Consider the following 461373-nt stretch of genomic DNA (forward strand, 5'->3'; position numbering starts at 1 on the left):
CAAAGCTAAATTCTTGCAGTTTCATTTTGTTAATTTAATATTTGCAAATATTACGCAAATATACAAATAAGAATTAAGCTTATGAAGTGTTTTTTATATTATTGCCAACGGTCTCGTATAACCGTCAGTTACGGGTTAATATACGCAAACCTTTCGGCTTAGCACAGACTTTAGCAATTCCGAGTGGATTCGGACGAAGTCGAATCCGCCGTAATTGCGGTTATATATTGTTGTATGCAGTTTTTTCATCTTCCTAATATTTCTTGGTCATAGTCATATTCCGCTTCGTTTGGAAAAAATCCATTCAAGTCAGGAAAAATTAACTGTAAATACTTGAATTCCGAATTCTCATAATACTTAAATGAACTCAAAGTGTATTCAGTCAGCTTATCATTTTTCACCTCAATAAAGTAAACAGGAAACCGGTCAATTAAATCGTCAATTTTTTTATTCAGCGGTATTTCGTTGAATTTAAATCTTTCCGCATAATTATTAATTAATGTGTTTGTCAGTCCATTCGGAAGTCCAGAAATGAAAAGTTCAGGAATTCCAAAGTTTTTATAAATTCCAGTTGAGTATCCAAAAGGCGTAAATCCAATTTCCTCCATAACATAGGTTTTGTGAAATCCATATTCCGCAATATTATCATAAACCTTTTTGAAATATTTTTCCTTTTGTTTTTCTGTCATTTACTCGATTCTGAAATTGCATACAACGGAATTGTGTATGATCTCGTTGCGTAGTTAAGCACTAAAGTTAGCAAATAAAATACAGATAGAAAGTCCGCTAGGACTTTCGCAAGTATGCACTAACTAGCAATGAATTATACACGTTGTTACCTGCTGGCTTTATTCAGTTTTTTATCATTTATTTTTTCAACACTATATTTTCCAATTCGTATTAAAATCAGAACGACAGCAACTACTGCTGAAAACCAAGCCGTATTATAAACTCCGAAATAAAATTGGTCGATTGGAATAAGTCCTGAAAATTGTGTTCCTAAAACTATAGACATTAATAATATTCGGATAACAGTTTTAAACCAACTCGGTTTTGTTTGCATTTCATAAAATCCGATTACTAAAACAAATAAGAATAAACTATCTCCGTGAAAAATTCGACTTATCAATCCATCCAATTCAGAGTTAGCTTTTCCCCAAGTAACAAAATCATAATAACTTACAATAGATAAAATCAGTTGTATTATTATGATAATAATTGAAAAAAGTGGTTTATAAAATTTCATTAGCTTAAATTGTTATTTTTCCAATTATCTACTCGTTCAAATATTCGGTTTCCAATTTCCAATCCGTCCATTCCAACTAAATCATCCCAGTCACAAGTCGGCGCAAACCAAATCCATAATTCTGATATATCTATTCGATTACCATATTCAATGTCGTCAATATAATCAACCAAATGAGTGTGAAAGTCTTGAGCAGAGTCAAATTGATTAGAATATCCGCCTTTAAATTCTACTAAAATTTTTTCGGCTTTATGTAAGTCATCGACAAGTTCAAAAAACTCCCACTTTTTCCAATATTCGACTTTGGAAAGTTGTTCGGGTTTCTTTTTGAAAAATCTGTTTATCATTCCAGTAGGATGTTTTTTTAGCTTGCAGGTAACGGTCTCGGCTATGAGTAGTTGCGTGGGTTAGCGTTAAACTTAGCAAGTACACACCAAGCTGAAAATCCGCAAGGATTTTCATAAGTAGGCGAGAACAAGCAATTACTTATAGCCATTGTTGCTAGTAGTTTTTATAAATATTTAATGTTATTCAATTGATTCCCATATTCCATCATACCTTCTATGTCAAAATCAACTATACCGTTTTTATCGACTTTTTCTTTTTTTTGAATCTCTTCGCTTATATCCAAAAGTTGTTTTTGAATATTTAAGGTTTGAGCAGTCGAAACATATGGTAAATTTTCAGGTTTATGCTCTTTATAATAATCTTGACAAAAAAAGAAGGCAGTATTCAAATCCTTTACAGTTAGTTTGTCAATCCAGCTTTTTTCGGTTAAATGAATCAACCAACTCCAAACTAAATGTCCATTATAATCTTGAGTTTCCCAAAACCTACTGTCAGCAATAATATAATCATAACCAACTTTGCCAACTAAAGCATCAGATTCAACTTGCCAAACTCCAAATTTTATTATTGCGATACTTGAGCAGAAATCTTCATAGTCGAATCGATTATTCTTTTTCGTATAATTAACTGCTTTATAATAGTCAGAATGGTCTTCAGTAAAGTTATGCGGAATTTCTCCATTTTGCCAAAGTTCGTATAAATGATGTTTTGCTTCTTGTTCTGTCATATGTTTAAAGATTTACTTCTAAATTTTCATCTAATAGATTCTCTATTTCTGTTCTGATAAATAAATTATTTGTTCTGATTTTTACTCTATCACAAACAACATCTAGTGTTAAATCACTTTGAGTAAAAGGTTGGATAGATAATTCCGCATTCATAGTTCTCAAATAGGCTATGGCAAAAGAATCAAATTCGTTTTCATTTGTCGGTCGAATTATTAATTCTTCTATTGTAGCTCCTCTATATTTTTGTCCTATTAAATGTTCGTTTTTATTTTTTAATTCGGATGCTTCCTTATAAGTCATTTTATTTTATTTTGAGTTGATTGCGAAATTACTGGCAACGTTTAGTATATGAAAAGTAGCGTGTAACAATTCCTATACTTTTCCGACTAAAATAGAGTTATTAAATAAACAATGCAAATAAGATTTGGCACAGATTTAGCTATTTTTTATATACGTTGTTAGCCATAGTTTTTATATTTGCTCGAAATATTATATATTTACTATAATAAATTCTTAGAAATGGAATGTTTATCACATAAATCGAAAATTAAAGATACTTTTTCAAGTGTTAGAGATTTCTCGTATTCTGAAAAGAGAAATCCTATGTCAGAAGATGCAATGAACAATCAACTTTTAGATGCTATACTTGATTTAAAATCTTCTATCAAGAATAAAACTAAAAGAATTTATGAAGTTAATCATAACATTGAAAAACTAACTTGGTTTAATGATTTAGACGAAGAGTGTTTAATGTTAACTAACGACTTAATTTCAGCTGCTAAGGATTTGCGTTCTTCTCTTATCCGACAATATATTTCTTTAGACTTTTTAAGAAAGAAGGGTATTGCAAAAGAAGAAATAAAAGATTTCAAGAATTCTATTGATGAATTAAAGGAAACTTATCAAGATTTAGAATCTGTATTCTTTTATCTTCCAGAAATTCCAGAATTCGTAGAAACTACTAAACAACTTTCTCTTGTTTAATGGATTTATATTGTTTAGAGGACTTTAAAGTTGAGTTTGAGAAATTAAATTCCAAGAAGTCATATAAAACAATTGAAGCCGATTTAATAAATTACTTTTTTGATAAATCTACACAAGAACTTGCGTCTGGGACAAGATTGAATAATAGTGATGATACTCCTTATATAAAAAAGCGTTTAAGAGGTAGCGGTGGATTCCGTTGTTATTATCTTTTAATTATAAAAAACGAAGCACTTTATTTAATGTTTGTTCATCCTAAAACAGGGTCAAAAGGTTCTGAAAATATTACAGATGAATCTAAAGCTTATCTTTATAAAAAAGTTTTAGAATGTATTAAATCAGAAGACCTTTATAGATTAACACTCAATGACTCAAAAACTAAAATAAACTTTCAAAAAGTCATTAGCGTTCCGTCATAATTATGGCTAACGGTCTCGTATAACCGTCAGTTACGGGTTTAAAGTTACTGTTTTTCGGTTAAGCACTGACTTTTGCAATTCCGAGTGGATTCGGACGTAGTCGAATCCGCCGTAATTGCGGTTATACATTGTTGTAATGCGTTTTTTTCCATTCAAAAAGTTTTCCATTCAACTTTATCATTCCAAGAATTATTCCAACAAAAACAAATAGAACAGATAATCTACTAATTTGTTGAGTCATTATAGATTCAAACATCAGTGAAAGAGAAATCAAAATACAAGTGATTGGAACAAAATAAGTCATAGATTTTATACTCTTAAAGGATAAATTCCTAACATTTTTATTTTCCTTGACCCAATTCAGTTGTTTTATTGGGACAATACTTATTAAATGAAAAAACATATGATAACCAACGTTCAAAACTATTCCCATTGAGATTCTTTCTTCAATTGGTAAATTGTCAACTGGAAAAAGTATTATAATTATTCCTATTCCAATGTTTATTAGAGAAAAAATCTTGTAAAATTTTTTAATTTTTTCCTTTGTAAAATATACGCTATAGTCTAACATTTCTTTTTAAGCTAACTCTATTATTTTTAATCGACTTTTATTCATTCCGTAAATGCATTACAACGGTCTAGTATAAGAATAGTAGCGGATTTTTTGCACTTACTTTTCGGTTAGTTACTGTCGTTTGATTTATATATTTCACTTTCATTTTAGCGATTAAGCCGCTATTATTTTTATACATTGTTGTGGCTAGTTTTTCTTTCTAATGATTTTTACAATTCGGTTAATTATAATTTCTGACAAGTTCCATTCATACCCTTCAAAATCTGTTGTGTTTATAAACTGAACTACCACAGCATCTATATCTTTATGGTATTCTGCGAGACTTTGATAACCAATGACTAAACCACCGTGATTATATTCGTAAGGATATAATTCCTGTTCTCCTTCTTCAAATACAGAACCATCATTCAAGGCTCTTAGGAATGTTCCAACATCCTTTGCGGTTGCTAACATTCCAAATTCGCGTGCTTTAAAATCTTCTTCAATTCCTACGTAATAACCGCTCATCACGTCTTCCAAATCCACTTCAGTTATCGAAAAATAGGTATTGTTCAATTCTAGGGGAATTAATATTTTTTCTTTGATATAATCATTGTGATTGTGTCCTAAAACCTTATCTAAAATCCTACGAAGCAATAAATAATTCGTGTTTGAATATTCATAACCTTTGTCTGGTTTAAAGCTAGCAGGTAAGTCTAAAGCAAAATCTAATGGATTTTTGCCATTTTCTTCTTCGTTTTCCCAAAATGCTGGATTATCTGTGAAATTTGGAATACCTGAACGATGTTGAACCATCATTTTTAGTGTAATCTCTTCTACATTTTCTATTCTTCCTTTTAGTTCTGGAAGATAATCGGTTAATGATTTATCAAAAGACAAACGCTTTTCTTTGACCAATTTCGTAGCTGCTAAAGCTGTATACAGCTTACTAATACTGGCAATTTTGAACAATGATTTTGGGTCGGCTGGTATTTTCTTTTCTCTATCTTTCCAACCACCTGTGTAGAACGATGGTGGTTTTCCCACTTCGTCTACATAAACAATCATTCCATCAAACCCATGCCCAATTGCTTCATCCACTTGTTTTTGAACCGTATCAGGTAACGGTAAAATCCAAGCCTTTACTAAAATCCATGGTACAAAAAACAGGGATATTGCTGTTCCAACAAGCAATACTATGCGCACAATCAATTTGGCTTTTTTGTTTTTTATCATTTTTCTGTTTCAGTCTTCGCTCTTGTGTTTGGTTTTTCAAATTAGCCACAACGGTTTTGTATATGGCTCGTAGCGTGCAAATTATGAAATTACTTTCGGATTAAGCACGAGCCGAATTTTTTAATTTTTCTTATTACCTTTTTTCTCAATAAGCCAAATTAAAAAATTTGGCGGACTCGCAAATACACCTTAACTTCGATTAAGCAACTGACTAGCAATGAGCTATATACGTTGTTAGGGTTAGTTTTTTATCCACTCAATTGCATTTTCAGACATTTTTTTGTAGTCGTGACCTACATTTTTTATAGTGTCTATTTCCCAATTAAATGGCCAATTATTTTTGTTTTTCAATTCCTTATTAGCATTAAAAAAAGTTGTTCCACGTTCCAGTCTATGCGCTCCTTGTTCCATCGCCAAATCCGTTGTTCTGAAAGTCCCTAAACTTGGGTCATTATCTAGTTCTCCCAATAAAATAATCAATCTTTTATTGTAAGAATTTTGCAAATTTATTCCTGTATTTTGAATGCCATACGGAAATTCAAGTTTATCGTTTGGTAGACTATAAAAGCCAGAATTTGCAGAGATAGCCGTTCCAATTCTCGATTCGGGCATTAACATTACCATTCTATGCACAAATTGTCCGCCAGCAGAATGTCCAAAAATGTCGTATTGTTCGTTTGTAATATTGTTAACCGATTTAATATGGTCAAATATGTTTTCAACCACCGTGTATGCCCATTCGCTTTTTGGGTTTTTAGTTCCGAAAAAGGTAAATAGATTTCCCTCTTGATAGTCGTTAGTTGTGTATTTTGAGAACTTATTTTCGAATTCAGGCGCAATTATTAAAAGGTTATTTTCATCAGCTAATTCAATCCAAGCGTTTAGATAGTCATCTGCATTTCGTCCACCACCGTGCATAACGAAAACTATTTTGTCTTTATCATTCCAACTTTCAGGTTTGTAAGTCCACACTTTAATCGATTTTCTCTCGCTATCTTTATAAGCGTAGATAACAAAAGAGTCTATTCCGCTGTTAATTTTTTTGATTTCCGTTATTTCAGGTCCTTTTGGAAGTACATAGAGGTAAATGTAACCTGCAACTGAAAGAAGCAAAAGGATAGAGAAAGTATATAAAATTACCTTTTTTAAAATTCTAAAAGTCTTGTTCATTTTTAGTACTGTATTTTGTTTTAAATTAACCCTAACGTTGTTGTATAAGATTAGTTGCGAAGTTTAAGCACTAAAGTTAGCAAATAAATCACAAATGGAAAGTCCGCGAGGACTTTCGTAAGTAGGCTAGAACTAGCAATTAATTTTATACGGTGTTGGGCACTGTTATTTTATCGTTTTCAATTCATCATTCATTTGATTTCGGAAATAGAAATAAGTGAATATGTAAAAAGGAAGTCCTAAAAAAACATATATTAAAATGCTGCTTGAGTCATTTTTCTTTCCTATTTCTCTATAAAATTCATTTTGATTCATAAATGACTTAATTAAGAATACAAAGTATAATAGAATAGAAATCCAATTAATAATTAAAATTATTGAGGCTAATAATTCAGAGTTTCGTGTGAAAACAGAAACAAGAATATTCGTAATTAATACTATTCCGTAAAGCATAAAAGCAATTTTTGAATTCCGACTAAATAATTTATGTATTCCTTTTGCAGATTCGTAAGAGTGATTTTCAAAATTTCCAGATAATTCCAGTTGTTCTTTATTAATTCCTCTTTTCTCTAAAATTCCAAGTGCAATATTTCTCAAATCATTATCATAACCATATTGCTTATAATTTTTCACAATATCAATCAATTTTCCGTTTTCGAATGATTCAAGTTTAGAATTTATGTTTGTCATTTCTTAATTTCGTACTAATAGTGCCCAACGGTTTTGTATATGAAAAGTTGCGTTTATTTGAGCGCGATTTTTCAGGCTATTTTGTTTTTTTATAAAAGTAGTAAAATTTTTCAATGGAGTAGAAGTACAGCAATTTTTTATATACGGTGTTGTACGTAGTTTTTAACTTTTCGTTTAAACTTAATCCCATGATATGTGTCCATTCCGAAACTAAAAGGTGCTCTACCTTTAAATGAACCGATATTCCTGAAATTGAACAGAACTTCTTTATCTAGAACTATGATTGTTAATTTGTGTGTTGGAATTTTAAATATTGAAGTGACGGTGAATTCCCAGTATGATTTTTTATTTTCTCGGAGAATCCATTTTGGATTATTTGCAAAAAACTCAATCATCTTTTTGTTTTCACTCAGTTTCAATTCAGAATTTATTTTTGATAAGTTTCGGTCATTAATTTTTAACCATACAGTATATAGGCTTATCGTAATCATTATGATAACGAATAGATAGTCCTTCATGTTTAGACTCTCTAAACTAAGTCTTAATAACGAGATAATAATTAGAAAAATAACGATAAAATACCACATGAAATTTTCCCAAAAACCATCCAATTCGTCTTTAGGTAATTTTCTGTTTTCTTTAATACGTTTTAAATCATTTTTGTTCATTTCAAATTACGTACAACGGTTTTGTATAAGATTAGTGTGGGAGTTTGACAATTTGTGAATTGTCAGCCGAGCCACTAAGCTTATACTTATTTAGTATTTTTATCTTGTCGACCTAAAAATACTCAAATAAGTAAAAGCGACATAATAAAGTAACCAAAACTTTGGGCTAAACCATAAAACCCACATTAATTTTATGCGGTGTTGTAAAACGTTTTTATTTCTTTATCCTTATCGGCCAACTGTCCGAAGGCGAATTAAGATTTATTGATACATTATTTTTTTCAATTCCGACGAGTTCAATTTCAGGGCAATTTTCAGGCGTTATTTTTATCCGCTTATTTAATCGATTAGACAATTCGGTCAGAAACTCCATCAGTTTTTCGTGGTCATTTATACCATTAAATTCTCTTGGGTCAATATCGCATTCAATTTCGTCCTCCGTGAAAAAATGCGTGTTGATTTGAATATTATCTAAATAAATATTTGCAGTATTGTTCCAATCAATTTTTTTATCCCAAAATTCAATCAATCTATCAAAATTGATTTTCGTTTCAGTTTTTTGAGTGTTTTCGTTGAACCATTTAATATCAAATCTTTCATTAATGAAGTCCACAAAAATTTTCCAGTCATTTCTGTCTGTATCAGGAATGAAGATGTCTCGCCAAGAACCATCCCAAAAATAAATGTCGTTATTTAATTCTTTCCAATTCAGTTTTTCTAAATGTTTTACAACGGTTTAGTATAACCGTCAGTTACGGGTTTTAAATTACTATTTTTCGATTAAGCACTGACGCTCGCAATTCCGAGTGGATTCGGACGTAGTCGAATCCGCCGTAATTGCGGTTATACATTGTTGTAAACAGTTATTTTTTCAGCGATGTATTTTTCAATCAGTTCTTTGTCCGCTTTATTTTTTAAGATTAATAATTCATTGTTTTTATGTGTCCGATAATTCATTAAGAATTTCGTTTTTCCACTTCGAGTTAATTCCGAATATTCAAATCGATTAGGGTCAAATTTTTCTGCAATCAATTCCATTTTTTGAGTTCGGTCAAGTATTTTTTTCAGTCGTGTCACTTTTCCGCTTTTCTCGTCAATTTTTAATTCCGTATAATAAATCCAAGAAGCAAATCGATAAAGAGTGTAACCGATTAAAGTCAATATTGCGACAAAAATTCCGACTCCAATTCCGAGAAACCAAATAAGAAAAATGAATGAAGCAGAAGTCCAAATCATCAGTTCTTTCCAGTTAAATGGAATTCGGTCACTCAAAGTATGAATGTCTCCATTTTTGGAAATTCTAAAATAGTCTTCGTTTTCGTTCATTTAAAATGAGTCGTAAATTAGTTTTATACCAATTGCAAAAAGGATAAATGCACCTAAAATGAATTCAATCGTGAACGACATTCGCATATAATCTTCATTTTTTCTTTGAGCAACGAATTTCTTTCTTTCGTAATTGTACCATATAATTCCAAGTGCTATTAACAAAGCTCCAAGTAAAAATGTTAGTACCTTTTCCATAATTGTTTACAACGTTTAGTATATGGCAAGTAGGGCAGTAGAAAGCAATAAACTTTCGGATTTGCACTGAGCCAAAACGTTGTATTTTGTTTTTATCTTATTCATTTTAAAAGCCAAATCAACGATTTGGCGGTGTTTCAAATAACCACAGGACTTTCAGAAACCACTGAACGCCCTATTTGCTATATACATTGTTGTGGTGTCGTTTTTATTTTATTTCTTTAATCTTTCCAGTATTATAAAGTTCTTCGAGCATTGGTTTCAATTCCTGCCAATCTATGTCCTTACTCATTTCTTTGTATTCATTCGTACTATCTAAATACTCCTTCAAAAACCAAGCATCAATTTTCCCGAACTTTGGTGCATTCGTCAGGATTACTTCAATGTTTTGTTGTGTTTTTCTTTTATGAAATCCACATTCTCCTCCGTGAAAAGAGTAATTGACTCTTTCAGAAAGTTTACCACTCCTGGGAACCTTTTTGTTTCCTTTCCAAATTAATTCATCGTATTCCTTTTGAACAGCTATATCGTATTCAAATTTCTTCCCCAATCTGTTCATTAGTTCCATTCCTTCTGAACGATATTCGATAATAGCTTTGGCTAATATGTCTAATGTGATTTTTTTATTCATAAAACTTACCTGCATAAAGTAAAAGCGCAAAGCTCTTCCAATTAGGTTCATCCTTTATTTGTTCGCTGTCTTCACCGTACGCTTCAATGGATTCCAAAAAAGAGGAAATTGTTCCATTTTCCCAACCATTGGCTCCTGAAGAATATGGAGAAGAAGGATTTGTTTTTTCCTTCTCATCCTCATCAATTTTATCGTCTTTTAGAGCTTTTACAAATTGGAGAAATGTATCCTTTGAGTTTACTCTTTCTAATAATTCATTTAAATCCATTTTAGATGTTCACTTGAGTTTTTTCTAATGCACTACAACGGTCTGGTGTATGATTTCGTTGCGTGTTTAAGCACTAAAGTTAGCAAATAAAACACAGATAGAAAGTCCGCTAGGACTTTCGCAAGAAGACTCTAACTAACAATGAATTATACACGGTGTTAGCCTACGTTATTTTATTTCCAAATCTAATTTCTGCAATTATCATCATTGTTATGAAATAAATAAGCGGAATTAGACCAACAAGTATCCAAATCAGATGTTTTTTCCATTCAGGTTTTCTGTTAGACCATACAATTAATGGGTGAATTAAAGACCAACAAAGTGAACCAAAAACCAATACTAAATTCAGATAACTACCATATTGATAAATCCAACGATATTCGGAAATTCGAAATCTTTGCACATAATTCCCAATTAACATTCCAGTCAAACAAATCCCAATGATTATGATTGCTGTCCATTTTGGATTGTATGTTAATTTTGAAAGTTGCATCTAAATTAATCCAGCTTTTTTCATTATTCCGAGTGCTTTTTCTGTTTCGTTTGTTCCGTCGTTAAGTGAACCTGGAAGCATAATAAGTCGGCTTTTTATTTTCCCTTCATTTTGCTCAAATTCCACTTTGAAGTAACTTCTTGTTAAAAACTTTTTCGCAGGCTTAAATTCCACATTTTTTATTTTATTCCGCTCGATAATTGGCGTAGAACTCAAATTCAGGCTTTTAACTAAGCTATACGCAATATAAATTCCAATTCCGCAATAAATAGCGAATTCTATCCAGTCTTCTTTTACGATTTTTGTGAACGCTATATAGAATAAAACAATTGACATTATTCCATAAATTCCAAGTATTTGGTAAATGTTATTCCCAGTTGTCAATTCCGCTACATTTCCAACAATTCCATCACGAGTCAGAACTATCTTGTCAGTCAGAATGTGACAAAATCCAGTTTTGGTTTTAAATTTTTGTTCGTTTTCCATAATGTAGGCTAACGGTCTTGTATATGGCTCGTAGCGTGTAAATTAGCTATTAATTTTCGGATTAAGCACAAGCCAGATTTTTAATTTTTATGTTTAATTTTTTATAAATATAAGTAAATTAAAAATATGGCGAACTCGCAAATATACCTTAACTTAGTTTAAGTAACTGTCTAGCTATGAGCTATATACGTTGTTGTGTGTAGTGCTTTTGCGTACTACTTGGCTTTAAATAGTTAAATACAGTTCAAATTTGCGCGATGGCGAGACATACTCTTTTACAGTTTTGGTGAAGCTTGGATGAAGCGACTGTAAATGTGTATGGCTTTTAGCGTTGGCTTTCAGATATGTAATTGTCAATGTTTTCTATAATTTTGTTTGGCGTTAGTTTATCTTTAGGATTACTTCCAATGATATGTGGTATATACTTTTCATTTTTCAATTCTGATATAATGTTTGCTTTTGTATTTCCTTTACCAGAGTGATGAAATATTTGACCAGTAACTATGACGGAAAATTTACTTTGTCCAATTTGCAATGAGCGAAGTACGTTTGTATTTTGCAATTTACTATTATTAAAAAACTCGATTTTCCAATCCGTAGTTGATACACCAATTTTTTCAAAATAATTATTTAACTCCTTTCGAATTAGTGCTTGGTCAGTAACTTCGCCAAGAACGCAAATATTAAATGGATTATCAATTTTAATATCTTTTTTTGTCCTGTAAACAGGTTGTATTTCATTTAGTGACCTTGAAAGCGTTTCTATATTTTCTTGTGCCTCGTTCAATTGCATTTCCAAGAGTTCGCTTTTAAATTTTTCATCTTTTAATTCATCAATTGTTTTCTCAAAATCAGAGAGCCAATCTAAATTTTCCTTTTCCTTTTCTGATTGGTCAGGTTTGCTTTCAATTAACTTTTTTTGACTTTGATTATATTTTATCAACCTTTTCTCAAACGATGATTCAAATAGTTCAATTTCTTGGTCTTTTAAAGCGGTAAAGAAAGTAGGGTAGTCGTTTGGTGAAAGCATAAAGAACCTTACTGTTTCTTTATTCTCGGTTCTTTCTACATAATTTTTTCCCGCTTGTAATTTTAAAGCATTTTCAGGTTTGAAATCTTTATCATCTTTAATTTCGACGATTATCGTTTCTTTTTTAGTTTTAATCAGAAAGTCAGGATAAAATCCATAATAGAAACCATTTGTTTTCTTATATGCAATACCAAAATAGCGACTTTCTCTCTCGCCGTTTTTAAACCACCACAATATATCATCGTCAGTTCTATCAACTTCTTCAATAAAATCTATTTCTGGTTGTGAGAAATTTATCTTGCCATTTTTATTTTTTTTGACATATAATTTCTGGTCTTGATAGTTTTTTATAATAGACTTATCCGAATTTTCTACAATTTCATAATCTGTAAAAATGCTTATGCTTGACGGAATTTCCCAAGAAGTATTAACAACGACTTCATCTTCTCTTGTTGGAAGATTTGCATAAAGGTCTTTTGCTTGTTCTAATAATCTTCTAATCCTCGGATTATTACTTCGGTTCATAACCACAAGTGATATTTTATCCTCATCTCCAATATCGAATGCTTTTTTAAACCAAGTGCGAATAGATGATTTTATAACAATTGCTGAACGAGAAATAGCATAAGGCTTTGCCATTTCAGCGCAAAAGTTCGTATAACTTGATGTAATATCATTTATGTCTTTTCTAATAGATTTTTTATCGGAAAAATCCACTTCTTGCCTTTCATCTGCATCTATACCTTTAACTACTCCTTCTAATCCTACAGTTTTGTGGATTTCCTTAATGTTTGGATTTATGTCCGACTTCGTATCCAATTCTTTAGCTGAATCTAATAGACATTTTTTAAACGCTCCAGATAATCTTGTAAGTTCTCTTTTTCTCCTTATAAATTCGCTTGTAAGCTTTATAGGTTTGGAATTTATGTTTTCATCTCTTTCCATTTGTAGTTCACTCACATAATTATTTGCGAGCTCCTGAACTATTTCAAAATTGTCAGATGCAGAATATATATAACCATAATTTAATTCAGGATTGTTAACATAATGCTTTTGCTCCGGCATACGCATTATTCTACCTAATGTTTGGATATTAAAACTATAGCGTTCTTGTTTCCACTCACGCTGTAAAAAAATTAACGATGCTCTTGGGCAATCCCAACCTAAAGCAATCGCCTCTTTAAAAATTAATACGTCGACTAGACTGTCATTTGGCTTTACTTTCTCGTCAAGTTCTTTAATATCGACTCCTGAAATTCTTATTTCAAGTTTACCATTTGCAATAGTAATGTCTTGGTCTGCCAACAACCCAATAATATAATCTTCTGGGTTTGAACTGTCGGTTTGTTTTTTATTGGGTATTTGTATTAAAAGCAAAGGATTAATATTTGTTCCCTCATTTTCATACATTTTTTTTAATTGTTTTCTTTTATTTAGAGCAACCTCAAGTAAGTCTTTATTTTCACGAATTTTTTTGCTACTCGGATTAATTCTCACTTCACTTTTAATCATTCCCTGTGCAATTACTTTTGCCAAAGGAATATCTATTAATGAACCGTTAATACTTGATGGCGTAGCAGTCATCTCAATAATTAAAGTGGGATTTATTTCATCGATGACTTCTTTCGCCTTTTCAGCTTTTGCAGTTCTATGACTTTCATCAATAATGAGAATTATCTCTCTATCTTCTTCACGAGTATTACTGACTACAGATTTTAAATTTTTATCTAATTCGTTTTCAAGTCGAAAAGAATTATTTTTTTTAATTAAGCTATCCCAATTAATAAATACAATTTCGTTTTCTTCTATTAAATTATTTTGTAAATCATCAATAGTTATACATTCAAGCAATTTCTCATCTTCTAAATATCGAGTTAAACTTTCTCTACTTTGTTCGTGTAAAGAATTAACTGACAGCCAAATGAAGGAATAAGATTTATCAGCTTGTTCTTTAACAAGTTTAGTTAATGATTGAGAAATCATATAAGTTTTACCTGAACCAGTTGGTGCTTTGAAAACTATAGTTCCTTGTTCTCTATACTCATCATTTAATAATTTAATTGCAGTATCTGTAAGCTCATTCACATATTCCTGCTGATATGGTATGTGTTTCATTTATTCTTAAGTTTTGCAATTTTACGATAAACGTTAAGTATCACTTCTGGAATAGGTTTAACTTTAAATTTTTTATTCAAATTTTCAAAATCTTCTTCCATATAATTATGGTCATAACTGAATACATAAATTACTATTTTTCTTATATCCTTCAGCTTATTTAAAGCCATACAGCATTCTTCAATAAAATCTTCATCGTAAATAATTGCAGTATGTTGGTTTGTATTTTTGAAAATTGCGAACTTACTTTCTTTTGAATTATCCAAGACAACGTCAAAAGTATTCTCTGAAATACAGAGTAATTCTGTACTTTTCGCAACCAAATTTCGTTTATCATTGTCGGTTAAAACAAATGGTACATAATCTGTTTTGAAGTATTTTAAATTTGCTGGAATACCTTCAATTTCATTATAACCATCAATAACTTTTTGTATTCTTGGATAGGTCACTTCTTCACAAATATTATTTTCATTATTTGTACAAAGAATAATTTGTCTTTGACCTCCATCCATTTTATTTAATTCGATGACCGCTTGACCAGTTGTTCCACTACCAGCAAAGAAGTCAAGAATTTTAGCATTCTTATTCCCTGTTATAAAAATGATATCCTTTATTAATTCTAAAGGTTTTGGATTATTAAAAGCCTCATAACCTAATATTGCTTTCAGTTGATTTGTACCGTTACCGCTACTATATTCTGGACGATATAAAACCGATTTGGGTTTTTTTGATGGTAAATCTCCTAATTTTGGTCTTTGTTTTTTGTTTAAAGTAATTCCATTTTTTGTACGTGAGACTATAATATCGTTTATGTGAGTTCTAAATTTATGCTCAAAACCCCAAGTCCACCTCAAAAGTTGTTTTTTTGAATTAATAGGAAGAACAACTTCATATCCTTTTTTAGAATATTTTTTTATTAAGCTGTCAACATATTCATCATTAAATGTGTTTGATTCCTTGTCAAAAATTCTATTGTATTCCTTTTCTTTTATTAAGCTAACTTTATCTTTTTTTACCAAAAGTGGAAAATACATTTGTTCTCTATCTTCTCGAAATTTTTCTTTTCCATCTGCTAAAATTCCACGTCCTTTTTTATAAGGACCAATTTCGTCTGTAAGCCACTCATCATCTGAATCTTCTTCAATATTAAATTCTAAAATTGATGCTTGTGTTTTAGATTTAGCATAAAATAGTGTGTATTCGTGAGTTCCTGCAAAACCAAATTGGTCTTGGTTTCCTTTATGGTTCATAATTGTCGGAACTGTCGCTATATGATTTAGTTCGCCAAATATTTTATCGCAGAGAAGTTTTAGGTTAAAAACCTCGTTGTCATCAATTGATATAGCTATTACACCAGAATTTTTTAAAAGATTTTTAGCTAAACGTAATCGTTTATTCATAAAAGAAAGCCAAGTACTATGCCTGAATCTATCTTCTTGTTTTATGAATCTATCATTATATCTAAAATCAGTTTTTCCCTTTTTATCGGTTTTTCCTGTGTTATATGGTGGGTCAATATAAATAACATCAATACCTTTTTTGTGAGTAAAATTAAGTGTGTATAAAGTATGATAATTATCTCCTTCAAATATGAAGTGCGTAGGTTTTTTAGTGTCTTTTTTTATTTCTCGTTTTTTATCCTCAACTAAAACTGGCAATTCTTTTTCACATTTGTCTGCTATTCTCTCGGGCTTATCTTCCCATACCAATCCATAACCTTTTTTTTCAAGTCTTTCTAATTTGGCAATTAGTTGTTGTTTAGAATAATTTTCGTATTTGGTTTTCGCCATTTAGGTTATTTCGGTTTTGTTTTTTTACGGCACTAAAAATAATTAATTCAAATTGAGCGTTGGCAAAAAACAGCTCTTTTATTTTTAAGCGTTGGTAGTTCGCGCTGGAAAAAATAAATGTGCTGTTTGTGCGTTTGGCTTTTTTAGTTCAAATGTTCAATTTTAGCACGATTTTTTGCATTACACACAACGTGTTCGTGTATGGTTAGTTGCGTTGGCTAGCAACTAAATTAGTAAAAGAAAACGAACCAGAGGAAAATCCGTAGGATTTTCCGAGTACACACAAACTAGCAATTGGCTATACACGTTGTTGTACGCAGGTTTTTATTTTTTCGATTCTCTGTATTTATATTTTCCATTCTTAAAAACTAAAAAGTGAGACATACTTAAAATATCTCTATTCCCTTTAATCTTTGTAATTAAGTACCATTCTTCGTTGTCAGAAGTCGTTAGTGGATTATTCCAATCAACTTCAATGAATTCAGGTTGTTGTTTTTGAACTTCGGTTATGTTTAGTTCAGCCTCAATATTGTCAACCCATTCTATTGTATCATTGTAGTAATCTTTGCAACTAACAATAACTACAATTAAGAATAAAAAGATAAAATTCTTAAGGATACTAAATTTCATTCCAATCTATTATTTTTTATCAGCGAGTCCATTTCCGCTTGATATTTTTCTCGCCAGTCTTTTCCGTTTCTTTTATTCAGATACTTTTCAATTTCTGCGTTATAAGCTTCAATTCCGCGAATAGTTGGTCCAGTTTGGTTACAGCTTGTATAATGTTCGTGAAATCCATACTCTTCTTTCAGTCCAATACAAGGAACTCCGCAAGGATGTAAAGGTGGTTCAGTTGTTACAATTCTTGCAGAATTTCTCCAACCGTCAATCTTTGCAGTCAAATAATTAAATCGGTTAAAAAGTCCGAATTGCCAAAATAAAATTCCGACTAATAAGAGTCCAATTCCGATTGTTATTTTCTTTTTGCGTTTCATTGTTCAACTTGCGTACAACGGACTTGTGTATGAAACGTAGCGTGCAAAAAGGCACTAACATTTCGGGTTAACACAGAGCCGAATTTTTATATTTTGTTTTTAATTTTTCTCTTTTTAAAAGCCAAATTAAAAATTTGGCGGACTTTCTAAATATACACAACCCTTTCGTTTAAGCTCTTATTAGCTATGTTTTATACACCGTGTTGTGCGCTAGCTTTTTTTAATCAGATTGATGAATCCAATACAATTTTCCATTTTTATATGTTATAATTCCACCACCAGCTTCTTCTTTTCCAACATATATACTTGGTCGTTCCAAATTCACAGTTTTGTCTCCAATTAATTCTCCATCCTCGACTATAATCTCAAAAGTTTCCTTATCATAGACAACACACCACAAGTTAACCCAGCCAATAGCATTTGGAAATCCTTTATATTCTTCTTTTCCACAGCCTATTGAAATTGGATTCTGTCCTTTTTCCTCAATTATCAACTTAGGGCAGTCTTTTTTGTCAAAGTATACTCGTTCTAAAATTCCGTTTCCATTTAGGTCAATACTTATTGTATCGGTAATACGATATTCTTTATATTTTTTAAATTCAAAAAACTCAGGATGTGTCCAATTACCGGTCGTATTTTTTTCAGCATTCAATGATTCTTTCTCTACTTTGGTCAGCTCTATTTTTTCCTTAACTGCCTTAGTTTCGATATTAGGTTTTACTTCTTTAATTTCAGTTTTAGTGTTCTCGTTTTCTTTGTTTTTACAACTAAAAAATATGAGTGATATTAAAATCAGAAAGAAATAGTTTTTCATTTAGTTCAATTTTTCGGGCTTGCGCACAACGACTCGGCTATGGTTAGTACGGGAATTAAAATTACTGAATTTCCGATTAAGCACTTAGCCAAAACTTTTTATTTTGTTTTATCTTTTCATTTTTAAAGCCAAATCAAAAGATTTGGCGGACTTTATAAAAATACACTAAACTTTGGGTTAAGCAACAAAACCCGTATTAATTATAGCCATTGTTGCCAGTAGTTTTTTGTCCGTTTAATAAAAATCATAATATAAGCTCCATTCATTTGTTTGGTCATTTTTTGCAAACATTAAACTTCCGCTGTCAATTACATTTAGGTTTATTTTTTCGTCAGATGAAATTTGAAATACAAACTCAAATCCGTTTCCAAATCCTTCGTCTATACCAATTCCAGGTTGACAAAAAGATGGAAATCCACCAATTTTGTGCTCATATTGATGAAAGTCAGCTATGTCATAATAGTCTTCAATTTCTCCATTGTTTTCAAGTTCAAGTATTTCATCTTCTGTTTCGGATGACAAACCTCCACCATCCCAAATTGGACAATCCTGCTTTTTTTCCGCTTTTAAAGGAAATTGCTTTATTAAAGATTTTGGGTTTGATAAATCTTTAATAGTGATATTTTCTAAGTTTTCGTATTCTCTTATTAACCAATTTTCTCCCATTTTCTCAAAGCATTCTGGATATTCATTTGAGATAAAAACTGTCAATATTTTTGTGTTTGATATTTTAGGATGAATAAAAGGTAAATTCGGAATGTAAATTTGAGCTAAGGGAAACATTAATTCTCCGTTTTTGTCGGTCGGAATAGTTTCCTCAGATTTGTAAGCGGAAACCTTTCCAATCCAACTTTCTTTAATTGTATTTTCAGGTCTAAATCCACCAACTGTAAAAACGGTAGTGTCTTTAGAAATTTTGTCTTTTACTTCCTTAATTGTCAATTTCGTTCGTTTTTTTTAAATTACTGGCAACGTGTTTGTGTATGGTTAGTTGCGTGTTTAAGCAACTAATTTAGTAAACAAAAACGAACGCGAGAAAATTCCGAAGGAATTTTCCAAATAGGCAACGACCAAAGCAATTAATTATACACGTTGTTGGCATTAGTTTTTCTTTTTACATATTCTGAAACTAATTTCTTGCTATTTCTCGATGTTACCATACAACCTTCCAATGTTACTATTGTAGGTAATTCAGAGTAAACTTTGTCAATCCAATTATCAATTAATTCAGAGTTTTTAAATTCAGATTTGTTTTTCATATAATGTTCAAATGCCATTAGTCTTGTGCTCGGATTCTTGCTATACATAAGAGTTTGACAAATTTCTGATGACATACTTTTACTTTCCTTTGAGAATATTGCTCTATTTGTAAAAATACTATTTGCTTCGCCACCATAATAACCATATCTCGTTCCTGAAAATGGTGTCATTAGAAAGCGTAAATTTTCGTTTAGAACAAAATCCGACTTTATATCCATTAAAGGATTTTCCATTTCTTCAATATTGTAATATCGATTGTATATTCTATTGTCCTCTATTTTAAAAATTCCTGAATATAGATTTAGATAACGTTCTGTCAATAATTTATTTCTTGGTATTTGCGGTGAGAGTTCATAGGAAATAATTTGCCCATCTTTTAAAAGCACGTTATAAAAGATACTAACATAGCCTTTTCCCATACTAGCTTCAATTTGTTCGTATCCAAATCCTAAATTAGTTTTCCTATCTTTTTTGTCTATTTTAAAAATGTCGACAATATTCCTTTCGTCTTTTTTCAAAACCTTTTTTAAATCTGATAAGAAAAGAGAATCCTCTTTGACCCAACTTTCATTAATAGAATCTAATTCATAAGGGTCTATATATTCCGATATTAGTTTGCTATTAAAATCAGTCGTTACATTCAGCTCATCCCTTTTGCAAGACACTAATAGTGCGAAAATCAAAATGTATATATGTTTGAATTTCATTCGGTTCAAATTAATGCCAACGTGTATGTGTATGATTAGTTGCGTTTTTAAGCACGTAATTTAGCAAATAAAAACCGAATAGAATATTCCGCAGGAATATTCGCAAGTAGGCAAGAACCAAGCAATTAATTATACACGGTGTTCTACGCAGTTTTTATTCTTTTCAAATTGTTCATCTGTTGTTCAAATCCTTGAAATTTAGTATTTATGTCTGGTGTATAATTCCTAGAAGTCCATTCTTGATACAATTCTAAATAATCATCCATTACGTTCGTTCCATTTATTTTGTCAGTCCATTTTAGAGCCATCATTGCACCAGTTTGGTCATAATGCAAGTCTTTTCGTGTCAGATAATAATCAAGATATTTTTTCAGGTATTCAATTCCGTTTTGAGTATTGAATTTGGCTAAAGTCAAACAATATCCATTTCCTGCGTAACAAACTTGGCTTTTTAAAAGATGAATTCCAATTATATCCTCAACAGTTTTAAATTCCATTATTGAGGCGAAATATGCTCCAACAATTCTTGTTCTCCAATTAAAATCTCCGAGTAATTTTTTAACGACTTCTAAATTAAGTTCCGCTTTTATTGGCTCAAAATTCCTAATGAATTCGTCCGCTTTATTTATTCCGAACATATAAAATGGAACACACCATTTTTTGATAAATTCAGCTTCGAGTTTGTTTTCGTTAGAATAATGTTCCAACTCAGCGAATGGACTTGAATGTCTGATAGTTGCTCCAGCAGAATGTAATTCAATTTGTTTCTTTGTTTTCTCGTCCATTGTTGGTTTGGTTAAATTGCGTAGAACGGTCTAGTGTATGATTTCGTTGCGTGTTTCAGCAACTAATTAAGCAAATACAAACCGAATAGAAAATCCGCGAGGATTTTCGTAAGTAGGCGAGTACTAGCAATGAATTATACACGGTGTTAGCATACGTTATTTATAGTTTTTTCAGCAATACATAGTCATTATCAAAGTCCTCAACTTTCAAAATTCTTTTCGGACTACAAGAACTTTCACGATATGCAATTTCTGGATTTCCATAATCGACTTTGGTTCGGTTAAAGCATCCTTGTTTTTTTAAAACGACATAAATTGTTCCGCTTTTTAAATCGTCATTTGATAATTGAATTCCACAATTAAAAGGAATGGTTTTTGAATGAGAAAAATCATTGCCATAATCAGCGTAATTACCAAGATACGAACCGTAATCTTTCCACCTCCTAAATTTATATCCTTGTGTTCCCAAGTATTTTAATTCTCCGTTGTTCATTTGATAAACTAAAATTGGTGGTAATGAAGGATTGTTGTTTTCTGAAGTTATTGAAACTCGTGCCATAATATGACTATTTCCTCTTTCTGCATCTCTTAAAAAGTATTGACTACCATAATCATCAAAAGACCAACGTTTACCTTTCCAAATCTTGTCAAATCGTAATGATAAATCTCCATATTTTACTCTTGTTGTGGGTTTCAAAACTTTATAGCCAAGAGCCTTTTTCCTTTCTGCCTCGATTCTCTTTTGCTCAATCGTTTTATCAATTTTTGCTATTTCCTTTGAAGCAATAGTTGCGTCATTAGTTCCTTTGAAATTATCTACGATTCCTTGAAATTCAATTTTAGCACTATTCAGATTTTTTTCAGCAAGAAGTTTTTTTGCTCGAATAAACCTATTTTCTGCTGTATTTTTAATTTCAGTTAATTCAGCCGAACAGTTATTCAATTCCGCTTTTGTCTGTTCAAGTTCAGTTTTTAATTCCGATAACTGCTTTTTGGTTTCTCCGTCCGAACAACTGAACAGTAATAATGTTCCAAAAGTAAGTGCGAGTAAATTTCTTTTCATTCTGTTGATGGTTTGTAATAATTGTAAATCTATTACGAAAATTTTAATGTTTATTGTGGTTTTCCGTAATGTATGCTAACGTGTTTGTGTATGATTTCGTTGCGTGTTTAAGCACTAAAGTTAGCAAATAAATCACAGATAGAAAGTCCGCGAGGACTTTCGTAAGTAGGCTATTACTAGCAATGAATTATACACGGTGTTGTAGGTAGTTTTTATTCCACACTACATATCCAATTAGTCCAATTCCGATAATAATCATTCCTACAATACCAATTTTCAGCCCTAACATTGGGTTATCATATAATTTGTCATTAAACAACCCAAAAACGAAATAAATTAATTTTGTAGGCAGGAATGCCAAACTAATTAGAATTGCTAAATATTTTGGATTAGAATATTTTGTTAAAACCGAATGAATTATTGGTGCAATATGAATTTCCGAAATTGCAAGAAAAAATAATGAAATCAAATAAGTTATTGTATGCTGTTCAGTCGGTATTTCTGGAATCAGAAACAATATTCCAAATGATATTACTCCAAAAACAAACCCAAGCATTAATTTAAAGAATTGACTACTGTAAAAATATGTCCACAAAATAATTGCAATTATACTAATGGGTAAAATGAAAATAGAGTTGATTGATTGCCATAAATGATTTGGAATACCTAAAGTTGATATTTCGCTCAATTGTAATTGTAAATCAAAAGTCCGAATGCTTGATAATTCGTAGAATCCCCAAAATAAACCAACAACAATAAATGCAATTAAGATGTTTAAAATTCTTTTACTTATTGGAAACTCATTTTTCTCAATTTCATCCAATCTTTTTTCCTTTGTAAGAACGATTGGAATTATTGAGATTAACATTAAGATTCCAGATAAAACGAATCCAATATTGTAGCCATATTTTTCTCCTAAATAACCAATTAATAAAATACCCAAAAATGAACCTAAATTTATTGCGAGATAAAATATCGTGAATCCTGAATCTAAAAGTTTAGTCTTATTCAAATACGTCTTTCCAAAATTTGAGATGACATTTGGTGTGAAAAACCCACTTCCTAAAACGACAAGAAATAAACCTAAATAAAGTCCAGTTGTGGAAGGAATGCACAAACTAAAAGCTCCGATTGCTTGAATAATTCCACCTATTATTATTGATTTTTTATTTCCGATTAGTAAGTCTCCAAAAAGAGCTCCAACGATTTGAGAAAAAACTAATGAAGCTGTAAACCAACCATAAATGCTTAATGCTTCAGTTCTTTCCATTTTCAGCGTCTCTCCAACCATATAAAGAACCACAAGAGCTCTAAAACCATAATAAGATGCTCTTTCCAACATTCTGGAAATAGAGTAGTAGAGAGTTTCTTTTGTGTGTTTCTGATTCTGAATTTTTTCCATTAAGTTTCTTGGGTTGGTAAATTACCTACAACGTGTTTGTGTATGATTTCGTTGCGTGTTTAAGCACTAAAGTTAGCAAATAAATCATAGATAGAAAGTCCGCGAGGACTTTCGTAGGTAGGCTATAACTAGCAATGAATTATACACATTGTTGTGCGTAGTTTTTATTCCAAATCCCAATCATCAATTTCAAACCACGCAGATTTCCCTTTTTTTAAATATTTTACTATTCTTTTCTCTGGACGAGTCCATTTTTTAGTTTTCTCATTTAAAATCCGAATGTTATCATTATTATAAATTACGATACCTTTCCTATCACAACTTTCAAGAACCTTGACATTGATTTTTAAATTTTCTGCATCTTTTTCAATTAGAATTCCTTTAACAATACAAGTGTCGTCCATCCATTTGTCTTCCTGACTTTGGCTGGTAAATTCATAGTTATAATTGAACTCCAAAACATCGCCAATATTAAATTCAGCGAATGTCTCTCTCTTTTCTTCCAATTCTTTTTTCTCTCGTTCTAATTCATCCGCTTTTGCTTTTTCTTCCCATTCTACATATTCTTTTACTTGTTCCTCAAATCTGATGTCTTCATTCTTTAAAGAACGGTAAAAGCTTTCTAAAATCACAACAGACATTGATTCTGGATGACCAATTTTATTATCTCTGAAAAATTTAGAAAGACGAGAACCTCCCCAAAGTTGCCAGTTATTTCTCATCCATAATCCAATTCCAAATCTGTAATTTCCATTAATATATTCTTTTTCAGTAAGTTTTGTGATTTTTACTTTTAAGCTGTCTGAATAAATCTTATTTAGTGAATTTATAGCATCATCAAGGTCTTTTGGAATATAATGTCCTCGCAAACTATCTGTTGTATGTCTGACTTTATTTTCCTCGTTCCATTTGAACTCTAATTTTTTAAAAGGTTCAATTATCTTTTGTTCATTAAATTCTCCGTTGTTCAGATATTCTTTAAAGGCAATCAAAATAACTTCAGTTTGATGTTGTGACACACCTTTGTTGTCCAAATACTTTACAATTCTTGAACCATAATTATCTCTATCAGTCCAATTGAAAATCGTCTTGTATTCTCCGCCCCAAGGATAACTTATCTTTTTAATAGTATCGTTTCCACTTCTCTTAATTTGACTTTTAATACTGTCAGAAGCGTGAACATTTAGATAAGAAACTGCTTTTTTTAAATTTTTTGGTGATTTGGTTTCTTGTCCGAATATTGGAATAGAAAAGATTAAAAGCAGTAAAATAGTCGAGAATTTCATTTTTCAGTTATTTAGTTTCTCGAAAATAATTCGTTTCTTTTTATCATAAAAGCCATAATGAGTGAACTATGTTTTTCGTTGAGTAACGAGGTTTCTTAAATTACGCACAACGGTTAGGTATAAGAATAGTTGCGTGGTTAAGTCACTAATTTAGCAAACAAAAACTAGCCAGAGGAAAATCCGAAGGATTTTCCGAGTAAGCAATGACCAAGCAATTATTTTTATACAATGTTAGCTACCGTATTTTTTTAGTTTTTCTTTTAATTCAATTTCGCTTATCGGTTGCACTTCAACAAATTCTTCTTCATTTTCTCCAATTACTATAACTTTCTCGCCAAAGGTAAGTCCGCTATTATCAAATCCAATTGATATGATTATTGCTTTTTCTCCTTTAGGTAATTTGTTGTAACCATCTTCATTTTTCGTAAACCAATATTCATTTGTTGATTTTTCTATTCCGCTTAAAATGACATTTCTTTCTTCTAAAATTAGACTTGTTAAATTTGACTTTGTCGAAGTCTTTACAGCTAATTTAGTTGGACTTGCTTTTGGGTCTTCGTAAAAGAAATCTACATTAATCCATCCAAAATTTATTGCGTCGTAGGTTATAAGAACATTATTCAGTTCCTTGAGTTTTGTTGTGTCAATTATTCGGCTTGTGTCAATTTTAGTGAGCTTTTGAGATGCGAATTTTTTATAAAGTTCAATTTTCCAACGTCCGTGTTCTTTTGCATCTTTTAATATTGACTCGTGAGCTTCTTTTTGCATTTCCGTTCTAGGGCCTCCATAAAGTCCTGGTGGAATATTATTTAAATGGTAATTGACACTTTCTGTTGAATCTTTGATAAAATATTGAACAGTCAACTCGTCAATTTCCCAAAGGTTCTTATCAAGATTATTTATGTAAATATTTAAAACATCTTTCCAACAAGTTGTGCTAAATCTATCAGAAAATTCTTTTGTAGCTAAAAGTGTGTTTTCAAAATCGGTTATGTTCCCATAATAGTTGTAATCCGTATATTTTAATGTATCTGTAGTAATGCCATAATAGTTAGAACATTCTGTCCAAAACCGATTTTTACTTATAAATTTTATAGGATAAGGTGTTAAAGATTTTGATGGTTCTTCTATTTTGTCCCAATTGATTAATCCATTTTCTTCTCTGATTCCTAAAAATATTTTAGCATCTGCTTTATTTCCTTTTTGAGGAATTTGCAATCTTATAGATTTTCCATTTGCTATTTTTAATTCATTCCCGTTTTCATCATTTGCCGACAAAAAAACCATTCCTAACGATTCAAGAATTTTATCGTTATGCATAGTTTGCAAATTAGAAGCGATAAAGTCCGATTTAGTGAAATTTTCTTTAATTTCTATAAAAACGTTTTTAGAAATACCATTACCATTTTGGTCAACAATTGAATTTTCTGGAATAAGTAGAATTGTTCCACTTTTTCCAACTAGCGTATTCGGTTGAGATGGATTAATTTCAAATACTTGACCTTTATTGATGGATTCTAAAGCACTTATTAATTCAGTCGGAAGGTTCCCGAATTCTTGATTTATTTCTTTTTCCTTTGCACAGCTTAAGACTGTGCAAGCCATCAATAAGAAAAGAATTTTATTCATGTGTTCGGGTGTTTGTTTATATGGTAGCTAACGGTTTCGGCTATGAGTAGTTGCGTGGTTTAGCACTTAAATTTGCAAGTACACACCAAGTTGGAAATTCCGCAGGAATTTCCAAAGTAGGCGAGAAAAAGCAATTACTTATAGCCATTGTTGGGCACAGTATTTATTTTACATTTTTCTATTTTATTATCTCTTATTGAGTCAAATTTTCGCTCGTACTTAAAATTAAATCTTTCTGTTAAATCACTATAAGTCGAAACGTAAAATTCGTTAAAAGTGTAAAGGTCATCTTCGTTAGAAACCTCTCCATTTTCATCTATCATTTTTCCCATACTTCCAGTTCTTCCCCAATGAAAAACTCCAAGTTTGTCTCTTGGTGGTTCGTTAGGATTTTTCTCCAAAGTCCATTCCTCATTAAAGTCTCGAACATCCATTTTTGGCAATTCAGTTCGTTTACCATTTTGGTCAACCAAATAGTATTTATGGTCGATAAAACCATATTTTTGTTCCTTGTCAAGAATTAGTATTCCGTCATTCGGTATTTTGTAAACTAATCCTTCTTCGGTTTTTTCCAATTCTATTCCGCAATCTTTTTTATATATGATATTTACTCGTCCACGATAATTTTCAGGGATTAAAAAAACTTCTGGTCCAACAGTATTTATTCCTCTCCATATTGGCCAAAAGGCTACTATTCCAATAATAAAAATTCCGATTGGAATTAGTCTTTGTTTCCAAGTCTTTTTTAAAGAGACCAAAACCAGAATAACTCCTATTACAAAAACTGGCAGTCCGATTATTGCAAAGAACGCAGCGAAAGTCAATCCAAATGCTCCTATTGCGAGTAAAATCAGTCCGCTGTAATATAGAATGTTACTTGTCTTATCGGTCATTTTCATATTGTGCCCAACGGTTTTGTGTATGATTAGTGGCGTGTTTAAGCACCTAATTTAGCAAATAATTACCGAATAGAAAATCCGCGAGGATTTTCGTAAGTAGGCGAGAACTAGCAATTAATTATACACGTTGTTGTAGGTAGTTTTTTTACAGTTATTCTTTAATAATTCAATTCCTCTTTTCTGTCCTAGTTCAGATAATTCATTCCAATCTTTACAGGCTAATTCCAGTTTTCCATTTTCAAAGAAAATAGCAGCTCTGTTATAAAGTGCATCTATGTTTTTTGGGTCTAACTCATAACTTTTGGTGAAGTTTTTTATAGAATTCTCATAATCTTTATTCTGATAAGAGATTATTCCTTTATTAAAATATTTTCCAGCTTCTTGAATTATTCTTGTGTCTCCACCATAAAAATTGTCTAACTGATAGAACGAATCAGTAAAATATTTCATTGAAATTCCACGAAATGTTTTGGTTTTTTCGTCTTTTAAAACAAATGATATTTCCAGCTTTTCAAGATGTTTGAATTTATTTAAATTCCAAAGTTTATACGATTTGTCAATTACTTTTTTAATTCTCTCAATTTTACTTGAGTCATTTGTGTTAGAGGAATTTATTAAGGTACTTATATTTTTATTTTTTAAATCAATTGTTATAATTCCTTTAGCTTTAAAGTTGCTGTGTTTTTTTTTGAAAGCTTTGTTCAGTTCAAGCATTAAACTCGATTTTAAAGTTGGTGTATAGAATTCATTTGCAACTTGATTTTTACTTTCTCCTTTTTCCTCTTTAATTTCATTGAATAATTTTTGTTCTCTAATAAAATAGAACCTCTTTAATTTGTCGTTTTCCATTCCGTTTATTCTTTCACAGATAATCAACGTGTCATTTTTTACTCTTTCTATTTCGTAACCAGAAGTTGAAGATGTTTTGATAAAATTTTGATTTAATGAGAATGGAAAACATACCTCATTTACTCTATGAGTTGGATTTCCATTAGTACACATTTTCAATTTTTTAAAAGTGTAATTAACGTAAGAAGAGTCAGTAAAGAATCGGTCAATTAAACTACTGCCATCTTTCATCTCAATCTTATATTTTATCCAATCTCCATTCAATTCCGAAATATTGACTTTTTGACAATACGATTTGATTGTAATTAGAAGGAATAATAAAAGTATGTTTTTCGTCATTTTTTTTAATTACCTACAACACATATATATGTCTGTGTTTTGTACTAAAATCTAATTTAGGAAAAATTATTATAAAGCAATGTGTTTCCTCATAAAAATTCATTTTACTTATCATTTATTTTGTATAACATTTTTTGTTATTTTAGTATAATAGTTATACAAAATACACGTATGGATTTTAATAAATATAGTTTTGTCCCAAGTAATCACCGAGGTGTTGCGGTTATACTCATTCAATTTCCACACTTACAGGAATTAAAGAAGGCATTAAAAGCAAAATTTCCCTCAGCTAAATGGAGTGCAACAAAAAAATCTTGGTATTTACCAGATATTCCTTCTGTCAGAATCGCCTTAAATATAAAATCAGTAGATACTGTTGTTAAGAAAGTAAAAAACATTCATCCAATAAATCAAGAAGCATACTTGAAGCTAAATCAGCAACTACAACTTAAAGATTATAGTAATAGTACCAAACGAATATATTTAGCCGAATTTAATCACCTTTTAAATCTTTTAGATGATTATGATGTTTCCGACTTAAATCCAAAGCGACTTAAGGACTACTTTCTCTATTGTATTAAGGTAGAAAAAATGGGTGAACGTAAACTTAATGGTAAGATTAATGCCATTAAATTTTATTTTGAACAAGTATTACATCGACCAAAGATGTTTTTTGATATTCCTAGACCTAAAAAACCGCTTACACTTCCTAAAATGTTAAGTAAATCCGAAGTTAAAAAGTTATTTGATGTGACAACTAACCTTAAGCACAGGATAGCACTTATGCTTTGTTATGGTATGGGATTACGTGTATCTGAAGTCGTACGTCTTAAGTTATACGATATAGATAGTAAGCGTATGGTTGTACATATCCGTGGTGGTAAAGGAAAAAAAGACCGCTATGTTCCTTTACCAGCGACTATTTTACCAAATCTTAGAGAATACTATCTAACTTACAAGCCAAAAGAATTTCTTTTTGAAGGGCAATACGGCGGTGCGTATGCTAGATCTAGTCTGCAACAGGTTTTTAAAAAGGCAATGAAAAAAGCTAACATCAAAAAAAACATTGGTATTCATGGATTACGCCATTCTTATGCAACACATTTATTAGAATCTGGTGCAGATATGCGTTTTATACAAGAGTTATTAGGACACAATTCTATAAAAACAACCCAAGTATACACAAAAGTTACGCCTAGAAGTATTTCTAAAATTAAAAGCCCATTAGATTCATTATAATAACTTTAATTGTTTTATAAATAACGTATAAATATGTGTATTTAAACTAATAGCAAATAAAAAAGCTCTGAAAATCAGAGCTTTTTAAATTGTTTTTGAAATGGTTATTCCGTTTAAGACACTTCTGCCTTATAATCGTAACGTTAAGTATTTTGTTTTATTGTACAAATGGCAAAATATTTTTAAATCTCTAATTCAGAGCGCTTTTGTAGGTTTCTAAACAGCGTTCTCTTGCCATTTTATGCTCTACCATTGGTTGTGGATAGGTGAGTTCTTGAAAATCTGGCACCCATTTTTTTATGTATTCTAGCTGTTTGTCAAATTTTTGTATTTGAGAAGTCGGATTAAATATTCTGAAGTATGGTGCTGCATCTACACCAGAACCTGCAACCCATTGCCAATTACCTACATTACTTGCCATTTCGTAATCGTGTAATTTTTCGGCAAAATAAGCTTCGCCCCAGCGCCAATCGATTAGCAAGTGTTTGCATAAAAAACTACCTACTAACATACGTACGCGGTTGTGCATAAAACCTGTTTCGTTTAATTGACGCATCCCAGCATCTACTAGCGGATAACCAGTTTTACCTTCACACCACTGTTTAAAGTCATCTTCGTTGTTTTGCCACTCAATCCTGTCGTACTTAGATTTAAAAGATTGGTCTTTAGTATGCGGAAAATGCCAAAGGATTTGCATAAAAAACTCTCGCCAAATCAATTCTTTCATGAAGGTTTCGTTTTCCTCTGTCATGGCTTTTTGCATCATTTTACGGACACTCACTGTACCAAACCTTAGATGTGGCCCGAGTCTAGAGGTGTTGTCTTTTGCAGGGAAATTACGTGTCTCTTCGTAATCTTGAATCAATGTAGGTGAGACCTTATAGGTTGCTACACTTTGCTTAGAGGTTTCAAATCCAATATCACTTAAACTTAGATTTGGTAAACTGCTATTTTGGATAAGGTTTGAAAAATATGCTTCTGTATTATAAATTTTAAAATCTATAGTCTTAAATTTTTCTTTCCATATACGACAATATGGTGTATAGACTACATATGGCTTTCCGTCTTTTTTGACGACTTCGTTTTTTTCAAAAATAACCTGATCTTTAAAGGTTTTAAAAGCAATGGCATTAGAACCTAAAAATTCCTCTATTTCTTTATCACGTTCTGTCGCATAAGGTTCGTAATCATGGTTAGTGAAAACAGTCTTAATATTGTGTTCTTGGACCAATTGCTTAAAGATATCTATTGGTTTACCATGATATATAGCAATATTACTGTTACAGGTATCCTGTAAAGTTTGACGCATATTTTGCAACGTTTGGTGAATGAAAGTTACACGGGCATCGTCTTTTGGTAATTTGTCTAAAATTTCAGAATCAAAAATGAAAATTGGTAATACGGAACAATCGCTTTTTAGGGCTTCATAAAAACCGACGTTGTCATCTAGTCTTAAGTCACGTCTAAACCAGAATATGTTTATTGGCTTGCTCATAGTCTAAAATGTTCCAAAGAGCTTTTCCATTTGCTCTTTTCTGTAGTTAAAAATGCTTTCAAGTTTAGGTTTTACTAAAAATGGATGAACCAATTGCCCTAAAAAACCTAAGGGTACTTTATAATCGATAATATCTTCCATTTCTACACCACCTTTAATCTCATGTACAAAATGTTTGTGATGCCACAATGCATATGGTCCATAAAGCTGTACATCTACAAAATACTTTTTATGTTCGTATTGTGTTATCTCGCTAACCCATTTGGTCTTAAAACCAGGTAGTGGTGTCACACGGTATTGCAATAATTGCCCTGCATACATGGGTCTATCTGCTCCAGAAATTATCTGCATGCCCATATCTTTGGGTGTTAATTTTTCGAGATTAGCAGGATTACAAAGAAAATCCCAAGCTTCATCTAAGGAAATAGGCAACTTCTGTTTTTGATGTACTGTGTATATTTTCATTTAAGTCAGATGTAATATCGTAGCGTAGAAGTTAGTTATTTAAAACAATATATGCGTTTAGAGATGTGGCAATACAAAGCCAAACCATATAAGGCAACAATAAATACTTTGCTGTTTTTAGCCTATCGTTTCTAAAGGTTATAAAATAGTAGAAAATGACTAAGGTTAAAAGTATGATTACAACTAGAGCGATATTAGTTAGATGTTGGTTGAAAAAAATCCAGTTCCAACTCACGTTTAACAGTACTTGAAATGTATATAATATCCAAAGAAATTTTGAGGCTCTATCATAGAAAAGCTCTGCCAAATACCAAGAGAAAGCCAGCATTATTGTTGTCCAAGCAACTCCAAAAACCCAACCTGGTGGAGTCCAAGGTGCTTTACTGAGATTGTTATACCAATCACCAGTAGAGCCTCCATCCATCAACCAACTACCTATTGCTAATCCGCCAAAATTGATGATTAAAAACAGTATGAAAAAGTGAACCTTTTTCATCTTACTTTGATGTAAGTGCTTCTATTTTTTCTAATATAACTTGAGCTTCAGCAACTTTTTTATCGCTGGCAGAACGATTTGATGTAGAGAGTTTATGTGATTCTGCTAAAAGCTTTTCATATTGCTTTTGAAGCTTTTCTAACTCTGATGTTTTTTTGAATAATCCGAACATAACTTTTATTTTAGATAAGATGTGATACGAGAGTTCATTGGTTTTGTAATAGAGTAGAAGTAGTCTAAAAACTCGCCTTCTTCATCTACAAGATACTTTTGGAAATTCCACTTCACTGAAGAGTTTTGCTTACCATTTATAGCTTTGGTCGTTAACCAAGCATATAAAGGATGTTGCGCGCTACCTTTAACATCAATTTTTTCAGTAATCAAAAAATTAACGCCATAGTTAACTTCGCAAAATTCTTGTATCTCGTCAGAGTTTCCAGGTTCTTGTTTTCCAAACTGGTTACAAGGAACACCTATTACCACTAAATTGTCGTAGGTGTCATTAAGTTTTTGTAATTCTCTATACTGAGGAGTAAAACCACATTTTGAGGCTACATTTACGAATAAGATTTTTCTGCCTTTGAATTCTGATAAATCAATCGGATGACCTTGTAAAGAATTGATAGTAATATTATGTAAAGATTTTGACGCATTTTGTCTTATGTTTTTGTCGGTTGTTGAAAGTGTCTCTACGAATGCTTTAAGTGGATTCATGATTTTATATTTTAAAGCTTGTTATTCCGCAATCCATTTTAAAGACTTGTCCCGAAAGTGAAGCTGCTTTTTCTGATAATAAAAATGTTGCCATATCTGCTACTTCGGTTGGTTGAAGATATCTTTTAAGCGGGTGACGTTCCTTCATATTCTCAACCATACGGTCATTGCGTAGTAATTTTGAAGCCAAATCTGTGTCAGTTACAGTCGGTGCAATGGCATTGACTCTGACAGTTGGTGCTAATTCTGCACCTAAAGACTTGGTTAAACCTTCTACAGCTGATTTTGATGCTGCCACTGATGCATGAAAAGGCATGCCTAAGTCTGAGGCTACAGTGCTAAAAAATACTATGGATGGGTTATTGCCGTTTTTTAATGCGGGTAAATACTTCTGTACGGTTTTTACAGCACCAATAACATTGATTTCGAAATCATTTTTGAAATCATCAACACTTAACCTGTTTATAGGTTTTAAATTGATACTACCTGGACAGTAGACCAATCCATCGACTTCATTTATTTCTGGTAAATCATCACTAGTAACGTCACAATTGTGATGTGTCAAGTTATTATGAGATTGCTCAGGCTCAGTTCGGCTAATGTTTATGACTTCGTGGTTTTCTAAAAGGTTATTTACAATGGCATTACCAATGCCTTTGCTACCACCTACAACTATATATCTTCCCATACTATGCTGCCGTTAATGGGCGACCTTTTAAGCGTTTTTCAATCTTTTGTTTTATTACAGTAAGACGCTTCATTAAGTCCATTAATTTGGCATCTTTTTTTTGTTTGTAGACTTCATTAACGCCAAGAATAATTTCTTTAGCTTCTCTTGCGGCTACAATTCTGTCACTTGTAGTTTTGAATGAAAACTTTCTGTTTTCGAATTCAACGGCTCTGTCTAAAATTTCCATAATCTAACTGTTTATAATATAATTTTGAAGTTCATTAATTTTTTCTGGCGTATTGAATGCGCCTCCGTAATAAGTCGTCACTGTTGATGACGTGTCATCTTTTACACCTCTTGATGATACACACAAATGTTTGGCATCTATAATTATGGCAACATCTTCAGTACCTAAAATCGTTTTAAGGTCGTTTGCTATCTGTTGCGTAAGACGCTCTTGTACTTGCGGTCTTTTGGCGTAATACTGTACAATTCTATTCAGTTTTGATAAACCAATAACTTTACCTGATGAGATATACGCCACGTGTGCTTTTCCAATGATTGGCACAAAATGGTGTTCACAGTTTGAGTAGAAAGTTATATCCTTTTCAACCAACATTTGGTTGTACTGATACTTGTTATCAAACAAGGCAACTTTGGGTTTATTTTTTGGGTCTAACCCAGAAAATATTTCTTCAATATACATTTTAGCAACTCTATCTGGTGTTCCTTGTAGAGAATCATCAGTAAGGTCTAAACCTAAAACATCCATTATTTCTGAAAATAAAATGGAGATACGCTCTTTTTTTTCTTTATCAGACATATCAAAAGCATTTGCCTTCATTGGTGTGTCTAGACTTGTAAATAAATGATCGTCTCCAATGTCTTCTGTTGTGAAACCATTTAAGGCATGACCATTTTTTTGTGTTAAAGTTTCCGTTTTCATGTAATCTTTTTAATGTGCTGTCTCTAAGTACTCCAAGCTTAAATCAAAGCACGGTTTATCGTTTTGAAATAGAGTTATTTGATATTGATTTTTGTCTCGAGCATTTAAATCTGCCTTCTTCAAAATTTCTTTTTTTACTATGTTTTGTAGCTCTGCCTTGCACGCGTTCTCTCCACATTCTGAAACTACTTGGTTTCATCTCTCTTCGCATCAGGTTAATTACTTCTTGTTCTTTTAGCCCAAACTGAAATTTTATAGCATCGAAAGTAGTTCGGTCTTCCCAAGCCATTTCTATTATGCGGTCTATATCTCTTTCAGTCAATTCCATATTACATTGGCATGGAGAATTCCATGTCGTATTTTACTTTTTCGTCCAAAAGCTTGTCGAAAAACTTTTTATTTTCCTTGAATGTTTTGTTATCTCTGAAGTGAACAAATTTTCCTTGTGCATGAATGCTAGAACCATTTGTTTTATAAATCACCAATTGATAATAAGGAATTACCCAAGTAAAGTTTTTTAAGCCTTGATTAATTAGAATTAATATACCTTTAGGTCTTAATTCGATGTTGCCATAATTTAAATCTGAAACGATATTCATCATAGGCTTCATGTTTGGACTAACATCGTCAATAATCATACGCTTAGAACCTACACCTTTCATCTTCAACTTCTGTACCAAAGAAAATTCACTGCCAACTAAGTCAGCAATTATTTGCTTGTGCTCTTTATTAAAATGTGTAGTGTTTAGTATCATAATAACTCAAATTTACAAATGTTTAATCTTTTTACGTATTAGTTAAACAAAAATTAACAGAGAATTATGATTGTAGGAAATTGAATATTAAAATAGACGATTAATCTGTTCTTAACATGCGGTTTCTATCCTGAAGAGTATGTCGTTTTAATATTCGATAACTTTCACGAACAACGTCATCATCCTTTTTCATGTTCCATAAAATATCGCTAGCTCGTTTGCGATTTTCCTTAATTTTTACAATAGGTTTCGGATAGTTTTTGCCCAATTCAAAATCATAAAAAGCAGATTCCATTGGCGTCATTAAGTAAGGTTCGTGTATAAAATGTGTATCTAGATGTGCTAATTCTGGAACCCATTTTTTTATGAAGGTAGCATCTGGGTCATGTTTTATACTATTTGCTGTTGGATTGTAAATACGGAGCGTATTTATACCTGTTTCTCCTGCTGCCATTTGCAATTGAGGGAAATGAATGCCAGGTTCGAAATCTAAGAATTGTTGTGACAAATGTGCAGATGCATCTTGCCAAGGCTGCCAAAGTATGTGTGTAAAAAATGAAGCTAACATCGCACGCATTCTAAAATTTACATAACCAGTTTCTACCAAACAGCGCATGCTGGCATCTACAAGTGGAAATCCAGTTTGCCCTTCTCTCCATGCTTTTTGATACGTTTCTGAAATACTTTTTTTGAGTTTATGAAAGCCTTTATTGACGCTTGCATTTTCCATGGTATGTTCCATTTCAAACTTTTGAATAAAATGCGTTTGCCAACGTAATCTAGATAAAAAACCACCAATATGTCTTTTGTCTTTAGATTGTAATTTTATAACCTGGCCTTTTTTGAATATTTGACGAATAGACACATTTCCCCAAGCTATATAAGGTGATAAGCGACTACAACTGCTGCGAGAAGCTTCGGGTTGTGATATATGAAACATATAGTTTTCATGTCGACTATCAAAAAAAGTATTAGCGTATTTCCAAGCTGTTGTACTTCCGCCTTTTTGAAATGGCGCTTCCTTTGGTGTTTCTAAATTGGTAACAGTAAAAACAGATTTTAGTTTTTCAATTTCTAAAAGTTCAATAAACTGAAGCGGTTTTGGTTGAAAAATCTCCAGTTCTTTTTGCATATAAATTTCAACACTTTCAAACCAATCATCTCTATTTACTAATCCACGTTCTACGCCGTTATTTTTATTCTCAACCCAGTTGATAACGTTATTACGGCAATAGCGTTTAAATTCTTTATCTCGATTATAAGTAACTAAAATTCCTGTTTCTATATGTGAAAAAACGGTGTCTATTTTATAAAACTCTTGTAGATTATTAAAGGCACTAATAATATCAGAATTAATTACCAAGACCTTTGTATTGTATGGTATTAATTGACGATTTAAATCTCGGATTGACTCTTTTATAAAGTTAAAATGGCGTTCGCTGTAATGATTGTCATTAAGTATAATGTTTTCAAAAGCATAGAGTAGAAGTGTTCGTTTTTTTGATTTTAGTGCATTCGTAATCGCTTCATTATCCTGAAGTCTCAAATCTCGCTTAAACCAAACAACGTTAATATGCTCTTTTTCTTTATGCATTATCTAGCTTATCAAAAAATGCTTCTGCAGCATTAAAATGTCCTTCTAAAGTTTCTTTATTCATACGGTCTAGATTACCTAATAGCATGCCTAACCTAGGATTACCTGAAAAGAAGTCACGATGTTTATCCATAAATGTCCAGAACAAGCCATCCCAAGTTTCTTGCCAATCACCTTTACCATAATTACTCATTTTCTTTATGTAATTACTGCTACTTATATATGGTTTTGTAGACATTAGTCCACCATCAGCATATAAACTCATACCATAAACATTAGGTACCATTACCCAATCGTATGCATCAATAAATAATTCCATGAACCATTGGTATACTTCGTCAGGGTCAAACTCGCAAAGCACCATAAAGTTGCCTAAAATCATAAGACGTTCGATATGATGTGCATACGCCGTTTTGTTAACCTTCTTAATCACGTCGTCAACAGGCTGTATACCTGTTGTACCGTCATAAAATGATTTTGGAATTTTTCTTTTAAAACCCCAGAAATTTTTGGTACGTTCTTCTGTACCTTTAACTTCATAAACACCACGAATAAACTCACGCCAGCCTAATATTTGTCGAACAAAACCTTCTGTTGAATTTATAGGGACATCATTTGATTTGGCATAAGAGGTCGCTTTCTCAATTACATCCATAGGATTTAAAAGACCAACATTAATAAGTGGTGATAGTAAACTATGATTTAGGAAATGTTCTTCTTTTACAATAGCATCTTCGTATGCGCCAAATTCATGAAAACGATACTCAAAAAATTGTTCTAACCATGCTTCTGCTGAATTAAAATCAATAGGGTAAACCACAAAATCATTTAAGTCACCATAGTTATTTGCATAGTTCTTCGTTACGTAATCTTCTGCTTCTTTTTGATGGTCTATTTTATCAGGAAACTGAATGCTAGGTGGCGTTTTATCTTTAGGATATTTTTTTCTGTTTTCAGAATCAAATGTTAGTTTTCCGCCTTGTGGTGAATCACCATTCATTAAAATGTTTCTATTCTTACGTTCATTCTTGTAAAAAGACGTTTGAAAAAATTTCTTTTTTGTTGGTTTAAAAAATGACGATAAATCATCTTTAGTGTTAATGAACAAAGGATTTTCATACCACTTAATGTCTAAACCTTCTGCAGCGTTTTTAATATGTTTTTCAAGATAGTTATCTGTTGGGTCAATTATGTGAATAGTCTTTGCACCTTCATCTTTAAGATATGGTAATAGCTTTCTAACATCACTTTTTTTGTCTACAGCATCTATATATTCGACTGTTTTATTTTTTCCATTTAAATATTCCGCATAGGCTTTCATACTTGCGCGATGAAAGGCTATTTTTTGTTTGTGAAATTTATATTGGTTAAAAAACAAATATTCCTCAATCAAAAGGATATTATCAATTTTTTCTAAAACAGGTGTGTTTTTGAAGAGTTGATGCGGAAATATAATATGTAATTCTTTGAATTTCATTTTTTAAAATAGATTATGTTGTAGCCAAATGCGTCTAAATTTTCCGTTGGCATCGTAGCGTTCTGCTTGGAGGTCAACATTAAATTTCCGGTCTCTTGGGTCATTACCTACGCCGGCAACATACATCCAATTTCCAAAGTTGCTATGTACATCAAAGTCGAGTAGGAGTGACTCAAAATATGCGGCACCAATGCGCCAATCGAGTTTAAGCTCTTTAGCAAAATAAGATGCTACATTTTGACGACCACGATTACTCATCCAGCCAGTTTCTTTTAGTTCAATCATATTTGCATTTACAAAGTCAGATTGAGTTTCTCCATGTATCCATTTTTCAATTAGATTCTTGTTGGTACTCCAATCGTACTCCTTTTTGAGAATCCCTTCTAATTTGAAAATTTGACTTCCATGTTTTAGCGATACATATTTAAAATAATCGCGCCAAATCAACTCAAATATTAGCCAATATGTCGATTGATTTTTAACGTGTTCTTTTTCGAATTTTTTGACTTGCCAGTAAATTGTCCTTGCAGAAATGCTTCCGTTTGCTAGCCATGGTGAAAACTTTGAACTGTAGTCTAAACCAACTAAACCATTTCTGGTTTTTTTATAGAATCCTAATTTTTTAGTATTGAAAAAATAATGATTCAATCGTTCTGTAGCTGCCGTTTCTCCGCCTTTGAACGGAAATGCTGAGTTTGGATGTGTCTCAAAATTTTTAAAATCTAAATCCTGTAATGTTGGGATTTGGGTATTGTTTTCAATTCGGTTTGATGTTGTTAAGCTTTTTATTACAGCTTCTTCTCGGATATCGACATACTTCTCCAGTTTTTTTCGAAACACAGTAAAGACTTGCGGAAGATTATCAATCTCAAAATTAATATCATCAGGATGATACAATAATTGATTGTAATACTTGTGGAATTTTACATCAGGAATTAAAGATTGCACGGCTGTTTCGGTTGCCATTTCATCTTTGGTCCAATCGTTTTGAAGGTAAATATCGGATACATTATAAGTTGATACAATTTCAGAAATTATATCTTCTGGAGCGTCTTGATATACTAATAAATCAATATTAAGCTTTTCAAGTTGGTCTTTTAAATCTATTATGGTTTCTAATAGAAATTTTGCTCTGAATTTTTCAGTAGTTTTAAATCCGTACTTGTTGTCTTTAAAATACTTTGGGTCAAAACAATATAAACCAACAACACGTTTTCCACTTTTTGTTGCCTCTGAAAGTACAGTGTTATCAATTGTTCTTAGATCATTTCTAAACCAAACTAAACTTGTGTTGTTTTCTGTTTTTTGCATTTATCGCTACAATATTTTACATTTTCCCAATCACGTTCCCATTTTTTTCGCCATGTAAATGGACGGTTACAAGTCGGACACATTTTGGTTGGGAGATTTTGTTTTTTTATTCCTTTGGGCATTCTTATTCTTTTTCAATCAATGCATTAATCATTCCTTTAAAAACAAAGGCATGAAACGGTAATACAGAATACCAGTATAGTCGTCCCCAAACACCTTTTGGTCTAAAAACAGCACGTTGATACAATTTATTTTTTACTATTTTAAATTCTAACCAAGCTTCGCCTGGTAGTTTCATTTCAGCAAAAAGTAATACTCTTTTTTCATCTTTGTCAGCAAATAAAACGCGCCAAAAGTCTAATGGATCACCAGCTTCTAAATAGGTGTCATGTGTTCTTCCGCGTCTAAGTCCAACGCCGCCAAAAAGCTTGTCTACATAACCTCTGATTTTCCAAAGGCGATTAAAGCTATACCAACCATTGCGTCCACCGATTCCCCAGATACGACTTATGGTGTAAGCTTCATCTTTGATATCTCTTGAGCGAACATCTTTGAAACAACCGTATTGTGGCAACTCAATATGTTTTGATAACTGGTCTTTAAATAAACCGCTACTAACAGCATCCTTCCAACTTGATACGACCTCATTTTGTTGAATTTTTTGAAATGCTAAATCCACAGCCGTTTTATAAGACATGGGCTTGATATCAATATGAGAATTGATGTCACTTGGTTTTCCAATAACTTCTACCTTCATGCTATCTACTAAAGCCGAAGCCAATTGAAAGGATGTCGAAGTCACAAAGTATAACCAATAAGATGATAGTTTAGGGGTTAAAACAGGAAGCGTAACAATGTAACGTTTTAGTTCTCTGACTTCGGCAAACTGAAGTAGCATTTCCTTATAGGTTAATACTTCAGGTCCAAAAATATCGTATGAGTTATTATATAAATTTGTACTTCCAATAGCGTTTGACAAATAAGTAAGTACGTCTCTAATCCCAATAGGTTGTGTTTTTGTATTCAACCATTTTGGTGTAATCATAAAAGGTAATTTTTCAACTATATCTCTAATGATTTCGAATGATGCACTACCACTACCTACTATAATTCCGGCTCTAAAAGTTGTCAAGGCATAATTTTCAGACTTCAATGTGTTTTCTACCTGAAGTCTTGATTTTAGGTGTTTTGATAAGGAATCATCATTAACAATTCCGCTTAGATAAATGACTTGCTTGCAGTTGGTGTTGTTTACTAAACTTTTAAAGTTTTCGGCACATTTTCGTTCTAATTCTTCAAAATCACTTGTAGAATTAGACATAGAATGAATTAAGTAATATGCAGCTTCAATGTCTTTAGGTATTTCTGCTAATTCAGGTTTTAGAAAATCTACTTTAATGAAAGTGCATCGTGGATGCTCTTCGATTTCATCAGGTATGCGTTTCATATCACGGACACAGCATATTAGCTCATGGTCGTCTTCAAGTAGTTGTAATGCCAAGCGTTTGGCAATATAACCTGTAGTTCCTGTGAGTAATATTTTCATGTTTATTTGTCTCTGTGTGCGTATCCTTCTTTTGGGCGTTGGTAGTCTAAACGCGTTTTTAATGATGGTACAGCATATCCATCTAGTCCGTTTATAGTTGCAGTTTTTCCTTTTGATAAATCCACAAAACCATCTTTTTCTATAAGATTATGAGCAATGTAAAGGGTATCAATCTTTCCGATTACCAAAATAGTGTTGTTTGCTTCTATATGATATTCTTCAACAAACTCCATAGCTATTTGTAGCGGACAGTCTTTCACGAAAGGTGCATGAAAATTGTTTTTGTATTCTTCTTCTAGTTGTGTAACATCAAACTCCGAAATAGACTTGTCATATTTTGCAGAGGTATGGTGAGCATCTTCTATAATATTCTGATGGATATGGTTTAAAGTAAACTTACCTGTATTTTTAATATTATCATATGTGTGACGCATAACTGTTGTTGGTCTTGTGAAGAATCCAAACATTGCAGGATTTGAACCAATATGCGTTACCGAACTGAATACAGCAAGATTACTATTTCCTTCTTTATCTTTTGTGCCAATGAGATTTGCAGATTTGTACCCAGAACAACTGTTAATCAAATTGATGCGGTAGAGGTGATGCATTTTGTCTATGTCATCGGTCGTGAATTCTACCATTTACAGGTTTATAAAATTGTTAATCTGAACGTTTTCTGCTTTTAAATCGAACATTAAATTATAGAGACCAAAAAATGTTCTGTTTATATAAATAAAGTGTGTAGAGCCTCTATTACCATTCATTTTGCGTAATTCTGTACTTTTTGAATAACGTTGGCCCATTTCTGCTACTTGATTAAAAAAATCTGGGTTTGAAAAATCAAATATTTCAGAATGAAATGGTTGTGTAAACAAGGATAATAATTCATGAAACATAGCTCCAAAGAACTCTATTTCTTCTGGTGAATCATCATGTCTTAAAATTTCTAACTCATATAATTTTTCTTTGAAAAGTTCTGGATTGTCTATGCAATCTTTTTCAGCTAATTCAAAGTATGGTACATAAAAATCATTTGGGATTGTTTTCATACAACCAAAATCTAGCGCAATCAGTTCACCTTCATTGGAAACTAAAAAGTTACCAGGATGCGGATCTGCATGTACTTTACGTAAATTATGAATCTGAAACATGTAAAAGTCCCAAAGCGCTTGTCCTAGTTTATTGGATATATCTTGATTTTCATTGTGTGATACAAATTCTGAAAGGTGTTCACCCTTCATATAATCCATTGTAATAATGCGCTCTGATGATAATTCTTCGTAGTAGTTTGGAAACTTAAGATTAGGTATATGTTTACAAGCATCTACAACAGCTTTGCTTTGCTCTATCTCTAATATGTAATTAGTTTCTTCTGTGAGTTTGTTTTCGACTTCTTTAAAATATTTATCAGAATCTTTTCCTTTGATATTAAACATCTTAACGGCAATAGGTTTTACTAAAGCCAAATCTGACGCAATACTTTCTGCAACCCCAGGATATTGGATTTTCACAGCAAATTTTTTCCCATCCTTTTCTGCAAGGTGGACCTGCCCAATACTGGCAGCGTTTACTGAGGTTGCATTGAAAGTATCAAACAAATCTTCGGGGTGTTGTCCTAAATACTTTTTGAACGTTTTTATCACCAATGGTGGTGATAATGGGGGAACCGAAAATTGTGATAATGAAAATTTTTCGACATAAGCTTGCGGTAAAATGCTCTTCTCCATGCTTAGCATTTGGGCCACTTTAAGCGCACTACCTTTTAGTTTCTTTAAACTATCGTAGATGTCTTCAGCATTATTTTGGTTAAGGCGTTCTTTGGCGTCTTCTTTAGAATTAACCATTTTGTCACCATAATACTTTAAATAATTTACACCAACTTTTGCTCCAGTAGACACCAACTTTGATGCTCTGGATATTTTAGTGATAGGTATGCTGTCTATTGTCTTCATTTAGCTCATGTGCATTTTTTCTTTGAACAGGAATTTGCCAAAGTCAATGATGCTTTTTAGTGGTGTTGTATCAATTAAATCAAAACTAGCTTTAACAGATTTTTCTATAAATATATCTGTCTTTTCAAATGATGGAGATGTATCATCTAGCCAAAATTTCATAGTAACTAATAATTGAAGCCATGCAGATTCTTTAAGACCTCTGTTTTGAATTTTCTGTAATTGGTCTTGCTTTACATCTATTAAATTTATTCCTAAATGCTCGATATAGTTATTAAAACTCTTCTTTAAATGAGACAGTATTTTTAAAGACTTCATGTCATTTTTATTACCTTTTAATGCATGAACTACATAACTTCTATTTGCAGTTAAGTTTTCAAAAAACGTGTAATAAAAACTTAATAGTTTATTGCGAGCATCAAAGGATTGATAATCTTCACTTTTATCTAATGCCTTATGCGTGTTATCAAAAAACACTTTAAAAATTGATTGCTCTAAAGCTTCGAAAGACGTAAAAAATTCATAAAATTTTGATTCATCGAAGTTGTTGTCTTTAGCAAAAGCGTATACAGACTTTGGTTTGTGGTCATGCATTAACACATAATCCATGTAAAGTGTGATTAGGTCTGATTGTGAGATTGATTTTTTCTTTGCCATTGTATATTATTTACTATACAAATATAATAATGTTTAACCATATTAAGTTATAGTTAAACAAAATTTAACAAGAAATATTAAATGCATCAAATACTAACAATTAGTATCACAACAATTGTCGTCTTTTACAAGTTTACAGCTTAAAACAGCAAGTATGGCACCTAAAATAGGAGCTATTAAATAAAGCCATAAATGTTGAAGATTTCCAGAAATTATAGCTGGAGCTAGTGATCTAGCAGGATTCATTGAGGCTTTAGTCATTGGACCAGCAAACATAGCCTCTAGTAAAATTACAGCACCAACTGCAATTGCTGCCATGGTTCCAATTTCTTTACTGCCAGTAGATACATTAATAATTACTAGCATTAAAAAGTAGGTTAGTATGAGTTCTAATATAAATGCTTTGTATGGAGGAAATCCTTCGGCTGGATATGTGTGACCAAAACTTTGGCTTTCCGGAAATAAGAACCATAACATAGCGATTGCTAAAAAAGCACCAATAGTTTGAAACACAATATATCTAGGAACTGCTGACCAACTGAATTTTTTAGCAACTGCAAATGCAATAGTCACCGCAGGATTAAAATGTGCTCCTGAGATTTCTCCAAAAGCATATATCATTGCCATTACTATTAGCCCCCAAGTAATTGCGACACCAACATGAGAAATATCACCACCAGTAATTTCGTTGATTGTCATAGCTCCGCAACCACAAAACACCATTGAAAAAGTGCCTATTAATTCAGCAATTTCTTTCTTCATAGTTAGCTAATGTTTGAAAATATGTATTTCATTTCTGTTGCAATTTGTAAACTACGCTCTTGATATTTCTCTGATTGCTGTGGCGTATTATCAAATGCTTTTGGGTCATCATAACGTACAGGAATGCGTTGTTCTGCACCAGCAATAAAAGGGCAGTTTTCATCAGCATGAGAACAAGTCATCACTGCAGCAAAGTTACTAGTTGGGTTGAATTCTGCATCAAATTTTTTTGAAAAACAAATAAGAGGATTGTTGTTGTCTGAAAATTTGACAGCGTAAACAGGATTATTTTCTTCAGAAAGTTTATCAATATGAAAGCCTTGTTTTTTTAAGGTTTCTCCAACAACAGGAAACATAGCTGTTGCTTCAGTACCACCAGAATAGCAAAATACATTTTTGACTTTAAAATTATTTGCCATCGTTTGTGCCCAAATTTGTGACAAGTGACTGCGACGTGAATTATGAGTACAAATGAAGTTTAGATTTATGTCTTGGTGCTTATCTTTTTTAGATTGGATGTAGAGTTTAAGTACATCTAAACTTATTTTACGTTCATTAGAAATTGTTTTAATATCTAGTGCTTCTATTAATTTGTTGAGTTGTTTGAATTCCATATTTTCAAAATTAGCAGCAACCAGATTCTGGTGTGCAACAATTAGCAGCTTGTGATTGAATTTCTGATAGTTTTAGTTTTGGTTTTAGTGATGGTATTCCACAGCTATCTAAAGCCAAACAAGCAGTTTTAGTTGATAGTAGTAAAAAGCTTCCATCTTTAAAATCTAAACTATACTTTCCAATGGTATCGGATTGGTACTCAACTTCAATTTCTACATCACGAAGTCCTAACTTTTCTTCAGAAAGTGTAATAATATTTAAAAGTTTGTCTGGGTGTAATCTGTGATCATAATCATCAGCTTCCCAAAGTTGAAAGTTTATAACACTTTCTTGACGTAATGTTCCACCACAATCAATAAAGGTTTTTGACACTTTACCGACTTCTGTAACGTGAAAGTGTCTTGGAACTAAACTACCATTAGGTAATTTAAATTCAATATTTTCTAGTTGATTAAGGTGTTGTTTTATTTCTGATAGTTTCATAGTAATATGTTTAACAACAATTATTATTTAATATGTCTTGGTTTAAAAATTGGTTAATAGTGGTTTTCATTTCTGTCCACTTTGCCGTATCAATACAATAGCAAACGCTTGTGCCTTCTATGTTCCCTGAGATTAATCCAATATTTTTTAATTCTTTAAGATGTTGAGATATGGTAGATTGTGCTAATCCAATTTCTTCAACTAAATCACCACAAATACATGAGTTGGTACTAAAAATATGTTGCAAAATTGCAACTCTAGCAGGATGCGCAAAAGCTTTTGCTAGAAGCGAAATTTTATTCTGTTCCTCGGTAAAAATTTCAGATTTGACTAAACCCATGTTTACTTAATTTGTTTATTGCAATATTACGATTAATGATTCGTTATTTGAAACTTTTCTCTAATTTTTTTGATGCCATTTTAAGGATTAATTAACAATTAAAGCATCGGTTGGGTCGTAATTTTACGGGAGAAATTAAACACTAACACTTTATAACATGAAAAAATTAACACTATTAGCATTTGCTTTGACTTTAATGTTCAGCGTAAATGCACAAATTGAGACGCCACAGCCAAGTCCTTTTACTAAAATAGAGCAGAAGGTAGGTTTAACTGATGTTACTCTTGAATACTCTCGTCCAGGAATGCGAGGACGTACAATTTTTGGTGATTTAGTACCTTATGGTAAACTATGGAGAACTGGAGCAAATAAAAACACTATGATTACTTTTAGTGATGATGTTGTTGTTGATGGACAAACTTTAAAAGCAGGTTCTTATGCTATTTTTGTGACACCTAGTGCAAAATCTTGGGATGTCATTTTTTATTCTGACACTGAAAATTGGGGAGCACCAGCAAAATGGGACGATTCTAAAGTAGCAGCAAAAACTACAATAGAAACAATGAAGTTGCCAATGATGGTAGAAACATTTACTATTACTTTTGATAACTTGACTAATGATTCTGCTGAATTAGGATTTATTTGGGCAGATACAATGGCAAATTTAAAGTTTGAAGTGCCAACAGATAAAATGGTAACTTCAGCTATCGAAAGTGCAATGGCAGGACCATCAGCAAACGATTATTATGCTTCTGCAGTTTATTACATGAATGCAGACAAAGACATGAAAAAAGCTGAAATGTGGATGGATAAAGCAATGTCTATGGTTAAAGAGCCTAGATATTGGCAATTGAGACAGCAATCTTTGTTATACGCTAAACTAGGAAAGAAGAAAGATGCTATTGCTGCCGCTAAAAAATCTTTAGCTGGTGCAAAAGAAGCTGGAAACGCTGACTATGTAAAAATGAATACGGATTCGCTTAAAGAATGGGGCGGACTATAATCTAATCACAACATTAATAAAAAAAGCGACCATATATTTGGTCGCTTTTTTTTGTCAAAATACATGTAGATTAATTCTTGAATATTTTAAAAGTATGTTTTCCACTTTTAGAATTGACTTCTACAAAGTATAATCCCGTAGCAGAATTTGAAATATTTACTTGAGTTTCAGTATTCATAGATTCTAAATTAATTTTGTTAATTAACCTACCATTTAAGTCGTATATATTAGCGAAGGTTAAATCGACTTTACTATTCTTTTTTAAATTAAAAATTCCGTTTGAAGGATTAGGATAAATTGTTAGTATTTCAGCTAAGTCATTAAAGTCTTTTACAGAAAGTGCAAAATTACAATTATAAACAGCAATTTCATCTAAATACCAGCCATCACGACCATTACAACCGTCTGATCCAACTTCGAATCTTAATTTTAAAGTAGAATTTGCTACAACACCTATTTGGCTTAAATCCACAATACTAGTTCCCCAACTACTTTCTACAGAACCTTCATCAGAACCTGTAAAAGCATCTTCGCTCTGCAAAGGATTGTCGTTTCCTGACGTAACTGGGTTTATTGTTCCGTTATATGGATTTTCTGTAAATGCAGAAGCTGGTAATAATGTCCAAGCACCACCATCTAGTTGATATTTTATATTTCCACCATCCCAATTTGCTTCAGTAGCTACATAGTGATTAAAAAATAACTCTGTATTTCCAGTAGCATAATTTGGAATCGTAATTAAAGGGCTTTCTAATCTTATGATTCCATTTTCTAGGTCAGATGTACAGTTTCCATTAATTGGGTTTGTTCCGAATATTGCATTTCCTGTCCTTTCTGCAGGTAGGTTGGCATTAAGAGTCCAATCTCTATTTTCCCAAGTACTAGGGTTTGATGGAAGTTGTTCAAAACTCCAGCCATCAGTACCTGTTTCCCAATCTTCTCTAAAAATTGGATTAGAGCTTGAGGCTTCACAAGGTGGAGTAGAGTTTGCTAGAATAGGTTGAAAATTACAGGCATCAGGATTCATTCGCATTTCTACAGCCAAAATGGCATTCATTACTGTTTGTACGTCAGTTGCAGAAATAATTTCTCCAGAAGGTCCTGCAGGAGTCGTAGTTGTAGATAAACCTTCAAGGTTAACTCCCAATAAATCTTGAGCAGAAGCCTCAAGCGCGTCAGCTAAATCAATAAAGTCACTACTTTGAGTTAAATATTCACTTTGTGCTCTCCAAAAAATGTGCGCAGCTTTGGTAAATCCAATGCTATTAATTGTGTACCCATTAAATGTTCCGCCATCTACAAGAAGTGCGTATGCGCGATTAGGAATCCCAGAATTAATATGAACACCACCAGAATCTGTAGTTTCGCAATGGTATTGCGAATCAGACACTTTTCCTGGGTCGCCATTACATGGCGGTATCCACATATCTCTTATAGGGTTTCCAAAAGCAGAAGCATCTTCTCCCATTCGCCATCTGTCAGAGCTATTGCAGCCAGTACGTAAGGATAAATCTTCGCCAGCATCTTCGTAATTATTTAATAAATCTATAGTTTCTCCCCAAATATCAGAGTAAGCTTCGTTAATTGCTCCTGATTGCCATTGATATATTAAGTTGTTTGTGAACTCGGTATATGCATGTCCCCATTCATGTGCAATAACGTCATCTGATGCAGTGCCGTCGCAATAATTGGCAGAAAAACCGTTCCAATTCGCGTTAGGACAATTTATGTTTGGATTATTATTAATAGTAATCATTTGTGCATCAGCACCATCATAAGAAATATATCCAAATGCATTTTTAAAAAAATTGTATGTGTGCTCAGAAGCTACAACCTCATTTTGCTGCCATATGGTTAATGAACCAGGAATTGCATCTCCTTCTTGCCAAGCAATGTTTGAGGTATTTTCTTCGTAAACAATTCGGTCTAATGCATGTGCCATACCAGTAAACTGCTCGATGCTTTTTCCAGTAATTGCATCAATAAAAATATATTCTCTTACATCAGTATTGTTTCTTACTTCTATATGGTAGGTCAAGTAGTTTGTGGTTTCAAGACCTTCAACAATGCCTTTTGGATAAATTACCAATTGATTTTCTTCTACAAATAAAGGAACGCCTGATTTGTTTAAATTTTGATTAGAAATAACTTCTAGAGCCAAAGCATTTGCTTCAGAAATAGAGATTTTAGGAACAGTATTTAGCTTAGGTTTCGAAATTATGTTTCCGTTTACAGAAGTAATGTTACCATTCTTATTAAAATGAAACTTTAGTCTGCCATCAAAAACAGAAACATTATTGTGGGTCTGAATTAATTCGACATGGTTTAAACCATAGGCGTCTGTTTTTACCTTTCCGACTCGAAAATCTTCAGATTGTAAGTCACTAAAAAGTTTGGATTTTTCAATAAAATTTAAAGCTTTAGTAGTTACTTTTTCGCCTGCAATTTTATATGAAGAGTTTGAAGGAAACTTAATAAAAGTTACACTTTTAGAATTATTATTAAATGAAACCTTAGCGTTTGTTTTATCAGAGAATTTTTGAATCTGCTCAGATAAACTCTGAGAATAACCTGTAAACGCTGAAAAACAGCAAATTGCAGTTAAAAAGAAAATAGTTTTTTTCATAAGTTTGGGGTTAATTCGAAAGTGTAAGTATACTAAAAAAAACGCTTACAAGTTCGGCAAATCTAATTACCTACGAAAAAAGTATTACTTAAGTTTTACTCTAAATCTTGTTTTTTGAAAAAAACATGAACCAAATGTGTAATTAAAATAACCAATGCACATCCAAATAGATTAAGCCATAAGTAGGGCATCCAGTCAAACCACCAACCAATAATTATAATGACTTGCGTTATTAATGCACCTGTAAATACAGCGTTTCCTTTGATATATTTAAAGAAAAATGCTAGTAAGAAAATTCCCAACACGTTTCCATAAAATATTGAGCCAATAATGTTTACTAGCTGAATTAAATTTTCGGCTAAATTTGCAAAACATGCAATGATAATAGCTATAATTCCCCAAGCCAAAGTAAACCATTTGGTTACCTTTACCATAGATGCATCGTCAGTATTGTTTTTTGTGTTTCTACTATATAAGTCCATAGACGTAATTGTAGCTAAAGCATTAATTTCAGAAGCTGTAGATGACATTGCCGCTGACAAAATCACGGCTAATAGTAATCCAATTAGTCCAACTGGTAGGTGATTTAAGATAAAACGAATAAACATATAATCTCTATCATTAGTTTGTGTATCCTTAGCTGCCGAATTGTAGAGTGTTTTTAAAGCCTCAGATTTTGAAATATACGCTTCGCTTTGAGGATTGGATTTTAGGGCAGCAATTTCATCTTGTAGCTTTTTGTATTCTGCAACATATTCTGGGTCAATTGCCTTTTTTATTAAAAACTTAGATTTACTACGATACGTTTTTTCAATACTATCTAATTTGAAGATATCTTGTTTTAATTCTTGATTATCAGTTTTTGATAATTGAATACTTAGTGCTTTCTTCTTCTCAAATAATTGTTGCTGTTTTGTTTGAAGTATTCTGTAATCATCACCATATTCTGAAGCTAAAACATTCTCCGTTGATGCATCTATAAAGTTGAGTGGTGAAGGATTGAACTGATAAAATACAAATACCATTACTCCAACTAATAAGATAAAAAACTGCATTGGTACTTTTAGTAGGCCGTTAAAAATTAAGCCCATTTGCATGTTTTTTACATTACTTCCAGAGAGATAACGCTGTACTTGACTTTGGTCTGTTCCAAAATATGAGAGCGCTAAAAATGTACCTCCAATAAGTCCTGACCAAACGGTGTAGCGATTTTCTAAATCAAAGGAAAAATCCAATACTTCCATACGACCGTTAGCACCAGCAATATCGATAGCATCACTAAAAGATACATCTTCAGGAATTAGATTTAATGTTATAAATAGTGCTGCTAGCATCCCTGCGAAAATGACAAACATTTGCTGTTTTTGCGTCACAGTTACAGCTTTTGTTCCACCAGAAACAGTATAAATAATGACTAAAACACCAATAATAATATTAAGGTAAACGATGTTAATCCCTAATACTATTGATAGTATAATAGCGGGCGCAAATATGGTTATTCCTGCAGCTAGTCCACGCTGAATTAGAAATAGGATTGCTGTTAATGTGCGGGTTTTTAAATCGAATCTATTTTCAAGAAACTCGTATGCTGTGTAAACTTTTAATCGATGATATAAGGGAATAAATACAAGGCAAATAATGACCATGGCAATAGGCAAACCAAAATAAAATTGTACAAATCCCATACCATCAGAGAATGCTTGCCCAGTTGTAGATAAAAATGTAATTGCGCTCGCCTGAGTAGCCATTACAGATAATCCGATAGTCCACCAACGGGACGTATTTCCGCCTTTTATATAGTCTTGCGCACTTTTGTTATTGCGAGTTACCCAAGTTCCGTAACCAACAATAGTAAGTAACGTGGCGGCTAAAACCGTCCAATCAATCCAGCTTAAAACCATATCAAAACGCTTTAGTTATGAGATAAAACAAAATGATGTATATAAGATTTGCTACTAAAACCAAGGTATAGGATTTAAGCCATGGTTGTTTTTCTGGTGATTGATTGTCCATGGTTAGTCGTTTAGTTTTTTATTAGCTACGGTTTCTTTTCCGGCAGAAAGCATATTAGCAAACAAACGATAAGCGCCAGAAACTCCTGCTGGAAATTCTCTAAAAAAGCTTAAACCTGTATACATGTAATTACCTTTACCGTATTTGGCTATCAACAAACTTCCGTTTTTTGGAGATTCTCCTTTGTCATTTGAAGAGAAAAGAGGAGTAAACTCTTCTGACCATTTATTAGGAAAGTATAAACCACGTTCTTGTACCCAACCATCAAAGTCATTTTCGGTAATTTTATTCGGAAAATTTAAGAGTGGATGATTTGGCTTAAGTATTGTCATCTCTGCATTTTCATCTGTTACACGGTCACGAGATAGTGTTAATGGGTAAGGTGCAATTTTATCTACTTTCAGTCGTCTGCTTGTGTTATACTGTACAATCATATTTCCACCATACTTCACATAATCCAAAAGAAATCTTTGTTTAAACTTTAATTCATCTAATATATTGTATGCTCTGATACCAACAACAATAGCATCAAATTCACTTAAATTATCTGCAGAAATATTTTCAGGTTGTATGATGGTTACATTATAACCTATTTGTCTTAAACTTTCAGGAACAACGTCACCAGCACCTTCAATATAACCTATGTTATTTCCACGTTTTTGAATATCCAAGCGTACCAATTTACTTTCGCTAGGTAAATAAACAGTTTGATAAGGAATGTGGTTATAATCAATTTCTACAAGTTCTCTAGTATAGAATTTACCATCTAAATTTACCATTGGCGTAATAAATCCTTCACTTTGATTTTTTGGAGGTATAACAGTAAAAACTAATGTTTGCGCGTCACCTTTGTTCTCTATTTTTATTTTTTGTTTTTCTGGATAAACACTCCAATCGTTAGGATATGCCATTTGCACGAAACCTTCTACATTGTTTTTACCTGCTTTTACTACAACTTCAATTTCTTTTTGTTGGTCATTTTCGAATATAAATACCTTATCTCGCAAGCTAGCCGATACTGGAGGCACGATTTCAAATGGACGATATAACTCGCCTTTATCTGGCTTTGAGTATCGATAAACAACTGGTTTTGTAATTGGAATTAATACGTTTTCAATATTTAGATTGAAAGTTACATTTACAGCTCGTGGTGTTTCAGGCTTTCCAATAAGTGTTTGGTCTTCGACATTGTACATGCCTAAAGTTCCTTTTTTATTTAACCAATACGCATTTGTATAATCTACATCGCTAGGAATAGTTATACCTTCTTCTAAATTAATGCGATTATTCGAAGTTAGTTTGATGTTTTTCGAAACAGCATTCTCTAACGAAGTCATTTTGTAGGATAATAATTCGATATTGGTTTGACTACGATTTAAAGCTTCAATTCTAAGATTTACAGCTTCATTCTTAGTTGCAGTTGGGCTTGAAGCCGAAACTTCTAAGTATAAGCCAGCACAAGCTTCAATGATGTTAATTAACTCTTTAGACTTAATAGTTTTCCAATGTTCATCTTCAACATTTTGTAACATTTGATAGGATTTTACCAATTCAGGAATATGCACAGAAGGATTTGAAAAATTAAAATTTTCTTCAACAGCTTTTAAAACATCTCCAATGGCTTTTCCACCTTTAATTCTATTCCAAGTAATATCAATTCCTGCGAAGGGATTTTCCCCGTCAAGAGGTTTCCCTTTTAAAAACTCAATATACTCTTGCTGAGTGCCACGAGACGTCATACGTCCAAATCCTTGACATAAATGCTGACTACTAGCAATTGATGCTAATTCGTTATTTGATAGTCCTTTGAGCGGATAATAAACACCTATATCAAAGTTGAGCATGTTACTTTTGTCAATTTTATCAAAAGCATCTTGACTGCCATAACGCCACCAAGAAGTGTTATAAAAAATACGTTGAGGTTGCCAAGTTTCGGTATGTTTAAGTTGGGAACTATATTTAGTAGCATCGTTAACTAAGTCAAAGGCTTCGAGGCTTAACATTGCAGAACTTGTATGATGACCGTGAGTTCTGCCTGCACGTCTGTGGTCAAAGCGGTTAATGATAATATCTGGTTTAAACTGACGAATATTCCAAACGACATCGGCCAATACTTCGTCTTTGTTCCAAATACTTAATGTTTCGTCAGGGTGTTTTGAGTAGCCAAAATCATTAGCTCTAGTAAAACGTTGCTCACCTCCATCAACACCGCGAGCTGCCAACAATTCTTGTGTTCTCATTATACCTAATAGCTCTCTAATTTCTGGACCAATGAGATTTTGTCCACCATCACCTCGTGTTAAGGATAAATATGCTGTACGTGCTTTGACTTCATTTGACATGTATGAAATAAGACGTGTATTTTCGTCATCTGGATGCGCTGCCACATAAAGTACAGATGCTAAAACATTGAGTTTTTGAATAGACTCTAATATTTCTGAAGAATTAAGTTTTTTTGGTTGTTGTGCATTTACTGCGAAAACAGTAGTTATAAGTAGTAAAACAGATAGTTTTATACGATACATATTAAGTATAGTTAGTTATCTTTCAAAGTTAAAAAAGTAAATAGGGCAGCTATGTGATTTTTGATTTATTTAACGGTTGTAAGAATTGTATTTGTTTTCTTGAATTCTGTTTAGTGGATATGTGTTTTGTCAATTTTTAACTCAAAGATTTGCACCTTAAAGCCACTTTTTCTTTTTGAAGAAAAATAAAAGTAATACAAACATGAGTAGCATAACACCTATGAGTACAAAATAACCATACTTATATTGCAGCTCAGGTATGTATTCAAAATTCATCCCATATATACCAGCCAAAAAAGTTAAGGGTATAAAAATAGTAGAGATAATAGTCAATACTTTCATGACCTCATTCATTCTATTACTAATGGTTGTCATATACATATCCATGAGACTCCAAATCATTTCACGATAAATGTCTATGTTTTCTGAAACTTGAATTAAATGGTCATAAATATCTCTGTAGTAGGTAATTGTACGCGTGTTGATAAGTTGGTGTTCTCCTTTTTCAATACGATTTATAATTTCGCGAAGAGGAAATATAGCACGTCTAACTTTAAGTATTTCTCGTTTTAGTTGTTGTACTTCGATATTTAAGCCTTCTCTTGATGTACCAGCAAAAAGCTCAGTTTCTAAGTCTTCAATTTTATTACCCAAAGTTTCTATGATGCTAAAGTAATTGTCTACTACAGCATCTATCAAAGTGTACATCAAGTAATCAGATTTTAATCCTCGAATTCGCCCTTTGTTTTGACGTAATCTGTTGCGGATGGTATCGAACACATCTCCTTCGGCTTCTTGAAATGATAACACGTAATTTTCACCTAATACCAAGCTAACTTGTTCGATGACAATTTTTTCGTTTTTATCATAGTAGAGCATTTTTAAGACTACAAAAATATAATCATCATACTCGTCAATTTTTGGGCGTTGGCTAGTATTAACAATATGTTCTAAGACCAAAGGATGTAGTCCATATTGGTCTCCAATACCAGCAATTTCTTTTGTGTAATTAAGGCCATTAATATTTATCCAAGTAACAGATTTTGTATCTTTATAACCTGCAGCTGCTTCAATATTATCTAAAATAACTTCTTCTACATTTTGCTTGGTGTAATCAAAAGAGTGGATATGCAGACTCTCTTTAGATTTTTCACCAGTGTACACCATTGTACCTGGTACTTTACCAATGTGCTTTTTTGAATTTTGAGTTCTTTCTTTACGCTTTTTAATCATTATAAAGTTTCGTCGAGTGCATCTTTCTGAATTAAAGTTACAGCTTTTTGTAGAATTAAATTATTCGGATAGGTTACTAAATCACCATTGTCCTCTCGTAGAATTAGCTGAAAAGCTCTAATATCTTCAATAATGGCTTCTATTGGGTAATCTTTATCATGGATTTTTATTTTATCACCGACCTTATATGGAAATGAGAAAAACATGATTACACCAGACGTGACGTTACTAAGGATTGACCAAATAGCAAACAGAGCTATACCAATAACTGCAAATACTGATGAAAATACCAAAGAAATATCATCTGTATCAGCACCTAGAATAAAAGCCTCTATTAAAAAACCAATTAAGAAGATTGTTACTGTTACATAACGTCCGATAAGATTAGCACGCACTTCTGAAGTACCACTTCGTTTACCAATTTTTTTGACAGTCAAAACTATGATTGCTCTGATGATTAGCAGAATAACCAATAGTATCGCAGAATATATAATTTCAGATTGATACGTTTTGTAAAAAGTATACATTTCTAAACTAATTTGTTTTAACAAATATAGTTTAGATTTTAAGAAGATTATTGCAATCCAAGAGTTTCTCTTAGGACTTCATCTGTGTTATAGTTTTTTCCCCAATATGCAGATTTAATAGTTTTAATCTTAGTTGCTTTGGTTGTTAGCATTTTTGCGTTTTGACCATAACCATCTGGATAGGTTTCTTCCCAACCTGTAATATCATACGGGAAGGTTTCAGTAAAATTAATGGTCAACGTTCTGTCTAAGTTTGGGTAATATATGCTGTATGTTTCATTGTCTAATTTAGCATTTGCTTTAAGAGCCTTAAACTTTACATGTTTTAATCTTAAAAACTCTAATGACGGAAGCACATTGATATTACCAGTTGGTAACGATTTTGGATTAATACGTAGTTGTGTCCAAATTTGATTCTCTGTAATTACTTTGTCAAGGGTTAAATTTTGGTCCGCTTCGGACTGAAAGTAGGAATGTGACATTATCTCAAAATCATCTCGATTGTTGAGTTGGGCATACACATGACCACACCATTCCTGTATAGAAGCAGAAACTTTCAAAGCATGTTTATTATTGGAAACTGGATAGAACGTACTTTGCATTACAGAATATGGATAAATTCCTGTGTTGAAATTTTTGGTGGCATTCAGTTTTAAAACTGGTATATTGTCTTTACTATAATTATCAGCTTTGACCTGTACATCTGGTAAAAAATCTTCTGTTACAAATACCAGAACGGCATTGCCATCTCGCATTTCTCCATAACGTGCTTGTTCCAATTTATAAGAAGAAATCTCTGCTTCACCAGCATACCAATAGTTTCTAAAGTCTTTAGATAATTTTTGAGCTGGTTTTGTATTTTCTGTTTTTATTTTTGCTTCCGCAATTTCTTTTGAAGTAGCTTTTTTGTCTTCATTATTACACGAAAATAGGAGTGAGCTTACTAAAATTGAATAAACGATACGTTTCATAATTCTGCTTTTTACAAAATTACGATGCTAACTTTCCTTAGCAATAGCATTTAACGTTTCGTAAAGTAAATGGGTAGGCAAACCTACAACATTGTTATATGAGCCTTGGATATTAGTTATTCCGATGGCACCAATCCATTCTTGGATACCATAAGCGCCAGCCTTATCAAAAGGTTTGAAGTTATTGACATAGTACCAGATTTCGTCATCTGTCAAAGCTTTGAAAGTAACCTTAGTCGTTGTATTGACTATTTTTTGTTGCTTTTGCATTGTAAAACATACTGAAGAAACAACATCATGAGTAGCATTACTCATAGACTTAATCATTTCAAAGGCATGTTGTGCATTTTTTGGTTTTCCTAAGGCTTTGTTGTTATGCCAGACAATAGTATCGCTTGTTACTAAAATGGTATTTGATTTTATATCCGATTGAAAAGGTTTTGCCTTTAATTTTGAAAGATAATCTGTAATAGCTTCTCGTTGAAGTACTTCTGGGTAAATTTCCTCAACAGGTTTTAAAATAACTTCGAATTCTAAATTTAAAGATTTGAAAAAAGCATGGCGTCTAGGTGAACCTGATGCTAAAATTATATGGTAATCTTTTAGAGTTTCTTTCAGCATTATTTAAGTAAAATAAATTGAAACAACAACAGCGATAAAACACCTGTGAGCATAACTATTTTTAAAATAGTACTAATAAGTTTATAGTCATTTTTGTCCTTTGCTGTATATAATTTAATAGTTGTAAATATTAAAGGTGCAATAATCAAAAGCAAAACATAACCCATAGCAAGTGGTTGTTTGTAAAGATTATTAGACATGTAAAAGACAATAACCATCAACGGAATCAAGGATAGTATAAACGTCAATTTTGTAGCACGATGTCGTCCTAATAAGATTGGTAAACTTTTAATTCCCATTTTGTGGTCACCATCAATATCTTCAATATCCTTAACAATTTCTCTTAATAAACTGAGCATAAAAGCAAAAATGGCATAATCTTTAATTAAGTCAAAAAAGAAAAGCTGTGTAGATTGATTAGCTTTTGTAACCATTGGTGTTAAATCAAAAAGTCCAACTAGTAGAATGCTTAAACTAACGAGTGCAGCTACAGTGATATTACCTATAAGCGTTATGCTTTTTAAGTAAGTTGAATAAACATACAATAGCGCAGAAGCTAGGACAAAAATCATAAAAAATGACGGTTTTCCAATTCCTGTAGATAGCAAATAACCAAAAAGTACACCTAAGATGTTTATCCCAATAAAAAGATAAGTAGTGGTTTTTTCTGAAAAGTATTTACCAATGATTATAGCTTCAGGCTTATTAATTTTATCGGCCTCAACATCTTCTATGTCATTAATTATATATCCAGCTGCAGCAATGCAAACAGTGGCAATCACTAGATAAGCAAAGCCCATAGTTGTTAACGCTGTACTTATACCATAGTTTTCTCTTAAAGGTTCGAGAAGTGCATATTTGACTAAAACTTGAGTCAAAATTAAAAGCAGAAGATTTTTCCACCTAATGAGTTTAAAAAAGTGAATCATAATTATTAACGGGACATAATTTGGCTGATGAGGTGAAACACACCAAATGAAAGGAGTAAAAACAATAATACTGAAACAATAGAAGTTCTTATGTTTACTTTTCTTTCTTGAATTCTTATTTTTTCTTTGATTTTTTGTTTGTCATTTTTACTTAAATCCTTGTGTAAGAATTCCATTTTGTAATGCAAATGGGCTTCAAGGTCTAGTTTTTCTTTATATTTTGAAAAAGGCTTTTTAGAACTCTGATTAAATACACCTTGACTATTACCAAAGCCTATATATCCAAAACCAGTACTATGTCTTCTTCCTCTTGACATTTTAATCGTATTTAGCATTAAAATTACCATTCCATTTACCCTGAACTTTAAGTACTTGTTCGATAACATCTCGGACAGCACCTTTACCACCGTTTTTATGAGAAATATACTTTGAAACACTTTTTATCTCTTGTACAGCATCTTGAGGGCAACAAGGTAACGCTACTATTTTCATGACTGGAAAATCGGGTATATCATCTCCCATGTATAAGGTTTGGTTTTGTGTTATTCCTCTTTTGCTAAAGTAGTCGTTTAGTTGCTCGATTTTATTGTGCGCACCCAAATAAATATCTTTTATACCTAAGCCACTCAGTCTTTTACGAACACCTTCGTTAGAACCGCCAGATATAATACATACATTATAGCCAGCATCTATTGCGGTTTTTAGAGCAAAACCGTCTTTTATATTCATGGTTCTTAGCATTTCGCCATCAGTAGTTACAGTAACCGAACCGTCTGTTAACACACCATCCACGTCAAAAATAAAAGTAGTGATATCGTTTAGGTATTCTTTGTAGCTTTTATTATCCATTATTTTTTTTGCGTTTTATGTCAAAGCGGTACTTAATACCATGAGTTTTTTGAATTGATTTGGTCATCAATTTATAAATTTCTTGGTGTTCTTCGTTATCAATAAGTTTCAAATGTTTTTTTAAAGTCTTTTTATCGTTGCGTTTAGCTGGTCCAGTCTGCGCCAAATATGGTGACATGTCTTGTACCTTATTAGCGGTTTCCAAAATCAAAGGCTTTAATAAATCAAATTCAATATTTTCCTTATCACTTATTTCGTGAGCGATGCGGTACATTTGATTTGTAAAGTTATTAATAAAAACTGCCGCAACATGAAGCGTTTTACGTTGTTCTGTTGTGACTTTAAAAAATTTACTTCCTAGTGAATTTGCTAAATCTTTTAGCATTTGCATCTTGGATTTATCTTCAGTCTCAATACAAAAAGGAACTTTTGAGAAATCTATATCTGCATCTTTTGAGAAACTTTGTAATGGGTAAAAAACACCACGTTTATTTTTCTTTTCCAAATCGTACATGCTTACAGTACCAGAAGTGTGAACAATAAAACGGTTTTCGAAGGGTAGTGCTTCAGAAAGATTCGAAATAGCATCATCACTTACAGCCAAAATATAAATATCTGCTTCTTTTAGTTGCGATAAATCATCGATAACTTCAGTTTCATTTTTAAAACTTTTTATAGTCTCGTATGAACGATTATACCATTGAGAAACATTGATATTTTTTGAAGCTGAAAAGCCTTTATATAAGTGAGAAGCTACATTGCCAGCTCCGAGTAATACAACTGAAATCATGATGCTAAAATACTAAGAAATATAGCGCTACAAAAATCAGATTAATCACAATATATTAAAATTATCATCTAACTTTAGTCACATGGAAAAGTCGGATATCAAAACACGAGAAGATATACATTTGCTAGTGTCTTCATTTTATAAAAAAGTTAGAAAAGACCATGTCTTAGGTCCTTTTTTTAATGATACCATTAAAGATTGGGATGCACATTTTGAACATTTGACTACATTTTGGGAATCTAGTTTATTTTTAAAAACAAAATTTAATGGAAACCCATTAGAAGCTCATGTAAAAGTCGATGCAGACAATAACAATAGTATTACCGAATTGCATTTTGGATTGTGGTTAAACTTGTGGTTTCAGACTATTGATGAATTATTTAAAGGCGATTACGCCGAAAACGCTAAACGACGTGCACGTAAAATGGGAACTTTTCTGTATTTAAAAATATTTGAAGCACGTCATAGCTGATTTTTACAGGCATTCTTTTATTTTGTAGGCTTATAACTAAAAGACAATAAGATGAAACTACTAAAAGAATTTAAAGAATTTGCAGTTAAAGGAAATATGATGGATATGGCTATAGGTATCATTATTGGAGCAGCTTTCAATAAAGTTATAGATGTATTGGCCAAACAAGTCTTATTACCGCCACTTTCACTGTTATCTGATGGTTCAAATTTCGAATCTCAAAAATTAGTACTTCGGGATGAGGTTTTGGGCGCTGATGGAAATGCCATTATCACAGAAGTAGCTGTTGCTTATGGTCAACTTTTAGAAGTGTTTTTGGACTTTATAATTATTGGATTTACCGTTTTTATTGTTGTAAAATTTATGAATAGACTAAAACGTAAAGCTCAAGACACCAAGGATGTAACCGTTGTAACCCCTAAAGATATTGAGTTGTTGTCCAATTTAAATGAATTAATGGAGGAACAAAATGCGCTTTTAAGAGCTCAGAAATCTTCATAATTTTTGAAAGAATTTTAACAACTTTTAGTAATAATTTATGGTGATAAAAATCCCTTAAAAGCATTATCTTTGCAGGAGCTTAAAAATAAGCCATTCGCTATGCAAAAGAAAATCGCCAATTTCCTGTTTTCCACTAGACTTACAGCCGTTTTATTTATTGTTTTTGCCGTAGCCATGGCTACCGGCACCTTACTAGACCGTAATATGGATACATCTCCTACGCCATATACGCGTCAGTTAATATATAACGCATGGTGGTTTGAAGCCATCATGGTATTTTTTCTAATTAATTTTTTAGGTAATATAAAAAGATACCGTTTGTGGCGTAAAGAAAAATGGGCAACATTAATTTTACACTTATCATGGATATTAATTATTATCGGCGCTGGTGTGACCCGATATATAGGTTACGAAGGTGCAATGCCTATTAGAGAAGGCGAAACTTCCAACCAAATGTTATCCCTTAAAACCTATATTCAAGGTCGTATAATTGGAGATTATGTATATAAAGGCAATTTAGTTCAGTATAATATAGAAGAAGAAGTAGATTTTTCTCCGCGATTAAATAACGATTTTGAAGAAACTTTTGATTATGGAGGTACTGAAGTCTCAGTTAAGCTAAAAGATTATATTATTGGAGCTGAAAAGGATATCATTCCTAATGATGATGGTAAATCTTATTTAAAGATAGTTGAAGCAGGAAACGGAAAACCTCACAACCATTTCTTAGAAGAAGGTCAAGTACAAAGCATTCATAACATTCTGTTTTCTTTAAATAAATTTCAAAAAGGAGCCATTAATATTACAAATACTGATGATGGTGTTTTTATAAATTCTCCTTATGATGGCGAGTATTTGACTATGGCTACAATGCAACAAGGCAAATTAGTTAAAGATAGTTTGCAACGTTTAGCGCTACGTTCTCGTTATGTTATAGAAAATATGCAAATTGTATTTCCTAAGCCTGTCGTTAAAGGTGAGTTTGGAGTGGTTAAGAAATCTAAAATCTTAAAGAATGATGAAGATGGACTAATTTTGGATGTAACCGCTAATGGTGAAACTAAAGAAGTTGGATTAATAGGAGGAAAAGGAACTTATGGTGGATTAGAAACTTTTAAAGTCGGTGGTTTAGATATTGAGATGCTTTATGGATCAAAAATTATAGAGTTACCGTTTCAAGTAAAACTAAATGATTTCATTGCTGAAAAATATCCAGGTACAACAAACGTCCCAAAATCATTTGAAAGTAAAGTAACTGTTGTAGATAGTGAAACAGAAGATTTTGATTATCGTATCTATATGAATCATGTTTTAGACCATAAGGGTTACCGCTTTTTTCAATCTGGTTATGACCCTGATGAAAAAGGCACCATACTTTCTGTAAACCATGATATGTGGGGAACTTACATTACCTACGCAGGATATTTATTACTCTATTTTGGACTTATGGCTATTATGCTCTCAAAAAATACGCGTTTTGATGAATTAAGAAAGCAACTTGAAAAATTGAAAAAGAAAAAAGCAAAAATCTTGACGATTTTAGTTCTATGTTTTGGTCTTTTTGGATTCTCTCAGGAACATTCTGCTGATAATGGTCATGACCATAGCGTACAGAATCAGCGTCCTTTAAAAGCTCAATTAGATTCAATTTTAAAAGCAAATATAACGCCTAAAGAACACGCAGATAAGTTTGCCAAAATGGTGATTCAGGATAGTCGTGGACGTATGATGCCTATGCATACATTTTCTTCGGAGGTGTTGCGTAAGCTGAGTAAGAGTGATACATACGAAGGCTTAGAAGCAACTCAGATATTATTATCTATCCAAGAAAGTTCGCAGCTTTGGTATAATATGCCGATTATTTATTTGGCAAAACGAAAAGCAGATACCATTCGTACAATAATTGGTTTAGATACTTCAAAAAAGTATGCAAGCTTATTAGATTTTATTAATCCTGATGGTACTAATAAACTAGAGCCTTATTTAGAAGACGCATTTAGTGCAACTATACCTAATGGGTCACAAAAGGAAATTAAAATGGCTTACGAGCGATTAAGTCTGCTTTCGGATTTGATAGAAGGGCGTTCTCTTAAAATATTTCCTGTTCCTAATGACGAAAACAATACATGGATATCGTCTTATGAATACAAAGCTGGTCGTTTTAAAGACGAAATCAAAAAAACGGATTCATTGTACGGTAATTTTGTCAAAAATGGATTCAGTTACTATTTAATGACTTTAAATAATGCGAAGCAAAAAAATGATTTCACTAACGCTGACAAATTACTTAGAGACTTTAAAGCCACTCAAAAAAAATTCGGAATCTCAGTTATGCTATCTGACGAAAAAGTAAAAACTGAAATTGCTTACAATAAGTACGATATTTTTAAGAAGTTGTTCAGTTGGTACATGTATGCAAGTACATTGCTTTTCATTTTTATTATCTGGCAAATTTTAAAATCCAGGAGTAAAATTTTAGATGTTTTGACTAAGGTTTTTGTGGGTGTAGTTATTTTCCTTTTTTTAATTCACACTGGTGGATTGATTACACGTTGGTATTTATCTGGTCATGCACCATGGAGTGATGCTTACGAATCTATGATTTATGTCGCTTGGGCTACGATGTTATTTGGTCTATTGTTTGGACGTAAAAGTAAATTGACTATTGCGGCTTCGGCATTTGTAGTTTCTATGGTATTAATGATAGCGCATTGGAGTTGGATGGATCCTGCAATTGGGAATCTACAACCTGTTTTGCAAGGTTATTGGTTAATGATACATGTATCTGTAATTGTAGGTAGTTATGGACCATTTGCAATCGGAATGATTTTAGGACTTGTTGCTCTTTTCTTGATGATTATTACCACTAAAGAGAATAAAGAGCGAATGAAGCTTAACGTAAAAGAACTCACAATCATTAATGAATTAGCGTTGACTGTAGGTTTAGTAATGTTGACGATAGGAAACTTTCTCGGTGGTATGTGGGCTAACGAAAGTTGGGGACGCTATTGGGGTTGGGACCCAAAAGAAACTTGGGCTTTAATTAGTATAATGTTTTATGCTTTTGTCATACACATGCGATTAGTGCCAGGATTAAGAAGTAAATGGTTATATAATTTATTATCTGTTCTTACATTCGCAAGTATTATGATGACGTATTTTGGTGTTAACTTTTATTTATCAGGGCTTCATGCTTACGCTAGTGGTGATAAAATCATAAGTTTTCAGTTTATAGCTATTGCGTTAGGATGTATTGGAGTCATAGCCTTTTTTGCCTATAGAAAATACAAACGACATTACTAGTTCTCGAAATTTCCTACATTGAATATAAAATAAGTCTTAGTTTTTTGTAACTTGTGGCTTTAAATCCAATCAATTTAAATGAATATCTTCAAAAAATTAGGCGCAGGCAATACCTTTATTTTAGGTTTATGTGCGGTTATAATTATTGTAGCAGAATATCTTTTTTTAACCGGTGATAAATTACATGGTATTTTTGTAGGTCTTTGGGCTCCAACTTTATTAGGTGTTATGATTTACCTAAAAATCATTAACAATGGAGGCAGATGATTTAGTTTTTTGGTTCTCTATTATAGTATCGACTCTCGTAGTGATATGGGCCGTTTTTATAATAAGAGCTTATAATAATATTGGTAATAAAGATTAGTTAAAACTTAGTCTTTGGCCTAATTCAACTCTTATTTTTGTATAAAATAATATTTATGCAACTCACATTACGTCTAGCAGCAATTTATAACATCCTTTGGGGTACTTGGGTCGTTTTATTTCCTAATCACTTTTTTGACCTTGTAGGTATGGAACCTTTGAATCATCCAATGGTTTGGCAAGGCATGGGAATGGTAATTGGCGTTTATGGTCTTGGATATTGGTGGGCATCTTATAACCCAATGAAACATTGGCCAGTAGTAGCTGTAGGGTTTTTAGGAAAGATTTTTGGTCCTCTTGGTTTTATTTTTAATTATATAAAAGGAGACGTTCCTTTTGAATTTATCTACACTTTATTTACCAATGACTTTATTTGGTGGATACCTTTCTTCTTAATCTTGAAAAAAGTACATGCGGATTATAAATGGCAATTAAAGTGATTAAACTTCTAAGAATTTTACTAATTATCTTTTATGCTTTCGCTGGAAGCTATCATTTTATTAATCCCGAATTTTATTATCCATTAATCCCAGATTATTTACCATACCCAGGATTGATAAATTACACAAGTGGTATTTTCGAAATCATATTAGCTATTGGAGTTGCTATTCCCAAAACAAGATTATTAGCAGTAAAAGGAATTATACTAATGCTTATTGCGTTTATACCATCGCATATTTATTTTATTACTGAAGGCGGTTGTATGTCTGATTCTCTTTGTGTCCCAATTTGGGTAGCTTGGGTACGACTTATTATAATTCATCCTTTATTAATATATTGGGCTTGGTTTGTTAGAAAAACTGAATTGGGATGACTATAGAAATTATAAGATTACTTATCGATGCGGGTTTTGTAGTTCTTATTTGGGCGGTGCAATTAGTTATTTATCCAAGCTTTAAGTTTTATTCAAAAGCTAATCTGTTTCAGTGGCATAGATTATATACAAAAAGAGTAACAGTAATTGTTTTGCCGTTAATGGGAAGTCAACTTTTGCTTGGTTTTATCTATTTATTTCAAGTTCAAAACACATATACATTTTTTAGTTTCGTTATCATTTTAGCATTATGGGTAATAACTTTTACGGTGTTTGTTCCATTACATCAAAGTATTGATATAGGAAAACCTGTGGAGAATGTTTGCCTCAAACTTGAAAAAAAGAATTGGATAAGAACACTACTGTGGAGTTTACTTTTTATTATTTCAATTTTTAATTATCTGTCCATATAAAAAATAATGTGCATATTTGTATCATTATGATTGCATAAGTCAAACATTCCAGAAAAATTATCGCTTCTTCATGCGGTGTATGCTTCTTCATGCGGTGTATTATATCAAGTAAACTTTGCTTGATACTTCTCATATTAAACTTATTTCAACTATGCAATCAAATAAAATATCAATAAAACAATTTTTTAAATATTTCAAAATCGCAGTTTCTGGTAAGGAACAAGATTTTACTTCAGGTAGTATTCGTCGAGCAGTTTTCATGTTAGCTATTCCAATGATTCTGGAAATGCTTATGGAATCCATTTTTGCCATTGTAGACATTTTTTATGTATCCAAAGTCAGTGTAAATGCTGTAGCTACTATTGGGCTAACAGAATCTGTGATTACTTTGGTTTATGCGGTAGCGATAGGTCTTAGTATGGCTGCAACTGCTATTGTCGCCAGGCGAATAGGTGAAAAAAATACCGAAGGTGCTTCACAAGCTGCTGTTCAAGTTATCTTTCTAGGTGTTATAGTCGCTGCTTTTATAAGTGTAATAGGTATTATATACCCTAAAGAAATTTTAGGCTTAATGGGTGGAGAATTTGACCTTGTCGAAGAAGGCTACGGTTACACACAGATACTTATTGGTGGTAACATAACTATTATGTTACTGTTTTTAATTAATGCAATTTTTAGAGGTGCAGGTGATGCTTCTGTTGCTATGTGGGCATTGATTGTTTCGAATGTATTAAACATTATTTTAGATCCTATTTTTATTTTTGGATTAGGACCAATCCCTGCTTATGGAGTTCAAGGTGCAGCAATAGCTACAACAATTGGTAGAGGTGCAGCTGTTATATTTCAGCTATTTATATTGTTTTACGGATGGAGTCGAATTAAAGTGGGCTTTAAAGATTTAGTGATAAGAGTATCTGTAATGGTTAATCTCATCAAAGTTTCTCTTGGTGGTATAGGGCAGTTTTTAATTGGTACATCTTCATGGGTTTTTTTAATGCGTATTATGAGTGAATTTGGTAGTGAAGTCTTGGCAGGTTATACTATAGCTATTAGGATAATGATGTTTACATTAATGCCAGCTTGGGGTTTAAGTAATGCAGCAGCTACATTAGTCGGACAGAATTTAGGAGCTAAAAAGCCAAATCGTGCTGAAAAATCTGTCTGGAAAACTGGTAAGTATAGTGCTATTTTTATGGGAATAGTTTCTGTAATTTATTTACTCTCTGCACCAGAGATTGTTAGTGTATTTTCTAAAGAAGTCGAAGTTGTTAAAAATGGTGCTTTGTGCCTTAGAATAATTGCAGCAGGTTACATTTTTTATGGCTACGGCATGGTTGTAATAAATGCCTTTAATGGAGCCGGAGATACAAAAACGCCAACTTGGATTAACTTTATATGCTTTTGGTTGTTTCAATTGCCTTTTGCATATTTAATGGCTATTACATTTGACTTTGGACCAATAGGTGTGTTTTTGGCAATTACTCTAGCTGAAGTTCTTATAGTAGTTGTTGGTATCCTTTGGTTCAAAAAAGGATATTGGAAATCAGTAAATGTATAGCACACTTTTCACTATTTTTATATCATAAAAAATGATTATGTCAAAAAAAGAATTAGGAGTAAATACAATTTGCACACATGTAGGTGAAGTCAAAGATGAACAGTTTAAAGGCGCTGTGTCGCCCATGTATTTGAGTTCTTCGTATGAATTTTTAGATGTAGATGTCAAACGCTACCCACGTTATTTTAACACACCAAACCAAGAGTTTTTATCAAAAAAAATAGCGGCTTTAGAAGGTACAGAAGCTGCATTGATTTTTAGTTCAGGTATGGCCGCAATTAGTCATATGTTTTTAGCTTTTTTACAAAAAGGGGACCATTTAGTCGTACAGAATACACTTTACGGCGGAACTGTAAACTTTATAAAAGAAGAATTTCATAAATATGGTATTGAGTATACATTCACAGATGGTTATAAAGCACAAGACTTTGAAAAAGCGGTACAACCCAATACAAAATTGATTCATATTGAAACACCTTCAAACCCTTTGCTAACCATAACAGATATTAGAGATATAGCTCAATTAGCAAAATCTAAGGGTATTCTAACTTCTATCGATAATACATTTGCTTCGCCAATTAATCAAAAGCCAACGGAATTTGGCGTAGATATGGTTATGCATTCCGCAACAAAATATTTTGGTGGACATAGTGATATTTCGGCAGGAGCAGTTGCAAGTTCTCATAAACATATTGAACGTATTTGGAATGTATCTAAAAATTTAGGAGGAAACTTGAGTGATATGACTGTTTGGATGTTAGAGCGCAGCATGAAAACCTTGGGATTACGTGTTAGAGCACAAACTAAAAATGCGTTAAAGCTAGCCAAATGGCTTAATAAGCATCCTAAAATTTCCAAAGTATATTACCCTGGTTTAAAATCGCATCCAGAATATAAATTAGCTAAATCACAAATGACAGGTTTTGGTGCGATGTTATCATTTGAGTTATGCAAAAGTTTTGATTCAGAGAATTTTCAAAAGAAATTAAAGCTTATAAAATCATCGATGAGCTTGGCAGGAGTAGAAAGCACAGTGATATCACCACATTTGACATCACACGCTTTATTAACCCAAGAAGAGCGTGATGCTGTCGGCATTAGTGACCAATTGATTCGTTTTTCTGTTGGTATTGAAGATGTAAAAGATTTAAAGGCAGATATTAATCAAGCTATAGGCTCGCTATAGTAATTATAAGTTCATATAGTAATGTTTTATAAAAAAAAGAGCCCATTTCTGGGCTCTTCCTTATCAAATCATGGAATATTAAACGTGGTCATTTAAGTGATGATGTTCATCAATCAGTGGACCGCCTTCAATAATTTGTTCAGAAGCTTCACTAGCAAATTTTTCAAAATTTAAGTGAAACGAGTGTGCTAATTGTATGGCTTTACTTATGTAAGCGCCTTTTTGTAGCCATGTGTTCATAGGATCTAACATTTCTGTTGGAACATTAGGACAATATTTTGGCATGTTTAATCCGAATATTGGGTGTTGTTCAAAGTCTACATTGTCTAATTCGCCTTCTAATATTGCAGTAATCATTGCTCTTGTATACTTAAGCTTAATACGTGAACCAACACCGTAAGGTCCGCCGCTCCATCCAGTATTCACTAACCAGACATTAACACCAGCTTCTTGCATTTTCTTACTTAACATCTCAGCATATTTAGTAGGGTGTAATGGCATAAAAGGTTCGCCAAAACAAGCTGAGAATGATGGAACAGGTTCTGTAATTCCTGCTTCAGTACCTGCAACTTTTGCTGTGTAACCCGAGATAAAATGGTACGCAGCTTGACCAGGAGTTAGCTTTGATACTGGTGGTAATACACCAAAAGCATCACAAGTCAAGAAGAAGATATTTTTTGGGTTATCCGCGTAAGAGGACTCTTGTATATTATCAATATGGTAAATAGGGTAGCTTACACGCGTGTTTTGCGTAATACTACTGTCCATAAAGTCAATTTCGTTATTATCTTTAAAAATGACATTTTCTAAAATAGCTCCAGGCTTAATTGCTCTATAAATTTCTGGTTCCTTATCTTCAGTAAGGTCAATAACTTTTGCATAGCAACCACCTTCAAAATTAAAGATTCTATTCTCAGCTGTCCAGCCATGTTCATCATCACCAATTAATTTACGATTTGGATCCGCAGAAAGTGTAGTTTTACCTGTACCAGATAGTCCAAAGAAAATAGCTGTATCTCCAGTTTCTCCTACATTAGCAGAACAGTGCATTGGTAAGACATTTTTGTCAACAGGTAAAATCATGTTTAAAGCAGAGAAAATACCTTTTTTCATTTCGCCTGTGTAAGCTGAACCGCCTACTAAAGCTATTTTTTTAGTAAAGTTTAATATAGAGAAATTGCCTTGGCGAATACCATACTTTTTGGGCTCTTTACATTCATATCCAGGAGCACAAAGCACCAACCATTCTTCTTCAAAATTTTCTAATTCAGAATCATCAGGTCTTAAAAACATATTATAAATAAACATGTTTGACCATGGATATTCAGTAATTGTTCTAACATTCATTTTGTATTTAGGGTCAGCACAAACATATCCATCTCTTGCATAAATTTCTTTTCCGCTAAGATATTTTTCGATTTCAGATTGTAAATAATCAAAATTTTCCGCTGAAACGGGTTTGTTAGTTTTTCCCCACCAAACACGGTCTTTTGTGTAATCATCTTTAACTAAAAATCTGTCTTGTGGTGAACGACCAGTAAACTTACCAGTATTAATTGCTAACGTACCATTTGCTGTTTCTTTACCCATTCTTTTTTTGATAGTTATGGCTTGTAGTTCTTCTGGAGAAAGATTCCAATGTGCATTGGTGTCCGTTATACCATATTTTGTTAGGTCTCTAGTTTTGTTTAATAATGTTTCCATGATTTAAGATTTTATTTGACATATATTTTTACATATCAATTTAATGATGTCAGTTCTAGATTTTTCTTTTTAGAACACCACTAAATTACAGTCAATCACTGCATTTTACTATGATAAATGTCATACTTGGCATAAATGAATATTTTTCAATTTATCTCATAAAATGAAGTATAAATATGATTTTTTATAATCCTAAATCGTTTGAGAAATAAAAAGAAATCTGTTATCTCTGTTCTTTTTGATATTTTTGATAATTATACGAAATGAGATAAGTGGTTATTTTGAAACTTTTATCTTTAATATAGAAGTAAACAACATCTTATAACTAAATAAATTTTAATGAAATTAGACATATTAGCCATTGGTGCTCATCCTGATGATGTAGAGTTGGGTTGTGGTGGTACAGTTGCCAAAGAAGTTTCCAATGGAAAAAAAGTTGGTATCTTAGATTTGACTCGCGGAGAACTTGGAACCAGAGGAACAGCTGAAACTAGAGATGAAGAAGCTTCTAATGCAGCACAAATTTTGGGTGTTATCGTAAGGGAAAATATTGCCTTTGCAGATGGTTTTTTTACGAATGACAAAAAGCACCAGTTAGAAATTATTAAGGTAATTCGAAAATATCAACCTGAAATTGTGCTCTGTAATGCTGTCGATGATAGGCATATTGACCATGGTAAAGGAAGTAAACTTGTAAGTGATGCTTGTTTTTTAAGTGGACTAATTAAAGTAGAAACACAAGTTGATGGAAAAAAGCAATCACCATGGCGTCCAAAAACTGTATATCATTATATACAATGGAAGGAATTAAAGCCTGATATTGTTGTCGATATATCGGGTTTTATGGACAAAAAAATGGACTCTGTGTTTGCTTACAAAACTCAGTTTTATAATCCAGATAGTAGCGAGCCTGAAACACCAATTTCTAGCAAGAATTTTTCTGATAGTATTGAGTATAGAGCCAGAAATATTGGACGTATTATTGGTGTAGAATATGCTGAAGGCTATACAGTTGAGAGATATCCTGCTGTTGAAAGCTTATTTGATTTAAAATAAGTTAAAAAAAGACTTTGCAGAAAATAAGAATTAATATACATTTGCAATCCTAATTAAAATGGTGGTTGTAGCTCAGTTGGTTAGAGCGCCGGTTTGTGGTACCGGAGGTCGCCGGTTCGAGACCGGTCTTCCACCCAACAAAAAAAGCCTTTCAGTATTGAAAGGCTTTTTTTGTATAATGATTTCATATAATTATTACTCTGCTTTATCAACTGTAACACGATTATCTCTGTTGGCAACTTCCCAAGCGGTATGAAAAACCAACCTTGTTCTGTTCTCTAATAAATCATATTCAATTTTATCTGGAGTATCAGTTGGTCTATGATAATCATCATGTGTACCATTAAAATAAAATATTACAGGTATATTATTCTTAGCAAAATTATAGTGATCAGAACGATAATAATAACGGTTCTTATCATTTTCGTCGTTATAAGTGTAATCTAACTCTACGTTTGTATATTTTTTATTTACTTCCTCAGAAAGGTTATGTAATTCTGAGCTTAACTTATCACTACCAATTAAATAAACATAGTTTCTGTCACCTTCTTTACGTTTTGGGTCTATACGACCAATCATATCTATATTTAAATCAGCTACAGTATTTTCTAGAGGGAAAATAGGATTTATATCCGTATAGTATCGAGAGCCTAAAAGACCTTTTTCTTCACCAGTAACGTGCAAGAAAAGTATAGAACGTTTCGGTTGGTGTCCATCTTTTACTGCTTTTTGAAATGCTTCAGCTATTTCTAAAATGGCTACTGTTCCAGAACCATCGTCATCCGCACCGTTATAAACTTCACCATCTTTAATACCTTCATGGTCTAAATGTGCAGAAATTACAAGAATTTCATCTGGTTTTTCAGAACCTTTGATAAAAGCAACAACATTTTCAGACATCACGTCTTCAGCTTTTCTATCTGCTTTTAAAGATATATTAGTTTTTAAATTCTTTGCCGAACTATCTTCGCTAATTGAAGAATGTAAAGCTTTGGCCATATCTTTATTAATCATCATAAATGCAAAATCAGAAGCGTTATCATTAAGCGATAATCTTCCTGAGAAACCAGACTCAGATTGTCTTTGATAAAATGGTGCGTATCTCGAAAATAATGCATCATCAAAATATAACATGGCTTTAGCACCATTATCTCTCGCTGCATTTCTTTTGCTAGATAATGACTGACGGCCATTAGTCCATTTTGTATCTTCTGTATTTCCAGAAGTAATATAATTTCCGCTTGCATCTTTTGGTTCACCTGCTTTTGCTAAAATTATTTTTCCTTTAACATCAAGATTCTTATAATCAGAATAGTTTTCAGAATCAATTCCATGACCAACGTATACAATATCAGAGGTATTGATGTCTAAGCTTTTTGAAAGAGACAAAACTATATGATTTGTAAAGGCATCAAAAGATTTGCCATTGATCGATACCTCTGCTATAGCAACAGCTGGTTTTTGTAAAGGAACTTCTTGAAAATAATCCTCTCCAGTTAATGGCGTACCAATTCCCATACTTTGGTATTGTTTTTTGAGATATTCAACAGCCATTTTCTGTCCTTTTTCACCAGTATTACGACCTTCAAATTCATCAGAAGCATATTTATACAATAATGTCTTTAATTCTTCTTGTGTGATTGTCTTGGCATATTCTGCAGGATTTGCAGAAGCAGAGGATTTTATGTTACTAGTTTTTCCACCTTTACAAGCTGTAAAAATGAGTAATAAGCATAAAATTGAAATAGATTTTTTCATTATTAAAAATATTTTAATAAGTTTTGATGTTTGTGTATTCCTTTTAATAGAAACCAAATTTACTAATTATATATTGAACCAATTTCGAACAACTAAATAGTTGATGAAATCATCTTAAAGCACCTCTTTACTTAGCGTCTGATTAGTATTTGCTAAATACCAAGCAGTAGCGAATATAAGTTTTGTTCGCTTTGCTAATAAAGGATAAACAATCTTATCTGGAGTATCAGTAGGTTTTGTGTAATCTTCATGCTCCCCATTAAAAAAGAATATAACAGGAATGTCCTTGAGTGCAAAATTATAATGGTCAGATCGATTATAATATCTGTTTGGGTCGTTTATATCGTTGTACTTATAGTCCAATTCTATATTTGTAAATTCATCATTTGCCTCTCTGACAATAAAATCTAATTCTGTGCTTATTCTATCTGAACCAATGACATATATATAATCATCGTTTTGGTTATGCCTATTATCTATTCTTCCAATCATATCTATATTTAGATTGGCTATTGTACTTTCAATTGGAAAAATAGGGTTATTTGTATAATATCTTGATCCGTGAAGCCCAACTTCTTCTCCAGTAACATGTAAAAAAACGATACTTCTACGTGGACTTAAACCATCTTTTGAAGCTTTGATAAATGCTTCCGCCATTTCGAATACTGCTGCGGTTCCTGAGCCATTATCATCTGCTCCAGGATATATTTCACCATTAACTATTCCTTCATGATCAGAATGTGCAGAGATATAGATATACTCGTTTGGCATTTCACTTCCTTCAATGTAAGCTAAGACATTTTGCGAAGCGTTCAGTTCCTCGGGTAGCTGATCTTTAGGTACCTTTTGATAGTAGTTTTGATGTGACTCAGGTGACTTTAGACCAATAGATTTATAATAGCTTCTTATATAATCACAAACTTTATTATGCCCTTCTTCTCCTGTCATTCTTCCAGCATATTTGTCATCTGCTATTTCATAAACAAACTCTTTTAGTTCTTCCTCAGTAATGGTGTTAAGATAGGTTTGCACCTGAGCTTTATCACTATACTTAATGGAAGCCTTTAAATCTTTTACTTTTTCGCTGTGTCTTTGATTGGAGCATGTACCAACCAAAAGTAGGAGTGAAGCGACTATAAATCTCATTTTCTATTATTTATGACACCAAAAATAATAGAAAAAAGGAATTTGTATCAAAAATTAGAAGTCTATTTCAATGTCTTCTAATTCTTTTAAAGCCTCTTCCTCGGATGATTCGTCTAATTGGTCAAGTTCTTCAGTATTTCCAACTTCAGCTTTTATAAAAATAGTTTTATAAATAGTAAATGATAACGATATAATAGTCAATAGAAATATGTATTGTATCGCCTTTGTTTTTATATTTTTTTTCTTTTTTAAGAATAGTAGTCCCAAACCGCATAAAAAAGCTGCAATTATTGGGAATACTGCAATTTTGAATAATGGAGTAACACAAAGAACAATAGCTAATATTGCTGAAATAAAACCGATAATTATAAGTAGTCTTTTCATGATATTAATGTTTTAGTCCAATTGCAGATTTTATTTTCAGTTCTCCATTTCCTACCGGAATTTTAAATTTTGCTAGTAAAGGAACTTTATTTGCGTCTGCAGTAAGCCAAATAATATTAGAGTTATTTCCTCTAAGAAGGTCAGAACCTCTTAGGCTAATAGCTATTTTGTAACATTCTTTTCGGCCAATTTTAGAAGAAATAGTTTCTTTACCCAAGTATTTAAATACAACGGTAGTTTCCTGGTTATCGAATAAGACTTTAAAACTTGAAGCATCTCCAATATTTGCTTTGTGTATATCAAGGTTACGAAGTGTGTATAAGGTTGCTACCAAATCTTTTGTTGAGCTATCAATACTAAGTCGTTTTTTTTCTTCCCAGATTGTACCATCACTGCGACGTTTCTTTTTAATGCTTTCAACAGACTTTGTTTTTCGTCGGTATTTATATTGCATAAATTTATAATAACCGCCTTCATTTATATCACGTTTATATAAGTAGGGTGTTAGACTCGTTGGACTAACATAACTTTCGTACAAATCTCTAACTTTAAAAAAGCTATCGAAGTTGCTAAAGGTAGCTGCCGAACACTTAAGACGCATCAAAGTACTTGAAGATGTTTTTACCTTACTAGTTTCCATAGTAACTTGAGCTATATCTGTTAGTAAGCCAGACATGTTATATGATGCTGTAAATACTAATTTTTCGCCAAATGGAATTGTTTTATTTTGCCCATTTATTAATAGAACAGAAAAAAAAGTTATGGTTAATAAAATACGCTTCATCTAATAAGTTTTTTGATTATAACGATTATTGAATCATTTATTGTGCCGAAAGTACAATTGTAAGCTGAAATGTATTGATTTTTGTTATAAAAATTAATGCAAAATAAAAAAGATAAAAAAGCCTTGGCTAAAGCAAAAAAGGATTTTATATTTGCATCCGCATTTAGGGAATACCTAATGAGACTCACTGGAGAAATGGCAGAGTGGTCGAATGCACCAGTCTTGAAAACTGGCGAGGGTCACACCTCCGGGGGTTCGAATCCCTCTTTCTCCGCCAAGATTTATTCAAAATCGACGAAAGTCCTGTAAACTCAATGTTTATGGGACTTTTTATTTTACCCAAAACATTAAAATATGTATTAAAAACCATTCTGTTGGTGACCTATTAGGTGACCTTTTTTAAACCTTAATTAGGCCACCTAATTGTTTATAACTGTTTATAAATCAGTACAATATATCAATTAAAAGACCTCGAAATTTTGTAAATTAATGTATAATTAAAGGTCACCAGAATGAACAAAACATTTGGATTATTATTCTACTTAAAAAAGAGTAAAGTAGATGCACAGGGCAAATGCCCTATTTACCTACGTATTACCATAGATGGTAAGCGTACAGAGATTAGTACAAAACGTACCATTGAGATTGAGAAATGGAGCGTTGAAGCCAATAAAGCTATTGGAAGAACAGAAAATATACGAGAACTAAATGCCTATTTAGATTCACTTACTACAAAAGTATATCAAAGCCAAAGAGACTTAATTCAAGATAACAAGGAGGTTACAACCGAAACCCTTAAAAACAAGTTTTTAGGTGTTGAGGAAAAACAAAGAACACTCATAACCATCTTTAATAATCACAACAAGCAAGTTGAAAAATTAGTTGGTAGAGAGTTTTCAACAGGAACTTTAGAACGTTATAAAACAGTATGTAAGCATCTGCAAGAGTTTATGCAACATCAATACAATGTAAGTGATATACCTGTAAACAGAATAGACCACAAGTATATTACAGATTTTGAGTTCTATTTAAAAACGGTTAGAAACTGCGGACATAACAGTACAATTAAGTATATCAAGAATTTTAAAAAGATTGTACGTATTGCAATAGCAAACGATTGGATTAAAAAAGACCCATTTCTAAATTATAAAGTCCGTTTAAAAGAAGTGGAACGTCAATTTCTTTCAGAAGAAGAAATACAAACAATGCTCGAAAAAGAGTTACACACTAATAGATTAGAGCAAGTAAGAGACATTTTTATATTCTGTTGTTTTACAGGTTTAGCGTATAGCGACGTTAAGAAACTATCAAAAGATAATTTGGTATTTGGTATTGATGGAGATAAGTGGATAAAGACAAAGCGTACTAAAACAGATACACGTAGTAACATTCCCCTACTTCCGACTGCTTTAGAGATTATAAAGAAATACGAGAACCATCCAGAGGCAGTTACAAAAGATGTATTGCTTCCTGTATTGAGCAATCAAAAGTCTAATGCCTATTTAAAAGAGATAGCAGATTTGTGTGGTATCAATAAAAACTTAACCACCCATTTAGCTCGTCATACGTTTGCAACTACGGTAACATTGTCTAATGGTGTGCCAATGGAATCAGTTAGTAAAATGTTAGGTCATAAATCACTAAAAACAACGCAACACTATGCTAAAATATTGGATAGAAAAGTAAGCGATGATATGGCAATTTTGAAACAAAAATTTGCTGATAAAAGTAATGTTGATGCTTCCAAAAGAATCGCTAATTAACATATATAAACAAAGAACAAAAGTATATGCTTAAACCCTTGATTATTCAAGGGTTTTTCTGTTAAAAGATAGTGCGTAAATGTTAATAAGTTTGTTTTATGTAAAGGTCAAAATATCGTAAATTAACACAATATAAATCAGGTGTTTACACCTTTTAATACGTTTTAATAAAAAATGACATTTGAAGTAATTACAAAGGATGATTTAAAGACTCTTAAACAGGAAATCATCACAGAACTGAAGACAATTTTAGGAAGCCAAACAGAGCAAAAAAAGTGGTTAAAATCAGCAGACGTACGTGAGCTATTAAATATTTCAGCAGGCACGTTGCAGAATTTACGAATCAACGGAACATTACCTTATACAAAAATGGGTAAAACTATGTACTATGAATATGATGATGTAATCGGAATTTTAATCCAAAACAAAAGTGCATAATGAGAATATACATACCTGAAAACTTGGATATATTCGAGTTAACGCACAATAATCCGCCAAGTTTTAAACCTTATAAGTTAGACAAGCTATGTTATATCCTGCATTTAATAAATGCTATTCCATTAATGGATAAGAATATTCAGGGCGAAGATTTTGTGCCTATCAACGCAAAAAAATTGCAGGATAAAATACAGAACTATAAAAAGTATCTTAACTATTTAGAAAGCGATTTACAAATTATTGAGTCCGATAATCATTATGTGGTTGGAGAAAAATCAAAAGGATTTCGATTTATTGAGAGATACAGAACACCTGTAAAATCAATGCAAGTTGAAGACTTCACTTTTAGAAACAAATTAAAAGCCCATAAAAATCGTAAAATAGAGTCGGTTAAACATCTTGGCTTTTTAACAAAGTGGTTTAATGATAAACTACGAATTGATTATGATTACATAGATGACTTTTTAGTTCAAGAGCATAATTTAAAAATAAAAGATAAAGCACTTTGGGAGTACGACAGAGTAAGAAAAAAATATAAGCATCCAACAAATCAAATGGTACACGCTCAAATGAGCGCACAAAGGTTAAAATGGCAAGATTATAATTTGATGTTGGATGATAATGTATATCGCTTTCATACCAATTTGACCAATATGCCAAGTCGAATTAGAAATGCTGTTACGTATGATGGCCAAAAATTAATTTCGTTAGATATTAAAAACAGTCAACCCTATTTAAGTACTATTTTGTTGAGTCGTGATTTTTGGATAGTGCAAAAATTTGAGCGAAATAAGAATAACTCATTGTCGATTGCTTTTGATGAACCGCAGAGTCGCTATTTTTCTTATCTTAAAAAAATAAATAAGGTTTTCAATGAAATAAAGAGTGATACATTAAATATTTCACATATAAATATTCATAACAATGATTCTTACATTATGTTAGGAGAAATCCCCCAATCCCTTATAAATAATGAGTTTCAAGACTATATTGATTTAGTAGTATCTGGAAAGTTATATGAGTTTTTAGAGGATGCCTTTTTACAGGAATTAGGTATTGAATTAAAAGACCGCAAAGAAGTTAAAGCAGCAGTTTTTCAAGTGTTGTTTACATCCAACCAATTTAAGGGGCAAGCAGAAGCAGCACCCAAAAGGTTATTTGAGCAAAAGTTTAAAGCGGTGTATGATGTATTTGCTAAAATAAAAAGTAAGGACAAATCTTTACTTCCAAGATTATTACAGAGCATAGAGAGTCATTTAATGATTAACATCATAGCAAAGCGTGTTTCAGAAGAATATCCATTAGCACCTATATACACTATTCACGATAGCATATCTACTACTGAAGAATATGTAGAAGTAGTTGAGCAGATTATGATGGAAGAGTTAACCAAGGCTATTGGTCATCCACCAACAATAAAACAAGAGGTATGGTGTAAAAGCAATATGGTAAAGCATCTTGAAACTTTAAAGGAGAAAGCAAAGGTTGTCGCTTAAATAAAATAATTGCACAACCATTGCATTATTAAATTTTTATCTTTGTGACTGTGAAATTTGTAACAGTCATATTATCATTAATAATACTATTGCTTTCAGCAAAGTCTTGTTCTGATGGTCAAAACATAGAAGACCAGCATCAAGACGAGATAAGTGTTAATCACAACCACCAAGGAGATAGTGACGATTCTTGTCCTGTAACTTGTATTTGTAATTGTTGCGGTATGACAATTACTTACGAACCCATCAAGACATTTGATTTAAAACTTAATATTGAAATCTCAACGGATTTAATTTCTACATATCAACCTATTTACGGGTTTAATTTCCTTTCCAATATTTGGCATCCGCCACAAGTAATCAGCTAAAACAAATCGATTTTAAATCAATTATTTAGTTAATTACAAATACAATTCAATGAATAAATACCTATTGAGCATAAAGCTCATATTAATACTTTGCCTATCGTTACAGGCACAAACATCAGACATACAAATAAAAGTCCTAACAGAAGCTGAAAACGAGCCTTTATTGGGTGCTACGGTTTATTTTGAAGCATTAGAAAAAGGAGCAGTAACCGATTTTGATGGTATTGCAGAATTTACAGAAATACCAGACGGTCAGCATCAAATAATAATTTCCTTTTTAGGCTTTGAAGCATTTGAGACAACAATTCAAATTCCAAGTAATACAGCGTTAGTCTTTAAATTAAAAGAAGGTGGCAATCAATTAGATGCTGTAGTATTGCAATCTACAAGAAGTACGAGAACCGTAAGAAAAATACCGACACGTATCGAGTTTATCGGTGCAGAGGAATTAGGAGAAAAAGCAATAATGAACCCTACTAATATTTCTATGGTGCTTCGTGAAAGTACAGGAATACAGATGCAACAAACATCATTAAGTAGTGGGAGTACCAATATTCGTATTCAAGGATTGGATGGTAGATACACACAGCTTTTAAGAGATGGGTTTCCATTATATGGTGGTTTTTCAAGTGGATTAAGTATTTTACAAATACCACCTTTAGACTTACAACAATTTGAGATTATTAAAGGAAGTTCATCAACACTTTACGGTGGAGGTGCTATTGCAGGATTAGTAAATATGGTATCTAAAACACCAGACGAAGAACCTGCATTAGACATAATGCTCACGCAGACACAAGCATTAGGAAGTACAGCCAATGTGTTTTATAGCAAACGAAATGAAAAATTCGGTGTTTCACTTTACGGCTCTGGTCACTATCAAAAAGCGTATGACCCAGAAGATGATGGTTTTAGTAATTTACCAAAAACGACATCAATTTCATTTAATCCTAAATTGTTTTATTATCCATCAGATAAAACAACACTTTGGTTTGGATTAAACGGAACGTATGATGATAGAATTGGCGGAGATATTACCAAAATTGAAAATGGTGAAGATGGTATTCATCAATACACAGAAGAGAACAATTCAAAACGATTAAGCAGTCAATTGGTATATCAAACTCAATTAGATTCTATAAGTTCATTAGAATTTAAAAATAGTGTCTCTTTTTTCGATAGAAATTTAACAGTTCCTGATTTTAATTTTGATGGCAAACAAACAAATACTTTTACTGAAATCACATATAATACAGCATCAGAAAAAACGGATTGGATAGTTGGAGCTAATCTATATACCTCAAATTTCGATGAAAATGATAACGCACCATTACAGCGAGACCAAAAAGATGTAACCTTTGGAGCATTTGCAAATAATATCTTCGACATATCAGATAATTGGATATTAGAAACAGGATTAAGAGCAGATTATAATACGGATTTCGGTTTCTTTCCACTTCCAAGAATTTCATTACTCTACAAAAATGATAGTGGATTTTCAAGTAGAATTGGTGGAGGTTTAGGGTATAAGATTCCAGATATTTTTACAGAGGAAGCCGAATATATCAATTTTGAAAATGTGCTTGCTATAGATAAATCAACAGTAGATGCAGAACGTTCATATGGTGTTAATTTCGATGTAAACTATCAAACACGGTTATCTGATGAGATTGGTTTTTCTATAAACCAATTATTTTATGTGACTGCAATAAATGATGGTCTACTTTTAAATTCTACTGATAACGGTTTATTTCAGTTTGAAAATGCACCAGATGAAATCTTTAGCAAAGGAGCAGAAACCAATATAAAATTTACTTACAAAGACTTTAGATGGTTTTTAAACTATGCGCTTATTGATACCAAACTAAATTATTTACCTGGTAATCCGCAGAAGCCATTAACCGCAAAACATAACGCAGGTAGTGTTTTGATGTACGAATCTGAAAAATGGCGAATTGGTTATGAAACCTTTTATACAGGCAAACAGTTTTTATCTAATGGAACAGAGACTACAGACTTTGTAACTATGGGCTTATTGGTGATGCGTAACTTTAAATTAGGAAGTGTATTTGTGAATTTTGAGAATTTTACAGATAGAAGACAAAGCAGGTTTTCACCTTTAGTTTTACCACCACACGACAATCCTGTTTTTCCAGAGATTTATGCACCTACAGATGGTTTTATATTTAGTGTAGGACTTATTATTAAACCATTTGGAAACGAAGACGACGATTAAATATGGAAACAATAGAACAAGTATTAGAGTCAAAAAATATTCGTGTTACAGCAATGCGTATGTTAATTTATAAGTTTCTTGCAGAAAAAGAGATAGCGGTAACATTAAGTGATATTGAAAGTGCTTTTGAAAAAGCAGATAGAACTACCTTGTACAGAACTATTAAAACTTTTGAAGAAAAGGATATTGTGCATCAAATAGACGATGGCACAGGAATTACGAAATATGCATTATGCGAAGAGGGATGTAATTGTGATATAAAAACCGATTTACACCTACACTTCCATTGTAACAATTGCAATGAAACCATTTGCCTAACAGAACATAAAATACCGCAAATTAAAGTACCTGATGGTTTTGTGTCAGAGAATGTAAATTTGGTGGTAAAAGGTATTTGCGATAAGTGTAGTGGCTAATAATTGCACTTCCATTGCACTTACTATTAAAGTACATTTATCCAAAATTAGTGGATATGAAGTTTAATACTAAAATACCTAAACATCTTAAACAGGCGTATAACGAAGAATTAAAACTATACAGTTTCTGTTTAGAAAATAAGCATTTTGGCAATGCTTGGTATCATTTAGAACGCAGTCATATCATAGGGCAATCTTATCCAATAGAACATACCTATTCACATTGGTTAATGCTAAAATTTGGATTTAGACAAAAAGATACTAAAGAAGTAATAGGTCAAATAGTTAGGTTGTTTGTGGGTGGCTGGAAATCATTTATAAATCACGTTCCACTTGGTAATACAGGTGGAGCAAACGTGCCACCATTAAAACGGATGCCTATTCCCAATGACATTGAAAAATTATTAGATATAGAATGAAAAATAAATTAGCGGTTACAAGTATCCTAACAGCAATCACAGCTTCATTGTGTTGCATCACACCTGTTTTGGCATTAATTGCAGGAACAAGTGGTGTAGCTTCAACTTTTTCTTGGATAGAACCATTTAGACCTTACTTAATAGGGCTAACTATATTAGTTCTTCTCTTTGCTTGGTATCAAAAATTAAAACCAGAAAAAGAAATCGACTGTGAATGTGAAACGGATAAAGAACCAAAATTTATGCAGTCAAAAACCTTTTTAGGCATTGTAACAGCTTTTGCAATTGTGATGTTGGCTTTCCCATACTACTCAAGTATGTTATATCCAAAAACCGAAAAACAAATCATAATAGTTGATAAATCAAATATAAAAACAATAGAGTATAAAATAAGTGGAATGACTTGTGCCAGTTGTGAAGCACACGTTAACCACGAAGTAAATAAACTTAACGGAATTGTAAACTCAAAAACATCATACGAAAATGGTAACGCAATCATTGAGTTTGACGAAACTAAAACCAATGAATTGGAGATTGAGAAAGCAATTAACGCAACAGGTTATAAAGTAACTAACAAAAAAGAAAATTAATGAAAACCATATTAAAATCGGAAATCACTTGCCCTAACTGCGGACATAAAAAAGTAGAAGATATGCCAACAAATGCTTGTCAATTCTTCTACGAGTGTGAGCATTGTAAAACGGTTCTAAAACCAAACGAAGGTGATTGTTGTGTGTATTGTTCTTATGGAACAGTTCCCTGTCCACCAATTCAAGAAAATAAAAGTTGTTGTTAAAACTAACTTGATGAAAAAAAAGAAAGTCAATTTAAGAGATTTAAAACCAAATTCAGAAGAACAACATTCTCACGATGATGGTCACGACCACGGAAATGGAAGTGCATTCAAAACATACATTCCAGCACTTATAAGTTTTGTGATGCTAATCGTAGGAATTGCTGTAGATTATTTTGATGCCATTCCTCAATTTGAAGGATGGATTCGAGTAGTTTGGTACACTTTAGCATATATTCCAGTTGGGTTTCCTGTAATTAAAGAAGGATGGAAAAGTCTTATAAAAGGCGATGTTTTTACCGAGTTCTTTTTAATGTCTATTGCCACCATTGGTGCGTTTATCATTGGTGAATATCCTGAAGGTGTGGCAGTAATGCTATTTTATGCAGTAGGAGAATTATTTCAAAACGCAGCAGTTAATAGAGCAAAAGGAAATATTAAAGCCTTATTAGATGTTAGGCCAAAAGAAGCCAATGTATTTCGTGATGGTGATTATATAAGTGTATCGCCCGAAGCTGTAAATATTGGCGAGAAAATACAAATTCGAGTAGGTGAAAAAATTCCATTGGATGGTATTTTATTATCCGAAAAAGCATCTCTAAACACCGCAGCATTAACAGGAGAAAGCAAACCAGATTCTATTCAGAAAGATGCAAAGGTTTATGCAGGTAGTATTAATTTAGAAAGCGTTATTGAAGTTGAGGTAACCAACATCTTTGAAGATAGTTCTATTGCGAGAATATTAGACTTGGTTCAAAATGCAACAGCTCGTAAGTCTAAAACAGAATTGTTTATCAGACAGTTTGCTCGTATCTACACACCAATTGTAGTGTTTTTAGCTATTGGTGTTACTTTTATACCTTACTTTTTTGTAGATGATTATGTATTTAGAGATTGGTTATACAGAGCATTAATTTTCTTGGTAATATCTTGTCCTTGTGCGTTAGTGATTTCAATACCATTAGGTTATTTCGGTGGTTTGGGAGCAGCTTCAAAAAATGGAATTTTATTTAAAGGTGCTTCATTTTTAGATGCAATGACCAAGATAAATACTTTGGTAATGGACAAAACAGGAACCGTTACCAAAGGTGTTTTTAAAATCAAAGAAGTAAAAGCAATCGGTTGGAAAGAAACCGAATTTATGCAATACTTAATGGCGATGGAAGAACAATCCACGCATCCAATTGCTAAAGCCATTTTAGAGTACAAAGCTGAAGGAGAAGATTTTGAAGCACAAGACGTTTCTGAAATTGCAGGTAAAGGTTTAAAAGGCGTTGTTAATGGTAAAACTGTTTTAGTAGGTAACAAAGCCTTGATGACTACCAATAGTATTGATATTCCAAGTGAAACGGAAACTATTGTAGAATCTATAGTATTAGTTGCAATCGATAATCAATTTGCAGGTTATGTAGTCATAGCAGATGAATTAAAAGAGGATGCAAAAGAAACTATTACAGAATTACACAAAGTAGGCATTAAAAATATTATGATGCTTTCCGGTGATAAAGATTCCATTACGCAACAAGTCGCTAAAGAGTTGAATATCGAAAATGCTAAAGGTGGTTTACTACCAGAAGATAAATTAAACGAAGTTGAAATTTTAAAGAAAAATCCTGAAAACAAAATAGCCTTTATAGGTGATGGTATTAACGATGCACCAGTTTTAGCAGCGAGTAACGTTGGTATTGCAATGGGTGGTTTAGGTAGTGATGTAGCTATTGAAACAGCAGACGTTATAATTCAAACAGACCAGCCTTCAAAAGTAGTTAGAGCCATTAAAATAAGTCGTTCTACAAGAAAAATTGTTTGGCAGAATATCATTTTAGCGTTTGGAGTTAAAGTTATTGTATTGATATTAGGAGCAGGTGGTTTAGCCACAATGTGGGAAGCAGTTTTTGCAGATGTAGGAGTAGCATTATTAGCAATTTTAAATGCAGTTAGATTACAACGAATGAGTTGGGATTAAGCAGATTATTCAATTAAACTTCTGTTAAACAAAATCAATAGTTGTTAAAATTTCGTAACTTCGCAATCAATATGAAGCAGTTTTTCCATAAAATAATGTCTTTAGCAATGGCTTTTGTAGTGTTATGCTCTACAATGTCATTTACTGTGAATATGCATTATTGTGGAGATACTTTAGTAGAAACTGCTATCTTTCAAAAAGCCAAAGGGTGCGGAATGGAAATGGAAAAGCCTTCAACCGAAGGATGTTCTATTACCAAAAAAAATTGTTGTGATGATGAACAATTAGCAATTGAAGGTCAAGACGAATTACAATTGCAAGTTGACAAAATCTCATTTGAGCAACAGGTATTCATCGCTTCATTTGTTTATACTTTTATTAACCTTTTTGAAGGTTTAGACAATAATGTATCTACTTACGAAGAATATAAACCGCCACTCGTCGTCAGGCAACTCTACAAGATTGACGAGACATACTTAATTTGATTTTTAAACAATAGACTCTTTTATCCTATGACTGCAATGTCGTAAGGATAATTTGCTGTATTCGGTGTTTTTCAAACACCAATGTCTAATTGTTTAATTATCAAAGCCAATGCTAAATAAAAGCATCAAATTTTTAATAGAAAATAAACTCGTAGCAGTTTTATTATTAGTTCTCTTTATAGGTTGGGGAACAGTCAACGCACCTTTCAATTGGGATACAGGATTCTTACCAAGCAATCCTGTTGCTGTAGATGCCATACCAGATATAGGTGAAAATCAACAAATCGTTTTTACCAAATGGGATGGTCGCTCACCACAAGATATAGAAGACCAAATAACGTATCCATTAACCACATCCTTGTTAGGGATTCCTGGAGTAAAAACCATTCGTAGTTCCTCTATGTTCGGCTTTTCAAGTATCTATATCATTTTTGAAGAAGACATAGAATTTTACTGGAGTAGAAGTCGTATTCTCGAAAAACTTAATTCCTTACCAAGTGGTTTATTACCCGAAGGTGTTAATCCTGCATTGGGTCCAGATGCCACAGGATTAGGACAAATATTTTGGTACACGCTTGAAGGTCGTGATGAAAACGGTAATGTAACTGGTGGTTGGGATTTACAGGAATTACGAAGTATTCAGGATTACTATGTAAAGTATGCGTTGTCCTCTGCAAGTGGTGTTTCAGAGGTTGCTTCTATTGGTGGCTATGTTCAAGAATATCAAGTGGATGTAAATCCAGAACTAATGCGTCAATATAATATTGGATTGCATCACGTTGTAAAAGCGGTTAAGGAAAGCAATAAAGATATTGGTGCACAAACTTTGGAAATTAACCAAGCCGAATATTTAGTGCGTGGTTTGGGTTATGTAAAATCCATTGCAGACATCGAAAATGCAGTCGTCACTTCAGAAGACTATACAGCAATAAAAATCAAAGATATTGGAAAAGTCTCTTTAGGTCCTGCAACTCGACGTGGATTATTAGATAAAGAAGGTGCTGAAGTTGTTGGTGCTGTTGTTGTGGCTCGTTATGGTGCAAACCCGATGGAAGTAATCAATAACGTAAAGGAAAAAATTAATGAATTAAGTGCAGGATTACCTTCAAAAGTATTAGCGGATGGTAGAACGTCCCAAGTAACCATAATCCCTTTTTATGATAGAACTGAACTGATACAAGAAACTTTAGGTACACTCAATGAGGCATTGACTTTAGAAATTCTAATAACCATTCTGGTCATAATCATTATGGTGTTTAATCTTCGAGCTTCAGTACTAATTTCTGGACTACTGCCAGTAGCAGTTTTAATGGTATTTATAGCGATGAAACTCTTTGGTGTCGATGCCAATATAGTTGCCCTATCAGGTATTGCTATTGCCATTGGTACTATGGTCGATGTTGGTGTCATACTATCAGAAAATATCATTCGACATTTAGATGAAGATGATGGCACACAATCCATTAATACGGTAGTTTACAATGCTACAGCCGAAGTTTCTGGTGCAATTGTAACCGCAGTAATGACCACAATTATCAGTTTCATTCCTGTATTTACGATGATTGGAGCAGAAGGAAAACTGTTTAGACCATTAGCATTCACAAAAACTTTTGCATTAACAGCATCCATTATTGTAGCGTTATTTTTGATTCCACCGTTTGCTGCATTCTTATTCCGAAAGAAAAACATTAAAAACACTTTTAAATATGTTTTAAATGGTGTTTTAATAGCGTTAGGTATCGCTGCAATTATCTATGGGTATTGGTTAGGTTTGATATTAATAGCTTTTGGAATTACAGCACTTCTCAACCATCAAAATAAGATAACGGACAAACAAGCTAACCTTATTAATATTATTATTTCAGCATCAGCAATCGTATTCTTGTTAGCTGAATATTGGAGACCATTAGGCGTTGATAAAAGCATTTTCTGGAACCTCATTTTTGTTAGTGTTATTTGCTTTGGTTTATTGGGTGTTTTCTCATTATTCATCAAATATTACACACGCATTTTAAGGTGGTGTTTAGATAATAAGCTACTCTTTTTGTCTGCCCCAACAGCAATTGTAATTGCAGGTTTTTTCATTATGAAAAACACAGGTAAAGAGTTTATGCCATCATTAAATGAAGGCTCATTTCTACTAATGCCAACCTCGATGCCTCATTCTGGAGTAGAAGAAAACAAAAGGGTTTTACAGCAACTAGATATGGCAGTAGCAAGTATTCCAGAGATTGAAACAGTAGTTGGTAAAGCAGGTCGTACAGAATCAGCTTTAGACCCAGCACCATTATCAATGTATGAAAATATTATTCAGTACAAACCAGAATATATGCTGAATGAAAACGGAGTACGCCAACGTTACAAAGTAAATGATGATGGCTTATTTGAGTTGAAAAATGGGCGTTTGGTTTCTAATCCTAATAATTCCGAAAACGTCATTTTTAGCACTATAAAAAGGTCTCAATTAATTGAAGATGATGATGGCGAGTACTATCGTAACTGGCGACCAGAAATTGAATCACCAGACGATATTTGGAATGAAATCGTAAGAGTTACAAAATTACCAGGTGTTACATCTGCACCAAAATTACAGCCTATTGAAACTCGATTAGTAATGCTGCAAACAGGAATGCGAGCACCAATGGGTATCAAGGTAAAAGGTCAAGATTTAAAACAAATTGAAGCGTTTGGTGTGCAGTTAGAGGATATTTTGAAACAAGCTGAAGGTGTAAAAGATGAAGCTGTTTTTGCAGACCGTATCGTAGGGAAACCCTATTTGTTAATTGATATTGATAGAGAAAAAATTGCACGTTATGGTATTTCAATACAAGATGTACAAGATGTACTTAAAGTTGCAGTTGGCGGAATGGTATTAACCCAAACCGTTGAAGGTAGAGAGCGTTATGGTGTACGTGTTCGATACCCAAGAGAGTTAAGAGCTAATCCAACCGACTTAAAACAGATTTATGTACCAGTAGAAAAAGGCAGTCCAGTTCCTTTAAGCGAATTGGCAACAATAAAATATGAACAAGGTCCACAAGTAATTAAAAGTGAAGACACCTTTTTAGTAGGCTATGTATTATTTGATAAAATGGATGGTTTCGCAGAAGTAAGTGTTGTAGAAAATGCACAAGCCTTAATTCAAGAAAAAATAGATAATGGCGAATTAGTAGTACCAAAAGGTATTAATTATCAATTCACAGGAACATACGAAAATCAGTTGCGAGCCGAAAAAACCTTGTCGGTTGTTGTGCCTTTAGCATTAGCAATTATTTTCTTAATTCTGTATTTCCAATTCCGTTCTGTAGGTACATCATTAATGGTATTTACAGGTATTGCAGTAGCATTTGCAGGCGGATTTCTAATGATATGGCTCTATGGTCAAGATTGGTTTTTAAACTTCAATTTCTTTGGCGAAAATCTACGTGATTTATTTCAGATGCATCCTATTAATTTAAGTGTTGCAGTTTGGGTGGGCTTTATTGCTCTTTTCGGAATTGCAACGGATGATGGTGTAGTTATGGCAACGTATTTAACGCAAACTTTCAATAGAAACACACCAGATAATAAAAAGGAAGTAAGAACATCTGTTGTAGAAGCAGGAGAAAAACGTATCAGACCTTGCTTAATGACAACAGCTACAACCATATTAGCATTATTACCAGTATTAACATCAACAGGACGTGGTAGCGATATTATGATTCCTATGGCAATACCAAGTTTTGGTGGAATGCTTATAGCCTTAATAACCTTATTTGTAGTACCAGTATTATATAGCTGGAAAGCCGAAGTTCAACTTAAAAGAACTGTAAAATGAAACACATAAAATCACACATAAAAACAGTCTTTTTTCTTTGTTCGTTATTCTTTGTTCTCAAAGGAAATGCACAACAATTAGAAGTACTCATAGATGAAGCCTTAACAAACAATCCAGAAATTCAAAAGTTTGAGTTACAATACAAAAGAGCTTCTGAAAAAGTGAATGAAGTCAATACCATTCCGAACACCGAATTTGGAGTTGGTTACTTTGTAAGTGAACCGGAAACCAGAACAGGTGCACAACGCTTTAAAGTATCTGCTAAACAAATGTTACCGTGGTTCGGAACCATTACATCGAGAGAAAATTATGTGAGTTCATTGGCAGATGCTAAATACGAGGACATTGTTATCGCAAAGCGAAAACTAATGGCTTCGGTATCACAATCCTATTATAATCTATACGCGAACAAAGCAAAGCAAGAGGTCTTAACTGAAAACATTAAACTATTAGAAACTTATGAGACGTTGGCATTAACTTCTGTTGAGGTTGGTAAAGCATCCGCAGTAGATGTGTTGCGATTGCAAATGCGTCAAAACGAAATGCAACAATTAAAAGATGTATTGCAACAACAATTTTTAGCAGAACAAACCAAATTCAATAATCTATTGAATAGAGATAATGATGTTACCGTGAATGTGGTAGATAGTGTAATGATACCTTCTGAAGACTTTGATATTACTTCTGAAAATTTAGCATTACATCCTGAATTACTAAAATATGATAAGCTCTATCAATCCATAGAGCAATCAGAATTATTAAATCAAAAAGAAAGCAGTCCAATGATTGGTTTTGGATTAGATTATATCAATGTTTCAGAAAGGCCAAATATGGATTTCAGCGATAACGGAAAGGATATTGTAATGCCAATGGTTTCGGTGTCAATCCCAATCTTCAATAAGAAATATAAATCCCAAACCAAACAAAACGAGTTAGAACAGCAAGAAATAACAGTTCAAAAGCAGGAACGATTAAACACTTTGGAAACACTTTTAAGCAAGGCGATTAATGAGCGTATTTCTGCAAGAATAAGTTATACTACTCAAACTAAAAACCTAAAACAAGCAAAAGATGCAGAAGATATTTTAATCAAAAGCTATGAAACAGGAACGATTGATTTTAATGATGTTTTAGACATTCAAGAGTTACAGCTAAAGTTTCAAATGAACCAAATAGAATCTGTGAAGACCTACTTTGTACAAACTACTATAATTAATTATTTAACTAATTAAACTATGAATAAATCAACATATATAATCGTATTGGTAATAATGGTAATTGCTTTTACCTCTTGCCAAAACACACACAAAAAAGAAGTCTCAATATTAGTAAAACATTCGGGAGCTTTAAGAACAATAATGTCTGGTAACATTCAACCCGTAATTAGTTTAGATACACTTTCAAAAAAGAAACATCTATATGCTCTTGGTGCTGTAGATAATCTCAAAGGTGAAATACAAATATTTGATAGTAAACCGAGCAACAGCTTTGTGATTGATAGTAGCTTGCAAATTAAAGATTCTTATAGTCTAAAAGCGTCTTTATTAGTATATGCTGAAGTGGAAGAATGGGATACTTTTCAAATCGAGAATAGTAAGACAAAAAGTGATTTAGAAGAACAAATTTTTGAACTCGCCACAAATAGTGGAATCAATACTGAAGAACCATTTCCTTTCTTATTAGAAGGTATAATCGCCTCTGTGGATTGGCACGTCATAAATTGGAAAGATGGTGATACTATCCACAACCATAAAAAGCATAAGGAATCTGGTTTAAATGGAACTTTAGCAAATAGAAGAGTTCAAATTATAGGCTTCTATTCCACAAAGCATAAAGCAGTTTTCACTCATCATACTACCAATATGCATATGCATTTTAAAACTGATGATAATGCTATTGCTGGTCATATTGATGATTTATCATTTAATCAAACAGTAACATTAAAGCTACCAAAAAAATGAAACATATATATAAAATAAAAGGAATGACCTGTGGCAGTTGTAAAGCATCTGTAGAAAACAGTTTAAGAGATATAGATGATGTTTCCGATGTCGAAGTTAATCTTGAAAATCAAGAAGCAACAATAACTATGGATAAACATATTGATATTGTAGAACTTCAAAAGTCTTTAGCATCGAAATATACCATAACTCAAAAAGAAATAAAGAATGTTTTTACGTCTACGCAATCTTCAAGTTTTGAGATTGAAGAAGAAAAAAGCAAATTACAACAACTTAAACCACTATTACTCATCATCTTCTATATAGCGTCAGCAAGCGTATTGTTAAATTATAAAAATTGGAGTTGGAGCGAGTTTATGCTGGAGTTTATGGGCTTATTCTACATCGTTTTTAGTTTTTTCAAGATGTTAGATTTAAAAGGTTTTCCAGAATCCTTTCGTATGTACGACCCTTTAGCTAAACGTGTTCCTTTTTATGGGAAAGTTTATCCATTTATTGAAACAGCTTTAGGACTGATGTTTTTAATGCGGTTTGAAATTAATATAGCTTTAATAATTACACTAATAGTATTAGGGATAACAACAATTGGAGTAACAAAAACATTATTGGACAAAAAATCAATACGATGTGCGTGTTTAGGTACTGCTTTAAAATTACCTATGACAGAAGCCACTTTTATTGAAAATGCTATTATGATTGTAATGGCGACATTAATGCTTATAAATTAAATTGTTATGGTAAATAGACATACGGCGTTAAAAATTAGAAAAACCCACAGGTATTTGGGTCTCTTTTTAGGGATTCAATTCCTGTTTTGGACTATTAGTGGTTTATACTTTAGTTGGACGAACATCGATGAAATACACGGAGACCAATTTAAAAACTTGGAGTATCAACCCAAAGCATTTAATAGTTTAATAAGTCCTTCAGAAATGGATGTTTCAAATGGAATAAAGACTATTGAATTAAGAGATATTGATAATGCACCGTACTATTGGATAAATAAAGAGCAATTGTATAATGCTTTAGATGGAATGCCAAAAAATAGTATTACGCAGGATGAGGCACTCTATATTGCCAAAAACCATATGAAAAGTGGTTTAGAGGTAGAATCTGTTGAGCAAATTACTGAAACTGGAAAACACCACGAGTATCGAGAAAAACTACTACCTGCTTATGTTATCTCATATAAAACAGATGAAGCACTAAAAGCATACGTTTCTGTAAGCGACGGAAAATTTCAAACCGTAAGACATCGTTCTTGGCGTTGGTTTGATTTTCTTTGGATGACACATACTATGGACTATGAAGGCAGAGACAATTTTAATACCATTGTTTTGAGAGCATTTTCACTTTTAGGATTGATAACCGTTTTAAGTGGGTTTTTGTTGTGGTACACCTCGTCACCTTCAATTAAGAAATTATTAAAACGAAAAAAATAAAGAAATGAAAAAATATATAGTTTATCTCGGAATATTAGCTGTAGGTCTACTTTTAGGGTGGATACTGTTTGGTGGCTCATCAAAAGAAGATACAGACCATAATCACGATGCAGTTACAGAAACCAATCAAATGTGGACCTGTTCAATGCATCCACAGATTATGCAACCAGCAGCAGGAGATTGCCCCATTTGTGGTATGGATTTAATTCCTGCAGAAAGCGGAAGTGATGGTTTATTAGCAGGCCAATTTAAGCTTACAGAAAACGCTATGGCTTTGGCTAATATTCAAACAACTGTTGTCGGTAAAGGCAATGCAGAAGGCAATACCATTAAACTATCTGGTAAGATTGCCGAAAATGAAGAAGCCAATGCGGTACAGGTAAGTTACTTTTCAGGTAGAATTGAACATTTGAATGTGAGTTTTACAGGCGAAGAAGTTCATAAAGGTCAGTTATTAGCAACCATTTATTCGCCAGAACTCTATGCAGCGCAACAAGAATTGATTACAGCAGCATCTTTAAAAGAATCACAACCAGCTTTATACAAAGCGGTTCGTAATAAATTGAAGTTATGGAAGCTCTCTGAAAATCAAATCAATCAGATTGAAGAAACCCAAAAAGTGAAAGAAAACTTTCCTGTGTATGCAACCGTTTCAGGAACAGTTACCGAAAAATTAGTAGAGCAAGGCGATTTCATAAAACAAGGTCAACCGTTATTGAAGATTGCCAATCTCAACACGGTTTGGGCAAATTTTGATGTCTATGAAAACCAGATAGAGTTATTTAAAAAAGGTCAAGAAGTTTCTGTATCTACCAATGCAAATGCAAATAAGGTATTTAAAGGAAAAGTCGATTTCATAGACCCAATTTTGAACAGTAAAACAAGAACAATAACCTTACGTGTAGTTCTAAATAATAAAGATGATGTATTTAAACCAGGAATGTTTGTGTCTGCAAATATTGATAGTGTTAAGAATGAAAATAAAGAAATCTTATCGATTCCTGCATCTGCTGTGTTATGGACTGGAGAACGCTCTGTGGTTTACTTAAAAACAAATCCAGACCAAACCGTTTTTGAAATGCAAGAAGTAGTTTTAGGTAATCAAATAGGTAATGAATATGAAGTTTTAGAAGGTTTATTAGTTGGAAATGAAATAGTGACTAACGGAACATTTACAGTTGATGCAGCTGCACAATTACAAGGCAAAAAATCTATGATGAATAAAGATGGTGGTAAAGTAATGACTGGACACGAAGGACATTTAGGTATGGATAACAATGCATCCAACAAACAAACTGACCATACCAATATGAATGAGCGTTTGGAAGTATCAGAGAAATTTCAACAACAGTTAAATAGTGTTTACAATGAATATATCAATTTAAAAGATGCTTTAGTAAAAGAAGATTCAAAAAGTACTTCAACAAGCGCATCAACTTTACTAAACAATTTAACCAAAGTAAATATGAAATTGTTGTCAGATAATAAGGCGCATAACCATTGGATGTCATTAGAAAAGGAAATAAAATCTTCAGCGACCTCAATTTCTGAAACGTCAGATATAAAACTTCAAAGAAACCATTTCAAGCATTTGTCATCACATCTAATCAATGCTGTTCAACTATTTGGTGTAAATGAAAAAGTCTATTTAGAATTTTGTCCAATGGCAGATAATAACAAGGGTGCGTTTTGGTTGAGCAAAGAAGAAAAAGTAATCAATCCATATTTTGGCGAAGCAATGCTAACCTGTGGTGAAGTAAAACAAATAATAGAATAATAACAATTAAATTTTAAACAATGAAAAGAGTAATTTTAAGTATCGCTGTAATAGCATTATTAGGTTTAACAAGTTGTAAAAACGAAACCAAAAAAGAAACAGAAACAACGACTATAGAAATGTCAAAAGATATGGCAATGACAGAGCTGTCTTTTGGTGTGAGAGGAAATTGTGGAATGTGTAAAAACACCATCGAAAAAGCAGCTAACGGTGTTGAAGGTGTTGCAAGTGCTAATTGGGATGTCGATAAAAAGAAGATTGATGTGTCTTTTGATGATACAAAAACCGATGCAATGGCAATCCATAAAGCAATCGCAGCTTCAGGATATGATACCGAAAAAGTAGCAGGTGATGAAGAAGCATATGATGGTTTACCAGGTTGTTGTAAATACGACCACGAAATGATGATGAATCAATCAGGTGAAACAAAAAGTGATGACCATTCAAATCACGACCATTAAGCAATAATGAAAGAGTCTTTTTCGGAAGGCTCTTTTTTATTCCCCACAACCCAAAATCCAGTTTTTTCGTACCTCAAAATCCTCTGTCTTTTGTGTTGTTCCGCTCACCTAACAAGTTTAGCGTTTTTTTGTCTTTAAGGTAATAGCATATTACAGCTTTGGTTTTCATAAAATCAAACCAAACTGCAATAAGCTATTCTGTTATTATTATATCATAAAACCCTAAACTCACCCAAGCTATGTTACATAATACAAGTTATAGTAGCAAAAATCCTTTCAAAGGTTTGCTAACGCAGTATTCTTATATTTTCGTAGCTATAACTGGTATTATGTAAAATATCCGCTTAACCCACGCTCACATTGGAACACACAACCACATTTGGAACTCTAATGAAACAGAAGTAAGATAAAGTAGGTTAGAATATTAGTTATCTCATTCATCTGCACAAAACCATCGTTAAGTCCAAGTATTCCTTACCTCAAGTCTTTGTTTGTTTCATTTCGTTAACAAATATCAAGAAGCATAGTGCTATAATTAAAAGGTGATTAGATTGTGCTAAACTTGTAAATGAAGTACATAAAAAAATAAAAAAGAAAGCAAATATAGGTAGCTTCCTTCTGCCAACGCTCAATACTGTAAAGGTCAAGCCCTACGGGTTTTGAATAAAACTTTTTTAAGTAGCTATCGTAAAAGGTTTCAAGATTTTAGAGTAAAAAACTTTTACCCAAAAACCTTGACAGCATCATCCACGCTACCTTTAACATTGGCTGTCTTTTTTCTTTTCTTCAAAAAAATTATGGCAAAAGAAAAAGCCCTACAATAAAAATTATAGGACTCTTGCAGCTTCAAAGGTCAGAATGAAACTATGCTACTTCAACGATATTTAAAACGTTATATGCGCCATTTTTAAGCGGATACTGAACACCGTTAATCTCTTGGAAGAACTCTACTAATAAAACGAATATATCGTTTCCTGTACCTGTTGGCACACCTGCTGGAGTTAGTGTTTGCGTTGCAGACGTTGAATCAATCGGAATATTTACAGTAGGACTGTATTCGATTGCGTTATCTGTAGTATCAAAGTCAACTTTTAGAAATGCTGAACTTAAACTTACGTGTGTTGCGCCACTTGGATATGCAATATCATTTGTAGGTGTTAAATTTGGGATAGTAATTTCACCTGTCGCACCATCTACAGTAAACGGAGCGAATAAAACAGCACTTAAAATGGCTCTATTGTTGAAATCCAAGCCTTTTAATGTGGCTTTACCTTCTGGTGTTGCTAATCCTGTAGCTACATTTCTTTGTCCTCTTACAGAGGTTGTATCAAAGTTTTTAATTTGTGTCATTTTTTGAGTAACACGACTTGAAACTCGATTGTCTTTTGCTCTAATCATTAAGTTTCTAACTGATGTTCTCAATAACTTACCAGATGATGCAGAACTTCCAAATTCTGAACCGTTTTCACGAGTACGTTCAAACGCTGGGTCATTTTGAATACGCTCTTTAGAAACACCGCCTTTAGTTTTTACTAAATAACCCTCTTTTGCTTTGTAAAAAGTTAGATTGTCTAACGTTCCTTCTAACTTAATAATACCTTTCAATTTTGCCATAACTAATACATTTTTTGATGATGAATATCAAATATACGAGCTATTGACTGTCAATGTATTAGAGTGCTTCCGTACTGTTTATAAGTTGCCAAAACTTCCGATTTAGTTAGTTTTTTCAATGGGATATTAGTCGTATATTGTATATAAGTGCTTTATAGCTACGGTATAGATAAAGTATAGTTAGAGTATTAATTTTAAATTTAAAGTAAATGAGTAGAATCTGTATTTACCCTAAAGACGTACAGGTAGTAACAGGAAAGAGTGAGCGTTATGGCAGAACAATAATCAAAGCGATTAAAGAACGCCTTAACAAAGAAGCTCATCAGTTAGTTACTATCGATGAATTTTGCGACTTTATGGGCTTTGAAATCAGTAAAGTACAAGGATTAATCAAGTAAATTCCTTATCTTTACTACAAGGTATAAAGGTGACCTATTAGGTGACCCAACAATGGTACAGGACTGAAACAGTAATAAATAAAGGCACTACGAAAGAGGTTCACTTACCTCTTTCTCCGCTTTTAAAACCGTAATTTTATTACGGTTTTTTTATGTTCTTTTCTTAAAAATTCCAAACAGCTCTTTCTCAGTTCTTTCTGGTATAGAATTATAACAATTTTCAAATGAAACTGTCTTAAAATAAGAGTTTAAATAACTTTGGTATAATTCTTTATTACCACCAAAAGGTCTTTTTTCAATATCATTTGTTAATGGAAAATTAAACCATAAACCAACTAATCTACCTTTTGGTTTTAATAATTGTGCCATTTTAGTAGCGTAAGAAGTTCTGTTTTTATTAGTAGGAATGAAAGAGCAGAAAAAAGTTTGTTCTATAACTAGATCGTAAGTTCCAGAATGATTAAAAAAATCTTCATGTAGAATTTGAGTTTTAGGAAAATTAGGATTCCGTTTTCTGAAAGCAATCAATGGTTTTTCAGAAATATCTAATACAAATACATTTTTAAAACCCATATTGTAAATATATTCTGCCTCATAAGCGTTTCCTGCACCTGGAATTAATACTTTGATATCTTTATTTTCAAGCTGGTCTATGTAGTTTTTGATAGGTGTTGACGGATAGCCGATATCCCAACCTGTATTTTGTTCAGTATAACGATTTGTCCAATATTTTTGTTCTTTTAAATTCATACTTAAATATAACATAATCTTGTAGTTTTATTGGTTTTAAGTAATACAACATTCCGTATTTTTGCAAAAAAAAGTATGAACATTATCGAGCAATTACAATGGCGTTACGCTACCAAAAAGTTTGACGATTCGCACGTACTATCTATTAATCAATTAACAACATTAAAAGAAGCCTTTAATCTTACTGCATTATCTTATGGATTACAGACTTTAAAGCTAGTTATTATAGAAGATAAAGAAAAGCGAGAAGCATTGGTAGCTCATTCTTACGGTCAACGCCAAGTCGTTGATGCATCACATTTATTGGTATTATGTATACAAGATGAAATTGACGAAACTGATATAAATAAACATTTTGAAAAAATAGGCGAAATTAGAAAAACACCAGAGGATGTACTCCAACCTTTTAAAAATCAGCTAAAAGCTACTATAGGTGGTATGTCATCATCTAAAAAATCTGACTGGGCAACACGACAAGCATATATCGCTTTAGGTAATCTTATGACTATTTGTGCTATCGAAAAAATAGATAGTTGTCCAATGGAAGGATTTAATCCAGAAGCTTTTGATAAAGCTCTAGAGCTTGAAAGTAAAGGCCTAAAGTCAGTATTACTTCTTCCTGTAGGTAGACGTGCTGATGACGATATGTTTGCAGAGTTCAAAAAAGTAAGAAAGCCACTTAAAGAAACTATAATCGAAATGTAGTATCTGCTTTTATAAAGCACACAAAGTATTATATTTGTTTAGTAAATTTTTGATATGAAAAAATACATTCTAATAGCATTTTTATCCTTTTTCACGGTGGACAGCTACGCACAAGACATAAAATGGGAAAAAGATTATCCCAAAGCTTTAAGACTAGCCGAGCAGTCCAATGCGTTATTATTAATTTATTTTACGGATGGAAGTCAGCCATCAATTGAAAAAAATATTGAGCTTAATATTTTAAAGTCGAAGAATTTTAAAAATACAATCAAGAAATCGATTATTATTTTGCATATTGATGAATCCTTAGATTCAAGAAATAAGGATTATAATAGAAGAGTTTTATCTGCATACAATCCTTACAAAAAATTCCCATCGGTCAGAGCTATCCTGCCTAAGTCTCGTAAGGCAACATCATTATTAACTAAATTTGATGATAAAGATGTTGAAAATTTTATTTCCGAATTAAATTCTTTAAAAAAATAGCATGCCAGGATTCGAGCTTTTCGGCGATGCCGAACGTGATAGTGTAAAAGATGTTTTAGACAATGGTGTTTTAATGCGTTATGGTTTTGATGGCATGCGAAACGGACATTGGAAAGCTAGAGATTTAGAGTCCGAACTTCAAAAAACATTCAATACTAACCACGTACAATTAGTCTCTAGTGGTACAGCTGCAGTTTCTGTTGCTCTAGCCTCTGCAGGTATCGGAGCAGGTGATGAGGTAATAATGCCCACATTTACATTTGTAGCAAGTTTTGAAGCTATAATGATGCTAGGTGCAATTCCTGTCTTAGTAGATATAGATAGCACATTAACACTTGACCCAGAGTCTGTTGAAGCTGCCATTACACCAAATACAAAAGCAGTGATGATTGTGCAAATGTGCGGAAGCATGGGTGATATGAATACTCTAAAATCAATTTGTGATAGACATAATTTAATTTTTGTGGAAGATGCCTGTCAAGCTATTGGAGGTAGTTATGATGGAAAACCATTAGGAAGTATAGCTGATGTTGGCTGTTTTTCTTTTGATTTCGTTAAAACAATTACTTGCGGTGAAGGTGGTGCAGTCATTACCAATAACAAAGATTATTACCTAAATGCTGACCACTATAGTGATCATGGTCATGATCATATTGGTAATGATAGAGGTGCCGAAACACACACATTTTTAGGCTATAATTTTAGAATCTCAGAATTGCATGCAGCTGTTGGATTAGCTCAAGTAAAACGTTTACCCGAGTTTTTAGCAATTCAGAAAAAACATTTTGATATAATTAGAAATGAATTAGCAACCATTCCTGAAGTAGAATTTAGAGCTGTTCCCGAAGGTGGTGTAGAAAGCTGTGCTTTTTTAAATTTCTTTTTACCTGATTTAGAGACTTCAAGAAAAGTTTCCGCAGCTTTCAAAGAAAGTGGAGTAGATGTTTGTTGGAATTATTATGATAATAATTGGCATTATGTAAGAGAATGGCATCATCTTAAAGAGGCAAAGTCGCTATATCCACTATCTCCAGAAATGAAGTCAGCTTTAAATGAATTAAAATCTAAAAATTTTTCACAATCTGACCACTTTATTGGTCGCAACATTTCGTGTCTTATTAAATTATCTTGGACGGAAGATGAGGTGAAGCAACGTGCAATTAAAATGCGAAATTGTATACTTGAGGCTTTACAGGAGTAAAATAGTTTTTTATTTTTCAAATGTATTGTTCTTGTATAGGTTGAATAATTGTTAAAGTGGCTACGTCAATTTACTTTTGATAAAAATTGCAATTAGATGAACTGTAAACTATTTTTCACAAGACTATTTTGTTTTTTTACATTATATATTACGTCTCAACAAATACCCTTAGATTTTTCATCAACTGATGATACTTTTATAGGATTTGCTGGAAGCGGTTTTTCATTTCGCACAGTATCTCCATCAACTTCTTCCAATCCTGGAGGACAATTCTTTAATGATGGCTCACAACCTTTTCAAGGCTTTTACATTGATTTAGTTCAACCAATCGTATTGGATAGTGATAATAAACTATTTTCGTTAGAGTTTTATTCCTTCGACCCTAATAATCACAACATCATACTAAAACTTGAAGATAGTAATAACACCGATGTTGAGGTTATAACTGAATTTAGTGTACCATCACCTTCAGACTGGACAACTGTAATTTTTGATTTTTCTAATGCCATTGAAACTTCAACAGGTAATCCCATAAATGCAACTGGCAGCTATAGTAGAGTTACTATTTTTATAGATGGAGGAACAAATGTTTCAGGAACTTACATTATTGATGATATAACAAATGGAGATGTCACTCCACCAGTTAATCCAAATACTATTGATATTATATATGATAATCTAGTATGGTCCGACGAGTTTGATGGATTAGTGTCTAATTCGACTAAAGAAGCAATTAATTCAATAAATTGGCATCATCAAACACAGCTTCCTTTTGGTGGTAGTTGGTATAATAACGAAGTACAACATTATACAAATAGGATTGAAAATTCTTTCGTAGAAAATGGAAATTTGAATATTTCAGCAATTTTCGAAGGAAGAATATCAGATGGCCAAGGATATACAGACCAAGGAGAAACGAAAGAGTACACATCTGCACGACTTAATTCTAAATTTGCATTTAAATACGGTAGAGTAGATGTTCGTGCAAAGTTGCCTTTTGGAGACGGAACTTGGCCAGCTATTTGGATGTTAGGAAAAAATATTAATGAAGATGGTGCATGGTGGGATTTACAAGGTTTTGGAGATACTAACTGGCCTGATTGTGGTGAAATAGATATTATGGAACATGGATTACATTCTCTTAATGAGGTTAGTGTTGCTTTACATACACCTTCAAGCTTTGGGGCAACTATAAATTCTGAAACCAAATTATTGCCAGATGTCGCTAATAACTTTCATTTGTATTCTATGAACTGGTCCCCAGACAAAATAGTTTTCTTAATTGATGACATACCTTTTTATACATATAATCCAACAATCAAAAATGCATCTACATGGCCTTTTGATGAAGAACAGTATATAATTCTAAATATTGCTATGGGAGGCGCTGGTGGACCTATAGACCCAAATTTCGCAAATAGCGAGATGGTTATTGATTATGTTAGAGTTTACCAAAGTTCTGCTCTTGATGTAGAAGAAAATGATTTAACAAATCAATTCAAGATTTATCCAAATCCATCTAATGCTATTATTTTTGTTGATAGCCAACTATCAATTGATAGTTTAAAACTCTACAATGCTTTAGGACAGATGGTAATTGAAAAATTTGGAGAAAAGCGTATAAATGTATCTAATTTACCCCAAGGTATTTATGTTCTTAAAATTATATCAGAAAATGCTACTATAACAAAACGAGTTGTAGTAAATTAGTAATTTACGTAGTCGATAATCTCTAAACCATACCCAATCATTCCTACTCGTTTAGTTTGTTTGCTGTTAGAAATCAATTGTATTTTACTGATATTCAAATCATGTAAAATCTGCGCACCAATTCCAAAATCCTTGTTGTCCATAGCTATACTTGGTGCTTTGGTAATTTCTCCTGTTTTTTGATTGTCTTTTAATACAGAAAGTCTATTCAATAAATTCATAGACTGGTTTTGTTGATTAATAAAAACAATAGCTCCTTTTTTGGCTTGGTTAACTACATTAAACATACCGTCTAACTTCTGGTCAGCGTTATTAGTCAGCGTCCCTAAAATATCATTATTTACCAATGTTGAATTGATTCGGGTTAAAACCTCGTCACCTGAGTTCCAACTACCTTTTGTAAGTGCAATATGTATTTGATTATTAGTCGTCTGCTCATATGCACGAAGTCTAAAAGTGCCAAAGCGTGTTTCTATATCAAAATCTTCTTTCTTTTCGATTAAAGAGTCATGCTCCATGCGGTAAGCGACTAAGTCTTCAATCGAAACAATTTTTAAATCAAATTTTTCTGCGACAGTAGCAAGTTGAGGTAAACGAGCCATTGTTCCATCTTCGTTCATGATTTCTACAATACAACCTGCAGGTTCAAAACCAGCTAATCGAGCAAAATCAATAGCAGCTTCTGTATGTCCAGTGCGTCTTAAAACACCACCTTCTTTTGCGACAAGAGGAAAGATATGTCCTGGTCTTGCTAAATCAAAAGGTTTGGTACTTTTATCAACTAGAGCTTTTACTGTTTTAGAGCGATCACTTGCAGAAATACCTGTAGTCACACCATTACCTCTAAGATCTACAGATACAGTAAAGGCAGTTTCCATTGGATCGGTGTTATTGCGTACCATCATGTTTAGGTCTAACTCTTTACATCTTTGCTCTGTAAGTGGCGTGCATATTAGACCGCGGCCGTGAGTAGCCATGAAGTTAATCATCTCTGGCGTTACAGTTTCTGCTGCAGCTAAAAAATCTCCTTCATTTTCTCTATTTTCATCATCTACAACAATGATAACTTTTCCTTTTCGGATATCTTCAATAGCTTCTTCAATGGTATTTAGGACGACTTTTGTGCTCACAGTTTCTGTAATCATGATTAAAATTTTAATTCTGCAAAGATACGCTTATTTTATTTCCTTAAGGCAACTCAAGTGGAAGTCTTCTTTGACTCTAGACTTTAGTATAAAATGCTTTACAGGATAAAAAGGTAGGCTTAATATCAAAAGTATTGGGTTTACTCTTTTCTTGATTTGCCCTATAGACTTATAAAATTTCGAATAATAAATTGAGGACACTATAACATAAAGACCAAAAATTCCTAATGAAATAAAACTCAGTGTTTTTACAATTTCTGATAACTCAGGAAGTTTATTGTTCTTAAATACAAAGTGCAGTACTAAAAATATAGCTCCCAAACTAAAGGTTACTAGGCTTGTTGTAGAGTAGTCTATATAATCTTTTAATTCTGATTTTGCAGTTTTAATCTTATTTGGAACTATTAACGAATTATCCTCTAGTTCATCTATTGTAATTTTTCTGTCAAATAAATGCTGAAGCGCAATTTGTTTTGGCTTTTTATCTAAGTCATATTCATTTTGATTTTTAACAATAATAATTAGTTCTTCAACTGAATGTTTATTGTAATAACTGTAAGATTGGATATTTTTAATATCATTCAACTCTGACTTAGACTTGAAAGCAAATAACTTTTTAATAGGAACTGTTATAAAATCGAGATTTATCAATCCTCGATCATTTGTAGCTCTGTGTGTTAAATAGATACTTAAGGGCAACATTATTAAAGTCGATAACCATGTGCCAAGTGCAGGGTCAATCGCATCACTTTTGGCATTATTTTTAATAAATATCCCTATAAAATGATAGCTTAAAAATAATAATATAGCAATTACCATTGGTAATCCAATACCGCCTTTTCTTATTAATGCGCCTAATGGTGCACCAACAAAAAAGAGAATAATACAAGCAAAACCTAGGGCATATTTTTCATGCAATGAAATGATGTATTTATTGCGTTCTGTTGTTCTAGCTTTATATGTATTTTGATTGGTTTGAAGTATTTGAGAAGTAGTCGTGGCTGTTCGAAAAGCTAAATCAAGTATTTGAACTTTTGTTTTTGTATTAAATAAGTCAAGGATGTCAGTATCGTAAATACTATCGTTTTTTGATTCGATACTTGTTGCTAGGCTCGCATACGTACTTCTGTTGTACAAGCTGGTAGATAATTCCTTATAATCTTCTTTTCTTTCGTTGTATAAGGTGTCAATTTTTTTAGTCAATTCCCCAACACTAAGCATTGTGTATCTGTCGTCACTACTTTTTTCATCCATGTCTACATTACCTAAGTTTCCAAGGTCAATGTTTATAGTGTATGTTTTAAATTGACTTTGCGCATGAGGTTTTCGCTTAATAAATTCCCTAGTATCTCTTGTGATTAATTCATCATAAAAATTACCATTTGTAAGCTCTAATTTCAGAATATTAGAATCCTCAGCACTTTTAAGTTCTCCTTTTTCTGCTATAATTGTGGTATAATTTCCGCGCTTAAAAGATTTCTTTTGGTGTATAATAACTTTGTCTAAAAACTGTCCACGTTCACCGCTTTTATTTTCAACTCTAATATTAATGTTGCCAATTTCATTAAACTGACCTTCGGCAATAGCAAGTGCAGGTTTTACTTTTGCAATATTTCGTCTTAGGTTATAAAAATTATATTCACCCCAAGGAATAACGTTATTAGCAAATAAAAAACAGCCAAAACCCAACGCTACTATAAATACCGAAAGACTTCGCATTGCACGTTGTAGAGAAATACCTGTGGATTTCATTGCAGCAAACTCATAGTTTTCAGCAAAATTACCAAAAACCATTATTGAGGCTAATAAGACTGTAAGCGGAACAACTAATGGAATAAGCTTGGGTGAGTAATAAAAAATAAACTTTAGCGTAGTAACAATATCTAAATCCTTACCAGCTAGTTCAGAGATGTAAAGCCATAGACCTTGTAAAACAAAAATGAACATAAATATTATAAATATGCTCACAAATGTATTTAGGTAGGTTTTTAGTATGTACCTGTCTAAAATTTTCAAGTTTAATCTATTTTATTGATGTAATAATCTGAATATTTATTTTCATCAAAAGTAAATAGAGTTTTTGGGATAGCTTGGTTGGTTTTAAAAGAATTAACGGTTAAAATTGTTTTCGTTCCATTTTTCCCAACTTCAATTAAGTTATATATGTGTTTTGTTGTGGCATCAATCCCTAAAAGCACATGTTTAATATCCGAATTGCTATCTATTGGAGTAAGCTTAACATACTGAATTTTTCTACCTTTTACATTTTGAACAATATCCATTTTGTAATTGTAACCATCTTCGTAAAAGGATAGCATTTTACTAGGTGTAATTGTACCTTCATCTTCTGTATTTTCAGAAGAAATGGTAACTTCTTCGTCCTCAGGGCTAATATTGTAAAGTGTTTTGCCATCGTAGATACGAGTAACGCCTAATACATTTAAAACATATTTGTTACCTTGAATAGTAACATCGCCCTTAGTTTCTTGAGTTATATTTTCGCTGACATTATTTAACTCATATTTAAAATCTACACTAATATTTTCGTAAGCTTTTACTTTTTTACTTACGTCATTCAAAAGCGTTTCTGCTTTGTCTTGTGCAAAAACACTACTTGTAATAATCAGGGCAAAAAGAATACTTAATTTTTTCATTTTATGTTTTTATTAAATGCCGTTCTGGCTTTCGTTATCTAATAATTGTTGTAATGCTACCAAATCTGGAACCAAAACCTGTCTGGCTTTACTACCTTCAAAACCACCAACGATTCCTGCTGCTTCTAACTGGTCAATAATTCTACCAGCGCGATTATAACCTAACTTTAACTTTCGTTGCAGTAATGAAGCAGAACCTTGTTGTGCCGTTACAATAATTTCAGCAGCATCTCTAAACAATTTATCTCTGTCTGCTATGTCTATATCAAGATTTGTGCCACCTTCTTCACCAACATATTCCGGCAGTAAATATGCATCTGGATACGCTTTTTGAGAACCTATAAATTCTGTAATACGTTCCACTTCAGGTGTATCTACAAATGCACATTGAATTCTAATTAAATCATTGCCTTGTGTATATAGCATATCACCACGTCCAATCAATTGATCAGCACCAGCACCATCTAAAATCGTACGTGAGTCTATTTTTGATGTTACTCTAAATGCTATTCTAGCTGGGAAATTTGCTTTTATAATACCTGTAATTACATTTACAGATGGACGCTGCGTTGCAATTATTAAGTGAATACCGATAGCACGAGCCAGTTGCGCTAGTCTAGCTATTGGTGTTTCTACTTCTTTACCAGCTGTCATTATAAGATCTGCAAACTCATCAACTACCAAAACAATGTAAGGTAAAAACTGATGCCCATCATTTGGATTAAGTTTACGAGCCTTAAACTTTTTATTGTACTCTGCTATATTTCTACAAAATGCATTTTTAAGCAAATCATAACGGTTATCCATTTCTATACAAAGAGAATTCAGTGTATTAATAACCTTGGTATTGTCTGTAATTATAGCATCTTCACTATCAGGAAGTTTTGCTAAATAATGACGTTCAATTTTATTAAATAATGTCAGCTCAACTTTTTTCGGATCTACTAAAACAAATTTAACTTCAGCTGGATGTTTTTTGTATAATAGTGATGTCAAAACAGCATTTAAGCCAACAGACTTACCTTGTCCAGTTGCACCTGCCATTAATAAATGAGGCATTTTAGCTAGGTCTACAACAAGTGTTTCGTTACTGATGGTTTTTCCTAAAGCAATTGGTAATTGCATTTTAGAGGTTTGAAATTTTTGAGAAGCAATAGCCGAGTGCATTGATACGATTGTTGCTTTTTTATTAGGTACCTCTATACCAATAGTACCTTTACCTGGAATAGGAGCAATGATACGAATGCCTAATGCAGCAAGTGATAATGCGATATCATCTTCTAGATTTTTTATTTTTGAAATTCGAATACCAGCTTCTGGAACAATTTCGTAAAGAGTAACTGTAGGACCAATAGTTGCCGAAATACTTGTAATACCTATTTTGTAATTACTTAAAGTTTCAACGATACGATTTTTATTCTCTTCAAGTTCGTCTTGATCTATTGAGATGCCTTCGTTATCGTATTTTTTGAGTAAGTCTAAAGGTGGAAATTGAAAATTGCTCAACTCTAAAGTTGGGTCAAATTGTCCAAAGTCTTCAACAAGTTTATCAGCAAGATTATCAGTTTCTGACTTCTCTTCTTTAGCTATCTCTACTTGCATTTCTACTTCTGGTTCAGGCTCTTTAATGATAACTTCCATTTCTTTTGGAGGTTCTACATTAAGCTTTTCAGATGTTTTACTTTCAATCTTTGAATGTTTTGAAATCGTAGGTTCTAGATTGTCTAGTGGAATTTCGAATGCCGATTTTATAGATTCTGCTTCTTCAGACAAACTATTATCTACAGAGACGACCTCTTTTTCAGAACCTTCAGTTGAAGTGGCGTTAAAATCGGCTTCAATATCTTTTTTAGCACTTTTAAAAAAGCTCACAAAACTATCACCAGTAAGATTAAAACGAATCGCTAAGTATACAATAAGACCAAAAGCGAGTAGGAGAGCAGTACCAATTTTGCCAATGTAGTCTTGGAAAAAATGATTCATTTCGTAACCAATGACTCCACCTAATATATCAAACTTATGTGTGAAAAAACCAAAGAAGATTGAGAGCCAAATAACAATTAACGTTCCCCAAATCCAATGTTTTCGGAGTTTAGATAGTTTTAAATTTAAGGTCACATAAACTCCTGAAAGAAATAATAACCCTGAAAATATAAACGATGGTAAACCAAAACCTTTGGTAATAAACCACTCACTAAGCTTTGCACCAAATTGACTAGCCCAATTTTTAGCTTCGACTTGTCGTGATGGAAATTCTGATAATAGACTTTGGTCTTCTTTACCTGTAAATAAAAACGAGACAAATGAAATAAAAAGAAGTACACCTAAAATAATAAGTAAACTACCAACAATAAGTTTCTGTTGATTTGATAGTTTAAAAGAGATAGGCTTGCGCTTAGCTTTAGATTTTGTAGTCGTCTTTTTCTTGGTTGTTCTTTTTGCCATTTAGTCCTTGCAAGTATGATTGATGCTCGTATTTCAAAAATACAAATAAGTAACGTTTATCCTAATGGTTTTGGTATTTATACCAAGGTGTTATTAACAATTAGTTACCCAAAAATCTTTGGAATATAAATAATGCCAGCAGCAGTAATGGCAGCAATTGATGCAATAAGGACAGCACCAGCGCCAATGTCTTTAATCAAACCAATTTTTGGATGATGTTCTGGATGAATAAAATCTGCCATATATTCGATAGCTGTGTTTGCACCTTCTACACTCATGACCATGGCAATCATGATGAGTTGTATAAGCCATTCAGTAGTAGAAATATTAAAATAAATACCAGCAATAGTTACTATTGTAGCTATTATAAGCTGAAGTTTTATACTGTTTTCAGTTTTCACCAACACCATCAATCCCTTAAAAGCGTAACCTACACTTTTAAGACGATTGATGGCAAATGATTCTTTATTTCGGTTTGGCATATTTTAGTTTAAAGCATTTAGTGCTGCTTCATAGTTAGGCTCTTCGCCAGTTTCAGAAACTTGTTCAGTGTGTAATATCGTACCATCAGTATCTAATACTACAACACTTCTTGAGTGTAAGGTTTCAAAAGCACTGTCTTTGAAAGTAACACCGTAAGTATTACCAAATTCACCTGATTTGTAATCCGAAAGACTTTCTACATTATTTAAACCTTCTGCACCACAAAAACGCGCCATTGCAAAGGGTAAATCTTTAGAAATACAAAGTACTTTTGTGTTTTCTAAGCTACTTGCTTTTTGATTAAATGTTCTGATAGATTGTGCACAAACGCCAGTATCTACACTCGGAAAAATATTTAATACCAATCGAGAACCACTATAATCCACTAAAGATTTGTCTGATAATTCTGTAGTTGTTAATTTAAAATCAGGAGCTTTTGTACCTACTTCTGGTAAGCTTCCTACTGTTGTAGCGGCATTTCCGCCTAATGTTATATTTGCCATTATCTTATTTTTTATTTCTGTTAAAAGTAAAAAATATAGATACGTTAAGTGTGAATAAAATGATAAATAATTAGGATTTAGAAAGTTCCCACAAAGCCAATTTGGTTTGTTGAGAAACGTAAATTCCAAGAAATAGTTTTTTCTTTTTGAGGATAATCGTAAGCTTTGCTCTCAAAGAGAAATTTATCAATGGCATCAACAACTATAATACTCAAAGCTGTACTAAAAAAAATATCTGTAAAGTAATGCGCGTCGTCAATTAATCGCGAGATTGGAGGTATAGCTCCAATTGAATAAATACCAACTTTTATCCATGGATTTTCAAATTGCTTTGCAATTGAATGTGCCATAGTCATTGATAAAATAGTATGACCAGACGGAAATGAACTATAGCCAACATCATTTTGAAATGGTTTAAAAGTATAAGGTCCTTCATCTCTTCCGGGTCTTGCTCTACCAACTGCATTTTTTGTAAAACTTTGAATTAAGCCAGTAGTAATTGAAGCAGAAATTATGAGAACACTAGTTTTTCGTACTTTTTCATTTTTAGTAAAAAGCCCAAAACCATATAAACCGGCATTTGCTATGAAGTAGTTTTGTGGACTTCCAAAATACCATCCAAAATCTCTTACAACTTTTGGGAAATTTGGTTGGTTTTGAGAAAACTCTCTAACAGACCTGTCGGATAGGCTAAGTAGAGTTGTACTACCTACAAGAATTCCAAATTTTTTAAAGTCATCACCTTTCCAATGCAAGGGTCTTGTAAATGCATGGCCAACACTCTTTACGGTGTTATTCGCGTCATACTTTACCATCTGCCAGACTGTTAGTGCTCTGGCACTGTCAGATTTCACTTTTATTTGTTGAGATGTTGACTTATATATCCCTAAAAAAAGAAATATGAAGCTTAAAATAAGCTTTAGTTTCATGTTTATCTTAATTCTGCTCCTAACTTAGTCTCAAAATTAGTCTGAAGCTTACTCATTATTTTATCAATCTGCTTATCAGTTAGTGTTTTGTTTTCATCTTGAATCGTAAAACTTACGGCATAACTCTTTTTGCCTGCAGGCAAGTTTTTACCTTCATAAACATCAAAAAGGTTAATATTTTTGAGTAATTGTTTTTCTGTTTGCTTAGAGATAGTAAAGATATCTTCAAAGCTTACTGAGTTATCAATTAATAAAGCAAAATCACGTCTAACCTCGGGATATTTTGGGATGGCTTTGAATTTTATTGAATTGTGTTTTGCCATTTCTAAAACATTGTCCCAATTAAAATCAGCAAATAAAACATTTTGAGATATTCCAAAATGTTTAAGAACAGATTTTTTAACCAATCCAAAATCTACCATTTTTAATTTTCCAACAGACAAACTCATACCTTCACTAAATAGGTCTGATTTTATAGGAGAAGATTTTAAACGATTCAATCCTAAACGTTGCAAAATAGTTTCGACAGTACCTTTTAAGTAAAAGAAATCACTCGGAGATAATTGAGCTTTTGGGTCCCAATATTCATCTGATTTATTTCCTGTTACAAATAGGGATAAGTGTTTGTACTCTTCGCGTTGCTCTGAATATTGGTGGTATGTTTTACCAAATTCAAATAATTTTAAATCGCTTCGTTTTCTATTTATGTTGTATGCAACGGCTTCTAAACCAGAAAATAATAAAGATTGTCGCATAACACCCAAATCACTACTAAGAGGATTAAGCATCTCGACATTATGGTCAGCATTTAATTGCTCACTTAACGTCATATATTTTGGAGTGGTTAGCGAATTGGCCATAATCTCAAAAAATCCTTGAGACGCTAATTGATTGCCTATAATATTCTGAAGCTTATAGTCTTCAAATCTTGAAGAATTAGAAATCGAAGCATTTAATTTTTCAGTCGTACCTACATTATTATAACCGTAAACACGTAGAATTTCTTCAATAATATCTGCTTCTCGCTGAACATCATTACGATACGCTGGTACCGTAAGTCCTAATCCTGTTTCTGTAACATTATTAACTTTAATCTCTAACGAAGTCAGAATACTCTTTATAGTTTCACGAGGAATTTCTTCTCCAATTAATTTTTTAGCGTTATCAAAACTTAAGCGTACTTCAAAATCATTGATTTTATTGACATAAGTATCAGAGATATCGCTAGAGATTTCTCCGCCAGCAATTTCGACAATCATTAATGCAGCACGTTTTAATGCATATTCTGTATTATTTGGATCAATGCCACGTTCAAAACGAAAAGATGCATCAGTATTTAACGCATGACGTTTTGCAGTTTTACGAACACTTACAGGATTAAAATAGGCACTTTCTAAAAAGATATTTGTTGTGTTTTCTGTAACTCCAGAATTTATACCTCCAAAAACACCAGCAATACATAATGGTTTTTCGGCATCACAAATCATTAAATCATCTTCATGAAGATCGCGCTCGACCTCATCTAAGGTTGTAAATTTTGTACCTGCAGTACATGTTTTGACTTCAATTTTGTTACCAGCAATTTTATTAGCATCAAAAGCATGAAGTGGTTGTCCAAGTTCATGCAGGACATAGTTAGTAATGTCTACGATATTATTGATAGGCGCTAAGCCGATAGATTTTAAGCGATGCTGTAACCAACTCGGAGAATCTTCAACTTTTAAACCAGAAATTGTAACACCACAATAACGCGGTGCTTTTTCCTTGTCTTGTACGTCGACATCTATTTTTAAAGAGCGTGCATCGACATGGTATGAACTTACGGATGGTGTAATTAACTCTAACTGAACATCTTTTTGTAATAAACCGGCTTTTAGGTCACGAGCAACACCATGATGACTCATAGCATCTGCACGGTTTGGCGTTAGTCCAATTTCAAAAACACTATCGTTTTCGATTTCAAAAACTTCTGAAGCAAGAGTACCAACTTTTAGGTCAGTATCTAATACCATGATACCGTCATGAGATTCGCCAAGACCAAGTTCGTCTTCAGCGCAAATCATTCCGTGACTTTCTTCGCCTCTAATCTTACCTTTTTTGATTTTCCAAGCTTCACCTTCTGCGGTATATAAAGTAGTACCGATAGTTGCAACTGGTACTTTTTGTCCAGCAGCTACATTAGGTGCGCCACAAACAATTTGTACAGGCGCATCAGCACCTATATCTACAGTTGTTACTTTTAATCGGTCAGCATTTGGATGTTGTTCGCAAGTCAAAACTTCGCCAATAACAATACCTTTTAGGCCACCTTTTACAGACTCGTAAGTCTCAATACCTTCAATCTCTAAACCTAGGTCTGTGAGTAATTCGCCAGTTTTTTCAGCGTTCCAATCTATTTTTATAAACTGTTTTAACCAGTTGTATGAAATTTTCATATAATCTACATCAATATAAGTTAGCAAAGATAATAATACTTAACGCTTAACGAAATATGCATATCCCTTTTTTATGTTACTATTTTGTAGTTATTTCGTGTTACATTTTTAGCGATTATATATTATGAAGAAATTACTAACGTTTGCCATTGCCTTAATCTTGTTTTCTTGTGCTAATGAAAAACAAACTCAAACCCTAAAAAATGGATTTTATAGAGTTACAATAGGTGTACAGGATAATAAAGAGTTGCCTTTTAATATAGAGGTTACCTCACCAACAACATTAAAAATATACAATGCAGACGAAGTTGTTGAAGTCGATGAAATTGAATACAGAAACGATTCCGTTTTTATAAAACCACCAGTGTTTAAAAGTTATTTTGCAGGTGTATTTGATGGAGACAACCTTAAAGGCGACTACATAAATAAAACACGAAAGCGCATTACTACTTTTAAAGCTGAATATAATAATGACAAACGATTTTATCCTAACATAGCTGCGGCATACGATATAAGTGGTGTTTGGGAGACTGTGTTTAGTAAAGGTCTTGAAGGAGAAGAGTATATAGCAAAAGGTGTTTTTAATCAAGATGGACAAAACGTTACCGGAACGTTTAGAACGACTACTGGCGATTACAGATATCTCGAAGGTGTCATGGATGGTAGTACACTAAAACTATCTACTTACGATGGTGCACATGCGTTTTTGTTTGAAGCAAAAGTTACAGACTCTACACTTGATGGTAGTTTTTATTCTGGTTTACATTGGAAAGAACCTTTTGTAGCTCAAAAAAATCCTGAATATGAATTGCCAGAAATTGACGAATTGACCTATTTGAATGATGGTTATGAATCTTTGGAGTTTTCTTTCCCTGATGAAACAGGTCAAATGGTATCGTTAAGTGATGCGCATTTTAAGGACAAAGTAGTTTTGGTACAAATTATGGGTACTTGGTGTCCTAATTGTTTGGATAGTAGTAAGTTTTATACCCAATTCCATAACGCCAATAAAGATAAAGGTTTTGAGGTTGTGGCACTTACTGTAGAGTTTAAAAAAACTCCAGAAGCAGCTTTTGAAAACATCAATCGATTACGCGAACGTATAGGTATGACTTATCCTATACTGTTGGCGCAATATGGTACAGGAAGCAAGTCTAAATTACAAGAAAAACTCCCAGCACTTAACCATATAATTTCTTATCCAACCTCAATTTTTATTGATAAAACTGGTAAAGTTCGTAAAATAGATACTGGTTTTAATGGACCTGCTACTGGGGAAAAATACACGGAGTATAAAGCAGAATTTGAAGCCTTTGTTGCTGAATTATTAGCAGAGTAAAATTGAATTACGCTTAACTATCATGATAGTTAAGCGAAGTTAGTTTTTATATTTTTAGAAATCAATAGCTTATGATGTAATTCCTACAGTTTTTATAAACAGATTATTAGCCATGTATGGTTTCGCTTTTACCGTAGCTTTTAATAATTTCACCTTCAAATTCTACGAGTTCTTTCCATCGTTTTTCGACATCAATGCCTTTACCATATTTTCTTGCAAAGGTTATAAATACGGTATAATGTCCAGCTTCGCTAACCATTAAGTCATAATAAAACTTAGACAGTTCAGGGTCGCTAATACGTTGCGATAATAACTTAAAACGTTCACAACTACGTGCTTCAATCATTGCAGAGAACAATAAACGGTCGACCATACTTTGTAGACGATTACCGCCACGATTCATAAACTTATAAAGCTGATTGACATAGTGGTCTTTTCGTTTTGGTCCAAGTGTATAACCTCGTTCTTTGATAATGTTATGTACCATCTGAAAATGCTCAATCTCTTCCTTGGCTAACTCTAAAAGTGCGGTGACCAAATCTTCATGTTCGCTATTATGTGTTATTATGGTAATGGCATTGGTTGCAGCTTTTTGTTCGCACCAAGCATGGTCAACAAGAATTTCTTCAATATTCGACTCGACAATGGTTACCCAACGTGGGTCAGTTTCTAATTTTAAATGCAGCATAGATTATATCAGCTTTATTTTGGGTTTCAAAAATCAAAGATAATCAGATTTTTGGCAGTTCTTAAGGTTACGTTAATTAACAAATTGTATAGTTTCTTTAACAGAGTACTAACAGCTTACCTTTTTAAAACAGTCTAATTTGCTATAACTAAATTAACTAAACCAATATAAAATGAAAAAAACAATTACTTCTGTTTTTACTTTACTCTTATTATGCGCTTCGGTAACAGTATCGGCTCAACTCGATTTGCCAAGCGGTAGCCAAAAAGCATCCATAACGCAACGTGTAGGTACAACAGATATTACCATAGACTACTCGAGACCTAGTGTTAGAGCTAGAGAGATTTGGGGAAAACTAGTGCCTTTTGGGCTAAATAATTTGGGATTTGGTACATCCAAAGCAGCACCTTGGCGTGCAGGAGCAGACGAAAATACAACCATAACTTTTGAACACGATGTAAAAGTCGAAGGTAAAGCTGTATCAGCAGGTACATACGGTTTTCATATCAATGTAAAGGACGATAAGAATGCTACAATTATTCTGTCTTCGGATACTGAATCTTGGGGAAGTTATTTTTATGAACCTGCTAACGATGTTTTAAATGCAGATATCGCAATTAAGGACATTCCGCATGTAGAAACTTTGTCTTTTGCTTTTGATGTTGTCACACCAACATCTACAACGGCGTCTTTAAAATGGGAAAAGAAAGCATTTCCTTTTAAAATTGAAGTCGAAGTATCCGATGTTGTGTTAAGCGATATAAGAAGTCAATTTAAAGGTCAAAAAGGGTTCACTAGACAAAATTGGGAACAAGCTGCTGGTTATGCTCTAAACAACAATGGTGATTTGGATGAAGCACTTGGTTGGATTAATAACGCATTAGAAGGTCAGTTTTTCAGTCAAAAAACTGTAAATGGCTTAGCTATTAAAGCTCAGATACTTCAGAAAAAAGGAGACTCTGATGGCTTTGGTAACACTATGGACGAGGCTTTGACCATTGCTACACCTAATCAAATAAACCGAATGGGTTATGCAATGGTTAGATCTAAGGACTATGACCGCGCCATTAAATATTTTAGTAAAAATGTAAAGTCCGACCCTAAAAATGCAAATTGGTACGATAGTTTAGGTGAGGCTTATAAAGCTAAAGGCGATAAAAAGAATGCGATTAAGTATTTTAAAAAAGCATTATCTCTTAAGCCTTCGGATAGAATAAAAGCCAACTCTGAGAAAAACTTAAAAGAGTTACAATCTTAAAAATTTTCAATCAAAACTCGATATAATCTTGTTTTGGAAAGCCTGGTAATTGGTTGGTGGCCAGGCTTTTTTTTGTTTTCTATTTTCTTTGAAGCGTATGTTTTAATTGACTAAAAATATATTTGGTACTTGTAATGGCACCTTCCATTTTTCCTGGAAAAACTGAACTTGTTTCTGCTCCGGCAATATATAATCTATTGTCTAAAAATGAGTTTTTGTATAGCGGATGACCGTTATTTGTTTGTGGCATTAAAAAGCTTTCTGAGTTAATTGAAGTTAGTTTTTCATGCTTCCAAATGCACTCCTCATAACTATTATAATTCAAGGCTACATCGCCGTAATAGCTTTGTAATTGCTGTAAAGCAAGGTTTTTTCTTTTGTCTATCGATGAATCATGATAGCTACCGTTCATAAATCCACTTAAGGCATATAAATTTCCGTCTACACTTGAATGGTCGTAAAATTCTTGAATTGGACCAACACTGCTATAAATGGTACTGCTGTTATTGGTTTTCCAAAACGCTTGCTTATATGTAAAGCCTATTCTGATAGAATCGTGCATCCAAGTGTGTGTTTTTGATAATAACGTACGTATTTCTTCAGGAAGCGTAGGTTTAGTGTTTATTGTTTTTGAAAAGAGTAGTGGTGGTAATGTCGAAACAACATATTTACATTGATACTTTGTATTATCAGAGATGGCTTCTATACCATTTTCAGTTAATTCTACGGAATTAATCTTTTGGCTCAAGTCTATGTTTTCTGTACCTATTTTCTTTAATAAAGCATCAATTATCGAATACGTTCCATTTTCAACACGGTAACTTTTACTATCATTCTTTGGTAATTTAACTAGTTGAGCATTTTTCATTCCATTTGGATGATATATGGCTGTATCTCCATAAAACTGTTCAAATAGATTGATATTTAAATCTTTAAGTAATTTAATGACTGAGGTTTGCTGGTCTATAATCCAAGTGGCTCCAAGTTCTATTGGTGCTTGGTCGGTATTGTATGCAGTTTTAATTCTTCCTCCAAGGCGGCTATTGGCTTCAGAAACAATACATTTAATATTACTTTGTTGCAGAAGATAGGCGAGTGTTAAGCCAGTTAAACCACCGCCAATTATTAAGATTTCAGTTTTTTTTATGTTCATGTATTATGAAATATAATTCCAAATATTTCGGTATTTACTCATCTGGCGATATGTTTCGAGAATAACTCCATGTTGAGGTGCTGCTAGACTTGGATCTAGTTTTAAAACTTGTTTTGCGTAATAACGTGCTTGCTGCAAGATATCTTTGTCTTTTACAACATCTGCAATACGAAGATTTAATACACCGCTTTGTTGTGTGCCCATAATGTCTCCTGGACCACGAAGCTTAAGGTCAACTTCGGCAATTTCAAAACCATCACTAGAGCGTACCATTGTTTGTAAGCGTGTTTTACTGTTTTCACTGAGTTTGTGGCTGGTCATAAGTATACAATAGCTTTGCTCAGAACCACGACCAACACGACCTCTTAGTTGGTGTAATTGCGACAAACCAAAACGTTCTGCGCTTTCGATTATCATAACAGATGCATTTGGGACGTTAACGCCAACCTCAATAACCGTAGTAGCTACCATGATTTGTGTTTCTCCTTTGACAAAGCGTTGCATTTCGTATTCTTTGTTTGCAGGTTTCATTTTACCATGAACAATAGATATTTGATAATTAGGCATCGCAAATTCTCTCGATATACTCTCATAGCCATCCATTAAATCTTTATAATCCATTTTTTCGCTTTCTTGAATCAATGGATAGACTATATATACTTGTCGTCCTTTAGCAATTTCATCTTTCATGAATTTGAAAACTTTCAAGCGATTATTGTCATAACGATGAACCGTTTTTATAGGTTGTCGTCCAGCTGGTAATTCGTCAATAATAGAGATGTCTAAATCGCCATAAACTGACATTGCCAAAGTTCTTGGGATTGGCGTTGCGGTCATGACTAAAATGTGTGGAGGAGATGTGTTTTTTTTCCACAACTTACTTCGTTGTGCGACTCCAAATCTATGTTGTTCGTCAATAATTGCGAGTCCTAAATTTTTAAACTTCACCTTATCTTCAAGTAGTGCATGTGTGCCAACTAGTATCTGCAAATTGCCATTTTCAAGATTTTCGTGAATAATCTTACGTTCTGAAGTTTTACTTGAGCCTGTTAATAGTGAAATACTGATATTCATTAATTTACATAATTCACTTAATCCATTATAGTGTTGGACTGACAAAATTTCAGTTGGCGCCATTAGACAACATTGAAAACCGTTGTCAAGCCCCATAAGCATTGACATAAAAGCAACTATGGTTTTGCCTGAGCCAACATCACCTTGTAAAAGACGATTCATTTGTGCATTACTACCTAAATCTGTTCTAATTTCTTTTAAAACACGTTTTTGGGCATTGGTCAAATCAAAGGGTAAATGGTCTTTATAAAATGTATTGAAGTAATCGCCAACTTCAGAAAACGGAAAGCCTTTAATCTTTGATTTATGAATCAAATTTTTAAGAATTAATTGTAATTGTATGTAAAATAATTCTTCAAATTTTAATCGAAATTGTGCCTTTGCTAAAAGCTCTGGCGTCTTTGGGAAATGAATATTAAAAAGCGCATCAGATTTTGAAATTAATTTCAGTTCATTTCTAATGTTTTCTGATAGTGTTTCTGAGAATCTGCCTTTAGTCTCTAAAAACAGCTGTTGCATTATTTTTGAAACGACTTTGTTGGTTATGCCTTTATTAGATAGTTTTTCTGTTGAAGGATATATGGCTTGCATAGCAGAGCGCAAATTATTTTCATGTTCAGATTTAAGCTCAATTTCTGGATGTGGCATGCTGTATTTACCGCTAAACCAGTTGGTTTTTCCGAAAATCACGTAAGGTTTACCAATTTTAAGACTTTCTCTAATCCATTTTTGACCGCGAAACCAGACCAATTCCATCATGCCAGTTTCGTCTTTAAAGTCAGCGACTAGGCGTTTGCCTCTTTTTTGAGCCACTTCTCTAAAACCTGTTATAATGCCAGTAATTTGGACTTCGGCATTATTGCGCTGTAATTCACTGATTTTGTAGTAGCGCGTACGGTCTATATAACGATTAGGAAAAAGATTGATAAGGTCTTGATACGTTTTTACACCTAATTCTGAGCGTAGTAAATCAGCCCGATTTGGGCCAACACCTTTTAGATAATCGATAGGAGTTTGGAGATTTACACTCATAAAGCGAATTTAATTCTTTTCGATAAAACTTGTTACTTATAATTTGCATTTTGGTGTTATCCTTGTGTAGTTTTACGGTATGAAGAAAATGATTTTCGGTTTTTGTATTTTATTTGGTCCGTTTTTGTATGCGCAGCAAACGGAATATGTGGATTTTATAAAATTAAATGCTCGAATAACTGTAGTTCCAGACTCTTCTAAGGTTGTTGGTAGATTAAAATATAGGTTTAAGATTTTAAAGGATATAGACTCTGTTTTTATTGATGCAGCTGATATGGTATTTTCAGATGTTTTGCTAAATGATTCTATAGTTGGATTTACAAACGATAAAAAGAAATTATGGTTAAAATCTAGTTTTAAGGCTGATAATTCATATGCCGTTTCCTTTACCTATAAAGTTAAGCCTAAAAAAGCTTTATATTTTCTAAAAAGAAATGATGATTGGAATATATGGACTCAAGGGCAAGGAAAATACACCAGTAATTGGCTCCCGAGTTTTGATGATGTTAATGAAAAAGTTGAATTTGATTTGTCATACATTTTTTATGGTGACTACGAGGTGCTATCCAATGGAGATAAAGTTGATAATGAATACTTTGGTTCTTTAGGGCAATGGTTTTTTGACTCAAAAAAACCCATGTCAAGCTACCTAGTCGCATTAGCAATTGGCAAATACGATGTTAAAACAGAAACCTCAAATAGTGGTATTCCTTTAGAATATTACTATTACCCAGAAGATTCCTTAAAAGTTGAGCCAACGTATCGTTATACCAAACAAATGTTCGATTTTTTAGAGAATGAGATTGGATTTGCATATCCATGGCAAAACTATAAGCAAGTGCCTGTACATGACTTTTTGTATTCAGGAATGGAAAATACGAGCCTAACAATCTTCTCCGATGCCTTTGTGGTCGATTCTACAGGGTTTAACGACAAAAACTACGTCAATGTCAATGCACATGAGTTAGCGCATCAGTGGTTTGGAGATTTGGTTACAGCTACGTCTGGTGAGCATCATTGGCTACAAGAAGGTTTTGCAACGTATTATGCTTTATTAGCAGAAAGAGAAGTATTTGATAATGATTATTTTGATTTTAAACTTTACAATTCTGCTCAAGATTTAAAACGGCAAGATTTAGCTGGTAACGGCACATCGTTACTTAATCCAAAATCTAGTAGTTTAACGTTTTATCAGCGAGGCGCATGGGTTTTATACGCATTGCGTGATAAAGTAGGAGATGTCATTTTTAGAGATGCTGTTAAGAGTTATCTCGAAAAACACCAATACGCTAATGTAAAAACGTCTGATTTTATTTCTGAAGTTGAAACACGATATGGTAAACCATTAACTGAATTTGTTTCTAAATGGATTAAGGCCGAAGAATTTCCTTTTAACGATGCAGTTGCATTATTGAAAGAAAGGTCAAGTTTTATCCAGGAATATGTGATGGTCGATTGTGAAGCTAACTCTTCAAAATGTGAAGACTATCTAAAATATTATTTATCTGACGACGCTAAGGTTAAAGTTATTTCACAACGTCCAGATTTGGTGTCAGTAGCGACTTTTTCAGAAAGCTTAAAAGTACGCCAAGCCATTTCGCAGTATGTTACTGAAATTCCTACAGATTTAAAAGATAATTACGAAACCTTATTAGACGATAAGTCTTATCTAACCATTGAATCTGCATTATATAATTTGTGGGTTAATTTTCCACTGGAACGTTCTAAGTATTTGAGTAAAACGAAAAATGTTCATGGTTTTAATGACAAAAATGTTAGGTTACTTTGGTTAGTTTTGGCTTTAAATACCTTAGAGTTTCAGCCAGAAAATAATAATGCATTCTTAAAAGAACTTATGGGTTATACTGGCGCTTCTCAAAATTTTGAACTGCGTATGAACGCTTTTACATATCTCGATTTGATAAAAGCTTGTGATGCCGATTGTCAATCAAATTTAGAGCAAGCAAAAACACATCATAACTGGCGAATGGTTAAGTTTGCAAAAGATATGTCTCAAAAACTAAAAAAACAATAATGCGCGCATTAGTCATTTCGGGTGGTGGAAGTAAAGGTGCCTTTGCTGGTGGTGTAGCGCAATATCTTATGGAGCGCGAAAAACATAACTACGATATGTTTTTGGGTACTTCAACGGGTAGTTTGTTGGTACCGCATTTGGCGGTTGGAGAAATTGGAAAGTTGTATGATATCTTCACAAACGTACAACAACATGATATTTTTAGCATAAGCCCTTTTGTGCAACGAAAAAAGGGTGATAGAGAATATGTGTCTATTGATTTTGTGAATTCGCTTTGGCAGTTTATACGTCGTAAACGTACGTTTGGTGAGAGTAAAGCTCTAAAAAGGAATATTAAACAGAATTTTACTCATGCGGAGTATTTAAAAGTTAAAGAAGAAAAACATGATGTCGTAATTACTGTAGCAAATTTATCAATGAATCGGGTAGAGTATAAGTCTATTCAGGAATGCACCTATGAAGAGTTTTGTAACTGGATTTGGATTTCTTGTAATTATATTCCGTTTATGTCTTTGGCAGTAGTTAATGGTCACGAATATGCAGATGGCGGTTTAGGTAGTGTTATTCCAATACGCGAAGCTATACTTCGTGGAGCAACCGAAATAGACGCAATTGTTTTGGAGGCCGAAACCATGGATAAGCAAAAGGTTTTGGGTAAAAACCCTTTTTCGTTAATGATTAGTTTATTTGGACATTTGCTTGACCAAGTAGAAAAAAACGATATTGTTATTGGTAAATTGGCAGCAAAGAATAATGACGTAAAGTTGAATTTGTATTACACGCCAACGTCGCTAACAGAAAACTCTTTGATTTTCAGTAAACGATTAATGGAAAAATGGTGGCAACAAGGTTATGACTATGCAGAAGAAAAGCATAGTTGATATTATAGATTTACCAAAGATTACTTACTTCGTCTTTAATGAAAGCTAAGGCAGCAGAGCTTGGTGCTTGTTTATCCATCAAAGCACTTAAAACAACTTCGCGAAGCTTGCTTGCTGAGTCTACTTTTTCTTGCATACTCGCTTTACGAATTAACTGAATCGTGGTATTTTTTGCAGCACTTATTATATCCCAGCACTTATCGCTAATGTAAATTTGTTGTGCTAAATTATGTTCATATTCTTGTTCAATGCTTGCTATAAGTAAGTTTTCATAATCTTCTTTATTTGAAGATGTTGGTTGTACTCTTACAATAAGTTTGTTTGGTGAAATTCTTTCTAAAAAAAGTGCCATACGTTCGTAGGCTTGAAGACGTAATGGCAATGCTTCTTTCTGTAATTCGCGTTGCAATTTGTAACGTCTTTGACCGTTTTCATTTTCGATATGTCCTTTAAAAAAATAGTAGGCAATTGCAGCAACTATAATTGCTGGAAGTAGGCTTAAAAATAACTGTAAAATATTATCTGAGGTCATAGGTTTTCAATTTATAACAAACATAATGTGTTTTAATATTCTTTGCAATCAAGATTTAGATTTTCCACCCAAATGCATACAGTCTTTTAAGTTTTGCATGCTTGTAAATGGTATAAATGATTTCTCGTAACCAAAAGTATTACTAAACTGTTTATTAAGGTTGTGGTCGTCCACGTTCATTTCAATATCTTTCATGGTAAACTCACATGGATGTTCGTAACCAGCGGCATGCGTAATCTCTATGAGTTCCTTTTTAAAGGTCTTAAAATACTGAGCTAAACGTTCTGATTTTAGTGGAATATTAATACCGTTTTGCAACCATTTACTTTGTGTAGCTATACCTGCAGGACAGCGGTTAGTATGACATATTTGGGCTTGTATGCAACCAATACTCATCATCGCTTCACGCGCTACATTAATACAATCCACACCCATAGCAAATGCCATTGCTGCTTTTGCAGGAAAGCCTAGTTTGCCACTGCCTATGAAAACGATACGGTCTTCAATTTTATGCTTTTGAAAGAGTTTGTAGATGTCGCTAAACCCATAAATCCAAGGTAAAGATACGTGGTCCGCAAAACTAGGTGGTGCGGCGCCAGTTCCACCTTCACCACCATCAACAGCTATAAAATCGGGACCTCTGTTTTCGGTTTTCATGATATGAGCAAGCTCTTCCCATTGGTCTAATTTTCCGATAGCCGCTTTAATACCAACGGGCAATCCCGTCGCATCTGCAATAGACTCAATAAAATCGACCAATTCAGGTACATTAGAAAAAGCTTTGTGATTTGGAGGCGATAATACGGTTTTACCAATTTCAACACCACGAATTTCAGCAATTTCTTTTGTGATTTTAGAACCTGGTAAGACACCACCTTTTCCTGGTTTTGCACCTTGAGATAATTTAACTTCTATGGCTCTGATAAATGGATTGTCTTCAACCAGTTTAATCATTTTTTCCATAGAAAAACCACCATCTTCTGCTCGAACACCAAAATAACCTGTTCCAAAATGAAAGACGACATCGCCGCCGTTACTGTGGTAAGGTGATAAGCCACCTTCGCCTGTGTTATGATAAGCGCCAGCAATCTTAACACCTTTATTTAAAGATTCTACCGCTTTTGCAGACAATGAGCCAAAACTCATGGCTGATATATTTATAATTGATGCAGGACGATATGGACGCTTTCTGTTATTGAATTCTCCCATAACCTTTGCGCAAGGCAAAAAGCTTTTGTCAAGTTTGTTAGGGTGATTTTCTTTGACTTTATACGGCATCATGGCATTATTGATAAAGATATGCTGATGTGCATAGATATCTCTATCTGTGCCAAAACCTTCATAATTGTTTTCGTTTTTAGCTGAAGCATAAATCCAACCACGTTCTATACGATTAAAAGGTAATTCTTCACGGTTGTTTGCTACAAAATACTGACGCATTTCTGGACCAATGCTTTCTAACCAATAACGTAGATGTCCTACAACTGGAAAGTTATGACTGATCGTATGCTTTCTCTGAAAAAAAACATCTCTTATAGCTATAACAGCTATGACTATAACAATCCAAAGCCACCATGAGATGCTTCCTAAGAATTCTAAAACTGTATTCATTTAATTATTTAAATAATCTAAAGTGATTTGTGTAAACGCTTTAACTCCTAATAACATGCCACTATCATCAATTTTGAAATCTGGCGTGTGGTGTGGAAAAGATTCCGTGTTTCCTGGTGTCATGCCGCCTAAAAAGAAATAAACGCCTGGTACTTTTTCTTGAAAGTATGAGAAATCTTCACCACCAGTTGTGGCTTTCATGATTTGTACGTTTTCTTCACCAGCTACCTTTTGAATAGATGGTAATATTTGCATGGTTAATTCTGGGTCATTATTAGTAACAACGGTATTGTTTTGCCATTCTATAGTTGCAGAACCACCATAAGCTTTTGCAATATCTGCTGCCATTTCATTCATACGTTTCATGATTTGTAATCGCATGTCCGAATCTAATGTTCTTACTGTTCCTATCATTTCAGCAGATTCCGGAATGATATTAAAACGTGTACCCGACGTAATTTTACCTACCGTAATCACAGCAGCTTCGTCTGTAAGTCTGGCTTCGCGACTAATAATAGTTTGAAAACCATCGATAATTTTTGCCGAAATTAAAATAGGGTCAACACCAGACCAAGGTTGCGAGCCATGTGTTTGTTTTCCTTTGACGTTAACTACAAATCGTTCTACAGATGCCATAATACCACCCGTTTTATATTTAATTACACCAACTGGTGTTTGTGAGTTAATGTGTAATCCAAAAATAGCATCGACCTTTGGATTGTCTAAAACGCCTTCTTTAATCATGAGTTTTGCACCACCTTCTTCTCCTGGCGGTGGACCTTCTTCAGCTGGTTGAAAGATGAATTTAATCGTACCGCTAATTTTGTCTTTATGCTTTGAGAATACTTCAGCTGTTGCCATTAATATCGAAATGTGTGTATCGTGACCACAAGCATGCATTACGCCAGTTTCTGTATTTAGAAATGTAGTTTTAACTTCTGATTTAAATGGTAAGTCATTACGTTCTGTAACTGGTAAGGCATCAATATCTGCTCTGATAGCCACTACTTTTCCGGGTTTATCACCTTTTAAAATTCCGACTACACCGGTTTTAGCGACATTAGTTTCTACTTCTAGACCTAGGGATTTTAAATGCTTTGCTATTTTTTCAGCAGTTTTAAACTCACGGTTAGAGAGTTCTGGGTTTTGATGAAAATCATGACGCCACTCAATAAGTTTGTCTTCGATATCAATAATATCTTGTTCAATAGAGTTTTGAGCTGTAATGCCAATAGAGGCGAGTAGAAGTAAAGCTAGGAGTTTTTTCATAGTAAATTTAATTTGCACTAAGATATTTAAAAAAAGAAAACCATCTTAAATTCTTTTAAGATGGTTTTCTCTATGTTAATGACCTACTTTACTTGCGACTCCTTCAAAGATATATGTAATGTTTCCCCCGAAACAATTGTTTCAATTTTAGAGCCGCAAGTAGAGTAAGAACTTTATTGTTTTATAAACTTGATACTTTCATTATTAATCTTAAGGAAATAGATTCCTGCTGATAGTTGTGATACATTTATTGTATTTCTATTAGTATCTATTGTTTTTGTTAATAGCTTTTGTCCTGAAAGATTATAAACTTCAACGTTCTCTGAAGTTTTTAAACCTTTTATGCTAAGAATACTGTTTGTAGGGTTTGGGTAAATTGAATAATTAGAAAAGTTAAAATCTGTATTAGATAATGTTTGTTGAAACTCGTAAGCCCCAACATCAATTACTAATCCAACTATTCTTGTTCTTCCTGTTATATCGGTTAATGGTGTATTTGGTGATGCAACACCAGCATCTATTAAAGCGCTACCTTGTGCGGGAATTAAACCATCGTCTGCTGTTCCTAAAATATTGTCTACTCCATCAGTTTCATTACTATCTGTAAATGGATCTGATGTTGATTGCGTAAACCCTGCTGGAGAACCAAATAAAGATGGATTCAATTCTACGAAGTTATTATTGCCTGAAACAGTAGCGCCGTTTGCTAAAGCAATATCTCTGGTGTTATTGTAAAATACCGAATTTTGGATTATAAGAGAGCTGGTATTATTTCCAAATACAGCAGAAGCCACATTTGTTGACGATGGAGAAGTATTATTGAAAAAGGTAGCATTGGTTACGGTAATTCCAGAATTGAGATCTAATCTTATAGCTGGCGTTGCTTGGGCAGTATTACCTGAGAAAAGCACATTTGTCATAAAAAAGTTAGAATTCTGACTATAAACTGCACCGCCAGTACCGTTATTGACAGCATTATTGTTATTTAGAATAATGTTGTTAAAAGTGGTATTAGAGTCAACATTAGCAATTCCACCACCAAAATCGGCAGCATTATTAATGATTTGTAAGTTAGTGTATACTGTGTTAGAATTGTAATTTAATATACCGCCTCCAAGACGCATATTAATAAAGATAAATTCTAAATTAACAGAAATAAAGGAATCACCATAACCATCTGAAATGATAAAACCATCTACTAAAGTCTGATTAGAATCAGAAACCGAAACTATAACTTGGTATGTATTATCAGTAGCGTCTCCAAGCACACCTATATCTCCACTTAATATAGTAGGGTGGAGTTTGATGTTTCGTTCGCTTAAATTAGCTTCTGTACCATTAAATCCACCATACATCTTCACATTATCAACTAAATGAAAACTATATGCTCTTTCAGTTAAAGACGGTCCTCCTTCTAAATCTCTTGGGTATGCACTAGGATAATAAGTCCCTTCAGCTACCCAAATTTCGTTAACAGATGAACAGTTTACAGATTGATCAATGGCACTTTGCAATGATGTAAAGGCATTGCTCCAGTCCAAGCCATTATTATTTCCACTTGCATTTACATCTACATAAAGACGTGTAGGATAATTGTCAACTACCGTTACTGTTGCCGTAGCAGAATTACTGTTTCCAGCTTCGTCTATTACGTTGAGTGTCAATGTATTTGCACCTAAAGTTGTATCATCAAAAGTATCTATATCTAATGTCATGGATGCAATACTACAATTGTCAGAAGATCCGTTATTAATATCATCAGCGGTTATTGACTCAGGTGCACCACAAATCAAATTGATTGTAACATCTTGTGTTACAACTACTGGTGATAAATTATCTTGCACAGTTACTATAGCAGTTGTAGAATTACTATTCCCAAAGCTATCCGAGATTGTTAAATTCACTTCTGTTTCCCCAAAAGTGCTTTGTGCTGGAGCTCCATCAACCCAGTCTGTAGCAGGATCTAAATTCACGAAATTTCCATTTGGTGCTGCACCAGAAGCATCATTCACTATAGTACCTGTACCTTCATTAAAACGGTATAATCCTACTAAGCCTGCTTGCGGTGCTATCCGTTGGTTCATATCGTTTGCAATCTGTGCTTCGGTTCGTGCTACATTCCAAATACGCACTTCATCAATATCTCCTTTAAAACGTCTAAAAGTTAAAGCAACAGATCCTAAACCTTCAGTACCGATAAATAATGGCTGTGAACTATTTACAAACACAGGATTAATAACTCCTGAAGCAACTTCTACACCATTCATGTATACGTATGCCATATTGTTTACATCGTTATAGCTTACGGCAATATGTGTCCAAGTATCAGCAGGAACAGTTCCAGCTGCAGTTCCTAATCCATTTGGAGCATTAGAAGACCCATCAATATAAGTTAAGCCTACACTACCGTTATTGTCTATGGCGATGCAGTAGCCTGTACCATCTAAGGCGCTAGGTTTAGATATTGGTCTTTGCAAAGTTGGTCCGGTAGCGTCGTATTTTACCCAACATGACATGGTGTAACTACCAGAAATATCGTTTGAAGCATCGTCTGCTATTGCTATGTGTTGATCTATACCATTAAATCGTATGGCTTTATTGGTATCCATGGCTAGGTCTGCGCAGGTAAATGTATCTTGGTCTAAGCTAAAGTTTGCATCTGGAAAATTAGCTGTGTCACCAGCAAATATATCATTAGGTGTAGTGGAGGCATTCCCCGTAGCGTCTAATGATACGGTGACATTATTAACAAGAAGTGGTTGCTCATCTGTACCATTAATAGTTATAGTTAATGTTGTCCATGAAGTATCGCCATCTGTGTCTGTAATAGTATAACTAAGAATTTCTTCAACTTGATCACCTTCTTTGAGTAATAACCGTGTAGATTCTTGTACTGTATATCCATAAGTACCATCTGCGTTAATTTCAACATCTAGATAGGTGCCAGGGAATCTTGGTCCCACATTACCAACTGGAAAAGGAGTAATTCCAAACGCTACACCCGTAACTTCAAAAGCAGTATCAGCACTTTGCGTATCGTTAATTAATACATCACCAGAAGTTAAAATAAAAGGAGCATTATCAGCAATAGTATAGGTGTCAGCAGCAGCCGTAGGAGACGTGTCTCCTATACCGATGTTTAAAGTTTCGGTTGCATTTAAGTTATTAGTATCTATTAACGTAATTAAAAATGGGTCTTCTAAAACATCATTTGTTGTCATTGAATGATTTTGATTTGTACCATTGGGGTCGTACAAATAAGAAATTAGACCTGTACTAATATTGTAACTCATTATGGTTAAAACACCATAAGTTCCTGTAATATTAATTGGCATTGTCGACGCGGAAATAAGCTGAGCTTCTGTTATAACACTATCTAAAATTTGGATACTTGCAATACCATTAGGAGCAACAATGGAAAAGTTTGCATTTGTTAGTGTTGAATTTTCAACAACAAACTGGTCGATATTTGGAATGTAAAAATTATACTCTGGTATTGTTATGGTTGGCGTAATATCTATAACACTTAAAGTCAAATTATTACCTGTATTACTTATTAACCATTCCTGACCAACTGGTAATATTGGAAGATTTAACGTATCAAAGTTTCCACTAATAATAGCACTAGGAATAATATCAAAACTATCACCAATTTGAGGTGTAAATCCGTTTTGTAATGTAACGTTTAGAGCGCCTGAGAGGAATACTGATGTTCCTATACCAGCCAATATTTGGTCATATTCTGTTGCTGCCATAGTGCCGCCAATATCAATATTTAATTGAGATAAAGGTGAAAAAATTAAGTTGTTAGAGTTAAAGGTATACGACCCAATCGGATTACCTGGTGCAAAAATCCCTTCATTTCTAAAGTCTGGAATAGCTGTTGTAGTGCTCGAACCTTGCCATGTTCCTTTATTAATTACCGTAAATGGATTAACAGATATATAAAAAGTAATGGTTCCGTTTTGGATTATAGTGCCAGTATGTTCGTTGTACAAATAGGAACCGTCTTGAAGTTCCATATTATCGTTATTAATAAATGTACCATTATTATAAAATCCTATAACAAAAGGGACATTCAAATAGCCATCATTTTTTAGAATTCCTGTGACCTCATTTGTAAAACTATATAAAAAAGTAAGTCTACCTACATTTTGACTTATATGAATAAGTCCAAAGTTATATAATAATACGTCAACATCTACCTCAGCATTTATAATAACTGTATCATTGGTATTTATTGTAGCACCAGGATATGAAGGCGACCAGTTATTTGCATCTGACCATAAATTTGATGAAGAACCATCAAAAGTATATGTGGTTTGAGAATAGGTGTTTAAAGAAATTAAAAATGCAAAAAACAGAAGTAATTTTATTTTCATTGTGCCTAATTATTATATTCCTAAAAGTGATTACTATTAACAAGCACAAGTTATTATCATAGCTTGCCACAAGCAATACGCATGTGTGTCAAAAAATACGTAGGGGTACGTAGTAGTATTTATATTGAAGAAAGAAGTTCTTTGTTTTGCGAAACCCAGTTGGACAGTGCGTCTTGATCTGAAGTAAGACTAAGCTTTTTTATAATATTAGCACGATGTTTTTGCACGGTTCTAATTGAGATAAGCAATGTTTCGGAAATCTCTTTAGACGATTTTTCATTAGAAATAAGCCTTACAATAGTACGCTCAGAAGGTGATAGCAATTTTATTTTCTCTATTTCTGGTGATATTTGAGACTGAAACACGTCGTTAAATGTAGAGCTATAATAGTTTTCGCCTTCAAGTACTTTGTAAATGCATTTTTGGATTTCAGAAAAGGGTTCGTCTTTAAGTAAGTAGCCAGAGATGTTTAGTGATTTTGCCTTAAAAATATAACGACTTTCTTTATGTGAAGTCAAAATAATAAATTTGGTTTGAAGGCTTTTTTCTTGGCATTTATTAATGACTTCAAAACCAGTTAACAGAGGCATTTCAATATCTAATATTGCAATTTCTGGAGTTTCTGAAGCTAATTTTTCTAAAGCTTCAGCACCATTAGTTGCAGTTAAGATATTCTTATAGTTATTACTAAGTAATTCGTCCTTAAGCCCTTTTAAAAGCATCGGGTGATCATCTGCGACTAATATTTTTATATTTCTATTCATTAACTATGATAAACGTATTTTTGCTTTGGTTATAGTGCCTCCATCAATTTTACTATCAATTAATAACTCTCCATTTAATATTTTGATGCGTTCTTCGAGTGTTTTTAAACCTAAGCTGTTTTTGTTTTTAGCTGAGGTGACATCAAAGCCTTTACCGTTATCCTTTATTAGCACTAAAATAATATCTTTTTCTTTTTCGATGGTAATAGATAGTGCTTTGGCTTCTGCATGCTTTAAGATATTATTGATGCACTCTTGAACAAATCTGTACAAGTGTAAAGCTTTTTCATCAGTTAAGTTATCGTCAATATTTTCAATATCTGTAGATACAAAAAGGGCATTGTTTTCGTCAATATCTATAGCAAGCTGTTCTATGCTTTCGGTAAACCCTAACTGTTTTAATAAAGGTGGAAATAATCCACGCGAGATGTGTCTTACTTCTTCAAGTGTATTGTTAGTAAGTGCAGATATTTCTTCTTGGTTATGATTTTGTGCTTTTCGTTTTATTAGCGTTAGTTGCTGACTTACACTGTCATGCAGTTCACTTGCTATGCGTTTACGTTCGTCTTCTTGTGATTGAATAAGGTCTAATGCAAATTGGTCCTGTAGTTTTTTACGCAGTTGAAATTGTCTTAAAAAATAGAGCAAAACTCCTATAACCAAGCAACTTATGGCTACCATAAACCACCAGGTCTTATAGAAAAATTCTTTACTTAAAATTGGTATAATTAGAGATGTGCCAACTTTGTTACCAGAATAATCTAATGCCTCAATTTCTAAATTATAGTTTCCTGAAGCAAGATTTGGAAATTGGATGAAGCTTTGGTTTTTTAAGTCTATCCATTGGTTATTATTTAGTCTATATCGGTAAAAATAATCATTGGCAAGACCGATATTATTTTTTAACGCGAAATCAAGAGAAAGTGCACGGTTTTCAGTTGGTAGCTCAATGATGAAGTCTTTTTCATCTAAAATTTTTCTATTGCTTAAATCTGAAAATCGTTCGGTTTCTATATTGTAATAATTAGTATTTAATAAGGTGAGTTGGGCATTATCTTCTTTTGGTCTTAGCTTATCTGGATTAAAGAAATTGACACCTGAAAGCGTCCCAAAATAAATGCCATCATCTGTTTTGAGCGAACTGTATCTATTCCCTTCATAATGACTGAAACCATCTTTTTCCGAATATCGCCTTGTGGTTCTGTTCAATGGATTATAAGCTACTACACCATTAAATGTATTAATCCACCATGTGTTTTTATGAACAATGACACCAGCAATGCCAGCATTTAGTTCATCCTCATAAATTATAGAGAAATTATTTTTCTTTGCATCGTATGTGTAAATATGTCCATTTCTTGTTCCAAATAATGGATTGCCTTGATCGTCAAATGCACAAACAAAAACAAAATTATCTTTTAGATCGGTTTGTAACCAACTCTTTTTATTAGTTAAATCATAGATTAAAATCCCTTTGTCTGTAGCGCCGAGGATGCGATTATTCTGTAAAACCAAATCAAAAACACTTAAGCTATCTGTTTTGATAATGGAGGAATGTTCTCCAGTATTTTTATTAAAACGCATCAGATTATAGCCTACAGTAGCGTATACAAAGATGCTATCATTAAGACTCCTAAAGTTCTTTATTGGGTAATGCCGGTACGATTTTGACTTAAATGTTAAAGGATCAATTTTAAGAAAACTGCCATTACTATGACTCCATATTAGACTATCATCGAAAATTATATTACGTGTAGATCGTGGACTTATGGACTTTCCATTTTCCAATAGTTTTAGCGGCTCCACAACCTGAGACTCTTGGTTAAAGTTAAACCATCCGTTATTTTCTGTTGCAATAATAATATTTTGAGTATCCTTTTTTTTGATAGCACGGATAGGATAGTCTTTTAAATAAGTGGTTACTGAAGGATTCCGAAACCTATAATGATGTAGATTTCCATTGTAAAAAAGCCATAATTCTTGCTTAAGGTCGTTTGAATAGGCTTCAATGGTATTTACTGGTTTAAGAGTATTGTCTTTATAAAGTGTTTTAATGGCGTCCAGCTCAACGGATTGAAAAATCACAGTATTTTCAAAACTTGAAAACATCATATGTTTTCCCTTTTTGTCCACTACGACTTCTAATTGGTTTTTGGTATTAAGTTTTGGATTTGTTGATTTTAAGTCAAATGTTTTAAAGTCAATAGCATATAATTCGTCCTTGGAATCAACTTGAGCGTAGTTTAGGCCTTCGTATTCAAATGTCTTTGTAATCCAAAACTTTTTTCTCGCAATATCTGATTCTCGATCAAAGTCATCATTTTTAAACTGCTTAAAGATTTGACCCTTCCAGTCGGTAAAGACAATAGGGAAATTATTATCGCTTATTATGCAATAAGATTCTTTAAATATTAATTCTGTTCCGCTATCTAAAACAAATTGTTGAGGAATATCAAGGGTAAATTTGAAAATTAGATTAAACGTAAAGTTATCCGTAATTTCATACAGACTAATGTCTTTATTGTTTTGCGCTAACACATAATTTTTCCCATTGTAACCAAACACCTTTGAATGCGAGTACGCCTCAAACTTTTGATAGGTGAAAGTGATGCTGTAAGGGTCAAACAATATAATCTTCTCTTCAGATTCTGAATTTAATACAATTAAAATCTTACCATCTTTACGTTTAAATAATTGTGAAACTTCATTGGTGGTTTTCGAAAGATTTGGAATTGTAATTTCCTGAAACGTGTTACCATTAAAGCGCAGCAATGCGAGTTCTTTTGAAGTGGACAATATGGTCCTAATATCATTATCCATACCTCCAAGCCACAAAAAGCCATCATCATCAGAACACATACTATTAACTCTATCTAGTTTTAGTCCATCATCTTTAGAGAATGTACGTTTCTGGAATTGATCTAAGGATTGACCGAAGGTTTGGAGCGAAAGATTTAAAAAAAGAAAAAGTAAATACTTCTTCATTAAGCAGGTTGTTATTTTTTGATAAGGCCTAAAGTTACAAATTGTAAAGAAATCCTATTCTATTGTTCATAATTATTCATAAAACAACTAAGTATAACTGCATACATTGCTTAATTTCACTTTTTGTAAAAACATCAAATTTGGACAAGTATTTAAGTCAATTAAACGAAGCGCAACTCGCGCCAACTATACAGAAGGATGGACCAATGATAGTTATTGCTGGCGCTGGCTCTGGTAAAACACGTGTTCTTACATATAGAATTGCTTATTTAATGAGTCAGGGTGTTGATGCTTTTAATATTTTGGCATTAACCTTTACCAATAAGGCTGCTCGTGAGATGAAAGGCAGAATTGCTGATATAGTTGGAGATGGCGAGGCCCGAAATTTATGGATGGGAACATTTCATTCTGTATTTGCTAAGATTTTGAGATTTGAAGGGCATCACTTAGGTTTTCCAAGTAATTTCACCATTTACGACACCCAAGATTCTCAAAAGCTACTAAACTCAATTATTAAAGAGATGGGTCTTGATAAAGATATTTATAAAACCAAACAGGTTTATAGCCGTATCTCATCTTACAAAAACAATTTAATTACTGTAAAAGCATATTATAAAAACCCAGAGTTAATGGAAGCCGATGCTGCCGCTAGGCGTCCAAGAATGGGTGAAATTTACCAAGAGTATGTAGAGCGTTGTTTTAAAGCAGGCGCTATGGATTTTGATGATTTATTGTTAAGAACCAACGAATTATTAACGCGTTTTCCAGCTGTTTTAGCTCAATATCAAAGTAGATTTAGATACATTTTAGTTGATGAGTATCAAGATACAAACCACTCACAATATTTGATAGTACGTGCTTTAGCGGATAGATTTCAGAATATTTGCGTCGTTGGTGATGATGCGCAAAGTATTTATGCCTTTAGAGGTGCAAACATTAACAACATCCTAAATTTTCAGAAAGATTATGACGATGTTAAAATGTATCGACTAGAACAAAATTATCGTTCTACAAAAAATATCGTTGGTGCGGCAAATTCAATTATAGAGCACAATAAGACCAAACTTGATAAAGTAGTTTGGACTGCAAATGTCGAAGGCGAAAAAGTAATCGTTCATCGCAGTATGACTGATGGTGATGAAGGTAGATATGTTGCAAGTACCATTTGGGAAACTAAAATGAATAATCAGTTGCAGAGCAGCGATTTTGCTGTTTTGTATCGTACAAATGCGCAATCACGTGCTATTGAAGATGCCTTGCGCAAACGAGACATTCCTTATCGTATTTATGGAGGATTGTCTTTTTACCAACGTAAAGAGATTAAAGATGTCACAGCCTATTTGCGTTTAATACTTAATCCTGCTGACGAAGAAGCGTTAAAACGTGTTATTAATTACCCAGCAAGAGGTATTGGGCAAACAACTGTAGACCGACTTATAGTTGCTGCTAACGGAAGCGGAAAAACGATATACGACATCTTAAAAGATATAGATAATGTTACCATTAACATTAATAATGGTACTAAAGGAAAATTAAGAGATTTTGTAACACTTATTGAAAGTTATAAAGTCATGAATCAAACAGCAAATGCTTTTGATTTGGCAGAGCATGTGACAAAAACTAGTGGTTTAATTAGAGAACTTGGCAAAGATGGAACGCCAGAAGGTGTTACCAAATTAGATAACGTTCAAGAATTATTAAACGGTATTAAAGATTTTGTCGAAGGTCAAATCGAATTAGCAGATGCAGGTGATTCTTTAGCTGAGTTTTTAGAAGATGTGGCTTTAGCTACTGACTTAGATGGCGATAAAGGAGACCCAAATCATGTAGCTTTAATGACCATTCACTTAGCTAAAGGTTTGGAGTTTCCGCATGTATTTATAGTCGGTATGGAAGAAGATTTGTTTCCAAGTGCTATGAGTATGAATACTAGAAGCGAACTAGAAGAAGAACGTCGATTATTTTATGTAGCTTTGACGAGAGCAGAAAAACAGGCCTATTTGACCTATACAATTTCTCGATACCGTTGGGGGAAATTAATAGATGCTGAACCAAGCCGTTTTATTGAAGAAATTGATAATAAATTTGTTAACGTAACAACACCAATGCGAGAGCAGCGTTTTAACCCAATGTTAGATGCTTCTATATTTGGTGACGTTGAACCGAATAAAATTAGATTTGCAAAACCAAAATCTCCGAAATTGAAAAAGAAGGAAGACCGTAAAAAACCAGAAAATTTTAAAATAAGTGCACCAAAAAAGATGACAGCACTTAAAGATGCTGATGCTACAGAAAATCTTTATGAAGGCAAATTAACAGTTGGCAAGATTGTTAATCATGACCGCTTTGGTAGAGGTGAAGTTATAAATATTGAAGGCAAAGGTGCCGATGCAAAAGCAGAAATAAAGTTTAGCAACGGTGATGTAAAAAAACTATTACTTCGTTTTGCTAAGCTTGAAATTTTAAGGATTAAAGGATCGAAATAATTCAGTTTAGATATGGCTGATTTCATTAAAATATATCCAGAAAATCCAAACCCAAAACAAATTCAGAAAATTGTAAGCGTTCTTAAAAAGGGAGGCTTAGTCATTTACCCAACTGACACTGTTTATGGTTTGGGTTGTGATATTACTAATATTAAAGCCTTAGAGCGTATTGCTAGAATCAAAGGTGTAAAGCTTGAGAAAGCTAATTTTTCTTTCATTTGCGAAGACCTGAGTAACCTTAGTGATTACGTAAAGCAAATAAACACTTCAACTTTTAAGATACTAAAACGTGCTTTGCCAGGTGCATATACTTTTATTTTACCAGGTTCAAAAAGTTTGCCTAACCCATTTAAAAAAAGAAAAACCGTTGGTATTAGAGTACCTGATAATTCTATTATTTTAAGTTTAGTCGCAGCTTTAGGAAATCCAATTGTATCTACATCTATAAGAGATGATGATGATGTTTTGGAATATACAACTGACCCCGAATTAATTTTAGAAAAATGGGATAACCTCGTAGATATAGTTATTGATGGTGGCTATGGAGATAATGAAGCTTCTACAGTTATCGATTTATCAGAAGACGAGCCTACAGTTATCCGTGAAGGAAAGGGAAGTTTAGAAATATTTTAAGCACTTTTAAATACTTTCGATATTCTATTAGATATAGAATAAAAAAGAATCAATGATAATAGACCACAGACAAAAAAGCCAAGAAATAAAGGCGTAGTAGAGTCTACAACAAATTTGCCTATAAAGTTTGCAATAGGTACCGCCATTACCGTAGATATAAAACCATTCAGCGCTGATCCAATACCAGCAATGTGTCCCATGGGTTCCATTGCAAGAGCTCTTAAATTTCCAAACAGAAAACCTATGGTAAAAAATTGAAGTGCAAAAAAGCCCAATAAAACTTCAATACTTGGTTTTGCACCCGACCAAAAAACAATCACAAAAAGTAGCGATATTAATACAAAACTGAGCATCGCCATGTGTACAATATTGCGCATTCCAAATTTGATGACCAACTGACTATTCATAAATGTAGAAAGGCCAACAGCTATTGCTAAACTCGCAAATATCAATGGAAATTCTTCAGCCATATTATATTGCTGTTCAAAAATACGTTGCGAGGTACTTAAATATACCATAAATGAACCTGTGATTAAACCAGATAGTATGGTATAAATAACAGCAGGTTTTATTTTAAAAAAAGCAATGGTTCCTGTCTTAAAAATAGACAACCGATAATTTAATCGGTATTGATTCTTTAAGGTTTCGGGTTGTCTTATCCAAAACCAAATCATTATTAAAATACCAAAACCAAGGGTGAATATAAATATGGATTTCCAGTGATAATGCTGCATTAAAAACTGTCCGAGTGATGGTGCTATTACCGGTACTAATATAAAAATCATGACAACAAATGATAGCACTTTTGCCATATAGTCTCCAGAATATGAATCTCTTACCATCGCAATGCACATGGTTCGCGGAGCTGCTAAACCAATACCTTGCAGAACACGACCAAACAACATCATTTCAAAACTTTTTGTTGTTACGCAAACTATTGAAGCGATTGCAAAAACAATGAAACCTAAATATACTATTGGCTTACGACCAAAACTATCTGATAGCGGACCAAATAGTAATTGACCAACGCCAAGACCAAGAAAAATAGAAGTAATTAGTTTGGGATTATCTTTAGTGTCTTTAACACTTAAAAATTCGCCAATATCTGGTAATGCAGGTAATACGGCATCAATTGATAGTGCAACAATTGACATCAGTCCGGCCATTAAAACAATAAATTCTACCTGTGACCGACTTTGTTTTTTCATGGTGCAAAAGTAAGCTAATAATTAGGTATTTTTGGTTATCAATAGTGCTTTTGTAAATAGCATAATTTAATTACTCAATACTTAAAAAAATGACAGAATCCTTAATAAAACTTTATAAACGAGATTTAAATGCAGTAAAAAAAGAATTGCAATCTTATAAAAATGAAGCCAATATATGGCTTGTAGATAAAGAGATTTCTAATTGTACTGGTAATTTGGTATTGCATATCGTTGGTAATCTTAATCATTTTATTGGAGCAATATTGGGAAATTCTGGTTACATAAGAAAGCGTGATTTAGAATTCTCTCAAAAAAATATTTCTGTTTCAGAAATGATAAAAATGATTGATGATACTCAGAATGTCATTGATAAAACATTATCAAATTTAACCGAAGCCAACTTACAGGAAGAGTATAGAAGAAATCCTTTTGAAGATTACATGACTACAGAATATTTTTTGTTACATCTAAAATCACATTTAGCATACCATTTAGGTCAAATAAACTATCACAGACGATTACTAGAGTAGTATCTTTGTTTAAAGAGATTTAATATATGCATCACCTTAAAGAAAAGTCAGTAGATAAAACAAAAAAGAAGCCTAAAGTAACAATAGGTAAGGCTTTTAAAACTATTATTTGGCCAAGACGAAATCTAGTTTTTATTGGACTTTTGCTTATTATTTTAAGGAGCTTAGCAGGTTTAATTTTACCATGGCAAAGTAAAGTGTTATTGGATGAGGTTGTTCCTCAAAAAGATTTTAGTCAATTATACAGTTTAATTGCCATAGTTATTACAGCAATATTAATTCAAGCTGTGACATCATTCGCTTTAACAAAAATACTAAGCGTACAAGCTCAGTTTTTAATAAGTGAATTACGTGCTCAAGTTCAAAAGAAGGTATTATCGTTACCAATCAGTTTTTTTGATAACACAAAATCAGGTGCTTTAGTATCAAGAATTATGAGTGATGTAGAAGGTGTTCGTAACCTTATTGGCACAGGTTTGGTACAATTGGTTGGTGGCACATTTACTGCCATAATCTCACTAATTATTTTAATAAACTTAAATCCGTGGATGACCCTTTTTGTATTCGTTCCATTGTCAATCTTTGCATTCATTGCTTTAAAAGCTTTCAAATATATACGACCAATATTTAGGACACGCGGAAAAATTAATGCAGAAGTCAAAGGTCGTTTGACAGAAACCTTAGCTGGTGTTAGAGTAATAAAAGCTTTTAATGCGGAAAATCAGGAAAATAAAGTTTTTGAAAAAGGAGTCGATAGTATTTTTCAAAATGTAAAAAAGAGTTTAACTGCTACAGCTTTAATGACAAGTTCATCTACGTTTTTGATTGGAGTTGCGACTACAGGAATCATGGGTATAGGTGGTTATTACATGATGCAAGATAGCATGACGACAGGTGAGTTTCTATTCTTTACATTGATATTAGGTTTTATGATTGCACCAATAGTACAAATGAGTAATATTGGTAGTCAATTGACCGAAGCTTTAGCAGGTTTAGACCGAACTGAAGAGTTAATGAATATGACAGCTGAAGATGAAGATGAGAGCAGAACAATTGAGTTGCAAGCTCTAAAAGGAAATATAGAATTTAGTGACGTCTCTTTTGAATATGAAGAAAACAAACCAGTGCTACATAATATCAATTTTAATGCACCATCAGGTTCTGTCATTGCATTAGTAGGTAGTTCTGGTTCAGGAAAATCTACGATTGCTGGATTATCAGCGACATTTTTGAATCCAAATTCTGGTAAAATCACTATAGATGGTGAGGATTTATCTAAAGTCAAATTGAATAGCTTTAGAAAGCATTTAGGTGTGGTGTTGCAAGATGAATTTTTGTTCGAAGGTTCCATTCGTGAAAATATTATGTTCCCAAGACCAAATGCTACAGAAGCGCAATTACAGAATGCAGTTAAAGCTGCATATGTCAATGAGTTTACAGACCGATTTGATGATGGTTTAGAAACTTTGATTGGAGAACGTGGTGTAAAGCTTTCTGGAGGGCAGCGCCAACGTATTGCTATTGCAAGGGCTATTTTAGCAGACCCAAAAATTATCATTTTAGATGAAGCAACTTCAAATTTAGATACTGAAAGTGAAGGATTAATTCAAAAGAGTTTATCAGAATTAACTAATAACAGAACTACTATAGTTATTGCTCACCGTTTAAGCACAATTAAGCGCGCTGACCAAATTTTAGTCATCGAAGCTGGTAAAATTGTAGAACGTGGTAACCATGACGAACTACTTGCTAAGAAAGCGCGATATTACGATTTGTATACGTTTCAGGCTAAGATATAGTTATTCAAGACACAGAATTACCCCAATTTGAAATAGAACGAATTATAGGAATAAGTGTTTCTCCAAGAGTGGTTAATCGGTATTCCACTTTAAGTGGTGGTTTCTTTGTGTATACTTTGCGTTCAATAATTTTATCCTCTTCAAGTTTCTTTAATTGTAAGCTTAGAGTGCGCTCAGTAACAGTAGGCATAAGCTTGCGTAATTCATTATAACGTAAGGTGCCATTTATTAAATGGTAAAGTATAACTGTTTTCCATTTTCCGCCTATTACACCCATGGTAAGACTAGCACAACAAGGATATTCCTTACCATTGTAAGAGTATGTTTCTTTAATTATATCTGCCATAATTTTATACTATCATATTTGACCGTTATTGCAAAGGTAAAATACTATACTTAGTTTTGCAACTATAAAAAATATAGTATAATAAAATAATTACAATGAGTACACCTAATATTACTAAAGAAGACGTTCTTAATGCATTTCAATATAGACATGCAACAAAAGAATTTGATGCAACACGCAAGCTGACTGATGATGATATCAATTTTATTTTAAAGACTGCAAATTTATCACCTAGCTCTTTTGGTTTTGAGCCTTGGCATTTTATTGTAGTTCAAGATAAAGAACTAAGAGAATTACTTAAACCTGTTGCTTGGGGAGCACCATTAAAACTAGATACAGCAAGCCACTTTATTTTGGGGTTAAGTATGAAAGCACCTATGACTAAATGGAATTCTGATTACATCTTGCATATGATGAAAGAGGTAAAGCAGTTCCCAGAAGATGTTATCGAAATGTATTCTAAGTTTTACAGAGAATTTCAGGAACGTGACTTTAATTTAGATTCTGATAAAAAACTATTTGATTGGGCGTCTAAACAAACGTATATCGCTTTAGCAAATATGATGACTTCTGCTGCTTTAGTAGGAATTGATAGTTGTCCAATTGAAGGTTTTCATGAGGAAAAAATAAATGCACTTCTACAGGATAAGTTTGGAGTAGATACTGATAAATATGGCTTGTCTTATATGGTCGCTTTTGGATACAGAAAAGAAGAACCGCCACACGCAAAGACAAGAAGAGATTTTGAAGATATTGTAACTTGGAGATAGACTTAGAATTAAGTAATAAAAAACGGTTTGAGTAATCACTCAAACCGTTTATATTTATTTATCTAAAGAGGTATATTTCCATGCTTTCGCTTTGGTCTATTCACTTCTTTACCTTCTAACATACTAAATGCTTTGATAAGCTTTCGTCTTGTATTTTCAGGAAGAATAACTTCATCTACAAAACCACGTTCTGCAGCACTATAAGGATTTGCGAATAATTCAGCATATTCTGCTTCTTTTTCTTTCCATTTCGCATCTTTATCCTCAGCTGAAGATATCTCGCGTTTAAAGATTATTTCTGCAGCACCTTTTGCACCCATTACGGCAATCTCAGCATTTGGCCACGCAAAATTCATATCAGCACCAATATGTTTTGAATTCATCACATCATAAGCACCACCATAGGCTTTTCTAGTAATAACAGTTACTCTTGGTACTGTTGCTTCACTAAAAGCGTATAATAATTTTGCACCGTGAACAATAATACCATTCCATTCTTGGTCGGTTCCTGGTAAAAACCCTGGCACATCCTCTAAAACTAATAGAGAAATATTGAATGCATCACAAAAGCGAACAAATCTTGCCGCTTTCTTGGAGCTGTTTACATCTAAAACACCAGCTAAATACATGGGTTGATTTGCAATGATACCAACAGATTTTCCGCCTAAACGTGCAAAACCAACAATTATATTTTCTGCATAATCCTTATGTATTTCATAAAAAGAATCTTCATCAATAATACCCTCAATAACATTATGCATGTCGTAAGGCTTATTAGGGTTATCTGGTACTATATTAGATAAAGTCTCACGAACTTCGTCTTTTAATTCAAACGGAATATCTTTTGGTTTCTCAGTATTATTTTGAGGTAAATAATCGAGTAATGTTTTAATATCTTCAAGAGCTTCAACATCATTTGAAGAGGTTTTATGGGCTACACCAGATTTTGTTGAGTGAACACTAGCACCACCCAATTCTTCGCTTGTAACTTCTTCATTTGTGACTGTTTTTACCACATTAGGACCAGTAACAAACATATAGCTCGAGTCTTGAACCATTAGCGTGAAATCTGTCATAGCAGGTGAGTATACAGCACCACCAGCACATGGTCCCATAATTGCTGAAATTTGCGGAATAACACCAGAAGCTTGCACATTTCTGTAAAAAATATCTGCATAACCACCTAACGAACGAACTCCTTCTTGGATACGTGCACCACCAGAATCATTAAGTCCAATTATTGGAGCACCAACATTAACGGCCATATCCATAATTTTACAAATCTTCTCTGCATGAGTTTCTGATAACGAACCACCAAATACGGTAAAGTCCTGAGCAAATACATAGATGAGTCTTCCATTGACCGTACCATATCCAGTGACAACACCATCTCCATAAAATTTTTGATTTGCCATTCCGAAATCAGTTGTTCGGTGTGTCACTAAAGCACCAATTTCTTCAAAAGAACCTTCGTCTAGTAAATATAAAACACGTTCTCTTGCAGTCAGTTTTTTCTTTTGATGCTGCTTATCTATTCGTGCTTGACCACCACCAAGTTTTGATAATTCAAGCTTTTCGTTTAGAGTTTTTATTTTCGAATCCATAGTATCTTAGTTTGGTAGTCTTAATAATTTTTGCTCTTCTAGATAAACTTTTAAAGCTATTTGTGCAGCAACTTCTGCTTCTGCTTTATGTTGCTCTTCTAAAAGGCTAGGTGAGTAGTATTTCTTTACAAAATGGGTGTCGAAATGACCACTTCTAAAGGCTTCGTGTTCACAAACAAAACGACCAAAAGGCAATGTCGTCTCTACACCTTTAATATGATAACTATCTATAGCTTTAATCATAAGCTCAATCGCTTCAGCACGAGTTTCGCCATAAGTAATTAATTTTGATAGCATTGGGTCATAGTAGATTGGTATATCCATACCTTCTTCAAAACCATTATCTACTCTAATGTTTTTACCAACAGGTAATTTGTAAACTTCTAAATTTCCCACGCTTGGTAAAAAGTCATTCATTGGGTCTTCTGCATAAACACGAAGTTCTAAAGCGTGACCTTTGATTTTTAAATCTTCTTGTTTTATTTCTAATTTTTCGCCTCGAGCGACTTTAATTTGAAGTTCTACTAAATCGACACCAGATATTAATTCAGATACAGGATGCTCAACTTGAAGTCTCGTATTCATCTCTAAGAAATAGAAATTATGGTCTGCATCCAATAAAAACTCAACAGTACCAGCACCTAAATAATCACAAGCACGAGCAACATCAATGGCTGCTTGCCCCATTTGTTCTCTCAATTGAGGCGTTAAAACCACAGAAGGCGCTTCTTCAACTACTTTTTGATGGCGACGTTGTACAGAACATTCGCGTTCAAAAAAGTGCAAAAAATTGCCATGACTATCTGCCATAACCTGAATCTCGATATGACGAGGTGATGTCACATATTTTTCTACAAAAACAGAACCATCTCCGAATGCGGAAGTCGCTTCACTTATGGCACGTTTCATTTGGCTTTCAATATCTTTTTCTTGCTCAACAACACGCATACCTTTTCCGCCGCCACCAGCAGCAGCTTTAATTAAGATAGGCAATCCAATTTGTTTAGCAATTTCTATGGCTTCAGCTGGGTCAGTAACAGCATGGTCTACTCCAGGAACCATAGGGATATTATAATCTTTAACAGCATCTTTAGCGGCTAATTTGTCGCCCATCATCTGTATCGCTTTAGATTTTGGTCCAATAAATATGATGTTATTTGCTTCGCAAAGCTTAGCAAAATCAGCATTTTCACTTAAAAATCCATAACCAGGATGAATACCATCTACATTTAGAGATTTTGCAACATCAATAATTTTATCACCTAATAAATACGATTGATTTGAAGGCGCTGGACCAATACAAACTGCTTCATCAGCAAATTTAACATGAGGTGCATTTCTATCGACTTCAGAGAAAACAGCTACGGTTTTGATTCCCATTTTCTTTGCGGTAGTCATCACTCGGATGGCGATTTCACCACGATTGGCAATTAATATCTTTTTCATCTTATTCAAATTCGATTAATAATGAATTTTTGTCTACGGTTTCTCCTTGTTTTATGGCAATAGATTTTATAACACCATCTCTTGGAGAATTGATAACGTTTTCCATTTTCATAGCTTCTAAAATCAAAATCGCGTCGTTTTCTTTGACGTCTTGACCTGTCACTACGTTAATTTCTAGTATAAGACCAGGCATCGGTGCTTTAATGCTGTTTACTTTCTTGGATGCTCCTAACTCAAATCCTAATTCGGCGATTTGTTGGTCTAAAGTATCTTGAATATCAACACTATAAGTGTTGTTGTTCACTTTTACAGTATAGTTTTTTTGATTAAAATCTGATTGTAAAACTGAAGCCTTTACAGAAATATTGTTTTGTAGAATATGAAATTCGTTTTCTGAAGTTTCGACAAAATCTAGTTGATGAATATCATCTTTAGAGGTTTCAAAACTAAAGGTTTTATTGACTTTAATTTTATACATAGTATTGGTTTTTATGTATGCAAAATTAGTGCAATCTTTAGGTAGAAAATATGAAGGAAATCATAATTTATTTATCAGGATTAAAATTAGAATCCCTTTGATGTCGTTTAATTGCTTTTTTTGACAGGATAATCCCTATGATTAGTGAGATGAAGGCACCAATGTAAATCCCTGGAATGAAATTAATGAACAGAAAAAAATCATAAGAACCATGAAATAAAGTTGCCAATAGTAAACCTGCCATGTTGAGTTTGAATCTGTTTTTAGAAAACTTGGCTTTACCCATAAAATAACCCATTAGCACACCAAAAGTCGCATGTGCTGGTACTGCCGTAAAAGCTCTAAGAACTGCTGTTTGGTAACCACTATCTAAAACATACATGATGTTCTCTGTACAAGCAAAACCCATAGATACCATAACGGCATATACAATACCATCATAAGGCTCATTAAAGTCTTTTTTTGGCTGTGCAAAATATTTAACGATGACGTATTTACTGAATTCTTCAGCCAAAGCCACTACAACAAATGCTTGTATAAATTGCTGCCAAATACTGAATTTGTCAGTCAAAGGAATCAAGCGACCAGTAAAAGCATAGAGTATAAGAACGATGGCAATACTAACAAAAGCACCTAATAAAAAGCTTTTAATGAGCAGACCAAAAGGTTCTTTTTCGTGTTTATCTTGAAGATAAATATAAGTACTGATAGCTAATATCGGTGCGACTGCAAGTAAGAGTAATTGCATTAGTTGGTTTGTTTTTTAATCTTTTCTAAAACGAACTGATAGTATGAAGCATTAGATGCTATAAAATGCGAATTGTGCTCACTATTATCTAATAAATTTTTAAACTCATTAAAAGATACAAGTTTAAGTGCTTCGACTTCGTCTTTTTGAGGTATTAATTTTTCTAACTTAACTTGAAGCTCCGCTATATAGACTTGATGAAATTCAAAATCTTTTATGGCACCTTCGTTATAAATAGATTGATGAAGATGAGTTCCTATTTTAGTTAATTCACTTTCATTTAGTTTCAGTCCGATTTCTTCTTCAGTTTCACGAACGGCAGCTTGAGTAAAAGTTTCGCCAGCATCAATATGACCAGCTACAGAAACATCCCATAATAAAGGATAAATCGCCTTTTTATGAGAACGTTGTTGCAATAAAATGTGTTTGTCATCAGTGTATAGCCAAAGGTGAATGGTGTTGTGATACCATCCGTTTTTGTGTGCTTCGGATTTTAAAGCGGTTTTGCCAGTTGGTTTACCTTCGGCATCTACAATATCTAAAACTTCATCCATTGACAACCGAATTTATCACTTGATATAATTTCTCGAAATGGGCTTTTGTGTTAAAAACATGACATGATACACGCATGTATTCACCACGAAAGGATAGATGAATATTATTAGCTTTTAATTCACCTTTTAGCTTTTCAATATTAACAGTATTCGGGATTTTAATTCCGAATAAATGTTTTGCCCTCACATCAGGTTTATCACTTGTAAAACCTATGCCTTCTAGCTTTTTTAAACTGTGCTTTGTTATAGAATGGCAATAGTTTTGAAATGCTTTGGTATCAATTTTTAAAATTTCTTTTAAAGCGGCTGTTTGCATTTGAACATAAATAAAACTTCCACTTTCACCAACTGCATATCTGTTTGCCTTAGGTTTGTATTCACTTTGGTATTGGGTTAGACCCGATAAATTCTCGCTTCCTAAACGGTTAGCCCAATTTTGCTCAATAGGTTTTCCATCATCAAAATAAGGTCCGTAATAGGCATATGCGCTTCCGTATGGTCCAAATAACCATTTGTAACCAGCACAAACTAGTGCGTCTGGTTTGATTTCTTTTACAGAAAAGGGTAGTGCGCCAACGGATTGACTGCCATCAATGACCAAAAGCGCATTATTTTGTTTCGTTTTTTCTCGTATAGCTTTTAAATCGAAAACAATTCCGTTTGCCCAATGCAAATGACCTATAGCTACTAAGGCTGTTTTTTTATTTATGGCTTTTAAAATTTCAGTATTCCAATCTTCTGCAGTTTCAGGTTGTTTTACTGTAATAATTTTTGCGTCGTATTGGTTTGCTAGATTTTCCCAGATGTAATAATTACTTGGAAATTGTTCGTCAACGATTATAATCTCATTATCTTTTTTGAGAGTTATATTATTTGCAACATTTGCCATTCCGTAGGATACAGAAGGTATTGTTACTACACGATTATAATCATCTTCGTCAATAATATGAGCGAATAATTTACGTAACTCAATAACTGGGTCAAATAAATCTGAAGCTTGTCTTAACTCAGGATTACTTTTTTGTTTTATGGCATTAATACCAGCAGTTTCAACAGATTTAAAAGCAGGAGAGAAGCTCGCGGTGTTTAAATACGTAACGCCTTCCGAAATATTAAAGAGATGTTGTTGTGATTTTAAAGTCATTAATAATTAGTAAATAAAAACCTGTTATAATAACTATAACAGGTTTTGATATTATTTAAAATAACTAAACGTTTCGCCATCTTCAATTTTCAATAACGATTCGTAGATTAATTTGATGACATTTTCTACATCACTTTTATGTACCATCTCGACAGTTGTATGCATGTAACGTAATGGTAATGATATTAGAGCAGAAGCTACACCGCCATTACTGTAAGCAAATGCATCTGTATCTGTACCTGTTGCTCTAGATAGTGCAGCACGTTGAAAAGGAATTTTCTTTTCTTCGGCAGTATCTGTGATTAAATCTCTTAGTTTTTGTTGTACAGCTGGCGCATAAGCCACCACTGGACCAGCACCAATCTCAGCAAGACCTTGTTTCTTTGGGTCTATCATTGGTGTTGTTGTATCGTGAGTCACATCTGTAACTATTGCGACGTCTGGTTTTATGGTTTCGGTAATCATTTCTGCACCACGTAGACCAATTTCTTCTTGAACAGAATTTGTGATATACAATCCAAAAGGCAATTCCTTTTTATTTTCTTTAAGTAGTCTTGCTACTTCTGCAATCATAAAACCGCCCATTCTGTTATCTAAAGCACGACAAACAAATTTATCGCCATTTAGAATATGAAATTCATCTGGATATGTAATGACACATCCAACATGAACGCCCATTTTTTCGACTTCGTCTTTATCCTTTGCACCTATATCGATACAAATGTTATCTGGTTTTGGTGGCTCTTCTTTTGCACGGCTTCTAGTATGTATTGCAGGCCAACCAAAAACACCTTTTACGATGCCTTTTTTTGTATGAATATTTACAATTTTACTTGGTGCAATTTGGTGGTCACTACCACCGTTTCTTACGACATAAAGTAAACCTTTATCTGATATATAGTTAACGTACCATGAGATTTCATCGGCATGCCCTTCGATAACAACTTTATATTTTGCTTTTGGATTTATGACACCAACAGCAGTTCCGTAAGTATCTGTAATAAATTCATCAACGTAAGGTTTTAGGTAGTCCATCCAAATTTTTTGGCCTTCCCATTCGTAGCCCGTTGGTGATGCGTTATTTAAATATTTTTCTAAAAAGTCCATTGACTTTTTGTTGAGTAAATTCTTTTTTGCCATGCGATTAAAATTTTCACTAAAAATAACAATATTAATAGTAAAATTAGGGTTATAGCATAGATTAATTCTTAATTTTGAATAGCGCTAAAAACTACCTTTGGAATGATTTTAGCAACAAAGATTTAATATGAAACGCTTTTTAGTCATCTTATTTATTTTTCCCTTGTTTTTGCAAGCTCAGACTGAGCCTGTAGAACAAGATTCTATAGTTGACAAGTATTTGATTATTGAAGGTGATTCTATACCTCGAAAAGCCATTGACCTTGATGAAGTTTTGGTATTACCTTCATTAAAGTTTGTAACAAAGGAAGAGCGTTACAGATACCTTATTTTGAGGCGGAAGACACGTAAAGTCTATCCGTATGCAAAAATGGCTGCGGAGCGTTTAATTGAGCTAAATGAAGAGCTAAAACAATTTGAAAAAAGAAGAAAAAAGAAGAAACACGCCAAAAAAGTTCAAAAATTTATTGAAAAAGAGTTTTCTGCAGAGCTAAAAAAGATGACTAAAACTGAGGGTCAGATTTTAGTCAAATTGATACATCGGCAAACTGGTAAAACTGCTTTTGAATTGGTGAAAGAACTTAGAAATGGATGGCGTGCATTTTGGTATAATAATACAGCAAGCCTTTTTAGTATTTCTTTGAAACGAAAATATATTCCGATTGAAGTAGAAGAGGATTTTTTGATAGAAGATATCTTGTTAAGAGATTTTCAGAATGGAAGATTAGAACGCCAGAAACCTGCTTTTGAAATTGATTACTACGATTTGACTGACAAATGGATTAACGCTAAAAAGACTACAAAAAAACAATGAGCGAACAATCTAAGAAAGAAGAATTACTAAATGCTTGGTCTCATGGTTTTGGTGCCGCTTTAGGTATTGTTGGATTAATTCTTCTAATTATTAATGTCGATAATAACAAACCTTGGCATTTGTTTAGCGTCATTGTTTATGGCCTATCTATTATTATTTTGTTTACAGCATCTACGGCATATCATGCTATTTCTAACTTCGATTTAAAACAGAAATTTAGAGTCGTAGACCACATAAGTATCTATTTGCTCATAGCAGGAACTTACACGCCAGTATTGTTAATACTATTGCCTGATAGTTTGGGTTGGCCTTTATTTTATGCAGTTTGGGGAATTGCTGCTTTTGGTGTTATTCTTAAGTTATTTTTTACTGGTCGTTTTGAGATTTTTTCGACACTCCTTTATTTAGTAATGGGATGGCTTATCGTTTTTGATTTTACAACATTGTCAGAAATAATGTACCCAAATGGTATATTATGGTTATTTGCTGGTGGCTTATTCTATACTGTTGGCATAGTGTTTTACGCCATACATAAAATACCATACAATCACGTCATTTGGCATTTCTTTGTGTTAGGTGGCGCGTTTTGTCACTTTATGATGATGTTCCACCACGTTGCTTAAACATGCTGGTCAATCAGAATCGTATTTCCGTCTGGATCAAACAGTGTAATACTTTCTGGACCTTTTGTGTTTTCATCTGCTTCTTTAGTAAGTTTTACGCCTGAAGCTTTTAAATGTTTCTGTATGGCTCTTATGTCATCAAAATCCACTTGGGTTTCTGCGTTTTGATTCCAACCTGGATTAAAAGTGACAATATTTCCTTCAAACATATCTTGAAACAATCCAATAAGTGCATCTTCATTTTTCATGATAAAATATTTTTTTTCTACTTGTCCAGCAAATACTGAAAATCCTAAGGTTTCATAAAATTCTTTTGAAGCGTTTATATCTTTGACACTAAGACTAATTGAAAAGGCACCTACTTTCATGGTTGATTTAGTTTAGAAATTGATAATCTAAAGGTAATCAAAAAGCAAGAAATAAATTCAACAGAGTGTTTAATTTTTAAGCTTTATGTACCGAAAAGAATTTTTGCCCAATAAAAGGAATTTCGGTTCTGGAAAACCAAAGTGTCAAAAGGCTAAGTGCAAATGTTATTATTGCAGTGTAGAATAACAAACCACCATCGCCATTAATCTCAATACCCAATTGTGTAAGATGCATCATGATTGCTCCGCCTATAATACCAATGACCAAAGTAGCGCCTAACCAAGTTGTTTTTGGAACTAAAATTAAAATGCTAGCTATAAGTTCTAAAACGCCAATTCCGATACGTCCAAAAGGTTCTAAGCCAACTTGAGTAAAGATATAAACGCTATCTGGGTGAGCAGTAAATTTAAATCTTAAAGTTTGTATTAATATTACTGCAATGGCTATTCGGATGATTAATTTAAAGTATTTCATTTTTGGTTGATTTTGATTATTGTAAAATGACTGTTATAATGATTTATGATTTTATAAGTCAATTATTCTCATTAATACTTACAACAAGAAGAGAATTTTAATCGTCATTTAGTTTCCCGTAATAAATCAAATCTACTAATTCGCCAGAGGTTGTTTTATAATCACAGCGGATTGTGCCTTCAATCTTAAAACCTGCTTTTTCTGCAATTTTTCGAGCAGAATAGTTTTCTGAATGTGTTCTTAAAAATAGTTTTCTAAAGCCATAAGTTTCAAAACAATAATCACAGAATAGTATAAAGGCTTTTGTTGAAATTCCTTTATTAGCATAGTCTTTATCAATGTAAAGTCCCATTTCAGTTTTCGGGATTTTCCAATCTATATTCTTTAAATCAAGAAATCCAACTATAGTATTGGTTTTGGTATCTTCTATGATATAAGGAAAATATTTTTTTCTATTTGTTCTATCTACCATTTCGGCTAAAAACACTTTTGTATCTTCAAATGATTTTGTCTTAGATGTAGTACCAGTAAAAAAGTCTTCTAGGCGCTTTTTATTTTTAGTTACCATTGCATAATATGCATTGATATCAGAGTTTTTTAGTAAACGAATATTATAATTTTCAAACTGCATTTTACCTATTTCAGCTTGTAAAATAAAAGTCTACTCTGTTTATTCATAGGTAAAAGTAAAAGCTCTTTTTCTTTGATGTAAGCAATGTCTCCAACACTTTGACCAACTGTCAAAATCTTCTCAGTATTACCTTTTGAATCTATTAAATGAATGTTTCCACTTCTCCAATCTGAGATTATCATTCTATCATCGTCATAAGGTCTAATACCGTCTAAGTTGCCAATTATAGTAGAAATAGAGTCTATTTTTTTTGTTATCATATCAATTTTTGAAATACGACCACCTTCTGGTGCGGAACCCCAAGATGCAACATACATTATATTTTCCTTAACTAATAACCCATTTGGATTATCTAATGCAGCATCAGCAAGCTATAGTGAAAAATTTCCATCAGTATCTAATTTATATATTTCTGAGGTTCTTGTGTCTGACATATATACGTTACCAGAATTATCAATAGCAACATCGTTTAGAAAAGCAATGCTAGGTAGTGTGTGTTTTTTAAGTGTTTTTCCAGATTTTAAATCGGCTTCAATAAGTTCGGTAACGTCAGAAACATAAAGTTTGTCTTTAGTAATGGCGATACCTTTTGGGTCATTAAGATTGGCTACAAAAGTTTTGTTTACGATTTTTCCATCTGTACTTATGGTAGCTACCGAACCATCGCCATCTTGACGGTTACCAATTAAAGAAGCGTAAATAATATCATTTTCAGAATCGTAAACAGACGACTCACAATGTGTTAACTCTAAAGTTTCTAATATAAATGTTGGTACATGACTTTCAGTGTTTTCAATAACTTTTTTAAGATTAGCTAAGTTTGTTTCCTCTTGTTCTTTGATAGAACTACTCATTAAAGCCATTAATGATTTAGAAACCATGCCATTTCCTTTTGCAATGGTCATAGAACTTACCTTTGTTTTTCCATTAAGGTCTTCCATTTTTAATTTATAATCCATATCCATAAAATCCGAAGTAAACGTCATGGATATAGATTCGTTGGGTATAATCTCGGTAATAGTTTCTCTTATAACCATTTCTTCACCTTCTGTTATAAAATAAACGTCTGATACTGCACCTACAGTCTCAGGTGTTCCACTAATATGCTCAACTTTTTGAAAACCCATTAACCAGTCTGACATTTTACTTTCGTCTTGTGTAACGGCCCAAGATTGAGCTAAAGGCTTATCTACTAGAACTTCACAGTCATATGAAACTTCTGATTTAATAATTCCAAGGAAAAAAAAACTATAGCTAAAACAGCTATAATTCCTAATATATACTTTAGGTATTTCATGATATTGAAGTTTTAGATTTATACACTAAAGATAATGAAATCTAGTTTGTTGTATTATCAACTATTTATTGATTACATAAGCTCTTTCTACAGGCCAGGTATCTTCATAGCCATCTTTCCATTTTTGAGAAGAAATTTCCTCATCAGTTGCCAAGCAAGCATCTAAATGTGATTTAATCAATGCCTCATCCATATCTTGTGCAATAAAGACAATTTCATTTTTTCGGTCGCCGAATATGGTGTCCCAATCACTTTCGATATGTGCCTGATTTTCGACAAAAGGCATTTGTTCAATACGTTTTTCAAAAGGCATGCTGCTCCACCAAACACCAGCGCTATCAGCTTTAAGTGAGCCACCAGCTTGTCCCCAAACTAGCGCTTGTTCCGGTCGTGACGCTAACCAAAATAGACCTTTACTACGTATGATATTGCTCGGGAATTGATACTGCACATATTTCCAAAAACGTTTTGGGTCAAATGGTTTTTTTGTTCGATATACAAATGACGAAATGCCGTACTCTTCAGTTTCAGGTGTATGTTCGTCTTTTTTTAATTCCTCTATCCAACCCGCACTTTGTTCTGCTTCTTCAAAGTCAAATAGGCCAGTATTTAAAATTTCTTTAGGCTCTATTTTACTAAAACTAGATTCGAGGATACGAGCAGAAGGATTTAGCTTCGTAATGATTTTTTTAAGGACACCTAAATGCTCCTCAGTCACTAAATCCGTTTTATTGAGTATAATGACATTTGCAAATTCAATTTGGTCGGTTAATAAGTCTACAATTGTGCGATAATCATTTTCTATATCTGATAAATCTCTATCTATTAGCAATTCTGGACTTCCAAAATCATTGAAAAAATTAAAGGCATCCACAACGGTAACCATAGTATCTACGTAACTAAATCGTGATAAATCGATACCATTTTCTTCATCAACGAAAGAAAAGGTTTGTGCCACTGGAACAGGTTCGCTGATTCCAGTACTTTCAATGAGTAAATAATCGAAACGATTTTCTTTCGCCAAGCGTTCTACCTCAATCATTAAATCTTCACGAAGTGTACAACAGATGCAGCCGTTACTCATTTCGACTAGTGTCTCTTCAGTTCGCGATAGTACATTTTTGTTATTTACAAAATTAGCATCTACATTTACTTCGCTCATATCATTAACAATAACAGCTACTTTTAAGCCTTCTTTATTGTTTAAAATATGATTGAGCAACGTGGTTTTACCAGCACCTAAAAAGCCACTAAGAACCGTAACAGGTAGTTTATTTATGTTATTCATTAGTGTTATTGGTTGGTATTAGATTTTATACTATAAAGATGTCCAATAATGATACTTACAGATGACAAATACATTGTGTACTGAAAAATTTGGGCACGCTCTTCTAATATTATAGAAATAACAAAGCCAGCAAAAGCTATCCACAATAGGACACTCACTCCCTTATAAAAATTCCTTTTGGTTGTCTTGTAAATAGAAACAAAAGCTATTAATATAAAAAGGATAGCAATTACTGGGTTGTTTAGAAAACTAATTCCCATGGTTAGTAAAGTAGGTACAGCTAGGCAATGAATCATGCAAAGAATAGCACTAACTATTCCTAATTTGTCTGCCCAATAAATTTTATTTGTCTGAATCATAGTCATATTTTTTTCTAGAACAGTTTTATTAATGCAACTGAGTTGCAAAAATAATCTTTTAATTTGTAATTGCTACTATGTTGCTTTAAATTTGTATTTATGGGAATCATCAGAAAAACAAAAGCTGTAAATACAGTACTAAATATCTTTGAAGAAAAGAACGAAGCTAAATCTGTTGTTAGTTTAATTGAACTTGTAAAAGGAGAAATGAATAAAACTACAGTATATCGTATTTTAGATAGACTAGAGCAAGATGGAATTATTCATTCTTTTAACGGTAAAGATGGTCTAAAATGGTACGCTAAATGCCATGGATGTTCTTCGCATAGTCATTCTGATACACATCCACATTTTCAGTGTACAGAATGTGATAAGGTTGAGTGTTTATCTCTAGAAGTTAAAATCCCAACTTTGAAAAATCATAAAGTAGAGACTACGGATATCCTTTTAAGGGGTCAATGTGAATCTTGTTCTGCCTAAAAATATCTAAGATTAAGATTTAATAATATCTTTATATTCCTCAAAAAAGTCTTCAAACTTTGGCATTGTTTTAGCGAAGAATGCCATAACAACTTGCCAAGAGTTTTTATTATGAATTGAAACTTTTTCCTCTAAAGGCACATAAATCCTTGAGATTTCTTTACCATTTTCTAGATAATATTCTTCCTCGTAAATGGAGTCTGGTAAAAATTCTGATTGCAAAATATTTTTTAGAGCTTCTAGTTTTTCCCAGCAATTAATTCGATTTTCTAAATCGTCTTCTAAATCTAATGATACAAAAGCCTTTTTGGTGTCAAAATAGAATTTAAAAGACAGCCCTTTAATTTTAGTGTTGTATAATAACCATTTTCTTGGGAAAGACTTTCCAAAGCTTATCCAAAAGTCTTCTCGTAGTTTTCGGCTTTCTTCTTTGCTAAACATCTAAACAAAATATGCTATCAAAATACCTAAGCAAATTGCTAAAAGTTTTGAAAGATTAAATTTATGACCTTCGCTACTTTCAAAAAGTATAGTTGTAGAAATATGAAGAAATATACCAATAACTATAGCATTAACACTAGTGAGATAGACTGGTGCTATTGATGTGGTGTTAGAAATAAGTGTGCCAAATGGTGTCATAGAAGCAAAAATTAGCATAAAACTTATTGCTTTTCCAATGGTATAGTTTGACTGTAATAAAAAAGAAGTTAATAGAGCAGCGATTGGGATTTTATGAATAAATACGCCATAAACCATATCGTTATGATGGTTAATAGGGAAACCTTCTAAAAAACTATGAATACAGAGACTTATAAATAATAGCCATGGAAATTTAGAATCTTCTTTATTAATGTGTACATGACCATGCTCAGCGCCTTTTGAGAAAAACTCTAAAATTATTTGAAGAAGAATACCACACATAATAAGTAAACCTGTTCGTTTAGATTCTAAATGCTCGTATACTTCTGGTAATAAATCAAACAGCGTGAGTGCTAATAAGAAGGCACCACTAAATGATAATAAAAGCTTAGTATAAATAGTTTTTTGCTTCCTAGTTAAGAATGCTATAACGAGACCAATTGCAATGGCATATAAAGGAAATAAGTACTTATTCATGTATTAATTTACTTAAAAATCATAATCAAACGTTCGGATGTTTTTGGATAATACTTACTAAGTTTATAATCTCCAAAAACTTCCAATAGATGCACACCTGCTTTTTCAAAAAGTATTTCAAAATCTTTTAAAGTAAAAGCTTTCACACGTTCCTGAAATTTAAAATCTTCTCCATCAGCTGTAAACGAAATATCTTTAATAATGTACCCGTTTTCGACATGACGCTGTTGTAAAAATAAAATACCATCAACAGTTTTGGTGTCTTCAGCAACAAGATTATCTATAATAAACTCAGAGTTCATGAAGTCAATAACGCCAAATCCAAATTCATTGAGTTCTTCTTTTATTGATTTTATAGTATATAAATCACATTCTTCAGTTTCAAAATACCCAAAACTTGTAAATAAATTAAAAATAGCGTCGAAAGTTTCAGGATATGGTTTTGTCATATCATGGACATTAAACTTTAGGGTTTCATTTTCAAATTGTTTTGCGTGTAAGATGCTTTGTTCTGACAAATCTATACCAGTAACTTGGTATCCTAGTTTATTTAGATAGATAGAATGTCGTCCTTTTCCACAGGCCAAATCCAAGATTTTACCATTTTCGGGAAGATTAAGATATTCCGTGAGATTATCCATAAAAGCTTGTGCTTCAGTATAATCACGGTCTTTATATAAAATATGGTAATAAGGTGTATCAAACCATGAAGCGTACCATTTTTCTGTTGTTTTTGTCATAGTAAAATTGGTCTTTCGACTTGGCAAAAATACTGTATTTTTGCGTTTCATTGGACGAAAACTATGAATGAAAATTTCAAAATGGTAGCCAAAACTTTATTTGGCTTTGAAGATATATTAGCAAATGAGCTCAGGAACATGGGTGCGATGGATGTCGAAACAGGCGTCAGAGTCGTCACTTTTGTAGGTGATAAGGGCTTTATGTATAAGGCTAATATGGGTATTAGGACTGCTATTAAAATTTTAAAACCTATAAAATCTTTTCGAATAACACGAGAAGAAGATTTATATAAGAATGTAAAAAATATAAAGTGGGAAGATTACTTAAAGGCTGATGGTTCGTTAGCTGTAGATGCTACTGTGCATAATAGTATATTCACACATTCGCAATACACGGCACTAAAAACTAAAGATGCTATTGTAGACCGTTTCAGAGAAAATAATGGTACAAGACCAGATGTCGATTTACGTTTTCCTGATTTAAAAATTAATGTGCATATTGACCGCCAGCGTTGCACTATTTCATTAGATACTTCGGGCGAATCACTGCATCGACGTGGTTATAAAACTGCCACTAATATTGCACCAATAAACGAAGTTTTGGCCGCAGGTTTAATACTAATGAGTGGTTGGGACGGACAGTCTGATTTTATGGATCCAATGTGTGGTAGTGGTACTATTTTAGCAGAAGCTGCAATGATTGCATGTAATATTCCACCAAATTTGATGCGAAAAGAATTTGCTTTTGAACGATGGCAAGACTGGGATGTTGATTTATTTGAGAAGATTGAAGAATCCTTATTGAAGAAAACGCGAGATTTTCATCATAAAATTTTTGGTTATGATAAGTCGCCATCCGCAATAGCTAAAGCCAAGGAGAATATAAAGAATGCGCATTTGGATGAGTTTATTCATATCCAGCATGAAGATTTCTTTAAAACACAAAAAGCTGGAACGGATAAGTTGCACATGGTTTTTAATCCGCCTTATGGTGAACGTTTAGAGAATTTAAACGTAGAAGAGTTTTACGGAAATATAGGTACAACTTTAAAACATGGTTATCCGAATACAAATGCATGGTTAGTAACATCTAACCTTGAAGCTTTAAAGTCTGTTGGCTTACGTCCATCTCGAAAAATTAAAGTATTTAATGCCAAACTCGAGGCGCGTTTAGTCAAGTACGAGATGTACGAAGGCAGTAAAAAAGCTAAGAAGAATATTTAATTTATAAAGTTTCTGAATCTTTAATGAGTTTGGGATAAGTAGAATATAATCTACGTACCAACTCTTTTATATAAGGTTTTAAGTTTTTCTTCGATTTACTTAAATCACAATCTGTTGATGCTTGCCAAATGATAGTGTTTGTGTTAAAATCTGCAACGTATAATATTAAGCTTTCTTGATTGTACGTTTCCTCAGTAATTTTGCATTCTTTCCAGTAGCTAAATTCTTCAGAATAAAAGCAATCTTTAAAACTTACGGTTTCTTTTTTTACCACTATTCTAAATCCAGCTTGTAGTTCAGGATCAAAAATATTTGTTTGGTGATTTCTCATTTCCATTTGTTCTGAAACTTCACGAGCTATAAGAGATCGATTAAACTCGTTATCTATTTTAGGGTGTGAAGTTTTTTCAGGAAAAATATCTTCATTACAGAGTACGAATGTTGAATATTTCTCGAAATCGACATTCATATTATAATCATATACGATGTCATAATTGGCTGCACATCCTGTTAGTAGGAGTACGAATAAACTGAAAATTGGAACTATTGATTTCATGATATTGTGATTAATGATATCACTAAATATCTTAAATATAATAGCCAATTACTATGATATATATCAGCTTAACGATTTAATAAAAAGCGTTTTAAATCTGAGTAGCTTGAGGCTTTTATTGCTTTTTTCTTTTTGTCTATGACAGCTTTAATTTGTTCAGGTAATTCTACTTTAGTTCTTATAACATCTTCTACAACGTCTAAAAATTTTGTAGGATGAGCAGTTTCAAGAAAAACAACGTGGTCGTTGGGATGCTTTTCGATATGTTTTAAAGCACCTAAATATCCGACAGCTCCATGTGGATCTGCAACATAATTGTATTTAGTATATATTTCTAATAATGCTGCTCTTGTTTCTGTGTCTGTAAAACTATAAGATGACAGATTTTTTTTGAGATTTTCAAAATTACGATTGTGCAATTCTTCAATTCTAATAAAGTTACTAGGGTTACCAACATCCATAGCGTTACTTATTGTTTGCACAGATGCTTTTGGATTATAAGTTTGGGTACGGAGATAGTTTGTAACAACATTATTAGCGTTATTTGAAGCTATAAAGTGTTTGATTGGTAAACCTAATTTTTGAGCAACCATACCTGCACAAATATTTCCAAAATTACCGCTAGGTACCGAAAAGACAAGTTTTTTGCTTTTGTGTTTTAATTGTTTGTAGGCATAAAAGAAGTAGAGTAGTTGTGGTAACCAACGCGCAACATTTATTGAGTTAGCTGATGTTAGTTGCATTTTACTAGTTAATTCTTCATCTACAAATGCTTGCTTTACCATGTCTTGACAATCGTCAAATACACCATCGACTTCTAAAGCCGTGATGTTTTGCCCAAGTGTTGTCAATTGTTTTTCTTGAATATCACTTACTTTTCCGCTAGGATATAGTATTACGACATCAACGCCTTTTACACCCAAAAAACCATTGGCCACAGCACCGCCAGTATCACCAGATGTTGCAACTAAAACTGTTACATTTCTTGAATTATTTTTATTAAAATGGCCTAAGCAACGTGCCATAAAACGTCCTCCAACATCTTTAAATGCCATAGTTGGCCCATGAAAGAGCTCTAAAGTAGATATGCTTTCATTGAATTCTATAATTGGAAAATCAAAACATAAAGTGTCTTCAATTATTGTTTTTAGATCTGGGCCTTCAATTTCGTCTCCAATAAATTGTTTTAAGGTTTCTAAAGCAGTTTCTGTGTTTGATTTATCATCAATAGTTTCAAAAAAAGAATTTGGTAATGGCGAAATTTTTTCAGGAAAGTATAAGCCTTTATCAGGCGCTAATCCACGAACTACAGCATCTTCAAAAGTTGTATTTGGTGCTTTTCTATTTAGGCTATAATATTTCATTCGATAATTTTAATGCCTTCGGTATTAATTTTTGAAACAAACGTATAAAACGGAATATCGGTTTTAGAATATACATTCTGCATTGTGATTTCTACTTCTCTTGCTGTAGCTTCTCCCTTTGATAACGCATAAATTGAAGGTCCAGAACCCGAAATACCACAACCTAATGCGCCAGCTTTTAGCGATTCAGTCTTTAAAGTATCAAAATGTGGAATGAGTTGTTTTCTGTGTGGTTCTACAATATAGTCATTGAGTGATTTACTTATAAGTGTGTAATTACTAGTGTGCAAGGCGTGTACTAAGCTACCAACGTTAGACCATTGTGTAATGGCATCTTTTAAAGCTACTTTTTCTGGAAGAATTGCTCTTGCTTCAGCAGTTTTAATCTCTATCTGTGGATGTATTATTGTCGCATATAAATCATTAGGTGTTGGTAATTGTAAAACATCAACTGGGTTTACACTTCTGACTAATGTAAAACCTCCAAAAATTGCAGGTGCCAAGTTATCGGCATGTTCGCATTGACTCGCTAAGGCTTCGCCTTTTAATGCATATTTTGTGAGCTCTGTTTTATTTAGCGGTTTTCCTAGTAATTCGTTTATTCCAAAAACACTTCCGGCAGCACTAGCAGAGCTACTACCAATACCACTACCTGGTTTTATGTTTTTATAGATCTCAATATCAAAACCACAATCGGGATTTACTGCGTTATACATTGCTAATGCAGAAACTCCTGCGACATTTTTTTCTATTTCAAAAGGTAATTCTGCGCCTTCAATTTTTGTGATTCTAATGCCTTTTTTTGAAGTTTTATGAATTACCATTTCATCGCCAACAGTATCGAGACAGAAACCAAGGACATCATAGCCGCAGGAGACATTTGCTACTGTAGCAGGCGAAAATATTTTGGTTGAATCCATATCTTATCTATTACCTATTTTAATGATATCTGCAAATAGTCCTGAAGCTGTAACATCGGCTCCAGCTCCAGCTCCTTTTACTATTAACGGCTGTTCAGGATAACGTTCCGTATAAAACATTACAATGTTGTCCTTACCTTCTAAATTGTAAAATGGATGACCTTCTTGGATTTCTTGAAGCCCAACTTTACCATTACCGTCTTTGAATTCAGCGACATATTTTAATTGACAATTATTTTCCTTAGCCGAAGCATAAATCGCTTGAAAATGCGATTCGTCTTCTTTCAAAGTATCATAAAAGTCATCAATAGAATCACTTTCTAAATTTGCTTTAGTTAAGAAAGATTCGTTTTTAATATTCTCGATTTCTATTTCGCCACCATTTTCTCGAGCGAGTATCAATATTTTTCTGGCGACATCAATACCACTTAGATCTATACGTGGGTCTGGTTCTGTATAACCTTCAAATTGAGCACGTTTTACCGTATCATGAAAGTTTGTTCGGTCACTAAAATTATTAAAAACAAAATTTAAACTTCCAGATAAAACAGCTTGTATACTGGTGACTTTATCTCCTGAAGCGACTAAATTATTTAATGTGTTTATGATTGGCAACCCAGCACCAACATTGGTTTCGTACAGAAAGGAAGCATTATATTTTGAAGCTAAATGATGTAGGTTTTTATAGGATTCGTAAGAACTAGAACATGCAATTTTGTTACAAGCAACTACAGAAATACTATGTCTAAGATACTGTGAGTACCAACCTGAAACTTCTTCATTTGCAGTAATATCTACAAAGATGCTATTGCGTAGGTTTAGGTCTATAACTTTATTAAAAAAGCGTTCTAGATTAGATTGCTCTGCAAAATCGAAAGCCGAAGGCCAGTCTTGCAAGTCAATACCTTGATCATTAAAAACCATCTTTCGAGAATTAGCAAGTCCAACTATGCGAACATCAATTTTTAATTTTTCTCTAAGAAAACTATGTTGTTGCTCAATTTGATCTATTAAACGTTCTCCTACATTTCCAACACCAACGATATAAACATTAAGTTGTTTTGCTTGGATTTCAAAAAAGCATTCGTGCAAAACGTTAAGCGCTTTTTTTACATCTGTCTCATTTATTACAGCAGAAATGTTTCGTTCTGATGCACCTTGCGCAATTGCTCTTACATTGATATTATTTTTGCCTAGTGTACTAAACATCCGACCACTGATGCCTTGATGATTTTTCATATTATCACCAATCAATGCAATGATAGACAGTTGATTTTCGACGACTATCGGTTCAATTTTTTTGAGAGTTATCTCATATTCAAAAGTTGCATCTATAGCGCGTTGAGCTTTGTCTGTATCTTTTTCGTCAATACCAAAACAAATGGCATGCTCCGATGAGGCTTGTGTTATAAAAATGACATTGATTTTTTCTTGCGCTAATGTTTCGAATAAGCGTTTCGAAAACCCAGGTACTCCAACCATTCCTGAGCCTTGCAGTGTCAATAAAGCTATATTACTAATATTAGTAATACCTTTTACTGGAGTTTTGATTGAACTATCAGTTTCGTTTGAAATTCTGGTGCCAGCATCCTCAGGTTGCATTGTGTTTTTTATGAGCACAGGAATATTTGCATCTAAAACCGGTTGTACTGTTGGCGGATATAATACTTTGGCTCCAAAGTGAGAAAGCTCCATAGCTTCTCTGTAAGACATATAATCAATAGGTTTTGCTTGTTTTACAATTTTTGGATTTGCAGTATACATACCACTGACATCAGTCCATATTTCTAAAATTTCAGTATTTAATGCTGCGGCAACTATTGCCGCTGTATAATCAGAACCACCACGTCCCAGAGTTGTTATGTCGCCAGTTTCTGATTTTGCTACAAAGCCAGGCAGAATAGTAATTGTTTGCTTTGACGTATTAAAATAGTTTTGAATATTAGTAGTAGTTACACTAAGTTTTACTTCAGCATTTTCATGATTAGCATCAGTAATTATTAGCTGTTGCGTGTTTTTCCTAACAACATCCATACCTCTTGATTTCATAGTTTTGGAAATGATGTATGAAGATGTTAACTCGCCAAAACTTACCAACTTATCTGATATTTTAGGCGTTAATTCATTAAGTAAAAATAAACCATCAAGTAAGTTTTCTAAATCTTTAAATTTTGTATCTATAGCTTCTAATACAGCATCGTGATTTGTTGGTATCAGTTCCTTTACGATGTCAGTATGTATGGTTTTTATTTCGTTAAAAGTTTCTTTGTAGGTTTCATCTTTTTTTATTGCTAAATCACCTACATCTAATAGTTTATCAGTAACGCCTCCAATAGCAGATACAACCGCAATTATTTTAGCATCTTTAGATGCTGAGTCTAATACAGAAATAATTTTGTTTATGTTTGAAGCTGAGCCAACTGAGGTGCCACCAAATTTTAAAACCTTCATACTGTAACTTTAAAATTCTAATACTATAAAAAATAAGATATAAGCATCTTGATATTTAACTTTCAATACTAATCAAATGTATTATTTTTACGAGAATAAAAAAACAATAACACTGGTTTACATTTTGTTTTATGAAATTGACGAAAAACAGATGAGTTGTTATGAACAGTATATAATATGAAGGTCTTTTCCAAAGCACAAATATATGAAGGTGATAGAGTCACTGAGGAACGTCAAAAATTACCAGCTTCTGAATTAATGGAGCGTGCTGGTTTACAAATTTTTAATTGGATGCATATGCGTATGCAAGGTGCGCAAGTACCGATTCATATTTTTTGTGGTATAGGTAATAATGGTGGTGATGGTTTAGTATTGGCACGACATCTAATTACTCATGGTTATAATGTCGAAACATATGTAGTAAATTGTGGTAATAGTCGATCTCAAGATTTTTTGACGAGCTATGACAAAGTTAAAGAGGTAACCAAAAAGTGGCCCCAATTATTAAAATGTGCTACAGATTTTCCTTCAATTCATAAAGACGATATTATTGTAGATGCTATTTTTGGAATAGGGCTTAACCGTTCAATTGAAGATTGGATTAAATTATTATTTAAGCATTTTAAAGCTTCAGAAGCATTTACACTCTCAGTTGATATACCTTCAGGATTATATACCGATAAAGCAGTTGATGACAAAGACGGTGTTGTTATGGCGAATTACACCCTAAGTTTCCAGTCTCCTAAATTGGTATTCTTTTTGCCTGAAACGTCTGATTATACAGTACAATGGGAAGTTATTGACATTGGTATTGATAGAGAGTATTTAATGACTACGGAAACTGAGATAGAATTAATTTCAAAAAATGAAGTTCTACCGATATACAAGCCTAGAGATAAGTTTGGTCATAAAGGTACTTATGGACATGGATTGATTATTGGTGGTAGTTACGGGAAAATTGGAGCTGTTAACTTGGCAACAAAGTCAGTTTTGGCAATTGGTGCTGGTGTTGCTACTGCTTATATCCCGAAATGCGGTTATACTGTTTTGCAAACGAGTTTACCAGAAGCTATGGTAATTACGTCAGATAATGAATCTCATATAGATTCAATTAAATTTGACATTACGCCAACAGCTATCGGAATAGGAGTAGGTTTGGGGACTAAAACAGAAACAGTCAAAGCTTTTGAAACTTTTTTGAAAGCCCAAAAAGCGCCTCTAGTTATTGATGCAGATGCTTTGAATATGATTTCTAAAAAGAAAACACTTTTAAAATCAGTTCCTGAAAATTCTATTTTAACACCTCACTTAAGAGAGCTAGAACGTTTGGTCGGAAAGTGGTCTGATGATTTTGATAAACTTAAAAGAGCAAAAGAATTTTCATTAAAGTATAAAGTTATTCTTGTTATAAAAGGCGCACATACAACTACAGTGTATGGTAACAAATTATATGTCAATACTTCAGGGAATCCAGGAATGGCAACAGCAGGTTCTGGTGATGTACTAACAGGAGTTATTACAGGTTTAATTTGTCAAGGTTATTCAGAAATAGAAGCAGCTTTATTCGGTGTATATCTTCATGGTAGAGCAGGAGATATAGCACTCGAAGAATTTGGGTATCAGAGTCTGATGGCTGGAAATATTATTGATTATCTGGCAGAAGCTTATATAGATTTATTTAAACAGCCAGAACAGCCTCAAGTGGAGGAAGATGTCCAAGCCAACGAAAACGCGTAACAAAATGTCAAAATATTACACTATATCGCCAGAAAAACTTACTCTAAAAGATATTAACGATATTATTTTTAATGAGAAGAAAATAAAGCTTTCTGATGAATCGGTTTTAAGAATAAAAAAATCAAAAGCGTATTTGAATGCTAAACTAACTGAAAGCGACAAACCGTTTTATGGTATCAATACTGGTTTTGGTTCTCTGTATAATGTAAAAATTTCAAAACGAGATTTAACCAAACTTCAAGAAAACCTCGTCATGTCTCATGCTTGTGGTACTGGAGATAAAGTTCCTGAGGTGATTGTAAAAATCATGCTTTTACTTAAGATTAAGTCTTTGAGTTTTGGGCATAGTGGTGTGCAATTAGTAACAGTTAAACGTTTAATTGATTTTTTTAATAATAATATTTTTCCATTTGTTTATACACAAGGTTCGCTAGGTGCTTCGGGTGATTTAGCGCCTTTAGCGCATTTATCATTACCAATTATCGGAAAAGGTAAAGTCACATACCAAAACCGACTTGTTAAAACATCAACTGTATTAAAAAAGTTTAATTGGAAACCTATAAAACTTGAAGCAAAAGAAGGATTAGCATTGTTAAATGGCACGCAATTTATGACTGCTTATGGTGTCTACTGTTTATTACTATCTCACAAAACATCTTACTTAGCCGATATTGTTGCTAGTATATCTTTAGACGCTTTTGATGGTAGAATTGACCCGTTTAATGATTTGGTTCATTTAATTAGACCTCATGCTGGACAGCTAAAAGTAGCGAGACGTTTTACGGAATTTTTAAAAGGAAGCGAGTTAATTAATCGTGAAAAAGAGCACGTGCAAGACCCGTATTCTTTTAGATGCATTCCGCAAGTGCATGGTGCAACTAAAGATACTATTGACTTTGTTGAAAAAACGATGATAATTGAAATCAATTCTGTAACTGATAATCCTAATATTTTTCCTGATGAAGACGAGATTATCTCTGCAGGAAACTTCCATGGCCAACCTTTGGCTTTAGCTTTTGATTATTTAAAAATTGCCATGGCAGAAATTGGTAACATCTCTGAACGTCGTATTTTTCAATTAGTATCAGGTCTTAGAGGTTTACCTGCATTTTTAGTAGATAACCCAGGTCTAAATTCTGGTTTTATGATTCCTCAATACACAGCAGCTAGTATTGTTAGTGCAAATAAACAGCTAGCAACACCTGCTAGTATTGACAGTATAGTATCTAGTAATGGACAAGAAGATCATGTAAGTATGGGTGCAAATGCAGCTACGCAAGCTTATAATCTTATTCGAAATGTAGAACGTATTATTGCTATAGAATTGTTTAATGCCAGTCAAGCTTTACAATTTAGAAGACCACTCAAATCTTCTAAATTTATTGAATTATTTTTAAAAACTTACAGGCAAGAGGTACCATTTATCAAGAAAGATGAAATTCTTCATGATGATATTGAGAAGAGTATAAAGTTTTTGAAGAAGTATAATATCACAGATTTTGAACTTTTCCTCAACGATTATGGAGTTAAAGTGAGCTTATTAGAGAATAATCTTGAATAATATATTCTTTTTCGAGATTTTATTTGAAATTTTTTAAGTTAAATTTTTTACAACTGATTTAGCCCATTCCTTTGCATCATTAATGTTGTCAAAAACTTCAATAGGCTTATCGAAATACAACTGTTCAATTTTCACATTACCGCTTGTTTTGAAGCCGTATGAAACGACTGCAAACCCTGCCAAATTTTCAATCTCATTTATTTTTTTATACACATTTGGATTTACAGAGTAAGAATTTATTCGATTACTTATGTAAACGAATTGTTTTCCGCCAAAATATGTTTTACTAATATCAAAAAGTACATCACTATGACCAACAGTAATGTCGGTGCCTTCTTTCATGACAACGATAAAATAGTTTTTGAAAATAGTGATGTCACAAAAATAAAGATGTAAAGAATCTGTCATAAAATTATAAAAATCTAAAGTACAAAAAAACTCCTTCGGTAAGAAGGAGTTTTAGGATTTAGAATGCTTAAAATTATGACTCCTTCGGTTTCTCAGAAGATTTTACTTTAATAGTTAATTCATTATTTTTCTCTTCAAAATCCATAGAAATAGTATCACCTTCTTGAATTTTAGAATTAATGATTTCTTCAGCCAAAGCATCCTCAATATATTTCTGAATAGCTCTTTTTAGAGGTCTAGCACCATACTGTGAATCAAAACCTTTGTCTGCAATATAGTCCTTAGCTTTCTTAGATAATTTCAATTCATAGCCTAAATCTTTGATACGTGCAATTAATTTGACTAATTCGATATCAATAATTTTATTAATATCTTCTTTTTCAAGTGTATTAAAAACAACTACATCGTCGATACGATTCAAAAATTCTGGAGCAAATGCTTTTTTCAAGGCGTTTTCAATAATGCCTTTTGCATGGTCTGCAGCTTGAGATTCCTTTGCAGAAGTTCCAAAACCAACGCCTGTACCAAAGTCTTTTAATTTACGTGCACCAATATTTGATGTCATTATTATAATCGTGTTTCTAAAATCAATTTTACGACCAAGACTATCTGTTAAATAACCATCATCTAAAACTTGTAATAACATATTAAAAACATCCGGATGAGCTTTTTCGATTTCATCTAAAAGAACTACTGCATATGGTTTACGTCGAACTTTTTCTGTCAATTGTCCACCTTCTTCATAACCAACGTATCCTGGAGGCGCACCTATTAGTCTAGAGATAGCGAATTTTTCCATATATTCACTCATGTCAATCCTGATAAGCGCATCATCATTGTCAAACAACTCGTTAGCTAATACTTTAGCCAACTGCGTTTTACCAACACCTGTTTGACCTAAAAAGATAAACGAACCAATTGGCTTATTTGGGTCTTTAAGTCCAGCTCTGTTTCGCTGTATAGCTTTTACTACTTTTGCAACAGCAGGGTCTTGACCTATAACACGACCTTTTATTAAGTTTGGTAGTTCTGCTAGTTTGTTGATTTCAGTCTGAGCAATTTTATTAACAGGGATACCAGTCATCATAGAAACGACATCAGCAACATTTTCTTCAGTTACCATTTCTCGATGTAGTTTAGTCTCGTCTTCCCATTTTTCTTGTGCTAAAGCTAAATCTTTTTCTATACGTTTTTCATCATCTCTGAGTTTAGCAGCTTCTTCGTATTTCTGTTTCTTAACGACACTATTTTTTGTTTCCCTTACTTCTTCAAGTTTTTGTTCTAACTCAATAATTTGTTTAGGAACGTCAATATTTGTTATATGAACTCTTGAGCCTGCTTCGTCTAAAGCATCTATGGCTTTGTCTGGTAAAAAGCGTTCGGTCATGTAACGATTGGTTAACTTTACACAAGCTTCTATAGCTTCATCGGTATAATTAACGTTATGATGTTCTTCGTATTTACCTTTAATATTGTTAAGGATTTCAATAGTTTGTTCAACACTTGTAGGCTCAACAACAACCTTTTGAAAACGACGTTCTAAAGCGCCATCTTTCTCTATATATTGTCTATATTCATCAAGTGTCGTTGCACCAATACATTGTATTTCACCTCGTGCTAAAGCTGGTTTAAACATATTAGAAGCATCTAAACTCCCTGTAGCTCCACCAGCACCAACAATAGTATGAATTTCATCAATAAAAAGGATGATATCATCATTCTTTTCAAGTTCATTCATAACAGCTTTCATACGTTCTTCAAATTGACCTCTATATTTTGTGCCAGCAACTAAGCTTGCTAAATCTAGAGTTACCACACGTTTATTGAATAAAGTTCTGGAAACTTTTCGTTTAACAATACGTAAAGCTAAACCTTCAGCAATAGCAGATTTACCAACTCCAGGTTCTCCGATTAAAAGCGGATTATTCTTTTTGCGTCTACTAAGGATCTGAGAAACACGTTGTATTTCTTCTTCTCGACCCACAACAGGGTCTAGTTTTCCTTCTTCGGCTAATACTGTTAAATCTCTACCAAAGTTGTCTAAAACTGGTGTTTTAGACTTTTTGTTTCCTTTTTGAGGTGTTCCGCCAAATGGATTTTGCTTAGCATTATCTTCAGATTCATTCATGTCATCATCAGAAAATGATTCTGCCTTTGGTGTTTCTAAGAAATCGTCATCGTTTGTTATCATAGATTTAAATTCTTCTTTTGTATTATCATAATCTACTTTAAGCTTATTTAAAAGCTTAGTTGTAGGGTCGTTTTCGTTTCGTAAAATGCACAATAATAAATGTGCAGTATTTATAGATGTGCTCTGAAATAATTTTGCTTCTAAAAAAGTAGTTTTTAGAGCACGCTCGGCTTGTCTTGTCAAATGCAAGTTTTTCTTTTCGTTAGAGGCTACAGCTATGTTAGGGTTAGCAGGGCTTAATATCTCAACTTTACGGCGTAGATGATTTAAATCTACATCCAAAGAATTCAAGATATCTATAGCTTTACCATTTCCGTCTCTTAAAAGTCCGAGCATAAGATGTTCTGTCCCAATAAAATCATGACCTAATCTCAAGGCTTCTTCTTTACTGTAAGCAATTACATCTTTTACTCTTGGTGAAAAATTATCGTCCATATTAAAAATTCGTTCTGCATTAAAAATACTAAATTCAATAATAATAAGACAAAAACTATACCTTATTAATACTTAATTAACGAATAGACTTAAAAAAGGGTGTAAATCAAAATTATGAGCCATATACTTATTAACGATTTTGGTTATAAAAATTGTTAATAAATAGGCGATGGAAAACCGAGAAAGTGTCTTAGAACGCTTTAAAATGCGTATATTAGCACGTTACATAATTTAAGACAATTTAATCAATATTAAAAAATATGGCAGAAGGCGAAAAATTAATCCCTATTAACATTGAAGATGAAATGAAATCGGCTTACATCGATTACTCGATGTCAGTCATTGTGTCACGTGCATTACCAGACGTGAGGGATGGATTAAAACCTGTGCATAGACGTGTTTTATACGGTATGCACGAACTTGGTGTTAGAGCAAACACTGCACACAAAAAATCAGCAAGAATAGTAGGTGAAGTTTTAGGTAAATATCACCCACACGGAGATACATCGGTTTACGATACTATGGTGCGTATGGCACAAGAGTGGAGTTTACGTTACATGTTAGTTGATGGTCAAGGAAACTTTGGTTCTATTGATGGTGATAGTCCTGCAGCAATGCGTTACACAGAAGCACGTATGCGAAAGATTTCTGAAGACATGTTGGCAGATATCGATAAAGATACGGTAGATCATAAGCTAAATTTTGATGATACACTTCAAGAGCCTACAGTTTTGCCAACCAGAATCCCTGGTCTTTTAGTAAACGGAGCATCAGGTATAGCAGTTGGTATGGCAACTAATATGCCACCACATAACTTAACAGAAGTTGTTGACGGAACGGTTGCTTACATAGAGAATAATGACATTGAAATTGATGAGTTAATGCAACACATCAAAGCTCCTGATTTTCCTACTGGTGGAACAATTTATGGCTATGATGGTGTCAAAGAAGCTTTTCATACAGGTCGAGGACGCGTTGTTTTAAGAGGTAAAGCAAATATTGAAGAAGTTAACGGTAGAGAATGTATTATCGTTAATGAGATACCATATCAGGTCAATAAAGCTGACATGATTAAAAAGACAGCGGATTTAGTTAACGATAAAAAAATTGATGGTATATCTACTATTAGAGATGAATCTGATAGAAATGGTATGCGTATCGTTTACGTTTTAAAGCGTGATGCGATTCCTAATATCGTTCTAAATAAATTATATAAGTACACAGCACTTCAATCTTCTTTTAGTGTAAATAATATTGCTTTAGTAAACGGAAGACCAGAAATGTTGAATCTAAAAGATTTGATTCATCATTTTGTTGAGCACAGACATGAAGTAGTTGTTCGTAGAACAAAATATGAGCTTCGAAAAGCTGAAGAAAGAGCACATATATTAGAAGGTTTAATTATCGCTTCAGATAATATTGATGAAGTTATTGCATTGATCCGTGCGTCTTCAAATGCAGAAGAAGCTAGAGCAAAATTAATAGAACGTTTTGAGCTTACTGAAATACAAGCAAAAGCCATTGTGGAGATGCGATTACGTCAGTTAACTGGTTTAGAACAAGACAAGTTAAGAGCTGAGTATGATGCATTAATGAAAACAATTGAAGACTTAAAAGATATTCTTGATAAGAAAGATCGTCGTATGTCTATCATTAAAGAAGAATTGCTTGAAGTGCAAAGTAAGTATGGTGATGAACGCCGTTCTAATATAGAATATGCTGGAGGAGATTTAAGTATCGAAGATATGATTCCAAACGAGAAAGTGGTTATCACTATTTCTCATGCGGGTTATATTAAGCGTACCTCTTTGACTGAATACAAAACTCAGAATAGAGGTGGTGTTGGTCAAAAGGCGTCAACTACTCGTAATGAAGATTTCTTGGAGCATTTATTTGTTGGTACTAATCACCAATACATGTTATTCTTTACACAAAAAGGAAAATGTTTCTGGATGCGCGTTTACGAAATTCCTGAAGGAAGTAAAACATCAAAAGGAAGAGCAATCCAAAATCTTATCAATATAGAACAGGATGATAAAGTAATGGCATTTATCTGTACTCAAGACTTAAAGGATGAAGAGTATATTAACAGTCATTATGTAATTATGGCCACCAAGAATGGTCAAGTAAAGAAAACTTCTTTAGAACAATATTCTCGTCCAAGAACTAATGGTATTAATGCCATAACTATTAAAGAAAATGATGAGTTGTTAGAAGCTAAATTAACTACAGGTGAAAGTCAAGTTATGTTAGCATTGCGTTCTGGTAAAGCTATACGATTTGAAGAGGCAAAAACACGTCCAATGGGTCGTAATGCTTCTGGTGTAAGAGGTATCAGATTACAACATGACAAGGACGAGGTTATTGGTATGATAGCCATTAACGATACAGAGTCAGAAATCTTGGTAGTTTCAGAAAACGGTTACGGAAAACGCTCTAGTATCGAGGACTACCGAATTACTAACCGTGGTGGAAAAGGCGTAAAAACTATTTCTATTACAGATAAAACAGGTAATTTAGTAGCGATTAAGAATGTAACAGATGAAGACGATTTAATGATAATAAATAAGTCTGGTATTGCGATTAGAATGGAAGTCTCTGATTTAAGAGTTATGGGTAGAGCAACTCAAGGTGTTAAGCTTATTAATCTAAAAGGCAACGATTCTATTGCTGCTGTTGCAAAGGTTATGAAAGACGAGGAAGAAGCTGATTTAGAAGATGAATCATCTGATACCCAGGTAACAAATGAAGATGGCACGGCTATTGATAATACTGAAACTGAAAACTAAGAATAACTAAAAAATATAATCAAAATGAAAAAACTAATAACTTTAATTTGCGCACTTGTAATTGGCACAATGTCGTTTGCTCAAAAGAACGAAATTAAGGCTATCGAAAAGGCGCTAAAGAGTAATAATTTTGCTGTAGCAAAAACAAACGTTTCAGCAGCAGAATCTTTATTAGCAAATATGGATGATAAAATGAAAGATAAATTTTATTTTCTTAAAGCTAAGTCATTATTTTCTAATGGTGCTATTGCTAACAACGATATAGATTCAGCTTTAGAAGCTGTTTCTAATTTAATGACTCTAAAAGAAAAAACAGGTAAGTCAAAGTACATAACTGAAGCATTATCTATTAAAAGTAGAATACTTGAATCTGTTGTTCAGTCTGCTTACGATGCTTCAAAAAAAGGAGCTAATGACGCTGCTGGAGATAAATTTTATCGTGCCTATACACTATCCCCAAAAGATACTTTGTATTTATATGCTGCTGCTTCCTCTTATTTAAATGCTCAGAAATATGATAAGTCTCTTGAGTATTATAAGAAACTTCAGAAATTAAATTATAAAGGTGTTTCTACTCAATATGTTGCTATAAACAAAGAAACTAGTCTTGAGGAGATTTTTAATAGTAAACAATTACGTGACGTAGCTGTTAAATCTAAAAAATATATTGCACCTAAAGATAAAAAATTACCTTCTAAACAAGGTGAGATTTTAAGGTACATGGCTTTAATATATTCTAGTCAAGACAAAGCTGATAAAGCTCTAGAACTTATAGCACAAGCAAAAAAGTATAACCCAGATGATATGCAATTAGTAATTGCTGAGGCTAAAGCATATTTGGTATCTGATCAGAAAGATAAAATTAAGCCTTTATTAGAAGGTGCTAGTAGCTTAATTGCAGGTGATGCTCTTAATCAAATGAATTTCGGAATTTTTGCTATGGAAATCTCTGAAAATGAAATGGCTATGAAATATTTTGAAGAAGCTGCTAAACTAAATCCTAAGATGGCTGAGCCACACTTAAACATGGGTGCATTGATTTTAGATGCTGATGAAGACATTGTAAAAGAGATGAATGGTTTAGGAAACTCTTCAGCTGACAATGCACGTTATGATGTATTAAAAGATAAGCGTTTAGATTTATATAAAAAAGCTATTCCTTTTGTTGAAAAGGCATTTAACTTAAAACCAGATTTACAAACTGCAAAATATTTAAGAGATATTTACAGTACTGCATTTATGACAGATAAGTATAAAGAAATGAAGCAAAAAATTGCTGACATGGAAGCTGCTGGTAATTAAAACATGCTTATTATATATAAAAAAGGCGGTCAATTATGACTGCCTTTTTTATATAATTTTTTTTATAACTCTGAGTTTATGAGTATGTGTGTTTGTTTCAACATTATAAATACCACTATGATCTAATCTATCAATACGAACTTTACCATGGGCATGTATAATGTAGTTATCCTCCATAATAATACCTACGTGAATAATATCGCCTTCTGCATTGTCAAAAAAAGCTAAATCTCCCGGCTCACTTTCTTCAATAAAACTTAAGGCTTCACCTTGTGTAGCCTGTTGTGAAGCATCACGTTTAAGATTATGTCCATTTATTCTGTAAACCATTTGAGTAAATCCTGAGCAGTCTATACCAAATGGCGTTTTTCCACCCCAAAGATAAGGTGCGTTTAAATATGAAAAAGCAGTTTTTATGAGTTCAGCTTTATCATTAATCAGTGATTGGGTATTCCCATCAAAAGAATGACCTAATATATCTAAACCATTAAGTGTAGATCCAAGCGGTATAGTAAAAATGCTATTATTTGTGTCAGAAATATATTCGAGTAAATCTGTTGAAAGTAAAGGTTGAGTATTAAATAATAATTTATATTCTGCTTCGGTAATTTCTTTATATTGTTTGTTATCTATCCATGCTTCATATTTATCATATGATATACGAATACGACTCCATTTTTTTCTTTTTTCTAATACTTTAAAGGACTCGCCATAGAGCACTTGTGAAACGAGTTCAGATTTATCACTCGGTTCAAAACGCATGGGCACAATACCAAGATTACAAATACCGTATTGCATAAAATCTATTTATGAACGCTCTAAAACAAGTGCAGATGCACCACCGCCACCATTACAGATAGCTGCAGCTCCGTATTTTGCATTATTTTGTTCTAACACATTAATCAGGGTAACTAATATTCTAGCGCCAGAACAACCTAGAGGATGTCCTAAAGAAACTGCTCCACCATTTACATTGACATTACTATCATTAAGTCCTAATATTTTCATGTTTGCAAGCCCAACTACAGAAAAAGCTTCATTAAATTCAAAATAATCAATCTCATTTAATGACAAATTTGCTTTTGCTATAGCTTTCGGTAAAGCTTTAGCAGGAGCAGTAGTAAACCATTTAGGTTCTTGTGCTGCATCTGCATAGCTTTTAATTGTGGCAAGAGGTTTTAAACCTAATTCTTCAGCTTTTTTTCTACTCATCAATACCATTGCTGCTGCTCCATCGTTGATAGTTGAAGCATTTGCAGCAGTTACTGTACCGTCTTTTGTAAATGCTGGTCGCAAAGCTGAAATTTTTTCCATCTTTACATTTGTATATTCTTGATCTCTATCAACTGTTATTGCGTCCCCACGTCTTTGTGGTACATCGACAGGTATAACTTCGTTATCAAATTTTCCAGAATCCCATGCAGCTTTTGATCGCTCGTAAGATTGGACAGCAAAAGCATCTTGGTCTTCTCTTGAGAATTTATATTCTGTAGCACAGGCATCTGCACAAACTCCCATCGCATTGTTGTCATAAGCATCAACAAGACCATCTTTTTGCATTCCATCTTCAAAAGTAGCTGGACCAAATTTAGTAGCAGTTCTTGCATGATAATAATGCGGAATCAAACTCATATTTTCCATACCGCCAGCAACAACAATGTCTGCATCTCCGAGTTGTATAGCCTGAGCAGCTTGCATTACAGCTTTCATTCCTGAGGCACAAACCTTATTAATTGTTGTACAAGGAACACTATCTGGAATACCTGCATGGATTGCAGCTTGGCGAGCTGGAGCTTGTCCTGTACCAGCCTGAACTACATTACCCATAAGAACTTCTTCTACAAGTTCTGGTTTAAGGTTAATTTTTTCCAAAGCAGCTAAAATTGCTGTCGCACCTAATTTTGGAGCAGGAATCGTAGATAATGAGCCTAAGAAACTACCGATAGGTGTTCTTACTGCGGATACTATTACAACATCTTTATTCATATGACATTTATTTAATTTTTGCTGATGCGAATTTAATGATTTTTAAGAGATTTGAGAATGAAAAATCTCTTAAACAAACCTCAAAATACATATATTTATTACATTTGATTGTATATGAATGAACTTATAAATAAATGGTACCGGAATCATGCGCTAATCTATAAGCTACTTCTGCTGTTAAGTACTACATTTTTTATTGTATATCTATTTCCTAAAACAGGAAAGTTTAGATATTCCTTCGAAAAAGCAAAACCCTGGCAATCCGAGAATTTGTATGCGCCTTTCGATTTTGCCATAAAAAAGTCCCAGACTCAACTAAAGAATGAGAATCAAAATATTATAAGTAAAAGTGAGATTTATTTTGATATAGATACCAGTATAAAAAACACAGTATTAGATAATTATATCCCCAAGTTTAATACAGTCTTTTTAGACACAATTTCTGGTTTTAATAATAGAGTATTACTTTATAATACAGGTCAAAAAGCCTTAAATCAATTATATGAAAGTGGAGTTTTAAATTCTATATATAATTATAATAATGATAGAGAAGTTGTTCTCATTCAAAATAATATTGAAGCTAAAAGAATTCAGTTTGAAGCCTTAACAGAACAAAACGAAATCAGAAATTACCTTGAATTGCAGTTAGAACAAAATAATCTTCAAAAATATAAAGAAGATTTTATTTCGCTGTTTTTCGATTTGGTTAAGCCTAATGTAAGTTTCAATAAGTCTTTAACAGATAAAGTACTTGAGGAAAAATTATCTAATATTTCCCCAACTCGTGGTGTAGTTTCTGAAGGTACTTTGATAATATCTAAAGGGCAAGTTGTAGAGGAAGAGCAATATAATGTACTAGATTCTTTAAAGGCCGAATATGAATCTCAAGTATGGAGTTCAAACAATTACAATTGGGTTATAGTAGCATATACCTTGCTAGTTGCATTAGCGTTATTGATGTTGTTACTTTTTTTAAGAAAATATAGAGCAGATGTATTTGAAAATAATACTAAGGTTACTTTTATTTTCTTCAATATTGTTGTTATGATACTACTCACAACACTTGTGATTAATTATAATTCGGAATATTTATATGTAGTACCATTATGTATTTTACCATTGGTGCTAAAAGCATTTTTTGATGCACGTTTAGGTTTGTTTGCTCATGTTTTAACTGTATTGTTGTTAGGTTTTGTTGTACCTAATAGTTACGAATATATGTTTCTACAGATTATAGCTGGTATTGTTACAATATTGACCGTCTCTGAACTTTATAAAAGAGCAAATCTATTTATTTCTGTTGGACAAATAACATTGATTTACATTATTGCTTATTTTGCTTTTTTTGTAATTCATGAAGGACAGATTTTTAATGTAGAATGGAAGACTTTTGGATACTTTGTTTTAGGTGGTTTAGCTACATTATTTGTCCAGCCATTAATATATATATATGAAAAGCTATTTGGATTAGTATCTGACGTATCATTACTAGAATTATCTGATACTAATACCAAATTATTAAAAGAGTTATCTAATAAAGCTCCTGGTACTTTTCATCATTCGTTAAATGTTGCAAATCTTGCTGAAGCTTCTGCAAATGAAATAGGCGCTAATGCCATGCTTGTTAGAGTTGGTGCTTTATATCATGACATCGGAAAAATGAAGAACCCAACTTTTTTCACTGAAAACCAATCAACAGGAATTAATCCTCATGATGAATTGTCGCCCAAAGAGAGTGCCAATGTTATTGTAAATCATGTATTAGATGGTATTGAAATTGCCAAAAAGAATAATTTACCAGACAGAGTCATTGATTTTATTAGAACACATCACGGGACAAGTACCATATATTATTTTTACATGAAAGAAAAAGCCAATAATGAAGATGTTGATGAGAAACACTTTTCTTATTTAGGCCCAAAACCTTTTAGTAAAGAAACAGCAATCTTAATGATGTGCGATAGTGTCGAAGCTGCTTCAAAAAGTTTAAAATCTCCAACAAGTACAAAAATCAATGCTTTTGTCGAAAGTATAATAAGTAAGCAAGTTGAAAATGGTCAATTTTTAAATGCTGATATTACGTTTAGAGATATTGAGGCTATAAAAAAAGTTTTGAAACTTAAATTGGCTAATATTTATCATCTTCGAATCGAATATCCTGAATAACAAAGAGCCAGTTTAATAACTGGCTCTTTTATTATATCTTTTTTTTGGTTAATCTAACAATTCAGAAATTTTATTTTCTAGAGCTTGACCTCTAAGATTTTTTGCAATTATTTTTCCATCGCTGTCTAATATAAACATTCTTGGAATGGAGTTTACACTGTAGGTTCTAGCAATCTCATCAAAATACCTAAGGTTAGAGACCTGATGCCAAGTCAAATTATCTGTTTCTATAGCTTTTTCCCATGCTTCTTTTGGATTTTGCTGCCCGCGTCTTCCATCTAAGCCTACTCCGATAATTTCTAAACCTTTTTCGTGATATTTATTGTAAACCTTTACAATATTAGGATTTTCTCTACGGCAAGGACCACACCATGCTGCCCAAAAGTCGATAATAGTAACTTTCCCTTTTGAAACTACATCCTTAAGAGAAATTACTTCTCCATTTGGATTTGGTGCAGAAAAACCGGGAGCTATCTCGCCAATTGCGGTAGCCTTTTCAGCTTCAAAAACTAGTCTCATTTTATCCAAAGTGTTTTTCATTCTAACACCTTCTTCTGAAGATTTTATATTATCACTTGTGGCTTCATATATTTTTACAACGCGATTAAAATCTACATCTCTAGAGTTTATAAGCGTATTTAATATAGGCATCATGCCATAACTACTATTATTTTCTTCAACGTATTCATATTGAAAATTATTAATCTTATCAGTCAAATCAACCAATACCTGACGGTCTCGTTTAATACTAGCGGTATCATTTAAAAATTCTGCCTCTTTATAATTGTCTTTAGCCTTCATGTATTCTGCATCAAAAGCATCCATTTTGTCTTGGTAAGCTTTTAGTACATCGTGACTATCAGAACCAACGTAAATAGTATTATCTAAAACTTTACTATCAATGTTGATACTAGATTTTCCATTCTCCAAGATTATTGGAAACCTTCCGGGAGTACCATTTATACTTATGTAATATAATTGCGGATATTCTACACTTCCTTCAAAAGAAAATGTCTCATTCATTACTATTGCTGTATCTTTAGGTATTGGAGCTCCACGCTCATTAACTTTGTTTAAGTAAACACGAATTCCGTTATAAACGCCTTCGGCCTTGCCATCAATAACATAACTAGTTTTAGGCTCATTTTCGCAGTTGAATAAGAATAAACTAAAAAAAGCAATACATATAAATTTTTTCATAATTTGGTTTTTTAATCTTGCACAAATATAAAAAGTTAGCGCAAAGCTTGTATATATAGAAATGTAAATTATATCTTAAAAATGTGTAAAAGCATTACTTTTGCTTTAAAGATTTTTTGATTATGATTAGTAACGATACTATTGTGGCTTTAGCTACTGCTTCAGGAAGTGGTGCAATTGCTGTAATTAGGCTTTCAGGTAAGAATGCAATTGCTATAGCTGACTCAAATTTTAAGCCTGTTATAGCATCAAAATCCCTTGTAAATCAAAAGTCGCATACCATTCATCTTGGGCATATTGTCGATAACACAAGAGTAATTGACGAAGTTTTAGTTTCAGTTTTTAAAAACCCTAATTCTTATACTGGAGAAAACGTTATTGAAATTTCTTGTCACGGTTCCCAATACATTCAACAAGAAATCATTCAATTATTTCTTAGAAATGGCTGTCGTATGGCAGATGCAGGAGAGTTTACACTTCGTGCTTTTTTAAATGGTAAATTAGATTTAAGTCAAGCTGAAGCGGTAGCAGACTTGATAGCAAGTGATAATGAAGCATCTCACCAAATTGCTATGCAGCAAATGCGTGGTGGTTTTTCTAGTGAAATTGCAAAACTCCGAGAAGAGCTTATGAATTTTGCTAGTTTAATTGAATTAGAGTTAGACTTTGCAGAAGAGGATGTAGAGTTTGCTGACCGCAGTCAATTCAAAGACTTGGTAAATCGTATATCGTTTGTTTTAAAACGTCTTATAGATTCTTTTGCTGTAGGTAATGTCATTAAAAACGGAATACCTGTAGCTATTGTTGGTGAGCCTAATGTTGGTAAATCCACACTTCTAAATGCCCTTTTAAATGAAGAACGAGCTATTGTTTCTGATATTGCAGGTACAACTAGAGATACTATTGAAGATGAAATTTCTATTGGAGGTATAGGTTTTAGATTTATAGATACTGCGGGTATCAGAGACACTAAAGATGTTGTAGAAAGTATTGGAATCAAAAAAACTTTCGAGAAGATGGAACAAGCTCAAGTTGTTGTACTTCTATTTTCTGCTGAAGAGTTTATGACAGATAGCAAACGACTTAAGTTAGAGATTGAGAAAATTAGAAATCGCTTCCCTCAAAAACCTTTAGTAATCATTTCTAACAAAATTGATACACTTCAAGAAGTTAACTTAAATAATATAAAATCTGAATTCCAAGACCTTCATTTACTATCTGCAAAAACTGGTGATGGTGTTGAGGAACTTAAACAAAAGTTGGTTGGATTTGTAAATACAGGTGCTTTGAGAAATAATGAAACCATTGTGACAAATACGCGTCATTATGATTCATTATTAAAAGCTTTGGAAGAAATTAGTAAAGTAAAATCGGGATTGGAAATGGGACTTTCCGGAGATTTGATGTCTATAGATATCCGTCAGGCTTTATTTCATTTTGGTGAGATTACTGGAGAGATTACCACAGATGATTTATTGGGTAATATTTTTGCTAATTTCTGTATTGGGAAGTAAAGTAAATAATTTTCAAAACACTTAAAATCATTAATTTATATTCAAAATTAACTAAATAAATATATTAATAAGCCTTTTTATAATTATTCGTTTTTAGATAAACAACTTTCATATATTTCAACAATGACTTAAATCATATTTTGTTAAATACTTTAGTTTTACATTTAAGTATTAAATCAAAAAATAGTAACTATGATATATTCTTTAAGTATGCTTCTATATAATTGGAGTAATGGTGTAGTAATGATTGGTGTTTTTGCACTTGTTTGCATAATATTAATTGGTGTGTTGGTTAAGTTTATGACTAGTGAGAAAAAGGGGGAAAAAAACTGACGAGTCATATCTACTGAACCTATGAAAAGAGTACAAAATATTTTGTACTCTTTTTGTGTAACATTTATTAAGTATTGACGTCAAATTATTAAACTTGACAATCATGGAATCAAATTATTACGAAATCTCAATGCGAAAAGACAACCAACTATTGGTTGTGACACATTTATGTCAACTATTAACTTGTTTAACTGGTTTTGGTGGCTTGATTGTACCCTTAGTATTATGGGCGACTCAGAAAGATAGAGTAGAAGGCATGCATACACACGGCAAAGCGATAATTAATTTTCAGCTTAGTGTTATCGTGTATTCTATAATTAGTATTCCTTTAATTATCTTTTTTGGATTGGGAATTTTGACTTTAATTCTAGTTGGTATTCTTGCTTTTGTTTTACCAATTATAAATGCTATAAAAGCTAGTAATGGCGAATTACCTAGCTACCCATTGTCTCTTAATTTTATTAGTTAGTTATTTGTTAAAGGGATAAACAAAAAAGGCTCGCTTTTGCGAGCCTTTTTTAGTTTTATTGTTTTCTTAAAGCTTAGCTATTAAGCATTACAGGCATTACAAGCATTGTTACATGTTCTCCTTCATCCAAACCGTCAGTTGGTGTCAAAATACCAGCACGATTTGGTAAGCTCATCTCTAGTTGTACATTATCTGCACTAAGGTTATTAATCATTTCTGTTAAAAAACGTGAGTTAAAACCAATTTGCATATCATCACCTTGGTAATCACAGCTTAAGCGCTCTTCGGCTTTGTTACTGTAATCGATATCTTCAGCAGAAATATTTAATTCTGCTCCGGCAATCTTTAATCTTATTTGGTGCGTAGTTTTATTGGAGAATATACTAACTCGACGTACAGAGTTTAAAAACTGTGTTCGGTCAATAACTAATTTATTGGGATTCTCTTTAGGAATTACCGCTTCATAGTTAGGATACTTACCATCAATAAGGCGACAAACTAATTCAGAATTATTAAAAGTGAATTTAGCGTTAGAGTCATTATATTCTATAGTAACAGCTTCTTCACTTCCTGCTAAAATACCTTTTAAAAGATTTAAAGGTTTTTTAGGCATAATAAATTCTGCTACTGCATCTGCAGAAACATCTTCACGAGTGTACTTAACTAATTTGTGAGCATCAGTAGCTACAAAGGTTAGATTATCTTGTGAAAACTGAAAAAATACACCACTCATTACAGGTCTTAAATCGTCATTACCAGCAGCAAAAATAGTCTTGCTAATTGCTGTTGCTAGAATATCTCCTTCTAAACTCGTGGTACTTGGATTGTCTAATGCTACTGCTTTTGGAAATTCTGCACCATCAGCATAAGCCAAGGCATACTTACCATGATTAGAGCTAATCTCTACGGTGTTATTTTCTTCAACGACAAAAGTTAATGGCTGCTCAGGAAATGTCTTAAGCGTATCTAATAATAATCTTGCTGGTAAAGCAATGCTTCCTTCTGATTCACTTTCTACTTCGACTTTCGATGACATTGTTGTCTCTAAATCACTTGCTGAAACCGTGAGGCTAGATTGATTTAATTCAAACAAAAAGTTATCTAAAATTGGTAAGGTATTACTGCTGTTTATAACTCCACCTAAAACTTGAAGTTGCTTTAATAAATATGTACTTGATACTATAAATTTCATCTGATGTATTTCGTATAATTAAGTCTTACAAATATATCTTAATCGCTTGTTTTTATGAAACAAACTTATTAACAACTTGTTTCTAAAAATGTACTCGTAATTTATTAGATAAATTAAAACTATTGTGCGTATTTACGCTTTCTAAAGTAGTTAAACATAAAACCAAAAACGCCTAAAAGCAACAGAGGTAAAGCTATGTTGATTAATTGCCAGATACTCTTTTGATCTTCAATTTTTTCAGAATCTAAAAATGCAACCTCTATTGACTTAGTTCTAATGTTTATAAGTCCAGTATCGTCCAATAGATAATTAACTGCATTGAGCAAAAACTCTTTGTTACCAAACGTACGACCAGTAATACGTTCAAAACCTAATTGAAGCGGTCTGCCACGAGAAACTTCGTTTTTAATGACGTCACCATCAGAGACAATTATAATTTTAGAAGACGGACTCTTTTCTTGAAAATTTTTAACTTCAAATGGTTGGATTCTGTTTTTATAAACTGAGTTAAATTCACCTTCTAATAAAACGGCCAACGCTTGCTTGCCTTGATTGTAATTTTCTTCGTCAGGTTGTTTTGTGACAGAAGCTAGAGAAATCTTTTTTAAAGGACCTTCAAGTTTAGTGCGTTCAGAACTTTGTAGCAAGATTGTCTTTTTGATAGTATTTTTTAAAGTATCAATCTGACTTGTAAAATCAAATTTGACTAAATCTACGTTATCACTTATTGGATGCTTAGAATTAGATGTAGCTAAAGGTGAATATTGCCATTGTACAGGCTGAAATTGTGTATTATTACCTTCACCAATAGCTAACGGAATTGGAGCAGAATACAAATCCTTAACTAAGTTCTGATTGATTCGCGCTCCATATTGAAAGAAAAAATCATTAAGGTTTAAGTCCTTTGCTATACTTACCGATTCACCAGAATCGTTATATAAACTGTCTTTATCCATAAAAACAGCCTCAGTTAACCAAAGACTTTTACCACCAGACATGGTGTACTGGTCTAAAACTAGTTTTTCGTTTTCAGTAAATGCTTCAGTTGGTTTTGCTGAAATAATGACATCGTATTTTTTTAATTTGTCTAAAGTTGATTGTGGATTTGTTGTTACAGAATCTAATGTAAACTGAGCTAGATTATAATAAGGCTTTATGGTCTGAAGAAAATCAGCGATGTTTATATCATTAAGTTGTCCATTGCCTTTTAAAATAGCAACAGCTTTTGATTTTTCTTTAGTTAATTGATTAAAAGCATCTGCAAAATTATATTCCAATTGCTGAATTGAGTTAGAGACCTGAGTTTGTAAGTCTTCAGCAACGCTCTTTTTGAATAAAGGAATTTTTACTGTACGCTCTTTGTAACTTGCAAATCCCCATGGAAAAAGAAGCTCTTGTGTTATCTTACCACTTATCTTCTTACTGTTTACATATGGTTCTAAGCCAGTTTTGGTTAGTTCTCTTATAATATTTTCACGATTTGCTTCATCTTCTAGTGGGTCTATATAATTTACCTTTACAAGAGGATTTAGAGTTTGAAACTCTTCAATAAGCTGTTTGGTTTCTGTTTGAAGTAATTTAAATTCTGATGGTAAATTACCTTCTAGAAAAATATCTATAATTAATGGGGTATCTGCTAAATCAACAATATTTTTTGTCGTTTCAGAAAGCGTATAACGACTATCTTTTGTAAGGTCAAAGCGTTTGTAGATAAAGTTGCCTATAATATTTAGCACAACGACCATCGCCAGTATAAAAACTATATATGTGATTTTTGATTTATTCATCCTTATCAAATACTAGTGGTTCGTTATAGGTTTTTAAAGTTTTCACTTTATTATTATCGAATGTTATTTCTAAGTTACCCTTTTCGTCAGTAAAAGCACCTGGTTCAATACCTAAACCGTAATTCCATTTATTAGCATCATGTGCTTTTTTAGCGTTGTCCCATGATAACCATTCTGCTTTTCCTAAAAGTGATTCGATTTCGGTTTTTGACTTACCTTTTAGAGTATCAGTTTCTATCGTAGAATCTATCATTTCGTAGCGTAAAGCAGGTTTTTCTGCCCAAGCTTCAGCGTCAAAATATTTTTGATGATGGTAATTACTTACGATATTTATAAACGGATAAACCATATAAAAATATGCTAAAGGTGTCAGTACCAAACTTATTAATCCTGTGAGCCATTTTCTTTTGTCAACTGTGTTTAAAAACAGAAAGAGTAGTATAAAAACAACTAGCATAAAAATGACTAAAAGTGGAGTGATAATCATATTAACTCTTTTTTATATTAAGTTTTGTCATGGCAATAAAAAAAGCAGAAACACTAATAAAGTAAATTAAGTCTCTTGTATCTATCACACCACGACTCATGCTTTTATAATGCGAGGACATACCTAATGTTTCCAAATCGAAACCAGAGCCTAAAAGATTATAACTTGCAATACCATCAAAACCAAAATAGAAAATGAAACAAATAAAAATGGCAATAATAAAAGCTACAATTTGATTATCTGTTATACTAGACGCAAAAACTCCGATAGCTGTGTATGACGCTACTAAAAACAATAATCCAAAATAGGATCCAAGTGTGCTACCGATATCTAGATTTCCTTGTGGATTCCCTAATGTGTTTATCGTGTAAACGTATAGTAATGTTGGGATTAAAGCGATAATAATCAATAAAAGGGCACCGAAATATTTACCTAATACTATTTGAAGATGTGATATAGGTTTAGTCAATAACAACTCTAAAGTACCTTGTTTTTTTTCGTCACTAAAGCTTCTCATAGTTACCGCAGGCACTAAAAAAATAAGTATCCATGGCGATAATAAAAAAAAGGACGACAAATCTGCGTAGCCATTGTTAAGGAGATTGAACTCTCCTGTAAAAACCCATAAAAACAAACCATTAAGCACCAAGAAAACAGCAATCACCAAATAACCAATTGGTGATGCGAAGAAGGTGTTTATTTCTTTTTTTAGTATAGCTAGCATTATTTTTAGTATTCAGTAATTAGTTAATCTAAACTTGCCAATTTATCCACACTCCAGGCTTCAGGCTTACCATTAAACATCAGTTTTGTTTTTGCCCAAATACCTTTAAATAAATCGGAGTTTCTGTAATTATTCAAATCTGTTTCCGAATTCCAATAACTATAGGTAAAAAACAAATCCCTATTATTTTGATCTCGATATAATTCCAAAAAATTACATCCTTCAAACGCTCTAATTTTAGTTTTATTGGCTTCAAAATTAGCTAAAAACGAATCGGCATTTTCAGGACTGATACTAAGTTTTACAATTCGTACTAACATTCTATAACTTTTCAAAGGTTACTGTTACTGTATCCATATCTTTTAAACCCATTAAGGTAGATGCGCTACCAACAGTACTACAATTACTTTTATATACTGCTATTTCTAGGTAATCAGAGGCATTAAATACGACTAATGCTTTTCCTTCGTCATTACGTTTATCTTCTGGAATTTCAAAATTTATAATATCGCTGTAATGTCTATGTACTTTTTTAAACTTGTAATTCCTAGCAGCAATTTCGTAACTTCTAGTTTTCTGAACGCCTTCAAAAAATTTGCGTTTAATATTGGTAATTACATTTCCATAATTATCGATATGAATTACGGTACCAATAATTTGGTTTTTTTCGTCATTAACAAAAGGCTCTAAATATTTAATTGGTTTTATATTGTTAATAACTTTCCCGATGACTTCCAATGTTCCGCCTCGAGCAATATGACAAGCCACTTTTACAAATACATCCAAAACAGGAAAGCTAGTTTGAATCTTATCATGTATATTAATCTCTACAATCTTCTCTGGTGCAATATCTTGACAAATCATACTCATGATACCATTGTTTGCACATATAAAATAATGATCATCTAATTTTACCGCAATATGCTTGTTTTCTGGGCTGAGCTCAGAGTCAATACCTATAATATGTATGGTTCCTTTCGGAAAACTTCGATAGGCATTTTGTATAGTATATGCCGCTTCAATAATATTAAAAGGCGAAATAGAGTGTGAAACATCAACAATTCTAACATCAGATAGCTCACTATATATAGAGCCTTTTACAGCGCCAGCAAAGTGGTCTTTTTCTCCAAAATCAGTAGTTAAAGTTATTATTGGCATTCGCTGATTGTTAATATTTTTTTAAATGATGGAGTGATTAAATTATTAGATTTGTTACAGCACAAAGCTAATAAAATTGAACTGATATATTCATTAAAAATAATTCGCTTTTGAACGAACTTATCCTTGAACTTGAAGAAATTTCTCCTAAAGAATTTTTTGGCGCTCAAAATGCCAACATCACACTTTTAAAAAAGTATTTTCCAAAACTCAAAATTGTTGCACGTGGCAATAAAATAAAAGCCTATGGTGACGAAGAACTCCTAGAAGAGTTTGATCGTAAAATGACTATGCTAATGAAGCATTTTGGGAAGTATAATAAACTCGATGAAAATGTTATCGAACGCGTGCTTACAAGTCATACAAGTGATGATTATGCGACATCTAACAAAAGTGGTGAAGTTTTAGTTCATGGTGTTGGTGGTAAATTGATAAAAGCTCAGACAGCCAACCAACGTAAGTTGGTTGAAAGTATGCGGAAAAACGATATGGTGTTTGCTATTGGTCCAGCAGGAACTGGTAAAACTTACACTGGTGTTGCACTAGCTGTCGAAGCTTTAAAGAGCAAGCAAGTAAGACGTATCATATTAACAAGACCAGCCGTAGAAGCTGGTGAAAATCTTGGTTTTTTACCAGGTGATTTAAAAGAAAAATTAGATCCATACATGCAACCACTTTATGATGCGTTGCGAGACATGATTCCTGCAGAAAAACTGGATAGCTACATCGAAAAAGGAGTGATCCAAATTGCACCATTAGCCTTTATGCGTGGTCGAACTCTAGACAATGCCTTTGTAATTTTAGACGAAGGTCAGAATACAACACACGCGCAAATGAAAATGTTTTTAACCCGAATGGGTAAAAATGCAAAGTTTTTATTAACTGGTGACCCAGGACAAGTAGATTTGCCAAGACGTACTATTTCTGGACTTAAAGAAGCACTTTTAGTTCTCAAAAATGTCGAGGGAATTGGTATGATTTATTTAGATGATAAAGATGTTATACGTCATAAATTAGTTAAGAAAGTGATTTCTGCTTATAAAGAAATTGAAAATAGAGATTAATGAGCAATACAATAATAGACACTAACTTTAACTTTCCAAATCAGAAAAGTGTTTACAAGGGCAAAGTAAGAGAAGTATATAACATAGATGATAATCAATTGGTAATGGTTGCGACTGATAGGCTTTCGGCTTTTGATGTAGTTATGCCAAAAGGGATTCCTTACAAAGGACAAATCTTAAACCAGATAGCAACTCAAATGATGGCTGCAACTGAGGATTTGGTACCAAATTGGTTATTTGGAACTCCTGATCCAAATGTTGCAGTAGGTCATTTATGCGAACCATTTAAGGTAGAAATGGTTATTCGTGGTTATATGTCCGGACATGCAGCTCGTGAATATAAATTAGGTAAGCGAATGCTTTGTGGCGTAGCAATGCCAGATGGTATGAAAGAGAATGATAAGTTTCCAGAACCTATTATTACACCAGCTACAAAAGCAGAAATGGGTGATCATGACGAAGATATTTCGCGAGAAGATATTTTGAAAGGTGGTATTGTATCAGAAGAAGATTATGTTGTTTTAGAAGATTATACTAGAAAATTATTTCAACGCGGTACAGAAATAGCTGCAAAAAGAGGATTGATTTTAGTTGATACTAAATATGAATTTGGAAAAACTAAAGATGGAAAAATTGTATTAATTGATGAAATACATACGCCAGATTCATCACGCTATTTTTATGCTGATGGTTATGAAGACCGTCAAAGTAGAGGCGAAGCTCAAAAGCAACTGTCTAAAGAGTTTGTACGCCAATGGTTAATTTCTAATAATTTCCAAGGTCTAGAAGGTCAAACTGTTCCGTACATGTCAGATGAATATATTGAAACGGTTAGTGAACGTTACATAGAGCTTTACGAAAATATTACTGGACAAACTTTTATAAAAGCAGATGTCTCTAATATTCAAAAACGTATAGAAAATAACGTTAATACTTATTTAGAGACATCTGGTAATTAAACAAAATCAACTCTACTTCATTGTTATGTAAAGTAGTTTATTACACCAAGATATAAAGGCATACCTAGTGTTATGTTAAAAGTGAATGTAATAGCTAATGCCATTGGTAAGTATAAACTTGGGTTTGCTTTTGGTGCTGCTAATCGCATAGCTGCAGGTACGGCAATATAAGATGCACTTGCTGCTAGTATAGAAAATAATAAGCGGTTTCCAACACTATCTGTAATCCATCCACTTACTATAGCAACTAAGACACCATTTATTATTGGAATTATTATAGCAAAGAGAAATGCAAACCAACCCTTTTTTATAAATGCTCCTAATTTTTTTCCACTCGTAATTCCCATATCTAGTAAGAAAACCATTAAGAATCCTTTAAAAATATCTGTTGTAAATGGTTTTATACCTTCAGCCTGAGCATCAGTAGTAAGCATTCCTATAACAAGACTTCCTAAAATTAAAAGTACACTTCCGTTTGTAAAAGAATGTTTCACCAATTTAGAAATAGAAATATCAGTTTTATTCGACTTATCATAAATTGAAATAAGAAGTACGCCTACAATGATTGATGGTGCTTCCATAAGTGCCATAATTGCAACCATATGACCACTAAATGGTATTTGTGCAATTTCTAAAAACGCTACTGCTGTCACAAAGGTTACAGCACTAATTGAGCCATACGTTGCTGCTATTGCACCAGAATTAACGACATTAAATTTTCGTCTTAGTATAAAATAGGTGTACAGCGGAACTATTATGGCAAGAAAAATACCTAGTAAAAGCGACAATACAATTTCTGTATTAACTTCACTGTGTGCTAATTCGTGACCACCTTTAAAACCGATTGATAATAAAAGGTATAACGAAATAAATTTCGAAGAGTTTTCTGGTAAAGCTAGATCACTCTTTACTTGTACTGCTATAATTCCTAAAAAGAAAAATAAAAGCGCAGGATTAGTTAGGTTATCAAATAGTAAATTTAAATCCATTGATAAAAAGGGTTGGTAAGTTTTTAAGCATATATGAACTATGCTTCAAAGAAAACCCGCTTAAAAAAGCGGGATTAAATTTGGTTGGTCTTTTTGTTATTTTTTTACAAATCGTATGTCTAAAACACCATCGATAAAAACATCGTAACCTTCTTTTCTGGCTTTGTCAATATATCTTTTGGCAATTAGTTTTTCGTTTTCTAATTCTGCAATACGTTGATTTGCATATCGAGTATCAGAGTTTTCATCACCTTCACAAAGTCTTAGACGTTGTAGTTTATGAAAGTTTATTTTCTCGTTTATTAGTTCGTTTATTACAAACGAAGCTTCAGAGCAAGTAAACTCACCTTCAACAAGTTGTACCTCTTGTTTTGTTTTAACTAACGATTTTTCTGTAACTAAAGACATAATTTTTGGTTTTAATTATTAATTTTTTTTGTTTGACCACTCGTTTTAATTAAGAGTAGACATGAGATTATAAATCCTGAGATAGCAAGATTATCCATAAAGATGTTTTGACTTATAAAAAACAGTATTAATGAAGCTATAATTAATAAAGAATGAATAGCTATGTAAATTTCAATTCGTTTTTCTTTAATAATTGATACTATACTTTGATTAGCTTTTACATCATTTTGTATATAGTTACTATCCATGGTATGATATTATTTGATGGTGCAAAATTGAAACAAATAATTCATATATTTTTATATATATTTGTTATGATAGATATAAGCAAAACTTATGAATTATACTTTGCACCAACTACAAATATTCTTGAAAGTCGCAGAACTAAAGAGTATAACAAGAGCATCGGAAGAGTTGTTTTTAAGTCAACCAGCAGTTTCAATGCAGTTAAAAAAATTTCAAGAGCAGTTTTCAATTCCATTGACAGAGGTTATTGGAAGACAATTATATGTTACAGAGTTCGGAGAGGAAATAGCTGAAGCATCAGAAAGAATACTTAATGAAGTAGAAGCTATAAATTATAAAACCTTATCTCGTCAAGGACAATTAGCTGGTAAGTTAAAGATTGCAATTGTATCTACCGCCAAATATGCTATGCCATATTTCTTAACGGATTTTATGACCGAACATTCTGGTGTAGATTTAGTAATGGATGTTACTAATAAAGCAGAAGTCATTAAAAGTTTAGAAAACAACGAAGTAGATTTTGCTATGGTTTCGGTACTTCCAGATCACTTAAATCTTAATAAAATTGAGTTAATGCAAAACAAACTCTTTTTGGTTGGTGGTCCTACAGTAGAAACAGATAATAATAAAGTCACTAAAAGAATATTTGAAAAATATCCTATTATTTATAGAGAGCAAGGTTCGGCAACACGTGCAGCAATGGAAAATTTTCTCACAAACTTAAATGTTCCTAATAAAAAGAAGATTGAATTAAAATCTAACGAGGCTTTAAAACAAGCCTTAATTGCTGGTTTAGGAGTTTCTATTATGCCTTTAATTGGACTTAAAAATGAATTAAAAGATGAAGAGCTTCATATCATACCCTATAAAAATTTACCAATAAAGACCAACTGGAATCTCATTTGGTTGAAGTCAAAAAAACTATCACCAGTCGCCAATGCATATCTAGAGTTTGTAAACAAAGAAAAGACTAGGATTATAAGTAACACCTTTAACTGGTACGAAGATTATAATTAAAAGCCAATAGTACGCTCTGTTTGGCGTTTAGCGTTATTCAATACATCGTTATACAAAAAATCAGTCACTTCCATAATGCATCTATACATTGGAATACCAGACCAACTATGTGTACCACCATTTACAGAGAATAGAAAGTACGATTTACCCAAACCTTTTAATCGGTCGGCGATAGCTCTAGAACCATGTAAAATCATATACCCTTTTGCACCTGGACTACAATAGTGGTGCGCTGCTATATGGTAAGGTACGAGATTATCGTTTGTACCATGAAATAACTGCGTTGGTATGGCTTTATCTACATCTATTTGATCTAAAGTTGTAATAGCACCAGCCATGCCAATGACACCGGCTAATTTAAATCGCTTTGGTAATATTTTGTTTTCATACACATACGCCAAATGCAAAACAGCTTCTGCACCAGCACTTGTACCAGATATGACCACTTTGTCTTCATCTACACTAAAGGTTGATTTGTTTTTGATAATATGTTTTATCGCATAACTGATGTCATCTGCGGCAGTATCAAATGCTTTAATTTTATCCTTAGTTTTTGTATCGCAACCAAAACCTTTTTTCTTCATGATTAAGCGATACGAAATCGACGCTACAGCATATCCTTTTGCTGCCATAGCATTTGCAAATTGCTGAGTATTTGCGTCATCACGCTCACCACCAGAAAATCCACCACCATGAATGTAGAGTAGTAGTGGTAGGTCTTTTTTGATACCTTGCGGTCTGTAAAAGTCTAACTGTAAACTATCTCTTTTGTTAAATTTATGATAGGTATGTGTGGTTTTATTAACTGTGTAAAGCGAATCTAAATACTCAGTTTGTGAAAAAGAGTTCTGTAAACCAAAAACAAGGAGTAAAGCAATAATTCTATATGTCATAAATCTATCAGTCGTTAAGCTTTTGGTTTTCCTTTCAGTTTATAAAACAATTGCCTTAATTTTCCATAAATATAAGCGTTAGTCCTTACATAATAGAACGAAATAAAACATACTACAATTAAGAATAATGCTGCGCCAAAAACTGCCTGCCAAGGCGAAAGGTTTTTGCCTATAAGTTGGCTTAATCCGAACCCCGTAAAACTGCCATAGATGATTATAAAATGTATGACATAAATAGATAGTGTTTTTTGACCAATCTTTAACAATAATGGTGGTTTTAAATACCGTTCTAATCCATAAAAAATAGCGAAATAGATAAAAACATTTCCTAGTCTAGAAAATAGATAATTATAATTAGCCGAATCTAAAAATAACTGAATATCTGTCCATTTTTTTAGATAAAATAGAGCGTGAGATGACCACTCGATAAGAAAATAACCTAAAATAAAAAACACAGAAAGTGTTACTGGTTTAAAGTTGGGCTTTTCTAAATGTCTGTGAAATGCTGTAGCAATACATGCGCCAAATGACATATAACCAAACCAAGGTATGATTGTAAATACCGAACCATTTGCTTTAGATGCATAATTAGCAAGTATAAGCGGTATACTTTCTAAAGTCAAACCTCTATACAAAGGCTCACAAACAAAAATGGTAAAGCCAAGAATTAATGTCACTACAGAAAAAAGCCTTGCATTTTTGAAGCATATATAATACAAACCAACAATACTGATTAAGGATAAACCGATAATCTGTAATACATCAACAACCAAAAAGTAGGTATCAAAGTAACCAGTCAGCCAACTTAAAAAAGGCATACGTAGCAAATAACCAATACCAATAAGCATTACACCACGATTTAGGCCCTTGCGCATGCGCTGCTTTTCTGTGCCTTTTTCTTTTGCTTTTAATAAAAGATATGTAAATATTAATCCAGAAATTGTAAAAAAAGTTGGTGCTGTAATACCTCTAAAATAAGACCAAACTCTAAAAGCCACATGAGACATATCGCGATGTTCAGCCGCTAACAAACTGTCAATAAAGTGCCCTTGCAACATCATTAAGATGGCAAATGCACGAACAGCATCAATAAAATATAGGCGTTTGGTTGGCGTCAATTTAAGTTTAAAATTTTCTTTTAAAGATAATAGAAAATGAGGTGATTAGAATTGGTATTTCGCTTATTGTGTCGTTGATAAAAATCGATTAAATGTTTTTTATCAAACGATAAGCGAAGTTATATTTTTATTACTGAAAATCAATAGTTTAATAAATCAGTTCTTAACAAGCTTTCAACACCAGCAAACATTTACTATTTTTAAACCCTATGCAAACACTTAGCCAACTACTTTCAGATTTTTCGTCATTAGCTTGGGGTTTGCCATTGCTTATTATTTTAATTGGTGGTGGTTTATACCTAATTATTCGTTCACGATTTTTGCCATTTCGTTATCTAGGTCACGCAATACAAGTGTTACGTGGTAAGTACGATGACCCAAATGACCCAGGGCAAATCTCACATTTTCAAGCACTCACCACAGCCTTATCTGCCACTGTTGGTATGGGTAATATCTCTGGTGTTGCTGTAGCTATTGCGGTTGGTGGCCCAGGTGCAGTTTTTTGGATGTGGGTTAGTGCTGTAATTGGTATGAGTACCAAATATTTTACATCAACTCTAGCCATTTTATATCGTGGTAAAGATAGTGCTGGCGAAGTTCAAGGTGGACCTATGTATTTTATTGTAGAAGGTTTAGGTAAACATTGGAAACCATTGGCCGTATTTTTTAGTATATGCGGTATGGTTGGTGCTTTGCCTGTCTTTAATGTCAATCAGTTGACGCAAGCGGTTAATGATATTTTATTGACACCTAACGGAGTTACCGTAACTACTACTACAAATATTATAATTGGTATTGTGCTAATTGCCATTACAGGTTTGGTTATTCTTGGTGGTATAAAGCGTATTGGTACAGTAGCAAGTAGACTGGTACCAAGCATGGTGTTTTTATACTTTGTTTTGGTTGTTATTATTTTGGTGAGTCATAGCGATGTTTTAGGTTATTATTTAAAGTTAATTTTTACTGATGCATTTCAAGCTAATTATTTTCCGGATGACCAAACATTTATGGGTGGTGTTCTTGGTGCTTTAATATTACATGGTATAAAGCGTGGCGCATTTTCTAATGAAGCTGGTATTGGTACAGCGCCAATGGCGCATGGTGCCGCAAAAACTGATGAGCCAGTAAGAGAAGGTTTGGTTGCCATGTTAGGTCCAGCAATAGATACATTAATTGTATGTACACTTACGGCTTTAGCTATCTTAGTAACAGGTGTTTGGGAAACAACTGATAATAACGGTGTAAGTCTAACAGCTTCAGCATTTGCAGATGTCATGCCAGTTTATGGTAAATATGGTTTGTTGGTATGTATTACGGTTTTTAGTATGAGCTCTTTGTTCTCATATTCCTACTACGGTACAAAATGTATGTCTTTTTTGTTTGGTGCAGATAAAAAGCACTATTACAACTATTTTTATATTGTAAGTATTCTAATCGGTGCTACTACGACCTTGGATATGATGATTAATCTTATCGATGGCGTATTTGCTCTTATGGCAATTCCTACGATGTTAGCTACAATAATTTTAGCACCTAAGGTAATTGAGGCTTCCAAGACGTATTTTGAAAAGTTGAAAAAGGAAAAATAGTTTCTAATTATGACAAATAAAGAAAAGGCCAAATCCTATTGGAAAGAGAACATTAGATATGTTCTTATATTATTACTTATTTGGTTCTTAGTATCCTTTGGTGCTGGTGTTATACTAAAAGATGCATTGAATACTATTAAAATAGGAGGATTTAAACTTGGTTTTTGGTTTGCACAACAAGGCTCGATGTATGTTTTTGTAGTCTTAATTTTTGTATATGTTTATTTGATGAATAAACTAGATAAAAAATATGGTTATGATAAATAGTCTTATTCTTACAGAAGCCATAGATGTCCAAACATGGACCTACATCCTAGTTGGAATTACATTTGCATTATATATTGGTATTGCAATTTGGTCAAGAGCAGGATCTACAAAAGATTTCTATGTCGCTGGCGGAGGTGTTTCTCCATTAGCTAACGGAATGGCAACTGCCGCAGATTGGATGAGTGCCGCATCTTTTATATCTATGGCAGGTATTATTTCATTTGCTGGATATGATGGTGCAGTTTATTTGATGGGTTGGACAGGCGGATATGTTTTGCTAGCCTTATTATTAGCACCATACTTAAGAAAGTTTGGAAAGTTTACAGTACCAGATTTTATAGGTGATCGTTATTATTCTAAAACAGCACGTGTTGTTGCTGTATTTTGTGCACTACTAGTATCTTTTACATATGTTGCAGGGCAAATGCGAGGTGTTGGTATTGTTTTTTCACGTTTCTTAGAAGTAGACATTAATATAGGAGTAATAATTGGGATGCTCATTGTTTTATTTTACGCAGTACTTGGCGGTATGAAAGGCATAACCTATACTCAAGTTGCTCAGTATTGTGTATTGATTTTTGCCTTTATGGTACCTGCAATTTTCATTTCAATACAAATGACGGGTAATCCAATTCCGCAATTAGGATTTGGTAGCGAATTAGCTGATGGTTCTGGCACATTTCTCTTAGATAAATTAGATGGATTAAGTACAGAGCTTGGTTTTTCTGAATATACCGAAGGTTCAAAATCTACTTTAGACGTTTTTGCTATAACCTTAGCATTAATGGTTGGTACTGCAGGATTACCTCATGTAATCGTTAGATTTTTTACCGTAAAAAATGTTAAGGATGCAAGAAAATCAGCAGGAATAGCCTTATTACTTATTGTTATCTTATATACTACTGCACCTGCAGTTGCTGCTTTTGCGCGTACTAATATGATTGAAACAGTTTCAAATCAATCGTACGCAGATGTACCCGAGTGGTTTAAGAAGTGGGAAACAACAGGCTTAATTACCTATGAAGACAAAAATAAAGATGGGATCATTCAATATGTAGCTGATGCCAATGCAAATGAGTTAGTTGTTGATAGAGATATCATGGTTTTAGCAAATCCTGAAATTGCAGAACTACCTAATTGGGTAATAGCTTTAGTAGCAGCTGGTGGTTTAGCTGCAGCATTATCTACAGCAGCAGGACTTCTATTAGTAATTTCTGCTTCTGTATCACATGATTTAATTAAGAAAATAATAAAGCCATCAATATCTGAAAAATCCGAATTAGTCGCTGCGCGTTTATCAGCAGTTGGCGCTGTTTGTGTAGCTGGCTATTTTGGTATAAATCCTCCTGGATTTGTTGCTGCAGTCGTTGCATTAGCGTTTGGACTTGCAGCTGCATCCTTTTTTCCAGCTATTATTTTGGGGATTTTTTATAAAAAAATGAATAAAGAAGGTGCAATAGCAGGTATGATAGTTGGGATTACTACAATGCTATTGTATATGATGAAATATAAACTAGGCTGGTTCGATGAAATTGTACCAGATAAAAGTGAATGGTGGTTTGGAATTTCGCCAGAAGGCTTTGGTAGTATCGCTATGTGTCTTAATTTTATTGTTTCGATAGTTATACTACAATTCACCAAATCACCACCAAAAGAGGTTCAGGATATTGTAGAAAATATAAGAATACCAAGTGGAGCAGGCGAAGCTTCAAGTCATTAATGGCAATATTGAATTGATAAAAAATAAAACATGAGTAATTATCATATAAAACATCTCGAAGAATACTTTCAAGTTTATAAAAAATCAGTAGAGAATCCCGAAAATTTCTGGGAAGAAATAGCAGAAGAGCATTTTGTATGGCGAAAAAAATGGGATAGTGTGCTCAGTTGGGACTTCAAAAAACCTGTAGTCAAATGGTTTGAAGGCGCAAAACTGAATATTACTGAAAATTGCTTAGACCGTCATTTATTGTCTCGAGGTGACAAAACTGCTATTCTTTTTGAGCCCAATGATCCCAACGAAGGTCCTCAATATATTACTTACAAACAATTGCACAAGCGTGTTTGTAAAATGGCAAATGTCCTAAAAGATAAAGGCGTCAAAAAGGGCGACCGAGTTTGTATCTATTTACCAATGATACCAGAATTAGTTTATTCTGTTTTAGCATGTGCGCGCATAGGTGCTGTCCATTCTGTAGTTTTTGCAGGGTTTTCTTCATCAGCATTAGCAACCCGAATTAATGATTGTGATTGTAAAACTGTTATAACAAGTGATGGTTCTTATCGTGGTGCTAAAACCATAGATTTAAAAGGCATTGTAGACAAAGCTTTAGATGACTGCCCCAATGTCAATTCTGTTTTAGTTGCAAAACGTATCAATTCTGATGTAGAAATGAAAGAAGGACGTGACTATTGGTTACAGCCACTTTTAGATGAAGCTTATGGTGATTGTAATATTGAAATAATGGATGCTGAAGATCCTTTATTCATTTTATATACATCAGGTTCTACAGGAATGCCTAAAGGTATGTTACATACAACAGCTGGTTACATGGTATATTCTTCTTATACATTCAAAAATGTTTTTAATTATACCGAAAATGATGTGTATTGGTGTTCAGCTGATGTGGGTTGGATTACTGGGCATAGTTATATTATTTATGGGCCATTATGTAATGGAGCTACATCAGTATTATTTGAAGGCGTTCCGAGTTACCCTGATTACAGTCGCTTTTGGGAAATAGTAGAAAAGCATAAAGTAAATCAGTTCTACACTGCACCTACTGCCATTAGGGCTCTTGCTAAAGAAGGCTTAGAGTATACTCAAAAACACGAACTATCTTCACTTAAAGTATTAGGTACTGTTGGTGAGCCTATTAACGAAGAAGCATGGCATTGGTATGATGATAATATTGGAAAAAATCAAGCACCTATTGTTGATACCTATTTTCAAACTGAAAATGGAGGTATTATGTTAACGCCTATTCCTTATGTAACACCAACAAAACCCACTTATGCAACATTGCCCTTTATAGGAATCCAGCCTTGTTTAATGGACGAAGAAGGTAAAGAGATTTCAGGAAATCAAGTAAGTGGTCGTCTTTGCATTAAATTTCCATGGCCAAGTATTGCTAGGACTATTTACGGAAATCATCAACGCTATAGAGAAACTTATTTTACAGCTTTTGAAGGTAAATATTTTACAGGTGATGGCGCATTGAGAGATGAGGTTGGTTATTACAGAATCACTGGTCGTGTGGACGATGTTATTATAGTCTCGGGTCATAACCTAGGAACAGCACCTATTGAAGATGCTATTAACGAACATCCTGCAGTAGCTGAATCTGCAATAGTCGGTTTTCCTCATGATGTAAAAGGAAATGCCTTATATGGATATGTAATCTTAAAAGAAGTAGGAGAGAAACGCGACCATGATAATCTTAGAGCAGAAATAAACCAGATTATTACAGAGCAAATTGGACCGATTGCTAAGTTAGATAAAATTCAATTCACTAAAGGTTTGCCTAAAACACGTTCGGGTAAAATTATGCGTCGTATTTTAAGAAAGATTGCTTGTGATGAAGCTGACCAATTAGGTGATATCAGTACGTTATTAAACCCTGAGGTAGTTGATTCTATTGTAAAAAACACTCTATAAGTTTTAGTATGAAATCATTTTTATGTTTTTTTATTTTCTTCACACTGACTATAAATTGTCATGCTCAAAAATCTTTCACTAACTATCATAATAACGGAAATATTTCAGAAAAAGGTAATATCAAAAATGGAAAAAAAGTAGGTGACTACATATCGTATTATATAAGTGGAAACCCTAAGATGGAGGCAAAATTTATTGCGGGTTTTATGATTGAGAAAAAAGAGTATAATGAATCTGGAAGACTAATAAAATCTGGATATATGGTTAATGGTAGCGATAAATTTCAAGTCATTAATTATGATTCCCATGGCCATATTTTGAGCAAAGGTTTTTTAGACAATAAAGGGTTAAGAACTGGAGAATGGAACGTATTTAGTGTTGAAAAGAACATTTACCAAACTCATATTTATGATGAAGGATTAATAATTACTCATCCTTAGACTTTTGATTTTTTGCTTTTTTTACAATAGCTTTTAAGCGTTCTTTTCGTAATAATGCTTCTTGTTTTTTTTTATTCTTTTTTTGTGCAACAAGTCGACTATGCTTTGCTTTATTTTTTGTGTTTTTTTCTTGTCCTTTTTTGGCCATTATAAGTTTTGTATGTAGTTATAATATAACTAATTTCGAGCTTTTATAAATCAATTTCAAATATAAAAATTTATGCTCAAAGCTGTTTTGTTTGATATGGATGGTGTCATAGTGGATACTGAGCCTTTGCACCGTAAAGCTTATTTCAAAATGTTTTCTGATGTAGATATAAAAGTAGATGAAGCTTTGTATACTTCATTTACAGGTCAGTCTACTATTAATATATGTAAAAGGTTGGTGAATCATTTTGAATTAATTTTTTCACCTGAATATTTAGTGAAGTTAAAAAGGCAACATTTCAAATATCTATTTGAAAATGATACAGATTTAGCGTTAATAGATGGTGTTTTAGATTTGATACAAGACTACCATACAAACGGGTTAAAACTTGTAGTCGCATCATCAGCGTCAATGCCTAACATTAACCGAATCTTTGAGCGATTTGATTTAAATCAATACTTTATAGGTAAATTTAGTGGTGCAGATTTAAAACAATCTAAGCCACATCCAGAAATATTTATAAAAGCTGCAGAACATACGGGATTTAATAAATCAGAATGCGTAGTAATTGAAGATTCTACAAATGGTATCAAAGCTGCTCATGATGCAGGTATCTTCTGCATTGGATTTAAAAGCGAGCACTCAATACAACAGGACTATAGTTTAGCTGAAATAGTTATATCAGATTACACTGAAATTACTTGTAAAAAACTATCAGGAATAATCAACTAGTTAATATTAGTTATCATTATTGCGTTTCTTTTTTTTGCGCTTTTTCTTTTTCTTCTTTTTTTCCTCACCTTCTTTAAATTTACCTTCAAGGAATTCATCAAGTTTGACATTATCACTTTCAGATAGCATAGTTTTTAATTCTCTAAAATGCTCTCGTTTAAAACCATCAAAAGCATCTTTACGCTCAACAGAATTATCAAACTGAACTTTCATGAATTTTTTTGTTAATTCAAAATACTCATCCATTGTCTGCTTAGCAATTTCTTTTTGAAAATCATCTGCCTCTAAAGTTGCTAGAAAATTAGCTATATATTCTGCTTGACGTTCAGCATTCTTTTTTTCTATATTTGCTTTTTGATTTTCATTTGGCGGTACATTTGGCTGTTGTCTACCTAATCTATTATTTCTTAAACCGCCTTGTCTTCCAAACTGAGCTGTTGCGTTTGCAGTAGTGAATAAAATGCAAATTAAAATAAATGCTTTTTTCATAATATTGTTTTTATAGCTTCAGTTGGACGTCCAACTACAGCTTTATTATTGTTTATAACGATTGGCCTTTCAATCAGCTTTGGGTTTTGAACCATCGCTTCAATGATTTCATTATCGCTTAAATCTTTTCCTTTATAATCATCTTTCCAAATGGCTTCATTTTTTCGAACTAAATCAATTGGTGAGATGTCTAATTTAGTGATTATTGAGGTTAATTCTTTTTGTGTCAATTTATCATCAAGATACTTTATAATTTCAAAGTCTTTAGTTTCTGTTTCAAGTAAAGCTAATCCTTCTCTAGATTTTCTACATCTTGGGTTATGTAATATTTGTATCATTTTATGCTGAATTTATTTAACTCTGTTGAATCTTCGATTTCAGTATCTATTCAATATAACAATTACTGTGCCGTATCTTTTTGTCCCATCATCATCAGATATTCTTTTAAAAACGGTTCAATAGCTCCATCCATAACGGCGTCTATATTCCCTGTTTCATGACCAGAGCGTACGTCTTTAACTAGTTTGTATGGGTGCATCACATAGTTTCTTATTTGACTTCCCCATTCAATTTTCATTTTTCCAGCCTCAATGTCATCACGCTGTGACATTTGTTTTTTTAATTCTATCTCGTATAATTGAGATTTAAGCATTTGTAAAGCTCGCGCACGATTATCATGTTGCGAGCGTGTCTCTGAACATTGAATTTGAATACCAGAAGGCTTATGCAATAACTGTACTTTAGTCTCAACTTTATTTACATTTTGTCCACCAGCACCACTTGAACGTGCTGTTGTTATCTCCAAGTCCGAAGGATTGATTTCTATTTCAATAGAATCATCTACTAAAGGGTACACATATACCGATGCAAAACTAGTATGACGTTTAGCGTTACTATCAAAAGGTGAAATACGCACCAAACGGTGCACTCCATTTTCGCCTTTGAGCCAACCAAAGGCATAATCGCCTTCAATCTCTAAAGTCACTGTTTTTATACCAGCAACATCTCCGTCTTGTAAGTTTAGTTCTTTTATTTTAAAACCACTCTTTTCGGCATACATCATGTACATACGCATGAGCATCGCTGCCCAGTCGCAACTTTCTGTACCGCCAGCACCAGCTGTAATCTGTAAAACAGCACTCAAACTGTCACCTTCTTCTGAAAGCATATTTTTGAATTCTAGTTTCTCGATTGCATTTATGGATTTTACGTACCGAGCTTCAACGTTTGCCATTGGCGCTTCGTCTTCTTTGAAAAATTCATAAATAACTTCTAAATCTTCATAAAGTGTAGCTGCAGCTTCGTAATCATTAATCCAACTTTTTTTCTCTCTAAGGGATTTCATGACCGATTCAGCTTTTTTTGAGTCGTTCCAAAAATTGGGGTCAAAAGTTTGCTCTTCTTCGTTAGCTATTTCGATGCGTTTGGCATCTAAGTCAAAGATACTGTCTCAGTGCGTCGAGACGGGAATTAAGGTTTTTTATCTGGTCAGATGTAATCATTAAAACTTGAATTTATGCAAATATAAGATGATGGCTTAAAGTGTTGTTATTTTTGAATAGAATTTTTAGAAATTCCGTAGTTTTATGTCGCTTAAAAAAACCAACTATGAAATCTATACTTCGTATTATTATTTTATTACTTTTCTCCGCTAATACTCAAGCACAAGTACTTAATAAGAAAGGCCTCAAAACTTACGATGGTTATTTTAACTTTTATTACGAAGAATCTTCTGATAAAATTTACCTCAAGGTAGAGAAGCTAAATGAGGAATTTCTATATATTAATTCATTAGCATCCGGAGTTGGTAGTAATGACATAGGTTTAGATAGAGGTCAGTTAGGAAATGAACGTGTTGTTTATTTTCAAAAAGCAGGAAATAAGTTACTATTAGTGCAACCTAATTTAAAATTTAGAGCAAATACGGATAATGCTCTAGAAAAGAAAAGTATTGAGCAAGCTTTTGCCAAATCTGTACTTTTTGGTTTTAAAATTGCCGAGCAAAAAGACGGACACTATATTATAGATTTCACACCATTTTTAATGCAAGACGCACATGGTGTTTCAGGTCGATTAAAAAGTAGAAGAGAAGGTGCTTACAAAATAGATACATCCAAAAGTGCTTTAGCTTTAGAACGTACCAAGGCTTTTCCAAAAAATGTAGAGTTTGAAGCTTTATTAACTTTTAAAGGTACTCCAACTGGTAGAAACCTTAGAAGTGTAACACCAACGGCATCCTTGGTGAGCGTAACGCAGCACCATTCTTTTATAGAATTACCAGATGATAATTATAAGCCAAGGCCTTTTGATACGCGTAGTGGAGCAATTTCTATGAGTTATATGGATTATGCAACACCAATTCAAGAGGATATTAGGAAGCGCTTTGTTGTACGTCATCGCTTAGAAAAGAAAAATCCAGAAGCTAAAGTAAGTGAAGCTGTAGAACCAATTATATATTACTTAGACCCAGGAACTCCAGAACCAGTGCGTTCTGCTTTACTAGAAGGTGCACGTTGGTGGAACCAAGCATACGAAGCTATTGGTTTTAAAGATGCTTTTCAAGTTAAAATGTTACCTGGTGATGCTGACCCAATGGACTGTCGCTACAACGTTATTCAATGGGTACATCGTAGTACTCGAGGCTGGAGTTATGGTGGTAGTGTTGTTGACCCAAGAACTGGTGAAATCATTAAAGGTCATGTAAGTTTAGGAAGTTTACGTATTCGTCAAGATTTTATGATAGCACAAGCGTTAATGAATAAACCTTTTGCTGAAAGTGACGATAATTATCAGCCGATGTTAGATATGGCTCTAGCACGTATACGCCAACTAAGTGCCCATGAAGTCGGGCATACGATTGGTTTTGCTCATAATTTTGCAGCTAGCGCAAATAACCGTGCTTCGGTCATGGATTATCCACATCCACAGATTGAATTAAAAAACGGGAATATAGATTTTAGTAATGCATATGCTACTGGAATTGGTGATTGGGATAAAGTTACCATTGCTTATAGTTATTCAGAGTTTGATAATACTAAAAACGAAAAAGAAGAACTGAATAAAATATTAAAGGCAGCAACTTTTGCTGGGCACCGTTTTATTTCAGATTCTGATGCAAGAGCTGCTGGAGGTGCACATGCTACTGCCCATCTTTGGGATAATGGCAAAACAGCAGCTGAAGGTTTAGAAGATATTTTAGCATTACGTAAACAAGCAATTAAAAACTTCTCTAAAGATAATATTAAGAGTTATGAGCCATATTCGGTTTTAGAAGACGTTTTTGTGCCCTTGTATTTTTACCATCGCTACCAAACAGAAGCGGCAACTAAAGTTATTGGTGGTCTAGATTATAATTATGCAGTAAAAGATGGTGGTGATTTTACAACTAAGCCAATTGATGCAAAGCAACAGCGTGAGACATTAGATGTACTTTTAAAAACGTTAGATGCTCAAAACTTAGCGATACCAAAAGATAAATTAGAATTATTTCCGCCAAGGGCTTTTGGTTATAGTAGAAGTCGAGAATCCTTTAGAGGAAAAACAGGAGTAGCTTTTGACCCATTTAGTGCTGCAAATACTGCTAGTGATATGATGTTAAAGTTTCTATTGAATCCACAACGTGCTAATCGATTGGTTTTACAGAAGAGTTTGGATGAAGAGCAATTAGGATTCAAAGATGTTTTAAATACAGTTATTAAGAACACTTTAGGAAACAAATCTAATATTGCTTATCATCAAGAAATACAACATCAAATAAATAATAATGTTTTAAAATACTTGATGAATTTAGCGGTAAGTGACCAATCGTATTTTCAAGTTAAAGCATACGCAAACCATACAATACAAACTTTTTTAAGTCAATTAATGCGTGATTCTGTTTTAACTTCAGAAAAAATTCAATATCAAAGAATGATTAATGAATTTGATAAACAACCAGAAAAATTCAAGTTAGAAGCATCACCGAAAATCCCAGATGGCTCACCAATTGGAAGTGATATTTGTAATTATAATCCTGCAAACTAATGATAATAGACCTACGTAGCGACACCGTAACAAAACCAACAAAAGGCATGCTAGATGCTATGCTCAATGCAGAAGTTGGTGATGACGTATATAAAGAAGACCCAAGCATTAACGCCTTAGAGCAACGTTTGGCAGATATGTTTGGCATGGATGAAGCCTTATTTTTCCCAACTGGAAGTATGGCAAATCAAGCCGCATTAAAATTACATACAAATCCAGGCGAGCAAGTTATTTGCGATAAATATGCACATATCTATAATTATGAAGGTGGCGGCGCATCGTTTAACAGTGGCATCTCTTGTAAATTGGTTGATGGACATCGCGGTATGTTTACGGCCGAACAAGCTGAAGCCTCTATTAATCCACCAGATTTTTACCATAGTCCATTAACGTCTTTAATAGCCGTAGAAAACACAACAAATAAAGGTGGTGGTGCATGTTGGGATTTTGAAGAATTAAAAAAATTACGGGAAGTCGCTTCTAATCATGGTTTAGGCTATCATTTAGATGGCGCACGTTTATGGAATGCACTTATTAAAACAGGTCAAACTCCAAAAAAGTATGGTGGATTATTTGATACCATTTCTATATGCCTTAGTAAAGGATTAGGTTGTCCAATGGGTTCTGTTTTAATAGGAAATAGTGATTTGATGAAAGGTGCAATCAGAGTTCGTAAAATATTAGGTGGTGGTATGCGACAAGTCGGTTTTGCAGCTGCTGCAGGTTTATATGCTTTGGATAATCATTTTGAACGCTTAGCGGAAGACCATAAAAAAGCAATAGAAATAGGAGAAGTGTTATCAAAGAATGAGTCGATAGAAAAAGTAGAACCTATAGAAACTAATATCATCATTTTCGAACTTAAATCTCACGTAGATGAAGCAGTATTTTTAAATACACTAAACGAAAAAGGTATACAAATTATTGGGATGGGTAGTAATAAGCTACGTATGGTGACGCATTTGGATTATACGGATGAGATGCATGAGCGCGTTTTGGAAATTATTTCAAATTTATAAACACAAACTGTCATTCTGAGAGAAACGAAGAATCTATTTTCTAATAATTTAGATTCTTCACTACGTTCTGAATGACAGTTATCAGTTTTCCCTTCTGGGGAATTAAAGGAAGCTTTTTTATAACCCAGGAATATTAGGCATACCTTCTTTAGCTACTGCTGCTAACTCAGTTTCATTAACTGTTGTAGCGCGTTCTATAGCTTTATTCAACGTAAGAATTAAATAATCTTCAAGCATCTCTTTGTCAGTTAATAACTCTTCGTCAATTTCTAAGGATTTTATAGTTCTATTAGCTGTAATGGTAACCTTAAGTTTTCCATCATTACTGGCTTCATCTAATAATACTGTATGTAAACGTTCTTTAGTTTTTTCAACTTTTTTCTGAGCTTCCTTCAGTTTATTCATCATACCCATCATATCTCCAAACATAATCTTTCGATTTAAAATTTATACGTTGCAAAATTAGTAAATTGCGACTCTTATTTAGTTTAAAATTATATTAAATTCTATGCATAAATCCTCAATATTAAATCCCCCAAAAGCTAAAAAAATTCATAAAGAACTTGAAGCTCATGCAGACGTAAGGATTGACAATTATTTTTGGATGAATAATCGAGAAGATGACGAAGTGATTAAGCATCTAAATGCCGAAAATGACTATTGTGATGCTATGCTAGCACATACAAAAGATTTTCAGACCAATTTATTTGAAGAGATGAAAGGTAGAATTAAAGAAGATGACTCTTCTGTACCTTACAAATACAACGGTTATTGGTATATCACAAAATTTGAAACTGGTAAAAATTACCCAATTTATACCCGTAAAAAAGAAACACTCGAGGCAGAGGAAGAATTACTGTTTGATTGCAATATAATGGCCGAAGGTCAGAGTTACTTTAAACTGGTTGGTATTTCAATTAGTCCAGATAATAAGAAGGTTTCATTTGGTTTAGATGTTACAGGTCGACGTAATTATACAATCTATATTAAGGATTTAACTACCGATAAACTAGAGAGTGATAAAATCGAGCACACAACTGGTTCATCGAGTTGGGCAAACGATAATAAGACTTTATTCTACACAAAGAAGGATGAAAAAACTTTAAGAGCGTTTCAGATTTACAAGCACAGATTAGGAGAAATTGTAGATGAGTTGGTTTTTGAAGAAGGTGATGACACTTTTGGAGTGGCTGTTTACAAATCAAAATCTAGAAAATATATAATTATAGCGAGTTACAGTACTCTAACAAATGAGTATCACGTTCTAAATGCCGACACACCTGAAGATAAATTCAAGGTTTTTAGCCCAAGAGTTCGTGGACTGGAATACAGTATTGCACATTACAATGGCGATTTTTATATTCTTACTAATAAGGATAAAGCGGTTAATTTTAAATTAATGAAAACTCCTGAAACTTCTACTTCAGTAGATAGTTGGGAAGAAGTCATCGCGCACAGAAGTGATACTTTAATAGAAGGTATAGATATTTTTAAAGACTATTTAGTAGTCAGTGAACGTAATAACGGGCTTAATCTGATAAGAATTATACGTTGGGATAAAAGTGAAGACTATTATTTGCCTTTTGAGTCAGAGACATATACCTGCTATACTGGTACTAATGTAGACTTTGATACCGAAATTTTACGCTATGGTTATAATTCTATGACAACTCCAGCTTCTATAGTCGAAGTTAATATGCGTACAAAAGCAAAAAAAGTATTAAAAGAGCAGGAGGTTTTAGGCGGAAAGTTTAATAAAGACAATTATATCGAAGAACGTCTATGGGCAACTGCCGATGATGGCACAAAAGTCCCCATGTCAGTTGTTTATCGAAAAGGGCTAAAAAAAGACGGGAATAATCCGTTGCTACAATACTCATACGGATCATATGGCTCAACCGTTGATCCTTATTTTTCCACAATAAGATTAACACTATTAGACCGTGGTTTTGTTTACGTAATTGCTCACATAAGAGGTGGTGAATATCTAGGAAGAAATTGGTATGAAGACGGTAAATTATTAAATAAAAAAAATACGTTTACTGATTTTATTGCCTGCTCTATTCATCTAATCAAAGAGCGTTACACATCATCTCAGCATTTATATGCGATGGGCGGAAGTGCCGGAGGTTTGCTTATGGGAGCAATAATTAACGAAGCTCCAGAACTGTATAATGGTGTTATTGCTGCTGTACCATTTGTAGATGTAGTAACTACAATGTTAGACGATTCTATTCCACTTACAACAGGTGAGTATGACGAATGGGGTAATCCTAATGACAAACTATATTATCAGTATATGAAAAGTTATTCGCCATATGATAATATCCAACCAAAATCATACCCAAATATGCTAGTAACGGCTGGTTTAAATGACTCACAAGTACAGTTTTGGGAACCAGCGAAATGGGTTGCGAAATTAAGAGAAATAAAAACTGATTCAAATATGTTACTTCTGAAGACAAATATGGATGCTGGTCATGGAGGTGCATCAGGACGTTTTGATTCGTTAAAAGAAGACGCTGAGGAGTTTGCGTTTCTGTTAGACCTCGAAGGTATTACCTCTTAATTAAAAAAAAAAGTATTAGTTTTGCACCGTTTTGGATTACAATTTTTATATTGATAATCGTAAATATTTAATATGACAAAAAGTAAACACGTTTACGAAAACGTACTTCAGCTTATAGGAAGTACACCTTTAATAAAATTAAACAAGGTTACAGAAGGCTTTGACGGCAATTTCTTTGCTAAAGTAGAAGCTTTTAATCCTGGCCACTCTTCAAAAGATAGAATTGCATTGCATATTATCGAAGAAGCAGAGCGTCAAGGTGTTTTAAAGCCTGGTGATACCATCATTGAAACAACTTCTGGTAATACAGGGTTTAGTATTGCTATGGTAAGTATCATTAAAGGTTATGAGTGTATTTTAGCTGTAAGTTCAAAATCGTCTCCTGATAAAATTGATATGCTTAAATCAATGGGAGCTAAGGTGTATGTCTGTCCAGCTCATGTTAAGGCAGATGACCCAAGGTCATATTATGAAGTAGCTAAGCGCTTGCATTCAGAAATAAAAGGTTCTGTGTATATTAATCAGTATTTTAATGCTTTAAATACAGAAGCACATTATATAACCACTGGCCCAGAAATCTGGGAACAAACTGAAGGGAAAATAACCCATTTAGTAGCTTGTAGTGGAACAGGAGGCACAATTTCAGGTATTGCTAGATTCTTAAAAGAACAAAACCCTGATGTGAATATCATTGGTGTTGATGCTTATGGTTCGGTACTTAAAAAGTATCATGAAACTCGTGAGTTTGATGACAAAGAGATTTATCCTTACCGTATTGAAGGTTTAGGTAAAAACTTAATTCCAACAGCAACTGATTTTGATGCTATCGATAAGTTTGAAAAAGTAACTGACGAAGAAAGTGCTCATTCTGCTCGAGAGATATCAGCAAAAGAAGGACTTTTTGTAGGCTACACTAGTGGTGCTGCGTTACAAGCTATAAAGCAATTAAGTGAAAAAGGAGAGTTTAAACCAAATGATAATATCGTTGTTGTTTTTCCTGATCATGGTTCTCGTTATATGAGTAAAGTCTATAATGACAAGTGGATGGAAGACCAAGGCTTTTTTGATACACAAACAGAAATGCAAGCTGCAATTGAATATGTAAAATAATTATTTTTCAAATAATAAAGATTAAAACCACTGAAGAAATTCGGTGGTTTTTTGTTTAAAACTTAGTGAATATAAAGGCTAAATAAATTATGCATTCATAATATTATTACCTAATTTTGCCGAGTTAAGCTAAACTAATTTAACATAATTTGAAATTGGATTTCCTCTAAAAATTCAATTTACAATACGTTCGAAAGAGATAGTATGAAGGATTTATTTGAAAAAATTTACAAAGACAAAGGACCATTGGGGAAATGGGCTTCTCAAGCAGAAGGTTATTTTGTATTCCCAAAACTTGAAGGTCAAATCTCTAACCGCATGACATTCCAAGGCAAAGAAGTAATTACTTGGAGTATTAATGATTACTTAGGTCTTGCTAATCACCCTGAAGTTCGTAAAGTTGATGCTGAAGCTGCGACAGAGTATGGTTCTGCTTATCCAATGGGAGCTCGTATGATGTCAGGTCATACAGAGATGCATGAACAACTTCAAAATGAATTAGCAGAATTTGTAAATAAAGAATCAGCTTATTTATTAAACTTTGGCTACCAAGGTATCATGTCTACTATTGATGCTTTAGTTGGTAAAGACGATATTATAGTTTATGATGTAGATGCACATGCTTGTATTATTGATGGTGTTCGTTTACATATGGGTAAACGTTTTACATATAAACACAACGACGTTGAAAGTTTAGAGAAAAACTTAGAGCGTGCTACAAAAATGGCAGAACAAACTGGTGGAGGAATATTGGTTATTTCTGAAGGAGTTTTTGGTATGCGTGGTGAGCAAGGTCGTTTAAAAGAAATTGTAGAGTTAAAGAAAAAATTTAATTTCAGATTTCTAGTTGATGATGCTCACGGTTTTGGAACTTTAGGAGCAACAGGAGCAGGAGCAGGAGAAGAACAAGGTGTACAAGACGATATAGACGTATATTTTGCAACATTCGCAAAGTCGATGGCTAGTACAGGTGCTTTTATTGCTGGAGATAAAGAAATAATAGATTATTTAAAATATAACTTACGTTCTCAAATGTTTGCAAAATCATTGCAAATGACATTAACCAAAGGCGCATTAAAGCGTTTGGATATGTTGAGAACAATGCCAGAGTTAAAACAGAATCTTTGGAAGATTGTTGATGCATTACAGTCTGGTTTAAAAACACGTGGTTTTGATATTGGAACAACCCAAAGTTGTGTAACACCTGTATATTTAAAAGGTAGTATTCCTGAGGCAATGGCTTTGGTAAGAGATTTAAGAGAAAATCACGGAATCTTCTGTTCTATAGTGGTTTATCCTGTGATACCTAGAGGATTAATTCTACTAAGAATGATTCCTACAGCTACACATACTTTAGAAGATGTAGAATTGACTTTAGATGCTTTTGATGCGATTAGAGAGCGATTAGATAACGGAACTTACAAGCGTATGTCAGCAGCTTTGATTGCGGCCATGGGAGAATAATTTCTGTAAATATTACACACAAAAAAAGCTACCAATTATAGGTAGCTTTTTTTATAGGTTTTTCTTAAAGGTCTTCCTACGTTTATAAACTTCTGGCTCAAAGTGTTTCCATATTTTGTGTATGGCTTCATTATCTTCCAATTCTGGAGTTCTATAGCAGTATTGAATTCCTTTTGCTGTAAAGGTTTCGTACATTTCATTAAATAAAACAGCGTGCACACCTTTATTTTGATAATCTGGATGAATACCTATTAAATAGAAAATAACATCCTTACTACGCTTCTTAGCATTTAAAATATGTCTAAAACCAAAAGGGAAGAGTTTGCCATTTGCTTTTTGTAAAGCTTCAGCAAAACGTGGCATTACAATAGCAAAACCAACGAGTTTATCTTCGGAATCGATAACAAATTTTATATATTCTGGATTAACAAAACTGATAAATTTCTTTTTAAAATATTCTTTTTGTATATCTGTGATTTCAACAAAGGACGATAAAGACGCATAACTCTCATTAAACAAATCAAACATGCGGTCTGCGTAGGGCATAACTTCAGTTGTCTTTGTGAAGTTCAGTTCTTTTAATTTATAGCGACGTTTAATTAAGTTCTGTGCTTTGTAGAAAAATTCAGGTTTTACGTTTTCAAAAGGAAAACGGCTTTCGGAGTATTGTTTTTCAATTGCAAAGCCATGTGCGACATAATGTTCAACATAATATGGATGATTGTACCAAGTAATCATTGGGCTAATACTGTCAAAGCCTTCGGTCATAACTCCAACTTTGTCAAGATTTGAGAAACCTACAGGTCCTTCAGTGTATTCTAATTTATACTCTTTGCCTATATCAGAAACCTTACTTAATAATGCTTTGCTAACTTCTAAATCGTCAATAAAATCAAACCATCCAAAACGCATTTTTCTAATGCCCTGATTTTTTATTTCAAGCCAATTTACAATAGCAGCAATTCGACCAACTATCTCACCGTTTTTGTAAGCTAAAAAGAATCTAGCATCAGCATCGTTAAAAACAGGATTTTCTGATTTATCAAAAGTCTTGAGTTCCTCGCTAATAATAGGAGGAACCCAATATTTGGAATTTTTATAAAGTTTAAAAGGAAATTTTACAAATTGCTTTAACTCCTTTTTCGAAATCGCTTCTTTAATTTCAATCATGTAGTAAATTATAAATTATCAGAATCGAAATCCGTTTTCTTTTTACGCTTTTTCTTTCGCTTAGACGTGTCGACTTTATCTTCGACTTTTCCGCCATTGTCGATTTCTTTGTCTTTATGCCAGTCTAAACGATACGAAGCACCAAAAGCAATGTTAAATACTGATGGCGTGTCTTTGGTGTTAAAAGCAATGTTTGTGTCTAACTGAAAATTTTTAGTCCATAAATAGGCGCCACCAACTCTAAAAATATTATCTGCATAAAAGTCACTTTTTATACCTTGGTGTTCACCAAAAAGAACCCATTGGTCAGAAAATGAATGTGTTAGTGTTAGTATATACTGAAAATCTGAAAACTCAGAGCCAATACGGTCTTTCAGAAAATTCATAACAAAAACCCATCCGCCAGCAAAGTTGTTTTGTGTTGCCACCATTATTTTTGGGCTAAACCCTTCGACATCTGGTGCCGTAAATGGATTATTTTTAGTATCAAAATTTGCACCTGCATATACAGATACAGCAGGAATTAAAGATTTCCATTTAAATTTTCTGTTTGCATGATAACTGTAAATATTGGGCTTATCTTCTTCAGCATTTTTATATGGGTCATAAACCAAGTATTTGGCTCCTATAGTCAAGTTTCTAAAATTAGATCTTTTATCTTCAAAAGGAATTGCCGATGTGTTGCTTGTGAAGTTGTCATTTTGGAATACACCTTCGATATTAATTTCTAATTCTTCAAAAAGTAATCCAAATCGAGCAGCAAAGTCAACTCCAAAACCTGAAACTTCGTAATTTAGAGGATTGTGCTCTTCTTTTATCGTAAAGCCTCCTAGTTCAAACTGTAAAACATTAGTACCTACAGAAAAAGCGGCTTTGGAAACACCAGGTCTGTTTGAGTTAATAACATCTGTGTATTGGGCAAAAATTGTAGTTGTCGTAAAGAGGAAGACAATAGCAAAATATGATTTAATGTGTTGCATTGTGTATAGGTTAGTCTTCAAATATAGATATTTTATACTTTTTTTAGGGAATAATAACGGATTATAAATGACGTTAATTGTATTTTTGAAGTATATTAAAATTTTATGATTTACACCTTATCAGTTGTGGGAGTAGCAAGAACACTTATTTGGATTATCGCTATTTACTTTATTGTAAAGATTTTGTCACGTCTTTTTGCACCCTTTTTGATGAAATATGCAGCAAAAAAAATGGAGCAACGTTTTGGGGAACAATTTAATACGCAACAGCAATCACAAAAGCCTAAGCAAAAAGAAGGTGAAACGGTGATTGATAAAATGCCTTCAAACTCAAACAGTTCTAATAAAAAAGTTGGAGAATATATCGATTACGAAGAAATTGATTAATTTTCAGCTTAATTTATTTAACTTTTTTTCATGCCGTTATACCTAAAGCGATTCTTACCGCATTTATTTGTTATACTTGGATTTATAGCACTGTCATTAGCTTATTTTAGTCCTGTTTTACAAGGGAAAAAGATTTTTCAAAGTGATATACTTCATTATAGAGGTATGGCACAACAACAAATCGAGTATGCTAAAGAAACAGGTGAACAAACGTATTGGACAAATAGCGCTTTTGGTGGTATGCCTACGTATCAATTAGGTGCCAAATACCCGCACAATTACATCAAAAAGCTAGATTTAGCGATTCGATTTTTACCTCGACCAGCAGATTATTTATTCTTATACTTTATTGGATTCTACATTTTGTTATTGAGTCTTAAAGTGGACTTTAAGCTAGCAGCATTAGGTGCTTTAGCGTTTGGTTTTTCAACATACATGATAATTATTCTGGGTGTAGGTCATAATTCTAAAGCGCATGCCATTGCTTACATGCCATTAGTGCTTTCTGGTATCGTTCTCACTTTTCGGAAAAAGTATGTTTGGGGTTTCTTATTGACTATAGTTGCTCTAGGACTCGAAATTGTTGCCAATCATTATCAAATGACGTATTACTTACTGTTGTTAGTTTTGGTTTTAGGATTAGCATATTTGGTCGATGCTTATCAAAAGAAACAATTGCCTCATTTTTTTAAGTCTGTAGGCTTATTATCTGTAGCAGCTATAATTGCCGTTGGATTAAATGCTACTAATATTATGGCAACTCAGGAGTATGTTAAGGAAAGTACACGTGGTAAAAGTGATTTGACTATCACGGCAAATGGGCAACCAAAAGCAGCTAAAGATGGTTTAGATCCAAGTTATATTACCGAATATAGTTATGGACTTGCTGAGTCTTTTAATCTTTTTATCCCAAAATTTATGGGTGGTGGAAGTGGAGAAGATATAGGTAAAGACTCTAAAATGTATGAAGCCTATTTACAATTAGGTGCATCACCTATTGAAGCGATTGAGGCGACAAGAAACGCACCAATGTATTGGGGTAATCAAACCATAGTTGAGGCTCCAGCTTATGTAGGAGCTGTTATAATTTTCTTGTTTGTTCTTGGTTTGTTTTTGGTAAGAGGTCGCTTAAAATGGTGGCTTGTTGGAGGAACATTGCTATCATTGTTTTTGTCATACGGAAAAAATCTAAGCTTTTTAACTGACTTTTTTATTGATTATGTTCCGCTTTACAACAAATTTAGAGCGGTAAGTTCTATTCAGGTTATACTGGAATTATGTATTCCTGTCTTAGGGGTTTTTGCTTTAGTGAGGTTATTCAATGATTTTCAAAAAAATGAAGAAAAATTAAAAGCGCTAAAGTATGCAACCGCGATTACAGGTGGTTTAGCATTATTTTTTCTTTTAGCTCATAGTTTCTTATTTGATTTTATAAAGCCTGGCGAAGAAGAGTATCCTGAACTTTTAGTAAATGCCCTGGCTGAAGATAGAAAGTCACTATTTATTTCTGATACAATTAGAACCCTAGTTTTAGTTTTACTTTCTGCAGGGTCAATCTTTTATTTTCTAAAAGGAAAGGTTTCTGAAAAATTATTAGTTATCGTCTTTGCTGTCTTGATTTTATTTGATTTGATATCAGTAAACAGGGCTTATGTAAATACAGATAACTTTGTACAAGCTAGACAAGTTGAAAAACCTTACCAAGCCACTTTAGCTGATAAGGAAATATTAAAGGATAAAGGTCATTTTAGAGTTTTAGATGCTTCACGTGAAGGTCAACAAAAACCAGCAAGAGCGGCATATTTTCATAATTCGTTATCGGGTTATCATGCTGCAAAACTGAATAGATTTGATGCATTGCTTGATTTTCATATTTATAATAATAATCCAGAGGTTTTAAACATGCTCAATACCAAGTATGTCATTATTGGAGATGAATCCGGAAGAGTGCAAGCATCTACTAGATATACAGAGCCTAACGGTAATGCCTGGTTTGTTTCTAAATTGAAAGTTGTAGAGAATGGTGATGAAGAAATTAGAGCTTTAGATAGTTTAGAAACAAAGTCTACAGCTGTTATTCAGAAATCGATTTTAAAAGATTTTAATCTTGAAAGAACCTACAAGAGTGATAGTACAGCTTCTATAAAGTTAACAACTCATAAACCAAGTTATTTAAAATATGAGTCAAATATAGCTTTTGAAGGTTTAGCAGTATTTTCTGAATTATATTACTATAAAGGCTGGAATGCTTATATCGATGGAAAACTTATATCTCATTTTAGAGTTAATTACGTCTTAAGAGCTCTAGAAATACCAAGTGGTAAGCATACAATTGAGTTTAAATTTGAACCTAAAGTTGTAGAAACAGGAAGCAAGATTGCTCTTGGTAGTTCAGTTTTATTTGGATTACTGCTTTTACTTGGTGGTTTTTTGCAGTTTAGAAACAAAGAATAGTTCTTGTACTTCTAACTACAACTATATGGAAAAAAAGAAAGTCCTTATTGTTTTGTATTATTGGCCACCAGCTGGAGGTCCAGGTGTACAACGATGGCTTAAGTTTGTAAAATATTTGCCGAAATTTGATATAGAGCCAATAGTTTATTGTCCTTCAAATCCTAGCTATCCAATCGTAGATAATAGTCTAGAAAATGAAATTTTAGACGAAGTCACTATTATAAAACAACCAATAAAAGAACCTTATCGCTTTGCTAATCTCCTGTCCAAACGTAGTTCAAAATCTATAAGTTCTGGAGTTATTCCTAATAAAAGTAAGCAGTCTTTTATTGAACGATTACTGCTTTTTGTAAGAGGAAATTTTTTTATTCCTGACGCACGAAAAAACTGGGTGAAACCATCAGTTAGATTTCTTTCAGATTATATTAACCAAAATGAAATTGATACTGTCATAACAACAGGTCCACCACATAGTTTGCATTTGATTGGCTTACAATTAAAACAAAATTTAAGCATAAAATGGATAGCAGATTTTCGTGACCCTTGGACTACTATTGGTTATCATAAAGCTTTAAAATTGTTGGGTTTTGCTAAAAAAAAGCATATCGAATTAGAGCAACAAGTTCTAAATTCTGTCGACCAAATTATTGTGACTAGTCATCATACTAAAATCGAATTTTCTAATAAAACTAACAAGCCAATAAAAGTCATCACAAACGGATACGATAATCATTCTGTTGCAATAGATTCAAAGGATAAAAAGTTTACAATTTCACATATAGGCTCGTTGTTATCAGATAGAAATCCATTGAATTTATGGGAATCAATTTCCGAATTATTGACTGAAAACGATATGTTTGCTAAAGCGGTTCAAATTAATTTTGTTGGTGTTGTAAGTGACGCCATAATTAATTCTGTTAAAGCTTATGGGCTAGGAGAGTATTTAAACATCGCTGGTTATGTTAATCATGATAAGGCTATAGAGTTTCAAAAGAAGTCACAATTGTTATTGCTTATAGAGATAAATTCTCAGGATACAAAAGCTATCATACCAGGAAAATTGTTTGAATATATGATTTCAGAAACTCCGATTATTGCAGTTGGTCCAGAAGGTTCAGATATCCAAAACATTATTGCAGAAACTAATACTGGTTCTTATTTCTTATATTCAGAAAAAGAAAAACTAAAAGCTCAAATTTTAGCCTATTTTGAAACTTATCAAAGTGATGTTTTAAAAACAGATGCTATTGGACTCCAGAAATATAGTAGAAGCGCTTTAACAAAAACATTTTCTGATGTTTTACATCAACTATAACTCTAAAAAAGTTGTAATTTTAAGTCTGTGGGAATAGTTATAAAACAATCTTTCAAAAATACATTAAGTACCTACATTGGCTTTGGTATTGGTGCCATTAATACACTTTTTTTATATACAAATTTTTTAACTGATGATTATTATGGATTAGTTGCTTTTGTCCTTTCTGCTGCTAATATTATGTTGCCTTTTATGGCGTTTGGCGTTCAAAATGCTCTTATAAAATTCTACTCGACATTCAAAACAAAAAACAGTCTCAATAGTTTTTTGACTTTAATGTTGTTTTTGCCTTTTGTCTTTATAATACCTGTAGGTTTAGTAGGTGTATTTGGCTATGACTTTATAGCAAGTTTATTGTCTGAGAAAAATCCTTTAGTTTATGATTATGTTTGGCATATTTACATAACAGCCATTGCGATGGCTTATTTCGAGATTTTCTTTGCTTGGTCAAAAGTTCACTTAAAAACTGTTTTCGGGAATTTATTAAGAGAAGTGTTTCATCGTCTATGCATCATGATTTTATTAGGATGTGTTTACATGAAATGGATTGATGTTGAAACCTTTATAAGTGGAGTAGTAGCAGTTTATGTTCTTAGAATGCTAATTATGAAAATATATGCTTATGCATTACGCTTTCCGGTAGTTAAGTTCGATAAAATTGAAAATGTTACTTCAATTCTTAAGTATAGTTTTTTGATTATTCTGGCAGGCTCAATAGCGATGGTCATTTTAGATTTGGATAAGTTTATGATTGGTCAATATTTAGAAATTGAAAATGTTGCTTATTATAGCGTAGCTGTCTTTATTGCTACAGTTATTTCTGTTCCGCAGCGTTCAATGCATCAAATTATGATGCCATTAACTGCAAAATTATTAAACCAGAAAAGCGTTAATGATCTCAAGGCCTTATATCAAAAAAGTTCCTTAAGTCTTTTGATAATTAGTGGGCTTATTTTTGTGCTTATTGTAGTTAATATAAATATGCTATACGAAATTCTTCCAGAAAAATTTACTGGAGGATTGTTTATTGTTATTATCATTGGGTTAGCAAAGCTATATGATAATCTAATGGGTAATAATAATGCGATTATATTTAATAGTGACTATTACAGAGTTGTACTTTTTTTCGGTGTTCTATTGGCTGTTACTGCTATTATTTTTAATATGATATTAATTCCTCTCTATGGGATTGAGGGTTCTGCTATAGCTACATTTTTGGCTATAATAATTTATAATACTTTGAAATTAGTATTTGTAAAAATGAAATTAAAAATGCACCCTTTCAGCTTTACAACAATTAAGGTATTGTTTGTTCTTGCCCTATTTACTTTTGGCTTTTATTATATTGAATTTTGGTTTCATCCAATAATTAATATTATTCTAAAGTCAATTATAGTCGTATTAATTTACTTAGTTGTTATTTATAAATTTAATTTTTCTGAAGATATTAATACACAACTTAAAAAGTATTTCCCTTTCTTATAAATAAGAAAATCCTGCAAGGTGCTTTGAGGCATACACTTGCAGGAAATTCAATCTAACCAACCAAAATCATTTATCCTCTTCTTCGAGAACTAGTTCTAGCAGATGTGCTCTTAGAACTTCTACTTGAACTTGGTCTTTTGCTCACAGATGATGTTTTTCTTTTACTTTGAGAAACTGTTCTCTGAGCTCTTTTAGGAGCTGTTCTTGAAGATTTACGAGCTGTTGTAGTCGATTTTCTAACTGAACTATTATTTTGTCTTTTTACTCTATTAGAAGTCACAGCTCTTTTTTGAGTCGTACTTCTGCCAGTAGTTGCTTTGATATTTCTCGTAGACCTAGTGCTAACAGAAGGTCTAGAATTTCTATTTGTCGAACGTTGTGCATTATCATTTCTGGTAGAACGTTTTTGTGAAACTCCTCTTGTATTACGAGTAGAGTTACCTCTAGTTGTTGCTTGAGTGTTTCTTGTACTTCTAGTTGTTCTAGAATTTACATCTCGGTTACTACGAGTTGTACCTCTGTCATTTGACGCTAATCGTCTTCCTCTATTACGCGTAATAGATCGATTTCTTTCTTGTGCACGTCTACCAATACTTCTTTCACGTTCATTTCTAGGTGTTTGCGCATATCGTCTAGAGTAGTCTCCATTGTTACCACGTCTACCATAGTTGTTGTTTTCTCTACGTCCATTAATATTTACAAATCTAGTGTTGTTTCTGTATGGTCTGTAGTACGTGTGACGAAAAGGTGTATAAAACTGTCTGTACGGATTTCTGTTTACAATACATAAGTTTACCGCTGGTACAGTATAAAATCTATGCCATGGTCTGAAAACATAAGCTCTATTCCATCTATTAATAAAGCCCGTATGTCTTAGAAATACATTACCATTCCAAAATATATTAAGACCACCAAGTCTATTAATTCGACCGAATCGGTTATAATTAATAAAGATATTACCAATCTGATTTACTCTACCGTAAAAGTCATAAAAAATAGGTGTGTTTTCAATCTGAATTACCGCACCAAAGCTATCATATTGTACGTATGGATCGTAGTTGAAGCCTGAGTTAAAACTAAAACTTACATTTCGGTTATTAAATCCAACGTTTACATTTGGACCAAAAGCTTGTGCATAAAAATCAAATTGTCCATCTGGGAAAACTGAAAATTCAATACCACCTTCGTTAAATATGAAAGAATTGCCATAACCTCTCACATAGTTATAATTTGAAGCATTAGCTTCACTTGTTGTGTTGGTTGTTGCAAAAGAGGTGCTTCCTATGAGCATCACACTTGCCAGTAAAAATAGAATCCTTTTCATAATATTTGGGTTTAAAATTAAATTCAATATGATAAATACAAACAGCGTGCCAAATTTTGAAACACTTGATTTTACTAGTGTTTTGAAACTTTATAAAAAACCTGAGAGTTATTTAACTCTCAGGTCTTAAATACTAGTAAGCTTAAATGTTAGTCACCTCTTTGGCGCTTATTTAGTTTCTTGTACTTCTTTGTATTTTCATTTCGGCGATAGTAGTAGAAGTCATTGTCATTGACATCATTATCATTCCAATAATTATAATTACCGTTATTGTTAATGAAGTTATTCATATGACGGTTGCCATAGTTTACATGTCCGAATGTATTAACAAGTCTTCCTCGTTTATTATATTTTAATCTAAGGTTACCAACTTGCTTAAGTCTCCTATGCTTATACTGCATATAAACTGTTCCAGCACGTTTTATTCGACCTTGTTTATCATAATTGAGAAATACATTACCAATGCGTTTTACTCTACCTAAATAATCGTGTGTTATACGCACACCTCGATTTCTTGAGCCAAAATGCCTATATTGTGTACCTGGAGCTCCAAATGAACGATTAATATTTTGTCCACGTCTTCGGTAGTGTTTGCTTTGTCTCGGTGAATTACCGAAATAATCGGTATTAAAATCAAAGCTTCCATCAGCAAAGATTAAAAATTCTACACCTCGTTCTACAAACATAATAGGTTGTGCATAACGATAGCGTGATGTAAAATCTAAATCTTTGTCAAGTGTTGCAGAAGTCTTTTCTGCGGCTGTTGCAGTTGTTAATCCTGTTAACATCACTGCTAAAAGTAAAATTACCTTTTTCATAATTATAGAATTTAGATTGTGCCTACTCATATATAGCTTTTCGGCTTACGCTATTTTTTTAGTTAAATCCAATTAGCATGCCATATTTATAAAGCGTTGAATTACAGTTTTTTAAGCAGTTTTTTTTAAGTGTATATTAACTTGGTGTAGACTTAAATAATTAGATTTATAGTAACATATTAGTGGCTTACTCTTCGTATTAATAGATAATTAATTGAACTTAAGTGTTAGAATTTTGTAATTTTAACCTAGCTAAATACCATCAATGAAACCTAATACTACTGATTGTCAAAATTGTGAACAACCTTATGAAGAAGACTTTAAGTTTTGCCCTAATTGTGGTCAAAAAACAAATGAAGAGCTCACCATTGGTGTTTTATTCTATAATACAATAAGTAATTATTTTTCTTTTGATGCACGATTCCTAAAAAGTTTTATACCACTAATGTTTAGGCCAGGATATTTGGCAAAAAAGTTTCTTGAGGGTAAACGTTTGTTATACTTGCATCCAGCTCAGATGTATTTATTTGTCTCTGTAATTTTCTTTTTTGTGTTTTCTTTTACCGTAAATGATTGGATTGAAGAAGCAGATAAAGCAAATGAAAAAATAGCAACCTCTGGAGTTGTAAGTGGTATAAATGAGCAAGCAAATAAAAATATGGATTCCATAGTGTTAAATGCACTAAAAAATCAATTAAAAATTGCTAAAAAAGACTCCATAAATAATAATGAAACGCAAAAGGCTTTGGATACAATAGTTAAGGCAATAGAAGCCAAAGATTATTCATCAGATGCCAATTTTGGTATTAGCAAAAAGCGTCTAGATTCGTTACGTCAAGCAGGAGCTAGTGATGAGGACATATATAAGGATATGGGAATGGATGAAGATGCTGGAAATATACAGCGTGGTTTCTATAAATCACTTTTAGAACTATCAAATGGAAAAGGCGCAGGTAATTGGATTAAACGTATTGCCGATACAATACCAATAGCAATGTTCTTTTTATTACCATTGTTTGCGTTTTTGTTGAAGATATTTTATTTCAACAAAGGTAGATATTCGCATCATTTGGTATTTAGTTTTTATTTCTTTTCTTTTTTATTTACAGTTTTTACTATGTTATTGGCCTTTAATAGGTTTGTCATAGAAATTCCAGTAGTGGTTAGTGTGTTGATAATTTTATCGGTTTTTATATATTTTCTAATAGCACTACAAAGATTTTATAAAAACTTCTGGATGCTAACGTTTATTAAAAGCGGAATAATCACATTTATTTTTATACTTATGGTAATTCCTCTAGCAGCAGTATTAATATCAGGTTTTGCTTTAGTGAACGCTTAATTAAAGCGAATTGTAATACTCAAAAGCATCAAGTATAACTTCATTTGTAACTTCACAATCTATTTTAGCTTCGCCAATAGCTTCTAACAATACAAATTTAATAATACCATGGCTATTCTTTTTGTCATGCTTCATTAAATGCATTATATATTTATAGTCTTCGTCTACAAAAGTGATTTTTTTGAAGGTCTTTAAAATTCCATCTGAAATCTCAGTTAAAGCATCATTAGATAAACCACAGGTTTTTGTCGAGATATAAGATTCTAAAATCATACCAACTGCAATCGCTTCGCCATGAAGCAACGCATTATCAGCATCTTTTTCAAGGAAGTAACTTTCAATGGCATGACCAAGTGTATGTCCGAAGTTTAAGGTTTTACGCAAACCTTTTTCTGTAGGGTCTTCACTTACAACTTTGTTTTTTATAACCACAGAATCGTAAATCAATTTATCTAAATCCGAAATATCTAAATCTTGAAGATTGGTCAATGTATACCAATAATTGGCATCAGTAATTAGACCATGTTTTAGCATTTCGGCAAAGCCAGAAACCATTTGATTTTGCGGTAGTGTCCCTAAAAATGATGTATCAATTAGTACCATTTCGCCTTCGCTAATTACACCTACTTGATTTTTTAGAGCACCTAAATCCACTCCAGTTTTCCCTCCAACAGAAGCATCTACCATTGCTAATAAAGATGTTGGTACATTAATATAATTGATGCCACGCATGTAAGTGCTTGCAACAAAACCACCTAAATCTGTGACAACACCACCACCAAGATTAATCATTAAACTTTGTCGGTCAGCTTCGTACTGAGACATTGCCTCCCAAACACCCATACAAATATCTATGGTCTTGTGATCTTCACCTACAGGCATTTCCATAACTTCTGTGATAATATCCCCAGAATCTAAATTTGCCATAAACTGTGGTAAACATAAATCATGTGTATTTGTATCTACTAGAATAAAAATTTTAGAAGGATTCTGTTTTTTTATGTATACATTTAATTCATTATAAACATTAGAGTTAAAGTGAACTACAGCATTTTTAGTGGTTATTGATTGCATGATATATTCTAAGCTATTTTTGAGTTTGTGAAAATAGGTTGTTTTTTCAGAAAATAAGAAATGTTATATTTATTTTTGTCACAAATCGAATAATAAATGACTGATAAATCTCTTTTTAATAATACTAAAACTGCTTTTGCACTTAAAACGGATTCTCAATTAGAGCGTGCTTATTTTTTATTTAAAATGATTTCAAAAGAACCACTGGTTCGAATAGGTACAGCAGTTACTAAGTTTGCGCTTAATGCAAGTTTGCCAGTCGAAGGCTTAATTCGCTCTACAGTTTTTGACCATTTTTGTGGTGGTGTTAATGAAGAAGATTGTTTGCCTGCAATTGATAATATGTTTACTAAAGGCGTGAGCTCTGTATTAGATTATTCGGTCGAAGGTAAAGCATCAGAAAATCAGTTTGATGATGCTTTAGAAAAGATTTTAAAAATTGTAAACTTTTGTGATGAGCGAGAAGCTATGCCAATCGTTGTTTTTAAACCCACTGCTTTTGGACGTTTTTACTTGTATGAAAAAAAATCTGAGGGCATTCAGTTTTCACCTGAAGAAAATGAAGAATGGGATAGAATAGTTAATCGTTTTCTTAAAGTATGTAGCCTTGCAAAAGAAAAAGACGTGGAAGTTTTAATTGACGGTGAAGAAAGTTGGATGCAGACTGCTGCTGATGATTTAGTTGAAGATATGATGCGAGAGTTTAATACTGAAAAGGCAATTGTATACAATACATTACAGCTTTATCGTTGGGATAGATTGGATTACTTAAAAGCATTACATCAACGTGCTAAAACAGAGAATTTTAAAATTGGGATGAAAATTGTACGTGGTGCATATATGGAAAAAGAACGTGATAGGGCAGGAGAATTAGGTTACAAATCTCCAATTTGTGAGTCTAAAGATGTGACTGATTTAAATTTCGACTCTGGATTAAGATATATTCTTCAAAATAATAAAGACATCTCCGTTTTTATTGGTACCCATAATGAGGACAGTTGCTATTTAGCTATGGATTTAATGACTGAGTTAAACATAAATAAGTCAGATAATACTATTTGGTTTGGACAGCTTTATGGGATGAGTGATCATATCAGTTACAATTTAGCTGAGCAAGGTTATAATGTTGCCAAATATTTACCATTCGGTCCTGTAAAAGATGTGATGCCTTACTTGATTAGACGCGCTGAAGAAAATACGTCTGTTGCTGGACAAACCAATAGAGAACTAGAATTAATAAAGACCGAGCGAAAGCGCAGAAAGATTTAATTCTGAATTTTAAAATTAAGAATAGTAGCAACTAAACTGCAGTTTTGTACTCTTAAAACAACATCTCGTTCCTTAAAAGTGTTTTCGATTTTATACGTCTTGCAGTCTTTGGATTTAGTATCGCTTTCTGAAAAGTCAACGCTGCCATATTTTATAAGTTGCCTAACACTTGATGTGTCGATATTATTGGATGTAATTGTTTCTAAAACATCTTCAGAATATTGAAATTTCTTTATGGTGATATTCTTTACTGTCCTTGCATTTGGACCATAATCACAAGAAGCATCTTTTCCATTTAAAAAAAACATAAGGATAATTATTCCTATTGAAAAGCCTCCAAGATAATAGCCTAGACGATGTATAAACTTCATATTATATTAATGATTAAAAAATCAACAAATTGGCATCATTATAATCTAAACCAAACCATTCGGCAATAGATTTATTGGTCAATATACCGTGGTAAAAGTACAACCCATTTCGTAATCCACTATCAAATCTCAGAGTATTTTCTACACCACCATTTTCACCAACTTCTAATAAATAAGGTGTAAAAATGTTACTGATTGAAACTGAAGCGGTTCTGCTATATCTTGCAGGAATATTAGGAACACAATAATGCGTTACGCCATTGTAATCAAAAGTTGGTTTGTCGTGTGTAGTGACTTCACTAGTTTCAAAACAACCACCCATATCAATACTTACATCAATTACAACAGCTCCAGGTTTCATATTATCTACCATTGTTTGTGTTACAATAATCGGAGAACGATTATTGCCTCTTACAGCACCAATTGCAACATCACAACGTTTTAATGCTTTTAAAACATTTTTAGGTTGCATTGTAGACGTGTAGACACGTTGACTAAGATTTGCTTGTAAACAGCGAAGTTTAGTTATAGAGTTATCAAAAACCTTAATATTAGCTCCAAGTCCTAATGCCGAACGTGCTGCAAACTCTCCGACAGTACCAGCACCAAGAATAACGATTTCAGTTGGTGGCACACCATTAATATTACCCATCATTAATCCATTACCGCCATTAACATTTGATAATAATTCAGAAGCAATAAGAACAGATGCAGTACCCGCAATTTCGCTTAATGAACGTACAGCTGGATAGGCACCATCTTCGTCTTTTATAAACTCAAAGGCAAATGCAGTGATACGCTTTTCGGCTAAGGCTTTGAAATAGTCTTTCGACTGTGTTTTTAGTTGTAATGCAGAAATGATTATGGTTTGAGGATTGATAAGTTTAATTTCATCAATCGACGCAGGTTCTACTTTTAGCAAAATAGGACAGGAGAAGACTTTTGCATTATCATTAGTGACTTCTGCGCCAGCATCACTATAATTTTTATCTTTAAAATTAGCACCTTTTCCTGCTCCGGACTCAATCATAACACGATGACCATTTGCAGTCAATGCAGAAACCGCATCAGGAGTTAGACAAACGCGCTTTTCTTGAAATGAAGTTTCTTTAGGAATACCAATAAATAATTCGCTTTTTTTCTTATAAATCTCCAGAGTTTCTTCCTGAGGAAGTAATTGTGCTTTAGTAAATGGCGAAAGTGGCTTGCTCATTGAGTGATTAATTGGTTTGATAACTCAAATTACAAATAAAAATAAAACTTTGAAGTATTTACTCTAAAAATACTGCTTAATCTTACCCCAAAGTGTCTTTGGTTTTATCATGAATTCTGCCTCTAGTTCTTCCATAGACTTGTCAGTATAATTTATTTTATTAAATATTTTTGCTCTAATAAGATATATTGAAGGCACAATTACCACTAGTATTGGAAGTAGAGTTCTTATTTGATTTTCATCAATTCTTGTAGCTTCAGCACTGTAAGTTTGAACTATTTGAAAAGCATACATAACAATTGGAACCAATAATGCATGATACCACCAATGACGGCATGTAAAAAACCATATTATTAAAAAAAGTAATGGAAGTGCTTTTCCAGTAAAAACCCACATAGCATATTGGGCGTCTTCCCAAAAACCACTTTGATATGTAAACAAAAAAGTATCCCATACTTGCGTATTAGGGACACTTTCATGTAAAGAATAAATAAAAGGAGAAATACAAATTATAGTTGCTAGTAACGAACCTATAATAGCACTTCTACTTAATGAATTTTTACCCGTTTGGAACGAGTTTTCTTTTTTTCTTTTGGATTTCTGTTTTAGCTTGTCCATTTAAGTCAATGATATTTGTTGCTTCTGCAGTAAACAACATACCACCAAAAATTGCGATAGCTAGGATTAATTTTTTACTTTTCATAATTCAAGGGATTTAATTAATTAATTACTACAAATTTAGATGTAGTTGATAATGTATTAAAACCAATGACTGTTAAAGTCTGATGAATTTTAAAGTTTTAATTACGGAAAAACCGTAATAGCTATACTATTTTGTTTGTGATAATATTTGTTATGTTAACTGCTTCTGCGCATTGTTTTCGGTTAAGTTATTACTATTTGTAGTTAATTTGAGGGTTCTTGTTGTTTCAGTGTCAATTGAAATATCGACAATACAAATTTCTTTCGGAAGAAGCGAAGCAATACGCTCAGACCATTCGATAAATAGCCAATGATTTGAATTAAAATAATCTTCAATACCAAAATTATAAGCTTCATCAATATTTTCTATACGATAAAAATCAAAATGATAAATAGCATCATTTAGTGTTAGATATTCATTAACTATTGAAAAGGTTGGACTAGTAACTACATCTATACTTCCCATAGCTTTTACCATAGCTTTTATAAGAGTTGTTTTGCCAGCACCCATTTCGCCGTTAAATAGAATAGTCTTAGCATCAAATTGCTCTGCTAGTCTAGCAGCTATACTATCTATATCATTTAACGTATATGTAAATTGCTCAGTTTTCATCTTTATAAACATCGCAATATTAAAGATAAAAATCTAAAAAACCTAGAAAAAAGTGTATTTCATCGGATTTTTGTGCTTTACATAGATTTATTTCGGGTCTAAAACTATGAAGGGAATTATCATTTCTTCTAATGACACACCACCATGTTGGTATGTGTTTCTATAATAATTGACATAATGATTAAAATTATTAGGGTAAGCTAAAAACAAGTCGTTTTTTGCAAAAATAAAGGAGCTACTCATGGTAATAGATGGTAGATGAATTGACTTTGGGTCTTTAATTGCCAAAACATCTTTCTCTTGGTAAGTTAAGCTGCGTCCCGTTTTGTAACGTAAATTTAGACTTGTATCTCTATCTCCAATAACCTTGGTTGGGGCAGAAACATTAATAGTGCCATGATCTGTAGTCAATATTAATTTAAAACCTAGCTGTTGAGATAATTGTATCATCTCTAAAAGAGGAGAGTTTTTAAACCAACTTTTTGTTAACGAGCGATATGCTTTATCATTTGAAGCTAATTCTTTTACAACTTCCATTTCGGTTTTAGAATGTGACAGCATATCAACAAAATTATATACAACTACGTTAAGGTCATTATCTTTAAGACTTTTGAAGTTGTCAACTAATTTTTTACCAGCTTTTAGATTGGTAATCTTACTGTATGAATAACTGATATGTGATAAGCCTAACCGCTTTAATTGCTCTCGTAAAAAATCTTCTTCATGCATATTCTTTCCACCTTCGTCAGTATCGTTTTTCCAATATTGCGGAAATAGTTTTTCCATATCACTAGGCATTAAACCAGAAAAAATAGCATTACGAGCATACTGTGTTGCCGTTGGTAATATGCTATAAAAAGAACTTTCAGATGCTTTTTTATAGTAATTATTGACCGTTGGCTCAAAAGCACGCCATTGATCATATCTTAGATTGTCAATAACCACAAGAAGCGTTGGTTGTTTGTCACTTAACTCTGGTACGACTTTTTCTTTAAAAAGATTATGAGACATTAATGGTGCATCCGCACAAGGTTGAAACCAATCTGTATAATTTTTTTCTATAAACTTACCAAACTGAGTGTTGGCTTCATTTTTTTGAGATTCTAAAATCTGGGTCATACCAACGTCTTCGATATCTTCAAGCTCTAATTCCCAGTAAATTAATTTTTGATATAAATCTGCCCATTCTTCATAAGAATTAACCATCGACAAATCCATAGCTATTTTTCTAAATTCTTGCTGATAATTAGATGTTGTTTTTTCAGAAACTAAGCGAGAATGGTCTAAATTCTTTTTTAAACTCAATAAAATTTGATTAGGATTTACTGGTTTAATTAAGTAATCAGCAATTTTATTACCAATAGCCTCTTCCATAATATACTCTTCTTCACTTTTGGTAATCATAACTACAGGAAGATTTGGTCTACGCTCTTTTAATTCATTTAAAGTTTCAAGTCCAGTTAGACCAGGCATATTTTCATCTAAGAAAACAATATCAAAGTTAGTGTCAGTAACAATTTCAAGAGCTTCAGTTCCACTTTGGCACTTTGTTACAGCATAATCTTTTTGTTCCAAAAAGAGAATATGCGGCTTTAATAAGTCGATTTCATCGTCTACCCAAAGAATATTTATAGTGTTCATGTATATTTGTTTTTTGATTAATTAATTTCTGACGTTTGCCAAATAACAAACTTAAAATATTTAACGACCCAATTTACGGTTTTATTACAATCCCAAACACGCTAGTTTTTGATTTGATAGAGCATAAATACTTTCAACGCTTAAGACGAATTTCCCAAATGGGTATGTCGTATTTGGTATATTCTGGCGCGCATCATACGCGTTTTCATCATGCACTAGGAAGTATGTATTTGATGCAAAAAGCAGTCAATGTACTTCGTTTTAAGGGAGTTGCCATTTCAAAAGACGAAGAAACTGCACTTCAAGTTGCGATTTTATTGCATGATATCGGTCATGGTCCATTCTCGCATGCTATGGAACATAGTATCGTCAGTGGTATTTCTCATGAAGAAATTTCATTGGCTTTTATGAAGAAACTGAATGCTGACTTTAACGGAAGTTTAACCTTAGCGATAGAAATATTCAAAGGAAATTACAAAAGACAGTTTATGTGTCAGCTAATTTCTAGTCAATTAGATATGGATCGCGCAGATTATTTAAAGCGTGATAGTTTTTATACAGGTGTTGCAGAAGGAAACATAAATAGCGAACGACTGATAACAATGCTCAATGTTGTTGACGACCAATTGGTAATAGAAGAAAAAGGTATTTATAGCATCGAAAAATTCTTAATTGCCCGTCGATTCATGTATTGGCAAGTGTATTTACATAAAACTAGCTTAGTGGCAGAGCAATTGCTAACACGTGTTTTAAAACGAGCAAAAGAGTTAACTAAGTCTGGAGTTAATCTACAAGCTAGCTTACCATTAGCTCATTTCCTTCAAAATGATATTGATACGTCTAATTTTGATGATGAAAATTTAGAGATTTTTTCTAGATTGGATGATTATGATATTGTTTCAGCAATGAAAGCTTGGCAATATCATGACGACTTTGTGCTCAAAAACTTATGTGACATTATAATTAATAGAGATTTATTGAGTGTAAAGTTAAAAAATAAGCCTATAGAAAAATCTATTTTAAAATCACACAAAGAAGCACTTATCGAAGGATATAATATATCAGAAACTGAAGTTAATTATTTTGTTTTTAGCGGAAAAATTACAAATCAAGCTTATAAAACATCAAAAGAACAGATAAATATTTTGTTTAAGAACGGAAAAGTAAAGGATATAATTAAGGCGTCAGACCAATTAAACCTTAAAGCTTTGAGTAAACCTATAACTAAATATTATATCTGTTATCCTAAAAACAAATTGTAAGACATTTTTTCTATTTTTGTCTGACCAACCAATAGCTTAAACAAAACAGTTGAAATTTACAGCAGAACAGATAGCAGGAATTTTAGAAGGAACAGTAATTGGAGACTCTAATGTTGAAGTGTCTACCTTATCTAAAATAGAAGAAGGTACAAAAGGGTCTTTAACCTTTTTAGCAAATCCAAAATACAAACCATATATATATTCGACCGCTGCATCAATTACTATTGTTAATAGTGATTTTGAGGCAGAAGAAGAATTATCTACAACCTTAATTAAGGTTAATGATGCGTACAAAGCATTTACAAAACTTTTAGAATATTACAATCAGATAAAACTTAATAAATCTGGAGTTGAAAATCCTTCATTCATTTCTGATTCTGCAAAAGTTGGAGATAATATTTATGTTGGTGCATTTTCTTATGTTGGAGATAACGTCAAAATAGGTAATAATGTAAAGATTTTTCCAAATTCTTATATTGGAGATAATGTTGTAATTGGAGATAATTCAATTGTATTCTCTGGAGGAAAGATATATTCTGAATGTGTTATAGGTAATAACTGTGTAATTAATTCTGGAGCAATAATTGGTGCTGATGGTTTTGGTTTCGCACCAGATGAAAATGGTGAGTATTCTAAAGTCCCACAGATTGGTAATGTTATTATTGAAGACAATGTAGATATTGGAGCAGGAACTACGATTGATAGAGCAACTTTAGGTTCTACAATTATCCGTAAAGGTGTAAAGCTAGATAATCAAATACAGATTGCTCATAATGTAGAGATAGGAAAAAATACAGTGATAGCAGCACAAACAGGAATTGCTGGCTCTACTAAAATTGGGGAAAATTGCCAAATCGGAGGACAAGTAGGTGTTGCAGGGCATTTGACAATAGGTAATGGTGTTAGAGTACAAGCGCAATCTGGCATAGGAAGAAATATAAAGGATAATGAGGTTTTACAAGGCTCTCCATCTTTTGGATATTCAGATTGGAATAAATCATATGTTTATTTCAAAAACCTACCTAAAATAGTAAAAACAATAAACGATTTAGAAAAAAAGATAGATGGCAATAGTTAAAACTCAAGTCAAACAAAAAACTATTGAAAATGAAGTAAGCCTTGAAGGTGTAGGACTTCATACAGGAGCTAATGTCAAACTAGTTTTTAAATCTGGAGCTCCAAATACTGGTTTTATTTTTGAGCGTGTTGATTTAGAAGGCAATCCTAAAATTGAAGCAGATGCTAACTACGTAACAAATACCCAGCGTGGTACTTGTATGGAAAAAAATGGTGTAACTATTCAAACATGTGAGCATGTTTTAGCTGCATTAGTTGGTTTAGATATAGATAACGCTGTTATACAATTAGATGCTTCTGAACCACCGATAATGGACGGTTCTTCAAAATTCTTTATTGAGGCTCTTGAAAAAGCTGGCCTAGTAGAACAAGATGCTGTTAGAGAAGAATATGTAGTTACTGAAGTTGTTTCATACTCTGATGAAGAAAGTGGAAGTGAAATAATCTTAATGCCAGCAACAAGCTATCAAATTACTACTATGGTAGATTTTGGCACTAAAGTTTTAGGAACTCAAAATGCTACTTTAAATAAGTTATCTGATTTTAAAACTGAAATAGCAGATTCAAGAACATTCAGTTTTCTTCATGAACTCGAAATGCTTTTGGAGCATGGTTTAATAAAAGGTGGAGATTTAAATAATGCTATAGTTTATGTAGATAAAGAATTATCTCCTGAAACTATGGACAAACTAAGAGTGGCTTTTAAGAAAGATAAAATAGCAGTTAAACCAAATGGAATTTTAGACAACCTAACCTTACATCATCCAAACGAAGCAGCAAGACATAAACTTCTTGATGTTATTGGTGATTTAGCGTTAATAGGTACTCGTATTAAAGGTAAAGTTATAGCTAATAAACCTGGTCATTTTGTTAATACACAATTTGCCAAAAAAATGTCTAAAATTATTAAGAATGAAAGACGAAATAATGTTCCTAATATAGATTTGAATGCCACACCTGTAATGGATGTAAATCAAATTATGGATATGTTACCTCATAGACAGCCATTTCTATTACTAGACAAGGTTTTCGAACTTGAAGAAAACCATGTTATAGGAATGAAAAATGTTACTATGAACGAAGAGTTCTTCAAAGGACATTTTCCTGGCGCACCAGTTATGCCAGGTGTTTTGATAGTGGAAGCTATGGCACAGACTGGAGGAATTTTAGTTTTAAGTACTGTTCCAGATCCAGAAAATTACCTAACCTTCTTTATGAAGATAGATAAAGTTAAATTCAAGCAAAAAGTAGTTCCTGGTGATACGTTAATATTCAAGTGTGCATTAATAACACCAATACGAAGAGGTATTTGTCATATGCAAGGTTATGCCTATGCAAATGGTAAGCTTTGCGCCGAAGCCGAATTGATGGCGCAAATTTCAAAAGTCAAAAACAACTAAAAAATGAACCGAGCTAATCTAAAATTATTAGTCTTTCTAGATAAGCTGATAGGCGAACACATTTTTTTCTATTTATTAAAAATAAAATCAAGAAAATGAACCAACCACTAGCATACGTACATCCTGGAGCAAAGATTGCCAAGAATGTGGTTATAGAGCCCTTTACAACTATACATAATAATGTAATTATTGGTGAAGGTACTTGGATTGGAAGTAACGTTACAATTATGGAAGGTGCACGCATCGGAAAAAATTGTAATATTTTTCCTGGAGCAGTAATATCTGCTGTGCCTCAAGATCTAAAATATAATGAAGAAGAAACAACGGTTGAAATAGGCGACAATGTTACTATACGCGAATGCGTGACAATTAATCGTGGTACTGCTGATAGAATGAAGACTGTTATTGGTAATAATTGTCTAATTATGGCTTATTGTCATATTGCTCATGATTGTATCGTAGGTAACAATTGTATTTTTTCAAATAATAGTACACTTGCTGGTCATATTACCGTTGGTGATTATGTGATTTTAGCAGGTATGACTGCTGTACATCAATTTGTATCAGTAGGAAATCATGCTTTTGTAACTGGTGGTTCTTTGGTACGAAAAGATGTTCCACCTTACGTAAAGGCTGCAAGAGAGCCTTTGTCATATGTTGGTATTAATTCAGTAGGATTAAGAAGACGAGGATATACGACAGAAAAAATAAGAGAAATTCAAGATATATACCGTTTATTATATCAAAAACAATACAATAATACGCAAGCCTCAGAGATAATAGAGGCAGAAATGGAAGCTACCTCAGAACGTGACGAAATTCTTCAGTTTATAAAGAATTCTCATCGTGGTATTATGAAAGGTTACTTCAAATCAAATTAATAATAATTTTAACGTCTTTTAAAGACAAACAACACAATATAATATGGCAAGTACTTCAGATATACGCAATGGATTATGTATTAAGTATAATAATGATATCTATAAAATAATCGAATTTTTACACGTAAAACCAGGTAAAGGTCCAGCTTTTGTTAGAACTAAACTAAAAAGTGTAACCTCAGGAAAAGTATTAGATAACACATTTTCTGCGGGACATAAAATTGAAGAAGTTCGAGTAGAAACGCATAAATTTCAGTTTTTGTACAATGATGGCGATTTTTATCATTTTATGAATCAGGCTGATTATTCTCAAATTCAATTATCAGAGAGTGCTTTAGATAAACCTGAATTAATGAAAGAAGGCGAAGTAGTCACTATTCAAATTAATACTGAGGACGATATGCCTTTATCAGTTGATTTACCTGCTACCGTAATTTTAGAAATCACAGCTACAGAGCCAGGTGTAAAAGGTAATACTGCAACTAATGCTACAAAACCGGCAACTGTTGAAACAGGAGCAACGGTAAATGTCCCTTTATTTATCAATGAAGGTGATAAAATAAAAGTAGAAACTGAAAAAGGGACTTACAAAGAGAGAATTAAAGAATAATGAAGTTCCCGAGAGTATATAAACTAAAAGAAATTGCAGAAATCATTAACTCCAAATATGTTGGAGATGATGATTTTTCTGTTTTCGGAATGAATGAAATTCATGTTGTAAATCCAGGCGATATTGTTTTTGTCGACCATCCAAAATACTATGATAAAGCACTTAATTCTGCTGCTTCAATTATCTTAATAAATAAAGAGGTAGATTGTCCAGAAGGAAAAGCGCTATTAATCTCTGATGACCCATTCAGAGATTTTAATAAATTGACTGACACATTTAAACCTTTTGTAAAGTCAGATAATTCTATATCAGATTCGGCTTCAATTGGCGAGAACACAATTATTCAGCCTAACTGCTTTATTGGTCATAATGTTACAATTGGTAATGACTGCATTATAAATTCAAATGTTAGTATTTATGATAATACAGTTATTGGTGACAACGTAATTATACATTCAGGTACTGTTTTAGGTGCGAATGCATTCTATTATAAAAAAAGGCCAAAAGGTTACGACCGATTAAAATCTAGTGGTCGTGTAGTGATAGAAAATAACGTCGATATTGGTGCATCTTGTACAATAGATAGAGGTGTTACAGCAGACACAACAATTTGTGAGGGTTCTAAGTTAGATAATCAAATACAGATTGGACATGATACTATAATTGGTAAAAACTGCCTTATTGCTTCTCATACGGGTGTTGCTGGCTGTGTTGTCATAGAAGAGGATGTAACTATATGGGGGCAAGTTGGTATAACTAGCGGAATAACTATTGGAGCAAAAACAGTAATATCTGCAAAAGCTGGTGTGAGTAAATCACTCGAAGGAGGAAAACATTATTTTGGCATTCCTGCAGAAGATTTTAGAACCAAATACAAAGAGATTGCTTCAATAAAAAGGATTCCAGAAATTTTAGAAAAACTAAAAAATTTAAAATAATGTCACCAAAATCACTATTAGAAAGTTTTTATAATTCGGATGTTGCTAATAATGAAACTTTAGTTACAGATTTTTTTCATAAAGACTGTGAGTTACACTGGAATAGTAGTAACGGTTTTTCACTTTTAAAATATGATGATGTAGTTGCGTTTTTTGAAGGCGTTAGGAGTTCATACGATAGCTTAAGGTTTTCTCATACACACCTTTTAGAAAGTGATAAATATGTGACTAGTCGTCATCATGTTTATGCGCAAACTATCGAGCAACCGAATGACGAAATTTTATTAGCACACTTTATAGCGCTTTGGGAAGTAAAAGACGATAAACTTTATCGTTGTTACGAGCTTAGTCAACTTGCGGATGAGAAAACAATAAATTCTTAATAAATAATTATAAATAACATTTCGTAAAAACGTATCAAAAGGCTTATTTTTGCATCGTTTTTAAACCTAATAAAAATTCAAAGATAAATGAGCGTTTTAGTTAATAAGGATTCGAAAATAATAGTACAAGGTTTTACAGGTAGTGAAGGTACATTTCATGCTGGTCAGATGATAGAGTATGGTACAAACGTTGTTGGTGGTGTTACTCCTGGAAAAGGAGGTCAAACTCATTTAGACAAGCCGGTATTTAATACGGTATCTGAAGCTGTTGAAAAAGTAGGTGCAGATACTACAATTATTTTTGTACCACCTGCATTTGCCGCAGATGCTATTATGGAAGCTGCTGATGCAGGTATCAAAGTAATTATTACAATTACTGAAGGTATTCCTGTAGCAGACATGATTAAAGCTGCTGATTATATAAAAGAAAGAGATTGTCGTTTAGTAGGACCTAATTGTCCAGGTGTTATTACACCAGGTGAAGCAAAAGTAGGCATTATGCCAGGTTTTGTCTTTAAATCAGGTAAAGTAGGTATTGTTTCAAAATCAGGTACATTAACCTATGAAGCAGCTGATCAAGTTGTAAAACAAGGCTTAGGTATTACTACTGCAATCGGAATTGGTGGTGACCCAATTATTGGAACTACAACTAAAGAAGCTGTTGAACTTTTAATAAATGATCCAGAGACTGAAGCTGTTGTAATGATTGGCGAAATTGGAGGGCAATTAGAAGCAGACGCTGCTGAATGGTATAAAAATTCAGGTAGTAAAAAACCAGTTGTTGGTTTTATTGCTGGAGAAACTGCACCTGCTGGTCGTACAATGGGGCATGCTGGAGCAATTGTTGGAGGTAGTGATGATACTGCACAAGCAAAAAAGAAGATTATGAGAGCATGCGGAATCCACGTAGTTGATTCTCCTGCTGAAATAGGAAAAAAAGTAGCTGAAGTAATAGGCTAAGCTATACATAACACTGTTAAAAACCTTACAAAATCTTGTAAGGTTTTTTTATTTCATGCAATTTGTTATTTATATATTTGAAATAACAACATATTACATAACAACTATCCAATCATCATATGAAATTATTAGAAGGTAAAACAGCAATCATCACAGGAGCATCTCGTGGTATAGGAAAAGGTATAGCAGAAGTTTTTGCAGAACATGGCGCAAACGTTGCATTTACATACAGTTCTTCAGTAGAAGCAGCAAATGAGCTTGAAAAAGAATTAAACGCCAAAGGTGTTAAAGCAAAAGGGTACCAAAGTAATGCAGCTAGCTTTGATCAAGCTCAAAAATTAGCTGAAGACGTTTTAGAAGATTTTGGTGGAATTGACATTTTAATTAATAATGCTGGTATTACAAAAGATAATTTGTTAATGCGTATGGGAGAAGAAGATTTTGACAAGGTCATCGAAGTCAATCTAAAATCAGTATTTAATATGACTAAAGCTGTGCAACGCACAATGCTTAAACAACGAAAAGGTTCGATAATTAACATGAGCTCTGTTGTAGGTGTTAAAGGAAATGCAGGCCAAACTAACTATGCAGCCTCTAAAGCTGGTATTATTGGTTTTTCTAAATCTGTTGCTTTAGAGTTAGGCTCAAGAAACATAAGAAGTAATGTAATTGCACCTGGATTTATCGAAACGGAGATGACAGCAAAATTAGACGAAGAAACTGTAAAAGGATGGCGTAATGCAATACCTCTTAAACGAGGAGGAACTCCTGAAGATATTGCGAATGCTTGTGTATATTTAGCTAGTGATTTAAGTGCTTATGTTACTGGACAGACCTTAAATGTTGACGGAGGAATGTTGACATAAATTATAAGTAATGAAAAAGACACTTTTAATATTTTTATTGGCATTGAGTTCTTATAACTTAATATCTCAAAACAAAATTGATTTAAAATCAGCTATATCTGGTGTTAATGGTTGGAATAAAGTCAAAGATGTTGATGCAGCTTATATCATAAATTTCCCAAATAAGCCAGAAAAAGGTAATAACGATGTCGATACAGATAAAGGTGTTGTAAAGATGAATACATACACTTTGCAGACTGCTGATGGAGATAATCTTATATATATGTCTTCATTTACTGAATATCCAAATTCATTTTTTCCAGACAAATTACAATCTGAAGAAAAACAAAATGAAGTATTGAATAACAGTGTTAAAGGTGCTGTAAATAATACCAGAGGAACTTTAATACTAGATGATAAAATTACATTCAATGGTTATAATGGCAGAATAATTAAAATTGAGGTCGATGAAGGATATATCATTAAAATGAAAGTTCTGTTAGTCGGTATAAAATTATATATAGCGCAAGTTATATTTAAAAAAGAAAACGATGATAATGCAGATGCAAAACGGTTTTTTGATTCTTTTGAATTAATCAACGTAAAAAACGAATAATTCAAAACTACTAAAAACATGAAAAAATCTATCCTCTTACTAATTGCTTTTGTCGTTGTTTCTAATACAGTTATAGCTCAAGAATGGATTAAATATAAATCTGATGATTTAGAGTTTATAGCCATGTATCCTAAAGAACCAAAGCGTACAGTTCAGAAAATACCAACAGCTGTTGGTGAATTAGATATGCACATGGTCATGTATTCACCTGCATTTGGTGATGTAAATGCAGTATATTCAGTCATTCGTTCGGATTACCCAAAAGATCAGTTTGAAGATGTAACATCTGAATATAATAATTCAGTTTTGGACGGTGCTGTTAATGGTGCAGTTAATAATGTAAAGGGTACATTGGTATATGATAAAAAAATATCTCTAAATGGATATCCTGGAAGAGAAATTAAAATTCAAATAGATCAAGGTTACATTTATATGAACGCTTATTTAGTTGAGAACATCATGTATATATCTCAAGTTATATGTGAAATAGGTAATGATGGTAATAAAAACATTAAGCGCTTTATGGACTCATTTGATATTATCAAAGCAAAATAGATATTGAGTAATCAAACACTAATAATTATAGCAATTTCTGCAATTATAGCGCTTTTATTAGCGCTTTTTCAGTATGTCTATAAGTCAAAAAAATCTAAATTTAGTTCATGGCTTGCTGGATTGAGATTCATCTCAATTTTTGGAGTTTTTATACTTTTAATTAATCCTAAGTTTGAAGCTGTAAGTTATTTTGAAGAAAAGCCTAATTTGGTATTAGCAATAGATAATTCACAATCTGTAACTTACCTAAAACAAGATAAAAACGCTAAAGCTGCATACGAAAGTATAGTCTCAAATTCTGATTTAGGAGATAAATTTAATATAGAAACTTTTAGTTTTGGAGAGAATACAAAATCATCAGTTGATACATTAAATTTTAAAGACAGGCAATCCAATATCTCAGAATTCTTTGAAAAATATAATGAGTTGTACAAGAATTCAATATCTCCTTTAGTTTTTATTTCTGACGGTAATCAAACTATAGGTAATGATTATCAGTATACAGCCTTAAAAAGTGATCAAGTTGTATATCCAATTATTCTTGGAGATACAACCAGCTTTTCTGATTTACGAGTAGGACAAGTTAATGTTAATCGTTTTGCGTATTTAAAGAATAGATTTCCAGTTGAGATTATAACAAATTATTCTGGCGTAGATGCAATTACCGCTAATCTTAATATACGTTCAGGAAACAGTATCGTCTTTTCAAAGAAAATTCAGTTCGACTCTAATAAGACATCCGAGATTATTAACACTAATCTAAAAGCTAATAGTGTTGGTGTAAAAACTTATAGAGTAGAATTAGTACCATTAGATAACGAAAAAAACAAGGATAATAATTACAAGAATTATGCTGTAGAAGTTATTGATCAAAAGACCAATATCGCTTTAGTCGCAGAAAATCTCCACCCAGATTTGGGCGCCTTAAAAAAAGCCATAGAAAGTAACGAACAACGCAGTGTTTCAATTTTAAGTCCTAAGGATTTTGAAAATCAAAATAATGATTTTCAGTTAGTTGTATTGTTTAGTCCTAATAATAGCTTTAATGCTGTTTATGACAAGATTAATAACCAGAAACTAAACACTTTTACGATTACTGGTAAAATTACAGATTGGGATTTTATAAATAACAAACAATCTTTTTTTAACCAAGAAATCACAAATCAAACAGAAAATTATCAGCCTCTATTAAATCCTAATTACGGAACTTTTATTGTAGATAAGATAACATTTAGTGATTATCCACCTTTAGAGTCTGACTTTGGTTCAGTGTCTTTTTTGGTGCCAGAAGAAACACTACTTTACAAATCAATTAATGGTTTAAATACTGGTGAATCCCTTTTAAGTACCTTAGAGTCAAATAATCAAAAACATGCCTTGTTAAACGGAGAAGGTATATGGAGATGGCGTGCTCAGTGTTTTTTAGACACAGATAGTTTTGAGGATTTTGATAATTTTTTAGGTAAATTAATTCAATATTTAAGTTCAAATAAAAAGCGAAGACGCTTAAGTCTAGATTATAAATCTTTTTATAATCAGAATGAAAATATTATTGTCAATGCACAGTTTTTTAATAAAAACTATGAATTTGATGCTAGTGCTAATCTTCAAATACTACATAAAAACAAAGAAACTGGTGTTTCTAACAGCTTACCATTATTATTAAAAAATACGTCATACCAAATTAATTTAAGTGGTATCGAACCAGGTGATTACGATTTTACAGTCAAAAGCAATAATGAGCCTATTTCGATATCAGGTTCTTTTAAAATTTTAGCTTACGATGTCGAACAGCAGTTTTTGAATGCAGATGTAACAAAACTGCAAAGTATAGCGACAAGTACAAATGGTAAATCATATTTTATAGATAATTCAGATGCTTTAATTTCAGATTTATTGTCTGATAACAGATATGCAACTATACAGAAAAGTAAACGTGAAATAATTCCGTTAATAGATTACAAATATTTATTAGTATTAATTGCTTTAGCCTTATCTTTGGAGTGGTTTATTAGAAAATATAACGGACTCATATAAAAAATAAAGAAATGGAAAAATTACCAAAAGTCGGATTACCAATTTTAGTAGCAGCAGTTATTTGTATTATCATACTTTTCAAATCTGTAATAACAATCGATGCAGGTTATGCTGGCGTGTTATACAAACTTAACGGAGGTGTAGACCCAGAATCAGAACCTCTTGGCGAAGGAATTAACTTCGTAGCACCATGGAATAGTGTTATCGAATATGAAGTAAGACAACAAGAAATTCCTGAAAAAATGTCTGTATTATCATCAAATGGATTAGACATTACATTAGATGCCTCTGTACTTTATCAACCAGACGTTGTTAATCTTGCAAGACTTCATAAAGAAAAAGGACGTAATTATTTAAATCGTGTTTTACAACCTGCAATTCGTTCTGCAGCTCGTAGCGTAGTTGGTCGTTATACACCGGAGCAATTATACTCTAGTAAGCGTGATGCAATTCAAGAAGAAATTTTCATGGAAACCAAAAAGATTGTTGAAAGTCAATACATTCAATTGAACAGTGTTTTAATTAGAGATGTTACATTACCTCCAACAATTAAACAAGCGATTGAACGTAAACTAAAGCAAGAACAAGAATCATTAGAGTATGAGTTTAGGTTAGTTACTGCTGCTAAAGAAGCTGAAAAAGTAATTATCGAAGCTAAAGGTAAAGCAGATGCAAACAAAATCTTAAGCGCTTCATTAACAGATAAAATTTTACAAGATAAAGGTATTGAAGCAACTGTGAAGCTATCTGAATCGCCTAATAGCAAAGTAATTGTTATCGGTTCTGGCGACTCAGGAATGCCTATAATTTTGGGGAACCAATAAAAGTTTGTTAAAGGCTTGGAATTGTAAAATTATTTTATGAAACTTTGCTTTTAAGAAAAAAGAAATGAATTCTATTCAACTACATCATCATTTTCATATAATCGCTCAAGCGAGGTGAAGATGTATTGAATAATTTAAAATATATTTCAAAACCCGTTTGATAAATTCAGATGGGTTTTTTTATTTATAAAATGCATCTATTTTTCAAACTATTCAAATTTAAAAAATGAATAAACTAAAAATTGCAGTACAAAAATCGGGTCGTCTTAATGAAGACTCTATGAAAATCTTAAAGGCTATTGGTATTTCTATAGATAATGGTAAGGACCAACTAAAGGCATCTGCCCGTAACTTTCCTTTAGAAGTGTTTTATTTACGTAATGGTGATATTCCACAATATCTGCGAGATGGTGTTGTAGACGCTGCTATAATAGGTGAGAACGTTTTAATAGAAAAAGGAAACGATTTAAATATTGTTGAGCGACTAGGTTTCTCTAAGTGTCGGGTTTCAATCGCTGTACCAAAATCATCAGAGGCGAAATCATTGAAAGATTTAGAAGGAAAACGCATTGCTACATCCTATCCTAATACGGTAAATCAGTTTTTAGAAAAAGCAGGCATAAAAGCAAACCTTCACATCATTAATGGCTCCGTAGAAATTGCACCAAATATAGGTTTGGCAGATGCTGTTTGTGACATTGTTTCCAGCGGAAGTACCTTATTTAAAAATGGGTTAAAAGAAATAGAAACACTTTTAAAATCCGAAGCAGTTTTAGCTACTTCTCCGAGAATTTCAGAAGAAAATCAAGCCATTATAGATAAGATTCAATTCAGACTTAAATCTGTTCTTAGAGGAAGAGAAAACAAGTATGTACTACTAAATGCTCCTAATGATAAACTAGACAAAATAGTAGATATCCTTCCTGGAATGAACAGTCCAACAATTTTGCCTTTAGCTAAAGATGGCTGGAGTTCTTTACACTCTGTGATTAATAAGAATGATTTTTGGAATGTTATAGATGAACTTAAGGCAAATGGCGCAGAAGGTATATTAGTTTGTCCAATTGAAAATATGGTATTGTAATGCAGTTAATTAATAATCCATCAAGAAAAGACTGGTCACGCATTCTTAAAAGACCAACCAAAACGGTAGATGATATTGAAGTAACAGTCTTAAATGTTTTTAAAGATGTAAAACTCAATGGCGATAAAGCTATAAAATCATATACCGAAAAGTTTGATAAAGTAGCATTAGATACATTACTGGTTTCTTCAACTGAAATTAGTGATGCTTCAAATAATATCTCTGATGAATTAAAGAATGCTATCCAACTCGCCAAATCAAATATTGAAAAATTTCACACAGCTCAAAAGACTAAACGAGTTTTTCAAGAGACTATGGAAGGTGTTGAATGTTGGCAAGAAAAAAGGCCTATTCAAAAAGTAGGATTATATATTCCAGGAGGAACAGCACCTTTGTTTTCAACGGTTTTAATGTTGGCAGTTCCTGCTAACATCGCTGAATGCAAAGAAATAGTATTGTGTTCGCCACCAAACAAAGAAGGTAAAATAGCTAATGAAATTTTATACGCGGCACAGCTTTGTGGTGTAACTAAGGTCATTAAAGTAGGAGGTATACAAGCTGTTGCTGGTTTAACTTTTGGTACAGAATCTATACCCCAAGTCTATAAAATATTTGGACCAGGAAATCAATATGTAACAGTAGCCAAACAATTAGCAACAAAATATGGAGTTGCTATTGATATGCCTGCAGGACCAAGTGAACTTTTAGTAATGGCGGATGAATCTGCAAATGCATCGTATGTAGCTTCAGATTTATTGAGTCAAGCCGAACATGGTTCTGACAGTCAAGTAGTTTTAGTAACCACTTCGCAAAAGTTTGCTGAGGAAGTTGATTCTGAAGTTTACAAGCAACTAGATAATCTACCTCGAAAAGCGATGGCAACTGATGCGATAAATAATTCTAAATCTATAGTGGTAGATAATTTTCAAACAGCTTTAGAATTAATTGATGCTTACGGACCTGAGCACTTTATCGTTTCAACTTCAAACGATGATTTTTTTGTAGAAAACATTGGTAATGCAGGCTCTGTTTTTATAGGGAATTACACACCTGAAAGTGCTGGTGATTATGCATCCGGAACAAATCATACATTGCCGACTAACGGTTTTTCTAAAGCCTATTCAGGTGTTAACCTTGACAGTTTTCAGAAGAGTATGACTTTTCAGAAAATTTCTGATGTTGGAATTAGAGCTATTGGACCATCTATTGAGCTTATGGCCGAAGCAGAGGGATTACAAGCACACAAAAATGCCGTGACATTAAGATTAAAAGATTTAAAGTCATGAATATAGAGAATCTTTTAAGAGATAATATTAAAACAATAAAAGCCTATTCTTCTGCACGAGACGAGTATAAAGATGCTTCTACCAATATGGTTTTTATTGATGCTAATGAAAATCCATTTCAGTCTAACGTTAACAGATACCCTGACCCTCAACAGTCCAAAGTAAAACAACGACTAGCTGAGATTAAAGGCGTTAAAACCTCTCAAATTTTGTTGGGTAATGGAAGTGATGAAGTATTAGATTTATTATTTAGAGCTTTTTGTGAGCCTAATAGAGATAATGTCATCACATTGCCACCAACATATGGAATGTATTCGGTATTGGCCGATTTGAATGCTATCCAAATACAAAAAGTATTATTAGATGCTAATTTTGAGCCAAAGGTTAATGAGATACTTGACGCTCAGAATCAATTTTCAAAAATACTATTCTTATGTTCACCAAATAACCCAACAGCAAATAGTTTTAGTGCTCATAAAATTGAAGAATTATTAAAAGGATTTAATGGTATTGTTGTAATTGATGAGGCCTATATAGATTTTTCTAATAGTGATAGTTGGGTGAGTCGATTAAATGAATTTCCGAATTTAATAGTTACACAAACACTATCAAAGGCTTATGGACTAGCCGGTATTAGATTAGGACTATGTTTTGCTTCAGAATTTATTATCTCTATTTTAAACAAGATTAAACCACCATATAATGTGAATCAATTAACTCAAGATAGAGCAATTGAACGGTTAAGTGATTTAGAAGAAGTAAAAAATGAAGTCGTCTCAATTTTAAGACAACGTGATGTTTTAGCTAATGAATTATCGAAAGTATCATTTGTAGAAACAATACATCCATCAGACTCAAATTTTCTTTTAGTAAAGGTAGATGATGCTAATCATCGTTACGTACAATTAATAGAAAAAGGAATTGTGGTGAGAAATAGAACGACACAACCATTGTGTGAAAATTGCTTAAGATTTACTATTGGAACTGAAGCAGAAAACAAAGTATTAATTAAGACATTAAACCAACTATAATGAAACCTGTATTATTCATAGATAGAGACGGTACGTTAATCCGAGAACCAGCAGACGAGCAAATCGATGCGTTTGAAAAGTTAGAATTCTATCCAAAAGTATTTCAATACTTAAGTATGATTGCTAAAGAATTGAATTTTGAAATCGTTATGATTACTAACCAAGATGGTCTAGGTACTGAAGTTTATCCAGAAGACACATTTTGGCCTGTCCATAATTTTGTTTTAAAGACATTTGAAAGTGAAGGTATTTTATTTAAAGAACAGTTCATAGACAGAACATTCGCAAAAGATAATGCACCAACACGCAAACCTAATACAGGATTGTTAACCAAGTATTTTACTGAGGATTATGATTTAGCAAATTCATTTGTAATCGGTGATAGATTAACAGATGTTGAATTAGCTAAAAATTTAGGCGCAAAAGGCATATTTATAAATGATAACACAAATCTTGGCACTGATGAAGTTACCGTAAGTAATACTGAATTACAAGATTGTATCGCTCTAGAGACAAATGATTGGGAAGCGATATATAGATTTTTGAAAACAACTGAACGTGTTGGCGGTATAGAGCGCAATACAAATGAAACTAAGATTAAAATAGACCTTAATCTTGACGGAACAGGAAAGAGTAAAATAGATACGGGTATTGCCTTTTTTGACCATATGTTAGACCAGATTGCTCGTCATGGTCAAATGGACTTAAATATTAAAGTAGATGGAGATTTAGAAGTAGATGAGCATCATACTATAGAAGACACAGCCATTGCATTAGGTGAAGTTTTTGCTAAGACACTTGGCAATAAACTAGGTATTGAACGCTATGGATTCTCTTTGCCTATGGATGATTGTTTAGCTCAGGTTTCAATAGATTTTGGTGGTCGTAACTGGTTAGTTTGGGAAGCCGAATTTAATCGCGAAATGATTGGTAAAATGCCTACAGAAATGTTTTATCATTTCTTTAAATCCTTTACTGATGGTGCCAAATGTAATTTGAATGTAAAAGTAGAAGGCACAAATGAACATCACAAAATTGAGGCAATCTTTAAAGCATTTGCAAAAGCAATTAAAATGGCTGTAAAGCAAGATGTTGAAAAAATGATTTTGCCATCAACAAAAGGAATGCTGTAATGGATTTAAAAATAGTCAATTACGGTGCTGGTAATATTAAGAGTATTCAATTCGCGTTTCAGCGTTTGGGATATGATGCTGTATTATCTAATAACCCTGATGAAATAATTAATGCTGATAAGGTTATTTTTCCTGGAGTAGGTGAAGCGAGTTCTGCAATGAAAATGCTTAAAGAAAGTGGATTAGATACTTTAATCCCAGAATTAAAACAACCCGTTTTAGGTATTTGTTTAGGTATGCAATTGATGTGTAACCATACTGAAGAAGGCGATACTAAAGGACTAGGAATTTTCAACACCAATGTAAAACGTTTTTCAAACAATGTAAAAGTGCCGCAAATGGGCTGGAATACGGTTAAAAATCTAAAGTCCGACTTATTTAAAAATATCTCTGAAGGTGACTATATGTATTTGGTTCACAGTTACTATGCAGAAGATTGTGATGAGTCGATAGCAACTTCAGATTATGAAATAGAATATGCATCAGCATTAGAGAATGATAACTTTTTTGGAGTACAGTTTCATCCAGAAAAGAGTAGTAAGATAGGAGCACAATTACTACAAAACTTTTTAGACTTATAAAATGAGAATAATACCAGCAATAGATATTATTAACGGACAATGTGTACGATTAACGAAAGGCGATTATGACACCAAAAAAGTGTATAATGAGAATCCTTTGGAAGTGGCAAAGATGTTCGAGGATTCAGGTATTCAATATTTACACGTTGTTGATTTAGATGGTGCAAAAGCTAGTCATATCATCAACTATAAAGTTTTAGAACATATAGCTACTAAAACCAACCTTAAAATAGATTTTGGAGGTGGTTTAAAGTCAGATGAAGATTTAAAAATAGCTTTCGAGTCTGGTGCTCACCAAATAACAGGAGGAAGTATAGCCGTCAAAAAACCAGAAGTATTTGAAAATTGGATTTCTAAATTTGGTTCTGATAAAATAATTCTTGGAGCGGATTGTAATAACGAAAAGATTGCAATTTCTGGCTGGCAAGAAGAAAGTGATTTAGATGTCATTCCTTTTATAAGAGACTACCAAGCCAAAGATGTTTCTTATGTGATATGCACAGATATTTCAAAAGACGGCATGCTTGAAGGTCCTTCATTTGAATTATATAAGCGTATTCTTAATGAAGTAGAAGGGGTTAAATTAATTGCTTCAGGTGGAATTTCTAAATACGATGAACTTCCCAAACTGCTAGAAATGGGCTGTGAAGGTGTCATTGTTGGCAAAGCGATATATGAAAATAAAATTTCATTAAAAGAGATCGAACAATTTATTATCAATAATTAATTATGCTGACAAAACGAATTGTTCCTTGTTTGGATATTAAAAATGGTCGTACCGTAAAAGGTGTCAATTTTGTGGATTTACGTGATGCAGGTGATCCAGTAGTACTCGCTAAGCAATATGCAGAATTAGGTGCTGACGAACTTGTCTTTTTAGATATAGCCGCTACTCTAGAAAACAGAAGAACTATGCACGATATGGTGCTAAAAGTAGCGGAACAAGTTAATATACCTTTTACTGTTGGAGGTGGTATCTCTTCAGTTGCTGATGTTGATGACCTATTGCATTGTGGTGCTGATAAAGTATCTATAAATTCATCTGCGGTAAAACGACCAGAGTTAATTAATGAACTATCAAAAAAGTTTGGTAGTCAATGCGTAGTAGTTGCTATTGATGCAAAAAAGATAGGTGAGGAGTGGTTTGTACATTTAGCAGGAGGAACTATCCCAACAGATATTAAGTTATTTGAATGGGCAAAAGAAGTTGAGAGCCGTGGTGCTGGAGAGATATTGTTTACATCTATGAATCATGACGGAACCAAAGCAGGATTTGCAAATGAAGCCTTAGCAAAACTATCAGATTTAGTAAATATTCCAATTATTGCTTCTGGTGGCGCTGGAAAGATTCAACATTTTGCAGACACCTTTAAAAAAGGAAAAGCTGATGCTGCATTGGCTGCTAGCGTGTTTCACTTTGGTGAAATACCTATAATAGAATTAAAAAAGGAATTACGAAAACAAGGAGTTTCAGTAAGAATATAAATGTCATTCAGAACACTACTGAAATCCAAATGTATTTGGATTGAAAGTATTTTGCAAAGCAAAAGAAGAACCTCACATCAAAAGAGATTTCTCGTCGCTGCGCTCTGTAGAAATGACAAATAGAATAATAATTATGAATATAGATTTCAATAAAAGTCCTGATGGACTTGTGCCAGCAATTATTCAAGATGCAATAACAAATAAAGTCTTAATGCTAGGTTACATGAATAATCAAGCTTTGCAACAAACCATAGATTCTAAATTAGTTACGTTTTTTAGTAGAACAAAGCAGCGTCTATGGACCAAAGGTGAAGAAAGCGGAAATGTTTTAAATTTAGTAGATATAAAACTTGATTGCGATAATGATACATTACTAGTTTTTGTAAATCCAAAAGGGCCAATATGCCATAAAGGCTCAGATACGTGCTGGAATGAAACCAATAATCAATCCTTTGGATTTATTTCAAAACTAGAAGATACTATTTCGTCTAGAATAGAAAACGCAGATAGTCAAAAATCTTATGTAGCTTCATTATTTGCTAAAGGCATAAATAAAGTTGCTCAAAAAGTAGGAGAAGAAGCTGTAGAGGTTGTTATTGAAGCAAAAGATAATAATGATGACTTATTTTTAGAAGAGTCAGCAGACTTACTTTTTCATTATTTAATGTTACTACAGGCAAAAGGTTTTAAGCTCAATGATGTTGTAGATGTATTAAAAGGTCGTGAAAAATAGTTAACGTGTAAAGGTCATAGTAGATACCACATTACCTTCTTTATCATAATAGGTTCATTTGCCTATTGGTCTTTTCCAATGCAGGTATTGCCCTTTAGATTTGACACTACCGTCTTCATAGAAGAAAGTTACTGGTCCTTCAACTTTATTGTCTTTGTATGTGCCTTCACAAACTTTACGACCATAAGGGTCAAAGTCAATCCATTTCCCATTTCCAACTCCATCAACATATTCTTGCATAGTCATATAATTTCCATTATCATATTTGCCATATAGCACACCAGTAAAGGGTTTATCTGAACCTGTTTTGTAATATTTAGAGCCCAATTTATACGCTTTTTGATATGTATTTGACATAGATACTAATTTCTGTTCTTGACTTAATCCACTAGACATAAATAACATGACTAAAGAAAATGATAATAGAGTTTTCATAAAACGTGTTTATTATATATACACGCAAATTCGTTTTTGGATGAGTAAACTAAAACTGCCACTAAATATTTTAGTGGCAGTTACTCTAATGTAATTCAGAAAGTTTAATCATGCATTAGAACCATGTTAAGCTTAGTTACTATCTTTTTCTATAATTTCTAATGTTTGCTCAATCCAATCTCTACTAAAATCTAATGGTATTTCTGGACTTACACCTTTTCCTTCATATTCGATATACTTATGAAAATTCATATCTGTTGGCATCATTTTAAAATATTCTGAAGGCGTATTGTATCTGTAACCGTAATTCATACCATAAGCAATTATTCCACGTGATTTTTGTCCCAAATGTTTAGCGTTTTTATTTTTAAGAAGCTTTAAAGTAAATTGTTCGCCATTACTTCCTGCAAAAGCATTAGTAATAACATAAACATTCTTATTTTTTAAAAATTTCAAAAAAGGATCTGAAAACTTACTGTTACCACCTCTGTTACTTCTTAAATCAACAATAATATTATCTGCAGTTAATTTATCCTTAGTGGTGTTGAAAAATGAATTTAATTCATTCTTTTTATTATTGCCGAATGTAGCAAAGTAGAGGTATTGTACATTATCATTAATTTGTCGAAAAGAAGCTACTTCTGCATCATCAGTAGGCAACTCAAAATTATTTGTGTTTCCTACTTTTTTATATGACCAAATACGCCCATTTTCTAAAGACATGCTTTTTACAAATCCAGGTTTTCTGGTTTTTGAATTGTAATAGTACATATTGTATTTGTTGGCATTGGTATGAGTCATAGTAAATCTAGTTTCACCAACTGTCCAATTTTCTAAGTCGGTTTCTAAAACAATGCCTACCAGATCGTTAGTACCTTTTATATATTGCAACCCAATTAGTTCATTATTAAACTTGTAAATACCCTCTGCGGCTTCTAGAGGTTTGTTATTTAATGTTTCTTTTAATGCTTCAATATTTGTTTGTAATTCGTTAATTGTAATTTTAGAATACGCATTGTTAACTTGAAGCGAAGCATGAACATCATTAACCAAATTCATTTGCTCCAATAATAATTTGTAGCAATCTTCTATTGGAAGTGGATTTTCCATTTTTGAAGAATTATTATTATAAGTGGTATTAAATTTATCTAATTTTTCGCCCTTAATTTGTTTTTTGTAAGACGGCATTTTTTTCATTTTCTCAACTATAAAATCTAAGTCTGTTTTACAGTCACAAGTTTGAAGTTGTGCATTTATAAATTGAAACCCGAATACAAACGCGATAATAAATGGTACTAATTTTTTCATGATTGAATGATTTATGTGATTAAACTTTCTGAAGCAAATATATTTAAGGAACCATCATTCAATTCAATAATAACAAGTGTTTGGGGCGAAATGGTATTAGTTTGTGGTAAGTTGAAATGCCTTTTTAATAGCTTTCTGATAGGTTTTAGAAATTGGCACTTCAACATCATAATTCATGCGCATAGAAAGTTTACTGTTTTCAGTTTTCCATTGCTGAAAATGGAATGGATTTATAAGATACGAGCGATGCGTCCGAAGTAATTCTTCAAATTCTGCATCAATAACCGATAACTTATTACGAATCAACGTTTTTTTAAGTACATTACTAGAAAGGTAAAAAACTTCGATATAATTATCTGATGATTTTATTGAAATAATATCGTTAAAATTAAGTCGTAAACCTTCATAATTACCTTCACCTTTAATTTCTACTTTACTATTTTCTAATCTTTTTTCGTGGTATTTTCCAAAGGCAAAACGTGCTATAATTATTATTGGAAAAACCGTTAAAATTGCTGGAATTATAATGGTTCTTAGGTGATAGTTGAATGAATACGCATTTGGATGCCAGTCCATAATTACAATAAGATAAAAATACCTTAAAGCAAAAATTGAAATACTTATAAAGCAAAACGAAAAAATAATTTCGCTACTAACGCGCCATTCTTTTTTGTTACTATTGTATATCAAATACTGGATTGGTAGATGAAAACCATATAAGAATGCAGCTAAAATACCGTATCCAGGTAAGTAAAGTAATTTTTCTTGTTGACCGAACTCATTTACATCTAGCGGTTCTGTAAAAAAAAGAAATACAAATATCCAAATAGCTAGAATCACGCTGATAATTAAATGATGCTTTAGCTTTGGGTCAAATGGATAATTGCGCTTCAAATAAATTTCTATTTAAAGTAAAAATAAAAAAAGCATCAGAAACTCTGATGCTTTTTTTGTATTTGTCAATGCAATTATTTAATCCACCCTTTTGCAGCAGAATTTCTTGCAAAATATACCAAAAACACACAAACTACAATTATTAGCACAGGCATTACAATTTGAGCACCGCTCATTTCTACATTTTTAAATAAATAGAAATGCTGTACGATTGCACCAATTGCCGAAAGTACAAAAAGTATATGCGCCCATTTTTTTCTAATTAATAAACATAATGCTCCTAAAGCACCGCAAAATACTGCAATTGCAAAAGCGGCAGTATACCATGCAGGAAACTCCATTAAAAACTCGGCTTGCTGTTCTGGTGGTAATGCAGCAATCATTTCTTCTGTTGCAAATGCTTTACTCAAATAGGCCATAACGCCTAATCCATTCCAAATTAGAGCTAATACGCCAATAATCCAGAACCAAACTGGTGGTTTTGTTGTTGTCATGATTTGTTGATTTTAGTTAGTAATAGCTTTCAAGTTAAAAAAAATTTTGATTAGTAGATTAGTTAATAGTAATTTCGACATTAATATGGTATTTGAAAAGCGTTATTATTACCTCATAAAGATTCAATATTTAGGATATAGATTTCACGGATGGCAAAAACAACCAGATGTAAAGACTATCCATTTAATGATTGATCGCACACTAAAATTTATCCTCAAGGATACTAGGTTTAAAACACTTGGAGCTGGACGCACAGATGCTATGGTATCTGCAAACGAAGCGGCGTTAGAACTTTTTATTTATAATTCACCTATCGAGGATTTTGAAGAATTTTTGGCACTTTTTAATCATAATTTACCGCAAGACATCAGAGCGCTTTCTATTAAAGAAGTTAATAAGGATTTTAATATTATTCAAGATTCAAAAATTAAAGAATACCATTACGTATTCTCAGAAGGACAAAAAAATCATCCATTTTGCGCACCCATTTTAACAACAATTCTAGAGACTTTAGATGTAGAACTTATGAAAAAAGGCGCAATGCTTTTTCAAGGTACGCACAACTTTAAAACCTATTGCTATAAAGCATCAGCTACAGGAGAGTTTATAAGAACTATCGAAAACTGTCAATTAGTTGATAACACAATATATACCGCTAATTTTTTTCCAGACAAATCTTATGTATTAAAAGTAAGAGGAAAGGGTTTTATGAGAAATCAAATACGACTAATGTTTGGCGCATTAATTAAGCTAGGTAGAGGCGATATTACTTTAGAGTATATTGAAATGACTTTGAAAGAAAATAGTACAGAAGTTATGGACTACATTGCACCAGCGTCTGGATTAATTTTGCATTCAATAAATTTTGAATAAAAAAAATCACCTATTGAAGGTGATTTTTAAATTTATACTCAACTAAGAAAACACGCTATTTCACAACGTGTAACTTAGGCTCTTTAGTTAAAAATTTTCCGTTTACACATTCTCCTAAAATGATAACTTCTTTTGATCGTTCGTACATTTTAATAGAACGCTCCATCTGCATTTCTGTTGCATTATATAACTTAACGCCAGATCTTGAACCCTTGTTGCGTATTTCTATATAAAAACCATCTTTTAATTTTGTTGGTTTTGTTGCTGGTCTACCCATAAATAAAATTGTAATTATTAATTTTTTGCATTATACTGAATTTTCTTTCATCCTACAAGTTTATTTTTAATTATTCTAAATCAATTTGTGTTTTTGTTAAATTTTTTTAAATGAAAGTCTAATTATGTTAAATAAACTTAATAAGAGTTAAACCCTGTTAAATGGCTTGACAAAATTCCTATATCCCTTATATTAAATTATATGAAAACCAATAAAACACAAACAACAGGAATGAATTATTTAAACATCAAAGACCAAAACTTACATGCGACTGTTGTAGAACTAAACATTTTACTAGCAGATTATCACATTTATTATCAAAATTTAAGAAACTTTCATTGGAACATATTAGGAGAGAATTTCTTTGAGTTACATAATAAATTTGAAGAACTTTATAATGATGCAAGAATTAAGATAGACGAAATTGCTGAACGTATATTGACTCTAAGATATCATCCAGTGAGTACTTTAAAAGAATATTTAAATCTAGCAACCATTGAAGAAACTTCATCTGAAAAAACGGATAAGGAAATGGTAAATTATATTTTGCAAAATCACTCAACTTTACTACAACAAATGAGTAAAGTGATAGAAGAAGCTGATAAGATTAAAGATGAAGGAACTATTGACTTAATTGGTGCTTACATTAGAGAATTAGAAAAAAACAGTTGGATGTTAGATGCTTTTGTTCGCTCTACATCAACTCAGTTAAATAAAAGTGAATTCTAGTAGTATTTAGTTAGATTATTTATTAGAAATTTTTTATTAACTAAAACTACACAATGAAAGAACAATTTAAAACAGCATTTGCTGCACTTACAGATAAACTTAAGTCATGGTTTACAACCATAATCGAATATTTGCCCAATTTTATATTAGCAATGTTAGTCATGGTGGCATCGTACTACATTGCAAGATACGTAAGTAAACTTGAAGAAAGACTTGTCACAAACCGTGTACAGCAAAAAAGTATTAGCAAAACAATAGCAAGAATATCTGCAGTTGCTGTGGTAATATCTGGTCTCTTTATCTCGTTAGGAATATTAGATCTAGGAAAAACATTGACATCATTATTAGCCGGAGCAGGAGTTGCTGGTCTTGCAATTGGACTTGCATTACAAGGTACATTAGCCAATACTATTGCTGGTGTAGTACTTTCGTTTAGAAAAAAAGTACAGATTGGTAATTGGGTTGAAACTAATGGTTTTTCTGGTGAAGTAATGGATATAAATCTAAAAGATTTCACCCTAAAGGAAGCAGACAATAATATTGTTGTTATACCTAACAAAACCATATTAGAAAATCCACTAAAAAATTATTCTTTGACTACAAAAATGAGAGTATTTTTAGAATGTGGTGTAGGCTATAGTTCGGATTTGGAAGAAGTTGAACGACTTACTAAAAAAGTTATAAAAAATACTTTTTACCAAATTAATTCTACCGACGAAGTAGAATTCTATTACACTGAGTTTGGAGCCTCATCTATTAATTATCTATGTCGATTTTGGATAGATTCGGAGAATGCTTTAGAGAAATTAAAAGCAAAGACCAGAGCTATCGTCGAAATCAAAAAAGCATATGATAAAGCAGGAATTAATATTCCTTTCCCAATCAGAACATTACAATTTGATAATAAATTGAATGTAAAATCTACACAATTAGAAAATTCCTTTTCTGATAACTAGTCATTATTCTTTTAATGATAAAATTTCTCTAAAAGCTTGAGGAAAATTTACTAACTATTAAAACCATTAACTATGTTACGTTGGATGATTATCTTTATTATTGTTGCTATAATTGCTGGAGTTTTAGGCTTTGGCGGAATTGCAGGAGCGTCTGCAGGATTAGCAAAAATTTGTTTCTATATTTTTATAGCACTTTTCGTCATATCACTAATAAGAAATTTGTCTAAAAAATAGACAAATAATTAAAATCGTATTTATTAATCTAAAATTTACAAAATGAAAAAATTATCATATTTATTTATTGCATTGTTCTCTTTAAGTCTTTTAACAACAAGTTGTAGAGAACAAAAAACCACAGAAGAAAAAATTGAGAATTCGGTAGAAGAAGCTGGTGATGCAGTGGAAGACGCCGCCGACGAAGTTGAAGATGCAGTTGAAAATTAAAATAACTTTATAAATTAATGTATAATTATATATTAAACCCAAGCTACTAAGTTTGGGTTTTTATATTTTTGGAATTAACAATACAATATTATGGCAATATCTATACCTAAAGAAACATTTGTTTTTCTAAAAAAACTTTCTAAAAATAACAACCGCGACTGGTTTGCTGATAATAAAACAGAGTTTAAGCGCATAGAAACTGATGTAAAGTCAGCCTATAATCATCTAGGAGTTTTAATGAATGAGCATGACCTAATCGATAAAGTCAAAGTTTTTAGAATATATAGAGATGTCAGATTTTCAAAAAACAAATTGCCTTATAAAACACATTTCGGAGGTTCTTTTAATCGAAAGAAGCCCGAGTTAAGAGGCGGTTATTACTTACATCTACAGCCTAATAACGAGTCATTTGTTGCTACAGGTTTTTGGGAACCAAATAAAGAGGATTTGATGCGTATTCGTAAAGAGTTTGAAATGGATGATGAAGAAATTCGTGATATTCTTGAGCAAAAAGTCTTTAAGGATACATGGGGAGATTTTACTGGCGATTCATTAAAAACTGCTCCGAGAGGTTTTGATAAAGCGCACAAAGCAATTGATTTAATTCGTCGCAAGCAATTTATATTTATAAAAAAGTTTACAGACAAAGACGTACAATCTAAGGACTTTATAAATCAGGTTGATAACGCATTTAGAGCTGCTAGACCTTATTTAGACTATATGAGTGATGTGCTCACTACTAATTTAAATGGAGAGTCTTTGCTCTAGACTGCTTTTAATATTTCGGGTTTTGTAAAGAGTTGGATACTGCTTAATAAACGCTCTTTTACAATATTCATCATACGTTTATTTAATGCTGAAGAATTTTGAATGTAAATCTCATATTCTTCAACTGTGAATTGTCCAATAACCATTCCTTTTAATGAGTTTCTGAACTTCATATCTTTGTGTATAGCATTCTCGATATAAGCCATTTGTTTTGGAAGTGTTAAATCATAAAACACATTCTTTCGCTTTGATATGTAATTCTTGAAAACTGCAACAAATAAATCATTTTGCATTTTTATAACTGGGCGCAATGTTTTATTCTGAAAAGCTTCATCAGCAGACATGGTATCATATACTTTTGCCGATGGTATTAAAGGCCTAATGTCAATAAGATGTTTTGAGCGAGTTTCCATATTTAGAGTAGATTTGAATTAATATGGAATTAAATTTAGATATAATGTGACTTATATCTTCTTACGACGCATTATCTTGTTAACTGCGTTATTAACAAATTAATTTTTAGCTTGTTTTTAAAGGAGTTCATATCTTTAACTAAAATTATAGAGCATGAAATTTGGAAGCGTTGATAATCCGCAAGATATAGACTTTACTCTACCAAAAGATCATAAAGATACACTGAGAGTTTTAAAAGAAAATCCTTCAGAGAAGACTAACATATTTGTGGGTTGTGCCAAATGGAATCGTGCAGATTTAAAAGGGTTTTATCCTAGAGGTACAAAAGATGAATTAGAATATTATTCAAGACAATTCAATTCTATTGAGTTAAACGCTACATTTTATAGAATTTTTCCTCCTGAACAATTTCAAAAATGGTACGATAAAACACCAGATAACTTCAGGTTTTTCCCAAAGCTTAATCAAGAAATTAGCCACTGGAAACGTTTAAATGAAGATATAAATCCTGTTGTAGATAATTACCTGAATAGTACTATTAATCTCAAAGAAAAATTAGGCTGTATCTTTTTGCAAATGCATAGTAATTTTGCGCCTAAGGATTTTGATAGAGTCATTAATTTTGCTGAATCTTGGCCAAAAGAAGTACCATTGGCTATAGAATTTAGACATACAGATTGGTATAACGATAAGATAATAGCAGAAGATTTATACCAACTTTTAGAAGAAAATGATATTTCTAATATTATAGTCGATTCTGCTGGTAGACGCGATATTATGCACATGAGATTAACCAATTCTAGAGCTTTTATTAGATACGTTGGCGCAAATCATCAAAGCGATTATTCGAGATTAGATGATTGGGTAGAGCGTCTAAAAATCTGGCAAGAAGCAGGGATTAAGGATATTAATTTCTTTGTGCACCAAAATATTGAGAAAGAGTCACCATTGCTTTCGGCATATTTAATAAAACAAATAAATTCAGAATTAGGTGCTAGTTTAAAAATTCCTAACGACGATTCTGTTGGACAACAAACATTATTATAGATGAGATTTAATACACGAAAATGGGTAAAACCCGAAGACTTAAACCCTAACGGTACTTTATTTGGAGGTCAACTGTTGGCTTGGATAGATGAAGAAGCGGCTTTGTATACAATAATTCAACTCGAGAACTCGAAGATTGTTACAAAGTTTATGTCCGAAATTAATTTTATGGCGTCTGCTAAAAAAGGTGATATAGTAGAAATAGGAATGGAAGTTGTCAAGTTTGGTCGGTCATCTATTACAATGAAATGTGAGGCTAGAAACAAAATGACACAAGAAACAATTTTAACTGTAGATAATATGATAATGGTTAATCTTGGACCTGATGGTAAACCTAAACCACACGGAAAGACAAAAGTAGAATTTGTTAAGGATAGACTATAGTATTAGTCCAGAGCTAACTCGTATACTTCTAAATCAAAATACGATACAGCAGCAATTACATGGTCAAAAATGTCGCCCATGATATACTCATAATTTACCCAACGCTGGTCTTTGCTAAAGGCATAAATCTCAAGCGGAATTCCTTGATTGGTTTGTTCTAGTTGACGTACCATCATCGTCATATCTTTATTCAACGCTGAATGATTTTCGACATATGTTTGAAGATATTTTCTAAACACTCCAAAGTTGGTAAGATTTCTTCCGTTTATGAGTACAGATTTATCAATATCATTTTCAATATTTGCGGCATTAATTTCATTAGTACGGCTTTCTATGTAATCAGAAACCAATTCAATTTTTTTAAAACGATTGATGTCATCTTCACTTAAAAATTTGATTGCAGAGGCTTTAATTAATACCGAACGTTTTATACGACGACCACCAGAATTAGACATACCACGCCAGTTTTTAAACGAATCAGAAATTAGTGCGTAAGTGGGTATTGTTGTTATGGTTTTATCCCAGTTCTGGACTTTTACCGTAGCCAGTGTGATTTCTGTAACATCACCATCAGCGCCATATTTTTCAAATGTTATCCAATCACCGATACGAACCATGTCGTTTACTGTAACTTGTATGCTAGCTACAAAACCCAAAATACTATCTCTAAATACAAGAATAATAATTGCTGAAACTGCACCAATACTAGTCACAAATTCCCAAAAAGAAATACCTGTTACTATTGCAAATATTGAGAATATTGCCAATAGCCAGACAAAAATCATAAATACTTGTATGTAGCTATGAATAGGTTTGTCTTTATAACGAGCTAGCGTTTTTAGGTAATCACGAACAGAATGAAGTATGCTTTGTAGTATTCTAATAGTTAATAATATCGCTATTACTTTTAAGGTTTTTTCTATAATATCTTCAACAACCGGAAAATCAGAAAACACTTGAGGTACAAACTCTATTAGAATTATTAATGGGATAATATGTGCTATGTTTCTGGGTAGTTTATTAGCTACTAATATGTCATCAAAATCAGTTTTGGTACGTCTAGCTATACTTGAAGAAAATCGCCTTAACACACGTTTAGTTACAAAGTCTATAATAAACGCGACTATTAGTAATGCTATTAATAATGCTAGCATATTTAAATACTTGGCGGTATCGACAGCAAAGCCATTATCAATTAATAAGTCATATATGTAATGCTTCATCAGCTAAATTGATTTCTATATAAACCTAAGAAATATTACTTAAGCAGTATGTGGTTTTAAATATTTCTTATCAACATAAAAAGTCCCAAAAGGGATTAAAGAAGCTGCAAGAACTATTAAGAAGGTTTTCTGACTCCATTTAAAATCTGGTTTTAACCAAATGGCCAATACAATATATACTACAAATAATAGACCATGCGGCATGCCAAGCAACTTTACATATTGTGGGTCATTATTAAAATATTTAATTGGTACAGCAACAAATAAAAGTAAGATATACGAAACACCTTCTAAAAAGGCTATGACTCTAAAAAAATTCAACATAAAACATCAATTTTTAAAGTGCAAAAATACTTTAGAATTACAGATTATTAATCGATTTTAACAGCTTTTAAGAATAAAATAAAAACTAATATTCTATTAATTATATTTACACTTTATATTAAAATAAACCACCAATTCTGATGATTTCTATTAAAAAACAACTCATTATTACACTATGTTTATCTCTATTTTTAGGGTTCAATTTTTCTGAAGCTCAATCAAAACGTAAACGAAAAAAAGATGCTAAATCAGAAGCTGTAACACCAAAACCAGCTGCAAAAAAGAAAGGTAAAATAAAAGATTACGATAAAGTAATTACAAAGGATGCCATTAGTGACGATGGTTTGTTTAAAGTTCATCAAGTAGGAGAGAAGTATTTTTTCGAAATCCCTAATGACTATTTAGACACAGATATGTTATTGGTAAGTCGATTTTCGAAATTACCAACAGGACTTGGTGGCGGTTATGTTAACGCTGGTACCAAAACTAATACAAGATTGGTAAGATGGGAACGTTTTAAAAACAAAATTCTAATAAAAGAAAGGTCTTACAGTGCAGTCGCTGATGATAGTTTACCTATTAATATTTCTGTTCAGAATAATAATTACGAACCAATCATATACGCTTTTGATATACAAGCTATATCTAAAGATTCTACTGCTGTTGTTGTAGATGTTAGCTCTTTTTATGGTACAGATGTAAAAGCAATTAGTGGTTTGCCATCTAGGTACAGAAAACAGTACAAGGTTAGAAATTTAGATAAATCTAGAAGCTTTATTAACTCAATGAAAAGTTTTCCTGAAAACATAGAAGTTGTTCAAGATTTTACATATAACGCTGCAGAACCACCTTCAAATGGCGGTATTGAGTCTATAAGTATTCAAATGAACCAATCGATGATTTTGTTACCTAAAGAAAAAATGCAACCTCGTTATTTTGATGAACGTGTTGGATGGTTCACGTTAAGTAAATATGATTATAGTAGCGAAAAACTTAAAGCAGACCGCAAAACTTATATTCGTCGATGGAAATTAGTACCAAAAGATATTGAAGCATATAAACGAGGAGAATTAGTTGAACCTGTAAAACCAATTGTTTACTATTTAGATCCAGCGACACCAGAAAAATTTCGCTCATACATGAAAGAAGGTATTGAGCTTTGGCAAAAAGCATTTGAAGCTGCTGGTTTCAAAAATGCAATTATAGCAAAAGACCCACCAACTAAAGAGGAAGATCCAGATTTTAGTCCAGAAGATATACGTTATTCTGTGGTAAGATATGTTGCGAGTACAACACGTAATGCAACTGGGCCAAGTGTTTCTGACCCAAGAACGGGAGAAATTATCGAAAGTGATATTATTTGGTACCACAATCATTTACGCTCTTACAGGAACCGTTACTTGTTAGAAACTGGAGCAGCTAATCCTTCTGCAAGAACATTGGACACACCAGCGGAAGATATCGGAGAAATGATGAAAATGGTAATCGCTCATGAGGTTGGACATACATTAGGCTTGCCACACAATATGGCAGCAAGTTACGCATACAATGTCGAGAATTATCGTGATGGTGCATTTACGCAAAAAAATGGTATAGCGGCTACAATTATGGATTATGCTCGCTACAACTATATTGCACAACCTGGAGATCAAAACATTCGTTTTATTAGACAGTTAGGACCTTATGATGATTATGCTATTAACTTTGGATATCGTTATTATCCAGAGGTTAATTCTGCAGATGATGAACTTCCAATTTTAGATAAAATGGTTTCTGCAAAAAGTGGAGACCCAAAATATATGTTTGGCAGTCAAGGTAGCCGTTTTGATCCAAGGTCTCAAACTGAAGATATCGGAAACAACAGCATCAAAGCCAGTACTTATGGCTTGAAAAATCTTAAAATTGTTGCAGCTAATCTACCACAATGGACTAGTGACCAGACTAATAATTATGATGACTTAGGAGAATTATATGGCGAAATGTTAGGCGTTTGGAATAGGTACATTGGTCATGTGACATCTCATGTTGGTGGTGTTTACGAAGACACTCAAAACCCTTCTCAAAAAGGAGATGTATATACTATGGTCCCAAAAGAACAGCAAAAAGCAGCAATGCAATGGTTACATAAAAATGCATTTGCAAGTCCTACTTGGTTAGTTGATAAAAAAATTCTTAATAAGATTGATTACGCAGGTTATACAGAGCGCTTAAGAGGTTTGCAATCAAGGCATCTTAACCGTTTGATGAGTTTTGAAACCTTAGGTAGACTCATAGACTATAATGCATTGGATGCAACAAATTATTCTGCCCTAGAAATGCTTCGTGATTTACGAAAAGGTATTTGGTCAGAAGCTAGTTTAGGTAAAAACGTTACTGTTTACAGACGTAATTTGCAACGTGCGCATATCGACCAATTATCTAACTTGATGACTGGTGAAATGAATAGACGCTTTTCACGTAAATACTATAATGTAAATCAATCTGATGTAAGATCTCTAGTGCGTGGTGAGTTAAATGTATTAAAGCAAAGATTACGAACAGCTGCAAATTCAGCTGTTAATACAGAAACAAAATACCATTACCGTGATGCTATTGCACGCATTGATAATATTCTAGACCCAAAATAGTCAGTTTTAATTTAAATAATGAATAGAGAAGAATATAAGATTCATATTGTAGGTGCTGGTATCAGTGGATTGATAGCTGCTAAAACTTTAGAAACCCAAGGTTATAAACCAATAATTATTGAAGCTACAAACTGTGTAGGTGGTCGTGTCAAAACTGATATTGTTGACGGTTATCAGTTAGACCACGGATTTCAAGTGCTGTTAGATGCATATCCTAAAGCCAAAGAGCACTTAGATTTTAATGCGCTGAAGTTACAAGAGTTTTTACCTGGAGCTACAATTTTTTATAATGGAAAGCAAACAACTATTGGCGACCCATTACGTAATTTAAGTTTGTTATTTCCAACGTTAGTTTCTTCAATAGGTAACTTTTCTGATAAATTAAAAATATTAAAACTAAATACCGCCTTAAAGAACAAGTCACTAGCGTCGATATTTGATAGCGACTCTTTGTCAACATTAGATTATTTAAAAGTTAAGGGTTTTTCGGATGAAATCATTCAACAGTTTTTTAAGCCTTTTTTTTCTGGTATTTTTTTAGAACCAGATTTAAACACATCGAGCAGAATGTTTGAATTTGTCTATAAAATGTTTGGTGAAGGTCTAGCAGTGCTACCAAAATCAGGAATAGGGGCTATTTCGGAGCAATTAAAGCAGCAGTTAAATCATACAGAGTTTATATTTAACACCAAGGTTAAAGCTGTGGATGATAAAAGTTTGACGCTCACAGATGGTCAGGTAATCAACACCCATTTTACAATTATCACATCTGGTGCAAGCTATTTGATTGATAACTTAAAAAACCAAGATGTGAAATGGAAATCATGTTACAACATATACTTTGAGGCAGAAAAAAGAGCAATCTCAAAGCCATTGATTGGTTTGATTGCAGATAAAGATGCCTTAATTAATAATATTTTCTTTCACAATAGTCTAGACACATCACAATCTGGAAGCAAAGAACTATTATCAGTTACTATTGTAAAAAATCATGACTTAGATGAAACTGCATTGTTAGATAGAGTAAAAGCTGAGTTAAAAGAACTTTGTAACATTTCGGTTGTTAGACATATTAAGACATACCATATCAAACAAGCATTACCAGATATTGATAACTTACAAAATGAAATATCACCAACTGAAACACAAATAAAACCTACCATATTTTTAGCTGGCGATTATTTACTTAATGGCTCTTTAAATGCAGCTATGATTTCTGGAGAACGTGCAGCACAAGGCGTAATTATGAGTTTAGAAGATGGGTTAGTGGTCGAAAATTTATCTTCAGAGTGGATTTAAATACTATAGCTTTCCAAAAGTTCTAAACTTGTAAACTCTAAAGCTTTTATGTTTGTAGCATTTAAATCTATTTGAGGTGCAACACCTGCCTTTTCAGCTTCTAGCCAACGCGATATACAAAGACACCATTTATCACCTGGCTTAAGTCCTGGAAATTGCCATTGTGGTATCGGTGTTGTCAAATCATTACCTTTTGACTTTGTATACACTAAAAATTCCTCAGTTATCACAGCACAAACCACATGTGTACCAGTGTCTTGTGCTAGTGTCCTACAATAACCATCTCTAAAATACCCAGTCATTGGGTCATTGCAACATGCGATTAATGGTTTATTGTAGACATTGAATGTTGCCATATTTGGGAATTTATTAAGTTTAATACTTACAAAATTATGTATTTTTGTAGAAAATATTTAAAAAAAGATTAAACAAAATGGCGGATAAAAAACCTGACATGGTTGTTTTTGATGAAGATAAACAGCAATACAATGCTGCTTTCTTACCATATGCAACTAGTTTTAGCGCACCACAAATCAAGGCTCCAAATAATGGTAGTTGGAAAAATTCGCAGATATATAAGGCTAATAAACATTTAAAGACAAAATACGAAGCTCTTAAAGCAGAGTACGAGGAGTTAATGAAAGTTCTTGAGTATAATGAGCTAATCACGGCTTCAAAGTTTAGTTTTGAGCCCTTGATTGGCGAGATTTATCATTTATACAATAATGATAAAAATCAACCTTTTCTTTCTATAATTAACCCAGATACCTGTAGTTTTGAACATTTAGGTAGCTTTCGTTTAACCTCTGATTATCTGTGGGAAAAAGTAGAATCTAAAGTTGAATCTACATTAATAAATCAATAAATCATTCAGAGATTATTGAATTTGTTAGGCTTAATACATGATAAGCCTTACCTTTATACCAAATTAAAACACTGAAAGTAATACATGGCTAAATCGCAACAAACATTCAACAAAAGCGAAAAAGAAAAAAAACGTTTAAAAAAGCGCGAAGACAAACGTAAAAAAATGGAAGCGCGCAAAGCTGAAAAGGAAGCTAATGGTGGTTCTGGAGGAATCCCAATAGCATATGTAGATTATAACGGTAATTTGACGGATACACCGCCAGACCCAGATAATAAAATTGAAATTGAGGCTGAAAACATCGAAGTAAGTATCCCTAAAACATTGCCAGGTGAAAAAGTAGAGTTTGACCCAATCCGTAAAGGAAAAGTGAACTTCTTTGATTCTTCAAAAGGTTTTGGATTTATCATTGACGAAGAGAATAATGAAAAATACTTCTGCCACGTTAGTGGTTTAATCGACGAAATTGTAGAAAACGATAAAGTACAATTTGAACTTGAAAAAGGTCAACGTGGTATGAATGCAGTTAAAGTAAAGCTCATTTAATACCTCATAAATCATAATTAATTAAAAGCCATTATCGTTGATAGTGGCTTTTTTGTTTTATGTCATTCAGGTGTTATTCTGTCATTCAGAACGCAGTGATGAATCTCTTTTGACACTTTGGGAATTACTGTAGATTCATCGCTATGCTCAGAATGACAACTTATTATGTGATTAAACTATCCTCTAAGTATTTCAAATACCAAGGCTTTTGTTAGCTGTTGTCCATTCGCTTTTTGACGTAATAAATCATAAGAGAATCTAAAGTCACAGCCAGATTTATAATCACTGCATCCGTAAGCCGTTTTACCTTTTATAATTGTGCCTTTTTTACATTTTGGGCAGACATTTTCAGGAAGGGATGTAGTAGCTGATGCTGCTTTCTTTGGCTCTAATTTAAGTTTAAAACCATCATCAAATCGCAATAGCCCTTCGATAGCTTGTCCATTGATTTTAAACCCTTTAAGGTTGACAGTCGAACCTTTACTTAAAAGTCTGATAAGCTGATTATCTGATATTTTTTTATTCTCAAATTTAAATGGTAATGTAAAATTGCAAGCGGTTCCGTAGTCACTACAGCCATAAGCAGATTTCCCTTTTATTAATTGCCCATTTTTACATTTAGGACACGATTGTCCGACAACACCTTTATTTGATTTTGGTTTACCTTTTGATGCTTTTGCAGGTTTGTTGTTTACTGCCGATATGCGATTCACTACTTTTTCAGTTCTCACTTCATAAACCAAGGCATCTACCATACGCTTCATGCTTTTGATAAAAGCAGAAGCAGAATATTCACCTTTTTCAATGTCTTTTAGCTGTTTCTCCCATGAACCAGTGAGTTCCGCAGATTTCAATAATTCATTTTGAATGGTATCAATCAATTGAATACCTGTAATTGTTGGTAGAATCTGTTTTTTATTGCGCTTAATATATTTTCTTCTAAATAAAGTTTCAATAATATTGGCACGTGTAGACGGTCGTCCAATACCGTTTTCTTTCATTATATCACGTAACTCGTCATCATCTACTTGTTTCCCAGCAGTTTCCATAGCACGTAGGAGTGAGGCTTCCGTAAACTGATTCGGTGGTTTGGTCTGTTTTTCTAGAAATGATGGTTCATGTGGCCCTTTTTCGCCTTTTGTAAACGTTGGTAATAAGTTCTCTTTTTTAGCACTCGAATTTTCAGTTTCAAAAACAATACGCCAACCTTTAGATAGGATTTCTTTTCCTGTGGTTCTAAAGTTGACTTCGGCAGCTTTACCAATAACAACCGTATTTGAGACTTTACAATCGTCATAAAAGACAGCGACAAAACGCTTTACAATTGCATCGTAGACACGTTGGTCATTGTATTGCATATTAATCTGCATTCCTGTTGGAATTATAGCATGGTGATCTGTGACTTTCTTGTCATTAAAGACCTTAGCTGACTTCTTTATCTTTTTATCGAGTAGAGGAGAAGTCAATGCCGAATAATCGCTTAGCTTGCTTAAAATGCCTTTTACCTTTGGATACACATCGTTTGGTAAAAACGTGGTATCAACTCTAGGATAAGAAATGGCCTTTTGCTCGTATAAACGTTGTGCTGTTTTTAGCGTTTCGTCTGCAGACATGCCAAACTTGGTATTACAATACACTTGTAATCCAGTTAAATCAAAGAGTTTTGGCGCATATTCGGTTCCTTTTTTCTTGGTAATAGAAACTATTTCAAACTGGTCTTCTTTGACTTTATTTGCTAGTATTTCGCCATCTTCTTGTTTCAGGAATCGACCTTCTTCGTAACTAAAAAGTGTATCACGATAGGTCGTTTGCAATTCCCAGTAGGGTTGTGGTATGAAATTTTCAATCTCTTTAAAACGTCTCACAAGCATTGCTAATGTTGGTGTTTGCACACGACCAACAGATAATACTTGTTTGTAACCACCATGCTTTACAGTATACAATCGTGTGGCATTGATACCCAACAACCAATCGCCAATAGAACGCGAAAATCCAGCATAATAGAGATTATCGTAATCCTCAGAAGGCTTGAGGTTATTAAACCCTTCTTTAATCGCTTCTGTGGTTAAGGACGAAATCCAAAGACGTTGTACTTTGCCTTTATAATTGGCTTCGTTCAATACCCAACGCTGAATCAATTCTCCTTCTTGACCAGCATCACCACAATTGATGACGACTTCGGCTTTATCAAATAAACTTTTTACAATGTTGAATTGTTTTTTAATGCCATCGTTATCCGAGACTTTGACTTCAAATTTTTCTGGAAGCATTGGCAAGTTGTTCAAATCCCAACTTTTCCAATACGGCTTGTAATCTGCAGGTTCTTTGAGTGTACACAGATGTCCAAAGGTGTAAGTCACTGCATAACCATTACCTTCAAAATAGCCATCACGCTTGGTAGATGCACCAAGAACAGCAGCAATTTCGCGAGCAACACTAGGCTTTTCGGCTATACAAACTTTCACTTTAAGTCTTTAAAATTAGAACTTCCAAAATAAAGAAATTTAGAGATTTTAAAAGCAATTGCCTCATAGAATTATCAGGAATTTATCAGCTATCACTAAATATGTTAATCATTTCATTAAAAAGATAAAAGACAAATATCAAAAGCTATTTTTGTCGAGAAATTAAAAACCAACAAAATTAAAATGCGTAAAAGCACCATCCTTATTCTTTTAGCGTTCTTCTCAACCTACGTATTTTGGGGTTCGACCTATTTGTGGAATAAAATTGCCGTTGCAGAATTGCCAGCATTTATGCTTGCTTCAATTCGGTTTTTAGTTGCTGGTGTACTAGTTTTAGTGATTGCAAAAATCCTAAAAAAGCCATTATCTATCTCACTTAAACAATTCAGAAATGTAGTGATTGCAAGTGTACTATTTTTGGTATTTGGAAATGGCGCTTTTGTATACGCACTACAGTTTGTTGATAGTGGTTTTGCGGCATTAGAAGCTTCCATAAATCCTTTGATGATTTTAATCATTATGCGTTTGTATCAAAAAAAGCCTATACAATTGCGCTCTTTAATTGGTATAGCTTTGGGTATTATAGGTATGTATGTTTTGGTAAGCCAAAAAGGTCTTAATCTACAAGACGGTAGCATCACCGGAATCCTAATTATTTTTGCGTGTGTATTAAGTTGGAGTATAGGTAGTGTGTTTGTTTCGCAGGCCGAACTTCCTAGTAATTTCTTTGTCTCTACAGGCTATCAAATGTTTTGTGCTGGTGTATTGTTAGGCGTTATCAGTCTTTTGGCTGGTGATACTTGGACAGCACCAAATTCATGGCAAACCGATACACAAATTTCAATGTTATGCTTGGTGTTGTTTGGCAGTATTGCAGCGTTTACCTCATTTAATTATTTACTAAAAAAAGTATCTCCAGAAAAAGTATCTACTTCAGGATATGTGAATCCAATAATTGCTTTGCTATTGGGTTGGTATTTTTTGGGCGAATCTATAACGCTTCAAACTATAATTGCAGGAAGTTTGCTGCTTTTAGGTGTTTATTTTATAAATACGAGAAAAGAAAAACGTCGTACAAAAATTTCTTCGCGTTCTGTTTAATTCATCACACTTTTAAATGTAGTTTTGCATTTCCAAAACTTACGAATATTTATGTCCGAAAATAATTCAGCATTACAAGAAAAGAAAACCGATAAAGAGCTTTATGACTATCAGCAAGGTGCGATTCAGCAAATCTTTGATAAGTTTGATAATGCTCCAGAAGATTACCACTTATTATATCAGTTGCCAACTGGTGGTGGAAAAACGGTTATCTTTTCAGAAATGGTACGTCAATACCTAAAAAACCACAACAAAAAGGTGTTGGTGATGACGCACAGAATTGAATTATGTTCGCAAACCTCAAAAATGTTGACCAGTTTTGGGGTTACTAATAAAGTAGTAGATAGTAAAGCCAATCTCGATGACCAGGCAGATTACAGCTGTTTTGTGGCCATGGTCGAAACACTAAATAACAGATTAAACGATGGCATCTTAGATATCTCTGATGTTGGTTTAGTGATTATTGATGAGGCACATTACAACTCGTTTACAAAACTGTTTAAATTCTTTGAAAAATCCTTTATTCTTGGTGTTACAGCAACACCATTAAGCTCTAATAAAGAGCTACCAATGAAGGACAATTATAACGAGTTGATTACTGGCGAAACTATCGAAAACCTTATCGAAAACGAGTTTTTGGCGCGACCAGAAGTATTTCAGTACGATATGGGTTTGACCTCATTAGAAGTCGGTTCTAATGGTGATTATACGGTAAAGTCGTCTGAAGATTTATACTCAAGTCCAGCCATGTTACAAAAGCTGATTGATGCTTACAAAAAACATGCGCTAGGGAAGAAGACGCTTATTTTTAATAATGGTATCAACACCAGTATTAACGTGTATTATGCCTTTAGAGAAGCCGGAATTCCAATCATGCACTTGGACAATACAGCAACTAAGAAACAGCGTAAGCAAATCTTAGATTGGTTTCACGAAACACCAAATGCAATATTAACCTCTGTAAGTATCTTAACGACTGGTTTTGATGAACCTACGATTGATACCATTATACTAAATAGAGCTACAAAATCATTGACCTTATATTATCAAATGATAGGTCGTGGGTCTCGTATTTTGAATAACAAATCTAAGTTTACAGTTGTAGATTTAGGAAATAACGCTTATAGATTTGGACCTTGGGGCGCAGATTTGGACTGGCAATTGATTTTTAAATCACCGAATTGGTATGCAGACCGAATCGTATCTGACGAAAAGATTGAAGCGAACTTTAAACACGATTTACACGAAGATATTAAAGACGAATTTGCGAAGTCTGAAGATACCTATTTTGATATCCAACAAACTTATAAAGATGCTGTAGCCAAAGGCGAAAGCTCTAAAGTAGTGCTAGAACGTTCTATAGAACATCATGCAAAAATCTGTATCGAAAATAGCGAAGACGTTTACGATGCATTAGCCTTAGCAAAACTGCTTAAAGACGATATTAATAATAGACTTGAGCTGTATGCAAAATGCATTAGTAAAAGCACATTCAACTTTATGAAATGGCTTAAGGACGACTACAAACAGAAACTGAATAGTTATTTACGTGCCAATTTTGACGAAAAGTTTGAAGAAATACACGGTTATCCGCCAGAAGATTAAGACGCTTGTCTATGCTGGTCTTGGATTGTACGCTTAATTTGTAATAAATGCGATACAATAGAAGATAACTCAATCCTAAGGAAACGTGTGTCTTTTTTACTAAAATCCTCGATGTGGTGCTTGTATATAGATTCTAAACCATCTTTTATAGATATAAAGAAACTATCATCGTTAGCATCTAAAGCTACAGAACTTTTAAAATTACTTTCGGTAAGCAACCAATACGATAAACTATTGATCTGCGTGAATAAGGCTAAGTTTTTATCCATGATACATAAGTTTAATAAATTGAGGGCTTATGCAATTTACTCTCAGATGCTTATAGTTTTAGTATTTAAAAGTTAAGACGCATAATTTTTCACTAAGCGTTTTTTTATGGATTATAAATACAATAAACAACAGGATATGTATAATAGAGTATAGCTCTAAGTATTGATTGATAGTTTATATTTTACATAATATAAATTATAGAACAATTTAATATTATGGAGATTATTATAAATTATATAGTTTTGTAATACAATCATTTGATTAATAACACTTTGAATATTATAATTACACAAATACAAAATCAAGACTCAGACCAAATTATAATAGCGATATTAGTTTTAGTTTGGATAATTGTAATGACTTACGTGTTTTTCTTTACTGGTAAATCAAAACCTACAGATTATAAATCAGAAACTGAAATTGATGTTAAACCTTATTGGTTCTACAGGAGTTTTATGAGCCGTAAAGATTATTACCGTAACATCTATTTAAAATCTGATGCTTGGCAACGCAAACGTTATGTCGTTTTAAAGCGTGATGATTGGAAATGTGTGTATTGCGGTGAACGCGCTACGCAAGTACATCATACACGATACGCTAAGTATAATATAGGTAAAGAACCTATTGATTGGCTAGAATCTGTATGTAGACCTTGTCACGAAGATTTACACTGAATTAAATATATTACCTAAAATATACGTGCTCATTTCACCTATTGATTCGCAAAAGTTTTATAAGGTCCTTAAAAATAAGTAATAGAAATATATCTATTATTATTAGTATTATCATATCTGTCAGTACCATTATAAGCAATCCCAATACTTTTAACAAAATCTTCCTCTTCTCTAGATATTAATTCATACCTCTTCCTTTTGAATTCTTTAATGTTGTCTTTTAATTTCAACATTGAATCATCAATAAAATTGGCGCTATAATCAAAATTATAAATATTACCATTCAAGATAAAAGAATAATCTTTGATTGATTTTCTAGATGTTAATTCTTTAAATTGCGGATAGTAATATTCTTTGAGGGTTTAATCTAAAAGGACTAACATAGTCAGTTTTTAAACTAAACTTTTCTTTTAATTCTGGCTTGAGACTATTTAAAATAAAACCAGAAAATAATCCTTCTTGAGATTTTTCAATTTCCTCAGTCGAGATTTTTAAGTTTAGTTTTGCAGTCTCATCAGAATATACCTCCCATTTCGTAATTATAGGATTAGCTAATATATCACTTGTGATTTCAATATCTGTGAAATCATTATTGGTAAATAATTTAAATGACATTCCTTGTAGAACACTCCTATTGTAGAATAAGTTTCTAAATTCTCCTCCAAGTTCTATATTATTGTTTATATATCTCATTGGTTTAATAAACTTACCCTTCAGAGAAGCTTCTATTAATGTTGGCAATTTTGCTATCGCACTTTTTCCTGCACTATTCTTCCCAAAAAGTATAGTTATAGGTTTTAATTCAAGTTCTGTTTCCGTTTTGAATGATTTATAACTACTGAATATAATCTATCATATTACGAATATAAAATATTTCAAGTTCTAAACATAGCTAGAACTTTTTGGTTTTAATACTCATTCCACACACATTCCACTACGCTCCTATTGTCGCTTCGTAAAAAGAGTGTTTACTCGCACACACTATTTAAATAAATAAGTGCTCGTGATTACTTCGCAATTCATTAACTGAGTAGAGAAACTTTTATTCCCAATTTACTGTTATTTCATTTACACATCTTAAATGATATTTCTAATTTTACTTTCGTAAATGTATAATACCAAGAATTTGGAGCAGATAAAAACCTATTTAGAACAAATTGCAACAATTTCAGATAAAGATTGGAGCTTCTTTATGTCTAAACTTCAACGTGCAGTTATTCCTAAAAAAACAGTTTTTTTAGAATGTAATTCCATTGAGCAAAAAATCTCATTTATAGAAGATGGCGTGGTACGGCTTTATATCCCTAAAGAAGACCCAGATAAAGAGATTACGTTTGGTTTTAGTTTCAAAAACCAGTTTATAAGTGCTTACGATTCGTTTTTAACACGTAAACCGTCGGCGTATCAATTGCAAACCCTTACTAAGACAACACTTTTAAGCATTACCTACGATGATTTGCAAGATGTGTATAGCAACACCCAAATTGGCAATCTTATTGGTAGACTTACTGCTGAGCGTTTATTTTTACTAAAGTCAAAACGTGAACAGAATTTATTAAACCTTTCTGCAAAAGAGCGTTACTTAAAATTATTTAAAGAACGTCCTGAGTTGCTTAAGGTTATTCCTTTAAAATACATCAGTTCTTATATTGGTGTAACGCCACAAGCTTTAAGCCGTATTAGAAAACAAGTATAGCGTTTTTCTTAATCTAGGTTCATTGTATGATCTAATACACAGGTATAACTTTGCAAAAAAAGTTATGACTATAGTGTTTTTTGTTATCGTACTTTGGTATGGAGGTTTGTTTTTTCAATCGTTCTTTCTGCACCGTTATGCGGCACACCAAGTATTTACGATGTCTAAACGTATGGAGCGCTTAACTTATGTGCTGACTTGGGTTTTTCAAGGTTCTAGTTACCTCAGTGCGTATGGTTATGGTATTATGCACCGCATGCACCATGCGTATACAGATACCGAGAAAGACCCACACTCACCTTCTCACGACCCAAATCTTTTGGCGATGATGTGGAAAACGAAAACCATCTATCAAGATATAAATAAACAACGTATTAATGTTGATGAAAAGTTTACTAAAAACGTACCACAATGGAAAGCCTTTGACCGTTTTGCAAGTTCTCGTTTATCGCGTTTACTTTGGATTGGGTTTTATGTTTTGTTCTTCGTTCTTTTTGCAACCGCTTGGTGGCAATGGTTACTATTACCAATAACCTTTTTAATGGCACCTATACATGGCGTAATTATCAATTGGTTTGGGCATATTTATGGTTATGTGAATTACCAGATGAAAAATACTAGCAAAAATCTGTTTCGTTTCGATTTTTTAATGATGGGCGAAGGGTATCATAACAACCATCACAAACATGCTAGTAGAGCAAATTTTGGAGTAAAATGGTACGAAATTGATGTGACTTATGTTATCATAAAAATATTAAACGCCTTTGGTCTCATACGCCTTAAACCTATTGCTATAAGAGATTAGTTACTTTAGAAGCTTAACGTTTTAGAGTAAAATGACCTCTTATAGCTTTACCATCAATAAAATTGATACTATACCAATAATCACTAACAGGTTGTAATTGGTTATTGTAAGTACCATCCCAAAATAGTTGTCCATTAGTTAAGGTTTTTAATAATTTACCGTAACGGTTAAATATAGATATCGTCTGGACTTGGTTTTCTGGGTCTAGGACTAACCAAAAATCATTGACACTGTCGTTATTTGGTGTAAAGAATTTTGGGATAATAAATCTTGGATTTTCTTGTGTAACACGCTCAGTAATAAAACTTTCTTCAAAGCAGTTTATGGCTTCACCGTCTGAATTATAAGGGATGATAGTTACAAATATCTCAGTATTTTCTGGTAGGTTTTCTGTAAGATTTATGTCAGTTTGATTACCAATATTTTGACCATTGAGTATATCAGTACTTCCTATACTTGTTCCCACAGTAACAATATAACCATCAGTATTTGATACTGGATTCCAACTTATATTGGTGTTAACCGCTACATTTTGTTGTCCATCAAAAGGGTTTTGAAGGTTTGTACAATTTGGCAAAGATATAATGTCTTCTGTCATAAAACTTTCTTCGATACAGCCTTGAGCTTCTCCAATAGAATTAACAGGTATTATGGTAACGTAAATGGTGCTGTTTTCTGGCAAGTCAGTTATTGGGTTGTAAGTTGTAGTATTACCAACATTTATAGTATCGACAATTTCTGTTCCGTTAGGACTTGTACCTATTGAAATTATATAGCTATCGGCATCAGTTATCGTATCCCAACTTATACTAGTATTTACATATACTTGTGTGTCTTCATCTAATGGTGAAATTAACGTTGTACAACTTGGAGAACTTGGCGCGTTACCAGTTGTAAACCATTCTAAAACACAGCCAATAGCATCGCCAGCTGTATTAAATGGAGTAATCTCAACATTTATTTCAGTATTTGCAGGCAAATCAAATGGCAAATCATAAAAAATAACATCTCCAAGAGTCTCTGCATTTAATAAAACTGTATTTGTACCAATGGCAATTTCATAACCTGTAGCGCCAGTAACTGCATTCCATGAAAAATCAGTAGATACTGAGACATTTGTCTCGCCTGCTAAAGGCATGGTAAGTGTTGTACAGGTTGGCAATTCTATTAAGGTTTCGGTAGTAAAGCTCTCTTCTTCACAACATGTGGCATTACCAGAATCACTATGAGGAATAACTTTTACAAATATTTCTGTGTTTTGAGGCAAATCTGCAGGTAAAACATAAGTTGTTTGGTTTCCTACATCTACTCTATTTGCAATGTCAACACCTCCAGATGTTGTACCTATAGAAATTAAGTAATATGTTGCTCCAACTACAGCATCCCAAGAAATGTTAGTATCTATAGCGACATCAATAGCGCCATCTACAGGTTCTGTTAAAGCGGTACAGTCCAATATTTCAAAAGGTAAACAGTTTGTCGTATTTATCTCTGATATTGCATTACAACCACTTAGGTTATTAAATAGGTTGACGTTTCCAATAATTTGATTTGCCGTTAGTACATTACAAAGTGGGTCACAATCGGACAGCATTGGGTTATCATGAATCATTACCGTATCGGTACCTTCATAGCCTGGTCTGGAAATCTCTTCTAAAGATTGAAGTCCGTTTAAGGTTGCTAATGATGCATTATTACGAATGGTCATTGTTTGTCCGACTACTCTTAGACTTTTAAGTCCACTTAAATTTACCAATATCGGATTATCTTGGATGAGTAAATCATCTTCTAGCTCTTCTAAACTACAAAAAGCACTAATAGTACTAAGGTTTTGATTGTTTCCCACAGATAGACTTAGTGTCATCTCCATGCCGCCACCAATAGTCGTTAGGTTTTCAAAACCTGAAATATCTGATAAACCAATATTGAAGAATTGAATAAAATCACTTACTGTTGTAACGTTATTAAAACTAGGAATGCTTGTTAATAAAGGACAATCATTAAATGCCATAAAACCAAAGCAATTTTGAAAAATTTCAAAACCAGAGATTGTTTCTAGAATAGGATTATTTGAGATAGAAACCCAAAACTCTACTGATATTGCATTATTAAAACCACTAATAATTGTTAGTCTAGGATTATTTTGAACGCTTAAAACCATGCTTAAGGTTTGCAAGTTTTCAAAACCAGTAATTGTTTCTAAAAGTGGATTATTGCTTATTTGAATTGTATTATAAACCATATCTAAAGCACCAAAATTAGTTATCTCGGTAATTTGAGTATCGTCAATAAATATGCCTGCTACAGTTTCTAAAAAATCTAAACCCGATAAATCAGTTACATTTCCTGTTATGAACAATTCATTTTCAAGATTTGTACAATTTTGATAAGTCGCAATAAAATCATCAAGCTCTGCTTGTCCATTTATATTAATAGAAGGTCCAATTGGAGGACATTGCCCAATAGCTATTGTTGAAATGAAAAGAAAAAAGTAGGTAAGTTTTTTCAAGCTTAATTTTTGAGCTAAAATATACTTTTCAAAAGTAAATTACTACCAAATCTTTATACGCTTCTCTTCTACTCTATAATTAGCTTCTCCAGGTTTTACATCAAAGGCTTCATAAAATGGAGTAAAGTTCATTAACGGCCCATTAACACGCCACATTGGTGGCGAATGTGGGTCGTTAGCTACATAGTTTCGTAGAAACTCATCACGCATTTTTACACGCCAAATATTAGCAATAGACAAAAAGAAACGTTGGTCTGGTGTGAAACCAGCAATGGTTTCATTGCCTTGACCTTGTTCTGTGAGTTTAAAAGCATCATAGGCGATAGCAATGCCGCCATTATCTGCTGTATTTTCACCAACAGTCAATGCACCTTTAAGATGTACAGAATCTAAAACTGTAAAGGCGCCGTATTGTTCGACGATTTGGTTAGTTTTTGCTTTAAACTTTTTGTAATCGTCTTTGATCCACCAATTGGTGACATTACCGTCTTTATCAAATTGGGCACCTTGGTCATCAAAGGCATGCGTAAATTCATGACCAATCACCATACCAATGCCTCCATAATTTACAGCATCGTCGGCGTATAAATCAAAATAAGGTGCTTGTAAAATCCCTGCAGGAAATACAATTTCGTTTAATGATGGATTATAATATGCTGTAACTGTAGACGGCGTTGTGCCCCATTCGTCTTTATTTGGTGGTTGGTTTAGTTGTTGTAATTCATACTGAAAATCATTTTTACGTAATGCTACCACATTTTCAAAAAATTGATTTCTATCAATCTCAACATCATAAGTACGCCAAACATCTGGATATCCAATTTTTTTATTAATCGCGTAAAGCTTTTCTTTTGCTTTTACTTTGGTGCTATCGCTCATCCAATCTAAGTTATCAATACGTTTTTCTAATACTTTCTGAAAATTGTTGACCAAATCTAATGCACGCTTTTTGGCATCTTCATTAAAATAGCGCTTCACATATAATTGTCCCAATGCAAAACCAATTTGCTGGTCTACACTTCTAACCATCTGCTTGTCTCGTGGTTGTTGCTCAGACTGACCAGATAATACTTTTGAATATTCAAAAGCAGCATCCTGAAAAGGTTTACTCAAAATATTATCATGTGACCCAATAGAATTAGCCTTTAGATATAATTTCCAATCGTCTAGTGATACCGATGCTAACATCTTATCCAAAGTATCGTAATATGCTGGTTGTGCTACATCAATCGAATCAGTTTTTGCGCCTAAATTGACCAACATATCACTCCAATTGATATTTGAATGTCTTTTGTCTAAATCTGCAACAGACATTTTGTTGTAATTGGCTTTAACATCTCGTCTTTCGATTCTGGTTTTATGAGATTCTGCTAATTGCTTCTCTATATTATAAACGATTTCGGCTTTTTCATTGACTTCAGTATCACCAACCAATTCAAATAAACGCGCTAAGTATGTTTTGTAAGCGTTTTGTATTTCTTGCACTGATTCGCCTTCAATGAAATAATAATCTCTGTCTGGTAAACCTAATCCTGCTTGTGCCAGATGTAAGATATTCATCTCACTATTTTTCTGGTCTGGTGATATATACGGTGCAAACATGGAATAATCACCAGTCTGTAATTGTGTAGCCACAAATTGTGTCATTACATCAACATTATCAATAGCTTCAATACGTTGCAATATAGGTTCAATAGGTTTTATGCCACGTTTATTAATTTTTATTGTATCCATACCAGAAGCGTAAAAATCGCCAACCTGCTGCTCTACACTACCATCAGGATGCTCTTGTGTAGAGACTTCTTGTAAAATATTTTTCAGTAATTCTTGTTGTGGGATATTTAAAAAACGGTATGCTCCTACGCCTACTTGGTCGTCTGCAATAACAGCACTATCCATCCATATCTTATTGACGTGGTTGAAAAAGTTGTCACCTGGTTTAATGTTTTTGGAAATACCGTCAAATGTTACGACTTGTAATTCTGGTTTAGTTTCCTCTTTACAAGAAGTTAAAAAGGCAATTAGCGATAGTAATGCGAAAAAACGTTTCATGAATATTTAGATTGATTCTCTCAAATATACGCATGAAACAGTAATTCTTTATTGAATTTATATAATTAACTAATTAATACGCTCCAAATCTAATGCTAGTATCATGTCACGGTTAACCACAGAGGTATCATCTTCCTTATTAAGTTTAAGAATTCTTGTAACATCGCTTTTTTTAGCGATTTGCTTTCTACAACGTTTTGTAAGCATTGGGTCTTTGTCAAACAGTAACGTTGGCATTGCATATTCAGTACCATCAGGTGTTTGTACTTTCATGAAAATCTCTTGTAGTTTATTGTACAATCTATCATTACCAGGTACATAAGTATAAAAATTGTAATGTCCGCTAGCATCAGTCTTTATAGTAGCGCTGGTAACAAGCTCTTTATTTTTATTGACTTCAAAATCACCTTTTTCGTTAGCTTGATTAATAGTTATAATATAATCTTTTGCTGGTGTAGTACCATCGCTCATATATAAAGTACCCGAAATTTTAAAGGGCTGCGATTTGGATTTGTAGCCTGGTAGTGCATCAGTGTTACTTAAAACTGAAGTTTGAGAAAATGAAAATCCAAGGCAAAATAGGATTGTGAAGATTGAAAGGTTAAGATTTGTTTTCATGGGATATTTGCAATAATTATTCTTCTAAATTCAATAATTAAAACTGTAACTCCTTAAAAATCATACGAATTCATAAAAAAAACGATAAAAAGATTTCTGATGTAAAATTTTCCGATGAAAAGCCTCTATTTATTGAAATTTACAGGTTTTAAAACTTTCTATATTTTATCATTTTTACATTTTTTTTATTAAAATGACTTGAGTTTTCACAAAATAAACCAAAATGTATTTCGTCTATAAAATATGCTTTTAATCAAGTGTTTATGCACTTTGTCTAAGAAAAATGCATTTAAATGATGAAATTATTCATCGAAAAAACCAATAATTCACTTGGTTTTCTTAATAAATTACATAGATTTGTTTCACCCAGTCTATTAAAAAACAATAAAATGAAAACAAAATTACTCCTACTTATGGTTGCTTTTTTATGCACTTCGCATTTTGCAAATGCCCAAAAAAAGTCAAAACCTTTGAGCTTTATAAGCGGTAAAGTAAATATCTCTAAATATCATGATCGTGAAGAGTTAGATCAAATGAATAAAGGTGGTTTATTAAAACTATACGTTGAACGTATCGAAGTTATAGTTAACATATTACCAAATATCGCCTTTGCAACAAATCCTAACGTAACAATGTCTTCTATTGGTATTCCAAATACAAAAGAGAACACAAAGGCTTTAATCGAAAATAAAGAAGCTTCACGTGAGTATTTTGATAGTACTATCGAATTTCAGAAGAAAATATTACCTTATTCTGATACTTCAGATTTGATAACAGCAATACTGTTTTATGAATCTACATTAAAATCCTTATATACTTATAATGATTTTAAATCTAATTAATAACGCAGTTTTAATTAATGTAATGTAAGTTAAAGCCTCATTTTTTATGAGGCTTTTTCTATTAATTATACCAAGTTTTATATCAAATAAATCTAAGTTTTAATGTAACCATCTGTTAGTATGACTTTTAAAACCTAGACAAACGACATTTATATGTAAGTATTTTCATTATTTTCTAAATAATTTATGTATTACATCGATATTAGTTGTATTTAATGGGTTATAGTTATATGTTTGATATGCCCACGAATAAATATAAACTTAACCTACATGAAAAATACTACTCTAACTACGCTCATATTACTATTTATGATATGTAGTTTATCGGCACAACAAGAAAAAGGGATTATTGGTTATAATAACTGGTTGCAATCTTGGACAGAGTTTTCTCCTAGTAAAAATGTTTACAATGAGCCTACTCAAATTTTGACCGGAACTATTGACGCCGACTTGACCCTAAAGAAACGTGATATTTACTTACTTTTAGGAGATGTCTTTGTTACTGATAGCACTACCCTTACCATAGAACCGGGTACTGTGATTTTAGGAGACTATAAATCTAATGGCACACTAACTATTACTAAAGGTTCTAAAATAGTAGCCAAAGGTGAACAAACAGATCCAATAATTTTTACATCTAATAGACCTTTAAAGAAACCTGGTGATTGGGGTGGCATTTTTATACTAGGTAATGCACCTACAAACAAACTCGGTAATGAAAGTGTTATTAACTATGGTTTAAAACCTGATGCCTTAGAGAATCTTAAATATGGTGGTGATGACACTATGAGTAATTCTGGAATCATGCGTTACGTTAGGGTTGAATTCGCAGGAAAACGCACCAAAAATTTTGGTCATTTTAGCGGACTTACACTAGCTGGAATTGGTGAAGAAACGGTAATTGATAATGTTATGGTAAGTTATTGCAGTGGGAATTCATTTAATATACTTGGCGGTAATGTTATTATCGAGAAATTGGTATCCTATAAATCTAACAGAAATGATTATGCCTTTAACGACGGTACCCAAACGAGTATTACCAATTCATTAGCGATACGTTCGCCATACGTTTCTAGTTCTGATGGATTTAGATCTATGTACATTTCATCTTATAAAGTTAAAGATGAAGTAGATATTGAAAAGGCTGAAACAAACGTATATGCAAGTAATGTTTCTTTGATAAATGTTAGCAAAAATTTGGATTCAGATATTAAAATTGGTCTAGTAAAAGAAGCTATATACATTAAAAACAATGCTTCTTTTGCGATTGACAAGAGTGTAATTTCTGGTTTTTTCCCTGCAGTAATTTTAGATAATAGTATTAAAATTAATAATGAAAACTTACAAAAAATAAAATTTGAACGCACCTATTTCAATAACTGTAAGGGAAATATATTCTCTAAATACAATTCAAATAATGAAGATTTAGAAAGTTGGTACGGAAGTCGTGCTTTCGATAATGTATATTCAAAAGGTCCAGACACTGAAACATTCATTGATATAGCTGATTCTAGAAATCCTGATTTTAGATTACGAATCAATAAAATTATCGCAACAACAGATACTGATGTTGATGATGACGATTAAAACTTAAGCATAATAACAAATATATATCGTGTGTTTTTGTAGTTAGATATTACTCTAGCTTAAAAAGTCCATATCAAAACCGAAAAAACAAAGCCTATATATAAATCTACAATCCTCCGTTAATGTACCCTAATCTAAGTTTAAAGACAGTCTCCTCGTACCTGTGTTTATTGGTTTTGTTATTCACTAAACCATTAAAAGCTCAGATAGTTATTGGTACACCAACTTTAGGTTTTAGTCAGGCTTGTGCAAGTGATACCTTTAATACTTACAGTACTAGTTTTGTTTTTTCTCCAGAAGCTGGATTACAGAGTTCTAATCAGTTTATTATAGAGCTTTCTGATGCCGATGGGGATTTTACAGATGCAACAGTTATTTATACTTCTACTGCTGGTAGCGTTACAACTTCGCCAGCAACATTAAACTTTTCCTTACCAACAACTACATCAGGAGAAAATTACAGAATTAGAATAAAAAGTACGGCGCCAGTAGCAACTAGCTCTGCTTCTACTTCTTTTGCGGCATATTATAAACTACAAGATTCTCCCTTTACAATAAATAATCTGGTATCTACAGGTGCATATTGTACAGGAAGTAGTTATCTGTTGACTATTGATAACCCAGGTTCAGACACAAATGATTCCCCATTAAATTATCCTTCATTAACTTTTAATTGGTTTAGAGAGACTAGCCCTACTACATCTGTTTTTGTTGCAGAAGGACCAACATTGGCGGTTAATACAGAAGGCACATATTTTGTTGAAACTAATTATGGAAGTTGCACATCAAATTCTGCTTCAAATCGTGTCACAATAACTGAGGCTTCAAATGGCCAAGCAGATGCAACTATTGTTTCTAGTTTAGGGAATCCATATTGTCCGGCTCAGGGTTTGACAACATTAACGACTATTGGCGGAAATAGTTACCAATGGTATAAAGAAGGCATTGCGATTGATGGTGCTACTAATCAAATGTATCAAACAAATGAATCTGGTGATTTTTCTGTTCAGGTAGATTTAGGAGAATGTTCAGCATCAGGCTCAATTGCACTTATGAGTGAATTATTTGATAGCGATATAAACGTAAATGAGATTAATGCTATCGAAGAAGGAGAAACGCTTACAGTTACAATAACAGATACAGCAAATAGTCCTGTATATGAATGGTATTTTAATAACAATTTAATTCAAAACGAAACCGAAGCTAGTTATGTAGCTTCTGAATTTGGTAATTACAGTGTAGTTATTTCTGAAACTAATGGCTGTAATGGTTCTGTCGAATATCAATTTACAGTCCAAGAAGCCATAGAGCAGTTTCCGAATGTCGATAACATTCCAAACTTAATAAGTCCAAACGGAGATGGTGTTAATGATACCTGGATTATTCCAACTGATTACGTGAGCGGAACAAATTCAGAAATTCGAATATTTACAAATCAAGGTAAACTTGTTTTTCAAACTAACGATTATCAAAACAATTGGCCGCAAAATGATTTAGGCCTAACCAATATTAACCAAGTGTTTTACTACATCATCGAAACTGATAATGGCAATACACAAAAAGGGTCGATTACAGTAATAAAATGAAATCTTTAATTCTAACAATTATGGTATTTGCATGTACTTCACAATTTGTTCTTTCTCAAGAGAATGATGGTGTGGTATCATTTGACTTACCTGTTAGAAATTCACAAATGTTCAACCGTTTTGCTATAAACCCTACATTTAGTTTTGTAAGAGAACAATATAAGTATGCTAGCATTTTTAATAAAAGAGAATGGGTGCAATTTAATGACGCACCACTCACCTATTTAGCGAGTTACTCAGGTCGTTTTGCTGAAAATATTGGTGCTGGTATTGGAGTTTTTCAGCAAAATTATGGTGTCTTGACAACATTTGGTGGTATACTTAACTTTGCTTATAACGCAAGACTGAACAGAGATAATAACTTTACTTTTGGTTTAAATATAGGTGCATACAGTAGCGGAATAAACGATGGAAATGTAGTTACTAATTTTCCTGATCCGTCGCTACAAAATATTCCATCAAATTTTTTAGTCACAATAAATCCTGGTATCAATTACGGAACCGCTTTTTTAGATTTTGGAGTATCTGTAAATAACTTATTTGCGTACAATATATCATCCTCAGAAATGCTTAAGGACGACCAAAATCAAAGCCTGCAAGCACATGTTATGTATACAGGTTATATGTCTAGTCGTGGTTTTTTTGATGATGCTCGCTTTTCTGGTTTAATTAGAAGTGAATTTATGCAAGATGAAACAATACTATCTGCAAATGCAATGGTATATGTTCCAAAAGGACTTTGGTTTCAAGCAGGATACAATACGCTTTATGGTGCTTCTGGTGGTGTTGGAATTAATATTACTAAAGAAATTGCTATTGAATATAACTTTGAAACTGCATTTGGTGATTTAGTAGATTTTGGTCCTTCACATGAAATCACATTGGCTTATAGATTTAAAAGTAGTCGCTTCTTTGATTATAGCAGACAAGATGAAGTTAGTGGTTTAATCTCTACAGATAGAAAGCCAAAACGCCGCATTGTAAAGTCCTCTACTCCTAAAAGAACAATTCAAAAACCTGCTGAAAAAGATGATTCTGATGTATTAGTAAAAGCAGAAGCTGAAAAGGAAGCACAACGTTTAGAAGAGGAAAAAGCGTTGAAACTCGAAGAAGAGCGTCTAGCAAAACTTGAAGCTGAACGATTAGCTGACCTAAAAGCCAAACAAGATGCAGAAAGAGAAGCAAAAGCTGTAGAAGATAAAAAAAGGAAAGAACAAGCTAGAATAGAAGCAGCAAAACGTGCACAAGAAACTGCAAAAAAACAAGCCAAAGAAAAAGCTAGACTTGAAGCAGAAAGAAAAGCCAAAGATGAAGAAACTCGTATTGCAGAAGAGAAGCGGAAAAAAGACATAGAAGAACAAAAACTTAAAGCAGAGGCTGAAAAAGAGGCACAACGTATTGATGAAGAAAGAATTGCAAAAGAATTAGCTGATAAAAAAGCTAAAATAGAATTAGAAAAAGAGAATCAATTAGAAGAAGAACGATTAGCAAAAGAAAAAGAACAACAAGACTTAATTGATAATCCAAAGGATGAATTAGGTAAAGCCTTAAAAGCATCTCAGCAAGAAGAAATAAAACAAAAAGACTTATTAGATAAGTATAATAAAGCTGTAGATGGTAAAAATGAAAACCTTAGAAATTTAAAAGAAGAAAATGATTTAAGCGAGCAAGGTATAGTAGTAAAACCAAAAGAATTTAAAAGTGTTACTAAAGAAAATAACGAACTAAAATCTATTAAGGTAGAACTAGATGATATCATCATATCTAGAGAGCAAAAGATTAATGAATTAGAGAAGCTTTACGAAGATATGTATGAAGCGGATACAATTGTCAACCAAACGGTAATGTTGTATTATAAGAAAGAAATACAACGCTTAAAAACTGAGCAAGGCAATGCTAATGATATCAAATTAGATTTAGAAAATAAACTCGAAGAGATTCAAATTGCTATAGAATTTGAAAAGCGTCGTCGAATAAAACGTGCAGAATTTAATAATGAAGAAGAACGCTATACAGAAGACAGAGCAACATTGGAAAATCTTAAAGAATCAACGGAAGTAACAAATAGTATTTTAAGTGAAGAAGACTTTGACTTCGGCATAGAGCAAAGTAATAATATTCAGATTCTAAAGAATGTAAATTACATCGAAAGTGGTTTCTATATGGTGCTGGCTGTACACACAGATAAAGAAAAACGTGATGAGTTTTTAACTAAAATTATTGCCTCTGGCGTAAGTAACATTGATTTCTTTTATGACGTCAACACAAGTCAATATTATATATATCTAAAGACATTTAATAACATACAAGAAGCTAATAATGCTTTAAAAAACAAAGCAACAAAATCATATAATTCAAAAATGACAATAATCAAAATAGAGAATTAATTAACATATCCATATAAATGTATTCAGTTATCTATTACGCCCCAAACTAGATAGAAAACCGAAGAATTAAAATATAATTATCATGAAAAAACCTACTTTTTCTAGCATAGCCAGTACGCTAATTACCGTACTCGTAGGCATCTCCTCGTACGCACAAAACTATGTGCCTTTTACACCACGATTTAATCAAGATTTAAAAGGAGATATTGTTTTGATTGGTAATAATATCCTTGGCCCAAATAATAATGCTTTTAATGATAATTCGGTATATAATCATAATGTCGACATGCAGTATATCGATATTGATGGTGATGCGAGCACATTTAGTTCTTCGAGTTCAGATTTAGTAATACCAAATCCAAATTGTTACGAAATTATTTATGCAGGTTTATATTGGGGTGCAGTAAATCCAGGAGATGAGCCTATTACTGAGGTTAAGTTTAGAGGTCCAACTGGTGGATACAATGACATCACAGGAACAATAATATATGATGCCAATGGTGCATCAGTAGATGGTGGCGATAGTTTCTCTTATGCTTGTTTTGCGGATGTTACATCAATAGTTACAAGTTTTGGTGCAGGTACAGATTTAGGAACTTATACAGTAGCTAATGTTTCTTCTGGGGTTGGAGAAACTGCAAATTTCACACCTTTTAATGGAACAGGACAATCAGCAGGTTGGTCGTTATTTATTGTATATGAAGACCCAACACTTCCTGGAAAATCAATAACTAGTTTTGATGGTTTTAGTGCCATTAGTGTTCCGGGAAATAACGAAACTTTAGACGTACCTGTTAGTGGATTTAGAACAATACCTGCTCCTGCTCCCGTTAGAGCAAATTTTGCATTTGCAACGCTTGAGGGAGATAGCCCAATCCTTGGAGATCAATTATTACTTAATGGTATAAATTTGTCAACTGCAGATAGACCTCAAACAAACTTTTTCAATAGTTCTGTAACACAATTAAGCGCTTTGCCTGTTAATAATAGAGTACCAAATAGTACAAATACGTTAGGTTTTGACACTGGTATTATGGCTGTACCAAATCCAGGTAATACAGTAATAGCAAATGATGCAACAGATGCAGTAATAACTCTTGAAACTGAAGGCGATACTTATTTTCCATATTTTTTCGCTTTTGCAGTAGATATTATAGAGCCAAATATTGTACTTACAAAAATTGTTGAAGATGATTTGGGAGCAAATATTGGTGGACTTGGTGTTGGTTTGTCAACACCTCTGAATTATGTTATTGGATTTCAAAACACAGGGAATGATAATGCTACTAATCTTCAAATTAGAGATATACTTCCAATAAATATTATTTACAATCATCCTACAGATTTAGTGCTTCCACCAGGAGTTACGGTTAATAGTTATAATCCTGTCACGCGAGAATTAATATTTGATGTAGAGGATTATTTAGTTGAAGAAAATGATCCAGTTTATGAGATAAGAATCGAAGTGCAAACTGTAGACTCTTGTCAACAACTCGCAGATGCCTGTTCTAATATTATAAATAACCAAGCATTTGCTACGTATAATGGGTTCTTTAATCCTACGTTTCAGATTACCGATGATCCAAGTGTTAATAGCAACACAGGATGTTTACTAACACCTCAAGTTACAAACTTCCTCATTAATCTTGATTGTACTTTTGAAGAGGATCAGATATTGTGTGGTTCTACTCTTGATTTAACTGCAGCAAATGGCTATGATTCATACTCATGGTCTACAAGTCCTACAGGTACGCCAGTTATTGGCAATACACAAACTATAACTGTTACAGCAACAGGAACGTATTACTCTTTTAATACAGCATTAGCACCTTGTCAATCTATTGAGCAAGTATATAATGTTGAATTGTTTGGTGGTACAACTACAAATCCTGTCATTCCTTTTGCAGACGAAGTTGTTATTTGCCCTAATGACGGTAAAGAATTACCTAATATTTATTTGTGTGGTTCAGAAGATTTTGTAAATATAGACACTAATATTTCTGGCGCCGAATCTATTATATGGCAGCAATTAGACGAGTCTAGTTGTCCAGCAGTTACAGATACAGATTGTGCAAATGAAGATAATGCGTGTACATGGAATGAAGTTGCAACTGGACCTGATTTTGTAGCTGATACAGCAGGACAATTTAGGTTAACTATTAATTATCAAGGTGGGTGCTTTGTTCAGTTCTATTTTAATGTTTATGAAAATCTCTTAAACCCTACAGTAGTAGCAGAAGACATCATTTGCACAACTCCAGGGAGCATTACTATTAATGACGTGCCTTCTGGTTATGAGTACAGTTTAGATGGTATCACTTACCAAGCAAGCAATATATTTTCTGTTACATCTCCTGGAACATATATAGTATACGTTAGACAGATAGGTATAGACACTAATCCATGTATTTTTACAGTTCCTGATGTACAAATAAGAGAACGTGATTTTACTGTCTCTACAGTTGTAGCTCAGCCATTTTGTAACGGAGATAAAGGAAGTATCCAAATTTCAGCAAATGATGTAGAACCTCAATATACATTTGAAATATTTCAAAATGGAACACTAGTAAATAGTGTTGGGCCTATCATTGAAAACACATATATTTTTGAAAATCTAAATACTGGAACATATACTGTTACAGCTCTGACTGAAGATGGCTGTACTTATTCTGAAGACATTACAATCACTGAACCTCCTTTATTAACAGTGACTGCTGCTTTAACGACACCTTTAACATGTACAGATGGTGAGATTACGATTTATCCTCAAGGTGGAACAGCGCCTTACTTCTACTTTATAAACAGTACAACAGATTTTCAAACGGTACCAGAATATATGGTAACAGCAACAGGAACTTATGATATTACAGTAATCGATGCAAATAATTGTACTGCTACAACATCGGTAACAGTTGATACTGTGCTTACACCCGATTTTATTGTAAACACGACTGATATTTTATGTCCAGGAAATAATGACGGAGATATAACTATTACTGTAATTAATACGAACGGAAATTCAATTCGTTATAGTATAGATAATGGTATTACATACTCAAACTCACCTATATTTACAGGATTACCGGCAGGTAATTACAATGTTGTTATAGAGTATACATTTGGAGGCTCAATTTGTACTACAAATCCACAGCAAGTCACAATAAATGAAAATGCACCTATTACTGGTAATGCTGAACTTTCTGCTCCTTTTACTTGTACAGATACAGGTACTATAACTGTGACTGGAGTTTCTGGAGGAGTAGCCCCATATTCGTATAGTTTAGATGGAATTAATTTTCAACCTAGTGCTGTTTTTACTGGTTTGACCCAAGGCAATTATACCGTTACAATTAATGATGCTAATAATTGTGGATTAATAACGAATACAATCACAATCCAACCATTAAATCCGCCTACAGATTTAGAGTTTGACAACTCGCCAATTGATTGTGCTACAAATACAACATCAATAACTATTACAAATACAATTGGTGGGACTGGTACTTTAGAATATCAAATAATTGCTCCAGCTTCAGCAGTAACACCTTATCAGGCTTCTAATATATTTTCGGGCTTAGAACCTGGTACATACACATTTCAAGTAAGAGATGAAAATAATTGTGAGTATGCAGAATCTTATACAATAGCGCCCTTACCTATTTCTACAGTAAATGTTGTTTTAACTGAAGGGTTAAACTGTACAGCTACACCAGATGCAATTATTACAGGAACAATTACAGGAACAGGGCCATTTACTTATGCTGTTTCTACAAATGGAGGTACTTTTTCTCCTTTAGGAAGTACAGGAAATTCCTTTACATATTCAACATCTACTGCTGCTGATTATCAATTTGAAATCACAGATGGAAATGGATGTTCTGTTTTATCTTCTGTAATAACAGTAAACCCTATAGTTCCTCCAGCCTTAAGTGCTGTTGTACAAAGTGAAAATATTTTATGCAATGGAGATTTAAATGGAGCAATTGATATTACAATTGATACTTCAGTTGGTACTCCTCCATTTATTATTAATGTAAATAATGACACATTAGGAACTAACTTCGGAAATCAAACTACTAGTTTACCTGCTGGTGATTACACTGTAACAATCACTGATGCTAATTCATGTACAGCTTCAGAAAATATAACAATTAGTCAACCCAATGCTATTATAGTTAACCATAGTACTATAGACATAACTTGTACAGCAAGTGGAGTTTCCCAAGGCTCTGTGATTATAGATTCTGTAAGTGGCGGTATAGCTCCTTATAATTATTTTGTGACTGGTACAAATGGTTATTCTAATTCTGAATTAAATTCTGCTGGAACGACTTCAGTAAGTTTTGATGTAGTAGATTTTGGCTTGTATCAAATCAATGTCGTTGATGCAAATGGATGTTCTGTACTAATACAAGATGTATTGGTTGCTTCGCCTCCATCGGATTTAGATATTACAATAACACCAACAGTTAATTGCTCTACTGGTGGTGAAGCAACTATTGCGGTTAGTTCTGCATTAAGTAGTTCAGGACCTTTTTGGTTTTCTATTTATCAAGAACCGTTTGTGCCCTATTCTGTTGGTGACCCAAATTGGTTAGCTGAAAACCCAGCAGGTAGTGCTTCAACTATTTTTACAGGTTTAATTCCTGGGGTGCAGTATACATTTGTGGTTTATGATAGTGCGACAAACTGTACCTATTACGAAACATCAACTGCTTCAATCCCTACAAACTCTACATTGACGTTAAGTGCTTTTGGGAGTAGTAATATTACTTGTACAGGCAATACTGATGGTAATGTGTCTTTTACTGTTGAAAGTACATATGCATCTAATGTTAATATCAGTTATCAGGTTTTTGAGTCACAATCTTTAACACCTATTGGAGCTATAGGAACAGGTACAGTTCCTGGTAATGGAAATTTGGTAGTTACAGATTTTGAAAATTTACCTTTCGGAAATTACTTTGTAGCAATCACTGAAACTTCAGGACCAAATGCTGGATGTGGTATTGTAACAACACCTTTTAATATAACAGAATCTGAGTTTCCTTTAGATTTATCAGTTTCGGTAATCCAAAATGCGAACTGTAATGTTAACTCTGGAATCATTTCGGCTGTTGCTGAAAATGGAACTGCCCCATATTTATATCAAGTAACAACTACTGCAACGGCACCACTAGCTACAGATACTGGATGGAATTCTGCTAGTACGTTTAACTTGGATGCTAACACCTATTATATACATACGTTAGATACTTATGGCTGTATTGTTTCAAGCCCAGCAACGGTATTACCTATGAGTGATTCGCCAGTTATTACAGCAACAATTAATAATGATTGTGTTGATATTGATGGAACATTTCAAATAGATGTAAACTTAACAACAATCGGAACTGCGCCATATAGTGTTAGTATTGATGGTGGTGCTTTTCAAACGCAGAGCTTCCCTTTTACAATTCAAAACTTATTCGCAGGGAATCACACTGTAGAAGTCAATGATGTAAATGGTTGTGGCAATTTAGTGTCAGTAGATATATTACCTATTCTAAATATAACACCTGAAGCTACTGCTTTACCTACGTGTAATAACGATGACGGAGAAATTGTAGTATCACCATCAGGTGGTTCAGGTACATTTGTATATAGTGTTTTACCAAATAGTCCATCAATAAGTATTGCAGGAAATGTTATTTCCGGTGTGCCTTCAGGATTATATGATATTACAATTACTGATAGTGTAACAGGCTGTACCGAAGAAGTATCTGTTTCACTACCAGAAGCCGTTGCTCCTACATTTGATTTAACACCAATTTCACTAATATGTTTTGGAGACAATAGCGGAAGTTTTGATATCAACATTACTAATTATAACGGTACATATACATACGAAGTAATAGATGACACAAATGCATCAGTATTTGGAGTTGTTCCAGCTAATACAACTACAAATCCATTGACTGTTAGTGGGCTAAATTCAGGCACATATGCTGTTACAATTATTCAAACTGAAAGCCCATTTTGTTCGTCTACAGCTGAGGTAATTATTGGCTCTCCGACTGAAGAATTATTACTGGATATTACAGAAACTTCGAACGTAACTTGTAATAACAATATTGGCGTCATAACAGCAGTTGCAACTGGTGGTTGGGGCAATTATGAATACGAATTAACAGGAGATGCAACTGTTGCATTTTCACCAAATGGAACATTCCCAAATTTATCTGCTGGGAATTATACCGTAAATGTTAGAGATGCTGAAGGTTGCGTTGTATCAGAATCTATAACTCTAGAAGAACCAACACCAATTGATGCTGTATTTACACCGAGTACTAATCTATTAGCATGTTTCGGAGATTCAAACGGAAGTATTTCTATCACCAATGTTACTGGTGGACAAGGTAGTAATTACAGTTATACTTTAAATATGACTACTCCAGTTGTAACGACTTCTGGACCACAAACTTCAAATGTATTTGATGGCTTATCAGCAGGAACGTATTCGGTTACAATAAATGATGGTTTTGATTGCCAAATGACATCTATTGATTTTGTAATTAATGAACCATCACCAGTGACTGCAAATTTAGTTAGAGCGTCATCACAAACTTGTTTGGTAGAGTCTACATTGACATTAAGTGCTTCTGGCGGTAACGCACCATATTCATATAGTGTAGATGACTCATTTACAACAGTTTTAGGTGCATTTAATTCATCAACTACTTTTAGTGTTCCTGCAGGAAATTATTCGTATTTCGTGAGAGATGCAAATGGTTGTATTGCCACAATATCTAATGCTATTGATATCGAACCATTACCAGATTTAGATGTAGCGCTGGCATCGTCAAATCCAACTATAAATTGTGCAGGAGATAATACTGGAAACATTACTGCAAGTGCTACTGGTGGTTTAGGAAATTATAGTTATACACTTCAGGATACATCTGGAAACACAATAAACGCTACACAAAATACTCCAGGTTACTTTACCGAACTTGTTGCAGGTAATTATGTTGTTGTGGTTCAAAGTGGCGATTGTACAATAACATCGTCTGCAATACCAATTACAGAGCCAAACACCATGCTAGAAGCTACGCCAGTTGTGACTAATGTGACTTGTGCTGGTACTAACAACGGAAGAATAGAAATCATTGCTACTGGTGGTACAGGAATTATCAAATATGCCATTTCTCCTCAGCTAAATCAATTTTTTGATACCAACAACTTTGAAAATTTAGAACCTGGTGAGTACGATATCATTGTACAAGACGAATTAGGTTGTTACCTAACGTTTACAGAAACTGTCACAGAACCTGTTCAGGTATTATTGTCGATTGTGCCCAATTCAATTTTACCTGAGGTTTGTGATGGTGATTTAGATGGTGCCTTTAGTATTGATATTTCTGGTGGCACAACACCATACAGCGTAAGTTTAGATAATCCCGATGGACCTTATCTTACTGGTATTGTAGGACAAACTATTTTTGATTTTGATAATATTGGCGGTGGCGATCACATCGTATATGTTAGAGATGCCGAGGGTTGTGAGTCCGAATGGAATATTACGTTTCCGCCATCAGCTAGGATAAATCCTGAAATTGAAGTGCTTTATGACTGTAGTCAGAATGCTCAAATTAATACAGTTACTGTAACAGTTGATGAAGCGATTACTGACATGTCAGAACTAGACTTCTCATTGAATGGAGGTCCATATCAAGCGAGTAATATATTCACAGACATTCCCGTAGGAACAAATAATTATATAAATGTTAGACATAGTAATGGATGTATACAAAGTACTGAGTTGTTTGATATGTTAGATTATGAACCTGTTGGATTAACACTTACAGATGGTCAAGAATTAAACCAAATTGTCGCAAATGCATCTGGTGGTACAGGAGAATATACCTTTACTTTTAATGAAGAAGATTATGGTGAAGAAAATACTTATGATATTACCCAATCTGGAATATTTATAGTTACCGTTACTGATACAAACGGTTGTACAGCAACTGTACAAATCGAACGTGAATTTATTGAAATCTGTATTCCAAATTACTTTACACCAAACGGTGATGGTACTACTGATACTTGGGCTCCAGGTTGTGTAGAGAATTATCCAAATTTGGAGTTTGACATATTTGACAGATATGGTCGTAAAGTAGCCACTTATAGAGTTGGCGAATATTGGGATGGTAGATACAATGGTACCGAACTTCCAACAGGAGATTATTGGTTTGTCGTTAGACCTAACAGCGATGAAGTTACTCGTGATTTTGTTGGACATTTTACACTATATAGATAATGCCCCAAGCCTATCTAAAACAAGACCTTAAGATGAAAAAAACTATACTATACCTACTACTAACATTTGCAGCATATAGTCATGCACAAGAATTAAACTTACCTGTATTTACCCAATATCTTGCAGATAATGAATTTGTTATTTCTCCTACTTTTGCAGGAATAGGTGATAACATGAGAATTAGAGCCAATGGATTGACCCAATGGGTTGGTATTAAAGGTGCACCTGATAATCAAGCATTATATGCTGATTTTAGAATCTCTAATCGCTCAGGAATTGGCGTAAGTGCATACAATGATAAAAATGGAAATACGCGTCAAAAAGGCGTCAAATTCTCGTTTGCACATCATTTGACTTTAGACTACACATCAAAACAGTATTTATCATTTGGTATTTCTTATAACATCAATAGTTTTAGGATTGATATCGAAAATTTTCAACCAACACCAGATATTCCTATTGTAGACCCAAGTATTATCGATGACAGAGCACAATCCAATAATAACTTTGATGTCGGTTTATTGTACCGAAATAAGAATTTCTACTTTAGTTTTAACGCAAATAATTTATTAGAAAAAGATGTAAATCCGTTTTTGGGTGTTGAGCCTAATAGTTTATTAAACTTTCAAGCATATACAGGTTTAATTATGGGAAGTAAAAACAATAATCGCGTTGAGTATGAACCATCTGTATTTTACCAGCGTTTTAATAGTGATGGACGTTCTAGTACTGATATCAATTTTAAATACCGAAAATTCACCAATCGCGAAGGTGATTATTACTGGCTCGGTGGCTCATACCGTTTTTTAAATGATCAAATCGGTAAACCATTGAATATTGGTCCAATGGCAGGTATTATGATGAATAACTTTTACTTTGCGTATTCTTATCAAATCACAGTAAATGATTTAGCAGCATACAACTCGGGAACACACGCCATAACTATTGGTATAGATTTCTTACAAAATGCTAGTAATTGTGCTTGTACAACTGGTGCACGTAAGTATTGGAAGTATAGGTAATACTTATCTATTTTAGTTCATCAACCAACCAAAGCGGTTTATCATTAAAAGCCTTCCAATCTTTCTTTAAAGTTTTATAAAGCTTATCGATTTCAGTAAAATCTTCAATAATACTATTCTCACCTTTTTTAAGTTCTAAAATATAATCCATCAATTCATAGCACGCTGTAAATTGTCCACAAGCAATCAGTGTTTCCATTCGGTTTTTGGCGATGTCTGTTTTGTCCCACCATAATGTTGTTGGCGTTTCGGAAGCTGTCAAACAAACACTTTCGAGACTTTTACTTGCTTTTGGTATTTTTGAGTTGGTAGTATTTTTACTATAAGGTGTTTCTTGACCATTTAATTTATAAACAGTTGTTGTAATTCGTCTGTTATTTAACGAAGACTTAGAGTAAAACAAATCATAATTTAAACGGCGCATTTGTTTTAAAAACACATCATTAATCATAGTCATTGCAGAGGTTAATCGGTCGGTTAGCATGCGTTGTACTAAACTAATATCTAACTTTTGGAAGGTTAGTATATCATCCAATAGAGGTTCTGGTACGTTCTTTTTAAATAATCGTTTTATACGTCCTAAAACAGAAGTTTTAATTACGGATGCTACCAATCCAAAAACGGTTAATAATAACCCGACTCCAAAAATAGCACCACCAATAATGTTAAGACTGGTATATGACTTAGACCATATAAGGTCGATATCATTTAAGACCAATAGTAGTAAACCAATTAAAAGTAGTATCCAATACAAAGGCTTTATTGTAAAATATTGTAAAGCCTTATTAATGAGGTTTTTTACCGTAGAATTCTTCCCTATTGCATTTGTGTCTTGTTGCCAAGGTTTCATTTTATAACTCCCAACATCATTGACCATTATTAAATCTAAACCTTTGTCTTTTCTGGTTAATCGATTATCGATAAGCATCATGCTACCAATACCTTGATTGTCTGCAATACCACCATCCATGATGCCAACACCATCAATAAAACGCTCTAAACCTTTTAGGTTTTTATAATCCACAGATTGATGATTTTCAAAATAATCATCAGGAAAAACCAAAGGTTCAAACCCAACAGGAAAACAAGAGGAAGACGCAATAACATCTCCTAATTTTATTTGATGGCTTAAATCCTTAACCACACTATTATTTAAAGGTTTATTACCAAAATCACCACTATTTTGAAAACGGTAGGTTAATCCAAATGAAAAATCTGTAGCATTAAAGCAAACTTGTTCTAGTTGTTTGATTTTACTTTCTTCAAAATATTCAAAACTACCGCTAAAAACAGGCATTTCTGCATATGTTAATGCAAATGCATTGATAAGCGAACGCTTTTTAGTTGTGTTTTCCCAAACGGCATCATCTTCAAGTTTTGAAATTGCCGTTTCTAGAAGTTTATCATTATCTGGAGTGAATGTATTGTAGAATGTTTTAAAAAAAGTTTTAAAATTATAATCATCTGCTTGAACAGCTTTTGCATAGGCAACAGCTAATAAGGTACCACCACTTACACTACTTAGGGCTTTTACTTTAGATAATAACGATTGACCATCATAAGCAATATTGTCTAGATATGAGACAATACCTAAAGCAAAAAAAGTAGCACGATAACCACCGCCACTAAAGCATAGTCCAATATTATTAAAAGGTTGAAATTTATCTGTTGTTTCCATATAGAGAATTTCATTTTATTAGAATATAAATAATCACTACCCAGAATAAAAATGGGTATCTCTTAAGGGAATTAATTGAATGTAATAGCTTCTTTAATAGGGGAATTTAAATGTACGAAACTTTTATGAAAGAAAAAGCTTACTATGAAGTAGGCTTTTGTGTAATCTATAAATAAAAATTAGCTTTAGGACTTAATTCTGATTTTTGGGTCAATAGTATATGGCCCAAAGACAACACCACCTCGCTCGATAGTAACTTCTAAGTCATATTTATATTCTATATCTGTTGGGTCATTATCTACAGCAAGAATAATAATTTGTGGCACACCATAATCTACAGATCCACTAGGATTATAATAATCCGTAGGCTCTCCATTAGGCACTACTAATTGTAAATTTGAATCAGCACTTAATAAATTATTATCAAATCCATTTTCGTTAATTTCTTCGTCAAAAACTACTAGAAAATCATAGATAAAAATATCCGTCGGTAATAACCCATCAGGTCTTCCTAAGAACAACCTTTCATTAACTTCTAATTCGGTAGTATAATTATCAGATACGACTCCGTTAAAAGTAACCAATGATGTAATATCAGTAAAGGCTGGTAAAGCAATTATAGCATCTACATCAAAACTGACTGCTGGTGTATCATCCTGAAGCTGTACAGAATCATCATCTCCACATGAAGATATAGAAATTGCTAAAATAAAAATAAAGAGAAATTTTAAATTTTTCATTTTGTAGCTTTTGGATTAATTGATTAAGAATGCTAATATAAAACATATTCTATTGGGAGATAAAAGATGTATAAATTATATAGTTAATTTTTATAATCAACAAAATACATTTCAACTTCACCTTTTCCTTTGACTTCTATTGCACCACGAGAGGTTAATTTAAACATATCATATTCCTTGAGTAGCTTAAAGGTGTCTTCACTAACGTTTACTCTACCTACAACACTAGAGCTTTCCATACGTGCAGCTATATTAACTGCATCTCCCCAAATATCGTACTGAAACTTTTTTGTACCAACCACACCTGCTACAACTGGTCCCGTATGGATACCAATTCTGATATCAAATTTTGCTAGATTGTGATTTAGATTTCGCTTTGTCTGTTTAACAAACTCTGCAATCTCTAAACCTGCTTGTGCAACCTTTGCTGCTTGATGGTCTATGTAGTGAGGTAAACCACCAGCACACATGTATGCATCACCAATTGTCTTTATTTTTTCGAGCTTATATTTTTCGATAATTTCATCGAATTTAGAAAAATAGTAATCAATACTTTTCACCAATTCTTCAGGAGTTAGTAATGATGCTTGAGATGTAAAGCTTTTGAAATCTGTAAATAAAACTGAAACATGGTCAAATTGTTTTGCCTTTACAGAGCCATATTCTTTAAGCTCTTCTGCAGTCTCATCAGGTAAAATATTGGTTAGTAATTCTTCGGAACGTTGTTTTTCATATTCAATAACACCTTTCTGCTTTTCAAGAATTTTACTTTGTTTGAGGAATTTAAAGGCTAAAAATCCGATGATTAATAACCCTATTGAAGCAACGATTATGACTATAAGTTGACGTCTTTTATCTTCTTCTAACTGTTTAGCTTCATCTTCAGAATCTTTTACTGCATTTTCAGTACGCATATTATTACGCTTTTGTAGTGTAGCTATATTATTAACGCTGTCTCTGTACTTGATGCCACTTTTATAATACGAATAAGCTTGTTTTAAGCTTCCTCTATATTCGTATAAATCAGATAATTTCAAATAGCTATTACTGATTTCATTCTTTAAACCATGAACTTTTGCCAAATCTAAACTTTGTGCTTCATAGTCTAATGCTTTTTTTATGTTTCCAGTATCTTTATAGATATCTGACATTGCAGATAAATACTCACAAACGGCGGAATAAGCACCATATTCTGATAAAATTTTTATAGCCTCATTTAGGTTTTTTTCTGCGTTCTCGTTATCGTCTTTTGCTGCATATATTAATCCAAAATTGCCCATGCTAAAAACAAGACCTATTTCATTGTCTATTTCTTCATAAATTTTTTTAGCTCTATTGTTGTAATGAAAAGCAGAATCAATTTCTCTAATTTTAAGAAATTCATCACCAAAATTATACAATGCAGCAGCAAGGCTTTCGGGTTTATCTATGGTTTCTAAAATCTTTAAACTCTCTCGATAATATTTAAATGAGGATTCATAATCTTCTATTATAGAATAAGTATCAGCAATAGCTAAATCTATTTCTGCTTCACGTCTTATAAATTTCTTATTGTTTTCTTTATTATCTTTTGCAATTTTTGAGGCATCAAAATAACTTTCTAAAGCTTTGGTTAAGTCGCCTTTTGCCTGATATGCATAACCCTTTTGCAAATAACCTGTCGATTCAAGCATTGTAGAGTCAAGTTCTTTTGCTAAAACGATGAGCTGCAAACTGTACTTTAATTGCTTATCGTAGTCTGTTTCTTCTACAACTATAAGGCCGAGTAACTCAAGCTCTCTAGTTTTGTCAAAATCTCCTGACTTTAATATATCTTCAATACTATCACTTATCTTTTGATTCTGCGAAAACCCTGATAATACAAAACAAGTAAAAAAGCCTATTAATAAATAGGCTCTTTTTATGGTCTTTATGTTTTTTAAAAAAATCAATTAATTAGTGATGAAGCTGAATTCTAATTTTCTGATTAATAATACGTTTATTAGTTAAATCAAAAATAAGATTTTTCTACAAAATGTAATTATTTATTACTTTTTAAAACAACGACTACCGGTGTTATTATCTATTGTAAAACTTAAGTTAACGAATACTATACAAAACATAATATCGTTTACTTTTGTGTAATAATTCTTAAAAACCCAATGAAATACATATTAGTTTTCATTTTTTTCATTTTATCCTTTAGTCTATCTTTCTCCCAGGTAACTTATGAAGACTCTTTAAGAATAGTCGTAGAACCTGATTTTAAAAATAGTTTTGCACAACAAGAAGTTATAATCCCAATAGTTATTCAAGATAGTGTATCAAAAAAAAGTTTTGATATAAAATCTGAGTTTTGGGACAATGTGAATTTTAACCCTTACAGAAACAAAATTGTTCAATTTCCAATTCAAGTTAGATTTAAAGATACTACTTATAACTCTCCAATCAAAAAGTCAAAAGTCATTACATCTCGTTATGGCTGGCGAAACGGAAGACCTCACCAAGGTATTGATATAGATTTAGTAACTGGTGATAGTGTTGTGAGCATACTTGATGGTATAGTGCGTTACGCAAGATATAGTCGTGGTCACGGTAAAGTTGTTGTAATCAGACATTATAATGGTCTAGAAACGGCTTATGCCCATTTATCTAAAATAGCTGTAAAACCAAATGACAGTGTTACTAAAGGTCAGTTTATTGGAAAAGGCGGAAATACTGGGCGTTCAACAGGTAGCCATTTACATCTAGTTACCAGTTACAAAGGACAATACATTCATCCTGAATACATTTTTGATTTTTCTGAAGAAAATAAAATCCGTGCAAAAGAATTTTGGATTACAAAAGAATGGACAAGAGCATCTTTCCATAGCTCACGTAAAAAGAGCAAGTTAGAACTGTATACTACTGAAAAAGAAGCTTTAGCAAGTTTAGTTGAAACTAAAAAAATATACATTGTAAGATCTGGTGATACACTTTCACGCATTTCTAAACGTAATAATGTATCTATCAGAGCAATTTGTAAGACCAATGCTATCCGAAAATCTTCTACTCTACGAGTTGGTCAAAAATTGGTGTTAGAATTATAGTTTTTGAATTCTAGTGTAAGTACACTAACTTCACAATTAAAAAATAACCCTAACATGCGTAATTTAGCACTCATCCTTTTTTCTTTAGTATTCATTTCTTGCAATTCCGATAAAACTGAAACCTCAGAACTTGACAGATGGCAAGAAATTGCCGATAACATCACTATAATTCGTGACAATTTTGGTGTACCACATATTTATGGTAAGACGGATGCCGAAGCAGTTTTTGGATTACTCTATGCGCAATGTGAAGACGATTTTAATCGTGTAGAGCAGAATTATATTTGGGCAACAGGTCGCTTGGCTGAAGTTGAAGGTGAGGATGCTATTTATAGTGATTTACGTGCAAAAATGTTTATGACTGAAGAAGAAGCCAAAGCTAACTATGCCAATAGTCCTGAATGGCTTAAAGAGCTTTGTAATGCTTTTGCAGATGGAATTAATTATTACTTACATACGCATCCAGAAGTAAAACCAAGATTACTCACAAAGTTTGAACCTTGGATGCCAATGTATTTTTCTGAAGGCTCTATAGGTGGCGATATAGAACGTGTTTCGACCGGAAGAATTAAAGCTTTTTATGAAGGTAAAGACATAAACCAATTTGTAGAAGAAAAAAACATTAAAGAGAAAGCTGAGTTAGAACCGGCTGGATCAAATGGTATTGCTATTCATGGAAAACTAACAGAATCAGGTAACCCAATACTTTTAATAAATCCGCATACATCTTTCTTTTTTAGAGGAGAAGTCCATGTCGTTAGTGAAGAAGGTCTTAACGCTTATGGTGCCGTTACTTGGGGTCAATTTTTTGTATACCAAGGCTTTAATGAAAAAACAGGCTGGATGCATACATCTACTTATACGGATGTTATTGACGAATTTGAAGAAGACTTAGTGAAAATTGACAATAAACTAATGTACCGTTATGGTGAAGAACTTCGAGAAGTTAAATCCTTAGAAGCAACTTTAAAATATTTAGATGGTGATAGTCTAAAGTCCAAAAAAGTTCCATTCTACAGAACGCATCATGGTCCATTAACACAAAGTAGAAATGGAAAATGGATTGCCACTGCAATGATGTGGGAACCTGTTAAAGCTTTAGAACAATCATATATCAGAACAAAACAAAACGGTTATAAGGGTTTTAGAGAAATGATGGATATTAAAACCAATTCTTCTAACAATACCGTTTATGCAGATGCAGAAGGTAATATTGGTTATTTCCACGGAAATTTTATACCAAAACGAGATACAAGTTTTAATTATCGTCAACCTGTAGATGGTAGTAATCCAAAAACTGACTGGCAAGGTTTACATGATGTCGAAGACCATATTACATTATTAAACCCAGAAAATGGATGGCTACAAAATTGTAATTCTACACCATTTACAGCTGCTGCAGAAAACAGTCCAAAAGCTGAAGACTATCCTAACTACATGTCATTAAATCGTGAGAATTATCGTGGTGTACACGCCATTGATTTACTATCTAAAGGAAAAGATTATACACTAGATTCTGTAATAGAAATGGCTCATGACCCATATTTACCAGCTTTTGAAGTTTTGATTCCAGGATTAGTTTTAGCTTATGATAAAGATGATAAGACTAAAGAACTAGGCGCTTCTATAGAAGAACTTAGAAATTGGGATTATAAAACCTCAAAAGAATCTGTAGCAATGACATTGGCACATTATTATGGAATGAATGTAATGCGGAACGGCAAGCGTCCTAGTCCAATGAATTCTATGGAGTTATTCGAATATTTTGGAAACGAAACATCACCAAATGAAGAAAAATTGGAACTTTTTAAAAATACACTCACCTATTTAACCGAAAACTTTGGTACGTGGAATTTACCTTGGGGAGAAGTCAACCGATACCAAAGACTAAATAGTGATATTCGTCAAAAATTCGATGATAATAAACCAAGTATTCCTGTAGATTTTGCTTCAGGTCGATGGGGTGCTTTAGCGGCATATGGTGTTAGTTATACCAACCCAGAAGCCAAAAAGATTTATGGTACTCGCGGCAATAGTTTTGTAGCAGTAGTTGAGTTTGGAAAAAAGGTTAAAGCAAAGTCTATGTTAGCTGGCGGTCAAAGTAGTGATATTAGTTCTCCTCATTTTAATGACCAAGCACAGCGATATGCAAATATACAATTTAAGGACGTTCCTTACTACAAAGAAGATGTTTTAAAAGTAGCCAAAGAAACTTATTTTCCTGGAAAACGAGAATAGCTAGTTGGCTTTAGAATCGTTATCAAGTGGTTTGATATTTCCATTATAAGATATAGTTTGCCTGTTTGTGCTATTTACGGTTAAAGTAGCACTTCCTCCAGAAATAATTCTGTATGCAAACTTTAAATAATCATTTTCAGTTTTAGCTCCAAATTTGATCATTATGACTTTCTTATTGTCATTAATATTAACTCTGTAATTGGTAATATCGCCTTGATACTTTATACCACCTTGGTTATTAATACGTTTTGGAAAAAATACACGTCCAAAATACGGTAGAAACAAATCTGCCTTTTTATCATTGATATTGACAAAATTTTCGTTGCTAGAAACATCCACTCTACCACCTTGAAAAATGGCTGCACCACCAGGAATATTCTGTCCAATATTTGCAACCTCATTACCTAAAGGATTTGCCCAACGTGCCTCAAACATATATTTACCGCTATCAATTAATTCCTTTTTAGAGTTATATTCCTCTTTTAATCGTTCTTTTTTAGCTTGCTTTCGCTCTGCTCTACTTTGTGAAAAACCAAAATTCGAGAATAAAACAACTAATAAGGATAGAATGATTAACTTTTTCATGGCAGATGCTTTTTATAAATTTACGACAAAATCTAAGCCAAAGACTTGTTTTTAAATAGTTTAACACAACTATTATTACAAAGTCATTTCTCTAAAAGTAATTCCTAGTGCTTTTTGGGTATCGATAATTTTTTGCATTTCACCAGGTATAATTAATGCTATGGATTGACCTGTTTTACCTGCGCGAGCTGTACGACCACTTCTGTGTGTATAGTATTCTAATTGTTCTGGTAATTGATGATGGATAACAAATGCTAGATTGTTTACATCAATACCACGAGCTGAAACATCTGTTGATACAAGGAATTGTAAACTTTCATTTTTAAATGCACGCATCACCTTATCACGTTCTTTTTGTTGCATATCACCTTCAAGTGCATCAACAGAAAAGCCTTCATTTTTAAGCTCTTGAGCTAATTTTTTAGTACCAGCTTTAGTTCTACAAAAAATCACACCTCTATCATTTGGGTGTTTATCTAAAAGCTTTCCTATAACTAAGGTTTTATTTGGAATAGACGTATTTATAAAATGATGCGAAATGTTTTCATTAACTAAAGAATTCTTATCAATTTCAATGCGTACTGCGTCATGTGACATGTACGTTTTTACCATTTTTTGAATTTCATTTGGCATTGTTGCCGAAAACAACCAAGTTTTTCTAGACTCTGTATTATACTTTAAAATTTTACTTAAGTCTTCTTTAAAACCCATACTAAGCATCTCATCAGCTTCGTCTAAAACTAAAGTTTTTACTTGACTAATATTGACTGCACCACGTTCTACCAAATCTAATAAACGTCCTGGTGTTGCAACAACAATATGTGTTGTGCGTGTTAAGTTCTTTATCTGTCTGTCCATTTTTTCGCCACCGTAAACACCTTCAACAAATATTTTATGGTCTATGTATTTTGTAAACTTAAAAAGCTGCTTCTTTATTTGCTGAACTAACTCTCTTGTAGGAGCTATAATCAAAGCTTGCACATTATCATTTTGAGAATCAATCGCATTTAAAACTGGTAAGCCAAAGGCAGCAGTTTTTCCAGTACCCGTTTGTGCTAATCCTATTAAATCTGTCTTGGATTCTAATAATACAGGAATAACTTCTTGTTGAATTTTTGTGGGATGCTTTATTCCCAATTCCTTTAATCCTTTTACGTATGCTTTTGATATGCCGAGTTCTAAAAATGTTGCCATTGCTTATTAATTTGCCGCAAAGGTAAACTTATTTAGGTCTATCACTTTAATTATTAATGCATCTTTGTATTTTTAAATCTTAATGGAAAGCAATACCCAGTTTCAGTATAATGGTTTTTTAAAAACACCAAATCTTTGGTTAAATTCTGAGATTTTCGGTTTGAAGCAGTTTCAATTTTTAAGTTCTCAATTTCCTTTTGATAAGCCTTCGATTTTTAAAGAAATACGACTTGGTAAACGTGTTGAAGAGTTTTTGAGTTTTCAGTTTAGCAATCTTAAAAATGTAGATATCATTACTAAAAATCTTCAGATAAAAGATGATAAAATTACTATTGGAGAGTTAGATTTTATTGTTAAGAATCAAGATAAGTATATTCACCTTGAAGTTATTTATAAATTCTATTTGTACGACTCAAATATCAAATCTGATAATCATTTAGACTATTGGATTGGGCCAAATAGAAATGATGCGCTTATCTACAAACTCAATAAATTAAAAAATAAGCAATTACCACTACTCTATTCAAAACAATGTAATGCTGTTTTACAGTATTTAGAATTAGACCCGAAATTAATAACCCAAAATGTTTGCTACAAGGGGCAATTATTTCTTCCATTTAAAACTCAAAATATAGATATTACACCTTTAAATAAAGATTGTATTGCTGGGTTTTATATGTCTTATTCTGAAATTGAAGAGTTACAATCTTATCAATTTTATATTCCAAGAAAGCTAGACTGGTTGGTCATTCCACACTCAGAAGTAGATTGGAAATTATATGATGAAATCAGAGTTCAACTTTCAACTTCTATTAATGAGCAGCGTTCTCCTATGGTTTGGTTAAAGTCGAGTGATAATAAACTTTCAAAATGTTTTATAACCTTTTGGTAATGACACATAAGCATTATAAAATATATAAACCATACGGCTATTTAAGTCAGTTTGTTAATAATCAAAACAAACGTCGAAATAAAAAACTGCTAAGTGATTTATATGATTTACCAAATGAAGTCATGGCTATTGGACGTTTGGACGAAAAGTCTGAAGGTTTATTATTACTCACGACAGATGGCAAATTTAGTGAACATATTAGAAGTTCTAAGATTGAAAAAGAATACCATGTTTTGGTTGATGGTGTTATTAACAAAAGTGAAATTGAAAAACTAAAAAAGGGTATAGAAATTTCAATAAATGGAAAACCCTACACAACAAAACCTTGCACAGCTGAACTTTTATCAGACATTAGCCATATTGAAAAACGCTTTGTTAGAGATAAGCGCCACGGCAAAACTTCGTGGTTAAGTATTACAATTACCGAAGGTAAATTTAGACAAGTACGAAAAATGACATCTGCAGTTGGTTTACCAACGCTGAGACTAGTACGTGTTAGAATTGGAGACTATAGACTTGAAGGATTAAATTCAAGAGATATTGTGGAGATTAATTCCCTTCATTCTTAGCTGTAATCTTCGGCTTTTCGTTAATAAAAGTAATCATAGCCTTTACGCCTGTTAATAGATTCCATTCTTTAGAGGAAACAACAGTACCTTTGTCGTCATACACAACAAACTCGGCTGTGTTTGGGCCAGAATCACCTTGATTAAGCGCAGTAATATCAATCTTATTAATACCTTGAGTAAGGTTGATTTTGAGACGCCTGTATTGAGACGTTAATAATACATTATTATATACAACTTCGCCATTTAATGACACACTAACGCGGTCACCATCTGGATACTCGTGGTCTCGGCAAACAATATTTACAAACTCTGTATCAATATCGTATTGGCCCAAAAATTGATCACTCATAAAGCGTCTAATACCAGTAGCTTGAGCTTCTTTTCTCCAACGTTCTTCAAAAATTAAACTTGGACTTTTTAAACCATCACCACCAGTCATAGAAAATGGGCGCTCTAATTCTCTTACTTTAGTTCTTGATATAGTCGCATTTTTATCTTTGTTAGATTTATCTGCGTCTGCTTTTAGATTTTTCTTAGGAGCTACTTTTATTTTTTGAGGTGTAGAGTCTTTTTCTTTTTTAGATTCTACTGCGGGTATACGTATGTTTCGTTTATCCTTATCAGTTACCTGAGCATTTAGCGAAACGCCAAAAGCTATAAAGCAAAACATTAAAATGAAACGATTAAACATACTATCTAAGATTTATCTTTCTAATAATTTAGACTCAAAAATCATACCTATGTCAAATTAAACGTATAAAAAACTAAAACCTTTCAAAAAAAAGTTAAAACTTTCCGTTAAAACTGAGTCGTAAACGTCTATTGTATTCCTCAAAAAGCCAATCTTTATAATTCTGAGTGCTATTCATTATACAGTAACAGTATTGTTTTATACGATACGCAATTTCATCTTGTAATTCCTTAATACGCTCTCTAGCTTCAAAAACATCTTCACAATTTTCGATGCATATTTTAGAATGTTGTTCAATAGAACGCTCGATAACTGTAAAAGATTTTTTACCAGAGTTTAGTACTTTTTTATATTCACCTTTTACATCAAAATCTAGTGATTTAGATTTACCGAATTTTTTACGAAGTGCTTCTGGCATATCGTAAACAAAATCGCGTTCTAACATTTCGTCATCAACAATATTTTCTAAATAAAAATCTGGGTATTTAAAAATATGTTGCCAATCTACAGGTTGGTCCCAAGGCCCAAAACGTGCAATGTTATTACCTAAATCTACGACCTGAAAAACATCTCTGTCTCCATAGATACGTGACCCACGACCAATCATTTGAAAATATAAAGTTAATGAACGTGTTGCTCTATTAAGTATGATAGATTCAACAGAAGGTTCATCAAATCCTGTAGTTAAAATACTTACAGACGATAAAATGGCGCCTGGTGTTTTTTTAAACCACTTTAGAGTTTCTTTTCTTTCTTCCTTATTAGCTGTATTATCTAAATGCTTAACATCATATCCAGCACGTTTAAAAGTGTAATAGACTTCTTTTGAAGTATGAATACCGTTATTAAAAATAAGGGTCTTTTTTCCTTTTGAAGTATCGTCATATGCTGTTAAAAGCTTAGTCTGCATAAAACTATTAGTGTATAATGCTTCAGAAGATTTCACGGTGTAATCACCATTGATACCTACTTTTAAGGTAGTTAAACCGACATCAAAACTTACGGTTTCAGCTTTTGCCAAAAATCCATTTTTTATCAATGTCGAAATATCATCACCAACAATCAGCTTATCATAATTGTCCTTCATTGGTAACTTTATATTACTACTTAAAGGCGTTGCAGTTACACCAAGAATAAAACAATTGTCAAAGAATTTAAAGAGCTTTCTGAAAGAGTTATAATGCGCTTCATCTATAATAACAAGACCAATATTCTTTAACTCAAAATCTTGTTCAGACAGCCTATTATTAAGAGTCTCGACCATGGCAACAAAACACTGATACTCATCTTGGTCTGGTAATTCCTTTACCTTACTGTTTATAATTTTATTTTTGACATTAAATCCAGATAGTACGTTAGATGTTTGTTTACACAACTCTATACGATGTGTCAAGATAACTACCTTTTGATTTTTTTCTTTTATATATCGACGAACAATCTCAGAAAAAATAACTGTTTTTCCTCCACCAGTTGGTAACTGATAAAGCAAGTTATAATCCTCAGGTGAATTATCCATGACATCAAAAATGCGGTTTAAGTCATTTATTTGATAGTCATACAGACGTTTTTCGCTCTCTTTTTCTACTTGTATTTGAGTCTCTACAGACATAAAATCATGATATGTATCGTATTAATAGCTGCGGTCATTTAATAATACAATGACCAATTTCGCAAAAATAGGGCATAATAACGGTTTGATGTAGCGTTGTTAACAAGATTTTAAAAGTGGTATCGTTTTTGTGATTTCCTTAACATTAATCTTAAAACTTGAGTAATTATGAGAAATTTTAGAAGAAATGCCCCGACAGTTAATGCAGGTTCAATGGCAGATATTGCTTTTTTACTACTCATTTTCTTTTTAGTGACGACAACAATATCCGCCGATAAAGGGATGTTGAGGAAATTACCACCAGTATGTGATATGCCTCCATGTGATGTAGAATTCAATGAACGCAATGTTTTTAGGATTTTTATTAATACAAATGATGAAATTATGGTTGAGGATAAAATCATAGATATATCAGATTTAAAAGAATTAACCAAAGCATTTATAGATAATAATGGAGAAAATGTTTGTGATTACTGCTCTGGTGAACAATTGACTAATTCATCTGACAAACCTAGTGAAGCTATTATATCATTAAAACATGACGCTTTAACCAATTATGGTGCCTTTATAGTTGTTCAGGATGAGATTAGTAAAGCATATTATGATTTACGCTCTAATTATGCACAAAATAAATATAATAAAACACCAGAAGAACTATCGAAAGAAGAGTTGCAAGCCGTAAAAGAAGCCTATCCTTTTATATTGTCTGAAGTAAAAGTTGAGCGTAATTAGTTTTAGTCTTTAAGTTAATGCAACGTTAACGTGTGTTAAATCAATGAATTAATTGTAACACAACTTATTTTTGGTCGTCTTTATAGTGTAATCAATTAAAAATCGAACAATCATGAGAACATTAAACAGCAATCAGTTAACAAGCAGAAATTCAGATGCTAAAAGTTTTACTTGGAATAGTAAAAGACGATTTAGATAACCTTTTGAAATCAATCAATTATGAAAACATTATCAAGAATCGTCAATACATCTAATAGTTTAGATGATGACTTAGAAAATATTAGACTATGAATCTAATCGAAATCAAAATTTAAAAAAACCAGTATTGTAATTAATGCTGGTTTTTTGTTTTTAGCATATTCTAGTCTATTTTTATGCAAAATTGAAATCTCGATTATGAAACTAAAAGCTACACTACCCTTTTTTGCATTTATTATAGTATTATTCAGTTGTAATTCTGAACCTAAAACCGAAGAAGAGCTTATCGCCTATGCAAAAGAAATTCATGACCGTGTGATTACTTTAGATACGCATTGCGATATTAATGTGGCCAATTTTACTGATTCTATTAATTACACACAGCGTCTTAAAAATCAGGTTAATCTTCCAAAAATGATTGAAGGCGGATTAGATGTACCTTGGTTTATAGTATATACAGGACAGGATTCTTTATCTATAAAAGGTTTCGAAAATGCACATGCAAATGCTTTAGCAAAATTTGATGCTATCCATAGATTGGTTAAAGTTTTTGCACCAGACCAAATCGAATTGGCAAGAACTTCTGATGATGTAAGGCGTATTATTAAATCTGGTAAAAAAGTAGTCATGATTGGTATAGAAAACGGTTATCCAATAGGACTAGATATTGAAAATGTTCAAAATTTTTACAACTTGGGCGCGCGTTATATGTCTTTATCGCATAATGGTCATAGTCAACTTTGCGATAGTAATACAGGTGAAGCAGATGATGTTTGGTTGCATAATGGTTTAAGTGATTTTGGAAGACTAGTTGTCAAAGAAATGAATAAAGTAGGTATGATGATTGACGTGTCACATCCGTCAAAAGAAGCAATGCGTCAAATGATAGAATTGACAAAAGCGCCAATAATTGCCTCACATTCGTCTGCTAGAGCATTGTGTGACCATAGTCGTAATTTGGACGACGAGCAATTACAATGGCTAAAAGAAAACGGTGGTGTAGTACAAACAGTAGCATTTAGAAGTTACTTAAGCAAAGAAAAGTCTGAAGCAAGAAATAAGAAAGCTACTGAAATTAGAAATCAAATTGCGGATTCTATGGGTGTTACCTATTATGGGCGCAGAGAATTAAGAGCTTTAGATAAAGCAGTACAAGATTCAATAAGAGAAAGTGGTTATTTGACAAAGATTAACGACTTGACTAAAGCAAAAGCAGAAGCAATGTCTGACTTTCCACCAGAAGTTAATGTATCAGATTTTGTAGACCATATTGATTATTTAGTCGAAAAAATGGGCCTTGACCACGTAGGTATTAGTAGTGATTTTGATGGTGGTGGCGGTATTGAAGGTTGGAATGATGCATCAGAAACCTTTAATGTCACGTTAGAGTTAGTTCGTAGAGGTTATACTGAAAAAGAAATTGAGCAATTATGGTCAGGGAATTTACTCCGTGTTTTGGATGAATGTCAGGCTGTTGCTGAGAGTTTGAAATAACATTAAATGGTTTTAACGTTATTTTTTCTATTTGGATTCTTTTTATTTTGGTTTATAGGTGCAGGTATTTTTATAGATTTTTTTAAATCAGGTCTTGAGAATGTAAACCCAAATCTTGTAAAAAATTACCCTATAATATTTGAGATATTTAAAATCTTTTTCAAATTAGCTGCAGTTATGTGTCTTTTTAGTATAGTTTCTTACTGGTATAATTATTTTGCAAATTAATACTCCAACAACTCCAACAATTCCTCTTCAAACCTGCCTTTAGCCAAATATTGCTTCTCTAACTCAGCATCAAAAGGTATTGGTGTTTCTATACTTGCCACACGTTTTACAGGCGCATCAAGATGCTCAAAACACTCTTCCATTATCATAGCAGAAATATCACTTGCAATACCACCAAACATAGAATCTTCTTGTAGTATAATCGCTTTATTTGTTTTCTTTACCGAACTAATAATAGCGTTTTTATCCAAAGGCTGTAATGAACGTAAATCAATTACATCTGCAGATATATCAGGATTATTATCTAAGACTTGTAATGCCCAATGCACACCAGCACCGTAAGTAATAATAGTGATATCATTTCCTTCTTTTAAAAGCGACGCTTTACCTAATGGTAATGTGTAGTAACCCGATGGTACGTCTTGTCTAATACTTCTGTATAAGGCTTTATGTTCAAAAAATAACACTGGGTTTGGGTCATTGATAGCTGTTGCTAATAAACCTTTAGCATCCATTGGAAATGCAGGATAAACCACTTTTAACCCAGGTGTTTTGGTAAACCAAGCTTCGTTAGTTTGCGAATGAAATGGTCCAGCAGCAACACCAGCACCACAAGGCATACGTACTACGACGTCTGCTTGCTGATTCCAACGGTAATGTGATTTTGCTAAATAATTGACAATCGGATTAAAACCAGAACTCACAAAGTCTGCAAATTGCATTTCTACAACAGCTTTCATTCCGGCAATGGATAATCCCATACCTGCTTCTACAATAGCAGATTCACAAATCGGTGTGTTTCGGACACGTTCTTTACCAAACTGCTCTAAGAAACAATCTGTAATTTTAAAAACACCACCATATTCTGCAATATCTTGACCCATAATAACAAGGTCGTCGTGACGTTCCATAGATTGCTTTAAGCCTTCAGATATGGCGTCAACCAAACGCAACTCTTGGGTTTCTGAATTTTTACTAACTTCTTGATATACAAATGATTTATATACATCATTTAATTCAGTAGTTAAGTTAGGAGTAATATGTTCTTCAGCATAAGCTTTATCCAAGTTTTCGTTGACTTCGTGTACAATAGCTTCCTTAAATTCAACCTCTTTTTCTTCAGTTAATATTTTTTTGTTTTTTAAGTATTCTTGGAAGTTTTCTAAAGGGTCTTTTGCAGCCCAATGGTCCATCAAATCTTGAGGGACATATTTTGTACCACTCGCCTCTTCATGACCACGCATTCTAAAGGTTTTAAATTCTAATAAAACTGGTCTTGGTTCTTTTCGAATACTTTCCGCTAATTCAGATACTTTGGTAAAAACTTCAACAATATTATTACCATCTATGATATGTGATTCTATACCATATCCTTTTCCTCTATCTGCTAAATGTTCGCAATTATATTGTTCAGAAGTCGGTGTAGATAGTCCATATCCATTATTCTCTATACAGAACAATACAGGTAATTGCCATACCGAAGCTACATTTAATGCTTCATGAAAATCACCTTCACTTGTTCCGCCTTCGCCAGTAAAAACAGCTGTAGCTTTATTATTTTTCTTAAGTAAATTTGCTAACGCAATACCATCTGCAACACCCAATTGTGGTCCTAAATGCGAAATCATACCGACAATATTAAATTCTTGTGTTCCGAAGTGAAAAGAACGGTCACGTCCTTTTGTAAAACCACTCATCTTTCCTTGCCATTGACAGAATAAACGATGTAAAGGAATCTCACGTGTTGTAAAAACACCTAGATTTCGGTGCATTGGTAAAATATATTCATCGGCATTAAGCGCCATGGTAACACCAACAGAAATCGCCTCTTGACCAATACCAGAAAACCATTTACTAATCTTACCTTGTCGTAGTAAAATAAGCATCTTCTCCTCTATTAATCTAGGTCGAAGCATGTTGTAATACAATTGTAATAACTTTTCGTCACTCAATGAAGCGATATCAAAACGCATTTGTTTTGTAGTCGGATTAGACATGTAGAATTTAATTTAATAGTCAATCAAATGTAATTAAAATAGATAGAATTCATAATGAATCATGAATCAATTTTATTCGTTTAAAACTCCCATTTTTAGTGGGTTTTCATTAAATTTGTCAATACATAACCTAAATAAATACATATCATGGACAGAATACCTAGTGTAGACCTCAAGGATTTTTTATCTGATGACCCTAATAGAAAACAAAAATTTATTAATGAAATAGGAAAAGCTTATGAGGACATAGGTTTTGTGGCATTAAAAGGTCATTTTTTAGACGACAAGCTTGTAGATAGCCTTTACACCGAAGTCAAAAACTTTTTTGATTTACCTGTAGAAAAGAAGCGCGAATACGAAATTGAAGGCATTGGTGGACAACGAGGTTATATTTCATTCGGAAAAGAAAGCGCAAAAGGTAAAAAAGAAGGCGATTTAAAAGAATTTTGGCACTTTGGTCAATACGTTGAAGATGATGAAGAACGTCGCAAAGAATATCCTGAAAATGTTGAAGTTAAAGAACTTCCAGAATTTAATAAAGTTGGCAAACAAACCTATGCTAAGCTTGAAGAAACAGCCAAATACGTATTACGTGCTTTAGCTTTATTTGTCGGTTTAGAAGAAACATATTTTGATAATTATATTCATAACGGAAATTCTATATTAAGACCAATTCATTATCCACCAATTATAGATGAACCTAAAAATGCTGTACGTGCAGCTGCTCATGGCGATATTAATTTAATTACGCTATTAATGGGTGCTCAAGGTCGTGGATTACAAGTACAAAATCATGATGGAGAATGGTTAGATGCCATTGCAGAGCCAGATGAATTAATGATTAATGTTGGTGATATGCTGTCTAGACACACCAATAATAAATTAAAATCTACAATACACCGTGTTGTAAATCCTCCAAGAGAATTGTGGGGCACATCGCGCTACTCTATTCCTTTCTTTATGCATCCTATAAGTGAAATGAAATTAGATGTCTTAGAAAGCTGTATTGATGAAAACAATCCAAAACAATTTGAAGATATTACTGCTGGTGAGTTTTTAAATGAACGTTTGATTGAACTTGGACTTAAAAAATAGTCTCAATTAAGCTTCACCGAATAAAATAAACACTTCAGATTAAAAGCTGTTTTCTAAATTATGGATTTACAAGACCAACTTAAAAACCTATTTCCTGACCATACACCAGAAGTTTCTGAGAATGAAACTGAGGAGAATTCAGATATTTGGTTACAAGACGACCCAATTATTTGTAAGTACGAAAAGCGTAAAGGAAAACCTATTACTATACTTGAAGGTTACAATGGAGCTACAGAAGATTTTAAAAAATTAGCAAAAGAACTTAAGCAAAAGCTCAGTGTTGGTGGTAGTTTTAAAGACGATAAAATAATTATTCAAGGCGATTATCGAGATAAAATTATGGCTATGCTGAAGGAAAAAGGCTTTAATGTAAAACGCGTTGGCGGTTAATTTATGTCTAAAACAATTCTACATATTACAAACGGTGATAGCCTTACTGATTATCTAAGAGAATTAGATTATAAAGAAGACATATTGACTTGGCGAGAAATGCTATGTGAAGGTCCAACAGTTCCACTTATAGATTCTGAAGATTTTTTTAATCTGAGAAAAGCCTTTTTATCTCATTATTATAACATAAATCCTAGTGATTATAATTTAAGAGAATCTTTACAAATACTTGATAATAGCGATAAATATGACGAGATTCACTTATGGTTTGAATACGATTTATTTTGCCATATAAATTTAATAGCAGTCATTAGCTTACTACATCAAAAAGAGATTAACATACCTCTCTACTTAGTTTGTAGTGGACGTGTAGATGGAGAAAAATATTTAATGGGTTTGGGTGAATTAAATCCTCAACAGCTACGAAAACACCATGATAATCGTGTGCTTTTAACAAATGATGATATTGACTTAGCAGTAGCATTATGGCGTACCTATTGTTGTAAAGACCATAATATTTTTAAACCATATATAACTCAAAATTCTAGTTTTAAATATTTAACCAATTGTTTAAAAGCGCATCTAAAACGTTTTCCGAATCAAAAAACAGGACTTTGTATTATTGAAGAGAATATTTTAAAATTAATTAAAGATAAAGACATTAATTCTGAACATCATTTATTAGGCTATTGCCTAAATTATCAGGGCTATTATGGTTTTGGTGATTCACAATTCAGGAGAATGATAGCCAAACTCTCTGACTTCTTTGAAGAAAAAGATAATCAATTACAGTTAACAAGAAAAGGTCATGAAGCATTGATTGGAGAAGTCAATTTTTCCAAATCTATAAATAATGATATAGATTACGGAGGTATATCTCGCTTAGATTATCAATTCAATATTTCAGAAAATAAACTTATAAAAACAGTATCTAATGTCAATTAAAAACTCTGAACTTATATTAAATCCTGATGGTAGTGTATATCATCTCAACCTGAAGCCAGAGCATATTTCTGATACCATAATATTTGTTGGAGACCAAGATCGTGTCGAAAAAATTACTAAGCATTTTGATAGTATTGAGTTTACGACTCAAAAAAGAGAATTTAAGACGCAAACAGGTCACTATAAAGGCAAAAGAATTTCTGTAATTTCGACTGGTATTGGACCAGATAATATAGATATTGTACTAAATGAGCTTGATGCGCTTGTAAATATCGATTTAGATACCCGTAAGCCAAAAGAAAATCTAACGAGTTTAAATATAATAAGAATTGGTACTTCTGGTTCTTTACAAAAAGATGTGCCAGTAGACTCGTTTTTAATTAGTACACATGGTTTAGATATCAACGGTATGCTTCACTTCTATCAAATCGAAGGTATAAGTAATCCAGAAATTGAAAATGAATTTATTAAACACACCAATTGGGATAAAAATAAAGCCCGCCCAATAATCATTAATAATAGTGCTTATTTACAACAATTCTTCGAAAGTACAGATGTACATAAAGGTATGACTGGAACTGCTGGTGGTTTTTATGGACCACAAGGTCGCGTATTAAGATTGCCACTCCAAGATGCAAGTCTGAATAATAAACTAGATAATTTTAGTTATAAAGATTATAGAATTACCAATTTTGAAATGGAGACTTCTGTGATTTATGGACTATCAAAGCTTTTAGGTCACGAGGCTTTATCACTTAATGCCATTATTGCTAATAGAGCAAATGGTACGTTTAGCCAAAACCCAAAGTATACTGTAGAAAAACTTATTAATTATGCTTTAGATCGTATTATAAACTTATAAAATCAATGAAAAAATTTGCTAATGTCCTTTACGTTGTTGCCATTTTCTTATTGATAGGTACAGTCATCAGAACTTTAGTCTACCTAATTATTGGTTTGCCTGGAGAGCGTATCTTTAGAATTGAATTAATTATATTTTGGAGTGTTATCACTGTAATTATTATCTACAGAAATAGCGTTGCAAAATCAAAAAAAAATAAAAGTAAATTTTGAAAAAAATAAATATCGGTGGCGTACCAGAACATTTCAATTTAGCTTGGTATCTTACTCTAAAGAATGGCGAATATAAGGCAGAAGGCATTAATCTTCGTTGGCATGACTATCATGGTGGTACAGGTCAAATGTGCAAAGGACTTCGTGAAGGTGATATCGATATGGCAGTTATTCTTACCGAAGGTATCGTAAAAGATATCATCGCAGGCAATCCTTCTAAAATAGTACAAACTTACACACAATCGCCTTTAATTTGGGGTATACATGTCGCTGCAGATTCAAAATTTAAAACCATTGAAGATACAAAAGGAACACGAGCAGCAATTAGTCGCTATGGCTCTGGCTCTCATCTTATGGCATATGTAAATGCAAAGGATAAGGGCTGGGATTTAGAAACTGATATGGATTTTTCTGTAATTAAAAATCTAGATGGCGCTATCCACGGATTACTTAATGGTGATGCAGATTATTTTATGTGGGAAAAATTCACCACAAAACCATTAGTAGATGATGGCACTTTTAGACGTATCGGGAATTGTCCTTCGCCATGGCCTTGCTTTGTTATAGCTGTAAGAAATGAATTTCTAGAGAATAATGAAGACGATGTCAAAACAATTTTAGAAATCATAAACGGAACGACTTCCGAATTCAAAAATATTCCAAGTATAGACCGTACTATTGCCAATCGATACGAGCAAGAATTAGAGGATGTACAAGAATGGTTATCACTCACCGAATGGTCACAGGAATTAATCAAAGAACAAACTTTAAATAAAGTACAAGACGAGCTATTAAGTCTAAATATTATACCAGAAAAGTGGAAATACAACGATTTGGTTCATAAATTATGATTTGGTGACGCAACCTTTTCAAATAGTTTCATCTATTAAAAAACCAAATTCATGAAACCTCTTTCGCTTTTAATTATGGTCGTAATTTCGTTATGTGCGTCATTATGTTGCCCAGAAGAAGATGATATTTTTACAAACACAGAGTTTGTTACTAATAATGGTCTAATAGCTGTTGGTAATGACGAATCGTCTTTTAATGTTGATGATATTATCTTTATTGAGACATCTATTGAAAACAATCAAACTACAACAAACGGTAATGCTATAAATCTGAGTGACTTTACATATAGTGAAATCGGTCAATCTAGAGCATTTATGAATTTGGTTCTCTATAAGGAAACTGGTTTTGGCAGTATTGTTGAAATTCCTTTAAACCAAAATTCTATTGAAATTATCAATGGAGAAGTTACTACAAATGGTGAATTTATTCAAGTATCTAGTCTTTATGATGGCTCAGGATTTAGAAGTAGGTTTGGAATAAAGCTGTTAGAATCAGGCACGTACTATCTAGGTGGTACTGGACTTTTATCATTTAGTGGAAATGGAACAGTAACAATATCAATAGGAGTTTCAGAACTTGGTTTTGTGAATATAGATTCTTCAATTGTAAATGCCGATACACAAGCACGATATACATTTACGGTTAACTAATTATCCAATCTATTTCAGCCTTACCATTAGATTTCAAAAAAGTATTCGTTTTACTAAAATGTTTGTTATCAAACCAATATCCACGATTAGCACTCAAAGGCGATGGATGTCCTGAGTTTAAAATATGATGTTTTTTCTGGTCAATAAGTTTCACTTTTTTCTTTGCAAAACCACCCCAAAGTAAAAACACAATATCGTTTTTATATTCACTAATTGTTTTTATAACTGAATCAGTAAATGTTTCCCAACCTTGCTTTTGATGACTTCCAGCTTCATGAGCTCTAACCGTTAATGTAGCATTTAACAATAATACACCTTGCTTTGCCCAAGATATTAAATTACCATTTTTTGGATACGGCATATTTATATCAGACTGCAATTCTTTAAAAATATTGATTAAGGATGGTGGATGAGATATACCATCATTTACCGAAAAACATAAGCCATTAGCTTGATTTGGTCCGTGATATGGGTCTTGACCTATAACTACAACTTTTAAATCATCAAACTTACAATGATTAAACGCATTGAAAATTTCTGAACCTTTTGGGTAACACGTATTTTTAGAATATTCATGTTTAACAAAATCGGTAAGGCTTTGAAAATATAGTTTTTCAAATTCTTCTGACAGATGCTTTTTCCAGCTGGAATCTATAGATACGTTCACTGAACAAAGTTAACAAATAAGTGAAAATTATATTTATGCTACTCAATCTAATTTTTTCTAAATCATCAATCTCTATTATCATTCCTCTTACCAATCTAAAATCAATAACTTTATTTCTCTGTGAAATATTTGAAAAATCAATTTCAAAATCCAAGAATATCTTTCCATCTATTATTTTATATTCTCCTGTACCTTCAATATCTCCCAAATATCCTATTGTTCCACAACTTCCAATTTTAGTTTCTTTTATATTTTTACTTTTCCTCTTTTCTTCAATTGTATATGGTGAGTAATGTAAATAAGATATGTATTCAAATCTTGAATCGTTTTTTATTATTAAATATTTAAGCTTATCAGATGAAATATATTTTCCTTTTTCGATGTTTTTTTGAGATTGAGCACACAAACTGATAGATGCAACTATTAATAAAATTAAAGTTTTCATTATTTAAAATTTTAAGTGAAAGATACATTGTGATAAAAATTATAAAAAATAAGAATGAGTGAGTGTGACTTTTAATTTAGTTATTATCATTATTTCAATAGTTAATAATGTTTCTAACTATAAAACCATCTTAATGCATTAGGTGTAAAAGCCGAATTGGCTTAAATTTGCTCTCGGAAATTAAAATTATAATGATTAGTATACATCAGAAGACTTTAGATGATTTAGAGTTCGGTACAGTCCAATCTCAATTAAGTGAACATTGCATCACTAATTTAGGTAAAGAAGCTGCACTTGCTGTGATGCCATTTTCTGATGTCGAAATTCTTAAAAGAGAACTCTCTTATACCAACGAATATTTGTCTTCTTTTGACAACGATAACCGCATTCCTAATCATGGGTTTGAAGCCTTGACTAAAGAAATCAAACTTTTAAATATTGAAAACACATATTTAGAAGTCCAAAGTTTGCAAAAGATTGTAAGTACATCATTAACTGTAAACACGATTTTAAAATTCTTAGAAAAATTCAAAGAATATTATCATAATCTTCATCAATTATCAAGCCCTATTGAACACAATACGACTATAATAGAGCAAGTTGATGCAGTAGTAGACCGTTTTGGAGATATCAAAGACAATGCGTCGCCAGCACTTTCAGTTTTACGAAAGTCAATTACTAGCTTAAGGACTAAAATAAATACAAGTTTTTCTTCAGCATTAAATAAGTATCATGGGTTAGACTACTTAGATGATATTAGGGAATCTGTAGTAGAAAACAAACGTGTTCTAGCCGTAAAATCTATGTACCGTCGTAAAGTCAAAGGTGCTATTATGGGCGGAAGTAAAACAGGAAGTATTGTCTATATCGAACCTGAAACAACTCTGAATTATTCAAGAGAACTTAACAATCTTGAATATGAAGAAAAAGAAGAAGTCATTAAAATTCTCAAAGAATTAACCGATTACATTCGGTTATTTTTACCCTTACTTGAAAAGTATCAAGAGTTTTTGATAAAAATCGATGTTATTTCGGCTAAGGCAAAATATGCGCGTAGTATGAATGCTATTCTGCCAGAGATTTCTGAAGAACGTAGTATGTATCTGCGAGATGCTTATCATCCGCTACTCTATTTAACGAATACAGAAAAGGGTGAAAAAACATTCCCTCAAACTATAGAATTAGCTGACGATGCTAGAATTATTGTTATCTCTGGACCAAATGCAGGTGGTAAAAGTATTACCCTAAAGACCGTTGGTCTATTACAAGTTATGCTTCAAAGCGGTATGCTTGTCCCTGTACATGAACGTAGCAAAATGTGTTTGTTTAATAGAATACTGAGTGATATTGGAGATAACCAATCTATAGAAAATCATCTGAGTACATACAGTTACCGTTTAAAACAAATGAACTACTTTTTAAGAAAATGTAATAAAAACACGCTTTTTCTTATAGATGAATTTGGAACAGGTTCTGACCCAGAATTAGGTGGTTCGCTTGCCGAAGCTTTTTTAGAGGTGTTTTATGACCGTAAAGCTTTTGGTATAATTACAACACATTACTCTAACCTAAAATTATTAGCAAATGAATTACCGTACATGCGTAATGCAAATATGCTATTTAATGAACGTACATTAGAACCGATTTATAAGTTAGTTATTGGACAAGCAGGAAGTTCGTTTACCTTTGAGGTTGCTCAGAAAAATGGTATTCCATATAGTTTAATTAACAAGGCAAAGAAGAAGATTGAACGAGGTAAAGTAAGATTTGATGCAACAATTGCAAAACTTCAAAAGCAACGTAGTCGACTAGAAAAAACAGAGCAGTCTTTAAAGCAAAACGAAAAGAAAAAACAAACTGAAGCAGATAAGTTAGAAGAGATAAATAACAAAGTTCAAAAGAAACTCGAAAGCTATCAAGAATTGTACGATAGCAATCAACGCTTAATTTACTTAGGACAAAAAGTAAATGATTTGGCTGATAAATTTCAGAACAATAACAAGAAGCGTGAGTTAATGGCAGAGTTATTTAGATTGGTACAAATAGAAAACTCAAAAAAGAAAAAAGTTTCTGCCAAACAAAAACGGGCTGAAAAAGCCAAAGAAGCTCAAGTAAAAAAGGAAGCTGAAAAGAAAGTAGACATTATCCGACAAAAGAAGAAGAAAGCAAAACAAAAAGAGAAAGAAAAACCTGCTCCTCCAAAACCAGTTTTAAAAATTGGTGACCGTGTACGTATGCATGATGGAAGAGCTATTGGAAGTATTGATGATATAGAAAAGAATAAAGCCATTGTAAACTATGGACTTTTCACAACAAATGTAAGTGTAGATTTATTAGAATTGGTTGAAGCAAAAAAATGATAGACAGCATTCCAAAACACAAGCAATTAATACTATTCGATGGTGTATGTAACCTTTGTAATAGCAGTGTTTTATATGTTATCAAACGAGATAAAGAGAATCAATTTTTATTTGCACCCTTACAAAGCAAAATAGGAGAAACTATCATTAATGAATTTAATATAGATACCACTCAAACAGACTCTATATTACTTTTTAAGCCTGAAACTCATAAAATAACAAGTAAATCTACTGCAGCTTTGAAGGTTGCCAAATCATTGGGTTTCCCAACAAATATCCTAAGTATATTTTTGATTGTTCCGACTGGTATTCGTAATTGGGTATACGATTTTATTGCAAAAAATCGTTACAAATGGTACGGCAAAAAAGAATCGTGTATGATTCCTACACCAGAATTAAAATCTAAATTCTTAGATTAAACTATACTAATCCAAAAGTATAGTTTACTCATCAAAATACATGTTTAACTAAAACTAAGTTTCGAAACTCAGCGCCTTAAAGTAATTTTCGTACTGAGTTTAAAAGTTGATGGTTGATTAGGACTGCTATCTGCAGTCCAAGTAAAAACCTCTAAGCAAAATTATGTTAGTTTGAGCCTAACTTCAGTTAGTTAGGAATGAATCAAACTCTTACCTTATGGCGAGTCTACCCTATTGTAAGTGTCATTTTGATGATAGACCGAAAAATTTGGCTTTGAGGTTTTTATTTTAATCCTTCAAGAATAAAATCTAACTTCGAATTCCTATTCTTATTTTCAAGATAGGCATCTGTATAATGAATTGGTGGTATCGCCAAGCCTTTATCAATCAATTTGTCAATAGTTTTGGTATAAGACATACAAACCTTTCCCATTAATAGCTTTCCTAAATCTTTATTAGCATTAGCATGTTGAAATACATTTCGTAAACCAGTGAGATATAAAAAGTCTTTTGTAAATCCTCCACCACGATGTATACGTTGTGTGATACTAAATGCTTTGTTACGTTCTAATTTGTATTGTCCGTTTAATAAATCAAATGTATCCGAAAAGTTATAACCTTTACTAAGACTATCGGCAGCAATAACTCTAAACGCTAATTCACGCAGTCTATACATCGTTAACGAACCCGACATATATTCGGCATAAACAGCTAAACCCTCTTGGGTTTCGACATTATTTGGGAAACCATTAGAAAACACTTTAAGAGGTTGAGATAAACCATTAAAAGTCGTTACAAGATGTACCCCAATTTCATGATTTGCTAACACAAGCAACTGATTATTACTGAATTTATGATTTTTGCGTAACACCAAAGTCTGGGTGTTATTTAAAACCATAGCTGCAGCAGACAAATTATTATTAATCTTTACGTTGTATTCAAAATCATAGCGTTTCGAAAACTCGTCAAAATATTGTTTTGCATAATCGGCATTATGAATTGGCTCTAAATCTGCATCATCATCTTCATCAAAACGTAGAATAAACTTAGCATTTTCAATATCTCTCTCAGTTGGAGTTCCAAAACTTTTAAGGCTATTGTAGTAAAATTTTTTGCCTTTTCCAATGGTTTCTATACATTCAATAAGACCAGAATATTCGTAAATAATATCTTCATATAATTGACGAATGTCATTGTCTTCAATACGCTCTAATCGCTGTGAAAATAGTAATCGATGTAATTTATAACCATCAAATTTAATTTTTGGATATTTAAATTCAGGCTCATAATTATACTTATCAGAAAAGAATTTCTTTTTTTCAGCCGCAATATTAAGTGGGTTTATGTAATTGAGTAATTCGATATTCTTTACCAATCTATTAAGATTAGCATCGATATCAAAAATGGCTTCAAACTCTGGTGTTGTCTTAATTTGAGACATTAACTAGAAAAGGTTTTATAGAATTCAGAAGCATGTTTAGGCAATAAATCTTTAAGCTGATTCTCTACCGCTACAACAACTTCAGGGAAAATAATTTGATTATACTCATCGCAGTAAACTTTTGCGATTTCAGTAGCCAAAACTAAAGTATTTTTAAAATTATTAGTTATAAACTTTAAGAAATATCCGTTACCATAAAAGGTATTATTTATCTCTGCTGTTTGTTTAATGTTATTTGGCAACTCTATCGATGATAATGTGTTACGCCATGACTCAATACAATGACCAAAACGTTCATTATCGACATTTGAAGTACCTAAATTCCAAGTTGGTACTTCTCTATCCCAACGCTGCCAATTATAACTATGCATGTCATAAACGATACAAACACCAAATTTTTCTTCTAATTTTGAAATCAACACATTTACAACTTTATAAAAATTGGCATGTTTTTGTTCACTCTTCACTTTTTGACTAGAATCTAAGGGCGATTTCCATAATTGTTTTCCCCAAGCAGTTTCAAAAACAGCTTCTTCTGGTGTTCTATTTAAATCATATTCAAAGCGCGAATCACAACCTGCTATAACTATTGGGTGTGACGCAATCATATTTTTAGTTTCTGGATCTTCTTCGTACCAACGGTCATACTCAGTATGCAAGCAATTAGTCCATAATTCTTTTCTGAATTGATGTCCGTCATGTACAGCACCACAGGCATAATGGACGTATTTTTCGATTTTTACAGTAAATGAATAATCATCAGAAACAGCATGAAAACATTTTTCAGCTTCGATATTTTTAATGATTTCAGCAACAGCAAGTTTTTGCATAAAAACCTATTTTAAAATGCGTTTTAAAAATAATAACATAGAATGTTCTTTGATGTCAAAATCACCATCTGCAAAGAATAAACCCTTGATATCAGCTATAACTTCGTCAATCTGGTCTTTTGAATAATTGTTAGCTTCAATAGATTGTAAAATTTTCTGAATACTTTTAAAATCATTATCCTTTGAGAATTCATCATGGATTTTTTGAAATGTCTGCATATCTACTTTGGATATTATAACATTTCGCTCGTGATTATCTTCTTTAAAATCTGAATGTGCAGCGTATAATAAAATGTACGCCATGAGTTCATCTTTTGTCCATTTTGGTGCTTCCATATTATTTGTTGTTAATGTTCCGTATTCTGTCCATGAACCATCATATACTACTACATCCTTATAACCAGCTACTGTTGCGCCTAAAGCTAGGTTACAAGCCGTTATTCCGGAGCCACAACTAAAAACTAACCTTTGCTGTGCGTCAATATGGCTATTGAATATTTGTATTAATTCTTTCTTAGACTTAAAGGAATTTCCTTTAAGTAATTCTGTGTAAGGTAAATTTAATGAATTTGGAATTGTTCCGCTGCGTAAACCTTTTCTTGGTTCTGGTGTATCTCCTAAGAATCGTTTTTGTGAACGTGCATCAAAAATTATGGCTTTTTTTGAAGTTGAATACGATTTTATACCACTAAAATCAGTCATCAAATTTCTATTAGGTTCTGATTTAAAATTTCCAATAACATTTGATACAATATAGTTTTTTGCTATTGGAAGTTTGTGAGCTAACCATTCTGGCAAACCACCATCTAAAACAGCAATATTATTATGTCCAAAATACTTAAAAAGCCACCAAGCTCTTGAACTCGAATAAATACCATGGCTATCATAAACAACCACAGCATTATTAGTGTTTATACCAAGCTTTTGAGCTTCAAATTGAAATTGCTCAAGAGAAGGCAGTGTATTTGGAAATTCTGCATTTGTATCACTAAATTTTTTTTTAATATCAAAAAATTGTGAATTAGGGATATACTCTGGATTCTTTTCAAGTTTTGTACCAGCAACTCTAGCAATAGTGGCATCTAAGACTACTAAATTTTCAGCTTCAATATTTCTTTGAAGCCAATCTACTGAAACTAATGATGTATTGATCTGAAGCATAATTAAGAGCTATGCATCTTCAACTGTCTTGCGCAAACGCGTTCTTCTATTAAAAGCTTCTAAATTATCAAGTACTTTACTTTCAAGGAAATCTATTACCTTTTCTTCAACCTTGCGTTTGTTTTTATATACTTTATTAATGTAGGTAATTCCACCAGGTGACATAACATTTACTTCCACCAATTTGCCTCCAATAACATCAATACCAACAAAATACAAGCCATCTTTTACGAGTTTTGGTCCAATCTGCTTACAAAGTGCTTTTTCTTCTTTTGTCAAAGTATGTTTTTGTACAGAGCCTCCGGCAGAAACATTAGAACGATGATCATCATCACCAGGAACGCGCTTCATTGCACCTACAGCTTCTCCATTAAGCAACAAAATTCTTACATCTCCTTTATCTGCGCCTTCAATGTAATCTTGAAGAATCACGTAATTAGATTCTCCATCACCAGCACTAATATAAAAATCCAATAAAGAGTTAATATTACTCATCGCTGATTTTTCAATAAGTATAACTCCAGAACCACCAAAACCATTTAATGGTTTTAAAATCATTTTATCGGATTTAGACTCTTTAATTTGTTGAATTAAATAGTTTTTGTTTTTTGAAACATGGGTGTTTGGTATGATATTACTATGCGCGTCTCCAAATGCTGCTGTGTATAATTTGTTATTAGCTTCTCGCATACCTTGAAGAGAATTTATAATAAAGACATCATCTTTTACAGAATCTAAGAAGTTAAGCATCAATGGGTCTAATGGTGGATTTGCTCTAAAAAAAATCGCATCAAAACCTGCTAAAGGCAGCATTTCTTCTCTTAGTGTCACCTTTTTATAAAATGCTTTTAATGTAGATGGTACTTTATCAATACGTCCAACAACATTACAAAACGCATTAGTCACACTATCACGAATAGTTAAATTTGCAGGCGTACACATAGCAACGCCATGTCCACGTTTTGCACATTCTTTGATCAAGGCGAGACTAGTATCATTTTCTGGGTCTATTTCTTCCCAAGGATACATAATAAAACAAACATTCATAATTTGGCGATTAGTTTTTATTAAAAGTTAAGATACTAACTTTAAGAATTTTATCAAATTATTTTACAGCTTCGTAATTATCATCCCATTCCTTAGGTTTTGGATCATGCAACTTATCTAATGATTTGGCAACTAATATCGAAACTGTAGCATCTCCTGTAACGTTTACAACAGTTCTACACATATCCAATGGTCTATCTACAGCAAATATCAAGGCTAAACCTATTGGTAATAGTTCTGCTGGAAAACCAATAGATTCTAAAACGATAACTAGCATTACCATACCAGCACTTGGTACTGCTGCTGAACCGATTGAGGCTAATAATGCTGTAAAAATAATAACCAATTGATTTGTAAAAGTAAGTCCTTCTGGCCAAATCACTTGCATAATAAAAACAGCTGCAATACCTTGATACAAACTTGTACCATCCATATTTACGGTTGCTCCAACAGGTAACACAAAACCTGAAACTTCTTTATCGACTCCTAAATGTTCTTCAACACGCTCCATAGTTACTGGTAATGTTGCAGCACTACTAGACGTTGAAAATGCTAATAATTGGGCAGGACTAATCTTACTTAAAAACCACATCGGTGATTTCTTTGTGTAGACACTAACTAATAAAAGATAGAAACCAATCATTAAAATTAAACCGCCGACGACACAGAATGCATATTGTAAGAGTTTGACTAATATTGTAGTATCGTCAAAAGCGATTATGACGTTTGCCATCAAAGCAAAAACAGCATAAGGCGCAAAAAGCATAATTAAGTCAACCATTTTCATGACCACTTCATTGAGCGAATCGAAAATATCTATCATTGGTTTAGCCTTCTTCTCTCCTATTAATAATAAACAAATGCCTACAAATAATGCGAAAAATATGATTTGTAGCATACTTGCATTAGCCATTGACTGAAAGATATTACTAGGAAAGATATCGACCAATGCTTGCAATGGTCCAGCATCTTGTTGAGCACTAGCTTTCATTAATTTATCTGTGACGCCTGCATCATTTTCATATTTAAGCTTAATGTTTTCGATAGTTTCCTCAGGCATTCCTGTTCCAGGTTTTACCAAATTAACTATTGATAAACCTATAATTATAGCAACTAATGTTGTTCCTATATAAATCCCTATCGTACGCAATCCCATAGATTTAATCTTAGAAATATCTTTTAAATCTGATATCCCTTTGATTAAAGACGCTAATATTAATGGTACAGCAATTAGCTTTAGAAGATTAATGAAGATTTTGCCAAAAGGCGCAATCCAATCTGTAACAAATTGTTGTCCGTTAACAGAATTCATAATAAAACCAAAAATGATTCCTAGAACCATTCCTATGATAATCTTCCAATGTAATGCTAGTTTTTTCATGCTTTAAATATCCTATTAAAAATTTTAGTTCTTGATTTTTATCTCAATTGGGCCAATTTCCTCTAAACCACATTCTGTACTTTCTTCATGTATTGGATTAATATTTAATATTTTATACATGTTCCAAAGTTGATTATGATTGGTGTATATAGTTTTACCGTATTTAAGAGATATTTTTAAATTTAAGTTATTTTCGATTTTATATGTTTTTGAGAAAATTTTACACTTAGGGCCATAAACCTTTAATTCAATTCTATTATTTATAATATCTGATTTATTCAATGCAAAAATTCCAATACCATCGAAATCTGAAATTGCCGTTTTTATTCTTTTATTATTTGAATATACCTCAATTATAGCTGAATGAATTACCGATTCAGTTTTTTTCTCAATTGTAGTAAGCTTAACTGTAAAACGTTTATTTAATTTATCTTGACTATTGATAGATAAAATGCTTAATAACAATAAAAAATATAACGCAAATTTCATTTATATAAATTATAAATTACCATTCTTTTGTTTCTTGTCTTCTTAATAACATATAGTCTGCAATAACTAATGCTGCCATTGCTTCGACAATAGGTACTGCACGTGGCACCACACATGGGTCATGACGACCTTTACCTTGCATCTCTACAGTTTCGCCTTTACTATTGATAGTATCTTGTTTTTGTAATGTTGTTGCAACAGGTTTAAAAGCTACACGGAAATAAATATCCATGCCATTGCTTATACCACCTTGTACACCACCAGATAAATTGGTTTTTGTACTTCCATCTTCATTAAAGTTGTCATTATGTTTACTACCAAGCATTCTAGCCCCACAAAAGCCACTACCATATTCAAAACCTTTGACAGCGTTTATAGATAACATCGCTTTACCTAATTCTGCATGCAGCTTATCAAAAACAGGTTCGCCTAATCCAGCTGGTACATTTTGTATAACACAAGTGATTGTGCCACCGATAGTATCGCCTTGTTTTTTAACTTCTTGAACTTTAGCAATCATCTTTTCAGCCGCATCGGTATCTGGACAGCGAATCATATTCGATTCAATTTTACTAAAATTTAAATCTTGATAAGGTTTATCTATAAATATATCTCCAACCGAAGACGTAAACGCGTTAATGTCAATTTGATTCAAAAACTGTTTTGCAATAGCTCCTGCAACTACTCGACTTGCTGTCTCACGAGCAGAACTGCGTCCACCACCACGATAATCACGTACACCATATTTTTTGTCATAAGTATAGTCGGCATGACTTGGTCGGTAAACGTCTTTTATATGTGAATAATCTTTTGATTTTTGATTGGTGTTATGGATTACAAAGCCTATTGGAGTTCCAGTAGTTTGCCCTTCAAAAATACCTGAATAGAACTCTACAGTATCTGGTTCTTTTCGTTGTGTTACAATTTTAGATTGTCCAGGTTTACGACGATTCATTTCATTTTGAATAGCCTCAAAATCTAATGTCATTCCTGCGGGACAACCATCTATAATTCCACCAATAGCAACGCCGTGAGATTCACCAAAAGTGGTGAGTTTAAATAACTTTCCGAAGGTATTTCCTGCCATTAAAATTTATTTTACGCTAATGTAATTGATTAAATAAACAAACAAAAACACATTTGTCAATTTATATAATCTTTAGTTTTTATAGTAGTGCTTCTTTAAGAATAGTAATCGGATGTTTTGCTATCCTATTTGTCCCATCTTTGATTTGATGACGACAACTCGTTCCGTTAGCAGCAATTATAGTGTCTTTAGAAGCCTTACGTATTGCAGGAAACAAAGTTTGCTCTCCTATTTTCATACTAACTTCATAATTATCCTTGTCATAACCAAAGCTACCTGCCATACCGCAACAACCACTAGGAATAATAGTGACTTTATAGTTATTAGGAAGATTTAAAATATCGAAGCTAGATTTTTGATTTGCTAAGGCTTTTTGATAACAATGCCCATGATACTTTATGGTTTTTGATTCTTGTGTGAATTGCGCTGATGTTATGTTCCCTAATTCTATTTCTCTTTGAATAAATTCCTCAATTAAATATGTGTGCTTAGCTATTGATTTAGCAGATTCTTTATAGTCAGCTAGCTTAATATATTCATCTTTAAAAGTTAGTATTGCTGAAGGTTCAATACCTACTAATGGCGTTTCTTCTGTAATTATATCCTTAAAAATTGAAACATTTTTATTAGCTATATCTTTTGATTCTTCAAGAAATCCCTTAGACAAATAGCTTCTTCCACTTTCGTGATGCTTTACGCACTCTATTTTATAATTAAGTTTAGAGAGTAATTCAAAAGTGTTTATTGCTATTTCGGATTCTAAGTAATTGGTAAACTCATCGACAAAGAGGTATACCGTTTTTATTGGTTTATCTGTATTTAAAAGACTTTTAATTTGACTATTAAAAGATTTTGAAAACTTTGGTAGTGTTCTATTTTGATGAATTCCCAAAGCCCTCTTTATTGCAGATGACAGTAATTTGTTCTGAAAAACCACATTAGATAAGCCAGAAAATTTTGAACCTAACCTATTGTATTTTGTAGATTTAGCAAAGAACTTATTTTTAAAAGAAAAGCCATTTGCTTTTTGGTAATGATACTGAAATTCTGCTTTAAGACTTGCAACATCAACACTACTTGGACATTCACTTGAGCAAGCCTTACAACTCAAGCACAAATCGAAGACTTCTTTAAGTTCTTGATGATCAAACTTATTTGTTTTTTCAGAAGTTGTTAAAAAATCACGCAAAGCATTAGCTCTTGCTCTTGTTGTATCTTTCTCGTTTCGAGTTGCTCTATAACTTGGACACATCGTACCACCAAACTCAGGAAGTTTTCGGCAATCTCCAGAACCATTACACTTTTCGGCTTCACGAAGTATTCCTTGAGATGCCGAAAAATCTAAAACAGTAGCAATCTCTGGTTCTTTTCTGCCTACTTCATATCGAAGATTTTTATCCATAGGCAACGCATCAATAATTTTACCTGGATTAAAAATATTATTTGGGTCAAAAGCGGATTTAATTCGTTTTAGAATCTCATAATTTTCATCACCTATCATTAAGGGAATAAATTCTGCTCTAACAATACCATCACCATGTTCACCGGACATTGAGCCTCGATATTTTTTAACTAAATGTGCTACATCTGTTGTTATTTTTCTGAATAATGCAACATCTGCTTTACTCTTTAAGTTTAGTATTGGACGCAAATGTATTTCGCCAGCACCAGCATGAGCATAATAAACTGCCTCTTGATTATGACACTTCATAAGGCTTGTAAATCCAGAAATAAAATCGTCCAAATCATCAAGCGCAACTGCCGTATCTTCAATACAAGCTACTGCTTTCTTATCTCCAATCATGTTACCTAAAAGACCTAATCCAGCTTTACGAAGCTCCATGGCTTTTGCAATATCTTCTCCTTTTAATATAGGTGCAGCATAGCTTAAGTCTAATCTCTTTACAGTTTCTAATAATTTTTCAATTTCAGAGTTTAGCTTTTTTTCTGTACTTGCTTTGAGTTCACACATCAAAATCGCAACAGGATCTGATTGAACGAATTGTCTATTCTTCTGTTGCGTCTTATTATGCTTAGTAAGATTAAGTATGGTGTCATCCATCATTTCACAAGTATGCAAGTTATGTTGCATGACTTGTTTTACTGATTTCATACATTTATCAATACTATCAAAATGAACTGCAACAATAGCATTATTAGTTGGAGGTAAGACATCTAATTGTAAAGTGATTTCTGTAGTAAAAGCTAATGTACCTTCACTTCCAGAAAGCAATTGACACATGTTAAATGCCTTATTACTTTTGCTGAAAACATCTGATTTAATAAGTTCATCAATTGCATATCCCGTATTACGTCTATGAATTTCTGGTTTAGGAAAATTATCAATGATTTGTGTTTTAACATTTTCAGAATTTAATTCCGAATAAATAGACTTATAAATTTTACCTTCTAGACTATTTAACTTCAATTTATCTTGAAACTCGTTTATTGTAAGTGCTTTAAAATCAGCTTCACTTCCATCACTCAAAATTGTTTTTAGACTCAAAACTTTATCACGAGTCACCCCATGTTGTATAGAAGTTGTGCCAGAAGAATTATTGCCAACCATACCACCAATCATACAACGGTTTGATGTCGAAGTATTTGGCCCAAAGAATAAACCAAAGGGTTTTAGATAATTATTTAATTCATCTCTAACTACACCTGGCTCGACAGTAACGGTTTTATTAATTTCATCTAGGTCTAATATTTTTGTAAAATGCTTTGAAACATCAACTACGACACCTTCTCCAACGCATTGTCCAGCTAAAGAAGTACCTGCAGTTCTAGGAATTAGTGATGTATTATTCTTGGTCGCAAAATCAACAAGTTGCTTGATGTCAGTTGTTGATTTTGGAATTGCAACTGCAAGTGGCATAATTTTATAAACCGAAGCATCAGTTGCATATATTTTCCTCATCAAATCATCAGAAAATATATCACCTTGAAAATTAGACTTTAAGCGCTTAAGAGCCTCTTTCATTGAAATTATTAAGTTATTCAGTTGATAAATCTATTATTATTTGTAAATATAAATTGATTTTTGGCGTTATTTTTGAACAAAGACTATAAATCAATAAAAAAACAATACAATTATGAAAAAATTAGCTTTGACAGTTATTACTGTTTTTGGATGTTTACTATTTACAAATGCTCAGAGCATATCTGATAATGCTATTGGTCTTAGACTTGGTGATAGTGATGGTTTGGGTGCAGAAGTGTCTTATCAGCGCGCTTTAGGCGATAATAATAGACTCGAGGTAGACCTTGGTTGGCGAACTGGAAATAATTTTGATGGATTTAAACTTGTAGGTCTTTATCAATGGGTTTGGAACATTGATGGAGGTTTTAACTGGTATGCAGGTGCTGGTGGTGGTGTTGGTTCTTATGACTTTGATGCTCCTATTAATGACAGTGAAACGTTTTTCTTAATAGCCGGAGATATTGGTATAGAATATGATTTTGATATACCGTTATTACTATCATTAGATTTTAGACCAGAAATAGGTTTTGGAGATTTTAATGATGATACCAACTTCGATATCGCTTTAGGTATACGATATCAGTTTTAAAAAAATATTATCAAAAGAAAAAGCCATCTATTATTAGATGGCTTTTTTTATTTTACTGAACAATCAGCAAGTGTAGTTTCGTATATCTCCTCGTATTTAGGGACAATAGTATGTAAATCAAAATTTAGAGATTGTGCTTTTGCACTTTCTTTGAATTGGTAGAGTGTTTTATCCTCTTTCAAAATCTTAAGGGCATTTTGAGTCATTTCTGAAATATTTCCAACATTACTTAAATAACCCGAAAAGCCGTCTTTGTTTACTTCTGAAAGACCTCCAGAATTTGAAGAAATAACAGGAACACTAGATGCCATTGCCTCCAATGCTGCAAGACCAAAGCTTTCAGTTTCTGACGGTAATAGAAATAAATCACTAAAGCATAGAATCCTATCAATTTCATTGCTGTTTCCAAAGAAAACTACTTTATCAGATATACCTAATTCTTCAACTAAATTCTCTGCTGGTTCTTTCTCTGGTCCTTCACCAACCATCATTAATTTTGCCGGGATTTCTTTTTGAATCCCATAAAATATTTTTATAACATCAGGTATATTCTTAACTTCTCTAAAATTACTTATGTGAGTAATAATACGTTCATCTTCATTTGCCATAGCACTACGTTGACAGTCAGTAAAATTAGGCTCATGTTTTTCTATATCAATAAAATTTGGAACAACTTTTATTTCATTTTTAATATCAAATAAACGTAATGTATCTTGTTTAAGACTCTCTGAAACAGAGGTTACTGCATTAGACTTATTAATACTAAAAGTCACGGCTGGCTTGTAAAACGGATGACTACCAACTAGGGTAATATCTGTGCCATGCAGTGTAGTTACAATTGGTACGAATATACCTTCGTCTTTAAGCATTTGTTGTGCCATGTAAGCGGCATATGCATGAGGTATTGCATAATGAACGTGTAAAAGCTCAATACCGTGCAATTTTACCATATCAACTAACTTACTAGATAGGGCAAGTTCATACGGTTGGTAATGAAACAAAGGATATTCAGGAACATGGACTTCATGGAAATGAACATTATTGCTCAATAATTCTAATCGCACTGGTTGTTTGTAGGTAATAAAATGAATTTCGTGACCACGCTTAGACAATTCTAGACCTAACTCTGTAGCTACAACACCACTACCTCCAAAGGTTGGATAGCAAACAATTCCAATTTTCATATTTAACTTTTATGTGAGGCTAAATTAATGGAATTAATGTATTGAAGTTGGAATGGATTAAGTTTTAACGAATAATTAAAACTCTATTAATCAATAATTGCTTCGTAAATGTAACGTTGTATTTCTGTTCTTATATTCTCACGAAGTAATCTATTCTTTCCTGATTTAGGATAAGTCCTGTTCGCCAAAAATATATAGACAATATCTTCTTCTGGGTCTGCCCAAGCATAAGTTCCTGTAAAGCCAGAATGTCCAAAACTTGTCATTGAAAGGCAACCACATGTTGGACCAACATCTCCAAGCTGTGGTTTATCAAAACCAACACCTCGTCTATTCTCCTTATGACAGTAATGACATTTTGTAAACTCATCTAAAGTTTCAGTCTTAAAATAGCGTTTACCACCATAAAATCCTTTTTGTAAATACATCTGCATTAATTTAGCCATATCATTGGCATTACTAAAGACACCAGCATGACCACCAACGCCATTTTGCATTGCTGCTCCCATATCATGAACATAACCATGTACTTTCTGATAACGGAAATAATCATCAACCTCAGTTGGAACAATATTTTTTAAACTAAATTTTTCACGTGGCTTGTAAGTTGTATAATTAGCCCCAAGTGTTTGATAGAAATGGTCTTGTACCAATTCATCTAATCCTTTGTTGTAATATTTTTCAATATATTTTTTTAATATATAATATGGTAAATCGCTATAACGATATCTTAAGTTTGATAGTAAATCAGTTTCTTTAATTATATCTTGAATGGAATCTTTGTAATCCTTACGCATAAAAAGTTTATTAGTAACCTCCACATTATAGGAAACAGAACTAGAGCTTCTATACCATTTTTTTAATGGTTTACCAGTTATGGTATCTAATGTTTTTGCATAAAATGGTACCCAAGGCTTTAGACGTGCGTAATGTGATAACATTTGTTTTACAGTAATGTCCTCTTTATTTGTTCCTTTATATTCCGGAAGTAATCTGGATATCTTAGTATTTAATGACAGTGCGCTATTCTCTTTTAACTCCATTATTAATGGCAATGTTGATATAATTTTAGTTAAAGAAGCGACATCGTAAACATCATCAAAATCTACTTTGTTCTTTTTGTTGTAAGTGTGATAACCAAAGTTTTTATTGTAAATCACTTTACCTTTTCTAGCGACTAAAAGCTGAATTCCTGGTGTCATCTTTTCACTTACCGCGTAATTTGCAATTGAATCTAGTTTAAAATTCAATTTTTCTGAATCAACACCAACAGACTCAGGTAGACCATAAGTAAGGTTATTTAGTGCATTATAAGATTCGCCTTGACCAAATCTAAAATATTCTCCAGCCGAAACTGGTAGTTTTCCTTTAGCAGCAACGGCACCAAACAAAAGCTGAGCTGATTTTTGCTGAGCAATTGAGCTGTTTTGATAACTCATCACAATTGCATCAATATTTTCGATAGTTTTAAAATCCATTAAAGCATATGGTCTAGCAAAAATATCTAAAACGACCGTATTAGTTCGTGCTATTTCGTATAACCATGTTAACTCTTTAGTTGATAACTTATATCCTTTCCAGGGATTTTCATTTGATTTATGAAAGCCGACAACAACAGTATTATAGTTTTTTAGTTTATTTATTAAATCACTCAAACTTTCAGCTGATACTTTATGAACCTTAGTATACTTTTTTAGCTCATTGTAAAAATCCGAACCAGAATCGTCTCCAAGAGATACGTAAGCAATCTTTTTAGTTTCTAGATTTCTAAGTGGCAAAAGGTCTTCTTTATTTTTTAAAACTGTGATAGCTTCTTCCAATAGCTTTCCATATAATACATCATCTTTTGGACGCATAATATCATTACTAACATTACGATATGGCAAAGGTTTGTAATTTTGAAGCCCAACTTTATACTTCGCCAACAAAACCTTCTTTACGGAATGTGATAATCGTTCTTCAGTAATATCTCCTTTTTCATAAGCGTTAAGAATCTTTTCAATACCTTTTGGTACGTTTTCAGACATTAGCATTACATCATTTCCGGCTTTGAAAGCCATCAAGTCAATCTCGCCTCTAGTATCCATTTTTTTTACTGTATTACCATCGACTCCTTTTTGTACAAAGTCTGCTGCACCTTTCATTGTTAGTGCATCAGTAAAAATTAAACCTTTAAAACCTAGCTCTTCTTTTAATAAGTCTGTAACAACATATTTTGAAAGTGATGTAGGAAAACCGTTTCTAATATCAAGTCCTGGGATATTAAGATGTGCTACCATAACACTAGATAAACCTTCTTTAATCAGTTTTCTATATGGATAAAGTTCTACGGAATCTATTCGCTGTCTATTAAAATTTACTGTTGGTAAAGTTTTATGAGAATCTGCATCTGTATCTCCATGACCTGGAAAATGCTTTGCATTTGCCAAAACTCCAGCATCTTGCATACCTTTCATAAAAGCTGCGGCTTTATCAGTCACGTTATCTTTATCCTCTCCAAAAGAACGATTTCCTATAATCGGATTTTTTGGATTGGTATTTATATCTACAACTGGGGCAAAATTAAAATGGACTCCGACGCGCTTACAATGCTCTCCTATTTGATATCCCGTTTGTTCTATTAACTTATTATCAGAGACAGCACCTAGAGTCATATTCCAGGGAAAAGCATAAGTAGAATCTAATCGCATACTCAAACCCCATTCGGCATCCATACCTATTAATAATGGAATCTTTGATAAAGATTGCAAGTTATTATCTAGTTTTATTTGACGAGTCGGACCACCTTTTGAGTAGATAACGCCACCGATATGATGGTTAGTGATTAATGCAGAAATCTGATTTTCATGCTTAAAACCTTTATTGGAAAAGGCTTGAACCATAAACAATTGACCAACACGCTCTTTTGGAGTCATTGCATTATATATACTATCAACCCATTTTTTTTGTGCTACGATATCTTTTGTTAAAAGAGGATTTGGTGTTTCATTTTGAGAAAAACCTAAAGTGAAAATTGATAAAAATATAAAGAAAACAATGTTGCGCATGGACTAATATTTACAGTATTGTATGTATAACTAATACTATGCCAAATTAGTATAAAACATAGTAACTCAAAAAGACTTTAAGATAGATTTATAAAGAGATTAATTAACAAGAAAATAAGATTTCACGTCACTAGTCTCTCATCTCTCATTTTATCAAAATGACAAAATAGGATGAATTAGTCCACCAAGTCAATATGTCTATCATGGTAACCTAAAAGGTATAAAACACCATCTAAACCGATACTAGAAATTGAACTCTGTGCATTATCTTTTACCTTAGGTTTTGCATGAAAAGCTATTCCTAAACCTGCTAAATTTAGCATTGGCAAATCGTTTGCGCCATCACCGACAGCAATTGTCTGACTAATATCAATACCTTCTTTAACAGCCAATGCCTTTAAAAACTCAGCTTTTTTGTTACCATCGACGATTTGACCGATATATCCGCCAGTTAAGACACCGTCAATAATTTCGAGCTCATTTGCATGAACATAATCTATATCTAATTTCTCTTTTAGATAATTTCCAAAATAAGTAAAACCACCAGAAAGTATTGCCGTTTTAAAACCGTAACTATGTAAAGTATCGACTAGTCGCCTAGCTCCTTTTGTGATTGGAAGGTTTTCAGCAACTTGCTGAAGTACATCTTCAGATAAACCCTTAAGAAGCTTCATGCGCTTTGCAAAACTTTCATTAAAGTCTATTTCACCTTGCATAGCAGATTCTGTAATGGCTTTGACTTCTGTCCCAACTCCAGCAAGTTCTGCAAGTTCATCAATAACTTCGGTTTGAATTAAGGTCGAATCCATATCAAAGCAGACTAAACGTCTGTTACGTCTAAAGATATTATCCTCTTGAAAAGCTATATCGACATCTAAGTCTTTCGAAATTTGCATGAATTTTTCAGTCAACAACGTTTTATTTTCAATTTTACCTCGAATGGAAAGTTGAATAGAAGCGCGTGGATATTCTTCCTTTTTGACCAATGATAATCTACCTGTAAGTCGTTTTATGTTATCAATATTTAAACCTAATTCTGATATAACTTTTGTGACTTCAGAAATTTGTTCAGCAGCAAGTTTTTCTCCTAAAATAGTAATGATGTAACGGTCTTTTCCTTGAAGATTCACCCATTTTTCGTAATCTTCCAAAGAAATTGGTTTGAATTTAGCCGTGATTCCCAATTCATAAGCTTTGAACAGTAAGTCTTTTTGAACTGCCGAAGATTGTCCGCCAGATTCTATTTCAAACATCATCCCTAATGACAATGTATCATGAATATTAGCTTGACCAATATCCAAAATCTTAGCACCGTATTGTGCCAAAACACTCGTTAAACTAGATGTTAATCCAGGTTTGTCCTGTCCTGAAATGTTAAGAAGAAAAATATCTTTTGCCAAAGCATATAATTATAAGTTGTAAATATGCTTATTCTGTTCGAATTAATAAAATAAATAAAGATGCTAAATCTTTAAAAATAAAACACAATTAGTGAGAAATCACTAATTCAAAAAACGGCTGTGCCAACTATCACTAGCAGGAACTTCCCAGTTTTCTTTAAACTCAGCAATATTAGTCACTAAATTATTGAATACAATTGTCTTTTTTGAAACGGCTTTTTGCTTAGCCATTTTTTTGAAATCAATTAAAGATTTATGTGCTATAAATTCGCCTTGTTTGTAGGACACATTCATTTTGTCCATTAAATCGACATTATAATCTTGTTCTAATTGCTGAATAAAATGAACTGAAGCATCGATAGAACATCCTGTGGCAGCATTTAAATTCTGATTTAGAGCAATGACTATAAAGCGTTTATAAACAACTTTAAAGCCAGATTGTAAATCTTGACCATGTGCCGTCCAAGCTTCAATAAAAACTTTGAGCTTCTCTTCTATCTCAGAGATCTCTGTTTCAGAAAATGAACGGTTTGCTTGGTATATCCAAACTCTTGATTCTTCTGGAAGTGTATCGAAATCTACTAACATTATTGTTTTTTTTGTTTGTGTCTAAAAATTAGACTCATAAATAATCCCATAAAAAAGAAATAAAATAAAAACTGCCAAACCGAAAATGGCTTATCATCGAAATAATCAAAACCTGCCATAATACTTGCATGTACAATACCGAATATCGCATCAATCTTGATTCTAGTTTTTATTGGTAATAGTTCTTTTTTCAATCCTTCTTAGCATTCTTATTTTGATAATAGAAGCGTAAAGCCCCTGTAGCTGCAAAGAATACAAACCAAATTGGAATCCAATTGTAGTTTATCATTCCGTTTTTAAAATAACTAATAAGCAAAAGTATTACTGTGAACAAAACGCCATTACGTAAAGCAATTTTAAGCATCTGCTTATCAGTAGCATTCATTTTATAATGAATTTGCTATAACTTCTGCAACGTCTAAAACAGTTACACTTTCTTCTTTTTCTTTTGCTTTGATACCATCTGTCATCATGGTATTACAATATGGACAACCTGTTGCTATGATGTCTGGTGTGGTTTCTAAAGCTTGTTCGGTACGTAAGACATTCACTTCTTTATCTCCAGGCTCTGCATCCTTAAACATCTGTGCACCACCAGCACCACAACACATAGCAAAATTTTTACTTTTTTTCATTTCTACTAAAGTAGCGTTTGATTTACCCAGAACAGTTCTTGGCGCATCAAACTCGCTATTAGCACGACCCAAATAACATGGGTCATGGAATGTGATACGTTTTCCCTTATAGGTGTCTCCTTTAACTGACAAACGTCCAGCGTCAATCAATTCTTTAATGTATTGTGTATGGTGAATAACATCATATACTCCACCAAGACTTGGGTATTCGTTTTTAATACAGTTAAATGAATGTGGATCACAAGTTACTATACGCTTTACTTCGTAAGCATTTAAAACCTCGATATTCATAAAGGCCTGCATCTGAAATAAGAATTCATTTCCTGCACGTTTAGCAACATCACCAGTATTACTTTCTTCTGCTCCTAATACTGCGAAATCAACATTTGCATTATTTAAAAGTTTTACAAAAGCTTTGGTGATTTTCTTTGCTCTATCATCATAACTACCAGCAGAACCTACCCAAAATAAAATTTCGGGTTGTTTGCCTTCTGCCATATATTCTGCCATTGTTGGCACTTTTAGTTGCTCACTCATCTTCTAATATCTTATTCGTTAACCCAATTTAAACGGTCTTGTTGATTGTAAGGCCAAGGTGCTCCGTTATTTTCTATATTGGTCATCATGTTGTTTAATTCCATTGGCGCTGCACTTTCTTCCATAACCAAATAACGACGCATCTCCATAATAATTGATAATGGGTCTATACTTACTGGACAAGCTTCAACACAGGCGTTACATGTAGTACAAGCCCAAAGCTCTTCTTTTGTGATGTAATCGTTTAATAACTGCTTTCCATCGTCTTTAAATTCACCACCATTAGCATCAATGTTTTTACCAACTTCTATCAAACGATCACGTGTATCCATCATGATTTTTCGGGGAGAAAGCTTTTTACCAGTTTGGTTGGCTGGACATTCGCTAGTACAACGACCACATTCTGTACATGTGTAAGCATTAAGAAGTTGAATTACGTTTAAATCTGTAACATCACTAGCTCCAAATTTTGCAGGCTCTTCGTCTGCATCACCTTCAGCTGGCGCTGCAAATGGGTCAGCATTTGGGTCCATCATTAATTTAACTTCATTGGTAACAGCCTCAAGGTTATTAAACTCTCCTTTTGGTGTTAATTTTCCATAATATACATTTGGGAATGCCAATAAAATATGTAGGTGTTTTGAAAAGTATAAATAGTTTAAGAAAACTAAAATACCTACTATATGTAACCACCAAGCGCCTCTTTCAATAATATGAAGTGTTTCAGCAGAAAAACCTTCGAACCAAGGTGCTATAAAGCCAGAAATTACATTACCTGAACCCATTTCTTGAAATGACGTATCAGTAGCATTCATCACCAAGAATAAGCACATTAAAACAACTTCGAAATAAAGAATAATATTTCCATCGTTTTTTGGCCAACCTTTTAAACTTTTAAAACGTTTGATATTGCTAATGTTTCGTCTTAACCAAAAGACCACAACAGCAACTAAAACCAATACGGCAAGAACTTCAAAACTACCTATTAAGAAACCGTAAACAGATTCTGGTAATACTTTTAATCCAACTCTGTGTGTGCCGAAAAGGCCATCAATAATGATTTCTAAAACTTCGATATTAATAATTACAAAACCTACATAAACAATGATATGCAAGAACCCAGCTATTGGCCTAACTACCATTTTGCTTTGTCCTAAAGCAATGCGCGCCATGTTTTTCCAACGCTGTGGCTTGTTATCACTAACATCAACATCGCGACCTAACTTAATATTTCGAATGAGTTTTTTTATGTTTCTGGCAAAATGACCTACGCCAGCAATTAGGAGTATTGCAAAAATAATATTTGGTAAATATTGCATATGATTGGGTTAATTCTTTTGTAATTGTTCTTCAGTTGGTGGTGTGTACGGAATTTCTTTTTTAGACAAAATTCGTCTGTATCGTGCTGGATGTAATTTAATATCCAACAACAACAACTCCATTTCTTTGGTAACTGCTTCAAGATTATCGTACAACTTGTCATTTTTAAGTAGCTTTCCCATTGTGCCTTCACCATTTTCAAGGCCTTCTAAAACAGACGTGAATTTAACTAGTGTTTTGTCAAAATCATCTATGGTTTTAGATAATTGCGCTTTCTTTAAATCTTCTGATAGCTCAGATATATTTTTACTAGTTTTTTCAAAACTTTCTAAAGTCGATGAAATTTTAGCATCATTATCCTTAATCACTTTTTGAATGCCATATGATAAATTTTTGAATGACTTTAAAGTTGAATTTAATTCTGAAATCGTCGCTTTCAATCCAGAGTCAGAATCGTCAACTATTATATCATTCAGGTTCACCATCAAGGTATCTGCTGAACGTAATGTCTTATCTAAGTCAGTACTTAAGCCTGTAAAATTATCTTTTAGAGATGAAATTAAACCAGGTTGAATTTCTGATTTTATAAAGTCTCCCTTTTTTGCTTTTTCTCCTTCGTAAGAATCTATAACTGCTAAAGCATTACCACCCATGATTCCTGTTTCGTATAAACGAATGGTAGAACTTTTAGAAAACGAAAGTCTAGGATCTACCGAAAACTCAACACGAGTCATCCCAGATTCAAAATCGTATTTAATATTTTCGACTTTGCCTACAGTATTTCCTTTTATAGTTACTGGAGAGGACATCGTTAATGCGTTATAATCGAATTCTGTATAGAATTCTACCTCGTTAGAAAACAAATCTTGTCCTTTAAGGTAATTGAAAAGGTATATGAAAAGCAGCACTCCAGATATAACGAGTATGGCTGTTTTAATCTCTCTTGAAATTTTCAATGGTTTAGTCTTTGATTGGTAACAAAATTAGGAATAAAATAATTAAGACGCTTTCTAATTTAAGGTCTTTTAAGCGCGTCTTGTACAGATATTTTTTTTCCGTTTTTGTAAGCGACAATAAAACAAGAAGAATATCCTTTTAATTTTGCGGTATTCTTTAAGCGTTGCGCTTCATTATAATCAGATGTTTTTCCGTAGTAATATTTATAAAGATTGCTTTGTGCATCGCGAGTGATATTTGATAAACCTTTAAAATTATAAGATTTAGTTTCAATTTTACGAGAGCTTGCTGCTATTTGTATTTTAAAAATAACATCTTTTTTAGCACTTGGAATTGTATTATTTTCTATTGAAAGCTCTTCATCAATTACAAAAACACCTTCGCCTATGTTTTGATCCAATTCTTTTTTATACTCAATAATAGCTTCCTTTATAGCTTTAGCCATTTTTGACTGGCCAGATTTGGCATTCAAAAAAGCACCTTCTTTTTTATTTGTCAAAAAACCAAGTTCTACCAAGATACTTGGCATATAAGTGTTACGAATTACCAAAAGGCTTTTCTGCTTTAAACCTCTACTTCTTCGCTTTACTTTATTTTTAAAAGCATTTTCAATTTTACGAGCTAATAATATACTTTGCTCTACATATACTTCTTGCTCTATACCAATAGCAATCGTTGATTCTGGTGAGCTTGGGTCAAAACCTGCATAGTTTTTCTCATAATCTTCCTCTAAGAAAATTACTTCGTTTTCACGCTTTGCAAATTCAAAATTACGATCTGTGTTTTTTTCTCCTAAAACCCAAGTTTCTGTTCCATAAGCCTGTGAAGCATGTGCATTACAGTGAATTGAAACAAATAAATCTGCATCTGCCTTATTGGCTATATCAGCACGTTTCCATAATGGAATAAAAACATCTGTTTTACGTGTGTAGATGACTTTAACGTTTTTAAGCTTCTCTAATTCTTTGCCTAATTGTAAAACCACATTAAGAGAAATCTTTTTCTCTTTATGACCATTACCCAAGTTACCATGGTCTTTACCACCATGACCAGCATCCAATACAACTACAAATTTATTGTTTGAAGATTGTGCATAAAGGCTAGATGTTAAAGCTATTATAAATACTGTTAGCAGTAATACTAATATGTTAGTGTTGTTCGTTTTCATGTAAACTTTAAAACGGCAAGTAAATCCTATTTATTACCTTATTTAATTTGGCTTGTTTATTTTTAAAACTTTAATTGCGATAAAAAATCATTCAATCAAAAATATATGTAATTTTGGGGTTTCAAAAACCGAGCCATTCTTTTACAAAAATACCATTAAAAGGTTTGCGTACAAATAGCCTAAAGATACTTTTCGCCCTTAGTTTTACAGTGTTTATCAACACTTTGGGCTACGCACAGGATATTCCGACTAAACCAAGACCTATAAAAGCAGTCGAAAAACCTAAGGAAGTCAAAAAAGACTCGGCAACTATTTCGGTTGATTCTTTATTAAAACCCAAAGAAAATTTAAAGGTTGTAGATTCTGTAAAAAACGATTCTATAAAAAAACCTAAAGAACTTCTATCTGATATTGTGACTTACACAGCAGACGGATATGTTTCGTTAAATAATAAAGAAAAGAAAATATACTTATACGATAATGCCATAGTCAAGTACCAAGACATGGAAATTACTGCTGGTATTATTGTTATAGATAATAATACAAGTTTAATATATGCTGGTCGTGTTAAAGATTCTACTGGTTATTCTCAACGACCGGTCTTTACTCAAGGTGCAAACAAAGTTGAACCAGATTCAATCATTTTTAATCAAGACAACAAAAAAGCTATCATATTTAATTCTAGAACTGAAGATTCTGGTTTAAATATATTTTCACCTATAACTAAACGTGAAAATGACTCTACCATCTTTATGAAAGATGCGCGTTTTACCACGTCTGAAAATTTAGACGATCCAGAATACCAATTTATTTCGGACGAAATAAAATTAGTTCCAGGCAAGAAAATTGTTGTCGGACCAACTTATATGGAAATTTATGGTGTACCTACGCCTATTGCCTTACCATTTGCTTATTTTCCTTTAAGTAAAGAACAAAAATCTGGTATTATTTTTCCAACTTTTGGAGAAGATACTGGTAGTGACCGTGGTTATTTTATACAAAATGGTGGTTACTATTTTGCAATCAGTGATTATTTAGACTTAGCAGTTCTGGGTGATTATTATACCAATGGTAGTTATGGCGTACGACTAGAAAGTAATTATGCCAAACGTTACCGTTTTAATGGAAATGTAGCTATTCGTTATGAAAATTTATTGACTAGTGAACGTGCTTTTCCTGATTTTACACAAAACACAATCTATAATATTAGATGGTCGCATACACAAGACGCTAAAGCAAATCCAAATTCTAGATTTTCAGCATCTGTAAACTTGGGAAGTAGTCAGTTTTTTAGGCAATCTGTTAATCAGAATAACATTGTCAATTCGCAAAATAATACTTTGGCTTCATCAGTATCTTACTCAAAAACGTTTCCTGGAGAACCTCAGGTAAATGTTAATGTAACTGCAACTCATTCGCAAAATACGCAGACAGAAACTATAAATATGACTTTGCCAACCATACAGACATCTGTCGGTCGTATTTTTCCATTTGAACCAAAGACAGGTGCTAAAAAGGGAATTTTACAGAATATAAATTTTCAGTACAATTCCAGAGCAGAATACAGAATTTCCACTTCAGATTCGTTGTTTGGAAAAAGCGAAATGTTTGATGACGCTTTAGCAGGTATGCAACATACCATTCCACTTTCTACAAACTTTAAGGTATTCAATTACTTTAGTGTTAGTGCAAGCACAAATTTTCAAGAAAACTGGACGCTAAATACTATTAATCGCCGTTTTGACCAAAACACTCAAGCTGAAATTGTTACAGATATTAACGGTTTTGATAGTTTTAGAACTTATAATTTTAGTGCAAATATTGGCACAACGATATATGGTATGTTTAATTTTGAAAAAGAAGGTGAGGATAAAAAAATTAAAGCGATTCGCCATGTTGTGCGTCCATCGTTAAGTTATACTATACAACCAGCATTTGATCAATACTATGAAACCTTTGATGTCGTTGATGCTAACGGTTTAACTACAGATCAAGTCGAATATACACGTTTTGAACGTTCAATTTTTGGCGCGCCTGGTAACCGCTACTCTAGCTCTATTGGTCTTAGTGTCGGTAATAATATTGAAGCCAAAATACGCTCAAAGGATTCCACAGCTAAGGAACCTAAGAAAATTACACTTATAAATAACCTAAATTTTAGTTCAGCTTACGATTTGGCAGCAGATTCTTTAAATCTAGCACCTGTAAGAATGTCTGGTGGTTTAAAGCTGTTTAAAGACAAAATGAATATCAATTTTGCAGCGACCTTAGATCCATATGCTTTGGACAATAATAATGTTAAGATTAATACTTTCAATATCAATAATGGTGGTAGCTTATTTCGTTTGACTTCTGCAAACATGAATATGAGTTATGCATTATCTAATGAAACTTTCAGCCGTTCTGGAGAATCAAAAGAAAAGAGTCAACGTCGTGAAGATGAAGCGGTACGAGCTAATGGTAGAACGGATGATATGTTTGGTCGTACAGAAGATTTTTCTAGTCGTGTCTATACTGAAGAAGATGCAGAAAGACAAAAAGAAAAGGAAGCCAATCTTTCGGATTATAATTACAAAATACCCTGGAATTTACGTCTTGCTTACGCTGTCAATTACAACAACACACGACGTGAAAACACTATCGCTTCTCACTCATTAATGTTTTCAGGTGATATCGAACTATCCCCAAAATGGAGTGTCGGTGCTTCGTCTGGTTATGACTTTTTGAATAACGGATTTACGTTTACACAATTCCGTTTTGAACGGGATTTATTAAGTTGGCGAATGAATTTTAGCTGGGTACCATTTAGCAATTTATCGTCGTGGAATTTCTTTATTGGCATTAAGTCTAACTTCTTGCAAGACTTAAAATATGAGCAACGCCGACAGCCAGACCAACGTGTTGGGAATTAAGTGTAAGGAGAAATTATAAATTTTGTTATTCTGAGTCTAGTCGAAGAATCTTTATTTATTTTTGAGTTTTAATTTAAATATCTTTAAAAGATACCTAACAAGTTCAGCATGAAGAAAATCATAAACACTACCAAAGCTCCTGCTCCAATTGGCCCATATAATCAAGCTGTTTTAGTTGGCAATATGCTATATACATCTGGGCAAATTGCTTTACATCCCGAAACTATGGAATTAGTTTTAGAAGATATCCAAACGGAAACCAAACAAGTCATGGAAAACATGAAAGAAGTTTTAGCTGCAGCTGATATGACGTTTGAGAATGTGATTAAATCTTCAATATTTGTAAGTGACATGCACAACTTTGCCATAATTAACGAGGTATATAGTAGCTATTTTGATGAAGCTACTGCTCCAGCTCGAGAAACAGTTGAAGTGGCTAACTTACCAAAGTTTGTTAATGTAGAGATTAGCATGATTGCTGTGAAGTAGTTTTTTAAATACTACTTTTCTTTTAGTTGCTTCAAAAAGCGCTGCTCTTTAATAACACTGCGAATGATAATTGCAACAATTACTAACAGTGACACTATACCTGAGATTAAGATATAGTTGTAAAAACCTTCAGAAAAGTAATCTTTAAAATAAGGTAACAACAGTGCAAATCCATAAATATAAGCTGCAACACAAATTGGGGTAATCACATAATTAATAATCAATCGCGCATTATAGTGCTTCTTTAGATAAGCATAATACATTTTCTGTGGCATTGAAAGTAATTGCTTCTCTTTTCGATATACCGAAGCTAATTCTAATATAATGCGGAATACAAGACTCGAAATCATGAGTAATAAGCCTAAATTAAAAGAGTTCCAACCTTCTAAAGACACATAAAACGTGTAAAAAACCAACACTGCAACAGTTACAGATAAAACTGTAATGGTTATGTATTGTCCTTTACGCTGTCGTTTTGCTTTGTTTATAATATTGTTTGGAGAACCTAGATTCGAATTATCGTCCTGAGTATTCCATATTTTATTTATCAAATCATTTTCCATTTGTAATACATTTTAAAAGTGCTTTTCGAATTCGACTTAGTCTTGTTCTCAGCGTTCCATTAGCCAAGCCTACAGTATCTGCAATTGTAGCTTGAGGTATATTTTCTAATTCTAATAGTATCAATGCTTTGTTTTGCTCATTAAGCTGATTAATACACTGATACATTTTTTTTAAATCTTTTACGACACTATCATCATAGCTATTATCTTCTGAAACCTTATCAGACAAAATACTTTCGTTTATAGAAATATTGTTTTTAGATTTACGTAAATCACTTAAGCATACGTTTACCGCTATTCTATAAATCCAAGTCGCAATAGATGATTTGCCTTTAAAAGACTTTCTGTGATTCCAAACTTTAATAAACGTCTCTTGTAGCCATTCCTTTGCTAGAGTATCATTTCCAGACGCATACCCTAAGCACAAGCGATGTACTTTAGGCGCATGCAAATTGTAAATGTTAGTAAAGTCTTTTTCTATGTTCATTATTTTGATGACAAAATTGTTTGTATTTGTTTTGAAAACCATTCTGGTTGGTCTAGCATCACAAAATGAGCAGAACTTTCAGCTATGATAAAATCATAGTTCTTTAAATTCTGATACTGAATTTTATAAGTCTGAGTAGCCATTTCTTTTCCATAAGGTTTTTCTGCAGCTATAATAGTCGCTGGTATTGTTATATCCTTCAATCCTTCTCGAATATCTAATTTGAGATAATCAGTATAGCCATAAACATAAGTTTTACGGTCGGATGCTATTATCCAATTCTTAATTTTTTCTTGAGCTAGAGTATCAATACTCATTCCTTTAGACATTGCATCTGCAACTTGCATGAACCCATTGTCGTCCATTGCCAATTGCTGGTTGTTATATGGACTATCATAAGCCAATTTATCTGGACTATAATCAGGAATCATTAATGCGCCAGCTGCTGGTAACGCATCTACTAATATAATTTTTTTGAGATTTAAATCGTCTTGACTGGCAAGCCAAGTTGCCACAGTACCGCCTAAACTATGTCCAATTATAGTAGTGTTTTTTAAATCGTTATCTAAAATGTATGTTTTTAAGGCTGTGTTTACCTTTGGTAACCAAGGAAAATCAATTGGTGCTTTTCCTCCAAATCCAGCTAGTGTTATGACATGACACTCGTAATTTTTTTCTAAATCTTTAACGATAGGTTTCCAAACCTCTCCAGGTACAGTAAATCCAGGTATAAATAAAACAGGCTGCCCTTTTCCTGAAACCTCGGCGTAAATCGCTTGGTTATTTTTTTGAGCTTTTGAAAATTGAATAAAGGAAATACAGACTAAAAGTAAAATAACATTTTTCATTGTTTTTATGTTTTGATTTCCCTTTAGATGCAGATATCAAAAAATGTTACATTTTATTTTAGTTAATAGTCGAAATTTTTGGAAAAGGACGGTTTTTTTTGGGTTACGCATAATGTATTTGAGTATGACTCTTTGAGAAAAGATTATGATATTAAAAGTAAATAATACACTTCTATAACTTAGACTATCATAAAGTAAAACCAGAAGCAATAAATTACATACTTGATTTTACTTAGTACGATTCTATTTATAGTGTGTATAAGTTCTAATAATTGTGTTGTAAATACATTTACAATAATATGTATACTTAATATAATAATTAAAAATAAATTATGCCTAAATCTTTACCTCATTATAGAATATTTTTAGCTTCACCAAGTGATTTGAAAGATGACAGAGATTCAATCGATGATGTTATTAATGAGTTAAACTTAACCTTTGGTAGTCAACATAATATCCATCTTGATCTTATTAAATGGGAAACTCATTCAGCTCCTGGAATCACTAATAATCATGTGCAAAAAATAATCAATAAAGATGTTGGGAATGAATACGATTTATTTGTTGGGCTACTTTGGAAACGGTTTGGAACTCCGACAGATGAAGCAGATTCCGGCACAGAAGAAGAGTTTCTTAATGCATACAAAAGATATCAAGATAATTCCAGTTCTTTACAAATATTATTTTATTTCAATAATTCACCATTTTCTTTAGATGATATAAATCTTGAAGAACTAAAAAAGATTAAAGATTTCAAATCAGATATTAGTAAAAATAAAAATGTCCTTTACTGGGAGTATAATGATAGTGAACAACTTAGTTATTTTCTAAGGACTCATATTCCTAAAAGAATATTAGATTTACAGAAAAAACATCAAGAAGAAGATAATAAGAAAAGGTGCTAATTGCAGAAGTAGAGGAAGAAGAATATGGTCTTATTGATTACCAAGATTTTTTTGATGAATCAATTGAAGAGTCAAATCAGTCGCTACATAGGATGTCAGATGCAATGGGTTGGGTTAGTGAACAGTTTGAAAAAAAGACTGCTGAAATGACAGCTTTAGCACAACAACCAAATATAGGAAGAAAGGCAGTTAGAGTTTTATTTATAAAAACTGCTAAAGTGATGGACAATTTTGGTAGTAGAATTGAAACTGAAACTCCCATTTTCTTTGATAATTTCGGACATGCAATTGATGCCTTACAAAAAACACTTGATATTTATAGAAATGATTTTAATGTAGATATAGAAGAAGTTAAAGATACTAGAGAGTCGTTGTCAGGATTAATAGATACTATGGAGGCATCTTTACCTAATACGGAAGAATTCATTAATTCGATAGATGCGTTCCCGAGAATGTCAAAAGAAATAAATAAATCTAGATTCAAATTATCAACAAAACTTAATAAGTTGTTAGATAATTTTAAAATAAGTATTTCTATTGCAACCGAATTGCACAAATCCTTTGATGACTTTTTAGATCAAAGAGAATAAAGGTAGAATTGAGTTCAAATATCATTATAAGAATCCGTTTTAATACTTCGACAAGCTAATAACAGATTTACATCAGAAGTTAAGCGAAGTTAGTTTTAAAAAATGTAACATTCAATAGGTCAATATTATATTTATAAACGAGTAGATGTTAACTTAGCATTATAAATTGGCGCCATTTTGAAACTTAAAAAAGCAGAACTTAAAGATTTTCTAGATAGTAAGGTAGAACTCTACAACAACCCTAAGTTTATTGATAGCGACCCGATACAAATCCCTCATTTATTTTCTAAAAAAGAAGATATTGAGATTATCGGTTTCTTAACCGCAACTATTGCTTGGGGAAATCGTAAAAGTATTATTAACAATGCCAAGCGCATGGTAGATATGTTGGACAATTCTCCATACGAGTTTGTGATGCAACACCAAGAGTCTGATTTAGAAAAGCTCCAATCCTTTGTACATCGTACATTTAATGGATATGATTTTATACAGTTCATTACCAGTCTAAGACATATTTACAATACTCATAATGGTTTAGAAGACGTGATTGCAAAACATGCAGAGCAAGATTCTCTTCAGAATGCTATACATCAATTCAAACACCACTTTTTTGAAATAGAACACTTAGAACGTACAAAAAAACATGTTAGCGACCCATTAAAAAATTCTGCAGCCAAACGCATTAATATGTTTTTGCGTTGGATGGTGCGTGACGACAATAATGGCGTGGATTTTGGTATTTGGGAATCATTGTCTTCAAGCCAATTAAGTTGCCCATTAGATGTACATTCTGGGAATGTTGCACGCAAACTAGGATTACTGAAACGTAAGCAAAATGACAGTAAAGCCTTAGCAGAATTGGATAAAAATCTTCGTAAATTAGATGCTAATGACCCTGTTAAATATGATTTTGCGCTATTTGGTTTAGGCGTTTTTGAAGGGTTTTAGTTATTTTTAGATTTCAAAAAAACAACTTATGAACTACAGATTAACTTACCTCCTATTACTATTTGCTTTTATTAGCTTTTCACAAAACTTAGAAATCCCTGTAGATACGGTTTATACCACAAATCATTCTACACAAATCAAAGGAAAAACAGTAAACTATAAAGCTATGACTGGTTTTCAACCTGTTTGGAATACAGATGGCGAAGTTATGGCATCATTATATTATACCTATTATAAACGCACAAACGATAATAAAGGCAACAAACGACCATTGATAGTCTCTTTTAATGGCGGTCCAGGTTCGGCTTCAGTTTGGATGCATATTGCTTATACAGGGCCAAAAGTTTTGAATGTAGATAACGAAGGCTATCCTGTACAACCTTATGGTGTAAAAACTAATCCTAACTCTATTTTAGATGTTGCAGATATTGTTTTTGTAAATCCTGTCAATACAGGCTATTCTAGAAAAGTAATGCTTAAAGATGGAAAATACGAGGATGATAAAACCTTCTTTGGTATTAATGCCGATGTAAAATATTTAGCGAGTTGGATAAATACGTTTGTTACCAGAAATAATCGTTGGGAATCTCCAAAATACATCATTGGCGAAAGTTATGGTGGGACACGTGTTATGGGACTTGCGGCCGAATTACAAAATAGCCAATGGATGTATCTTAACGGTGTGATTATGGTATCGCCAGCAGATTATAAAGTCTTGCGTGTTGGTGGTCCTGTTTCTAGTAGTCTTAATTTACCTTATTATACAGCTGCGGCTTGGTATCACAAGATGTTACCAGCAGAATTACAAAATAAAGATTTACTAGATATACTTCCTGAAGCAGAAGATTTCGCGGTTAATAAACTCATACCAGCTATTGCCAAAGGTGGATTTATAACAGACACTGAACGTAAAGCCATTGCTGAAAAAATGAGTTATTATTCTGGATTATCAGAGAAAGTAATACTACAACAAAACTTAGATGTTCCAAACCGGTTTTTCTGGAAAGAATTACTACGTGATAAAACTGGACAAACCATTGGACGATTGGATAGTCGTTATTTAGGTATTGATAAAGTAGAAACTGGTACAAGTCCTGATTATAGTGCCGAATTAACGTCTTGGTTACATTCTTTCGCTCCGGCAATCAATTATTATATTCAGAATGAATTAAGCTTTAAAACAGACGTTAAATACAATGTGTTTGGTAATGTTGGCAATTGGGACAGAAGTAATGATAATGTTAGAGAAGGTCTGCGTCAAGCTATGGCACAAAATCCATATTTAAAGGTGTTAACGCAATCGGGATATTATGATGGCGCAACAACTTACTTTCAGGCAAAATATAGTCAGTGGCAAGTAGACCAAAGCGGAAAATTAAAAGACCGTTTTTCTTTTAAAGGTTACCGAAGTGGACATATGATGTATTTACGTAACGAAGACTTAATAAAAGCTAATGAGGATTTACGCGAGTTTATAAAGAATTCTAGTGCTAATGGAAAAGCGGCCAAGTACTAATTAAAATGGAGAGTATTATTGGAGAAGCACTAATTTTTGTTATTCTTGATATCATTGGAGGAACAATAAGATGGCTAATAGGAAGTGTTTGGAGAATTTTTACCAATAGACCAAAGAAAAGATATAAAGATTATATTTTTAATAAAGATGAATTTGAGCATTTTAATGATTCTCCTTATGGTTGTCTCAATATTATTGTAGCTATCATTTTCATAATAATAGTAGTTTTAATTTTAATATAAAAAAGGCTTCCAAATTGGAAGCCTTTTTTAAACCTAAAACTTTATTATTTATCCTTTTAACCAAGCGTTTCTTAAATCTACTTGTGCTTTAGTTGCCTTTTCATCTTCTATTAAACCGTTTGAAGTTGCGAATGCTTTAGTAAGCTTTGCTTTGATTTCAACTGGTTTTCCATCACGTTCTAAGGTCATCTCAATATCTTGTCCTTCTTGCCAAGCAACCATTCCTCCTATTACTTCTTGCGCGTTTTGTAATGTTAACTCTTTACCGTTAACAGTTTTGATGACATCATTTGCTTTAACATCCTGTGATTTCCAAAACGAATTTTTTGAAGCAACATCTGTAAAGAAAATACCTTTATCTGGTGCGCCACTAAATATAATGTTCTGTCCACCTGCAAAAATATAATTAGTTTCGACTTCAGTTTCGCCATTAACTAAACCAACCATACTAAAAAACTCGTCATAATTAATTGGCACATCACCTTCTACATGTGTCTTTAAAAATTCACCTACGCTAGGATAAGTCATTTCAATAATTTCAGCAATTAGCTTGTCATCTTCAAAAGGTTTTTCCTTTCCGTACTTAGCCGATAATTCTTTCATCAAAGACAACATACTACGTGTTCCATTACTTTCTTTACGCATAAAAATATCTATACACATACCGATTAGTGCACCTTTTTGGTATACGTTTGCATAATTATCTTTATAGCCTTCTTTGAGAACGTTTTCGCTCATTATCGTGAAACTTTGAGCATCGTTGTATCTTTTTGAGAAGTCTATTTTACCCATTATCACGTTATAGAAATCAGTAGGTTCAACCAATCCTTCATAAACCTGAAAATGTTGTGCAAAATACTCTGTTACACCTTCGTACATCCATAGATGTTTTGAAAATGTAGGTTCGTTATAATCGAAATAATGCACATCTTCAGAATGTACCGATAAAGGTGTTACAATATGAAAAAACTCATGTGCTACAACATCTGTCATTGATTTATCTAATTGCGCTTTCCCCATAGCTTCTGGTAATACAACAACAGTAGATGTGTGGTGCTCTAAAGCTCCAAAACCTTTAGGGGAATCTTCTTTTCCTTCAGATAAATACAAATAAATATCATAACGAGGCGTACTGTTAATAGCACCTAAATACGCTTTTTGACCTTTCATCATGTCAAACATAGTTTGCTTTAAACTTTCAGCAGTATGAACTTTATTTGGAGAATATACACTCAAAACAATTTTGATATCGCCTACCATGAATTCTTCTACATCTAAATTTCCATACATCATTGGATTATCTGTAATATCAAAATAACGCTCTGCAAAATATTTACTAGTAATTGTTTTACCATCTTCAGAAGTCTCAGAACCATTATCTTGTAGAGCAGAAGTTCTTTTAAAATCTGCTGGAGCAGAGACATCTAAGGCATATTGATTATTTTTAAGATTGTCAAAATAACCTATAAAACCATGAAGGTTTAATACAAAATTATCCTCTTCTATATTTGTTCCTGAAGGCGAAAAAGGAACTTCTTTACCAATACCACCAACTTTTTCTGTATCATAAGTGTCATTAACATAATATTCGATTCTGTCTAACTTAGTTGCATCTGTAATTGTCCATGTGTTAGTATCTACTTTTTCAACAGTAAGTGCATTTCCTTCATAATCTAAGGCTTTGAAATCGTCTACATACTTTCCAAAATCACTAACTGAATAAGTTCCTTGAACTACTTTTGGCAATCTATAAGTAACCGTTTCTACACTAAATCGACCTGGATTGATAACAACAGGTACTCTATCATTATCTACGTTAGTCAAATCTAGAGCAGTTACAATTGGGTTATTTACCGCAGAATCATCAACCTTTGGTTTTGTTGGACCACAGGCCACTAATACTACTGAAAGCGTAATAATTGAAATATATTTTTTCATTTTGTTAATTGTTTTTTTACTTGACGAGCAAATCTACTGTGAGTTACAAATAAATTTGAAAAATTTATGTTAAAATCAGGATTGTTATATTCGTGCCATGTCACAGCCACTTGTTAGTATTTTAACGCCTTTTAAGAATGTCTCAGATTATATCGAAGAATGTCTTAAATCCATAATAAATCAGAGTTATGCTAATTGGGAATTGCTAATCGTTGATGACCAATCTACAGATAACTCTTATACTATTGTAGAAAAATTCTCGAAATCTGATAATAGAATTAAACTCTACAAAAATGAGGGAAGCGGCATTATTAATGCGCTTCAAAAAGCATTTTCGGAAAGCTCGGGAGACTTCATTACACGTATGGATAGCGATGATATTATGACTCAAAATAAACTTGAAGTCATGGTGAATCAGCTTAACAAGTTTGGAAAGCAACATGTAGCTTTGGGTTTAGTAAAATACTTTAGCAAAACCGGAATTAGTGATGGCTATGCAAAATATGAAGCTTGGTTAAACAGGTTGACCAAAGAAGGCGCTAATTATTCTGAAATCTATAAAGAGTGTGTTATAGCCTCACCATGTTGGATGCTACATCGAGATGATTTATTGGCTTGCAATGCCTTTAATCCAAATAGATACCCTGAAGATTACGATTTGACCTTTAGATTCTATGAGCATGGTTTTAGATGTATTCCGAGCAATGAATTATTGCATTATTGGCGCGATTATAGTACAAGAACTTCAAGAACTCACGAGCATTATGCACAAAACTATTTTTTAGATATAAAGCTGCACTATTTTTTGAAACTTGACAACGATACCAGCAGACCAATTACTATTTGGGGTGCTGGTTATAAGGGAAAAAACATAGCAAAAGCATTGGTAGAACGCAACATTAAGTTTCATTGGATTTGTGACAATAAGAAGAAAATTGGTAAAGATATTTATGGTGTAAAATTGCAGCCTTTTGAAGATTTAAAAGCTATTAAAAATCCTCAAACGATTGTTACAGTAGCCAATGATACAGAACAAAAAAACATTGTTTCCTACTTTGATAACCTAAATATGAAGCCAATGACAGATTATTTTTTCTTCTGCTAAAAACTAAACGTTAAATTTCTCAAAATCGACACTTTGTAATCTTCATTCAATTCCTATATTTGAAGTTAACTACTAATTGATAACAAAAGCGAATGCAGTTTAAACATCCTGAGCTTCTGTGGGCATTACTTCTACTGCTTATTCCTATTATCATTCATTTATTTCAACTAAGACGTTTTCAAAAAGTTGCTTTTACTAACGTAAAGTTTTTAAAGAATGTAAAGCTTCAAACACGTAAAAGTTCTCAGATAAAAAAATGGCTAGCATTAATTACCCGATTATTGTTAATGGCTTGTTTGGTTTTTGCATTTGCACAGCCTTTTACAACTAATTCAGATACGTTTAATACAAAAAACGAAACAGTAATTTATCTCGACAATTCTTTCAGCATGCAAGCCAAAGGCAATAATGGTAGCTTACTTAATGAAGCCATTCAAGATATTTTAAAGAGTTACAGCGACCAAGAAGAACTAACCATTTTTACAAACGATAATACGTATAGAAACACCTCAATAAAAGCTATAAATAATGATTTAATAAAACTAAGCCACTCATCGACACAACTCGATTATAGTTCGGCTTTTTTAAAAGGAAAGCAATTTTTTTCAAAAGATGAGACTTCGGTAAAAAATCTTGTTTTGGTCTCAGATTTTCAACAAAAGGATAAACCTCTAGAGTTTACAGCTGATAGTTCAGTTACCTTAAGATTGGTTCAGCCTAAAGCGATTTACAGTAATAACATTAGTATTGATAGTGTTTACATAGACAAATACACTAACGAGAATACTGAGATTGGAATTAATCTATCTCATCTAGGAGAACCTATCAAAAATGTTTCAGTAGCATTGCATAATAATGAAGAATTAGTTGCAAAAACTTCAGTAGATATAGCTACAGAAGCAAAAACAACATTTACAATTCCTAACAATACATCATTTAATGGGGTATTATCAATAGAAGATGCAAGTCTGCAATACGACAATTCATTTTATTTCAACATTAATCTAAATGACAAAATCAAAGTTTTGTCTATTAACGAAGCTTCTGACAATTTTCTTAGGAAACTATATACCGATGATGAATTTATATACAAATCCTACGATTATAAATCTTTAGACTACAGTAATCTTGAAAGTCAAAATCTCATTATTCTAAACGAACTAGAGACTATTTCTAATGCACTTATTTCTGCTTTAAAAGCGTTTAAAAGTGATGGTGGTACTGTATTAATAATTACTTCAGGTAAATTGAATTTAAATTCATACAATCAATTACTTAGAGAATTAGATTTACCATATATAACTAGTCAATTTAAATCTGAAAAACGTATTACTACAATAAACTATGACCATCCGATTTTAAGAGATGCTTTTTACACACGTATTTCTAATTTTCAATATCCAAAAGTGAATTCTTACTATGCTTTAAGCTCTTCTTCAAATGCAATCTACTCATACGAAGACAGTAACCCTTTTCTTATTGGGAAACAAAAAGCATTTCTATTTACATCAGCAATAAATTCAAAAAACAGCAATTTTAAAAAATCACCATTAATCGTGCCTGCTCTTTATAATATAGCAAAGCAAAGTCTTGAAATTCCTAAGCTCTACTACTCCATTGGAAACGCAAACACCATAGATATTAATACAACAATTGGTCAAGATGCAATTTTGAGTTTTGAAAAAGATGGTAAAAAAACAATACCACTACAACAAACATTTAGTAAAAAAGTAAGTCTAATTACTGGTGATTACCCAAAATCATCTGGTATTATAAATGTTATGAATAACACAGTATTGCTAAAAAAATTAAGTTTCAACTACAAGCGTAATGAAAGCAATCTGACCTATTACAATCTTAGCAATAATAACAACTATACTATCGATACATCATTATCATCAACAATCGAAACCATAAAAAGTAACGCAAGTATTAATGCGCTATGGAAATGGTTTGTTATTTTTGCGCTAGTATTTTTAATTATAGAAATGCTAATTCTAAAATATCCTAAATGAATGCACTCCTAAAATCTGCTACAGTCGTTGATTCTAAAAGTGATTTCCACAATCAGAACGTTGATATTTTAATTGAAAACGGCACTATTACCAAGATTTCAAAACGCATTTTAAATCCAAAAAATTACCGAGAGATTAAATTAGACAACCTTCATGTATCGCAAGGATGGTTTGATAGCTCTGTCTCATTTGGTGAACCAGGCTTTGAAGAGCGAGAAACTATAGCTAATGGATTAAACACCGCTGCTAAGTCAGGATTTACGTCTCTTGCACTTAACGCAAATACAAATCCAGTACTTGATAGTAACGCAGATATTGCTTTTGTGCTTTCAAAATCTAACACACACGCAGTAGACCTAAAACCTATTGGAGCGCTTACAAAATCATCTGAAGGCATTGATTTAGCAGAATTATTTGATATGAAAAATGCTGGAGCAATAGCATTCTACGATTACAAAAAGCCAATTAGCAATCCTAACTTACTAAAAATTGCCTTACAGTACACAAGTGGTTTCGATGGCTTAGTTTGTTCTTTTCCTCAGGAGTCTATGATTTCTGGACATGGTGTTATGAACGAACATATAAATAGCACTAAACTAGGATTAAAAGGAAATCCTGCATTAGCTGAAGAACTCCAAGTAGCTAGGGATTTATTTTTGTTAGAATACACTAAAGGAAAGCTTCATATACCTACAATAAGCACTGCTAAATCAGTAGAGCTTATAAGAGAGGCTAAATCTAAAAAACTTGATGTTACATGTTCTGTAGCCATACATAACCTCTATTTTACTGACAATAAAATACAAGACTTTGACGCTAATTTTAAAGTTTTACCGCCGTTGAGGACTCAAAACGATATTGATGGTTTGTTAGAAGGTTTAAGAGATGGAACAATAGATATGGTTACTACTGACCACAATCCCATTGATATTGAAAATAAAAAAGTAGAATTTGACCATGCCGAATTCGGTACTATAGGCTTAGAATCTGCTTTTGGAGCACTTCAAAATATATTTACAACAAAAAAAACAGTAGCACTCTTAACCAAAGGAAAAAATCGCTTTGGTATCGAAGAACATCCAATTGCTGAAGGTCAAAAAGCCAACTTGTCTCTCTTTAATCCTGATATTAAATATACATTTAGCAAAAGCGATATCCATTCGACCTCAAAAAATAGTTGTTTTTTAGAAACAGAGCTAAAGGGAAAAGTCTACGGTATCATTGCTAACAACAAAATCGAATTGTAATAATGACAAACGAAACTATAAATGAAGGCAAGCAATTTGCTGTGATTGCATACATAACAATCATTGGCACATTAATAGCTTATTACCTAAGTCAAGAAAAAAAGAATGCGTTTACTGCTTTTCATGTTAGACAAGGTTTAGGTCTTTGGCTTCTATTCTTCATATTAGGATACGTAGTTGGTGGTTTTAATAGCTGGGAAGTTACAACTGCCTTTTATATATTTTTTTTAGTATTATTCTCTTATGGTGTTATTGGCGCTGTAACAGGAAAGCTTCATAAATTGCCTTTAGTTGGTGACGTTTTTCAAAAAATATTCAAGGCTTTACAATAAAATATGTCAGCAAAACTTCAGTATATAAAACGTCCATCGACGTTAACAGAAAATGCACCCTTATTAATTCTTTGTCATGGTTACGGAAGTGATGAAAACGATTTGTTCTCATTTGCAACAGAACTTCCTGATGAATTATTTATAATCTCAGTAAGAGCACCATATCAATTACAACCTTACGGTAATGCATGGTACGCAATTAATTTTGACGCAGAACAAGGTAAATGGAGCGATGATGAACAGGCTAAATTATCTAGAGATACATTAGCTGAATTTATAGATTATGCTTGTGAAACTTATCCTGTAAACAAAGACAATGTATCGTTCTTAGGTTTTAGTCAAGGTACTATTCTGAGCTATTCGTTAGCATTGACCTATCCAGAAAAAGTTAAAAACATTGTCGCTTTAAGTGGTTATGTAAATGAAGCTATTTTTCCAGAAAATTTGAATAAAGACAACTACAAACATCTTGATTTTTATTGCTCACATGGAAGCTTAGACCAAGTCATACCAGTAGATTGGGCAAGACGAAGTAAACCATTTTTAGACAATCTAGAAATTAAAAATACCTATAGCGAATTCCCTGTTGGTCATGGTGTTGCACCTCAAAACTTTTTTGAATTTAAAGATTGGCTAATAGAGCGTATCTAGTTAACCGGATATAAAAAGTAATCATCTAGTTTATAAATCACTTCTCCCTTATCAGTTGCCTCATAATTGATAAATAGCTCTCCCCAATGTTTACCATCAGTGAAATTAGCAAGTATCCATTTGTGATTTAGAATTCTTATTTGATCAATGATAATTTTTGATTCGGTCATAGAAGCATAAGGTACAATTGGATGATCCACGCCTTTGTAAACATTCATTTCAAGAAGACCGTCTTTGATTTTTGGTAATAATTCTTCTGTGTTAATACCTTGATTTTCAAAATAATCAACAGCTTCTTCATTACCATCTATAGTAAAGAATGATAAATCGAATACTCTGTCATTTAATTTTATACGTTCATCTTCTAAATCTGTAATTTTAGTCTTGAAGGTATTAATGTCCTTTTCATACTTATCAATAATACCTTTTGAATTCGCATACTGAAAAATTATCAGTAAAACAGAAAAAATAAATAAGTACATAAAGATTCTACTTTTCATATCATATTGTAATTTGAAGATTATCGTAAGCTAAATAAACGTTTTCTGGTAATTTTTGTTGCACCTCGTCATGAAAACCCATGTGGTGACTAATATGAGTTAAATAAGCTCTTTTAGGCTTTACTTTTTCAATAAAACCCAGCGCTTCGTTAAGATTAAAATGTGAGACATGTGGTTCTTCACGCAACGCATTAACGACTAAAACCTCTAAGTTTTGAAGTTTTTCTATTTCGGAATCTTCAATAGTTTTCATGTCCGTCAAATAAGCAAATTTATCAAAACGGTAGCCATAAACTTGTAATGTATTATGCAAACCATCAATTGGTATAACTTTTAAATCGCCTATTGAAAATAAATTTCCATCAACGTAATGCTCGTTCACACTTGGTGCACCTGGATACTTATTTTCTGTTTCAAATATGTAAGAAAATGTGCGCTCCAAAGCTTTCATTACACGACGATGCGCATAAATATCTATGTTACCTTGACGAAAAAAGAAAGGTCGTATATCGTCTAAACCCATTATATGGTCAGCATGCTCGTGTGTAAAAATAATACCATCAACCTTAGTACATTTTGACCTAAGCATTTGTTGTCTAAAATCAGCACCACAATCAATAACATAACTATAATTATCCCATTGTACCAATACAGAAACACGTAAACGCTTATCTTTTGGATTATCACTCAAACAAACAGGATGTGTGCTTCCTATTACAGGTATTCCTTGGGATGTTCCGGTGCCTAAAAATGTTACTTTCAACTGTGTTAAGTTTGTAACAAAAATAAGGTTATTTTTTTGTTTGCTATGCGAAAACAGTACATTTGTAGTGCTTGAAAATTCAACAATTATGACTGAAATAACATACAGAGCTGATAAAGAATTTGATAATATTCCTTCTCTCAGAGATAAATGTTTACGTATTAATCTTAATGCAGACATTTATGGCTCTTTTGCTGAGATTGGTGCAGGACAAGAAACCGTGCGTCAGTTTTTTAGAGCTGGAGGTGCATCAGGTACTATTGCAAAAACTATGTCTGCGTATGATAAAGATTTTAGTGATGCCATTTATGGAATTGAGAATGACAAACGCTATGTAACAGAGGCTAGATTACGTAAAATGCTTGACCATGAAATGAACCTCATGGAAGAGCGTATTACGAGAGACAAACATCCTGATAAAATCTTCTTTACCTATGCTAATACTGTAGCTACAATTGATTTCGCAAAAAAATACATGGGTCACGGTTGGGTTGGAATTAAATACCAAGTTGAACCAGATGGCGATTATAATGAAATTGTATTACACCTTCGTTTTAAAGAGAATGACGCTAGATTACAACAAGAAACTTTAGGTGTTTTAGGAACTAATCTTATTTATGGTGCTTTCTATAAATATAACGAACCTAAAAAATTATTACGCTACCTATATGACCACTTAGACAAAGACCAATTAGAAATTGATACGATTAATTTTTCAGGTCCTGTTTTTGAAAATGTCGATAACCGACTAATGAGTTTACAATTGGTAAAAAACGGTATGACTGATGCCGTTATGTTTTCGCCGGATGGAAATAACGTACTTCCTGCTCGTGTTTTATACAAGAAAAACATCTTAGCACTTAGAGGTAGTTTTAGACCTGTGACTAAAGTAAACATGGATATGTTTGAGAAATCTTACGAAATGTTTATTAAGGAGAATAAAGTTAATAAAGAGAAAACACAAGTTATATTCGAAATCACATTATCCAATCTTCGTGCTGAAGGAGAAATTGATGAACAAGATTTTATGGATCGTGCACGCTTACTTTGCTCTCTTGGTCAAACTGTGTTAATATCGAACTTCAAGGAATACTACAAGTTAGTTGAATATTTTTCTCAATATTCAAAAAACAGAATGGGATTAGCTATGGGTGTCAACAACTTAGTAGATATTTTTGACGAAAAGTATTACCGTCATTTAAGTGGTGGTATTCTCGAAGCCTTTGGTAAGCTTTTTTACAAAGATTTACGTGTATACTTATACCCAATGGTTAATGAAGATGGAAGTATCACATCTAGTGAAAACCTTAAAGTTCACCCACGAATGAAAGAATTATACAAATTCTTCAAGTATAACGGTAAAGTGGTAGACATTAATGATTACGACCCATCTATACTTTCAATTTTCTCAAGAAAAGTATTAGCAAAAATTGCTGCTGGTGAAACGGGTTGGGAAAGTATGCTTCCTGAAGGCGTTGCAAAACTCATTAAAGAAAAAGCTTTATTTGGATATGAATCTGAAGAGGTTATGCATAAATAAAATATATCTTCAAATAAAAAAAGCGACTTTACCTATGTGAAGTCGCTTTTTTTATTTGAAGATTATAGATTTTAAGCATCTAAAATCTGCTCAGCATGAGCTTTTGTCTTTACTTTTAAGATAACGTCTTCTAAAACGCCATCTTCGTCAATTACAAAGGTTGTACGGTGAATACCATCATATTCTTTACCCATAAACTTTTTTGGCCCCCAAACACCAAACGCTTCAATAACTGATTTATCCTCGTCTGCTAAAAGCGGATATTCAAAACCATATTTTTTTTTAAAATTAGACTGACGTTTTTGACTATCTGCACTTACACCTAAAATTGCATAATTCTGAGATTCAAAACGTTTAAAATTATCATTTAAATTACAGGCTTCTGCTGTACAACCTGGTGTACTCGCTTTTGGATAAAAGAAAACAACAAGCTTTTTTCCTTTATAATCACTTAGTTTAATAGTATTTCCATCTTGATCCAAAGCTTCAAAATTTGGTGCCTTATCTCCTACTTTTAAATGCGTCATAATGTTTAAATTTGTTTTTTGTAAAAATACAATGAATGACAAAGCAAGAAAAGGTAGAATTTGTTATAACTACGTTAAAAGACTTATATCCTGAAATTCCAATTCCTCTAGACAATAAAGACCCATATACGCTATTAATAGCGGTATTGTTATCTGCGCAATGTACAGATGTCCGTGTAAACCAAATTACACCACTATTATTTGCAAAGGCAGATAATCCGTATGATATGATAAAAATGTCGGTAGAAGAAATAAAGGAGATAATTAGACCTTGCGGACTAAGCCCAATGAAAAGTAAAGGCATTTACGGTTTATCAAAAATTCTATTAGAAAAGCACAAAGGTGAAGTTCCTCAAAGTTTTGAAGACCTTGAAGAATTACCAGCAGTTGGACATAAAACAGCAAGTGTAGTTATGAGTCAAGCTTTTGGTGTTCCTGCTTTTCCTGTGGATACACACATCCATCGTTTAATGTATCGTTGGAATCTAACAAACGGTAAAAGTGTTACTCAAACCGAAAAAGATGCTAAACGCTTGTTCCCTGAAGAAACTTGGAACGATTTACATCTTCAAATTATTTGGTATGGTCGTGAATATTCACCAGCTCGAGGCTGGGACTTAGATAAAGACATCATTACAAAAACGATAGGTCGAAAAACAGTTTTGAATGATTATTTTAAAAATAGGAAATAAACAAAAAGCCCTGATTTAAATAAATCAGGGCTTTTTTTAAACTAATTCAGAAGCGCTTCGAACTTCATTTTTTTATAACAATTAACACGTAAAGCCTTAGAATAATTCAGTAGAAAATCTACTGTCTCTTTTTTTGGGTTAAGTTGAATTTTTTTTGAGGTGTAGTTAGAGTAAATTTTTGCCATTTGCATAATTTTATGTTGATATAAAACTGATAACGCAAAAAAAACTCTTTTATTATATCAATTTGTCAAAACGATATTATGCTGCTCAATAACCTTACGAAGATTAATTAACGCGTAACGCATTCTGCCCAACGCAGTATTAATACTAACACCTGTACGCTCTGATATTTCTTTAAAGCTCATATCTTGATACATACGCATCACTAATACTTGCTTTTGGTCTTCTGGTAATTCTTCAATAATACGTCTTACATCAGACTCTACCTGGTCTTTAATCAAAGTCTTTTCAGCATTTAAAGAAGAATCACTCAATACAGAAAAAATACTAAACTCACCAGAATTATCGAATTTTGGCATACGCTTATTACGTCTAAAATGGTCTATTACCAAATTATGAGCAATACGCATTACCCAAGGCAAAAATTTACCTTCCTCGTTATACTTTCCTCTTTTTAAAGTTCTAATCACTTTAATAAAAGTATCCTGAAAGACATCTTCAGTGATATCTCTATCAAATACTTTTGAATAGATAAAACTATAGATTTTTTGTTTGTGCCTGTTTATCAATATGGATAATGCACCTTCATCTCCGTTAATGTAATTTTTGACTAAGACTGCGTCTTCGATAAGTTTTCTTTTCATAACATGTACTTTAAGCAACAAAGCCTAGGCTTTGCTCGGGGTTTCTAGCTTATTCTTAAAGTAATATTATGTATACGCAGCTGTTTTTATGAGTATTATAAATTCAAATAAACAAGAATCATTCCGAAAAAACAAAATTTCAGCCTAAATTTTAACATTTAATCTAACATATTATCATTTTCGTCTGTGAATTAGTTATGGTATCTTTGCAAAACTTGTATCAAAAATTCTATGAACACAGCTGTTTTAGACGTCAATCCTAAAGAAAATATCATTATTAAGGGTGCAAAATTGCATAACTTAAAAAATATTGATGTTGTCATTCCACGTAATAAACTCGTGGTTATAACTGGCTTATCAGGCTCAGGAAAATCTAGCTTAGCCTTTGATACACTTTATGCTGAAGGTCAGCGACGTTATGTAGAGAGTCTTAGTAGTTATGCACGTCAGTTTTTAGGGCGTCTTAATAAGCCAAAAGTAGATTATATAAAAGGGATTGCGCCAGCTATAGCAATAGAGCAAAAGGTAAATTCTACAAATCCGCGATCTACAGTAGGCACCACTACTGAAATTTATGACTATCTAAAACTTCTATTCGCTCGTATAGGTAAAACTTACTCACCCATTTCTGGTGATTTGGTAAAAAAGCATCGCACTACAGATGTCATCGATTACATTTCTAAATTTGACGAAGGCACAAAACTACTGCTCTTGTCTCCTATCGTTCTGGAAGAAGACAGAACTATCGAAAACAAACTACAAACACTTTTGGCTCAAGGATATGCCAGAGTAAAAGTAAAAGATGAAGTTTTAAGAATAGATGACGTATTAAAAACTGAAATAAAAAGCGCTAAAAACCTCTATTTAGTAGTTGATAGAATTGTATACAAAGATGATGAAGATTTCCTGAATCGACTAGCAGATGCAGTAGAAACAGCTTTTTTTGAAGGAGTTGGGACTTGTATCATAGAATCCTTATCAGATAAAAAACAAAAATCTTTTAATAATAAATTTGAATTAGACGGAATGGTTTTTTTAGAACCAAACGCCCATTTATTCAGTTTTAATAATCCTTATGGTGCTTGCCCAAAATGTGAAGGCTATGGCGATGTTATCGGTATTGACGAAGACTTGGTAATTCCTAATACAGCACTTTCAGTTTATGAAAATGCAGTTTTTCCGTGGCGTGGAGAAAGTATGAGTTGGTACCGAGATCAATTGGTTAACAATTCTCACAAATTTGATTTTCCTATTCATAAATCGTTTTTTGAATTAAGCTCTGAACAACAAGCTTTGGTATGGTCTGGCAATCAATATTTTGAAGGTCTAGATAACTTTTTTGCCGAACTTGAATCAAAAGCTTATAAAATTCAGAATCGCGTTATGCTATCACGGTACCGTGGTAAAACTAAATGTAATGTCTGTAAAGGCAAACGTTTACGAGAAGAAGCAAGCTATGTCAAAATTTATGATAAGACCGTTATGGATTTGGTAGATTTGCCTCTGGACGAATTAAGTTCATTCTTTAAAGATTTAAAATTAGGAGAACACGATACTAAAATCGCTAAACGCTTACTTAAAGAAATAAACACAAGACTAGAATTCTTATCCAATGTAGGTCTTAATTACCTGACTTTAAATAGAAAATCGAACACACTTTCTGGTGGGGAGAGTCAACGTATAAACTTAGCAACTTCACTAGGTAGCAGCCTAGTCGGTTCAATGTATATATTAGATGAGCCTAGTATTGGTCTACACCCAAAAGATACCGAAAGATTGATTGACGTTTTAAAATCGCTTAGAGATTTAGGTAATACAGTTATTGTTGTAGAACATGACGAAGACATTATGAAATCAGCTGATGAAGTCATTGATATTGGTCCAGAAGCAGGTACTTTTGGAGGTCAAGTTGTTGCAACAGGTACATTTAAAGACATATTGGTTTCTGACTCATTAACAGCACAATACCTAAATGGTAAATTAAAAATTGAGTTGCCAAAAAAACGAAGAACTTCAAAATACAGTATTGAGGTTATTGGAGCTCGAGAAAATAATCTCAAAAATATAGATGTTACTTTTCCTCTAAACATGCTTACGGTAATTACTGGTGTATCAGGTAGTGGAAAAAGTACGCTCGTTAAAAAGTTACTTTATCCTGCACTTCAAAAAAAGCTAACTGGATTTGGAGATAAGCCAGGTCAATTCACTGAATTAAAAGGTAATTTTACTAATATTGAAAATGTCGAGTTTGTTGACCAGAACCCGATTGGACGTTCATCACGCTCAAATCCCGTTACTTACATAAAAGCATATGATGACATTAGAGCTCTATTTGCGTCGCAAAAACTGAGTAAAATTAGAAATTACCAAGCTAAACACTTTAGCTTTAATGTAGATGGTGGACGTTGTGAGACCTGTAAAGGTGAAGGAGAAGTCACTATCGAAATGCAATTTATGGCCGATGTGCACCTAACTTGTGAGACTTGTAATGGAAAGCGCTTTAAAAAAGAAGTATTAGAGGTTAATTTTGAAGGGAAATCTATTGATGACATTCTAAATATGACCATTGATAACGCTGTAGCGTTTTTCTCTGAGCACAAGCAGTCTAAAATAGAAAGAAAACTACAGCCGCTTAAAGATGTTGGTTTGGGTTATGTAACTTTAGGGCAGTCATCATCTACACTTTCTGGTGGCGAAGCACAACGTATTAAATTAGCTTCTTTTTTAGGCAAAGGTTCACGTGGTGATACGACCTTATTTATATTTGATGAACCTACAACTGGTTTGCATTTTCATGATATCAAAAAATTATTAAAATCATTTCAAGCTCTAATCGAAATTGGTCATTCAATAATTGTAATAGAGCATAATATAGATTTAATCAAGTGTGCCGACCATATTATTGATTTGGGTCCAGAAGGTGGAAAAAATGGTGGTCAACTTGTAGCTTTTGGTACACCTGAGGATATTTTAAAAAATAAAGAATCGATTACTGGTAAATATTTGAAGGATAAACTATAAATATCTTTCCTTAATGACGTTGTTATGATGGTTCTCATGACCAGTAATAATATAACCAATTGCTCTAACAGAAACCGGTGAGCCACTCGCCTTGCCTATTGCTTTTAAGTCTTCAACTGAGAAAGAATTAAACAAAGCCAATGTTGCGTTTCGGACAGCTTTGTATTCTTCAAGTAAACTGCTAATACTTCTGCTATTAGCTTTACCAGCTTCAACATAATCATCTTGTTCAAAGCCAACCATTTCAGTCCTATCTTGCCTTGCAATACGCATCGCACGATAAGCAAAAACGCGTTCAGTATCAATAATATGCAACAAGATGTCTTTTGGAGTCCATTTTCCATCAGCATATGAAAATTCTAATTTGTCATTTGCTATACTTTGGTAAAAATCTACAACAGATATTAAATTCTGCTTTAAACTCTCAGTAATATCTGATTTAGTAGCTAATTGTATATATGGCAAGTAATAAGGGTTAAATTCTTCGGGTGATAAATTCATAATAAAATCTAATTTAAGTGTCGAAGATAAAAAAAGCCCTAGCAAAATTGCTAGAGCTTTAACATCGTTTTCTTATTTGCTTACAATTCGTTAAAAATGGTATGCATTAAACGTTTTTTGTCATTAATGCTTTCCTCTAACGAAATCATAGTTTCTGTTCTGTAAACACCGTCAATATCATCTAACATGAAAATAATTTCCTTTGCATGCATTGTATCTTTAGCTCTTATCTTACAGAAGATATTAAATTTACCCGTAGTAATGTGAGCCACAGTTACATAAGGAATTTCAGATATACGTTCTAAAACAAATTTGGTTTGGGATGTGTTTTGCAAGAAAACACCAACGTATGCTATAAAAGAATATCCTAATTTTTTATAATCTAAAGTCAATGAAGAGCCTCTAATAATACCAGCTTCCTCCATTTTTTTCACACGAACGTGAACTGTTCCTGCAGAAATTAATAATTTTTTTGCTATGTCGGTAAAAGGAATACGCGTATTGTCAATAAGCATATCCAGAATTTGATGATCTATTTCGTCTAATTTAAACTTCGCCATTTTGCTATTTGTTGAATTATATGCAAAAATAATACATTTTTATTGATAAAAAGAAGCTAAAAACAATAATGTTTAAGATTTTATCAAGGTTTTGCAATTATTTAACATTACGAAAACGATTTCGTTAGCAACTTGTATCTCCTTTTTGCTTTGATCCAAAACAACATTTCCATTAGCGTCTATTTCATTATGAGCAAAATAGCCATCAAGATTTTCTATTTTTTCTACAAATGGAATAAATTTTATCATATTTAGCTCCAAAACCTCTTTAAATTGAATTCCGATATCCACAGTATTTTTATCACTATTTCTAATTCTAGAATTTCTAATAATAACATCATAAAAGTTCTTTTCATTCTGAGGTATATCAAAGTATGATTCAAAATTTTCAACTTCTACTCCTTTAGCAATAGCGCATAATCCATAAATCAATGATTTAAAAACAAATAAGCGTGTTTGTTCCCTTTCGTAATCATTTTTATAATGTCCAGCTTCGTATAAGATGGTTGGCACACCCAAACTTTGAAACGTGTCTCCAACACAGTTAATATTAAATCCATCATCATAACGTCCTACTGCATTTGGCAAATCCTTTTGTATATAATCGTTAATAACTGCAATAACAGACATAGCTTTTTTTCGAGTCGTTGTGACCGAACGCTCCTTATCTTCTGCAGGCGATAAAAACGATAAAGTAGCAGAATTACCTGTATTACCTACACCAAAAATAGTACGTTGCCCATGAAGATTAAAACAATAATTGGGTTTAAAATCATCAAAACATTTGCGTAAAACAACACTTTCAGACTGTGACAAGTCTTGTGCATCTCTGTTTAGATCTATTTTATTGGCATTAATTCTAGTGTATTTTTCTGCGCCATCAGGATTCAAAATTGGTATAATCTGAAGTGTACAATACTCTAAAATATCAGAAAGTTCACCTTTATTGGCTGCATTTAAAAAATCAAAAAGCGCTTTTGTTGTTGTTGATTCATTACCATGCATTTGAGACCAAAGTAAAATTTTGGTCTTTCCGCTTCCAACTTTTAAAGAAAATATTGGTCGATTCTCTACCGAATAACCAATGGTAGAAACATGAAAATTTAGAGCAAGTTCATCTAAAATCTTTGTAATATTTTCATTAGTTATATAACGCCCATATAGTGATTTCTCTTTGTAAGAATTATAAAGCTCCGTAAGATATTCTGAGGTCATTCAATTTATTTAGAATACAAAGGTATACATTTGTAAATTTACAATTGTAAACACCTTGTTTGTGTCTAAAGGTTACATAACTATACAGATGTTACATTTATAACATAAGGAGTCTTAGATGAATTACAGAATTTACAATAAAAACATTTTTTAATATTTAAATATATCTTTATCAGTTATTTAAAATTATTTATATTAAGTTTTAATTTATTAACAAATATTTAATTCCAATTAAAGTTTGATTCATAAAACAACAAATGTTACATTTGTAACGTATATAATTACAGAATGTAGTTTACAATGATAAACACCATAGATTTCACAGAACGTTTACAAAAAGTCATTACTTTTTACGAAGAAAGTGCGTCTAGTTTTGCCGAAAAAATTGGTGTGCAACGCTCTAGTATTTCTCACATACTTTCTGGCAGAAATAAGCCAAGTTTAGATTTTGTGATGAAGGTACTTCACTCCTATCCCGAAGTAGATTTATATTGGCTAATGAATGGTAAAGGCCAATTTCCAAATTCTACAAAAATTGAAAAAACAGAAACTCTAAAATTTTCAGAATCAAACCCTGAACCTTCAACTCAAATTCCAAATTCTAAAAATTCAACAAACGTATCTGATATAGATAAGATTATTATTTTTTATAAAGATGGAAGTTTTAAGAGTTACCAGAATTAAGAGTTAGTAAATTCTTATTTTTGTATAAATCTTTATTTTTTGATGAAAAAACTCTTTTTACTTTCTTTTTGTGTTGTTTTATCAAGTTGCTATAATATAGAGCGTAATTGCCAAGATTATCGCATAGGCGACTTTAAATTTACTTTTTTAGTGGATGGTGAAGAAAAAACTGGCACTTTTACACGTTCAGAAAACCTAAGTATCGATTATTTTGAAGAAAAAATAGATTCTTCGTCCATACGTTGGATTAATGACTGTGAGTTTGTTCTAAAAAAAATCAATCCCAAAAATACATCAGAAGATGATGCCATACATATGAAAATTCTAGCAACTACAGATTCTTCATACACATTTGAATATAAATTAGCAATCAAGAAACAAAATAGACCTATTCGTGTTGAGAAAGGTGTTGCTTATAGAATAAACTAATATGTTAGAGTTTTTACTTTCTAGCGATGCCATATTCGCATTAATAACACTCACGTTCTTAGAGATTATACTAGGGATTGATAATATTGTATTTATATCCATTGCAGCTAACAAACTACCAGAACATCAGCGAAATAAAGCTACTAATATCGGACTTATCCTTGCTATGGTACAGCGTATTGTTCTTCTGTTTTTTGTGTCATTTTTAGTAGGACTAAAAGAACCATTTTATGAGCTTGAAAACTCATGGATAGAATTACACCTTAGCTGGCAAGCCATAATACTATTTGCTGGAGGATTATTTTTAATCTATAAAAGTACTTCTGAAATTAGAGAAAAGGTAGAAACGCCTTCACATGACGAAAATAGTATAAAAGTTAAAGTTATAAGTTCTTTACAACAGGCAATTGTACAAATATTAATCATTGATTTTATCTTTTCTATAGATTCTATATTAACGGCTATTGGAATGACAAATGGGTTACATCCAAACCCAAACTACAGTCTAATTTTAATGATAATTGCTGTGGTTATATCAATAATCGTAATGATAGGTTTTGCAAATCCAATAAGACGTTTTATTGATAATCATCCGAGTATTCAAATACTAGGTTTAGCATTTTTGATTTTAATTGGTTTTATGCTAATTACTGAAGCAGCACACTTATCGCATACTCAATTTTTTGGAAATGAAGTTGGCGCAATCCCTAAAGGTTATCTTTATTTTGCAATCGCATTTTCATTATTTGTAGAATTTTTAAATCAGAAAACTTCGAGAAAAAAGAAATAAACCTTAAAGCTTTCGTTCTGGAATAGGAATATAAGTATCATCACCAGGCACGTTAGGAAATTCCTTTGATTGCCAACGTTGTTTAGCTTTTTGAAGTTTTTCTTTACTACTAGACACAAAATTCCAAAGCAAAAAATGTTCATCTTCTAGAGGTTCTCCACCAAAAAGTAATAATCGAGTTCCGCTATCCAAGCAAATACTACATTGTTCATCTGTTTTACTAATCAGCATTTGACCAGCTTCAACTTGGTGGTTATTCTCTTTAATTTGTCCGGTAACTATAACAAAAGCGACTTCGCCTTTCAGCTGATTTGTTAAATCTAAGGTAGTTTCTTCTTCAGCATATATGTCTACCATAAATAATGGTGAAAAACCCTGAAGCGGTGCTGATTTTCCAAAAGCATTACCAGCAACAAGTCTAATTTCTAAGCCGTTCTCTTTCCAACTTGGGATTTGCGCTTTGGGATAAAACTCAAAACTAGGATTGATGTCCTCTTGCGCTTTAGGCAAGGCTACCCAAATTTGGTAACCATGCATTAAAAATTCATTATCCGTTCTTAGAGATTGAGGTGTACGTTCGGTATGCGTTACACCGTGACCTGATGTCATAAATCCAACGTCACCAGCAGAAATAATCTTTCTACTTCCAAGACTGTCTTTGTGTTCTATCTCACCTTCAAATAAATACGTTAAAGTACTTAAACCAATGTGCGGATGCTGGTCCACATCGACATATTTACCCTTACCTAAAATTGCTGGTCCCATATGATCAATGAACGTGAAAGGTCCAACTTGACGCTTTTTGCGAAAAGGCAATAAGCGTCCAACCATGAAGTTACCTAAATCGGCTTGTCTCTCGTTAACTAATAGCTTATTATTTCCCATTATAGGTTAAAATAAAGATGCTTGTCCTGAATCATCTACATCAGGATTTTCTTCTGTCTCATCTTTAGATTTTGATGTGTCAGCTTTTGGCTTTGGGTCTAAATTAACTTTTACTTCTGCTTCTGAAGTTTCGTTTGCATCAGCAGTTATTTGCTCTTCATCCACGACTTCTAGTTCGTCTGCATGTACTTCTTCTGGCGCTTCAAAAGGCAATGATTCTAAAAGATTAATTTGGTTAATCTTATCTTTAGTGAGCTGGTTTCCTAACGCAGAAATACCTTTTACAGCTATAAATTCTTCTAAATTTACTTCCATATTTGGCTTACGGTCCTTACCACGTTCCTTGGTAAACTCTACATCTGCCATTGGTCTCCAATCAGTCGATACAATTTCTAATTGAGAATTTGCATGTTCAGAGATAAAAGACTCTTCTTTACCTTCTTGCTCTATTAAAAAACGCTTAACGTAATAACGTTCTTTTTCGCCATCATAATAAATTGCTGATATAGGTTTTTTAGGAATCCATTTTTCCAAAACAATCATGTCACTATCAAAATGCGTGGTCAATTCAGGTATTATAGTCTTAACAATTCCTTTTTGGTTAATAACTAATAAACGGTCTTCGCCTCTAAATTCGCCAATTAATTCACCACGTTCGTCAACATTAAGTCTTTGCACAGTATCATCAAACCAAATTTTACGAGGTTTTAAGGTCGAGACACCTTTTTCCTTAAGTTCAACGCGCTTAATTGCGTACTTGGTAACTAAATTACCTTTCGACGTACGACCTTTGATAAGAATATCAGAAAAATCTAAATCCCATTTCAACTTTTTGATACTTCCGACTTGGCGCAATGAAATCGAAACGACCTCAGCTTCACCATTTGGATTAGCTGAAAAATACCAAAGTTTAGACGCTTTATTTCCATTCGTTAAATCGTATTCACGATCTCTAGTCATAGAAGTTACCGCAAAACGCTTAACGTAAGACGGTCCACTTTTTCCATCACGGTAAATAAGGTTATAAATTGTACGCTTGTCTTTCTTTTTAAAGACAGCAACATGTATAATGTTTTTACCAATAAAGGTCTTAGAATCGACTTTGGTTACCATCATTTTACCATCTGCCGTAAATGCAATAATATCATCAATATCACTACAATCGCAGACGTATTCGTCTCTGCGTAAAGATGTGCCTATAAATCCTTCTTCTCTATTGACATAGAGTTTAGTATTTCTAATAACCACTTTTGAAGCATCGACATCATCAAAAATTCTGATTTCAGTTTTACGTTCTTTGCCTTCACCGTAGTCTTTCTTAAGACGCGTAAAGTAAGTAATAGCATAATCGATAAGGTTGGCCAAATGATGTTTAACTTCTGCAATTTGTTCTTCTAAAGCATCAATCTTTTGCTGTGCTTTATCGATATCAAATTTTGAAATACGTTTAATTCGTATTTCTGTTAAACGCGTAATATCGTCAACCGTGATTTTACGTTTTAGATGTTTAATATGCGGTTGTAAACCTTTATCTATGGCATTAATAACACCATCCCAAGTTTCTTCTTCTTCAATATCGCGGTAGATACGATTTTCGATAAAAATTCGCTCTAACGAAGCAAAGTGCCACTGTTCTTCTAGCTCACCTAATTTAATTTCCAATTCAGATTTTAAAAGTTGAACCGTATTATCCGTCGAACGACGTAGCATTTCAGTAACACCAATAAACAATGGTTTGTTATCTTCAATAACACAGCCTAATGGTGAAATTGACGTTTCGCAACTCGTAAAAGCATAGAGTGCATCAATGGTTTTGTCAGGAGAAATACCAGAAGGCAAATGCACTAAGATTTCAACCTCAGCAGCCGTATTGTCTTCAATCTTCTTTATTTTAATTTTTCCTTTATCATTCGCTTTTAAGATAGAATCTATAAGCGATTGTGTGGTTGTACTAAAAGGAATCTCTGTAATAACTAATGTATTTTTACTATGATGCGAAATTTTTGCACGGACTCGCACTTTACCGCCACGATTACCATCGTTATAATTGGTGAAATCTGCAATACCTGCTGTCGGAAAATCTGGAACTATAGTAAAGCGTTTTCCTTTTAAATGCTTTATTGAAGCATCGATAAGCTCAATAAAATTATGAGGTAATATTTTAGTTGATAATCCTACCGCAATACCTTCACCACCTTGAGCGAGCAATAACGGAAACATTACTGGTAGATTTATCGGTTCCTTACGACGACCATCATAAGACGCTTGCCATTTAGTGATTTTAGGATTATAGACAACGTCTAACCCAAACTTAGAAATTCGTGCCTCAATATAACGTGATGCTGCTGCTCTATCTCCAGTTAGGATATTTCCCCAGTTTCCTTGGGTATCAATCAATAAATCTTTTTGACCGATTTGCACCATAGCATCTGCAATACTAGCATCGCCATGCGGATGATATTGCATGGTATGACCAACAATGTTTGCCACCTTATTGTAACGTCCATCATCCAAGTCTTTCATGGAATGCATGATACGGCGTTGTACAGGCTTAAAACCATCTTCGATTGCAGGTACAGCACGTTCTAAGATTACGTAAGATGCGTAATCCAAAAACCAATCCTTGTACATACCAGTGACTTTGGTAATCGTCTCCTGTGGCTCTTGATTATCTTCGTTATTTATATTTTCTAATTCTTCGTGTTCTTCGCTCATCTACTTTTGAACCTCTTATTTTTTCTTGTTTATAGAACTCTTAATCATCTGCATTGCAAAAATCATTAAGGAAACCGAACCCATTCCAAAATAGACATTGCTATTTTCCTTAAAGCTTAAATCATCAAAGTTTAATTGCGTTAGCCAAAAAATTAAAATGATTACAAATATTATAGTAATTACATTAAATACTGTTGCTGCTGTTTTCATGCGGTCTCTTCTATTTTATCCAATTCCACTTTAAGGTTATTAATAATAAACTCTTGACGTGTTGGTGTGTTTTTACCCATGTAGAAAGACAGCATTTCTTCTATAGACATGTCTTTATCTAACATTACTGGGTCTAGACGAATGTCGTCCCCTATAAAATGCTTAAACTCATCTGGTGAAATTTCACCTAAACCTTTAAATCGCGTAATTTCTGGCTTTGGCTTTAGTTTTTCGATAGCGTTAACGCGCTCTTCTTCTGAGTAGCAATAAATGGTCTCTTTCTTATTTCGTACTCTAAATAATGGTGTTTGTAAAATATACAAATGTCCTTCTTTAATCACTTCTGGGAAAAACTGCAAGAAGAAAGTAATTAATAACAAACGTATGTGCATACCATCGACATCGGCATCTGTTGCAATAACGATGTTGTTGTAACGTAAGTCTTCTAAAGACTCTTCTATATTTAAAGCGGCTTGTAGTAAGTTGAATTCTTCGTTCTCGTAAACTATCTTTTTACTTAGTCCGTATGAATTCAATGGTTTTCCTTTTAAACTGAAAACCGCTTGTGTATTAACATCTCTTGATTTTGTAATACTACCAGATGCAGAATCTCCCTCAGTTATAAATAAAGTTGACTCTAAGCTTCTTTCATTTTTAGTATCTCCAAAATGCACACGGCAATCGCGTAACTTCTTGTTATGAAGACTTGCCTTTTTTGCTCTGTCTTTGGCTAGCTTTCGGATACCCGATAATTCTTTACGCTCACGCTCTGCTTGCATTATTTTGCGCTGAATCTTCTCGGCAGTATCAGGGTTTTTATGCAGATAATTATCGAAATACTTTTTGACAAAGTCATTGATATAGGTTCTTACGGTCGGCAAATCGCCACCCATGTCTGTAGAACCTAGCTTTGTTTTGGTTTGACTCTCAAAAACAGGTTCCATTACTTTTATAGCAATCGCAGAAACTACAGACTTTCTAATATCAGAAGCATCATAAGTTTTGCCATAAAATTCACGAACCGTTTTGACTAATGATTCTCTAAAAGCCGCTAAATGCGTTCCACCTTGCGTGGTGTTTTGTCCGTTTACAAAAGAATGATACTCTTCGCTATACTGAGTTTTGCTGTGAGTAATGGCTATCTCAATATCATCACCGCGAAGATGAATAATTGGATACAGTAAGTCTGACTCACTAATATTTTCAGCTAATAAATCTTTAAGACCGTTTTCTGAATAATATTTTTCGCCATTAAAAACTATGGTCAATCCTGGGTTTAAGTAGACATAGTTCTTTAGCATCTTGACCACATACTCGCTGCGGTATTTGAATTTCTTAAAAATAGTATCATCTGGTATAAAAGAAACTTTAGTTCCTTTTCGACGAGACGTATCGTCAAGCATTTCCTTATTAGTCAATTCGCCTTGGGCAAATTCTGCTGAAGCTGACTTGCCATCTCTTGTAGATTCTACACGGAAATAGTTTGATAAGGCATTTACGGCTTTGGTACCAACTCCATTTAATCCTACTGATTTCTTAAAGGCTTTAGAATCGTATTTACCACCAGTATTCATCTTAGATACGACATCTACAACTTTACCTAATGGTATACCACGACCATAATCACGAACAATCACCTTTTCGCCTTGAATAGAAATCTCAATCGTCTTACCAGCGCCCATCACAAACTCGTCAATAGAGTTGTCTAAGACTTCTTTTAGTAATATATATATACCATCATCTGGCGAAGATCCATCACCTAGCTTACCGATATACATACCTGGTCGCATACGGATGTGTTCTTTCCAGTCGAGCGAGCGTATATTATCTTCGGTATATTTAGTCTGTTCAGCCATAAAATCAGTAAACTTAGATGAGTGGTTAAATATAGCATTATGACTTAGAAAATAAAATACGATTTAGGGAAAGTAATTAACAATAAAAAGCCAATGTTGTTGAGAACATTGGCTTTTATAGATTGGTCAAATAATTGATTGATGATAGTTCAAATATATGACCTTATCTGTGTCATTTAGGTTAACTACCGTTAATGTATGTTAATTGGGTTTTAAAAACTCTTCAAGGTAAAACCAAAAGTTAAAAATTGATCTTCCTCATCTTGATTTTGCACTACTAGACTTTCGTAGGTATGGCGGTAATTTATATTAAAGTTTAAAAATTTCCAGAGTGGAAATTCGGCAGTCAATTCGGCTTGCCATCTGTAATTATTACTTTGCTCAAGTGAAGGTTGATAATAGCTCTCGTGCTTTAGTATAATCTTCTTTTTAAATAACTCGTATCTGCCATTTAACCAAATAGTACTCCTAAATGTGTTGATGTTATTATTGCCATTAAACTCTGCTTTATTAAAAGTATCAGTTCTGAAATTAGTTTCTTCATATTCAAAAGTCAATGAAGCCTTTAACCAATGGGATTTATCTTTTAAAATCTGATATGTTGCACCAGTACCAATTAAATAGCGACTATCTATTTCTCTACGAAAATTTGTACTAAAAAAACCTAATACTTGTGGGTAAAACCGCTTCTCAGGATTAAAATATAAAAAGTTAAGACTTAAAAAATCTGAATCTGCTTTGTCGTTGTCAAATGCTTGATACACATATGAATTGGTGTTTTTAAACACCCATTTCCTCCAGGGTTTTACACTAAAATCTGTGCGTCCTCTGAGAATTAAAGTTTCAACATTACCGCTTTGCCAAAAGCCTGTAAATGATAAACTGGCCTTAACTTTTAATGAATCGCTCTCATTGATTTGAGCTGAAACAAAAATGGGGAAAACTAAAAAAAAGAGAATGAATTTTTTCATTTTAAATCCATTTTAAAATTTCACAATCTTAGGTCAAAGATTTACACATTAAACAAGAAATGCATCACATCGCCATCTTTGACAATGTAATTCTTTCCTTCAACACGCATTTTACCAGCTTCCTTTACTTTGGCTTCACTACCGTATGATACGTAATCATCATAAGCAATAACCTCTGCACGGATAAATCCTTTTTCGAAATCTGTATGAATAACACCTGCAGCTTGTGGTCCAGTTGCACCAATATTAACAGTCCAAGCACGTACTTCTTTAACACCAGCAGTAAAGTATGTTTGCTGATTTAAAAGTTTGTAAGCTGAGCGTATTAATTTTGCCGAACCTGGTTCTTCTAATCCTATATCCTGAAGAAACATCTGACGCTCTTCGTAATCATCTAACTCATTGATATCTGCTTCTGTTCCTACTGCTAATACTAAAACTTCGGCATTTTCATCCTTTACAGTTTCTCGAACTTTATCGACGTAAGCATTACCAGAAGTAGCTGCGCCTTCATCTACATTACAAACATACATGACTGGTTTGTCTGTAATAAACTGTGACGGCTTTACATAATCTGCATAATCTTCATCCGAAAACTCTAAAGCACGTACTGATGTACCAGCTTCTAGAGCTTCTTTTATTTTATTCAAAATCGCTTCTTCTGCTTGGGCTTCTTTGTTACCTGTTTTAGCAGCACGCTTTACTTTGTCTAGTTTCTTTTCTACAGTTTCTAAATCTTTTAACTGCAGCTCCATATCAATGGTTTCCTTGTCTCTAATTGGGTCAACAGAACCATCAACATGTACAATATTATCGTTATCAAAACAACGTAATACATGCAAAATAGCATCGGTTTCTCTAATGTTAGCTAAAAACTGATTTCCTAAACCTTCGCCTTTACTAGCACCTTTTACTAAACCTGCGATATCTACAATCTCTACAGTTGCAGGTACTACTTTTTCTGGGTTTACCAACTCTTCTAACTTAGATAGTCTTGGGTCTGGTACATTTACCACACCAATGTTAGGCTCTATCGTACAAAACGGAAAGTTTGCACTTTGCGCTTTGGCATTAGATAAACAGTTAAATAAGGTCGATTTTCCTACGTTTGGTAATCCTACTATTCCAGCTTTCATGAATTATAATTTTGCGGTGCAAATGTAATTAAATCCTATAAAATGAAGTTATCTTAATTCGTTTTAAATCCTGAAGAATTTTTAGCCAAAAATCGGTTTACTCATCCAAACCTAAACTTCACGTATAAAAACGACAAGTTTACAAATTCTGGATTGCAGAAAGCTTGCCTTCATAATAGTTTAGCCACATATTCATCAAATCAAATTATTATGAGAAAACAAATTTCAATTCTAGTTTTAAGCTTTATTATGCTTAGCTGCAAAAACGAAGTCCAAGCATCAAACAAAAAGGACGTCTCTGTCTTAATCGAAACTCCTAAAATACACGCTACAAAAAATGCCGAAATCGTTTTCTGCCTTGATGCTACTGGTAGTATGGGCGGACTTATTGGTACTGCCAAAGAAAAAATATGGGATATTGTTAGCGAGCTTGCTCAAGATGGCGATATCGATACACTTAAAATGGGTATGGTTTTTTACCGTGACCGCGGCGATAGTTTTGTAACCAAACAAATTGCCATGACTACAGATTTGGACGAAGCTTATACAGAGCTTTTAAAAATCACAGCTGCTGGTGGTGGCGATTCTCCGGAGAGTGTTAACCAAGGTCTACACGAAGCCATTATGCAAATGCAATGGTCCAAAGACAAGGATACGTACCGTACTATTTTTGTAGTTGGTGATTGCCCACCACATATGGATTACCAAGACGATATAAAATACACCGAAAGCTGTAAAGTTGCTGCAAAAAAAGGCATTACCATAAATACGATTAAATTAGGAAATGCGTGTCGTGAGGCTATACCACATTTTAAAGCCATGGCATCTTGTACTAATGGCGAATTTTTAATGCTAGACCAAAATGCACAAGATTATGTGGTGGCTACACCTTATGACGATGAGATAAACCGACTATCACGCAATATTGATGATACACGTATGTATTACGGTACTAACAAAGAAAGAGAAGTTAATTACAGTAAGAAGGCCAAGTCTATGCAAGTTTACGATACTGGCTCTAAAACGGCTAATAGCTCTCGTGCAGCATACAAACAAAGTAAAGCCGGAAAAAAGGTGCTTTATGGTACACAAGAAATCATTAGCGATTACGAAAACGGAAAGCTTGAGTTAGATAAAATTAAAGACGAAAAACTCCCAGAAAACCTGAAAGGCAAAACGCTTAAGGAGAAAGAGCAATTGGTAAAAGAGTTATCCGAAAAACGCAAAGCAGATAACAAAAAGCTAAAAGCACTTTTACTACAAAAAAGAGGTTATATCGCTGATAAAGCTGCTGAGGACAAAAGCAAACTATCTTTTAGTAAAGAGGTCTTAAAAGTGATGAAAAAACAGGCGAATAAAACGAAGCTTTAAAGCACATTAATTTTGAAAACTATTAATATTAAGATGACAATGAGACCAAGAATAACAAGACCTACAATAATAGAAAGCAAACACCCAATGTTTTTCCAAATACCTGTGTAACCTTCATTTTGTTTGTTTTTCATAGTAGCAATTTATAAAAATCCCAAACATTGATTTGTTTGGGGTTTTTTATTTAGTAGTAATTAAATTGGTTAATACAACTGTAATGACTTCTATTTAATCCATTTCTGTTTTTACAATTTTAGGTGTTGGCCTAGTCCAAGTACTTACATATTGTACAATTCCCTCATAATATTCTAATACCATATTATCAATAAGAACTATAAACTTTTTCACACTAGCAAAACCTGCTCCAAATCCTCTATTTAAAGTGATTTTGAACGCTTGAATTTCTTTATCTTTAGTCAATTCAATCAGCTCATCTAATTCTGATAGCTTAACTTTAATATTAGCTTTAGCGTATTTAATATCTGCCTCGATTATCAAGTCTTTTTCTAATTTAGAAAATAAAATATCATTCTCCTTTTTACAATTTTCTAGTTGCTTTCCAATCCAAGTAATTTTTGCTTTATTACCTCTATCTAAAGGTGGAGTTAACTTAACAGACATTGATACAATTCTTCTTTCAAATTCAGCAATAAGTTTAATATCAGAAGCTGCATTTTTGATAATCAATTCTCCAGTAATGCAATTATCCTTTATTACTTTTTTTATGTCGTTTTTGACACTGTCTTTATTTTTCGAGGAAGATTTTACTAAAACACCTAGTTTTCTACTTAAAAGTAAAGCCATATCTTTTTCTTCTTCATACCAACTCAAAACAGCTTCCTCAATAAAGTAGTCGGATTGTTTCAATGCTTTTTGTGCGCGAATGCTTTCCGCAAGTTCTTTCCAACCTGCTTTCATTTGTATGAAGCCAGAAATCCCAGATACTGAGCTTTCAAAATAATGCAAAGCTTCTGACATTATTTCTACTTGGTCGTTATCTTGTATTCTTAAATCATTTTTAAAGAGTAGTAATCTGCCTTTAGTTATTAAATATGTCCAGGAAAAATGATATAATGATATATTTCTTGGAACTTTTACTTTTACAGGTGAATGTGTCGAATCAGCAACAAATTCATTTGAGACAGTTACTAACTTATTAACCTTTAAACTTTTTGATATCAAAAGATAACCCTCAACTTGTTGTTGGTCAATTCCGTTGTTTTTATTCTTCATTTCAAAGAAGACTGCATCAGCAATTATTCCTTTTGTTACAACTATAATTAAGCCATCAATTCTGGATGAACTGATGTCTGGAAATGAAGCCTCAGTATAATAATATGCTTTACCAGCTCTACTTAGCTTAATACTTTTAAAAATACCGTCTCTATATTCTTTAACTAACCTAACAGTTGCTAAGAAAATTGACGTTAATGCCATTTCGTCGCCAGTTTTCAAAGTCGGGATTAATTTTGCTTGTTGCAATTTGACTTGACCACTTTGTACGAATAAATCAAAATCAGTTTTTTTTAGTCCGACAAGCTTGTTAAGTTTCTTTTGAATCATTTTTGTAAGTTTTCCTTGATTATTTACGTTTAAAACTAATCATTGAATAAGTTAAATTGTAATTTACTTTATCATCGATGAGCTAATTTATAACTAAAAACCCAATCCTACAATGCGTATAAATACGTAAGAAAAACCCCCAAACAAATACATTGCTTGGGGATTTTTAAATATCTTTTTTGCCAAATTTTGCTTAGCCACTAGCCATCGGGATGCATAAATTTTTGCTTGGCTAGTAGTTCTTCTTCAGTTTCAACAACGTTTTCATCAGGCACACAGCAATCTACTGGGCAAACCTCGGCACATTGTGGTGTTTCATGAAAGCCCATACATTCTGTACACTTATCTGGTGCAATGTAATAGACCTCGTCGCTAATTGGCTCTTGTGTTTCGTCGGCATCAACTTCTTTACCATCTGGTAATACAATTTTACCTTCTAGACTTGTGCCGTCTTTGTAGCGCCAATCGTCTGCACCTTCATATATCGCTGTATTTGGGCATTCTGGCTCGCATGCGCCACAATTAATACATTCGTCTGTTATTATAATTGCCATAATCGTTTTTCTTTTCCGTAATTTTGCAGTTGCAAAAATAAAGCCAAAACACATTATTACCAAACCTTATATGGAATTACAACAAAGAGTTAACGCTTTTGTGAAATTAGGAGAATTTCTGAGTCAGTTTACAGAGTCGCCAAAGACGATTGATATTGACAATGCTTTGGTAGATGGTTTTAAGCATCAACTAAAGTTAGCAAAAGAACATAACGGTTGGTTTAGTAAAAACAATTTGGATTTTTCTTTAACTTCATGGACAGATTGTTTGTCTTTAGAGAACTTAAATCAATGGACAAGTCACTATGACTTTGACCTAAAAACGCCAAAAACCGTTGCCATTATAATGGCTGGGAATATTCCGTTGGTTGGCTTTCATGATTTTTTGAGTGTACTGATTAGTGGGCATTCGGTTTTGATCAAACAATCGTCTAACGATAAGCATCTACTGCACTATTTGGCTAAATATTTAGAGCATGTTGAACCTGGTTTTAAAGGAAAAATAAAGTTCACAGAAGAAAAACTTGACGGTTTTGATGCCGTTATTGCTACAGGAAGTAATAATACGGCTCGTTATTTTGAATACTACTTTAAAGACCAACCTTCAATAATCAGAAAGAACAGAAATTCTGTTGCCATTTTAACCGGTAACGAAACAGAAGCACAATTAAGCGGTTTATCTGACGATATTTTTAGATATTATGGATTAGGATGCCGTAATGTGTCTAAACTATACATCCCTGAAAATTATAATTTTGATGCCTTTTTTAATGCGGTTTACAAATGGAAAGACATTATTAACGAAAGTAAATACGCCAACAACTACGATTATAACAAAGCCGTCTACATCATGAGCGAGTTTGATATGCTCGAAAATGGTTTCTTGATGATTAAGGAAGATAAAAGCTTTGGCTCGCCAATAGCAACAGTCTTTTATGAGAAATATTCAGATATAGAAGCATTAAAATCTAATTTAAAATCTGAAGAAGATAACATTCAGTGTGTTGTTGCTAATGGATTTGATAGCTCGGAAATAGCATTTGGACAAACGCAAGAACCTAAATTATGGGATTATGCAGATAATGTCGACACTGTTGATTTCTTGTTGAAATTATAGGGTAAAAATTATCATTTTCTTAATGGAAATTGTTCTTTAAATATTCATCTTTGTAGTGGTTGAAAATTAAATACTGCATCTAAGTCAATATAATTAAATATATAGTAATGAAACGTCACAACTTTAGCGCAGGTCCTTGCGTACTTCCAAAATCAGTAATGAAACAAGCTTCAGAGGCTTTAATTGACTTTGACAACGGCTTATCCTTAATAGAGATTTCACATCGTAGCAAACCATTTGTAGATGTTATGGAGCAAGCGCGTTCATTAGCTTTAGAGTTATTAGGACTAGAAGGCAAAGGTTACAAAGCTTTATTTTTGCAAGGTGGTGCAAGTACACAGTTTTTGATGGTGGCTTTAAATCTTTTAGAAAAAAGAGCGGGTTACCTTAATACAGGTACATGGTCTGATAAAGCGATTAAAGAAGCAAAAATATATGATGATATCTACGAAGTAGGTTCTTCAAAATCTGCTGGTTTCAACTATATACCAAAAGGTTACGAAATTCCAGAAGATTACGATTATTTTCACTGTACTTCTAACAATACCATTTTTGGTACACAGATGAAACACTTTCCAGATTCGCCAATACCAATGGTTTGCGATATGAGTAGTGATATCTTTTCAAGAACTTTAGATTTTACAAAATTTGATTTAATCTACGCAGGTGCTCAGAAAAATATGGGACCAGCTGGTACGACTTTAGTTATCGTTAAAGAAGATATTTTAGGTAAAGTATCACGTAAGATACCATCAATGATGGATTACAAAATACATATTGGTAAAGGCAGTATGTTTAATACACCACCAGTATTTGCCGTGTACACATCAATGTTAACGATGCAATGGTTAAAAGATTTTGGAGGTATTAAAGCTATTGAAGAAGAAAACGAAAAGAAGGCACGTTTAATGTATTCTGAGATTGATTTAAATCCATTATTCAAAGGCTATTCGGTAAAAGAAGACCGTTCTAATATGAATGCAACTTTTACTCTAGAAAACGAAAATCTTAAAGAAACTTTTGAATCTATGGTTGATGAAGCTGGTATAAACGGCATCAATGGTCACAGAAGTGTTGGTGGTTATCGTGCATCAATGTATAATGCTTTGACTTTAGATAGTGTAAAAGTATTGGTCGAAGTTATGAGCGAATTAGAAAGCAAAGCTTAATAAAATATAAAAGGAAAATGAAAGTATTAGCAAACGACGGTGTTTCACAAAGCGGAATCGATGCTTTAGAAACTGCAGGTTTTGAAGTATCTACAACTACCGTTGCACAAGAGCAATTAGAAAACTACATCAACGATAAAGAGATTAGTGTACTTTTAGTTAGAAGTGCAACAACAGTTCGTAAAAATATAATTGACAACTGCCCTAGCCTAAAAATTATCGGTCGTGGTGGCGTTGGTATGGATAATATTGATGTTGATTATGCACGTAGTAAAGGATTGCATGTCATTAATACGCCTGCTGCATCTTCACATTCCGTTGCAGAATTGGTATTTGGACATTTTTATGGATTAGCCCGTTTTTTACATAACTCTAATCGTGATATGCCATTAGAAGGCGATTCTAACTTCAAAAAATTAAAAAAGGCATACGCCAAAGGTACTGAACTTAAAGGGAAAACTTTAGGTGTTTTGGGCTTTGGACGTATCGGACAAGCTACAGCGAAAGTTGCTATTGGTGCAGGTATGAAAGTCGTTGCATTTGACCCATTTATGGAAGCAGCTGATTTAGAACTTGATTTTTTTGATGGTCAGAAAGTGAATTTTAATATCAAAACAATTTCAAAAGAAGATGTTTTAAAACAAGCTGACTTTTTAACATTACACGTTCCAGCACAAAAGGACTATGTGATTGACGAAGCAGAATTCAAACAAATGAAAGATGGTGTTATCATAGCAAACGCTGCTCGTGGTGGTGTAGTCAATGAAGTTGCTTTAGTCAAAGCGATTGAAAGCGGAAAAGTAGCACGTGCTGCATTAGATGTTTTTGAAAAAGAGCCACAACCAGAAATGGGATTATTAATGAATCCTGCTTTATCCTTAACTCCACATACTGGTGCTGCTACTAATGAAGCGCAGGATAGAATCGGCACAGAGTTAGCCACACAAATTATAAGCATTTTAAAGTAAAACTTTCAAAATCGTATTTATATCAAAAGGTCTCGGCATAAGTTGAGACTTTTTTGTACATTGGAAATCAATTTTAAATTAAAATAATGGCAGGGATTTTAGACTTACTAAATAGCGACTTAGGAAAAACAATTATCAGTGGTGTTTCTGGTTCTACAAACACAGATCAAGGAAAAACAAGTAGCGTATTAACAATGGCGTTACCCGTTTTAATGAAAGCTATGGAACGTAATGCTTCAACTCCAGAAGGTGCAGAAGGACTTATGGGCGCATTAAATGGAAAACACGATGGTAGTATACTAGATAATCTTAGCGGACTATTTGGTGGTGGTGTTGATGACAATGTAAAAACTGATGGGTCTAAGATTTTAGGCCATATTTTAGGTCAAAAACAACAAGGTGTAGAACAAGTAATTGGTCAAAAGGCAGGTTTAGACTCAGGTTCTGTTGGCGAAATACTTAAGGTTGCAGCACCTATACTTATGGGTGTTCTAGGAAAACAAAAAAAGCAGAACAATGTAAGTTCTCAAAGTGACTTAGGTGGTCTATTAGGTGGATTACTTGGCGGTAGTGGTGCTAAACAAGAACAAAGCTTTTTAGAGCAAATACTAGATGCAGACGGTGATGGTAGTGTTGTAGATGATGTTGCTGGAATGGTATTAGGTGGTACTAAGAAAAAAGGCGGACTAGGCGGATTGCTTGGCGGTTTGTTTGGTAGATAACAAATCACCCATCTTATAAAATCAAGGCGTCTCGATAGAGTCGCTTTTTTTGTTACTCATTAAGAAGTAGCATTAACCAAACAAACGATTAGTGTCACTCATTTTACCTTTTAAAATTTTGGAAATGTTCAGTTATTTGAAGTGTTAAATCGAAACTAAAACTAATAAACAAATTCAATATTTAATACTTTTATATTATGAAACGAGCATGTTTAAAAATTTATCACCTAAGAAGAATGTCTAATAGCAAACAACATGTGACATATGAAAACAATAAATATGTACACATGAAAAACATTATTCCAATTCTACTGCTTTTATTCATGATGTCTAGTTGCAAAACAATAGACGGACCAAAACCAACTACAGACGAGCGAGAAAATGCTTTAGTAGAAAATGATACCGTTTATATCAATAGTGATGAAAACACCTATGAGATTATAATTATAGATCCTGGTTTTAACTCTTGGTTAATAACTACTGCTAGACCAAGACGTTATTATACTCAAGAATTTATGGAAGCTCGTAACCAAATCTACGTTACAAATTGGAATATTAGAGTTAATCAACCACAGCAATTTGACCCAAGTCTTTACGAGCTAAGAATTGATTATAGCCGTTTTGAGGATTATGGTTATGAAATCAACTACAAACTATACAACTACTTTATATACTTTCAGTTAAAATACAATCAAAAATTAGGGCCATTTGTTCCAAGAATTTAATTTAAATTTGTAGCGTTGAAAAACGCTATGGAAAAATTTAAAAAACACTGGGAAATAACCCAAAATTGGCAGCTTTTGTTTCCTTTTTTTGGAATTGTATCTCTTGGTTACAGCTCTTATAAAATTTCTAATGCTATTGTTAGCGGTTTTGGCACTAGTGCCATAATCCTGCTAACGATAGTTTTATTTTTTGTGTTATTAAAATTTATATTATTTCTATTTAAAAAATTAGAGAAAAAATGGATTTTGGATGCCAAATGGGAAATGATACGAGTATTCATAGTATTTGCAATTACCGGTAGCTCATCTATGTTTGTTAGCAGACCAATTATAAAATTTATAGGAATTACTAAAGAAAACCTAAACCCCTTTATTTATTGGGTTTTATTTATTATCATTGGGCTTATTTTTTATCAAATTTTATTAGTTACATTTGGATGGTTATTTGGGCAATTCAAATTCTTTTGGAACTTTGAAAAGAAAATGCTTAGACGCTTTGGATTAGGAAGATTTATAGGTTGAAAATTAATACAGAACATAACATCTTTAGGGTTATAGCATTAACGCTTGTTTTTGCTATACTAACACCTGCTATAGTTAAGTTTTCTCATGGGTTTCAAAATCACGAACATGAAGTCTGTTTTGGTGAGTCAACTTCCCACCTACATGAAATAGATATCGATTGTGATTTTTATAAATTTAAACTCAATACTTCATATTACTTCAATATTCCGCCTTTTGAAACAATTTCGAATGTTGAAGTTAAGACTCTAAACATATCTTATTATTTCTTTTTAAGAATACATCAGCAAAATTCTTCTTATTTACGTGGACCACCATCTTTGGTATAATTTCACAAACCCTATATTTTAAATAACTCTGTAAAAAATGACTAATTCATTGTCATGCTTTTATAATATTCATTATTAATAATGAAATACTATCTATTAGTAGTTTTTTCTGTATTTAGCTTTACAGGATTCTCACAACAATGTGACAATATCTTTTTAGGCGAATTGTCTGATTTTCATGACAAAACACCTATTTCAGGAGCGACTGTATTTATTCAGAATTTGAATAAATATGTTTCGTCAGATGTTGACGGCAAATTTAAGATTGAAAATCTTTGTGATGGCGAAATTACCTTAGTCATATCTCATATCAGTTGCGAAACAAAAACTGTAACGTTTTTAGTCAAAGGTGATACCTATAAGTCAATTGCACTAGAGCATCATATAGAAGCTTTAAATGAAGTATCTATTAAAGGAAATGCTTCAAAAAAGGAAACTTCAACTGGTCAAGAGACCGTTTTAAAATCCGCTGACTTAAAACGCTATACAAGTTTAAGCCTTGGTGATGCATTAAAGGAAGTACCTGGTGTTTCCTCTATTAATACTGGTAATTCTATTGTAAAGCCAATGATAAATGGTCTATACGGAAGCCGTTTGCTAATCATGAATAATAATGTAAGGCTGCAAGACCAAGAATGGGGAATCGAACATGCGCCTAATGTAGATATTAACTCGGCTGGTCAGATTTCAGTTATCAAAGGTTCTGGTGCTTTAGCTTATGGTGGTGATGCCGTTGGTGGCGTTGTAGTTATGAACCCGCGTCGTGTGCTATTAAAAGATACCTTATATGGAAAAACAACAGTTGGCGGACAAACTAATGGTAGAGGTTATAATATAAGTACTTCATTAAATAAAACCTTTGAATCTGGTTGGTTTGCTAATATTCAAGGTGCATTAAAACAAAATGGTGATTTTAATGCTCCTGATTATAATTTAACCAATACAGGACTAAAGTCTAATAGCTTTACACTTCAAGGTGGGAAAAGAACTTTTGAATCTGGTTTTGAACTGTTTTATAGCTATATCGATAATGAAATTGGCATCTTAAGAGCATCCCATATTGGTAGTATTTTTGATTTAGAGCGTGCTATTAATGCAGGGCAACCTCTTGTCGTAAATGATTTTAGTTATGATATTAATGTGCCAAAGCAAGAAGTAACACATCATCTTGCCAAAGCAAGTTATTATAAAAGATTTCAAAACTTCGGAAAAGTGAGTTTGCAATATGATTACCAAAACAATCAGCGTTTAGAATTTGATGTTAGAATTGGTGATAGAAGACTAATTCCTGCAGTTGATTTAAGGCTACAAACACATACTGTTACTGCGGACGTAAACTTAGATTCAAATTTAGACCGAAAAATTAATTTTGGAATCATGGGTCGTTTTCAAGATAACTTTGCAAACCCAGATACAGGAGTAAGACGCTTAATACCAGATTATGATAAATATGATTTTGGAGCTTACACTACAGCAGAATGGCAGTTAAATGATGATGTGATCATTGACGCAGGAGTTCGATATGATTTTAATAGAATTGATGCAAAAAAATTCTATTTAAAATCTCGATGGAATGAACGTGGATACAATGCAGATTTTTCAGATATCATAAAACAAGAGTTTGCTACACAATTTTTAACCAATCCTGTTTTTAATTACCATAATTTTTCTGCTTCTGCTGGGATAAAGTATAGTATTAATGAGAAGAATGAAGTCCTATTTAACTATAGTCTATCAAGTAGACCTCCAAATGTATCAGAGTTATTTAGCGATGGACTACACCACTCTGCTGCTAGGTTTGAAATAGGAGATTTAAGATTTAATCAAGAAATTTCAAACAGAATTTCGGCAACTTATCAGTATAGTTCATCAAAATTTAATTTTTTAGGGGAAGTATTTTATAATAGGGTTGCAAATTTTATGTATTTAAGACCATTTGACTTTATAAGTACTATTAGAGGTCCTTTTCCTTTGTGGGAATATCAACAAACAAATGCAGAACTTTTTGGTATTGATATAACTGCTAAATATGATATTTTAAATAGCATACAATTACTTAACAAAACCTCTTTTATTAGAGGTAATGATTTAGAGACCGGTTTAGCGCTAATAGATATACCTTCTTTTAATACTACAAATCAAATTACGTACAATAACGAAGATTGGTATAACTTCTCAGCAAGTCTAAAATCAGAATGGGTTTTTGAACAAAACGAATTTCCGGATTTTAATTTTGATGTAGAAAATCAACTTACTGGTGAAATGCTTACTATAGATATTAGTACGCCACCACCAGCTTATCATTTATTACATTTTTATAGTGAAGCTACTTTCTCTTTAAGTGAAAAAACCAATTTAAATGTAGCATTAGGAGTAAATAATATTTTTGATACTTCTTACAGAAATTATTTAAATCGCCTAAGATATTTTGCTGATGACTTAGGAAGAAATATAACATTACAATTACAACTTAATTATTAAAAAAATGAACACAAATAACTCAAACTTTAAAACAAAAATGAAAACCAATTTTTTAAATATTAATTCTATGAAAACAAGTAAATTATTTTTTGCAGCGATTTTTTGCCTAACGTTACTTACATCATGTTCTGATGACGATGATCCAGTAATCGTTAATGAAGAAGAGTTAATCACAGACGTGACGCTTACTTTTACTAATACTGGTAATGCAACGGATGTTGTTACAATGACAAGTGTTGCCCCAGATGGTCAAGATGGTACTTTTACCAACACTGTTGTAGGTAGTTTTACGTCTGGCGAAACTTATGCTTTAAGCTTAGCCATTACTAACGAAAGTGAATCTCCAGCTGATGATGTATTAAATGATGACATTATTCCTGAAGCAGATGAGCATTTCTTTGTATATGACGTTAACGGTGTAAATTTCACAATGTCTAGAGACGCAAGTGATGTAGATGGACCTAATGGTGATAAATTAGGAGTTAACACAACTTGGATTGCTGGTGCTGTTAGTAATGGAAGTGTAAATATTACTTTAGTACACGAACCTGTTACAACTGATGACTCTAATAATTTCGGAACTACAACTGGTGGTGAAGAAGATTTTAATATTACATTTTCTGGTGTATCAATAAACTAGATTAGACATAATATTTTTTACAAAGGCTACTTTAAAGTAGCCTTTTGTTTTTAAATGATATTTTTATAAAATATATATGATTACAAAAATGACTGAAATAGATTTTGCCCTAAGCCAAAATAGTGATACAGATAAAATTGAATTGGTTGGTACAGTTCTTTGGAATAAATCTCACGAAGCAGGTCATTTTACTAAATTATCTGAGGCCGAACAAACCTTCGTTTTTATTGATATTTTTGAAAGTGAAATCAATAGAAACGGTTTATTTGGATTTTTTTACAACACTTCAGGAGAATACGCACATGAGGTTTTACAGGCTTTTCAAAATGTAAAGGCAGAGAATTCTGCCGCTATTATAAATGATGCTATTCGTGTTTTTAAAGCACTCCCCATTTCAAAAGATATTTTGCAACGCAGACAACAAATTTCCAAGCTTAAACAAGAGGAATTAGAAGTTTGGTCAGAGCTAGAATTTCAATTAATAGAAAGTAAAGAAGATATCATTACGTTATTAATTAACTATATTGCGCTCCATAAAACAGATTTCGAATATTGATATATTTCTACATAACTGATTCTGTTATTTTTACATGTCCAAATTACCTAAAGAGTTCAAATTCGTAGACCTTTCTGACTACGGGAGACCAATCGCAAGAGTCATATCACAATCCCTTAAAAATACTAGATTTACACCAATTCATGTAACTATAGCTTTTATAGTATCAGGATTACTAGCTGTATTTTTCATACTTAAAGGCGCCTATTTTTTGGCTGCATTTTTTTTAATTTTAAAATCTATTTTAGATGCTGCTGATGGCGAATTAGCGCGTATTAAAAACACACCATCATACACAGGTCGTTATCTAGACTCGGTTGCAGATATAATACTTAATGCTATATTTTTATTAAGCATTTGGTATATATCGGAAGCCAGTATTTGGCTTACCATAATTGCGTTTTTAGGTATACAATTACAAGGTACTCTCTATAATTACTACTACGTAATTCTAAGAAACAGACATAATGGAGATACCACTAGCCGTGTTTTTGAAAATAAAACACCAAAGGCTTTACCGGGTGAAAGTCAAAAAAGTGTAACTATTTTATTCAAACTCTACAAAACCATGTATGGTAGTTTTGATAAAATTATTTATTGGTTAGACCATAAAGCTTCAGGTGGAAAAACATTACCTAGTTATTTAATGACTATACTATCCATATTTGGATTAGGGTTCCAGCTTCTAATGATTGCTATTTTCTTAGTAATAGGACTCAAAGATTATATCATTCCGTATTTTATAACGACTTCAATATTTATTTTTGGCTTTATAGCTATCCGAAAATCACTATAAACACTATACAATTTCAGTTTTATTTGTAGATTTTATGAGATAAGTATATACCCACATTATAGAAAATGTAGGAATAACATCTGTAAATGGTAATGCTTCTTCTAAAAAAGCAACGACACCAGCAATTTTTCCAGCTTTACCTTTATATAATTTTGTCATAATTAGCCCAGAAAGTGGCGCCCAAACAAAATCAAACGGCGGAAAAATGATTGAAACGTATCCTAATGCATCTAGCAAAAGACTTAAAAATAATTTAGGGTATTTATTCATGTAATTTTTATTAATAATAAAGCAATAAGTATTCCAAATTCTAAAGGCGCCAAATTGACAATTGTACTTTTTGATATTTAACTTTTAATTAAGAGCACTCACGCTAATGGCTTAGTAGATTTGCACCATCAAAATCACAAGTTATTATTTCAATAAAAAACATGTATCCAAAAGCGCTTTTTATAAGTTTCTTTTCCCTTTGTATCGCTACAATAAGCTTTGCTCAGACTAAAAAAGTACATAATATTGAAAGAACTAATAAATCACCCAAAATTGATGGTATTTTAGACGATACAGCTTGGCGATCTGCAGAGATAGCTACAGATTTTATATCATTTCAACCAGAAATAGGTTTAAAAGCACCAAATTCAGAACGTACCGAGGTCAAAATGACTTATGATGACCAAGCTATTTATGTATCTGCATATATGTACGATGACCCAAGTAAAATAATGAAGCAATTGACTAACAGAGATGATTTTGGTCAATCCGATTTTTTCCTATTAGTTCTAAATCCAAATAACGATGCTCAAAATGATATAACATTTTTTGTATTTGCCTCTGGTCAACAAGCCGATGCTATTGTAAATCCAACTATCGGAGAAGATTTTGGTTGGAATGCAGTTTGGCAAAGTGCAGTAAAGATTAATGATGACGGTTGGACTGTTGAAATGAAAATACCATATCGCGCTTTACGTTTTCCTGAGCAAGAGACACCAACTTGGGGAATCCAATACCACAGAGAAGTAAGACGGACACGAACACGTTTCACATGGAATCCTATCGACCCAACACAAGGAAATATAGGTCTATATCATGGTGAATTGAAAGGTTTAGATAATATTAAGCCACCTGTAAGATTAAACCTGTATCCTTTTATGACAGGTATTGCTAGTGAATTTGACGGAGAATCTGAAACTGATTTACGTTTTGGTCTAGACGTAAAATATGGTATTACAGACAACTTTACTTTAGATGCTACTTTAGTTCCTGACTTTAGTCAAGTTGGCTTTGATAATTTAGAATTAAACCTTGGTCCTTTTGAGCAAACTTTTAGAGAACAACGTCAATTTTTTACTGAAGGTGTAGATTTATTTAGTAAAGGAGGCTTATTCTTTTCAAGACGAATTGGTAGTGCCCCAATCGGAAATGTTGATTTAGCCGATGGTGAAAATCTAAACAGGCCAAATACAACTAAAGTTTTAAATGCTATAAAAGTCTCTGGACGAACTAAGAGTGGTTTAGGTATTGGAATTTTAAATGCCATTACCGAGAAAACAACAGCCACAGTTACCGACGATAACGATGTTGTATTACGCGACGAAGTTGTAGAACCACTCGCAAATTATAGCGTATTAGCTATAGACCAACAATACAATGGCAACTCATCCATTAGTTTAATCAATACTAATGTACTAAGAGAAGGAAGTTTTAGAGATGCTAATGCTACGGCTTTGGTAAGCAACTTTCAAAACAAAAGAAATACATTTAGAGTTGATACTGAGTTAAGAATGAGTTATGTCGATTTTCAGGGTGCTGAAGCTGAAACGGGTTTTAGCAGCTTTCTTTTTGTTGGAAAAACACACGGTAATTGGCGTTATAGCTTTGATCACAGGTTTGCTGATACTAAATACAATATTAATGACTTAGGATTAAACTTAAGAAACAATCTTAATAACTTTGGAGCAGATTGGTCTTATGAGATCTTTGAGCCTACAGAAAAATTAAATAGATACAGGATTAATGGTTTCATTAATTATGAACGTCTTGCTAGCCCAAATACATTTACTGGTTTAAGTATAGGTATCAATTATTTTGCTATTGCAAAAAGAACACTTGATGCTTATGGATTTAATTTTAGAATAAGACCCGGTAAGCAGTTTAATTATTTTGAGTCACGTGATGGTCGACCATTTATTTTTGAAAATTTCGCTCGTGTTGGTGGTTTTATTTCAACTAATTACGACCGTCCATTTGCATATGATATTAGAGCATCAGTAGGCGCTATTTTTGAAGATGGTCGTGATTTTACGTCTGTAAATCTCGAATTAGAACCAAGATATCGCTTTAACGATAAATTTCTTTTAATTTATAACGTTGAATACGATAAGCGTAAAGGAGAACGTGGTTTTGCTACTAGAGAAAATGACGAAACAATTTTTGGAGAACGCGATAGGCGTCGTGTTACTAATACAATAACAGCAAATTATACATTTAACCCATTACATACTGTCTCATTAAACTTAAGACATTATTGGGATACTGTTGATTATGACCAGGATTTATTTACTCTTTTAGATAATGGGCGATTGACAACAGCATCTGGTTATAATTTAGATAATATATCTAGTGACCCTAACGTGAATTTTAGCACGTGGAATGTAGATTTGAGTTATCAATGGCAATTTGCTCCAGGCAGTTTCTTAACAGCGTTATATCGTAATCAGTTATTCAACGTTAATGATGATGCTTTTGATACATTCTCAGGAAGCTTAAACAATCTTTTTGAGCAGCCTGCATTACATCAATTTTCCTTAAGACTACAGTACTTTATAGATTTTAATGGTATAAAATCTGTCTTCAAAAAAAATAATAGTAGTAGCTAATTGTGTAGCTAGACTTTAAATATTATTTTCACAGTCTATGACAGCTATCATTTCAGCAAAAAAAATATTTAAAGCATACAAGAATTTACAAGTCCTAAAAGGTGTAAACATTTCTATCAATGAAAGTGAAATTATTTCTATAGTAGGAAGTTCTGGTGCTGGAAAAACTACCCTACTTCAAATATTAGGAACTTTAGATAAACCAGATTATAAAGACGAAACACAACTTGTAATTAATGGCACTGCTATTAATCAACTAAACGATAAAGCTTTAGCAAAATTCAGAAATACTAATATTGGTTTTATATTTCAGTTTCACCAGTTGTTACCAGAATTTACAGCATTAGAAAATGTTTGTATCCCTGCTTTTATCAATAAAACACCAAAAGCCGAAGCTGAGAAACGTGCAAAAGAACTACTCTCCTATTTAGGATTATCAGAACGTATACATCATAAACCAAACGCCATGTCTGGAGGAGAACAACAACGTGTTGCTGTTGCACGTGCATTGATAAACAACCCGAAAATTATCTTTGCAGATGAACCTTCGGGTAATTTAGATAGCGAATCTGCTGAGCAGCTTCATAGTTTATTTTTTAAACTTAGAGATGAGTTTAAACAAACGTTTGTCATTGTGACTCATAACCAAGAATTAGCCAATATGGCTGATAGAAAATTGACTATGGTTGATGGGAATATAACTGACTAATCATTCTTTTTTGTTGCTGAAAAAACACCGTTTGGCTGAATAAATTTCACAGTAGTAATTTTACCTTCAGACTCAACAAATTCAACTTTATAGCCATCTAAAATTTTAAGATTGAATTTATGTTCTGCAGTTGGAACTAACTCGTATTCAGGTTGTCCTTTTAAGAAAGCATAAAGTACATTTTCATCTTTAATATAAAACTTAACTTCTTGTCCGACTAAATCATAACTACCAACATATTGTTTTAAAGTTTCTGCATCTACTACAATTGTATTTGGAGTTCTCTTAAAAACTATAGCATCTGTAGCTGGTTCAATCGATGTGGTTAAAGATTCTATGTCTCCTGATTCATTAGTTTTAAAATTAATTTTTAGTGAACTACCAATTTCTGTAGAATCTACTTTACCGTCACTGTAATCAATTAATTCAAAAGTATCATAATGAAAATGGTTTATAAAAATCTTATTTTCATTCAATGTTGTCATTAAGGAGTCATTTTCAACTATAATTTCAAACTTACCATAACCTTCATTTTCATAAAAACCGGTATAATCTAGTTTTGCGTGAGATGGACGTGTGTTTTTTACATTAGACATTTCTTTGTCTTCCATTACTTTGTCTTGAGCTTCCAGAGCTTTTTCAAGGTCTTCTTTATGCTTTTTTGCCCATTCAGTTTTTTCAACTTTAAGCATATGATCTGCCACTGTATTTCTAACCAAACGTGGTACAGCCGAGCCATTTTGGTTAGCCAGAACTACTACACCTATGTTATCTGATGGATAAAAGCCAACACTAGCTGAAAAACCATCGATATTCCCACCATGTTCTACCATGTAATGGCCTTTATAAGAATGTAAAAACCAACCGTAGCCATAATTTGCGAAATGAACACCAGGCAACTCTTCACTAGGATTTCCGCCTGCTACAACTGCTTGAGAACTCATAGCTTCTTTAATATAGTTTTCAGGAATAATTTGTTTATCATTAAATTTTCCGTTATTAATCCAAATAATTAACCACTGACTCATATCATTTACACTACTATTAATGCTTCCTGCTGGTGACATACCAGCAATATCATAGTAGTCCATTTTTTCAATATTTCTATCCGTATCCAAAGTATAACCAAACGCCTTATTAGTACTCTCTTTCATACCGCTTATCATTGTTTTTGAACGATTCATTCCAAGTGGCTTAAAGAATTTTTCTTCGATATTTTCTTCCCAAGTTTTACCAGTCAATTTTTCTGTTATAACACCTTGCAGCAAAAATCCGAAGTTATTGTAATACCATTTTTGTCTTAATCCGGTAAATGGTTCGTGGTATTTTAAGCGTTTAGTCAAACTATCCTTATCATGACTTGGGAAAAAATACCACGCACCGTCATGTCTTGGTAATCCTGTAGTATGGCGCATTAAATCTTTAATTATAATGCCATTATTCATTTCGTCATTATAAAATTCTAATCCTTGAATATATTTTCTTGGGCTATCATTAAAGGACAGCTTATCGTCTTCTCTAAGTAGACCTAATAAAGATGAAGTAAACGCTTTTGTAGAAGAACCAATTGCAAACAATGTATTTGCGTCAGCAGCAACTTTATTTTCGTAATCGGCATAACCAAAACCTTTCGCATAAATGATTTTATCTCCTTCGACAATTGCTACTGCAAAACCTGGCGCTTTTGTACTTTCTAATATAGAATTAAATTGCTTTTCAATACCTTTTAAGCGTTTGTCAACTTGCGCATAAGAATATATAGTGACGAGTAGAAGTAAAACTGAAAGAATACGGATTTTCATGAGGATTGGTTTTTATTTACATTAATTGAGTTGTATAAATTAGTGTATTAAAACCAAAAAATGTTACTTATAAAGCAAAATAAATTATGCTATTCAATAGTTTCACCATGCTGACTTAAATCTAATCCTCTTTCTTCTTGGTCTTCACGAACACGCATTTTTAATAGTTTATCTACAATAAAAAATAATAAATAACTACCTCCGAAAGTAAAGACTGCTGTTAAAACTAATGCAATGATGTGGTAATAAAACGTTTCTGTTTCTCCGTAAACTAATCCAACCTTAGCTGCAAAAACTGCTGTTAAAATCATACCAACAACGCCTCCAATTCCGTGAGAAGGAAAAACATCTAAAGTATCATCAATACTAGTTTTATTCTTTAAATGTATCATCCAATTAGAAATTATAGAAGCTACAAAACCTATCAATACAGATTGCCCAATATTTACAAAACCAGCAGCTGGTGTAATTGCTACTAAACCTACGACTGCTCCAATACAGGCCCCAATAGCTGACATTTTACGTCCCATAAAACGTTCATAAAACAACCAAGTTATCATTGCTGTTGCAGAGGCTACGTTTGTGTTTGCAAAAGCTATAACTGCATCACCATTTGCTCCTAAAGCTGAGCCAGCATTAAAACCAAACCAACCAAACCATAATAATCCTGTTCCTAAAATTACGTAAGGTACATTAGCATGAGTTTCTAATGCTTTTTTACGTTTTCCTAAATAAATTGCACCAGCTAAAGCAGCAAAACCTGCTGACATATGTACCACGGTTCCTCCTGCAAAATCGAGTACTCCCCAATTTCTAAGTAAACCATCTGGATGCCAAGTCATATGTGCCAGAGGACTATATATCAAAAGACTAAACAATACCATAAACAAAATATAACTTCGAAAACGAATACGTCCTGCAAAACTTCCTGTAATTAGAGCTGGTGTTATTATGGCAAACTTTAATTGAAATAAAGCATATAAAAGAAACGGAATTGTCTCAGAAAAGTCTGGGTTTGGCTCGATACCAACGTTTTTAAAATTTAGGAACGTCAAAGGATTACCAATAATACCTCCGATACTGTCTCCAAAAGCCAAACTAAAACCAACTAAAACCCAAAGAACACTAATTACACCTAGCGCTACAAAACTTTGAAGCATCGTAGAAATCACATTCTTTTTATTTATCATTCCTCCATAAAAAAAAGATAAACCTGGTGTCATTAAAAGAACAAACGCACTTGCAACTAGCATCCAAGCAGTATCTGCTTTATCAATTACAGAAGTTAATTCTTGATAACTTGTTGCAGTAAAAGCACAAAAAATGACGATAATTGTAAGGACAATAAAGTTGATTTTTTTTCCCATGGTGGTGAAAATAATTAAGTTAGAATTTGGATTAAAATCGATGACAAATTATGATTTATCTATCTGAATTTCAATGTAGAATTCGTAAAAATGTCCCTTTTAAAATTAGATATTCGCAAAATTCTGTCACATAAATCAAAGTTAATTACTTTATAAAAAGGGCTTTAAGTTGTAAATTTGCAGAATACAAAAAAAATCTAGATTTAACATGACATATAGAATAGAAAAAGATACGATGGGAGACGTAAAAGTCCCTTCTGATAAGCTTTGGGGCGCACAAACTGAACGTTCTAGAAACAACTTTAAAATTGGTGCACCAGCATCTATGCCACTTGAAGTTGTTTATGGCTTTGCTTATCTTAAAAAAGCAGCTGCTTATACCAATTGTGAATTAGGTGTTTTGCCCGAAGAGAAACGCGATTTAATCGCTCAGGTTTGTGATGAGATTTTAGATGGAAAACATGATGACCAATTTCCTTTGGTTATCTGGCAAACTGGTTCTGGTACTCAGAGTAACATGAATGTAAATGAAGTTGTTGCAAATCGTGCACATCAAATTGCAGGAAAAGTTATTGGTGAAGGTGAAAAAACCATTCAGCCAAATGATGATGTTAATAAATCACAATCATCAAATGACACATTTCCAACAGGAATGCATATTGCGGGATATAAAAAAATTGTTGAAACGACGATTCCTGGAATCATTCAATTACGAAATACACTTCATAAAAAATCAATAGAATTCAATAATGTTGTAAAAATTGGTCGTACGCACTTAATGGATGCTACACCTTTAACTTTAGGACAAGAATTTTCGGGTTATGTATCTCAATTAGATCATGGCATTATAGCTTTAGAAAATACATTAAAGCATTTAAGCGAACTAGCATTAGGTGGTACAGCAGTTGGTACTGGCTTAAATACTCCAGAAGGTTATGACGTTTTAGTAGCAAAATACATTGCAGAATTTACAAACTTACCATTCATCACTGCAAAAAATAAGTTTGAAGCCCTAGCTGCTCATGATGCTATCGTAGAAACACATGGCGCTTTGAAGCAAGTTGCTGTATCTCTAAATAAAATTGCAAACGATATTCGTATGATGGCATCTGGTCCTCGTTCTGGTATTGGAGAAATAATTATTCCTGCTAACGAACCAGGAAGCTCAATCATGCCAGGTAAAGTAAATCCAACACAGTGTGAGGCTTTGACCATGGTATGCGCACAAGTTATGGGTAACGATATCGCAGTTACTGTTGGTGGTACACAAGGTCATTACGAGCTTAATGTATTTAAACCAATGATGGCAGCTAACTTATTACAATCAGCACAGTTAATTGGAGATGCTTGTGTAAGCTTCGATGAACATTGTGCTTCTGGTATCGAACCAAATCACGCTGTAATTAAAGAATTACTTAATAATTCTTTAATGTTAGTTACTGCTTTGAATACTAAGATTGGTTATTATAAAGCTGCAGAAATTGCAAATACAGCCCACAAAAACGGAACAACCTTAAAAGAAGAAGCTATCAATTTGGGGTATGTTACTGCCGAAGATTATGACGAATGGGTAAAACCTGAAGATATGGTTGGAAGTCTAAAGTAATTATTTATTCAAAAACACTTTTAAACTGCCATTTCAATTTAATTTGAAATGGCAGTTTTTCTTTTCTAATAGTTTGATTTTTTTGTAAATTGATTTCTTTCTAAACCAAAACCTATATCTCATTGTCTATTCTTATAAAAAATATAAAACAACTTGTCCAAGTACACGAAAATAGTGTAACTATAGTAAAAGGTGCAGATATGAATAAGCTTCCTGTGATAGAGAATGCTTATTTATACATACAAGACGACACTATTGTAGAGTTTGGTACTATGGATTTTTGTGAAGGTATTGATGCCGAAACAGAAATTGATGCTACAGGGAAAATTGTTTTGCCTTCTTGGTGTGACTCACATACACACATCGTTTATGCAGGTAATCGCGTTCCTGAATTTGTTGACAGAATTAATGGGTTGACGTATGCGGAGATTGCAAATCGTGGTGGAGGAATTTTAAATTCTGCAAAACAACTAAAAGATGCTTCTGAAGCTGAATTATATGAGCAATCCATGAAACGATTGGACGAAATGATTGCCATGGGAACAGGAGCAGTAGAAATTAAGACTGGTTATGGTTTAACCGTTGAAACTGAGCTAAAAATGCTCAAAGTCATAAGACGTATTAAACAGGATACTTTAGCTAAAATCGCACCAACTTTATTGGCTGCACATGCAATTCCGGCTGAATTTAAAGACAACAAAAAAGAATATATAGATAAGATTATTAATGAGTTAATACCTAAAGCCTCAGCACTACGTATTGCAAAATATATCGACGTGTTTTGTGAAGATGGTTATTTCTCTGTTGAAGATACTGAAGCTATTTTAAAAGCTGGAAAAAAACACAATCTCACTCCAAAAATACACGTCAATCAATTTAATATTCTTGGTGGTGTAAAACTTGGTGTTGATTATAAAGCCTTATCTGTTGATCACTTAGAAGAACTAGATGACAATGATATTGAAGCTTTAAAAGAGAGTGATGCCATGCCAGTTTCCTTACCTGCTTGCTCATACTTTTTGGGAATCCCATACACACCTGCTAGACAGATAATTGATGCCGGATTACCGTTAGCTATCGCTACAGATTACAATCCTGGTTCTACACCAAGTGGCAACATGAATTTTGTTGTAAGCACTGCATGTATAAAGTTAAAAATGACACCAGAAGAAGCTATAAATGCAGCAACTATAAATGGCGCCTATGCAATGGGTTTCAGTAATATGTATGGCAGTATAACTCGTGGTAAAAAAGCAAATATTATCATTACAAAACAAATGGAAAGTTATGCTCAAATACCGTATGAATTTGCTCACAATCCAATCGATACAGTAATTGTCAATGGACAAGTCCTTTAATTTTAGACTCTCGAAAGATAAACCACTATCGAAGATTGCAATTGGTCATGGAATCCTAAGATTTAATGATTTGTATAACCATGTACATCAATTACAATATGGGCGGAATTCTAATAGGAAAAATTTAGAACTAATAATTACTGAAGCCAAAGGCACTTGCTCTTCAAAGCACGCTTTTTTAAAACAAGTTGCAATTGAAAACGATTTTGAGGCTTTATCCTTATGGATTGGTATTTATAAAATGAATGCCGAAAACACAAAAAGTATCCATTCTGTGTTAGAAAAATATGAAATAGTATATATACCTGAAGCACATTGCTACTTAAAGTATAAAGGCAAACGTTACGATATTACATTCCCGAATAGTCAGAATGTAAAATTTGAAGATTATCTTTTAGAAGAGGAAGAAATAATTCCTGAACAGGTAAACACTTATAAGGTTCAAATGCACAGAAATTACATTAAGAATTGGCTTAAAACAGGTATTATTCCATATAGTTTTGAAGAAGTTTGGAACATTAGAGAGACCTGTATCTTGGCTTTACAAAACAAAAAAGTCTGATGTGTTCATCTGCATCAGACTTTTTCTATAAACTAACCAACCAATTTATATTTTCTACCTAAGCGTAAACTCAGAAGTAGAAATTAATGTGTTTTCATTAAATACATTAACTACATAACGACCTTTTTCAAATTTCTCATCACCTGTAGGTGCTACAAATTCGCAAATATTTAGATTTCTGTTTTCGTAGTTAAAACGACTAATTAAACTATAATTAAGTATTTGCTCTTCAAATTCAACTTGATTATTAGCACCTAAAACATTACTCTGTGGATCAATAATCTGAACATACAATTCTTTGTCGCCAGCATCTGCTAAAGTGTTTCTAGCAACTGTGTAGCAAACTTTAATCTTATCACTACGTCTAGCGCGCTCTGTTGGGATTTGCTTCCCACTACTTCTTTCTATTACCCCAAAACCTTTAAGTCCTGTTGTTTGTAAGGCTCCAGCATCTTTAACAACATCTGCTAATTCAATATTCTGAACTAAAAGCGAATCAGTAAATGCAGAACGCTCAGCCAATTGAATCTGTGTACTATCTAGTGAAGTCGCTAATAATTCATTTTCTACTTTTAAACGGTCGTTTTCTACTAACAGTACGTCCATTTCTTTTTGCAAAGCCAAATATTTCTTTTTGTATCTCCATAAGCTACCAACACTATTTTGAGATACTTTTAAAGAATCCATCAAACCTTGAATACGCTCTCTAGCTTCTACTAATTTCGCATTAGAAACCTCATTTTCTCCAATCGCAGCATCGTACTGCTTAGCCATGACATTTAAGTCATTCATCACTTGTTTCTTTTCGTTAACTAGTGTTGCCTCAGTTTCTTTTTTCTCGCTGTATAATTTAGAAGCATAAAATCCTGTTCCTAAAAATAAGGCGAGTAGGATTCCTAAACCTACCTTTAAACCGATATTATTATTTGTTCCACTCATAGTTCTTGTTTTTAAGTTATTATTAATTCTTGTTTTTAAGTTTAATTCAAGTTTGATATCATATTAAACATTAATTTTATTCAAAATTAACAAGGATGCAAAATCTCATTCTATTTACGTCTAATGACCTTAAGTTGTGTATTAACACTCGAAAAGGCGAAACCAAATTTGGCGAACATGTTCAGTTGATTAACAACCTCACTAACATATACGACGATATTTTAGCATTGGACGTTGACTATGTCATTTTTGGTATTTCAGAAGATATAGGTGTAATTGCAAACTATGGAAAATCAGGCACATACAAGGCTTGGGAAGCTACTATAAAAGTTTTGTTAAATACTCAAAGTAATGCTTTTATCAACCCAAAACGCATCTTAATTTTAGGTCATTTAGACTATTCTGAAACTAGAAAATCATTAAAAGACCAACAGCTATCTTCTAAAAAACAAATTACTCTAGCCAGAAAACTTACTGGAACAGTTGATGCAGATGTATCTCATTTAATGTTTTCTATAATTAAGGCTGGTAAAACACCTATAGTTATTGGCGGCGGACATAATAATGCATACGGAAACATAAAAGGTACATCTTTAGCACTAAATAAGCCTATAAATGCCGTAAACTTCGATGCACATCACGATTTTAGACCCGAAGAAGGCAGACATAGTGGTAATGGCTTTAGTTATGCATATAACGAAGGTTTTTTGAAGAATTATTTCATTTTTGGGTTACATGAAAATTATATTTCCCAGAATAGTCTTGATACACTAAATAAGATTAAAACTGTTGAATTTAATACGTTTGAAGATATATGCGTTAGAAAAAAACTGACCTTTAAATCTGAAGTTAAACGTGCAATATCTCACGTATCTTCTTCCAACTTTGGTATAGAAATAGACTGCGATGCTATTAAAAATATGCCGAGTAGCGCAATGACGCCAAGTGGATTTAGTACTAACCAAGCGAGACGCTTTATAAGTCATATTGGTAATCATAAAAACGCAACATATTTGCATATTTGTGAAGCTGCACCGAAGAAAAAGACCGAAACTAAAGTGGGGAAATTTATTTCTTATCTCATTACAGATTTTATAAAAGCACATGGACGTTAAAATAATAGGTTACGACTCTCAATACGCAAAGTATTTCTATGACTATAATATTGAATGGTTAGAAACTTTCTTTTACGTAGAACCATATGATAAAGAGGTTTTAAGCAAACCAGAGACTTATATTATTAATAAAGGTGGTTTTATATTCTTTGCAAAAAATGAAGGCAAAGTTTTAGGAACCGTTGCATTGATGCCAACTGAAAAAGAAGGTGTTTTAGAACTTACTAAAATGGCTGTTTTACCAGATGCGCGTGGTCAAAAAATTGGTCAGAAATTATTGCAACATTGTATCGATTTTGCCAAACAAAAAGAACTTAAAGCACTCATGCTCTATTCTAACACCAAACTAGAGAATGCCATATATCTCTATCGCAAATATGGTTTTAAAGAACAAGTGTTAGAAAAAGACAATCCTTATCAGCGTGCGGATATTAAGATGCTGATAGAGTTTTAGTCATCGATGTCAAACATATTATGTGTTTCACAGTTTAAACCATGATTATAGCATGTAAAAATAACTGTTTCCTTAAGTAGTTCTTCTATTTCACTGTTATTCGGATAAATTGCTTGAGCTAACTTAAATTCAGAATAAGCACCAATATAATTTTGTTTTTCTAATCTGTATTTACCTGACTTCATTAAAAAATTGAAAGCCCATAAATCATTACTTTTTTTTGCCTCTATTTGATGATTATAATGATTTTGTTCATAAACCATCCATCTTGGGAGCATTATAAAAATGATTAACCCAAAAGATAAAAGAATTACAATACTTATAATGAAACTATTACTTCGTTTAGATGGTTGTAACTTAAATTCACGATTATTCTTAGGTAGCGAGGTGAATGAGCCTTTTCGTTGCATAGAAAATGGCTTACGAGGTCGCATCGTATATATCCATTTTTGCATTCCCATACCCATATAACCCATTGAAAGACTTTACATTATAAGTCTAAAACCTTATAGAATTGTTACAAAATATTAGTTATAATATTAATTCTTATTGGGTTCTCTACTTTTAAAATCTTTGATGATTTCTTTAGCTAAAGCTTTATAAAAGTATTTATATTCATAATTATTATGAAAAAGGTCATTATCGGTTTCATTAAGCAACTGATGTTGCATATTCATTCTAGGGATATAAATTTCTTTAACTTTAATCTGATAATCGTCTATATAACCCATAAATTTTTTCTCTTTATAAATATGTATCCATGAAAATTTATTTGAATACTCTCTAAGAGTTTTTATCATAAATGCTTTGGAAGGATTGTCATAAACACCATACTTATAAATAATTTTATTAATTATAACTTTTATGTAATCTGACAATGTGGGAAAGTTTAAACAATTAACCTCATTTATAGATTTATAGATAAGTACTGATAGCCAATCTTTGTCTAATTGTAAATCAATAACTTTAAAATAATAGTCTGTTTTTTGATTTTTATAAGTATTGAACAAATATGAGGTTGTATTTTGAGTTTTATATACCTCAATAACCCTATTATTTATAAGATTAAGTATAGTAAGTCTCAATGTAGCTATTGAATGCCATAGCCAGTTAAAATCTTGATTGAAAGAGGATGTTGAATATTTAAATCTTGGATATTTACCAATAACATATAGACCAATATCATCGCAGTTAACAAATTCAAAATCAAAATCAATTTTTAAATTTTGGTGCTGTTTTTTCTCATATAAACTAAAACCAAAAAATTTGTGAGATTTAATAATTCGACTCGAATCATCGTTCATAATTAATTTCCCAAAGACTTAAGAGAATCCAACTTACGTTGAAGTATCTCTATCTCTTTAGATTTATCATTAATTTCAGGAATAATACTTAACGAATCTATAGCTTGCTGAATATCTCTGTCTTCTTGTGGTTCTTTCTCATTAAAATAATACCCAATACCTTCACTAGAGCGCCATGCTTCGTTTAGTTGACTGTACACCATTTCGTCCCAAGTACTTGGATGTTTTACATCTATCCAAATAACATCTCTGTATTCACTGTCAATAACCACTAAATCTGGAGTTGCCGATCCATCAAACTGTTCAGCATTAGTGTCACTAATTGAAGATATCGTTCCTAAAAAGAACATACGTTTACGACCTGCAATTTCTTTTATATATGGCCTAAACTCGACTGGTGTACTTGCTTTCCAATCGTACTCTTTACGAGATTCCTTAACCTTTAATGGCATCGCCGAAACACCAGCATAGCCTTGCTTTTTACTTGCATGGTCGTAATAAAATAATTTATCAGAGCCATCTGCCGGAATAAAAACACTGTAACTTAAGCTTGTACGTTCTACTCCAATTGGCTCTAAGCCAAACCAATGGTATAAACCACTGTAAGCATTTGTATTGCTATCCACAAAATCAAAATCTGTAACATATGGTTGCTGATTTTGGTCTTTTGGCATATCTGGTATCTTTACAGCTGTTTCCATATTCCATGGTAATGGATCACTAAAACCTCCAAGGAATTTTAAAGATTCAGCTTGTAGTTGCGATACTTTTTCAGACAATGTGTTTTGCTTATTTAAAAATGGATAGTCCTTAATACTCTCTGGACCAACGAATGTGCCTTTACCGATAGTAATACGCTCTATATAATCATTAAAATCATGTTCACCATTATCTACAATCATTACACCACCAAATGTAGGATACGGAAAGAAAAAACCTTTCCATTTAATTAAACTCACCACTTGTACCCAATCACCGTTATCATTCTTCATATAAAAGGTATCACTTGGTTCGTAATTAAATAACATCCAAGGATTAAACCTTTGAACTACTGCATTATAAGTGTTTCTACTGAACTTTAAAGTTTCGCCTATTGAAAACGTAACAGGAATTCTATTTTCATTAGAGAAACGTGGGAATGGCGTTGTACTACTTACCGAAAATACTTCCTCAGTATTATCGCTAATTCGTTGCATTATGTATTTCTCTGAAGGCTGTATTGCCATTGTCCATTTATTTTCATCATCTACTCTTACTAAGTGTGGTAATGAAACATCTTTTGTTTCTCCTACACTTTCGTTAGCCATTGAAAATATATTACGTAATGGTTGAATACGTTCGTTTTGTGTTAATGGCAATTCATGGATTTCAACTTTATTCAAGTTGTTGAATACGTTATAGGTCTTCATATAATCGTACATCCCATAATGCCAACCAAATATATATAATACACCAAAAAAGAGAATGAGTAAACCTAGGATTCCTAAACGCCCACCTGTACTCGCTGTTTTACGAAATTTACGCAATCCTAAAAACAATAGGATAAGACAAACTACGATAACAAAAAGGTATTTTCTGAAGAATAACAGTGCTGGTTGGTAGTCGTCTCGTAAAACAAATAATAGAATAAGCAATACTAAACTTAGTAATACAGTAATTATTCTTTGCTTTCGTCCTTTTTTCCAGTAAGATTTTATCATAATAAGTAAAATTACATTAAGCCTTTATCTTTCAATCGCTCACGTGCAGATTTCTCTTTGGCTTTAAAATCGTTCTTTGGCTCAGCTTCTATTTCTTTTTTTGCCACTTCTACAACTTTAGCATCTTTAGTTTTTAAGTCTTCGATAAAATCTTTCCCCTTTTCTACAGCGTCACCAACTGTATCACTTATAGAATCACTTTTTTCTTCAATAACCTCAGAAGATTTTATGACAAAACTCGCTAAGTATGTTCCAAGTAGTGTTCCTACTGCAAATGAAGCAAAAGCTGAAATACCGTTATAACTTGAAAATACAGCTAATGGCGTTAAAAATTCAACAATTAAGGCAGCAATTAAAACTAAACTTACTACAAAAATTATACGGGGTAATATACCTTGTTTGTAAACAAAGCCTTTTTGGTCATCAGGAGACATCTGTAGTTCTTTGCTATTTACAATTTTATTTAATGTTCGATATAAGCCATTTCCATTAGATTCTCTCCAATAAAGAAAAATCCCAAAAAGGATGGCTGAAATAAATATTACGAGTTCTAGTCCCATTTTTTATTTTATTTTATTAGTCATTAAAATTATGCTAATGTTACGCTAAGCACAAATTTATTTTTTTATGCTATATAAATAATAATTACTAGTTTTATCAAATTGAAAAAATTATTCACATAATTATGAAAAAACATCTACTTTTTCTAGTACTTTTTACTGGTTTATTTGCCTATTCACAAGAAATATCTGCACCATTAAAAGTTGGAGATGAAATTGAAGTTAACTTTACCTCTAGCTTAGATTATAGCAATAATGACTCTGGAATCGTATATTCTAAAGAATTTAGGTCAACAGGTTCTGGGTATATAAAGTTATATTTTGAAAATTTTGACTTAAACACGGGTGACTTTCTTAAAATATATGGAGCTGTATCAGGAGAAGAAATTATATACACTGGCTCTGGTAAAGTGATCAACAGCAACCAAACCTTAGATAAATTTTGGTCAAAAACTATTTGGGAAGACCATATTATTGTTGAGTTACATAGTCAAAATGGTAATGGTAATCATTATGGTTTTGATATTACAAAAGTTGCTTATGGTTATCCTATTGATAAAATTTCTGGTGCTTTTGAAATCAGTTCTCAGCAATTAGAAACTGTTTGTAGTGGTGATGAAAGAGAACAAGCTGCTTGTTATGATGGCACTGAAATTGGTCGTAAATCTAATGCCATATGTAGACTACTCATCGGAGGTGCCAGTCTTTGCACAGGTTGGTTAATCGGAACTGAAGGACATATAATGACAAATAATCATTGTATAGGTGATGCTGCTAGTGCTGCAAATACTGAATTTTTATTCAACTTTCGTAATAGTGATTGTTCAGGCCTAAATTCAGATGTATCAGATTTGGTAGCATCTTCATCAACTTTTATACAAACAAATAATGCTCTTGATTTTACACTTGTTCAGTTACCTGTTAACCCAACAAATACATACGGTTATCTTAGTTTAGCTTCAACTCCTCCAGCAGTTGGTGAACGTATCTATCATCCTCAACATCCAGGTGGTAGACGAAACGAAATTGCTGTTTTTACTGATACAAATCCAGGTCCTAATGGATACACTGTTGTAACAAATGCTGGTGATGGTGGAGCAAGAGTAGAATACTTTCATGATACTGAAGGAGGAAGTTCTGGCTCTCCTGTATTAAGATATAGTGATCATTTGGTGATTGGGCTTCATAATACTGGTGGTTGCCCTAATGGTGCAGCAGGTAGATCTGATGAGATAATTAATGCTCTTGGAAGTATTATAACTAATATAGACGGTGCTATTGATGATCCTAACCCAGATTCTCCTAGAATTAGTTTTAGCACTATTCCAAGTGATAGCTCAGAAGGTTCAGATTGTACTTTTCAAGAAATTATTTTTGACCTTAGGATAGCTTTACCTCCATCTGAAAATGCAGATGTAACTATAAACACTTCTGGTACAGCAACTGAAGGAACTGATTTTGAAATATTAAGCCCTAATCCAATTACTTTTTTAGCTGGCGAGGATGAAGACAAACAGATTACTCTGAGAATTTATAATGATGCATATGTTGAAGGAAATGAGGATTTTACATTGAGTTTATCTCTAGATGCAAATGATGGAGATGCAAATTTAGATCAGAATAGTAGTTTTACGCATACAATAATGGATGATGATTATGGACCAGAGATAGGCAGTGAAACATCGCTAATGACTGAGGATTTTGAGTCAGATTTATCAAATTGGGTAGTAACTGGAAATGGTACAAGTAACTTTCAGATTGGTAATGCTACTGATGCATCATCTGCAAATTGGAGTGCCAATGGAAATACAACTAACTTCATTTTTGTAAACGACGATGCCTGTAATTGTGATATGAGCGAAGAGCGACTACGATATGCAAATAATATAGATTTATCTCAATTAAATAGTGCCTTTCTAAATTTTGATATAAAATATTTAGATTCCAACGATCAGTACGCATCTGATTTATATGTACAAACTTCAATAGACAATGGTGTTTCTTGGCAAAATGCGGGTAGTGAAATCCCAACATTTAATAATTGGGGAAATATGAGTGTAGACTTATCATCGGTAATAGGTCAGTCTAATGTACTTGTATCATTTTTATATAATGATTTATCAAATTGGTCTTATGCTTTAGCACTTGACAACATATCCTTGATTGGTCTAGGTGAAGCACAAATACAAACGACAATTAATTCTGGCGCAAGTAACACACAATCTTTAATTAACGGTTTAGGGACAATGTATGCATACGATTCGTTATCAGGTAATATTATGGCAAATTTCACAAACAATGCTAATAATAACTTTGGTTGTACAGGGATATCTGTGACAAGAGAAGGTACTAATGGTGTGAGTCATAATGGTTCTACTGGTGTAGATTTAGCAATGGAGAAGCAGTTTACAATCTCATCTACTGAGGAAAATGTAAATGGTAATATAAATGTTACATTCTACTTTACTGAAGCAGAAATAGCTGGCTGGGAAAATGCAGTTAGTGCAGCAGGTGGATCTAGTACAAGGTCTGATTTATTTATGGAGAGAAATTTAAGAACAGGAACTCGGGAGATAAGTTCTGTTACTTTAGGCACATATGATAATGGAGTAACGCTTACCGGAAATTTTGCTGAGATTGGTGGTAAATATACTTTTGCGCCTAATAAAGTTCTAAGTAATTCAGAAAATGACTTAGTGAATTTTACAGTTTATCCAAACCCTACTCGTGATTATATTAATATTCAATCAAAAGTAAATTTTAACAAGGTTGAATTATATAGTATTACTGGAAAAAAGATAAATACAATTAGCAACACTGATAATTTGCGTTCAACGCAAATAGATATGACTAATTTAGATATTGGGATTTACTTTATAAAAATTCAAAATAGTGATACTAATCTTACATCTGTTATTAAAATAATAAAGAATTAAGGATTAATAAATAAACAGTAAAAAGCCTCATGAGTACATGAGGCTTTTTTTTATATATTTTTAGTAATAGTCATAATCACCCAATCCCTGAACGAGTCATCCCATGTATCATAACTCTTATAAAACTGGTCTTTGTTATACCAATATAAAAACAATACATCTTTTGGGGCTACATTAATCAAAAGCCTCCAGATTAAATCTTGATGCTGTACAGATAATGAAGAATGTGGTTTATGTAGTGCAAAATACATTTGTTCGTCTACCATATCTTCTAATTTAAAAGCGTTACTACGCTCTAATTTTTCAAGATATAACTCAACACTCATAACTTGCTTACGAGATTTAATATCAATCTTATTGAGATAACTCTTAAACAACATAGAGTCTGAAAGTATGTCATTAATTGGATGTTGTGTCTCAGTCAATAGTTGTGCAAATTCGAATTTCTTAATTCTATCATATTTACTTGTATTGACAATATCTTCGAGATTTACCTCGATAATAATGTGATCACGAAGTTTCTCGATTAATTCAGGTTGAGAAATATGATAAATTAAAACATCATGTATTGTGTCTTTTATGGCTTCTTTATAAGATTCCATATCCTCAAAAACAACAATTGTTTTTATAAAATCTCTTAAAACATAAACACCATTGAATGCCTTAGTATAAAAGGAACCAGACTTAAATTTTAGATTTGGTAATTCTAAGTCTCTACCTCTTAAATCTCCATATTGCTTTGCTGATTCTAGAATTTGATTTTGTAATTCTTCGTTTATAAAATTATGATTGGTTTTAAACTTTTCAATCAACTGAAATTGCTCGCGCTGTTGATGGTATAGATTATCCATTAGATGAAAATTAATGGTAATCTCATCATACTTAAGTACATCTAAAGGTTCATAAAACGTATCAATTTTTTGGTCAAAATCTATAATTATAGCAGAATCCCTAGTAATGTCATTAATCTTTTTCGAATAACTCTTGAAAATTAATTGCATCATATCTCTGTCAAAAGAATGATACGGCGAATACACTGGTTTTCTATTCTGTAATGGTGAAATAATAATACCATGAGGGTTTGAAGCACCGTTACATAAATAATTTTCGTCTTTTTTTTCTTCTGCAACTTCTGGACTCCAACCTACACCATCAATTGAAAACTTTTTGAGCTTGGTAGCTGTAAAACCCAACTTAACTAAACATTTGTTATAACGTTCGACGAGTTTTCCACTTACTGGAATAAGTTCACTTCTGTATAAATTTGCTTGTTTTAGTTTTTGCATAAATTGCTATTCTTCAATTAAACCAACCGATAAGCTCAAAAATTCCTATTAATGTGAAAAAAATTATAATGACAAGAAAAATAACAAAAATGATTCCTTTAATTTTTTCTTTTAGAGCTGATGGCTTTTCACGGCTTTTTAGAAATTCATATCTATTATCATATACAGGGATGACATTTTCTAAAGCACCATATAAATAGCACCAATTGCCTTTATTAATTGGAATAGATTCATTATTATTTAATTTTCGATCCTCAAATAATTTAACTGCTTTTAGCAATTGACGGGCAAAAGGTATTAATCCATCTTCATTTGCTTGTATATCAGGAAAATCATTCCCTGTTATCCCAAAATAAGCTTCGTTTTGATGAGCACTTTCACCTAAAATTTTTATTATTTGATCTAATTTTATGTTATCAATCCTTGACATCGCAATTTCATAATTATCTGTTATTATTTTCCTTCAAACTGATTTCTGGCTTCAGTTTCAATGTTTAACTGATTAATTCTAGCATCAACTTTACGTTTAAAGTCAGTATCTGCTATAGTTGCAACGTTATCTAGATAACGAATCACTTCTTGACGTCTAATATCAGAGAAATTTAAACCTTTCATATTCGCCTTCATTAATTCTTGTAGCATATTGAATTTGGTATCGTAGTCTTTTTTAAAATACTTATCAGGATTTTCGAACCAATCTTGCTCCAAGTCAAAATCCGTTAGGCGCAATGATATTGCAGATTGTATGTTTCTAACATCACGTGATGAAAAGAATGGAAATATTTTCTGAATCTCTTTGTATAATGTTGCATAGAACATGTGATCTGTCGCTTGGTGTAATTTTTCAACTTTATCAAACGTATCGTGAACTCTCTCTTCTGTTGGTTTTTCAACAGCATTCAAAATTTCACCCATACTTTTTGCCAAGCCTTGGTCTGCCAAATACTGATAACCCTCAGGATTATTCATATTTATAAATTCTGGCATCGTATCCTGAAGCTTCCTCCACCACAAATGGTCTTGATCTAAAAAATCATGCTCTGTACGTGCGCCATCTATTTTGAAACGACCTTGCACACGAGAAATCACAGCTTTATCTAGCATTTCGGGTAAGTTTGTAAATAAACCTACCGAACTATTACCATAATTTACGGCATAAGCACCTTCTGTATATCTTAAAAACACACCAATAACTTCTTTGACACCAGCAGAAACACCTTGAGCTGTTCTTTCCTGCAAGTTATTTTCAGCATCATCAATTGGTGCAAAAATAAGTTTTGTTGGGTCTTGTAATGGTTTCATCCATTCTACCATTTTTTCAGCAGAACCGCCTTGAAATGTGCTTATAAGCGTATCAGGCATTGGATGAAATAGAAATGGAATATCCAAATTATCGCAATGTTCCTTTAAACGTGTGGCAATTGCAGCAATTAGCATACTTTTTCCAGTTCCTGGAATACCGTAACCCATAAAAACAGGCATGAAACCACCTAACTCTTGAAAAGGATTTTTCTTAGCTTCAAAATCATAACTCAACATACGTTCAGTCAAACGACGTGCAAAATGCTTGGCGTCACGATTACCAACAATTTGCTCAAATTGAATTTTATTGAATTCTACACTTTTTGCTGTGCCTTCAAAAGTGTTACTCCAACCATCTATTGCAAAGTCACTATTCTCTAATTTATATGCTCTATCAACTATAGTCCCTGTATACTCTAGAGTACTTTTTCTAAGTTGTATTTCTGAAATTAATGCTTCAAAATAAACAACTGTAAAGTCAATTACATCCTTATCGGATTTAATAATTTCTGGGTGGCCAAGGTACTTATCATAATAGAATAAGCTACAAGAAATTCCTTTTAAAGGTGTTAATAATGATACTTCTGGAATACCAGCAAACTTCTGTTTCATGACACTTAAGTCGTCAGAAGCTGTAGGTTTTAAATCATGTAATATTTTATAAGATAATGCGAATAACATAAACGCTGTTGCTGTATGCATTTTGCTTTCGTATTCACGCTTTCCATTACTATCTAGTGCAGATTTGTTTTCAACTAAAGAAGACAAACCTGAGGCGTCGTAATAGCTTTCTCGTATCCATAAGCCCAAGCCAATACCTTCTTGTACTGCATAAAGCGTACTATTAAGATGAACAGGAAGTGCTACAGACTCAGGTAATAAACGTTTTTTTAGTTCTAAAATAGTTTTAGAAACTGAAGTAACTTCTGCACTGCCACCATTTCCTTTTGCACGAGATAAGTACAAAAGAATGGATTCGTCTTTAGCGTCTTTATCTTTATTACGTGCACGTTCGCCTTGCTCCCATTGGATACTTTTAATATAAGATGTAGCTTCATCACGAAGCATATCAAGCTCGGTTTGTTTTATAGGGAAAGTTGAATTGTGTTCCATTTATTTTGCTTTTGGCTTTTAGTTATTGGCTGTTAGCTATAGGTCCGAAACTTGGATTGGTGGTTTTGCCAATTTGTCAATCACTTCGGGTGTTTTGTTATATAGTAGTTGAATGATACGATGTGGTGCTAAAACATATTTCTGTTTTATAACATCGCTCCAACGTTGAAATGTTTGCTTACTAAAAAAGCTACCTTCTTTAAATTCTGATGTTGATTTAATTTCATCAATTTTTAATGAAAACGCATAACTCTCTAGTGGAATTTCTTTTTTTGAAATCGCATCTAAAATAGTATGCGTAATATCATTTTCGTCTTTTGCAAAGACATTATGCAAAGGACCTAAATCTATACGTTTTACATGCTTTGGCAGCAATTCTGGTAATTTTCGGTCAATTGCATAAGCCATAGCATCTAAATTCATCTTTCGATCTGCCGATTGTTTTATCGCTTGATAAATCTCTTCCTTATCTTTAATAGGATCTCTACCGTCATAGTTGAAATACATAAAGCATACAAAAGGTCTGTTATGAGAGACATCATAAAAACTCCAACTTGTCATGTACTCTCCTATTTTAGGCTTTGGTGATTTTAAAATCTTGCCTTGTACAAAACGATTAAAAATAAATTGCTGTTTTACATTGGTATAATACACAATTGATGCAGCTTGAAATAAACGTGATTTTTTAATGGGTTCTTTCTTTCGCATTAAGGTATCTAAGAACTCATCTTGTAAAACATTAATATCTGTAAGTCTATTAAGATATTCTTCACGCAATGCTAAGTCATTAAACAAATACCTAAACTCCAAATAATTTGGAAACCCAGAATCTGTTAAATCAATTTTCATATTATCCTCATCGTCATACATGTATTTTACACGCATAGCTTCGATTGAATACAACAATAAATCGCAGTATTGTTTAAAAAACACCAGTTCTTGCTCAGCGCACAACTGCTGCTGTTGCATTTTTACAATCAATTCTTTCACTGTAAAATCTACCATACGATGGTAGAATTCATATTGCTGCTTTGAATCTAATTGTGCTGAATCTAGTGGGGTTACAATCATTTTTTACTATTGAGTAGTCAGTAAATAGTAAGCAGTCTATAATATGAACAAATAATCATACTGTAAACTGCCAACTAATTACTGTGTACTTATTTATTATCCTAATAAATCGTCTTCTGTTTCTGGTTTTGGCCCTGGGTTACTATCACCAGAGTTATCATCTTCAGGATTATTTGGTACGGTATTGTCAGAGTTATAATACTCATCAAAAATTTCTTTCATATCAATACCATAGCGGTCAGCGAAGTTTTTCTGAATTTCAGAATCTTTATTTCTAATTTCTTTTAAAGCTTCAGCGTAACTACCGTAAACACCTTGCATCACTTTTTCATGAACTGGAATGTTATCCATCATCTCTTGACGTGCTCTTGCACTAGCTGTATGCATTGCTGCTAAAGTTTCGCCAATGTGCTCATCAGTTTTGACACCTAAATGTTCTAAGATTGCAGCAAATTCTTGATCTGTACGCGCTTTTAAAGCCACGATATAGCCATCATAATACTTTAACCTTTCATCTGTGTCACTTTTTAATTTAGCACGGTGAGTTTGCAAATTACTTCTTAAAGAGGTTAATACTTTAATAGTTAAATTATGTTTGTGTACAAAGCTATCTTTTGACGCAGCAAGAGTCGTATACGCATTTTTAAGGCCTTCTAACTCTTCTACCGATTGTTCTAGTTTTGTTACTTTAGATAATGCTTCGGAATATTCTGTAGACTGCTTATCTGCAACATCTGTTAAAGCTTGTCTGGCTTGTTTGAGTAATGCATACTCTGCTTCTAACTTACCTTCAACCTCTGCTTTCTTTTCTAAAGCTTTAGTATGGTTTTTACTAGCTTCGACAATAGCATCTTGTAATTTATCTTCTACTTCTTTAATTTCGACTTCTCTGTCTTTTAAACGCTTAACTGCTGCCTGACTTTTAAAAGATAACTCATTTAATAAAGTTTGAACATCAGCAGTTTCGATGCGTTCCTGAAACATAGCTTTTGCTTTATTATCAGCAGCATCACGCTCTTTTTGTGCAGATACTAATTCGCTTTCGGCATCTTTGATTTTTCCTTTGCGTCCCCAAAGATTATTCCACCATGTGTCTGGCTTATTTTTAGCATCTTCTAATTCTACTTTCGCACGTTCTAAACGTTTGATAGCGTCATCAATGATTTTTTGTTCGTTTTTATTTAATGCAGAAAAACCTTCAAACATAATACCAACTTCATCTTGGTAATCTGTCAAGTCTTTAATAGCATCAAGAAGGGTTGACCTATCTTTTTCTGCCATATCAACGACATTATCTAAGGTTGCATTCAAGATTTTTTGACGACTTTCTGGATCATCTTCTTGTGCAAGTTTAGATTTCATTTGGTCAATGGCTTTGCCCCAATTGACATCAACTTTTTCAGCTTTTTCTTGTGAATTGGTTTCTAGTAAGTCAAAATCATCAGACATATTTTATAATTTGTTTTAAGGTTGTACAATTATTGGATAAGCAATTTCGGTAATTTTTGTGAGTATAAAAACTTTACCATCAAAATATAAGTATGAGATATAGTTAAAATGTTACAATTCCTTTTTTTACTCTATAAATAAAGAATATTTATGTAGTTTGTCAGACTTTATAAACACTTAATCGTTTAAATGTTAACAACTAAATTGTAAAATATTTATTATGAATAAGTTAATACATTGGTCTTTTTTATTATATTCGCACTGTATCCAAATCTAAATTAATATAAAATGAAGGGATTATTCCTACTTAATTCTTCAGCAGTAAGCACTCATCAGCTTACACTTATACTACTAACTGTATGCTTTGTATTTATTGTTCTTATAGCAATAGCGGTGGTTAAGATGTATAAATTGAAAGCACAGAACAAAAAGCTCATGGAGACTAATGCTTTTAAAGATGTTGATGAATCCTATAAAGATTTCACAAGTGGTCATCTGTATGATGATGCATAAATTATTATAACATTAAATAAAAAAACCAGCTAAAAAGCTGGTTTTTTTATTTCCGTAAATTGTTTAGACTTATCTCACTAACTTTTTATACTTAATACGTTTAGGCATCAAATCACCACCTAGACGCTTTTTCTTGTTCTCTTCATATTCACTGAATCCACCTTCAAAGAAATAGACTTGTGAATCACCTTCAAAAGCAAGTATGTGTGTACATATTCTATCTAAAAACCATCTATCGTGACTAATAACAACTGCACAACCTGCAAAGTTTTCTAAACCTTCTTCTAATGCTCGTAATGTATTGACATCTAAATCATTAGTTGGCTCATCTAAAAGTAACACATTACCTTCTTCTTTTAATGTCATTGCCAAGTGTAGGCGGTTACGTTCACCTCCTGATAATAAATCTACTTTTTTATTCTGCTCGCTTCCTGAAAAATTAAAGCGACTTAAATACGCTCTAGAATTGACTTGTTTTCCGCCCATCATCACCAATTCTTGCTCATCACTAAAGTTTTGCCAAATCGTTTTGTTTGGGTCAATATTAGAGTGTGCTTGATCCACGTAAGCAATTTTAGCAGTTTCGCCTAAAGTAAACTCACCTTTATCTGGAGTTTCCTCTCCCATAATCATTCTAAAAATTGTTGTTTTACCAGCACCATTAGGTCCAATTACACCAACAATTCCTGCTTGTGGAAGATTAAAGTTTAAATCCTCGTACAATAATTTATCATCATAAGCTTTGCTTACACCTTTAGCTTCAATAACATTAGTTCCTAAACGCGGTCCGTTTGGTATATAAATCTCCAGCTTCTCGTCCAATTGTTTTTGGTCTTGACTCATGAGTTTATCATAATTCTTCAAACGCGCTTTTTGCTTGGTTTGGCGACCTTTTGCACCTTGACGAACCCAATCCAACTCTCGCTCTAATGTTTTTTGACGTTTTGAAGCAGTCTTACTTTCTTGTGCCATACGTTTAGATTTTTGATCTAACCAAGATGAATAGTTTCCTTTCCAAGGAATACCTTCTCCTCTATCGAGTTCCAAAATCCAACCTGCTACATTATCTAAGAAATATCTATCGTGAGTTACAGCAATAACAGTTCCTTTATATTGCGCTAAATGATGCTCTAGCCAATGTACAGATTCTGCATCTAAATGGTTTGTTGGCTCATCTAATAACAATACGTCTGGTTCTTTCAATAATAAGCGACATAAAGCTACACGTCTACGTTCACCACCAGAAAGTACACCAATTTTTTTATCACCATCAGGAGTTCTTAATGCATCCATTGCAATTTCTAGCTTGGTATCTAATTCCCAAGCATTAGAAGCATCTATTTGATCCTGCAGCTCAGCTTGACGGTTCATAAGCTTTTCCATCTTGTCTGGGTCGCTATAAACTTCTTCTAAACCAAACTGGTCATTAATTTTATTGTATTCATCAAGAATTGCTACAGTTTCTGCAGCCCCTTCTTTTACAACTTCTAAAACTGTCTTTTCTGGATCTAATTTAGGCTCTTGTTCAAGATAACCGACTGAATAATCCTGTGAGAAAACAACATCTCCTTGATAGTTTTTATCAACACCAGCAATAATCTTTAGTAAAGTTGATTTACCAGAACCATTAAGACCTAGAATACCAATCTTAGCACCATAGAAGAAACTTAGATAAATATTTTTTAAAACTGGTGTATTAGCAGATTGAAATGTCTTAGTAACACCAGACATTGAAAAAATTATTTTTTTATCATCACTCATTATACACGACCTTTTAATGCATTAAACACCCATGCAATACAAAAGAATCCACCACCAACAGCAGCAAATCCCCAACCAGCAACATCATCATACCTGAATGCTCCTAAGCCTATTAAACATAGTCCTACTATAATCATTATTGTAGTGGCCCAAGCCAATACAGTATTTTTATTCATTGCCATATTATAATTTTTAAGGGAAAAACAAATATCGGACTTTTAACTGAAAAAAGCATCCTTAATAAGAATGCTTTTTAGCTTGTAATTAATTCGAATTTAATTGCATCGGAACTTCGATTATTATCAATTCTGAATTCTGATTAGCACTTATATCGATGGCATCAGTTTCATATACGCCTAAAGCATCTCTCTTCTTTAAATTAGTATCTGCTGCTATTATATCTCCTTCAATATTCAAAATGTAAAAGCCATTATTTTTTGACTTTGGTTTTAAATTGATTGTTTTATTTGCCTCAATACTTGCCCTATATATGTATGCTTGCTGACTAATCGGTAAAGCATTTCCTTCTAAATTGTTTTTTGGAGCAACTACAGTTTGTGGCTTGTTATTTTCTACTTCTGCAGAAAAATCACGTTGTTCATAATTAGGTTCAACATTCATTTCTTCAGGGATTATCCAAAGTTGAAGAAAATTTACTTCGTCAGTTTTACTATCGTTAAACTCTGAATGTGTTAGGCCAGTTCCGGCACTCATAACTTGTACTTCACCAACTTCAATGGCGCGCTTATTCCCCATACTATCTTTATGAGACAGTGCACCTTTAAGTGGTATAGAAATGATTTCCATATTTTGGTGTGGATGCGTCCCAAACCCCATATTTGGCTGAACTAAGTCATCGTTTAGTACTCGCAATGCTCCAAAATTCATTCTGTTTGGATTTTGATAACTCGCAAAACTAAATGTATGATGAGATTTTAACCAACCATGGTCAACATATCCTCTAGTATCTGCTTTATGAAATATTGTTTTCATAGTATTTTGTTTTATTAATAATTTGCAGGAAGAAATCCCATTTTACCCATTTGGTAATCACGCATCGCTTCCATTAATTCTGTTTGATTATTCATTACATATGGTCCATAAGTTGCAACTGGTTCATTTAAAGGCTCTCCAGAAATAAATAATAACATGCTCTCTTCTAAAGCTTCTAAATCAAATCCAACACCATCTTGATTGAACTGTACAAATTGATTTTGATTTAATTCTAAAACTTCAGAATCATTAACCGTAACTTTTCCATTAATTAAGTACAGTAAACCCTGATGTTGAATAGGAAACGTAGTTGTTTGTTTTCCTCCTGTTTTTGCTTCAATCATAAAAGCATTTACAGGTGTTTGAGTTTGTATTTTTCCATATTTATTTTGAAATTCTCCAGCTACAATTCTTGTATCTACTTTTTTATCGTCTGAAGTAATCACATTAAAATCATCATAAACTACATGCTGATAATTAGGCTGTATCATTTTCCTTTCTGCTGGTAGATTAAGCCAAAGCTGAATACCTTCTATTATTCCGCCTTTAGCTACAAAATCCTTTGTTGGTGCTTCGGCATGAATTATACCTCGACCAGCTGTTGTCCATTGCACATCTCCTGCTTTTACTATACTTTCATTTCCTAATGAATCACGATGCAATTGCTCGCCTTGAAATAAAAAGGTTACAGGCTCAAAACCACGATGCGGATGCGGTCCTAAATCAAATGGATTATTCGCTTCACTAATTTCATATGGACCATAATGATGTAGTAAAACAAATGGGTCTGCCATTTCTATATTTTGAGTCGGTAAAGGTTGACGTAAACGAATTGGTCCCATGTTTATAAAGTCACTTCTACCTATAGTTTTAATTGTATTATGCTTCATGATTATTTTGTTTTATATTTTCCATGGAAAATATCTACTGAAAAATTTTTATCTCATTTTATCTAATAAATTACTGAGCGTTTCAGCTTCTGAGTCCGTTAGATTTTTTAATAATTCTCTATTTAAATCTTTTGGAATTGATTTCAATAAATCCAATCCATTATCAGTAATTGCAATTTTCACTACGCGTCTATCGTGTTCTGATGGTAAACGTTCTATATAATCTTTAGCGCACAATTTATCCATTAAACGAGTTGCATTTGGTGAACGCTCTAGCATCCTATCTTTAATTGTTTGGACCTTTAAAGGTGCATTAGCACCTTTCAAAATCCTAAGAATGTTATACTGTTGTGGTGAAATACCAAAAGGTTTAAAAAATTCTGTTTGACAACTAGAAACCCAATTTGCTGTATAAATGATATTAAGCAAAGCTTTGATTTTATTGCTTTCAAAGGTTGAATTGATGTCTTTTGATAAATCTCCCATGTTTCAGTATTGAGTTATAATATGTAACTACAGACTATCTTGAAGTTGCTTCACTTCTTCTAATAAATCATTATTTAAATCATCATTAATGATTTTTCTATCTCGAAAATTATCATTGAAACTTGGAAGCGAAAATTTACCAACTATATTTCCTCCCATATACTGAAAACGGTCTGCTGCTATATTTAATCCAGTCTGTCCACCTCTTGCTCCTGGAGATGTTGCCATTAATAACATTGGTTTTTCACTCCATAATTTACCGTCAATACGAGACATCCAATCAAATAAGTTTTTAAAAACCGTTGCATATGTACCATTGTGTTCAGCAAGTGACAATACAATACCATCAGTAGATTTAATTAAATCTAAGAATTTATATGCATTATCTGGAATACCGTGAGCCAACTCATAGTCCATTCCATATAAAGGTAATTCAAATTCATTTAAATCTAATATACTTACGTCTGCTCCATCTACTAAAGATGCTGCGTAAGTTGCTAATTGTTTATTTATTGAAGTGGTGCTGTCACTTCCTGCAAATGCTATAATAGTTTTCATATCTGTTTGTTTTTGATGGTACAAATATAAGTCAAAATAATTTACATTCCAAGGAATATAATTCCATGTAATTAATATTTAACATTTCATTTGGAATTATTACTAAAAACTAAAGCGTTAAGTTTTGTAAATTCGTGCCAAACTATAACTATAGCAATGGATTTAGATTTCAATAAAAACGAAGACCACAATAAACTACTCCTTTCTACCCTAAAAAAACGCTTTGCAAAAGTAAAGCTTGGTGGTGGGCAAAAAAGTATTGATAAGCATCACTCTAAAGGTAAAATGACCGCGCGTGAACGTATTGATTACCTTTTAGATTCAAAAAAAGAAAGCATAGAAATTGGTGCATTTGCAGGAGAAGATATGTATCCTGAGTATGGCGGGTGTCCTTCTGGCGGTGTGGTTATCAAGATTGGTTACGTTAAAGGCAAACAGTGTATTGTTGTTGCTAATGATGCTACAGTAAAAGCTGGCGCTTGGTTTCCTATTACAGGTAAAAAGAATTTAAGAGCCCAAGAAATTGCTATTGATAATCGTTTACCAATCATATATCTGGTAGATAGTGCAGGCGTATTTTTACCTATGCAAGATGAAATTTTCCCAGATAAAGAACATTTTGGTCGCATTTTTAGAAATAATGCTGTAATGAGCTCAATGGGAATAACACAAATCTCTGCCGTTATGGGTAGTTGTGTTGCTGGTGGTGCTTACTTACCTATTATGAGTGACGAAGCATTAATAGTAGATAAAACAGGTAGTATTTTTTTAGCAGGTAGCTACTTAGTTAAAGCAGCTATTGGCGAATCTATAGATAATGAAACGCTTGGTGGTGCGACAACTCATTGTGAAATATCTGGTGTTACTGATTACAAAGCTAAAGATGATAAAGATGCTTTAGATAAAATAAAAAACATCGTTGATAAAATTGGTGATTTTGATAAAGCTGGTTTTAACCGTACAGATGCAAAAAAACCAAAAGAAAATCCTGAAGATATTTATGGAATACTTCCAAAAAGTCGTTCTGACCAATATGACATGAATGCTATCATTAGCCGTTTGGTAGATAATTCGGAATTTGAAGAATATAAAAAAGGGTACGGACAAACTATAATTACAGGTTATGCACGTATTGATGGTTGGGCTGTTGGTATTGTTGCCAACCAACGTCAGTTAGTTAAAACTAAAGGTGCCAAAACAAAGTCTGCAGAAATGCAATTCGGTGGTGTTATATATAATGATTCTGCTGATAAAGCCACACGTTTTATTGCGAATTGTAATCAGAAAAAAATTCCGTTAGTTTTCTTACAAGATGTGACTGGTTTTATGGTGGGCAGTAAATCCGAACATAGTGGTATTATTAAAGATGGTGCCAAAATGGTAAATGCTGTTAGTAATTCCGTTGTACCAAAATTTACAATTGTTATTGGAAATAGTTATGGCGCAGGAAATTACGCCATGTGTGGGAAAGCTTATGACCCAAATTTAATCGTCGCTTGGCCAAGTGCTGAATTGGCGGTTATGAGTGGAAAATCTGCCGCAAAAGTGTTACTACAAATCGAAAAAGCATCGCTTAAAAAGAAAGGTGAAACTATTACACCAGAAAAAGAAGAAGAAGAACTTTTCAATAAAATAAAATCCAGATATGATGACCAAGTCTCTCCGTATTATGCTGCAGCACGCTTATGGACAGATGGCATCATTGACCCATTAGACACTAGGACATGGATTAGTTTAGGAATTGAGGCCGCAAACCATGCTCCTATCGAAAAACCTTTTAACTTAGGGGTTTTACAAGTTTAATATGGATGATATAAAAAATCAAAAACAGCCACTGTACGTTATTCTTTTATTGATATTTGCTGCAGAGGCTGTTTTTATTTTGCCTTTTGTTCTACAACGTATTTTTAGAACCACCTTTTTAGAATCTTTTGATATTAGCCAAACCCAACTTGGCAGTTGTTTTTCCATTTACGGAATAGTAGCTCTGTTTTCTTATTTATTTGGCGGTCCATTGGCAGACAGATATAAACCTAATATGTTGATGTCAGTTGCTCTAATTTTGACTGGTTTAGGTGGAATTTATCTAGCAACCTATCCAAATTTAGTTAACCTTCATATTCTTTATGGTTTTTGGGGATTCACCACTATTTTTTTGTTTTGGGCACCAATGATTAAAGCTACACGAATTTGGGGTGGTTCATCTAAACAAGGTATTGCCTTTGGATTTTTAGATGGTGGTCGTGGTTTGGTTGCTGCTTTATTTGGTTCTGTTGGCGTGCTTATTTTCTCTTTATTTATTACAAAAGATATCGAATTGACGTCTGTAGTAGAACGTCGTATCGCATTTAAACAAGTCATTTTGTATACTTCTTTTGCGGTTATGACTGTTGGTGTGATTGTGTTCTTCTTCTTAAAGTTAAATTTTGATACAACTGAAAAAACTGAAAAAAATGCGAATCTAATTACGCTGAACAACTTCAAAATTGTCATGAAATATAAAGCCGTTTGGTTATTGATGATAATTATTTTATGCGCGTATTATGGTTATAAAATGACGAATCTTTTTAGCCAATATGCAGAACAAGTGATGCATTACGATAAAATTGAAGCTGCAAAAGTCGGCACTTATTTATTATATATGCGACCTATTATTGGTGTTGTTATTGGCTTATTAGCAGATAGAACAAAATCAAGTCTTTGGTGGATTATTATTGGTTTCTTTTTCATGGCAATTACAAGTCTCGTATTTGCTACTGGGATTGTAGATGATTCTACTAATATGATGTTTATGCTGTCCATTGGACTTATGGCTATTGGTGTCTATTCGGCTAGAGTACTATATTTTGCAACATTAGAAGAAGCTAAAATTCCGATTGCGGTAACTGGTACAGCTGTTGGTTTTATTTCAGTAGTTGGCTACACACCAGATATTTTTACAGGTCTGATAAATGGTTACTTTTTAGATAAGTATAATGAAGTAGTTGGGCATCAAATTGTATTTGGGATTATGGCCGGTTTTGCTGTAATTGGTTGTATAGCTTCATATTATTTGTACAAGAATTCTAAATCAAATTCAGGTTAATTTCCTTGATAGTCTTTTACTCTAGGAATAGTCAACAATTTAGTTTGTCTACCATTTACATATCTAAAACCATTTGCTCCCCAAAAACCAGCTTCTTCAAGCATGATTCGGATGTCCCTTTTCCATTCAGGGATTGTTACTGTTGTATTTAATTCTATAGCATAAACTGTATTTTCATGTAATGGATAATCTCCATTAACAGGAACACCACCTTGAGAATCCCACATACCCAATGTTGTACCAGAAGAATGGCCATAAGTACCCAATGGATGCGTATAGATTGATGGTCTTAAACCTTCTGACTTTCCTTGAGATAGTGATTCAGCTAGAATTTTATTACCAGTTTTTCCTGTTTCAAAATTATTAGTGAAAATATCTTGAACACGATTGCCATCCTTTAACGCATCTTGCAAGTATTTAGGTGGCCCTTTTTCATTTGGTTTTAGTACGTAAGCTAGTTCTTGGCAATCGGTATTTAATCTTAAATAAGTTATTCCAAAATCACAATGCAATAAATCTCCAGGTAAAATAACCATATTCGCTGGTCGGTTTGAAAACGCATATAAATGATTACCTAACTCTTCGGCAGTCCTTTGAACATCGACTGTTGGGTGAAACCATGTTTCTAATCCCAATTGGGTAACTTTATCACGCATCCACCATTCTACATCTGTCGTTGTTGTGACTCCTGGTGTAATCACTTTTTCTGAAAAAGCTTCGGCTATAATATCGTGTGTAATGTCAACAAGTTGATTATAAGTGACCATTTCTAATTCTGTCCGAGTTTCAATCCAACCAATGGCTAATTTTTCAGCAGATTTAACCTTTTTTTTATAATCTGAAGACAAATGATTCATAAATGCTTCGTAATCAGTTTTTACGATACCATCACAAATATTAAAGCTATCAGAGTAATTTAATCCTATTGATTTAGGCTTTCGTTCTTCAATTAACTGCATTAATCTGTTCCATTGATTGGGTTCTTTTTCTTTATCCCAAGCAGAGATTATATTTTCACCAAAATTATATCTCGCAACTGCTAAATTCTCAATAGTGTTTTCTTCTTTATTTCTGTAAAATACAAGAATTGTTCGGCGTCTTGCATTTAGCCAAGTTGCTGGAAGCATTGTCTTTAAAACTGGGTCTTCGTTATACTCCCTAGAAATCAAAATCCACATATCAAAACCAGTGTCATCCATCAGTTTTGGTAACAAATTGTTGAATCTATTTTTTAAAATATTGTCTACAACCTCAGCACGTTGACGCTCTGGTAAAATTTGTTGCGCGTTAAGATTAATGAAAAATAAGAATAGAAATATATAAACTGCTTTCATAATAATTATTTGAGATGTCTAATTTACCTAAATATTAGGCATAAAAAAAGAGTTCCAAAATTGGAACTCTTTTTTTAAATATATTTTAAACTTAGTGAGCCGCAGCTTCACGCTCTGCTTTCTTTTCTGCTTTTATTTCTTTAAAACGTTCGATTGCTGATCCAAATACCCAGTAAGGTATTACAAAGGTTAAAAGAAAAATCATTAACCAAAAACCAATAGTCAAAATGGTTAAGAATGCTAAAAAACCTAAATATTGATCAAATTCGAACATAACTGTTTTTGTTTATAATATTTGACAAAGATAAAACCAAAATATGTGTTTTACAACAACAAACTTGAGATTTATTAACAGTGAATAAACATTTTTCAAACGGCTTTAATAAGAAGTTTTGCTGTCGCAAGATTTGTTGCCAATGGTACATTGTGAACATCACAAAGCCTCATAAGCATTAAAATGTCTGGTTCATGAGGATGCTTGTCTAATGGGTCTCTGAAAAACAAGACCATTTGACATTTACCTTCAGCTACACGAGAAGCAATTTGTGCGTCTCCTCCTAACGGTCCAGATAATAAGGCTTCTACCTTTAAACCAGCAGATTTAACACGTTGCCCAGTTGTCCCAGTGGAAACTAATGTTACATTTTTTTGATGCAAAACATCGATATGCTCATTTAAAAACTGAACCATCTCCGCTTTTTTTCCATCGTGAGCTATAAGTGCAATTTCCATTATAAATTATTTACATGATAATCTACTAAACCATCAATTGGTCTCCTTACAAAATTTCCAACTGTGTATCCGTATTCTTTAGCAACTTCTTTTATTTCGTCTTGTGCAAAAAAAGCAATAGAACCAGCAAAATGAACTGGTACCGTTTTTATTTCTTCTTTAAACTGTAGAATCATGCTTTCTGTAAATACTCTAAGTCCTTTTTTAATTAACTCGTGTATATATTCAGAATCTTTATTTAAAAACATAAATTCAGCAAAGTTTGCTAAATAAGCGTTAGGGTTTGCTTGTTTATATAAGTTATACTTTATGTAATCTGGCTCTAAATTGTACTTATGTTCAAATGCAAGTCTGATAGTATCTGGCATCTTATTGAAATAATAATCTCTTATAAGCTGTTTTCCGTAATAATTACCACTAGCATCATCCATAATTGTATACCCAAGACTTTTTACCCTTTGGTGCAACTTTTTTCCATCAAAATAACTGCAATTAGAACCAGTACCCATTATACAAACAATAGCTGCTTCTTTATTATGATTTAAAGATGACCTTACTGCTGCCATAGTATCTTCTTGAACTTCGATTTTTGCATTAACAAATACATCTTGCAAAACCTCAGTTAAAGTTTGTCTTGGCTTGTCTGTACCACAACCAGCGCCATAGAAAAAGACATGAGATACGTCTCGTCTAAGTTCTTGAATTTCGTCACTCTTTTTTAATATTTTTCTTAGTTTTCTCTCTTCAAGAATTGCTGGATTAAGACCTTTAGTTCTTATTTTATTTGTTGCTATTTGTCCATCGTTTTTGATTGCTATCCAATCACACTTTGTAGAACCTCCATCTGTAATTAAAATCATATTTTTTATTTTAAAAACAAAATTCCGTAGGTGAAGTAGATACTAATCCTACGGAATTTAATATTATTAATAATCTGAGATTATAGTGAATTTACTTTTTGTGCTAAATCTACTAATTTATTTGAGTATCCAAACTCATTGTCATACCAAGATACTAACTTAAAGAACGTTGGATTTAATTCGATTGCTGCATCTGCATCAAAGACACTTGTTCTCTCTTCACTCACAAAATCTTGAGAAACTACTGCATCTTCAGTATAACCTAAAACACCAGCCATACTGCCTTCAGAAGCAGTTTTCATTGCAGCTTTAATAGCTTCAAGAGATGTTTCTTTTTTTGTTTTCACTGTTAAATCTACCACAGAAACATCTACAGTAGGTACTCTAAAAGCCATACCCGTTAGTTTTCCGTCTAATTCAGGAATTACTTTACCAACTGCTTTGGCAGCACCAGTAGATGTCGGTATAATATTATTAATAGCACTACGACCTAATCTGTAATTCTTACGAGAAGGCGCATCTACAGTAAACTGTGTAGATGTAGCAGCGTGTATAGTTGTCATTAATGCTTCTTCTATACCAAAGTTATCTTCAATAACTTTTGCAAGTGGCGCCAAACAATTAGTTGTACATGAAGCATTAGAAACAATGACGTCGCTTGACTTTAATTTATCATCATTTACGCCCATTACAAACATTGGTGCATCTTTACTTGGTGCAGAAATTACTACTTTTTTTGCACCCCCATCTATGTGGTATTGTGCAGTCTCTAAGGTTGTAAAAATACCAGTACACTCTGCTACTACTTCTGCTCCTGCTTTATCCCAACCTAAATTCTTTGGGTCACGCTCTGCTGTAACTCTAATGGTTTTACCATCAACAACTAAATGTCCGTCTTTTACTTCTACAGTGCCATCAAAACGTCCGTGAACTGAGTCATATTTTAATAAGTATGCTAGGTGATTAACATCTAGTAAATCGTTAATTGCAACAACATCTACATCGTTTCGTTTTACAGTTGCTCTGAAAACAATTCTTCCTATTCTTCCGAATCCGTTAATTCCTAATTTTAAATTTGCCATTTTCTATCTTATTTTTATTGTATTAAATTGTCATTATATCTGAAACTCGAATAAGTTCCATGTTTATTTTTGATTTTCCTTTTACGGCTTGGTCAAAAGGTGTTAAATCCATAATATCATTTTTAAGACCGACCATGTAATTACTTTTTCCTTCTAGCAAACTTTCTACAGCCTTTACACCCATTCTACTAGCTAAAACACGATCAAAACAACTCGGTGAACCACCACGTTGCATATGTCCAACTACGGATACTCTAACTTCATACTCAGTCATATTCTCTTCTACATAGTCAGCAAGTTCAAATACGTTTTTACCTATACGGTCACCTTCTGCTACAACGACTATACTCGATGATTTACCAGATTGTTTACTTCGTCTTAAAGACTCTAACAATCTGTCTAAACCTAAATCTTCTTCGGGTATAAGAATTTCCTCTGCACCAGCACCAACACCAACATTTAAAGCTATATGTCCAACATCACGGCCCATGACCTCTATAAAGAAAAGTCTATTATGAGAACTTGCAGTATCTCTAATTTTATCAATAGCTTCGACAGCCGTATTAAGTGCTGTATCATAACCTAAAGTATGTGTAGTGCCGAAAATATCGTTGTCAATTGTTCCTGGAATACCCATTACTGGAAAGCCAAATTCTTGATTAAAAACCATTGCCCCAGTAAAACTACCATCACCGCCAATAACTACAAAAGCACCAATACCGGCACTTTTTAAATGTTCGTGTGCTTTTTGTCTACCTTCCTTTGTTCGGAATTCTTTTGAACGTGCAGACTTTAAAATAGTTCCACCTTTATTTATAATTCCTTTTACACTTCTGGCATCCATTTTAACGAAGTCGCCTTCCATCATGCCTTCATATCCGCGATAGATTCCATAACATTCTATATCATGAAAAGCACAAGCTCTAACTACTGAACGAATAGCTGCATTCATTCCTGGAGAATCTCCTCCAGATGTCATTACACCTATTTTTTTTATTTGATTTTGCATCAAGATTATTTGTTTACAGTAAAATTATGAAACTAAAGACATAATATTATGACTAAAATCATAAAAAAAAGATGCTAAAAGCATCTCAAACGTTATAGTTAATAAATAATTAAGGTTTTTATTATAGATATAATATTATAAGAGTCTTAATTTTTCTTTTCCTTAATAGACATAAATTCTTGAGTCAAATCTTCTTCAGCGTCTTTACTCACTTTTTTAGCTTCTTCTTTTTTTCTTTTCTTTTCGTTCGTGAAAATTTTCTGAATTAACTCTTTGAAGTTGTCAAATTCAACATTATAAGAAATTCCAAGTCCTTGAGTAAATCCGACTCTATCTCCGAAATTACGAATTGTATTTTCTCTGTTAAATACTGTGGCTTTAAGTGTACCATCGTCATTTAAAAGCCAATCAATTTGAACATCACCAGCAATTGTGGTTTGTGTTGTACTACCGAACGGCACTCCAAATTTACCATTAATGATTACTTTGTCTGTAAGTTTAGTTTGGAGTGTAAGTCCTACTCTGCTCTCTGTTTCAAAATCAGGATTGTTTTGAGCTAAGTCTAAGTCAACACCTATCTTAAAGTTGTCATTATCATCGCCAAAAATACTACCAATAATTCCATTTATTCGTTCTGAAATAGTTCCAGTAAAATCCAATGAACCACCAAAAAAACTACCAGATGTTAATAAAAATATGGCCTGGTTACTGCGTTGTTCTTTTGAAGACAATCTGTAATCTAACTCTGCCCTAATTGTCGACTCTACACTTGGGAAATTGAATGTGAAATCGGGGTCCGGTTTTTCTAGTCGTCCAGTTAAATTTATCTCTAAGTCTACTGGTATGGTTCTATTAATAGGTGCGTCTAATAAAGCTGAAGGATTTGTTGTTGTACTATATAATGCCTTCAAATTAATTTGTGCATTTAATGGAGCACCATCCCAAGTAATATTTCCGCCACGTTCTACAGTAAACAACTTTTCAATAATTGCACCATATTTAAATTTATAAGTTCCTTCATAAACAACAAAGTCACCATACATTTCAAACTTACCATTTGTATTTATAAAAATTCCTAAGTTGCCTTCGCCCCTACCTTTTATGGTACTGCCAGAATTCTTATCTATAACTATCTCTATAAGAGCGTTTGGTTTTACATCGAGGTTAAATTCAAGATTTAAACCTTTAATTTCGGTTTGTGAAGCAATCTCACCTTTGGCGCGTTTTGCTTTGTCCTCAGGACTTAAAAATTTAATGTATGAGTTGTCACCAAAACTCTCTGCATCATTAAGAGGAATATTAAACACAGTTCCTTCTTCAGTTTTTCCTTCTACTGCAATTGTGAGGTTATCTGTGTATCCTTTTATCTGGGCTTCACCAGAGACAAATCCAGTACCGTAATACAACTCTTCTTCAGACTCTTTAGTATTTAAAACCAATAACCTATCGGTTGTTAGGTCTAATCCTAATTGCCAATCACTAAAATTATTATGCTCTATATAACCATTTAAAAATCCTGTAGAAAAGTACTTAGAATCTGTCAGTTCAACATTATTAAAGATAAATTGTTGATTTTTTAAAGTAACTTTAGAATCAAAATCAAAACTATAATCAACATTAAGGTATGGTATTCCTAAACCGGCTTTATCAAGTAATAATTCGCCATCAACACTTGGTTTTTTAAGGCTTCCACTAACTTTTGCATTACCAGATACTAATCCTCTAATATTACTAATAACACCTTCACCTAAAGGATTAAGAGGGTCTATCAGAAAATCTTCAAAAGCAACATCTACATTAATATTTGGATTTCTTTTATTGACGTCAACAAAACCTGTAGCATCTAATGTCTTAACACTTGTATTTTGAAGCTCTACATCTATATTATATTTGGTTAGAGAGTTATCGCCTTTCACAATTGCTTTTAGATTACCCAAATTATATTGGTTAACATTAAATTGCTCTATCTCAATATCTGATTTAGGTAAGTAAACACCTTCGTTTTGAAGTAAAGCCAATTTTCCATTAACTCGTCCTGCAAGTGCTAAACTATCTATTCTTGGAGTAATCTTTACAAGTTGTACGTTTTTAAAATCTAGATTTAAATCTTTATAAGTAGAATCCCTTAAAACACCAGCTAATAGAATTTCTTCTTCACCCTGATTGACTCTAATATCATCAATTTTGAAATTATTAAAATTTCTATCAAAAGTTATTTTATTGAGATTATCCTTGTTATAATTTACAAACCAATCAAAACCTTTAAACTTTAATTCAGACTTTCTAAATCCTATTACAGATTTGTTTTCTTCACTTATAGTGTAGAAAAGATTCATATCGTAATCATCGGCATAATCGACGCCTCCTTTAAATTCTGACTTTATAAAAAGTGTATCTCGCTTCGTAACATTAATCAAGCTAAAATCTGAAACATCATAGACATCAGAATTTAGATTCTGAATTTCTAAATACGTGTTGTATACTGGATTATTGTTATCTACTTCTAGATTAATATTAGTAGCAATGTAATCTTTGAATGAAATTTTAGGTGAATTAAACTCTAGTTCAAAACCTTTTTCATCTGTCTCTATACGACCCTTGACTTTAGTATTCTGAGCAAGATTTAAGTTTTTATCAAAAACAGCCGCAATTTGATTATATATTTTAAAGTTAAAATCTAGATATTGTCCTTCTGAAATTTCATGAGGTTTGTAATTGGTATATATACTACCAAGAGAATTTTCAGCTAGTTTGACAATTTCTTCAATTTTAAATTTCCCTTCAACTTGACCGTTAATAATATCAGGAGAGTTAACTTTTATGGTTCTCACATTATTATCATTAAAAGTAGATACAATCGCAAAATCTTGAAAGGCATAGCGTTTATCTTGATTCTTATAGCTAGTGTTTTTTACATTTATCTTTCCTCGAAGATTATCATAATTAGAGCCAGTGACAGCCATATCAACTAATCCTCTAAACTCAGCTATATCGTCACGATTTACAAAATTTAAAGCCCTAAGATTAGCATAAGTTACATTGGCTTTGAAATCAAATTTTCTGATTTCTTCGGTCATATCGGCAAGACCACTAAAGTCTAGTATTATGTTTGGGTCTTTAGTATTAAGTTTTCCGTTAAAAATATTCTTTCCTACATCTCCAGAGACATCAATACCAGTGTATCTATAGCCATTATAATCCAAATAGGTTACATTCCCTTTGACATTAGTTTCTAGATTTTCTAGTGCAAAACTTTTTCCCTTTACGTCAAGGTTTAAAGAAGTTTCTCCAACAAGTGGATCATTTAGAATAGTACCAATATCAAAATCTTCTAAAACAATATTTCCTTCATAATTTGCATTATCTATATCTCCAATATTAGTTAATTTTAAATCTGATTGGACATAACCAAGCTCTGTAATAATCTTTAAATCGGCATCTATATCCTTATTTGTAATTACCGAAGTTCCATTAAGTCTAAAATTACCAATTTTAGCAAATACCGATGGTATTGAACTACCTAACACATTAGGTAACAAGGCTGTTAAGTCTCTATAATTTGAAGATAAATTTCTGTAGCGCCCTTCTAAGATAAAATTATCATCTGCACCATTGAATAAGTTTTTAAACTTTATATCTCCAATAATTCTAGTATTTCTTGTAGTACTTATATTTAAATTTTCTGCAAATAAATCATTTAAAGTGCCTGATAAGTCTACATTAAGACTTGCTTTTTGATTTGTACCAAACTCATCATAAAAAGCGTTAAGCTCACTTAATTGGACATATGAATCCTTGAAACTAGCAGAGACTTTTACTTTATCTGTAAATTGCTTAAAATCCTTGCGATCATAATCAAAACGAAGCTTACCAATAAGATTTGAAGCTTTAGTCTTAATGTTTAATTGCTCAAAACTCATATAGTCCAGTGTGTATTCAAAATTGGCCATGAGATTTTCTATCCTAAAACCTCGTGCGTCCAAAAAACTAAAGGTGTTTATGCGAGTTCTAACTTCTGGTCCGTTGATTAAAAAATCAGTTGCATTTGCATTGAGTTCTGTAAACTCTATAATTTTTGGCGTTTCTTTATTTTGGTCTATTAAACGAAAAATTCCATTAGAAATAGAAATATCACTAGAGGATAATAAAAAGTCACTTGGTCCTTGTCGAGGATTATCATCTTCGAATCTATCTACAAAAACATCTAAATTTGTATCTATTGAACCTTCGTATGTTTTAAGGTTAAAAACTAAGTCTTCAATATCTACATCTCCAAAAGTCAGTTTACCATTGTAAAGATTATTTACACTAATAATGGATGTGTTTAGTTCTTTTATTGCAAATAGGGTATCTAACTTATAATCTCTAATTAAAATTTCTTTTAGTTCTACATCACCATTAAACTGAAGTCCAACCTTACCAATGTTAATATTGGTTTTATAGTCTTCATTTATCTTCTTTGTTGCGTATTTACCAAGCTTTGTCTGTACTGCAGGTATTGACAGTACCAATACCAAAATAGTAAAAAGCAGCACTATTATTGCTGCAATTTTTCCTATTATTTTTAAGACCCTTTTGATAATTATGTTTATTAATTGATGTGCGTAAAACCTTTATATTTGCACTTGTTTGTACGATTTATTTAAGGTTTTAGACTATGTGTTTCAAAATTAACAATTATTGTGCCTAATCATAATTAATGACCAAAGAAAATATATACATTTTAGGAATCGAATCATCTTGTGATGACACATCTGCTGCCATACTTTGTAACGACCAAATTTTGAGCAATGTTGTTGCAAGTCAAAAGATACATGCAGAATATGGTGGTGTGGTTCCAGAATTGGCATCAAGAGCTCACCAATCGAATATCGTTCCTGTTGTCCATCAGGCTTTAAAAGAAGCTAATATTACTAAAGACCAGCTACATGCTATTGCCTTTACACGTGGACCAGGTCTAATGGGCTCGCTTTTAGTCGGTACCTCTTTTGCAAAGTCATTAGCTTTTGGTCTAGACATACCTCTTATAGACGTAAACCATATGCAAGGTCATATCTTGGCGCATTTTATTGAAGAAGATGATTACAAAAAACCACCATTCCCGTTTTTGGCAATGACTATTTCTGGCGGACATACTCAAATAGTCAAAGTAACCAACTATTTTGAAATGGAAGTTATTGGCGAAACTATTGATGATGCCGTTGGTGAAGCTTATGATAAAAGCGGAAAAATTCTTGGATTGGGTTACCCAGCTGGCCCACAAATTGATAAGCTTGCACAAATTGGAAATCCAAAAGCATTTCAATTTACTAAACCCAAAGTTGATGGTTTAAATTTTAGCTTTTCGGGTTTAAAAACAGGTATACTTTATTTTGTTCAGAGGGAAACTAAAAAAAACTCTGATTTTGTAAAGGAAAATTTAAATGATATTTGTGCTTCTATACAATATACCATTATTGGTATTTTGATGGATAAACTAAAGTTAGCCATAAAACAAACCGGAATTAAGCATATAGCTATTGGTGGTGGTGTTTCGGCAAATTCGGGTATTAGGTCTGCACTAAAAAATGCAGAGCAAAAACACGGTTGGTCAACTTATGTGCCAAAATTTGAATATACCACAGATAATGCAGCTATGATTGCAATCGTTGGATATTTAAAATATCTAAAAAAAGATTTTTCTGATTTTGACGTAATGGCTACCGCTAGATTGAAGATTTAAAGGCATAATATTTGATTAACTTATTTGAAATAAAAAACGATTAAATAATGAGAATTAAATACATATTCATTTTTCTTATTTCATTCACTTCCTTTTCTCAATCTAATTATGAAAATATGTTAGAAAGGGTAAGCTCAAAAACACAAGCAAACGTTTTTATAAAGCGTTTCAAGTCTGAGGTTAAAGCAGAAGTTATTAATATAACATCAGAAGACACACTTTATGGCACTTTAAATCTTTCAGAGTCAAAAAAAGGTGATACGAAATCAATAGATTCAGTATCTGGAAAGATAATTTATAAAATCCTCGGTAAAACAGAAAAAAAATCAACAAGTTATAATGCTAGTATCATGGAATTTGACAGTAATAAAATAACAATTTCTGAAATTAATTCTTTGCGTTCTTTTATTCTAAAAGGTATTAAAAATGGTGAGCATAAATTCGAGAATTTAGCGCGTGTTTATTCTTCTCATCCATCTGCCAAAACTGGTGGTGGATTAGGTTGGACAAAAGAAGGTACATTCTCAAAAAGGTTTGAAAAAGCAATTGCAGATAAAAGAGTTGGTCAAGTTTTTAGTTTTGATGAACACCGCGAGAATAAACACTATGTTATTGTAAAAACAGAAGAGAGTAAAAATTTAGAGAGTATAACCGTTTTAAAAGTAACTGACCTATAAAAATGCAATTGTTTTATAATCAAAATATTACAGAAAGTGATGCTATTATCAATTTTGATAAAGATGAAAGTCGTCATATTACAAGAGTGCTACGTAAGTCCGTTGGTGATATTTTACAAATTACAAATGGTAAAGGCTGGCTTTTTACTTCTGAATTAATTTCTGCAGAACCAAAACATTGTTTAGCCAAAATTATTTCAAAAAAAGAATATAAAAAGCGTAACTATAAATTACATCTAGCCGTTGCCCCTACTAAAATGAATGATCGCTTTGAATGGTTTTTAGAAAAAGCAACTGAAATAGGTATAGATACTATTACTCCTATCGTTTGTGACCACAGCGAACGTAAAGTCATAAAGACTGAACGTTTTGAAAAGATTATTCAATCGGCTATGAAACAGTCTTTGCAATATCATTTACCTGTATTAAAGCCACTAACCACTTTTCAAGATTTTATAAAACAAGATTTTAGTGGTCAACAATTTATTGCACACTGTGAAGACACTGACCGTAAATCGTTAAAGTCAAAAATCAAAAGCAATAAAGACATCACTATTCTTATTGGGCCTGAAGGCGATTTTTCTGTTAAAGAAATTAAAGAAGCGCTACAGTATAAATTTATTCCTGTAACTTTGGGTAACACTCGTTTAAGGACAGAAACAGCAGCAATAGTTGCTTGTCATACAGCTGTTTTTAATAATGAATAAATTAATGAAAAAACTAATTTATATTTTTTGTTTTCTATTTCCAATGTTCATTTTTACACAAAATGTTGCTGTGTTAAAATATGAAGGTGGCGGTGACTGGTATAGCAATCCTACGGCTCTACCAAATTTGGTGAAATTTTGTAACGATACTATTGAAACCAACATTAACGAAAATATTGAGACCGTAGAAGTTGGTAGTATTGATATTTTTCAATATCCATTTTTACATATGACAGGTCATGGTAATGTTTTTTTCAGCGATGAAGACAGTGAGAACTTGAGAAAATACTTATTATCTGGCGGCTTTTTGCATATTGATGATAATTACGGAATGGAGCCTTATATAAAAAAAGAACTTAACAAGATTTTTCCAAACAAAGAGTTGGTAGAAATACCAAAAACCCATCCAATTTTTAATTCGGCATTTGACTTTCCAAATGGTTTACCTAAAATACATGAGCATGATGCTAAAGCTCCACAAGCTTTAGGTATTTTTGATGAAGGTCGATTAATATTACTATTTACTTTTGAAAGCGATTTGGGTGATGGCTGGGAAGACCCAGAAGTACATAACGACCCAGGAGATGTGCGTCAAAAAGCACTTAAAATGGGTGCAAATATTATGAAGTATGTCTTTATTAATTAAGCCTTAAGATGATAGAAAATAAACTAGAGAGCATAGAAAGTTCAAGAGAATTTTCATTAGTATTTAAGCTATTAGCTTTTATTTTGGTTATGACTTTTACTTTTCAATCATTGCATTCAATAAATGAACACACCTATTCTACTAAAGGTGCTAGTATTCATAGACATGATTGTACAACTCCAATTCATCTTTCATATTTTTGTCAATAATTAAGTGAAAATAATATGAAATTAAGTTACCGTTGCTCGTCTTGTAAAAAAGATAACCATATCAAAACTAAAGCTACAAACAGACATGAACTTTTGATGGAACTTGGTAAAGAGGAGTTTAACGAGCGTTGCAGGTATTGCGGTAATTTTACAAAAAAACATATCAATAGACTATATGCAGACGATAATTACATGTTTGTATTAGTTGGTTTTATTGCTGCTGCTATTGCGACTTACTTTCTTTGGGATTTTGGTTATGTGTCTACGCTTACAGGTGCAATACCTCTATATTTTTGGATTGAAATGAAGAAAAAGTCAAGTATGTTCAATCGAACTATGGTAAAGTAAATATGCAACTCAACCATTACAACTCCACTTTCAAAAAACAGAAATTCTCAATCACTTTAGTTTGTGACAATGTGACTAATGCACCGAACATTGGTAGTTTGTTACGTATATCTGATGCCTTAGGTGTTAAAGAACTTGTTTTTTGTGGTGATAATGTTCAGTTAGGTAAGCGCATAAAAAAGACATCTCGTGCTACAGAAAAATACGTATCGCATAAAATACAACCAGATATTCTTGAAGTTGTCAAAGACTTAAAAGCAAAAGACAATTTTATAATCGCCTTAGAAATTACCGATAGTAGTATTTCTCTCAATGATTTTAAACTGAATACTGAGCAACCCATAACCTTGATAATTGGCAATGAGAGTTTCGGCATTTCAGAAGATATCTTAATACTTACAGATGCTACAATACATATCAATATGTACGGTGAAAACACAAGTATGAATGTTGTGCAAGCGACGTCAATAGCCCTTTACGAAATGACCAAGCAACTAAAGTCATAAAATTTGTCCCACAATAATTTGTTTCTCTTACTACTCCTGCAAGGTTTTAAAAACCTTGTAGGTATAAAACATCAATTTGTCTATATTTAGACCATGAATTCAAAAATTATCGCAAACGGTATTTTAAGAGCTGTAGGTATTTTACTCGCTGTAGCATTGGTTTTATTTTTTATTTATAAAATCCAGTCTGTTATAGTATATATTGCTGTAGCGGCAGTTATATCGCTTATTGGAAGACCTTTAGTTTTATTTTTAAGACGAAAATTAAAATTTAACAACACCATTGCTGTAGTTTTTACCATGGTTTTATTTATGGCTATTTTAGTTGGCTTAGTTGGTTTATTTATTCCGCTTATTACCGAGCAAGGACAGAACTTAGCGCTATTGAACATTGACAAACTTCAGGATAATGTTCAGGATTTATATAATCAAATCGTCACTTATTTTGAGTTTAACAATATTGATGTAGAACAATCTATCAAAGATTCTGGTATGTTATCTAAAATTGATTTTGCGCTGATTCCAGATTATTTGAACAAGGTTGTCAGCGGTTTAGGTAGTTTTAGTATAGGATTATTTTCTGTGTTATTTATTGCTTTCTTCTTTTTAAAAGATAGCAAACTTTTTGAAGACGGCATCTTGACACTAGTTCCTAAAGGTAATGAGTCGCGATCAAAACGCTCTTTCAATAAAATTAAAGATTTATTATCGCGCTACTTCGGTGGATTATTACTTCAAATTTTGATTTTATTTATAATCTACACTATAGTATTGTTAATTTTCGGGATTGACAATGCAGTTGTTATTGCTTTTTTGTGTGCATTATTAAACCTTATACCATATGTCGGACCATTAGTTGGTGCTTTTCTAATGATTTTATTAAGCATGTCTAGTAATTTAGGCGAAAGTTTTAGTGAGGTTATATTACCAAAGACTACGTACGTCATGATTGGTTTTATAATTGCGCAATTAGTAGATAACTTCTTCAGTCAGCCATATATCTTTTCAAAAAGTGTAAAATCACATCCTTTAGAAATCTTTTTAATTATCATCATTGCTGGAATTTTATTTGGTATTGTTGGAATGATAATAGCTGTACCAACATATACAGCAATAAAGGTGATTCTAAAAGAGTTTATGTCGGAGTACAAAGTGGTTAAAAAGCTCACAAAAGGATTATAACACGTCTTGAATCTTTCAATTCTAAATACCGAAGTTCAGGCTTATATTGCTGAAAATCTAAAACAAGATATTTCAAAATTACTTTTAAAAAGTATTTCTTTTCCAAATGTTGGAACAAAAAAAGTAATTGAACAAATCGAAGCCAAAAAACGCTCTGAAAAGAAATTACCCACTTGGTTTCATACTAAAAATATTTACTACCCTAATAAGCTAAATATTGAGCAAACATCTTCTGAAGTAACAGCAAACTATAAAGCCAGTTTGGTTTCAGGAAAATCTCTGATTGATTTAACCGGCGGCTTTGGTGTTGATGCTTTTTACTATTCAAAACAAATAAATAAAGTTACCCATTGCGAAATAAACGCTGAACTTTCAGAACTTGTTAAACATAACTATAAAGCATTAAATATATCTAATATTGAATGTATCAATGACAACGGTATTGATACATTAAAACGCTTAGATAATCCATTTGATTGGATATATCTAGACCCATCGCGTCGCGATGACTCTAAGAAAAAAGTGTTTTTATTGTCCGACTGTTCACCAAACGTAAAGACGTTTCAAGGACTATTTTTAAAATATGCGAAGCAGGTGATGATTAAAACTTCGCCCTTACTAGATATTAAGGCTACGCATTACGACTTAAAGTTTGTGAAAGAATTACATATCGTTGCTGTTGATAATGAAGTAAAAGAGCTTCTGTGGATTTTAGAACGTGACTATGAATCTGATTTTAGAATTATAACTGTTAATTTGAGTAAAGATATTGAGCAGAAATTTGAGTTTAATTTTGAAAATGAGTCTAGCTCATTAGCAGAATATTCAGAACCACTCACCTATCTCTACGAACCCAATTCGGCAATATTAAAAGCAGGTGCTTTTAATTCTATTAGTACGAATTTAAATCTACCTAAACTTCACAAACATTCTCACCTATACACTTCAGAGAAGTTAGTGGATTTTCCTGGAAGACGTTTTAAAATTGAAAATATTATCCCTTTCAACAAAAAACAATTTGCCAAAGAAAAGATTAGTAAGGCAAATGTAACGACAAGAAATTTTCCTTTATCAGTTGGTGATATTCGTAAAAAGTTAAAAATTAAAGATGGTGGAAACACGTATTTATTCTTCACGACTAATAAAGATGAAGAAAAAGTAATCATTATCTGTTCTAAAACTTAAAAATAGAAGTATCAGTAAATGCAAAACAGGTAGCATCTTCAGGTTTTGACTTTGTATTTAGGCCTGTAAACAAACTAAAAGCAGGTAAAATCAACTGTTTTGAGTTGATTTGATAACAAGGTAATTTCAATTTTTGCTTCCCTTTACCTTTAATGAGAACACCAGGATGTGTATGTCCTGAAAGGGTAAAAGAATCAGAGTTACCATCTTCAGATTCATGAATTAAAATAAATGGTCCAATGTTCATTGTCGTTATAACTTCAATACCTAAATCATCCATCAGTTGATTAGACTGCATATCGTGATTTCCTTTGATTAGCACCAATTTTAAATTTTCAAACTGACGCAACCACAATTTAAAAGTAGACATATCGCTATTCGTTTCAGCATGAAATAAATCACCAACTATCAATAACTGATTCACTTCAAAATGTGTAATCAATGCTTTTAATCGCTCTAAATCTTTCTGAAGAATACCATCTGGCATTGGTATACCATGACGCCTAAAGTGTGCTGTTTTACCAATATGAATATCAGATAAAATCAAAGCATTCTTATTTTTCCAATAAATAGCACGTTGATTAGTTAAGGTTAATTCCTCTTGTTTTATGGTGATATGTTTAACTACAATATTCAATTTAATCAACTTTAAACGCTTGTTCTTTAATACGTTGAATCCTTTTATCTAAATTCTCATTACTCATTGTACCGCGTAAGCTATCTACTTTAAGCGGAAAACTCAAAGGTGTAAACGATTTAGCACGCTTTACTATAATTCTACTTTTTGAGATACGCTCAAAAGCTTGTTGCAAGCGTGCTTCTTCTAGTTGTTGATTAAAAACTTCTGTATATGCTTGACGCAATAATAAATTATCAGGTTCATAATCTTCAAGAACCCTAAAAATAAGTCCTGATGAGGATTGTAAGCTTTTGTTATTCTTTCGAGTTCCTGGTTGAGATTGTACCACCAAACCTGCGATTACTGCAATATCTCTAAACTTACGCGATGCCATTTCTGAAGAATTAATACTGGCAATAACATCATCCATAAGATTTTCTTTACTCAATAAGGCGCTAATATTTTCTTCTGAAATTGGTATCGGTTGGTCACTCAATAATTCAAAACCATAATCATTCATGGCAATTGTAAATGTGATAGGCTTTAGTTTACTGATACGATACGCCATTAATGCAGAAAAAACCTCATGTACCAATCGGCCTTCAAATGGATACATAAATAAATGATAGCCATCTCTAGTCTCTATCAATTCAACCAAAAACTCATCCGCTTTTGGAATATGAGAATGTGCATCTTGCCTGCTTACCAAAGGATTCAAAAAACGCAATTCTTTTTCTAAACGTCCTGGCTCTAAGGCATCCGATAATTTTAATCTCAAATAATGACTTAAATGAGAAGTCAGCGGTAATCGTCCACCTAGCCAACTTGGTGAGACCGCTTTCTTCGCTTTACTGCGTCTTACTAATACAGTCATATCCTTAATTTGAACTAATTCTAATACGCGACCTGCTAAAATAAAACTCTCACCGGGTTTCAATTTTGAAACAAAGAACTCTTCAATCATCCCAATATAACCACCTGAGAAGTATTTTACTTTCAGGTTCACTTCACTCACAATTGCACCAATGTTCATACGATGTAACATACTAATGCGACGACTTTTTACTTTGTATTTACCATCTTCATCTTGGAGAACTTTATGAAATTCTTCGTACGAATGCAATGTCTTCCCACCTTTAGTAATAAAATGTAAACACCATTGCCAATCATCTTTGGTCAGATACTGAAAGGCATGCACTTGATTAACACGTTGAAATAAATTATCCGTATCAAATCCTTCACCAACAGCCAATGTCACCATAAATTGTACTAAGACATCAAAGGTCAACACCATTGGGTCTCTAGATTCCATTTGTTTGTCCTTAATAGCTTCCTTCAATGCAGATACTTCAACCAATTCCAAAGAATGTGTTGGCACAAAGTATATTTTAGAACGCTCAAAAGGTGAATGACCACTACGGCCAGCACGTTGCATAAAACGTGCGATACCTTTCACCGAACCAATTTGAATGACACAATCCACAGGTTTAAAATCTACACCCAAATCGAGTGAAGACGTACAAACCACAGCTTTAAGATAGCCTGAAGCGATATTGTCTTCAATCCAATTCCTTAATTTTTTATCTATTGAACCGTGATGTATAGCCAAAAGACCTGCCAAATCAGGTTGTGCATTTAAAAGTACTTGATACCACAACTCTGCCTGTCCTCTGGTATTTGTAAAGATTAAAGTGGTTGTGTTGGAAGCGATTATGGGCAATATTTTATCCACCATTTTTGCACCTAAATGCCCAGCCCAAGGCAATACTTCAATTTCGTCTGGCAATACCGAAATGATATCTAGTTTCTTTTTTTGTTTGGCCGTTATTGTAGTTACTTTTAAATCAGAGTATGGTAATAGCACCGATTTGGCTTCTTCTAAGTTGCCGATGGTTGCCGTAATTCCCCAAATACGAAGCTTGGGTGCATAATGTCTTATTTGAGAAATCGCTAACTCTGTGAGTACACCACGTTTATTTCCAAGCAATTCATGCCATTCATCAATAGCCACACATTTTAGATGTTTAAACCATCTTGAATTCTTTTTTTGCGAGAATAATAAGTGCATGGTTTCAGGTGTGGTTAACAAGATATCTGGCATTAATCGTTCTTGCTTGCGACGCGTAGCCGTTGGTGTATCACCATTTCTAACCTGTACTGACCAATCTAAGCCAATATCATCAACCGCTTCTGTCATGGCTTTTGCCAAGTCTTTTGCTAATGAGCGCAACGGACTTATCCATAATAACTTTAACCCTTTTGGATACTTTTCAGGATGATTAAGATAATCTATAACAACAGCTAAAAATACCGAAAAGGTCTTACCAAAACCTGTTGGTGCAATCACCATACCTGAATAGCCATTGGCATAGCGTTGCCAAGTCTGCATCTGAAATGGAAAAGGTGCTTGCCCTTTTTCAGCCATCCAATTGTTAATAATGCGCAAGCCATCGCTCTCTCTAAATTGACTCAAGATGCTGTGATTAATTGTTTAACTGTTTCTATAGTATCTATTTCATCAACTGGCTTGTCTTTTCGCCATCTCGCAATTCTTGGAAAACGTAAGGCTACACCAGATTTATGACGATTACTAAGCGCAATACCTTCAAAGGCAATTTCAAAAACTAATTCTGGTTTTACGGTTCTAACTGGTCCAAATTTTTCAATAGCGTTTTTATTTACCCATTGCGATATTTCTGTAATTTCTTTATCTGTTAATCCAGAGTAAGCCTTTGCAACAGTCACCAAAGCATCGTCTTTTTTTACAGCAAAAGTATAATCTGTATATTTAGAACTACGGCGACCACTACCCTTTTGAGCATAAATCATAACGGCATCAATAGTTAAAGGGTCTACTTTCCATTTCCACCAATCGCCTTTTTTTCGACCAGTATGATATGGTGACTTCTTTTGCTTTAGCATTAATCCTTCGCTGTTTATCGCTCTAGAATTGTTTCGAATTTCATGAAGTTCTTCCCATTGATTAAAGTTAACTAAAAATGAAAGCTCAATATTATTTGGTAATGCTACCGAATTAAAAATAGATTCTAATTGCATTCTACGCTTTTCAAACGGTTGCTCTCTAATATCATCACCATTATATTCTAAAATATCATAAGCTTTGAAACCCACAGGAACGTCTTCCAACAACTTTTTAGTCACATTTTTACGATTCAAACGTTTTTGCAAATCATTGAATAATAATACGTCATTGTCTTTCATAGCCAGTATTTCACCATCAATGACAAAATCATCTTTGAAATTAGATAATGCTTCAACTAACTCTGGAAATTGCTTTGTCACCAACTCTTCACCACGAGACCAAATATATATTTCATTATTTCGTTTCACAATTTGCCCACGAATACCATCCCATTTTTGCTCAACAATCCAATCGTTTGGCTCACCCAATTCTGGCAAGTCTTTTTCTAAAGCATAAGCCAAACAGAATGGATAAGGCTTGGAATTATCGTAATTTATGTGTTTACCATGAATCAATTCTTCAAAAGAAATGCTATCAATGTCCCAATTACCGATTATACTATGCATCAATTGGTTGGCGTCAATATTTGTGAGTTTCGCTAAAGCATTAACTAAAGTCTTTTTCGAAACACCAATTCTAAAACTACCACCAATAAGTTTATTAAAAATAAGACGTTCTTGTTGATTTAAACCAGACCAAGCCTCTAAAACAAATGCTTTCTTAGCGTCATCAGATTTTGGTTTCAAGGCCTTGAGTTCAGTCATCCATTCATTCAAACTTAAATCTAAATGATGAGACGATTCTGGTAATAATAAGGCTAAGGTTTCCCCTAAATCACCTACGGTACTGTAACTCTCTAAAAACAACCATTCAGGTATGTTTGTCAATTCCATACACCATTCTTTCATTAACGTTGTTTTTACAGGACGTGATGGTCGTTTCCCTGTAAACAAGCCAATAAGCCAAAGTTTATCCTTATCTGGTGCGATTTTAAAATAATTGACTAACGCATATATCTTAGCGTTGGTCTTATTGGTGATTTCTATTGTGCTAATTAATTCTGAAAATAACTTCATTCTGTTTCAATATTTTCAGATGCTGCTTCTGCTTTCGCTAAAGCTTCGTCTCCATATTCTGTTTTTAATTCATCTGCTTTAATCCCTATTTCATTAAGGTATTTTGAAAACACAGCTTGTGAACCATGGGTAACGTAAACCTGTTCTGCTTCTGTTGATTTTACTGCCGTAATTAAGCCATTCCAATCGGCATGGTCGCTGACTACAAAACCAGCATCGACTGCTTGCCAACGCCTATTACCACGTATTTGCATCCAACCAGAACAAATCGCTGTAGCTGCATTCGGTACACGCTTTAGCATACGCGAACCCAATAAAGCTGGTGGTGCAATAATTATTTTATTCTGAAGAGTTTTCTTGTCTAAGTCTGCAGACCATAATTTGGTTTCTGGCAATTTTAAGCCAGAACCTGAAATGGCTTCATTCAAATTATGAATAGCACGATGCACATAAATCTCATCACAGCCATCTAATAAAGACATTAAACGTTGAGCCTTACCCAATGAATAACCAAAGAAAACAGAAGTTCTATTATTTGCTTGATTGGTTCTTACCCAGTTCTGAAGTTTCGTTTGGATGTCTTCTTCAGGTTTCCAATTATATATTGGCAAACCAAAAGTACTCTCAGTTATAAAGGTGTTACATTTTATAGGTTCAAAAGGTTTGCTAATAAAATCGGGTTGTGTCTTGTAGTCTCCAGAAAAAACAACGATGTAGCCTTTGTATTCCAACCTAATTTGAGCAGAACCTATAACATGACCTGCAGGATAAAAACTGACCTTTACACCATTTATAGTTAAAGACTTATCGTAAGGCAAACTTTCAATTGAAATGTCTGCACCTAAACGGTGTTGCAGAATAGCTTTGGAATCATCAGTGCATAAATACCGTTTCATTCCCCAACGTGCATGGTCGGCATGCCCATGAGAAATAATAGCATAATCGACAGGATACCATGGGTCTAAGTAAAATTTACCTTGAGGACAATAGATGCCTTTTTTAGTGAATTTAATGAGTTGGTTTTGAATATTCATTAGATAACGAAGTTATTAAATAATGAAATTAGAAAGTTGTAAAAATGGGTTAAAGTTTAACAATTAAAAATTCATAAAAACAAAAAAGTCCTACTATTTCTAGTAAGACTTTTTGTGAGCCCGATAGGATTCGAACCTATGACCGCCTCCTTAGAAGGGAGGTGCTCTATCCAGCTGAGCTACGAGCCCGTAACTCTAAATTTGTCGGGGTGGCAGGATTCGAACCTGCGGCCTCCACGTCCCAAACGTGGCGCGATAACCGGGCTACGCTACACCCCGAATAGTTATCTAAATATTTACTAAAGCTATAAACTGAAGCAAATTTTGCGGAGAGACAGGGATTCGAACCCTGGGTACCTATTTCTAGGTACGACGATTTAGCAAACCGCTCCTTTCGGCCACTCAGGCACCTCTCCAGTAATCAATGAACTGCGTTAATCAAAAACGCGGATGCAAATGTAACTTTTCATATTAAAGAACGCAACAATTTTTTTTAGTTTTTTGCATTAAATTTTAACTTTCTGAAAATGAGAATTCAAGAGAGTTTTCCTGTTTTATGCATTATAAACAGTATAATAATTGGTACAGCTAATAATCCTACATAACCTAAATTAGTTTCTAAAAGCGACGGCTTTAATACCAAGGTTATTAAATAACCTCCAATTGCACCACCAAAATGTGCATCATGACCAATATTACCGATACGATTTTTCATTCCATAAATTGAATATAACAAATAACCAATTCCAAAAATGTAACCAGGAATCGGAATCGGAACAAAAAACATAAATAGACTCATATCTTGATCTAATAGAATCGCTGAATATAAAATTCCCGTGACTGCTCCACTTGCTCCTATTGCGCTGTACCAGTATTCATCTTTATGAAAATATAGTGATAACAAATTCCCAAAAATTAAACTTGCTAAGTAAATTACTATGAAATTCACATTACCTAATCCGTTGACAACAACATCTGCAAAGAAATATAGCGTAAACATATTCATAAATAAATGCGTTGTATCTGCATGCAAAAATCCAGAGCTAAACATCCTTATCTGTTCTCCACGTTTAATACTACCAACATTAAATTTATAGCGTTCAAAAAAAGAGCGGTCATCAAAACCCTTCAAAGAAATAATTACGTTGGCTGCTATTATTGCAATAGTTACTAAACTTAAATTGAGCATATATTCTATCTATTATACTTCAAATATAATATATATTTGCGCTTTAAAACTTAAGTTAATGCAACTACTAGCTTACATTCTTATATATCCTGTTTTGTGGTTAATATCCATATTACCATTTAGATTATTATATGGGCTATCTGATGTATTTTGGTTTTTTATTTTTAGAATTTTTAAATATCGAAAAAAGGTAGTAAAGTCAAATCTAAGACTTGTCTTCCCTGAAAAATCTAAAGAAGAAATTGAAGATATTTGCTCTAAATTTTATCACCATTTATGTGATATGATTCTTGAAGCTATAAAATCTATGACCATTTCTGAAGCTTCAATGATGAAAAGGTATAAGTTTACAAATATTGATTTGATTCATGATTTAGAAGCCAAGAAGAAAAGCATTATGCTTATGTGTGCGCACTATGGTAGTTGGGAATGGATATTTATTCTTCAACCTCAAATTAATCATAAAGGCTATGCGGTTTATAAGAAATTAGCAAACCCATATTTTGATAAACTTGCAAAACGTATTAGAGCTAAGTTTGACTCTTACCTAATTACAACAAAGGAGACTTTTGCTGTTTTAAGTGAATCTCAAAAAAAAGGAGAATTGACGATAAATGGTTTTGCTTCTGACCAATCAGCAAAACATGATAAGGCTTTGCATTGGAATGAATTTATGGGTATCAAAGTACCAATGCATACTGGTGCAGAAACGATAGCCAAACAATTTGATATGGCCGTAGTATTTTTTAGTGTAAAGAGAATAAAACGAGGTTATTACGAAACAACATTTCAAACAATCACAGAAACTCCGAATGAATATAAGGATTTTGAGATAACTGATATTTTCTTCAAACTTGTAGAAAAACAGATACATGAGGCGCCACAATATTATTTATGGACTCACAAACGATGGAAACACAGAAATCGAGTTCCTGATAAGTTCAAATAGTAAGTTTATTAATCTAGATTAAACCAACTATCTACTGAGGTAGCGTTACAAGGATTATCTATATTAGATTTATGAACAAATTCGTTATTACAACTTGAATACTCATAATCCATAGCCCATTCTTTGTGATTCTTTGCTAGTTGTATAATACTATCACAAACAAATTCAATCTCTTTATTGGTTGTTGTTGGATGAATAGACATACGTATCCAACCTGGTTTTCGAACCAAATCTCCAATGGTAATTTCGTCGGTTAATTCTTTTGATGTTTTTTGATCTACGTGTAATAAAAAATGACCATAAGTTCCTGCACAACTGCAACCTCCTCTTGTTTGAATTCCGAATTTATCATTCAATATTTTTACACCTAAATTAAAATGTAAATCGTCTATATAAAACGATATTACGCCAAGTCTATCCTTGTGTTGGCCTGCAAGAATATTAATATTATCAATGGCATCAAGTCTATTAAAAATAATATCAACTAATTGATGCTCTCTCTTCAAAATATTATCAACACCCATTTGCTCTTTCAACTTTATAGAAAGTGCTGTTTTTATAGTTTGAAGGAACCCAGGTGTACCACCATCTTCTCGCTCTTCAATATTATCTATGTATTTGTGTTCACCCCAAGGATTTGTCCAACTAACGGTTCCACCACCTGGACAATCAGGAATCATATTTTTATATAATTTTTTATTGAAAACTAGCACTCCTGAAGTGCCTGGACCTCCAAGAAATTTATGAGGCGAAAAGAAAATAGCATCGAGTTGCTCATCTTCATCTTCTGGATGCATATCAATATCTACATAAGGTCCCAAACATGCAAAATCTACAAAGCAAACACCTCCATTATGATGCATTAACTTTGCAATATCATGATAGGGCGTTTGAATTCCTGTTACGTTAGAGCCTGCAATAACTGAAGCTATTTTAATCGTACAATCCTTATACTTTTCTAGTAGAATTTCTAGATTTTTTAGACTAAACAAACCATTTTTATCAGGAGGAATGACCTCAACTTTAGCCATAGTTTCTAACCAAGATGTATGATTAGAATGATGCTCCATATGCGAAACAAAAACCACAGGACGCATCTTGTCAGGTATATTTGTAAATTCTTTTAAATTTTCAGGAACCTTTAGTCCTAAGATGCGTTGAAATTTATTGACAACACCTGTCATTCCGTTACCTGAAACAATTAGTACATCATCCTCATTGCAGTTAACGTGGTCTTTTATGATTTGTTTTGCTTTGTGATACGCCTTAGTCATTGCTGTACCTGTAACCGAAGTTTCTGTATGTGTATTGGCTACAAATGGCCCAAAATCATTAAGTAGCTTCTCTTCTATTGGTCGGTATAAGCGACCAGAAGCTGTCCAATCTGTATATATTATTTTTTGCTCTCCATATGGGGAAACAAATGTTTGGTCATGACCAACAATATGCTCACGGAATTTATTGAAGTACGCTTCTAATTCTGTTTTGGGGTGAGAAATCGGAGTTGAAATCATTACTTAACTAATAATTAATTGATTACAAATATATTAAATATTCGCTACTGCTTTAATCTCAGTAATAATTTTATCGGCCAAAGTATCGGCATCTTCTTGCGAAGGAGCTTCTGTGTAAATTCTGATAATTGGTTCTGTATTGCTTTTTCTAAGGTGTACCCAACTGTTTGCAAAATCAATTTTCACGCCATCAATCGTAGTCAACTTTTCATGACTATAATTAGCTTCCATGGTTTTTAAAATTCCATCAACATCCAAACCTGGAGTTAATTGTATTTTCTTTTTACTCATAAAGTAATTTGGGTAACTGGCTCTTAATTCGCTTACATTCATTTTCTTTTCAGCTAAAAGACTCAAAAACAAAGCTACACCAACCAAAGCATCACGACCATAATGCGATGCAGGATATATAATTCCGCCATTACCTTCACCACCAATAATAGCATTATTGCTCTTCATTAAATCTACCACATTGACTTCACCTACTGCACTTGCTTCGTAAGTACCACCATGTTTTTTTGTAACATCACTTAACGCTCTTGTAGAACTCATGTTACTAACAGTATTTCCAGGGGTTTTACTTAAAACATAGTCGGCACAAGCAACTAATGTATATTCTTCACCAAACATCTCTCCAGTTTCATCCATAAATGCCAAACGATCAACATCTGGGTCAACAACGATACCAAAATCTGCATGATTATCAACTACAGCTTTTGCCAAATCTCCTAAATGTTCTTTTAGTGGCTCAGGATTATGAGGAAAATGCCCTGTCGGGTCACAATATAACTTCACAGCCTCAACACCTAAACGCTCCAAAAGTAAAGGAATAGCTATTCCTCCTGTAGAATTAACACCATCAACGACTACTTTGAAATTAGCAGCTTCAATTGCTGCTGTATTTACTAATGGCAAACCTAAAACCTCATCAATATGTATATCTATGTAAGCATCATTTTTAGTTATCTTTCCTAAATCATCTACCTCAGCGAACGTCATATTAGATGATTCTGCAATGTCTAAAATCTTCTTTCCTTCTACGCCATTTAAAAATTCTCCTTTTGCATTTAATAGTTTCAAGGCATTCCATTGCTTTGGATTATGACTAGCTGTCAAAATGATACCGCCATCTGCATGTTCTAATGGGACAGCAATCTCTACAGTTGGTGTTGTAGAAAGTCCTAAATCAATAACATTAATTCCCATACCAACTAAAGTATTCATCACTAAGCTCTGTATCATTTCACCCGAAATTCTTGCATCTCTACCAACAACCACACGATAATTATCTTTAGAACGTTGTTGTTTTAACCAAGTGCCATAAGCAGCTGCAAATTTGACTGCATCTATAGGTGTTAAATTTTCTTCAACTTTTCCACCAATTGTGCCTCGAATTCCTGATATAGATTTTATTAATGTCATGTAAATTTTGTTTTGAGCAAATATAATTAGTTAATAGCATTTTGTAAGTATGAATTTGTAAATTCGAAGGATGAATTTTTTAGCTCATATTTACCTTTCTGGAGATGATGAATTGTTAACCATTGGTAACTTTGCTGCTGATGGTATTCGAGGTAAGCGCTATAAAAGCTATCCCGAAGCAATGCAAAGAGGTATTATTTTACACCGTTTTATTGATACGTATACAGATTCTCATCCAATATTTAGACAAAGCACAAAACGTTTACACAAAGCTTATGGTCATTACAGTGGTGTTATTGTAGATATATATTATGACCACTTTCTAGCCAAAAATTGGAACTCTTACTGTGATAAACCTTTAGCCGAATACATCCAGAATTTTCATAAAAGTTTAAATAACAATGTTGAAATATTACCAGAACGTTTTAAAAGACTGACGCCACATATGATTGAAGACAATTGGCTATTAAGCTATGCTACAATTGAAGGCATACAGAAAGTATTAGATGGAATGAATAAACGTACAAATGGACGTTCTAAAATGAATGAAGCTACAAAAGAATTAAAAAACTATTATGAAGAATTCGAAAATGATTTTACATTATTTTTCAAAGATTTAATTAAAGTTTCAAATGAAAAACGAAAAACCCTACTAAACAATAATTTATGAAAAACGCACTCTATTTACTGCTCATTATAAGTTTAGTTTTTGGCTGTAAAGAAAATCAAAAAACAACAAAAAAGACAGAAAATAAACGTGGCTTAGTTACAGATAAAGCTATGGTAGTTAGTGCACGTGAAGAAGCTTCAAAAATTGGAAGTCAAATATTAGAGCTTGGCGGCAATGCATTTGATGCAATGATGGCAACAGAGATGGCGTTGGCTGTTTCATATCCATATGCAGGCAATCTTGGTGGTGGCGGTTTTTTAATCTACAGGCTAGCAGATGGCGAAGTAGGTGCATTAGACTATAGAGAAAAAGCACCTATAGCAGCTAAAAAGGATATGTATCTTGATGAAAAAGGAGATGTGATTAAAGGAAAAAGCACAATTGGACCATTAGCAATTGGCATTCCTGGTACAATAGCAGGTGTGTTCAAAGCACAAGAACGTTTTGGAAAACTAGATGTAGCTACTGTTTTAAAACCTGTATTTGAATTAGCAGAAAATGGTTTTGTAATTACCAAAAATCAAGAAAGACGTTTTAAAAATTATGATAGCCTGTTTTATGCTGTAAATGGAAAGAAAATCCTGTTCAATAAAAAAATTAAAGCAGGCCAAAAAATTTCTAATAATGCACTTGCAAGTACTTTAAAGCGTATCGCGCAAAATGGTAGAGATGAATTTTACAAAGGAGAAACTGCAAAGATCTTAGTTGAATTTCTTCAAGAAAGAGGAAGTATTATTACACTAGAAGACTTAGCCAAATATGAAGCCAAATGGCGAGAACCTATTCAATTTCAATACGATGACTTGACGATTACATCTATGTCGCCACCTTCTTCTGGAGGTATTTGTTTGAATCAGATTATGACAATGGTCGAAGATTTTGATTTAAGCGATTATGGACATAACAGTCTAAAAACAATTCAAGTTTTAGTTGAAGCGGAAAAAAGAGCTTATGCCGATAGAAGTTACTATCTCGGTGATCCTGATTTTGTAGATATCCCCGTAGAAACCTTAACCAGTAGTGTTTATCTTCAAGACAGAATGAATAACTTTTCATTTGAAACTGCTACCGCTGTAGATTCTATTTCACATGGTAAAATAGTAGGCTATGAAAGTGAAGAGACCACACACTACTCTATCGTAGATCAATTTGGTAACGCTATTGCTGTTACCACCACCTTAAATGGTGGTTATGGCTCTAAAGTATATGCCGATGAATTAGGGTTTTTCCTAAATAACGAAATGGACGATTTTAGCAGCAAACCTGGCGAACCAAATTACTACGGATTAATTGGAGCTGAGGCTAATAGTATAGTTCCAGAAAAGCGTATGCTAAGCTCAATGACACCAACAATTGTAGAAAAAGATGGCGAACTTCTAATGTCTGTTGGAACTCCCGGAGGTTCTACAATTATTACGTCAGTTTTACAAACTATTTTGAATGTTCACGAATTTAAAATGACCATGCAAGAAGCTGTTAATGCGCCTCGTTTTCATAATCAATGGTTGCCTGACGAAATCCGAATGGAACCAAGTTCTTTTGATAGAGGTTTAATAAAACAACTTGAAGCTAAAGGTTATATCATCAACGAAACACGTTCACCTATAATTGGTATTGTCGATGGTATCTTAATCTTAGATAATGGCAAGCTTGAAGGCGGCGCTGACAAACGAGGTGACGATACTGCATTTGGGTTTTAGGATTTAACATGGTTTTAGAATTTCAGATTAAGTGAAATTGTATCTTTAGGTCACTAAATTTTTCAAACTAAAACTAACCCAAAATGAAAAAATTTACTTTTCTAGCAGCATTTTGTATTTCCTTATTTAGTTTTTCGCAAGGCACACAATTATTACGTCAACCAACACTTCATGGTAACAATGTGGTTTTTGTTTATGCAAATGACTTATGGAAAGCTTCTACTTCAGGAGGAAACGCCATACGATTAACAAGTGACGAAGGTTACGAATCTAGTCCTCATTTTTCTAATGATGGAAAAATGATTGCATTTACGGCTCAATATGACGGTAATGTTGATGTCTTTGTTATACCTTCTAAAGGTGGTGAACCAAGACGCTTAACCTATCATCCAGGTGGAGATTTTGTTCAAGGCTGGACACCGGACGGAAAAGTTTTATTTCGTTCAGGAAGAGAAAGTCAACCAACAATGACTAGTAAATTCTTTACGGTTTCTTTAGATGGTGGTTTACCTCAAGCTCTAGATATTCCAAGAGCAGCTTATGGAGAAATATCCTCTGACGGAAAGCATCTTGCTTATACACCTATTACAGGTTGGGATGCAGAATGGCGCAATTATCGTGGCGGACAAGCCATGCCTATATGGGTTGTAAATCTAAAAACTAAAGATTTAATAAGAACACAACAACCTACAGGCGAAAGGCATTTAGATCCTATTTGGTTAAACGGTATTGTTTATTTTATGTCTGAACGTGATTATACCATGAATATATGGTCTTTTAATCCTTCTACTAAAGAAGAAAAGCAAATTACATTTCACAGAAAGTTTGACGTAAAAAGTTTGGACTCAAGTTCTGATAAGATTATCTATGAACAAGGTGGATATCTTCACGTTTATAATCCATCAACACAAACTACAAATCAATTAAATATAACAGTTAATGGTGATTTAAATTTCTACAGAGAAAAATGGAGCGATATGTCTGCAAGAGATTTATCAAATCCAAATGTGTCGCCTAAAGGCAAGCGTGCTATTTTTGAGCATCGTGGAGAAATATTTACAGTACCAAAGGAAAATGGAACATGGCAAAATCTTACAAATTCTCCTGGTGTTGCTGATAGAGCTCCGATTTGGTCGCCAGAAGGCAATAAAGTCGCTTGGTTTTCTGATAAAAGTGGCGAATACCAATTAATGGTTGCTAATCAGAATGGACAAAATGCAAAAGCAATCACCTTACCGAACCCTACATTTTATTTTCAACCAGACTGGTCTACTGACGGAAAACACATTGCCTATACAGATACGCATTATAATATCTGGATTGTAAACTTAGAGACTGAAAAAGCAGCTATAGTTGCAACAGACAGTTATGCTCATCCAAATCGTTCAATGAATCCTGTTTGGTCGCCAGATAGTAAATGGATTGCTTATGCTAAGCAACAAAAAAGTCATTTCAAATCTATTTTTGCTTTTAATATAGATACAAAGAAAACTATACAACTTACAGATCCAATTGCAGATGCAATTTCTCCAGTTTGGGACGCATCAGGCAAATACTTATATACTCTAGCTAGTACAAACTATGGTTTACAATCGGGTTGGTTGGACATGAGTTCTTATGACCCAGGCGCAAGAATAGAAAGAAGTCTATACGCAATCGTTTTAAGTAAAAATGGTGATGCACCTAACCTTCCAAAAAATGATAAAGAAGAATCAAAGAAAGAAGATGATAAAAAAACAGATGAGACCGTCACTGTAAGCATTGATAAAGATGGTATTTTTGACCGAGCAGTTGCTTTAGATTTACCTAGCCTAAATTATGCTGCATTAGCTAAAGGACCTAAACATAAAATTTTTGTAGCGGAAGCTATTCCTAATGAAAGTGGACTAAAAGTTCATTTATATGATGTTGAAAAACAAAAAGCTGAAGATTTTTCAAAAGGTGTTTCGCAAATGGTAACATCTGAAGATAGAAAATCTATACTTTTATTTAAAGGTGGTAAATGGATTTTGACAAGCACAACTGCTGCACCTAAGCCAGGAAAGGACATTTTAAAAACCAACTTAAAAATAAAACTAAACCCAAAAGCAGAAGCACATCAAATATTTAAAGAAGGATGGCGCTATATGAGAGATTTCTTGTATGTCGATAATGTCCATGGTGCTCCTTGGGATGACATCTATAAATGGTATTCTCCTTGGATTGACCATGTGCGTCACCGTACTGACCTTAATTATGTTGTAGATATTATGAGTGGTGAAGTTGCAATTGGACATTCTTATGTGTCTGGTGGTGATTTCCCTGATGTAGATAATGTTCCTGTTGGTTTACTTGGTGCCAATTTTAAAATAAACAAAGGGCGTTACCAAATTTCTAAATTATTTAATGGTGGACGTTGGAACCCAAATATAAAAGCACCATTAACACAACCTGGAAACAATGTCAATATAGGCGACTATATTCTTAAAGTAAACGGAAAAACAGTCTCTGAAAAAGATAATATTTATCAATACCTAGAGCAGACATCTGGTCGCGAAATAACATTAACAGTAAACTCTAAACCTTCAATGCAAAATGCTAAAAAAATATTGGTAAAACCAGTCCGAAGCGAACGTGCATTAAGAACTATAGATTGGGTTGAAGGTAACCGTAGAAAAGTAGATAAACTCTCAAATGGTAAATTAGCTTACGTTTATGTTCCAAATACTGGTGGTGGTGGCTTTACATCTTTTAACAGATATTATTTTGCACAGCAAGATAAAAAAGGTGCTGTAATTGACGAACGTAACAATGGTGGTGGTTCTGCAGCGGATTATATGATAGATATTATGTCTCGCGAATTGTTTGGCTACTTTAATAGTAAAGCAAATGACAATAGACCTTGGACAACACCAATGGCAGGTATTTGGGGACCAAAAGTTATGCTTATAAATGAACGTGCTGGTTCTGGTGGTGATTTATTACCGTACATGTTTAAGATGAAAAACATAGGGCCTTTAATTGGCACTAAAACTTGGGGTGGATTAGTCGGAACTTGGGATACACCAAGATTTATAGATGGCGGTCGTATGGTGGCACCAAGAGGTGGTTTTTATGATGTAGATGGTAAATGGGCTGTTGAAGGAGAAGGCGTAGCTCCAGATATCGAAGTGATTCAACACCCAAAAAAAACCTCAAAAGGAAATGATCCTCAATTAGAACGTGCCATAAACGAAGCGCTTAAATTATTAAGAGATAATGAGTTTCAGTTAAAACCAGAGCCAAAAGCACCTATAAGATGGAAACGTCCTGAAGGTTATAAATCTGATAAATAATGCAAATAAAAAAAATATTGAAAATAATTGCAGGCATCGTGATTTTTATCACGTTGCCTTCTCTTTTATTTTTTGGATTTCTATATATTAAGTATGACGAGGATTTACCAACTGGTAAATCTGGTATTGAAGCAGATAATTTAGCTACAAAAATGTTAGATGGTTTAAATTACGAAGCCTATAAAAACACAGACTATATAGAATGGACATTTAAAGGACGGCAAAGTTATAAATGGTATAAGACTGCGGATAGTTGTGAAGTAAAATGGAAAAATTTTAAAGTCATACTAGATTTTAAGAACAAGAAAAAATCTAAAGTTTTTGTGGCAAATCAGCAATATAATGGCATTGAGAAACAAAAATATATTGATAAAGCTACTGCTTACTTTAATAATGATTCCTTTTGGTTAGTTGCACCATATAAAGTGTTTGATAAAGATACCCAACGAAAAATAGTAAAGACAAAAGACAATAAAAACGCTCTTTTAATTACTTATAAATCAGGCGGTTCGACACCTGGGGATTCTTATCTATGGCATTTAGATAAAAATAACATACCAACAAGTTATCAAATGTGGGTTAATATTTTACCGATAGATGGTCTTGAAGCCTCATGGAGCGACTGGACAACTACTAAAAGTGGTGCTCAACTACCAACATTTCATAAGTTATTATTTTTAGGATTGGAAATAACAGATATTAAAACCAAATAAAGTATTTGATTCATTAATTGTCCTATTAAAGGTTTAAAAAAAATCTTGTAAATTTATATACCTAAAATAAATTTTATGAAAAAGATTTACCTTATACTATTAACCTTACCTTTTATTGGTTTTTCTCAAAAAAAATCATTTTGGTCAAAAACTAATGCTAGTAAATTTCAGCAAACTCAATTAGTTGAAAGAAATTCTACCGCATCTCAATTTGATGTCTATAATTTAAATTTTGAAGGAATCAAAAGCTCATTAAGCAACGCTGTGAGTCGGACATCATCCTTAGAATCAGACGTATTTATTAAATTTCCAAATGCCAATGGTGACATGGAACGTTATCAAATCTATGAAGCCTCAATTATGGAACCTGATTTTGCTGCAAAACATCCCGAGATCCAATCCTATGTAGGTATCAATATAGATAACCCAGGAACTACAATACGATTTAGTACAACCATTTTTGGTTTTCATGCTGTAATACATTCCATAGGAAAAACATACTACATAGATCCTTACACGGAAGATTTAGATAATTATATCTTTTATGCTAAGGGAAATTTGTATTCTGATATAGACCGTATAGGTTGTGTTTTAACTGAAGATATAGATTCTGGTAGAATTAATGAAAAAGGTTTAAGTACTAATATTCAAAGAAATGCAAATGATGGTCTACTTAGGACTTTTCGTTTATCATTATCTTCAACTCAGGAGTATTCTAATTTCCATATTAATGCAGCAGGCCAAGGTTCTGCTAGTGATGCTGTAAAGCGTGCTACTGTTTTAGCTGCAATGAATGTAACTATGACTAGAGTAAATGGTCTTTTTGAACGAGACTTTTCCTTAACTATGGAATTAGTAGAAATTATTGACCCTCCTTTTTCTAATACAAGTACAATATCCCTTGTAGAACCAGATGGATTTACTGACAATGATGCTTTTACTCTTTTAGATGAAAATCAAGTAATAACAGATGCAAGAATTGGACCTCCAAACTATGATGTAGGTCATGTATTTACTACAGGTGGTGGTGGTGTCGCATCTTTAGGTGGCATATGCTTAGATGAAACTGTTACTCCTGGGATTAATAGAAAAGCAAGAGCAGTGACAGGGTTGCCTAGTCCAGTTG

429 protein-coding genes and 5 tRNA genes (2 of these 434 only partly in view) are annotated in these 461373 nt (G+C 32.8%); 194 read left to right on the forward strand and 240 right to left on the reverse strand.

What is annotated here, in order from left to right; genetic code table 11:
- The 6 genes from BTO05_RS00975 to BTO05_RS01000 form a co-directional block, all read right to left on the reverse strand.
- On the reverse strand, window positions 1-25 hold the 5' end (the start) of the coding sequence (locus BTO05_RS00975) for an AAA family ATPase (protein ID WP_087490864.1). The gene continues 1292 nt to the left of window position 1, outside the view; only the first 25 of its 1317 coding nucleotides appear in the window; it begins with the start codon at window positions 23-25; its stop codon lies beyond the left edge, outside the window.
- 220 nt (window positions 26-245) lie between these two features.
- Entirely contained in the window at window positions 246-689 is a 444-nt protein-coding gene (locus BTO05_RS00980) for a DUF4262 domain-containing protein (protein WP_087490865.1), read from the reverse strand.
- 146 nt (window positions 690-835) lie between these two features.
- A complete protein-coding gene (locus tag BTO05_RS00985) occupies window positions 836-1246 on the reverse strand; it encodes a hypothetical protein (RefSeq protein ID WP_087490866.1) in 411 nt (136 codons plus the stop codon).
- Complete coding sequence (locus BTO05_RS00990; RefSeq protein WP_087490867.1) at window positions 1246-1593, reverse strand: hypothetical protein; 348 nt, start codon at window positions 1591-1593, stop codon at window positions 1246-1248. The genes BTO05_RS00985 and BTO05_RS00990 overlap by 1 nt, the downstream gene beginning before the upstream one ends.
- Window positions 1594-1757: 164 nt before the next feature.
- Complete coding sequence (locus BTO05_RS00995; RefSeq protein WP_087490868.1) at window positions 1758-2321, reverse strand: hypothetical protein; 564 nt, start codon at window positions 2319-2321, stop codon at window positions 1758-1760.
- A 4-nt stretch (window positions 2322-2325) separates the two neighbouring features.
- Window positions 2326-2622: a hypothetical protein gene (locus BTO05_RS01000; RefSeq protein ID WP_087490869.1), complete on the reverse strand. Its 297-nt coding sequence runs from the start codon at window positions 2620-2622 to the stop codon at window positions 2326-2328.
- 303 nt (window positions 2623-2925) lie between these two features.
- Here BTO05_RS01000 and BTO05_RS01005 point away from each other — a divergent pair, with 303 nt between their 5' ends.
- Together BTO05_RS01005 and BTO05_RS01010 are read left to right on the forward strand one after the other, a co-directional pair.
- Window positions 2926-3306 carry a hypothetical protein gene (locus BTO05_RS01005; protein WP_157662504.1) on the forward strand — a complete coding sequence of 127 codons (381 nt, stop codon included), beginning with the start codon at window positions 2926-2928 and terminating at the stop codon, window positions 3304-3306.
- The gene (locus BTO05_RS01010; RefSeq protein ID WP_087490871.1) at window positions 3306-3725 is read left to right on the forward strand and encodes a hypothetical protein; all 420 of its coding nucleotides are present in this window, start codon (window positions 3306-3308) and stop codon (window positions 3723-3725) included. The genes BTO05_RS01005 and BTO05_RS01010 overlap by 1 nt, the downstream gene beginning before the upstream one ends.
- 760 nt (window positions 3726-4485) lie before the next feature.
- Here BTO05_RS01010 and BTO05_RS01020 read toward each other — a convergent pair.
- From BTO05_RS01020 to BTO05_RS01140, 25 genes are all read right to left on the reverse strand, one after another.
- Entirely contained in the window at window positions 4486-5514 is a 1029-nt protein-coding gene (locus tag BTO05_RS01020) for a serine hydrolase domain-containing protein (protein ID WP_087490873.1), read from the reverse strand.
- Between the two features lie 240 nt (window positions 5515-5754).
- Window positions 5755-6684 (reverse strand): hypothetical protein, encoded by a 930-nt coding sequence (locus BTO05_RS01025; protein ID WP_087490874.1) that lies wholly within the window; start codon window positions 6682-6684, stop codon window positions 5755-5757.
- Window positions 6685-6849: 165 nt separating this feature from the next.
- On the reverse strand, window positions 6850-7374 hold the full coding sequence (locus BTO05_RS01030) for a hypothetical protein (protein WP_087490875.1): 525 nt from the start codon (window positions 7372-7374) through the stop codon (window positions 6850-6852).
- Window positions 7375-7511: 137 nt separating this feature from the next.
- Window positions 7512-8042, reverse strand: coding sequence for a hypothetical protein (locus BTO05_RS01035; RefSeq protein ID WP_087490876.1), 531 nt, complete (start codon window positions 8040-8042; stop codon window positions 7512-7514).
- 214 nt (window positions 8043-8256) lie between these two features.
- Window positions 8257-8655 carry a hypothetical protein gene (locus tag BTO05_RS01040; RefSeq protein WP_157662505.1) on the reverse strand — a complete coding sequence of 133 codons (399 nt, stop codon included), beginning with the start codon at window positions 8653-8655 and terminating at the stop codon, window positions 8257-8259.
- 230 nt (window positions 8656-8885) lie between these two features.
- Window positions 8886-9368 carry a hypothetical protein gene (locus BTO05_RS01045; protein WP_087490878.1) on the reverse strand — a complete coding sequence of 161 codons (483 nt, stop codon included), beginning with the start codon at window positions 9366-9368 and terminating at the stop codon, window positions 8886-8888.
- Window positions 9369-9566: a hypothetical protein gene (locus BTO05_RS01050; RefSeq protein WP_087490879.1), complete on the reverse strand. Its 198-nt coding sequence runs from the start codon at window positions 9564-9566 to the stop codon at window positions 9369-9371.
- 208 nt (window positions 9567-9774) lie between these two features.
- A complete protein-coding gene (locus BTO05_RS01055; protein WP_087490880.1) occupies window positions 9775-10197 on the reverse strand; it encodes a DUF6896 domain-containing protein in 423 nt (140 codons plus the stop codon).
- Window positions 10190-10465: a hypothetical protein gene (locus BTO05_RS01060; RefSeq protein ID WP_087490881.1), complete on the reverse strand. Its 276-nt coding sequence runs from the start codon at window positions 10463-10465 to the stop codon at window positions 10190-10192. Before BTO05_RS01060 ends, BTO05_RS01055 begins: the two co-directional genes overlap by 8 nt.
- Before the next feature lie 163 nt (window positions 10466-10628).
- Window positions 10629-10958, reverse strand: coding sequence for a hypothetical protein (locus BTO05_RS01065; RefSeq protein WP_087490882.1), 330 nt, complete (start codon window positions 10956-10958; stop codon window positions 10629-10631).
- On the reverse strand, window positions 10959-11444 hold the full coding sequence (locus tag BTO05_RS01070; protein WP_087490883.1) for a phosphoribosylaminoimidazolesuccinocarboxamide synthase: 486 nt from the start codon (window positions 11442-11444) through the stop codon (window positions 10959-10961).
- 325 nt (window positions 11445-11769) lie between these two features.
- Window positions 11770-14589: a DEAD/DEAH box helicase gene (locus BTO05_RS01075; protein WP_087490884.1), complete on the reverse strand. Its 2820-nt coding sequence runs from the start codon at window positions 14587-14589 to the stop codon at window positions 11770-11772.
- On the reverse strand, window positions 14586-16379 hold the full coding sequence (locus tag BTO05_RS01080) for a site-specific DNA-methyltransferase (protein ID WP_087490885.1): 1794 nt from the start codon (window positions 16377-16379) through the stop codon (window positions 14586-14588). The genes BTO05_RS01075 and BTO05_RS01080 overlap by 4 nt, the downstream gene beginning before the upstream one ends.
- Before the next feature lie 324 nt (window positions 16380-16703).
- On the reverse strand, window positions 16704-17009 hold the full coding sequence (locus tag BTO05_RS01085; RefSeq protein ID WP_087490886.1) for a hypothetical protein: 306 nt from the start codon (window positions 17007-17009) through the stop codon (window positions 16704-16706).
- On the reverse strand, window positions 17006-17374 hold the full coding sequence (locus tag BTO05_RS01090) for a hypothetical protein (protein WP_087490887.1): 369 nt from the start codon (window positions 17372-17374) through the stop codon (window positions 17006-17008). Before BTO05_RS01090 ends, BTO05_RS01085 begins: the two co-directional genes overlap by 4 nt.
- 220 nt (window positions 17375-17594) lie before the next feature.
- The gene (locus tag BTO05_RS01095) at window positions 17595-18188 is read right to left on the reverse strand and encodes a hypothetical protein (RefSeq protein WP_087490888.1); all 594 of its coding nucleotides are present in this window, start codon (window positions 18186-18188) and stop codon (window positions 17595-17597) included.
- Between the two features lie 234 nt (window positions 18189-18422).
- Entirely contained in the window at window positions 18423-19130 is a 708-nt protein-coding gene (locus tag BTO05_RS01100; protein WP_087490889.1) for a DUF1963 domain-containing protein, read from the reverse strand.
- 137 nt (window positions 19131-19267) lie between these two features.
- Entirely contained in the window at window positions 19268-20155 is an 888-nt protein-coding gene (locus BTO05_RS01105; RefSeq protein WP_087490890.1) for a hypothetical protein, read from the reverse strand.
- 143 nt (window positions 20156-20298) lie between these two features.
- Entirely contained in the window at window positions 20299-20940 is a 642-nt protein-coding gene (locus BTO05_RS01110; protein WP_087490891.1) for a DUF6000 family protein, read from the reverse strand.
- Between the two features lie 160 nt (window positions 20941-21100).
- Window positions 21101-22003 (reverse strand): hypothetical protein, encoded by a 903-nt coding sequence (locus tag BTO05_RS01115; RefSeq protein ID WP_087490892.1) that lies wholly within the window; start codon window positions 22001-22003, stop codon window positions 21101-21103.
- 187 nt (window positions 22004-22190) lie between these two features.
- On the reverse strand, window positions 22191-23405 hold the full coding sequence (locus tag BTO05_RS01120) for an MFS transporter (RefSeq protein ID WP_087490893.1): 1215 nt from the start codon (window positions 23403-23405) through the stop codon (window positions 22191-22193).
- A gap of 164 nt (window positions 23406-23569) precedes the next feature.
- A complete protein-coding gene (locus BTO05_RS01125; protein WP_087490894.1) occupies window positions 23570-24691 on the reverse strand; it encodes a DUF6794 domain-containing protein in 1122 nt (373 codons plus the stop codon).
- 231 nt (window positions 24692-24922) lie between these two features.
- On the reverse strand, window positions 24923-26320 hold the full coding sequence (locus BTO05_RS01130; protein WP_157662506.1) for a hypothetical protein: 1398 nt from the start codon (window positions 26318-26320) through the stop codon (window positions 24923-24925).
- 134 nt (window positions 26321-26454) lie between these two features.
- Window positions 26455-27213: a DUF6843 domain-containing protein gene (locus BTO05_RS01135; RefSeq protein ID WP_198295246.1), complete on the reverse strand. Its 759-nt coding sequence runs from the start codon at window positions 27211-27213 to the stop codon at window positions 26455-26457.
- A gap of 120 nt (window positions 27214-27333) precedes the next feature.
- Window positions 27334-28407 carry a tetratricopeptide repeat protein gene (locus BTO05_RS01140; RefSeq protein ID WP_087490897.1) on the reverse strand — a complete coding sequence of 358 codons (1074 nt, stop codon included), beginning with the start codon at window positions 28405-28407 and terminating at the stop codon, window positions 27334-27336.
- A gap of 171 nt (window positions 28408-28578) precedes the next feature.
- On the opposite strand from BTO05_RS01140, the gene BTO05_RS01145 reads away from it, so the two are divergent.
- Window positions 28579-29646, forward strand: a complete 1068-nt coding sequence (locus tag BTO05_RS01145) for a tyrosine-type recombinase/integrase (protein ID WP_087490898.1) — start codon at window positions 28579-28581, stop codon at window positions 29644-29646.
- Between the two features lie 190 nt (window positions 29647-29836).
- Here the strand turns inward: BTO05_RS01145 and BTO05_RS01150 are convergent, their stop codons facing one another.
- The 22 genes from BTO05_RS01150 to BTO05_RS01250 all read right to left on the reverse strand — a co-directional run bounded on the left by BTO05_RS01150 (window position 29837) and on the right by BTO05_RS01250 (window position 45924).
- Window positions 29837-31141, reverse strand: coding sequence for a cryptochrome/photolyase family protein (locus tag BTO05_RS01150; protein ID WP_087490899.1), 1305 nt, complete (start codon window positions 31139-31141; stop codon window positions 29837-29839).
- A 3-nt stretch (window positions 31142-31144) separates the two neighbouring features.
- Window positions 31145-31606, reverse strand: a complete 462-nt coding sequence (locus BTO05_RS01155) for an SRPBCC family protein (RefSeq protein WP_087490900.1) — start codon at window positions 31604-31606, stop codon at window positions 31145-31147.
- A 31-nt stretch (window positions 31607-31637) separates the two neighbouring features.
- Entirely contained in the window at window positions 31638-32102 is a 465-nt protein-coding gene (locus BTO05_RS01160) for a TspO/MBR family protein (RefSeq protein ID WP_087490901.1), read from the reverse strand.
- A gap of 1 nt (window position 32103) precedes the next feature.
- Window positions 32104-32274 carry a Lacal_2735 family protein gene (locus BTO05_RS13920; RefSeq protein WP_157662507.1) on the reverse strand — a complete coding sequence of 57 codons (171 nt, stop codon included), beginning with the start codon at window positions 32272-32274 and terminating at the stop codon, window positions 32104-32106.
- 5 nt (window positions 32275-32279) lie between these two features.
- Complete coding sequence (locus tag BTO05_RS01165; RefSeq protein WP_087490902.1) at window positions 32280-32816, reverse strand: glutathione peroxidase; 537 nt, start codon at window positions 32814-32816, stop codon at window positions 32280-32282.
- A gap of 4 nt (window positions 32817-32820) precedes the next feature.
- Window positions 32821-33504 carry an SDR family NAD(P)-dependent oxidoreductase gene (locus BTO05_RS01170; RefSeq protein WP_087490903.1) on the reverse strand — a complete coding sequence of 228 codons (684 nt, stop codon included), beginning with the start codon at window positions 33502-33504 and terminating at the stop codon, window positions 32821-32823.
- A gap of 1 nt (window position 33505) precedes the next feature.
- Window positions 33506-33733: a hypothetical protein gene (locus BTO05_RS01175; RefSeq protein ID WP_087490904.1), complete on the reverse strand. Its 228-nt coding sequence runs from the start codon at window positions 33731-33733 to the stop codon at window positions 33506-33508.
- Window positions 33734-33736: 3 nt separating this feature from the next.
- Window positions 33737-34432, reverse strand: a complete 696-nt coding sequence (gene folE, locus BTO05_RS01180) for a GTP cyclohydrolase I FolE (RefSeq protein WP_087490905.1) — start codon at window positions 34430-34432, stop codon at window positions 33737-33739.
- A gap of 55 nt (window positions 34433-34487) precedes the next feature.
- Window positions 34488-34760, reverse strand: coding sequence for a TIGR03643 family protein (locus BTO05_RS01185; protein ID WP_087490906.1), 273 nt, complete (start codon window positions 34758-34760; stop codon window positions 34488-34490).
- Window position 34761: 1 nt separating this feature from the next.
- The gene (locus tag BTO05_RS01190; protein ID WP_087490907.1) at window positions 34762-35187 is read right to left on the reverse strand and encodes a hypothetical protein; all 426 of its coding nucleotides are present in this window, start codon (window positions 35185-35187) and stop codon (window positions 34762-34764) included.
- A 100-nt stretch (window positions 35188-35287) separates the two neighbouring features.
- Window positions 35288-36781 (reverse strand): cryptochrome/deoxyribodipyrimidine photo-lyase family protein, encoded by a 1494-nt coding sequence (locus BTO05_RS01195; RefSeq protein ID WP_087490908.1) that lies wholly within the window; start codon window positions 36779-36781, stop codon window positions 35288-35290.
- Window positions 36774-38258 carry a cryptochrome/photolyase family protein gene (locus tag BTO05_RS01200; protein WP_087490909.1) on the reverse strand — a complete coding sequence of 495 codons (1485 nt, stop codon included), beginning with the start codon at window positions 38256-38258 and terminating at the stop codon, window positions 36774-36776. Before BTO05_RS01200 ends, BTO05_RS01195 begins: the two co-directional genes overlap by 8 nt.
- 3 nt (window positions 38259-38261) lie before the next feature.
- Window positions 38262-39569 carry a DASH family cryptochrome gene (locus BTO05_RS01205; RefSeq protein WP_087490910.1) on the reverse strand — a complete coding sequence of 436 codons (1308 nt, stop codon included), beginning with the start codon at window positions 39567-39569 and terminating at the stop codon, window positions 38262-38264.
- Window positions 39539-39691 carry a DUF2256 domain-containing protein gene (locus tag BTO05_RS01210; RefSeq protein WP_087490911.1) on the reverse strand — a complete coding sequence of 51 codons (153 nt, stop codon included), beginning with the start codon at window positions 39689-39691 and terminating at the stop codon, window positions 39539-39541. The genes BTO05_RS01205 and BTO05_RS01210 overlap by 31 nt, the downstream gene beginning before the upstream one ends.
- Window positions 39692-39693: 2 nt before the next feature.
- The gene (locus tag BTO05_RS01215) at window positions 39694-41115 is read right to left on the reverse strand and encodes an SDR family oxidoreductase (RefSeq protein ID WP_087490912.1); all 1422 of its coding nucleotides are present in this window, start codon (window positions 41113-41115) and stop codon (window positions 39694-39696) included.
- A gap of 2 nt (window positions 41116-41117) precedes the next feature.
- Window positions 41118-41756 carry a flavin reductase family protein gene (locus BTO05_RS01220; RefSeq protein WP_087490913.1) on the reverse strand — a complete coding sequence of 213 codons (639 nt, stop codon included), beginning with the start codon at window positions 41754-41756 and terminating at the stop codon, window positions 41118-41120.
- On the reverse strand, window positions 41757-43067 hold the full coding sequence (locus tag BTO05_RS01225; protein WP_087490914.1) for an ABC1 kinase family protein: 1311 nt from the start codon (window positions 43065-43067) through the stop codon (window positions 41757-41759).
- The gene (locus BTO05_RS01230; protein WP_087490915.1) at window positions 43068-43724 is read right to left on the reverse strand and encodes a TetR family transcriptional regulator C-terminal domain-containing protein; all 657 of its coding nucleotides are present in this window, start codon (window positions 43722-43724) and stop codon (window positions 43068-43070) included.
- Between the two features lie 93 nt (window positions 43725-43817).
- Complete coding sequence (locus tag BTO05_RS01235; protein WP_087490916.1) at window positions 43818-44486, reverse strand: MIP/aquaporin family protein; 669 nt, start codon at window positions 44484-44486, stop codon at window positions 43818-43820.
- A gap of 2 nt (window positions 44487-44488) precedes the next feature.
- Entirely contained in the window at window positions 44489-45100 is a 612-nt protein-coding gene (locus tag BTO05_RS01240) for a low molecular weight phosphatase family protein (RefSeq protein ID WP_087490917.1), read from the reverse strand.
- A gap of 10 nt (window positions 45101-45110) precedes the next feature.
- On the reverse strand, window positions 45111-45584 hold the full coding sequence (locus BTO05_RS01245; RefSeq protein ID WP_087490918.1) for a DUF6428 family protein: 474 nt from the start codon (window positions 45582-45584) through the stop codon (window positions 45111-45113).
- A gap of 10 nt (window positions 45585-45594) precedes the next feature.
- Window positions 45595-45924, reverse strand: a complete 330-nt coding sequence (locus BTO05_RS01250) for an ArsR/SmtB family transcription factor (RefSeq protein ID WP_087490919.1) — start codon at window positions 45922-45924, stop codon at window positions 45595-45597.
- Window positions 45925-46081: 157 nt separating this feature from the next.
- On the opposite strand from BTO05_RS01250, the gene BTO05_RS01255 reads away from it, so the two are divergent.
- On the forward strand, window positions 46082-46927 hold the full coding sequence (locus BTO05_RS01255) for a DUF2911 domain-containing protein (RefSeq protein WP_087490920.1): 846 nt from the start codon (window positions 46082-46084) through the stop codon (window positions 46925-46927).
- A gap of 70 nt (window positions 46928-46997) precedes the next feature.
- Here the strand turns inward: BTO05_RS01255 and BTO05_RS01260 are convergent, their stop codons facing one another.
- From BTO05_RS01260 to BTO05_RS01310, 11 genes are all read right to left on the reverse strand, one after another.
- Complete coding sequence (locus tag BTO05_RS01260; protein ID WP_087490921.1) at window positions 46998-49553, reverse strand: M4 family metallopeptidase; 2556 nt, start codon at window positions 49551-49553, stop codon at window positions 46998-47000.
- Between the two features lie 95 nt (window positions 49554-49648).
- Complete coding sequence (locus tag BTO05_RS01265) at window positions 49649-51454, reverse strand: sodium:solute symporter (protein ID WP_087490922.1); 1806 nt, start codon at window positions 51452-51454, stop codon at window positions 49649-49651.
- Window positions 51455-51568: 114 nt separating this feature from the next.
- Window positions 51569-54091, reverse strand: a complete 2523-nt coding sequence (locus BTO05_RS01270; protein WP_087490923.1) for a PIG-L family deacetylase — start codon at window positions 54089-54091, stop codon at window positions 51569-51571.
- A gap of 156 nt (window positions 54092-54247) precedes the next feature.
- Complete coding sequence (gene corA, locus BTO05_RS01275; RefSeq protein ID WP_087490924.1) at window positions 54248-55324, reverse strand: magnesium/cobalt transporter CorA; 1077 nt, start codon at window positions 55322-55324, stop codon at window positions 54248-54250.
- A complete protein-coding gene (locus BTO05_RS01280) occupies window positions 55324-55851 on the reverse strand; it encodes a mechanosensitive ion channel domain-containing protein (RefSeq protein WP_087490925.1) in 528 nt (175 codons plus the stop codon). The genes corA and BTO05_RS01280 overlap by 1 nt, the downstream gene beginning before the upstream one ends.
- 47 nt (window positions 55852-55898) lie before the next feature.
- On the reverse strand, window positions 55899-56822 hold the full coding sequence (locus tag BTO05_RS01285; protein ID WP_087490926.1) for a septum formation inhibitor Maf: 924 nt from the start codon (window positions 56820-56822) through the stop codon (window positions 55899-55901).
- Window positions 56823-56849: 27 nt separating this feature from the next.
- Window positions 56850-57443: a Maf-like protein gene (locus tag BTO05_RS01290; protein WP_087490927.1), complete on the reverse strand. Its 594-nt coding sequence runs from the start codon at window positions 57441-57443 to the stop codon at window positions 56850-56852.
- A complete protein-coding gene (locus BTO05_RS01295) occupies window positions 57443-58372 on the reverse strand; it encodes a geranylgeranylglycerol-phosphate geranylgeranyltransferase (RefSeq protein WP_087490928.1) in 930 nt (309 codons plus the stop codon). Before BTO05_RS01295 ends, BTO05_RS01290 begins: the two co-directional genes overlap by 1 nt.
- 5 nt (window positions 58373-58377) lie before the next feature.
- A complete protein-coding gene (locus BTO05_RS01300) occupies window positions 58378-58689 on the reverse strand; it encodes a hypothetical protein (protein ID WP_157662508.1) in 312 nt (103 codons plus the stop codon).
- A 1-nt stretch (window position 58690) separates the two neighbouring features.
- Window positions 58691-59221: a KdsC family phosphatase gene (locus tag BTO05_RS01305; protein ID WP_087490930.1), complete on the reverse strand. Its 531-nt coding sequence runs from the start codon at window positions 59219-59221 to the stop codon at window positions 58691-58693.
- Window positions 59214-60011, reverse strand: coding sequence for a Rossmann-like and DUF2520 domain-containing protein (locus BTO05_RS01310; RefSeq protein ID WP_087490931.1), 798 nt, complete (start codon window positions 60009-60011; stop codon window positions 59214-59216). The genes BTO05_RS01305 and BTO05_RS01310 overlap by 8 nt, the downstream gene beginning before the upstream one ends.
- 82 nt (window positions 60012-60093) lie before the next feature.
- Between BTO05_RS01310 and BTO05_RS01315 the strand changes: the two genes are divergently transcribed.
- The 9 genes from BTO05_RS01315 to BTO05_RS01355 all read left to right on the forward strand — a co-directional run bounded on the left by BTO05_RS01315 (window position 60094) and on the right by BTO05_RS01355 (window position 68621).
- Window positions 60094-60483 carry a group III truncated hemoglobin gene (locus BTO05_RS01315; RefSeq protein WP_087490932.1) on the forward strand — a complete coding sequence of 130 codons (390 nt, stop codon included), beginning with the start codon at window positions 60094-60096 and terminating at the stop codon, window positions 60481-60483.
- 51 nt (window positions 60484-60534) lie between these two features.
- On the forward strand, window positions 60535-60984 hold the full coding sequence (gene mscL / locus BTO05_RS01320) for a large conductance mechanosensitive channel protein MscL (RefSeq protein WP_087490933.1): 450 nt from the start codon (window positions 60535-60537) through the stop codon (window positions 60982-60984).
- A 99-nt stretch (window positions 60985-61083) separates the two neighbouring features.
- Window positions 61084-64287 carry a cytochrome c biogenesis protein CcsA gene (gene ccsA / locus BTO05_RS01325; protein ID WP_087490934.1) on the forward strand — a complete coding sequence of 1068 codons (3204 nt, stop codon included), beginning with the start codon at window positions 61084-61086 and terminating at the stop codon, window positions 64285-64287.
- A 78-nt stretch (window positions 64288-64365) separates the two neighbouring features.
- The gene (locus BTO05_RS01330) at window positions 64366-64554 is read left to right on the forward strand and encodes a hypothetical protein (protein ID WP_087490935.1); all 189 of its coding nucleotides are present in this window, start codon (window positions 64366-64368) and stop codon (window positions 64552-64554) included.
- Window positions 64555-64706: 152 nt separating this feature from the next.
- Window positions 64707-65090, forward strand: coding sequence for an alkyl hydroperoxide reductase (locus tag BTO05_RS01335; protein ID WP_087490936.1), 384 nt, complete (start codon window positions 64707-64709; stop codon window positions 65088-65090).
- On the forward strand, window positions 65087-65464 hold the full coding sequence (locus BTO05_RS01340; protein WP_232459759.1) for a hypothetical protein: 378 nt from the start codon (window positions 65087-65089) through the stop codon (window positions 65462-65464). The genes BTO05_RS01335 and BTO05_RS01340 overlap by 4 nt, the downstream gene beginning before the upstream one ends.
- The gene (locus tag BTO05_RS01345) at window positions 65461-65877 is read left to right on the forward strand and encodes a hypothetical protein (RefSeq protein ID WP_087490938.1); all 417 of its coding nucleotides are present in this window, start codon (window positions 65461-65463) and stop codon (window positions 65875-65877) included. Before BTO05_RS01340 ends, BTO05_RS01345 begins: the two co-directional genes overlap by 4 nt.
- A 151-nt stretch (window positions 65878-66028) precedes the next feature.
- Window positions 66029-67435 (forward strand): MATE family efflux transporter, encoded by a 1407-nt coding sequence (locus BTO05_RS01350; RefSeq protein ID WP_087490939.1) that lies wholly within the window; start codon window positions 66029-66031, stop codon window positions 67433-67435.
- Between the two features lie 37 nt (window positions 67436-67472).
- Entirely contained in the window at window positions 67473-68621 is a 1149-nt protein-coding gene (locus tag BTO05_RS01355) for a trans-sulfuration enzyme family protein (protein WP_087490940.1), read from the forward strand.
- A gap of 78 nt (window positions 68622-68699) precedes the next feature.
- Here the strand turns inward: BTO05_RS01355 and pckA are convergent, their stop codons facing one another.
- Complete coding sequence (gene pckA, locus BTO05_RS01360; protein WP_087490941.1) at window positions 68700-70325, reverse strand: phosphoenolpyruvate carboxykinase (ATP); 1626 nt, start codon at window positions 70323-70325, stop codon at window positions 68700-68702.
- A 339-nt stretch (window positions 70326-70664) separates the two neighbouring features.
- On the opposite strand from pckA, the gene bshB1 reads away from it, so the two are divergent.
- Window positions 70665-71381, forward strand: a complete 717-nt coding sequence (gene bshB1 / locus BTO05_RS01365; protein WP_198295247.1) for a bacillithiol biosynthesis deacetylase BshB1 — start codon at window positions 70665-70667, stop codon at window positions 71379-71381.
- A 60-nt stretch (window positions 71382-71441) separates the two neighbouring features.
- Window positions 71442-71517 (forward strand) — tRNA-His (locus tag BTO05_RS01370).
- A 59-nt stretch (window positions 71518-71576) separates the two neighbouring features.
- Here the strand turns inward: BTO05_RS01370 and BTO05_RS01375 are convergent.
- The 4 genes from BTO05_RS01375 to BTO05_RS01390 form a co-directional block, all read right to left on the reverse strand.
- Complete coding sequence (locus BTO05_RS01375) at window positions 71577-73139, reverse strand: M28 family peptidase (protein ID WP_087490943.1); 1563 nt, start codon at window positions 73137-73139, stop codon at window positions 71577-71579.
- A gap of 114 nt (window positions 73140-73253) precedes the next feature.
- Entirely contained in the window at window positions 73254-74285 is a 1032-nt protein-coding gene (locus tag BTO05_RS01380; protein ID WP_087490944.1) for a M28 family metallopeptidase, read from the reverse strand.
- 54 nt (window positions 74286-74339) lie between these two features.
- Window positions 74340-74669, reverse strand: coding sequence for an FUSC family protein (locus tag BTO05_RS01385; protein ID WP_087490945.1), 330 nt, complete (start codon window positions 74667-74669; stop codon window positions 74340-74342).
- Between the two features lie 4 nt (window positions 74670-74673).
- Entirely contained in the window at window positions 74674-75453 is a 780-nt protein-coding gene (locus tag BTO05_RS01390) for a DUF3108 domain-containing protein (RefSeq protein WP_087490946.1), read from the reverse strand.
- Window positions 75454-75642: 189 nt separating this feature from the next.
- Here BTO05_RS01390 and BTO05_RS01395 point away from each other — a divergent pair.
- The 19 genes from BTO05_RS01395 (at window position 75643) to BTO05_RS01485 (ending at window position 95291) form a co-directional block, all read left to right on the forward strand.
- Window positions 75643-75730, forward strand: a tRNA-Ser gene (locus BTO05_RS01395).
- A gap of 235 nt (window positions 75731-75965) precedes the next feature.
- The gene (locus BTO05_RS01400; RefSeq protein WP_087490947.1) at window positions 75966-77216 is read left to right on the forward strand and encodes a site-specific integrase; all 1251 of its coding nucleotides are present in this window, start codon (window positions 75966-75968) and stop codon (window positions 77214-77216) included.
- Between the two features lie 174 nt (window positions 77217-77390).
- Complete coding sequence (locus BTO05_RS01405) at window positions 77391-77654, forward strand: helix-turn-helix domain-containing protein (RefSeq protein WP_079738437.1); 264 nt, start codon at window positions 77391-77393, stop codon at window positions 77652-77654.
- Window positions 77654-79150 (forward strand): hypothetical protein, encoded by a 1497-nt coding sequence (locus BTO05_RS01410; RefSeq protein ID WP_087490948.1) that lies wholly within the window; start codon window positions 77654-77656, stop codon window positions 79148-79150. Before BTO05_RS01405 ends, BTO05_RS01410 begins: the two co-directional genes overlap by 1 nt.
- A gap of 50 nt (window positions 79151-79200) precedes the next feature.
- Window positions 79201-79518 (forward strand): DUF6660 family protein, encoded by a 318-nt coding sequence (locus BTO05_RS01415; protein ID WP_087490949.1) that lies wholly within the window; start codon window positions 79201-79203, stop codon window positions 79516-79518.
- Window positions 79519-79567: 49 nt separating this feature from the next.
- A complete protein-coding gene (locus BTO05_RS01420; RefSeq protein ID WP_087490950.1) occupies window positions 79568-81754 on the forward strand; it encodes a TonB-dependent receptor in 2187 nt (728 codons plus the stop codon).
- Between the two features lie 2 nt (window positions 81755-81756).
- The gene (locus BTO05_RS01425; protein ID WP_087490951.1) at window positions 81757-82170 is read left to right on the forward strand and encodes a Fur family transcriptional regulator; all 414 of its coding nucleotides are present in this window, start codon (window positions 81757-81759) and stop codon (window positions 82168-82170) included.
- 56 nt (window positions 82171-82226) lie between these two features.
- Window positions 82227-82589: a DUF3703 domain-containing protein gene (locus BTO05_RS01430; RefSeq protein WP_087493250.1), complete on the forward strand. Its 363-nt coding sequence runs from the start codon at window positions 82227-82229 to the stop codon at window positions 82587-82589.
- Window positions 82586-83179, forward strand: coding sequence for a mercuric transport protein MerTP (gene merTP / locus BTO05_RS01435; protein WP_069674101.1), 594 nt, complete (start codon window positions 82586-82588; stop codon window positions 83177-83179). Before BTO05_RS01430 ends, merTP begins: the two co-directional genes overlap by 4 nt.
- Entirely contained in the window at window positions 83179-83385 is a 207-nt protein-coding gene (locus BTO05_RS01440) for a GDCCVxC domain-containing (seleno)protein (protein ID WP_083236541.1), read from the forward strand. Before merTP ends, BTO05_RS01440 begins: the two co-directional genes overlap by 1 nt.
- Before the next feature lie 10 nt (window positions 83386-83395).
- Complete coding sequence (locus BTO05_RS01445; RefSeq protein WP_087490952.1) at window positions 83396-85348, forward strand: heavy metal translocating P-type ATPase; 1953 nt, start codon at window positions 83396-83398, stop codon at window positions 85346-85348.
- 71 nt (window positions 85349-85419) lie between these two features.
- The gene (locus tag BTO05_RS01450) at window positions 85420-85833 is read left to right on the forward strand and encodes an HYC_CC_PP family protein (protein ID WP_224476888.1); all 414 of its coding nucleotides are present in this window, start codon (window positions 85420-85422) and stop codon (window positions 85831-85833) included.
- A 109-nt stretch (window positions 85834-85942) separates the two neighbouring features.
- The gene (locus tag BTO05_RS01455; RefSeq protein ID WP_087490953.1) at window positions 85943-89650 is read left to right on the forward strand and encodes an efflux RND transporter permease subunit; all 3708 of its coding nucleotides are present in this window, start codon (window positions 85943-85945) and stop codon (window positions 89648-89650) included.
- On the forward strand, window positions 89647-90882 hold the full coding sequence (locus BTO05_RS01460) for a TolC family protein (RefSeq protein WP_069674103.1): 1236 nt from the start codon (window positions 89647-89649) through the stop codon (window positions 90880-90882). Before BTO05_RS01455 ends, BTO05_RS01460 begins: the two co-directional genes overlap by 4 nt.
- Window positions 90883-90885: 3 nt before the next feature.
- Window positions 90886-91611: an acetolactate decarboxylase gene (locus tag BTO05_RS01465; protein WP_069674104.1), complete on the forward strand. Its 726-nt coding sequence runs from the start codon at window positions 90886-90888 to the stop codon at window positions 91609-91611.
- Window positions 91608-92339, forward strand: a complete 732-nt coding sequence (locus BTO05_RS01470; protein WP_087490954.1) for a heavy-metal-associated domain-containing protein — start codon at window positions 91608-91610, stop codon at window positions 92337-92339. Before BTO05_RS01465 ends, BTO05_RS01470 begins: the two co-directional genes overlap by 4 nt.
- Before the next feature lie 6 nt (window positions 92340-92345).
- Complete coding sequence (locus BTO05_RS01475) at window positions 92346-93053, forward strand: PepSY domain-containing protein (RefSeq protein ID WP_069674106.1); 708 nt, start codon at window positions 92346-92348, stop codon at window positions 93051-93053.
- Window positions 93054-93057: 4 nt separating this feature from the next.
- Entirely contained in the window at window positions 93058-94830 is a 1773-nt protein-coding gene (locus tag BTO05_RS01480; RefSeq protein ID WP_087490955.1) for an efflux RND transporter periplasmic adaptor subunit, read from the forward strand.
- A 20-nt stretch (window positions 94831-94850) separates the two neighbouring features.
- The gene (locus BTO05_RS01485; protein WP_087490956.1) at window positions 94851-95291 is read left to right on the forward strand and encodes a heavy-metal-associated domain-containing protein; all 441 of its coding nucleotides are present in this window, start codon (window positions 94851-94853) and stop codon (window positions 95289-95291) included.
- A gap of 864 nt (window positions 95292-96155) precedes the next feature.
- On the opposite strand, the gene BTO05_RS01490 is transcribed toward BTO05_RS01485, so the two are convergent.
- Entirely contained in the window at window positions 96156-96905 is a 750-nt protein-coding gene (locus tag BTO05_RS01490; RefSeq protein WP_079738449.1) for a hypothetical protein, read from the reverse strand.
- 209 nt (window positions 96906-97114) lie between these two features.
- Here BTO05_RS01490 and BTO05_RS01495 point away from each other — a divergent pair, with 209 nt between their 5' ends.
- On the forward strand, window positions 97115-97303 hold the full coding sequence (locus BTO05_RS01495) for a hypothetical protein (RefSeq protein ID WP_035325018.1): 189 nt from the start codon (window positions 97115-97117) through the stop codon (window positions 97301-97303).
- A 150-nt stretch (window positions 97304-97453) separates the two neighbouring features.
- Here the strand turns inward: BTO05_RS01495 and BTO05_RS01500 are convergent, their stop codons facing one another.
- Window positions 97454-98053 (reverse strand): methyltransferase domain-containing protein, encoded by a 600-nt coding sequence (locus BTO05_RS01500; protein ID WP_087493251.1) that lies wholly within the window; start codon window positions 98051-98053, stop codon window positions 97454-97456.
- 75 nt (window positions 98054-98128) lie between these two features.
- Between BTO05_RS01500 and BTO05_RS01505 the strand changes: the two genes are divergently transcribed.
- From BTO05_RS01505 to BTO05_RS01520, 4 genes are all read left to right on the forward strand, one after another.
- On the forward strand, window positions 98129-98758 hold the full coding sequence (locus BTO05_RS01505; protein ID WP_087490957.1) for an NAD(P)H-dependent oxidoreductase: 630 nt from the start codon (window positions 98129-98131) through the stop codon (window positions 98756-98758).
- Window positions 98759-98812: 54 nt separating this feature from the next.
- Window positions 98813-99244, forward strand: a complete 432-nt coding sequence (locus tag BTO05_RS01510) for a hypothetical protein (protein ID WP_087490958.1) — start codon at window positions 98813-98815, stop codon at window positions 99242-99244.
- Window position 99245: 1 nt separating this feature from the next.
- Window positions 99246-100445, forward strand: a complete 1200-nt coding sequence (locus tag BTO05_RS01515) for a DegT/DnrJ/EryC1/StrS family aminotransferase (RefSeq protein WP_087490959.1) — start codon at window positions 99246-99248, stop codon at window positions 100443-100445.
- Window positions 100446-100541: 96 nt separating this feature from the next.
- On the forward strand, window positions 100542-102155 hold the full coding sequence (locus BTO05_RS01520; RefSeq protein WP_087490960.1) for a family 16 glycosylhydrolase: 1614 nt from the start codon (window positions 100542-100544) through the stop codon (window positions 102153-102155).
- Here the strand turns inward: BTO05_RS01520 and ribB are convergent.
- The 8 genes from ribB to pheT form a co-directional block, all read right to left on the reverse strand.
- Window positions 102152-103300, reverse strand: coding sequence for a 3,4-dihydroxy-2-butanone-4-phosphate synthase (gene ribB, locus BTO05_RS01525; protein WP_087490961.1), 1149 nt, complete (start codon window positions 103298-103300; stop codon window positions 102152-102154). The two genes, BTO05_RS01520 and ribB, sit on opposite strands and share 4 nt — an antisense overlap.
- 30 nt (window positions 103301-103330) lie before the next feature.
- Window positions 103331-105316 carry an LptF/LptG family permease gene (locus tag BTO05_RS01530; RefSeq protein WP_087490962.1) on the reverse strand — a complete coding sequence of 662 codons (1986 nt, stop codon included), beginning with the start codon at window positions 105314-105316 and terminating at the stop codon, window positions 103331-103333.
- A gap of 2 nt (window positions 105317-105318) precedes the next feature.
- The gene (locus BTO05_RS01535; RefSeq protein ID WP_087490963.1) at window positions 105319-105954 is read right to left on the reverse strand and encodes a LolA family protein; all 636 of its coding nucleotides are present in this window, start codon (window positions 105952-105954) and stop codon (window positions 105319-105321) included.
- A gap of 12 nt (window positions 105955-105966) precedes the next feature.
- Window positions 105967-108399: an FtsK/SpoIIIE family DNA translocase gene (locus tag BTO05_RS01540; RefSeq protein WP_087490964.1), complete on the reverse strand. Its 2433-nt coding sequence runs from the start codon at window positions 108397-108399 to the stop codon at window positions 105967-105969.
- A 104-nt stretch (window positions 108400-108503) separates the two neighbouring features.
- The gene (locus BTO05_RS01545; protein WP_087490965.1) at window positions 108504-108881 is read right to left on the reverse strand and encodes a diacylglycerol kinase family protein; all 378 of its coding nucleotides are present in this window, start codon (window positions 108879-108881) and stop codon (window positions 108504-108506) included.
- Between the two features lie 3 nt (window positions 108882-108884).
- Window positions 108885-109385 carry a thiol peroxidase gene (gene tpx, locus BTO05_RS01550; protein ID WP_087490966.1) on the reverse strand — a complete coding sequence of 167 codons (501 nt, stop codon included), beginning with the start codon at window positions 109383-109385 and terminating at the stop codon, window positions 108885-108887.
- A gap of 77 nt (window positions 109386-109462) precedes the next feature.
- On the reverse strand, window positions 109463-110314 hold the full coding sequence (locus tag BTO05_RS01555) for a phosphatase PAP2 family protein (RefSeq protein WP_087490967.1): 852 nt from the start codon (window positions 110312-110314) through the stop codon (window positions 109463-109465).
- Window positions 110315-110316: 2 nt separating this feature from the next.
- Window positions 110317-112749 carry a phenylalanine--tRNA ligase subunit beta gene (gene pheT, locus BTO05_RS01560; protein WP_087490968.1) on the reverse strand — a complete coding sequence of 811 codons (2433 nt, stop codon included), beginning with the start codon at window positions 112747-112749 and terminating at the stop codon, window positions 110317-110319.
- A gap of 124 nt (window positions 112750-112873) precedes the next feature.
- On the opposite strand from pheT, the gene BTO05_RS01565 reads away from it, so the two are divergent.
- Entirely contained in the window at window positions 112874-114088 is a 1215-nt protein-coding gene (locus BTO05_RS01565) for a peroxiredoxin family protein (RefSeq protein ID WP_087490969.1), read from the forward strand.
- Between the two features lie 106 nt (window positions 114089-114194).
- Here the strand turns inward: BTO05_RS01565 and BTO05_RS01570 are convergent, their stop codons facing one another.
- The gene (locus tag BTO05_RS01570; RefSeq protein ID WP_087490970.1) at window positions 114195-114776 is read right to left on the reverse strand and encodes a tRNA-(ms[2]io[6]A)-hydroxylase; all 582 of its coding nucleotides are present in this window, start codon (window positions 114774-114776) and stop codon (window positions 114195-114197) included.
- 172 nt (window positions 114777-114948) lie between these two features.
- On the opposite strand from BTO05_RS01570, the gene BTO05_RS01575 reads away from it, so the two are divergent.
- Entirely contained in the window at window positions 114949-116034 is a 1086-nt protein-coding gene (locus BTO05_RS01575) for a DUF2911 domain-containing protein (protein ID WP_087490971.1), read from the forward strand.
- A gap of 79 nt (window positions 116035-116113) precedes the next feature.
- Here the strand turns inward: BTO05_RS01575 and BTO05_RS01580 are convergent, their stop codons facing one another.
- Entirely contained in the window at window positions 116114-117187 is a 1074-nt protein-coding gene (locus tag BTO05_RS01580) for a flavin monoamine oxidase family protein (RefSeq protein WP_087490972.1), read from the reverse strand.
- A 3-nt stretch (window positions 117188-117190) separates the two neighbouring features.
- Complete coding sequence (gene recG, locus BTO05_RS01585; RefSeq protein ID WP_087490973.1) at window positions 117191-119293, reverse strand: ATP-dependent DNA helicase RecG; 2103 nt, start codon at window positions 119291-119293, stop codon at window positions 117191-117193.
- A gap of 79 nt (window positions 119294-119372) precedes the next feature.
- Between recG and BTO05_RS01590 the strand changes: the two genes are divergently transcribed.
- Both BTO05_RS01590 and BTO05_RS01595 read left to right on the forward strand, forming a co-directional pair.
- The gene (locus tag BTO05_RS01590; protein ID WP_087490974.1) at window positions 119373-121328 is read left to right on the forward strand and encodes a M1 family metallopeptidase; all 1956 of its coding nucleotides are present in this window, start codon (window positions 119373-119375) and stop codon (window positions 121326-121328) included.
- Entirely contained in the window at window positions 121328-122209 is an 882-nt protein-coding gene (locus BTO05_RS01595; protein ID WP_087490975.1) for a patatin family protein, read from the forward strand. Before BTO05_RS01590 ends, BTO05_RS01595 begins: the two co-directional genes overlap by 1 nt.
- Before the next feature lie 10 nt (window positions 122210-122219).
- Here BTO05_RS01595 and BTO05_RS01600 read toward each other — a convergent pair whose 3' ends face one another.
- The 6 genes from BTO05_RS01600 to BTO05_RS01625 form a co-directional block, all read right to left on the reverse strand.
- The gene (locus BTO05_RS01600) at window positions 122220-122741 is read right to left on the reverse strand and encodes a hypothetical protein (RefSeq protein WP_087490976.1); all 522 of its coding nucleotides are present in this window, start codon (window positions 122739-122741) and stop codon (window positions 122220-122222) included.
- Between the two features lie 48 nt (window positions 122742-122789).
- Window positions 122790-124352, reverse strand: a complete 1563-nt coding sequence (locus BTO05_RS01605; protein ID WP_087490977.1) for an FMN-binding glutamate synthase family protein — start codon at window positions 124350-124352, stop codon at window positions 122790-122792.
- A complete protein-coding gene (locus BTO05_RS01610) occupies window positions 124353-125621 on the reverse strand; it encodes an amidohydrolase (RefSeq protein WP_087490978.1) in 1269 nt (422 codons plus the stop codon). It abuts the gene before it with no gap.
- A gap of 173 nt (window positions 125622-125794) precedes the next feature.
- Window positions 125795-130003 (reverse strand): LamG-like jellyroll fold domain-containing protein, encoded by a 4209-nt coding sequence (locus BTO05_RS01615; RefSeq protein WP_087490979.1) that lies wholly within the window; start codon window positions 130001-130003, stop codon window positions 125795-125797.
- A 119-nt stretch (window positions 130004-130122) separates the two neighbouring features.
- Complete coding sequence (locus tag BTO05_RS01620) at window positions 130123-130767, reverse strand: response regulator transcription factor (protein WP_087490980.1); 645 nt, start codon at window positions 130765-130767, stop codon at window positions 130123-130125.
- Between the two features lie 3 nt (window positions 130768-130770).
- On the reverse strand, window positions 130771-133752 hold the full coding sequence (locus tag BTO05_RS01625; RefSeq protein WP_087490981.1) for a triple tyrosine motif-containing protein: 2982 nt from the start codon (window positions 133750-133752) through the stop codon (window positions 130771-130773).
- A gap of 140 nt (window positions 133753-133892) precedes the next feature.
- On the opposite strand from BTO05_RS01625, the gene BTO05_RS01630 reads away from it, so the two are divergent.
- Both BTO05_RS01630 and BTO05_RS01635 read left to right on the forward strand, forming a co-directional pair.
- Entirely contained in the window at window positions 133893-136238 is a 2346-nt protein-coding gene (locus BTO05_RS01630) for an ATP-dependent helicase (RefSeq protein WP_087490982.1), read from the forward strand.
- Between the two features lie 12 nt (window positions 136239-136250).
- Window positions 136251-136871, forward strand: a complete 621-nt coding sequence (locus tag BTO05_RS01635) for an L-threonylcarbamoyladenylate synthase (protein WP_087490983.1) — start codon at window positions 136251-136253, stop codon at window positions 136869-136871.
- Here BTO05_RS01635 and BTO05_RS01640 read toward each other — a convergent pair.
- Window positions 136868-138079 (reverse strand): multidrug effflux MFS transporter, encoded by a 1212-nt coding sequence (locus tag BTO05_RS01640; protein WP_087490984.1) that lies wholly within the window; start codon window positions 138077-138079, stop codon window positions 136868-136870. The genes BTO05_RS01635 and BTO05_RS01640 overlap by 4 nt on opposite strands.
- 89 nt (window positions 138080-138168) lie before the next feature.
- Between BTO05_RS01640 and BTO05_RS01645 the strand changes: the two genes are divergently transcribed.
- Window positions 138169-138609 (forward strand): DinB family protein, encoded by a 441-nt coding sequence (locus tag BTO05_RS01645; protein WP_087490985.1) that lies wholly within the window; start codon window positions 138169-138171, stop codon window positions 138607-138609.
- Window positions 138610-138635: 26 nt separating this feature from the next.
- Entirely contained in the window at window positions 138636-140408 is a 1773-nt protein-coding gene (locus BTO05_RS01650) for an ABC transporter ATP-binding protein (RefSeq protein ID WP_087490986.1), read from the forward strand.
- A 4-nt stretch (window positions 140409-140412) separates the two neighbouring features.
- On the opposite strand, the gene BTO05_RS01655 is transcribed toward BTO05_RS01650, so the two are convergent.
- Window positions 140413-140754, reverse strand: coding sequence for a winged helix-turn-helix transcriptional regulator (locus BTO05_RS01655; protein ID WP_087490987.1), 342 nt, complete (start codon window positions 140752-140754; stop codon window positions 140413-140415).
- Window positions 140755-140849: 95 nt separating this feature from the next.
- On the opposite strand from BTO05_RS01655, the gene BTO05_RS01660 reads away from it, so the two are divergent.
- Complete coding sequence (locus tag BTO05_RS01660) at window positions 140850-141524, forward strand: NAD(P)H-dependent oxidoreductase (protein ID WP_087490988.1); 675 nt, start codon at window positions 140850-140852, stop codon at window positions 141522-141524.
- 62 nt (window positions 141525-141586) lie between these two features.
- Here the strand turns inward: BTO05_RS01660 and BTO05_RS01665 are convergent, their stop codons facing one another.
- The 7 genes from BTO05_RS01665 to BTO05_RS01695 all read right to left on the reverse strand — a co-directional run bounded on the left by BTO05_RS01665 (window position 141587) and on the right by BTO05_RS01695 (window position 148638).
- Window positions 141587-143128 carry an acyl-CoA carboxylase subunit beta gene (locus tag BTO05_RS01665; protein WP_087490989.1) on the reverse strand — a complete coding sequence of 514 codons (1542 nt, stop codon included), beginning with the start codon at window positions 143126-143128 and terminating at the stop codon, window positions 141587-141589.
- A 6-nt stretch (window positions 143129-143134) separates the two neighbouring features.
- Window positions 143135-144574, reverse strand: a complete 1440-nt coding sequence (gene accC, locus BTO05_RS01670; RefSeq protein ID WP_087490990.1) for an acetyl-CoA carboxylase biotin carboxylase subunit — start codon at window positions 144572-144574, stop codon at window positions 143135-143137.
- A gap of 1 nt (window position 144575) precedes the next feature.
- Window positions 144576-145052 (reverse strand): acetyl-CoA carboxylase biotin carboxyl carrier protein subunit, encoded by a 477-nt coding sequence (locus tag BTO05_RS01675; protein WP_087490991.1) that lies wholly within the window; start codon window positions 145050-145052, stop codon window positions 144576-144578.
- 67 nt (window positions 145053-145119) lie between these two features.
- Window positions 145120-145800 (reverse strand): PrsW family intramembrane metalloprotease, encoded by a 681-nt coding sequence (locus tag BTO05_RS01680; protein WP_087490992.1) that lies wholly within the window; start codon window positions 145798-145800, stop codon window positions 145120-145122.
- Window positions 145800-146354: an NUDIX hydrolase gene (locus BTO05_RS01685; protein WP_087490993.1), complete on the reverse strand. Its 555-nt coding sequence runs from the start codon at window positions 146352-146354 to the stop codon at window positions 145800-145802. The genes BTO05_RS01680 and BTO05_RS01685 overlap by 1 nt, the downstream gene beginning before the upstream one ends.
- Window positions 146347-147498 (reverse strand): aminotransferase class V-fold PLP-dependent enzyme, encoded by a 1152-nt coding sequence (locus BTO05_RS01690; protein WP_087490994.1) that lies wholly within the window; start codon window positions 147496-147498, stop codon window positions 146347-146349. Before BTO05_RS01690 ends, BTO05_RS01685 begins: the two co-directional genes overlap by 8 nt.
- Window positions 147499-147549: 51 nt before the next feature.
- On the reverse strand, window positions 147550-148638 hold the full coding sequence (locus BTO05_RS01695) for a M42 family metallopeptidase (protein WP_087490995.1): 1089 nt from the start codon (window positions 148636-148638) through the stop codon (window positions 147550-147552).
- A gap of 127 nt (window positions 148639-148765) precedes the next feature.
- On the opposite strand from BTO05_RS01695, the gene BTO05_RS01700 reads away from it, so the two are divergent.
- Together BTO05_RS01700 and trhA are read left to right on the forward strand one after the other, a co-directional pair.
- Entirely contained in the window at window positions 148766-149452 is a 687-nt protein-coding gene (locus BTO05_RS01700; protein ID WP_087490996.1) for a DUF4294 domain-containing protein, read from the forward strand.
- Complete coding sequence (gene trhA / locus BTO05_RS01705) at window positions 149449-150075, forward strand: PAQR family membrane homeostasis protein TrhA (protein ID WP_087490997.1); 627 nt, start codon at window positions 149449-149451, stop codon at window positions 150073-150075. The genes BTO05_RS01700 and trhA overlap by 4 nt, the downstream gene beginning before the upstream one ends.
- On the opposite strand, the gene BTO05_RS01710 is transcribed toward trhA, so the two are convergent.
- The 7 genes from BTO05_RS01710 to BTO05_RS01740 form a co-directional block, all read right to left on the reverse strand.
- Window positions 150072-150443, reverse strand: a complete 372-nt coding sequence (locus BTO05_RS01710; RefSeq protein ID WP_087490998.1) for a VOC family protein — start codon at window positions 150441-150443, stop codon at window positions 150072-150074. The two genes, trhA and BTO05_RS01710, sit on opposite strands and share 4 nt — an antisense overlap.
- 76 nt (window positions 150444-150519) lie before the next feature.
- Window positions 150520-150918, reverse strand: coding sequence for a DoxX family membrane protein (locus BTO05_RS01715; RefSeq protein WP_087490999.1), 399 nt, complete (start codon window positions 150916-150918; stop codon window positions 150520-150522).
- A gap of 97 nt (window positions 150919-151015) precedes the next feature.
- Window positions 151016-151549 (reverse strand): GNAT family N-acetyltransferase, encoded by a 534-nt coding sequence (locus tag BTO05_RS01720; RefSeq protein WP_087491000.1) that lies wholly within the window; start codon window positions 151547-151549, stop codon window positions 151016-151018.
- Window positions 151550-151554: 5 nt separating this feature from the next.
- Window positions 151555-151866, reverse strand: coding sequence for a hypothetical protein (locus BTO05_RS01725; protein ID WP_087491001.1), 312 nt, complete (start codon window positions 151864-151866; stop codon window positions 151555-151557).
- A 54-nt stretch (window positions 151867-151920) separates the two neighbouring features.
- Entirely contained in the window at window positions 151921-152691 is a 771-nt protein-coding gene (locus BTO05_RS01730; protein WP_087491002.1) for a hypothetical protein, read from the reverse strand.
- Window positions 152692-152907: 216 nt separating this feature from the next.
- Window positions 152908-154134 carry a GTP-binding protein gene (locus BTO05_RS01735; protein ID WP_087491003.1) on the reverse strand — a complete coding sequence of 409 codons (1227 nt, stop codon included), beginning with the start codon at window positions 154132-154134 and terminating at the stop codon, window positions 152908-152910.
- Window positions 154135-154139: 5 nt separating this feature from the next.
- The gene (locus tag BTO05_RS01740) at window positions 154140-154493 is read right to left on the reverse strand and encodes a MerC domain-containing protein (protein ID WP_157662509.1); all 354 of its coding nucleotides are present in this window, start codon (window positions 154491-154493) and stop codon (window positions 154140-154142) included.
- Window positions 154494-154592: 99 nt separating this feature from the next.
- Here BTO05_RS01740 and BTO05_RS01745 point away from each other — a divergent pair, with 99 nt between their 5' ends.
- Complete coding sequence (locus BTO05_RS01745) at window positions 154593-154973, forward strand: Fur family transcriptional regulator (protein WP_087491005.1); 381 nt, start codon at window positions 154593-154595, stop codon at window positions 154971-154973.
- Window positions 154974-154985: 12 nt separating this feature from the next.
- Here the strand turns inward: BTO05_RS01745 and BTO05_RS01750 are convergent, their stop codons facing one another.
- From BTO05_RS01750 to BTO05_RS01760, 3 genes are read right to left on the reverse strand one after another with little or no spacing between them, the layout of a single operon-like run.
- A complete protein-coding gene (locus BTO05_RS01750; RefSeq protein WP_087491006.1) occupies window positions 154986-155414 on the reverse strand; it encodes a DUF4268 domain-containing protein in 429 nt (142 codons plus the stop codon).
- Window positions 155415-156089 (reverse strand): ZIP family metal transporter, encoded by a 675-nt coding sequence (locus tag BTO05_RS01755; protein ID WP_087491007.1) that lies wholly within the window; start codon window positions 156087-156089, stop codon window positions 155415-155417.
- A gap of 8 nt (window positions 156090-156097) precedes the next feature.
- Window positions 156098-156829 (reverse strand): SAM-dependent methyltransferase, encoded by a 732-nt coding sequence (locus BTO05_RS01760; RefSeq protein WP_087493252.1) that lies wholly within the window; start codon window positions 156827-156829, stop codon window positions 156098-156100.
- A gap of 63 nt (window positions 156830-156892) precedes the next feature.
- On the opposite strand from BTO05_RS01760, the gene BTO05_RS01765 reads away from it, so the two are divergent.
- Window positions 156893-158053, forward strand: coding sequence for a class I SAM-dependent RNA methyltransferase (locus tag BTO05_RS01765; protein WP_087491008.1), 1161 nt, complete (start codon window positions 156893-156895; stop codon window positions 158051-158053).
- Between the two features lies 1 nt (window position 158054).
- Here the strand turns inward: BTO05_RS01765 and BTO05_RS01770 are convergent, their stop codons facing one another.
- The 4 genes from BTO05_RS01770 to thrA all read right to left on the reverse strand — a co-directional run bounded on the left by BTO05_RS01770 (window position 158055) and on the right by thrA (window position 163344).
- Window positions 158055-158609, reverse strand: coding sequence for a DUF4136 domain-containing protein (locus BTO05_RS01770; protein WP_087491009.1), 555 nt, complete (start codon window positions 158607-158609; stop codon window positions 158055-158057).
- A gap of 68 nt (window positions 158610-158677) precedes the next feature.
- Window positions 158678-159973, reverse strand: coding sequence for a threonine synthase (thrC, locus tag BTO05_RS01775; protein WP_087491010.1), 1296 nt, complete (start codon window positions 159971-159973; stop codon window positions 158678-158680).
- On the reverse strand, window positions 159970-160893 hold the full coding sequence (locus BTO05_RS01780; RefSeq protein WP_087491011.1) for a homoserine kinase: 924 nt from the start codon (window positions 160891-160893) through the stop codon (window positions 159970-159972). The genes thrC and BTO05_RS01780 overlap by 4 nt, the downstream gene beginning before the upstream one ends.
- 3 nt (window positions 160894-160896) lie before the next feature.
- Window positions 160897-163344 carry a bifunctional aspartate kinase/homoserine dehydrogenase I gene (thrA, locus tag BTO05_RS01785; RefSeq protein WP_087491012.1) on the reverse strand — a complete coding sequence of 816 codons (2448 nt, stop codon included), beginning with the start codon at window positions 163342-163344 and terminating at the stop codon, window positions 160897-160899.
- Between the two features lie 177 nt (window positions 163345-163521).
- Between thrA and BTO05_RS01790 the strand changes: the two genes are divergently transcribed.
- Both BTO05_RS01790 and hutH read left to right on the forward strand, forming a co-directional pair.
- The gene (locus tag BTO05_RS01790) at window positions 163522-165081 is read left to right on the forward strand and encodes an NAD(P)H-hydrate dehydratase (RefSeq protein ID WP_087491013.1); all 1560 of its coding nucleotides are present in this window, start codon (window positions 163522-163524) and stop codon (window positions 165079-165081) included.
- 4 nt (window positions 165082-165085) lie between these two features.
- Window positions 165086-166642: a histidine ammonia-lyase gene (hutH, locus tag BTO05_RS01795; protein ID WP_087493253.1), complete on the forward strand. Its 1557-nt coding sequence runs from the start codon at window positions 165086-165088 to the stop codon at window positions 166640-166642.
- A 33-nt stretch (window positions 166643-166675) separates the two neighbouring features.
- Here the strand turns inward: hutH and BTO05_RS01800 are convergent, their stop codons facing one another.
- Both BTO05_RS01800 and BTO05_RS01805 read right to left on the reverse strand, forming a co-directional pair.
- A complete protein-coding gene (locus BTO05_RS01800) occupies window positions 166676-166984 on the reverse strand; it encodes a hypothetical protein (protein WP_157662510.1) in 309 nt (102 codons plus the stop codon).
- A gap of 139 nt (window positions 166985-167123) precedes the next feature.
- A complete protein-coding gene (locus tag BTO05_RS01805) occupies window positions 167124-169676 on the reverse strand; it encodes an ATP-dependent Clp protease ATP-binding subunit (RefSeq protein WP_087491015.1) in 2553 nt (850 codons plus the stop codon).
- 260 nt (window positions 169677-169936) lie between these two features.
- Between BTO05_RS01805 and gyrA the strand changes: the two genes are divergently transcribed.
- Both gyrA and BTO05_RS01815 read left to right on the forward strand, forming a co-directional pair.
- Entirely contained in the window at window positions 169937-172465 is a 2529-nt protein-coding gene (gene gyrA, locus BTO05_RS01810) for a DNA gyrase subunit A (protein ID WP_087491016.1), read from the forward strand.
- Window positions 172466-172489: 24 nt separating this feature from the next.
- Window positions 172490-173767, forward strand: a complete 1278-nt coding sequence (locus tag BTO05_RS01815; RefSeq protein WP_157662511.1) for a tetratricopeptide repeat protein — start codon at window positions 172490-172492, stop codon at window positions 173765-173767.
- Window positions 173768-173815: 48 nt separating this feature from the next.
- On the opposite strand, the gene BTO05_RS01820 is transcribed toward BTO05_RS01815, so the two are convergent.
- Both BTO05_RS01820 and BTO05_RS01825 read right to left on the reverse strand, forming a co-directional pair.
- Window positions 173816-174565 (reverse strand): C40 family peptidase, encoded by a 750-nt coding sequence (locus BTO05_RS01820; RefSeq protein WP_087491018.1) that lies wholly within the window; start codon window positions 174563-174565, stop codon window positions 173816-173818.
- Window positions 174566-174574: 9 nt separating this feature from the next.
- On the reverse strand, window positions 174575-175753 hold the full coding sequence (locus BTO05_RS01825) for an acetyl-CoA C-acyltransferase (protein ID WP_087491019.1): 1179 nt from the start codon (window positions 175751-175753) through the stop codon (window positions 174575-174577).
- A 114-nt stretch (window positions 175754-175867) separates the two neighbouring features.
- Here BTO05_RS01825 and BTO05_RS01830 point away from each other — a divergent pair, with 114 nt between their 5' ends.
- On the forward strand, window positions 175868-177919 hold the full coding sequence (locus BTO05_RS01830) for an HD family phosphohydrolase (protein ID WP_087491020.1): 2052 nt from the start codon (window positions 175868-175870) through the stop codon (window positions 177917-177919).
- Between the two features lie 48 nt (window positions 177920-177967).
- On the opposite strand, the gene BTO05_RS01835 is transcribed toward BTO05_RS01830, so the two are convergent.
- Window positions 177968-179119: a TlpA disulfide reductase family protein gene (locus BTO05_RS01835; RefSeq protein WP_087491021.1), complete on the reverse strand. Its 1152-nt coding sequence runs from the start codon at window positions 179117-179119 to the stop codon at window positions 177968-177970.
- A 122-nt stretch (window positions 179120-179241) separates the two neighbouring features.
- Here BTO05_RS01835 and mnmE point away from each other — a divergent pair, with 122 nt between their 5' ends.
- Window positions 179242-180633: a tRNA uridine-5-carboxymethylaminomethyl(34) synthesis GTPase MnmE gene (gene mnmE, locus BTO05_RS01840; protein ID WP_087491022.1), complete on the forward strand. Its 1392-nt coding sequence runs from the start codon at window positions 179242-179244 to the stop codon at window positions 180631-180633.
- A gap of 436 nt (window positions 180634-181069) precedes the next feature.
- Window positions 181070-181435: a DUF4870 domain-containing protein gene (locus tag BTO05_RS01845; RefSeq protein WP_232459761.1), complete on the forward strand. Its 366-nt coding sequence runs from the start codon at window positions 181070-181072 to the stop codon at window positions 181433-181435.
- Between the two features lie 73 nt (window positions 181436-181508).
- On the opposite strand, the gene dnaN is transcribed toward BTO05_RS01845, so the two are convergent.
- From dnaN to BTO05_RS01875, 6 genes are all read right to left on the reverse strand, one after another.
- Entirely contained in the window at window positions 181509-182627 is a 1119-nt protein-coding gene (gene dnaN / locus BTO05_RS01850) for a DNA polymerase III subunit beta (protein WP_087491023.1), read from the reverse strand.
- Between the two features lie 119 nt (window positions 182628-182746).
- Window positions 182747-184414 carry a gliding motility-associated ABC transporter substrate-binding protein GldG gene (gldG, locus tag BTO05_RS01855; protein ID WP_198295248.1) on the reverse strand — a complete coding sequence of 556 codons (1668 nt, stop codon included), beginning with the start codon at window positions 184412-184414 and terminating at the stop codon, window positions 182747-182749.
- Window positions 184407-184901, reverse strand: a complete 495-nt coding sequence (locus tag BTO05_RS01860) for a hypothetical protein (RefSeq protein ID WP_087491024.1) — start codon at window positions 184899-184901, stop codon at window positions 184407-184409. The genes gldG and BTO05_RS01860 overlap by 8 nt, the downstream gene beginning before the upstream one ends.
- A gap of 1 nt (window position 184902) precedes the next feature.
- The gene (gene gldF, locus BTO05_RS01865; RefSeq protein ID WP_087491025.1) at window positions 184903-185625 is read right to left on the reverse strand and encodes a gliding motility-associated ABC transporter permease subunit GldF; all 723 of its coding nucleotides are present in this window, start codon (window positions 185623-185625) and stop codon (window positions 184903-184905) included.
- Window positions 185626-185648: 23 nt separating this feature from the next.
- The gene (locus BTO05_RS01870; protein WP_087491026.1) at window positions 185649-185945 is read right to left on the reverse strand and encodes a putative quinol monooxygenase; all 297 of its coding nucleotides are present in this window, start codon (window positions 185943-185945) and stop codon (window positions 185649-185651) included.
- A gap of 1 nt (window position 185946) precedes the next feature.
- Window positions 185947-186783 (reverse strand): S-adenosyl-l-methionine hydroxide adenosyltransferase family protein, encoded by an 837-nt coding sequence (locus BTO05_RS01875; RefSeq protein WP_087491027.1) that lies wholly within the window; start codon window positions 186781-186783, stop codon window positions 185947-185949.
- Window positions 186784-186893: 110 nt separating this feature from the next.
- On the opposite strand from BTO05_RS01875, the gene BTO05_RS01880 reads away from it, so the two are divergent.
- Together BTO05_RS01880 and BTO05_RS01885 are read left to right on the forward strand one after the other, a co-directional pair.
- The gene (locus BTO05_RS01880; protein ID WP_087491028.1) at window positions 186894-187847 is read left to right on the forward strand and encodes a PhoH family protein; all 954 of its coding nucleotides are present in this window, start codon (window positions 186894-186896) and stop codon (window positions 187845-187847) included.
- The gene (locus BTO05_RS01885) at window positions 187847-188806 is read left to right on the forward strand and encodes a phosphoribosylaminoimidazolesuccinocarboxamide synthase (protein WP_087491029.1); all 960 of its coding nucleotides are present in this window, start codon (window positions 187847-187849) and stop codon (window positions 188804-188806) included. Before BTO05_RS01880 ends, BTO05_RS01885 begins: the two co-directional genes overlap by 1 nt.
- Before the next feature lie 23 nt (window positions 188807-188829).
- Here the strand turns inward: BTO05_RS01885 and BTO05_RS01890 are convergent, their stop codons facing one another.
- Window positions 188830-189795 (reverse strand): sodium-dependent bicarbonate transport family permease, encoded by a 966-nt coding sequence (locus tag BTO05_RS01890; protein WP_087491030.1) that lies wholly within the window; start codon window positions 189793-189795, stop codon window positions 188830-188832.
- Between the two features lie 96 nt (window positions 189796-189891).
- Entirely contained in the window at window positions 189892-190203 is a 312-nt protein-coding gene (locus BTO05_RS01895; RefSeq protein WP_087491031.1) for a hypothetical protein, read from the reverse strand.
- A 336-nt stretch (window positions 190204-190539) separates the two neighbouring features.
- Between BTO05_RS01895 and BTO05_RS01905 the strand changes: the two genes are divergently transcribed.
- Window positions 190540-191466 carry a LysR family transcriptional regulator gene (locus BTO05_RS01905; RefSeq protein WP_087491033.1) on the forward strand — a complete coding sequence of 309 codons (927 nt, stop codon included), beginning with the start codon at window positions 190540-190542 and terminating at the stop codon, window positions 191464-191466.
- Here BTO05_RS01905 and BTO05_RS01910 read toward each other — a convergent pair.
- Together BTO05_RS01910 and BTO05_RS01915 are read right to left on the reverse strand one after the other, a co-directional pair.
- The gene (locus BTO05_RS01910; protein ID WP_087491034.1) at window positions 191463-192359 is read right to left on the reverse strand and encodes an alpha/beta hydrolase; all 897 of its coding nucleotides are present in this window, start codon (window positions 192357-192359) and stop codon (window positions 191463-191465) included. The two genes, BTO05_RS01905 and BTO05_RS01910, sit on opposite strands and share 4 nt — an antisense overlap.
- Before the next feature lie 14 nt (window positions 192360-192373).
- The gene (locus tag BTO05_RS01915) at window positions 192374-193477 is read right to left on the reverse strand and encodes a heparan-alpha-glucosaminide N-acetyltransferase domain-containing protein (protein ID WP_087491035.1); all 1104 of its coding nucleotides are present in this window, start codon (window positions 193475-193477) and stop codon (window positions 192374-192376) included.
- 209 nt (window positions 193478-193686) lie between these two features.
- On the opposite strand from BTO05_RS01915, the gene BTO05_RS01920 reads away from it, so the two are divergent.
- The 5 genes from BTO05_RS01920 to BTO05_RS01940 are packed head-to-tail and all read left to right on the forward strand — an operon-like array spanning window position 193687 to window position 199431.
- The gene (locus tag BTO05_RS01920; protein WP_087491036.1) at window positions 193687-195066 is read left to right on the forward strand and encodes an alanine/glycine:cation symporter family protein; all 1380 of its coding nucleotides are present in this window, start codon (window positions 193687-193689) and stop codon (window positions 195064-195066) included.
- 9 nt (window positions 195067-195075) lie between these two features.
- Window positions 195076-195333 carry a DUF4212 domain-containing protein gene (locus tag BTO05_RS01925; RefSeq protein WP_087491037.1) on the forward strand — a complete coding sequence of 86 codons (258 nt, stop codon included), beginning with the start codon at window positions 195076-195078 and terminating at the stop codon, window positions 195331-195333.
- A gap of 19 nt (window positions 195334-195352) precedes the next feature.
- Window positions 195353-197053 carry a sodium:solute symporter family protein gene (locus BTO05_RS01930; protein WP_087493256.1) on the forward strand — a complete coding sequence of 567 codons (1701 nt, stop codon included), beginning with the start codon at window positions 195353-195355 and terminating at the stop codon, window positions 197051-197053.
- A 30-nt stretch (window positions 197054-197083) separates the two neighbouring features.
- Complete coding sequence (gene acs, locus BTO05_RS01935) at window positions 197084-198991, forward strand: acetate--CoA ligase (RefSeq protein WP_087491038.1); 1908 nt, start codon at window positions 197084-197086, stop codon at window positions 198989-198991.
- Between the two features lie 8 nt (window positions 198992-198999).
- Window positions 199000-199431 carry a toxin-antitoxin system YwqK family antitoxin gene (locus BTO05_RS01940; RefSeq protein WP_087491039.1) on the forward strand — a complete coding sequence of 144 codons (432 nt, stop codon included), beginning with the start codon at window positions 199000-199002 and terminating at the stop codon, window positions 199429-199431.
- Here the strand turns inward: BTO05_RS01940 and BTO05_RS14070 are convergent.
- Entirely contained in the window at window positions 199418-199579 is a 162-nt protein-coding gene (locus BTO05_RS14070; RefSeq protein WP_198295249.1) for a hypothetical protein, read from the reverse strand. The genes BTO05_RS01940 and BTO05_RS14070 overlap by 14 nt on opposite strands.
- A 72-nt stretch (window positions 199580-199651) precedes the next feature.
- On the opposite strand from BTO05_RS14070, the gene BTO05_RS01945 reads away from it, so the two are divergent.
- A complete protein-coding gene (locus BTO05_RS01945) occupies window positions 199652-200311 on the forward strand; it encodes an HAD family hydrolase (protein WP_087491040.1) in 660 nt (219 codons plus the stop codon).
- A 6-nt stretch (window positions 200312-200317) separates the two neighbouring features.
- On the opposite strand, the gene BTO05_RS01950 is transcribed toward BTO05_RS01945, so the two are convergent.
- The 3 genes from BTO05_RS01950 to prfB all read right to left on the reverse strand — a co-directional run bounded on the left by BTO05_RS01950 (window position 200318) and on the right by prfB (window position 202302).
- On the reverse strand, window positions 200318-200800 hold the full coding sequence (locus BTO05_RS01950; RefSeq protein WP_087491041.1) for a hypothetical protein: 483 nt from the start codon (window positions 200798-200800) through the stop codon (window positions 200318-200320).
- On the reverse strand, window positions 200797-201138 hold the full coding sequence (gene arsC, locus BTO05_RS01955) for an arsenate reductase (glutaredoxin) (RefSeq protein ID WP_087491042.1): 342 nt from the start codon (window positions 201136-201138) through the stop codon (window positions 200797-200799). The genes BTO05_RS01950 and arsC overlap by 4 nt, the downstream gene beginning before the upstream one ends.
- 62 nt (window positions 201139-201200) lie before the next feature.
- Window positions 201201-202302, reverse strand: a protein-coding gene (gene prfB / locus BTO05_RS01960; RefSeq protein ID WP_157662512.1) for a peptide chain release factor 2 whose coding sequence is annotated in 2 segments (ribosomal slippage) — window positions 201201-202238 and window positions 202240-202302 — 1101 coding nt in all. Because the reading frame shifts where the segments join, the coding sequence is not laid out codon by codon here.
- Between the two features lie 106 nt (window positions 202303-202408).
- Between prfB and BTO05_RS01965 the strand changes: the two genes are divergently transcribed.
- Both BTO05_RS01965 and BTO05_RS01970 read left to right on the forward strand, forming a co-directional pair.
- Window positions 202409-204823, forward strand: a complete 2415-nt coding sequence (locus BTO05_RS01965) for a zinc-dependent metalloprotease (protein WP_087491044.1) — start codon at window positions 202409-202411, stop codon at window positions 204821-204823.
- Window positions 204823-205842, forward strand: coding sequence for a threonine aldolase family protein (locus BTO05_RS01970; protein ID WP_087491045.1), 1020 nt, complete (start codon window positions 204823-204825; stop codon window positions 205840-205842). The genes BTO05_RS01965 and BTO05_RS01970 overlap by 1 nt, the downstream gene beginning before the upstream one ends.
- Window positions 205843-205959: 117 nt before the next feature.
- Here BTO05_RS01970 and BTO05_RS01975 read toward each other — a convergent pair whose 3' ends face one another.
- A complete protein-coding gene (locus BTO05_RS01975) occupies window positions 205960-206271 on the reverse strand; it encodes a YbaB/EbfC family nucleoid-associated protein (protein ID WP_087491046.1) in 312 nt (103 codons plus the stop codon).
- Window positions 206272-206350: 79 nt separating this feature from the next.
- On the opposite strand from BTO05_RS01975, the gene BTO05_RS01980 reads away from it, so the two are divergent.
- From BTO05_RS01980 to BTO05_RS01990, 3 genes are all read left to right on the forward strand, one after another.
- The gene (locus tag BTO05_RS01980; protein WP_087491047.1) at window positions 206351-208411 is read left to right on the forward strand and encodes a S9 family peptidase; all 2061 of its coding nucleotides are present in this window, start codon (window positions 206351-206353) and stop codon (window positions 208409-208411) included.
- A gap of 72 nt (window positions 208412-208483) precedes the next feature.
- Complete coding sequence (locus tag BTO05_RS01985; RefSeq protein WP_087491048.1) at window positions 208484-209521, forward strand: PLP-dependent cysteine synthase family protein; 1038 nt, start codon at window positions 208484-208486, stop codon at window positions 209519-209521.
- A gap of 204 nt (window positions 209522-209725) precedes the next feature.
- Window positions 209726-210985: an aminotransferase class I/II-fold pyridoxal phosphate-dependent enzyme gene (locus tag BTO05_RS01990; RefSeq protein WP_087491049.1), complete on the forward strand. Its 1260-nt coding sequence runs from the start codon at window positions 209726-209728 to the stop codon at window positions 210983-210985.
- A gap of 51 nt (window positions 210986-211036) precedes the next feature.
- Here BTO05_RS01990 and BTO05_RS01995 read toward each other — a convergent pair whose 3' ends face one another.
- Entirely contained in the window at window positions 211037-212155 is a 1119-nt protein-coding gene (locus BTO05_RS01995; RefSeq protein WP_087491050.1) for a GNAT family N-acetyltransferase, read from the reverse strand.
- An 8-nt stretch (window positions 212156-212163) separates the two neighbouring features.
- Complete coding sequence (locus tag BTO05_RS02000; RefSeq protein ID WP_087491051.1) at window positions 212164-213135, reverse strand: transporter; 972 nt, start codon at window positions 213133-213135, stop codon at window positions 212164-212166.
- 105 nt (window positions 213136-213240) lie between these two features.
- On the opposite strand from BTO05_RS02000, the gene BTO05_RS02005 reads away from it, so the two are divergent.
- The 4 genes from BTO05_RS02005 to BTO05_RS02020 are packed head-to-tail and all read left to right on the forward strand — an operon-like array spanning window position 213241 to window position 218776.
- A complete protein-coding gene (locus BTO05_RS02005; RefSeq protein ID WP_087491052.1) occupies window positions 213241-213522 on the forward strand; it encodes a DUF4834 family protein in 282 nt (93 codons plus the stop codon).
- Window positions 213523-213552: 30 nt separating this feature from the next.
- Window positions 213553-215976: a YfhO family protein gene (locus BTO05_RS02010; protein ID WP_087491053.1), complete on the forward strand. Its 2424-nt coding sequence runs from the start codon at window positions 213553-213555 to the stop codon at window positions 215974-215976.
- A gap of 25 nt (window positions 215977-216001) precedes the next feature.
- A complete protein-coding gene (locus BTO05_RS02015; protein ID WP_087491054.1) occupies window positions 216002-217291 on the forward strand; it encodes a glycosyltransferase in 1290 nt (429 codons plus the stop codon).
- Window positions 217292-217318: 27 nt separating this feature from the next.
- Entirely contained in the window at window positions 217319-218776 is a 1458-nt protein-coding gene (locus BTO05_RS02020) for a lipopolysaccharide biosynthesis protein (protein WP_087491055.1), read from the forward strand.
- Window positions 218777-218846: 70 nt separating this feature from the next.
- On the opposite strand, the gene BTO05_RS02025 is transcribed toward BTO05_RS02020, so the two are convergent.
- Together BTO05_RS02025 and BTO05_RS02030 are read right to left on the reverse strand one after the other, a co-directional pair.
- The gene (locus tag BTO05_RS02025) at window positions 218847-220100 is read right to left on the reverse strand and encodes a hypothetical protein (protein ID WP_157662513.1); all 1254 of its coding nucleotides are present in this window, start codon (window positions 220098-220100) and stop codon (window positions 218847-218849) included.
- Window positions 220101-220249: 149 nt separating this feature from the next.
- The gene (locus tag BTO05_RS02030) at window positions 220250-220918 is read right to left on the reverse strand and encodes a hypothetical protein (RefSeq protein ID WP_157662514.1); all 669 of its coding nucleotides are present in this window, start codon (window positions 220916-220918) and stop codon (window positions 220250-220252) included.
- Between the two features lie 265 nt (window positions 220919-221183).
- Between BTO05_RS02030 and BTO05_RS02035 the strand changes: the two genes are divergently transcribed.
- Entirely contained in the window at window positions 221184-222260 is a 1077-nt protein-coding gene (locus tag BTO05_RS02035; RefSeq protein WP_087491058.1) for a DUF3667 domain-containing protein, read from the forward strand.
- On the opposite strand, the gene aroB is transcribed toward BTO05_RS02035, so the two are convergent.
- Complete coding sequence (gene aroB, locus BTO05_RS02040; RefSeq protein WP_087491059.1) at window positions 222261-223334, reverse strand: 3-dehydroquinate synthase; 1074 nt, start codon at window positions 223332-223334, stop codon at window positions 222261-222263.
- A gap of 96 nt (window positions 223335-223430) precedes the next feature.
- On the opposite strand from aroB, the gene BTO05_RS02045 reads away from it, so the two are divergent.
- Entirely contained in the window at window positions 223431-224603 is a 1173-nt protein-coding gene (locus tag BTO05_RS02045) for a proline dehydrogenase family protein (RefSeq protein ID WP_087491060.1), read from the forward strand.
- Here BTO05_RS02045 and BTO05_RS02050 read toward each other — a convergent pair.
- The 6 genes from BTO05_RS02050 to BTO05_RS02070 all read right to left on the reverse strand — a co-directional run bounded on the left by BTO05_RS02050 (window position 224600) and on the right by BTO05_RS02070 (window position 229143).
- Entirely contained in the window at window positions 224600-224974 is a 375-nt protein-coding gene (locus BTO05_RS02050) for a hypothetical protein (protein ID WP_087491061.1), read from the reverse strand. The genes BTO05_RS02045 and BTO05_RS02050 overlap by 4 nt on opposite strands.
- Window positions 224975-224987: 13 nt before the next feature.
- Complete coding sequence (locus BTO05_RS02055) at window positions 224988-226187, reverse strand: alanine dehydrogenase (RefSeq protein WP_087491062.1); 1200 nt, start codon at window positions 226185-226187, stop codon at window positions 224988-224990.
- A gap of 63 nt (window positions 226188-226250) precedes the next feature.
- Complete coding sequence (locus BTO05_RS02060; protein WP_198295250.1) at window positions 226251-226805, reverse strand: hypothetical protein; 555 nt, start codon at window positions 226803-226805, stop codon at window positions 226251-226253.
- A complete protein-coding gene (locus tag BTO05_RS14075; protein ID WP_198295251.1) occupies window positions 226747-226890 on the reverse strand; it encodes a hypothetical protein in 144 nt (47 codons plus the stop codon). The genes BTO05_RS02060 and BTO05_RS14075 overlap by 59 nt, the downstream gene beginning before the upstream one ends.
- A 150-nt stretch (window positions 226891-227040) precedes the next feature.
- Entirely contained in the window at window positions 227041-227502 is a 462-nt protein-coding gene (gene tsaE, locus BTO05_RS02065) for a tRNA (adenosine(37)-N6)-threonylcarbamoyltransferase complex ATPase subunit type 1 TsaE (protein ID WP_087491063.1), read from the reverse strand.
- 87 nt (window positions 227503-227589) lie between these two features.
- Window positions 227590-229143 (reverse strand): bifunctional response regulator/alkaline phosphatase family protein, encoded by a 1554-nt coding sequence (locus BTO05_RS02070; RefSeq protein WP_087491064.1) that lies wholly within the window; start codon window positions 229141-229143, stop codon window positions 227590-227592.
- 35 nt (window positions 229144-229178) lie between these two features.
- On the opposite strand from BTO05_RS02070, the gene BTO05_RS02075 reads away from it, so the two are divergent.
- From BTO05_RS02075 to hisIE, 21 genes are all read left to right on the forward strand, one after another.
- A complete protein-coding gene (locus BTO05_RS02075) occupies window positions 229179-230405 on the forward strand; it encodes an HD domain-containing protein (protein WP_087491065.1) in 1227 nt (408 codons plus the stop codon).
- Window positions 230406-230454: 49 nt separating this feature from the next.
- Window positions 230455-231483, forward strand: coding sequence for a UDP-3-O-(3-hydroxymyristoyl)glucosamine N-acyltransferase (lpxD, locus tag BTO05_RS02080; protein WP_087491066.1), 1029 nt, complete (start codon window positions 230455-230457; stop codon window positions 231481-231483).
- Window positions 231470-232882: a bifunctional UDP-3-O-[3-hydroxymyristoyl] N-acetylglucosamine deacetylase/3-hydroxyacyl-ACP dehydratase gene (locus tag BTO05_RS02085; protein WP_087491067.1), complete on the forward strand. Its 1413-nt coding sequence runs from the start codon at window positions 231470-231472 to the stop codon at window positions 232880-232882. The genes lpxD and BTO05_RS02085 overlap by 14 nt, the downstream gene beginning before the upstream one ends.
- 95 nt (window positions 232883-232977) lie before the next feature.
- Window positions 232978-233763: an acyl-ACP--UDP-N-acetylglucosamine O-acyltransferase gene (lpxA, locus tag BTO05_RS02090; RefSeq protein ID WP_087491068.1), complete on the forward strand. Its 786-nt coding sequence runs from the start codon at window positions 232978-232980 to the stop codon at window positions 233761-233763.
- 43 nt (window positions 233764-233806) lie between these two features.
- Window positions 233807-234373: an elongation factor P gene (gene efp / locus BTO05_RS02095; protein WP_087491069.1), complete on the forward strand. Its 567-nt coding sequence runs from the start codon at window positions 233807-233809 to the stop codon at window positions 234371-234373.
- On the forward strand, window positions 234373-235311 hold the full coding sequence (locus BTO05_RS02100) for a UDP-3-O-(3-hydroxymyristoyl)glucosamine N-acyltransferase (protein ID WP_087491070.1): 939 nt from the start codon (window positions 234373-234375) through the stop codon (window positions 235309-235311). Before efp ends, BTO05_RS02100 begins: the two co-directional genes overlap by 1 nt.
- A complete protein-coding gene (locus BTO05_RS02105) occupies window positions 235311-235694 on the forward strand; it encodes a nuclear transport factor 2 family protein (protein ID WP_087491071.1) in 384 nt (127 codons plus the stop codon). The genes BTO05_RS02100 and BTO05_RS02105 overlap by 1 nt, the downstream gene beginning before the upstream one ends.
- Before the next feature lie 87 nt (window positions 235695-235781).
- Window positions 235782-236654 carry a succinate--CoA ligase subunit alpha gene (gene sucD / locus BTO05_RS02110; protein WP_087491072.1) on the forward strand — a complete coding sequence of 291 codons (873 nt, stop codon included), beginning with the start codon at window positions 235782-235784 and terminating at the stop codon, window positions 236652-236654.
- Window positions 236655-236773: 119 nt separating this feature from the next.
- The gene (gene fabG / locus BTO05_RS02115; protein ID WP_087491073.1) at window positions 236774-237520 is read left to right on the forward strand and encodes a 3-oxoacyl-[acyl-carrier-protein] reductase; all 747 of its coding nucleotides are present in this window, start codon (window positions 236774-236776) and stop codon (window positions 237518-237520) included.
- A gap of 10 nt (window positions 237521-237530) precedes the next feature.
- A complete protein-coding gene (locus tag BTO05_RS02120) occupies window positions 237531-238115 on the forward strand; it encodes a hypothetical protein (protein ID WP_087491074.1) in 585 nt (194 codons plus the stop codon).
- Between the two features lie 18 nt (window positions 238116-238133).
- On the forward strand, window positions 238134-238670 hold the full coding sequence (locus BTO05_RS02125) for a hypothetical protein (protein WP_087491075.1): 537 nt from the start codon (window positions 238134-238136) through the stop codon (window positions 238668-238670).
- Between the two features lie 3 nt (window positions 238671-238673).
- Window positions 238674-240707 carry a hypothetical protein gene (locus BTO05_RS02130; RefSeq protein WP_087491076.1) on the forward strand — a complete coding sequence of 678 codons (2034 nt, stop codon included), beginning with the start codon at window positions 238674-238676 and terminating at the stop codon, window positions 240705-240707.
- Between the two features lie 11 nt (window positions 240708-240718).
- Complete coding sequence (locus BTO05_RS02135) at window positions 240719-241531, forward strand: prohibitin family protein (protein WP_087491077.1); 813 nt, start codon at window positions 240719-240721, stop codon at window positions 241529-241531.
- Window positions 241532-241757: 226 nt separating this feature from the next.
- Complete coding sequence (gene hisG, locus BTO05_RS02140) at window positions 241758-242615, forward strand: ATP phosphoribosyltransferase (protein ID WP_087491078.1); 858 nt, start codon at window positions 241758-241760, stop codon at window positions 242613-242615.
- Window positions 242615-243901 (forward strand): histidinol dehydrogenase, encoded by a 1287-nt coding sequence (hisD, locus tag BTO05_RS02145; RefSeq protein ID WP_087491079.1) that lies wholly within the window; start codon window positions 242615-242617, stop codon window positions 243899-243901. The genes hisG and hisD overlap by 1 nt, the downstream gene beginning before the upstream one ends.
- Window positions 243898-244932, forward strand: coding sequence for a histidinol-phosphate transaminase (gene hisC / locus BTO05_RS02150; protein ID WP_087491080.1), 1035 nt, complete (start codon window positions 243898-243900; stop codon window positions 244930-244932). Before hisD ends, hisC begins: the two co-directional genes overlap by 4 nt.
- On the forward strand, window positions 244932-246065 hold the full coding sequence (gene hisB / locus BTO05_RS02155) for a bifunctional histidinol-phosphatase/imidazoleglycerol-phosphate dehydratase HisB (RefSeq protein WP_087491081.1): 1134 nt from the start codon (window positions 244932-244934) through the stop codon (window positions 246063-246065). Before hisC ends, hisB begins: the two co-directional genes overlap by 1 nt.
- A complete protein-coding gene (gene hisH / locus BTO05_RS02160) occupies window positions 246065-246646 on the forward strand; it encodes an imidazole glycerol phosphate synthase subunit HisH (protein ID WP_087491082.1) in 582 nt (193 codons plus the stop codon). The genes hisB and hisH overlap by 1 nt, the downstream gene beginning before the upstream one ends.
- Before the next feature lies 1 nt (window position 246647).
- The gene (hisA, locus tag BTO05_RS02165) at window positions 246648-247373 is read left to right on the forward strand and encodes a 1-(5-phosphoribosyl)-5-[(5-phosphoribosylamino)methylideneamino]imidazole-4-carboxamide isomerase (RefSeq protein ID WP_087491083.1); all 726 of its coding nucleotides are present in this window, start codon (window positions 246648-246650) and stop codon (window positions 247371-247373) included.
- Between the two features lie 2 nt (window positions 247374-247375).
- Complete coding sequence (hisF, locus tag BTO05_RS02170) at window positions 247376-248131, forward strand: imidazole glycerol phosphate synthase subunit HisF (RefSeq protein ID WP_087491084.1); 756 nt, start codon at window positions 247376-247378, stop codon at window positions 248129-248131.
- Window positions 248132-248243: 112 nt separating this feature from the next.
- A complete protein-coding gene (hisIE, locus tag BTO05_RS02175; RefSeq protein WP_087493258.1) occupies window positions 248244-248864 on the forward strand; it encodes a bifunctional phosphoribosyl-AMP cyclohydrolase/phosphoribosyl-ATP diphosphatase HisIE in 621 nt (206 codons plus the stop codon).
- A gap of 54 nt (window positions 248865-248918) precedes the next feature.
- On the opposite strand, the gene BTO05_RS02180 is transcribed toward hisIE, so the two are convergent.
- The 4 genes from BTO05_RS02180 to BTO05_RS02195 form a co-directional block, all read right to left on the reverse strand.
- Window positions 248919-249299: a toxin-antitoxin system YwqK family antitoxin gene (locus BTO05_RS02180; protein ID WP_087491085.1), complete on the reverse strand. Its 381-nt coding sequence runs from the start codon at window positions 249297-249299 to the stop codon at window positions 248919-248921.
- A gap of 132 nt (window positions 249300-249431) precedes the next feature.
- Complete coding sequence (locus BTO05_RS02185) at window positions 249432-250607, reverse strand: S41 family peptidase (protein WP_087491086.1); 1176 nt, start codon at window positions 250605-250607, stop codon at window positions 249432-249434.
- 96 nt (window positions 250608-250703) lie between these two features.
- A complete protein-coding gene (locus BTO05_RS02190; protein WP_087491087.1) occupies window positions 250704-251501 on the reverse strand; it encodes a LytTR family DNA-binding domain-containing protein in 798 nt (265 codons plus the stop codon).
- 74 nt (window positions 251502-251575) lie between these two features.
- Window positions 251576-251995 carry a hypothetical protein gene (locus tag BTO05_RS02195; protein WP_087491088.1) on the reverse strand — a complete coding sequence of 140 codons (420 nt, stop codon included), beginning with the start codon at window positions 251993-251995 and terminating at the stop codon, window positions 251576-251578.
- A gap of 85 nt (window positions 251996-252080) precedes the next feature.
- Between BTO05_RS02195 and truA the strand changes: the two genes are divergently transcribed.
- A complete protein-coding gene (gene truA, locus BTO05_RS02200; RefSeq protein WP_087491089.1) occupies window positions 252081-252869 on the forward strand; it encodes a tRNA pseudouridine(38-40) synthase TruA in 789 nt (262 codons plus the stop codon).
- A gap of 55 nt (window positions 252870-252924) precedes the next feature.
- Here the strand turns inward: truA and BTO05_RS02205 are convergent, their stop codons facing one another.
- Window positions 252925-253146, reverse strand: a complete 222-nt coding sequence (locus BTO05_RS02205; RefSeq protein ID WP_087491090.1) for a hypothetical protein — start codon at window positions 253144-253146, stop codon at window positions 252925-252927.
- A gap of 231 nt (window positions 253147-253377) precedes the next feature.
- Between BTO05_RS02205 and BTO05_RS02210 the strand changes: the two genes are divergently transcribed.
- The 5 genes from BTO05_RS02210 to BTO05_RS02225 all read left to right on the forward strand — a co-directional run bounded on the left by BTO05_RS02210 (window position 253378) and on the right by BTO05_RS02225 (window position 256043).
- Window positions 253378-253875, forward strand: a complete 498-nt coding sequence (locus BTO05_RS02210) for a Dps family protein (RefSeq protein ID WP_087493259.1) — start codon at window positions 253378-253380, stop codon at window positions 253873-253875.
- Window positions 253876-253928: 53 nt separating this feature from the next.
- A complete protein-coding gene (locus BTO05_RS02215) occupies window positions 253929-254831 on the forward strand; it encodes a mechanosensitive ion channel family protein (RefSeq protein ID WP_087491091.1) in 903 nt (300 codons plus the stop codon).
- Between the two features lie 72 nt (window positions 254832-254903).
- Window positions 254904-255065 (forward strand): DUF1328 domain-containing protein, encoded by a 162-nt coding sequence (locus tag BTO05_RS02220; protein WP_087491092.1) that lies wholly within the window; start codon window positions 254904-254906, stop codon window positions 255063-255065.
- 42 nt (window positions 255066-255107) lie between these two features.
- A complete protein-coding gene (locus tag BTO05_RS14080) occupies window positions 255108-255275 on the forward strand; it encodes a hypothetical protein (RefSeq protein ID WP_198295252.1) in 168 nt (55 codons plus the stop codon).
- Between the two features lie 90 nt (window positions 255276-255365).
- Window positions 255366-256043 carry a DUF2461 domain-containing protein gene (locus tag BTO05_RS02225; RefSeq protein ID WP_087491093.1) on the forward strand — a complete coding sequence of 226 codons (678 nt, stop codon included), beginning with the start codon at window positions 255366-255368 and terminating at the stop codon, window positions 256041-256043.
- On the opposite strand, the gene BTO05_RS02230 is transcribed toward BTO05_RS02225, so the two are convergent.
- Window positions 256040-256456: a glyoxalase gene (locus BTO05_RS02230; RefSeq protein ID WP_087491094.1), complete on the reverse strand. Its 417-nt coding sequence runs from the start codon at window positions 256454-256456 to the stop codon at window positions 256040-256042. The genes BTO05_RS02225 and BTO05_RS02230 overlap by 4 nt on opposite strands.
- 154 nt (window positions 256457-256610) lie before the next feature.
- Between BTO05_RS02230 and BTO05_RS02235 the strand changes: the two genes are divergently transcribed.
- Together BTO05_RS02235 and BTO05_RS02240 are read left to right on the forward strand one after the other, a co-directional pair.
- Complete coding sequence (locus BTO05_RS02235; RefSeq protein ID WP_087491095.1) at window positions 256611-257504, forward strand: DUF72 domain-containing protein; 894 nt, start codon at window positions 256611-256613, stop codon at window positions 257502-257504.
- Window positions 257505-257888, forward strand: coding sequence for an acyl-CoA thioesterase (locus BTO05_RS02240; protein WP_087491096.1), 384 nt, complete (start codon window positions 257505-257507; stop codon window positions 257886-257888).
- 2 nt (window positions 257889-257890) lie between these two features.
- On the opposite strand, the gene BTO05_RS02245 is transcribed toward BTO05_RS02240, so the two are convergent.
- Window positions 257891-259111: a mechanosensitive ion channel family protein gene (locus tag BTO05_RS02245; RefSeq protein ID WP_087491097.1), complete on the reverse strand. Its 1221-nt coding sequence runs from the start codon at window positions 259109-259111 to the stop codon at window positions 257891-257893.
- Between the two features lie 39 nt (window positions 259112-259150).
- Window positions 259151-259435, reverse strand: a complete 285-nt coding sequence (locus BTO05_RS02250; protein ID WP_087491098.1) for a DUF3817 domain-containing protein — start codon at window positions 259433-259435, stop codon at window positions 259151-259153.
- A gap of 140 nt (window positions 259436-259575) precedes the next feature.
- Between BTO05_RS02250 and BTO05_RS02255 the strand changes: the two genes are divergently transcribed.
- Together BTO05_RS02255 and BTO05_RS02260 are read left to right on the forward strand one after the other, a co-directional pair.
- Window positions 259576-262062: a zinc-dependent metalloprotease gene (locus BTO05_RS02255; RefSeq protein WP_232459763.1), complete on the forward strand. Its 2487-nt coding sequence runs from the start codon at window positions 259576-259578 to the stop codon at window positions 262060-262062.
- A gap of 18 nt (window positions 262063-262080) precedes the next feature.
- Window positions 262081-263361, forward strand: coding sequence for an NAD(P)/FAD-dependent oxidoreductase (locus tag BTO05_RS02260; RefSeq protein WP_087491099.1), 1281 nt, complete (start codon window positions 262081-262083; stop codon window positions 263359-263361).
- Here BTO05_RS02260 and BTO05_RS02265 read toward each other — a convergent pair.
- Window positions 263358-263717: a DUF2237 family protein gene (locus BTO05_RS02265; protein ID WP_087491100.1), complete on the reverse strand. Its 360-nt coding sequence runs from the start codon at window positions 263715-263717 to the stop codon at window positions 263358-263360. The genes BTO05_RS02260 and BTO05_RS02265 overlap by 4 nt on opposite strands.
- Before the next feature lie 77 nt (window positions 263718-263794).
- Here BTO05_RS02265 and BTO05_RS02270 point away from each other — a divergent pair, with 77 nt between their 5' ends.
- Window positions 263795-264226 carry a DUF2452 domain-containing protein gene (locus BTO05_RS02270; RefSeq protein WP_087491101.1) on the forward strand — a complete coding sequence of 144 codons (432 nt, stop codon included), beginning with the start codon at window positions 263795-263797 and terminating at the stop codon, window positions 264224-264226.
- An 84-nt stretch (window positions 264227-264310) separates the two neighbouring features.
- On the forward strand, window positions 264311-264772 hold the full coding sequence (locus BTO05_RS02275) for a cold-shock protein (protein WP_087491102.1): 462 nt from the start codon (window positions 264311-264313) through the stop codon (window positions 264770-264772).
- 176 nt (window positions 264773-264948) lie between these two features.
- On the opposite strand, the gene BTO05_RS02280 is transcribed toward BTO05_RS02275, so the two are convergent.
- On the reverse strand, window positions 264949-267237 hold the full coding sequence (locus BTO05_RS02280) for a type IA DNA topoisomerase (protein WP_087491103.1): 2289 nt from the start codon (window positions 267235-267237) through the stop codon (window positions 264949-264951).
- 183 nt (window positions 267238-267420) lie between these two features.
- Here BTO05_RS02280 and BTO05_RS02285 point away from each other — a divergent pair, with 183 nt between their 5' ends.
- Together BTO05_RS02285 and BTO05_RS02290 are read left to right on the forward strand one after the other, a co-directional pair.
- Window positions 267421-268338 (forward strand): EamA family transporter, encoded by a 918-nt coding sequence (locus BTO05_RS02285; protein ID WP_198295253.1) that lies wholly within the window; start codon window positions 267421-267423, stop codon window positions 268336-268338.
- Between the two features lie 51 nt (window positions 268339-268389).
- Window positions 268390-269943: a DEAD/DEAH box helicase gene (locus BTO05_RS02290; RefSeq protein WP_087491105.1), complete on the forward strand. Its 1554-nt coding sequence runs from the start codon at window positions 268390-268392 to the stop codon at window positions 269941-269943.
- Here the strand turns inward: BTO05_RS02290 and BTO05_RS02295 are convergent.
- Window positions 269940-270212, reverse strand: a complete 273-nt coding sequence (locus tag BTO05_RS02295; RefSeq protein WP_087491106.1) for a hypothetical protein — start codon at window positions 270210-270212, stop codon at window positions 269940-269942. The two genes, BTO05_RS02290 and BTO05_RS02295, sit on opposite strands and share 4 nt — an antisense overlap.
- 273 nt (window positions 270213-270485) lie before the next feature.
- Between BTO05_RS02295 and BTO05_RS02300 the strand changes: the two genes are divergently transcribed.
- Window positions 270486-270887: an HNH endonuclease gene (locus BTO05_RS02300; protein ID WP_087491107.1), complete on the forward strand. Its 402-nt coding sequence runs from the start codon at window positions 270486-270488 to the stop codon at window positions 270885-270887.
- Window positions 270888-271217: 330 nt separating this feature from the next.
- Here the strand turns inward: BTO05_RS02300 and BTO05_RS02310 are convergent, their stop codons facing one another.
- Window positions 271218-271580 (reverse strand): hypothetical protein, encoded by a 363-nt coding sequence (locus BTO05_RS02310; RefSeq protein ID WP_157662516.1) that lies wholly within the window; start codon window positions 271578-271580, stop codon window positions 271218-271220.
- A 433-nt stretch (window positions 271581-272013) separates the two neighbouring features.
- On the opposite strand from BTO05_RS02310, the gene BTO05_RS02315 reads away from it, so the two are divergent.
- Window positions 272014-272583 carry a Crp/Fnr family transcriptional regulator gene (locus BTO05_RS02315; RefSeq protein WP_087493261.1) on the forward strand — a complete coding sequence of 190 codons (570 nt, stop codon included), beginning with the start codon at window positions 272014-272016 and terminating at the stop codon, window positions 272581-272583.
- Between the two features lie 64 nt (window positions 272584-272647).
- Window positions 272648-273388 (forward strand): acyl-CoA desaturase, encoded by a 741-nt coding sequence (locus BTO05_RS02320; protein ID WP_087491110.1) that lies wholly within the window; start codon window positions 272648-272650, stop codon window positions 273386-273388.
- Between the two features lie 13 nt (window positions 273389-273401).
- Here the strand turns inward: BTO05_RS02320 and BTO05_RS02325 are convergent, their stop codons facing one another.
- The 3 genes from BTO05_RS02325 to BTO05_RS02335 all read right to left on the reverse strand — a co-directional run bounded on the left by BTO05_RS02325 (window position 273402) and on the right by BTO05_RS02335 (window position 278567).
- Complete coding sequence (locus BTO05_RS02325) at window positions 273402-275897, reverse strand: T9SS type B sorting domain-containing protein (RefSeq protein WP_087491111.1); 2496 nt, start codon at window positions 275895-275897, stop codon at window positions 273402-273404.
- A gap of 42 nt (window positions 275898-275939) precedes the next feature.
- Window positions 275940-277949: a M13 family metallopeptidase gene (locus tag BTO05_RS02330; protein ID WP_087491112.1), complete on the reverse strand. Its 2010-nt coding sequence runs from the start codon at window positions 277947-277949 to the stop codon at window positions 275940-275942.
- A gap of 69 nt (window positions 277950-278018) precedes the next feature.
- Window positions 278019-278567, reverse strand: coding sequence for a hypothetical protein (locus BTO05_RS02335; RefSeq protein ID WP_087491113.1), 549 nt, complete (start codon window positions 278565-278567; stop codon window positions 278019-278021).
- Window positions 278568-278956: 389 nt separating this feature from the next.
- Here BTO05_RS02335 and BTO05_RS02340 point away from each other — a divergent pair, with 389 nt between their 5' ends.
- From BTO05_RS02340 to BTO05_RS02365, 6 genes are all read left to right on the forward strand, one after another.
- On the forward strand, window positions 278957-279409 hold the full coding sequence (locus tag BTO05_RS02340) for a hypothetical protein (RefSeq protein WP_087493262.1): 453 nt from the start codon (window positions 278957-278959) through the stop codon (window positions 279407-279409).
- 270 nt (window positions 279410-279679) lie between these two features.
- Window positions 279680-280996 carry a hypothetical protein gene (locus tag BTO05_RS02345; RefSeq protein ID WP_087491114.1) on the forward strand — a complete coding sequence of 439 codons (1317 nt, stop codon included), beginning with the start codon at window positions 279680-279682 and terminating at the stop codon, window positions 280994-280996.
- 122 nt (window positions 280997-281118) lie between these two features.
- The gene (locus BTO05_RS02350; protein ID WP_087491115.1) at window positions 281119-282582 is read left to right on the forward strand and encodes a gliding motility-associated C-terminal domain-containing protein; all 1464 of its coding nucleotides are present in this window, start codon (window positions 281119-281121) and stop codon (window positions 282580-282582) included.
- Window positions 282579-284969, forward strand: coding sequence for a PorP/SprF family type IX secretion system membrane protein (locus tag BTO05_RS02355; protein ID WP_087491116.1), 2391 nt, complete (start codon window positions 282579-282581; stop codon window positions 284967-284969). Before BTO05_RS02350 ends, BTO05_RS02355 begins: the two co-directional genes overlap by 4 nt.
- 82 nt (window positions 284970-285051) lie before the next feature.
- Entirely contained in the window at window positions 285052-293271 is an 8220-nt protein-coding gene (locus BTO05_RS02360) for a T9SS type B sorting domain-containing protein (RefSeq protein ID WP_087491117.1), read from the forward strand.
- Between the two features lie 32 nt (window positions 293272-293303).
- Window positions 293304-294293, forward strand: coding sequence for a type IX secretion system membrane protein PorP/SprF (locus BTO05_RS02365; RefSeq protein WP_087493263.1), 990 nt, complete (start codon window positions 293304-293306; stop codon window positions 294291-294293).
- A gap of 7 nt (window positions 294294-294300) precedes the next feature.
- Here the strand turns inward: BTO05_RS02365 and BTO05_RS02370 are convergent, their stop codons facing one another.
- From BTO05_RS02370 to BTO05_RS02380, 3 genes are all read right to left on the reverse strand, one after another.
- Window positions 294301-295971 (reverse strand): patatin-like phospholipase family protein, encoded by a 1671-nt coding sequence (locus tag BTO05_RS02370; RefSeq protein ID WP_087491118.1) that lies wholly within the window; start codon window positions 295969-295971, stop codon window positions 294301-294303.
- Between the two features lie 185 nt (window positions 295972-296156).
- The gene (locus tag BTO05_RS02375) at window positions 296157-296711 is read right to left on the reverse strand and encodes a hypothetical protein (protein WP_087491119.1); all 555 of its coding nucleotides are present in this window, start codon (window positions 296709-296711) and stop codon (window positions 296157-296159) included.
- An 83-nt stretch (window positions 296712-296794) separates the two neighbouring features.
- Window positions 296795-298642: an adenylate/guanylate cyclase domain-containing protein gene (locus tag BTO05_RS02380; protein ID WP_087491120.1), complete on the reverse strand. Its 1848-nt coding sequence runs from the start codon at window positions 298640-298642 to the stop codon at window positions 296795-296797.
- A gap of 210 nt (window positions 298643-298852) precedes the next feature.
- Here BTO05_RS02380 and BTO05_RS02385 point away from each other — a divergent pair, with 210 nt between their 5' ends.
- Both BTO05_RS02385 and BTO05_RS02390 read left to right on the forward strand, forming a co-directional pair.
- Window positions 298853-299779: a peptidoglycan DD-metalloendopeptidase family protein gene (locus tag BTO05_RS02385; protein WP_087491121.1), complete on the forward strand. Its 927-nt coding sequence runs from the start codon at window positions 298853-298855 to the stop codon at window positions 299777-299779.
- Window positions 299780-299833: 54 nt separating this feature from the next.
- Entirely contained in the window at window positions 299834-302017 is a 2184-nt protein-coding gene (locus tag BTO05_RS02390) for an acylase (protein WP_087493264.1), read from the forward strand.
- Here BTO05_RS02390 and BTO05_RS02395 read toward each other — a convergent pair whose 3' ends face one another.
- Complete coding sequence (locus BTO05_RS02395) at window positions 302018-302602, reverse strand: DUF4251 domain-containing protein (RefSeq protein WP_087491122.1); 585 nt, start codon at window positions 302600-302602, stop codon at window positions 302018-302020.
- Window positions 302603-302677: 75 nt separating this feature from the next.
- On the reverse strand, window positions 302678-303796 hold the full coding sequence (locus BTO05_RS02400; protein WP_087491123.1) for a DEAD/DEAH box helicase: 1119 nt from the start codon (window positions 303794-303796) through the stop codon (window positions 302678-302680).
- Between the two features lie 82 nt (window positions 303797-303878).
- Here BTO05_RS02400 and BTO05_RS02405 point away from each other — a divergent pair, with 82 nt between their 5' ends.
- Both BTO05_RS02405 and BTO05_RS02410 read left to right on the forward strand, forming a co-directional pair.
- Entirely contained in the window at window positions 303879-304688 is an 810-nt protein-coding gene (locus tag BTO05_RS02405; protein ID WP_087491124.1) for a DUF1853 family protein, read from the forward strand.
- Window positions 304667-305257, forward strand: coding sequence for a pseudouridine synthase (locus BTO05_RS02410; RefSeq protein WP_232459764.1), 591 nt, complete (start codon window positions 304667-304669; stop codon window positions 305255-305257). The genes BTO05_RS02405 and BTO05_RS02410 overlap by 22 nt, the downstream gene beginning before the upstream one ends.
- On the opposite strand, the gene BTO05_RS02415 is transcribed toward BTO05_RS02410, so the two are convergent.
- Both BTO05_RS02415 and BTO05_RS02420 read right to left on the reverse strand, forming a co-directional pair.
- Complete coding sequence (locus tag BTO05_RS02415) at window positions 305238-305948, reverse strand: hypothetical protein (protein ID WP_087491125.1); 711 nt, start codon at window positions 305946-305948, stop codon at window positions 305238-305240. The two genes, BTO05_RS02410 and BTO05_RS02415, sit on opposite strands and share 20 nt — an antisense overlap.
- A gap of 94 nt (window positions 305949-306042) precedes the next feature.
- The gene (locus BTO05_RS02420; RefSeq protein WP_087491126.1) at window positions 306043-307557 is read right to left on the reverse strand and encodes a DEAD/DEAH box helicase; all 1515 of its coding nucleotides are present in this window, start codon (window positions 307555-307557) and stop codon (window positions 306043-306045) included.
- Between the two features lie 168 nt (window positions 307558-307725).
- Here BTO05_RS02420 and BTO05_RS02425 point away from each other — a divergent pair, with 168 nt between their 5' ends.
- Together BTO05_RS02425 and BTO05_RS02430 are read left to right on the forward strand one after the other, a co-directional pair.
- Complete coding sequence (locus BTO05_RS02425) at window positions 307726-308289, forward strand: ExbD/TolR family protein (RefSeq protein ID WP_087491127.1); 564 nt, start codon at window positions 307726-307728, stop codon at window positions 308287-308289.
- Between the two features lie 396 nt (window positions 308290-308685).
- Window positions 308686-309981, forward strand: a complete 1296-nt coding sequence (locus BTO05_RS02430) for a dipeptidase (RefSeq protein WP_087491128.1) — start codon at window positions 308686-308688, stop codon at window positions 309979-309981.
- A gap of 224 nt (window positions 309982-310205) precedes the next feature.
- Here BTO05_RS02430 and BTO05_RS02440 read toward each other — a convergent pair whose 3' ends face one another.
- Window positions 310206-312206 carry a thiamine pyrophosphate-dependent enzyme gene (locus BTO05_RS02440; RefSeq protein WP_087491130.1) on the reverse strand — a complete coding sequence of 667 codons (2001 nt, stop codon included), beginning with the start codon at window positions 312204-312206 and terminating at the stop codon, window positions 310206-310208.
- A 147-nt stretch (window positions 312207-312353) separates the two neighbouring features.
- Between BTO05_RS02440 and BTO05_RS02445 the strand changes: the two genes are divergently transcribed.
- The 7 genes from BTO05_RS02445 to BTO05_RS02475 are packed head-to-tail and all read left to right on the forward strand — an operon-like array spanning window position 312354 to window position 317212.
- Window positions 312354-313301: an isopenicillin N synthase family dioxygenase gene (locus BTO05_RS02445; RefSeq protein ID WP_087491131.1), complete on the forward strand. Its 948-nt coding sequence runs from the start codon at window positions 312354-312356 to the stop codon at window positions 313299-313301.
- Between the two features lie 60 nt (window positions 313302-313361).
- Window positions 313362-313691, forward strand: coding sequence for a translation initiation factor (locus BTO05_RS02450; protein WP_087491132.1), 330 nt, complete (start codon window positions 313362-313364; stop codon window positions 313689-313691).
- A gap of 3 nt (window positions 313692-313694) precedes the next feature.
- On the forward strand, window positions 313695-314636 hold the full coding sequence (locus tag BTO05_RS02455) for a DUF1835 domain-containing protein (protein ID WP_087491133.1): 942 nt from the start codon (window positions 313695-313697) through the stop codon (window positions 314634-314636).
- Window positions 314626-315498 (forward strand): nucleoside phosphorylase, encoded by an 873-nt coding sequence (locus BTO05_RS02460; protein WP_087491134.1) that lies wholly within the window; start codon window positions 314626-314628, stop codon window positions 315496-315498. The genes BTO05_RS02455 and BTO05_RS02460 overlap by 11 nt, the downstream gene beginning before the upstream one ends.
- Before the next feature lie 5 nt (window positions 315499-315503).
- Window positions 315504-315710: a hypothetical protein gene (locus BTO05_RS02465; protein ID WP_087491135.1), complete on the forward strand. Its 207-nt coding sequence runs from the start codon at window positions 315504-315506 to the stop codon at window positions 315708-315710.
- Window positions 315707-316561, forward strand: a complete 855-nt coding sequence (locus tag BTO05_RS02470; protein ID WP_087491136.1) for a substrate-binding domain-containing protein — start codon at window positions 315707-315709, stop codon at window positions 316559-316561. The genes BTO05_RS02465 and BTO05_RS02470 overlap by 4 nt, the downstream gene beginning before the upstream one ends.
- Window positions 316562-316612: 51 nt before the next feature.
- Entirely contained in the window at window positions 316613-317212 is a 600-nt protein-coding gene (locus tag BTO05_RS02475) for a hypothetical protein (RefSeq protein WP_087491137.1), read from the forward strand.
- Here the strand turns inward: BTO05_RS02475 and BTO05_RS02480 are convergent.
- Together BTO05_RS02480 and BTO05_RS02485 are read right to left on the reverse strand one after the other, a co-directional pair.
- The gene (locus BTO05_RS02480) at window positions 317205-317879 is read right to left on the reverse strand and encodes a uracil-DNA glycosylase (protein ID WP_087491138.1); all 675 of its coding nucleotides are present in this window, start codon (window positions 317877-317879) and stop codon (window positions 317205-317207) included. The two genes, BTO05_RS02475 and BTO05_RS02480, sit on opposite strands and share 8 nt — an antisense overlap.
- Window positions 317827-318324: a hypothetical protein gene (locus BTO05_RS02485; RefSeq protein WP_087491139.1), complete on the reverse strand. Its 498-nt coding sequence runs from the start codon at window positions 318322-318324 to the stop codon at window positions 317827-317829. The genes BTO05_RS02480 and BTO05_RS02485 overlap by 53 nt, the downstream gene beginning before the upstream one ends.
- Before the next feature lie 191 nt (window positions 318325-318515).
- On the opposite strand from BTO05_RS02485, the gene BTO05_RS02490 reads away from it, so the two are divergent.
- Both BTO05_RS02490 and BTO05_RS02495 read left to right on the forward strand, forming a co-directional pair.
- Window positions 318516-320684: an endonuclease MutS2 gene (locus BTO05_RS02490; protein ID WP_087491140.1), complete on the forward strand. Its 2169-nt coding sequence runs from the start codon at window positions 318516-318518 to the stop codon at window positions 320682-320684.
- On the forward strand, window positions 320681-321103 hold the full coding sequence (locus BTO05_RS02495) for a thiol-disulfide oxidoreductase DCC family protein (protein WP_087491141.1): 423 nt from the start codon (window positions 320681-320683) through the stop codon (window positions 321101-321103). Before BTO05_RS02490 ends, BTO05_RS02495 begins: the two co-directional genes overlap by 4 nt.
- A 283-nt stretch (window positions 321104-321386) precedes the next feature.
- Here BTO05_RS02495 and BTO05_RS02500 read toward each other — a convergent pair whose 3' ends face one another.
- The 8 genes from BTO05_RS02500 to BTO05_RS02535 all read right to left on the reverse strand — a co-directional run bounded on the left by BTO05_RS02500 (window position 321387) and on the right by BTO05_RS02535 (window position 331522).
- Window positions 321387-322544, reverse strand: a complete 1158-nt coding sequence (locus BTO05_RS02500; protein ID WP_087491142.1) for a flavohemoglobin expression-modulating QEGLA motif protein — start codon at window positions 322542-322544, stop codon at window positions 321387-321389.
- Window positions 322544-323374: an N-formylglutamate amidohydrolase gene (locus tag BTO05_RS02505; RefSeq protein WP_087491143.1), complete on the reverse strand. Its 831-nt coding sequence runs from the start codon at window positions 323372-323374 to the stop codon at window positions 322544-322546. Before BTO05_RS02505 ends, BTO05_RS02500 begins: the two co-directional genes overlap by 1 nt.
- Window positions 323375-323380: 6 nt before the next feature.
- Window positions 323381-324535 carry a rhodanese-like domain-containing protein gene (locus tag BTO05_RS02510; protein ID WP_087491144.1) on the reverse strand — a complete coding sequence of 385 codons (1155 nt, stop codon included), beginning with the start codon at window positions 324533-324535 and terminating at the stop codon, window positions 323381-323383.
- Between the two features lie 9 nt (window positions 324536-324544).
- Window positions 324545-325582: a glutathione synthase gene (gene gshB / locus BTO05_RS02515; protein ID WP_087491145.1), complete on the reverse strand. Its 1038-nt coding sequence runs from the start codon at window positions 325580-325582 to the stop codon at window positions 324545-324547.
- Window positions 325583-325640: 58 nt separating this feature from the next.
- Window positions 325641-326963 carry a dicarboxylate/amino acid:cation symporter gene (locus BTO05_RS02520; protein WP_087491146.1) on the reverse strand — a complete coding sequence of 441 codons (1323 nt, stop codon included), beginning with the start codon at window positions 326961-326963 and terminating at the stop codon, window positions 325641-325643.
- 24 nt (window positions 326964-326987) lie between these two features.
- Window positions 326988-327452: a hypothetical protein gene (locus BTO05_RS02525; RefSeq protein WP_087491147.1), complete on the reverse strand. Its 465-nt coding sequence runs from the start codon at window positions 327450-327452 to the stop codon at window positions 326988-326990.
- A gap of 16 nt (window positions 327453-327468) precedes the next feature.
- Window positions 327469-328539: a chorismate synthase gene (gene aroC / locus BTO05_RS02530; protein WP_087491148.1), complete on the reverse strand. Its 1071-nt coding sequence runs from the start codon at window positions 328537-328539 to the stop codon at window positions 327469-327471.
- 79 nt (window positions 328540-328618) lie between these two features.
- Entirely contained in the window at window positions 328619-331522 is a 2904-nt protein-coding gene (locus BTO05_RS02535; RefSeq protein ID WP_087491149.1) for an FAD-binding and (Fe-S)-binding domain-containing protein, read from the reverse strand.
- 112 nt (window positions 331523-331634) lie between these two features.
- Between BTO05_RS02535 and BTO05_RS02540 the strand changes: the two genes are divergently transcribed.
- Window positions 331635-332111, forward strand: coding sequence for a hypothetical protein (locus tag BTO05_RS02540; protein ID WP_087491150.1), 477 nt, complete (start codon window positions 331635-331637; stop codon window positions 332109-332111).
- A gap of 47 nt (window positions 332112-332158) precedes the next feature.
- On the opposite strand, the gene bshA is transcribed toward BTO05_RS02540, so the two are convergent.
- The 10 genes from bshA to BTO05_RS02590 all read right to left on the reverse strand — a co-directional run bounded on the left by bshA (window position 332159) and on the right by BTO05_RS02590 (window position 342947).
- Complete coding sequence (gene bshA, locus BTO05_RS02545) at window positions 332159-333295, reverse strand: N-acetyl-alpha-D-glucosaminyl L-malate synthase BshA (RefSeq protein WP_087491151.1); 1137 nt, start codon at window positions 333293-333295, stop codon at window positions 332159-332161.
- An 86-nt stretch (window positions 333296-333381) separates the two neighbouring features.
- On the reverse strand, window positions 333382-336342 hold the full coding sequence (locus tag BTO05_RS02550; protein ID WP_087491152.1) for a glycoside hydrolase family 3 N-terminal domain-containing protein: 2961 nt from the start codon (window positions 336340-336342) through the stop codon (window positions 333382-333384).
- 176 nt (window positions 336343-336518) lie between these two features.
- Entirely contained in the window at window positions 336519-337742 is a 1224-nt protein-coding gene (gene serB / locus BTO05_RS02555) for a phosphoserine phosphatase SerB (protein ID WP_087491153.1), read from the reverse strand.
- Between the two features lie 102 nt (window positions 337743-337844).
- Window positions 337845-338330 carry an ABC transporter ATPase gene (locus BTO05_RS02560; protein WP_087491154.1) on the reverse strand — a complete coding sequence of 162 codons (486 nt, stop codon included), beginning with the start codon at window positions 338328-338330 and terminating at the stop codon, window positions 337845-337847.
- Window positions 338330-338524, reverse strand: coding sequence for a hypothetical protein (locus BTO05_RS02565; RefSeq protein ID WP_087491155.1), 195 nt, complete (start codon window positions 338522-338524; stop codon window positions 338330-338332). The genes BTO05_RS02560 and BTO05_RS02565 overlap by 1 nt, the downstream gene beginning before the upstream one ends.
- Window positions 338521-338715: a hypothetical protein gene (locus BTO05_RS02570; RefSeq protein ID WP_087491156.1), complete on the reverse strand. Its 195-nt coding sequence runs from the start codon at window positions 338713-338715 to the stop codon at window positions 338521-338523. Before BTO05_RS02570 ends, BTO05_RS02565 begins: the two co-directional genes overlap by 4 nt.
- 1 nt (window position 338716) lies before the next feature.
- Window positions 338717-339502, reverse strand: a complete 786-nt coding sequence (locus BTO05_RS02575; RefSeq protein ID WP_087491157.1) for a (Fe-S)-binding protein — start codon at window positions 339500-339502, stop codon at window positions 338717-338719.
- 11 nt (window positions 339503-339513) lie between these two features.
- Complete coding sequence (locus BTO05_RS02580) at window positions 339514-340821, reverse strand: (Fe-S)-binding protein (protein ID WP_087491158.1); 1308 nt, start codon at window positions 340819-340821, stop codon at window positions 339514-339516.
- Window positions 340822-340830: 9 nt separating this feature from the next.
- Entirely contained in the window at window positions 340831-341778 is a 948-nt protein-coding gene (locus tag BTO05_RS02585) for an MlaD family protein (protein ID WP_087491159.1), read from the reverse strand.
- A 59-nt stretch (window positions 341779-341837) separates the two neighbouring features.
- The gene (locus BTO05_RS02590) at window positions 341838-342947 is read right to left on the reverse strand and encodes an N-acetylmuramoyl-L-alanine amidase (RefSeq protein ID WP_087491160.1); all 1110 of its coding nucleotides are present in this window, start codon (window positions 342945-342947) and stop codon (window positions 341838-341840) included.
- Window positions 342948-343060: 113 nt separating this feature from the next.
- On the opposite strand from BTO05_RS02590, the gene BTO05_RS02595 reads away from it, so the two are divergent.
- Together BTO05_RS02595 and BTO05_RS02600 are read left to right on the forward strand one after the other, a co-directional pair.
- Window positions 343061-345859: a putative LPS assembly protein LptD gene (locus BTO05_RS02595; RefSeq protein WP_087491161.1), complete on the forward strand. Its 2799-nt coding sequence runs from the start codon at window positions 343061-343063 to the stop codon at window positions 345857-345859.
- A 108-nt stretch (window positions 345860-345967) separates the two neighbouring features.
- The gene (locus tag BTO05_RS02600) at window positions 345968-346348 is read left to right on the forward strand and encodes a Rid family detoxifying hydrolase (RefSeq protein ID WP_087491162.1); all 381 of its coding nucleotides are present in this window, start codon (window positions 345968-345970) and stop codon (window positions 346346-346348) included.
- Window positions 346349-346359: 11 nt separating this feature from the next.
- On the opposite strand, the gene BTO05_RS02605 is transcribed toward BTO05_RS02600, so the two are convergent.
- Genes BTO05_RS02605 through BTO05_RS02615 form a run of 3 tightly spaced genes read right to left on the reverse strand, consistent with a single transcriptional unit; the run spans window position 346360 to window position 348246 of the window.
- Window positions 346360-346911, reverse strand: a complete 552-nt coding sequence (locus tag BTO05_RS02605) for a hypothetical protein (RefSeq protein WP_087491163.1) — start codon at window positions 346909-346911, stop codon at window positions 346360-346362.
- Window positions 346901-347398, reverse strand: coding sequence for an RNA polymerase sigma factor (locus tag BTO05_RS02610; RefSeq protein WP_157662517.1), 498 nt, complete (start codon window positions 347396-347398; stop codon window positions 346901-346903). Before BTO05_RS02610 ends, BTO05_RS02605 begins: the two co-directional genes overlap by 11 nt.
- A complete protein-coding gene (locus tag BTO05_RS02615; protein WP_087491165.1) occupies window positions 347398-348246 on the reverse strand; it encodes an alpha/beta fold hydrolase in 849 nt (282 codons plus the stop codon). The genes BTO05_RS02610 and BTO05_RS02615 overlap by 1 nt, the downstream gene beginning before the upstream one ends.
- 332 nt (window positions 348247-348578) lie before the next feature.
- Between BTO05_RS02615 and BTO05_RS02620 the strand changes: the two genes are divergently transcribed.
- From BTO05_RS02620 to BTO05_RS02640, 5 genes are all read left to right on the forward strand, one after another.
- Window positions 348579-349151 carry a DUF4062 domain-containing protein gene (locus tag BTO05_RS02620; RefSeq protein ID WP_087491166.1) on the forward strand — a complete coding sequence of 191 codons (573 nt, stop codon included), beginning with the start codon at window positions 348579-348581 and terminating at the stop codon, window positions 349149-349151.
- A complete protein-coding gene (locus BTO05_RS02625) occupies window positions 349145-349741 on the forward strand; it encodes a hypothetical protein (RefSeq protein WP_087491167.1) in 597 nt (198 codons plus the stop codon). The genes BTO05_RS02620 and BTO05_RS02625 overlap by 7 nt, the downstream gene beginning before the upstream one ends.
- A 177-nt stretch (window positions 349742-349918) precedes the next feature.
- A complete protein-coding gene (locus BTO05_RS02630; RefSeq protein WP_087491168.1) occupies window positions 349919-350689 on the forward strand; it encodes a TIGR02757 family protein in 771 nt (256 codons plus the stop codon).
- A gap of 28 nt (window positions 350690-350717) precedes the next feature.
- Window positions 350718-352205, forward strand: a complete 1488-nt coding sequence (locus BTO05_RS02635; protein WP_087491169.1) for a S10 family peptidase — start codon at window positions 350718-350720, stop codon at window positions 352203-352205.
- A gap of 5 nt (window positions 352206-352210) precedes the next feature.
- Window positions 352211-352447, forward strand: a complete 237-nt coding sequence (locus BTO05_RS02640) for a hypothetical protein (protein WP_087491170.1) — start codon at window positions 352211-352213, stop codon at window positions 352445-352447.
- Between the two features lie 48 nt (window positions 352448-352495).
- Here BTO05_RS02640 and BTO05_RS02645 read toward each other — a convergent pair whose 3' ends face one another.
- Window positions 352496-354385: a peptidase M61 gene (locus BTO05_RS02645; RefSeq protein WP_087491171.1), complete on the reverse strand. Its 1890-nt coding sequence runs from the start codon at window positions 354383-354385 to the stop codon at window positions 352496-352498.
- A gap of 97 nt (window positions 354386-354482) precedes the next feature.
- Between BTO05_RS02645 and BTO05_RS02650 the strand changes: the two genes are divergently transcribed.
- From BTO05_RS02650 to BTO05_RS02670, 5 genes are all read left to right on the forward strand, one after another.
- Complete coding sequence (locus BTO05_RS02650; RefSeq protein ID WP_087491172.1) at window positions 354483-355490, forward strand: glycosyltransferase family 2 protein; 1008 nt, start codon at window positions 354483-354485, stop codon at window positions 355488-355490.
- A gap of 92 nt (window positions 355491-355582) precedes the next feature.
- Window positions 355583-357505, forward strand: a complete 1923-nt coding sequence (locus BTO05_RS02655) for a BatA domain-containing protein (protein ID WP_087491173.1) — start codon at window positions 355583-355585, stop codon at window positions 357503-357505.
- A complete protein-coding gene (locus BTO05_RS02660) occupies window positions 357502-358752 on the forward strand; it encodes a dihydroorotase (RefSeq protein WP_087491174.1) in 1251 nt (416 codons plus the stop codon). Before BTO05_RS02655 ends, BTO05_RS02660 begins: the two co-directional genes overlap by 4 nt.
- Window positions 358753-358754: 2 nt before the next feature.
- Window positions 358755-359084 carry a hypothetical protein gene (locus BTO05_RS02665; RefSeq protein WP_087491175.1) on the forward strand — a complete coding sequence of 110 codons (330 nt, stop codon included), beginning with the start codon at window positions 358755-358757 and terminating at the stop codon, window positions 359082-359084.
- Between the two features lie 3 nt (window positions 359085-359087).
- Window positions 359088-359735: an alpha/beta hydrolase gene (locus BTO05_RS02670; RefSeq protein ID WP_087491176.1), complete on the forward strand. Its 648-nt coding sequence runs from the start codon at window positions 359088-359090 to the stop codon at window positions 359733-359735.
- Here the strand turns inward: BTO05_RS02670 and BTO05_RS02675 are convergent.
- On the reverse strand, window positions 359732-360235 hold the full coding sequence (locus BTO05_RS02675) for a hydrolase (protein ID WP_232459765.1): 504 nt from the start codon (window positions 360233-360235) through the stop codon (window positions 359732-359734). The genes BTO05_RS02670 and BTO05_RS02675 overlap by 4 nt on opposite strands.
- A 1-nt stretch (window position 360236) precedes the next feature.
- On the reverse strand, window positions 360237-360998 hold the full coding sequence (locus tag BTO05_RS02680) for an MBL fold metallo-hydrolase (protein WP_087493267.1): 762 nt from the start codon (window positions 360996-360998) through the stop codon (window positions 360237-360239).
- 88 nt (window positions 360999-361086) lie between these two features.
- Here BTO05_RS02680 and BTO05_RS02685 point away from each other — a divergent pair, with 88 nt between their 5' ends.
- Window positions 361087-362538: a nicotinate-nucleotide adenylyltransferase gene (locus BTO05_RS02685; protein ID WP_087491177.1), complete on the forward strand. Its 1452-nt coding sequence runs from the start codon at window positions 361087-361089 to the stop codon at window positions 362536-362538.
- Window positions 362539-362609: 71 nt separating this feature from the next.
- On the opposite strand, the gene bcp is transcribed toward BTO05_RS02685, so the two are convergent.
- Window positions 362610-363065, reverse strand: coding sequence for a thioredoxin-dependent thiol peroxidase (bcp, locus tag BTO05_RS02690; RefSeq protein ID WP_087491178.1), 456 nt, complete (start codon window positions 363063-363065; stop codon window positions 362610-362612).
- A 35-nt stretch (window positions 363066-363100) separates the two neighbouring features.
- Between bcp and BTO05_RS02695 the strand changes: the two genes are divergently transcribed.
- Window positions 363101-363757, forward strand: coding sequence for an endonuclease III domain-containing protein (locus BTO05_RS02695; RefSeq protein WP_087491179.1), 657 nt, complete (start codon window positions 363101-363103; stop codon window positions 363755-363757).
- A gap of 242 nt (window positions 363758-363999) precedes the next feature.
- On the opposite strand, the gene BTO05_RS02700 is transcribed toward BTO05_RS02695, so the two are convergent.
- Entirely contained in the window at window positions 364000-364584 is a 585-nt protein-coding gene (locus BTO05_RS02700) for an RNA polymerase sigma factor (RefSeq protein WP_087491180.1), read from the reverse strand.
- A gap of 231 nt (window positions 364585-364815) precedes the next feature.
- Here BTO05_RS02700 and uvrA point away from each other — a divergent pair, with 231 nt between their 5' ends.
- On the forward strand, window positions 364816-367605 hold the full coding sequence (gene uvrA, locus BTO05_RS02705; protein ID WP_087491181.1) for an excinuclease ABC subunit UvrA: 2790 nt from the start codon (window positions 364816-364818) through the stop codon (window positions 367603-367605).
- Here uvrA and BTO05_RS02710 read toward each other — a convergent pair.
- The 3 genes from BTO05_RS02710 to BTO05_RS02720 all read right to left on the reverse strand — a co-directional run bounded on the left by BTO05_RS02710 (window position 367600) and on the right by BTO05_RS02720 (window position 369881).
- Window positions 367600-368106: a DinB family protein gene (locus tag BTO05_RS02710; protein ID WP_087491182.1), complete on the reverse strand. Its 507-nt coding sequence runs from the start codon at window positions 368104-368106 to the stop codon at window positions 367600-367602. The genes uvrA and BTO05_RS02710 overlap by 6 nt on opposite strands.
- An 80-nt stretch (window positions 368107-368186) precedes the next feature.
- Window positions 368187-368666 carry an Lrp/AsnC family transcriptional regulator gene (locus BTO05_RS02715; protein ID WP_087491183.1) on the reverse strand — a complete coding sequence of 160 codons (480 nt, stop codon included), beginning with the start codon at window positions 368664-368666 and terminating at the stop codon, window positions 368187-368189.
- Window positions 368667-368738: 72 nt separating this feature from the next.
- Entirely contained in the window at window positions 368739-369881 is a 1143-nt protein-coding gene (locus tag BTO05_RS02720) for a M14 metallopeptidase family protein (protein ID WP_087491184.1), read from the reverse strand.
- A gap of 300 nt (window positions 369882-370181) precedes the next feature.
- Between BTO05_RS02720 and BTO05_RS02725 the strand changes: the two genes are divergently transcribed.
- From BTO05_RS02725 to BTO05_RS02735, 3 genes are read left to right on the forward strand one after another with little or no spacing between them, the layout of a single operon-like run.
- Complete coding sequence (locus BTO05_RS02725) at window positions 370182-370565, forward strand: helix-turn-helix domain-containing protein (protein WP_087491185.1); 384 nt, start codon at window positions 370182-370184, stop codon at window positions 370563-370565.
- A 42-nt stretch (window positions 370566-370607) separates the two neighbouring features.
- Window positions 370608-370994: a hypothetical protein gene (locus BTO05_RS02730; RefSeq protein ID WP_087491186.1), complete on the forward strand. Its 387-nt coding sequence runs from the start codon at window positions 370608-370610 to the stop codon at window positions 370992-370994.
- 1 nt (window position 370995) lies between these two features.
- Window positions 370996-371784 carry a TerC family protein gene (locus BTO05_RS02735; RefSeq protein WP_087491187.1) on the forward strand — a complete coding sequence of 263 codons (789 nt, stop codon included), beginning with the start codon at window positions 370996-370998 and terminating at the stop codon, window positions 371782-371784.
- Between the two features lie 3 nt (window positions 371785-371787).
- On the opposite strand, the gene BTO05_RS02740 is transcribed toward BTO05_RS02735, so the two are convergent.
- From BTO05_RS02740 to ychF, 6 genes are all read right to left on the reverse strand, one after another.
- Window positions 371788-372669 carry a pirin family protein gene (locus BTO05_RS02740; protein ID WP_087491188.1) on the reverse strand — a complete coding sequence of 294 codons (882 nt, stop codon included), beginning with the start codon at window positions 372667-372669 and terminating at the stop codon, window positions 371788-371790.
- 6 nt (window positions 372670-372675) lie between these two features.
- Window positions 372676-375384 (reverse strand): DNA gyrase/topoisomerase IV subunit A, encoded by a 2709-nt coding sequence (locus BTO05_RS02745; protein ID WP_087491189.1) that lies wholly within the window; start codon window positions 375382-375384, stop codon window positions 372676-372678.
- Window positions 375385-375399: 15 nt separating this feature from the next.
- The gene (locus tag BTO05_RS02750; protein ID WP_087491190.1) at window positions 375400-375594 is read right to left on the reverse strand and encodes a hypothetical protein; all 195 of its coding nucleotides are present in this window, start codon (window positions 375592-375594) and stop codon (window positions 375400-375402) included.
- Window positions 375591-377450 carry a DNA topoisomerase IV subunit B gene (locus BTO05_RS02755; protein WP_087491191.1) on the reverse strand — a complete coding sequence of 620 codons (1860 nt, stop codon included), beginning with the start codon at window positions 377448-377450 and terminating at the stop codon, window positions 375591-375593. The genes BTO05_RS02750 and BTO05_RS02755 overlap by 4 nt, the downstream gene beginning before the upstream one ends.
- Window positions 377451-377662: 212 nt before the next feature.
- The gene (locus tag BTO05_RS02760; protein ID WP_087491192.1) at window positions 377663-378421 is read right to left on the reverse strand and encodes a DUF481 domain-containing protein; all 759 of its coding nucleotides are present in this window, start codon (window positions 378419-378421) and stop codon (window positions 377663-377665) included.
- Between the two features lie 41 nt (window positions 378422-378462).
- Window positions 378463-379557 carry a redox-regulated ATPase YchF gene (ychF, locus tag BTO05_RS02765; protein WP_087491193.1) on the reverse strand — a complete coding sequence of 365 codons (1095 nt, stop codon included), beginning with the start codon at window positions 379555-379557 and terminating at the stop codon, window positions 378463-378465.
- A 210-nt stretch (window positions 379558-379767) separates the two neighbouring features.
- Between ychF and BTO05_RS02770 the strand changes: the two genes are divergently transcribed.
- Window positions 379768-380928, forward strand: a complete 1161-nt coding sequence (locus BTO05_RS02770; protein ID WP_087491194.1) for a vWA domain-containing protein — start codon at window positions 379768-379770, stop codon at window positions 380926-380928.
- A 228-nt stretch (window positions 380929-381156) separates the two neighbouring features.
- Here the strand turns inward: BTO05_RS02770 and BTO05_RS02775 are convergent, their stop codons facing one another.
- A complete protein-coding gene (locus BTO05_RS02775; protein WP_087491195.1) occupies window positions 381157-382491 on the reverse strand; it encodes a hypothetical protein in 1335 nt (444 codons plus the stop codon).
- Between the two features lie 200 nt (window positions 382492-382691).
- Entirely contained in the window at window positions 382692-383045 is a 354-nt protein-coding gene (locus BTO05_RS02780; RefSeq protein WP_087493268.1) for a 4Fe-4S dicluster domain-containing protein, read from the reverse strand.
- Between the two features lie 70 nt (window positions 383046-383115).
- Between BTO05_RS02780 and BTO05_RS02785 the strand changes: the two genes are divergently transcribed.
- From BTO05_RS02785 to BTO05_RS02835, 11 genes are all read left to right on the forward strand, one after another.
- Window positions 383116-384162, forward strand: coding sequence for an acyl-CoA reductase (locus tag BTO05_RS02785; RefSeq protein WP_087491196.1), 1047 nt, complete (start codon window positions 383116-383118; stop codon window positions 384160-384162).
- 107 nt (window positions 384163-384269) lie between these two features.
- Entirely contained in the window at window positions 384270-385331 is a 1062-nt protein-coding gene (gene serC, locus BTO05_RS02790) for a 3-phosphoserine/phosphohydroxythreonine transaminase (protein WP_087491197.1), read from the forward strand.
- A gap of 17 nt (window positions 385332-385348) precedes the next feature.
- Entirely contained in the window at window positions 385349-386299 is a 951-nt protein-coding gene (locus BTO05_RS02795; protein ID WP_087491198.1) for a D-2-hydroxyacid dehydrogenase, read from the forward strand.
- Between the two features lie 86 nt (window positions 386300-386385).
- On the forward strand, window positions 386386-387021 hold the full coding sequence (locus tag BTO05_RS02800) for a DUF937 domain-containing protein (RefSeq protein WP_087491199.1): 636 nt from the start codon (window positions 386386-386388) through the stop codon (window positions 387019-387021).
- Window positions 387022-387308: 287 nt separating this feature from the next.
- The gene (locus BTO05_RS02805) at window positions 387309-387746 is read left to right on the forward strand and encodes a DUF6146 family protein (protein ID WP_087493269.1); all 438 of its coding nucleotides are present in this window, start codon (window positions 387309-387311) and stop codon (window positions 387744-387746) included.
- A gap of 27 nt (window positions 387747-387773) precedes the next feature.
- Window positions 387774-388268 (forward strand): DUF6787 family protein, encoded by a 495-nt coding sequence (locus BTO05_RS02810; protein WP_087491200.1) that lies wholly within the window; start codon window positions 387774-387776, stop codon window positions 388266-388268.
- On the forward strand, window positions 388265-388597 hold the full coding sequence (locus tag BTO05_RS02815; RefSeq protein ID WP_087491201.1) for a hypothetical protein: 333 nt from the start codon (window positions 388265-388267) through the stop codon (window positions 388595-388597). Before BTO05_RS02810 ends, BTO05_RS02815 begins: the two co-directional genes overlap by 4 nt.
- Before the next feature lie 81 nt (window positions 388598-388678).
- Window positions 388679-391078 (forward strand): TonB-dependent receptor, encoded by a 2400-nt coding sequence (locus tag BTO05_RS02820; protein ID WP_087491202.1) that lies wholly within the window; start codon window positions 388679-388681, stop codon window positions 391076-391078.
- Between the two features lie 67 nt (window positions 391079-391145).
- Window positions 391146-391718: a type 1 periplasmic binding fold superfamily protein gene (locus tag BTO05_RS02825; protein WP_157662518.1), complete on the forward strand. Its 573-nt coding sequence runs from the start codon at window positions 391146-391148 to the stop codon at window positions 391716-391718.
- 76 nt (window positions 391719-391794) lie between these two features.
- Entirely contained in the window at window positions 391795-392274 is a 480-nt protein-coding gene (locus BTO05_RS02830) for a DUF4375 domain-containing protein (protein ID WP_087491204.1), read from the forward strand.
- Between the two features lie 34 nt (window positions 392275-392308).
- Window positions 392309-393070, forward strand: a complete 762-nt coding sequence (locus BTO05_RS02835; RefSeq protein WP_087491205.1) for a CDP-alcohol phosphatidyltransferase family protein — start codon at window positions 392309-392311, stop codon at window positions 393068-393070.
- 3 nt (window positions 393071-393073) lie between these two features.
- On the opposite strand, the gene BTO05_RS02840 is transcribed toward BTO05_RS02835, so the two are convergent.
- Window positions 393074-393340 (reverse strand): hypothetical protein, encoded by a 267-nt coding sequence (locus BTO05_RS02840; RefSeq protein WP_087491206.1) that lies wholly within the window; start codon window positions 393338-393340, stop codon window positions 393074-393076.
- A gap of 161 nt (window positions 393341-393501) precedes the next feature.
- Here BTO05_RS02840 and BTO05_RS02845 point away from each other — a divergent pair, with 161 nt between their 5' ends.
- Both BTO05_RS02845 and BTO05_RS02850 read left to right on the forward strand, forming a co-directional pair.
- Window positions 393502-395946, forward strand: a complete 2445-nt coding sequence (locus BTO05_RS02845) for a DUF5916 domain-containing protein (protein WP_087491207.1) — start codon at window positions 393502-393504, stop codon at window positions 395944-395946.
- 46 nt (window positions 395947-395992) lie between these two features.
- Window positions 395993-396655 (forward strand): ABC transporter ATP-binding protein, encoded by a 663-nt coding sequence (locus BTO05_RS02850; RefSeq protein WP_087493270.1) that lies wholly within the window; start codon window positions 395993-395995, stop codon window positions 396653-396655.
- Here the strand turns inward: BTO05_RS02850 and BTO05_RS02855 are convergent.
- Both BTO05_RS02855 and BTO05_RS02860 read right to left on the reverse strand, forming a co-directional pair.
- Window positions 396652-398457, reverse strand: a complete 1806-nt coding sequence (locus tag BTO05_RS02855) for a serine hydrolase (protein ID WP_087491208.1) — start codon at window positions 398455-398457, stop codon at window positions 396652-396654. The two genes, BTO05_RS02850 and BTO05_RS02855, sit on opposite strands and share 4 nt — an antisense overlap.
- 89 nt (window positions 398458-398546) lie before the next feature.
- Window positions 398547-399824: an ammonium transporter gene (locus BTO05_RS02860; RefSeq protein WP_087491209.1), complete on the reverse strand. Its 1278-nt coding sequence runs from the start codon at window positions 399822-399824 to the stop codon at window positions 398547-398549.
- 208 nt (window positions 399825-400032) lie between these two features.
- Between BTO05_RS02860 and fumC the strand changes: the two genes are divergently transcribed.
- The 3 genes from fumC to BTO05_RS02875 all read left to right on the forward strand — a co-directional run bounded on the left by fumC (window position 400033) and on the right by BTO05_RS02875 (window position 403350).
- Complete coding sequence (gene fumC / locus BTO05_RS02865) at window positions 400033-401430, forward strand: class II fumarate hydratase (RefSeq protein ID WP_087491210.1); 1398 nt, start codon at window positions 400033-400035, stop codon at window positions 401428-401430.
- A gap of 122 nt (window positions 401431-401552) precedes the next feature.
- The gene (gene hutI / locus BTO05_RS02870; protein ID WP_087491211.1) at window positions 401553-402788 is read left to right on the forward strand and encodes an imidazolonepropionase; all 1236 of its coding nucleotides are present in this window, start codon (window positions 401553-401555) and stop codon (window positions 402786-402788) included.
- Window positions 402772-403350: a hypothetical protein gene (locus BTO05_RS02875; protein ID WP_087491212.1), complete on the forward strand. Its 579-nt coding sequence runs from the start codon at window positions 402772-402774 to the stop codon at window positions 403348-403350. Before hutI ends, BTO05_RS02875 begins: the two co-directional genes overlap by 17 nt.
- A gap of 54 nt (window positions 403351-403404) precedes the next feature.
- Here BTO05_RS02875 and BTO05_RS02880 read toward each other — a convergent pair whose 3' ends face one another.
- Window positions 403405-404289, reverse strand: coding sequence for a chromosome partitioning protein ParA (locus BTO05_RS02880; protein ID WP_087491213.1), 885 nt, complete (start codon window positions 404287-404289; stop codon window positions 403405-403407).
- Window positions 404290-404384: 95 nt separating this feature from the next.
- Between BTO05_RS02880 and BTO05_RS02885 the strand changes: the two genes are divergently transcribed.
- Together BTO05_RS02885 and BTO05_RS02890 are read left to right on the forward strand one after the other, a co-directional pair.
- Entirely contained in the window at window positions 404385-405404 is a 1020-nt protein-coding gene (locus tag BTO05_RS02885) for a formimidoylglutamase (RefSeq protein WP_087491214.1), read from the forward strand.
- The gene (locus BTO05_RS02890) at window positions 405394-405858 is read left to right on the forward strand and encodes a GNAT family N-acetyltransferase (RefSeq protein ID WP_087491215.1); all 465 of its coding nucleotides are present in this window, start codon (window positions 405394-405396) and stop codon (window positions 405856-405858) included. Before BTO05_RS02885 ends, BTO05_RS02890 begins: the two co-directional genes overlap by 11 nt.
- Here the strand turns inward: BTO05_RS02890 and BTO05_RS02895 are convergent.
- The 4 genes from BTO05_RS02895 to BTO05_RS02910 all read right to left on the reverse strand — a co-directional run bounded on the left by BTO05_RS02895 (window position 405855) and on the right by BTO05_RS02910 (window position 409422).
- On the reverse strand, window positions 405855-406334 hold the full coding sequence (locus tag BTO05_RS02895) for a hypothetical protein (protein ID WP_087491216.1): 480 nt from the start codon (window positions 406332-406334) through the stop codon (window positions 405855-405857). The two genes, BTO05_RS02890 and BTO05_RS02895, sit on opposite strands and share 4 nt — an antisense overlap.
- Before the next feature lie 63 nt (window positions 406335-406397).
- Window positions 406398-407162: a hypothetical protein gene (locus tag BTO05_RS02900; protein WP_087491217.1), complete on the reverse strand. Its 765-nt coding sequence runs from the start codon at window positions 407160-407162 to the stop codon at window positions 406398-406400.
- A gap of 2 nt (window positions 407163-407164) precedes the next feature.
- Window positions 407165-408862, reverse strand: a complete 1698-nt coding sequence (locus BTO05_RS02905) for a hypothetical protein (protein ID WP_087491218.1) — start codon at window positions 408860-408862, stop codon at window positions 407165-407167.
- 11 nt (window positions 408863-408873) lie between these two features.
- Window positions 408874-409422, reverse strand: coding sequence for a hypothetical protein (locus BTO05_RS02910; RefSeq protein ID WP_087491219.1), 549 nt, complete (start codon window positions 409420-409422; stop codon window positions 408874-408876).
- 125 nt (window positions 409423-409547) lie between these two features.
- Here BTO05_RS02910 and BTO05_RS02915 point away from each other — a divergent pair, with 125 nt between their 5' ends.
- A complete protein-coding gene (locus tag BTO05_RS02915) occupies window positions 409548-412358 on the forward strand; it encodes a trypsin-like peptidase domain-containing protein (RefSeq protein ID WP_087491220.1) in 2811 nt (936 codons plus the stop codon).
- Window positions 412359-412408: 50 nt separating this feature from the next.
- On the opposite strand, the gene BTO05_RS02920 is transcribed toward BTO05_RS02915, so the two are convergent.
- From BTO05_RS02920 to BTO05_RS02940, 5 genes are all read right to left on the reverse strand, one after another.
- Complete coding sequence (locus BTO05_RS02920; protein ID WP_087491221.1) at window positions 412409-413644, reverse strand: DUF6638 family protein; 1236 nt, start codon at window positions 413642-413644, stop codon at window positions 412409-412411.
- 13 nt (window positions 413645-413657) lie between these two features.
- Complete coding sequence (locus BTO05_RS02925) at window positions 413658-414074, reverse strand: hypothetical protein (RefSeq protein ID WP_087491222.1); 417 nt, start codon at window positions 414072-414074, stop codon at window positions 413658-413660.
- 23 nt (window positions 414075-414097) lie between these two features.
- On the reverse strand, window positions 414098-416059 hold the full coding sequence (locus BTO05_RS02930; RefSeq protein WP_087491223.1) for an AAA family ATPase: 1962 nt from the start codon (window positions 416057-416059) through the stop codon (window positions 414098-414100).
- 36 nt (window positions 416060-416095) lie between these two features.
- Window positions 416096-417130 (reverse strand): hypothetical protein, encoded by a 1035-nt coding sequence (locus BTO05_RS02935; RefSeq protein ID WP_087491224.1) that lies wholly within the window; start codon window positions 417128-417130, stop codon window positions 416096-416098.
- A gap of 96 nt (window positions 417131-417226) precedes the next feature.
- Complete coding sequence (locus tag BTO05_RS02940) at window positions 417227-418579, reverse strand: microtubule-binding protein (RefSeq protein ID WP_087491225.1); 1353 nt, start codon at window positions 418577-418579, stop codon at window positions 417227-417229.
- A gap of 288 nt (window positions 418580-418867) precedes the next feature.
- Between BTO05_RS02940 and BTO05_RS02945 the strand changes: the two genes are divergently transcribed.
- A complete protein-coding gene (locus BTO05_RS02945; protein ID WP_087491226.1) occupies window positions 418868-419092 on the forward strand; it encodes a hypothetical protein in 225 nt (74 codons plus the stop codon).
- Between the two features lie 69 nt (window positions 419093-419161).
- On the opposite strand, the gene ettA is transcribed toward BTO05_RS02945, so the two are convergent.
- The 6 genes from ettA to BTO05_RS02975 form a co-directional block, all read right to left on the reverse strand.
- Window positions 419162-420853, reverse strand: coding sequence for an energy-dependent translational throttle protein EttA (ettA, locus tag BTO05_RS02950; protein WP_087491227.1), 1692 nt, complete (start codon window positions 420851-420853; stop codon window positions 419162-419164).
- Complete coding sequence (locus BTO05_RS02955; RefSeq protein ID WP_087491228.1) at window positions 420853-421035, reverse strand: CAL67264 family membrane protein; 183 nt, start codon at window positions 421033-421035, stop codon at window positions 420853-420855. Before BTO05_RS02955 ends, ettA begins: the two co-directional genes overlap by 1 nt.
- Window positions 421036-421117: 82 nt before the next feature.
- The gene (locus BTO05_RS02960) at window positions 421118-421846 is read right to left on the reverse strand and encodes a pirin family protein (protein ID WP_087491229.1); all 729 of its coding nucleotides are present in this window, start codon (window positions 421844-421846) and stop codon (window positions 421118-421120) included.
- A 14-nt stretch (window positions 421847-421860) separates the two neighbouring features.
- Window positions 421861-422736 (reverse strand): pirin family protein, encoded by an 876-nt coding sequence (locus tag BTO05_RS02965; protein WP_087491230.1) that lies wholly within the window; start codon window positions 422734-422736, stop codon window positions 421861-421863.
- Between the two features lie 48 nt (window positions 422737-422784).
- Complete coding sequence (locus BTO05_RS02970) at window positions 422785-423222, reverse strand: MarR family winged helix-turn-helix transcriptional regulator (protein ID WP_087491231.1); 438 nt, start codon at window positions 423220-423222, stop codon at window positions 422785-422787.
- Between the two features lie 27 nt (window positions 423223-423249).
- A complete protein-coding gene (locus tag BTO05_RS02975; protein WP_087491232.1) occupies window positions 423250-423780 on the reverse strand; it encodes an NADPH-dependent FMN reductase in 531 nt (176 codons plus the stop codon).
- A gap of 156 nt (window positions 423781-423936) precedes the next feature.
- Here BTO05_RS02975 and BTO05_RS02980 point away from each other — a divergent pair, with 156 nt between their 5' ends.
- Both BTO05_RS02980 and BTO05_RS02985 read left to right on the forward strand, forming a co-directional pair.
- Entirely contained in the window at window positions 423937-425583 is a 1647-nt protein-coding gene (locus BTO05_RS02980) for an acyl-CoA carboxylase subunit beta (RefSeq protein ID WP_087491233.1), read from the forward strand.
- A gap of 1 nt (window position 425584) precedes the next feature.
- Window positions 425585-426865, forward strand: coding sequence for an MFS transporter (locus BTO05_RS02985; RefSeq protein ID WP_087491234.1), 1281 nt, complete (start codon window positions 425585-425587; stop codon window positions 426863-426865).
- On the opposite strand, the gene BTO05_RS02990 is transcribed toward BTO05_RS02985, so the two are convergent.
- The 7 genes from BTO05_RS02990 to BTO05_RS03020 form a co-directional block, all read right to left on the reverse strand.
- On the reverse strand, window positions 426862-428199 hold the full coding sequence (locus BTO05_RS02990; protein ID WP_087491235.1) for a M24 family metallopeptidase: 1338 nt from the start codon (window positions 428197-428199) through the stop codon (window positions 426862-426864). The genes BTO05_RS02985 and BTO05_RS02990 overlap by 4 nt on opposite strands.
- Window positions 428200-428290: 91 nt before the next feature.
- Window positions 428291-428473 (reverse strand): hypothetical protein, encoded by a 183-nt coding sequence (locus BTO05_RS02995; RefSeq protein ID WP_087491236.1) that lies wholly within the window; start codon window positions 428471-428473, stop codon window positions 428291-428293.
- 95 nt (window positions 428474-428568) lie between these two features.
- Window positions 428569-428931, reverse strand: a complete 363-nt coding sequence (locus BTO05_RS03000) for a methylglyoxal synthase (RefSeq protein ID WP_087491237.1) — start codon at window positions 428929-428931, stop codon at window positions 428569-428571.
- On the reverse strand, window positions 428931-429791 hold the full coding sequence (locus BTO05_RS03005; RefSeq protein ID WP_087491238.1) for a BadF/BadG/BcrA/BcrD ATPase family protein: 861 nt from the start codon (window positions 429789-429791) through the stop codon (window positions 428931-428933). The genes BTO05_RS03000 and BTO05_RS03005 overlap by 1 nt, the downstream gene beginning before the upstream one ends.
- A gap of 80 nt (window positions 429792-429871) precedes the next feature.
- Window positions 429872-430873: a type I glyceraldehyde-3-phosphate dehydrogenase gene (gene gap / locus BTO05_RS03010; RefSeq protein WP_087491239.1), complete on the reverse strand. Its 1002-nt coding sequence runs from the start codon at window positions 430871-430873 to the stop codon at window positions 429872-429874.
- 22 nt (window positions 430874-430895) lie between these two features.
- Entirely contained in the window at window positions 430896-431882 is a 987-nt protein-coding gene (gene pfkA, locus BTO05_RS03015; protein WP_087491240.1) for a 6-phosphofructokinase, read from the reverse strand.
- Window positions 431883-432028: 146 nt separating this feature from the next.
- Window positions 432029-436417, reverse strand: a complete 4389-nt coding sequence (locus tag BTO05_RS03020; RefSeq protein WP_232459766.1) for a translocation/assembly module TamB domain-containing protein — start codon at window positions 436415-436417, stop codon at window positions 432029-432031.
- Between the two features lie 164 nt (window positions 436418-436581).
- On the opposite strand from BTO05_RS03020, the gene tsaD reads away from it, so the two are divergent.
- From tsaD to BTO05_RS03060, 8 genes are all read left to right on the forward strand, one after another.
- Complete coding sequence (gene tsaD / locus BTO05_RS03025; RefSeq protein ID WP_087491241.1) at window positions 436582-437604, forward strand: tRNA (adenosine(37)-N6)-threonylcarbamoyltransferase complex transferase subunit TsaD; 1023 nt, start codon at window positions 436582-436584, stop codon at window positions 437602-437604.
- A gap of 47 nt (window positions 437605-437651) precedes the next feature.
- Entirely contained in the window at window positions 437652-438281 is a 630-nt protein-coding gene (locus tag BTO05_RS03030) for a peptidylprolyl isomerase (protein WP_087491242.1), read from the forward strand.
- Between the two features lie 2 nt (window positions 438282-438283).
- Window positions 438284-438988 (forward strand): 16S rRNA (uracil(1498)-N(3))-methyltransferase, encoded by a 705-nt coding sequence (locus tag BTO05_RS03035; protein WP_087491243.1) that lies wholly within the window; start codon window positions 438284-438286, stop codon window positions 438986-438988.
- Between the two features lie 4 nt (window positions 438989-438992).
- Window positions 438993-439634 (forward strand): DUF4159 domain-containing protein, encoded by a 642-nt coding sequence (locus tag BTO05_RS03040; RefSeq protein ID WP_087493272.1) that lies wholly within the window; start codon window positions 438993-438995, stop codon window positions 439632-439634.
- A 224-nt stretch (window positions 439635-439858) separates the two neighbouring features.
- Window positions 439859-440191 (forward strand): hypothetical protein, encoded by a 333-nt coding sequence (locus BTO05_RS03045; RefSeq protein ID WP_087491244.1) that lies wholly within the window; start codon window positions 439859-439861, stop codon window positions 440189-440191.
- A gap of 2 nt (window positions 440192-440193) precedes the next feature.
- The gene (locus BTO05_RS03050; protein ID WP_087491245.1) at window positions 440194-440697 is read left to right on the forward strand and encodes a TrmH family RNA methyltransferase; all 504 of its coding nucleotides are present in this window, start codon (window positions 440194-440196) and stop codon (window positions 440695-440697) included.
- A 93-nt stretch (window positions 440698-440790) separates the two neighbouring features.
- Window positions 440791-441879 carry an AI-2E family transporter gene (locus BTO05_RS03055; RefSeq protein ID WP_087491246.1) on the forward strand — a complete coding sequence of 363 codons (1089 nt, stop codon included), beginning with the start codon at window positions 440791-440793 and terminating at the stop codon, window positions 441877-441879.
- A 6-nt stretch (window positions 441880-441885) separates the two neighbouring features.
- Window positions 441886-443064 carry a class I SAM-dependent methyltransferase gene (locus tag BTO05_RS03060; protein ID WP_087491247.1) on the forward strand — a complete coding sequence of 393 codons (1179 nt, stop codon included), beginning with the start codon at window positions 441886-441888 and terminating at the stop codon, window positions 443062-443064.
- Here the strand turns inward: BTO05_RS03060 and pdeM are convergent.
- The 8 genes from pdeM to BTO05_RS03100 form a co-directional block, all read right to left on the reverse strand.
- Window positions 443054-443701, reverse strand: coding sequence for a ligase-associated DNA damage response endonuclease PdeM (pdeM, locus tag BTO05_RS03065; RefSeq protein WP_087493273.1), 648 nt, complete (start codon window positions 443699-443701; stop codon window positions 443054-443056). The two genes, BTO05_RS03060 and pdeM, sit on opposite strands and share 11 nt — an antisense overlap.
- 1 nt (window position 443702) lies before the next feature.
- The gene (locus BTO05_RS03070) at window positions 443703-446156 is read right to left on the reverse strand and encodes a ligase-associated DNA damage response DEXH box helicase (protein ID WP_262508176.1); all 2454 of its coding nucleotides are present in this window, start codon (window positions 446154-446156) and stop codon (window positions 443703-443705) included.
- Complete coding sequence (locus BTO05_RS03075; RefSeq protein ID WP_087491249.1) at window positions 446153-447742, reverse strand: ATP-dependent DNA ligase; 1590 nt, start codon at window positions 447740-447742, stop codon at window positions 446153-446155. The genes BTO05_RS03070 and BTO05_RS03075 overlap by 4 nt, the downstream gene beginning before the upstream one ends.
- The gene (locus BTO05_RS03080; protein WP_087491250.1) at window positions 447739-448776 is read right to left on the reverse strand and encodes a ligase-associated DNA damage response exonuclease; all 1038 of its coding nucleotides are present in this window, start codon (window positions 448774-448776) and stop codon (window positions 447739-447741) included. Before BTO05_RS03080 ends, BTO05_RS03075 begins: the two co-directional genes overlap by 4 nt.
- 115 nt (window positions 448777-448891) lie before the next feature.
- Window positions 448892-448965: transfer RNA gene (locus BTO05_RS03085), tRNA-Arg, on the reverse strand.
- A 15-nt stretch (window positions 448966-448980) separates the two neighbouring features.
- Window positions 448981-449055: transfer RNA gene (locus tag BTO05_RS03090), tRNA-Pro, on the reverse strand.
- Window positions 449056-449103: 48 nt separating this feature from the next.
- Window positions 449104-449192: transfer RNA gene (locus BTO05_RS03095), tRNA-Ser, on the reverse strand.
- 119 nt (window positions 449193-449311) lie between these two features.
- A complete protein-coding gene (locus BTO05_RS03100) occupies window positions 449312-449965 on the reverse strand; it encodes a rhomboid family intramembrane serine protease (protein WP_087491251.1) in 654 nt (217 codons plus the stop codon).
- Between the two features lie 58 nt (window positions 449966-450023).
- Here BTO05_RS03100 and BTO05_RS03105 point away from each other — a divergent pair, with 58 nt between their 5' ends.
- On the forward strand, window positions 450024-450914 hold the full coding sequence (locus BTO05_RS03105) for a lysophospholipid acyltransferase family protein (RefSeq protein ID WP_087491252.1): 891 nt from the start codon (window positions 450024-450026) through the stop codon (window positions 450912-450914).
- A gap of 8 nt (window positions 450915-450922) precedes the next feature.
- On the opposite strand, the gene BTO05_RS03110 is transcribed toward BTO05_RS03105, so the two are convergent.
- Together BTO05_RS03110 and glmM are read right to left on the reverse strand one after the other, a co-directional pair.
- Entirely contained in the window at window positions 450923-452428 is a 1506-nt protein-coding gene (locus BTO05_RS03110) for an aminotransferase class V-fold PLP-dependent enzyme (protein ID WP_087491253.1), read from the reverse strand.
- 33 nt (window positions 452429-452461) lie between these two features.
- Window positions 452462-453850, reverse strand: a complete 1389-nt coding sequence (glmM, locus tag BTO05_RS03115; RefSeq protein WP_087491254.1) for a phosphoglucosamine mutase — start codon at window positions 453848-453850, stop codon at window positions 452462-452464.
- 70 nt (window positions 453851-453920) lie between these two features.
- Between glmM and BTO05_RS03120 the strand changes: the two genes are divergently transcribed.
- The 5 genes from BTO05_RS03120 to BTO05_RS03140 all read left to right on the forward strand — a co-directional run.
- Complete coding sequence (locus BTO05_RS03120; RefSeq protein ID WP_087491255.1) at window positions 453921-454520, forward strand: ACP phosphodiesterase; 600 nt, start codon at window positions 453921-453923, stop codon at window positions 454518-454520.
- Complete coding sequence (ggt, locus tag BTO05_RS03125; protein ID WP_087491256.1) at window positions 454517-456220, forward strand: gamma-glutamyltransferase; 1704 nt, start codon at window positions 454517-454519, stop codon at window positions 456218-456220. Before BTO05_RS03120 ends, ggt begins: the two co-directional genes overlap by 4 nt.
- 83 nt (window positions 456221-456303) lie before the next feature.
- A complete protein-coding gene (locus BTO05_RS03130) occupies window positions 456304-459534 on the forward strand; it encodes a S41 family peptidase (RefSeq protein WP_087491257.1) in 3231 nt (1076 codons plus the stop codon).
- Window positions 459534-460247: a hypothetical protein gene (locus BTO05_RS03135; RefSeq protein ID WP_087491258.1), complete on the forward strand. Its 714-nt coding sequence runs from the start codon at window positions 459534-459536 to the stop codon at window positions 460245-460247. The genes BTO05_RS03130 and BTO05_RS03135 overlap by 1 nt, the downstream gene beginning before the upstream one ends.
- A gap of 75 nt (window positions 460248-460322) precedes the next feature.
- A protein-coding gene (locus BTO05_RS03140; RefSeq protein WP_087491259.1) for a reprolysin-like metallopeptidase crosses the window boundary here: on the forward strand, window positions 460323-461373 show its beginning. The gene runs 1724 nt beyond the window's last position; the window shows 1051 of its 2775 coding nt (coding positions 1-1051); the start codon lies at window positions 460323-460325; its stop codon lies beyond the right edge, outside the window.

Origin of the sequence: Winogradskyella sp. PC-19 (assembly GCF_002163855.1) — a bacterium.
Taxonomy (GTDB): domain Bacteria; phylum Bacteroidota; class Bacteroidia; order Flavobacteriales; family Flavobacteriaceae; genus Winogradskyella.

Bases quoted from the DNA above. Each gene is read 5' to 3' on its own strand.
- BTO05_RS02965 (WP_087491230.1), bottom strand. From the start codon at position 422,736: ATGAAGCATAATACAATTAAAACTATAGGTAGAAGTGACTTTATAAAC.
- BTO05_RS01215 (WP_087490912.1), bottom strand. From the start codon at position 41,115: ATGAAAATATTACTCACAGGAACTACAGGTTATATTGCCAAACGCTTG.
- BTO05_RS01170 (WP_087490903.1), bottom strand. From the start codon at position 33,504: ATGGGAAGATATATAGTTGTAGGTGGTAGCAAAGGCATTGGTAATGCC.
- BTO05_RS01720 (WP_087491000.1), bottom strand. From the start codon at position 151,549: ATGCAGTTTGAAAATTATAATATTCGTTTACTAAAAAACTCTGATATC.
- BTO05_RS01445 (WP_087490952.1), top strand. From the start codon at position 83,396: ATGAAAAAAAAGAAAGTCAATTTAAGAGATTTAAAACCAAATTCAGAA.
- BTO05_RS02365 (WP_087493263.1), top strand. From the start codon at position 293,304: ATGAAAAAAACTATACTATACCTACTACTAACATTTGCAGCATATAGT.
- BTO05_RS02710 (WP_087491182.1), bottom strand. From the start codon at position 368,106: ATGAATTTATCACCCGAAGAATTTAACCCTTATTACTTGCCATATATA.
- BTO05_RS02215 (WP_087491091.1), top strand. From the start codon at position 253,929: ATGAAAGAACAATTTAAAACAGCATTTGCTGCACTTACAGATAAACTT.
- BTO05_RS01185 (WP_087490906.1), bottom strand. From the start codon at position 34,760: ATGGAATTGACTGAAAGAGATATAGACCGCATAATAGAAATGGCTTGG.
- BTO05_RS02415 (WP_087491125.1), bottom strand. From the start codon at position 305,948: ATGTTTAATCGTTTCATTTTAATGTTTTGCTTTATAGCTTTTGGCGTT.
- BTO05_RS01050 (WP_087490879.1), bottom strand. From the start codon at position 9,566: ATGGAAAAGGTACTAACATTTTTACTTGGAGCTTTGTTAATAGCACTT.
- BTO05_RS02785 (WP_087491196.1), top strand. From the start codon at position 383,116: ATGGAATTACAACAAAGAGTTAACGCTTTTGTGAAATTAGGAGAATTT.
- BTO05_RS01010 (WP_087490871.1), top strand. From the start codon at position 3,306: ATGGATTTATATTGTTTAGAGGACTTTAAAGTTGAGTTTGAGAAATTA.
- BTO05_RS02745 (WP_087491189.1), bottom strand. From the start codon at position 375,384: ATGAGCGAAGAACACGAAGAATTAGAAAATATAAATAACGAAGATAAT.
- bshB1 (WP_198295247.1), top strand. From the start codon at position 70,665: ATGAAATTAGACATATTAGCCATTGGTGCTCATCCTGATGATGTAGAG.
- BTO05_RS01255 (WP_087490920.1), top strand. From the start codon at position 46,082: ATGAAAAAATTAACACTATTAGCATTTGCTTTGACTTTAATGTTCAGC.
- BTO05_RS01065 (WP_087490882.1), bottom strand. From the start codon at position 10,958: ATGCAACTTTCAAAATTAACATACAATCCAAAATGGACAGCAATCATA.
- BTO05_RS02035 (WP_087491058.1), top strand. From the start codon at position 221,184: ATGAAACCTAATACTACTGATTGTCAAAATTGTGAACAACCTTATGAA.
- BTO05_RS02015 (WP_087491054.1), top strand. From the start codon at position 216,002: ATGGAAAAAAAGAAAGTCCTTATTGTTTTGTATTATTGGCCACCAGCT.
- BTO05_RS00980 (WP_087490865.1), bottom strand. From the start codon at position 689: ATGACAGAAAAACAAAAGGAAAAATATTTCAAAAAGGTTTATGATAAT.
- BTO05_RS02220 (WP_087491092.1), top strand. From the start codon at position 254,904: ATGTTACGTTGGATGATTATCTTTATTATTGTTGCTATAATTGCTGGA.
- BTO05_RS02905 (WP_087491218.1), bottom strand. From the start codon at position 408,862: ATGATAAAATCTTACTGGAAAAAAGGACGAAAGCAAAGAATAATTACT.
- BTO05_RS14080 (WP_198295252.1), top strand. From the start codon at position 255,108: ATGAAAAAATTATCATATTTATTTATTGCATTGTTCTCTTTAAGTCTT.
- BTO05_RS02845 (WP_087491207.1), top strand. From the start codon at position 393,502: ATGTATCCAAAAGCGCTTTTTATAAGTTTCTTTTCCCTTTGTATCGCT.
- BTO05_RS01350 (WP_087490939.1), top strand. From the start codon at position 66,029: ATGCAATCAAATAAAATATCAATAAAACAATTTTTTAAATATTTCAAA.
- BTO05_RS01250 (WP_087490919.1), bottom strand. From the start codon at position 45,924: ATGGGTTTAGTCAAATCTGAAATTTTTACCGAGGAACAGAATAAAATT.
- BTO05_RS02495 (WP_087491141.1), top strand. From the start codon at position 320,681: ATGATAGACAGCATTCCAAAACACAAGCAATTAATACTATTCGATGGT.
- BTO05_RS01440 (WP_083236541.1), top strand. From the start codon at position 83,179: ATGAAAACCATATTAAAATCGGAAATCACTTGCCCTAACTGCGGACAT.
- BTO05_RS01345 (WP_087490938.1), top strand. From the start codon at position 65,461: ATGACTATAGAAATTATAAGATTACTTATCGATGCGGGTTTTGTAGTT.
- BTO05_RS01330 (WP_087490935.1), top strand. From the start codon at position 64,366: ATGAATATCTTCAAAAAATTAGGCGCAGGCAATACCTTTATTTTAGGT.
- BTO05_RS01485 (WP_087490956.1), top strand. From the start codon at position 94,851: ATGAAAAGAGTAATTTTAAGTATCGCTGTAATAGCATTATTAGGTTTA.
- BTO05_RS02940 (WP_087491225.1), bottom strand. From the start codon at position 418,579: ATGTCTGATGATTTTGACTTACTAGAAACCAATTCACAAGAAAAAGCT.
- BTO05_RS01535 (WP_087490963.1), bottom strand. From the start codon at position 105,954: ATGAAAAAATTAAGTATTCTTTTTGCCCTGATTATTACAAGTAGTGTT.
- BTO05_RS02520 (WP_087491146.1), bottom strand. From the start codon at position 326,963: ATGAAAAAACTAGCATTACATTGGAAGATTATCATAGGAATGGTTCTA.
- BTO05_RS01025 (WP_087490874.1), bottom strand. From the start codon at position 6,684: ATGAACAAGACTTTTAGAATTTTAAAAAAGGTAATTTTATATACTTTC.
- BTO05_RS01895 (WP_087491031.1), bottom strand. From the start codon at position 190,203: ATGTCTTTAGTTACAGAAAAATCGTTAGTTAAAACAAAACAAGAGGTA.
- BTO05_RS01555 (WP_087490967.1), bottom strand. From the start codon at position 110,314: ATGAAACTAAAGCTTATTTTAAGCTTCATATTTCTTTTTTTAGGGATA.
- BTO05_RS03135 (WP_087491258.1), top strand. From the start codon at position 459,534: ATGCAAATAAAAAAAATATTGAAAATAATTGCAGGCATCGTGATTTTT.
- BTO05_RS01770 (WP_087491009.1), bottom strand. From the start codon at position 158,609: ATGAAATCAATAGTTCCAATTTTCAGTTTATTCGTACTCCTACTAACA.
- BTO05_RS02670 (WP_087491176.1), top strand. From the start codon at position 359,088: ATGTCAGCAAAACTTCAGTATATAAAACGTCCATCGACGTTAACAGAA.
- BTO05_RS01495 (WP_035325018.1), top strand. From the start codon at position 97,115: ATGAGTAGAATCTGTATTTACCCTAAAGACGTACAGGTAGTAACAGGA.
- BTO05_RS01910 (WP_087491034.1), bottom strand. From the start codon at position 192,359: ATGACATATAGAATTATTGCTTTACTCCTTGTTTTTGGTTTACAGAAC.
- BTO05_RS01385 (WP_087490945.1), bottom strand. From the start codon at position 74,669: ATGAAAAGACTACTTATAATTATCGGTTTTATTTCAGCAATATTAGCT.
- BTO05_RS02655 (WP_087491173.1), top strand. From the start codon at position 355,583: ATGCAGTTTAAACATCCTGAGCTTCTGTGGGCATTACTTCTACTGCTT.
- BTO05_RS03030 (WP_087491242.1), top strand. From the start codon at position 437,652: ATGAGAATTAAATACATATTCATTTTTCTTATTTCATTCACTTCCTTT.
- BTO05_RS02340 (WP_087493262.1), top strand. From the start codon at position 278,957: ATGAAAACAAAATTACTCCTACTTATGGTTGCTTTTTTATGCACTTCG.
- BTO05_RS02245 (WP_087491097.1), bottom strand. From the start codon at position 259,111: ATGAAGCATTACATATATGACTTATTAATTGATAATGGCTTTGCTGTC.
- pckA (WP_087490941.1), bottom strand. From the start codon at position 70,325: ATGGAAACATTATTAAACAAAACTAGAGACCTAACAAAATATGGTATA.
- BTO05_RS01620 (WP_087490980.1), bottom strand. From the start codon at position 130,767: ATGAATAGAAATATAAAAATATTAGTCGCAGATGATCACCCGATGCTT.
- recG (WP_087490973.1), bottom strand. From the start codon at position 119,293: ATGAGTGTAAATCTCCAAACTCCTATCGATTATCTAAAAGGTGTTGGC.
- BTO05_RS02225 (WP_087491093.1), top strand. From the start codon at position 255,366: ATGGCAATATCTATACCTAAAGAAACATTTGTTTTTCTAAAAAAACTT.
- BTO05_RS02310 (WP_157662516.1), bottom strand. From the start codon at position 271,580: ATGAGATATATAAACAATAATATAGAACTTGGAGGAGAATTTAGAAAC.
- BTO05_RS03035 (WP_087491243.1), top strand. From the start codon at position 438,284: ATGCAATTGTTTTATAATCAAAATATTACAGAAAGTGATGCTATTATC.
- BTO05_RS01080 (WP_087490885.1), bottom strand. From the start codon at position 16,379: ATGGCGAAAACCAAATACGAAAATTATTCTAAACAACAACTAATTGCC.
- BTO05_RS01740 (WP_157662509.1), bottom strand. From the start codon at position 154,493: ATGATTCAGACAAATAAAATTTATTGGGCAGACAAATTAGGAATAGTT.
- BTO05_RS01190 (WP_087490907.1), bottom strand. From the start codon at position 35,187: ATGATACTAAACACTACACATTTTAATAAAGAGCACAAGCAAATAATT.
- BTO05_RS01635 (WP_087490983.1), top strand. From the start codon at position 136,251: ATGGCTGATTTCATTAAAATATATCCAGAAAATCCAAACCCAAAACAA.
- hisG (WP_087491078.1), top strand. From the start codon at position 241,758: ATGAATAAACTAAAAATTGCAGTACAAAAATCGGGTCGTCTTAATGAA.
- BTO05_RS01480 (WP_087490955.1), top strand. From the start codon at position 93,058: ATGAAAAAATATATAGTTTATCTCGGAATATTAGCTGTAGGTCTACTT.
- BTO05_RS02185 (WP_087491086.1), bottom strand. From the start codon at position 250,607: ATGAAAAAATTAGTACCATTTATTATCGCGTTTGTATTCGGGTTTCAA.
- BTO05_RS01680 (WP_087490992.1), bottom strand. From the start codon at position 145,800: ATGCAATTACTCTTACTTGCAGTCGCACCGATATTAGCTATCAGTACT.
- BTO05_RS02390 (WP_087493264.1), top strand. From the start codon at position 299,834: ATGCGTAATTTAGCACTCATCCTTTTTTCTTTAGTATTCATTTCTTGC.
- BTO05_RS03000 (WP_087491237.1), bottom strand. From the start codon at position 428,931: ATGGAAATTGCACTTATAGCTCACGATGGAAAAAAAGCGGAGATGGTT.
- BTO05_RS03050 (WP_087491245.1), top strand. From the start codon at position 440,194: ATGCAACTCAACCATTACAACTCCACTTTCAAAAAACAGAAATTCTCA.
- BTO05_RS02230 (WP_087491094.1), bottom strand. From the start codon at position 256,456: ATGGAAACTCGCTCAAAACATCTTATTGACATTAGGCCTTTAATACCA.
- BTO05_RS02805 (WP_087493269.1), top strand. From the start codon at position 387,309: ATGAAAAACATTATTCCAATTCTACTGCTTTTATTCATGATGTCTAGT.
- BTO05_RS01245 (WP_087490918.1), bottom strand. From the start codon at position 45,584: ATGAAACTATCAGAAATAAAACAACACCTTAATCAACTAGAAAATATT.
- BTO05_RS01950 (WP_087491041.1), bottom strand. From the start codon at position 200,800: ATGAAAAAAGCATTTATTTTAATTTGCATTTTATTCACTACTGCAAAC.
- BTO05_RS02975 (WP_087491232.1), bottom strand. From the start codon at position 423,780: ATGAAAACTATTATAGCATTTGCAGGAAGTGACAGCACCACTTCAATA.
- BTO05_RS01805 (WP_087491015.1), bottom strand. From the start codon at position 169,676: ATGGACGATAATTTTTCACCAAGAGTAAAAGATGTAATTGCTTACAGT.
- BTO05_RS02180 (WP_087491085.1), bottom strand. From the start codon at position 249,299: ATGAAAACTCTATTATCATTTTCTTTAGTCATGTTATTTATGTCTAGT.
- BTO05_RS01985 (WP_087491048.1), top strand. From the start codon at position 208,484: ATGACAAAAAGTAAACACGTTTACGAAAACGTACTTCAGCTTATAGGA.
- BTO05_RS01150 (WP_087490899.1), bottom strand. From the start codon at position 31,141: ATGAGCAAGCCAATAAACATATTCTGGTTTAGACGTGACTTAAGACTA.
- BTO05_RS02600 (WP_087491162.1), top strand. From the start codon at position 345,968: ATGAAGAAAATCATAAACACTACCAAAGCTCCTGCTCCAATTGGCCCA.
- BTO05_RS02760 (WP_087491192.1), bottom strand. From the start codon at position 378,421: ATGAAAAAATTCATTCTCTTTTTTTTAGTTTTCCCCATTTTTGTTTCA.
- BTO05_RS01130 (WP_157662506.1), bottom strand. From the start codon at position 26,320: ATGAATAAAATTCTTTTCTTATTGATGGCTTGCACAGTCTTAAGCTGT.
- BTO05_RS02955 (WP_087491228.1), bottom strand. From the start codon at position 421,035: ATGGCAATGAATAAAAATACTGTATTGGCTTGGGCCACTACAATAATG.
- BTO05_RS01240 (WP_087490917.1), bottom strand. From the start codon at position 45,100: ATGGAATTCAAACAACTCAACAAATTAATAGAAGCACTAGATATTAAA.
- BTO05_RS01475 (WP_069674106.1), top strand. From the start codon at position 92,346: ATGGTAAATAGACATACGGCGTTAAAAATTAGAAAAACCCACAGGTAT.
- BTO05_RS01760 (WP_087493252.1), bottom strand. From the start codon at position 156,829: ATGACAAAAACAACAGAAAAATGGTACGCTTCATGGTTTGATACACCT.
- BTO05_RS02935 (WP_087491224.1), bottom strand. From the start codon at position 417,130: ATGATTGTAACCCCACTAGATTCAGCACAATTAGATTCAAAGCAGCAA.
- BTO05_RS01300 (WP_157662508.1), bottom strand. From the start codon at position 58,689: ATGTCAAGAGGAAGAAGACATAGTACTGGTTTTGGATATATAGGCTTT.
- BTO05_RS01270 (WP_087490923.1), bottom strand. From the start codon at position 54,091: ATGTATCGTATAAAACTATCTGTTTTACTACTTATAACTACTGTTTTC.
- BTO05_RS02355 (WP_087491116.1), top strand. From the start codon at position 282,579: ATGAAATCTTTAATTCTAACAATTATGGTATTTGCATGTACTTCACAA.
- BTO05_RS01450 (WP_224476888.1), top strand. From the start codon at position 85,420: ATGAAGCAGTTTTTCCATAAAATAATGTCTTTAGCAATGGCTTTTGTA.
- pfkA (WP_087491240.1), bottom strand. From the start codon at position 431,882: ATGCAAAATCAAATAAAAAAAATAGGTGTAATGACATCTGGAGGAGAT.
- tsaD (WP_087491241.1), top strand. From the start codon at position 436,582: ATGACCAAAGAAAATATATACATTTTAGGAATCGAATCATCTTGTGAT.
- BTO05_RS02990 (WP_087491235.1), bottom strand. From the start codon at position 428,199: ATGAAAGCAGTTTATATATTTCTATTCTTATTTTTCATTAATCTTAAC.
- BTO05_RS01355 (WP_087490940.1), top strand. From the start codon at position 67,473: ATGTCAAAAAAAGAATTAGGAGTAAATACAATTTGCACACATGTAGGT.
- BTO05_RS02285 (WP_198295253.1), top strand. From the start codon at position 267,421: ATGCGTAAAAGCACCATCCTTATTCTTTTAGCGTTCTTCTCAACCTAC.
- bcp (WP_087491178.1), bottom strand. From the start codon at position 363,065: ATGACGCATTTAAAAGTAGGAGATAAGGCACCAAATTTTGAAGCTTTG.
- BTO05_RS02485 (WP_087491139.1), bottom strand. From the start codon at position 318,324: ATGAAAACTTTAATTTTATTAATAGTTGCATCTATCAGTTTGTGTGCT.
- lpxA (WP_087491068.1), top strand. From the start codon at position 232,978: ATGAACCAACCACTAGCATACGTACATCCTGGAGCAAAGATTGCCAAG.
- BTO05_RS02800 (WP_087491199.1), top strand. From the start codon at position 386,386: ATGGCAGGGATTTTAGACTTACTAAATAGCGACTTAGGAAAAACAATT.
- BTO05_RS02270 (WP_087491101.1), top strand. From the start codon at position 263,795: ATGGCGGATAAAAAACCTGACATGGTTGTTTTTGATGAAGATAAACAG.
- BTO05_RS01290 (WP_087490927.1), bottom strand. From the start codon at position 57,443: ATGCTGAAAGAAACTCTAAAAGATTACCATATAATTTTAGCATCAGGT.
- BTO05_RS01380 (WP_087490944.1), bottom strand. From the start codon at position 74,285: ATGAGATTTATAGTCGCTTCACTCCTACTTTTGGTTGGTACATGCTCC.
- BTO05_RS01510 (WP_087490958.1), top strand. From the start codon at position 98,813: ATGAAAAAATACATTCTAATAGCATTTTTATCCTTTTTCACGGTGGAC.
- corA (WP_087490924.1), bottom strand. From the start codon at position 55,324: ATGATTAAAAAGCGTAAAGAAAGAACTCAAAATTCAAAAAAGCACATT.
- BTO05_RS01060 (WP_087490881.1), bottom strand. From the start codon at position 10,465: ATGGATTTAAATGAATTATTAGAAAGAGTAAACTCAAAGGATACATTT.
- BTO05_RS01145 (WP_087490898.1), top strand. From the start codon at position 28,579: ATGGATTTTAATAAATATAGTTTTGTCCCAAGTAATCACCGAGGTGTT.
- BTO05_RS02840 (WP_087491206.1), bottom strand. From the start codon at position 393,340: ATGAATAAATACCCTAAATTATTTTTAAGTCTTTTGCTAGATGCATTA.
- BTO05_RS02900 (WP_087491217.1), bottom strand. From the start codon at position 407,162: ATGAACGATGATTCGAGTCGAATTATTAAATCTCACAAATTTTTTGGT.
- BTO05_RS01515 (WP_087490959.1), top strand. From the start codon at position 99,246: ATGCCAGGATTCGAGCTTTTCGGCGATGCCGAACGTGATAGTGTAAAA.
- BTO05_RS02250 (WP_087491098.1), bottom strand. From the start codon at position 259,435: ATGTTGAATTTTTTTAGAGTCATAGCCTTTTTAGAAGGTGTTTCGTAT.
- BTO05_RS00990 (WP_087490867.1), bottom strand. From the start codon at position 1,593: ATGATAAACAGATTTTTCAAAAAGAAACCCGAACAACTTTCCAAAGTC.
- BTO05_RS02405 (WP_087491124.1), top strand. From the start codon at position 303,879: ATGGAAAGCAATACCCAGTTTCAGTATAATGGTTTTTTAAAAACACCA.
- acs (WP_087491038.1), top strand. From the start codon at position 197,084: ATGAGTAATTATCATATAAAACATCTCGAAGAATACTTTCAAGTTTAT.
- BTO05_RS01575 (WP_087490971.1), top strand. From the start codon at position 114,949: ATGAAAAAAACAATTACTTCTGTTTTTACTTTACTCTTATTATGCGCT.
- BTO05_RS02070 (WP_087491064.1), bottom strand. From the start codon at position 229,143: ATGAACACTATAAATATTCTTTGGGTAGACGATGAAATCGACTTATTA.
- BTO05_RS02570 (WP_087491156.1), bottom strand. From the start codon at position 338,715: ATGAATGCTACTGATAAGCAGATGCTTAAAATTGCTTTACGTAATGGC.
- BTO05_RS03040 (WP_087493272.1), top strand. From the start codon at position 438,993: ATGAAAAAACTAATTTATATTTTTTGTTTTCTATTTCCAATGTTCATT.
- BTO05_RS02440 (WP_087491130.1), bottom strand. From the start codon at position 312,206: ATGTCTAATCCGACTACAAAACAAATGCGTTTTGATATCGCTTCATTG.
- BTO05_RS01115 (WP_087490892.1), bottom strand. From the start codon at position 22,003: ATGAAAAGAAATTTACTCGCACTTACTTTTGGAACATTATTACTGTTC.
- BTO05_RS01105 (WP_087490890.1), bottom strand. From the start codon at position 20,155: ATGAAATTCAAACATATATACATTTTGATTTTCGCACTATTAGTGTCT.
- BTO05_RS03055 (WP_087491246.1), top strand. From the start codon at position 440,791: ATGAATTCAAAAATTATCGCAAACGGTATTTTAAGAGCTGTAGGTATT.
- BTO05_RS02030 (WP_157662514.1), bottom strand. From the start codon at position 220,918: ATGAAAAAGGTAATTTTACTTTTAGCAGTGATGTTAACAGGATTAACA.
- BTO05_RS02665 (WP_087491175.1), top strand. From the start codon at position 358,755: ATGACAAACGAAACTATAAATGAAGGCAAGCAATTTGCTGTGATTGCA.
- BTO05_RS02620 (WP_087491166.1), top strand. From the start codon at position 348,579: ATGCCTAAATCTTTACCTCATTATAGAATATTTTTAGCTTCACCAAGT.
- BTO05_RS02755 (WP_087491191.1), bottom strand. From the start codon at position 377,450: ATGGCTGAACAGACTAAATATACCGAAGATAATATACGCTCGCTCGAC.
- BTO05_RS01590 (WP_087490974.1), top strand. From the start codon at position 119,373: ATGAAGAAAATGATTTTCGGTTTTTGTATTTTATTTGGTCCGTTTTTG.
- pheT (WP_087490968.1), bottom strand. From the start codon at position 112,749: ATGAAAATTTCATACAACTGGTTAAAACAGTTTATAAAAATAGATTGG.
- BTO05_RS01235 (WP_087490916.1), bottom strand. From the start codon at position 44,486: ATGAAGAAAGAAATTGCTGAATTAATAGGCACTTTTTCAATGGTGTTT.
- BTO05_RS02045 (WP_087491060.1), top strand. From the start codon at position 223,431: ATGACTGATAAATCTCTTTTTAATAATACTAAAACTGCTTTTGCACTT.
- BTO05_RS02260 (WP_087491099.1), top strand. From the start codon at position 262,081: ATGAATAGAGAAGAATATAAGATTCATATTGTAGGTGCTGGTATCAGT.
- BTO05_RS02750 (WP_087491190.1), bottom strand. From the start codon at position 375,594: ATGAAAACAGCAGCAACAGTATTTAATGTAATTACTATAATATTTGTA.
- BTO05_RS01540 (WP_087490964.1), bottom strand. From the start codon at position 108,399: ATGGCAAAAAGAACAACCAAGAAAAAGACGACTACAAAATCTAAAGCT.
- BTO05_RS01420 (WP_087490950.1), top strand. From the start codon at position 79,568: ATGAATAAATACCTATTGAGCATAAAGCTCATATTAATACTTTGCCTA.
- BTO05_RS02960 (WP_087491229.1), bottom strand. From the start codon at position 421,846: ATGAAAACAATATTTCATAAAGCAGATACTAGAGGATATGTTGACCAT.
- BTO05_RS01645 (WP_087490985.1), top strand. From the start codon at position 138,169: ATGACAGAATCCTTAATAAAACTTTATAAACGAGATTTAAATGCAGTA.
- BTO05_RS02240 (WP_087491096.1), top strand. From the start codon at position 257,505: ATGAGATTTAATACACGAAAATGGGTAAAACCCGAAGACTTAAACCCT.
- BTO05_RS02050 (WP_087491061.1), bottom strand. From the start codon at position 224,974: ATGAAGTTTATACATCGTCTAGGCTATTATCTTGGAGGCTTTTCAATA.
- BTO05_RS01205 (WP_087490910.1), bottom strand. From the start codon at position 39,569: ATGCAAAAAACAGAAAACAACACAAGTTTAGTTTGGTTTAGAAATGAT.
- BTO05_RS02615 (WP_087491165.1), bottom strand. From the start codon at position 348,246: ATGAAAAATGTTATTTTACTTTTAGTCTGTATTTCCTTTATTCAATTT.
- hutH (WP_087493253.1), top strand. From the start codon at position 165,086: ATGTCAAAATATTACACTATATCGCCAGAAAAACTTACTCTAAAAGAT.
- BTO05_RS03005 (WP_087491238.1), bottom strand. From the start codon at position 429,791: ATGATTTTAATTACAGATGGAGGTTCTACAAAGTGTGATTGGATAGCA.
- BTO05_RS01765 (WP_087491008.1), top strand. From the start codon at position 156,893: ATGAATGAAAATTTCAAAATGGTAGCCAAAACTTTATTTGGCTTTGAA.
- BTO05_RS02135 (WP_087491077.1), top strand. From the start codon at position 240,719: ATGGAAAAATTACCAAAAGTCGGATTACCAATTTTAGTAGCAGCAGTT.
- BTO05_RS01165 (WP_087490902.1), bottom strand. From the start codon at position 32,816: ATGAATCCACTTAAAGCATTCGTAGAGACACTTTCAACAACCGACAAA.
- bshA (WP_087491151.1), bottom strand. From the start codon at position 333,295: ATGAAAATTGGAATTGTTTGCTATCCAACCTTTGGAGGTAGTGGTGTT.
- ychF (WP_087491193.1), bottom strand. From the start codon at position 379,557: ATGAAAGCTGGAATAGTAGGATTACCAAACGTAGGAAAATCGACCTTA.
- BTO05_RS00995 (WP_087490868.1), bottom strand. From the start codon at position 2,321: ATGACAGAACAAGAAGCAAAACATCATTTATACGAACTTTGGCAAAAT.
- BTO05_RS02875 (WP_087491212.1), top strand. From the start codon at position 402,772: ATGGACAAGTCCTTTAATTTTAGACTCTCGAAAGATAAACCACTATCG.
- BTO05_RS02930 (WP_087491223.1), bottom strand. From the start codon at position 416,059: ATGGAACACAATTCAACTTTCCCTATAAAACAAACCGAGCTTGATATG.
- BTO05_RS02395 (WP_087491122.1), bottom strand. From the start codon at position 302,602: ATGAAAAAGTTAATCATTCTATCCTTATTAGTTGTTTTATTCTCGAAT.
- fabG (WP_087491073.1), top strand. From the start codon at position 236,774: ATGAAATTATTAGAAGGTAAAACAGCAATCATCACAGGAGCATCTCGT.
- BTO05_RS02525 (WP_087491147.1), bottom strand. From the start codon at position 327,452: ATGAAATTTGCGTTATATTTTTTATTGTTATTAAGCATTTTATCTATC.
- BTO05_RS02345 (WP_087491114.1), top strand. From the start codon at position 279,680: ATGAAAAATACTACTCTAACTACGCTCATATTACTATTTATGATATGT.
- BTO05_RS01225 (WP_087490914.1), bottom strand. From the start codon at position 43,067: ATGAAGACAATAGACAGCATACCTATCACTAAAATATCCAGAGCATCA.
- BTO05_RS01710 (WP_087490998.1), bottom strand. From the start codon at position 150,443: ATGAAAGTAGGTGCCTTTTCAATTAGTCTTAGTGTCAAAGATATAAAC.
- BTO05_RS02910 (WP_087491219.1), bottom strand. From the start codon at position 409,422: ATGGGACTAGAACTCGTAATATTTATTTCAGCCATCCTTTTTGGGATT.
- BTO05_RS01285 (WP_087490926.1), bottom strand. From the start codon at position 56,822: ATGAAACGTATCGTTTATTCAATTTTAGTAAGCTCACTCCTATTTTCG.
- BTO05_RS01000 (WP_087490869.1), bottom strand. From the start codon at position 2,622: ATGACTTATAAGGAAGCATCCGAATTAAAAAATAAAAACGAACATTTA.
- BTO05_RS01210 (WP_087490911.1), bottom strand. From the start codon at position 39,691: ATGCCCAAAGGAATAAAAAAACAAAATCTCCCAACCAAAATGTGTCCG.
- BTO05_RS02920 (WP_087491221.1), bottom strand. From the start codon at position 413,644: ATGCAAAAACTAAAACAAGCAAATTTATACAGAAGTGAACTTATTCCA.
- BTO05_RS02360 (WP_087491117.1), top strand. From the start codon at position 285,052: ATGAAAAAACCTACTTTTTCTAGCATAGCCAGTACGCTAATTACCGTA.
- BTO05_RS02010 (WP_087491053.1), top strand. From the start codon at position 213,553: ATGCCGTTATACCTAAAGCGATTCTTACCGCATTTATTTGTTATACTT.
- ccsA (WP_087490934.1), top strand. From the start codon at position 61,084: ATGCAAAAGAAAATCGCCAATTTCCTGTTTTCCACTAGACTTACAGCC.
- BTO05_RS02385 (WP_087491121.1), top strand. From the start codon at position 298,853: ATGAAATACATATTAGTTTTCATTTTTTTCATTTTATCCTTTAGTCTA.
- BTO05_RS01970 (WP_087491045.1), top strand. From the start codon at position 204,823: ATGATAATAGACCTACGTAGCGACACCGTAACAAAACCAACAAAAGGC.
- BTO05_RS01160 (WP_087490901.1), bottom strand. From the start codon at position 32,102: ATGAAAAAGGTTCACTTTTTCATACTGTTTTTAATCATCAATTTTGGC.
- BTO05_RS01490 (WP_079738449.1), bottom strand. From the start codon at position 96,905: ATGGCAAAATTGAAAGGTATTATTAAGTTAGAAGGAACGTTAGACAAT.
- BTO05_RS02700 (WP_087491180.1), bottom strand. From the start codon at position 364,584: ATGAAAAGAAAACTTATCGAAGACGCAGTCTTAGTCAAAAATTACATT.
- BTO05_RS02255 (WP_232459763.1), top strand. From the start codon at position 259,576: ATGATTTCTATTAAAAAACAACTCATTATTACACTATGTTTATCTCTA.
- serC (WP_087491197.1), top strand. From the start codon at position 384,270: ATGAAACGTCACAACTTTAGCGCAGGTCCTTGCGTACTTCCAAAATCA.
- BTO05_RS01655 (WP_087490987.1), bottom strand. From the start codon at position 140,754: ATGGCAGATATAATTAAAGAAACATACTCTTACAATGGTAAGGAATAT.
- BTO05_RS01990 (WP_087491049.1), top strand. From the start codon at position 209,726: ATGAAGGATTTATTTGAAAAAATTTACAAAGACAAAGGACCATTGGGG.
- mnmE (WP_087491022.1), top strand. From the start codon at position 179,242: ATGATTAGTAACGATACTATTGTGGCTTTAGCTACTGCTTCAGGAAGT.
- BTO05_RS01280 (WP_087490925.1), bottom strand. From the start codon at position 55,851: ATGTATACTTTTTACAAAACGTATCAATCTGAAATTATATATTCTGCG.
- hisC (WP_087491080.1), top strand. From the start codon at position 243,898: ATGAATATAGAGAATCTTTTAAGAGATAATATTAAAACAATAAAAGCC.
- BTO05_RS03110 (WP_087491253.1), bottom strand. From the start codon at position 452,428: ATGATTTCAACTCCGATTTCTCACCCCAAAACAGAATTAGAAGCGTAC.
- BTO05_RS01455 (WP_087490953.1), top strand. From the start codon at position 85,943: ATGCTAAATAAAAGCATCAAATTTTTAATAGAAAATAAACTCGTAGCA.
- BTO05_RS02430 (WP_087491128.1), top strand. From the start codon at position 308,686: ATGAAACTAAAAGCTACACTACCCTTTTTTGCATTTATTATAGTATTA.
- BTO05_RS01030 (WP_087490875.1), bottom strand. From the start codon at position 7,374: ATGACAAACATAAATTCTAAACTTGAATCATTCGAAAACGGAAAATTG.
- thrA (WP_087491012.1), bottom strand. From the start codon at position 163,344: ATGAAGGTTTTAAAATTTGGTGGCACCTCAGTTGGCTCAGCTTCAAAC.
- BTO05_RS02005 (WP_087491052.1), top strand. From the start codon at position 213,241: ATGATTTACACCTTATCAGTTGTGGGAGTAGCAAGAACACTTATTTGG.
- BTO05_RS02535 (WP_087491149.1), bottom strand. From the start codon at position 331,522: ATGAAAGAGGCTCTTAAGCGCTTAAAGTCTAATTTTCAAGGTGATATA.
- BTO05_RS02890 (WP_087491215.1), top strand. From the start codon at position 405,394: ATGGACGTTAAAATAATAGGTTACGACTCTCAATACGCAAAGTATTTC.
- BTO05_RS02835 (WP_087491205.1), top strand. From the start codon at position 392,309: ATGTCCAAATTACCTAAAGAGTTCAAATTCGTAGACCTTTCTGACTAC.
- BTO05_RS02205 (WP_087491090.1), bottom strand. From the start codon at position 253,146: ATGGGTAGACCAGCAACAAAACCAACAAAATTAAAAGATGGTTTTTAT.
- BTO05_RS01400 (WP_087490947.1), top strand. From the start codon at position 75,966: ATGAACAAAACATTTGGATTATTATTCTACTTAAAAAAGAGTAAAGTA.
- BTO05_RS01410 (WP_087490948.1), top strand. From the start codon at position 77,654: ATGAGAATATACATACCTGAAAACTTGGATATATTCGAGTTAACGCAC.
- arsC (WP_087491042.1), bottom strand. From the start codon at position 201,138: ATGATACAAATATTACATAACCCAAGATGTAGAAAATCTAGAGAAGGA.
- BTO05_RS02675 (WP_232459765.1), bottom strand. From the start codon at position 360,235: ATGAAAAGTAGAATCTTTATGTACTTATTTATTTTTTCTGTTTTACTG.
- BTO05_RS02350 (WP_087491115.1), top strand. From the start codon at position 281,119: ATGTACCCTAATCTAAGTTTAAAGACAGTCTCCTCGTACCTGTGTTTA.
- BTO05_RS02055 (WP_087491062.1), bottom strand. From the start codon at position 226,187: ATGAGCAAGCCACTTTCGCCATTTACTAAAGCACAATTACTTCCTCAG.
- hisF (WP_087491084.1), top strand. From the start codon at position 247,376: ATGCTGACAAAACGAATTGTTCCTTGTTTGGATATTAAAAATGGTCGT.
- BTO05_RS03080 (WP_087491250.1), bottom strand. From the start codon at position 448,776: ATGAATATTCAAAACCAACTCATTAAATTCACTAAAAAAGGCATCTAT.
- BTO05_RS02420 (WP_087491126.1), bottom strand. From the start codon at position 307,557: ATGTCTGTAGAGACTCAAATACAAGTAGAAAAAGAGAGCGAAAAACGT.
- BTO05_RS02465 (WP_087491135.1), top strand. From the start codon at position 315,504: ATGAAAAAATTTGCTAATGTCCTTTACGTTGTTGCCATTTTCTTATTG.
- BTO05_RS01260 (WP_087490921.1), bottom strand. From the start codon at position 49,553: ATGAAAAAAACTATTTTCTTTTTAACTGCAATTTGCTGTTTTTCAGCG.
- BTO05_RS02695 (WP_087491179.1), top strand. From the start codon at position 363,101: ATGACAAAGCAAGAAAAGGTAGAATTTGTTATAACTACGTTAAAAGAC.
- BTO05_RS02880 (WP_087491213.1), bottom strand. From the start codon at position 404,289: ATGAGTGGAACAAATAATAATATCGGTTTAAAGGTAGGTTTAGGAATC.
- BTO05_RS01335 (WP_087490936.1), top strand. From the start codon at position 64,707: ATGCAACTCACATTACGTCTAGCAGCAATTTATAACATCCTTTGGGGT.
- BTO05_RS01610 (WP_087490978.1), bottom strand. From the start codon at position 125,621: ATGAAAAAACTCCTAGCTTTACTTCTACTCGCCTCTATTGGCATTACA.
- hisD (WP_087491079.1), top strand. From the start codon at position 242,615: ATGCAGTTAATTAATAATCCATCAAGAAAAGACTGGTCACGCATTCTT.
- BTO05_RS02445 (WP_087491131.1), top strand. From the start codon at position 312,354: ATGGACAGAATACCTAGTGTAGACCTCAAGGATTTTTTATCTGATGAC.
- BTO05_RS01195 (WP_087490908.1), bottom strand. From the start codon at position 36,781: ATGCATAAAGAAAAAGAGCATATTAACGTTGTTTGGTTTAAGCGAGAT.
- BTO05_RS02885 (WP_087491214.1), top strand. From the start codon at position 404,385: ATGCAAAATCTCATTCTATTTACGTCTAATGACCTTAAGTTGTGTATT.
- BTO05_RS03130 (WP_087491257.1), top strand. From the start codon at position 456,304: ATGAAAAAATTTACTTTTCTAGCAGCATTTTGTATTTCCTTATTTAGT.
- BTO05_RS01605 (WP_087490977.1), bottom strand. From the start codon at position 124,352: ATGAATACAGTTTTAGAATTCTTAGGAAGCATCTCATGGTGGCTTTGG.
- BTO05_RS03120 (WP_087491255.1), top strand. From the start codon at position 453,921: ATGAATTTTTTAGCTCATATTTACCTTTCTGGAGATGATGAATTGTTA.
- gshB (WP_087491145.1), bottom strand. From the start codon at position 325,582: ATGAATGTTTGTTTTATTATGTATCCTTGGGAAGAAATAGACCCAGAA.
- BTO05_RS01675 (WP_087490991.1), bottom strand. From the start codon at position 145,052: ATGTATAAAATTAAAGTCAATAAAACCTTTAGTTTTGAAACCTCTAAA.
- BTO05_RS01095 (WP_087490888.1), bottom strand. From the start codon at position 18,188: ATGAAAAACTATTTCTTTCTGATTTTAATATCACTCATATTTTTTAGT.
- BTO05_RS02125 (WP_087491075.1), top strand. From the start codon at position 238,134: ATGAAAAAATCTATCCTCTTACTAATTGCTTTTGTCGTTGTTTCTAAT.
- BTO05_RS01545 (WP_087490965.1), bottom strand. From the start codon at position 108,881: ATGCCAAACCGAAATAAAGAATCATTTGCCATCAATCGTCTTAAAAGT.
- BTO05_RS13920 (WP_157662507.1), bottom strand. From the start codon at position 32,274: ATGTTCGGATTATTCAAAAAAACATCAGAGTTAGAAAAGCTTCAAAAG.
- glmM (WP_087491254.1), bottom strand. From the start codon at position 453,850: ATGACATTAATAAAATCTATATCAGGAATTCGAGGCACAATTGGTGGA.
- BTO05_RS02730 (WP_087491186.1), top strand. From the start codon at position 370,608: ATGAAAAAACTCTTTTTACTTTCTTTTTGTGTTGTTTTATCAAGTTGC.
- BTO05_RS14070 (WP_198295249.1), bottom strand. From the start codon at position 199,579: ATGGCCAAAAAAGGACAAGAAAAAAACACAAAAAATAAAGCAAAGCAT.
- BTO05_RS01875 (WP_087491027.1), bottom strand. From the start codon at position 186,783: ATGCCAATAATAACTTTAACTACTGATTTTGGAGAAAAAGACCACTTT.
- BTO05_RS02970 (WP_087491231.1), bottom strand. From the start codon at position 423,222: ATGGGAGATTTATCAAAAGACATCAATTCAACCTTTGAAAGCAATAAA.
- dnaN (WP_087491023.1), bottom strand. From the start codon at position 182,627: ATGAAATTTATAGTATCAAGTACATATTTATTAAAGCAACTTCAAGTT.
- BTO05_RS01755 (WP_087491007.1), bottom strand. From the start codon at position 156,089: ATGAATAAGTACTTATTTCCTTTATATGCCATTGCAATTGGTCTCGTT.
- BTO05_RS01735 (WP_087491003.1), bottom strand. From the start codon at position 154,134: ATGAATAACATAAATAAACTACCTGTTACGGTTCTTAGTGGCTTTTTA.
- BTO05_RS01140 (WP_087490897.1), bottom strand. From the start codon at position 28,407: ATGACGAAAAACATACTTTTATTATTCCTTCTAATTACAATCAAATCG.
- BTO05_RS01890 (WP_087491030.1), bottom strand. From the start codon at position 189,795: ATGGATTTAAATTTACTATTTGATAACCTAACTAATCCTGCGCTTTTA.
- ggt (WP_087491256.1), top strand. From the start codon at position 454,517: ATGAAAAACGCACTCTATTTACTGCTCATTATAAGTTTAGTTTTTGGC.
- BTO05_RS02810 (WP_087491200.1), top strand. From the start codon at position 387,774: ATGGAAAAATTTAAAAAACACTGGGAAATAACCCAAAATTGGCAGCTT.
- BTO05_RS01305 (WP_087490930.1), bottom strand. From the start codon at position 59,221: ATGGATAATAAAAGCTACAAAGAATACCTAAACGATATCACTACTTTT.
- BTO05_RS01085 (WP_087490886.1), bottom strand. From the start codon at position 17,009: ATGAAATTTAGTATCCTTAAGAATTTTATCTTTTTATTCTTAATTGTA.
- BTO05_RS02925 (WP_087491222.1), bottom strand. From the start codon at position 414,074: ATGTCAAGGATTGATAACATAAAATTAGATCAAATAATAAAAATTTTA.
- BTO05_RS02235 (WP_087491095.1), top strand. From the start codon at position 256,611: ATGAAATTTGGAAGCGTTGATAATCCGCAAGATATAGACTTTACTCTA.
- BTO05_RS01815 (WP_157662511.1), top strand. From the start codon at position 172,490: ATGAAAAAACTAATAACTTTAATTTGCGCACTTGTAATTGGCACAATG.
- BTO05_RS01580 (WP_087490972.1), bottom strand. From the start codon at position 117,187: ATGAACATAAAAAAAACTGAAATCTTAATAATTGGCGGTGGTTTAACT.
- BTO05_RS02995 (WP_087491236.1), bottom strand. From the start codon at position 428,473: ATGTTCGAATTTGATCAATATTTAGGTTTTTTAGCATTCTTAACCATT.
- BTO05_RS01310 (WP_087490931.1), bottom strand. From the start codon at position 60,011: ATGATTTCAGTTGTATTACTCGGAGCTGGCAATGTAGCTTCTCACTTA.
- BTO05_RS02590 (WP_087491160.1), bottom strand. From the start codon at position 342,947: ATGAAAACGAACAACACTAACATATTAGTATTACTGCTAACAGTATTT.
- aroB (WP_087491059.1), bottom strand. From the start codon at position 223,334: ATGCAATCAATAACCACTAAAAATGCTGTAGTTCACTTTAACTCTAAT.
- BTO05_RS01175 (WP_087490904.1), bottom strand. From the start codon at position 33,733: ATGGAAATTTTAGACAGAGCCGTTGAATTCGAAAACAGAAAGTTTTCA.
- BTO05_RS02290 (WP_087491105.1), top strand. From the start codon at position 268,390: ATGTCCGAAAATAATTCAGCATTACAAGAAAAGAAAACCGATAAAGAG.
- BTO05_RS02330 (WP_087491112.1), bottom strand. From the start codon at position 277,949: ATGAAACGTTTTTTCGCATTACTATCGCTAATTGCCTTTTTAACTTCT.
- BTO05_RS02860 (WP_087491209.1), bottom strand. From the start codon at position 399,824: ATGGGAAAAAAAATCAACTTTATTGTCCTTACAATTATCGTCATTTTT.
- BTO05_RS01800 (WP_157662510.1), bottom strand. From the start codon at position 166,984: ATGAAAGAAGGCACCGACATTACTGTTGGTCATAGTGATGTACTTTTT.
- BTO05_RS01835 (WP_087491021.1), bottom strand. From the start codon at position 179,119: ATGAAAAAATTTATATGTATTGCTTTTTTTAGTTTATTCTTATTCAAC.
- BTO05_RS01070 (WP_087490883.1), bottom strand. From the start codon at position 11,444: ATGGAAAACGAACAAAAATTTAAAACCAAAACTGGATTTTGTCACATT.
- BTO05_RS02025 (WP_157662513.1), bottom strand. From the start codon at position 220,100: ATGAAAAGGATTCTATTTTTACTGGCAAGTGTGATGCTCATAGGAAGC.
- BTO05_RS01965 (WP_087491044.1), top strand. From the start codon at position 202,409: ATGAAATCTATACTTCGTATTATTATTTTATTACTTTTCTCCGCTAAT.
- BTO05_RS00985 (WP_087490866.1), bottom strand. From the start codon at position 1,246: ATGAAATTTTATAAACCACTTTTTTCAATTATTATCATAATAATACAA.
- BTO05_RS02475 (WP_087491137.1), top strand. From the start codon at position 316,613: ATGAAACCTCTTTCGCTTTTAATTATGGTCGTAATTTCGTTATGTGCG.
- BTO05_RS01570 (WP_087490970.1), bottom strand. From the start codon at position 114,776: ATGCTGCATTTAAAATTAGAAACTGACCCACGTTGGGTAACCATTGTC.
- BTO05_RS02610 (WP_157662517.1), bottom strand. From the start codon at position 347,398: ATGAACATAGAAAAAGACTTTACTAACATTTACAATTTGCATGCGCCT.
- efp (WP_087491069.1), top strand. From the start codon at position 233,807: ATGGCAAGTACTTCAGATATACGCAATGGATTATGTATTAAGTATAAT.
- BTO05_RS02575 (WP_087491157.1), bottom strand. From the start codon at position 339,502: ATGAGTGAGCAACTAAAAGTGCCAACAATGGCAGAATATATGGCAGAA.
- BTO05_RS01925 (WP_087491037.1), top strand. From the start codon at position 195,076: ATGACAAATAAAGAAAAGGCCAAATCCTATTGGAAAGAGAACATTAGA.
- BTO05_RS01995 (WP_087491050.1), bottom strand. From the start codon at position 212,155: ATGATTGAAATTAAAGAAGCGATTTCGAAAAAGGAGTTAAAGCAATTT.
- BTO05_RS01265 (WP_087490922.1), bottom strand. From the start codon at position 51,454: ATGGTTTTAAGCTGGATTGATTGGACGGTTTTAGCCGCCACGTTACTT.
- BTO05_RS01650 (WP_087490986.1), top strand. From the start codon at position 138,636: ATGCATCACCTTAAAGAAAAGTCAGTAGATAAAACAAAAAAGAAGCCT.
- BTO05_RS02945 (WP_087491226.1), top strand. From the start codon at position 418,868: ATGAAGGGATTATTCCTACTTAATTCTTCAGCAGTAAGCACTCATCAG.
- BTO05_RS01520 (WP_087490960.1), top strand. From the start codon at position 100,542: ATGAACTGTAAACTATTTTTCACAAGACTATTTTGTTTTTTTACATTA.
- uvrA (WP_087491181.1), top strand. From the start codon at position 364,816: ATGAACACAGCTGTTTTAGACGTCAATCCTAAAGAAAATATCATTATT.
- gldG (WP_198295248.1), bottom strand. From the start codon at position 184,414: ATGAATAAATCAAAAATCACATATATAGTTTTTATACTGGCGATGGTC.
- BTO05_RS02375 (WP_087491119.1), bottom strand. From the start codon at position 296,711: ATGAAAAATTTAAAATTTCTCTTTATTTTTATTTTAGCAATTTCTATA.
- BTO05_RS02060 (WP_198295250.1), bottom strand. From the start codon at position 226,805: ATGGACAAGCTAAAACAGAAATCCAAAAGAAAAAAAGAAAACTCGTTC.
- BTO05_RS01945 (WP_087491040.1), top strand. From the start codon at position 199,652: ATGCTCAAAGCTGTTTTGTTTGATATGGATGGTGTCATAGTGGATACT.
- BTO05_RS02685 (WP_087491177.1), top strand. From the start codon at position 361,087: ATGACTGAAATAACATACAGAGCTGATAAAGAATTTGATAATATTCCT.
- hisIE (WP_087493258.1), top strand. From the start codon at position 248,244: ATGACAAATAGAATAATAATTATGAATATAGATTTCAATAAAAGTCCT.
- BTO05_RS01595 (WP_087490975.1), top strand. From the start codon at position 121,328: ATGCGCGCATTAGTCATTTCGGGTGGTGGAAGTAAAGGTGCCTTTGCT.
- BTO05_RS01820 (WP_087491018.1), bottom strand. From the start codon at position 174,565: ATGCAATACGGTATTTGTAATCTTGGTATTGTGCCCATGCGTTTTGAA.
- BTO05_RS01660 (WP_087490988.1), top strand. From the start codon at position 140,850: ATGAGTACACCTAATATTACTAAAGAAGACGTTCTTAATGCATTTCAA.
- BTO05_RS01870 (WP_087491026.1), bottom strand. From the start codon at position 185,945: ATGTTAGTACGAATTGTAAAACTTAGTATCAGTCCTGAAAATGCCGAT.
- BTO05_RS02580 (WP_087491158.1), bottom strand. From the start codon at position 340,821: ATGCAATATTTACCAAATATTATTTTTGCAATACTCCTAATTGCTGGC.
- truA (WP_087491089.1), top strand. From the start codon at position 252,081: ATGGTATTTGAAAAGCGTTATTATTACCTCATAAAGATTCAATATTTA.
- BTO05_RS01700 (WP_087490996.1), top strand. From the start codon at position 148,766: ATGAAACGCTTTTTAGTCATCTTATTTATTTTTCCCTTGTTTTTGCAA.
- BTO05_RS02370 (WP_087491118.1), bottom strand. From the start codon at position 295,971: ATGGAAACAACAGATAAATTTCAACCTTTTAATAATATTGGACTATGC.
- BTO05_RS02210 (WP_087493259.1), top strand. From the start codon at position 253,378: ATGAATTATTTAAACATCAAAGACCAAAACTTACATGCGACTGTTGTA.
- BTO05_RS01615 (WP_087490979.1), bottom strand. From the start codon at position 130,003: ATGAAAATAAAATTACTTCTGTTTTTTGCATTTTTAATTTCTTTAAAC.
- folE (WP_087490905.1), bottom strand. From the start codon at position 34,432: ATGAAAACGGAAACTTTAACACAAAAAAATGGTCATGCCTTAAATGGT.
- BTO05_RS01975 (WP_087491046.1), bottom strand. From the start codon at position 206,271: ATGTTTGGAGATATGATGGGTATGATGAATAAACTGAAGGAAGCTCAG.
- BTO05_RS01565 (WP_087490969.1), top strand. From the start codon at position 112,874: ATGAAGAAATTACTAACGTTTGCCATTGCCTTAATCTTGTTTTCTTGT.
- BTO05_RS01035 (WP_087490876.1), bottom strand. From the start codon at position 8,042: ATGAACAAAAATGATTTAAAACGTATTAAAGAAAACAGAAAATTACCT.
- BTO05_RS01825 (WP_087491019.1), bottom strand. From the start codon at position 175,753: ATGAATAAAGATGTTGTAATAGTATCCGCAGTAAGAACACCTATCGGT.
- BTO05_RS01135 (WP_198295246.1), bottom strand. From the start codon at position 27,213: ATGACCGATAAGACAAGTAACATTCTATATTACAGCGGACTGATTTTA.
- BTO05_RS01295 (WP_087490928.1), bottom strand. From the start codon at position 58,372: ATGATTCACTTTTTTAAACTCATTAGGTGGAAAAATCTTCTGCTTTTA.
- BTO05_RS02740 (WP_087491188.1), bottom strand. From the start codon at position 372,669: ATGGGAAATAATAAGCTATTAGTTAACGAGAGACAAGCCGATTTAGGT.
- BTO05_RS01075 (WP_087490884.1), bottom strand. From the start codon at position 14,589: ATGAAACACATACCATATCAGCAGGAATATGTGAATGAGCTTACAGAT.
- BTO05_RS01715 (WP_087490999.1), bottom strand. From the start codon at position 150,918: ATGAAATACTTTAAATTAATCATCCGAATAGCCATTGCAGTAATATTA.
- BTO05_RS02640 (WP_087491170.1), top strand. From the start codon at position 352,211: ATGGAGAGTATTATTGGAGAAGCACTAATTTTTGTTATTCTTGATATC.
- merTP (WP_069674101.1), top strand. From the start codon at position 82,586: ATGAAAAATAAATTAGCGGTTACAAGTATCCTAACAGCAATCACAGCT.
- BTO05_RS01980 (WP_087491047.1), top strand. From the start codon at position 206,351: ATGCATAAATCCTCAATATTAAATCCCCCAAAAGCTAAAAAAATTCAT.
- ettA (WP_087491227.1), bottom strand. From the start codon at position 420,853: ATGAGTGATGATAAAAAAATAATTTTTTCAATGTCTGGTGTTACTAAG.
- gldF (WP_087491025.1), bottom strand. From the start codon at position 185,625: ATGCTAGCTATACTAAAAAAAGAAATAAACACCTTCTTCGCATCACCA.
- BTO05_RS02425 (WP_087491127.1), top strand. From the start codon at position 307,726: ATGAGAAATTTTAGAAGAAATGCCCCGACAGTTAATGCAGGTTCAATG.
- BTO05_RS02460 (WP_087491134.1), top strand. From the start codon at position 314,626: ATGTCAATTAAAAACTCTGAACTTATATTAAATCCTGATGGTAGTGTA.
- BTO05_RS01750 (WP_087491006.1), bottom strand. From the start codon at position 155,414: ATGTTTAGCAAAGAAGAAAGCCGAAAACTACGAGAAGACTTTTGGATA.
- BTO05_RS01470 (WP_087490954.1), top strand. From the start codon at position 91,608: ATGAAACATATATATAAAATAAAAGGAATGACCTGTGGCAGTTGTAAA.
- BTO05_RS01005 (WP_157662504.1), top strand. From the start codon at position 2,926: ATGTCAGAAGATGCAATGAACAATCAACTTTTAGATGCTATACTTGAT.
- BTO05_RS01505 (WP_087490957.1), top strand. From the start codon at position 98,129: ATGAACATTATCGAGCAATTACAATGGCGTTACGCTACCAAAAAGTTT.
- BTO05_RS02320 (WP_087491110.1), top strand. From the start codon at position 272,648: ATGACTATAGTGTTTTTTGTTATCGTACTTTGGTATGGAGGTTTGTTT.
- BTO05_RS02855 (WP_087491208.1), bottom strand. From the start codon at position 398,457: ATGAAAATCCGTATTCTTTCAGTTTTACTTCTACTCGTCACTATATAT.
- BTO05_RS02100 (WP_087491070.1), top strand. From the start codon at position 234,373: ATGAAGTTCCCGAGAGTATATAAACTAAAAGAAATTGCAGAAATCATT.
- BTO05_RS01425 (WP_087490951.1), top strand. From the start codon at position 81,757: ATGGAAACAATAGAACAAGTATTAGAGTCAAAAAATATTCGTGTTACA.
- hisA (WP_087491083.1), top strand. From the start codon at position 246,648: ATGAGAATAATACCAGCAATAGATATTATTAACGGACAATGTGTACGA.
- BTO05_RS01845 (WP_232459761.1), top strand. From the start codon at position 181,070: ATGGAATCAAATTATTACGAAATCTCAATGCGAAAAGACAACCAACTA.
- tsaE (WP_087491063.1), bottom strand. From the start codon at position 227,502: ATGAAAACTGAGCAATTTACATATACGTTAAATGATATAGATAGTATA.
- BTO05_RS02725 (WP_087491185.1), top strand. From the start codon at position 370,182: ATGATAAACACCATAGATTTCACAGAACGTTTACAAAAAGTCATTACT.
- BTO05_RS01090 (WP_087490887.1), bottom strand. From the start codon at position 17,374: ATGAAACGCAAAAAGAAAATAACAATCGGAATTGGACTCTTATTAGTC.
- BTO05_RS02915 (WP_087491220.1), top strand. From the start codon at position 409,548: ATGAAAAAACATCTACTTTTTCTAGTACTTTTTACTGGTTTATTTGCC.
- BTO05_RS02795 (WP_087491198.1), top strand. From the start codon at position 385,349: ATGAAAGTATTAGCAAACGACGGTGTTTCACAAAGCGGAATCGATGCT.
- BTO05_RS01640 (WP_087490984.1), bottom strand. From the start codon at position 138,079: ATGAAAAAACAAAGTCGGTCACAGGTAGAATTTATTGTTTTAATGGCC.
- BTO05_RS02635 (WP_087491169.1), top strand. From the start codon at position 350,718: ATGAACTACAGATTAACTTACCTCCTATTACTATTTGCTTTTATTAGC.
- trhA (WP_087490997.1), top strand. From the start codon at position 149,449: ATGAGCGAACAATCTAAGAAAGAAGAATTACTAAATGCTTGGTCTCAT.
- BTO05_RS03075 (WP_087491249.1), bottom strand. From the start codon at position 447,742: ATGAAGTTATTTTCAGAATTAATTAGCACAATAGAAATCACCAATAAG.
- BTO05_RS01685 (WP_087490993.1), bottom strand. From the start codon at position 146,354: ATGGATGAAGTTTTAGATATTGTAGATGCCGAAGGTAAACCAACTGGC.
- BTO05_RS01460 (WP_069674103.1), top strand. From the start codon at position 89,647: ATGAAACACATAAAATCACACATAAAAACAGTCTTTTTTCTTTGTTCG.
- BTO05_RS02510 (WP_087491144.1), bottom strand. From the start codon at position 324,535: ATGCTTCAGATCAATACATCATTAGTTTCAGTAGATTGGCTTCAAAGA.
- BTO05_RS02000 (WP_087491051.1), bottom strand. From the start codon at position 213,135: ATGCAACACATTAAATCATATTTTGCTATTGTCTTCCTCTTTACGACA.
- BTO05_RS01155 (WP_087490900.1), bottom strand. From the start codon at position 31,606: ATGAAAATATACACAGTACATCAAAAACAGAAGTTGCCTATTTCCTTA.
- BTO05_RS02505 (WP_087491143.1), bottom strand. From the start codon at position 323,374: ATGCAAAAACTTGCTGTTGCTGAAATCATTAAAAATATCGAAGCTGAA.
- BTO05_RS02720 (WP_087491184.1), bottom strand. From the start codon at position 369,881: ATGACCTCAGAATATCTTACGGAGCTTTATAATTCTTACAAAGAGAAA.
- BTO05_RS01045 (WP_087490878.1), bottom strand. From the start codon at position 9,368: ATGAACGAAAACGAAGACTATTTTAGAATTTCCAAAAATGGAGACATT.
- BTO05_RS01315 (WP_087490932.1), top strand. From the start codon at position 60,094: ATGGAAAAGTCGGATATCAAAACACGAGAAGATATACATTTGCTAGTG.
- BTO05_RS02400 (WP_087491123.1), bottom strand. From the start codon at position 303,796: ATGGCAACATTTTTAGAACTCGGCATATCAAAAGCATACGTAAAAGGA.
- BTO05_RS01905 (WP_087491033.1), top strand. From the start codon at position 190,540: ATGAATTATACTTTGCACCAACTACAAATATTCTTGAAAGTCGCAGAA.
- BTO05_RS02780 (WP_087493268.1), bottom strand. From the start codon at position 383,045: ATGGCAATTATAATAACAGACGAATGTATTAATTGTGGCGCATGCGAG.
- BTO05_RS01020 (WP_087490873.1), bottom strand. From the start codon at position 5,514: ATGATAAAAAACAAAAAAGCCAAATTGATTGTGCGCATAGTATTGCTT.
- BTO05_RS01405 (WP_079738437.1), top strand. From the start codon at position 77,391: ATGACATTTGAAGTAATTACAAAGGATGATTTAAAGACTCTTAAACAG.
- BTO05_RS01390 (WP_087490946.1), bottom strand. From the start codon at position 75,453: ATGAAGCGTATTTTATTAACCATAACTTTTTTTTCTGTTCTATTAATA.
- BTO05_RS01375 (WP_087490943.1), bottom strand. From the start codon at position 73,139: ATGAAAAAATCTATTTCAATTTTATGCTTATTACTCATTTTTACAGCT.
- BTO05_RS01730 (WP_087491002.1), bottom strand. From the start codon at position 152,691: ATGTCAGACTGGTTAATGGGTTTTCAAAAAGTTGAGCATATTAGTGGA.
- BTO05_RS02105 (WP_087491071.1), top strand. From the start codon at position 235,311: ATGTCACCAAAATCACTATTAGAAAGTTTTTATAATTCGGATGTTGCT.
- BTO05_RS02455 (WP_087491133.1), top strand. From the start codon at position 313,695: ATGTCTAAAACAATTCTACATATTACAAACGGTGATAGCCTTACTGAT.
- BTO05_RS02275 (WP_087491102.1), top strand. From the start codon at position 264,311: ATGGCTAAATCGCAACAAACATTCAACAAAAGCGAAAAAGAAAAAAAA.
- BTO05_RS03045 (WP_087491244.1), top strand. From the start codon at position 439,859: ATGAAATTAAGTTACCGTTGCTCGTCTTGTAAAAAAGATAACCATATC.
- BTO05_RS01600 (WP_087490976.1), bottom strand. From the start codon at position 122,741: ATGACCTCAGATAATATTTTACAGTTATTTTTAAGCCTACTTCCAGCA.
- tpx (WP_087490966.1), bottom strand. From the start codon at position 109,385: ATGGCAAATATAACATTAGGCGGAAATGCCGCTACAACAGTAGGAAGC.
- gap (WP_087491239.1), bottom strand. From the start codon at position 430,873: ATGGCAAATTTAAAATTAGGAATTAACGGATTCGGAAGAATAGGAAGA.
- BTO05_RS02605 (WP_087491163.1), bottom strand. From the start codon at position 346,911: ATGGAAAATGATTTGATAAATAAAATATGGAATACTCAGGACGATAAT.
- BTO05_RS01745 (WP_087491005.1), top strand. From the start codon at position 154,593: ATGGGAATCATCAGAAAAACAAAAGCTGTAAATACAGTACTAAATATC.
- BTO05_RS02820 (WP_087491202.1), top strand. From the start codon at position 388,679: ATGAAATACTATCTATTAGTAGTTTTTTCTGTATTTAGCTTTACAGGA.
- BTO05_RS02120 (WP_087491074.1), top strand. From the start codon at position 237,531: ATGAAAAAGACACTTTTAATATTTTTATTGGCATTGAGTTCTTATAAC.
- BTO05_RS02825 (WP_157662518.1), top strand. From the start codon at position 391,146: ATGAAAACAAGTAAATTATTTTTTGCAGCGATTTTTTGCCTAACGTTA.
- BTO05_RS01465 (WP_069674104.1), top strand. From the start codon at position 90,886: ATGAATAAATCAACATATATAATCGTATTGGTAATAATGGTAATTGCT.
- BTO05_RS02490 (WP_087491140.1), top strand. From the start codon at position 318,516: ATGATTAGTATACATCAGAAGACTTTAGATGATTTAGAGTTCGGTACA.
- BTO05_RS01055 (WP_087490880.1), bottom strand. From the start codon at position 10,197: ATGAATAAAAAAATCACATTAGACATATTAGCCAAAGCTATTATCGAA.
- BTO05_RS01500 (WP_087493251.1), bottom strand. From the start codon at position 98,053: ATGAATTTAAAAGAACAAAAATATTGGACAAATCGTTATACTGAACAA.
- BTO05_RS02645 (WP_087491171.1), bottom strand. From the start codon at position 354,385: ATGAAAAAATATATTTCAATTATTACGCTTTCAGTAGTATTAGTGGCC.
- sucD (WP_087491072.1), top strand. From the start codon at position 235,782: ATGAGCGTTTTAGTTAATAAGGATTCGAAAATAATAGTACAAGGTTTT.
- BTO05_RS02770 (WP_087491194.1), top strand. From the start codon at position 379,768: ATGAGAAAACAAATTTCAATTCTAGTTTTAAGCTTTATTATGCTTAGC.
- BTO05_RS01690 (WP_087490994.1), bottom strand. From the start codon at position 147,498: ATGACTTTAAAATCACAACAACATCTCTTTAATATTTCGGAAGGCGTT.
- hisH (WP_087491082.1), top strand. From the start codon at position 246,065: ATGGATTTAAAAATAGTCAATTACGGTGCTGGTAATATTAAGAGTATT.
- BTO05_RS02650 (WP_087491172.1), top strand. From the start codon at position 354,483: ATGTCACAGCCACTTGTTAGTATTTTAACGCCTTTTAAGAATGTCTCA.
- BTO05_RS02540 (WP_087491150.1), top strand. From the start codon at position 331,635: ATGAAAAAATTAGCTTTGACAGTTATTACTGTTTTTGGATGTTTACTA.
- BTO05_RS01120 (WP_087490893.1), bottom strand. From the start codon at position 23,405: ATGGAAAAAATTCAGAATCAGAAACACACAAAAGAAACTCTCTACTAC.
- accC (WP_087490990.1), bottom strand. From the start codon at position 144,574: ATGAAAAAGATATTAATTGCCAATCGTGGTGAAATCGCCATCCGAGTG.
- mscL (WP_087490933.1), top strand. From the start codon at position 60,535: ATGAAACTACTAAAAGAATTTAAAGAATTTGCAGTTAAAGGAAATATG.
- BTO05_RS01725 (WP_087491001.1), bottom strand. From the start codon at position 151,866: ATGTATGTTGCATCTTGGGGTTCCGCACCAGAAGGTGGTCGTATTTCA.
- BTO05_RS02085 (WP_087491067.1), top strand. From the start codon at position 231,470: ATGGCAATAGTTAAAACTCAAGTCAAACAAAAAACTATTGAAAATGAA.
- BTO05_RS02560 (WP_087491154.1), bottom strand. From the start codon at position 338,330: ATGTTAGTAGATTTCGATACACTTCCAGAAGAATCAAGAGTTTGGATA.
- BTO05_RS02410 (WP_232459764.1), top strand. From the start codon at position 304,667: ATGTTTTATAACCTTTTGGTAATGACACATAAGCATTATAAAATATAT.
- BTO05_RS01230 (WP_087490915.1), bottom strand. From the start codon at position 43,724: ATGGCAAAGAAAAAATCAATCTCACAATCAGACCTAATCACACTTTAC.
- BTO05_RS02450 (WP_087491132.1), top strand. From the start codon at position 313,362: ATGGATTTACAAGACCAACTTAAAAACCTATTTCCTGACCATACACCA.
- BTO05_RS02660 (WP_087491174.1), top strand. From the start codon at position 357,502: ATGAATGCACTCCTAAAATCTGCTACAGTCGTTGATTCTAAAAGTGAT.
- BTO05_RS01860 (WP_087491024.1), bottom strand. From the start codon at position 184,901: ATGATTATCACTCCACTTTTAGTCATTTTTATGCTAGTTGTTTTTATA.
- BTO05_RS01830 (WP_087491020.1), top strand. From the start codon at position 175,868: ATGAATGAACTTATAAATAAATGGTACCGGAATCATGCGCTAATCTAT.
- BTO05_RS02985 (WP_087491234.1), top strand. From the start codon at position 425,585: ATGGATGATATAAAAAATCAAAAACAGCCACTGTACGTTATTCTTTTA.
- BTO05_RS02550 (WP_087491152.1), bottom strand. From the start codon at position 336,342: ATGCGCAACATTGTTTTCTTTATATTTTTATCAATTTTCACTTTAGGT.
- thrC (WP_087491010.1), bottom strand. From the start codon at position 159,973: ATGAAATATTATAGCCTAAATAGAAAAGCACCAAATACAACTTTTGAA.
- BTO05_RS01220 (WP_087490913.1), bottom strand. From the start codon at position 41,756: ATGGTAGAATTCACGACCGATGACATAGACAAAATGCATCACCTCTAC.
- fumC (WP_087491210.1), top strand. From the start codon at position 400,033: ATGACATATAGAATAGAAAAAGATACGATGGGAGACGTAAAAGTCCCT.
- BTO05_RS01780 (WP_087491011.1), bottom strand. From the start codon at position 160,893: ATGGATTCAACCAAAATATTTTCGCCTGCTACAGTAGCAAATGTCTCC.
- BTO05_RS01790 (WP_087491013.1), top strand. From the start codon at position 163,522: ATGAAGGTCTTTTCCAAAGCACAAATATATGAAGGTGATAGAGTCACT.
- gyrA (WP_087491016.1), top strand. From the start codon at position 169,937: ATGGCAGAAGGCGAAAAATTAATCCCTATTAACATTGAAGATGAAATG.
- BTO05_RS02335 (WP_087491113.1), bottom strand. From the start codon at position 278,567: ATGAAAACAAATCTTAACCTTTCAATCTTCACAATCCTATTTTGCCTT.
- BTO05_RS02195 (WP_087491088.1), bottom strand. From the start codon at position 251,995: ATGACAACAACAAAACCACCAGTTTGGTTCTGGATTATTGGCGTATTA.
- BTO05_RS01695 (WP_087490995.1), bottom strand. From the start codon at position 148,638: ATGGCAAAAAAGAATTTACTCAACAAAAAGTCAATGGACTTTTTAGAA.
- BTO05_RS01125 (WP_087490894.1), bottom strand. From the start codon at position 24,691: ATGAAATTCTCGACTATTTTACTGCTTTTAATCTTTTCTATTCCAATA.
- BTO05_RS02830 (WP_087491204.1), top strand. From the start codon at position 391,795: ATGATTACAAAAATGACTGAAATAGATTTTGCCCTAAGCCAAAATAGT.
- BTO05_RS03105 (WP_087491252.1), top strand. From the start codon at position 450,024: ATGCAACTACTAGCTTACATTCTTATATATCCTGTTTTGTGGTTAATA.
- BTO05_RS02980 (WP_087491233.1), top strand. From the start codon at position 423,937: ATGGATTTAGATTTCAATAAAAACGAAGACCACAATAAACTACTCCTT.
- BTO05_RS01200 (WP_087490909.1), bottom strand. From the start codon at position 38,258: ATGAAATTCAAAGAATTACATATTATATTTCCGCATCAACTCTTCAAA.
- BTO05_RS01110 (WP_087490891.1), bottom strand. From the start codon at position 20,940: ATGGACGAGAAAACAAAGAAACAAATTGAATTACATTCTGCTGGAGCA.
- BTO05_RS02500 (WP_087491142.1), bottom strand. From the start codon at position 322,544: ATGTCTCAAATTAAGACAACACCAGAGTTTGAAGCCATTTTTGATATC.
- BTO05_RS02295 (WP_087491106.1), bottom strand. From the start codon at position 270,212: ATGGATAAAAACTTAGCCTTATTCACGCAGATCAATAGTTTATCGTAT.
- BTO05_RS02895 (WP_087491216.1), bottom strand. From the start codon at position 406,334: ATGGGTTATATGGGTATGGGAATGCAAAAATGGATATATACGATGCGA.
- BTO05_RS02775 (WP_087491195.1), bottom strand. From the start codon at position 382,491: ATGATTCAAAAGAAACTTAACAAGCTTGTCGGACTAAAAAAAACTGAT.
- BTO05_RS01430 (WP_087493250.1), top strand. From the start codon at position 82,227: ATGAAGTTTAATACTAAAATACCTAAACATCTTAAACAGGCGTATAAC.
- BTO05_RS01665 (WP_087490989.1), bottom strand. From the start codon at position 143,128: ATGGATTCGAAAATAAAAACTCTAAACGAAAAGCTTGAATTATCAAAA.
- BTO05_RS02735 (WP_087491187.1), top strand. From the start codon at position 370,996: ATGTTAGAGTTTTTACTTTCTAGCGATGCCATATTCGCATTAATAACA.
- BTO05_RS03100 (WP_087491251.1), bottom strand. From the start codon at position 449,965: ATGCTCAATTTAAGTTTAGTAACTATTGCAATAATAGCAGCCAACGTA.
- BTO05_RS01625 (WP_087490981.1), bottom strand. From the start codon at position 133,752: ATGAAGAAGTATTTACTTTTTCTTTTTTTAAATCTTTCGCTCCAAACC.
- BTO05_RS14075 (WP_198295251.1), bottom strand. From the start codon at position 226,890: ATGAAAAGTAAAAAATTAATCCTAGCTATCGCAATTTTTGGTGGTATG.
- BTO05_RS01940 (WP_087491039.1), top strand. From the start codon at position 199,000: ATGAAATCATTTTTATGTTTTTTTATTTTCTTCACACTGACTATAAAT.
- aroC (WP_087491148.1), bottom strand. From the start codon at position 328,539: ATGGCAGGAAATACCTTCGGAAAGTTATTTAAACTCACCACTTTTGGT.
- ribB (WP_087490961.1), bottom strand. From the start codon at position 103,300: ATGATTACAGAAACTGTGAGCACAAAAGTCGTCCTAAATACCATTGAA.
- hisB (WP_087491081.1), top strand. From the start codon at position 244,932: ATGAAACCTGTATTATTCATAGATAGAGACGGTACGTTAATCCGAGAA.
- BTO05_RS02715 (WP_087491183.1), bottom strand. From the start codon at position 368,666: ATGGCGAAGTTTAAATTAGACGAAATAGATCATCAAATTCTGGATATG.
- BTO05_RS01920 (WP_087491036.1), top strand. From the start codon at position 193,687: ATGCAAACACTTAGCCAACTACTTTCAGATTTTTCGTCATTAGCTTGG.
- BTO05_RS02265 (WP_087491100.1), bottom strand. From the start codon at position 263,717: ATGGCAACATTCAATGTCTACAATAAACCATTAATCGCATGTTGCAAT.
- BTO05_RS01885 (WP_087491029.1), top strand. From the start codon at position 187,847: ATGAGCAATACAATAATAGACACTAACTTTAACTTTCCAAATCAGAAA.